Raw genomic sequence first — 458291 nt, forward strand, 5'->3', positions numbered from 1 at the left:
GCCGTCTCGTTGAGCGCTATTCCGCCCTTGGCCGGACGCCGCTCCGCAGCCTCCACCACAGCATTGATGTAACTGATCGCTTCGTACGGCGACACAGGGGTCTTGCGCCCCTTGAGTGCATCCACGTAGGGCGCGATCTCCGACTGCAGGCTCATGCGAACGTCCTCCTCGGCAGCCTTCGTCAGGACAGCGATTGTCGAGGCTAGCCGCGCCGGAACTGACAAATTGTTAATTGCACTGAAAAAATCGCCGCGGCGGCGGGTTCGTTCCGGGATCAGTCGCCGGGCGCGCCGAAGCCGGCGCCTTCGGCCATGCGCGCCAGGCCGTCGCCGTGCCGCGCCGGATCGATCTCCGCCTCCATCGCCGCCCGCTCCAACTGGCGGGCAGCGGCCGCGATCATCGTGTCGAAGCCGCCCTTGTCCCGGGGCGCCAGCGACTCGAGAGTGCGCGCGAGCAGGCGCAGCGGATCCCGCTTGAGGAACCGCCGGCCCGCCTCGGTTACCGCAACTTCCTTGGAACGTCCGTCGTGGCGCGAGGCGGCGCTGCTCAGCAGGCCGCGGCGGACCAGCGTCGAGACGGTCTGGGAGGCGCTGGCGGTCGAGGTGCTGTTGTATTCGGCGAACGCCTTGACCGTGCGCTCCCGGGGGCCGGCGCCGGCGAAGAAGCGCAGCGCGGCCCATTGCGAGGACCGCAATTCTCGAGCCTCGCCGACCGCATAGGTCATCGTCATCAAACGTTCCAGCATCTGGGCAGTCAGGTAGGCGGATTGCTCCGCCCCGTCGGCAGTCGGTTCGGATGGCATGAAACGATCTATTTCCTTCATCTCCATGCGGAGCCTCCTGGCGGGAGCCGACTCGGTCACACCGCCGGTGCGCCGGTCACGGGTAATAATGTGAACCCACTTTCCAGTAAACCACCGGACGCCGACGTCGGACTCGCCGTCAAGTAGTACACATCACGATCATGACAGCTTGACGGACAAACCCCGCGCCGGACGCAACAAGGGCCGGCGATTACTGGACATATTGCGACGATGCATACGCACAAGCCGGGCCGTCCGATCATTTTCGTGGCCAGAGCAAGTAAATAGCGCCGTCAGGCCCGGATCATTCCACTTTCGTTACATGTTTTCGCGGCCAGCACATCGGAACAGATTGTTGCCGCACCACCTCTCAAATCGCATTTCGATAAATACTGCAGCGCAAAAGTGAGATTGTTGCAACGCAAGAATTGCCTGTATCCTGACCATATTGCCACGGTGCACACTTACCGGGCAAAAGTTCTCGGCCGCTACGGAAGGGGTGCTTCGATGACACGCCCGCAGAACGTTATCGTTACCGGATCAACCAGCGGAATCGGCCTGGGCACGGCGCATTCCTTCGCCCGGGCCGGCGCTCGGGTGGTGCTCAACGGCCGCCGTCTGAACGACGCCGCGGAGGCGGTGCTTTCCGAATTCCGTGAGCGCTATGGTCACGACAATGTGATCTTCGCCGCCTGCGACGTTGCCGATCCCGGCCAGGTCGAGGAGATGGTGTCAGGGACCGTCGACGCGTTCGGCAGCGTCGACGTGCTGGTCCAGAACGCCGGCATCCAGCATACGTCCAGCGTGCACGAGTTCCCGCTGGACAAGTGGGACCAGATCATCGCCGTCGACCTTTCCTCGGTCTTCTACGGTATCCGCGCCGCGCTGCCGCGCATGCTCGCCCAGGACTTCGGCCGCATCATCAACGTCGCCTCGGTGCACGGCCTGGTCGCCTCGAAAGAGAAGGCCGCCTATGTCGCCGCCAAGCATGGCGTCGTCGGCCTGACAAAGGTGACGGCGCTCGAGACCGCGACCGTCAATATCACCTGCAACGCAATCTGCCCCGGCTGGGTGCTGACTCCCCTGGTGGAGAAACAGATCCACGCCCGCGCCCAGGCCAACGGCACGAGTTTCGACGAGGAAAAGCGGAAGCTGGTGGCGGAAAAGCAGCCGTCGCAGGAATTCGCCACGCCCGAGCAGATCGGCGCCCTGGCGGTCTTCCTCGCCTCGGAAGCCGCGGCCCAGATCACCGGCCAGGCCCTGCCCGTCGATGGCGGCTGGACCGCCCAGTAGAGCAGGGACGGCGACACTTGCCGGCGGATCGGGACGCCGTCCTCTCCGAAGCACCTGTGACGGACGACATTCGGCGGACCGCCCCGGCGCGGTAGACTTCCGCACATCTGATCACGACGAGTGGATTGCGCCATGTGGATCGGGAATTCGGGCCGCGCGGCCTGCGCGGCGGCGGCCGCCGCCGCCTTGCTGGCGGTGGCGGGCTGCGAAAGCGCGACGGAACCGCTCGACGGCGTGGCGGTGGCCGATGTCCAGGTCCGGCGTTCCGCGACCGTGGCGGCCACGGCGCTGCCGTCCGGACTACGTGAGAGCATGCTGGCGATCGTGCCGGGCTGCGCCGGCGGCGGCGCCCCTCACGACGCCCTGGTCGAGGTGCTGGCGGTCCGGCGCGACCGGGATGCCGGCTCCCAGCGCAGGCAGGGCGTCACGCTCACCGCCGAGGTGACCTTCGTCGCCCGCGGTTCGGAGCGCCGCACCGGTCCCTGGCGCGTCAGCGTCTCCACGGTGGGAACCAGTCTGCCCGGCGCGCCGTCGGGCAATCCGGAGACAGTGCTGTCGAACCTGTTCGCTGCCGCCGTCTGCCGCGAGGTCTTCGGCGCGGAACACGCCCTGGGCGGCTGAGGGCGACAACTACTCGGGTTTGAGGTCCACTCCGAAGACGTCCTTGCAGACCGTTTCCGCGAAGCTGCGTGAGAGCTTGGCGGCCGCATTCGACATCATCGCAGCGCCAACGATGCCGCCCCAAAAGAAGCTCTCCTCCACGAAATACTCACCTGTCACCTTGTTGGTTGAAAGGTCTACGAACCTGACGCGACCAGAAAGCTCCATGTCATCCCCGATAAGCAAGGCCTTCGCCGTGTTTGCTTCCTTGAAGTCCGTGACGGTGATCTCGGCACGATGAGAACGCGCTCCCAGCGCACAACGCGGCATCGTCGCCATCATCTGGCTGTTCAACTGCGCGTCGAGCTCGGGCAGTGGGCGCGGCAGATTGTTGATCACAGCCACCTCGCTGGCGCGCGTGTTCGCGATTTCCTGCTCGGTTCCCGCCGAAACGACGGCAGTGTCCGATGTCGAACAGGCGGCGAGCAGTGCGAAGGCTGTCACGGCAAGTGCAGCCCGCCCATACGCGAACGCGCCAAAGTTGCTATTCATTAAGTCCCTCCGGTTCACGTCGCCCCCAGCAACTTTTACGAGAGTACGCGCTGCGTCCGGATGGATTGACCGAATTCGAGTCGATACCGGCCTCGCACCTGCCGCATGCCTCGTCCGGCAGCAGGTATTCAAACCAATTCTCTGGAAACTCTTGGAGCGCGCGCACGACTCGGGTGACCGAGGACCCAAGTCTGATAATGACACTTCTATTGCCATTCCACCGAGCATTGGCTGATGGCTTCAGGAATAATCAGCGATTTCAATGGGAAAACTGGTGCCGCCGGAGTGATTTGAACACTCGACCTCTCCCTTACCAAGGGAGTGCTCTACCCCTGAGCTACGGCGGCACGGGCGGGTGCTGTACCCCAACCCTCGGGAACGGTCAACCGGCTTGCGCCGGGCCTTTCATGGTGAATCGCCTGCCGGTCCCCCGCCCGGGCCTCCGCCCCTGGCCAGAGGGGAGGGCGGTCCCGCGCGCCGTTCCTCCGGCCATCCCTTGCAATCCGATTAACATGATACGAAATCATTGCGAGATACGCGGATTTATGTATCATGTTGCGCCAATGCCCGGCTGGGACCGGCAGCGATCGGGAGGACAGCGATGAACGATCAGGTCAGGGCCGTCGAGACCGACGATCCGGAGCGCGAGGCCGGCTTCCAGGCGCATATCGACGCGGAGAAGCGGATCGAGCCGCGCGACTGGATGCCCGAGCGCTACCGCAAGTTCATGATCCGCCAGATTTCCCAGCACGCGCATTCGGAATATGTCGGCATGCTGCCGGAGGGCAACTGGATTACCCGCGCGCCGACGCTCCGCCGCAAGGCCGCGCTGCTGGCCAAGATCCAGGACGAGGCCGGCCACGCCGCCTATCTCTACTCGGCCGCCGAGACGCTTGGCGCCAGCCGCGACCAGGTGCTGGAGGACCTGCATTCGGGCAAGGCCAAGTATTCGTCGATCTTCAATTATCCGGCGCTGACCTGGGCCGATATCGGCGCCATCGGCTGGCTGGTCGACGGCGCCGCGATCGTCAATCAGGTCGCGCTCTGCCGCACCTCCTACGGCCCCTATGCCCGGGCCATGGTGCGCATCTGCAAGGAAGAGAGCTTCCACCAGCGCCAGGGCTTCGAGATCATGACCGTGCTGGCGCACGGCGCGCCGGAACAGAAGGCGATGGCGCAGGACGCGCTGGACCGGTGGTGGTGGCCGGTGCTGATGATGTTCGGTCCGCACGACGCCGACTCGCCGAACTCGGCGACGTCCTTCAAGTGGAAGGTCAAGCGCCAGTCGAACGACGAGCTGCGCCAGAAGTTCGTCGACATGACCGTGGCCCAGGCCGAGTTCCTGGGCCTGAAGATTCCCGACGACGATCTGAAATGGAACGAGGCGCGCGGCCATTATGACTTCGGCCGGATCGACTGGGACGAGTTCTGGCGGGTCGTGAAGGGCAACGGGCTCTGCAACCGCGACCGGCTGCGCAACCGCCGCGAGGCTTACGAGAACGGCGCCTGGGTGCGCGAGGCCGCCCTGGCCCACGCCGAGAAGAAGCGCGCTCGCGCGGGCCGCGAGGCCGCCTGATCAGGAGGACGAGGCGATGAGCAATCGCAAGGAATGGCCGCTGTGGGAAGTCTTCATCCGCAGCCGCGAGGGCCTGAACCACAAACACGCCGGCAGCCTGCACGCCCCGGACGCCGAGATGGCTATCCAGAACGCCCGCGATCTCTACACGCGGCGCTCCGAGGGCGTCTCCATCTGGGTGGTGAGGTCGGCCGATATCGTCGCCTCCGACCCGGACGACAAGGACATGCTGTTCGATCCGGCGGCGGGCAAGGTCTACCGCCATCCGACCTTCTATTCGGTGCCCGACGGGGTGGAGAACATCTGATGGCGCCGCCGACATACGACCGGGCGCTGTTCCGCTACCTGCTGCGGCTGGGCGACACGGCGCACGTACTCTGCCACCGTCTGGGCGAGTGGTGCGGCCACGGCCCGGTGATGGAGGAGGACATCGCGCTGACCAATGTGGCGCTGGACCTCATCGGCCAGGCGCGGCTGTTCTACCAGTACGCTGGCGAGGTCGAGGGCGCGGGCCGCACGGAGGACGACCTCGCCTTCCTGCGTCCCGAGCGGGACATGAACAACCTGCTGCTGGTCGAGCAACCCAACGGCGACTACGCGCAGACCATGGCGCGGCAGTTCCTGTTCGACAGCTACAACCTGCTGCTGATGCAGGCGTTCGAGCGCTCCGGCGACACGCGGATCGCGGAGATCGCCGCCAAGGCGGTCAAGGAGGTCGCCTATCACCGCCGCCATTCCGCCGGCTGGGTAATCCGCATGGGCGACGGCACCGGGGAAAGCCATCGGCGCATGACCGACGGCATGGCCGCGCTGTTCGGCTTCACCGCCGAGTTCTTCGAGATGGACGAGGTCGACCGCATGATGGCCGAGGCCGGGGTCGGCCCCGATCTCGGCGCGCTCCGCGAGCCCTGGGAGCGGGATGTCCGCGCCGTCCTCGACGAGGCGACGCTGGACTGGCCGGATCAGGGCTGGTCCGTCGTCGGCGGGCGCCTGGAAGGCAGGCATTCCGAGCATCTGGGCTACATGCTGACCGAGATGCAGTTCATGCAGCGGACCTATCCGGGGCTGAACTGGTAGAGGCGGACCCCATGGCCACCGAGACCCTTCCCACGCTCGACGATGTCTGGGCCATGCTGGCCGAGGTGCCGGACCCGGAGATCCCCAATCTCAGCCTGCTCGACCTCGGCGTCATCCGCGGCGTCGAACTGGCCGATGACGGCGGCGCGGTGGTGAAGATGTCGCCGACCTATACCGGTTGTCCGGCGACAGACATGATGAAGCTGCTGATCCACGAGCGGCTGGTCGCGGGCGGCTGCCGGGCGGTGACCGTGGACGTCGTGCTCTCGCCCGCCTGGTCGACCGACGAGATCACAGAGCGCGGCCGCGAGAAGCTCAGGGAAGCCGGCATCGCCCCGCCCGTCGGGCGTTCGACCGACAAGCGTCACCTGCTGGGGGAGACGCCCGACGTCGCCTGTCCCCATTGCGGGGCCGCCGACACCAGAATGCTGAGTCCCTTCGGCTCCACCGCCTGCAAGGCGCTCTTCCAGTGCAATGCGTGCCTGGAGCCCTTCGACTACTTCAAGTGCCACTGACGATGACCGGTTCGGGAGTCAGACATCCTTGTGTCATGCCCGCTTCATGCGGGCATCCGGTCAAATCAAACGACCTGCGGCGAAGCCGCTCCGGACCCCCGCACAAGGCGGGGGTGACAGTATTGCTGCCGTTTCGAGGCGGAGGATGAGTCCATGGCCCTGTTCAACAGCCTGAAAGTCGCCGACGTCCGCCGGGAGACCCCCGACAGCGTCTCCATCGCCTTCGACGTGCCCGAGGATCTCAGGTCCGCCTTCGATCACGAGGCCGGCCAGTACCTGACGCTCAAGGCCGACGTCGGCGGCCGCGAGGTGCGGCGCTCCTATTCGATCTGTTCGGGCCCGACGGAGAGCGAGATCCGCGTCGCCATCCGCCGCGTCGAGGGCGGGCTGTTCTCCACCTTCGCCAACGAGGACATCGGCCCCGGCGACGCGATGGATGTGATGGCGCCCGAGGGCCGCTTCGTGCTGCGCCCGGACCCGGAACGGGAGGCGCATTTCGTCTGTTTCGCCGCCGGTTCCGGCATCACGCCGATCCTGGCCATCGTCAAGGCGGTGCTGTTCTGCGAGCCGAAGTCGTCGGTCACCGTGGTCTACGGCAACCGCTCGGCCGGCACGGTGATCTTCCGCGAGGAGCTCGAGGACCTGAAGAACCGCTTCCCCGCGCGGCTTTCCATTCTGCATGTCCTCTCCCGCGAGGCGCAGGAGGCGCCGCTGCTGTCGGGCCGGATCGACGACGCCAAGCTCGACATGATGCTGGACCGGCTGATCGACGTGGAAGGCACCGAAACGTTCTACCTCTGCGGTCCGCAGGCGATGATCGAGACCGTGTCCGGGGCGCTGAAGAACCGCGGCGTCGCGCGCAAGCGCATCCGCTTCGAGCTGTTCACCCCGGCCGAGGACGGTAATGCGAAACCGAAGAAGACCGCCGCCCCGGGAGAGACCCTGCCGACCCGTCATGTGGGCGTGGTCGTCGACGGCCATCGCATGGACTTCGACATGGTCGACGACGGCACCTCCATCCTCGACGCCGCGCTGGCGCGGCAGGCCGACCTTCCCTTCGCCTGCAAGGGCGGCATGTGCTGCACCTGCCGCGCGAAGCTGGTGGAGGGCCAGGTGGAGATGGACAGGACCTACGGCCTGGAGCCCGAGGAGATCGAGGCCGGCTACGTGCTGACCTGCCAGGCGACGCCGGTCAGCGACCGCGTCGTGCTCGACTACGACGACCGGGGTTAGCGGCGTTCGAACATCTGATTGAAAAGTTCTCCCTCCCCCTTGATGGGGGAGGGCCGGGGTGGGGGTGAATCGGCGAAGTCGGAATGGCCTCCGGCCTTCCCCCCTCCGGCTGCTGCGCAGCCACCTCCCCCACAAGGGAGGGAGGGAAACTGGCGGGTAGATTCGATCAGGTGCTGGTCCGCTCCAGCACATCCTCTGATGCATTGGCCCATCCGGCGTGCTCGGGTTTGACCCGAGAGCCAAGTCCTTCGTCCTTGGATCAAGCCTGCCCCGGACAGGATCCGGGGTTCAAGGGCGACAAGGGATACCTGATCCCAGGGCGCGTCAGCGCCCCTTGGTCTTCTCCGGATAGAGCTTGTAGAGCTTCTGCACCTTCGGCGCGGTGGTGAAGGCGATATAGGGCTGCATCGGGTTCCGGGCGGCGTAGTTCTGGTGGTAGTCCTCGCCCTCGAAGAACTTCTTCAGCGGCTCCAGCGTCGTGGCGATGGCGCCGTCCAGCACGCCGGCGTCGTCGATCTGCGCCATGTAGGCTTCCGCCACGCGTTTCTGTTCGTCGTCGGCGTAGAAGATCGCGGAGCGGTATTGCGGGCCGACATCGGCGCCCTGACGGTCGACCTGGGTCGGATCGTGGGCCACGGAAAAGAAGATCTTCAGCAGCATGCCGAAGCTGATCTTCTGCGGGTCGTAGCCGATCTCGACCGCCTCGGCATGGCCGGTGCGGCCCGAGCAGACGCTGTTGTAGTCTGCCGTCTCCGGCGAGCCGCCGGCATAGCCGCTGACCACGGACCGGACGCCTTCCAGTTCCAGATAGACCGCCTCCACGCACCAGAAGCAGCCGCCGGCAAGCACGGCCACGCCCTTGTCGGCGGCGGCGTCGATGTCCGTCGCCGGGTCGGGGAAGCTGCCCGACACCAGTCCGAAGGCGCCGTCGTCGCGTTTCGATCCGAACAGACCCATGGCTCTCGCTCCTATGCCGCGATCCCGGGCAGCGGCAGGCCCGCCATCTCGACGGAATTGGCCGGCTCGGCCACTGTCGCCCGCTGCACGTCCCGCTTGTAGACCAGATCGTCAAATGGCGTGCCCCGGTGCATGGTGCAACGGTTGTCCCACATCACCAGATCGTTCGCCCGCCAGCGGTGGCTGTAGACGAACTGGCGCTGGGTGGCGTGCGCGATCAGGTCGTCGATCAGCTGTTTCGCGGCCTCGTCCTCCATGCCGACGATCTTCAGGGCGTGGGAGGCGAGATAGAGATTCTTCCGCCCCGTCTCCGGAATGGTGCGCACCAGCACCTGCGGCACCGGCGGCATCTGGCGGATTTCCTCCTCGGAGAAATTGTCGAAGCCCATGCGCATGCGCGAATAGCGGATGCAGTGCTCGGCGATCAGTCCGTCCAGCTTTGCCTGCGTCGCCGCGTCCAGCGCGTCCCAGGCCGCGCGCTCGTCGGCGAACTCGGTGCGCCCGCCCGCCGGCGGCACGGCCCGGCCATAGAGCAGGCTGGCGCGGCCGGGCACGAACTTGAAGGAACTGTCGGTGTGCCAGAGCCGGTTGCCGAGCTGGAATTGCCGGAGCCGGTGATCTTCCTCCAGAATCTCCTCGCGGTCGTTGAGGTTGGAGACGTCGGCCAGGTCGAGCCGCAGCCGCGGCTTGATGTCCTTGCGGTGGCGCGCGATGGATTCCTCCAGCGGCCCGATATGCCGCGCGAAGTCGACATGCTGATCCTGGGTCAGCTCCTGGTCGGGAAAGACCAGGACGGCGTACTGCCAGAAGGCCTGCTTGATTTCCTCGACGGTGTCCGCGTCGAGCGGCTGCGACAGGTCGACCCCGTCGACCTCGGCGGCGAAGCTTTCCGTGACCGGCCAGATTTTCAGAGTCATGGCGAATGTCCTCCCGTCCCGTATTGAAGCACAGCCGGCCGGGCCGGACAAAGCGGGTGACCTATGCGAAGCGGTAGGGGCCGCCGCGCTTCAGCGCGCGCTGGTAGCCGTCGCGGGCCTGGATGCGCTGGACGAAGCCCGAAAGGTTCGAGCGATCCTTCAGCATGCCCTGTACCTTGGCGATCTCGGCGACGAAGCTCATCTGGAAATCGGCGGCGGAGATTTCGTCGCCGAGGAAGAAGTCGCGGCCTTCCAGCGCGCCCTCGATGTAGCTCAGATGGTTGTCGGTCTCGCTGTCGATCCGCGGCATCAGCGGCCCGGCCGCGTCGCCCAGCCGGCTGGCGTAGAGCCTGAGCAGGAAAGGCAGCATGCCCGAGCCCTCGGCATAGTGCATCCACTGCAGGTAAGGCAGGTAGTCGGGCGAATCCTGCGCCGGCGTGAAGCGGCCTTCGCCATAGGTCATCGACAGGTATTCGATGATCGCACCCGATTCGATGATCATCCGGCCGGCGTCCTCGACCACGGGCGACTTGCCGAGCGGATGGACCTGTTTCAGTTCCGGCGGTGCGAAGTTGGTCTCGGGATTCCGGCGGTAGAGTTTGATGTCGTACTCGACCCCGAGTTCCTCCAGGAACCAGAGGACGCGCTGGGAGCGGGAATGTTCCAGGTGGTGGACGATGATCATGAGGATCCCCCAATCGGGTTTTGAGTTTCCGTAACCGCGATCCTAGGGTGTTTTCGCCCGCCGCGAGAGGACGAAGGGGATCACGATCATGAAAGCCGCCGTCTGCCGCGCTTTCGGGGAGCCGCTGGCGATCGAGGAGGTCCGCCTCGCCGGTCCCGGTCCGGGGGAGGTCCGCGTGCGGCTCGCCGCCTGCGCCATCTGCCACAGCGATATCCTGTTCGCCGATGGCGGCTGGGGCGGAGAGCTGCCCGCCGTCTACGGCCACGAGGCCGCCGGCGTCGTCGAGGCCGTCGGCGACAACGTCGCCGGGCTGGCTGTCGGCGACCATGTCGTGGTCACGCTGATCCGCGCCTGCGGCGAGTGTCCGGCCTGCGCCAGGGGCCAGCCGGTAACCTGCGGCGCGGTCTTTCCCCTCGACATGGCCTCGCCCTTGTCCACCGCCGCGGGCGAGAGCCTGGTTCAGGGACTGCGCACCGGCGCCTTCGCGGAGAGCGTCACCGTCGATCACAGCCAGGCCGTTGTCATCCCGAAGGATGTGCCGCTGCAGAGCGCCTCGCTGCTCGCCTGCGGCGTCATCACCGGCTTCGGCGCGGTGAGCAACACCGCCTGGATCGAGGCCGGCGCGACGGTCGCCGTCATCGGCGCCGGCGGCGTCGGTCTCAACAGCATCCAGGGCGCGGCGCTCTCCGGCGCGTCGGTGATCTTCGCGGCCGACCTTTCGGACGCCAAGCTGGAGACGGCCCGCGCCTTCGGCGCCACTCACGCGGTCAATCCGCAGGCCGAGGACCTGATCGCCGCCGTGCGCGCGGCCACGGGCGGACGCGGCGTTGATTACGTATTCGTCACCGTCGGCGTCCGTGTCGCCGTCGAACAGGCCCTGCAGATGGCCGCGCCGGGCGGCGCCGTGGTGCTGGTGGGCATGCCGCCCAGCGGCGTCACCGTCGATCTCGATCCCGGCGCGCTGGCGGGCCTGAACCAGCGCATCCTGGGCTCGAAGATGGGCGGTGCGCGCATCCAGGCGGACATCCCCTTCCTGGTCGAACTCTACCGCCAGGGCCGGCTGAAGCTCGATGAACTGATCTCCGGCCGCTTCCCGCTGGAACGCATCAACGAGGCGATGGACCAGGTCCGCCGCGGCGAGGCGCTGCGCAACGTCATCGTCTTCGGAGACGTCCCATAGCGTCATCCCCGCCCTGCGCGGGGATCGGTATCAGGAAGGAACGCCACGTGCGACGTCGCTTGATCCCCGCGCACCGCTGCGCGGTGGCGGGGATGACAGAATTGGGGAAGCATCATGAAACTCGCTGACTGCCGGACTTTCGTCGTCGGCAATCCCCCGCCGCGCAAGGGCGGGCGCTACTTCATCTTCGTCAGGCTGACGACCGCCTGCGGGATCGAGGGACTGGGCGAGGTCTACGCCGCCAGCTTCGGGCCGAAGGTCGTGGAGGCCATGGTCGCCGACACCTTCGCCCGCTTCTTCGAGAACGAGGATCCGCACGACATCGAGAAGCTCTGGCGGCGCGGTTACGGCGCCGGCTATTCGCAGCGGCCGGACATTTCCATGTCGGGCGTGCTCAGCGGCCTTGAGATGGCCTGCTGGGACATTGTCGGCAAGGCGGCCGGCCAGCCGGTCCACAAGCTGCTGGGCGGCCGCGTGCACGACGGGCTGCGCAGCTACACCTACATCTATCCCGAGGCGGGCGACGTCTATCCGCAGGCCGGCGCGGGGCGGAAGACCGTCTATGACGACCCGGACATGGCCGCCGAGCGGGCGCTTCACTATGTCGGGCTCGGTTTCACGGCGCTGAAGTTCGACCCCGCCGGCCCCTATTCCGTTCACGACGGTCATCAGCCCGACATCGCTGCCCTGGACCGGTCGGAGGCGTTCTGCCGGCGGATCCGGGAGGCGGTGGGCGATCGCGCGGACCTGCTGTTCGGCACCCACGGCCAGTTCACGGTCTCCGGCGCGAAACGCATGGCGCGCCGGATCGAGCCCTTCGATCCGCTCTGGTTCGAGGAGCCGACGCCGCCCGAACGGCCGGAGATGATGGCCCGGGTCGCGCGGGCGACAGCCGTGCCGATCGCGACCGGCGAACGCCTGGCGACGAAATGGGAGTTCGCGCGCGTCCTCGAATGCGGCGCGGCCTCGATCCTGCAGCCCAATCTGGGCCGCGTCGGCGGCATCCTGGAGGCGAAGAAGATCGCGGCGATGGCGGAGACGCACTACGCCCAGATCGCGCCGCACCTCTATTGCGGGCCAGTCGTCGCCGCCGCCAACATCCAGCTGGCCGCCTGCATTCCGAACTTCCTGATCCTGGAGAGCATCGAGACCTTCGGCGGTTTCCACGCCGAGGTTCTGAAGACCGGAATCCGCTGGGAGGACGGCTATGTCATCCCGCCCGACGCGCCGGGGCTGGGCATCGAGCTGGATGACGCGGTGGCGCTGGCGCACCCCTATGAGGGCGACGAACTGCATCTGGAGATGGCGCCGGACGCTGTGCGCTTCGGCGCGCAGTGAGCCGCTTGGCCGGACGCCGGCTTTCACGCTAGGCTTCGCGCGCGCAGACGCACCAGGGGAGGCAAGAATGACGGATCATTACGACGGGCTGGAATCCCGCGCGCCGGAAAAGCGCGAGGAAGACCTGATGGCGGCGCTGCCGGGGCAGGTGGCGCACGCGAAGAATGGCTCGACCTTCTTCGGCGAACTCTACAAGGACATCCACCCGGAAGAGATCAACAGCCGCGAGGCGCTGCGGCAGTTGCCCGTCATCCGCAAGCCGGACGTGCAGGAGGCTCAGGCGGCGAACCCGCCCTTCGGCGGCCTCAACGCCGTGGCGGTCACCGAGATGGCGCACATCTACATGTCGCCCGGCCCGATCTTCGAGCCCGACGGCTCGGCGCGCGACCACTGGCGCTACGCCCGCGCGCTCTACGCCGCCGGCTTCCGCCAGGGCGACGTGGTCCACAACACGCTTTCCTATCATCTCACCCCGGCGGGCATGCTGGTGGAGACGGGCTGCCGCGCCATCGGCTGCGCGGTCTTCCCCGGCGGCGTCGGCAATACCGAGATGCAGGTCGACGCGATCGAGAAGCTGAAGCCCACCGCCTATGCCGGCACGCCGTCCTTCCTGCGCATCCTGCTGGAGAAGGCGGACGAAATGGGGCGTGACAGCTCCTCCTACCGCAAGGCCTCGGTCGGCGCGGAGCCGCTGCCGCCTTCGCTCAGGCAGTGGTTCGAGGACCGCGGCATCCAGACCACGCAGGGCTACGGCACCGCCGACGTCGGGCTGATCGCTTACGAATCGATCCCCGTCGAGGGCATGATCCTGGACGAGGGGCTGATCCTGGAAATCTGCCGCCCCGGCACGGGCGAGCCGGTCGCGGAGGGCGAGGTCGGCGAGATCGTGGTGACCACCTTCAACCCGATCTATCCGCTGATCCGCTACGGCACCGGCGACATGACGGCGATTCTGCCGGGCCAGAGCGAATGCGGCCGCACCAACACCCGCATCAAGGGCTGGATGGGACGGGCCGACCAGTCCTGCAAGGTGCGCGGCATGTTCGTCCACGCCAAGCTGGTGGGCCAGATCGTCGACCGTCACAAGGAAGTCGACAAGGCGCGCATCGTCGTCACCAATCCCGACAACCGCGACCAGATGACCCTCAAGGCCGAGGCCTCCTCGGGCGGCGCGGCGCTGATCGAGGCGCTGAAGCAGACGGTGCAGACGGTCACCAAGCTGCGCGGCGAGGTCGAGATCGTCGCGCCCGGCAGCCTGCCCAATGACGGCGTCGTCGTCGAGGACGCGCGGGAGTTCAAGTAGGCGGTGCGAAGAGGCGCGCGAGGGGAAGACACAAGTGAGACGGCGCCCCTGGACTTGATCCGGGGGCCCAGCGAATCATTGGACTGGGTCCTCCCCGGAACGGGGTCCGGGGCAGGCTCGTCAAGCCCGAGGACGCCGTACTGTTTCGGTCCCGGTGCCTGACGCGCCGGCCCTCCGCGTCGCGGTCTGCGTGCCGTCGGGCGACATGGTCCACATGGACTTCGCGGTCTGTCTGGCGCGCATGCTCTCCGACATGACGCACCGGCGCATCCCCTCGATCCTGGTCAACGAGAAGACGGCGCTCCTGCCCCAGGGCCGGCAGAATCTGGTCAACCGGGCGCTGGAGCACGAGGCCACGCATCTGCTGTTCCTCGACAGCGACATGACTTTCCCGCCGGAGACGGGTGCGCGCCTGCTTTCCCACGACCGCGACATCGTCGGCGCCGCCGCCTCGACCCGGCTGGAGGGGCGGCAGCGGATCACCGCGATGAAGCGCTGGGGCGAGCCGCTCGCGCTCGGCCCCGATGACGGGCTGGTGGCGGCCGACTATCTCGGCTGCGGCGGCATGCTGGTGAAGGCGGGCGTCTTCCGCAGCATGGAGAAGCCCTATTTCCCGTCGCATTTCATCGAGGAGCGCGACGGCCGCGACATCTGGCTGGGCGAGGATTTCGGCTTCTGCGACAAGGCCCGGGAACTGGGCTTCACGGTCCTGGTCGACGCGAAGCTCTCCTTCGCCTTCGGTCATCTGGGCCAGAAGAGCTTCACGCTGGGGCAGATGGCGGGGAAGCGGATAAGGGAGTGATGTGATGGCCGGACTCGGACCGATGGCGGGGCTGCTGCTGGCCCTCTCGATTTCCGGCGCGGTGCAGGCTGCGGAAGCCGAACGCGAGGTGCCCATCCACCTCAAGGCGATCTACTACGGCTTCAAGGTCACCTGCGATGCCGTGATCGAGCCTGCCCGCGGCCAGCCCTTCGCGCCGGCCAGCGATTCCATCGTCTACTACATCGATGCGGACCCTCGTGACCTGTATCTGTCTGACCGATTCATTATCGACTACCGCGACCGTCATGCGACTTACGGCGAGTACCCAGATTTCGATTTCGATCAGGAGCCGGCTGCCGCAGCGGATACGGTCGCATCCTATCTGGAAGGCCCCGCCACCGGCCTCTTGCTGATGAACGGCCGCGACGGGCTTTACGACGGGCTCGCGGACGAACTCGCGTCCAGTGAGGGCTTCCGCCGCCTCGCGGGCGCGGCCGGGGTCTACGAAGGGTTTCTGATCGCGCGCGATGGCATCATGCAGGCGCTGGTCGTCAACGCCCTCGATCCGGAGACGGACTTCAACCGCTATGTGGTCAATGTCTTCCACACCGCGCTGATCGGGGCGGAGATCTACACGACCTATCTCGGACAAGAGCTTGGAGAGTTCCGCTTCGATCAGCCGAAGCGGTACCTGAAGCGAAGTGCTGAAACCTACTACTTCGTCCGCTCGCTGCGGGACCGTCTGGTCCCCTACGCGCACCGGCGTCATCTCTACAGCGAGAAGGCGCGGGCGAAGATCGATGACGAACGGAACACGCAGAGCGAGTTCACGAAGCCCCTCCTGCCGCCCTACCGGCTGGACATGCCCGAAAGCTGCGCCGACGAGTTCGATTGGGTGAGCGAGTACGTTTCCGGCAGGCAGGAATAGCGCCGGCTTTCCCTTCCCCTCAACCCGGAGAGATCCCGCGCTGCGTGGAATTCGCGGTCCCGGCGAGGCGCGAGGCGGTCTGGAACCGCGTGCGGTATTCGGCTGGCGGCAGGCCGGCGGCGTCCCGGAAGGCCTTGGCGAAGGACGACCGGTCGGCATAGCCCACCCGGCCCGCGACATCCTCGATCGGCATCCGGCTGCCGGCCAGCAGCCGCATCGCCCGCTCCATCCTCAGCCCGGTGACATAGGCCCTGGGGGCAAGCCCGGTGGCCCGCTGGAAGCGGCGCGAGAAGGTCTGCACGTTCATGTTGGCGAGATCGGCGGCGGCGCCCACCAGCCCGGCGTCCGCCAGATGCATGTGAAAGAACTGCTTTGCCAGCGCCACCACCTGGTCGCCGCCGTCCGCCTCCGCCGCGCTGGCCAGCGACCATTCGTGCAGCGCCTCGCTCCAGGTCCGCCCATACAGGGTGGCGAATTCGATGGCCGTCGGTGCGCCGTGGAAATGCGCGATCATGAACAGGCTGACATCGGCTGAATAGACCGACTGCCCGCCGGTGACGATCTCCCGCCGCGATCCGGAAACCACCAGCGTCCGCTTCCTGAGAACCCGCACCCGGGGATAGCGCGCCTGGAACGCCTCGGCGTAGAGGCCGTGCATGGCGCTTTCGTGGCCGTCGAGCAGGCCGGCCTCGGCGAGGCCGTAGGCGCCCGAGCACATGGTCGACAGGAACGCTCCGGCGCCGTGCTGGCGGGCGAGCCAGCCACGTTCGGCGGCGGAGAGGATGGGGCCGTAGTCCGGGTCGGACAGGCAGCCGTCGTCATACAGGGTCGGCACCACCACCGCGTCGTAGACCCGTTCGTCGTCCAGCGTCGCATGCGGCGTCAGTCCGAGGCCGCTGATGGTCCGCCGCGGCGCCGCGTCCGCGGCGACGATCCGGGGCAGGAAACGCCGGCCGGCGGCGGGGCCGGGCGGCAGCATGTTCACCGCCTGCAGGTCCTCGTAGACCGCCGCCATGTTGGCCATGCTGGCCTGCGGCAGGGCGAGAATCGCGACCCGAACCGGGGGATTTCCGGATGCCTTTCCGCCGGCCGCGGGCGCGGTCCAGGTGCGGTAGCCGTCCGCCACCGCCGCCGTCCGTTTCGCCCCCTGTTTGACCTCTGTCGACATATATCGCGTCCGGCGGCCTTCCTAAGCTGCGGCGGAATTCTAGCACAGAGGAGTCCCGACATGATCTCCAGGCACGCAGCCCTGCTGACCGCCGCGCTGGTCGCCGCCTCCACGGGCGAGGCGCTGGCCGACGCCATGCGCACCGACGATGCCCCTTTCGTCGCCACCTATCTGGTCAAGAAGAAGCTGGGCATGAGCTTCGAGGCGTTCAAATCCCATCAGTTGAACACCCACGTGCCGCTGGCCCTGGCGCTGCCGGGTCTGCTGGACTACCGGCTGACCTTCTTTCCGCCGAACGGCAGCGACTCTCAGGCCGTGGACGCCATCGCCGAGGTGACGTTCGACAGCGCGGGCGCCTATGAAGCGGCCATGGCGTCGGAGGCCGGGCAGCGGGCGCTGGCGGACCTGCCGAACATGCTGGATCTCGATGCCGTCATCGTGCTGACCGCGGCATCCGGAGACATGTACGCGGCGCACATCGAACCGGAGTGAGGCGGCCCGGGATGTCAGGGGGGAAGGTGAGACCGGCACATCGGCGCGCTCGAATGCGCCGTGCACGGACTGGCGTCGGCGTGGCGCAAGCTGCGCAGCACGCAGCGGACCATGGTCGGTGCGGACGCCCCGCAACTGATCGAGGAATGCGTCATCCGCCCGCCGATCCCGGCCAAACTGCGCAGGCATCTGATCGGCGAGATGGCCGAGAACGAGCCACGCATGCTCGCAGTGAGCGGGAGACTGGCTGAGGCGAGCGGCGGTGAGCCGACTCTGGCTGTGGCGGTCAGCTGACCGCTGTCAACGCCCCACCACCAGCTCCGCCATCTGCGTGAGTTCGCGCTCGTCGGAGGCCCAGACCATCAGGCCGGTGACGGGGCTCTCCTCCCACGCAGACAGCTTGTCGCGGATGCGCTCGGGCGGGCCGATCAGGCTGATCTCGTCGGCCAGGCTGTCGGGCACGGCGGCCACCGCCTCGCGGCGCTTGCCGTCCAGGTAGAGATCCTGGATCTTCGCCGCCGCGTCGGCATAGCCCATGCGGGCGACCAGGTCGTTGTGGAAATTGCGGTCGCGCGCGCCCATGCCGCCGACATAGAGCGCCAGGTTCTCCTTCACCTTCGCCAGCGCGCCCTCGACATCGTCGGTGATGGCGATGCGGACGGGGCAGAAGATTTCGAAGCCGGGCTTCAGGTTCGCCGTCTGCTCGGCATAGACCTTGGGGCCGGTCGGCGAGAAGTAGAGCGGGAACCAGCCGTCGCAGATCTCGGTGGCCATCTTCACGTTCTTCGGGCCCTCGGCGCCGAGGAAGATCGGCAGGTCGGAGCGGAGCGGATGGACGATGGATTTCAGCGGCTTGCCCAGGCCCCAGGAACCCGGCGCATCCGCCGGATAGGGCAGCGTGTAGTGCTCGCTCTGATGTTCGACCGGTTCGTCGCGGGCCAGCACCTGGCGGATGATGTCGATATAGGCGCGGGTGCGGGCCAGCGGCTTGGCGAAGGGCCGGCCGTACCAGCCCTCCACCACCTGGGGGCCGGAGACGCCGAGGCCCAGGATCATCCGCCCGTTCGAGAGATGGTCCAGGGTGATGGCGTGCATGGCCAGCGAGGTCGGCGTCCGCGCCGAAATCTGCGCGATGGCCGTGCCGAGCTTGATCCGCTCGGTCTGCGCGCCGACCCAGGCCAGCGGCGTCAGCGCGTCGGAGCCGTAGGCCTCCGCCGTGAAGAAGCCGTGGCAGCCCAGCCGCTCGGCGAGCTGCGCCATGGCGACCATGTTCTGCGGCGGATGCGACGACCAGTAGCCGGCCATCAGATTCAGTTTCAGCGCCATCGCATCCTCCCCGGGATCGGCCTTCTTCACATTGTCGCCATGGTGCATGGCCCATGATCCGGAAGGAAGGGACTTGCCGCGCCGCCGGATCCGACCAGATGAAGATTGACGACGACTGCGGGAGACCGGAAGGGATGGACCGCCACTACAGCCGCGCCGAACGCATCGCCGACGGCCTTGTCCACGCCATCGGGCTGGCGCTGGCCATCGGCGCCTGCGCCGCGCTGGCCGCCCTGGCCCTGCCCGCTGCGGATGCGCTCAGGATGGCCGCGCTGGTCATCTATGCCGGCGGGCTGGTGACCATGCTCGGCTGCTCGGCGGCCTACAACCTGATGCCCGAGGGGGACTGGAAGAATATCTTCCGCCGCCTGGATCACGCCGCCATCTTCCTCATGATCGCCGGCACCTATACGCCTTTCACTCTGGTCGCCATCGGCGGCGCCTGGGGCTGGAGCCTGTTCGGCGTGGTCTGGGCCGGGGCCCTCGCCGGCGCCATGCTGAAGCTGGTCTGGCCGCACCGCTTCGAACGGCTGTCCATCGCCGTTTACCTGCTGCTCGGCTGGGTAATCCTGCTCGCCCTGGGCCCGATGTTCGCGAACATGTCGCTGCAAGCCATCGTGCTGCTGGGCGTTGGCGGCCTGCTCTACAGCCTGGGCGTGCTGTTCCACCTCTGGGAGCGGCTGAAGTTCCAGAACGCGGTCTGGCACGCCTTCGTGCTCGCCGCAGCCGCCTGCCACTACGTGGCCGTGGTCAGCGAGGTGGCGCTGGCGGCATGACCGGCCGGCGCGTGCCTGCGTCGAGAATAACAGACGGCGTCCTCGGGCTTGACCCGAGGACCCAGTCCTTCGATTCGCTGGGCCCTTGGATCAAGTCCAAGGGCGCCGGCATTTTTCACGCCGGCACGAAGATGTTGACGCCGTCGGCGGTCGAGACCTGCCCGGCGCGACCCAGATAGTCTGTCCGTTCCATCTCCGCCAGCAGATCCGGGTCGGCGGGCGTGTTGGCGATGAAGCGCCGCCCGTCCTCCAGGCGCCCGAACAGGATCGCGTAGCTCGGCCCCTTGCGGTCGTGCATCACGGTGTAGGTCTCGATCTCCGCCGGGCCTTCGGCGAACTCGGCCACTTCCGGCCCCTTCTCGGCGTCGATCCGCGCCTGATAGGTCGCCGGATCGGCGGGGGCGAACGGCTTCTCCGGCATATCGGTCGAGTAGATTCCCGCCGACTGCTTGGTGACGTAGTTGCCGTTGGAGGTGACGAGGCCATAGGAGCCGGGCCGGGCGCGGACCCGGTTCATCATCTCGGCGATGGAGTGGGTGACGTAGTTGTTCCCCGGTCCGCCGAAATAGGGCAGGCCGCCGGTCACCGTCAGCCCGCGCGGGTCGTCCTCGGCGATCCCCATCTCGGCGCAGGCGATCTGCACCGCGGAGGGGAAGCAGGAATAGAGGTCGAGGAAATCCATGTCCCCGACCGACTTGCCCGCCATGCGGCAGGTCTCCTCGCCGACCGTGCGCATGGCCGGCGAGCTCCAGTGATTGATCCGGTCCGACAGGTACCAGTGGTCGTTGGCGTCGCCGCAACCATGCAGGAAGACCCACTTCTCCCGCGGGATGCCCAGTTTCTTCGCCCGGGCCACCGACATCAGGATGACGGCGGCCGACTGGTCGATGAAGGCGTTGGCGTTCATCAGCTTCGTGTAGGGGAAGCCGATGAAGGGGTTCTTCTCGCTGACCGTGGCGATCTGTTCGGCGGTGAAGCCGTCGCGGCGGTCGGCCAGCGGGTTCGCCGCCGCCACCCTGGCGAAGCCTTCGAACAGGCGGCCCATGGACATCAGGTGCTCGTCGATGCTCTCGCCCTTGTGGCCGCGGATTGCGTTCTCGACCAGCGGATAGGCGAAGATCGCGCCGGCCATGCGGTGGCGGTCTTCCATGTCGCTCCAGCCGCGCTTCGAGACGCCCCAGCGCTCAGGCTCGCCGCCGGGGTCCTCCGACCAGTCGAGCTCCACGCCGGCGCGCTGGGCGGCCTTCTGTGTCGACAGCGCTTCCCCGCCGGCGATCATGGCGGCCGAGAGCTCGCCGCGGGTGATCATCTCCGACATGCGGCTGATGCACCACTGGGTCATGTTCCCGCCGGCATGGGTGTAGACCAGCCGCTTCGCGTTCGTTGCGCCCAGCCGTGCGGCGAGCGATTTCGGTGGGTTCGTATAGCGGCCGAACGGGCAGGTGAAGCGCCAGCTGGTGTCGGAGAAGGAAGCAAGCTGGACGACGGTGTCCAGCGCCTCCAGCACCTGCCGCTCCACGCCGGCGTCCTTCGCGGCCTCCGCGCCGGCGGCCGCTGTCAGGTCCATCGGCGACAGGGCCGCCCTGGGGTCTTCTTCCCGCTGGGTGACCTGGCCCGAGCCGACCAGGACCGGAATGCGTGTCTCGTCCATCGTCTTTCCTCCCCTGAAGACCGGTACAGTCTACCATGTCCCAAGCCCGAGGGGATGGCATCGACGGGCAGGACAATCAACGGTCTTGGCAGCATGGCGGCTGCCCGCGAAAATGGCCGCCAGGGGAGATTCTGCATGACCGACGTTCCGTCCGACCTGCTCAAGGTCCGCGCACCTGCGCCCGACTGGTACCACGCGAACATGGCCGACGCCGGCGAGGAACGCTTCGTCGACGTCGACGGCTGCGCCGTCCACTACCTCTACTGGCCCGCAAAGCGGAAGCCGGCCAGGGGCGGGCTGCTGTTCGTCCACGGCGGCGGCGGCCACGCCCACTGGTGGAGCTTCATCGCGCCCTTCCTGGCGCAGACGCACGACGTCGCCTCGATCAGCCTTTCGGGCATGGGCGACAGCGGTGCGCGGGACAGCTATGGCGCCGACGTCCGGGTCGCCGACATGCGCGGCGTGATCGCCGATGCCGGTCTGGCCGGCCCGGTCGTGGTGGTCGGCGCCAGCTTCGGCGGCTTCATGGCCAGCCGCTTCGGCCAGACCCATGGCGGCGAGCTGGCCGGCATCATCGTCTGCGATTCCCCGCTCCGCCCGCCGGCGCGCCGCGAGGAGGACCTGAACCGCCGCCCGCGCATGGGCAACAAGCGCCACTACGCCAGCTTCGAGGAGGCGCTCTCGCGCTTCCGTCTGGCGCCGGCCCAGCCCTGCGACAACGCATTCCTCGTGGAGCATATCGGCCGGCACTCGATCAAGCAGGAGCCGGAGGGCTGGTGCTGGAAATGGCACGGCGGCGCCATGGACAACCGCCGCTTCGGCGAGCCCTTCGACGACTTCCTGGCCGAGGCGACCTGCCGGAAGGCCTATCTCTACGGCGAGAAGTCCGCGATCGTCGACGAACAGAGCCGCGACTACATCCGCGGCCTGATCGGAGAGGACGCCCCGATGGTCGGTATCCCCGAAGCCCACCATCATCTGGCGCTGGACCAGCCGCTGGCCTTCGTCGTTGCCGTCAGGAGCCTATTGGCGGGCTGGCGCCTTTCCTGACATGGGCGATCAGCATCGCGCCGGAAATCAGGTTGCCGGCGATGACCACGGCGAACGGCGCAGCGTAGCTGCCGGTCAGCTCGATCAGGGCCCAGATCAGCGGCGGCGCCGTCATCCAGCCCAGTGAAGCGAAGGCGTAGGCCCGGCCGTTCATCTCGCTGACCTGGCCCGCGGGCGCGCGGAGCGACACGGCGGTCATGAACACCGGCGACCAGCTGTTCCCCGACAGTCCGGCCAGCACCGCGATCGGATACATCACCCATGCCGGACTTTCCGGCGTCAGCGCCAGGGCGCCGGCGATGGCAACCGAGGCGCCGACGGCCAGGATCGCCAGCGTGCTCTCCGGCGAGCCGATCCGGTCGGAGAAATACCCGGCCAGCGGCCGTCCTGCGATGGCGGAGAGCTGGACGATGCCGAAGAACGCGCCGGCGGCGATGGGGTCCAGGCCGACGCCTTCCAGCAGGTAGATGTAGGTGAAGGTGAAAAGCGAGGTGTGGGAGACCGCGAAGGCGATGGCCGTCCAGCCCAGCAGCCGGAGGTCCTTCGGCAGCAGGAAACGCTCCAGTGCGCGTCGGAGGCCGAGGGGCGTCGAACTAGATGGCGGCGCGGCGTCGGGCCGGAAGCGGAAGATCGGTGCGAAGATCAGTGTGCCGAGGGCGGTCACGACGACGGTCGCCAGCATCACCCAGACCCCGGCGCGCCAGCCTACCGCCAGCATCAGCGCGGGCAGCAGATAGCCGGCGGCGGTTCCGGCGACCGAGACGCCCGACTGCCGGATAGCCATGAACAGTCCGACATGCCGGCGCGGCGTGTTGGCCGACACCATGGTGACATTGGCCGGACCGTAGGGGCCATAGCAGACGCCGTAGAGGAAGGCCGACAGCATCACCGTCGTCCAGGTCCCGTTGAGTGCGATCAGGATCGACAGGGCCATGCCCGAAAGCGAGAGCACCATGGTGGCGACGCTGCCGACCCGGCGCATCAGCTGGCCGCAGAACGGGCTGGCGATGGTGGTGCCCAGGAAGATGAAGGTGAAGGTGAGACCGAAATCGCGCTCGTCCAGGCCGGTTTCTTCCGCCAGACCCGGCGCCAGCAGTGTGAAGGCGATGAAGCCGAAGGCGGCGGCGCCCTGGCTGAGGAAGGCGGCGAACAGCGTCCAGAGACTCCGGGCGTCGATGCGGCTCGGCACAGGGTCTGTCAGGGTGGTGTCGGGCAGGGCGGGTCACCGGAATCTGGAAACTCGGCCACAACCTAGTCAGGCCGAGCAGCGGGCAGAACCCGCAAATATCGCAGGTCACGGCTTCGGCTGACGGGCCAACGGGTCTTTGCACTGCGGGCCGCGCTGCGGCACACTCCGCCGCCGGGGAGGCCAGTTCGCATGAAGAAACTACTTGTCGCCAATCGAGGCGAAATCGCCGTTCGCGTGATGCAGACCGCCGCCGAGCAGGGCTGGGCGACAGTCGCCGTGCATGCCGACGACGATGCCGAGAGCCTGCACGTCATCCGGGCCGACGAGGCGGTCGCGCTGGGGGCGAAGGGCGTCGCGCCCTATCTCGACATCCCCCGTATCGTCGACGCCGCGAGGCAGGCCGGGGCGAGCGCCGTCCACCCGGGCTATGGCTTCCTGGCCGAGAACGCCGATTTCGCCCGCGCCTGCGCCGAGGCGGGGCTGACCTTCATCGGTCCCGACGCCGAGGTTCTGGCGCTGTTCGGCGACAAGGGACGCGCACGGAGCCTCGCCATCGAGCACGGCGTGCCGGTGATCGAGGGCACTGAAGGCCCGACGGGCCTGGATGAAGCGCAACGCTTCCTCGACGGTCTCGGGGCCGACGGCGCGGTGATGGTCAAGGCCGTCGCCGGCGGCGGTGGCCGCGGCATGCGGGTCGTCCGCGCCGGCGAGGATCTGGCGTCCGCCCATGAACGCTGCCGGTCGGAGGCGAAGCCGGCCTTCGGCAATCCTGACGTCTATGTCGAGCGGCTGATGCGGCCCGCCCGCCATGTCGAGGTGCAGGTGCTGGGCGACGGGCAGGGCGGCGTGACCCATTTCCGGGAACGCGAATGCTCGATCCAGCGGCGCAACCAGAAGATCGTCGAGGTCGCCCCCGCGCCGGGGCTGGATGGCGACGTCAGGGAAGGACTGATCGAAGCGGCGCTGAAGCTCGCACGCGCAGTGAACTACCGCGGTCTCGGCACCTTCGAGTTCCTGGTCGACGCCCGCCCCGACGCGCCGGCGCCGGGCTACGCCTTCATCGAGGCCAATGCCCGCATCCAGGTCGAGCACACGGTGACCGAGGAAGTCTGCGACGTGGATCTGGTGGCGCTGCAGCTCGGTGTCTGCGAAGGGCGGAGCCTGGCCGACCTGGGCGTCGCCGGCGACCGGCCCGAGCCGAAGGGCTATGCCATCCAGCTCCGCGTCAACATGGAGCGGATGACCGAAAGCGGCGATGTCATGCCCTCGGGCGGCGTCCTGCAGGCCTTCGATCCGCCGACGGGGCGCGGCATCCGCGTCGACAGTTTCGGCTATGCCGGCTACCGCACCAGCCCGAGTTTCGATTCCCTGCTGGCCAAGCTGATCGTGCACAGCGCCGACGCCGACTATGCCGTCGCCGTGGCCCGCGCCTATCGCGCGCTGTCGGCCTTCCGCATCGAAGGTGTGGCCACGAACATTGCCTTCCTCCAGAACGTGCTGAAGCACCCGGACGTCGTGGCCAACCGCGTCGACACAGGATTCCTCGAGAGCCGCATGGCCGATCTCGTCAGGCCCGGCGAGCATCCGAGGCTCTATCGCGAGGTCCAGGCCGCGGCGGCTGGCGGCGGACGGCGCCAGGCCGGCGCGAAGGTGCAGAACTCCGACCCGCTGGCCATCCTGGCGTTTGGCAAGCAGGAGGCCGAAGCCCGCGCCGCGGCGGCCGAGGAGCAGGCGCCCGACGGCGCAAGGCCGCTGCTGGCGCCCATGCAGGGGACCGTCGTCGCCATGGACGTGGCCGAGGGCGACGAGGTCCGCGCCGGTCAGCGCGTGCTGATCATGGACGCCATGAAGATGGAGCACGAGATCACGGCCGAGTTCTCCGGCGTCGTCCGCCAGCTCGCCGTCGAGGCGACGGACACGGTCTACGAGGGCGATCCCCTCGTTTTCATCGAGCCTGCGGATGTCGCCGGCGCGGCGGAAGCCGAGCAGGAGGAGGTCGACCTCGACCATATCCGCCCCGATCTCGCGGAGACGCTGGAACGGCAGGCGAAGACGCTGGACGAGAACCGGCCGAAGGCGGTCGAGCGCCGGCGCAAGACCGGCCAGCGCACGGCCCGGGAGAACGTCGCCGACCTGATCGACGAAGGCACCTGGGTCGAGTACGGCTCGCTGGCCGTGGCCGCCCAGCGGACGCGGCGGTCCATGGAGGACCTGATCGAGAATACCCCCGCCGACGGCATGCTGGCGGGGCTGGGGCACGTCAACGGCGATACCTTCCCCGAACAGAAGAGCCGCGTCGCCGTGCTCTGCTACGACTACACGGTGATGGCCGGCACCCAGGGCATGCAGAACCACGCCAAGAAGGACCGCCTGCTGCAGCAGACGCTGCGCTACAAGCTGCCGCTTGTCGTCTTCACCGAGGGCGGCGGCGGCCGGCCCGGTGACGTCGATATCGGCCAGGTCGGCGGCCTGCACATCCACACCTTCGAGATGTTCGGCAAGATGAGCGGTCTTGCGCCGATCGTCGGCATCAATTCAGGCTACTGCTTCGCCGGCAACGCGGCGCTGCTCGGCTGCTGCGACGTCATCATCGCCACCGAGAACTCCAATATCGGCATGGGCGGTCCGGCGATGATCGAGGGCGGGGGGCTCGGCGTCTTCAGCCCCAAGGAAGTCGGGCCGATGTCCGAGCAGGTGCCGAACGGCGTGGTCGACATCGCGGTCAGGGACGAGGCCGAGGCGGTGGCCACGGCGAAGAAGTACCTCTCCTATTTCCAGGGCCCGGTCGCTGACTGGGACTGCGCCGACCAGCGGCTGCTGCGCCGGATCGTGCCGGAAAACCGCAAGCGGCTATACGACGTGCGGGAGGTGATCGACGTCGTCGCCGACACGGGCTCGGTGCTGGAATTGCGCCGCGGCTTCGGCCTCGGCATGGTCACCGCGCTGATCCGCGTCGAGGGGCGGCCGCTCGGCGTCATCGCCAACAATCCGAGCCACCTGTCCGGCGCTATCGACACGCCCGGCTCCGACAAGGCGGCGCGCTTCATGCGCCTCTGCGACGCCTACGACATCCCGATCATGTTCTTGGTCGATACGCCCGGCATGATGGTGGGGCCGGAGGTCGAGAAGACGGCCCTGGTCCGCCATTGCAGCCGGCTGTTCGTCGCCGGCGCCAACCTGACGGTGCCGTTCTTCTCCTTCGTGCTGCGCAAGTCCTACGGCCTCGGCGCCCAGGGCATGGCCGGCGCCAGCTTCCACGCGCCGCTGTTCACCGTGGCCTGGCCGTCGGGCGAGTTCGGCGGCATGGGCCTGGAGGGCGCGGTCAAGCTGGCCTATCGCAAGGAACTGCTGGCGATCGAGGATCCGGGGGAGCGCAACCGCAAGTTCGAGGAGATGGTCGCCGCCTCCTACGAGAACGGCAAGGCGCTCTCGACGGCCAGCTATTTCGAGATCGACGACGTGATAGATCCAGCCGATACCCGGCGCATGATCGTCGCGGCGCTGAAGGCGGCCCCGCCGCCGGAACCCCGCAGCGGCAAGAAGCACGCCTGGATCGACACCTGGTAGAATTCCGGCAACCGTTTTCGCCTTCCGGGGCTTGACCGCCGGACCCGGTTCGGCGGTGATGCCGCTCTGGGCCCCGGGATCAGATCCCGGGGCATCGTCCAAAGTGAGGCCCCTGTCATGCCCTTGCCCGTCTCGCCCCTTGCGCCCGAGAAGCAGCCCGAACTGCCGTCCATCGCCGGCTGCCGCTGCGGCGCCATCGCCGCCGGGCTGCGCTACAAGGGCCGCAACGATCTGACCATGCTCGCCTTCGCGCCGGGCACGACCGTCGCCGGGGTGCAGACGACCTCGACCACCGCCGGGGCGCCGGTGGTCTGGAACGCGAAGCGGCTGCCGGGCGGGACGGCGCGGGCTGTGATCGTCAACGCCGGCAACGCCAATGTCTTCAACGGCGAGCGGGGCGAGAGGGATGTCGCCGCGACCGCTGCCGCCGTGGCGGAGGCGCTGGGCTGCGCCGCCGAGGAGGTGCTGGTCGCCTCCACCGGCGTGATCGGGGAGCCCATGCCGATCGATCGGCTGTGCGCGGCGGTGCCGGAACTGGCCGGCCACGTCCGCGACGACGGCTGGCCCGAGGTCGCCGCCGGCATCATGACCACCGATACCTTCGAGAAGCGCGCCACCGCACGGGTGGCCATCGACGGCGTCGAGGTGACCATCAACGGTGTCGCCAAGGGCTCCGGCATGATCGCGCCGAACATGGCGACGATGCTGTCCTATGTCGTGACCGACGCCCGGCTGCCGGCTGCGGTGCTGCGCGACCTGCTCGGCCCCATCGCCGACCGCACCTTCAACTGCGTCACCGTCGACAGCGACATGTCGACTTCCGACATGTGCCTGCTGTTCGCCACCGGCATGGGCCCGGCACACCGGGTGGTCGAGCGTACGGACGACCCGGCGCTGGCAGATTTCGCCCGGGTGCTGGAGGACGTGTTGCGCGATCTCGCCATCCAGGTCGCCCGCGACGGCGAGGGCGCGCAGAAGCTGATCACCATCGACGTCACCGGCGCCGAGGACGACCGGGCCGCCCGGGCGGTGGCGCTGGCCATCGGCAACTCGCCGCTGGTCAAGACGGCGATCGCGGGCGAAGACGCCAACTGGGGCCGCATCGTCATGGCCATCGGCAAGTCCGGCGAACGGGCCGAGCGCAACCGGCTGCGCGTTCGTGTCGGCGGCGTCACCATCGCGGAGGATGGCAGCCGCCGGCCCGACTACAAGGAAGCCGATCTCGGCGACCACATGAAAGGCCGCGACATCCGCATCGAGGTGGACCTCGGGCTCGGCGATGGCCTGGCCCGCGTCTGGACCTGCGACCTCACCCACGGCTACATCGATATCAACGCGGACTACCGGTCGTGAAGCTGGTTCTTGTGGCTGCCGTCGCGCTGATCAACGAACAATGCGAGGTATTGCTGGCAGAACGGCCCGATGGCAAGTCGATGGCCGGCCTCTGGGAGTTTCCGGGCGGCAAGGTGGAGCCGGACGAAAGCCCCGAGGATTGCCTGGTGCGCGAATGCGGCGAGGAACTGGGGATCCGGATCGATCCGGCGGACCTGCGGCCGCTGACCTTCGCCTCCCACGCCTATGACGACTTCCACCTGCTGATGCCGGTCTTCGCCTGCCGGCGCTGGGCCGGGACACCGTCAGGGCTGGAGAACCAGCGCATTGCCTTCGCCGCCGCCGATGATCTGGCGAGCTTCCCGATGCCGCCGGCCGACGCGCCCATGCTCTCGGCCATTCGGGCGGAGATGGCGCGCTGAGCGTGGAGCCGGTTGACCGCGCGTGCCGGTCAGCCTACAGGAACGGCCCGACCCGAACTCATTCCAGACGGACATCCAGACCATGGCGACCGGCCGAATCTTTTCCGGCGTGCAACCGACCGGCAACCTCCATCTCGGCAACTATCTGGGCGCGATCCGCAATTTCGTGGCGCTCCAGCACGACTACGAGTGCATCTACTGCGTCGTCGACATGCACGCCATCACCGTCTGGCAGGACCCTGCCGAGCTGAAGACCGCGACCCGGGAGGTCGCCGCGGCCTATCTGGCCGCCGGGATCGACCCGAAGACGTCGATCATCTTCAACCAGTCGCAGGTTTCGGCCCATGCCGAGCTCGCCTGGATCTTCAACTGCGTCGCCCGCATGGGCTGGCTGAACCGCATGACGCAGTTCAAGGAGAAGGCGGGCAAGCACCGCGAGAACGCGTCGGTGGGCCTGTTCGTCTATCCCAACCTGATGGCCGCCGACATCCTGGCCTACAAGGCGACGCACGTGCCCGTGGGCGACGATCAGCGCCAGCATCTCGAGCTCTGCCGCGATATCGCGATCAAGTTCAACTTCGACTACAAGACCGAGTGTTTCCCGGTCACGGAGCCTCTGATCATGGGCGCGGCCACGCGGGTGATGAGCCTGCGCGACGGCACCTCAAAGATGTCGAAGTCGGACCCGTCGGACAATTCGCGCATCAACATCACCGATGACGCCGACACCATCGCGAAGAAGATCCGCCGCGCCAAGACGGACCCACATCCGCTGCCCGAGAGCCCCGAGGGCCTCGCCGACCGGCCCGAGGCCCACAACCTCATGGGCATCTATGCCGCGCTGTCCGACCAGACCAGGGAGGACGTGGTGGGCGCCTTCGCCGGCGCCCAGTTCTCCGCGTTCAAGCAGCAGCTCGCGGACCTCGCCGTCGAGAAGCTGGCGCCGATCGCCGCCGAGATGCGCCGGCTGATGGACGCGCCCGACCACGTCGACGCCGTGCTGGCCGATGGCGCCGACCGCGCCGCAGCGCTGGCGGCCCCGATCCTGGCCGAGGTCAAGGACATCGTCGGCTTCTTGCGCCGGTGACGCGCCTCACCCATGTCTGCTGCATGGGAACGGAGAATGTCTGAGAACATGAGCGAAATCGGGGCGGACAGCCGCGACCGCATTACAGGCGAGGACCGCCGCCGCATCGGCGGCCGCTTTGGCGCCGGCAGGATCGTCCGGAAAAGCTGGAAGCCGCTGCTGATCGCGGTGGCGATCTTCGCGCTGCTCTACTATCCGATCGGCATGGCGTTGGTGCACGACATCGACGACGACCTTGACTTCAACACTGCGCCCGAGGCGCTGTCCGAGGGCCAGTCCCACGCCGTCCAGACGGTGGTCCGGCTGATCGAGCGCGAGATCGACGAGAACGCCTGGACGCCCAACGATCCGTGGTTCTATCCGTCGGCGGGGCTGGACAACATGCCCAACTACCAGCTCGGCATCGTCTCGGCGCTGAGTCGCTTTGGCGTCGAACTGCTCGACGAGATCGGCCGCGTGCGCGGCTCGTCCGGCGCCGACCCGGACCTGCAGAACGCGGCCGGCCGGCTAAAGATCTCCGGCGAGAAGTGGACGTGGGACCCGGCCGTCTCGATCTGGCCGCAGACCGCGGCCGAGAGCGAGTACCGTTCGGCGGTGCAGTCGCTCAGGCTCTACAACGACCGCCTCGCCAACGGCAACGCGGTGTTCGACCGGCGCGCCGACAATCTCCAGGTGGTCATCGAACGGGTCGCCAACGACCTCGGCTCGGCGAGCCAGGCGATCGACGACCATGTGCGCGAGCATGCCGGTGGCTGGTGGTTCGACTACCAAGTCGACGACGAGTTCTACCGCATCAAGGGCAAGGCCTACGCCTACTACCTGGTCATGCGCGACCTCGGTCGCGACTTCGACGGACTGATCGCCGAACGCAACCTGACGCGGCCCTGGAACGAGTTGATCGGTTCGATGCGCTATCTCGCCGGGCTCGATCCGCTGGTCGTGCTGAACGGCTCGCCCGACGGCCTGATCTTCCCGAACCATCTGGCGACGCAGGGCTTCTACCTGCTCAGGGTTCGGACCAAGCTGAAGGAAGTCAGCAACATTCTGTTGAAATGACGGGCGGCGGCCCGGCAGACTGATCGAAGAGACAACGGCCGGCAAGGCGACAGCATGAGCGGACCATCGGATGGGGGAAAGGCGCGCAACTTTCTCGTCGTCGTCGACGACACGCCGGAATGCCGGCTGGCGCTCCGCTTCGCCGCGCGGCGCGCCCGTTCGATGGAAGACGGGGGAGTCATGCTGCTTCGCGTCACCGAACCGCCGGACTTCCAGCACTGGATGGGCGTGGGCGAGCTGATGCGCGAAGAGGCGCGGGAGGAAGCCGAAGCGCTGCTCACCGACCTCGCCCATCAGGTGCAGCGCGATACGGGCATGACGCCCCAGTTCGTGATCCGCGAAGGCGATCTGGTCGAGCAGGTTGCGGGCGTGATCGACGAAGACATGACCATCCGCATCCTGGTGCTGGGCGCCTCGCCGGAATCCGGCGGCCCGGGCCCGCTGGTCCGGTTCTTCGCCGGCGACCGCGCCGGCTCCATGCGCATTCCGGTCACCGTCGTGCCCGGTACGCTGACCACCGATCAGGTGGACATGCTGAGCTGATATCCGACCTGTAGCGGATCCGCAGCCGCGTCAGGAGAGTCATGAGCGAACCGGAAGCAGAAGACCGTGACGCGGCCGCCATCGCGGCCATCAGACGCCGTCAGGACCGGTTCCTGACCGAGACCCTGCCCGGCGCGCTGGCGATGGTGAACCTGGAGGAGGCAGACGGTCCGGTGCCGGTCGAGGTCGCGCCCGGCAAGGACATCTTCGGGCGGACATGTGTGCTGCGCGTCGGCGGACGCGAGTGGCGCTTCTGGTTCGGGCTGAACGTGTTCCGGCTGTTCGCGATCCATTTCGTGCCGGTCGACCTGCAGAATCCGCTGTTCCGCGCCGCCCGCGAGCGCCACGAGGCCGAGGACTTCATCGACTGGCTGCGCCGGGACGTCTTCGCCTTCACCTTCGGCGGCGCGGAGAAGGTCGGCTATGACGTCAACTGGGAAGCCATCGAGGTCGATGGCCGGCGCTTCGTCTCGGTCTGGGCCGTGGCGCTGTGCGAGACGGACTTCCTGGAGCGGCCCGAACTGATGCTGTTCTGGGCGCAGGATCTGGCGATGATGACCGAGTCCTTCATCCGCAACGCCGTCCGCGCCGAACTGACCTTCGATCCGGCGGTGTCGCCCCGGCCGGTATGAGCCGGGGCGGACCACGGCCCGCGGTCCGCCCCGTTCCTGTCAGCCCGCCTGGCGGTAGCTTTCGCCGTTCTTACGCGCCAGATAGGCGCGGCTCATCGCCTGCAGCCTGTCGGAGGAGATCGCCTTCTCGGCCGCCGGAAACAGATCGTTCTGTTCGTCGCGGATGTGGTGCTCCAGCGCGTCCCGCAGCTCCTTGGCGACACCCATCCAGCGGTCGCCGATCGAACTCATGGCGGAGAGCCGGTCCAGCAGCATGTCGGCCTCGCGGTGCTCCTTCAGATCGTCGTTGATCTCGGCATCCAGACCGGTCGCCTTGCGGGCCTCGGGGTAGAATACCTCCTCCTCGAAGCTGGTGTGCAGTTCCAGTTCGTCCCGGACCTTGTCGAGGAGCTGGCGGCGGGTGTCGTCCTGGCTCTGGCTCGTGGAGAGCATGTCGTCCAGGGCGCTGAGCACCCGGTCATGGTCGTCCTTCAGGATCTCGGTGATGAATTGCATGGGTCTCGCTCCGGTTGTTTTCGTTCGCGTACTGCTCGGACGTTCGGCGGACGATCCGCAAGCGCGGAAGGCGGCCGGACCCGAGAGGTGGCCGGCAGGTCCGCCCGGTGCAAGGTGTCCTATCCGGACGCGTCTTCGACGAAACGCAGATGCTCGTCGGTCACCGATTGACGGGCCTCGCCATAGCCTTCCCAGGGATCCGACTTCAGCCGTTTCAGCCGCGCGTCGATATTGTCCAGCGTGTAGCGGTTCGCCCGGTCGATGCGGCCGAGTTCGTCCCAGCCGACCGGCGTCGCCACGGGCGCGCCCGCGCGGGCGCGGGGCGAATAGGGGGCGATGGCCGTGGCGCCACGCTCGTTGCGCAGCCAGTCGATGAAGATCCGGCCCTTGCGCTTCGCCTTGGAGGCCTGGGCCACGTAGCGGTCGGGATCGGCCTCGGCCATCCGGCGCGCCAGGCCGGCGGCGAAGGCCTTCACGTCGTCCCAGCCGCGCCGGCGCTGGATGGGTACGATGACGTGGATGCCCTTGCCGCCGGTGAGCATGGGATATGATGTCAGCCCCGCGCCTTCGAGGATGTCCTTCAGCTCCCGGGCGGCCGCGCGCACGTCCCGGAAATCCAGTCCCTCGTCCGGGTCGAGATCGAAGACGATCCGCTCCGGCCGGTCGATCCGGTCCTTGCGCGCGCCCCAGAGATGAAACTCCAGGGCGGCGATCTGCGCCGCCGCGACCAGCCCCCTGGCGTCGGAAATGACCAGGTGCCGTGCGGTCTTGCCGCCGCTTTCCTCGATCTCCACCCATCCGATCTCGTCCGGGGTCGAGGCGGTATGGTGCTGCTGGAAGAAGCACTCATCGTCGCGTCCGTCCGGACAGCGCACGAAGGTCAGCGGACGGTCCGCGAGCCAGGTCAGTATCCGTTCGGCATTGCCGTGCAGGTATTCGGCCACCCGGCGCTTGGTTGCTCCCTGCTCGGGGAACAGCACCTTGTCCGGACTGGTGATGCGGACGTTTTCCAGTTCCATCTCGTTCTCCCGGTCGCCGGACTGCCGTGAACCGGTGCGCACCTCGCGCGCCGCCTTGTCCTCGCGCAGGCCCTTGTAGCTGGGATGGCGCAACAGCCCGTCGCCGGTCATCTCGGTATAGGCGACCTGGGCGACCAGCTTCGGCGTGACCCAGACCGCGCCGCGCCGGGCTTCCGAGGGTGGATCGGCGAGGGGACAGGTCTTGCGCGACAGCCGGTCGAGCTTGCCGCCCAGTTCGTCGAAGTCCCGCGCGTCGTAGCCGGTGCCGACGCGCCCGCGATAGACCAGCTCGTCGCCGTCCCAGGCGCCCAGCAGCAGGGAGGAGAAGGGCCGGCCCTTCTTGTCGGACTTGCGGTAGCCGACGATGACGAACTCGTCGTCGCCGACGCATTTCGACTTCAGCCAGCCGCGCCCGCGGCCCGACTTGTAGGGCGCATCGGCCTTCTTCGACACGATGCCTTCCATGCCCATGTCGCAGGCCTTCTCGATGATCGCCTCGCCGGACCCTTCGATGTGGTCGCTGTAGCGCACGCGCTCGCCCTTCGCGGGGACGACGTCGGCCAGTTTCGCCTTTCGGTCCGTCAGGGGCGACTTGCGAAGGTCCTTTGCGTTCAGATGCAGCAGGTCGAAGACGTAGTAGCGAAGCGAAACATCGCCCTGGCGCTGGCTCTGCTGAAGCCGGGAGAAGTTGCTGTGGCCGCGGTCGTCCAGCGCGACCAACTCACCGTCCATGACCGCGTCGTCGATTTTCAGTTTCTTCAGCGCCCCGGCCACATCCGGATAGCGATCCGTCCAGTCCTTGCCGTTGCGGCTGATCAGGCGCACCTCGCCATCCTTGATCTGCGCCTGAATGCGATAGCCGTCATACTTGATCTCGTGCAGCCATTCCTCGCCTTCAGGCGGGTCGTCGACCAGGGTCGCCAGCTGAGGTTCGATGAATTCCAGGGCCATAGCGCCATTCTCCGTTCCGGCGTTCTTCCCCTTGCCCTTCGCGCGGGACGAACCGCCGCCCTGTCCCGAAGAGGAATTCTTCGGCTTCGTCGCGGCCCGGCCGCCGGGGCTGTAGCGTTTCCCCTTCTTCAGATCCTGGCCTTCGTCGGCGATGGTCTTCATCTTCCGCCGCGACTTCGCGCTGGTGGTCCAGCGCTCGCCGGGCTCGGTCTCCGGGTCTGCGTGGTCGTCCTTCTCCTTGACCAGCAGCCAGTTCTCCTTGTCGCCGTCCTTTCCCCCCTTCATGCGGACCAGCGCCCAACCGCCCTTCAGCCGGGCGCCCTTCAGGGTGAATTTCAGCTCGCCCTTCTCGAGGGCTTCGCGGGGATCGTCCTTCGCCTCCCATTCGCCGCGATCCCACAGCATGACGGTGCCGGCGCCGTAGCCCTTCGGGATCACGCCTTCGAAGCCGCCATAGTCGACCGGATGGTCCTCGGTGCGGACGGCGAGGCGCTTGTCGGACGGGTCGAGACTCGGCCCCTTCGGGATGGCCCAGCTCAGCAGCACGCCATCCAGTTCCAGGCGGAAATCGTAGTGGTGACGGCTGGCGTCGTGGGACTGGATGACATAGAGGCGCCCGTCGGTCTTGCTGACCGACCCCCGGGGTTCAGGGCTCTCGCGGAAGTCCCGCTTCGACTGGTAGGTTTTCAGATTGCGGGTGCTTGCCATGGCTCAGCCCGCCGCCTTCTTCCGTCCGCTCCCGCCCGCGGACCGGCGCTTGCTCCCGCCGGATTTCTTGCCCTTCTCCACGCTCTTCTTCAGCGCGTCCATCAGGTCGACGACATTGTCGCCGTCCTTGCCGCGGCGGCGCTCGTCGGAACCGGCCACGACCTTGCCCGAAGAGCGCTTCTCCTCGATCAGATCCCGCATCGCTTCGGCGTACTGGGAACGGAAATTCTCCGGCTCGAAGGGCGCCGTCTTGCGTTCGATGAGTTCGCCGGCGAGGTCCAGCATCTCCTTGTCCAGTTTCCTGTCCGGGATGTCGGCGAACACCCGGTCGCTCCTGCGGATCTCGTCGGCGTAGCGCAGCGTCTCCAGCAGCAGACCGTCGCCGCAGGGCTTCACCGCCACCACGTAGTCGCGGCCGCGCGCGGCCATCTGGCCCAGGCCCACCTTGCCGGCCTGGCGCAAGGCGTCGCGGATGACGCTGAAGCCCTCCTGCGCGACCTCGTCGTCGGCGGGAACCACATAGTAGGGCTTCTCGAAATAGCGCGGGTCGATTTCCGGGGCGTCGACGAACTGGACCAGTTCGATGGTGCGCCGGGTCTCGAGCTTCAGCGCGTCCAGCTCCTCGGGTTCGATCAGCACGTATTCGTCGCCGTCGACGGCGAAGCCCTTGACGATATCGTCGGCGTCGACGGGTCCGATGCCGGGCACCACCTTTTCGTGGCGGACCCGTTTGCCCGAAGGCTTGTGGATCTGATGCAGGGTGAGCCGCCCGGAGCGCTCGACGGCGGAGTAGAGCTCGACCGCAACGGTGACGAGCGACAGCCGGATATGTCCCTTCCAGTAGGCGCGCAGGGCCATGATGGCGGCCTCTTCGTTGTTGTTCTTCGGCCACCGCTCGGGAGCAGCCGCCTTGTACCGCCAACGCCACATGGGCATGTGCCCGGCACTGAAGAACCCCGACGCGATGTCGCGCCGGGGCGGGGCGACAGGAAGATGCGGGGGATGGAGGAATGGAGACCTTCTACGAACTCATCGGCCGCGGCGCCGAACCGATCGCGTGGTGGCAGATGTGCATCCGCGCGGCCATCATCCTGAGCTACGCCGTCGCGCTCTACCGGCTGATGCCCCGGCGGGCCTTCGGCAACAGCGCGGCGATCGACATCGCGGTCATGGTCATCGTGGGCTCCTGCCTCAGCCGGGCGCTGACGGGGACGGCGCCGCTGCTGCCGACGCTTGCCGCCATGGCGTTGTTCGCCGCGCTCTACGGGGGGCTTTCATGGGCCGCCTATTACAGCCGGTGGACTTCGAAGCTGGTGAAAGGCCGTTCCCTTCTGCTGGTGAAGGACGGGGAGGTGGATTGGACAGCGATGAGACTCGCCCAACTCGGCCATCGCGATCTGGAGGAGAACCTGCGGCAGAACGGCGTCGCGCAGATCGAAAGCGTGGCGGAGGCGCATCTGGAGCGGGATGGCTCGATCAGCGTCGTCCGCCGCGCCGAGCGATAGCCGGCGGCCGGCCGGACGCCGGCGGTGCGGCGCGCCATCGCGGGCGCTTCAAGCACACGCGCCGCCCGCCCATGTCGCATGCGTCCGCCGGACCAGTACTCAGGAAAACGGGAGACGCGCTCCATGCGACAGACCACGCTCTTCACGATCATCGCCTTCGCTCTGGCCATGCCGGCGCAGGCGCAGAAGGAAACCCAGCATCGCCTGCCTGCCAGCGTCATGGACGGGTTCTACGTCACACTGGCCGATATCCGCGCCAACAGCCGGACCGTCTTCGACGGCTTCGTGGGATCGGACGACGGGGTCGTGACCCGCGCCGAATTCGTCGGCAACCCGCTGCCGAGCAAGGCGGGGCCGGCAGGTCACAACCCCGAGCTCAGGCGGGAGGCGTTCGGACTGCTGGACGCCGACGATGATGACCGGCTCACCTATGCGGAGTGGAGCGCCCAGATCGACCGCGACGTCTCCTTCGCCGACGAGAACGAGGACGGCCGCATCTCGCTGACAGAACTGGCGGCCGCCCGCGAGAACATGGGCCTGGGCGACATGATCGGGATGCTGTTCTGATCGGGCTCAGTCTTCCCAGGCGCGGTGACAGACCGTGTACAGGAAGGTCGCTGACCAGGTGAGCAGCATGAAACCGCCGAGCGACTGCATCATCGCCACCATGCGAATCGGTCCGTAGGCATCGATCTGCGTGTAGCCGAGCGTGACGAAGTTGATGCCGGAAAAATAGATCAGCCCGCGCCAGGTCTCGCCGGGATTCGCCGCCAGGCTGCCGATCCAGTCCATCTGGAGGAGCAGGTGATAGGCTCCGGCGAAAGCCAGTATCTCGGCGGAATGCAGCGCAAGCAGACCGGTGAACACACCGATGATGGCGGCTTGCGGGCGGCTGTCCACGCCGGGCGTGATCCATCGGATCAACAAGAGCCCGTAATTGTGGGCGGCGCCGACCAGCGCCACCAGTACAAATCCGATCGCCAGCGCCATTGTCCGATCCTCCGCGCAGAAGCCGTTTGCGTAGCCAGATACGGCCCCCGGTCAGGATTTGAAGGCCGGACGGGGGGCGAGCCAGATCGCCGCAGCGCGTTGAATCGGGCGTCACGGGGCAGACATGCGACGGATGCTGAAAGGAAAACGATCCTCCATCTTCGCCCTTCTTGTCTGTCTGCTTCCCGCGCCGGCGCTGGCGCAGAACGCCGTTGGCGGCGACTGCGGGCCGGCCGACGGAGAACAGACCGCCTTCATCCGGGACGGCGCCGTCAGCCGCGCCCTTCACGCCCGGTTGAACGCTTGCGGACCGTTCGCCGTCGACGGTCACGCCCTTGACCGGCAGGCGCTCGCAGCGTTCTACCGCGATCGAGGCTACCAGCCGCTCTGGGTCGGCGAGCAGGGCGCCTTGCCCGCTGCCCGGACCCTGCTGGAGCAGATCCGCAAGGCCGACCGGGATCTGCTGCAACCCGGCGACTATGCGCCCGACGCCATCGCCGCGCGCCTCGATGCGCAGCGTCCAGCCGGGCTGGCCGAACTCGAATTGCTGGCCAGCCACGCCTTCGCCGAATACGGCGTCGATCTGGACCGGGGATCCGTCTCGTCGGAGATGAACTTCCTCAATGACGCCGTGGCGCCGAGAGACGCCTCCTACGGGTCGATCCTCGACCGCGCCGCCGGGGCGGCCTCTCTTGAACGCTTCGTCCGCGACCGGCGGGATCTCAACCCGATCTATGTCGGGCTGCGGGACGGCCTGCCGCAGCTTCGCCGCGAGCAGGAGGCGCAGGATCGGGTGACCATTCCCGACGGCCCCGTGGTCGCCCGGGGGGAGCGGGATGAGCGGGTGCCGCTGCTGCGCCAGCGGCTGGGCCTCCAGCCGCCGCAGGACGCGTCGGAGAGCGATCTCTACACGGCCGATCTCGCCCAGGCGGTGGAGCGTTTTCAGCAGGCCAACGGCCTCGCCGCCGACGGGCTGCTGGGCCCGAACACCCGTGCGGTCCTCAACACCAGCCTGCAGGACCGCGTGCGCATCGCCCGGCTGAACCTGGAGCGCGCGCGCTGGCTGCCCAGGGAGATGGGCGAGCGCCATATCGTGGTGGATATCCCCGGCTTCCGGGTGCGTCTGTTCGAGGATGGCCGCCAGGTCGCCTCCATGCGCGCCATCGTGGGTCAGGAATACAACCGCACGCCGCCCTTCGCGGACCGCGCCGAGTACATCCAGGTCAATCCCTACTGGAACGTTCCCAACTCGATCCTGACGAACGAGATCGCGCCGAAGATGCTGGATGATCCGGGCTACCTGGCCGAGAACAACATGGAGGTGCTCTCCGGCTGGGGTGGCGGCGCGCATGTACTGGACCCGTCGCGGGTGAACTGGCGCGCGGCCTCGCGCGGCGACGCCGGCTTCCGCGTGCGCCAGCGGCCCGGGCCGGAGAACGCGCTTGGGCAGGTGAAGTTCATGTTTCCCAACCGCTATTCGATCTACCTGCACGACACGCCGCATCAGGAGCTGTTCGAGAAGAGCCGCCGTACCTTCAGCCATGGCTGCATCCGCGTGGAGGAGCCCATGCGTCTGGCCGAGTTCCTGCTGCAGGACACGTCCGGCGCCGGGCGGGAGGACGTCGCCCGTCTGATCGCCTCCGGCGAGCGCGAGCGTATCGGCCTCGACGCCCGGGTGCCGGTCTACATCACCTATTTCACCGCCTGGCCGGCGGCCGACGGCAGCATCGAATTCCGGCCCGACGTCTATGGCCGGGACGCCGAACTGCGCGACCAGATGTTCGAGTGAGGCGTGGTCTCCGTCACATAACCGGAGCTTGTTCTTCGGACATCTTGTAATAGCTATACGGGATGGGCTCGCAGCTTGATCTCCTGACGCCGGAAATTGTCTCGCTCCACGACTATTGGCGCTCCAAGGCCGAAGCCGACCGCCCGCCTGCGCGCCGTGACATCGATCCGATGGAACTGGCGCCGGCGCTGCTTCCCCATATCGGCCTGATCGACGTCGTCCGGGACGGCGGCGCGCTGCGTTTCCGCTACCGTCTCATCGGAACCGCGATGGTGGATCTGTTCGGCGAGGATTTCACCGGCACGTTCGCCGACGAGAGCAAGACAGGCGCCTATGGCGCCTATCTCCACGATCTCTACAGCCAAGCCGTGCTGGGTCCGGCCGCGGTCGCTTCGGTGGCGCGTTTCGGCTTCCGCGGCTCGAACCGGCGCGTCGACCGGTCCTTCCTGAGGATGGAGCGGCTGATCCTGCCGCTTTGCGTGGGCGAGGATGTGGGGATGCTGCTGTTCAGCAGCGTCGTCATGCCGGCCGCCCTGGAGGACGGGCGGGGCGCGCCGGCGTTCCGGCAAGCCAGCCTGCTCGGCTTCGACGAAACCTGCCGCCGTGTCGCGCCGCTCGTGGCCGAAGCAGGACGGGTCGCCTGACGGCGCGAGGCGATATCGGAAGGATGGAATTGGAGCGGGCGATGAGATTCGAACTCACGACCCCAACCTTGGCAAGGTTGTGCTCTACCCCTGAGCTACGCCCGCGTGAGAGGCCGTCGAAATAGGATATTTCCGGAAGCCATGCAAGGCTCTTTTTTGCCCTGCCGGGGATGTCCGGCGGGTGACGCCGCGTCGGCCTCAGGCGCCGGGGTCGCCCGGCCCCCGGCCGGTGGTTGCGACGCCCCGCTCGGCCAGCAGCAGCTTCACCTCGGCGACCACGTCCTTCAGGTGAAAGGGCTTCGACAGAACCTTGGCGGCGTGCTTGCCCTGGCGGTGGGACTGCATGGCGACGGCGGCGAAGCCGGTGATGAACATGACCCGGATGCCGGGATCGGCGCGCTCCGCGCGGCGTGCGAGTTCGATGCCGTCCAGTTCCGGCATGACGATGTCGGCGAGCAGCAGGTCGAACTTGTCGGGGCCCAGGTGCATCAGGGCTTCCATGCCGTCGCGGACCGAGACGACGTCGTGCCCGTCGCGCCGCAGCGCCCGCGCCAGATAGGGCCGGAGCGAGTTGTCGTCCTCAGCCAGAAGTATCCGCGCCATGTGACTTCCCCTTGGCGTGACCGCGCTCGGCCGCGTGTTTCCCTCGGCCGCAACGATAACGCCGTTCGGTGGTCGAAGGGAACGGTTTGCGAGCCGGCACCCCGCGTCCTATCATCGAATTGGCCATGATTTCGTTAATGCCGCCGCCGCGCATTCCAGCAACGGATTCCGATGCAGATCGACCCCAGCCATAGCCTGATCGACCCGCCGGTCGACGTGCGCCTTCCCGACGTCCAGACGATGCCCGTCGTGCTGGCCTCGCCCCATTCGGGATCGACCTATCCGCCGGAGTTCCTGGCCGCCTCGCGGCTGGACCGCTACGCCATCCGGAAATCGGAAGACAGCTTCGTCGACGAGATCTTCATGCCCGCGGCCGACCGCGGCGCGCCGCTGCTCAGGGCGCTGTTTCCGCGCGCCTATTGCGACGTCAACCGGGAGCCCTACGAGCTCGATCCGAAGATGTTCTCCGACGCCTTGCCGGCCCATGCCAACACCAGTTCGCTGCGGGTCGCGGGCGGACTCGGAACCATCGCCCGCGTGGTCTCCAGCGGCGAGGACATCTACCATTCGAAGCTGAGCTACGCGGAGGCGGAGCGGCGGATCCGGCGCTATTACCGGCCCTATCACGACGCGCTGTCGACCATGGTGCAGGACACCTTCGCCAGCTTCGGCGTCTGCATCATCATTGATTGCCATTCCATGCCGTCCCAGGCGCTGCCCACGGAGCGCCGGCGCGCCGGCGAGCGCCCCGACATCGTGCTCGGCGACCGTTTCGGCACCTCCTGCGCCCGGGGTCTGAGCGACCTGGCGCACGAGTTCCTTTCGGCCCGCGGCTATGCGGTCAGCCGCAACGCGCCCTATGCGGGCGGTTTCTGCACCACCCATTACGGCCGGCCCGCCGCAGGGCTGCACGCGCTGCAGATCGAGATCAACCGCGCGATCTACATGGATGAATCGCGCTACCGGCGATTGCCGCGGATGACGCGGTTGGCGGGGGACCTGGCCGACATGGTCGAGACGCTCGGCCGGATCGAGAGCTGGAGCATGCGTTCGGCGGCGGAGTAGCCCCTCGGGGCGCCGCCGGTTCCCGAGTCCCGTTCGCGAACAGCCGCCGGTCGCGGCTTGCGCAACGCAGCATAGTTCGGGGGCGACACACCGGTCGAGGGCAGAAAAAAGGGCCGTTCCCGTGAGGGAACGGCCCAAGTCTAGGGAGGAAACGCCCGAAAATCGGGCTGCGATAGCCACCAATCAAGCGACTACCACGGTCGAAAGTTTATCTCGCATCTGCGAGATTGCGCAAGAAGAATCGTGCTGCAGCGCGAAAAACACGTCCCGGATTCGAAAGGACGCCGCGTCACGCTGCACCGCCGCAATGCAGCGCCCCTGACTGGCCCGGGCCTTGCTTGAGGCATGGCAGTTCGTCTGTATCCGGAGTTCCCTCATGCACCTGTTGCGTACCGTCATGACCCTCTTCTGCCTGGCCGCGCCGGCTGCCGCCGCGGCGCTTGGCGATCCCGCGGACGGCGCGCGCGCCGGGATCTGCCGCGATGCGGCGCTGCTGGCCGAGAAACGCCACAACATCCCCGCCGGTCTGCTGGCGGCGATCGCGGTCGTGGAATCGGGGCGGACGCTGCCGGACGGGGCAGAAAAGACTGCCTGGCCGTGGACAATTAATGCCGAGGGGACGGGCCACTGGTTCGAGACCCGCGAAGAGGCCATGGCCAAGGTCGAGCGTCTGAAGTCGGAGGGGGTCAGAAGCATCGACATCGGCTGCATGCAGGTGAACCAGAAGTATCACCCGGACGCGTTCGGGGATCTGCGGCAGGCCTTCACGCCGATCGTGAACGCGGACTACGCCGCACGGTTCCTCAAGGAGTTGTTCGAGGAGACGCGTTCATGGTCACGGGCCGTCTCCTTCTATCACAGCCGCACGCCCGAACGCGCCCTGCGCTACCGCAAGCTGGTGATGGACGCCTGGAACACCGAGCGGGTGCACGCCCTTGACGCCGGCCGCGCCGACGTGCTCGCGCGCACCGGCCGCAACCGGGCCGCCGCAAGCGGATTGCGCATCCGCCGCGGCTCGACGGTCTATTTCCGTTCGGGCGGCAATACGGTGCGCGTCCGCCGATACTGACGGGACGGCGGGCGGCTCAGGCCGCGCCGTGGCAGTGCTTGTACTTCTTGCCCGAACCGCACGGGCAGGGGGCATTGCGGCGGACGCGACCCCAGCTTGAAGGATCGTCGGGGTTGGCGGCTTCGGCCTTTCGCCGCACCACGGTCTGGGTGTCGCCCTGCTCCGCGGCGGCAGCGTCATCGACGCCGCCGGCTTCCGGATGGACGGCCACCAGTTCGTCCTGCGAAGGCCCGCGCGGCTGCGGCACGGCCTGTTCCGGCTCGTCCATCCTGAGTTCGAGGTTGGACAGGGCGCCCGTCACGGTCTCGCGCATGCGGTTCAGCATGCCCTCGAACAACTCGAACGCCTCGGCCTTGTACTCGTTCAGCGGATCACGCTGGGCGTAGGCGCGAAGGCCGACCGCCTGGCGCAGGAAGTCGAGCTGCTGCAGGTGTTCCTTCCACGTCTGGTCGAGAATCTGCAGCAGCAGGCTTTTCTCGACCATGCGCATGATCGCCGGCGTATAGCGCGCGGCCTTCTCCGCCATGTGGCGGTCGACGGCGTTGTTCACCCGATCGACGATTTCCTCGTCGGCGATGCCTTCCTCGCCGGCCCAGTCGCCGATCGGCAGGTCCAGGCCGAAGATGCGCCGGATCTCCTCCTCCAGCCCCTGCGTGTCCCACTGCTCGGGATAGGCGTTGGGCGGGATATGCCGGGCGACGACGCTGTCCACGGTCTCGCGCCGCATGTCGACGACCGTCTCCGAGACGTCCTCGGCATCCATGAGTTCCAGGCGCTGTTCGTAGATGACCTTGCGCTGGTCGTTCATCACGTCGTCGAACTTCAGCAGGTTCTTGCGGATGTCGTAGTTGCGCGCCTCGACCTTCTGCTGCGCCTTCTCCAGCGCCTTGTTGATCCAGGGATGGACGATGGCCTCGCCCTCCTTCAGGCCCAGACGCCGCAGCATGGTGTCCATGCGCTCCGAGCCGAAGATGCGCATCAGGTCGTCTTCCAGGCTGAGGAAGAAGCGCGATGCGCCCGGGTCGCCCTGACGGCCAGAACGGCCGCGGAGCTGGTTGTCGATGCGCCGGCTCTCGTGGCGTTCGGTGCCGACCACGAACAGCCCGCCCGCCTCGATGACCTTGCGGCGGTCTTCCTCGACCTCGCGGCGGATCTTCTCCTCCAGTTCCGGACGCTTGCTTTCGTCCTTCACGTCCTCGAGTTCGTTGGCCAGCCGCATGTCCAGATTGCCGCCCAGCTGGATGTCGGTGCCGCGTCCGGCCATGTTGGTGGCGATGGTGACGGCTTCCGATCGGCCCGCCAGCGCAATGATCTGCGCCTCCTGTTCGTGATGGCGCGCGTTCAGGACGTTGTGCTTGATCTTGCGCTGTTTCAGCAGCTCCGACAGCGTCTCCGACTTCTCGATGGATACCGTGCCGACCAGCACCGGCTGGCCGCGCTTCTGGCAGTCGTCGATCAGATCGATGATCGCGTGGTATTTCTCCTGGGCGCTGCGGTAGACCTCGTCGTCCTGATCGTCGCGGGCGACGGGGACGTTGGTCGGGATCTCGACCACGGGCAGCTTGTAGATCTGCTCGAACTCGTCCGCCTCGGTCGATGCCGTGCCGGTCATGCCGGCCAGCTTGTCGTAGCTGCGGAAGTAGTTCTGGAAGGTGATCGACGCCAGCGTCTGGTTTTCCGGCTGGATGGTGACCTGTTCCTTCGCCTCCAGCGCCTGGTGCAGGCCCTCCGAGTAGCGGCGGCCCTCCATCATGCGGCCGGTGAACTCGTCGATGATGACCACCCTGTCGTCGCGCACGATGTAGTCCGTGTCCCGGCTGAACAGCTTGTGCGCCCTCAGCGCCTGGTTGACATGGTGGACGACGGTGACGTTCTCCATGTCGTAGAGGCTGGGGCTGTGCAGCATCTCCAGCTCCGCCAGCCGGCTCTCCATGAACTCCTGGCCTTCCTCGGTCAGGGTGGCGGCGCGGGCCTTCTCGTCGACCTCGAAATGCTCGTCGGACAGTTCGAGGATCAGCGGATCGATGGTCTTGTAGAGCGTCGACGAGCCCTCGGCCGGGCCGGAGATGATCAGCGGCGTCCGGGCCTCGTCGACCAGGATCGAATCGACCTCGTCGACGATGGCGAAGTGGTGGCCGCGCTGCACCATCTCGCCGCGGCTGAACTTCATGTTGTCGCGCAGATAGTCGAAGCCGAGCTCGTTGTTCGTGGCGTAGGTGACGTCGGCGGCGTAGGCCTGGCGGCGTTCGGCGTCATTCAGGCCGTTGACGATGCAGCCGACCGTCAGGCCCAGGAAGCCATAGATCTCGCCCATCCATTCGCTGTCGCGGCGGGCCAGGTAGTCGTTGACGGTGACCACATGGACGCCCTTGCCCGTGAGGGCGTTGAGCACCACGGGCAGTGTCGCCACCAGCGTCTTGCCCTCGCCCGTCTTCATCTCGGCGATCCGGCCTTCGTGCATGGCCATGCCGCCGACGATCTGTACGTCGAAGTGGCGCTGCCCCAGGGTGCGTTTCGCCGCCTCGCGGACAATGGCGAAGGTCTCGGGCAACAGGTCGTCCAGGGCGCGGCCGCCGGCCACCTCCGTCTTCATCTCCTGAATGCGCTGGCGCAGTTCCTCGTCGGATTTCGCCTCGATTTCGGGTTCCAGCGCGGAGATCGGCTCCACGCGCTTGAGATAGGTCTTGATGATACGGTCGTTGGGCGTACCGAAGATTTTCCGGGCGATGGCGCCGAGCATGAAATGTATCCCTGAATGCCGGCCCTCCGGAGGGCGTGAATCAACGTGAAATGCCGGGCGGAGGCCGGGAGAACTGCGTGTGCGTGACATAGGCGGGCCCGGAACGCCTGTCAACGCGACGCCGGGGCCGAGCCCGCGGTTGTGACGCGGCACATGAAGCTATATGTGTGGCGGCGACCCTATCGTTTCCGGAAACAGGATCCCGACATGCTCAAGTCCCGCGTTCTGGGCGCCGCGACGGCGCTTGCCATCGGTCTGGCGGCGGCGTCGGCCGTGGCGCAGCAGACCCAGCAGGCCGCGCCCGCCATGCCCGCCGAGGAGAACCCGGTGGTGGCCCGCGTCGGCGGCCAGGAACTGCGCTTCGACGAGGTCATGGCGCTGATGCAGGATCTGCCGCAGCAATACCGGCAGGTGCCGATCAACGTGCTCTATCCGATGCTGGTCCGCCGCGCGGTGAACAACCGCCTGCTGCTGGAGGCGGCGAAGGAGACGGATGTCGCCGAGAGCGAGGATCTGAAGGCGGAGGTGGAGGCCTTCCGTCGCTCGCGCATCCTCGAATACTTCCTGCTCGACAGGATCGAGGCGGAGATCGACGAGGCGGCGCTGCAGGCGCGCTACGAGGAGTACGTCAAGACCGCGGATCCCGAACCGGCCGTCCACGCCCGCCACATCCTGCTGAAGACCGAGGATGAAGCCCGTGCGGTCATGAAGGAACTGGAAGGGGGCGCCGACTTCGCCGAACTGGCGATGCAGAAATCGACCGGGCCCAGCGGTCCGCAGGGCGGCGATCTCGGCTTCTTCCAGAAGGGCCAGATGGTGCCGGAGTTCGAGGCCGCGGCCTTCGCGATGGAGCCGGGCGAAGTCTCGGAATCCCCCGTCAAGACCCAGTTCGGCTGGCACGTCATCAAGGTTGAGGACCGCCGCGAGCATCCGACCTTCGAGGAGAAGAAGGAAGAGCTCCGCCAGGAGATGAGCGGCGAGGTCATCCGGGACCTGATCGCCGAACTGCGCGACGACGCCGAGATCGAGGAGTTCCAGATCGACGGCTCGCCGCTGCCGCCGCCTGGCGAGGCCCAGGGCGGCCAGCCGCAGCCCGTCCAGGAAGAGCCCAAGGCCGAATAGGCGCGGACACCACAAGGGAGCGCGCCCCGCGCCATGTACGCGATCCCCTTTCCGGTCATCGATCCCGTCGCCGTCGATCTCGGACCGCTGGTGATCCGCTGGTATGCGCTGGCCTATATCGCCGGGCTGGTGATCGGCTGGCGCTACGCCATGCGTCTGGGCGAGCGGCCGGACACGCCGGTGCGCCGGGAGCACCCGGACATGTTCCTGGTCTGGGCCACGATCGGCATCATTGCCGGCGGCCGGCTCGGTTATGTGCTGTTCTACGCGCCGGAATACTACTTCGCCCATCCCGGCGAGATCGCCGCCGTCTGGCAGGGCGGCATGTCGTTCCACGGCGGCCTGCTGGGGGTTGTCGCCGCCGGCCTGCTGTTCTGCCGGGTCAAGAAGATTCCGGCGCTCGCCTTCGGTGACATATTGTCGACCGTCGCGCCCATCGGACTGTTCTTCGGGCGCATCGCCAACTTCGTGAACGGCGAGCTCTGGGGGCGGCCCACCGACGCGCCCTGGGGGATGATCTTTCCCCGCGCCGACGACCAGCCGCGCCATCCCAGCCAGCTCTACGAGGCGTTTCTGGAGGGCTTGCTGCTGTTCGCATTGGTCAATCTGCTGGTCTGGCGCTTCGGCGCCTATCGCCGTCCGGGGCTGGTGATGGGCGTCTTCATTGCCGGCTATGGCGCCGCGCGTTTCATTGTCGAGTTCTTCCGCCAGTGGGACGAAGGCGTGGAGCCTCTGTTCGGCTGGCTTTCGAGAGGTCAGCAGCTCTCGATCCCAATGATCGCGATCGGCCTCTACTTCGTCGTGCGCGCGCTCCGCCGCCCGCAGCAATCGGCATGAACGGGCTGGAGGAGCGGATCCGCGCCGAGATCGAGCGCGACGGGCCGATGCCGCTGGACCGTTACATGGCGCTGGCGCTGACCGATCCCGGGCACGGCTATTACATGGGTCGCGACCCCCTGGGGGCCGGCGGCGATTTCATCACCGCGCCGGAGATCTCGCAGATGTTCGGCGAGCTTCTCGGCCTGTGGCTGGCCGATTGCTGGCAGCGCGCCGGCGAGCCGCGGAACGCCATCCTGGCGGAGCTGGGACCGGGACGGGGGACACTGATGGCGGACGCGCTTCGCGCCATCGGCCGCGCCGCGCCGGCAATGCTGGAGCACGCGGCGCTCTGGCTCGTGGAAGCCAGCCCGGCGCTCAAGGCCATGCAGCGTGATCGCCTCGATGGGGCAGGAGCCCGCTGGGCGGGGACGGTCGAGGACCTCCCCGACGGCCCCCTGTTCCTGATCGCAAACGAGTTTTTCGATGCCCTGCCGGTCCGGCAGGTCGCGCGCCGCGGCGAGGGCCTGGCGGAGCGCGCGGTCGGCCTGACCGGTGGCGAGCTTGCCTTCGTCGATGCGCCGCTGGCCCGCCCGCTGCCCTATGACACGCCGGAACTTGCTGACGGTGAGGTCTTCGAGCTGTGCGAGGCGGGCCAGGAGACCGCAGCCCTGATCGGCCGGCGGATCGCCGGCCAGGGCGGTGCGGCGCTGATCGTCGATTATGGCCACGGTGTCAGCGCGCCGGGCGACACGGTGCAGGCGATGCGGAACCATGCCTTCCACCCGGTGCTGAGCGAGCCCGGCAGCGCCGATCTGACCGCCCATGTCGACTTCGCCGTTCTGGCGCGCGCGGCCGCCGGCGAAGGCGCCGCGGTCCACGGACCGATCGGCCAGCGCCAGCTGCTGCTGCGTCTCGGCATCGAGGCCCGGCTGGGCCAGCTCATGAAGAACGCCGACAAGGCCACCGCCGGCGGGCTCGCGGCCGGATTCCGGCGGTTGACCGATCCGGAGTTCATGGGTCACCTGTTCAAGGCGCTGGCGATCTCGCCCGCCGACCAGCCGACGCCCGCAGGATTTGCCGATGAAGACGCTTACAGCCGCAACGCTTGAGGGCCTGCCGGGCCTTGCCCACGGCTTCTTCACGCGAAGGGGCGGCGTCTCGCAGGGCGTCTACGACAGCCTCAACGCCGGCCCCGGCTCGGGCGACGACCCGGCGGCCGTGGCGGAAAACAGGGCGCGGGTCGCGCAGGCGCTGGGGGCGGCGCATCTGGTGACCGTCCACCAGCATCACAGCGCCGACGTGGTCCGGGTCGACGGGCCCTTCGGCGGGACCCGGCCGAAGGCCGACGCCATGGTGACCGATCGCCCGGGACTGGCGCTGGGCGTTCTCACCGCCGATTGCGGACCCTTGCTGATGGCCGATCCGGAGGCGGGGGTGATCGGGGCGGCCCATGCCGGCTGGGGCGGCGCCCTGAAGGGCGTCATCGGGAACACCCTCGACGCCATGGAGACGCTGGGCGCGGACAGGACGCGGATCCGCGTGGCCCTCGGGCCGACGCTGGCGCAGCCGTCCTATGAGGTCGGTCCGGAATACCGCGAGCGTTTCGTTGCAGACGACCCGCGGAATGAACGCTTCTTCAGCCAGCCGGAAGGCGCGCCCAGGCCCTTCTTCGACCTGCCGGGCTATATCGCGGCCCGCGTCATGGCCGCGGGTATCGGGCCGGCGCGGTTCGTCGATCTCGCGCGGGATACCTATGCGGAACCCGGCCTGTTCTACAGCTACCGGCGGAGTGTCCATCGCGGCGAGCCGGACTATGGCCGGCTGGTCGCGGCGGTGATGCTGTCGCCGTGATTTGCGGATCGACAGTCCCCGAAATATTGTGGCCGCCGATCATCGGCTCGCCGGGTAAGGCCTGACAGGGACATGGCGCTACATTTCAGCCGCGAGGAGTTCGGGCAGCGGCTCGCCGCCACCTGCGCCGCAATGCGCGCGGAGCGGCTGGACGCGCTGCTGATCTTTCGCCAGGAGAGCATGTACTGGCTCACCGGCTATGACACCTTCGGCTATGTCTATTTCCAGTGCCTGGTGCTGACCGCCGACGAGCGCATGGTGCTGATGACGCGTTCGGCCGACCTCCGCCAGGCGCAGTTGACCTCCCTCGTCGAAGACATCCGCATATGGGAGGACCGGGAGGGCGCCAATCCGGCGAACGATCTGCGCGAGATCATGGCCGAGCTGGACCTGGACGGCGCGCGCGTCGGAATCGAGCTGGAGGCTTATGGCCTGACGGGCAGATCGCTCAGGATGCTCGACCGGGCCATGGAAGGCTTCTGCGCCATGACCGACGCCTCGTTGCTGATCAGCCGGCTTCGGCTGGTGAAGAGCCCGGCGGAGATCGAATATGTGGAGAAGGCCGCCGCACTGGCCGATGACGCGTTCGACGCAGCGCTCGGGACAGCCCGGCCCGGCGCTTTCGAGGGCGATATCCTGGCCGCGATGCAGGGTGCGGTGTTCCGCGGCGGCGGCGACTATTCCGGCAACGAGTTCGTCATCGGCTCGGGCGATCACGCCCTGCTCTGCCGCTATCAGGTGGGACGGCGGCGCCTCGACGCCGAGGACCAGCTCACCCTGGAGTGGGCCGGCGTCTACCGCCGCTACCATGCCGCCCTGATGCGCACCCTGCCGGTTGGCCGCACGACCGGTCGCCACCGCGATCTTCACGCCGCCTGCCTGGAGGCGCTGCAGGCCTGCGAGGCCGCGCTCCGGCCCGGCTCGACGATGGGCGATGTGTTCCAGGCCCATTCGGACGTCTTCGACCGGCGCGGCCTCAGGGCTCATCGTCTCAACGCCTGCGGCTACGCCCTGGGGACCACCTTCGCGCCCAACTGGATGGACTGGCCGATGTTCTACCGTGACAATCCGGTGGAGATTCGTCCGGGGATGGTGTTCTTCGTCCACATGATCCTGGCCGACAGCGACAGCGGAACCGCCATGACGCTCGCCCGGACGTCCCTGGTCACGGAGACGGGCTCACGTCCGCTCAGCCGCCATCCACTCGATCTCTTGCAGGTCTGAGCCCATGCCCTGGCTGATCATGCTGGTCTTCGTGTTCGTGATCTTCGCGATGGCGAGCTGTGTCATTTTCTAGGGCCGCAGCCTGGCTGGCGGTGGCCGGGCTTGCGGTGGTGCTGGCGGCCTGCGGCAGCGTACCGAGGCCCTTCAGCCCCGCCGACAAGGGCGGCGGGGTGCCGCCGCCGGGACCGTCCACGGCGCTGATCGTGCATCCGGCGGTGGGCGCGGATCGCGCCGCCCTGGACATGCTGACCGACATGTTGGTCGAGGAACTCCGCACACGGGAGGTCGCGGCGATCCGCTACGAGGTGCCGAACCGCTACCGGCTGGTGGGCCAGGCGGCGGCCGGTCCCCCGCAGGACGGAACGGCGACGATGACGCTGCAATGGCAGCTTCTCACGCCCGACGGCGCGCCCGTCGAGACCGTCGCCTATCGCCAGGATGTCGACTGGGCCTCGTACCGGCAGGCGGATCCCTTTGTCATCCGCCAGATGGCGCGTGCGGCGATCGGCGAGATGGGCGCCATGCTCGGATTCGACGCGCCGGCGCAGGCAAGGGAAGCCGGGCCGAAGCTGATCCTGGGTGGCGCGCGGGGGGCGCCCGGCGACGGCAACGCGGCGCTGGAGTCGGCCATGGCGCACGAACTGGGGCGGTTCGATGTGACCGTCGACGATGGCCGCGGCGGCGCGCGCCTGCCGGTGCTGCGCGCTCTGGTCGAGGTGCGGCCGATGGACGAGGCCAACGAGCTGGTCACCATCACCTGGCTGCTGCACGACGCCGAGGGCAAGGAACGCGGCCGGCTGCAGCAGCAGAACCGCGTGGCGAAGGGCCGGCTGGACCGCCGCTGGGGCGTGGTGGCGAAACTGGCTGCCGCGGCTGCAGCACCTGAGATTGCCGATCTGCTGCGTCGGTTCAGCCCATAGTCGCATGTCCGGGCGGGAGGGCGGCCCGGCCGTCAGAAAAGCGTCACGGCAGATGGACAGCCCATGGCCTTGCTGGTACAAGTCCGCCGCCGCCGCCGTCGCCATCATGGAAAATCCGCCAGTCTCATGAAGGTTCTCGCTGGGAACAGCAATCCCGTATTGACCGCCCAGATCGCCGATTATCTGGGGGTCCGTCCGACCAATGCCTCGGTGAAACGCTTCGCCGACGAAGAGGTCTATGTGGAAATTCACGAGAACGTCCGCGGTGAGGACGTGTTCGTCGTTCAGTCCACGTCCTTTCCCGCCAACGACCACCTGATGGAGTTGCTGATCTGCGTCGACGCGCTGCGCCGGGCCTCGGCGCGCCGCATCACCGCGGTGCTGCCCTATTTCGGTTACGCCCGGCAGGACCGGAAGCCGGGGCCGCGCACGCCGATCTCGGCCAAGCTGGTGGCCAACCTGATCGAGAAGGCGGGCGCCGACCGCGTGCTGACCGTCGACCTTCACGCCGGGCAGATCCAGGGCTTCTTCGACATCCCGCTGGACAACCTCTATGCCGGACCGGTGCTGATCGACGACATCAAGCAGCATTTCGACAACGAATCCGACCTGATGGTCATCTCGCCCGACGTGGGGGGCGTCGTACGCGCGCGCTACTTCGCCAAGCGGCTTGACGCCGACCTGGCGATCGTGGATAAGCGCCGCGAAAAGGCTGGCGTTTCGGAAGTGATGAACGTGATCGGCGAGGTCGAGGGACGTCGCTGCATTCTGGTCGATGATATCGTCGACAGCGCGGGCACGCTCTGCAACGCGGCCGCGGTGCTCCTGGACAGGGGGGCGCTGTCGGTTTCGGCCTATGTCACGCATGGCGTCCTTTCGGGCGGCGCGGTGAAACGCGTTGCCGAATCGGCGCTTGAGTCGCTTGTGGTGACCGACACCATCCGCGCGACGGAAGACATCGAGAACGAGCCGAAGATCCGGCAGGTCTCGATCGGCTCCCTGCTGGCGGAAGCGATCAAGCGGATTTCGACGGAAACCTCGGTTTCCAGCCTGTTCGACTAGAGCCAGGGACGCCGGCCCCGGCAACGGAATTTCGGATTCACCGGCGCGCGCGGCGACAAGGCTGCGGCGCCCGGCAGAGGAGAGAAGACATGGCCGATATGGATATCATCGAAGCCTCGATGCGCGACGTCACCACAAAGGGTGCGGTCCGCACGCTTCGCCAGCAGGGCAAGGTTCCGGCCGTCGTCTATGGCGACAAGAAGGAGCCTGCCAGCATCGCCGTCGAATTCGGCGTCGTGGTCAAGGAACTGCACCGTGGCGGCTTCATGGGGCGCGTCTACGAAGTGCGCGTCGGCGACCGCAAGCAGCGCTGCCTGCCCCGCGACGTGCAGCTCGATCCGGTGACCGATGCGCCGATCCACATCGACTTCCTGCGGCTGTCGGCCAACGCGCGCGTGGCCGTGAACATCCCCGTCATCTTCGTCGGCGAAGAAGAGAGCCCGGGCCTGGTCCGCGGCGGCGTGCTCAACGTCGTCCGTCACGAGGTCGAACTCGACTGCCCGGCGGACGCCATCCCCGAGAACATCGAGGTCAGCCTGGCCGGACTCGATATCAACGACGCGGCCAAGATCAGCAACGTTACCCTGCCTGAGGGCGTCGAGCCGACCATCACGGACCGCGACTTCACCATCGCCACCATCGCCGCCTCCACGGCCGTCGCCGAGGAGCAGGCCGAGGAGCAGGCGGATTCGGAGGCCGAGGCCGAGGCGGAGGCGGAAGCCGAAGAGACCGAAGGCGAAGAGGCCGAGGGCGGCGACGAGGCGGAAGCCGAAGAGTCCGAAGAGAAGTAGCCGGCCGCTCCTCCTCTGGGAGGCCAATCCATGCGACTGTTCGTCGGGCTGGGCAATCCCGGCCGGGACTATGCCGGCCATCGCCACAATGTCGGATACATGGCGGTGGAGCGGATCGCCGCCGATCACGGCTTCGGGCCGTGGCGGCGCAAGTTCCAGGGCCAGATTGCCGAGGGCGTTCTGGACGGCGAGAAGGTGTTTCTGCTGAAACCCGAAACCTTCATGAACCGCTCCGGCCAGTCGGTCGCCGAGGCTGTCCGCTTCCACAAGCTGGCACTGGACCGGCTGACCGTGTTTCACGACGAGCTCGATCTCGCCTTCGGCAAGGTCAAGGTGAAGGTGGGCGGCGGCCATGCGGGCAACAACGGCGTGCGCTCGGTCGCGCAGCACATGACGCCGGAATTCCAGCGGGTGCGCATCGGCATCGACCATCCCGGCCACAAGGACCGGGTGACCGGCCATGTCCTGGGCAATTTCGCGAAGGCCCAGCAGCCCCTGCTGGACCAGCTTCTGGACGCGATCGCCTTCGCCGCCCCGAAGCTGGCCCAGGGCGACGCGCCGGGCTTCATGACCGCGGTGGCGCTGAAATGCCCGCCGCCCAAGCCGGAAAAGAACAAGAGCGAGAGCGAGGCCGACAAGGATGGGATTTAAGTGCGGTATCGTCGGACTGCCGAATGTCGGCAAGTCCACCCTGTTCAACGCCCTGACGCAGACGGCCTCGGCGCAGGCGGCGAACTACCCGTTCTGCACCATCGAGCCGAACCTGGGCCGCGTCGCGGTGCCGGATCCGCGCCTGAAACAGCTGGCCGAACTGGCGAAGTCGAAGGAGGTCATCCCGACCCAGCTCACCTTCGTCGATATCGCCGGGCTGGTCCGCGGCGCCTCGAAGGGCGAGGGACTGGGCAACCAGTTCCTCAGCCATATCCGGGAAGTCGACGCCATCGTCCATGTGCTGAGATGCTTCGAGGATGACGACATCACCCATGTCGACGGCCGCATCGATCCGGTCGCCGACGCGGAGACGGTCGAGACGGAGCTGATGATCGCGGACATGGAAAGCCTGGAGAAACGCCTGACGCCGTTGCAGAAGCGCTTCCAGTCCGGCGACAAGAACCTGAAGGCGGACGTGGAAGTGATGCAGGGCGCGCTGGATCTGCTGCGCGAGGGCAAGCCCGCGCGCGTGCTGGCCGTCTCGGCGGAAGACCGCAAGCGCTTCGAGATGCTGCAGCTTCTGACCGCGAAGCCGGTTCTGTATGTGTGCAACGTCGCCGAGGCGGACGCGAAACATGGCAACGAACACTCGGCCCGCGTCGCCGAGAAGGCCGCGGCCGAGGGCGCCACGGCGGTCGTCATCTCGGCGGCGATCGAGGCGGAGATCGCCCAGCTCACCGACCCGGACGAGCGCGCGATGTTTCTCGACGAGATCGGCCTGGAGGAGACCGGCCTCGACCGCATCATCAGCGCCGGTTACGGCCTGCTGGATCTGATCACATTCTTCACGGCGGGTCCGAAGGAGGCCCGGGCCTGGACCGTCGAGGCGGGCGCCGCCGCGCCGCAGGCCGCCGGTGCGATTCACACCGACTTCGAGAAGGGCTTCATCCGCGCCGAAACCATCGCCTTTGACGAATATGTGAGCCTCGGCGGCGAGCAGGGCGCCAAGGATGCCGGCCGCATGCGGCTGGAGGGCCGCGAGTACGTGGTCCAGGATGGCGACGTGATGCATTTCCGGTTCAACGTCTGAGGGGAGCGACGTAGATGGGGGAGGATGGCCGACGGTTCTGGGAGGAGATCGAAGTCGGCGAGGTGCACCGCCACGGCCCGCACCGGGTCACGGAGGACGCCATCGTCCGCTTCGCCGAGCAGTTCGATCCCCAGTATTTCCATCTGAGCCGGGAGGGCGGCGAACGCGGCCCCTTCGGCAAGCTGTCGGCCTCGGGCTGGCACAGCTGTTCCATCGCCATGCGGCTGATGGTCGACGGCATGCTGACCACCGTTGTCAGTCAGGGTTCGCCCGGCGTGAAGTCCGTGCGCTGGCTGAAGCCCACATTCGTCGACGACGAACTGACTCTGGTGACCGAGGTTGCCGACAAGTTCCCCTCGAAGAGCCGGCCCGACATCGGTTTTTGCTACGTCAAGCACCGGCTGGAGGACCAGAACGGCACGGCGAAGATGGTCATGGAGAACAACTTCATGATCGGCCGCCGGCCCGCATAGGCGCCGTCAGCCCGGCACACCCAGTTCCTCCACCGTGTAGGCGTGGCCGAGCGACCGGCCCAGCACCGGGTCGGCGAGTTCCATGCGGAAGTTCGCCGCCGGGCGGATGCCGCCGATGGCGGAAGGCGCGCCGCCGAACATGACCGCGCCGTCGGGCAGGCCGCCCGCGCCGAAGCCCCTAGCGATCAGTTCCGCCGGCTCCCGCATCGCGTCCAGCGTGGCCTGCTGGTAGAGGACCTCGCCCTCGCCGAAGTCGCACCAGGCCGAAAGCCGGAGCCTGTCCCAGTGCGGTGCAACGTCCTCCAGGCGCCAGAGCGCAGCGGCCAGGGGCTTGTCGCAGATCTGCTTCGACAGGGTGATCGAGACGGATTCCAGATCCCGGTCGGTGTGGTCGGAGCCGAGCCCGACCCAGGTCTCGCTGCCATGGCCGAGCAGGAAGTACTCGACCTCGCCGCTGGTGCCGGGACCCGAGACGTGAATCCGGCCGGCTTGCGTCAGACGATCGGGCGAAAGCGGATAGAAGACGGGAACCGAGGCCGGCGGCTTCACGCCAAGTTCCTTCAGTTCCTCGATATGGGCCAGGACGGCGGCCTCGTCGCGGCCGGTCCAGCCCGCCATGAGGAGACGCCCGACCCTCGCGTTGACGCTCGCTGCGCCGCTTTCCGCCGCGACACGGAATGTCAGTTCCCTCAAGCCATCGCCTCCCTGCGCCGGCGCTTGCGCGCGCCGCGGACCATCATGACCGCCCCGACGACGGAGGCAAGGAAGGCGACGGAGCCGAACAGGAAGGATTCCTGGAAGCCGAAGGTCGCGGCCTCCACCTGAAGGGCGCGGGAGAGGTGACCCAGCGCCACCGCTTCGGCCTGCATGTCGGAGATTCCGCCGCGCTCCGCCATTTCGGCGACGGTTCGCACATAGGCTTCGGTGGCGCCGTTGGCCGGAGTCTGGGTCGACGTCACGTGGTCGGAGAAGTAGCTGATCTCCCGGTCCAGCATCACCGCCAGGATGTTGACGCCGAAGGCCCCGCCCAGCTGGCGCGTGAAGTTCATCGTCGCCGAACCCTGCTGCAGCAGGTTCATGGGCAGGAGGCGGACCGAACCGGCGCTGAGCGAGGGGAAGATGAAACCCATCCCCGCGCGGCTGATCAGGATGTAGAAGGCGAGGGTCAGGAATGCCGTGTTGGGGTCCGCGAAGGACATCAGGAAGAAGGAGACGGCGAACATGAGCAGGCCGAAGCCGACGGTCATGCCCGGTTCGAAGCGGTCGGCCATCCGGCCGGAGAAGGTGGTGATCAGCATCATGGATATCCCCGCCGGCAGCAGCAGCAGGCCCGACAGCGTGGGCGTCAGGTTCTGCACTGTCTGGGCGAAGAGCGGAATCAGGTAGGTCGAGCCGAACAGCCCCGCTCCGAGAATGAGACTGACCACCACGGCGCCCATGAAGCCCGGCTGGCGGTAGACGGTCATGTCCATCAACGGGTGTTCCACCCGGTGCTCCCACCAGATGAACAGCAGGAATGCCGCCGCCGCGATCAGGAACCGGCCGGTCACCGAAACGCTGCCCCAGCCCAGGTCCTGACCGTCGGTGAAGGCGGTGAGCAGGCTGATCAGGAAGACGATCAGAAGACCGAAGGCGAACCAGTCGAAGCGCGGCCGGATCTCGCTCAGCCGGCCCGACGGCACGAACAGGTTGGTCAGGACCAGACCCAGGAAACCCATGGGCACGGCAATGTAAAAGGTGTAGCGCCAGCCCAGCCCGTCCACCAGCAGACCGCCGAGAAACGGCGAGGTACCCGGCGCCATGACCACGCCGAGGCCGTAGATGCCCATGGCGAAACCGCGACGTTCCGGCGGGAAGACCTGGAAGACCACGACCATGGCCAGCGGCTGGATGATCCCGGCCGATGCGCCCTGCAGGATGCGGGAGGCGATTGCGGCGTCGGCCGTTTCCGCCAGGCCACCCATCAACCCCCCGGCCAGGAAGATGCCCAGCGCGATGTTCATGGTCGCCCGCTGGCCGATGGTCTTGGTCAGGAAATCGATCAGCAGCATGGTGGCGGTCATGGCGGCAAGGAAGCCGCTGGACAGCCACTGCGCGGTTACCTGGTCGATGCCGAAGGCGCCCATGATGTCGGGGATGGCGACATTGACGATGGTCGCCGAGAGGACCGCGGCCATGGTGCAGATCATCGCCGAGGACAGCGCCAGCCAACGATAGGCGGAGCCATAGCGTTCGGTCAGGATCTCGACGGTCTGCGGCATCAGTCCCGCTCCGCGTCGATCGCCACCTCGACCATCATTCCGGGCCGGAGCCCGTCCTTCGCGCCCTGAAGATCGATCCGCACGGGTACGCGCTGCGTCACCTTGGTGAAGTTGCCAGAGGGGTTGGGATTGGGCAGCAGCGCGAACACGCTGGTGGCGGCCGGCGCGATCCATGTCACGCGGCCGGTGATCTCGCGTCCCGGGAAGGCGTCGACCTTGACGATGGCGCGGGAGCCGACGCGGAAGCGGCCGAGCTCGGTCTCCTTGATATTGGCGGCGACCCAGACGTTCTCCGGATCGTGGATCATCAGCAGGCGCTGGCCGGGGCGCACATATTCGCCGGCCTCGATGAAGGTCTGGTCGACCACGCCGTCGATGCCGCTGGCGATGTCGCGGTCGTCGCGGCGGGTCTGAAGCTGATCCAGCCGCGCCTGCAGGGCGGGGCGTTCGGCTTCCAGCAGCTCGATCTGGCGCGCCAGCACATCGATGCGATCGCGCTCGGCCTCGGCCTGCCGCTGTTCGGCCCTGGCGGCCAGCACGGCGGCGCGCGCGCGCAGCATTCGCCCTTCCAGGTCGGCAAAATCGGCGCGGGCGTCATCGACGGCCCGGGAGGACACCACCTTGCGCCGATAGAGCTGCTCGGCGCGTTCCAGTTCCCTGGTGGCCTGCGCCATCAGAGCCTCCACGGATGTCCGTTCGGCCTCGGCGACGGATATCCGCGCCCTGGCCGCCTCGGTGGCCGCCCCGACCTGGCTGCGCGTCAGCGCCATCTCTGCTTCCAGCCGTGCCCGGTCGACCGGCAGGCGCGACATCCGGGCCAGCACCTCCTCGATCTGCAGGTCCAGCTCGCGGTGATCGATGCGAACCAGCACCGTGCCGCGCCGGATGACATCGCCGGTGCCGACGGGCAGTTCGGTGATCACGCCCCCGTCCTGCGCGCCGATCGTGATGATATCGGAAGCGATGCGGGAATCGATGACGTAGACATGGGTCTGACGGCGGACCACCCAGTCCTGCACGAAATAGGCGGCGAGGCCCAGAACAGCCAGCAGCGCGCCGTAGCGGACGATCCGCCGGCGCGTGCGGCCGGGGCGGGGCGGCAGGCTGGCCTCTTCCGCGTTCACCGTGTCGCCTCCGCCAGTTCCGTCAGCCGCTGGTCGATCTTGCGGAAGACGCGGACGCACGTCGCCAGTTCCTCGTCGTCGATCCCTTCGGTCAGCTCCAGCCGGAGACCGTGGGCGATCTCCTCGATGCGTCCAACCAGCGGGCGCGCGGTATCGGTCAGGTGCACGGTCTTGGCGCGGCGGTCCCGGGCGTCGGGCCGGCGCTCGATCATGTTCTGGCGCTCCAGCGAATTGAGAATGTGGACCAGCGTCGGTCCCTCGATGCCGATGAACTCGGCGAGCTGACGCTGCGAAACCCCTTCGCGGCGCTGGATCTGCAGCAGCGCCGCCCAGCGCGCCTGTGTCAGGCCCAGATCCTGGAGACGGCTGTCCAGACGCCAGCGCCAGCGGCGGGCGAGTTGGACGAGAGAGACGGTAAAGGTCTCCCGGATGTCGCGGGCGGGTCGGTCCATCCGCATATCATTAGCTTGCTAACGATATGCGGAGAAATGCGGATTGCTGGGGGCTCGCATGCTGCGAAGTCGCAGGCGGTTGATCGCCGGATCGTTGAACGCATGTGAGCTGTGAAATCGCCGCCGCCGGCGCGGCGGATTTCCGACCGGAACATCAGTGAGGAAGACCTCCCGATCGTTTCCTTCCAGGTCCCAACGGCTCAGGAGAAAGCCATGATTGTCGAAAAGATCAAGACCGAAGGCCTCGCTCATCTTTCCTATTTCGTGGGCTCGGGGCCTGATGCCGCCGTGATCGATCCGAGACGGGACATCGAAGTCTATGTCCGGCTGGCGGACGCCCATGGCATGCGGATCCGGCACGTGCTGGAAACCCATCGCAACGAGGATCTGGTGTCCGGCGCGCCGGCCCTGTCGCGCGAGACCGGCGCCAGGATCTGGCACGGCCCCAACCCGGCGGAGCCCGTGCGCTACGCCGAAACCGCACGCGAGGGCGACAGCTTCGAGCTGGGTGACGCCCGGCTGGAAGTGCTGGAGACTCCGGGTCACACCGATGACAGCCTCTCGTTCGTCCTGTTCGACCGGGACTTCGGCGAGGGCGCGGTCGGCGTGTTAACGGGCGATGCGCTTTTCATCGGCGATGTGGGGCGGACCGATTTCTATCCGGACCGCCCGCGCGAGGTCGCGGGAATGCTCCATGACAGTCTGTGGAAGATCATGGGGCTGGGTGATCAGGCGCTGGTCTACCCGGCGCACGGCGCAGGTTCCGTCTGCGGTTCCGGCATGGCGGACCGGGAGTTCTCAAGCCTGGGCCATGAACGGCGCAACAACCCGATGCTGCAGATCGCGGACCGCGAAGCCTTCATCGACGCCAAGGTGTCGGAGAACCATTACCAGCCGCCCTATTTCCGGCTCATGGAGCGATTGAACTCCGAGGGCGGGCCGGCGATGCAGCGCTTCATCATGCCGCCGCGAATGCCGGTAGACGCGCTGACGGACGGCGCGGAAGCTCAACTGGTCGATGTACGTTCGATTACCGCCTTTGCCGGCGCGCACCTGCCCGGCTCGCTGGCCATTCCCCACGACATGCTGGCCGCGTTCGCGGGCTGGCTGCTCGATCCGGAGCGCGAGATCCGCCTGCTCGCCGAGGACGGGCGGCAGGCCGAAGAGTCGGTTCGTACGCTGGGCCGCATCGGCTTCGACGGGGTGAGCTGCTACGCCGCAGGGATGGTTGGCGGCGCCACTCAGGGCGTCGCGTTCCGGACGATGCCGATGGTCGACACCGAAACCGTTCGCCGGCGCCTAGGCGACGATATGCCGAACTGGCAGTTGCTCGACGTTCGTTCGATCGACGAATTCGAAGGCGGCCACATAGACGACGCCATACATGTCTATGTCGGCCAGTTGCCGGAAGAACTCGACCGGCTCGATCGGGATCGCGCGGTGACGGTGTATTGCGGCAGCGGCAAGCGTGCGGCCATCGCGGCGTCGGTACTGCGAGCCAATGGCTTCGGCGAAGTCGACGTCTATCTCGGTTCGATAGCGGCGTGGAAGGCCGACGGTCTGCGCCTCGCCGCGTGAAGCAGGCCCGGATGCGCGCAGCGTCTACCGGGCGGCGATGGTGAAGCGGCCGGGGCTCTGTTCGATGGTCAGGACCAGGCCCTCGACGTCGGCCAGCTTGCGGGCGAGGAAGCTCTCGATGATGCGCGCGTCTTCGCCGCCGGCGGCCTCGCGACGGCCCTCCAGCGCCTCGACCACCGCATCGGGCAGAGCGGCCCGGTCGTGCACGCCGGTGACGGCGAGGGAATCGTTGTCCACGCTCACCGTCAGCTCACCGCCGCGCACCAGCCCTGCCGCGCCGGCCATGGTCAGGTTCAGCGCCAGGCGGATGCGGCCCTTGGCCGGCTCCGCGTTCCCGGCATCCGGCCAGACAAGCTCCAGGCGGTGGTCGGTGAAGAAGTCGAGCGCGGCCTGACGGGCGTCGCGGACGGGCAGGGGCAGTTCGTCGCCGCCCGAGGAACCGAAGGCGAAGCGCAGGAACTTCAGCCGCCGCGAGGCGTTCGCCGCCGAATGCTTCAGCAGGTCCAGCGCGTCCTTCATCATCTCCGGCTCGTCCTCCATCTCCATCAGCTCGATGCCGTTGGAGATGGCGCCGACCGGGCCCACGAGGTCGTGGCACAGCCGGGAACAGATCAGGGATGTGAAATTGAGATCGGCGGACATGGCGACACTCTCTGCGACGATCGGGGGACATGTGGGGCGACGTGCCGTCGGCGGGGTCTGTCCCGCAACATGGCCACGGCGGCGCCGACAGGAAGACCACTTTGCCCGGATTCGGTTCAGGAACCGTGAACGGCCGGCCGCCCCGGAGGGAAGCCGGCCGCTGGCCGGTCAGTCCTTGATTTCCGGCGAGTGGATCACCGTCATCTTCTGGATCTGCATCTCGTGCATGGAATGCGGTACGCCGCCGACCCCGTGGCCGGACTGCTTCAGGCCGGCGAAAGGCATCCAGTCGACACGGAAGGCGGTGTGATCGTTGACCATGACGGCCGAGGCGTCGAGACGGCTCGAGACTCGCATCAGCTTGTCGATGTCCTGGCCGAAGACGGCCGCCTGGAACGAGAACGGCAGGGAATTCGCCCGGTCGATGGCCTCTTCCATGTCGTCATAGCCGTAGACGCAGACCACGGGCCCGAAGATCTCCTGGACCGACACCTTCGCATCCGCGGGCGGATTCAGCAGCACCGTCGGCTTGTAGGCGGTGTCGGTGAGCTTCTCGCCGCCGCAGAGAACTTCCGCCCCGGCGGCCTTCGCCTCCTCGACCCACTGGTGGACGCGGTCGACCTCGCCGGGCGTGATCAGCGGTCCGATCTCGGTATCCGCCAGGGTGGGATCGCCGACCTTCATCTTCTTTGCGGCGTCGGCCAGCCGGGTCGCGAACTCCCTGGCCATCGCTTTCGGCGTGAACACGCGCTGCACCGACACGCAGACCTGGCCGGCGTGATAGAAGCCGCCCTTGGCCAGGGACGGGACGGCGCGGTCCAGATCGGCGCCTTCGGTCACGATCACCGGCGCCGCGCCGCCATGCTCGAGCGCGCAGCGCGTGCCCGGCGCGAGCTGACTGCGCAGCGTCCAGCCCACCTTGGCCGAGCCGATGAAGCTGAAGAAGCCGACGCGCTCGTCGGTCACCATGGCGGTCGCGTCCTTACGGTCCGCGGTAACCACGGCCTGGCACCACTCCGGCGGCAGGCCGGCCTCACGCAGGATCTGCACGAAGCTCAGGCAGGACAGAGCGGTCTTGTCGGCCGGCTTGACGATCACCGGGCAACCGGTGGCTACCGCCGGCGCGACCTGATGCGCGATCAGGTTGAGCGGGTGGTTGAAGGCGCTGACGGCCACCACGACGCCGACCGGCTCCGGCCGGGTGAAGGCGACGCGGTTCTTGGAGCTTTCGGTGATGCACATCGGGATCACCTCGCCGGCGCGGCTGCGCAGCTCGTCGATGCAGATGTGCACGCTGTCGATGGCGCGGTCGACCTCGATCAGCGAGTCGGCCAGCGGCTTTCCGCCTTCGCGCGCGGCGTCCGTGGCCATCTTTTCGCGGCGTTCGCGCATGATGCCCATGGCGCGGGTGAGGATCTGCACCCGTTCCCGCATGGGCAGCCAGGCGTCTCGGTTGCGGTACAGCGCATAGGCGTTGGCCAGCGCCTTCTCCACCGTGGCGCTGTCGGCGCGGGCGACGGTGGCGATGGGCGACAGATCCCAGGGCGCCGAGACGGTCACCGAGGTGGCGCTGCTCTCGATACCCGGTACCAGCAAGGGAATGTGCGGCAGTTCGGCGGACATGGTCTGGAGACCCCCTCTTCCAGTTTGGACGGGCCTCCTGCGGCCCCGTTCGCGCTCGGGCAATTCTCTACGAGCGCCGGCCGGAATCATAGACCCGATATCCGGGCGCGAAGGGGGATGTCGGCGTGGTCACGGCCTGCGGGCCATGGCGCGGCCAAGCCTGCGTCATGGCGCTTGCGAACGCTGCGGCCGTCGATGGCAGAAGGGAATGGCGGGCCGGCCCGAAGACCGGCGGCGCATCATCAGTCGGCGGCGTCCTCGGTCGCGGCCTCGCGACCGCCGTCATCGTTGGACTTGCCGCCCTGCTCGTCCTCGTCGCGGGCGCGGCGCGGACGCCGTGCGCGGGTGCGGCGCACCGCGCGCTCCAGGCCGGCGGTCTCGGATTCGCCGCCGCTCTCGTCGGCGCTTTCGTCGCGATCGCCACTGTCGCCGCGGGGTTCGGTCTGTGCCTGCTGGTCGTCCTGGTCGCGATCGTCGCCGCCGGAGCGTTCATTGCGGCCGCCCCTGCGGGAGCGGGATTCGCCCTGGCCCTGCTCGTCCTGATCGCGATCGTCGCCGCCGGACCGGTCATTGCGGCCGCCCCTGCGGGAGCGGGATTCGCTCTGGCCCTGCTCGTCCTGATCGCGATCGTCGCGGTCCGAGCCGCCGGAACGGTCGTTCTGATCGCTGCCGGAGCGCTCGTTCTGATCGTTCTGGTCCTGGCCGTCGCCCGACTGCTGGTTCTGCGGCCGGTTGTTCTGCTGCATCGACATCATGATGCGGTAGTAGTGTTCGGCGTGCTGCCAGAACCCTTCGGCCGCGACGAGGTCGCCGGTTGCGGCGGCGTCGCGCGCGAGCTGGCTGTACTTGTCGTAGACCTGATTGGCGTTGCCGCGAATCTTCCCGTCCGGCCCGTTGCTCTCGAAGCTGCGATTCGGATTCGGGGGACGCCTGTTCGTGCGCCCGCGCGCCCGCTTGTTGTTCGGTGCTCTCATTTTCCTGCCAAAGGTCTGCTTCGTGTAAGACCCATCCTCAACATACGGATGGGCCGGATTCGCTCGTCGCTTTGCGATTGATACGAAATTTGGGACTGCCGCAGCCGCGGCTTTCGCCGCCAGGCGCTGTCCTGATCCCGAAACTAGACGTCCAACCTGCCGTTTCCAAGTGTTTTTTTCGTTAACCTGCCGTGACAAAGGCCATGGCGCGCATATGACCGCCCAGATCGGCGGCCGTATTCGCCAGATCGAAGCCGTGTGCGGCGGCGATCATGGCGACCTCGTCCTGCTGACCGCAGCCGATCTCCACCACCACGCGGCCTCGCGGGGAAAGTACCCGTCCCGCCTCGGCGAAGATCGCGCGATAGGCCGCCAGCCCGTCTCCGCCGCCGGCCAGCGCCCGGCGCGGGTCATGGTCGCGGACTTCCAGCATCAGCGTTGCGATCTCGTCTTCCGGTATATAGGGCGGATTCGAGATCACGAGGTCGAAGCGGTCTTCGATCCCCGTCAGCCAGTCGCCCTGCCGGAAGGTGGCCCGGTTCCCGAGTCCGAGACGGCGGGCGTTTTCCGCGGCGGTGGCGACGGCTTCGTTCGAGATGTCGGCGCCCAGGCCGGTGGCTCCGGGTCTTTCGGCCAGCAGCGTCAGCAGCAGGCATCCGCTGCCCGTTCCGACATCGAGGATATGGTCCGTGCTGCCCAGGCATTCAAGCGCCAGGTCGACCGTGGTCTCGCTGTCGGGACGGGGCTCCAGAGTGGCGGGCGACAGGTGGAAGACGCGGCCGTAGAACTCCCGCCGGCCCAGTATCCGGGCCACGGGCTCGCGCGCCGCGCGCCGGTCAAGTAGGGCGGCGTAACGTCGCTCGGCGTCCCGCTCCACCGACCCGGTTTCGCCGGGCAGCAGACTGGCCGGTTCGCGTCCAAGGACGGCGGCCAGAAGGATCCGCGCGTCCAGCCGCGCCGTTCCGACGCCGGCCTGCCGCAGCTGCACCGTGCCCCGGCTCAGCAGATCCTCGACGGTCGGCGCCTCAGCGATCATCGTTCAGCGCCGCCAGGCGGCGGGCCTGGTCCTCGGCGATCAGCGAATCCACCACTTCGCCCAGCGCCTCGCCGGAGAGGATTTCCGGCAGCCGGTGCATGGTCAGGTTGATGCGGTGGTCGGTGACGCGCCCCTGCGGAAAGTTGTAGGTGCGGATGCGCTCGGACCGGTCGCCCGAACCCACCTGGCCGCGCCGGTCCGCGGCGCGTTCGTCGGCCAGCCGCTGCCGCTCGGCCTCGAACAGGCGGGCGCGCAGGACGCGCATCGCCTTTTCCTTGTTCTTGTGTTGGGATTTCTCGTCCTGCTGGATGACGACGACGCCGGTCGGCAGATGGGTGATGCGCACCGCCGAATCGGTCGTGTTGACCGACTGTCCCCCGGGGCCGGAGGCGCGGTAGATGTCGATGCGGAGATCCTTGTCCTCGATCTTCACGTCCACTTCCTGGGCTTCGGGCAGCACCGCGACGGTGGCCGCCGAGGTGTGGATGCGCCCCCCCGATTCCGTCTGCGGCACGCGCTGGACGCGATGGGTGCCCGATTCGAACTTCATCCGCGCATAGACGTCGGGGCCGCCGATTTCGGCGACGCCTTCCTTCAGACCGCCCAGATCCGTCTCGGTCATGTCCATGGTCTGGAAGCGCCAGCCGTTGATTTCCGCGAAACGCTGATACATCCGGAACAGCTCCGCGGCGAACAACGCCGCTTCCTCGCCGCCCGTACCGGCGCGCACTTCCAGGATGGCGTTGCGGGCGTCAGCCTCGTCCTTCGGCAGCAGCATGAGCTGGACCTTGCGCTCCAGCGCCGGCATGGCTTCGTCCAGTTCGTCCAGTTCCGCCTCGGCCAGTTCGCGCATTTCCTTGTCCGAGCTGCGGTCGGCGGCGAGTTCGCGCAGTTCCGCGCGCTCCTTCTCGCGCGCCTCCAGCTCGTCGATCGTCTCCACGACCGGCGCCAGCTCGGCATATTCCCGGGAAAGACTGGCGAAGTCGCCCCGCCCCGCCGCGCCCGGATCGGCCAGCAACGAGGCCAGTTCGTCCTGGCGCGCCTTGATCTGGCGGAGTCGGTCGCGTGGAATCACACTCGTGAATCCCCATAGATCTGCAATGCGCCGGCAAGCTCGCCCAGTGGCGTTTCGTTCTGCTCGCCGCTGGCCAGGTCGCGGAGCGTGACCGCGTCGCGCGCCAGTTCCTCTTCGCCGAAGATCACGGCGCAGGCCGCGCCGATACGGTCCGCGCGCTTCATGCGCTTGCCCAGGTTGCCGCGGAAGGCGAGGTCGACGATGAAACCTTCGCGGCGGAGCGTCTGAGCGATCTTCAGCGCCGCCTTCGCTGCGTCGTCGCCCACCGGCACCAGCGCGACCGGCTTGCGCGGCTGACCGGTCGCGCCCGACAGCATGGCGAGCCGTTCGATTCCGCCCGCCCAGCCGATGCCGGGGGTCGGCGAGCCGCCGATCTGCTCGATCAGGCCGTCATAGCGACCGCCGGCGATCACGGCGCCCTGCGCGCCCAGCGCGTCGGTGACGAACTCGAAGGCGGTGTGGGTGTAGTAGTCCAGGCCCCGCACCAGCCGCGCGTCGAGGTCGTAGGCAATGCCCAGCGTGTCGAGGCCCGCGGTCACCTCTGCGAAGAAGTCCCGGCTCCACTGGTTCAGATAGTCGCCGAACAGCGGTGCGCCCTCGACGATGGCGCGGTCGCCCTCGTCCTTGGAATCGAGGATCCTGAGCGGGTTGCGGCCCAGCCGGTCCCGGCTGTCCTGCGAGAGACGGTCGCGGTGATCTGAGAAGTACTCGACCAGCGCGCCGCGATAATTCTGACGGCTCTCCGGATCGCCAAGCGTGTTGAGCTTCAGCGAGGTCTTTTCCAGCACGCCGAGACGATCGAGTATCTCGGCGCCGAGGGATATGACCTCCACGTCCGCCGCCGGCTCCTGCGCCCCGATGACCTCGATGTCGATCTGGTGGAACTGCCTGAGCCGGCCCTTCTGCGGCCGTTCGTAGCGGAACATGGGGCCGTTGGCGAAGGCCTTCAGCGGCGCCGACTGCTGCAGGCCGTTGGAGATGTAGGCGCGGCAGATCGCAGCGGTGTATTCGGGCCGGAGGGTGATCGATTCCCCGCCCCGGTCGGCGAAGGTGTACATCTCCTTGGAGACGACGTCCGAGGTCTCGCCCATGGAGCGCGCGAAGATCTCCGTGAACTCGAAGATCGGCGTCGCCATCTCGCGATAGCCGTGCGCGGTCGCGACCCGGCGGGCGACGTCGATCACCGCCGCGTGGGCGGCGAAGTCGTCAGGCAAAAGGTCATGCGTCCCGCGTACGGGCTGGGGCTTGGCCAAGAATGTTCTCCCGGATGGGGCTCAGGCCGCGTCGGCCTTCTCCGCCTCTTTGGCGGCCTCGATGGCCGCCGCCTTCTCCTCGACCATCGATACGATGTGATCGACCAGCTTGTCATCGTCGATGTTGTGGTCGGCGATGCCGCCCACATAGACCTTGTGGCTGCGGCCCCTGGAGCCGCCGGTCAGGCCGATATCGGTCTCGCGCGCCTCGCCCGGGCCGTTGACCACGCAGCCGATGATCGACAGCGACATGGGCGTGGTGATGTGGGCCAGGCGCTGTTCCAGCACTTCGACCGTCTTGATGACGGGGAAGGCCTGCCGCGCGCAGGAGGGGCAGGAGATGATCTGCACGCCGCGATGGCGCAGCCCCAGCGATTTCAGGATATCGAAGCCGACGCGCACTTCCTCGACCGGGTCCGCGGACAGCGAGACGCGGATGGTGTCGCCGATGCCCGACCAGAGCAGCATGCCCATGCCGATGGACGATTTCACCGTGCCCCCGATCATGCCGCCGGCCTCGGTGATGCCCAGATGCAGGGGATAGTCGCAGGCCTCGGCCAGTCCCTGATAGGCGGCGACCGCCAGGAAGACGTCGGAGGCCTTCACCGAGATCTTGAACTCGAAGAAGTCGTTGTCCTCCAGGATGCGGGCGTGGTCCAGCGCGCTTTCCACCATGGCCTCCGGGCAGGGCTCGCCGTACTTCTCCAGCAGATCCTTTTCCAGGCTGCCGGCATTGACGCCGATGCGCATGGAGCAGCCGTGATCCTTCGCCGCCCTCACCACGTCGCGCACCCGTTCGGCCGAACCGATATTGCCGGGATTGATGCGCAGGCAGGCGGCGCCGGCTTCCGCGGCCTCGATGGCGCGCTTGTGGTGGAAATGGATGTCGGCGACGATCGGCACTTCCGTGGCCCGGACGATGTGTTTCAGCGCCTTCGTGGAGTCCTCGTCGGGGCAGGACACCCGGACGATGTCGGCGCCGGCTGCCTCGGCCGCCCTCACCTGCGCGATCGTGGCCTCCACGTCGGAGGTCAGCGTGTTGGTCATGGTCTGGACGGCGATCGGGGCGCCGCCGCCGATGGGCACGGATCCGACGTGGATCTGGCGGCATTCGCGGCGGTAGATGTCTCTGTAGGGACGGACGCTCATGGGTGCCTTCCTTGGGGATACGCGGTGTTCCAGCCTCGCGGCTAACATGATCGCATGAGCCGGCCCGATCAAGGCGCGCCGGGGACGCAGCCCGGGCCGCGTCTAGCGGGCCAGCGACCGCAGGATTTCCGGGCTCAGTGCCAGGGCCCGGGCCGGGGCGGCGAGGATGCCCGCGCTGCCGATCGACTTTCCGTCGAGGAAGATTTCCAGATTGTCGATGTTCTCGCTTTCCAGGATCACCCCCCTGGTGTCGGGCACGCGGTAGCTGTCGCCGGGCTGCATCATCCGGTGGGGCAGCAGGGTGCGTCCGCCGCTCTGCTTGACGATGATCTGCGCCGGGGCCACCGCGCGGACGACGATGCGGGCGTCGCGGTTGGTGATGCCGAAGACGCGGGGCACATAGCCGTCGCGGCGCGCCGAGGGCGGCAGCGGCGGCGGCGTCAGCCGCGCCAGCCGATCATCGTCGGACACCGTTGCGGGCGCCTCCGCGGGTGCCGCGGGCTCCGCCGTGACCGATGCCGTCTCCGTAGTCTCGTGAGCCGGCGCGGGCGCGACCTCGACGGGCTCCGGCTCGGCGGCGGCCAGATCGGGCGGAGTAGCCGTATCCACCGTCTCGCCGGGCGCGGCCGCTTCAGCCGACGCCGCCACGGGCGGCTGGTCCGGCGCATCGACGGTTGTTTCGGCGCTCGCCGAGCCTTCGGGCGCCGGCGTCTCGGCCGGGGCCTCGGGCGAGGTCGCTTCCGCCACAGCCGCCGGCGGGTCGTTCGCGCCCTCGGCAACGGATTCGCCATTCGCCGCCGGCGCGGCCTGGTCGACGGTGTCCCCGGCGGCAGGCGTCTCGGTCACCATGTCGGTTTCGGCCCGGTCCTCGGCCGGCCTCTCGGAGGCGTTGGCGCCGACGATGGAATCGCTGCTGCGGCTTGCCGGCGCGCTCTGTTCGACGAACCGCTCGGGCACGGCGGGGACGGTCTCGGCCAGACGGTCGCCCTCGTTGCTGTAGACGTACCAGCCGCCATACACCAGCGCGCCCAGCAGCAGGGACACCGCCAGGGTCATCATGCCGGGGCGGCGGTTCTCGATCGGCGGCGTGGGAAAGGACAGTCTGCGGCTGTGACCGTCCGGGCCGACCTCGTCCTTGAAGATCCGCACGCAGACATCGCCGTCGGCGCCCAGGAACTCGGCGTAGGAACGCACGAAACCCAGCGCATAGATCCGGCCCGGCAGGTCGCCGAAGCGGCCCTCCTCGATGGAATGCAGGTGCTGAACGCGGATCCTGAGCCGCTGGGAGACGTCTTCCAAGCTCAGGCCGCAGCGCAGGCGCTCCGCCTTCAGCTCCGCGCCGATGCCGGTGTAGCGGCCTTCGGCGAATGTATCGTCGATGTTGTACGACGCCTCGTCGGACGAGTTGCGGTCGTTTTCGAATCTGTTCGACATGCCACGACTTCTGTCAGGCTGGGAGTCATGAGCGGCCGCTTCATCGACCGCCGGCGGGCTCCCGCGGGTGCGCGAATCACGTGAAGCCCGTTTCGACTCAATTGCACTGGGGCTTCTCTTAACGCATTCGCGCGCGTCATCAAAGGCGGTATTTCACCCAAGCCTTTGGGAAGCCGTGGTATTCGGCGGCAATCGTCAGGGCCCTTGGAATACGCCTCGGCCGCCCGTCAAGGCGATTCCACAAGCGAGAACACCATGTCGGCCCCCTGTTCCCGGATCGGGATCAGCGCCTGGTACTCGGCGCTGGCGTACCAGCGGCGCGCGGTCTCGGCGTCGGGGAACTCGATCATCGCGACGACGTCCAGATCGGCGTTGCCCGACAAAACCTCGGTCACGTTGCCCCGGACGATGAAGCGGCCGCCATGCGCGGCCACGGTGGCGGGCGCCTGACCGGCGTATTCCTTCAGCTTCTCGCGGTCCTTGACCTTGATCTGCACGCTGACATGGGCGGGCATCGTTCTCTCCTTCGCTCAGTGGCTTTCGCGCGGCACCGGGGCGCCGGAGCCGCCGGCCAGGAAGTCGAGGTCGCAGCCTTCGTGCGCCTGCGTGACATGGTCGTGGTAGAGCTTGACCCAGCCGCGTTCCAGCGGCGGGGGCGGGGCGGTCCAGGCGGCCCTGCGCTTCTCCAGTTCCGCGTCGGAGACGTCCAGGTGCAGGCGGCGGTTCTCCACATCCAGTTCGATCATGTCGCCGGTCTTCACCAGCGCAAGCGGCCCGCCGGCCGCCGATTCCGGGCTGACATGCAGGACCACCGCGCCATAGGCCGTGCCCGACATGCGGGCGTCGGAAATGCGAACCATGTCGGTGACGCCCTTGCGCAGGATCTTGGCGGGCAGGGGGAAGTTGCCGACCTCCGGCATGCCGGGATAGCCCTTCGGCCCCGCGCCCTTCAGCACCATGACGCAGCTTTCGTCGATCTCGAGATCGTCGTTCTCGACCTCCCGGCGCAGTTCCTCGATGGACTCGAAGACCACGGCGCGGCCCCGGTGCTTCAGCAGTTCCGGCGTCGCCGCCGACGGCTTGATGACTGCGCCGTCGGGACAGAGATTGCCGCGCAGCACGGCGAGGCCGACATCCTTGTTCAGCGGCTTGTCGAAGGGCCGGATGACCTCCTCGTTGTAGTTCCGCGCGCCCTTCGAGTTCTCGATAATCGAACTCCCGTTGACCGTCACCGTGTCCGCGTGCAGCAGGCCGGCCTCCGCCAGGCTGTCGATCACCACGGGCAGGCCGCCGGCGTAGTAGTAGTCCTCCATCAGGTACTGGCCGTTGGGGCGCAGGTTGACCAGCAGCGGCACGCCGCGCGCCAGCCTGTCGAAATCATCGATGGAGAGATCGACGCCAAGGCGGCCCGCCATGGCGATCAGGTGGATGATGGCGTTGGTGGAGCCGCCGATGGCGGCGTTTACGCGGATCGCGTTCTCGAACGCCTTGCGGGTCATCACCTTCGACATGCGCAGGTCCTCGTGGACCATCTCGACGATGCGCCGCCCGGCGAGGTGGGAGACCCGGTAGCGGTTGGCGTCGACGGCCGGAATTGCCGAGGCGCCGGGCAGGGTCATGCCGAGAGACTCCGTCAGCGAGGCCATGGTGGAGGCGGTGCCCATGGTCATGCAGTGCCCGTTGGAGCGGGACATGCAGTTCTCCGCCTCCATGAAGTCGTCCAGCGTCATCTTGCCGGCGCGCATGTCCTCCGAGAAGCGCCAGACGTCTGTCCCGGACCCGATATCCCGGCCCTGGAACTTGCCGTTCAGCATCGGACCCGAAGTGATCACCAGCGTCGGCAGGTCGCACGACGCCGCGCCCATCAGCATGGCCGGCTGGGTCTTGTCGCAGCCCGACAGCAGCACGATGCCGTCCAGCGGATAGGCGCGGATCGATTCCTCGACATCCATCGACATCAGGTTGCGGAACAGCATGGTCGTCGGCCGCATCAGGGTCTCGCCCAGCGACATGACCGGGAACTCCAGCGGAAAGCCGCCGGCCTCGTAGACGCCGCGCTTCACCCTTTCGGCCACGTCGCGCAGATGCGCGTTGCACGGCGTCAGCTCCGACCATGAATTGCAGATGCCGATCACGGGCCGGCCGTCGAACTGGTCGTGCGGCCGGCCCTGGTTCTTCATCCAGGAGCGGTGGTTGAAGCCGTCCTTGGAACCGGCGCCGAACCACTCCGCGCTGCGGTACTTCTTCTTCTCGTCGCCCATGGCGCACCCCTCCCTGTTTGCCGGGAAGACTAGGCCCGGCTGTGACCGCGGGCAATCCGTTCCGGCTGGTCAAGGACCGATGCCGGAACCATATGCAGGTCATGAGACCGACCGCATTCGCCTTGCCGGCCTTCCTCTGCCTCGCTGCGGCCGCCCTGCCGGCGCAGGCCGATAACGCGCTGGACTATCTGCCCGGCGGCTCCGCCGGATCGGTCCATCTCTCGAAGCCTTCCTACGATCGGGCCGATCAGCGCCGCTCGCCCGCTCTCCGCCACAACGAGCAGATGCGCCGTTACTGGGAGAACCGCGCCGAACAGCGCGCACGCGCCGAACGAAGCTATGACGGCGTCCAACTGGCCCCGGCACCGCAGGAACGCCTGCCGGTCGTCATCCGGCCCACGGTGTTCAGCTACAGCGCGGCGCTGGAGAACGTGCTCAGGATCGCGGTCGGCGACCGGGTGATCTTCCGCACAGCCGAGCGCACCGGCCATCTGGAACTGCTGGAGATCGGCGCCAGGGCGGACGGCGCGACCTGCCGCCGTTTCCGTCAGGAGGTCCGCACTCCCGGCGGCCCGGAGGTCAGCTTCGGCAGCGCCTGCCGCATGCGCGGCGGCGCCTGGCGGTTCTCGGAGTAGACAGCGCGGGCGATACATCGCCGACGGACCACAAGGCTCATCTTTCCCTCGATTTCGCGCCGGGCTAGGCTCCGCCACATCGGAGATACACATGAACGGGGAGCGATGCGCGATGGAAGTCGGCCTGATCCTGGGCACCGGTGACGCCCAATACTCGATCGATCTGGAAATGATCAAGGCGGCGGAGGCCATGGGCTTCCACTCGGTCTGGACGTCGGAGGCCTGGGGCGCGGACGCCATTTCCTCGGCGGCCTGGATCCTGGGCAACACGACGAAGATCAAGGTCGGCACCGGCATCTGCCAGATGCAGGCCCGGACGCCCGCGCTGATGGCGACGACGTCGATCACACTGCAGGAGCTTTCCGGCGGCCGCTTCATCCTGGGCCTCGGCCCGTCGGGGCCGCAGGTCATCGAGGGCTGGCACGGCCGGCCCTATGGCAAGCCGCTGGAGCTGACGCAGGAATACGTCTCCATCATCCGCAAGGTCATCGCGCGCGAGCAGCCGCTGACCCATGAGGGCGAGCACTACCAGATTCCCTATCAGGGGCCCGGCGCGACCGGCCTCGGCAAGCCGCTGAAGACCATCCTGCGGCCCCGGCACGGGCTGAAGATCTATTCGGCTTCCGTTTCGCCGGGCGGCATCCGCAACGCGGCGGAAGTCTGCGACGGCGTCATCCCGGTCTACATGGACCCGTCCAACTACGACGCCATCGGCACCTATATCAACCAGGGCTTCGACAAGGCCGGCGGCGGCAAGAGCCTGGAGACCTTCGATGTCTGCCCCTTCGTCACCGTGGTGCAGAACGACGACATCGAACAGGCGCGCAAGCCGGTGAAAGAGAACATGGGCTTCTACATCGGCGGCATGGGCGCCAAGAAGAAGAACTACTACAAGGAATACGCCAGCCGGCTGGGCTATGCCGAGCAGGCGGAGGGGATCCAGGACGCCTTCCTGAGCGGCCGCCGGGCCGAGGCCTTTTCCATGGTGCCCGACGAGCTGGTCGACAAGGTCGCGCTGGTCGGCCCGCAGGGCCATATCCGCGAGCAGCTTTCGGTCTGGAAGGAAGCCGGAAAGAAGCGTCAGGTGTCGGCCATGCTCTGCCGCGTCTCCTCGAAGGAAGCGATGGAGACCCTGGCCAAGGAACTGCTGTAGTCGCAGCGGCCCGCCGGGCAAACGGCGAGCCCGAGTCAAACCCGGGGCAAGCCAGTTATCTACCGAAGCCATTGCCCCCTGGAAACGACCCCCTCCCGACCCGCTGACGCGGGCCACCCTCCACCTTCCCGGAAGGGGGAGGGCAGGGAGGGGGATGCGCTTCACCCGCGATCCGGGGGCGACTGAAAGGTTCGATTGAAGACTGGCACGATCTATCTGTAGCCGGTCGGCTTGATCTCGCCGAGGCCCTCCTTCAGCACGCCCTGGCCGGGCACGTAGTTGACCTCGAAGCGGATGCCGTCCGGATCCTCGAACAGGACGTAGTAGTAGCCCGGCGCCCAGTCGCCATCCATCGGCCCGCGGACCATGCTCGCGCCAAGCTCCTTCGCCAGCGCGGCCGTGCGGTCCACGTCCTCGCGGCTTTTCGCGCGCAGGCAGAAATGGTGCAGGCCGACGCGCTGCTGGACGAACCGGTCCTCGGGGTCGTCCAGCTCGCTGCGGGAGATGGCGATCGCCGTCCGCGCGCCCACATGGTAGAAGAACTTCTCCCCGTCGAAGACCTTCTTCATGCCCATCTCCGGCAGCAGCCGGCCGTAGAAGGCCTTGGCCTCGTCCCACTTGCGGACGGTCAGGACGATATGGGCCATCCCGTTGATGTCGATCATGGTTTTCCTCTCCCCCAGTGCAGTTTGATCGTGAACGGATAGTAGCGCGCGTCAGGCTTTGCGCCAGCGGTCGAGGGCCCAGACCGCGCCGCCGGCGAGCAGGCCCCAGAACGCGCCGGAAATGCCGAAGAAGGCGAGGCCCGAGGCGGTCACGATGAAGGTGATCACCGCGGCCTCCCGGCCCTCGGGCTGCTCCACCGCGCCGACCACCGCGCCGGCGAAGGCGCCGAGCAGGGCGAGGCCCGCCACCGCCTCGATCAGAACCGGCGGCGCCGCGCCGATGAAGGCCGTGGCCCAGCCCGCGACGAAGGCCAGCAGCACGTAGAACACGCCCGACATGATCCCGGCCCAGTAGCGCCTGGCCGGATCGGGGTGCGCGTCGGGGCCGGCGCAGAGCGCCGCCGTGATCGCCGCCAGGTTGACCGCGTGCGCGCCGAAGGGCGCGGCGGCCAGGGTGAACAGTCCCGTGCCGGTGAACAGCGGTCCCGGCGCCGGCCGGTAGCCGTTGGCGTTGAGCACGGCGATGCCGGGGATGTTCTGCGAGGCCATGGTCACCAGGAACAGCGGCAGGGCGAGGCCCAGCGCCTCCAGCGTGAATTGGGGCGCGATCAGCACCGGCGTCGCCATGACCGGGCCGAGATCGCCGGCGCTGATCTCCGTCTGCGAGACGATCAGCACGGCGGTCACCAGCACCGCCGCGGGCACGGCGAACAGCCGGTTGATCCGCGCGACGGCGATCCAGGCCAGCACGATCAGGATGCCGGCCAGCGGCTGCTCGGCGATGGCGCGGACCGGGGCAAGGCAGAGACCGAACAGGACGCCGGCCAGCATGGCGTTGGCGAGCGGTCCGGGAATCCGCTGCACGGCGCGGCCGAAGGGCCGGAACAGCCCCGCGGCGACGATCAGCACGCCGGAGATGACGAAGGCGCCCACGGCCTCCGCGAAGCCGCCGTCGAGGGCCGCCGAGGAGGCCAGCAGCGCGCCGCCCGGCGTCGACCACGCGATGGAGATGGGCTGCTTCAGCCAGGCGCTGAACAGGATGGCCGGCAGGCCCATGGCGAGCGACAGCGCCATCAGCCCCGACGCGGCCTCCGCGGGGCTCGCGCCCACTGCGGTCAGGCCGGCGAGGATGACGGCGAAGGAACTGGCGAAGCCGACGACCGCCGCCAGCAGCCCCGCCCCCACAGCCTGGCCGGAAATGTCACGGAGCACTGTTGATCACCAAGGATTTTTCATTGCAAAAAACGGCATCGTAGATTGAAAGGAAACTTTCTTTAATGTGACGATGAGTTCGATCGCAACTGTCTTAATTGATTCAGATATTAGGAAGCGTCATGGCTGAGGATCCGGAAGCCGTTGAAGCAATCGCAAAGGCAATTTTCGATTCCCAAGTTGCTCAATTGGATGCAGAAATTTCGGAAGTAGAATTCGATTTTGGCGAATTTTCGGAGTTTTTTATTGAACTAGAAAGAGAATCTGACAGAGCTTTTGCCATTATATCTTTTTCATATATTGAAACAATTTGTGTTGAACTGATGTCTCGCCACTTAATTACAGATATACCGGGTGGTAGGTCAGGACTTTTTGGTGTGACGGGGCCATTAGATACGATGCATTCTCGTATACTTGTTTGTAGAGCATTGAACTGGATAAGTGAGATGAGTTTCAATAATCTCACCATATTGAGGAAAATTCGAAATGAATTTGCCCATAGCCACAAGAAAATAGGATTGGATAGCGGTCGAATACTGGATTATATAAAAAATATTGGCAATATCGAAGATCATATGTTGAGTAAATTGACAGATAGTAGAAGTCTAAATAATAGAGAAAAATTGCATGTTAGATCAATTTTGATTTGTGAATTTATGATCGAAGAGTTGTTGGCATCACCAATCGCATCCCGAATGGGACTACCTTCAAATGTTGCCTCTCGTCGCTCCTTCGATCAACTTCCGGAATCGTTCCAACGAGCTAGGCGAAGTGCCGCCACTGCGATCGTACATTTAGTTCGCCAAGAGCCCTGAATTGGATGCTGCTCAATCGCCGCCGCTTTCCTTTGCCGCCTTCTTCAGGTCCGGTTCGTGGTGGGAGCCGAGCGGCGTGTTGGGGCCGGCGGAGTGCTTCAGCGCCTCGGCCGCGCGCGGGTTCTCGTTGATCTTGGCGAGGATCGCCTGGCCGGCGCGCTCGAAGCTGTCGCGGTGGGCGACGACGTATTCCCGGCTCTCGCGGTAGGCGTCGAGCATGCCGTTGAGTTCCGGCACCACATAGCGGGCGACCAGATCCCAGCTCTTGCGCGTGTTCTGGCGGCTGGCCCAGTCGTGGACGAAACCGATGGCGACGCCGAAGCCGCCGGTCAGTTCGATCAGGTCGCGCAGGCGCTGGACCAGGTCGTCGGGCGTGCCGATGACGGCGGTGGCGCCGTCGGCGAAGGCGGTCAGCTCGACGGCCTCGTCGCGGTCCCTGAAGGCCTGGACGCCCGGGCGCATCAGGGTGCCGACATTGTATTCGTTGTGCCAGCGGAACAGGCCGTCCCGGGCTTCCTCGATCGCCTTCTCGCGGGTCTCGGCGATGTGCCACATCAGCACGATGCGCCAGTTCTTCCGGTCGACCGTGTTGCCGTGCTTCTGCGCCGATTCCTCGGCGAAGCTCCACTGGGTCGGGAGGTTCTGCAGGCCGGCCGTCGACATGGAGCCGATGGAGAGCACGCCGGTGCCGTGCTTGCCGGCCAGCGTCATGCCGGACGGGCTGATCATGGAGGCGACGGCGAAGGGCATGTCCTCCTGCAGCGGCAGCAGCTGCAGCTTGGCGTCGCGGATGGTGAACCAGTCGGACTCATGGGTGACGCGCTCCTCGCCGCGCAGCAGCTTGCGGATGACGCCGACGGCCTCGTCCTGGCGGTCGCGCTGGGTCATCGGGTCGATGCCCATCAGCCAGGCGTCGGACGGCAGCGCGCCGGGGCCGGAGCCGAAGATGGCCCGGCCGCTGGTCATGTGGTCGAGCTGCACCATGCGCTGGGCGACGATGAACGGGTGGTGGTAGGGCAGGGAGACGACGCCGGTGCCGAGCCTGATGCGGTGGCTGCGCTGGCCCGCGGCGGCGAGGAACATCTCCGGCGAGGCGATCACCTCCCAGCCGGTCGAATGATGCTCGCCGCACCAGAACTCCTCGTAGCCCAGCTTGTCCAGCAACTCGACCAGTTCCAGGTCGGCCTGGAACTGCAGCATCGGATGCTCGCCGATCGGATGATGGGGCGCCAGGAATGCGCCGAACTTCAGGCCCGCCATGTCGGTTCTTCCCCCTCCGGGTCTCGTTGTCTGCAGAAACTAGATCAGTTCCGCGCGCATGGGAATGTCGAGGCACAACCGCCGATCCGAGTGTGGCGGGCGTGTCCTCGATGGCCTAGGATCGCGGCCATCGACGCATTCCGGGGAGGAAAAGAACATGGGCATGCTGGACGGCAAGGTCGCCATCGTCACCGGCGCGGGCCGCGGAATCGGCCGCGAGATCGCGACGCAGCTCGCCGGCCACGGCGCGAAGGTGGTCGTCAACGACCTGGACGATGCGCCCGCCAACGAGACGGTGGACGCGATCAAGGCCGCCGGCGGCGAGGCGATCGCCTATGCCGGCAGCGTCACCGAGAAGGACTTCGCCGAACGCTTCGTGCAGAGGGCGATCGACACCTGGGGCAACCTGCACATCATCGTCAACAACGCCGGCTACACGTGGGACGCGGTGATCCAGAAGATGTCGGACGAGCAGTTCGACGCCATGATCGACGTCCACCTGAAGGCGCCCTGGCGGATCTGCAAGGCGGCCTCGGAGTTCATCCGCGTGAAGTCCAAGGAGGAAGCGGAGAAGGGCGGCGTCACCGTGCGCAAGGTGGTGAACATCTCGTCCGTCTCCGGCACGCGCGGCAATGCCGGCCAGACCAACTATTCGTCGGGCAAGGCGGGCGTGGTCGGCCTGACCAAGACGCTGGCCAAGGAGTGGGGCCGCTATCAGGTCAACGTCAATGCGGTGGCCTTCGGCTTCATCCAGACCCGTCTGACCGAGGCCACCGACGAGAAGAAGATGATCGACGTCGAGGGCAACAAGGTGCCGATCGGCGTGCCGACCCAGAACATCGCCGCCATCGAGCGAATGATCCCCATGGGCCGCGGCGGCACGCCGACCGAGGCCGCGGGCGCGGTGGTCATGCTCTGCCTGCCGCTGTCGGACTATGTCAGCGGCCAGATGCTCGAAGTCACCGGCGGCAACTGAACGGCGAACCGGACGAGGGAGGAGCGAATGGCGCCGAAACAGCGCATGGCGGTGACGGTCCCGGCGGGACCGAAGCTGGAGGACACGGCGAAGCGACTGCAATGGGCCGAGGCGAACGGCTATGACGACGCCTGGTTTTCGGACGCGGGCGCGCCGGATTCGCTGACGGCCATCGCCGCGCTGGCGCACCGTATTGAGCGGCTGCGCGTCGGCATCGCCGTGACGCCGGTGTTCTCGCGGACGCCGGCGGTGCTGGCGGCGACGGCCAACGTGCTGGGTCAGGCCCTGCCCGGCCGCTTCGTCTTCGGTCTCGGCGCCTCCAGCCAGACCATGATGCAGAACTGGCACGGGCTGGAATACGGCAAGCCGCTGACCCGGGTGAAGGAGACGGCGATCATGGTCCGCTCCATGCTGACCGGCGAGAAGTCCGACTTCGACCTGGAGACGCTGAAGAGCCACGGCTACCGTCAGCCGCCGTCCGATCCCATGGTGCCGCTCTATCTCGCGGCGCTCCGCCCGAAGATGATCGAGATGGCCGCTGAGGTGGGCGACGGCGTGGTCTTCAACCTCTGGCCGCGCAAGGCGCTGCCGAAGATGGTGGAGCATGTCCACACCGGTGCGGCGCGTGCCGGCAAGGACGGCGCCGAAGTGGAGATCGTCAACCGTTACATGGTGCTGGTCACCGACGACAAGGCGGAGGCGCGCAACCGCTTCCGCGCCGCTTTCGCGCCCTACTACGCGACGCCGGTCTACAACAGTTTCCTCGCCTGGGCCGGCTACGAGGACGCCGCCCGCCAGATCCGGGAAGGCTGGGCCGAAAAGGACCGGGCCAAGACCACCGGCGCGCTGGAGGATAGCCTGATCGACGATATCGCTGTCATCGGCAATGAGGACGAATGCCGCGAACGCATCCGCTGGGCGGCGGAGACGGGCATCCACACCCATATCGTCGCGCCGCTGACGCAGGATCCGGCGGAGGTGGCGCGCACCTTCGCGGCCTTCCGTCCGGAGGTGTTCGACCTGGCGGCCTGAAAGAGAGGGGCAGAACCATGAGCGAGAACAGGGTGGCGCTGGTCACCGGGGCCGGCTCCGGCGTCGGGCAGGCGGCGGCGGTGGCGCTCTCGAAGGCGGGCTACGATCTCGTCATTTCGGGCCGGCGCGCGGAGAAGCTGGACGAGACGGCGGCGGCCACCGGCGCGGGGGATGAACGTATTCTGAAGCACCAGTGCGACGTCGGCGACCCCGAGGCCGTGCGGCTCATGTTCGACGCCTGCGTCGACCGTTTTGGGCGGCTGGACGTCCTGTTCAACAATGCCGGCACAGGCGCGCCGCCCGTGCCGCTGGACGAACTGACGCCGGAGCAGTGGCTGACGGTGGTCAACGCCAATTTCAACGGGGTATTCTACTGCACCCAGAACGCCTTCCGGGTGATGAAGTCGCAGACGCCTATGGGCGGGCGGATCATCAACAACGGTTCCATCTCGGCGCATGCGCCCCGGCCCTTTTCGGCCCCCTACACGGCGACCAAGCATGCGGTGACCGGGCTCACGAAGTCGACCTCGCTGGACGGCCGCGAATTCGACATCGCCTGCAGCCAGATCGATATCGGCAATGCGGCGACGCCGATGACCGCGCGCATGCCCGAAGGCGTGCCGCAGCCGGACGGCTCGGTCCGCGCCGAGCCGGTGATGGACGTCCAGCACGTCGCCGACGCCGTGGTCTACATGGCCAACCTGCCGCTGGACGCCAACGTGCTGTTCATGACGGTGATGGCGACCAAGATGCCATTCGTCGGGCGGGGATAGATGTTCCGGCCCGTCACCCCCGTCCTGTGCGGGGTTCCGGTGTGGCTTCGCCGCGAGTCCATGCATGACCGGATGCCCGCATGAAGCGGGCATGACGCTGATGCACGGCGACCAGACTACACCGCCAGCTTCACCTTCTCGTGGTCGTTGACCGCGTAGCAGTAGAGGCAGCCATGGGCGCAGGAATCATAGCGCCCGATGTCGCGGGATTCGGCGCATTCGCAACCCGGGCGGTTGCCCTTGCGCTTGGCGCGGAACGCCGCTCCGCCGATCCGCGCCAGGCGTTCCGCATCGACGCACTTCGCCGGCTTCAGTTCCTCTGAGAGCAGATGCGGCTGGCTGCAGAGTGTCGCGGTCATGCCGCGCGCGCTGGCGATCCTGCCGAGTTCGCCCAGCAATTCGCGCTTCGCCTCGTCGGGCGGGTCGTCGACGGCGAGGGCCGGGGCGTGGCGCTTCAGGTTGCGCCGGGACTTGGCGTAGAGCGTCGCCGCGGACAGGGTGACTTCATCCGTAACGCCTGTCAGGGCATCGGCCAGGCGGGCGAAATTCTCGCGGTGGAATACGGGTCCGGTCGCGGCGGTCCAGATGACGGGATCGTAGCGCCATATGATCGTGCCCGGGCCGTATTCGCCGGCGATCCGGCGCATCTCGGCGATGGCATGGTCTGATGGCGGCACGCCGCGCTCCAGCGTCTCGGGATAGCCGGTGACGGTGTACTGGACCACGAAGGGCGCGCGCTTGCCAGCCGCAGCCAATCCTTCGCGGAAGGGGCGGGCATTGCGGGTCCAGAAGATGAAGCCGTCGACGTCCGCCGCTTCCAGGGAGACGCGATAGGGCCGGCTGCCATAGGGGTTCGGCACGTCGGCGAAGCCGGCCCGGAGCTGTGACAGGAAGCGCGGCCCGTGAAAGGCCGGAATGTCGCTGCGATAGCTGGCCGATACGATCAGTGGTTGGGGTTCCGCTCGGCGAACGCCTTCTGCTGCTCGGGGCTGGCCTCGGACTGATGCTTCGCCTTCCACTCCGAATAGGGCATGCCGTAGATGATCTCGCGGGATTCCTCCTTCGACATCTTGATGCCCTTGTCCTCGGCGGCTTCGTGATACCAGTTCGACAGGCAGTTGCGGCAGAACCCGGCGAGATTCATCAGGTCGATGTTCTGCACCTCGGTGTTCTCGCGCAGATGGGAAACCAGACGGCGGAACGCGGCCGCCTGCAGCTCGGTTTCGGTCTTCTGATCCATGGCCGATCCTCCATTGTGCCGCATCAGATGTGGTTCATCGCCCGGGCGGAGTAAAGCGCTCAGTCGAGGCCTTCGGCGCTGTGCGCGATCAGTTCGTCGACCACGGCGCGGAAGGCGGCCGCCTCGTCGTCGCCGGCGGCCAGCCGTTTCTCGAAGGTCGCCATCTGCAGATCGGCGGAGGTGCCGCGCATGGCGATGTTGCGGGCGTGCCGGACCTCGGCCTGACAGCCAAGCGCCTCGGCGTCCTCGGCGGTCAGTTCCAGGATTTCCTCCAGCAGGTCGGCGAAGGGCACCTGTTCGCCGATGCCGAAGTCGACCAGCGCGCCGCGCGCGCCGTGACGCATGGCCAGCCAGCGGTTCTCCTTGATCAGGGCGGCCGGGTAGATGCGCCAGCGCTGGTTGCGCCGCTTCAGCCGCCAGAGCATGCGCAGCAGGCAGGTGAAGAGCGCGGCCACCGCGATCGCGTCGTCCAGCCGGGTGCAGACGTCGGTGACCCGCATCTCCAGCGTCGGGAACTTGGCCGAGGGGCGGATGTCCCACCAGAGCTTTGTGGCGTCCTCGATGACACCCGCGTTGATGAACTGGTGCACCAGACGCTCGTACTCACCGTAGCTGGAGAAGGTTTCCGGCATGCCGGTCCGGGGCAGGGCGTCGAAGACGGTGAGGCGGTAGGAACTGAGCCCGGACCGCCGGCCCTGCCAGAAGGGCGAGGACGTCGTCAGCGCCAGCAGATGGGGCAGGAAGTAGCGGACCTGGTTCATCAGGTCGATGCGCAGATCCTCGTCGTCGATGCAGACATGGACGTGCATGCCGCAGATCAGCAGCCGCCTGACCACGGCCTGCAGATCCCGGGCGAGGGTCTCGTAGCGTTCCTTGCGGGTGGGGTGCTGGCGTGTCCACTCGGCGAAGGGGTGGGTGGAGGCGGCGGCGAAGGCCAGACCCTCCTCAGCCACGGCGTCGCGCACGGCGCGCCGCAGCTCGGTCAGCGCCGTCCGCGCCTCCCCGACCGTCCGGCAGACCCGCGTGCCGACTTCGATCTGGGCGCGGAGGAACTCGGGTGTGACGAGCTGGTCCGGCGCCAGCTTCTGGGCCCGCTCCAGGATGGATTCGGGGGGATCGGCCGCGAGGTCACGCGTCTCGGGGTCGATCAGGAGGTATTCCTCCTCGATCCCGATGGTGAACTGCGGCTCGGCGGTCATGCGGCCGTCTGCTCGGGGAAGGCCCGGTTCGGCGCCAGCGCCTCGCGGAAGGCACGGGCGATGACCACGGCCCAGCGGTCGGCGGCCTCCTCGGTCTCGATCAGATCCTGACGGATCTCCAGCGCGATGTAGGGCCGGCCCGCGTCGATGCCGTGTTCGTAGATCGAGTAGGACTTCGGGTCGTCCACCGAATAGGGCTGGTTGTCGCCGACGGCGATTTCCGGATCGGCGCGCAACACTTCCACCAGCCGCCGGCTCTCCGCGCTCTGCCCGTCATGCAGCACGCCCAGGTGCCAGGGCCGCTGGGTGCCGCCGATGCGGGGCGTGAAACTGTGGATGAACAGCAGCACCGGCGGCTCCGGCCGGCTCATCGCGGCGATCCGGCGGGCGACCTCGTCATGGTACTGCTGGTGGGCAGCCAGCCGGTGGGCGCGTTCGTTGTCCCCCAGGTTCTCGTTGCCATGCACCACCGTGCCATCGGAGAAGCTGGCGACGCAGGTCGGATCGTCGGGGTAGCGGTTGAGGTCCACGAACAGCCGCGACAGCCCGGCCAGGATCGCCGGCGCATCCAGCAGTTCGGATAGCCGCCGGGTCACGGCGGCGGCGCCCACGTCCCAGGCGATGTGCTCGAACATCTTCTCCTCGGCGATGCCCAGGCTGCCATAGCCGCGCGGCAGGGCGTTGGAGGCGTGGTCGCAGACCAGCAGCGCACGCGCGGGCGCCCCGTCATTCAGGATGTGGAAGGCCGGCGGTTCGGCATCGCCCGTCGGTCTCAATGTCATGGGATCGAACATGACACGGATGGATAGCGCGGACGGGGCAGTATTTACAGGGTCTTGTTGCGCTGCAACGACGGATCAGACGCTGCCGGTCCAGTCCTGCTTCGACAGCGGCAGGTCGCGTACACGCTTGCCGGTCAGGCGGAACAGCGCATTGGTCACCGCCGGCGCGATCGGCGGTGTGCCCGGTTCGCCGGCGCCGCCCGGCGCCTCGTCGGAGGCGACGATCACCGTCTCGATCTCCGGCATCGTGTCCATCCGCACGACCTCGTAGTCGGGGAAGTTCGACTGCACGACCCGGCCCTTGTCGAAGTTGATCTGGCCCCAGAGCGCTGCCGAAAGACCGTAGACGATGCCGCTCTCCATCTGCGCGACCAGAGTGTCGGGATTGATCACCGTGCCGCAGTCGACGGCGCAGACGACCCGGTGGACGCGGGGTTGTCCGTCCTCGATGGAGACTTCGGCGACCTGCGCGACGATGGCGCCGAAGCTCTCGTGCAGGGCGATGCCGCGGGCGCGTCCCTGCGGCGGCGGGCTGTCCCACCGGGCTGCGTTCGCGGCGGCGTCCAGCACGGCCACATAGCGCGGCTTGTCGCGCATCAGGTGGCGGCGGTAGGCGTAGGGGTCCTTGCCGGCCCTGTGGGCCAGTTCGTCGATGAAACTCTCGGAAAAGAATGCGTTGTGGGAATGGCCGACCGAGCGCCAGAAACCGATGCGCATCGGCACCCGGCTCAGCACATGCTCGACACGCATGTTGGGCACCGCATAGGGCAGCCAGGCCGCGCCGTCGACGGTGGTGCGGTCGGGTCCGGCGTCTGACATGAACGGCATGTAGCGCAGCGTCGCCTGGCCCGAGACGGAGGGGCCGACGACCTTGTTCAGCCATGCGGTGGGATAGCCGTCTGCGTCCAGGGCGGCGCGGAAGTGCGACAGACCCGCCGGACGGTAGGTGTCCTGGCGGATGTCTTCTTCGCGCGACCAGATCAGCTTCACCGGACGGCCGGGTACGGCGTTGGCCAGCTTCACCGCCTGCCGGATGAAGTCGGGCTCCGCCCGACGGCCGAAGCCGCCGCCCAGATAGGTCACGTGGACGGTGACGTTTTCCTCCGGCAGGTCGGCTTCGCCGGCGGCTACCCACTGGCTGACCATCGGCCCCTGTGTCGGGGCCCAGATCTCCAGCTTGTCGTCCTGTCTGAGCGCGGTGCAGTTGATCGGTTCCATCGGCGCGTGCGCCAGGAAGGGCGCGCGGTAGGTCGCTTCGATGACCTCGCCCGCGGCGTCCAGCGTGGCGGCGGCGTCGCCGTCGTCCTGATAGCCGAAGCCGTCCTCGGCCAGCGCCGTCTCGAATTCCGCGAAGATGTCAGCGTCGGAAAGTTCCGCCGCCTCCGACATGTCCCAGGTCACGTCCAGCGTGTCCAGGGCCCGCCACGCGCGCCAGGGCGCATCGGCGATCACCGCGACGCCGCCGGGCACCGCCATGATGCGGTGGACGCCCGGCATCCGGGCGACCTGCGCGGGATCGAAGCGTTCGATCCCTGCGCCGACCACCGGCGGATGCTTCACGGCCGCGTAGAGCATCCCCTCCAGCCGGACATCCATGCCGAACACGGCCGATCCATCGACCTTGGCCGGAATGTCGAGGCGCTGGCGCGGCGTCCCGATGATTCGATAGTCGGAGGGGCTCTTCAGCGCCGGGCTTTCCGGCGGACTCTGCCGCGCGGCGTCCTCGGCGACGTCGCCATAGGCAAGGGTGCGGCCGCTGCCGGCATGGGTGATCACACTGTCGCGGGCGGTCAGTTCGCCCACCGGCACGTTCAGCCGTTCGGCCGCGGCGGCCAGCAGCATCGCCTTCGCCGCCGCGCCGGCCTGACGCATCGGTCCCCAGGCCGCGCGCACGCTGGTGGAGCCGCCGGTCGCCTGAACGCCGATCAGTGTGGAGAGCCAGGCGCCCATGGAACGCGCCTGGCGCGCCATGAAGCTGTCGTCATGCGGGCCGAAGGGAAAGCCCTCCGGCAGCATCACCTCGTTGGTGTAGATCGTATCGATCTCGGCGTCGGCGAAGGTGACCTTCGTCCAGTCTGCGTCCAGTTCCTCGGCCAGGATCATGGGCAGGGCCGTCTGCACGCCCTGGCCCATTTCGCTCCGTGGGACCGCGACGGTCACCGTGCCGTCCCAGGCAATCTTGACCCAGCCATTCAGCGCCGCCTCGTTGGCGGCCGGGTTCATCAGTTCCTCGGGCGTGCCCGATTCCCCGGGCGTGAGATACCGCCACCCGACGACCAGGCCGGCGCCTGCGACCAGCGCGCCACCGATCAGGAAGCGGCGGCGGCCGCGGCTTTTCGGCTTTCCGATCTTCTTCGCCATTGTTCCGCTCCTGCTCAGGCGCGCGCGGCGCGGTGGATCGCTCGGCGGATGCGGCTGTAGGTGCCACAGCGGCAGATGTTGGTGATCGCGGCGTCGATGTCGGCGTCGCTCGGCTCGGGCACCTCGTCCAGCAAGGCCGCCGCGGCCATGATCATGCCGGACTGGCAGTAGCCGCACTGGGGAACCTGCTCGTCGATCCAGGCCTGCTGCAGGCGGTGCAGCCGGCCGATACCTTCGATGGTGGTGATCTCGGCGCCCTCGACGGCTTCGACGGGCAGAACGCAGGTCGGCGTCGCCACGCCGTCGACATGGACGGTGCAGGCGCCGCATGCGGCCACGCCGCAGCCGAATTTCGTGCCGGTCAGTCCCAGGGTCTCGCGGATGACCCAGAGGAGCGGGGCGTCGCCCTCCACGTCAACCGTGACCGGTTCGCCATTCAGGACGAAGCTCGCCATTCCCGCCTCCCGAGATGCCGGCGATACAGCCGGCGGAGATTCAATGATGCCAACTTAACTGACCAAGGGTCAGTTATCAAGAACCGCAGCGAGCAGGGCGGCGAGGCCGGGGCGGACCACCGTCTCGAAATCCGGCCGGAGGTTCTGGAACTCGGCCCGTTTCATGACGTTGCGCGCCGATTTCGGTGGATCGGAGACCTGCCACAGGCCGATGACCAGGGCATAGATCTGCAGCAGCAGGGCCGGCCCGTCGCCCGGACCCAGCTTCGGAATCCGCGCCTCGGCAAGCGCACCGAGCTCGGCGAGGGCGCCGGATGTCGCCTGCTTGAAGGCGAGCACGGCATCCTCCGCAACCTGGCGCTCCAGGGTGCCATGACACTGGGCGGCCAGCCGCAGCATTACCGTGCGGCTGCGCAGGTCGGCGGTCATCCACTCTGCGATGCCTTCCGGGCTCGGCGTGCCGCCTTCCAGCGAGGCGGCGATGGCGTTGACCCAGGCTTCAAGCTCGTCGGTGAACAGGGCGAGGAAGATTTCCTCCTTGGCGCCGAAATAGAGATAGACCGTACCCTTCGCCAGGCCGGCCCGTTTCGCCACCTGGTCCACGCTGGGAAGCTCCCCGTCGGTTTCCACGAACAGGTCGCGGGCCGCGGTCAGGATGGTCTGACGGCGTTGTGCCTTCTCGATATCGCCGCGGGCGCGTCTGGGTCTGGTGGTGTCGGCCATAGCTGACCCAAGGTCAGCAATGGCGCTGCCCCTGTCAAGCGGCGGACGCGGGTGGCCGCCCATGCATGCGCCACTGCGGACAGCGCAATGGATCGGCAGGGATTTCCGGCATAATCTCCGTCGATGCCTGCTCACGACCATCCCGAGCCCCTGCCTCACGAGAAGGCCGAGGAAGCCCGCCTGCGCAATCGCGGGGTGCTGGTCGGCATGGGCTATCTGGTGCTTTCGGGCCTGCTGTTTGCTGTCTTCACGGCCATTGTCAGGTGGGTCTCCAGCGACCTTCACCCGGCGGAAACCGCCTTCATCCGCTACCTCTTCGGATTCCTGTTCCTGCTGCCGATCTTCATGGGCGCCCGGCGGCGCGAACTGAAGACCAAGCGGCCGGTGATGCATGTGCTCCGCGGCCTGATCCACGGTACCGGCGTGCTGCTGTGGTTCTACGCCATCGCCAAGATCACCCTGGCGGAAGTCACCGCGCTGGCCTTCACCGCGCCGGTCTGGGCGACGCTCGGCGCCTTTCTCTTTCTCGGCGAGACGGTCCGGGCCCGGCGCATCGCCGCGGTGCTGATCGGCCTGCTCGGCGCGCTGATCGTGCTCTTCGGCATTCCCTCCTCCCAGGCGGAACTGATGGCGAATCTGAGCGGCATCGGCCTGGGACAGTTCGCGATCCTCGTTGCCGCGCCTCTGTTCGCCTGCTCCAAGCTGATGACCAAGCGGCTGACCGATACCGAAAACACGACGGCGATCGTCGCCTGGCTGTCGCTGACGGTGACCGTGGTGCTGGCCATACCGGCGATCACGGTCTGGCGGATGCCGTCGCTGGAGGAATGGCTCTCGCTGGCCGCTGTCGCGGCGCTGGCCACCACCGCTCACATCTGCATGACCCGCGCCTGGCAGGCCGCCGACATTTCCGTGACCCAGCCCGTGGAGTTCCTGCAACTGGTCTGGGCTTCCCTGATCGGCATCTACATGTTCGGCGAGACGCCCACCCTCGGCATCTGGATCGGCGGCGCCGTGATCGTGGGCTCCGCCAGCTACATCGCGCACCGCGAGGCGCTGACACGGCGCCAGGAGCGGACGGCGGAAGCGGTTGCGGCCCGGCCGCATGCAACTTAAACCTTGCTCCACGGGTCAATGAGGGAGCATCCGATGGCGGATCAGAACCAGCAGTTCATCGACGGCGTGTTCAACGTCGGCATCCAGGATGGCGCCGTCCGCGTCGATTTCTTCACCTATTCCCCCACCCAGAAGGATGCCGAAGGCAAGCCGGCACGGCAGTTCACCCAGCGCCTGGTGATGAGCCCACAGGGCTTCCTGCAGACCTATTCGGCGCTCGACCAGCTCGTCCGCCAGCTCGAGGAGCGCGGTCTGGTGCAGCGCAAGGACGGCGCCGCGAAGACGACATCCGATTCACTGCCCGACACCGACGGCAAGAACTGAACCGTTGGCGGTCCGGGTGACGGCAGGGGAGGGCCGGTCACCATGCGCGATCTGATCGAGGACCTGGAGCGGCGCCGCGCGGCCACGCTGGAGCATGGCGGCGTCGAGCGCGTCGAACGCCAGCGCAAGGCCGGCAAGAACACCGCGCGCGAACGCGTCGCGATGCTCCTCGACGCCGGCAGTTTCGACGAGATCGGCCAGCTCGCCACCCACGCCTACACCAAGGTGACGCCGGTCAAGAACAAGGTGACCCCTGCCGACGGTGTCGTCACCGGCTTCGGCACTGTCGATGGCCGGCCCGTCGGCGTGGTGGCGGAGGATTTCACCGTGCTCGGCGGCTCGCTCGGGCTGATCAACTTCGAGAAGAAGTGCCGGATGATGGAGCTGGCCGAACGCGACCGCGTGCCGCTGGTCTGGCTGTTCGACGGCGCCGGCGCGCGTACCGACGAATATGTCGGCCAGGGCCTGGCGCCGATGCACCATTTCATGATCCAGGCGCGGCTTTCGGGCACCGCGCCCCAGGTGGCGGCGGTCATGGGACCGAGCGCGGGCGATTCCTCGCTGCTGGCCGCCATGATGGAATTCATCGTGATGGTGCGCGGCACGTCGATGCTGGCCGCTGGCGGCCCGCCGCTCGTCGCTTCCGGCACCGGGGAGACCGTGAACAAGGAGGAGCTGGGCGGGGCTGACCTGCATTGCGGCCATTCCGGTGTCGGCGACAACGCCGTCGACACGGAAGAAGAGGCCATCGCCGCGGTGAAGCGCTACCTCTCCTTCCTGCCCACCAATGCCTGGGCCTGGCCGCCATCGATCGAATCCACGGACCCGGCCGACCGGGCCGAGGAGGCGCTGCTCGACATCATTCCGGAGAACCGCCGCCGGCCATACGACATGAAGAAGGTGATCGACCTGGTGGTCGACCGCGACAGCTTCTTCGAGATCAAGCCCGACTACGCCAGGATGATGATCACCGGCCTGGCGCGGCTGAACGGCCATCCCGTCGGCATCTGCGCCAACCAGCCCAAGGTGCTTTCCGGCGCGATCACCGCTGCGGCGGGCCAGAAACTGCGCCATTTCATGGATATCTGCTCGGCCTACCATGTGCCGCTGATCTTCCTGACGGATACGCCGGGCGTCATGACCGGACCGAAGTCGGAGCGGGAGGCGGCGCTGCGCGTCGGCATGCAGGTGGCCTACAGCTTCGCCTTCGCCGACGTGCCGATCCTCACCTGCGTCGTCCACAAGGGCTTCGGGTATGGCGCCGCGGCCATGGGCGGCTACGGGGCGGGCCAGTCGGCGGTGCTCGCCTGGCCGACCGCCGACTTCAACGCCATTCCGCTGGACAGCGGCATCACCGCGGCCTACCGCGCGGAACTGGCCGCATCGCCGGATCCGAAGAAGCTGCACGCCGAACTGGTGGCTGAGTACAAGGATGTCATCGGCGCGGTGCCCGCCGCAGGGCAGATGAAGATCGACGACGTGATCGACCCGCGCGAGACGCGTCTGCGCCTGATCCGCGCGCTGGAGCGGGCGCTCAACCGGCGGACCGAACCGCCGAAACGAACCGTGCGGCATGGCGTGCTGCCGTGACCGCCGCGAAGGGGAGGACAGAATCATGGCACTGAAGATCGACTGCCAGCTCCGCGGGCTGGATTTCCGCGAAGTGGGCCAGCACGCCAGACTGATGGAGAACATGGGCTTCGACGCGGCCTGGACCTTCGAGGCCGGCCAGGACGCCTTCACGCCGCTGACGTTGGCGGCCGCGGCGACCGAGAAGATCCATCTGGGCACCAACATCGCCGTCGCCTTCGGGCGGAGCCCGTTCTCCATGGCGCAGACCGCCTGGGACATGCAGAAGCTCTCGCGCGGGCGCATGCATCTGGGTGTCGGCACCCAGGTCCGCGCCCATATCGAGCGTCGCTTCTCTATGCCGTTCGACCGGCCGGCGGCCAGGATCACGGACTATATCCGCTGCATGAAGGCGATCTTCGACACCTTCCAGAACGATACGAAGCCCGACTATCGCGGCGAGTTCTACCAGTTCACGCTGATGAATCCGTTCTTCAATCCGGGTCCGGTCGACAATCCCGATCTGCCGGTCTACCTGGCCGGCGTGAACCCGCGCATGTGCCGTGCCGCAGGCGAGGTCGCCGACGGGTTCCACGCGCATCCGATCCACACGGTCAGCTATCTGACGGACGTGGTGAAGCCCGCAATCGACGAGGGCGCGAAGACACGCGGCAAGTCGGTCGACGACCTGGAAGTCCAGTCCATGGTGCTGATCGCCTCCGGCGACACGCAGGCCGAGATCGACAAGGCGGTCGAGGACGTCCGCTTTCAGATTTCCTTCTACGGTTCGACGCCGAACTATCGCCCCGTGCTGGAGCACATGGGCTATGGCGATCTGGGCAAGGAACTCAGCCAGATGATGCGTTCCGGCCAGATGAAGGAAATGCCGAAGAAGATCCCGGACGCGATCGTCGAGCAGGTCGCGGTGATCGGCAAGCTCTCCGAGGTCGGCAAGGTGGTCCGCGAACGCTACGAGGGCGTGCTCGACCGGGTCGCCTACTACTATCCGATCCCTGCCGACCAGCCGGTCGAGAAGTGGAAGGCCTTCACCGACGAGGTCAAGCGCGCCGCCTGAACGGCGCGCGCGAGGGAAGACGGTCCGCCGGCTCGACGGTTGGCGGACCGCCTCCCCATCAGGCGCTTGCGGTCAGGCGGCGAAGGTCATCGCCTCCTTCGGCAGGCTGCCGACGAGCACGCCGTTGAGCACGGTGAAGTGCATGACCTCGTCTGCCGAGATCCGCGCCGCCGCCAGCGCAAGGTCACTGTTTCCGAACTTCGGCACCGCACCGATATAGGCGTTGGCCGCCTGCCGCTCCAGTTCGCGGGCAAGTTCCAGCACTTCGGCTTCCGACTTCAGGCTTCCCAGGTTCAGCTTCGCGGCGTAGTCGGCGTTGCTCTTTGCCTCGACGGGTTGGCCGCCCATCTTCGCGACCACCGAGGCCAGCGTGTCGCGGTGCTCCAGGTGATGACCGAGAAAGACCGTGGCTGCGTCCAGCGCCCCGGCGCCGAGCAGGCCGGAGCCGGCGGCGACCTGGTAGGCGCCGATGGCCTCGTGCTCCAGACCGAGGGCGAAGTTCAGCACCGCAACGTCATCGGTCATGCGCTCCGAGGAATGGCTTCCGGCCATGGATTCGCAGCCGGCGATGAGCGCCACGGCTGAGGCGGAAAGTACTGCCGGCGTCGTTCGCATGATGAAGGTGCGCTTCGACGCCGAAACGGGCGCCTGGCCGGGGGTGCGGGATTCTGTCATTACCCTACCTCATTTCAGAAACGTCTCCGTAGCGGGTGCGAACTGCGTGTCAGTTCGCTGCTGGGAAACTCATTCCCTTACGGAAACGACAGGTGACAGGATCGGTTTTCGCCTTGAAAAAGGCGGTCCGGACGCATCAAGTGTCTGTTAGCGGCCTGTGAAGCCGCCGACGACATTTCCGGGAGGTAACGATGAACGAGCAATCGCCGATGGGCGCACCGGCCCTGGGACTGAAGGATGGCAGGCTCTTTCGCGAGCAGTGCTATGTCGGCGGCGCGTGGAGCGATGCCGACAGCGGCGCGAAGATCGACGTCACCAACCCGGCCACGGGTCAGGCGATCGGCACGGTGCCGAAGCTGGGCGCCGACGAGACCCGCCGCGCCATCGAGGCGGCGAAGGACGCCCTGCCGGGCTGGCGGAAGAAGACCGCCAAGGAGCGGGCAGCCGTGCTGCGCAAGTGGTTCGACCTGATCATGGAGAACCAGGAGGATCTGGCGCGGCTGATGACCGCGGAGCAGGGCAAGCCCCTGGCCGAATCCCGGGGCGAGATCGCCTATGCCGCCAGCTTCATCGAATGGTTCGGCGAGGAAGGCAAACGGGTCTACGGCGACACCATTCCCAGCCATCGCGGCGATGCCCGCATCGTCGTGATCAAGGAACCGATAGGCGTCACCGCCGCGATCACGCCGTGGAACTTCCCCTCGGCCATGATCACCCGCAAGGCCGGTCCGGCACTGGCCGCGGGCTGCACCATGGTCGTCAAGCCGGCGACCCAGACGCCCTATTCGGCGCTGGCGCTGGCGGAACTGGCGGAGCGCGCGGGCGTGCCGAAGGGCGTGCTGTCGATCATCACCGGCCCGGCGAGCGAGATCGGTGGCGAACTGACCGCCAATCCGGTCGTGCGCAAGCTGACCTTCACGGGCTCCACGGATGTCGGCAAGAAGCTGATGGCCCAGTGCTCCGACACGCTGAAGAAGCTGACAATGGAACTGGGCGGCAACGCGCCCTTCATCGTCTTCGACGACGCCGATCTGGATTCAGCCGTGGAGGGCGCGATCCAGTGCAAGTTCCGCAACATGGGCCAGACCTGCGTCTGCGCCAACCGCATCTATGTGCAGTCCGGTGTCTACGACGCCTTCGTCGAAAGGTTCTCGGCCGCCGTGGCGAAGCTGCGGGTCGGCGACGCGCTGAAGAACGAAGTCGACCAGGGACCGCTGATCGACCAGAGCGGTTACGACAAGGTACGCGAGCACATCGACGACGCGCTGTCCAAGGGCGGCAGCATTGTCCAGGGCGGCAAGCCGCACGAACTGGGCGGTCTGTTCTACCAGCCGACGGTGATCCGCGACGTCACCCAGGAGATGAAGGTGGCGAAGGAGGAGACCTTCGGCCCGCTGGCCCCGGTCTTCCGCTTCGAGACCGAGGAAGAGGTGCTGGCCAAGGCCAACGATACCGAGTTCGGGCTCGCCTCCTACTACTTCACCCGCGATATCGGCCGCATCTGGCGCATGTCGGAGGGGCTGGAGTACGGCATCGTCGGCATCAACACCGGCCTGATCTCGTCGGAAGTGGCGCCCTTCGGCGGCATGAAGGAATCCGGCTTCGGCCGCGAGGGCTCGAAATACGGGATCGAGGACTATGTCGAGGTGAAGTACCTGCTGATGGCGGGCATCGACAAATAGCCGCCAGCCGGTCCGCCCGTGATTGCTCTGGACTTGGCTTGCCGCCCGTTGTGACTATCTGACCGCAGGTTGGACAACACGAACGAGCGGGGCCTTTCCATGAGCAATTACGACTTCGACCTCTTCGTCATCGGCGTCGGTTCCGGCGGCGTCCGCGCGGCGCGCATGGCCGCTTCGAACGGCGCGAAGGTGGCGGCCGCGGAGTCGAGCTGGCTGGGCGGCACCTGCGTCAATGTCGGCTGCGTGCCCAAGAAGCTGCTGGTCTATGGCAGCCATTTCAGCGAGGACTTCGAGGACGCTTCGGCCTATGGCTGGGACGTGCAGGTCGGCGGTTTCCACTGGGACCGTCTGATCGCCAACAAGAACAAGGAGATCTCGCGGCTCAACGATGTCTACCGGCGGCTCTGCGACAATGCCGGGGTAAGGCTCTACGAGACCCACGCGGAGATCATCGACAATCACACCATCCAGGTGGGCAACGAGCGGGTGACCACCGACAGGCTGCTGATCGCGACCGGCGGCTGGCCGTCCATGCCGGACGTGCCGGGCATCGAGCACGCCATCTCGTCCAACGAGGTGTTCTTCCTTGAGAAGCGGCCCGAGCGGTTCGTGGTCGTCGGCGGCGGCTACATCGCTCTGGAGTTCGCCGGCATCATGCACGGTCTCGGCAGTCACGTGACCCAGATCTACCGCGGCGAGCAGATCCTGCGCGGCTTCGACCAGGACGTCCGCGACGTCGTCTCCCGCGAAGTGAGGAAGAAGGGCGTCGATCTGCGCACCGAGGTCAATGTCTGGGAAATCGACAAGCGCGGCGAGAAGCTGGTCGCCAAGCTGACCGACGGCACCGAGATCGAGGCCGACTGCATCATGTACGCGACCGGCCGCCATCCCAGGATCGACGGCTACGGACTCGAACGGCTCGGCGTCGAGATCAGCGCCGAGGGCGGCATCAAGGTCGACGACTATTCGAAGACCAACATCGACAATGTCTGGGCCATCGGCGACGTGACGCACCGCATGGCGCTGACGCCCGTGGCGATCCACGAGGCGATGTGCTTCTACCGCACCGAGTTCCTGGGCGAGCCGGAAAAGGTCGACCACGACAACGTGCCTTCTGCCGTGTTCAGCCAGCCGCCGGTGGGTTCGGTCGGGCTTTCCGAAGCTCAGGCCCGGGCGGTCCACGGTGAGGTCGACATCTACCGCTCCGCCTTCACGCCGATGAAGCACACCATGACCGGCCGCGACGAGAAGACGATGATGAAGCTGATCGTCGCCCAGGACAGCCAGAAGGTCGTCGGCGTTCACATGGTCGGCCCCGAGGCCGGCGAGATCATCCAGGGCATCGCCATCGCGGTGAAGATGGGGGCAACCAAGGCCGACTTCGACCGCACCATCGGCATCCACCCGACCGCGGCCGAGGAGTTCGTCACCATGCGGCAGAAGGCGGCTTAGCAGCAGAAGAGGCAGTTGCGCCGTTCTGTCCAACGCCGAGTCCTGAGCGAACCGCAGGTTCGACTCGGGACCCACGCCTGGGCGGTTCCTGCCACGCCATGTCCAGTGGAATGGCTCTGGCGTGGGTCCCGGGCCCCGGCTCTGCCGATCCCATGACGCGGGTGTGGCCGACCCAGGCTCGGGGCCCATCCGCCCCGGTGTGCTTCAGGCGGCCTTGACGGCCTCCGGCTCCGGCGTGACGGCCTGCGCGGCGGCGGCGGGCTCGATCAGATAGAAGGCGGAACGGAAGCCGACCTGCAGATAGGCGATGCTGAGCAGCTTCAGTTTCAGGGACTTGGGCGGCATGCGGCGGAACTCCGCCACCCTGAGACCATGCTGTCCGGCGAGTTTCGCGATCTTCGGCCGGAACCAGGCCGGGAACTGCACCAGCAGCCGCCCGCCGGGAGTCAGGTGGTCGGCGGCCTCGGCGAACAGGATCGGCAGATAGCGCACGGAGGTCGCGAACTGCGCCTCCTCGTCGGCGAAATCGGCGGCGATGTATGGCGGGTTGGCGAGGATCAGGTCGAAGCGCCCCTCGACATTGTCGAACATGTCGCTGACGAAGGCGCGCACGTTGGTCAGGCCCAGGCGGCGTGCGTTCTCCGCGGTATTGCGGACCGCGACCTCGCTGATGTCGACGGCGACGACCTCGCGGGCGCGCGCCGCCGCGAAGATGGCGTTGACGCCGCAACCGCAGCCCAGGTCCAGAACCCGCTCGCCGGGCCGGCAATAGGCGGCCGAGGTCTGCTCGTTCTCGATCGGCTTGTAGACGCCGGGCAGGATGACCAGCTCCCGGCCCTCCAGCGTGATCTTCGGCCAGAGCGCGTTGAGCTTCCGGACATACCAGTACCAGAAGGTCATCAGGCCGCGCTTGTAGAGCGTATAGGGATGCATCGGCTTACCTCTCGGGGTTTGCCGAAGTGTCCGCGCAAATAGCTAAGGAGTCGTTTCCGTCCGCCTACCGGCCCGTGAAGTCCGGCGCACGTTTTTCCCGGAACGCCGCGGCGCCCTCGGCGAAGTCCGACGAACTGCGGATCGCCTCCAGGTCGCGCCGCGCCAGCCCGGCCCGCTCCGACGGTCCCTTGGGCAGCATCTCGGAGACATGCCGCTTCAGCGTCGAGAGCACCATCGGCGCGAGGCCGGCGAGCTTCTCGGCATAGTCCATGGCCGCGTCCATCACCTCCGCCTGCGGGACGACGCGGTTGACCATGCCCGTCTCGTAGGCGCGGGCGGCGGTCATCGGCTCGCCCAGCATCATGAATTCCATCGCGACCTTGTGGGGCACGCGCGCGGCTACCGAAGCGATCAGCCCGCCGGAGAGCCCGACCTTCGCCTCCGGATAGACGAAGGTCGCGTCCTTGGCCATGACGCAGAGATCGCAGAACTGCACCAGGATGAAGGCGCCGCCGACGCAGATGCCGTTGACCGCGGCCACCACCGGCTTGTCGACGTGAACCCCGACACCCGGCGCAAAGGGCCAGATTTCCGGCGGGTCCCGCAGATCGGCGCCGACGGAGAAGGCGCGGTCGCCGGCCGCGGTCAGCACCGCCGCGCGTTCCGGTCCGGTCTGGAAGCGCGCCCACGCCTCGGCCAGCTCTGCGCCGAGTTCCTTCGAGATCGCGTTCAGTTTGTCGGGACGGTTCAGTGTGATCACCGCGACGTGGCCGCGGACCTCGTAGAGTACATTGCTCATGATTTCGCCTCCGGCTGCCGCTTCTTGACCAGGTACTTGTGCTCGCCCTCCAGCACCAGAACGCCATCCTGGTTGTGGATGGTGGCGCGGCAGGTGACCACTCCTGTCGTCCGGCCCGGCTTCAGTTCGGTGATCTCGAGAAGCGGATAGAGCGTGTCGCCGGCGTAGACCGGGGCCCTGAACTTCGCCGACGCTTCGATGAAACCGATCAGCGCCTCGCCGATGACGTGCGGAAAGACGCCGGCGCCGGCGGCGGTCTGCGCCATGACCTGCAGCCCGTGGGCCAGCAGGCCCCGGTGGCCCTGCCGCTTGCAGTACTCGACGTCGTAATGGATCGGATGGTTGTCGCCGGAGGCCAGCTGGAAGGCCGAGAACAGCGCATCCGTCTGGGTGCGGGAGTTGATGTAGAAGGTCCGGCCGACCTCCAGGTCCTCGAAATAGGAGGCTTCGCACATACGGTGTTCTTCGGGCCTGAACTCGCTCATGTGGTCTTCTCCCCCGGAAAGACGGCGCGCCTGGCGGCCATATCGGCGATCTCTTGGGCCGAATAGCCCAGTTCGGTCAGGATCGCCTCGCCATGCTGGCCGATCCCGGGCGCGTCGCCGATATCGGCCGGCGATTGCGGCGCGCCGGGCACCCGCGCCAGCGGGCTCTCGCCCACGCCCGGCTGATCGGCGGCGGGCGCGGCCTGCACCGCACGGACATGCTCGTCGGCCAGCCAGTCGTTGAAGGTGTTGACCGGCTCGCAGAGGATGCCCTCCGGCTTGAGGATCGCCATCCACTCGGCCGTGGTCTTCTCCCGGTAACGCGTCCGGAGTTGACCCATCAGTTCGTCCAGGCGCGCGGCCCGGTCGGCGAAGGTCTGCAGGCGCGGGTCGTCGGCCAGGTGCGGCAGGCCGATCAGCCGCGCGGTCTTCACGAACTCGGCGTCGCGGACCAGCGTCACCGCGATCCAGCCGTCCTTCGTCTCGAAGTTGCCCGCCGGCGGATTGAAGGCCTGCGGTGTGCCGCCCTGCAGATGCGCTTCCAGGATCTTCGGCGCGAGGATGGCCGCCGCGCCCTGCATCAGGCTGACGTCGATGTGGCGGCCCTCGCCCGTCTCGCCGCGGGCGTAGAGGGCCGTCGCGACGGCCTGGTAGGCGAACAGGCCGGTGATGGAATCGACCAGCACCGCGCCCACCTTCACCGGCGCGCCGTCATTGCCCGTGTTGACGCTCATCAGGCCGGAGAAGGCCTGGGCGACGGTGTCGGTGCAGGGACGTTCGCGGTAGGGGCCTTCCTGGCCGAAGCCGCTGACCGAAAGGTAGAGCGCCCGTCGGTTGATGCGGCGGATGTCCTCGTAGCCGATCTTCAGCCGCTCGGCGACGCCCGGCCGGAAGCTCTCGATCACCACGTCGGCGTCGCTGGCCAGGCGGTAGATGATCTCCAGGCCGTCTTTCGACTTCATGTCCAGCGCGATCGAGCGCTTGCCGCGGCTGTAGTAGACGCCGTGCGCCGAGTGCTGGCCGTAGCGCACGCCGATCGGCCGGATCCAGTCGCCGGCTTCCGGCTCCACCTTGATCACGTCGGCGCCGTAGAGCGCCAGCAGCATGCCGGCGTGCGGGCCGGCCACCCCCTGGCTCATGTCGAGGACCTTCAGCCCCCTATAGGGTCTCGCATAATCCGTCATGCCCCTCACGTTCCTCCCCTCGTTTCGCGTGCGCCGGCTTCAGACCGGTCTTGCCGGTTCCCGCACCGGCGGCGACTTGCCTGAAATCTTACGTTCCCTGTAGGCGATGTAGAAGCCGCCGGCGAAGATCATCACCGAACCGATCCAGACCCAGAGGTCGAGCACCTGGGCGAAAAAGAACCAGCCCAGCAGCGCGCTCCAGAACAGCTTTGAGAAATCGAAGGGCAGCACCGCCGTGGCGTCGGCCAGCCGGAAGGCCTGGGCGAAGGCCATCTGGGAAAAGGTGCCGATAACGCCGATGGCGGCGAGCCAGATGAACTGCTCCGCCGTCGGCCAGGTCCAGACGAAGGCGGCGGCGATGCCCGAGATCGGCGTCAGCATCAGCACCATGTAGAGCGAAACGGTGATCGCCGAGTCCGTGTCGGTCAGGCGCTTGATGATGGTCATCGCCACGCCCCACATCATCGCCGCGAACAGGATGTAGACCGCGCCGGGTTCGATGGCGGACATTCCGGGGCGCAGGATCACCAGCGTGCCGACAAAGCCGATGGCGAGCGCGGTCCAGCGGTGGACGCGCATCTTCTCGCCCAGGAACAGCACCGCCAGCAGCGAGGTGAACAGCGGCGCGGTGAAGCTGAGCGACTGCACGAGGCCGAGCGCGATGCCGGTCGTGATGCCATAGAAGAACAGCAGCATGGCGACGGCGTTCACCGCGCCACGGGCGAAGTGGAGCTTGATCTTGGCGGTGCGGAACGGCTCCAGCCCGTAGCGGATGAAGATCGGCGTCAGCGCGACGATGCCGAACAGGTTGCGGAAGAACGCGATCTCGAAGCCATGCAGGCCCTGTTTGCCCAGATACTGGATCATGGCGTGCATGACGCTGAAGCCCATGGTCGACAGCACGACCAGCGCTGCGCCGGCCAATGTCGGAGACAGTTTCATCCGATGTCCCCTGTGATCGACCCGTTGGGGGACTTGATCCCGCAACCCAGTGCGGCTTCGATCCTGAACTGGGCCCCGGGATCAAGTCCCGGGGCGGGGTGACTTTCCAAGGGGCGATCCGCTCCTGTCAGTGCCGGAAATGGCGCATGCCGGTGAACGCCATGGCGAGGCCGGCCTCGTCGGCTGCGGCGATCACTTCGTTGTCGCGGACCGAGCCGCCGGGCTGGATCACCGCCGTCGCGCCGGCCTCGACCGCCGCCAGCAGGCCGTCGGCGAAGGGGAAGAAGGCGTCGGAAGCGACGACCGAGCCCCGGGTCCAGCTTTCGGCGTCGCCGGCGGCCTCGCGGGCATCCTCGGCCTTGCGCGCGGCGATGCGCGCGGAATCGACCCGGCTCATCTGCCCGGCGCCGATGCCGACCGTACGCTGGCCGCGGACATAGACGATGGCGTTGGACTTGACGTGCTTGGCGACGCGGAAGGCGAAGATCATGTCCGCCATCTCGGCGTCGCTCGGCGCGCGCTTCGTCACGATCTCGAGGCCGGATTTCGTCACCCGGCCGTTGTCGCGCGACTGGGCCAGCACGCCGCCGGCCAGCGCCTTGTAGGCCAGGCCCGGCGCTGTCGGGTCGGGCAGGCCGTCGGTCAGCAGCAGGCGCAGGTTCTTCTTCTTCGCCACGATCTCGATCGCCTCCTCGGAGGCGCCAGGCGCGATGATGACCTCGGTGAAGATCTCCGTGATCTTCGCCGCCGCATCCGCTTCCAGCGGCCGGTTCAGCGCGATGATGCCGCCGAAGGCGCTGACGGGATCGCAGGCCAGCGCCCGCTCATAGGCCTCCGCGGCGCTCGCGCCGGTGGCGACGCCGCAGGGATTGGCGTGCTTGATGATGGCCACCGCGGCCGCGTCGCGCGCATCGAACTCGGCGACCAGTTCATAGGCCGCGTCGGTGTCGTTCAGGTTGTTGTAGCTCAGCGCCTTGCCCTGGAGCTGGCGCGCGCTGGCGACGCCGGGACGCAGATCGCCGGTGGGGTAGAAGGCCGCCATCTGGTGCGGATTCTCGCCATAACGCAGCGGCTGCGCCGGGCCTGCCGAGACGGCGAACCGGCCCGGCATCTCGTCGGACTGGCCGGCGAACCATGCTGTGATCGCGGAATCGTAGGCGCCGGTCCGGGCGAAGGCCTTGGCCGCCAGATGCTCGCGGAAGGCCAGCGTCAGCCCGCCTTCGTTGCGCCACTGTTCCATCAGCCCGTCATAGTCCGCCGGATCGGTGACGATGGCGACAAAGCGGTGGTTCTTGGCGGCCGAGCGGATCATGGCGGGGCCACCGATATCGATGTTCTCGATCGCGGTCGTGCGGTCGGCGCCGGCCGCCACGGTCTGCTCGAAGGGGTAGAGGTTGATGATGACGAGATCGATGGGGGCGATGTCGTGGTCCTTCATCGCCTTCACGTGACTCTCGGCGTCCCGCAGCCCCAGGATGCCGCCGTGGATCTTCGGATGCAGTGTCTTGACCCGGCCGTCCATCATCTCCGGCGAACCGGTGTGGTCGCTCACCTCGGTGACGTCGCAGCCCATGTCGGCGAGCGCCCGGGCGGTGCCGCCTGTGGACAGGATTTCCACGCCCTTCGACTTCAGGAACTGACCCAGCCTGTCCAGCCCCGACTTGTCGGAAACCGAAATCAGCGCCCGCTTCGGCGCGAAGGTAGTGTCGGTCATAGTTCCAGGCCCTCCTGCGCGGCTTCTTCCTGTCCCTCGGGGCCGTCAATCAGCCCGAAAGCCCACTGCACCGCAACCGATTCTTCCGCAAGGCTGCCCGCCAGCACGATCTGGGTGCTGCGGCGCGGCGAACCGTCGCCGAGATGGATGCTTTCCTCGAGCTGTGGCGCCGCGCCTGCGACACGGAACCGCCAACCGCGGCCCGACTTCAGGCTGAGAATCACCGCCGTGCCGCCCTGCGAGAGCGAGGCCCGGACCAGGGGGTGCAGGTGGAAGCGGATGGCGAAATCCGTCGGACCGTTCCCCCGGCGCTCCAGCGGTTCCAGCACGTCCTCGCCGCGGAAGTCGGCGCCTGCCGCATCGAGATAGAGCCGTCGGCGGTGCACCAGTCCGAAGTTGTTGCGATAGCCGTCATGGCTCATCTCCAGCCAGGTGGCGTCGGCCGATTCCGTGCGCGTCGCCTCGGCGGCCATGCGGCGGCGTCGCTTGCGTCCCGCCTCCGGCACCGCGATCGCGTTGGTGTCGGCGACCGTCAGGGTGGAATGCGCTGCCGTGGACGCCAAGGCCTTCGACCATTGCGCCGCCGCGGGACGGGCGCTGCCGCTGTTGACGACGATGCGTTCGCGCCGGTGGCTCAGTTCGAAGCTGAGCAGGCCGGCATGGCCGACGCCGGCCTCCGGGTGCGGTCCTCCGAAGTCGGCGATGACCACCGTGCGTCCGCCCTCCATGCGCTCGAAGCCGGTGCGGGGCGCCGACAGGTTCGGCCGCCCGCGTACGCCGGAACGCTTGACGGTGACCTCGATCGCGGCCGGATCGCCCTCGGTCGCGCCGTTGAACAGCGCCAGACCACCCTCCCCGTGGCGGAACATGCGCAGCGTCGGCGTGATCCGGTCAACGGCGTGGACCAGCGGCTCCGGCGGCGGCTCGCCCACGTCCATCATCACCCGCTTCAGCAGGACGAGATCCTGCAATACGGCGTGCAGCAGCTCCGGATCGCGGCTGACATGACCGCCATCGGAATGGATCTGCCGCTGCGCCTGATCGGTGAGCAGCCGCAGGCCCGTCTCGGCATATGCGCGCGATTCGGGCAGGCAATAGCCCAGCAGCGCCAGCCCTGCGGCCGCCTTGATCGCCGGCGGGCCAGGCGGCGCCTTGTCGGCGGTGCGGGCCAGATGCCGCGCCTGCCGGCCCAGCGAGCGCAGCAGGTTGGAGCGGTAGGTCAGTTCGGCGTTACGGATCAGCAGGTCCGCGTTCAGGCACCAGTTGATCAGCCGGCGCGACAGGATGTCCGGGCGCCAGGCGAAGGCATCGTACTGCCCGCAATGGGTCAGCCAGGCGCCGGCGAGAGAGCGGGCGGCGCGTTCGGCGGCGTCGCCGCCGGCGGCGCGGAAATCGCGGAGCCAGTCGAAGCCCTGCAGCGCAGCCCGCCAGCTCTCGGAGCCGCGATGACCCGGCCAGGGCGTGCTGGGCCCGACGTCCACGACCTCCCCGCCGAAACTGTAGATGCCGCGGAACAGCTCGTTGGCGCGGGCGGCATCGCCGTCCCACGGATCGGCCGGCTGGAAGGCGAGGCCGTGATGAAACCGGCCCCTCAGGCTCATGCGGTAGAGGGCGCTGCCGTAGATGATGTCCCGGACGCCGCGCAAGGTCCCTGGTTCCCGTATTGTCAGTCGGCGGCGTCGGCTGCGTTGGCGGCGCCGCGCAGCGCCTCGATATTGCTGGCGTAGCACTCGGGCCCCCCCTGGAAGACCGCCGTCCCCGCCACCAGCGCGTCGGCGCCGGCGGACAGCACGTCGACCGCGGTCTGGGCGTTGACGCCGCCGTCGACCTCCAGGGTGACGTCGACCTCGCAGCCGTCGATCAGGCCGCGCAGGGCCGAGATCTTGTCGAGCTGGCTGCGGATGAACTTCTGGCCGCCATAGCCCGGATTCACGCTCATGACCAGGATCAGGTCGAGATCGTGAATCACCGGTTCCACCGACTGCCACGGCGTCGCGGGGTTGAGCGCGACCCCGGCCTTGATGCCGAAGCTGCGGATGAGCTGCAGCGTGCGGTGCAGATGCGGGCCGGCCTCGCCGTGAACGGTCAGGATGTCGGCGCCGGCATCGACGAAGGCTTCGACATAGCTGTCGACCGGCGAAATCATCAGATGCACGTCGAAGGGCTTCTGCGTATGGGCGCGCAGCGCCTTGATGACGGCGGGGCCGATGGTGAGATTGGGCACGAAATGGCCGTCCATGACGTCCACGTGAATCCAGTCGGCGCCGGCGGCGTCGATGTCCTGCACTTCCTCTCCCAGATTGGCGAAATCGGCGGAGAGGATCGACGGCGAGATGATGGGTGTCTTCATGGCGCCTTCCCTACCAGTTTCGCGGCTGCCCGACAATGTGGCCGGGTATCAGCCGCGCACAAGCCGGGCCGCAAAGAATCCGTCCATTCCGCCGCGTTCGCCGAGATGGCAGGGCAGGGTCCGGAGGTCGCCTTCGGCGGTTGCCGCGTCGGGCGGCAGGCCCAGCTCCGCCGCGTCGACGGGCGCGCGGCGAAAGCCCTCATGCCGCGCCAGGAAGGCGGCGATGCGCGTCTCGCCCTCCTCGGGCTCCATGGAACAGGTGCAGTAGACCAGCGTTCCCCCGGGCGCGACGAAACCGGCGGCGCGGTCCAGCAGGTCGTCCTGCGCGCCCGCCAGCGCGGCAACGTCGGCCTCGCCGCGCAGCCAGCCGATGTCGGGATGGCGGCGGAGCGTACCCGTCGCGGTGCAGGGCGCGTCCAGCAATACCGCGTCGAAGACCTCATCGCGGTCGAAGTCGCGGAAGTCGGCGGCGACAGTCTCGGCCTCGAGTTTCAGGCGATCCAGATTGGACCGCAGGGTCTGCAGCCGTTTGGGAGAGCGATCGACTGCGGTGACCCGCGCGCCGCCGGCCGCGGCCTGGGCCGTCTTGCCGCCGGGCGCGGCGCAGGCGTCGAGCAGGGATCTGCCGGCGAGATCGCCGAACAGCCGCACGGGCAGGGTGGCGGCGGCGTCCTGCACCCACCAGCACCCCTCGTTGAAGCCTTCCAGGTCCGGCACAGGTCCCCCCGCGGCGATGCGGACGGAGCCTGTGGGCAGGACTTCGCCGCCCAGACGCGCCGCCCAGCCCTCCGGATCCGATTTCACGGTGATGTCGAGCGGTACGGCGTCCTGCCACAACACGCCGGCGATGGCCGACAGCGTGTCCTCGCCGAAGCGGGCGCGCCAGCGCCGCGCGAGCCAGTCCGGCAGGTCGTGGCTTCGGGTTTCGGGCTGTCCGATCTCGCGCCGACCGTCGCGGTCGAAGCGGCGGAGCACCGCGTTGACCACGCCGCGGAACTTGCTGCGCTGGCCCAGCAGGTTGACCTGTTCGTTGACCACCGCATGCGCGGGACTGCCGAGAAAGAGAAGCTGCGCCGCGCCGGCGAGCAGCGCCAGATGGGCATCGCGGCCCGATTTCGGCAATGGCCGCGAGAGGTAGCGCGCGATCAGGTGCTCGATGGAGCCCTTGTGGCGCAGGCTCGCCAGCGCGATGGCGCGCACGAAGCGGCGCTCGCGGTCCTCCAGCCGCCCTGCCGCGGACGTCAGCGCCTCGTCGAGCGGCTGGCCCCGGTCGAGGACACGCCTGAGGGTGTCGAGCGCAGCCGCCCTTGCGGAGGGAGGGGCGCTCAACCCCAGGGCCCGTTGCGCGTCGGGCCGGGATCGGTGACCGGGACGGAAGTGGCGCGGGGACCGGCGGCGCGATCCTGCATCTGCCCGGCGAGTTCCCTCAGGCGCGAGACGCGGTTGGCGGTCGCAGGGTGCGTGGAGAACAGGCCGTCGACCGAATGGGCATGCAGCGGGTTGATGATGAACATGTGGGCCGTCGCGGGATTGCGCTCGGCGCGGTGGTTGTCGATGCCCTTGGCGTAGGCGTCGAGCTTCTCCAGCGCCGACGCGAGCCAGAGCGGGTTGCCGCAGATCTCGGCGCCGCCCCGGTCGGCGGAATATTCGCGCGTGCGGCTGATCGCCATCTGCACCAGCATGGCCGCGACCGGCGCCAGCATGGCGACCAGCAGCGTGCCGACGAAGCCCAGCGGATTGTTGCCGTTGCGCCCGAACATGCCGAAGAACAGCGCGAAGTTGGCCAGCATGCCGATGGCGCCGGCGATAGTCGCGGTCACCGTCATGGTCAGCGTGTCGCGGTTCTTCACATGGGACAACTCGTGCGCCATGACGCCGGCGATCTCGTTGCGGTTCAGCCGGCGCAGCAGGCCGGTGGTCGCCGCAACCGCCGCCTTGTCGGGGCTGCGGCCGGTGGCGAAGGCGTTGGGCTGGTCGGACTCGATCAGATAGACCTTCGGCATCGGCAGGGCAGCGCGGGCGGCGAGTTCCGCCACCAGGCCGTGGAACTCGGGCGCCGAGCGGCTGTCGACCTCTTTCGCGCGGTACATGCGCAGGACGATCTTGTCGGCGTTCCAGAACGAGAAGGCGTTCATCGCGAAGGCCACGACCAGCGCGATGATCAGGCCGCCCTGGCCGCCGATCAGGTAACCGGCGGTCAGCAGGATCGCGGTCATCGCGGCCAGCAGCAGCGCGGTGCGTGCGTAGTTCATGATTTTCCGTGTTGAAGGCGTTGCGTCCGCTAATATCTAAGGCTCCCGGACCGCCGCGCAAGCATTCAACGGAAGGCCGTTCATGACCGATACAGGAAAAGCCGATAACCCGGAGTTCGACGAGACGGAAGACGGCAAGCTGCGCCGCCGGAAGGCCGCGCACAGGCTGGAGCAGGCGCCGGGCGAGCGGGAAGGCCGCAAGGGCCCGGAGCCGACGCGATACGGCGACTGGGAAAACAAGGGGATCATCAGTGATTTCTAGGCTGCTGGCCGCCCTCGCGGCGGCGTTTCTGCTGGCGCAGCCCGCGCTGGCGCTGACGGACGAGGAGCGTGCCACCGTCCGGGCGGCGGAGCATTACCTGCAGGATATCGAGACCCTGCGTGCCGACTTCGTGCAGCAGGCGCCCAATGGCGGCGTCGCCGAGGGCGAACTGATGCTGCGCCGGCCGGGGCTGATCCGCTTCGACTATGCGCCGCCTTCCGAGATCCTGCTGGTCTCCGACGGTGCGCTGGTGAGCTTCATCGACTACGAAGTCGGCCAGCTTTCGCAATGGCCGCTGTCGGACACGCCGCTCAGCTATCTGGTGCGGCGGGATGTCGATCTTTTCCGCGACACGATGGTCGATCAGGTCCGGGAGGAGGGCAACACCATCCGCTTCCGGGTGCGCGACCGCGACGACCCGGAACAGGGTGCGATCACCTTCCACTTCACCACCGATCCGATGACGCTGCGCGGCTGGCAACTGGTCGACGCGCAGGAGCAGGAGACGCAGGTCGCGCTGACCGATCTCAGCCTGAACCGCGAACTGCCGCGGGATGCCTTCCGCTTCGACGAGCCGAAGGCCCCCTGGGCGCCCGAACGGTGACCGCACCGATCCGGCCCGTCGTGGCCATCGCCACCAACCGGCGCCAGCTCGACGGCCACCGCTTCCATGCTTCGGGCGAGAATTACATCCACTCGGCGGCCGACTACGCCGAGGCCACGCCGGTGCTGCTGCCGTCGCTGCTCGACATCTCCGCCATCGGCAGCCTCATCGCCGGCATCCACGGCGTGGTGCTGACGGGGGGGGCGTCGAACATTCAGCCCCACCTCTACGGCGAGGACGAGGAGCCCGACAGCGGCGAGCGCGACGCCGGCCGCGACACCACCGCCTTCGCGCTCACCCACGCCTGCCTGGAGCACGGCGTGCCGCTGCTGGCCATCTGCCGCGGCATCCAGGAGATGAACGTGGCCCTGGGCGGCTCGCTGCACCAGCATCTGCGCCATGTTCCCGGCAAGTTCGACCACCGCCGCCCGCGCGAGAAGCCGGTCGAGGAACAGCTCGCGCCGCGCCACGGCATCGCCATCCGCCATGACGGCCTGCTGGCGCGCATCCTGGAAGGCGCCCGCGAGGTCAAGGTGAACTCGCTGCACGGGCAGGGCGTCAAGCGCGTCGCCGACCGGCTGGTGGTGGAAGCGACCGCCGCCGACGGCTCGATCGAGGCGGTCAGCGTCCGCGGCGCCAAGGCCTTCGCCCTGGGCGTGCAGTGGCATGCCGAGGCCGATCCCGGGAAGTATCCGGTGCACGCGAAGATCTGGCGCGCCTTCGGCGACGCCTGCCGCCAGCGCCTGGAAGCCGTGGCGGGATGATCGCCATGTCCCGGGGCTTGACCCCGGGACCCAGTCTGGCGGCTTTTCCCAACTGGGCACCGGGATCAAGTCCCGGTGCGGTCGGCCTTCAATCACTTGCCCCCGGCGGATTCCGCGCCACCATGGCGGTATCTGCACGATACGGAGAAGCAGCCCATGGCCGGACCCCTCGACGGCATCCGCATCCTCGACCTCAGCGCGGTGATCTCCGGGCCCTTCGGCACCATGATGCTGGCCGACCAGGGCGCCGACGTGATCAAGGTCGAACCGCCCGGGACCGGCGATTTCACCCGCCAGGCCGGCAACAGGCAGAACGGCGTGTCGGCCAGTTTCCTCAACAACAACCGCAACAAGCGCTCCATCTCGGTCGACCTGAAGAGTGCGGAAGGCGTCGAGGTGATCAAGCGGCTCGCACGGACCGCCGATGCCATGGTGCAGAACTTTCGTCCCGGCGTCGTCGACCGCCTGGGCGTCGGCTACGAGGCCATCCGGGCGGTGAAACCGGATATCGTCTACGTCTCCATTTCCGGTTTCGGCGAGAACGGGCCCTTCGCGCAGAAGCCCGTCTACGACCCGATCGTGCAGGCGCTGTCCGGCCTCGCCTCGGTCCAGGGCGGCTCGGACCAGCAGCGTCCGCGGCTGATCCGCACCATCGTGCCCGACAAGCTGACGGCGGTGACCGCCAGCCAGGCCATCACGGCGGCGCTGCTGGCGAAGGAGCGGACGGGCCAGGGCCAGCACGTGAAGCTCTCCATGCTGGATTCGGTGCTGGCCTTCCTCTGGGCCTCCGACATGGGCGCGCAGACCTATGTGGGAAAAGAGGTCAGCCAGCAGCGCGCTGCGAGCTTCATCGACCTGATCTACGAGACGAAGGACGGCCACATGTCGGTCGCGGTCATGACCGACCGTCAGTGGCGCGCCTTCTGCGAGACCATGGGCAAGCCCGAATGGCTGGAGGACGAACGGTTCGCCACGACCGAGTTGCGCGACCTCAACATCGATGCGCGCCTGGAGCTGATCCAGTCGGTGCTGCGCGAGCGCAGCACCGACGAACTGATGGGGCTGCTGGAACCCGCCGGCGTGCCCTGTGCGCCGGTGCTGCATCGCAAGGACGTCATCGAACATCCCCAGATCCTGGCCTCCGACATCCTGCGCGAGCACGACCACCCGGTCGCCGGCCGGCTGCGCCAGACGCGTACGGCAGCACGATTCGAGGGCACGACGCCGGAATACCGCCGCGGCGCCCCGGCTCTGGGCGAACACACCGACGAGATCCTGGCCGAGGCGGGCTTCGGCGCGGAGGAGATCGAACGTCTGCGCGGGGCGAAGGCCGTCGGCTGACACTTGGCCTCGCGCTCGATGCGCACCGGGTCTAGGATCGGCGTTGCCCGCCTGGGGAGGATGGGCCGCATGACGGGGGAGGCTTCGATGAGCGCAGTCGCGGAATTCGATCCACAGGCGGACGCGGAATCGCTGCCGCTGGACGCGATCGACATCAGCCTGGCGGAGCGTTTCAGGGACGACACGATCTGGCCCTATCTGGCGCGGCTGCGCCGGGAGGCGCCGGTCCACTACTGCCCCCAGAGCCGCTATGGTCCCTACTGGTCGGTCACGAAGTACAAGGACATCGTCGAAGTCGAACTGGATACGGAGACCTTCTCGTCGGACTCCAGCCATGGCGGCGTCACGATGGCGGACATTTCGCCCGAGTTCACGTCGCCGGCGTTCATAACCATGGACCCGCCGAAGCATACGGGTCAGCGCAGGGCGGTCAGCCCCATGGTGTCGCCGACCAGCCTGAAGACGCTGGAGGACACGATCCGGGAGCGGACCGGGCGGGTGCTGGACAGCCTGCCGCTGGGCAAGACCTTCGACTGGGTCGAGACGGTCTCCGTCGAACTGACCACGCAGATGCTGGCGACGATGTTCGATTTCCCCTGGGAGGACCGGCATCTGCTGACCTGGTGGTCGGACGTGGTCACCGCCGACAGCCGCGCCGGCGGGCCGATCGATTCGCCGGTGAAGCGGCGTCAGGAGCTGCAGAAGTGCTATGACTACTTCAAGCGCCTCTGGGACGAACGCGTCGACGCGGAGCCGCGCTTCGACCTGATTTCCATGCTGGCCCATTCGCCCGACACCCGCGACATGGACGCCGAGGAGTTCCTGGGCAACCTGCAGCTCCTCATCGTTGGCGGCAACGACACGACGCGGAACTCCATGTCCGGCGGCGTCTGGTTCCTGCACAACAACCCCGCCGAATTGGCGAAGGTGCGCGCCAACCCGAAGCTGATCCCCGGCATGGTCTCCGAGATCGTGCGCATGCAGACGCCGATCGTGCATTTCCGCCGCACGGCGACGCGCGACGTCGAATTCCGCGGACAGTCGATCCGCAAGGGCGACAAGGTCGTGCTCTGGTACATTTCCGGCAACCGCGACGAGGAGGTGATCGACGAGCCCGACCGGTTCATCGTCGACCGCCGCCGCCCGCGCCAGCATCTCTCCTACGGCTTCGGCGTCCATCATTGCGTCGGGCGCCGGCTGGCCGACCTGCAGCTCCGCATCCTGTGGGAGGAAGCGCTGCCGCGGTTCAGCGCCATCGAGGCAATGGGCGGGCCGGAGCGCGTCTATTCCAATCTCATTCACGGCATCAGCCGGCTGCCGGTGCGCGTCTCGCGCTGAGCCGGCTTTCCGACGCAACGGGGGGAATCCATGAAAATCGACGGAGCGCTGTTTCCGGGCGTGGACGATCTGAGACTATATGACGGCAATCTGGCGATCGTGCCGGAGCGGATCAGGCTGCTGGAGGAGATGGGCTTCGATGGCGCCTTCACGCTGGAGACCAATGTCGATCCCTTCTTCAACCTGCTGCTGGCGGCCGAGCATTCCAGCCGTATCGAGCTGATCACCGGCGTCGCCATCGCCTTCGCCCGCTCGCCCATGACCACGGCGCTTCAGAGCTGGAACCTGCAGGAATATTCCGGGGGCCGCTTCATCCTGGGCATCGGCTCCCAGGTCCGCGCCCATGTGGAGAAGCGTTTCTCCATGCCCTGGCACGGCCCGGCGAAGCAGATGCGCGAATACGTGCTGGCGCTGCGCGCCATCTGGGACCACTGGCAGAACGGCACGAAGCTGAATTTCCGCGGCGAGTTCTACACCCACGCGGTCACCAACCCGGTCTTCACGCCGGCGCCGCTGGATGGCCCGCCGCCGAAGATCCATGTCGGCGGGCTGGGCCCGCGCATGGTGGAGATGGCCGGGGAGGTCGCCGACGGCCTGTTCGCCCATCCGTTCATCACGCCGAAGTTCCTCCAGGAGGTGCAGGTGCCGGCGCTGGAACGCGGCCTGGCCAAGAGCGGCCGCACCCTGGCGGACTTCGACATGCCGGCGATGATCATCACCATCACCGGCCGCAATGACGAGGCGATCGAGCGGGCCGAGGCCAATGTCCGCCGCCTGCTCGCCTTCTACGGCTCGACGCCGAACTATCACAGCGTGCTGGAAGCCCATGGCTGGAACGATCTGGGGCCGATCCTGAACCGCATGTCGAAGGAAGGCCGTTGGGCCGAGATGCCGAACGAACTGCCCGACGAAATGGTGGAGCAGTTCTGCGTCAAGGGCCGGCCGTCGGAGATCCCGAAGCTGATCGAGGAGCGCGCGGCCGGCATGGTCGACCGCCTCACCCTCTACGCCCCCTACGCCTCCGAACCGGAACTCTGGGGCGACATCGTCACCGGCATCAAGGCGCTGCCGGGGAAGGTGGCGGCCTGAGGGGCTGAGTGCGATCCGGCTATCTGGTCATCCCCGCCGACGCGCCGCGTCCCGCGGGGATCGCGTGAGGCCATGTGCGGGCGTCCTTCTGCCACCCGATCCCCGAGCGTCCCTCCGGGCCGTCGGGGATGACACCAGTTCATTGATGCAAGCGACCGTGCCGCTGCTCGGCCTTACCGTTCCTTGTGCGCCAGCATGTAGGCGCGCAGAACGGCGTTCATGCGGGTCAGATGGCCCTTGCCCTGGGCCTTGAACCATTCGAGCACGTCCGCGTCCAGCCGCACGGTGACGGGCTTCTTGCCCGGCCGTTCCGGAACGACCAGCCTGGCTTTGGCGAAGAACGCGTCATCCAGTTCCGGCGTCTCCGAGAGGTCGATGGCGGAATCGGGGATGTTCTCAATTTCCGCCAAGCGCTTTTTCGAGATAGGCAAAGAACAGTCTCCGTTCCGCTTTCGTGGCCTTTCGGGCCGAGATCATGCGTGTCACGCCGCCCCTCTCCGTGTGAGCAACCGTCACCAACACCTGACCGCCGACAAGGCCGATGCTGACGTCACGGACCTCGCCATAATCGAAACGATCATCAAGCCTCGAGAAGTGTGGCCCCTCGAAGATTTCAACCGCTTCCTCGAAGGCGACGCCATGCTTTCGCAGGTTCGCGGCATTCTTGGCCTCATCCCACTCGAACCCGTCCGCCATCAGCGTTCAAATGTAAATATAATTGTACATACATTCGGGGGCAAGGGCTCACCTTCGAGGCGGTCAGCCCACCCTGAGCCCGCCCTTGTCGATTTCGGTGAACTTTCCGCCGCTGGCCGCCAGGTCCTTCAACGTCTCCGCCGGGGCGAAGCGGTCGTCTTTCGCCGCGATGCGCTCCATGACGTCGAGCACCTTCTTCGCGCCGATGCGGTCGCCATAGTACATCGGCCCGCCCTTGTCGGCCGGCCAGCCATAGCCGTTCAGCCAGATGACGTCGATGTCGGAGGCGCGCTGGGCCTTGCCGTCCTCCAGGATCCGAACGCCCTCGTTGATCATGGGATAGATGCAGGCCTCGATGATCTGCTCGGCGCTCATGGGCCGGCCCGCCTTCGGGTCGGCGCCGGTGATCTCGGCGATCACCTGCTCGGTGACGGTGGAGGGCAGGGGCTGGCGGTCGGTGCCGTAGTCGTAATAGCCCGCGCCCGTCTTCTGGCCGCGCCGATCCATCTCGCAGAGCGCGTCGCGGATCGGGTTCTCGGTCGTCGCGCCCTTCTTCCAGCCGATGTCGAGCCCGGCCAGGTCCGACATCTGGAACGGGCCCATGCGGAAGCCGAACTCGTTCAGCGCCCGGTCCACGTCCCAGGGCATGACGCCCTGGAAGACCAGCCGGTTCGCCTGCACCTGGCGCTGGCGCAGGATGCGGTTGCCGACGAAGCCGGGGCAGACGCCGACCAGGGCGGCTACCTTGCCGATGTCGCGCGCCATCGCCATGGAGGTCGCCACCACGTCGTCGGCGGTCTTCGCCGCGCGCACGATCTCCAGCAGCTTCATGACGTTCGCCGGCGAGAAGAAGTGCAGGCCGATGACGTCGCCGGGCCGGCCGGTCTCGGCGGCGATGGCGTCGATGTCGAGGCCGGAGGTGTTGGTGGCCAGGATCGCGCCGGGCTTCGCGATGCGGTCGAGCTCGGCGAAAATCGACTTCTTCAGCTCCAGATCCTCGAACACCGCCTCGATGATCAGGTCGCAGTCGCCCAGGTCCGCCATCGACAGCGTGCCGGTGATGCGGCCCATCCGCGTGTCGACCTCGTCGGCGGGGAAGCGGCCCCGGTCGGCGGAGCGCTGGTAGTTCTTGCGCACCGTCGCCAGGCCGCGCTCCAGCGCAGCCGTCTTCGTCTCGACGATGGTGACGGGCACGCCCGCGGTGGCGAAGTTCATGGCGATGCCGCCGCCCATGGTCCCCGCGCCGATGATGCCGACGCTGCCCACTGGCCGCACCGCAGTGCCGGGGGCCAGGTCCGGCACCTCCCATGCGGCCTTGGCGGCGGCGGCGATGTAGTCGGCGGTGGCCTGGGTGTCGTCGGTCATGTCCGTCCTGTCCTTGTCCCAATAGACGGCGTTCCCGGGCGTGACCCGGGAACCCGGTCTTTCGGTTTGCTGGGCCCTCGGATCGGGTCCGGGGGCGCCGTCAGTTCTTTCGGCCAGCTGCGGAGATCGGTCAGATATCCGCGTAGCAGTGGGTTTCCGCCTTGCCGCCCGGGTGGGTGACGGCGCCGAGATGGGCCGGACCCACGGTCTGGGCGTATTTCCAGATCGCGCCGGACTGGTAGTCGGTCTCGCGGGGCGTCCATTCCTTGCGCCGGGCCTCCAGCTCCGCGTCGGTCAGGTCGACGTGCAGCGTGCCGGCGTCGGCGTCGATGTGGATCATGTCGCCGTCCTGCAGCAGCCCGATCGGGCCGCCGACCGCCGCTTCCGGGCCCACATGGCCGATGCAGAAGCCGCGCGTGCCGCCGGAGAAGCGCCCGTCGGTGATCAGCGCGATCTTGTCGGAGATGCCCTGGCCGTAGAGCGCAGCGGTGGTCGCCAGCATCTCCCGCATGCCGGGGCCGCCCTTCGGGCCCTCGTAGCGGATGACGAGGACGTCGCCTTCCTTGTACTCGCGGCGTTCGACGGCGGCGAAGCAGTCCTCCTCGCAGTCGAAGACCCGCGCGGGGCCGGAGTGCTGCATGCGGCCGAGACCCGCCACCTTCACGATGGCGCCGTCGGGAGCGAGATTGCCCTTCAGACCGACCACGCCGCCGGTCGCCGTCAGCGGGTTGGAGACGTGATAGATGACGTCCTGATCCTCGGGGAAGACCACGTCCTTGACGTTCTCCGCCAGGGTCTTGCCGGTGACGGTGATGCAGTCGCCCTTCAGATAGCCGGCGTCCAGCAGTTCCTTGATCACGACCGAGATGCCGTTGATCTCGTACATGTCCTTGGCGACGTACTTCCCGCCCGGCTTCAGGTCGGCGATGTAGGGCGTGTGCTTGAAGATCTCGCAGACGTCGTCGAGGGTGAACTCGATGCCGCATTCGTGGGCCAGCGCCGGCAGGTGCAGCCCGGCATTGGTCGATCCGCCGGTGGCGGCGACGACGGTCGCGGCGTTGTGCAGGCTGTCCAGGGTGATGATGTCGCGCGGGCGGATGTTCTGCGCCATCAGGTTCATCACCGCGCGGCCCGAGGCGGTGGCGAAGGTGTCGCGGTTCTCGTAGGGCGCGGGCGCCCCGGCGGAGCCGGGCAGCGCCAGGCCGATGGCTTCCGAGATCATCGCCATGGTGTTGGCGGTGAACTGCCCGCCGCAGGAGCCGGCCGACGGGCAGGCGACGCATTCCAGGCCATGCAGGCGCTCCTCGGTCCAGTTGCCCGCGGCGACCTGGCCCACGCCCTCGAAGACGTCGACCACGGTGACATCCTTGCCCTCGAACCGGCCGGGCAGGATCGAGCCGCCGTACATGAAGACCGACGGCACGTTGAGCCGCGCCATGGCCAGCATCAGGCCGGGCAGGGACTTGTCGCAGCCGGCCAGGCCCACCAGCGCGTCATAGCAGTGGCCGCGGACCGTGAGCTCGGTCGAATCGGCGATGACCTCGCGGCTGACCAGCGAGGCCTTCATGCCCTGGTGGCCCATGGCGATGCCGTCGGTGACGGTGATGGTGGTGAACTCGCGCGGGGTGCCGCCGGCTTCCTCGACGCCGCGCTTGGCCCACTTGGCCTGGCGCGAGAGCGAGATGTTGCAGGGCGCGGCCTCGTTCCAGGTGGTGACCACGCCGACCAGCGGACGGTGGATCTCCTCGTCCGTCATGCCCATGGCGTAGTAGTAGGAGCGGTGGGGCGCGCGCTGATAGCCCTCGGTGACGTGGCGGCTGGGCAGTTTCGCCTTGTCGAAAGTCTTGGTGTCCATTGTGGTGCCTCCCCGGATCGTGCCTTGGCGTCGTGTCTGGTCTATCTGTTAGACCAAATCGGCGCGGGACGGAATGGAGGATGGCGATGACGGAACATGCGCGGGCGACGGCCGACGCCTGTTACATGATCGATACGGGCGCGCAGCGTTTCCGCGCCCATGACACGGCGGACTTCTGGCCGAAGCTGATGGCCGGGGAGATCGAGGGGGAGGCGCTGGTCAGCTTCTTCCGCATGGAGAGCGATTTTCCGCACTGGGAGATGCACCCGGAGGGCGACGAACTGTTCGTGCTGCATTCGGGCGAGATCGAGGTGGTGCTCGAGCAGGACGGCGCCGAAACCGTCTTCCGTCTGAAGGCGCGGCAGACCTGCGTCATCCCGCGCGGCACCTGGCACTTCGCCTACTGCATCGCGCCCGGCGACCTGACCGTCATCACCTTCGGCGAGGGCACGCAGCACCGCGCGGTGGACGGCGCGCCGGGGAGCGCAGCGTGACCATGCGCCGGGCCGCTTGTCTATCGCGGCCGATCGGACCATTTTGAACCCATGCCGAACCCGGAACGCCCCAACAGTCCAGAGAGCCTGCCGGAACGCATTCCGGTCTTCCCGCTGGCCGGGGCGATCCTGCTGCCGGGCGGGCGGCTGCCGCTGAACATCTTCGAGCCGCGCTACCTCGCCATGACCCGCGACGCCATGTCGGGCGCGCGCATGATCGGGATGATCCAGCCCAAGGACGACGAGCGCGGCGACGGCCGCACGCCCGACATCTATTCCGTCGGCTGTCTGGGCCGGGTCGTGGAGTTCTCGGAAACCGGCGACGGCCGCTACCTCATCGCGCTGGCCGGCGTCTGCCGCTTCCGGGTGACCGAGGAGCTGGAGTGCGACACCGCCTACCGCCAGGTGCTGGCCGGCTATGAGGACTTCAAGGACGACTTCGCCGACGGCGACGGTCCGCAGGGGGTCGACCGCGAGCAGCTTCACGAGGCGCTGAAGGGATTTCTCGACCTGCGCGGGCTGAAGGCGGACTGGGACGCCGCCCGGCGCGCCTCCGACACGGTGCTGGTGAACTCGCTGTCGATGATGCTGCCCTTCGGGCCGCCGGAAAAGCAGGCGCTGCTGGAGGCCGGTTCGGTGGCGGCCCGCGCCGAGGTGATGACGGCGCTGATGCGCATGGCCCTGATCGAGGGTGATGACGGCGGCTCGGCGGTGCAGTAGCCTGCCGGCATCTATTCCCGGGCCGGGGCCCGCACACGAAATCGTCCAATGCGAATACCGAAGCTCCTGACCACGCTGCGCACCTATTCGTGGCGGCTGTTCCGCGCGGACCTGTTCGCCGGTCTGACGGTGGCCATGGTCGCCATCCCGCTCAGCATCGCCATCGCCATCGCTTCCGGCGCGACGCCGGCGGCCGGGCTGACCACGGCGATCGTGGCCGGGTTCGCGATTTCGCTGCTCGGCGGCAGCCGCGTCCAGATCGGCGGACCCACCGGCGCCTTCATCGTCGTCGTCTATGGCGTGATCGCCGAGCATGGCTTCGACGGTCTCGTCCTGGCGACCGCCATGGCGGGACTGATTCTGGTGATCGCGGGCATCTTCCGGGCGGGAAGGCTTGTGGCGTTCATCCCCGAGGCCGTGATCAACGGTTTCACGATCGGCATCGCGATCATCATCGCCACCAGTCAGATCAACGATTTCCTGGGGCTCGGGATCAAGGACCTGCCGGCGGATTTCATCGAGAAGGCCCCGGTCATCTGGCATCACGTGGGAGAGACCAGCGTTCACGCCGTCGTCCTGGCGGTGGCCACGATGGCCGGAATCATTCTGTTTCGCCGCCTGGCGCCCCGGTTTCCCGGACTGATCGTTGCGGTCGGACTCGGATCCTGCGCGGTCGCTCTGGCCGGTCTGCCGGTCGATACGGTCGTCTCCCGCTACGGCGAACTGCCCGCCGGGCTGCCCTGGCCCGCGCTGCCCGAAATATCAGCCGCCCGGATTGTCGAACTGTTTCCCTCGGCGGTCGTGATCGCCTTTCTGGCCGCCATCGAATCCCTGCTGTCGGCGATGGTGGCCGACCGGATGATCGACGGCCAGTATCGGCCGAACGCCGAGATCATCGCCCAGGGCGTGGCGAATCTCGGCAGCGCGGCGTTCGCGGGCCTTCCCGCGACGGGCGCGATCGCGCGGACGGCGACCAATGTCCGGGCCGGGGGGCGGACGCCGGTGGCCGGCATCGTCCATGCGGCGGCGATCCTGGCGGCGGTGCTTCTGATCGCCGACATCGCCGGGTATCTGGCGATGCCCTGTCTCGCCGCGCTGCTGGTTCTCACGGCGTGGAACATGAGCGAACCGCACCGCTGGCGCGGATACGCCGCCGCGCCGGTTTCGGACCGTGTGTTGCTTCTGATGACGATGACGCTCACGGTCCTGGTCGACCTGACGGTCGCGATCGGCGTCGGCGTTGCCGTCGGGCTTGCTATTCGGCTCAGGCGGCGCGACATACCGGAGGCGAAGTGGACGCCGCCACGGCGTTAGAAGCGGGGGCGAAGGACCATAGGTATGATGCAGGAAATCGACCGCAAGCTGCTGGAGATCCTCGTTTGTCCCCTGACCAGGGGTACGCTGGAGTACGACCGGGAGGCGCAGGAACTGATCAGCCGTCAGGCGGGGCTCGCCTATCCCATCCGGGACGGCATACCGATCATGCTGGTCGACGAGGCCCGCAAGCTGGACGAGGACGCCCCGGCCCGATGAGCCTCGACGTCTATGAGGAGGCGGGCCGGCCGCAGCCGACCGAAATCCGCCTGAACAGCGCCGAGCGCACGCTCGAGGTGGATTTCGAGAACGGGCGCAGCTTCGCCTTCACCCATGAGTTCCTGCGGGTCGAGAGCCCGTCGGCCGAGGTCAAGGGCCACGGCCCCTCCCAGCGTCAGTACGTGCCCGGCAAGATCGGCGTCGCCATCACGGAGATCGAACCCGTGGGCAACTACGCGGTGCGGCTGAAATTCGACGACGGCCACAATACCGGCATCTATTCCTGGAGCTATCTCTACGAGTGCGGCGACCGCTACGAGGAGATCTGGGACGCCTATTGCGAGGAACTCGACCGGCGGGGGCTGAGCCGGGAGGCGTAGGCGGAAGCGCCGCTCCCTGGCGCAGGCGCGGCAGCGCCGGGCCGAAGCCAGCCGCCTACAGCACTTCCGTCTCGACCTCCCGGCCGCGCTCGACCAGCGTCCAGCCATCGGCTGTCCGGCGGATGATCGTCACCGAGCAGTTGTCGGGACGGAAATGGGTGACCCGATCCTCGCCGGTCAGGTGGCCGACGATGGTGTTGATGGCGACGAAGTGGCTGGAGACGACCGTGTCTTCCTCGATTTCCTCGATCGCCGCGATCAGGTCGCGCCGCCATTCGGCAAGGTCGGCCGCGGATGGGTCGGACCACGTGCCTTCCATGAACCCGGTGAGCCATTCCCGCCGCGCCTTCAGGTCTTCGGTCGGCGAGGGTACTTCCGAAACGCGCGGTTCCACCCGCGCCGGCGATCCCCAGACGTTCTCCAGCGCGGTCGCGGTCTCACGCGTGCGGCGCATCGGGCTGGTGATCAGGGGCATCGGCCCCTTCGGCCCCAGCAGATCGGCCATGGCCAGCGCCTGACGGGAGCCAATCCTGTCCAGCGGCGGATCGTGATCCTCGTCGAAGGCGGCGGCGGCCTTGCCATGGCGAACGAGATAGACCGTGGCCATGCTCTCCTCCCTGATGGATGGTCGGTTCGGGCTATTCGGCGGCGGGGACGGGCGGCACGGCCGGCTGGTCGCCGCCTTCCCGGTCCTCGCGCTCCTGGCGGTTGAGCATCCGTTCGACATGGCCGACCGGCTTCGTGAAGCGCGCCAGCAGCAGGTAGAACTGGGGCACGATGAACAGCGACAGGATGGTCGAGAAACCGATGCCGCCGATGATCACGATGCCGAGCGTGGCGCGGGTCTCGGAGCCGGCCCCCGTCGCCAGCGCCAGCGGCAGGGCGCCGAGCCCGGTCGAGATGGTGGTCATCAGGATCGGCCGCAGCCGGATGGCGGAGGCTTCGATGACCGCCTCGCGGATCTCCTCGCCCTCGTCGCGGAGCTGGTTGGCGAACTCCACGATCAGGATCGCGTTTTTCGCCGTCAGGCCGATCAGCATGATCAGACCGATCTGGCTGTAGACGTTGATCGAGATGCCCGTGGCGAGCATCGTCGCCAGCGCGCCCGTCACCGCCAGCGGCACCGCCGTCAGGATCACGAACGGGTGGATGAAGCTCTCGAACTGCGCCGCCAGCGCCAGGAACACGATCACCAGCGCCAGCGCGAAAGTGAGGTAGAGAGCGCTGGAAGACGATTTGAACTCGTCGGACTCGCCCGCATAGGTCACGCGCGCCTCGGGCGGCAGCTCTTCCGCCGCCACGCGGTCCAGGAAGGCCAGCGCCTCGCCCAGGGTGTAGCCGGGCGCCAGCGAGGCGGTGATGGTTACCGAGCGCAGCCGGTCGGTGCGTTCCAGTTCCCGCGCCGTTACCCCTTCGGAGAGCGTCACCAGGCTTTCCAGGGGGATCAGCTGGCTGCCGCCTTCACCTGAGCGGACATAGATGTTGCGCAGGTCGCGCGGGCTGGAGCGGTCGGATTTCTGCGCCCGGAGGATCACGTCGTACTGCTTGCCGCCCTGCTGGAAGGTGGTGACCCGCCGTTCGCCCAGCATGGTCTCCAAGGTGCGGCCGATGTTGTCGATACGGACGCCCAGATCGGCGGCGCGGTCGCGGTCGATGTCGACGCGCAGCTCCGGCAGGGTCTGGTCGTAGCTCATGTCGGGATTGAGGATGCCCGGGTTCTCACGCGCCTTGTCGAGGATCAGCGTGGCCCACCGTTCCAGCACGTCGTAGTCGGGCCCGCCGATGACGAACTGCACCGGCGTCTGCGAGAACCGCTGGCCCAGCGGCGGTCGGCCGAAGGCGAAGGCCTTCACGCCCGGAACCGCCAGGACCTGCGGGAACAGCCGCCCGATCACCTCCTGCTGGCTGACCTCGCGCTCCTCCCAGGGCACCAGCCTGAGGATACCGAAGCCGACATTGACGTCGCCCGGCCGCCCGCCAAAGCCCGGCGCCAGGATGACCAGCACGCGCGAGCCGATGCCCTCTTCTATCAGCGGCATCAGCTTGTCTTCGACCTCGGCGACGTAGCGGCTGGTGAACTCCAGGCTGGCGCCCTCCGGAGCTGTGGCGCTGACGAAGATGATGCCGCGGTCCTCCTGCGGCGCGAGCTCCTGCGGCAGGGCGAGATAGAACAGATAGGCCATGGCCGAGACCACGCCAGCCAGGGCGATGACCACAATCGGCAGTTTCAGCGCCGAGGTCAGCACCGACTTGTAGCCGTTCGACAGTCCCTTGAAGCCCTTCTCGGTTACCCGGCCGAACCAGCCCGACTGGGAGCTCGGGCGCAGCAGCTTCGAACACAGCATCGGGGTCAGGGTCAGCGCGATGAAGCTGGAGAACATCACCGCCACGGCGACGGCGATGCCGAATTCCCGGAACAGCCGTCCGACATTGCCCTCCAGGAAGGAGATCGGCACGAAGACGGCGATCAGGACGATGGTCGTGGCGATGACGGCGAAGGCGATCTGGCGCGCCCCGCGCAGCGCCGCAAGCAGGGGCTGTTCGCCGTCCTCGATACGGCGGTGGATGTTCTCCAGCACCACGATGGCATCGTCCACGACCAGGCCGATGGCCAGCACCAGCGCCAGCAGGGTCAGCACGTTGACCGAGTAGTCCAGGGCCGACAGGACGATGAAGGCGGCGAGGATCGAGACCGGGATGGCGAGGACGGGGATGATGGTGGCGGTGATCGAACGCAGGAAGACGAAGATCACCAGCACGACCAGACCGAGGGCGATCACCAGGGCGCGATAGACCTCCTCGATCGATTCCTCGATGAAGACGGACTCGTCGTAGGACAGGTCGAGCGTCATGCCCTCGGGCAGGCCGGGCGTGATTTTCGCCAGTTCTTCCCGGACGCCGCGCGCCACTTCCAGGGTGTTGGCCTTGGACTGGCGGATCACGCCGACGCCGACGGTCGTCTGGCCGTTGGAGCGGAACTCGGTGCGCTCGTCCTCCGGGCCCAGCGCCACGTCGGCCACTTCCATCAAGCGGATGACGTAGCCATCCCGCTCGGCAAGGACGATGTTGCGGAATTGCTCCACTGTCTCCAGCGAGGTCTCGGTGCGCACCGAGAGCTCCCGGGTGACCGATTCGATCCGGCCCGAGGGCAGATCGATATTCTGTTCGCGCAGCGCCGCCTCGACGTCGGTGACCGTCAGCCCGCGGGCCGCCAGCTCGTTCTTCTTCAGCCAGATGCGCATGGCGAAGCGCTTGCCGCCGCCGGTGCGGACGCGGCTGACGCCGTCGACCACAGAAAAGCGGTCGATGAGCTGGCGCTCGGCGTAGTCGGTCAGCTCCATGGCGTTCATGCGGTCGCTGGAGAGCACCATCCACATCATCGCCCGGGCGTCTGATTCGCTCTTGGCCACGGTGGGCTGCTCGGCGTCGACCGGCAGGCGGTTGAGGGCGCGGCTGACGCGGTCCCGCACGTCGTTGGCCGCTGCGTCGATGTCGCGGCTGAGGTTGAACTCGACCGAGATCGACGACGATCCCTCGCGGCTGGTCGAGGCGATGCGCTTGACCCCGCCGATGCCGGCCAGCTCGTCCTCGAGCACCTGGGTGATCTGGCTCTCGACGATGTTGGCGCTGGCGCCGCGCCAGATCGTGTTCACCGAGACGATGGGCGGGTCGATGTCCGGGTATTCGCGAACCGACATCTTCTCATAGGAGAACGCACCGAAGATCATCAGCACCAGGCTGATGACGATGGCGAAGACGGGACGCTTGATGGCGGTGTCGGAGAGGACCATCGTCCTAGCCTTTCACGGAGGCGGTCAGCGGATTGCGCACGGTGACGGGCGCGCCGGGCCGGACCTTCTGCACTCCGGCGGTGATGACGGTCTCGCCCGGCTCCACGCCGTCCAGAACCTCGACGAGGCCCGGCCGGCGGCGGCCCAGCTCGACCGGGCGGCGCTCGGCCTTGCCATCCACGACGGTGAAGACGAAGGCGCCGCCGTCGACCACCAGGACGGATTCCTCCGGCACCATCAGCGCATCCTCGGTGCGTCCGTAGACCAGTTCCACGGTCAGGAACATGCCCGGCCGCAACAGGCTGTCGGCGTTGTCGATTTCGGCGCGGACGGTGACGGCGCGTGTCGCGGGATCGATGCGGGTGTCGATGGTCGAGACGACCCCCTCCACCGGCGTGTCGGGATAGGCCGAGGAGCGTGCGTGCACCACCTGGCCGGGATGCAGCGCCGCCAGCACCGTCTCCGGCACGTCGAAGTCCAGCTTGATGACCGATATGTCGTCCAGGGTGACGATGGGCTCGCCGGGCTGCACCAGGGCGCCGACGCTGGCCTGCTTCAGGCCCAGCCGCCCGGAGAATGGCGCGCGCAGGGTGAACTTGCCGATGCGGGCCTCGATGGCGCGGACCTCGGCCTCGGCGGCGGCCAGCCCCTGGGCCAGCTCCTCGGTGCGGGCTTCGGTGATCAGGCCCTTGCGTCGCGTCGCCTCGCCGCGCTCGTAGATCTGCCGGGCCAGGTTGAGCTGCGCTTTCGCACGCTCGAGCTCGGCCCGGATCTCCGCCGTGCCGAACTGCACCAGAAGGTCGCCACGGCTGATCTGCTGGCCTTCGGAAACATTGAGCTCGGCGATGCGGCCGGCGATCTCGCTGGTGATGGTGACCGACTGGTTCGACCGCGTGGTGCCGACCACGCGGACGGTGTCCACGAGCAACTGCGGCGTGACCATCACGGCGTCGACCGGAACGGCGCCGGCGGCCCGCCGCTGACCTTCGGCCGGCGGCGCGAAATAGGCGCCGACGAGCGGCAGGTCCGCGCGGTTCGTCCACGCGAAATAGCCGCCGGCCGCGAGGGCCGCGACGATCAGAAGCTGGATGAGGATGCGCACGCTTGAAGACTCTCCCTTGCCGCGCCAACTGGCGGCGATAAGCTCGGGCCACTGGCCGGGCAGGACAGTACATAATGTCGCCCCCGCGGCAAACTGACTTGTATGGCGGTCCGGGACGCGCGCCCGGCCGGGAGGAAGGAATCGGATTGGCCACGCTGTTCGTCACCCACATGGACTGTCTGATGCACGACACCGGACCGTCCCATCCCGAAAGGCCGGACCGGCTGCGCGCTGTCACCCATGCCCTCAACGAGACCGATTTTCCCGACCTCGTCCGCCGCGAGGCGCCGCTGGCAAGCGACGCTCAGATCGCGCTGGCCCATCCGGCCGACCACGTCGCCGCCGTCTTCGACGCCGTCCCCGGGCAGGGGCGCCGCCATCTCGACGGCGACACCGTGGTCTCGCCGGGCTCGGCGGAGGCCGCCCGGCGCGCCGCCGGCGCGGTGATAGCCGCCATCGACGCGGTCTTCGCCGGTGAGGCCGCCAACGCCTTCTGCGCCGTGCGCCCGCCGGGACATCACGCCGAGCGGCGCACGCCCATGGGATTCTGCCTGTTCAACAACGTCGCCGTCGGCGCCCAGCACGCCCGCATGGCGCACGATATCCGCCGCGTCGCGGTGATCGACTTCGATGTCCATCACGGCAACGGCACCCAGGACCTGTTTCAGGACGATCCGGAGCTGTTCTATGGCTCGACCCACCAGTGGCCGCTCTATCCCGGCACCGGGGCCAGGGAGGAGCGCGGCGTCTCCGGCAATATCGTCAATGCCTGCCTGCCGCCCGCGGCCGGTTCGGCGGAGTTCCGCGCCGCCATGACCGGCGAGGTGCTGCCCCGGCTGAAGGCCTTTCAGCCCGAACTTCTGATCGTTTCCGCCGGCTTCGACGCCCACGAACGCGATCCGCTGGCCAATCTGAACCTGACCGACGACGACTATGCCTGGATCACGGCGGAGTTGATGGCGGTCGCCGACGAATGCTGCGCCGGCAGGGTGGTATCGGTGCTCGAAGGCGGTTATGACCTCGAAGCGCTGCAGACGGCATCCGCGGCGCATGTCCGCGAACTGGAGCGAAAGAAGGGCTGAATGACCGAGATCCCAGACGACATCCGGCAGATGAACTTCGAGACGGCCCTGCAGGAGCTGGAGAAGATCGTCGGCCGGCTGGAATCGGGGGATGTCGACCTGGAGGACTCGATCGACATGTACGCGCGGGGCGTGCACCTGAAGGCGCATTGCGAGGCGAAGCTGAAGGCCGCCGAGGCGCGGGTGGAGAAGCTCGTGATCGGAACCGACGGCCAGCCCGCCGGCTCGGAACCCTTCGAGACCGAGTGAACGGCATGAACGCGGCGTTGGCAGAGGCGCTTCAGGCGAGCGCGGCGGCGGTTGAAGCCGAACTCGACAGGCTCGCCCCGGTTCCCGACGCGCTGGAAGCGCGGGTCTGGGAAGCCATGCGCTATTCGCTGTTCGCCGGGGGCAAGCGGCTGCGGCCGTTCCTGGTCATGGCGACGGGCGACCTTTTCTTCGTGCCGCACGATTCCTCGGTCCGCGCGGCCGCCGCGATCGAGATGATCCACACCTATTCGCTGATCCATGACGACCTGCCCTGCATGGACGACGACGACCTGCGCCGCGGCAAGCCGACCAATCACCGGCAGTTCGACGAGGCGACGGCGGTGCTGGCGGGCGATGCGCTGCAGCCGCTGGCGTTCCGCACTCTGCTGGACCCGGCCACCGATCCCAGCGCCGACATCCGCCTCGATCTGGCTCAGGGGCTGGCGCGCGCAGCCGGCGCCGAGGGCATGGTCGGCGGACAGATGATCGACCTGCAGGCGGAGACGACATCCTACGATCTCGACCAGATCACCAGGCTGCAGAACATGAAGACCGGCGCGCTGATCGCCTGGTCGTGCGAGGCCGGCGCCATACTCGGCCGCGCCACGGCGCGGGAGCGCGAGGCGCTCAAGGTCTATGGCCTCGACCTCGGTCTGGCCTTCCAGATCGCCGACGATCTGCTCGACGCGGCCGGCTCGGCAGAGGAAATGGGCAAGGCCGTCGGCAAGGACGCCGAGGCCGGCAAGGAAACCTTCATCACGCTGATGGGCCCGGAAGGTGCGCGAAAAAGGGCGGAGGAACTGGTTGAACACGCCGTCGCGCGCCTTGATTTGTTTGGTGAAAGGGCCTTTCTATTGAGGGAAGTGGCGCGGTATGTGATCGACCGGCGGTCGTGACCGTCAAGCGCCCGGCCCGCACGGCAGTAGTAAAGGGGTAAGCGGCAGTGGCCGAAACTTCGAAAACACCATTGCTCGACACAGTCAGCAGCCCCGCGGAACTCAGGGGACTGGCGCCGGAGAAGCTCCGCCAGCTGGCGGATGAACTGCGGGCGGAGACGATCGACGCGGTCTCCCAGACAGGCGGGCATCTCGGCGCGGGGCTGGGCGTCGTCGAACTGACGACGGTGCTGCACTACGTCTTCAACACGCCCGACGACAAGCTGATCTTCGACGTCGGCCACCAGTGCTATCCGCACAAGATCCTGACCGAGCGCCGCGATCGTATCCGCACCTTGCGCCAGGGCGGCGGCCTGTCGGGCTTCACCAAGCGCGCGGAAAGCGTCTACGACCCCTTCGGCGCGGCTCATTCCTCGACCTCGATCTCTGCGGGTCTGGGCTTCGATGTCGCCCACCGCATGCAGGGCCAGCCCAACCGCGTGGTCGCCGTCATCGGCGACGGCGCCATGTCGGCCGGCATGGCCTACGAGGCGATGAACAACGCCGGCAGCATGAAAAGCCGGATGATCGTCATCCTCAACGACAACGAGATGTCGATCGCCCCGCCGGTCGGCGGCATGAGCGCCTATCTCTCGCGTCTGATCTCCGGCAAGCCCTATCTGTCGATCCGCGAGGTGGGCAAGAAGCTGGCCGAACGCTTCCCGCGCCAGCTCTCCAAGATGGCCCAGCGCGCCGAGGAGTTCGCCCGCGGCATGCTCACCGGCGGCACCATGTTCGAGGAACTGGGATTCTACTATGTCGGCCCGGTGGACGGTCACAATATCGACCACCTGCTGCCGGTGCTGGAGAATGTCCGCGACGCCGACAGCGGCCCGATCCTGGTCCATGTCGTCACCGAGAAGGGCAAGGGCTATCCGCCCGCGGAGCAGTCGGCGGACAAGTATCACGGCGTCGCCAAGTTCGATGTCGTCACCGGCGCCCAGCAGAAGGGCAAGCCCAACGCGCCGGCCTACACCAAGGTCTTCGCCAACGCGCTGGTCAAGGAAGCGGCGAAGGACGAGCGGATCGTCGCCGTCACCGCGGCCATGCCCTCGGGCACCGGTCTCGACGTCTTCGGCAAGGCCTTCCCGGACCGCACCTTCGACGTCGGCATTGCCGAGCAGCACGGGGTGACCTTCTGCGCCGGCATGGCGGCCGGTGGCCTGAAGCCCTTCGCGGCGATCTATTCGACCTTCCTGCAGCGCGGCTACGATCAGGTTGTCCACGACGTCGCCATCCAGCGGCTGCCGGTGCGCTTCGCCATCGACCGGGCCGGGCTGGTCGGCGCCGACGGTCCCACCCATGCGGGTGCATTCGACGTCACCTATCTGGCGACGCTGCCGGGTTTCGTGGTCATGGCGAGCGCCGACGAGTCGGAACTGGTTCACATGGTCGCCACCGCGGCGGCGATTGACGACCGGCCGTCGGCCTTCCGCTATCCGCGCGGCGAGGGCGTGGGCCTGGAAATGCCGGAGGAAGGCACGCCCCTGGAGATCGGCAAGGGCCGGATCGTGCGCGAGGGCAATGCCGTCGCCATCCTGTCCTTCGGCGGGCGGCTGCAGGAATGCATGAAGGCGGCCGAGGATCTGGCCGCGCGGGGGCTGAGCGCCACCGTGGCCGATGCCCGCTTCGCCAAGCCGCTCGATACCGACCTGATTACCCGGCTCGCACGGGAGCATCCGTTGCTCGTGACCATCGAGGAAGGCGCGGTCGGCGGCTTCGCCAGCCATGTCCTGCACTTCCTGGCGGAGAACGACCTGACCGACGGGCTGAAGGTGCGGCCCATGTGCCTGCCCGACATCTTCATCGATCAGGACAAGCCGGAGAAGATGTACGATGTCGCCGGCCTCAACGCGCAGCATATCGTGGCCACGGTGCTGAGCGCGCTCGACATCGACGCGCGCGACGGGACGGTCAAACCGGCGCGGGCGTGATCTGGACGCCAGATATGGGGTTCGTGCGTCACGAATCGGCAACATGACGGGTCTATAGCGGCGTCACCACAGGATCGGGGGCCGATAGATCGATGACTTCGTCGGATACGGTGCGCTGCCGAACGATCTTCATCTCGGATGTCCATCTGGGCGCGCGCGGCTGCCAGGCGGAACGCCTGCTCTCCTTCATCAAGGCGTTCGAGGCGGACACGATCTACCTTGTCGGCGATATCGTCGACTGCTGGGCGCTGAAACGCGGCTGGTTCTGGCCGCAGAGCCACAACGACGTGGTCCAGAAACTGCTCCGCCAGGCCCGCAAGGGCGTCCGGGTCATCTACATTCCCGGCAATCATGACGAGGCCTTCCGCGACTATTGCGGCACCCATTTCGGCGGCGTCGAAGTGAAGATGGACGACATCCACACCGCGGCCGACGGCAAGCGCTATCTGGTCACCCATGGCGACGCCTTCGACGGCGTCGTGCGCTACGCGAAGTGGCTCGCGGTGCTGGGAGACTGGTCCTACAACATGCTGATCCGGGTCAACACAGTGCTGGCCCGGGTGCGGCAGCGGCTGGGGCTGCAGTACTGGTCGCTGTCGGCCTATCTGAAGTTCAGGGTCAAGAACGCCGTGCAGTTCATCGACAATTACGAGACCACGGTCGCCGACGAGGCGCGCCGGCGCAATGTGGACGGCGTCATCTGCGGCCATATCCACCATGCCGAGATCCGGCAGATCGACGGCATCACCTACGTCAATGACGGCGACTGGGTGGAAAGCTGCACCGCGGTGATCGAGCGCCAGGACGGCAGTCTCGAGATCGTCCGCTGGTCGGACGCCCTGGCCGAAGCCTTCGCCGAGAAGCGGGCCGCCGGCGAACGCTCCCGCATCAGGGCCGCGTGAGGATAGCGCTCGTTACCGACGCCTGGCATCCGCAGGTCAATGGCGTCGTCCGGACCTGGAGCCGCGTGATCGAGGAGTGCGAACCGCTGGGGCACGAGTTTCTCGTCATCGCCCCGCGCGACTTCCGCACCGTGCCCCTGCCGACCTATCCGGAAATCCGTCTCGCCGTCGCGCCCGGCGCGGGGCTTCGGCGGCGGCTCGCCGAATTCCGGCCCCAGGCGGTCCATATTGCCACCGAAGGGCCGCTGGGCCTGGCGGCGCGGCGGTTCTGTCTCCGGCGCGGCTGGCCGTTCACCACCAGCTATCACACGAAGTTTCCCGAATACCTGGCCGCGCGGCTGCCCGTGCCGCTGCGATGGGGCTATGGCGCCATGCGCTGGTTCCACCGACGGTCGGCCGGCGTTCTGGTGGCGACGCGGTCGATCCGCCGCGAACTGGAAGCGCAGGGCTTCGCCAACATCGTCGACTGGAGCCGGGGCGTCGATACGGCGCTGTTCCGCCCCGACGGGCCGAGGGCATGGGAGGGCGGGGAGCCGCTGTTCCTCTATGTCGGCCGGGTGGCGGTGGAGAAGAACATCGCGGCTTTCCTGGCCCTCGACCTGCCGGGGAAGAAGGCCGTCGTCGGCGACGGCCCGCAGCTCGCCGAACTGAAGCAGAATCACCCCGACGCGATCTTCCCGGGCGCGAAGTTCGGCGAGGAACTGGCCGCCTGGTACCGCAGCGCCAGCGTCTTCGTCTTTCCCAGCCGCACCGACACCTTCGGCCTCGTGCTGCTTGAGGCGCTGGCCTCCGGCGTGGCCGTCGCGGCCTATCCGGTGCCGGGGCCGCTGGACGTGATCGGGGCCGACGGACCGGGTGTACTGGACGAGGATCTGGGGCAGGCTGCCCTTGCGGCGCTGAAAGTCGACGCCGCCCGTTGTCGGGGGCACGCCATGCGGTTCTCGTGGGCGGCCTGCGCACGGCTGTTCCTCGACAATCTGGCGCCGATCCCGACAAAGGGGTAGGAAAGGGAAAAGAACACGCGGCAAGGGAGACCCCGTCCATGACCCCCGACCTGAAGGAAATGCGGATCGATCTCGCCTGCGCGCTCCGCTGGGCGGCGCGCCTCGGCCTGCACGAAGGCGTCTGCAACCACTTCTCGCTGGCCGTGCCCGACGCCGATGGCGCGATGCGCGGCAACCGCTTCCTGATCAACCCCTATGGCTGGCACTGGTCGGAGATCACGGCGTCGTCGCTGGTCATGGTGGACGCGAACGGCAACGTGATCGAGGGCGACAACGAGGTGGAGGACACCGCCTTCACCATTCACCGGGGCATCCATGTCGCCGCCCCGCACGCGGTCTGCGTCATGCACACGCACATGCCGCACACCACCGCGCTCACCCTGCTTCGGGACGGCGAACTCAAGATGTGCGAGCAGAACGCGCTCAACTTCCACGACCGCATCGCCTATGACGAGGACTACAACGGTCTGTCGCTCGACATCGCGGAAGGCGACCGGATCGCCTCGAAGCTGGGCAACCGCTCGGTGCTGATGATGGCGAGCCACGGCGTCACCGTGACGGGCCCGAACGTCCGCGAATGCTTCAACGATCTCTACTATCTGGAGCGCGCGGCGACCTTCCAGGTGCTGGCGCGGTCCACGGGCGGCGAATTGCGGACGCTCTCCGACGACGTCGTCGCTCATACCGCGCGCCAGATGGCGGAGGAGCGGCCCAAGCTGGCCGAGCGGCACTTCTCGGCGCTCCGGCGCATCCTGGAGCGGGAAGAGCCGGAGTTTCTGAACTGACCGGTATGCCGGTTGCGCAGGGCAAGACAACTCTCCCCCCTCGATGGGGGGAGACGGCCGCGAAGCGGCCAGAGGGGGGTGTGCATGCCGCTGGCGGTGCACTCCCACCCCGACCCTCCCCCATCAAGGGGGAGGGAGCGAAGTCAGGCGGCACAAGCCTCATGCCATGGTCGTGATGGATCGCCCGCGGCGGCTGCCCGACGGGCGGCTGACGGCGCATCTGCTTTCCGACCGCGCCGGCCCGGCGGGCTACCGGGAACTCATGCCTGTGGCGCTCTCGCTCGGCTGCCATCCACGCGCGCTGCAGGCGCCGGGCACCTACAAGGAGCATTTCGATCTGATGGGAGAGAAGCGGATCGGGGCGGCGCTGGCGCATCCCGATATCGCCACGGTGACCTGGCGCCGGATCGCCGACATCCTGAAGGCGAAGCGCGCTCAGCGGTCCTGATCGCGCTGCTTCCGCGAGTTCGACCCGAAGCCTCGGCCCTCGCCGATCGACGTCTTGCCGTACCGGGCGCGGATCCGGTCGAGCGCGCCCTCGATCTGGCGGCGTTTCGCCCGGTCCTGGTCGAGCAGGTCGGGCGGATCGGCGTCGCGCTCCCCGTCGAGACCGCTCATCCCGACGCCGATGAGCCGGAACCTGCGCCGCCCGTCCGCCTCCCGGCGCAGCAGCGGCTCTGCGGCGTGGTAGATGGTCCCGGCGAGCTGGGTCAGGTGGTCGAGCGTGTGGCTGCGCGTGTGGATGCGGAAATCGGCGGTGCGGAGTTTCAGCGTCACCGTCCGCCCTGCGATCCGCTTCTCCTTCAGCGTCGCCGAGACGTCCTCCGACAGCCGCCAGAGGATTCGCGCCAGTTCGTCGAAACCGGCGATATCGTCATTGAATGTGGTCTCGGTGGAGACGCTCTTGCGTTCCCCGTCCGGGTTCACGGCGCGCGTGTCGCGGCCGTCGGCGAAGGCGCGGAGCCGCTTGCCGATGACGCCGTAGCGGCGCATCAGCTCGGTCTCGTCATGGCGGCGCAGGTCGGCGAAGGTGCGGATGCCGTCGGCCGCCAGCCGGCCCGCGAAGGCCCTGCCGACGCCATAGATGTCGGAGACCGGACGCGGCGCCAGGAACTCGACCGCTTCCGCCCGGCCGATGACCGCGAAGCCGCGCGGCTTGTCGAGGTCGGAGGCCAGCTTGGCGAGAAACTTGTTGTAGGAGAGGCCGACCGAGATGGTGACGCCGATCTCCGTCTCGATGCGTTGCGCCAGGCGGGCCAGGGTGGCGGCCGGACTGGCGTGGTGGACGCGCGCCGTGCCGGTCAGGTCGAGAAAGGCCTCGTCGATGGACAGCGGTTCCACCAGCGGCGTCAGGTCCAGCATCAGGGCCCGGATCTGCCGGCTGACGGCGGCGTATTTCTTCATGTCCGGTTTCCGGACCACCGCATCGGGACAGACCTTCAGCGCCTTGAACATGGGCATGGCCGAGCGAACGCCGTAGATGCGGGCGAGGTAGCAGGCGGTCGAGACGACGCCGCGCCGGCCGCCGCCGATGATCAGCGGCTTGTCGCGCAGGCTCGGATCGTCGCGCTTCTCCACCGAGGCGTAGAAGGCGTCGCAGTCGATATGGGCGATCGAGAGGTCGAGCAGTTCCGCGTGGCCGAGCGTGCGCGGCGACCCGCAGGCGGCGCACAGGTCTCCGGCGATGTCGGTCGAGAAGCAGTCGCGGCAGAGCGCGTTCACGATTCCGGCCAGAGCCATGCCGCGCCACGCACGCCGCTGGCGTCGCCGAACACGGGCTGGCGGATGACGGTTGAGACGTAGTCGGAGAAGACGTGATCGTTCAGCCGGTCGGCGACGGGCTGATAGAGCGCCACGCGGTTCGAAAGGCCGCCGCCCAGGACGATCATGTCGGGATCGATGATATTGATGACGTGCGCCAGGGCCCGCGCCAGGCGGTCGATGTAGTCCGCCCAGATCCCGCTGTCCTCGATCTCGGACGCCGCAACGCGCCGCCCGGTCCTTTCCAGGTGGAGGCGTTCGACGGCCGGGCCGGACAGGAAGGATTCGATGCAGCCATGCTTTCCGCACCAGCAGGCCGGGCCGGGGCGCTCGTCGTCGCGCGGCCAGGGCAGGGGATTGTGGCCCCATTCTCCGGCGATGGCGTTGGGGCCGGTCAGCGCCTTGCGGTCGATCACCAGCCCGGCGCCGACTCCGGTGCCGAGAATGACGCCGAAGACCACTGGCGCACCGGCGGCCGCGCCGTCGATGGCTTCGGAGAGCGCGAAACAGTTGGCGTCGTTGGCCATGCGCACGGGCCGGCGCAGCGCCGCCTCCAGGTCCCGCGCCAGCGGCTGGCCGTTGAGCCAGGTGGAATTGCAGTTCTTCATCAGACCCGTGGCGGGAGAGACGGCGCCGGGCGTGCCGACGCCGACGCGGCCCTGCCGTCCGGTCCGCGCTTCGATCTCGGCTACCAAAGCCACAATGGCGTCGATCGTGGCGTGGTAGTCGTCGCGGGGGGCGGCCACGCGTTGGCGGTACATCTCGCGGCCCCGGTCGTCGATCGCCAGGGCCTCGATCTTGGTGCCGCCGAGATCGATGCCGATGCGCATGGCGCTCAGTCCTCGAAGAGGTGGCGCTCGATGATGCGCCGCGCCTCGGGCCAGGTATCCGCCCGGTGGTGGCTGTCCTCGGCGCGGGGGATCAGCCGCGCCAGCCGCGGGTCGGCGACGAAATGCAGCCGTTGCACCTCCGGCGCGTGTTCGCGGACGGAGCTGTGATTGTGCGGAATGTCGTCGATGAAGATCGCGGGCGCTGCCGCCAGCTCGTGCAGATGCCGCACGGCCGGACCCTTCAGCCCCTCGTTGGCGATCAGCGGATAGTCCATGCCGTGACGCCGCAGTGCCCGCTCGCGGGCCTCGCGCTGGGGCAGCGGCAGGTTGGAAAGCACGATGATCTGCGCCCGCTCCGACAGTTCCGCCAGCGTCTCGGCGGCGTGATCGACCGGATCGAGTTCCTCGGTGTGGCGTTCGAAGAACGTGCCCAGATGGGCCCGTACCGCCTCCCGCTCCAGCGCCTCGCCGTCGGACGTCCGGACATTGCCGGAGATGGCGAAGGAGGAGAAGTCGAAGGTCAGCCCCTCGCCGATCAGGTAGGTCTCGAGGCCGGCCATGAAGGCGAACAGCACCTCGTCCGCGTCGGTGACGATCAGCGGCTGGCCCGGTCGGATCTCCAGTCGTGCAATCTGTTCCTGTACCTGGTCGGCGATCACGGGCGGCGCTTTCTCTGTCTGCGGTCAGTCGAGGCTGTCATACACGCACTTCTCGTAGTCCTGGTAGAGGCGGATCACGCCAGCCTCGACGAACGGGAACATCTGCGTGGCGAAGATTCCCCCGACCCCGCGCGCCGGGTCGATCCAGAAATGACTGTTGGCGAGTCCGGCCCAGGCGAGGCTGCCTGCCGAGCGGCCCGTGGGCGCCGGATCCTCGTTGATCATGAAACTCAGGCCCCAGCTCTTCTCGATGCCGGGAAAGATGTCGACATCGCAGGTCAGTTCGGGCGCCTGGCTCTTCAGTGGGTGCACGCGAAGGCCGCCCATCTGGTTGACCGACATCCGGCGCACCGTCTCTGGCTTCAGGACCTGTTCGCCGCCCGCGCAGCCCTCGTTCAGGATCATCCGGATGAAGCGGACATAATCGTTCATGGTCGAGTAGATGCCGCCGCCGCCGCCTTCCAGTTCGGGCGCGCTCTCGGGCGGGTTGCGATCGACGAAGCCGATGCCGTCTGCGGTCTTCCTGTGCATGCGCGCCAGGCGGCCGCGGCGGCCGGTCGGAACATGAAAGGCGGTGTCCGCCATCCCGAGCGGCTCGAAGAGGTTGGCGGCCATGAAGGCGCCCAGACTCATGCCGCTCGCTTCCTCGACCATGACGCCGGCCCAGTCGATCCCGATGCCGTACTGCCAGTCCGTCCCGGGATCGAAGACCAGCGGCATGCGCAGCGAATCGAGCCTGTCGGAGCCGTCGCGTTCGCGCATTTCGTTGAAGCGCTTCAGGCCAGCGTTCCAGAAGGTGTAGCCGAAGCCGGAACTGTGGGTGAGCAGGTGGCGCAGCGTGATCTCCCGCGCGGGCGGCCGCAGGCGCGGGGCGCCGTCAGCCCCGAAGCCCTCCAGCACCTGCGCCTCGCCAAGCCAGGGCGCGAGTACGCTGGCCGGCGCGTCGAGGTCCAGTTCGCCGCGTTCGACCAGTTGCATCGCCGCGGCCGCCGCCATGGGCTTGGTCATGGACGCGATCCACATCACCGTGTCGGCGGTCATGGGCTCGCCGGAACCCAGCGCCCGTTCGCCGAACTCGCCGGTGTAGAAACTGTTCCGGGCGTCGGTCGCCATCGCCACCACGCCGGGCACGACACCGTCCGCCACCCCTTCCGCCAGCAGGCGATCCGCGTCCCGCTGCAACGCCATGGGCTGTCTCCCCGAAATTCCGCTCAGTAGTCTTCCGTCGCCGCGCCAGGCAGCGCCTGCCGCGCCTTCGCCGGCGTTTCGGGCGAATGGCCGCACGCATCGCAGAACGCCAGCAGCAGCGATTCGTCGGAAAGCACGAAATCCAGCACGCCGGCCTGCGTCTCCGGTTCGCCGGCGGCGCGGCGAAGCTGGTCGGGGCTGACGCCGGCGAACTGGATGAATCGGAGCAGCGCGGCCTCTTCCGCCGCGATGTAGGCCAGCGCTTCAAGCGCCACGACACTAGCCTGATCCTGTTTCACCGCCGCTCCGCCGGTTATTAACGGTTGCTTTACAGCCTGAGCCACATCATTCCGCCCGACGACGGATATCACCAGATACACGTCCGATGGCCGGTCCGTCGACGGTTCCCATCGGCGTGCGCCAGCGCTAGTGTGATCAGCATAGTGGCAGAAGGCCACCAGGGGTAGAGATGACCAAAACCGTCCTCATCGTCGAAGACAACGATCTCAACATGAAACTGTTCCACGATCTGCTCGATGCCCACGGGTATGCGACGGTTCGGACCAAGGACGGCATGGAGGCGTTGAAACTGGCTCGGGAGCATCATCCCGATCTGATTCTCATGGACATCCAGCTTCCCGAGGTTTCGGGGCTGGAAGTGACCAAGTGGATCAAGGAGGATGACGACCTGCAGAGCATCCCGGTCATTGCCGTGACCGCCTTTGCGATGAAGGGCGACGAGGAGAAGATCCGCGAAGGCGGGTGCGAAGCCTATATCTCGAAGCCGATTTCGGTTGGTACCTTCATCGACACCGTCAAGCAGTTCCTCGGATAGGAGGGAAGGCGGATGTCCGCCCGCGTACTGGTCGTCGACGACGTCGCGCCAAATATCCGCATTCTCGAGGCGAAGCTTTCGAGCGAGTACTACAACGTCCTGACCGCGATGAACGGTCCGGAAGCGCTGGAATCGGCCGAGCGTGACAATCCGGACATCATCCTTCTCGATGTCATGATGCCGGAGATGGACGGCTTCGAGGTCTGCCGCCGGCTCAAGGCGAATCCCGACGTCTCCCACATTCCTGTGGTGATGGTCACCGCGCTCTCCGACGTCTCCGACCGGGTGCAGGGCCTGGAGGCCGGGGCCGACGACTTCCTGACCAAGCCCGTCAACGACCTGGCGCTGTTCTCGCGCGTGCGCTCGCTGGTGCGGCTGAAGATGACCATGGACGAACTGAAGCTGCGCCGTCAGACCGGCGAACGCTTCGGCCAGCGCCAGACCGAGGCGGAGATGGAGGTCGATGGCGCGCAGGTTCTGGTCATCGACGACAACGCTTCCGACGCCCGCCTGATCGGCCGCCACATGGGCGAGCGCTTCCACATGACCTACGAGGCCGACCCGGACAAGGCGATGGCCCTGGCGAACTCCAATCCGCCCGAGCTGATCATCCTGTCGCTGGACCATCGCGGCGCCGATCCGCTCAGGCTGACCGCTGGCATCCGCAATCAGCCGAATTCGCGCCAGACTCCGATCCTGCTGGTGGGCGAGGAGAGCGACGTGCAGCGCGTCGCCAAGGCGCTGGAACTGGGCGTCAACGACTACATCCTGCGCCCCATCGACGCCAACGAGTTGCTGGCCCGCGCCAAGACCCAGATCCGCCGCAAGCGCTACCAGGACATGCTGCGCCAGAACGTCGAGGATTCCATCGCCCTGGCGATGACCGATCCGCTGACCGGGCTGCACAACCGGCGCTATTTCGACCAGCACCTCGACACGGCCCTGGAGCGGCAGCGTTCCGCCGCCAAGCCGTTCTCGCTGATCATGCTGGACATCGACCACTTCAAGCACATCAACGACACCCACGGCCATCCGGCCGGCGACCGCATTCTGGAGGAGTTCGCCCGGCGGCTGGAGCGCGATATCCGCGGCTTCGACCTGGCGGCGCGCTATGGCGGCGAGGAATTCGTGGTCATGCTGCCCGACGCCGACGCGCCCCTGGCGGAAAAGGTCGCCGAACGCCTGCGCGGTAATGTCGAGGCCGTGCCGTTCGAGACCGGCGAGGCGGTGGGCAAGGTCGAGATCACCTGTTCGATCGGCGTCACCACGGTCTGCGAGGGCGACGACCGGACCAGCGTGCTCAAACGCGCGGACGAATGTCTCTACAAGGCGAAGGCCGGCGGCCGCAACCGCGTCGTCGTCGCCGCGGCCTGACCGCGGCCGGCGCCACAAACGAAAAGGGCCGGCGCGGCGGCCAGCCCCTTTCCGAACCGTAGTTGCGGCCGGTGCGTCAGGCCGCCAGCAGCTTGTTCAGCCTGTTCTGCGCATCTTCGTGGCCGATCTTCTCGACCGCCGCCAGTTCCCGGATCAGCCGCTCCTTCGCCGCCTCGTAGATCTGGCGTTCGGAATAGGACTGATCGGGCTGATCCTCGTTGCGGTGGAGGTCTCGCACCACCTCGGCGATGGAGACCGGGTCGCCCGAGTTGATCTTGGCCTCGTACTCCTGAGCGCGGCGCGACCACATGGTGCGCTTCACCCGGGCGCGGCCCTTCAGGGTGTCGAGCGCCTGCTTCATGATCTTGTTCGACGCCAGCGGGCGCATGCCCGTCGCTTCGGCCTTGGTGATCGGGACGCGCAGCGTCATTTTCTCGTGCGGGAAGTCGATGACGAACAGCTTCAGCGAGAAGCCGGAGATCTCCTGCTCCTCGATGGCCGTTATCTTGCCCACGCCATGGGACGGATAGACGACATAGTCGTTGGCCGCGTACTCGCTGCGGGCCTTCTTCTTCTTCACAGCGGAATTCGCCTTCTTATCGCTCATCGTGATCTTCACCGTCCTTCGTGTCAGCCCGCCTGGCATGGCGGACGCTCGCCCATCGACGCAGACGACAACGCTCACGCGCGCCCGAACGGGAGCGCCGCCCTCCTCATCGCCGCCTGGCTATGTCCGGATTCCGGGATGACCGTCAAAAGAGGTCGGCGTTTGACACGAAAAGACGGGCCGCATTGCGCCACCCGTCAATCGTGTCGGAGACAGCCGGACCAGTAACAGGCCCTCGTCAACCAGACAGCGATATATATAGCACAAAGATGACGGTTTTCCTACCCGAATCTTCCGACGCGGGCAGGACGGCAGCGGCTCGGCGCGGGATGCGGCGTGGTCAGTTCCCCTTGCCGGGGGTCTCGCTGAAGTGCTTCTCGAACTTGTTCTCGACGTCCCGCCACTCGTCCGCGTCCGCCGGAGACTCGCCCTTGCGGGTGATGTTGGGCCATTTCTCGGAGAAATCCCGGTTGAGCTCCAGCCACTTGTCGGATTCCGGGTCGGTGTCGGGAATGATCGCTTCGATCGGGCATTCGGGCTCGCACACACCGCAATCGATGCACTCGTCCGGATGGATCACCAGCATGTTCTCGCCCTCGTAGAAACAATCCACCGGGCACACTTCGACACAGTCCTGGAACTTGCACATGATGCAGTTTTCCGTGACGACGTAGGGCATCAGCCGTATCTCCCCAACTTGAGCGAATTCACGCGGCGGATGCCGCTTGGCATGACTAGCCGAGCCGCGCCAGCACCCTCTGCCGCGCCTCGCCATTCTCGCGATCGGAAACATAAATGAGGCCTCCGACGCGGCGCAACAGATTGGCTTCATAGGCATGCAGATCGCCGTCCGCAAGCACGACTTCCCACAGCATTTCCATAATCTCGATCCGCTGCGGCGGCGGAAGCTGCTTGATGGCGCGCGTGAAGCGGGAAATCTCGACCGCGTCGCCATGCGCCTGCTCGGCGGCGTCCATCAGCGCGCCGACCTCCTCGTCGGAAAGGTCGAAATGGCGGGCCAGCGCGGCCTCGATCGCATGCCGCTCATCGGGTGAGAAATCCCCGTCCAGATGCGCGGCCTCGACCAGCAGGGCGGCGGCGCCGAGCTGGGTTTCGTCGGGGCCGTCCTCGGGACGGTCTTCCTCGGTCAGCCGGTTGAACCAGCCTGCAATGCGATTGAGCGCCACGGGCTGCGGGTCACATCACCGAGAAGGACGTACCGCAGCCGCAGCTGGCGGTGGCGTTCGGATTGCGCACCTGGAAGGAGGAGCCGATCATCTCCTCCACATAGTCGAATTCCGAGCCCTTGAGGTATTCGATCGAAACGGAATCGACCAGCACGGTCACGCCGTCCTTCTCGATCACCAGATCGTCCTCGGCCACGTCCTGGTCGAAACGGAAGTCGTACTGGAAGCCCGAACAGCCGCCGCCCAGCACCTGGACGCGCAGCTTGAGCGCCGGATTGCCCTCGGACTCGATCAACTGCGCCACCTTGGCGGCGGCGGCGTCGGTCACGGTGAAGGTCGCGTTCTGGTTCATCATGCCCGTCAACGGAATAGGGTTTCGTTGTTGCTTCCTGATGCGCCCGGATTTAGACCGCTGGCCGAGATTGTCAATCGGCCGGCAGGGCGCACGGGCGCCGCCGTTGGCCGCCCGCGCCCGAATTCTATAGTCTGCGGCCCCGTCAGATCGAGCGATTCGCAATGAACATCTTCGAGCAGTTCCGAGAGATGATCCGGGAGGTCGTGCACGCCTGCGGCGCACTGCCCGACGGCATCGACAGCAGCGTCGTCGGCGTCGAGCCGCCGCGTGACGCCGCCCATGGCGATCTGGCGAGCAACGCGGCCATGGCCCTGGCGCGTCAGGCGGGCATGAAGCCCCGCGACATCGCCGAGGCCCTGAAACCCGGCATCGCGGCGCTGGCCGGCGTCGAGAGTGTGGAGATCGCCGGACCCGGCTTCATCAACATCCGCCTCGATCAGGGCTTCTGGCAAGCGCGGCTGCAGGAGATCCTGCGCCGCGGCCAGGCGTTCGGCGACAGCGAGATGGGCGCCGGGCGGGCGATCAATGTGGAATACGTCTCGGCCAATCCGACCGGTCCGCTGCATGTCGGCCATGCCCGCGGAGCGGTGTTCGGCGACGCGCTGGCCGGTCTGCTCGACAAGGCCGGGTTCGACGTCACCCGCGAATACTACATCAATGACGCCGGCAACCAGATCGACGCGCTGGCGCGGTCGCTCCATCACCGCTATCGCGAGGCGCTGGGCGTCGACGCGGGCGAGATGCCGGAGGGCCTCTATCCCGGCGACTATCTGATCGAACCGGCCCGGGAGCTGGCAGAGCGCGACCAGGACCGCTGGCTCGACCTACCCGAAAGCGAGTGGCTGGCCCCGCTGAGGAGCTTCGCCGTCGAGCGGATGATGGCGCTGATCCGCGACGATCTCGCCGCCATCGGCATCAACCAGGAAATCTTCACCTCGGAGCTCAGCCTGCATCGGGACGGCCGTATCCAGGACGTGGTCGACGAGCTGGAGAGCCGCGACCAGGTCTACACGGGCGTGCTGGAACCGCCCAAGGGCAAGACGCCGGAAGACTGGGAGCCCCGGCCGCAACTGCTGTTCCGGGCGACCGACTGGGGCGACGACGTCGACCGGCCGCTCAGGAAGTCGAACGGCGACTGGACCTATTTCGCCGCCGACATCGCCTATCATCTCGACAAGTACCGCCGCGGCTTCGCCGACATGATCGATGTCTTCGGCGCAGATCACGGGGGCTATGTGAAGCGCATGGTGGCGGCGACGCGGGCCGTGACCAACGACCGGGGGCGGCTGACCATCAAGCTCTGCCAGCTGGTCCATCTCTACGAGAACGGCGAACCGGCGAAGATGTCGAAACGCGCGGGAACGTTCATCACGCTGCGCGATGTGGTCGACCGCGTCGGCCGGGACGCCGTGCGCTTCATGCTGCTGACCCGCAAGAACGAAGCGCCGCTGGACTTCGATTTCGCGAAGGTCATGGAGCAGTCGCGGGACAACCCGGTATTCTACGTGCAGTACGCCCACGCGCGCTGCTGCTCGGTGTTCCGCAACGCCGAACAGGAGATCGCCGGCCTCGATCTATCGCGGGAGGCGCTGATCGCCGCCGACCTCGCACCGCTTGCCCATCCCGAGGAACTGGCGCTGATCAGGCTGATGGCGGCGTGGCCGCGCACGATCGAACAGGCCGCGGAAGCCTCGGAGCCCCATCGGCTCGCCTTCTACCTGCATGATCTGGCTTCGGCGTTCCACGGTTACTGGACCAAGGGGCGCGATGCGGACGAACTGCGCTTCATCCAGCCCGGCGATCCCGCGCTGACCCTGGCGCGGCTGGCCATGGTGGAGGGCGTCAGGACGGTGTTGCGTAGCGGTCTCGGGGTGCTTGGCGTGACGCCGGTGGAGGAGATGCGCTGATGGCCCGCCAGGCGGAGGGGCAGGGCCGGTGGCGGCTGATCGCGGGTTTCGTCCTGCTGATCGCTGTCATGGCCTTCGCCCTCGTCGCCTGGTTCGGTTTCCGGGGTGATGAGGACGCGCGGACCGCCGCCGGCGGTCAGGCCGTGCCGATCGTCCGCGCGCCGGACGGTCCTGACCGGGAGAAGCCGGAGGATCCCGGCGGCGTCGATGTTCCGGACCGGGACAAACAGGTCTACGACACCTTCAAGCCTGCGGCGGAGCGCGGCGAAGCGACGGTGGAGCGGCTGCTTCCCGCCGTCGAGGCGCCCCTTGCCGAGCCAGAGCCAGAGCCAGAGCCGGAGCCGCAGCCCGCACCGGTCGCGGAGACGGCTATGGACACGGCGCAGGAGGCCGCGCCTGCCGATGCCGGTCCGGAGAGCGCCGAACCCGCGGTCGTGGTTGAAGAGCGCCCCGCCGCACCCGCGCTGGAGGAGAAGGAAGTTGCCCCCCGTCCGGCGCCGCCGCCGGCCCGGCCCGAACCGGCCGCGAAAGCCGAGCCGAAGCCGGCGCCGCAAGCTGCTGCGGCTGCCCCGGCGGCGGAATCGGACGGCCCCTGGCAGGTGCAGATCGCCGCGTTGCGCGAGGAGGCAGATGCCACGGCCACCTGGCAAAGGGTGCAGCGCCGTCACGAAGCGCTGCTGGGCGACCTGCGGCCCACGGTCACCCGCGTCGATACCGGGGCCAATGGCGTCTTCTACCGCCTGCGCACCGGCGGTTTCGCTTCCAGGGAGGCGGCGCTGGCGTTCTGCGCCCGGCTGAAGGACAGCGGGCAGGACTGCATTGCGGTGAAGCGGTGACGCCTTGATCCCCGCCGTCTTCGGCATTGCCGGAACCGAACTGAACCCGGAGGAGGCGGCCTTTCTGGCCGATCACCGGCCCCTGGGCGTGATCCTGTTCCGCCGCAACGTGGACAATCCCGATCAGGTCCGGCGGCTGACCGATGCGGTGCGCGACGCGCTGGACGCTGAGGGTCCCTGCCTATGGGTGGATCAGGAGGGCGGACGCGTCCAGCGCCTGTCGCCGCCGCACTGGGAGGCGCTGCCTTCGGCCCGCCGGATCGGACAGGCGTTCGACCGCGACCCGCAGGACGGCGAGTACGCGGCCTGGCTGCTGGGCCGGATCATCGCCGACCAGACGGCGGCCGCGGGCTTCGACATCGTCTGCGCGCCGGTGCTCGACCTCGCGCAGACGGACGGACACGACGTCATCGGCGACCGTGCCTTTCACGCGGACCCGGAGGTAGTTGCATTTCTGGGCAGAGCCATGGCCGACGGCCTGGCGGCGGGCGGGATCCTGGCCGTCAGCAAGCACTGGCCGGGGCATGGCCGGGCCTGGGTGGACAGCCATCTGGAACTGCCCGTGGTCGAAACCGAGCCGGTATTGCTTGAAGCCACGGATTTCGCTGCCTTCCGCCGGGCGGCCGACTGTGCGCCGATCGCCATGACCGCCCATATCCGCTATCCGGCGATCGACCCGGACCTGCCGGCCACCCTGTCGACGCAGATCGTCGAAGGGATCATCCGCGGCTGGTGCGGTTTCGACGGCTTTCTCGTCTCCGACGATATCGACATGAAGGCGCTGGACGGCGTGCCGGGCGACCTGGCGCGTGCGGCCCTGTCGGCCGGGTGCGATGCGGTGCTGCAATGCTCCGGCGACTTCGCCGTGATGACCGCCGTGGCTGAGGCGATCGGCGGGTTCTCGCCGGCCGCCGTGGAGCGCTGGAGCCGGCTCTCGGCCGCGCGGCAGGCACCTGAGTCCGTGGACCGTGCGCAATTGCTGGCCGAACTGGGTGAAGCCCTCGTCTGAAGCTGCGATAATGACGTTCCGGCGAATCACACGGACCCGACCGCGATGAACCAGAGCGCAGCCGATTTCGAGGAGGACGCCCCGCGCGAGCCCGCCGGTCAGCGGCTCGTCGTCGATCTGGGCGCCTATGAGGGGCCGCTCGACCTGCTGCTCGATCTGGCCCGCGACCAGAAGGTCGATCTTGCCCGGATCTCCATGCTCGCGCTGGCCGAGCAGTATCTCGACTATGTCGAGAAGGTCCGCGAACTGCGCCTGGAACTCGCGGCGGACTACCTCGTGATGGCGGCCTGGCTGGCCTATCTGAAATCGCGTCTGCTGATCCCGGATCCGGAGCCCGAGGATGAGCCCTCCGCGCAGGAGATGGCGGCCCGGCTCAACTGGCAGCTCCGCCGCCTTCAGGCCATGCGGCAGGTCGCGGCCAGACTGCTGGAGCGTCCGCGCGAGGGCCAGGATTTCCATCGCCGCGGCGCGCCGGAGGGCATCCGGGTGCAGCGCAGTTCGGCATGGACCTGCGACTACTACGATCTGCTGAAAGCCTATTCGGTCCACCTGGAGGCCAGGGGCGACAGCGAGCCGCTGCGGATCCGCCGCGACAAGGTGATCAGCGTGGAGATGGCCCTGGAACGGATGCGCAAACTGCTTGGCGCGCTGCCCGAATGGTCCAGCCTGCAGGCCTTTCTGCCGCCGGCCATCGCCCATCCTTTCACCCGCCGGTCGGCGACTGCGTCGACCCTGCTGGCGGCGCTGGAACTGGCCAAGCAGGGCGACATCGAGATCCGGCAGGGCCGCAGTTTCGGACCCATCTACATCCGGCGCCGGGACAAGGCATGAGCGTCGACCGCGACCATGTCCGCGTGGTCGAGGCGCTGCTCTTCGCCGCCGCGGAGCCACTGGATCTGGCGACCATCCAGCGCCGGTTGCCCGAAGGGGTGGACCCGACCGTGGTGCTCGCCGCGCTGGCCGAGGACTACCGGGGGCGTGGCGTGGAGCCTGTCCAGGTCAACGGCAAGTGGCTGTTCCGCACCGCACCGGACCTTGCCGACGCGCTGGCCGAGCACCGGGTGACGCCAAAGAAGCTCTCCCGCGCCGCCGTGGAGACGCTGGCCATCATCGCCTACCATCAACCCGTCACCCGCGCAGAGATCGAGGAACTGCGCGGCGTCGCGGTCTCCAAGGGCACCATGGACGTACTGATGGAGACCGGCTGGGTGCGCCCGCGCGGCCGGCGGCAGACGCCGGGACGGCCGCTGACCTATGGCACCTCCGACGAGTTCCTGATCCATTTCGGGCTCGCCAGCCTCAACGACCTGCCGGGCATCGACGAACTCAAGGCCACCGGTCTGCTTTCGGCCGAGCCGCGCGATCCCGGCTTGTTCGATGACGGCGGAGACGACGGCGCGGCCTGAAACGCGCGCCGATTGCGCCGCCGACCGAGACGGACTATCACCGCCGCTCGACCCGAACTTCACCCGCAGGGGCCTTTCGCTTGGCCAAGCTCCGCTTCTCCGACGTGACCCACCGGTTCGGCCCGCTGAAGGCCGTCGACGGGCTGTCGCTCGACCTTGCCGAGGGTGAGATACTCTGCCTGCTGGGCCCCTCGGGCTGTGGCAAGACGACCAGCCTGCGGCTGGCCGCCGGCCTGGAAGAACTGCAGGCGGGCCGGATCGAGATCGACGGCCGCGTGGTCGCCGAGCCCGGCCGGGCCTCGCCGCCCGAGCAGCGTCGCGTCGGCATGGTCTTTCAGGATTACGCGCTGTTCCCTCATCTCACCGTCGCGGGCAACGTCGCCTTCGGCCTGAAGCACATGACTGCGGGCGACCGGCAGGAACGGGCGATGGCGATGCTGGCCAGGGTCGGGCTGACCGGCCGCGCGGACGTCTATCCCCACCAGCTCTCGGGCGGCGAGCAGCAGCGGGTCGCCCTGGCGCGCGCGCTGGCGCCGGAACCGCGGCTGATGCTGATGGACGAGCCCTTCGCCAATCTCGACGTCACGCTGCGCAATTCGGTGCGCGACGAGACGCTCTCCCTGCTGAAGGGCCTGGGCTCCACCGTGCTGCTGGTCACGCACGATCCGGAGGAGGCCATGCGCATGGCCGACCGTATCGCGGTGATGCAGGCCGGCCGGCTGGTCCAGGTGGGACCGGCGGAGGATGTCTACCTGCGGCCGGCGGATCCGTTCATGGCGCGCTTCTTCGGGCCGGTCAACGAGGTCCCGGCGAACGTGAAGGACGGCGTCGCGGCGACGCCGCTCGGGTCGTTCCCGGCGGCCGGGGCGGCGGAAGGCCGGGCGCTTGCGGTGATCCGCCCGGAGGCCATGGTTCTCGGCCCGGACGGCGGGGGGGGTGACGGTGTGGAGGCGGCGGTGACCGATATCCGGCTGATCGGCGCCTACTGGCGGGTTGCCCTGGAGACGGAAGCCGGGCTGCAGCTGAGGGCCCGCACAACGGTGCGCCCGCCCGGGACCGGCGAGCGAATTCGCGTCACCGTTGACCCGCAGAGGCTGATTCTTTTTCCTGAAAGGGCCATATAGCTCTATAAGGGACCGAACCCCTTGGTGGCGGCGCGTCCATGACGCCGGCCCGCCGCCGGAACCGCAAGTGATGGAGTTTCATCTATGGGTACTTTCAGCATCTGGCACTGGCTGATCGTTCTGGCCGTGGTGCTGCTGCTGTTCGGCGGTCGAGGCAAGATTTCCAGCATCCTCGGCGACGTCGGCAAGGGCATCAAGAGCTTCAAGAAGGGCATCAGCGAAGAAGAGGCCCAGAACAAGGAAGACGCCACGGCCAACGCCAACGCCAAGGTGACCGAGGACAAGGACAAGGCAACCTCGTCCTGACAACGCGTCCCGGGCGCGCCGCCGTGGCGCGCCAACCGACAGGCTTATCCTGATGCTTGATCTCGGATGGTCCGAGCTTCTGGTGGTCGCCGTTCTGACGGTCCTGATCTTCGGGCCGAAGGAACTGCCGACCGTGCTGCGCACCGTCTCCCAGCTTCTCAGCAAGGCGCGAGGCGTCGCCCGCGATTTCCAGCGGACGATGGACGACATGGCGCGCGAGGCCGAACTGGACAAGCTGAAGAAGGACATCAGCGACAGCACACGGCCGGAGAGCCTGCTGGATCCTTCGGGCAGCGACGACGGCATGTTCGACAGTCCCTTCGCCGAACCGCGGGAGACGCCGAAGAAGCCGGCCGACGGCAAGGATCAGGAAATCTCCGAGGGACAGGGCGAGGCCGCGGCCTCCCAGGAACCGCCGGACGCGCCGGAGACGGCGTCCGAACCCCGGACGGAACCCAAGACCGCCGGAAAGGCCGGCTGATCCATGACCGATGCGGCCAACAGCCCCGACGGCGGCGACGCCTATGACGAGGTATCGGACAACAAGCAGCCGCTGATGCAGCACCTCGTGGAGCTGCGCAACCGGCTGATGTACTCGGTCGCGGCGATCATCGTCGCCTTCATCTTCTGCTTCTACTTCGCCGAAGCGATCTACGCCTTCCTGATGCAGCCGCTGGTCGACCTGGTGGGCGCGGAAAAGGGCCGGCGGATGATCTTCACCGCCCTGCACGAAGCCTTCTTCACCTACATCAAGGTGGCCTTCTGGGCGGCGTTCATGCTCGCCTTCCCGATCATCGCCAGCCAGATCTACATGTTCGTGGCGCCCGGGCTCTACCGCAACGAGAAGAAGGCCTTCGCCCCCTTCCTTGTGGCGACCCCGATCCTGTTCCTGATCGGCGGCTCCATGGTCTACTTCCTAGTCATGCCCATGGCGTGGCAGTTCTTTCTGTCCTTCGAGGCGCCGTCTGGCGATTCGTCGCTGGCGATCCAGCTCGAGCCAAAGGTGGGCGAGTATCTTTCGCTGGTCATGAAGCTGATCTTCGCCTTCGGGCTCTGCTTCCAGCTCCCGGTCCTGCTGACCCTGCTGGCGCGCGTCGGCCTGGCCACGGCGGCGGGGATGCGGGCGAAGCGCAAATACGCCATCGTCGGCGTCTTCGTGGTCGCCGCAATCATCACGCCGCCGGACCCCATCAGCCAGATCACGCTCGCCATTCCGATCATCATTCTGTACGAGCTCTCGATCCTCTGCGCCGTCGTCGTCGAACGGAAACGCGCCCGCGCCGAGGCCGAGGAAGAGGACGGCTGACCGGGTGGACGCCGGCCGGGCCGGGCCCTATAACCCGGCCAGTCTCAACTCCCTGAAACGACAGTCCCGCCATGCATGACATTCGCTGGATTCGCGACAATCCGGAGGCCTTCGACCGCGGCGTTGCCGCGCGCGGCCTCCACATCCGCGCCGCCGATTTGATTGAAATCTACGAGGCCCGCCTCGCGGTCCAGCAGGAGTTGCAGGCCAGGCAGGCCGAGCGCAATGCGGCCGCAAAGCAGATCGGCAAGGCCAAGGGCTCGGGCGACGAGGCGGAGGCCCAGCGGCTGATGCAGGAGACTGCCGACCTGAAGGCGGCGGTCCAGAGGCTGGAAGAGCAGGATCGCGTGCGTGCCGCCGAACTGGACGAGCGCCTGGCCGGCATTCCGAACCTGCCGGCGGCGGACGTGCCCGTCGGCGCCGACGAGGACGCCAACCAGCTCGTGCGGCAGGTCGGCGAACGCCCGGAATTCGGCTTCGAACCGAAGGAGCACTACGAGATCGGCGAGGGGCTCGGCCTGATGGACTTCGACGCCGCGGCCGCCATCTCGGGTTCGCGCTTCGTGGTGCTGCGCGGCCAGCTTGCCCGGCTGGAGCGCGCCATCGCCAATTTCTTCATCGACTGTCAGACGGAGGAATTCGGCTATACCGAGATCAATCCGCCGCTGCTGGTTCGCGACGAAGCGGCCTTCGGCACCGGCCAGCTTCCGAAATTCTCCGAAGACCTGTTCCGGACCGAGAACGGCTTCTGGCTGATTCCGACCGCTGAACTGCCGCTCACCAACCTGGTGCGGGAGCAGATCCTGGCGCCGGAGGAACTGCCGGTCCGTGTCACGGCGCTGACGCCCTGCTTCCGCTCGGAGGCCGGGGCGGCCGGACGCGACACCCGCGGCATGATCCGCCAGCACCAGTTCTCGAAGGTGGAAATGGTCTGCGTTACCGCCGACGACCGCTCCGACGAGGAACTGGAGCGCATGACCGGCTGCGCGGAGCAGCTGCTGCAGCGGCTGGGACTGGCCTATCAGGTGATGCTGCTGTCCAGCGGCGACATGGGCGCGGCGGCGCGCAAGACCTACGACCTGGAAGTCTGGCTGCCCGGACAGGGGCGCTATCGCGAGATTTCGTCGTGCTCCAACTGCGGCGACTACCAGGCCCGGCGGATGAACGCCCGCTATCGCCCCGAGGGCGAGAAGCGGACCCGCTTCGTGCATACGCTGAACGGCTCCGGCCTGGCGGTCGGCCGGACCCTGATCGCGGTGCTGGAGAACTACCAGCAGGAAGACGGGACGGTCCGCGTGCCGGAGGTCCTGAAGCCCTATATGGGCGGCGTCGACGTGATCGGCGGCAAGTGAAGGCGAACCCATGAAGATTCTGCTGACCAATGACGATGGCATCCACGCGCCCGGCCTGAAGACGCTGGAGAATATCGCGCGGGAGCTGACCGACGACATCTGGATCGTCGCGCCGGCGCACGAGCAGAGCGGCGCGGGCCATTCGCTCAGCCTGACCAATCCCCTGCGCATGCAGAAGCTGGACGACCGCCGCTTCGCGGTTGCCGGCACGCCGACCGACTGCGTGATGATGGCGCTTCGCAAGGTGGTCCAGGGCGTGCCCGATCTGGTGCTTTCGGGGGTCAACCGCGGCGCCAATCTGGCCGAGGACGTGACCTATTCGGGCACTGTCGCCGCGGCGATGGAGGCGACGTTGCTGGGCGTGCCGTCGATCGCGCTCAGCCAAGTTGGTTATTTCGGCCAGGACATCCGCTGGCACACGGCGGAACGCCATGCGCCGGACATCATCCGCAAGCTGGTCGACAAGGGCTGGCCGGCCGACGTGCTGATGAACGTCAACTTCCCCGACGTGGAGCCCGACGATGTGAAGGGGGTCCACGTCGTCCCCCATGGCCGGCGCGATCAGTCCGACATCACCATCGACGCCCGCGTCGACGGGCGCAACGTGCCCTACTTCTGGATCGGCCTGCGCCGCCAGCGGCACCTGCCGCAGCCGGGCACGGACATCGGCGTGATCTGGCGCGGCGGCATCTCGGTGACGCCCATCAGCCTCGACCTGACCGATCCCCGGTCCCTGGAAGAGATGGGCCGGGTGTTCGGGGACTGAGCGCCGAACATGGGCGATGCCGACCGCAAGATCAGGCTGATCATGGAACTGCGCCGGGAGGGCATCACGGATGCGGCGGTGCTCGGCGCGGTCGAGAAGGTGCCGCGGGAGAAGTTCATCGATCCCGCCCTGCGCCACCAGGCCTATGACAACATGCCTCTGCCGATCCGTCAGGGACAGACCATCAGCCAGCCCTATGTCGTCGCCTTCATGACCGAGAAGCTGAAGCTGGGGCATCGCATGAAGGTGCTGGAAATCGGGACGGGCTCGGGCTACCAGGCCGCGGTGCTGGCGCAGATCTGCCGGCGCGTCTACACGATCGAACGCCACCGCGGGCTCTATCTCGAGGCGCGCCGGGTGCTGGAGGAACTTGGCCTGCACAATGTCGTCACCCTGCATGGCGACGGCATGAAGGGCTGGCCCGCCCAGGCGCCCTTCGACCGGATTCTGGTCACGGCCGCCGCCTTCGGCGAGCCGCCGAAGGCGCTGATCGATCAGCTCGCGCCCGGTGGCATGATGCTGATCCCGGTGGGCGACAGCTCGACCAGCCAGCAGATCGTGCGCGTGACGAAGGGCGAGAACGGCGAGATCAACCGGGAGAACATTCTGCCGGTGCGTTTCGTGCCGCTGGTCTCGGGCCTGCCGGGCGAGAGCTGAGGGTTTTCTTGTGCGCCGGGTGGGCCGCCCGTACCTTCCGCCCATGGTGATTCGCCTCGGCCTGTTGCTCGCCCTGTTTGCCGCAGCCGCCTGCGGGCCGCGCACCACGCCCGCGCCGGTGCACGACGCCAACAGCAATCTGGGCGGGGTCGTGCTGGTGCGGCAGGGTGACACCGCATGGGGCATTGCCCGGAAGACCGGCGTGCCGGTACGCGACTTGATCGAGGCGAATGGCCTCCAGCCGCCCTATACCCTGCACATCGGCCAGCGCCTGTTCGTGCCCGATCTGCGCCTGCACCGTGTCGCGGCGGGCGAATCGCTCTCGACCATCGCCGAACGCTATGACGTCGGCCGTTACGAACTGGCGCGGCTGAACGAGATCGGCCCGCCGCATCGCGTCCATCCGCGCCAGATCCTGCGGATTCCGGGGGGATCCCGTGTCGAGCCCGCGACCCGCGTCGCGCGCGCCGTCACGCCGCCGCCGCTGCCGCCGCCAAGGCCGCGGGGCTTCGATCCCCGCCCGGCGCGCAGCGTTCAGGTGGCGGAATTGCCGGCGCAGCCGTCCGAGGCGCAGCCCTCGGTCACGACCTCGCCGGCGGCCGGCCGCACGGAGGTCGCCGTGGCCCCGCGCCCGCCCGCCGAGCCGCCGGCCCCGCCGGGTCTCATCTGGCCCGTAAGCGGTCGCGTGATCTCCGGTTTCGGGCCGAAACCGGGCGGCCTCCACAATGACGGCGTCAACATTGCGGCGCCGCGCGGCACGCGCGTGGTCGCGGCCGAAAGCGGCACGGTGGTCTATGCCGGCAACGAACTGCGCGGCTTCGGCAACCTGATCCTGATCCGCCACGGCGACGGTCTGACCACCGCCTACGCCCATCTCGACGACATGCTGGTGGAGCGCGGGCGCAAGGTCTCGCGCGGCGATCCGATCGCCACCGTCGGCACATCGGGCGGGGTCAATCCGGCGCAACTTCATTTCGAGATCCGCAAGGGCCGCAAGGCGCTCGACCCCCGCAAGGAACTGGGATCCCTTCCCGTGGCCGCCTCGGCGTCGTGAATACGACGCTGCGCACTGCCGGCCCCGAGGACCATGCAGCGATCCGGCGTGTCCACCTTGAGGCTTTCCCCACGGCGGCCGAGGCCGATCTGGTCGAGCGGCTGCGGCGGGACGGCGACGCCGCGGTCGAGCTTGTCGCCGACCATGACGGCGCCGCGATCGGTCACGTCATGCTCTCCGCAATGCAGGCGCCTTTCCCCGCGCTGGGTCTCGGCCCTGTGGGGGTGCTGGCGGCGCATCGTGGTCAGGGGGTCGCGGAACGGCTGATCCGGAATGCGCTGCGCAGGGCCCGGGAGGGCGGCTGGCGGGCCGTCTTCGTCCTGGGCGACCCAGCCTATTATCGCCGCTTCGGCTTCCGGGCCGAACACGCCGCCGGCTTCGAGTGCGCCTGGTCGGGCCCCTGTCTGATGGCCCTGCCGCTCGAGGGAACGATGCCGGCCACGAGGGGGCGGATCGACTACGCGCCCGCGTTCGCGGATCTCAGCTAGAAGGCTCGCCATTTTTGGCGATAGCGCCATTATCGATCCGGCGTTGGCAGTTGTGCCACGCCGTTTCCGGAAGTGAGCCGATGGATATCCTCTTCTTCCTCGCCGCGGGGATCTACGCGGCGCTGGGCGGGCTGCACCTGCTCTACGCCCTGAACGACATCGTGCGCGGCCCGAAATACTTCCGCCCCCGGGACCGGGCGCTGCTGGAAGGCATGCAGCAGACGACGACCGCGATCGCGCCGAAGGGGCATGATTTCTGGCGCAACATCCTTGGCTTTCACCTGAGCCACAGCCTGGGCGGAATGTTGTTCGCCCTGTTGATCGTGCTTGCGGCCGGTGGCGCGACGCCGTGGCTCGAATATCTCGCATTGGCGGTCAGCGCGCTCTACACGCTGATCGCCTGGCGCTTCTGGTTCAGCGTGCCGCTGATCGGCTGCGCCCTGGCGACCGCTCTGCTGGCTGCCACTCTGGCGTTCTAGTCGAGCGGCTTGCCCTGGCGGCCGGCCAGATCCTGGATGTACTGCCAGGCGACGCGGCCCGACCGCGCGCCGCGCGTGGTCGCCCATTCGACCGCTTCGGCGCGGAGCGTCTCGTCGTCGATCTCCAGTCCGTAGCTGTCGCAATAGCCGCGGACCATCTCCAGGTAGTCCTGCTGGCTGCAGGAATGAAAGCCGAGCCAGAGACCAAAGCGGTCCGAGAGCGAGACCTTCTCCTCCACCGCCTCGGAGGGGTTGATCGCCGTGGAGCGTTCGTTCTCCACCATGTCGCGCGGCATCAGGTGACGGCGGTTGGAGGTGGCGTAGAAGATCACGTTGGCCGGCCGGCCCTCGATACCGCCTTCCAGCACTGCCTTCAGCGACTTGTAGGCGGTGTCGTCATGGTCGAAGGAGAGATCGTCGCAGAACAGGATGAAGCGACGGTCGGGATGGTCCTTCAGCACGCCGAGCAGGCGGGGCAGGGAGGCGATATCCTCGCGGTGGATCTCGATCAGGACCAGACGGCCGCCGGTCTCCGCATTGACGGCCGCGTGGGCGGCCTTGACGAGCGAACTCTTGCCCATGCCGCGGGCGCCCCAGAGCAGGGCGTTGTTCGCGGGGTGACCGCTGGCGAAGCGGCGGGTGTTGTCAGTCAGGATGTCGCGCACGTGATCGATGCCGCGCAGCAGGCCCATCTCGACATGGTTGACCACCGGCACCGCTTGCAGCGAGGCGCTTTCCGCATGCCAGACGAAGGCCGAGGCCCGGCTCATGTCCGCCGGCTTCAGCGTCGGCGGCGCGATGCGCTCCAGCGCATCGGCGATGCGGGTCAGCAGGGCGGTCAGCTCGGTATCGCTCATCGTCTCGATCTCGTCCCTCAGCGGCTCTGAATGTCGGCGCCCAGCAGGGCGAAATGGTCGGTGAAGGCCGGGTAGCTGGTGGCGATGGTCTCGGCGCCGGTGACGGCAATCGGCTTCGCGCAGGCCAGACCCAGCACCAGGAAGCTCATGGCGATGCGGTGATCGTGACTGGCGTCGATCTCGCAGCCGCCGGCCGGCGGCCGGCCGCCCGTTCCGGTGACGGTCATGCCGTCCTCGTGCTCCTCGACCTCGACGCCGGCCGCGCGCAGGCCGTTGACCATCAGCGCGATGCGGTCGCTCTCCTTGACGCGCAGTTCCTTGATGCCCCGCATCTCCGTCCGGCCTTCGGCCAGCGCCGCCGCGACGCAGAGGATCGGATATTCGTCGATCATCGCCGCCGCATTGGCAGGCGGCGCGACATCGCCCTTCAGCGCCCCGCCCCGGACGCGCAGGTCGCCGACCGGCTCGCCGCCGGCCTCGCGCCGGTCCAGGACCTCGATCTCGCCGCCCATCGCCGTCAGCACCTCGAACAGGCCGGCCCGCAGCGGATTGAGCCCGACATTGCGGATCATGACCTCGCTGCCGGGCAGGATCAGCGCCGCGACCGCCGCGAAGGCGGCCGAGGATGGATCGCCCGGCACGGCGATGTCCTGGGGCGCCAGCTCGGGTTGGCCGTCGACCGTGACCACGTTCATCCCGTCCTCGGTCCGGGTCTCGACGGCCGCACCGAAGCTGCGCAGCATGTTTTCGGTGTGATCGCGGGATGCCGTCGGTTCCCGGACCGTGGTGCGTCCGGCGGCGTTGAGCCCGGCCAGCAGCACCGCGGACTTCACCTGCGCCGAGGCCACCGGACTCCGGTAATCGATCGGCATGACGTCGGCCGGGCCGGTCAGCGTGATGGGCAGGCGGCCGCCCTCGCGGCCATGAAAGACCGCGCCCATGCGGCTGAGCGGCTCGATCACCCGGCTCATCGGCCGCCGCGAGAGCGAGGCGTCGCCGATGAAGGTCGCCGTGATCGGGCAGCCGGCGACCATGCCCATGAGCAGGCGGGCGCCGGTGCCGGAATTGCCCAGGTCGAGCGCGCTTTCGGGTTCGGCCAGTCCACCGACACCGACGCCTTGCACCGTCCAGGCGCCCTCGCCGGTGCGCTCCACTCCGGCGCCGAGCGCGGCGACGGCGCGGGCGGTCGCGCGCACGTCCTCGCCCTCCAGCAGGCCCGTTATCCGGGTCGGGCCGACGGCCAGCGCGCCGAACATCAGCGACCGGTGGGAGATCGACTTGTCGCCCGGCGCTGCGATCTCGCCCTTCAGGGGCGTCTTGCCCATGGGGGCGGCGGTCAGGGTGGTCATGAATCCGGCTCGAAAGGTTGGAAAAGCTCCGCCTCGGCGGCGGATAGCACGCCGCCCGCGGACTGGCCAGCCGCTTGAATGCGAACTGGAACGGCTTAAATTAGGGGATGAACGCCTCGATGAGGGTTCGCGCCGGATCCGGCGCCGATCGGGTCCGGTCTGCTCGCTTATGTGCAAGGAGTAGAACACATGACCAGGATGTCGCTGTTCAACAGCCCCCTGTTGCTCGGCTTCGATCATGTCGAGCGCGTGCTCGACCGGGTCGCCAAGTCCGCCAATGACGGCTATCCACCCTACAACATCGAACAGACGTCGGAGAACGCGCTGCGTATCACGCTGGCCGTCGCCGGCTTCGAGGACGACGACCTCACCGTCACGGTGGAGGAAAACCAGCTCGTCATCCGCGGCCGCCGCCAGGAGGATGATTCCGACCGGATCTTCCTGCATCGCGGCATCGCCACGCGGCAGTTCCAGCGCGCCTTCGTGCTGGCCGAGGGCATCGAGGTCGATGACGCCAGGCTGGACAACGGCCTGCTGCACATCGACCTGAGCCGGCCCGCGGCCGAGACGCTGGTGAAGACGATCAGGATCCGTTCAGCCAAGGCCGCTTCAAAGCCGATGCTGAGGACCGAACCCGAAGAGGAAGTTGGCAATGGCTGAGAACATCGACATCCGTGAACTGACACCCGAGATGCTCGCCGAGATCGGAGCGCCCGCCCTGGCCTATGTCCGGCCCGTGGAGATCGACGGCGGCCAGAGGGCCTTCGGGATCTTCTCCGCGAAGGGGCAGCAGATGGGCGTCGCGCCCTCGCGCGAACTGGCCTTCATCGCCGTCCGACAGCACGAGATGTTCCCCGTCAACGTGCACTGACCGTTGCGACCGGAGGGACGGTGCGCCGCGCCGTCCCTCGAGGCGTCAGCCCGGCGGCGTCCGGGGATGGAAGTAGAGCCCGCCGAGAACCATGTCGATGACCGCGCCGTCGCTCGATAGCGGCAGATTCAGCGTCTCGTAGCTGTAGAAGTTGCGGTCCGGATAGAACGCTTCGCCATGGGTGCGAAGCGGCCGGCGGTTCGCGAAGATCCATTCGAAGCTCCGGTAGATCGAGGCCAGCAGTTCTGGTTCGTAGATCTCGTCATAGTACTTGCCCGTGGAATCGCGGCCCATGAGCCCGGTAATGCGCGTGCCGATGAGGCGATAGCGCAGCCGCGTGGGTTCGTGTTCGATGTCGATGAGGATGAGATTGCCGAGATGGCGGCGCAGCTCCTGCGGGTCGATGTCCGCACGGCCGGGCATCTCGCGCGCGCCGCGCTTGTCGTTCCAGTAATCGAGAAGCTGGAAGAGCGCCGGATCCTCGCAGCGCAGTTCGGCGTCCATGCCGACCCAGAGATCGGGCGTGCGGCAGTTCATCATCATGGTTCGGGCGTTCCAGTCGAGGTTCCGGCGAGGGCCGTTCACTCCACCGATGGCCGGCGCGCATCCTAGCGAACGACGCAGCGCCGTCCAGAATTACGCACACAGGAAATCGTGATCCGGCCGGGCCTGCCTCTCAGGCGCGCATGCGTGCGCCCTGCGGGTCGAACAGTGGCTCTTTCAGCAGTCGCGCCGGCCGGCGTTCGCCGATGATCTCCACGTCGAATGGCGCTTCGGCCCCGTCGGCGAAGGCGGCCTCGACATAGCCCAGCGCCACCGAGGCGTCGGAGGCATGGGCGAAGCCGCCAGACGTGACCCAGCCGCGGACCCGGCCGTCGATCCAGATCGGCTCGTCGCCGATGACATCGGCGTTGCCGGCGTCGACCTTCAGCGCGACCAGCTTGCGCGGCGGTCCTTCCTCGCGTTCGCGGAGCGCGGCATCGCGGCCAGTGAAATCGTTCTTTCGGAAATCGACGAAGCGTGACAGGCGCGCGGCCTCGGGGCCGTAGACCGGGCGGTATTCCCGGGCCCAGGTGCCGAAGTTCTTCTCCAGCCGGAGTCCGTTGAGCGCCCGGGCGCCGAACAGCGTCAGCCCGTGGTCCTCGCCGGCGATCCGCAGCATGTCGTAGAGCTGTACGAGGTATTCGGGTTTCACCCATATCTCGAAACCCAGATCGCCGGTGAAGGTGATCCGGCCCGCCAGCGCCGGGATCATGCCGATGTCGATGCGGCGGAAGTCCATGAAGCGGAAGTTCTCCGCCGAGACGTCATGGTCGGTGACCGCCTGAAGCACCTCGCGCGCCTTCGGCCCGGCGAGCGACAGCCCCGTGAGATCGAGTCCCATAGGCCGGACGGCGACCCGGCCGTCGTCGGGCAGGTGGGCCTGGAACCAGCGCATGTGGTAGTTCTCGGCGATGCCGGAGCCGAAGACGTAGAACCGCTTGTCGCCGGCCCTGGCGACCGTGAAGTCGCCGATCAGCCCGCCGGCGGCATTGAGCATCGGTGAGAGCACGATCCGCCCTGTCTTCGGCATGCGGTTGGCCAGCATGCGGCTGAGCCAGACCTCCGCGCCGGACCCGGTGACCTCGTACTTCGCGAAGCTGGAGATCTCGATCATGCCGACGCCGTCGCGCACGGCGCGGCATTCGCGCGCGACCGGCTCATGGCTGTTGGAGCGCTGGAAGGTGACATCCTCGACCGGCTGTTTGCCCGGTTCCTGGAACCAGAGCGCGTGCTCGAGACCATAGCTGGCGCCGAAGACGGCGTTCTCCGCCTTCAGCCGGCCGTGGATCGGCGTCGTACGCAGCGGCCGCGCGGCGGGCAGTTCCTCGTTGGGGAAGGTGATGGAGAAGCGGCGGGAATAGTTCTCCCGCACCTTGGCCGAGGTGTAGGCCATGGTGGCCCAGTCGCCATAGCGGCTGACATCCATGGCCCAGACGTCGAAGCCCGGATCGCCGTAGACGATCCAGTTCGACAGCGCCAGCCCGACGCCGCCGCCCTGGCTGAAACCCGCCATCACCGCGCAGGCGCACCAGAAGTTCCGCAGTCCCCGGACCGGGCCGACCAGCGGATTGCCGTCCGGGGCGAAGGTGAAGGGGCCGTTGATGATCTGCTTGATGCCGGCGCGCTCGAACGCCGGGAAGTGCTTGAAGCCGACTTCCAGCGACGGCGCGATGCGGTCCAGGTCCGGCTGCAGCAGCTCGTGGCCGAAGTCCCAGGGCGTTGTCTTCGGCGACCAGGGCCGGCCGGCACGCTCGTAGGTGCCCATCAGCATGCCGCCACGCTCCTGGCGCATGTAGATCTCGCCGCCGAAGTCGATGGCGTGGAGCACTTCCTTGCCGGTGACGCGGTTGATCTCGGCCACTTCCGGCATGTCCTCGGTCAGCAGGTACATGTGCTCCATGGCCAGCAGGGGCAGTTCCAGCCCGACCATGCGGCCGACCTCGCGCGCCCAGAGCCCGCCGGCGTTGACGACGTGCTGGGCGTGGACCGTCCCCTGTTCGGTGACCACGCTCCAGGTGCCGTCGGGGCGCTGGTTCAGCTCGACGACCCGGTTGCGCAGCACGATCTCGGCGCCGTTCAACCGCGCCGACTTCGCATAGGCCTGGGTAACGCCGGAGGGGTCGACGTAGCCGTCGACGGGGTCGTACATGGCGCCGACGAAGTACTTCTCCTCCAGCAGGGGGTAGAGCGCCTTGGCCTCGCTGACGCTGATCAGCTCGGTCTCCATGCCGAGATAGCGCCCGCGGGCGTGGGCCATCTTCAGCCACTGCATGCGCTCCGGGCTGTCGGCCAGCAGGACGCCGCCGGTCTGGTGCGCGCCGGTGGCCTGGCCCGACTTTTCCTCGATCTCCTTGTAGAGCTCGATGGTGTAGGCCTGCAGCTTGGCGACGTTCGGGTCGCCGTTCAGCGTGTGCATGCCGCCAGCCGCGTGCCAGGTCGATCCCGAGGTCAGCTCGGAGCGCTCGATGAGCATCACGTCGCGCCAGCCGAGCCTGGTCAGGTGATAGAGCACGCTGGCGCCGACCACCCCGCCGCCGATCACCACCACACGGGCGCTGTCTTTCATCTCTGTCTCCCTGGATTCAGAAATCCGTCGGTGCGCCGCCCTCTTCGGTGCGGCGGGCGACGAAGGCTTCCAGTTCCTCCCGCGCGGCCGGGTCCATCGGCGGCGGCTCGTAGGCGGCGACGAGTTCGCGGTAGATGCGGTTGGCCTTCTCCGGCGCCTGCGGCCGGCCCGCCTCCTCCCAGCTTTCGTAGTTGCGCCAGTCGGATATCAGCGGCTGGTAGAACGCCGTCTTGTAGCGGGCCCGGGTATGGGCGCAGCCGAAGAAGTGCCCGCCGGGGCCCACCTCCCGCATGGCGTCCAGGGCGAGGTCCTCGGGGCTGGTTCCGACAGGGGTCAGGAACCCGGCCACCATCTGCAGCAGGTCGGCGTCCATGACGAACTTCTCGAACGAGGTCTGCAGCCCGCCCTCCATCCAGCCCAGGCCGTGCTTCAGCATGTTCACCCCGCCCATGATCGCGCCCCAGAGCGAGAACACCGCCTCGTAGCCGGCCTGGGCGTCCAGACTGTTGGCGGCGTTCACGTTGGACGAGCGGTAGGGCAGCCGATAAAGCCGGGCGAGCTGCCCGCCGATGATCGCCGCGCGCATGGCCTCGGGCGTGCCGAAGGCGGGGGCGCCGGACTTCATGTCGACATTGGAGGTGAAGCCGCCATAGACGAACGGCGCGCCGGGCTCGACGGCCTGGCACAGGACGTAGCCGGCCAGCACCTCCGCGTTCTGCTGTACCAGCGCGCCGGCAATCGTCACCGGCGCCATGGCGCCGGCCAGGGTGAAGGGCGTCAGCACGACGGGCTGGCGGTGACGGGCGAGCTGGATCACGCCCTCCAGCATCGGCGTGTCCAGCCGGAGCGGGGAGGAGGAATTGATGATGGAGAGGACCGAGGGTTCACGCAGCAGGGTCTCGCGGTCGATGCCCCTGGCGATGCGGGTCATCTCGATGGCGTCGACGATGCGCTCCCGGCCCAGGCTGTAGGCGTGGATCGCCTTGTCTGTCATCACCAGCATGTCCTGCAGCGCTTCGAGATGGCGCACGCCGGGATGGATGTCGATGGGCTCGACCGGGTAGCCGCCGAACATGTGCACGGCGTTGAGCATCTGGCCCAGCTTCAGGAAGTTGCGGTAGTCCGCGCGGTTGCCGGGCCGGCGGCCGCCCTGCAGGTCGAAGGCGTTGGGGGCGCTGGCCGCGGCGCAGAAGGTCACGTGGCCGTCGCCGAAGCGCAGCCTGTGGGCCGGATTGCGGCTGTGCAGGTCAAAGGCCGCCGGCGCCCGCCCGATGGTCTCCTCGACCAGGCCGGGATCGAAGCGGACCCGGTCGCTGCCGGCCTCGACCTCTGCGCCGGCGCGGCGCAGCAGTTCCTTCGCTTCTTCGTGCAGGAAGTCGACGCCGATCTCGGACAGGACCTGCAGCGAGGCGTTGTGGATCGATTCCAGTTCGTCGGCCGAGAGCATTTCGGTGGGCGGGAAGGGCAGCTTCGGCTGGCGGAAAGGCGGCTGCTCGATGACCGCCGCGACGCCCTCGGCCCCCGGGCCGTCCGCCGCTCCGCGCCGCCTGCCGCGCCGCCGGCGTCCGCCGCCCGCGGCCGCAGGTGCTTGCTCGCTCATTCCGGACACCCATGGATCGTGGCGGCGCGGAGATCGCGCCGCCCGTTCCCAAGTCTGTCACCGCGAAACCCCGACGGCCCCCGCCGCTTTGCGCCAAATGATGTCCTGGATGCGACCGGGTCGTGTCGCATCGACCGTGCGGGCGCCGCTGTCGAGGCCGCTCTGGCGCCGGGATCAAGTCCCGGTGCAGGCAGAGCTACATCCGCCCGACGCCGAAACTGTTGGGCTTGAGGGGGCGCGTGTCCGCCTCGCGGCAGATGCCGAGACAGAGGCCCAGAACCTTGCGCGTGTCGCGCGGGTCGATCAGCCCGTCGTCATAGACCAGCGCGGTGTTGTAGAGCGCCTCGCCCTCGCGCTCGAACTGGCTGACGATGCCGTCGAACATCTTCTTGATGCGGTCGTGGTCGGGCTCGACGCCCTTCCGCTTCGCGCCCTGCTCGGCGACGATCTTCAGCACCGTCGCCGCCTGCTCGCCGCCCATCACCGACATCTTGTAGTTCGGCCAGCCGAAGATGAAACGCGGCTCGTAGGCCCGCCCGCACATGGCGTAGTTGCCGGCGCCGAAGCTGGCCCCGATCATCATGGTGATCTTCGGCACCCGCACGTTGGAGGTGGCCTGGATCATCTTGGAGCCGTGCTTGACCATGCCACCGCGTTCCGACTCGGTGCCGACGATGAAGCCCGTGGTGTTGTGCAGGAAGACGATGGGCGTGTCGGACTGGTCGCAGAGCTGCATGAACTGCGCGGCCTTGGTGGCGCCGCCATTGTCGATGGGGCCGTTGTTGCCGATCAGTCCGACGGCCTGGCCCATGATCTCGGCGAAGCCGACCACCGTGCCCGGCCCGTATTCGGCCTTGAAATCGACGAAGTCGGAGCCGTCGACCAGCCGCGCGATCAGTTCGCGGACGTCATAGGGGCGGCGGTAGTCGACCGGGACCAGGCCGCAGATCTCGTCCGGATCGTAGAGCGGCTCGCGGAAGGTCTTCGGCGTCGCAGCCGGCAGCCGGTCGTTCCAGCGCAGCTTGCCCATGATCTCGCGGGCCAGCCGGATACCGTCGGCGTCGTCGATGGCCATGTATTCGGAGACGCCGGAAACCAGCGTGTGCATCTCGGCGCCGCCGAGATCCTCGTCGGTGGCCACTTCGCCGGTCGCGGCGAAGAGCAGCGGCGGGCCGGCGAGAAACACCTTGGCGCGGTCCTTCACCATGATGGTGTAGTCCGACATGCCCGGAATGTAGGCGCCGCCGGCCGTCGACGAGCCATGTACCACCGTGATCTGGGGAATGCCGGCGGCCGAGAGCTTCGCCTGGTTGTAGAAGCCCTTGCCGCCCTCGACGAACAACTCGGCCTGGTACTTCAGGTTGGCGCCGCCCGATTCCACCAGGCTGATGCGGGGTAGCTTGTTCTCCAGCGCGATGTCCTGGGCGCGCAGGCTCTTCTTCGAGCCGAGCGGCGTGATGGTGCCGCCCTTGATGCCGCTGTCGGAGGCGTTGACCATGCAGCGCACGCCCTGGACATAGCCGATCCCGATGATGGCGCCGCCGCCCATGATGTCGTTCTCGCCGTCGTCGTCATGGAAGCCGAGCCCGGCCAGCGTCTGCAGCTCCAGGAAGGGCGAGCCCTTGTCGAGCAGCCTGTCGATCCGCTCGCGGGGCGGGATCTGGCCGCGCGACTTGAAGACGTCGGCCTTGGCGTTGGAGGTGTCGCGCACCTTCTGCTCCAGGCCGCGCACGCGCTCCAGCATCGCCAGCATGTCGGCGCGGTTCTTCCGGAACGCCTCGGAGGCGGGGTTCAGGTTCGATTTCAGCACGGACATGGCTCTGTCTTCCCGGTCAGCTCTTGTCTTTCAGTGTCTTCGGCAGGCGGTAGCGGTGAAAGCCCTGCCAGGAACGGTCCTCCCGCGGCCCCTCCTCGGAGGGGCGGAAACCGCGCTCCAGCGGCGCGCCGCCGTCGACGGCGATGCTCTCGCCCGTGGTGAAGGCCGCGGCGTCCGACAACAGGAAGCAGACGGCGGCCGAGACCTCCGCCTCGGTCCCGTGGCGGCGCATGGGCACGAACTTCGAGCGGCCGGCGATCTCGGCCGCGACCTCTTCGGGGTATTTCTCGTAACCCGAGGAGGCGACCCAGCCCGGCGCCACGGCGTTGACCCGCACGTTCGAATGCGCCCACTCCAGCGCCGCCGTCTTGGTCAGGTTGTCCATGCCTGCGCGCGCGGCGCTTGAATGGCCCATGTCGGGGATGCCGGTATGGAAATCTGCGGTGATGTTGACGATGGCGCCGCCATGGCGCTCCATCCACTGGGTGTAGACTTCCCGCATCATCAGGAAGCCGCCGGTCAGGTTGTTCCGCACGACCGCGTCCCAGCCGCGGACCGAGATGTCCTTCAGCTTTGCGGAGAACTGCCCGCCGGCATTGTTCACCAGCCCGTCGATGCGGCCCAGATCGCGGATGATTTCGCCGATCATCGCGCGGACGCGCTCCTCGTCGCGGATGTCGGCGGTCCAGGCCCGGGCCTTGCCGCCATCCTCGGTGATCTCCGCGACGGTCTGTTCCAGCGTCTCCAGCGTCCGTCCGACGACGGCGACCGTCGCGCCCAGCGCCGCCAGCTCGTGCGCCGTGCACCGCCCCATGCCGGAGCCGCCGCCGGTCACGATCACGACCCGCCCGTCGAATGCGCCGTCCCTGAAGATGGACCGATAGCCCAAGGCGAGCCTCCCCACTTGCCTTCACCCCTCATGCATTAGAGCATCTGAGGCGGGGAGGAAACCGAGATGACCGAAGACGTGTTGAAGATCGACAGACGCGGGGCCGTGGACTGGGTCACGCTAAACCGGCCCGACGCCTACAACAGCCTGAACGATGCGATGATCGACGCGCTGCTGGATTACTTCCAGCGGCTCTATAACGATCACGATACGCGTGTCGTGGTGCTGCGGGGCGCGGGACGCGGCTTCTGCGCCGGGCTGGACCTGAAGGCGCGGGCCGGCAACAACGCCCAGCCCGAATCGCGCAGTTCTGCCGACGGGCGGCGCGCCCAGCGGCGCATCTCCGAGATCGTCATGCGCATGCGGCGCTGCCCGCAGCCGATCGTCTCCCTGATCCACGGCGGTTGCGCTGGCGGCGGCTTCGCCTTCGCGCTGGCCTCCGACATCCGCATCGCCGGGCGCAGCGCGAAGATGAACGCCGCCTTCATCCGCCTCGGCCTGTCCGCCTGCGATATCGGCGTGTCCTACTTCCTGCCCAGGCTGGTCGGCGTCTCGGTGGCCAGCGAACTGATGCTGACCGGGCGGTTCATCGGCGCGCAGCGGGCGCTGATGACCGGCCTCGTTTCGGAGGTGGTGGAGGATGACCGGCTCGAGGAAGCCGCCCAGCCCTTCGTCGAGGACCTGCTCAACGCCACGCCGCTCGGGCTCCGGCTGACCAAGGAGTGCCTCAACATGTCCGTCGACGCGCCGAGCCTGGAATCGGCCATCGCCATGGAGGACCGCAACCAGATCCTCTGCGCCCAGGGGCCGGACTTCCAGGAAGGCATCCGCGCCTTCATGGAGAAGCGCAAGCCGAACTATTCGGGGAGCTGAGGGCCGGCGCGCTCCCTGTTCGTCATTGCCCGGCCTGTCCGGGCAATCCACCGAGCGATCAGCGGCCATGGGCTGCCCGGACAAGCCGGGCAGCGACCGGACGAGAGGTGTTGTCCCTACTTCGCCTTCGGCATCAGTTCGTAGGGCGGGACGAAGCCGTCCATGGCCGCGACGGTTCCGGTCCAGCGCCTGATGTTCGGGAAATCGGGCCAGCCTTCCATGCCGAATTCGTCCGGGTAGTAGAGATAGCCGAGCAGCGAGAAGTCGGCGATGGTCAGCCTGTCGCCCAGGAGGAACTCGCGGTCTCTGAGCCGGCGTTCGACGACCTTCAGCGCCTGGATCATGCGGCCCTTCAGGAATTCGTGCACCGCCGGATCGCCGACCCTGGCGAGGAAGGCCATGAAGCGGTAGGTGGCGATGTTCGACGTGAACTTGTGGTTGTCGAACAGCATCCAGCGCAGGACCTCCCGGCGTTCGTCGTCGTCCTGCGGGCCGAACTTGCCGAGCTTCTCCGCTAGGTAGTCCAGGATCACGCCGGACTGGCTGAGGACCACGTCGCCATGGCGCAGCACGGGCACTTCGCCCATCTCGTTCATGGCGAGATATTCGGGCGCGCGGTGCTCGCCGTTGAAGAAGTCGACGAACTGCGGCTGCCAGTCGGCGCCGGCGATGTTCAGCATCAGCGCCGCCTTGTAGGAATTGCCCGACTGGGCAAAGCAGTAGAGTTCGAATTCGGCCATCATGTCCCCCTCCGGAATCCGGGTGCGAGATTGCGCGCTTGCCGGGCGGGGTCAAGCCGCCATCGTCGTTGCCGCCTACCCCGGTCGCGCCTATGATCGCCTCCGGGGCGTCTGGACGGTACGGGAGTGGCTGCATGGAAGTGTCATCGGATGTCTACGGAGACGCCATCGTCGTCAGGGTAAAGGGCCGGATCGACCAGAATTCGGCGGCGGCGTTCCAGACGGAACTGACGTCACGGGTCGACGCGGCCATCGAGAACCGCCAGCAGATCGTCGTCGATCTCTCCAGGGTCGACTACATTTCCTCGGTCGGTCTGCGCGCGCTGATGATCGCCAACAAGCAGGCGCAGCCCAAGGGGGTGACCATACGCGTCGCCTCCCTGCAGGAAGTGGTGAAGGAGGTCTTCACCATCAGTCATTTCGACAAGGTGTTCCCGACCTTCGACGAGATGCCCAAGGCGCTGCAGGCGGTCTCCGCGCTTTCCGCCGCCGCCTATACGGGCGAATAGCCCGATGCTGGTACGGTTCTGGGGCACCCGCGGTTCGATCCCGACCGCGATGAACAATCACGACATGCGTTCGCGGGTGATGGATGTCGCCCGGCACGTCCTGGATCATGGCGGCGGGGATCTGGAGGCCGCGGTGGACGCCATGCCGTTCCATCTGCGCGGCACCTATGGCGGCGAGAGTTCCTGCGTGCAGATCGACACCGGCGGCGATGAATACGTGGTCTGCGACATGGGCTCGGGCGCGCGGCGCTTTGCGCTGGACTGCCTGGGCCGGCACGGACCTGGGTCGCCGAAGACCTACAACGTGTTCCAGAGTCATGTGCACTGGGACCACATCATGGGCTTCCCCTTCTTCGTGCCGGCCTACATTCCCGGCAACGTGATCCGCATCCATGGCTGCCACGATGTTCTGGAGCAGGCCTATCGCGGGCAGCAGTCCGACCCCTGCTTTCCCGTGCCCTTCGACTTCCTGGGATCGACCATCGAGTTCGTCAGGCTGGAGCCCGACCGGATCTACCAGGTCGCCGGCGTGACGGTGACACCGTTCCGGCAGCTTCACCATGGCGATTCCTACGGCTACCGCTTCGAGAAGGGCGGCAAGACCGTGGTCTATTCCACCGATTCCGAGCACAAGCTGGAAGATCGCGATCACCTCGACTATGTCGTCGGGCACTTCCGCGGCGCTGACGTGGTGGTGTTCGACAGCATGTATTCCCTGGCCGAGTCGACCTCGCTGAAGGAGGACTGGGGCCATTCGTCGAACATGGTCGGGGTCGAGCTCTGTCACCAGGCAGGTGTCGGCGAGCTTTGCCTTTTCCATCACGAGCCGATCTACTCCGACGCGCAGATCGATCAGGTTCTGGCCGAGACCGTCCGCTACGAGGAGATCGCCCGAGGCGAATATCGTCCGCTGAAGGTCACGGCTTCCTATGACGGGCTGGAAGTCACGGCCTGAGCGGGATGGCCGCAAAGAGCAACGATCCGGGCGGCGACGCCGGCGAACTGGCCGCCGAGCTGGGCCCGGCGCAGCGGGTCGTGACCCTCTGGCGTGGCCGCGCGCTCGGCCTTGCGCTCCTTGTACTCAACCTCCTGATTTACGCGTTCCTCGTCACCGACGATGCGGCGCCCCGGCGGTTCCTGTTCGATTTCTACCAGTTCATGGACCCGCGCGAGCCGGTCTCCGCCCTGCCGGCGATCGTCGCCATCGACGAGAAGTCCATTGCCGAACACGGGCAGTGGCCCTGGCCGCGCATCAAGGTGGCCGAACTGATCGACCGCATCGGCGCGGCGGGCGCGCTGGTGATCGGCGTCGACATCCTGTTTCTGGAGCCGGACCGGCAATCGCCGGCGCGGGCGATCCCGGCGCCGCAGGCCCTGCAGCCGGCCGTGCGGGAGTTCCTGGCGACCCTGCCCGACTATGACGAGACGCTGGTCGACGCCATCGCCCGCAACCCGGTGGTTCTGGCGCTGGCGGGCACGCGGCGGGGGGCGGGGCTGAACGGCCCGCCCCGGGTGCCGCCGATCGCCTTCGAGGATGCGGCCCTGCTGGAGCGGCTGCCGCGTTTCCCCGGCGCCGATCAGAGTATCGAGGCCATCAGCGCCGCGGCGCTGGGGCAGGGGCTGGTCAACCCGATCGAGGATGTCGACGCCATCATCCGGCGCGTGCCGCTGGTCGCGAACGTGAACGGCCGGCCCGCCCCGGGCTTTGCCGCCGAGCTGCTGCGCGTCGCCCTGGGCGGCCGTATGCAGGTGCGGGGCGATGCGGACGGCGTCGACGGCGTGATCATCGGCGACTGGTTCGTGCCGAGCCTGAAGGACGGTACGGTCTACGTGCCCTTCTCGCCGCCCTATGCCGACCGCTATGTCTCGGCCCATGACGTGCTGACCGATCCGGCCGCCGCGGCCTCGCTGCAGGGCGCCATCGTGCTTGTCGGCCTGACCGGCCAGGGCCTGGTGGACTTCCCGACCTCGCCGCTGCGCGACCGGATGCCCGGGGTCGAAGTCCACGCCCAGTTGATCGAAGCCATCGACGAGGCCAACTCGATTTCCCGGCCCGACTGGGCGCGGGCCGTCGAGGCGGCGTTGATCGTGCTGGTGGGCGGGCTGTTCATCTTCGCCGTGCCCAGGCTGCGCCCCGGCATCGGTGCGCCGGTCGTCGCCTCGACGCTGATCGCCGTGCTCGCCGGCGGTGCCGTTCTCTACGCCACCACGCGCGTCCTGCTGGACCCGGTCGGCGCGGCGGTGACCGGCGTGGTCGTCGGCATCGCCATGCTGGTCTCCACGCTCACTCTCGCCAACGCCCATCGCCGCGTGCTCGGCGCCAGCCTGCAGCGCGAACGGGAGGAACAGGCCCGGGTGCAGGGTCAGCTCCAGGCCGCCGGCGATATCCAGGCCAACCTGTTGCCCAGGGTGGAGGGCGTGCATCTCAACGACCGGCGATACTCCCTGGCCGCAATGCTGGAACCCGCCTCGAACGTGGGCGGCGATCTCTACGATTTTTTTCGTATCGATGAAGACCGTCTCTTCGTCGCCGTGGGCGACGTCTCCGGCAAGGGCCTGCCGGCGAGCCTCTTCATGGCCATTTCGAAATCCCTCTACAAGAGCGCCGTGCTGCGCGACAAGGGTACGATCGAAGCGATCACCTGCGCCGCCAACGCCGAAATCAGCCGCGAAAACCCGGACATGCTGTTCGTGACGCTGTTCGGCGGCATCCTGGATCTGAATACCGGCGTCCTCCGGTTCTGCAATGCCGGCCACGACCCGCCCATGCTGTTGCGGCCCGGCTCGCCGGAGGTCAGCCAGCTCGAGGGCGGCGGCGGGCCGCCGATCTGCGTCGTCGACGATTTCCCCTACATGGCGGCCGAGGTCGCGCTGGAGCCGGGGCAGGTGGTTCTGCTGACCACGGACGGCATCGGCGAGGCGATGAACGAGGCGGGCGAGCTCTACGGGATGGAGCGGCTTCTGAGTCTGCTTCGTGACCTGCCGACCGACGCCGATGCCGACATGGTGCTGCGGCGTATCTACGACAGTGTGAAAGGTCACGCGGGCGGTGCGGCGCCGTCCGATGACATCACCATTCTCATCCTGCGCTGGGACGGGCCGCCCGCCGGCTGAGCCCCCGGCTTGCCGGCCCCGGCGCATTGGGGGCAAACTGCGCCGCGCTTTCGGAGGGGGAGAAGCCGATGCCGACCACGCGACAGATCGTGCTGAACAGCCGGCCGCAGGGCTGGGTGACGCCGGAGAGCTTCGCCATGCGAGAGGCGGACACGCCCGAACTGGCGCCGGGCGACGTGCTGGTGCGCCATCTCTACATGTCGGTCGATCCCTACATGCGCGGACTGATGAACGAGGGCGGGGTGGCCTACGCGGCCGGCTTCCAGATCGGCGAGCCCCTGTTCGGCCGCGTCATCGGCCAGGTCGCGCAGAGCCGCAACGACAAGTTCCGCGAAGGCGACTGTGTCTACGGCATGCTGGACTGGGCCGAGTGGTCGGTGGCGAAGGGCGGCGAGAGCCTGCGCAAGGTCGATCCGGACCTGGCGCCGCTGTCCTACTACCTCGGCACGCTGGGCTTTCCGGGGCTCACCGCCTATGTCGGGATGACGCTGATCGGCAAGCCCAGGGAGGGTGAGACGGTCTATGTCTCCGCCGCATCCGGCGCCGTGGGGCAGGTCGCCGGCCAGCTTGCCCGGATCGCGGGCGCGCGGGTCGTCGGCTCCGCCGGGACTGACGAGAAGGTCCGATTCATCGTCGGCGAATGCGGCTTCCACGACGGCTTCAACTACCGGCTCTTCTCGATCGCCGAAGCGCTGCGCCTCTACTGCGGCGACGGCATCGACGTCAATTTCGAGAATGTGGGCGGGGCCAACCTGGAGGCCGTGCTGGAGGTCGCCAACGATTTCGCCCGCTTCGCCATGTGCGGCATGATCAGCCAGTACAACCTGACCGAGACCTATCACGTGCGGAACCTGAACGAGATCGTCTCCAAGCGCCTGCACGTCCAGGGCTTTGTCGTCCGTGACCACGCCCACCTGATCGAGCCGTTCATCGAGGAGACGGCCGATCACATCGCCCGGGGCCGCATGTCGGTGGCCGAGGATATCGTGACCGGGCTGGAGAACGCGCCGCAGGCCTTCATCGGCATGCTGCAGGGCGACAATCTCGGCAAGCGCGTGGTCCACATCGCCGACCGGTCGTAGGGCGGGCTGCCCTTTCCGCAGAGCGTCCGTCGCTGCCCGGTTCATCCGGGCAGCCCACCGGGATTGCCCGGACGAGCCGGGCAATGACGTTGTCGCCACAAGAAAAAGGGCGTCCCGGCCGAAGCCGGAACGCCCTTCATCCGTTCGAGGCTCGGGCCTGCAGTCAGGCCGCGTTGTGGCCCTGGATCGCCTTGACCTCGAGATATTCCTCCAGGCCGAACTCGCCCCATTCGCGGCCGTTGCCGGACTGCTTGTAGCCGCCGAAGGGCGCGAAGACGTCGACGTTCGCGCCGTTCACCTGGATGGAGCCGGCGCGGAGCTTCGAGGCGATGCGGTTGGCGTGCTCGGGCTCACCTGAGACATAGCCGGCCAGGCCGTAGTCGGTGTCGTTGGCGATGGCCACCGCGTCGTCATCGTCCTTGTAGCCCAGGATCGACAGCACCGGACCGAAGATCTCCTCGCGGGCGATGGTCATGTCGTTGGTGACGTTGGTGAACACCGTCGGACGGGCGTAGAAGCCCTTGTTGAGGTTCTCGGGACGGCCCGGGCCGCCGGCGGCCAGCTTGGCGCCTTCCTGCATGCCCTTCTCGATCAGGGCCTGTACCTTCTTCCACTGCACGTCCGACGACAGCGGACCCATGGTGGTGTTCTCGTCGGCCGGGTCGCCGACACGCACCTTGGCCGCGGCGGCGGCGGCGATCTCGCCGGCCTCGTCCATGCGGTCCATCGGCACCAGCATGCGGGTCGGTGCGTTGCACGACTGGCCGGTATTGCCGAAGCAGCCCATGGCGCCGCCGAAGACGGCCTTCTGGAAGTCGGCGTCGTCCAGGATGATGTTGGCCGACTTGCCACCCAGTTCCTGCGCCACGCGCTTGACCGTCGGCGCGGCGTTCTGCGCCACCGAGATGCCGGCGCGGGTGGAGCCGGTGAAGGAAACCATGTCGATGCCGGGGTGGCTCGACAGCGCCTCGCCGACGCCTGGGCCGTCGCCGTTGATCATGTTGTAGACGCCGGCCGGCACGCCCGCGGCGTCCAGGATCTCGGTGAAGATCACGCCGCTCATCGGCGCCACCTCGGAGGGCTTCAGGATCATGGTGCAGCCCGCCGCCAGCGCCGGCGCGACCTTGGCCGCGATCTGGTTGACCGGCCAGTTCCACGGCGTGATCAGGCCGCAGACGCCGATCGGCTCCTTGGAGATGCGGGTGGCGCCGCGGTCCTCGTTGAACTCGTAGTTCTGCAGGATCTTGGAAATGGTCTTGAAGTGGCCGATGCCGGTGGCCGCCTGGACCTTCTCGGCCAGGGTCTTCGGCGCGCCCATCTCCAGGCGGATCGCTTCGGCCAGGTCGTTGTAGCGCTTCTTGTATTCCTCGAGGATCTTCGCGATCAGCTCCAGGCGCTCTTCCTTTGTGGTCCGGGAATAGCTCTCGAAGGCGCGGCGCGCGGCCTTGACCGCCTTGTCGACGTCCTGGGCGCTGCCCAGCGAGATCCGCGCGAAGGCTTCTTCGGTGGCCGGATTGATGACGTCCAACGTCTTCGGCTCGGCCGGGTCGACCCACTTGCCGTCGATGTAGAACTGCAGTTTCTCGATCATCGTTCTGTTCTCCTTGATCGGAAGGAGGACGCCCCTCCCCAGGGCCGGTCCCCGCCGGAATTCCGCGGTACGCGATAGCCGCGCGCCGGATGGAGAATGTTTCACAGAAAGCGCCCGTCAAGGCAAGGGGAGGCGGTGCCGCAGCGACAACGGGAGTTGCCGGTTACCGCGCCGCGACCCTCACCGGAACGCCGGGCCGTGGACCCAGGCCGTCATGGAATAGCGGGCGTTCGACGTCATCGGCGTGACCCGGTGCGGCGTGAAGCTGGGGAACAGCGTCGCCGCGCCGAGCTGCCGCGAGACCGCCTTCGGGCATCCGTCGGCGTTCAGCTCCAGGTCGCCGCCCGCATAGCTGTCGCCGTCGCTCAGCTGCACCACCAGCGTCAGCTTGCGGCGGATCGCGAACTGGCCGTCGCCGATGTCGACGTGCCAGTCGAAATGGCCGCCATGGTCCGCATCGTACCAGGCGATCTGCATCTTCTCGTCAAACCCGGTCAGGTCGAAACCGAAGTGCGCCCGGTTCGCCCCGATGACCGTATCGACCAGCCGCTCGAACGCCCATGCCGCTTCGCCGTCCGAGTCCAGCCAGGCCGTTCGCGCGCGGCGGATGTTGTCGTTGATGCCGCCGCGGACCAGCCCGGCGTCGGCGAACAGCCGGCTCTCGACGACGCGGATGATCTCCCCGCATTCGCGCAGGTCGAAGACGTCGTCGATCTGGAAGGGCGTGAGCATCGTGCGAGGGTTTCCGAATGGATCGGCGTGCCTGTACGCCTGCGCCGGGAAAAGTGCTGGAAAATCACGGCGCCACGAAAAGGGCCGCCGCCCGCTGCCGGACGACGGCCCGTTCGGGTTCGTGCTGACGCCGGCGCGTCAGTACATGTGCTGGCCGCCGTTGATGGACATGGTCGAGCCGGTCACGAAGGCGGCGTCGTCGCCCACCAGGAACAGCACGCCGCGGGCGATCTCGTTGGCCTGGCCCAGGCGCCCGATCGGGATCTTGGCGACGATCTTCTCCAGCACGTTGGCCGGCACCGCGGCCACCATGTCGGTGTCGATATAGCCCGGCGCGATGGCGTTCACGGTGATGTTGAAGCGCGCGCCTTCCTGCGCCAGGGCCTTGGTGAAGCCGTGGATGCCGGACTTGGCGGCGGCGTAGTTCACCTGGCCGTACTGGCCGGCCTGGCCGTTGATGGAGCCGATGTTGACGATGCGGCCGAAGCCCCGCTCTTTCATACCGGCGAAACAGGCCTTGGCCATGTTGAAGCAGCCGCCCAGATTGGTGTCGACCACCGCCTGCCAGTCTTCGTGGCTCATGCGCATCAGCGTGCCGTCGCGGGTGATGCCGGCGTTGTTGACCAGCACGTCGATCGGGCCGAGGTCTTCGGCGATCTGGGCGCAGGCCTGCTGGCAGCCATCGTGGTCGGCGACGTCGAACTTGTAGGAGGCGATGCCTGTTTCCTCGGTGAACGCCTTTGCGCGCGCCTCGTTGCCGGCGTAGTTCGCCGCGACCTTGTAGCCCGCGTCGCGAAGTGTTTCGGAGATGGCGCGCCCGATGCCGCGGGTGCCGCCGGTGACGATTGCCACTCGTGCCATGATCGTTTCCTCTGGGGAGTTTCTTTTCTGGGGAGGTTGGGGGAGGGTGCCGTTGCGGCGGTCCCGCCCGGCCAGAGCCGGGCGGATGGGGAGCCCGCCGCGTGGACTAGTAGCGCTCGACGCACATGGCGATGCCCATGCCGCCGCCGATGCACAGCGTCGCGAGGCCCTTCTTGGCGTCGCGCTTCTGCATCTCGAACAGCAGCGTGTTCAGCACCCGCGCGCCTGAGGCGCCGATGGGATGACCGATGGCGATGGCGCCGCCATTGACGTTCAGCTTCTCGGGATCGAAGCCGAGGTCCTTGCCGACCGCGCAGGCCTGGGCGGCGAAGGCTTCGTTGGCCTCGATCAGGTCCAGGTCGTCGACCGTCCAGCCGGCCTTCTCCAGCGCGCGGCGCGTCGCCGGGATCGGCCCGACACCCATGATCGCCGGATCGACGCCGGCCTGGGCCCAGGAGACGATGCGGGCCAGAGGCTCGATGCCGCGGCGATTCGCTTCCTCTTCGGTCATCATCAGCACCGCGGCGGCGCCGTCATTGATGCCCGACGCGTTGCCGGCGGTCACCGAGCCATCCTTGGCGAAGGCCGGGCGCAGCTTCTGCAGGCTTTCGAGCGTCGCACCGTGGCGGATGTACTCGTCGTCCTCGACCACGGTCTCGCCCTTCCGGCCCTTGACGGTGACCGGGACGATCTCGTCCCTGAAGCGGCCGGCCTTCTGGGCGGTCTCGGCCCGCTGCTGGGAGCGCAGTGCGAACTCGTCCTGCGTCTCGCGGGTGATCTGCCACTTCTCGGCGACGTTCTCGGCGGTGTTGCCCATGTGGTAGCCGTTGAAGGCGTCCCACAGGCCGTCCTTCAGCATGGTGTCGACGAACTTCAGGTCGCCCATCTTCTGGCCGTTGCGCAGATAGGCCGCGTGCGGCGCCTGGGACATGCTCTCCTGTCCGCCTGCCACGACCACCGAGCTGTCGCCGTTCTTGATCGCCTGCCAGCCCAGCGCAACCGTGCGCAGGCCGGAGCCGCACAGCATGTTGACGCCCCAGGCAGGGCTTTCCTGCGGCACGCCGGCATTGATGGAGGCCTGGCGGGCCGGGTTCTGGCCCTGACCGGCGGACAGGATCTGGCCCATGATGACTTCCGACACCTCGGCCGGATCGACGGCGGCGCGGTCCAGCACGCCCTTGATCGCGGTGGTGCCCAGATCGTGCGCAGGCACCGAGCCGAAGGCGCCGTTGAAGGAGCCCACCGGCGTACGCGCGGCGGATGCTATTACGATTTCGGTCATTGGTTTCCTCCCGGGATCGGAACGTCCGAGCGACGCCAAACCGCGGCAGGCGATTTTGCATCGCAGCAAATTGGATATTGCGCTGCCGCGATGATGCGCTTCCGCGACGTCACAGTAAACAGGCCCTTGATTCGTGCTTCAATGTGTCGCGAAAAATGCTGCACTGCAGCATCATCATTCCACTGCCGCCAGCCACTGCTCCAGCGGCCGCCAGAGGGCGGTCTCCGCATGGCGTCCGACGACCATGCCGATATGGCCGGCGGGCAGCCGGAGCGTGGTCGCGCGGGGCAGCAGCGCCGCCAGCGCGGCGGCCGAGGCCGGCGGCACGATGCGGTCCTTTTCCGGGATGGCGACGAAGGCCGGGGCGGCGATGCGCGCCGGGTCGATGACCACGCCGTCGATCAGCCAGTGGCCAGTGGCGGCGCGGTTCTGTCCGAACCATCCGTTCAGGGTTTCCTCTGCGACGCGGGCGGTCAGGGGCACGCCGTCGTTCAGCCAGTCTTCCAGGGCGACGAAGCGGCGGGCTTCGGGGCTGTCCATGTCCAGCCGGCTGAAGGCCTCGAACTTGCGCTGCGCCAGGTTGGGGTCCAGGGCGGCGAAAAAGCTCTGCAGCAGATCCACGGGCATTTCGCCGAAGGCTTCCAGCACCGGCCGCCAGAAGCCGGCCGAGCCGGCGTAGACCTTCGCCTGCGGCGACAGGCTGGCGTGGAAGTCCCAGGGCGCGGCCAGCAGGCCGAGCGCGGAAACCCGGTCCGGGTAGAGCTGGGCCGCGGCCGCCGACAGTGTGCCCCCCATACAATAGCCCACAAGCGGCGCCGGTCCCCCGGCCATCGCCGCCACATGCGCCAGGGCGTCGGCCAGCGGTCCGGTGACATAGTCGGCGGTGCCGTAGCCGCGCACCGGACCGGCCGGCGCGCCCCAGTCCATCAGCAGCGGCCGCACCCGGCCCCGGCCGGCGAGCCAGCGCATCAGGCTGGCGCCCTCGTCCAGGTCCAGCACATGGGCCCGGTTGACCAGCGAGGGCGCGAACAGCACCGGACGGCCGCCGCCGCCGAAGTCGAGCAGCCGCGCTGATCCCTGTTCCCATGCGGCCGGCGGCTCGGTCACGCGGCGCGCATAGCCGTGGTTCTGGTAGAGTTCGATCCCCCGCAGCGTGGCCGACAGACGCTCCTGAACCTGCTGCATGACGGCCAGCGTCAGGTCCGTCTCATCGCTTCGGGCGATCTCCGCCGCCAGGGCGTCGGCTTCGGCGGCGAGCGCCGGATGCCACCGGATCAGTCCCCGCCGCGCCAGCGGCAGGGCCGCCGCCGCCCCCGTCAGCGACATCGCCGCCGACATCAGGTGCAGGCCGAGAGGCCTGGGCGAGATGCGGCGGATCGCCGGCGGCTGGGTTGTCGTCTCCGGGGGTGTCATCACTCAGCCGTTCGATCCATTCCCGCGCGGCCCGGCCGATGGCGGGTTCGGCGTTCATCTGCGCGAGCTGTTCCTGCCAGAGCCGGATGAAGCGGACGGCCAGGCGGTCGATGGCGGGCCTTTCGCCAATGCTCATGACGGCACTCTAGTCCCCGCACGGGGTGCGGCCAAGCCGCCCCATCGACTGTGCACTGCGCAAACTTCTTGCGCGTTGCAGCAATTGGGCGCGATAGTGAAGTTTCATGCAGAACTGGTTTCCGCGGGGTTTCATGGCCAAACGCGAGCGTAAAGACGACGGTCCGGTGACGATCAAGAAGTACGCGAACCGGCGTCTCTACAACACGTCGACGTCGTCCTATGTCACGCTCGACCATCTGGCGGAGATGGTGCGCGACGATGTGGATTTCGTCGTCTACGACGCGAAGTCCGGCGAAGACATCACCCGTTCGGTGCTCGCCCAGATCATCTTCGAGGCCGAGGGCAAGGGACAGAGCGTGCTGCCGGTCAACTTCCTGCGTCAGCTCATCAGCTTCTACGGCGACAGCCTGCAGAACGTGCTGCCCGGCTATCTGGAGATGTCGATGGAAGCCTTCGCCCGCAATCGCGAGCAGATGAAGGACCAGTTCGGCGGCGCGCTGGAAATGCCGATCAAGCAGTTCGAGGAAGCGGCGCGGCGCAACATGGAACTCTACGAACAGACGATGGCGATGTTCAATCCGTTCGCCGGCGTCGCGCGCGGGGGCGGCAAGTCCACTGGCGCCGAGGAATCGGGGAACGCCGGCGAGGACGACATCGGCCGGCTCAAGGGCCAGCTCGACGAAATGCAGCGCCAGCTCGACCAGCTCATCAAGACCCGCAAGGACTGAGCCCCCGCCGACCGGGCCCGCGCGCGGGCATCTGGGGGGCTGCCACGGGCGGCCTTTTGTGGTCTTCTATGGCCGGGACCGGGGGCCGTCCGCGACGGCCGATCGAGGGGGATCGTCATGACCGAATATCAGCCGCTGTTTCCGCTGGGCGCGGACACCACCGAATACCGCAAGCTCGACGTCGACGGGGTGAAGACCGAAACCCTCGGCGGCCGCAGCTTCACCGTGATCGAACCGCTTGCGATCAGCCATCTGGCCGAAACCGCCTTCGCCGACATCAGCCATCTGTTCCGCAAGGGGCACCTGGAGCAGCTCCGCTCCATTCTGGATGATCCCGAGGCGTCGGCGAACGACCGGTTCGTCGCCCTGGAGCTTCTGAAGAACGCCAACATCTCGGCCGCGATGGAGTATCCCTCCTGCCAGGACACGGGCACGGCGATCATCTCCGGCAAGAAGGGCCAGTACGTGCTGGTGGAGGGCGACGACGGCGCCGCGCTCTCCGAGGGCGTGCAGCGCACCTGGGCCAGCCGCAACCTGCGCTACAGCCAGATGGCGCCGCTGTCGATGTTCGAGGAGAAGAACACCGGCTCCAACCTGCCGGCCCAGATCGACATCGAAGCGGTGGGCGGCGACGCCTACAAGTTCCTGTTCGTCGCCAAGGGCGGCGGTTCGGCCAACAAGACCTTCCTCTTTCAGCAGACGCGGCGCGTGCTCGATCCGGAGCGGCTGATGGTGTTCTTCGCCGAGGAACTGCCCAAGCTCGGCACCGCCGCCTGCCCGCCCTACCACCTGGCGATCGTCATCGGCGGCATGTCGGCGGAGCAGACCCTGAAGACCGTCAAGATGGCCTCGACCAAGTACTATGACGAGCTGCCGACCGAAGGGTCGATGTCGGGTCACGCCTTCCGCGACATCGGCCTGGAGCAGGAGATCCACAAGCTGACCCAGAATCTGGGCATCGGCGCGCAGTTCGGCGGCAAGTATTTCTGCCACGACGTCCGCGTCATCCGCCTGCCGCGTCACGGCGCCTCGCTGCCGATCGGCATCGGCGTGTCCTGTTCGGCCGACCGTCAGGCCAAGGCCAAGATCACCGGCGAAGGCGTGTTCATGGAGGCGCTGGTGCGCGACCCCTCCGTCTATCTGCCGGAGAAGGAGATCGACATGGGCGACGCCGTCCGCATCGATCTCAACCTGCCCATGAACGAGATCCGTTCGATCCTGACCCGGCTGCCGGTCGAGACGCCGGTGCTGCTCTCGGGCACCATGATCGTGGCGCGCGACATCGTGCATGCCGAGCTGTCGAAGCGCGTGGCCCAGGGGGGCGAACTGCCCGACTACATCAAGAACCATCCGGTCTATTACGCCGGTCCGGCGAAGACCCCGGAAGGCCGCGCCTCCGGCGCCTTCGGTCCGACCACGGCCGCGCGCATGGACCCCTATGTGGCCGAGTTCCAGGCGCTGGGGGGCTCCATGGTCTCCATCGCCAAGGGCAACCGCTCCAAGCAGGTGGTGAATTCCTGCAAGCAGCATGGCGGCTTCTATCTCGGCTCCATCGGCGGCGCCGCCGCGCGTGTCGGCCAGGACGAGATCACCAATGTCGAGGTGCTCGATTTCGAGGAACTGGGCATGGAAGCGGTCTGGAAGATCGACGTGCAGAACTTCCCGGCCTTCGTGGTGATCGACGACAAGGGCAACGATTTCTTCGACTTCAACCGCAAGCGCGAGTCCGACGCCTGAGTCGCGAACCGGCCGCCTGAGCCGGGGCGTCGAGCAGTCCGTGCCGTTCAGTCACGGCCATCATTTCGGCGGGCTGGTCTGGCTTGCCGTGCTCTTCGGCCTGACGCTGCTGGACTACGCCTTCCGCACGCCCTCCGGCATTTCGTGAGGCCGGCCCGGACGATCCGCCGCATGGGGTCCCGCGCCGCAGCCCTCAAATGGCATGTCATGCCGCCGATCGTTGTGTGCAGGAGGCCGCATGACCCGTGACGTTCTGAAGCGCTACAGCCTGTTCATCGCCGGCCTTGTTCTTACCGCCCTGTTTGCAGTGCTGGGCTGGCTTGTCAGCCCGTGGTTCCTGACCGGGCTGATTGTCGCTGCGCCGCTCGCCGCGCTGGGCGTGCGCGACTGGCGGCAGACGCGCTGGACGCTGACGCGCAACTATCCCGTCGCGGCGCGTATCCGCTGGCTGGCGCTGCGCCTCCGGCCCTATCTCAGGGCCTACATCGTCGAAGGCGACCGGGAGGGAAAGCCCTTCGATCTGCGTGCACGGAACCTTGTTCACGCTCGTGCGCGGGGCTTCAATGACACCATTCCCTTCGGCACCGAACTGGACATGGCGTCGGGGGAATATGAATGGCTCGGCCATTCCATGGAACCGGCGAACGATCCGGACCCGGATCCCCGCATCCTGATCGGCGGCCCGCAGTGCGAGCGGACCTACGACGCCTCCGTCTTCAACCTCTCGGCGATGAGCTTCGGTTCCCTGTCGGGCAACGCCATCGAGGCGCTGAACCTGGGTGCGGCGAAGGGCGGCTTCTATCACGACACCGGGGAAGGCGGCATCAGCCCCTACCATCTGAAGTATGGCGGCGATCTCGTCTGGGAACTGGGCACCGGCTATTTCGGCTGCCATGACGGCGAAGGGAATTTCGATCCTGCGCTTTTCGCGGAGAAGGCGCGGAAGGACCAGGTGAAGATGGTCGAGATCAAGCTGAGCCAGGGCGCCAAGCCGGGCCATGGGGGCATGCTGCCGGGCGCAAAGGTGACCGAGGAGATCGCGAAGACCCGCGGTGTGCCGGTCGGTGAAACGGTGATCTCGCCGCGCAGTCACCCGGCCTTCTCGACCCCGGTGGAACTGCTGGAGTTCGCCGCCCGGCTGCGTGATCTCTCCGGCGGCAAGCCCGTTGGCGTCAAGCTCTGCGTCGGCCAGATTCATGAAGTCCTGGCGGTCATGAAGGCGATGCTGAAGACCGGCATCCTGCTGGATTTCATCGTCGTCGACGGTGGCGAGGGCGGTACCGGCGCCGCGCCGAAGGAGCTCTCCGACAGGGTCGGCATGCCGCTCACCGACGGGCTGGTGACCGTACGCAACGCACTGGTCGGCACGGGCCTGCGCGATCATGTGAGCCTCGCCGCCAGCGGCAAGGTCTTTTCCGGCGCGGGGCTGGCGCGCAACTTCGCCATCGGCGCGGACTGGTGCAATGCGGCCCGCGCCTTCATGTTCTCCATCGGCTGCATCCAGGCGCAACGCTGTCACCTCGATACATGTCCGACGGGCGTCACGACGCAGGACAAGGGCCGCCAGCGCGGCCTCGTCGTCGATGTTCAGGGTCCGCGCGCGGCACGGTTCCACGCCAAGACCGTGGAGGCGCTGACCGAGATTCTGGGCGCCGCCGGCCTGACCCATCCGCGCGAACTGAAGCCGCATCACCTGGTCCACCGCATCGGCGAGAGCGACGCCGCATCGATCGATCAGGTCCACGACTTCCTGGCGCTGAACGCGCTGATCGACGCGCCGGAGGAGACGATCTACGCGGACTGGTGGGAGGCTGCCTCGGCGGACAGCTTCAGGGCGCAGATCCCGCTGGATCCGGAGGGTTCCCGCGCGCCGATGAAGGCTGCCGCCGACTGACTGCTATTCCGCGGCCTCGGCCAGCAGCCAGTTGCGGAAGGCGCTGATCCGCGGCTGGTCGGACTTCTCCGGTGTGGTGACGAACCAGTACGACATGGTCAGTGGCTGCTCGGTCTCGAACAGCGGCACCAGCCGCCCGTCGGCGATGTCCTGGGCCGCGATGGAACGGCGCGCAAGAACGATGCCGACGCCATCGATCGCCGCCTGCAGGGCGTGGTCGGCGAAGGAGAAATGCGGGCCCCGGCGCCAGTCCACGATCTCGTCCACGCCCGCGGCGGTCAGCCAGGCCTGCCAGTCCGGCGTCATCGGGTCGAAGCGCAGCGAATCGTCGTGCACCAGCGGCAGACGCGCCAGGTCCGCCGGCGTTTTGATCGGGCCTTCCTGCTCCAGCAAAGCCGGGCTCGCCGCAGGCAGGATGGTATCGTCAAGGATCTTCCAGACCTTCTGGCCCGGATAGATGCCGCGGCCGAAGCGGATGGAACAGTCGATGTGATCGCGGCGGAAATCCGCCATCTCCACGCTCGCCGAGATTCTGACGTCGTAGTCGGGATAGGCGCGGTTGAAACGGTCGAGGCGCGGGATCAGCCACTTCACGGCGAAGGACGGCACCGTCGAGACGGCGATGACATTGGTATCGTCCGGCCCTTCGATCGCCGACAGCGCCTCTACCATCTGGTCGAAGGCGGCCGACAGGCCGGGCATCAGCCGCCGGCCCCGGTCCGTCAGCTCGACGGAGCGGTTCAGGCGCGCGAACAGCTCCACGCCCAGATGGTCTTCCAGGGTGCGGACCTGGTGACCGACGGCGGCAGGCGTCACCGCCAGCTCTTCCGCCGCGGCCTTGAAACTTTCGTGGCGGGCTGCGGCCTCGAAGGCGCGCAGCGCGTTGAGCGGCGGCAGGCGTCTCTTCATCGGTCCCTGATATACTATTGGTATGTCGAGCGTGGAGAATATGTCGTTTGCTGCGCTGCGGTAAAGCACCATTTCACCGTTCAACGGAGATCAGATCGATTTCCACCCGGGCAAAAAAGCCTTTGCCGAACGAAGGAGTTGAACGATGACTGTCCAGAGCTACGACATCCGCCATGGTGACGCCGGCTTCTTCGCCCGTCTGGGCGAGCGCGTCGCTGCCGTCGTCGAGCGCATCGGCGATTTCTATGCCGAGGAAGGCCGCCTCCGCCAGCTCATGGCGCTGGACGACCGCACCCTGAAGGACATCGGCCTGAGCCGTGCGGAGCTCACTTCCGTCGCCCGCCACCCGCTCGACAAGACGCGGGCCCGCTAGAGTGCTCACAATGCTTCGTGAAAACACACAATCCTGTCGCCCTTGGACTTGATCCAAGGGCTCAGCGGACTGAAGGACTGGGTCCTGGGGTCAAGCCCCAGGACTTCAAATAATTCAGTATCTTCGCGGATTGACCGAGTGCTTGACTACTCGGCGGCGACCGTCTCGCCGCCGAGCCAGCCGGCCAGGGCAGCCAGCGCCCGGTCGGAATAGGCCTTGCGCTTCCGCCGCTGCTTGTCGCGGCCCCGGAAACGCTCGCCGAGTTCGGGGAAGAGGCCGAAATTCACGTTCATCGGCTGGAAGGTCCGCGCGTCGGCGCCGCCGGTAATGTGGCTGTGCAGGGCTCCCATGGCCGTCTCCGCAGGCGGCGGGTCGATCAATTCGCCCCGGGCCTCGGCGGCGGCCAGCCGTCCGGCCAGCAGCCCGATCGCGGCGCTTTCCACATAGCCTTCGACGCCGGTGATCTGGCCGGCGAAGCGCAGGCGCGGTTCCGCCTTCAGGCGCAGTTGCGGGTCCAGCAGGCGCGGGCTGTTGATGAAGGTGTTGCGGTGCAGACCGCCGAAGCGCGCGAACTGTGCGTTCTCCAGCCCCGGGATCATCCGGAAGACCCGGCCCTGCTCGCCGTATTTCAGCTTCGTCTGGAAGCCGACGATGTTGTAGAGCGTACCCAGCGCGTTGTCCTGGCGGAGCTGGACGACGGCGTGGGGCGATTGCCCCGTGCGCGGGTCCGTCAGCCCGACCGGTTTCATCGGGCCGAAGCGCAGCGTCTCCCGCCCGCGTGCGGCCATGACCTCGATCGGCAGGCAGCCCTCGAAATAGGGCGTCGATTTCTCCCAGTCGCGGAATTCGGTCTTGTCGCCCTCCAGGATCGCATCGAGGAAGGCGTTGTACTGTTCCTCGTTCAGCGGGCAGTTGACGTAGTCGGCGGTGCCGCCGCCCGGTCCGGGCTTGTCGTAGCGCGACTGGAGCCAGGCGATGTCGAAGTCGATCGACTCCCGGGTCACGATGGGCGCGATGGCGTCGAAGAAGGCCAGCGCGTCCTCGTCGGTGAGCGACAGGATCGCCTCGCTGAGCGCCGGCGAGGTCAGCGGTCCCGTCGCGATGATGACGCTGCGCCATTCGGCCGGCGGCAGGCCCGGCACTTCGCCGCGCTCTATCGTCACCAGCGGTTCCGCCTCGATTGCCGCCTGTACCGCGCCGGAGAAACCGTCGCGGTCGACCGCCAGCGCGCCGCCGGCGGGCAGCTTGTGGCTGTCCGCGGCGGTCATGATCAGGGAATCCGCGCGCCGCATCTCCTCGTGCAGCAGGCCGACGGCGTTCTGTTCGGCATCGTCGGAGCGGAAGGAATTGGAGCACACCAGCTCGGCCAGGCCATCGGTCTGATGGGCGTCGGTGCGGCGCTCCGGGCGCATCTCGTGCAGCACGACGGGCCAGCCGGCGCGCGCGATCTGCCAGGCCGCCTCGGAGCCGGCCAGGCCCCCGCCGACAACGTGGATTGGGTCGCGATCTGTCATGCGCCCCGAAATAGTGCGAAGCGGCCCGCCGCACAAGCGAATGACAGCGCCGCCGCGCGCGCTATAACGCGGAGACGCATGAGGGGAGGGGCCGCATGGGCGCCGTCATCGAGATCGTCCTGCCGGTCTTCGCGCTGATCGCGATCGGCTACGCGCTGGGCCGTTCGCCGTTGCTGGCGGGAGAGGCCGGCATCAAGGCGCTGACCAATTTCGTCTTCTACGCGGCCATTCCGGCGCTGCTGTTCCGGCTGTTCGGCCGCGGCCTGCCCGAGCAGGGGATCGAATGGTCGATCGTGCTGGGCTATTTCGCCGCCGTGCTGACGCTGTTCGCGCTGACCATGGCCATGGGCCGCTTCGTCTTCGCCAACGACAAGCCGGAACTCGGTCTGGCGGGCATGTCGGCGGTCTTCTCGAACACCGTGCTGATGGGCATTCCGCTGATCTACACCGCCTTCGGCGAGGCGGGGATGCTGCCGCTGCTGATGATCGTCACCTTCCACCCGATGATCCTGATCCCGCTGGCGACGCTGCTGGTCGAGGCGCTGCGCGGCGAAGGCGAGGTAAATCCGGGCCGCATCCTGCTCAACGCGTTCCGCAGCCTGGCGGTCCATCCGGTCATCCTGGGCATGGTCGCCGGCATCGCCTTCGGCTTCACCGGCTGGACCCTGCCGTCGGTCCTCGACCGGCTGATCGACATGCTCTCCGCGGCGGCGACGCCGGCCGCGCTCTGCGCCCTCGGCGCATCGCTGACGCAGTTCTCCCTCGCCGGCGACCTGAAGGAGAGCCTGACCCTGGTGGCGCTGAAGCTGGCGGCGCTGCCGCTGCTGGTATGGTTCTTCACCGCCATCGTCTTCCAGAACGACCCGCTCTGGGTCGCCGTGGCGACGATCAACGCCGGCATGCCGGCGGGGGTGAACGTCTTCCTGCTGGCGCGATATTACGGCATCTACACCCAGCGTTCGGCCTCGGCGATCCTGCTCGGCACCGGTCTGTCGCTGTTCACGATCTCGGCACTGATGGCCATCTTCACCCGCTGAGGCGCGCCAGGGCGGCCTGGAAGTTCGCGATCTGCTTCTGGATTTGCGCCGGCGGCCGCTCCAGCAGGGCCTCGCGTCGACGCTTGGCCAGCGGGTCCTCGTTGCTTGCGGTCAGGCTGTCGAACGCCTTCTCGATCTGTTTCAGGGCGAAGCCCATATGGTCGCGTGCGTCCGCAGCTGCCTCGAAGTCCAGCAAGTTGACGAACTTGCCGAAGCCGAGGGCGAAGACGTCGTCGCGTTCCTTCATCTTCGGCCCGAAGATGTCGGTTTCCTTCAGGCCGAGGCCCGGCAGGGCGTCGAATCCCTCCGAACCGCCGCGCAGCGAGATCTTGGAGTCGCTCCGCGCATTGACCCTGAGATATTCGTGGTCGCCCTCGCGCTTGACCTCGACCAGGCCGTCGCGGCCGAGCACGCGGTTCATCTGAAAGGCGACCCAGCGGATCGAATCGTCGGCCTCGATATCGATACGGCGCAGCGGACCGTCGTCGACCGCCATGGAGAAGGACATGCCCGGCCTGACCGCGCTGGTCGAGGTCACGGTCAGCGAACCGATATCGCCGATATTGCCGTGCCCGAGGCCGAGGCGGGTCAGGGCGGAATCGCCTTTCTCGTCGATCACGATGGCGTTGGAATCCACGCGGCCGTTGATGCCGGAGTAGGTCTTCGTGGTCTGCGGCGCGCCATTGGCGTCCATGCGGCTGATGAAGCCGTCGCGGCTGCCGACCAGGTTGTTGCCGTCCAGATCGCCTTCCGTCTCGCCGGTGACGTAGATCTCGCCGGTGGATGCAATGGCGAGACCGCGGATACGGTCGGCCTCGGCAGTGCCCAGATAGGCGCCGAAATCCATGCTCCCGCTGGCTTCGTCGAGCCGGGCCACGAAGCCGTCGGCGCCGCCCGAATGGGTCAGGCGGCCGTCGGTCCCCGCACCGGTGAAAGTGCTGTCCGTGGTGTCGCCGGCGACGAAGATCTTGCCGGCCCCGTCGACTTCGATGGCGGAGATGCGGGTGGTCTCGCCGGCTCCGCCGACAGTGATGGTTCGCGTCGGCCCGGCGGCGAGGTCATTGACGTCATAGACGTTGACGACGCCCTGGCCGTCGTCGTTGACCGCGACATAGGCGAGGCCGTTCGCCACCCGGACCGCGCTGGCCGTCTCGCTGCCGGCATCGCCGAACTGGATCTGGTCGAGCACCGCGCCGTTGCCGGCCGAAAGCCGCTGGACATAGGCGTCCTGCCCGCCCTGGTGGGTCTGGCCGGAAAGGGCGCCGGCGCTGGCGCCCGCCACGACGACATTGCCGTCGGCGTCGAAGTCGACCGCGAAGGCCGCGTCGACCGCCTGCGGGCCCGTGTGGCGGGTCCACTGCGCTTCGCCGCCCGAGTCGTAGAGGGTCACGAAGCTGTTGATGCCGTTGTCGGGGGAGGCTTCGGTCAGGGGCTTGTTGGCGCGGCCTGAAATGGCGACCGAGCCATCGTCGGAGACGGCCAGGCCATAGCCTTCGGCGGTGTCGGTCGAGCCGACGAGCCGCCGCCAGACCTCGTTGCCGGCGGCGTCGTAGCGGGTCAGGAAAACGTCCTTCTCGCCGCCGACGACCTGCCCGCCGATGTCGCCGGAGGTGGTGCCCAGCACGAACAGCTCGCCATTGGGACCGAGAGCGGACGCGGCGATCTGGGAGACACCGTCCTCGACCTCGGTCTTGGCGTCGAAGGCCTGGGTCATCGCACCGTCGAGCTCGGTGAACTTGCGCACGCTGCCCTTGGCGAACTCGCCATTGCCGGAGGTGCCCGCAACATAGACCGCCGCGTCGCCGTCGACCGGGGTCAGCACGACCTCCTCCAGGATGGAGCGCGTGACCTTCAGGCCGAATTTTCCTTCCCCATCGCCATAGGTGAAGAACCGCGTCGTCACCCCGGCGGCTTCCAGTTGCGTATTGATGTGCTCGGAGATGTTGCCGAGCGTCTTCGAGGCGCCGATGTCCGCCAGGTCGATGGCGATGTCGAAGACGGAGCCGTCGCTCTTGGTGACGTTGATGTTGAAGCGCGTATTCGAATCCAGACCCGGAACCGCGTCGCCGACGCTGCTCATCAGCCGCCGACCCTCGTACTCCGAGGACGAGCGGGGGATGCGCGCGTCCGTCTCGGCCTTCGTCTCGAGCGGCCCGGCGATGAGCTTCACGCCCGACAGCTGGGACTTGGCGACGAAATCGAAGATCTCGCTCTCGTAGCGCTCGAACTGCTTCTGGAGCTGGCCGCGCACCAGGTCGGCGCGCTTGTCCTCTGCGGCGAAGGCCGCCAGGGCCTGCATCTTCTTCATCCCCTTCCACATCCGGAAGAGGTTCTCCTGGGTCTTGGTCAGGTCGGAGCGCAGGCCCTCCCCGGTGCCTGCGAAAAGGTTGTTCCGCGACAGGTGCTCGCCCAGTTCGTCCGGCAGATCGAGCAGGCCCGCCGGCTTGTCCCACGGGGCGATGACGTCCGGGCCGCGGCTGCCGGCGGCGGTCGGCGCGACGCCGCGAGCGACCGCGTTCTGCGCCAGCTTGGCGTTGAACGCGCCCTGCAGCAGCGAGCTGTCGATCGAGAACAGCGTGATTGTCCGCGTCTGACTGTCGTTTCCGCCGAATATGCCGACCATGGCCCTTTTCCGGGAGGGAGTTCTCCACCTGTCATTGGGCGCGGCGAGCGCTTAAGGATCGATTAACGCAGGCCGGTTCAGCAGCTGTTAACGGCTTCCGGGCTACACTTTTCCGATGAACCTGAAACAGCCGGATCTCGGGCGGAAACGATGAAGAAACTGATCATTTTCGGTGCGCTCGGCCTGCTGCTGGCCGGCGGCGGCGGTGCGGCCTTCATGATGATGTCGGGCGGCGAGTCGCCCGCCCAGGCGGAGACGGCGGCCATCACGCCGCCGTCGGAGCCCATCTACCTGCGCATGGAGGGTCTGACGGCGCCGATCATCCGCGCGAACCGAATCCGCCACTACATCTTCCTGAACGTGACCATGGAGATGGCGAGCAGCACCGCACGCGATGAGGCCATGACGCTGAAACCGCGATTGCATGACGCCTTCCTGCGGGAGTTCTACGGCCGCTCGGTGACCGACAAGGACGGCTCGGGCCGCATCGACTTCGAATCGGTGAAGAACCGCCTGGTCAAGCAGGCCAACGAGGTGCTGGGCGAAGGGCAGGTGATCGACGTGCTGGTCACGCGCGCCATGCGCGGCGCGGGCTAGGTCAGCCGCGTTTCAGCTCGACCGGCCGCCCGTGAGGCGTGGCGAGATAGGCCTGCCGCCAGGCGTCCCTGCGTTCGTCCAGTTGCGCTGCGCCGGCGAGTCCCTTTTCGGCGCAGAGCCGCTCCAGCGCCGCCAGCCAGTGCCGGTAATAGGTGTCGCCCCGGTCGGCGTCGCCGGCAGTCCTGGCGCGGTCGATCTCCGCCGACAGCGTCGCCGCCCACTCCGCCCAGGTGAAATGACCCTGCTCGTGCAGCCGCACGGTGAGCGCGAAGGCTTCCGCCTCCCAGGGTTCGGCGAAGACGGGGCCGTCGGCGTCGCGCGGCAGGCCGGGCAGGTCCGCGGGCGCGCTCATGCCGTCTCCAGGTGCGGTTCCCAGAGGTCCACCATGACCGCGCCGCCGAAGGCGTCCGGACCCCAGATTTCCTTCGCGTCGAAGCGGACGGTGTAGAGATGCTCGCCCCGGCGCTCGCCATGCGCGTTGGCGTCGGCGAAGACATGGCCGCCATGGTGCAGCACGACCTCGCCGACATGGCCGCGGACGTATCGCGGTGAGCGGGTGTGGCCCGCCGGGTTGATGTTCAGCGCCCGGACCCTGTCGCCAATGGCGAAGGCGGCGGGCCGCCCGGCGTCCAGCGACGCGGGGCCGCCCTTGTCGAAGACCCGGTCCACCGTGCCGGCCTTCAGGAGGCGGTACTCGTCCCGCGCAACCTTCCGCTCCGGGCGGCCGCTGGTCAGTTCCGCTTCGGTGATCAGGCCCTTCTCGACCATCTGCCGGCCGACGGCGTCGAGCCATTTCTCGTAATAGCCGGCGCGGAGGTAGTCGGCGGGGTTCATGCGCTCGCGGGCGTGACGGGCCTCGTCGATGGACCACTCGCCCAGGAAACCGGCGGCAAGCGTCAGGGCGAAGACGCGCCGCTCCCAGGGCTCGTGAAACAGGGGCTCCTCCGCCTCCGGCTCCGGCGCGATGGGCCCGAAGCCCTGCATCCCGCCCATGTCATGGACGCCGTTCATCGCCCCGCCTCTGGGCTTCGCGCCTTCTCGACGCCGATCATGGAGTTCCGCGTGACCAGTTTCTCAAGTTCGTCCGTCCCCCAGCCCTCGGCGCCGGCGGGCCGCTCGGGGATGACGAGATAGCGGACTTCCGAAGTGGAATCCCAGACGTCGATCTCGACGTCGTCGGCCAGTTCCGTTCCGAACTCGGCCAGCACGCCGCGCGGATCGATCACGGCGCGGCTGCGGTAGGGCGATGACTTGTACCAGGCCGGCGGCAGGCCGAGCACCGGCCACGGATAGCAGGAGCAGAGCGTGCAGACGACGAGGTTGTGGCGCTTGGGGCCGTTCCAGACGGCGACCATGTGTTCGCCCTGGCGGCCGGTGAAACCCATCGAGGAAATCGCCGCCGTGGCGTCGTCCCGCAGGGCGTCGGCGAAGGCCGGATCGGTCCAGGCGCGGGCGACGACCTTCGCGCCATTGCGCGGTCCGACGCGGTGCTCGTAGCGCTCGATGATTTCCTCGAGCGCCTGCGGGTCGACAAGTCCCTTCTCGACCAGCAGCGATTCCAGCGCCTTCGTGCGCAGCGCCAGATCGTGCGGCGGATCGGTATGGTCGTCGTCGTGGTGGTGGCCGTCATGCGCCATGGTGGTCTCCCCATCGGACCTGATCGGGACAAGCTTGCCATGCGGCGCCGCCGCTGTCAGCGTCCCGGTCGGTTGCCCGGACAGGTTATACTGGCGGCCTTGCCAGTCTTGAAGGAGCGGCGCGATGGACATTCTCGACCTCTGGCCAAGACTTCGGCGCGACTGGCGCGGTCCGGTCGCCGCACTTGCCGGTGCGGTGCTGGTGCTGGTCTTCGCCGCCCCGGGACTGGGTTTCCTGCTGGCCGTGTTGCTGGCCGGCGCGCTCGCCATGGGGCGCGATCCGGTGCGCGCTGCGCCAGACAGTCCAGCGGCGGTGCTCGCGCCCGTGGACGGGCGGGTGACGGCGGTGGAGCGCGCGGCCCCGCCGGCGTCCATGGGATTTGGCGAGGATGCCCGGCTTTGCGTGACCGTGGCGAGGGGCCCGCTGGATTCGGCGGCGCTGCGCCAGCCGGCGGACGGGTCAGTCCGCCGCGCGGGCGAGTTCGGCTGCATCATCTCCAACGAGGGGCAGGCGGATGTCGGGTTGCTGCTGGCGCCGGCGCAGTGGTCCATGCTGACGCGCCTGCGCACCGGTCGCGTGGGCGCCGCCGGCGACAGCCTGGGCGCGATGGGCCCGTTGGGTCAGGTGAAGGTCTATCTGGAGCCCGGCGTCGAAATCGCGGTCCGCCGCGGCCAGACCGTCATCGCGGGCGAGACGGCGCTGACGCGGTAGGCGGTGAAGCGGCACCGGATTCCTCGGGCTCGACCCGAGGATCCGTGAACCGGAAACGCCACGCCCACAGGCCCTCGGATCAGGTCCGAGGGCATCAGCCGACCGTCCTCACGGTCGCATCCACATCCTAGCCCGGCCCGGCCGGAGGGTCGGCGCGACCATGTTGGTGAACTCGCAGAGCAGCGGCCGCGTCTCGCGGGGATCGACCATTTCCTCGATGGCGAAGGTCTCCGCGGTCCGGAAGGGGCTGCGCAGCTTTTCCAGCCGTTCGTTGATCTCGGCCAGCTTGGCGTCCTCGTCCTCGGCCGCGTCCAGCTCGGCGCGGTAGGCCGCCTCGATGCCGCCGGACAGCGGCAGCGAACCCCACCGGGCCGACAGCCAGGCGAAGCGGTAGTGGAAGCGGCTGGAGGGCGCATGCGCACCGCCGGCGACGCCGAAGGCGCTGCGGACGATCACCGAGCACCAGGGCGTGGTCGTCTGTTCGATGGCCGCCATGGCGCGGACGCCGAGGCGGATGGTGGCGTTGCGCTCGGCCTCCAGGCCGACCTGGAAACCGGGACAATCGCAGAGATAGACCACCGGCAGGTGGAAGGTCTCCGCCAGGTCCACCATGCGTATGACCTTCTGGCAGGCGTCGGAGGTCCAGACGCCGCCGTAATGGAACGGGTCGGAAGCCAGCAGGACGACCGGCCAGCCGTCGAAACGGGCCAGTCCGGCGATCACGGAGCGGCCGAACAGCGGCGCGATCTCGAAGAAGCTGTTCTGATCCGCCACCAGCTCGATGATCTTCCGCATCTTGTAGACCTTGCGGATGTCGCGCGGCACGAGGGAGAACAGCTTCTCCTCGCGGCGGTCGACCGGATCGGCGCATTCGGTCCTGGGTGGCAGCTCGTCAATGGAGTTCGGCATGTAGGACAGGAACTGCCGGGCCTGCTCGAAGGCGTCCTCCTCGTCGTCGGCCGCGTTGTCGACGCCGCCCGCCGGGAGCTGGATCTGCCAGCCGCCGAGCTCCTGCTTGGTCAGGTCCTCGCCGATACCCTTCACCACCGGGGGACCGGCGACGAACATGGCCGACTGCTCCTTGACCATGACCGAGAAATGGGTCGCGGCCAGCCGAGCGGCGCCCAGCCCCGCGACCGAGCCGAGACCCAGGCCGACGGTCGGGATCTCGCCCATGTTGATCATGAGCTGCTCGGAGCCGAAGGACTGGCCCTGGCCGCCGGGCAGGTTGGCGTGGCCCTTGGTCTCGATGGTTTTCACCGAGCCGCCGCCGCCCGAACCCTCGATCAGGCGGATGATCGGGATGCGCAGGTCGCGCGCCATCTCTTCCGGATAGAGCGCCTTCGACTTGTTGGTCGCGTCGGCCGAACCACCGCGCACGGTGAAGTCGTCGCCCGAGATCACGACGGGACGGCCGTTCACCTGGCCGCGGCCCATGACCGAGTTGTTGGGCAGCAGATGCACCAGACGGCCGTTCTCGTCGTACTGGCCGACGCCCGTCAGGCGGCCGATCTCCCGGAAGCTGCCGGGGTCGAGCAGTTTCCCGATGCGCTCCCGGACCGTCAGCCGGCCGCCGGCGTGCTGGCGGGCCACCTTGTCGGGACCGCCCATGCCGCCGGTCATCTCCTCGCGGAGATGGAGTTCGTCGAGTTCCGGCGTCCAGTCCTTCGGCGCCGGCTTGTTGTCGGGGTTCGTCGTGTCAGGCATGTCCACCACGCAGCAGGTTTCCAGGAAGGGGACCGTTCGGGTCCACGGCGTCGGCATTGTCCTGCCGGATTAGGGTGCCGTTGACAATCACGGCGTCGATGCCGTCGGCCTCCGAGATCAGCCGGTCGGCGCCGGCCGGGAAATCCCAGACACGCTGGACGGGTCCGCAGCCCACGGTCTCGGGATCGAAGATCACGATGTCCGCGGGCCGGCCTTCGGCCAGTGTGCCCCGGTCGGTGATGCCGAAGACCTCGGCCGGGCGGCTGGTCAGCATGCGCACGGCTTCCTCGATGGAGAAGACCTTCTTCTCCCGCACCCAGCGGCCGAGCAGGTGCGTCGGCAGGCAGGCGTCGCAGAGCTGGCTGGCGTGCGCCCCGGCGTCGGAGAGGCCGATCACCGTGTTGCCGTCCTTCAGCAGCGGCTCGACCTCGTCCTCGAAATGGTTCGCCACCGGCATGCGGAAGCGCGCCTCCAGGTCGGTCGCCAGCGAGATGTCGAGCATGAAATCGGTCGGATGCTTGCCGGCCTGGGCGGCGGCATCCGCCAGGGTCATCTCCGCCAGCTCGGGATGGCCCGGGACGTCGGCGATGATGGTCATGTCGAAGCTGCGCTGGAAGCCGGGACGGATATTGCCCGACAGCTTGTGGCGGAACGCGTCGCGGAAGTCGGCATCGGCGTAGAGGCGCTTCTTCTCGTCGAAGCTGGCGCCGCGCACCGGCTTGAAGACCGAGACAGGCTCGAAGATGAAGGGCGCCTTCATCTGGATCTCGAACATCAGGGCCCGCGGCGTGACCTGGGGCACGATGTCGAGGCCCTGTTTCTTCAGCTCCCGGGTGCGCTCGAGATGCTCTTCCGCCGTGCCGTCGGCGAGTTGCGTACCCGCCAGCATGGCGGTCCAGGTCACGGGGCGGCCCGTCTGGCGCGCAATCCGCTCGAATTCCGGGATGAACAGCTCACGGCCGATGGTGGCCTGCAGAATGCCCTTGTCCTTTTCGCCCAGCACGCCGGCCAGGGTCTCGATCTCATGCATGGAGGCGAGGCGGCTCGGCACCGGCCGGCCGGCATAGCCCGTATGGGTCACGGCCTTGGAAGTGGCGAAGCCGATGGCGCCGGCGTCCAACGCCTCCTCGACGAGGCGCTTCATTTCGGCCAGTTCGTCGGCGTTGGCTTCGCGTTCCGTCGCTTCCTCGCCCATGACGTAGAGCCGGAGCGGCGTGTGGCCGCAGAAGACGCTGATGTTGATGGCCGTGCCCAGCTTCTCCAGCGCATCAAGATACTCCGGAAAGCTCTCGAAGCCCCAGTCGCCCAGACCGCTTGTCAGCGCGGCCACGCTCATGCCCTCGACGTTCTCCAGCGTGCGCATGATCAGGTCGCGGTGCTCGCGCCGCGTCGGCGCAACGGCGAAGCCGCAATTGCCCATCACGGCCGTGGTGACGCCGTGCCAGGGCGAGATCGACAGCATCCGGTCCCAGACCACCTGCGCGTCGTAGTGGGTGTGGATGTCGACGAAGCCCGGCGCGACGACATGGCCCTTCGCGTCGATGGTGCGCTCGGCGTCGCCGTCGACCTTGCCCATGGCGACGATCCGGCCGTCCTTGACGCCGATATCGCCCTTCCAGCCCTTGGCGCCGGTGCCGTCGACGATGGTTCCGTTGGTGATCTTGAGATCGAGCATCTTCCGCCTCCTACTGGATCGGCAGGTCGTAGAGTTCCCGCACGTTGTCGCGCAGGATGCGTTGCTTTTCGTGATCGGACAGATTGACGGTCTGCTCCGCCAGTATCTCCTGCGACCAGGGCCAGGTGGCGTCCGAATGGGGGAAGTCGTTGGCCCACATCAGGCGGTCGACGTTCAGCAGATCCTTCATCTGGAAGGCCGACCAGTCGTCCTGGAACGTCAGGTAGATGTGCTCCAGGAAATACTCGGACGGCAGGCGCTGCAGCTCGTCGCACTTCATCCAGTAGCGGTGGCGCTTGTAGGCGTGGTCGGCGCGGTACATCCAGTGGGGCGCCCAGCCGGCATCGGCTTCGACGCAGACGATCTTCAGGTCCGGATGCCGGTCGAAGACGCCGCCGAAGATGAAGGTGCCCAGAATGTCCTGGTTGCCGCGGATGATCGACTGGAATGAGTTGATCCGTGGCCCCCGCGTGCGGCCGGCGGCGGCGTTGCTCGACGTCAGGATGTGGAACGACAGCGGCATCTTCAGGTCGACCGCGGCCTCGTAGAACGGGTCGTAGATGGGGTCGTCATAATCGGCGACCGCCGGCTCGCCCGGCATCATGATGCCGCGGAAGCCGCGCCCCTTCAGGTCCCTCAGGTCGGCGATGCCTTCGTCCACGGTGCGCATCGCGATCTGCGGCATGCCGAACAGCCGGCCGGGGGCGAAGTCGCAATACTCCTGCAGCCAGATGTTGTAGGCGTCGAAGCAGGCCTTCTTGTAGTCGAAGTCGGGGTGATTGCAGAGCATCATGCCGACCGAAGGGTAGATGATCTCGCCGTAGACCCCGTCGCGGTCCTGGTCGGCCAGCCGCGCCTTGGGATCGTACCCACCCGGATGCAGGTCGCCGTAGTTCTGGGTGTTGAAGTTGAGATCCTTCGGATCCCGCCCCGCGGCGGCCACGAGCCCCATCGGGATCGGCTTGTCGAAGCCGGGAATGACGAAGACCTCGCCGAACTTCGGATCCTTGACGATATGCGGCGCCTTGTCCCGCCAGGCCTTGTCGATGCGCGCGGAATAGCAGTCCGGCGGCTCGGTGATGTGAGAATCGGCGGAAATCGGCGTGATGCTCATGGCGCAGTCCTCCCCTTGGATCGCATATTCTTCTTTTGGGGCATCCTAGGGGCCGCGTGGGGAGGTGTCAGCACGCTTTGGCACATGCCGCCCCGTCCGTTGACGCAGGGGGCCGACGCGGCGTCAGGCGACCGCGGCGCGGGCGACGTGATCGGGGATGCGGACGACGACCGTGGTGCCTTCGCCGAGGGTGCTGTCGATCTCCAGGCTGCCGCCATGCAGTTCCGCGAAGCGGCGCGCCAGCGGCAGACCGAGTCCGGTGCCTTCGTATTTCCGGCCCAGGGAGCTGTCGATCTGGCGGAAGGCGGTCAGCGCCCCGGGGATGTCTTCGGGCTTCATGCCGATGCCGGTGTCGGCCACCGAAATCTCGGTCAGGCCGCCGCGGCGGACGGCGCTGATCCGGATCGAACCATCGTCGGGCGTGAACTTGGCGGCGTTGGAGATCAGGTTGATCAGTATCTGTTTCAGCTTCTGGGCGTCGGCGATGATCTCGGTGGCGTCCGGATTGATCAGCACCGCCAGTTCGGTCTTCATGCTGCGCGGGCAGGCGATCCTGACGCTGGCGTCGATGATGTCGCGGACCATGACCGCCTGGGGGTAGAGCTCCAGCCGGCCCGCCTCCGCCTTGGAGAGATCCAGGATATTGTTGATCAGCGTCAGCAGGTGGCGGCCGGATTCCAGGATGTCGCCGGCGTATTCGCGGTAGCGGACGCTGCCCAGGGGGCCGAAGCTTTCGGACTGCATCACCTCGGAGAAGCCGATGACGGCGTTCAGCGGCGTGCGCAGTTCATGGCTCATCGCGGCGAGGAACTCGGATTTGGCGCGGTTGGCCGCCTCCGCCTCGTTGCGGGCCGCGGAAAGGTTCTCCGCCAGGTTGGAGAGCGTCTCCTTCTGCTGCAGCAGTTCCGTCTGAACCGTCTCGAGCTGATCGATCTTCGCCGCCAGTTCGGCCTCGTGCGCCTTGTCCTCGGAAATGTCGGTGAAAACCAGAACCGTCCCGTCATCGGCGCTGCGGTTGGCGCTGATGCGGAACCAGCGGTTGTTCGACGACAGGAACTCGCGGCGCATGTGGGCGCTGTCGATCTCCGCCATCACCGAGGCGGTCGCGGTCTTCGGCGACATTTCCGGCACCCTGAGCTGGCGCGTGCGCAGCAGTTCGGTGATCAGGCCGGTCAGCGTGCCGCCCGAACGCAGAAGGTGCCCGGCCGCCGCGAAGTCGTTGGCCAGCTTGCGGTTGCACATGACGAAGTCGCCATTTGCGCTGTAGATCGCCAGGCCTTCCGACGCGCTCTCGATGGCGTCGCGCAGCGTCCGCCGCGCTTCCTCGGCGGTTGCTTCGGCGTGGTATTCCTTGGTGACGTCCGCGGCGACGCCCTGGAAGCCCAGAAAGCGGCCTTCGTCATCGATGTTGGGACGTCCCGCGAAGCGTATCCAGAGCTGACCATGGGGCCCGGCGAGCCGCAGCGGAATGATGATGTCGGAGAAGGAATCCTGCTCCTGCATGTGCTTGAGCAGGGCGCGGATGTCCACCGGCGCCGCGCGGACGTCGGCGATCTCGATCAGGCGGCGCTCCACCAGCTTGCCAACGGGCAGGCGGGTCAGCTTCTCGAAGCGGTCGGAGACGAAGGTGAAGCGGTGCTCGTGATCCGTTTCCCATATCCAGTCGGAAGCGACGTCGGCGAGTTCCGAGAACTTGCGCTCGCTCTCCTGCACGGCCTTCTCGCGTGCGCGGTCGGCGCTGATGTCGTGCGCCAGAAGCAGCGTCGGTCCCAGTGCGGTGCGTGTCTGGGCCAATCGCAGGACCAGTCCGCCGGGACCCTTCAGAACGACGCGCGCCGTCCCGCCAGCCGCGAAACGCGCGGGCGCATCCGGTTCGGTCGAGGGCTTCTCGCTCTCCAGCACGAACGGCGCGGCGGCGAGATTGCCGGCCAGCCATGTCCGGTGTTCGACGCCCGGCAGATCGGCCAGCGCGCCGCCGGCCGGGGCGAGGGCCTGCCCCGAGGGACCGTAGACCGCGACGCCGTCGCAGAGCTGCCGGAGTTCGGCGAAGATGCGGCCGGCGAACTGTCGTCGACGGACCTCTGTGACGATCAGATTGCCGACGAAGCCGGCCATTCCCCCGGCGGCGACCGCCAGGAAGATCACCATCTGGCGGGCCGCCGCGCCGCCGAGGACCAGCACGAGAACCGTGGTCACGGCGGCGACGGAACAGGCCAGCAGCAGCAGGGAAGCCAGGTGAAGCACGCCGCCCGAAGGTGGCGAAGGCCACTCGGCACCGTTGCTGACGTACTTCTCTGAGCCTGGCTGAGACATGTCATGTCCAGCCTAGGTCCACTTCGGTAAACGTAGCCTTAAGCAGATACCGCCACGCCCGCGCGCCGCCGGATCAGAGCGGAGAGCGGTTCGCCTGCTCCGCGTCATAGGCCGCCAGTGCAGCGATCGAGACAAGATCGGACACGGTCGAACCGATCGGGACCACCTGGACGGGCTGGGAAAGACCGATCAGCAGCGGCCCGACAGTGGTGGCGTCGCCCAGCGACTGCAGCAGCTTCCAGGCGATGTTGGCGGATTGCAGGCCCGGCATGATCAGGACGTTGGCAGGCCCCGACAGGCGGCAGAACGGGTAGAGCTCCATCAGTTCCGGATTGAGCGCCACGTCGACCGACATCTCGCCGTCGAACTCGAAATCGAGGTCGCGGGTCTCCAGCAGCGACACCGCCTCGTTGATCCTTTCGGAAGCCTGGTGCGGCGCGTTGCCGAATGTCGAGAAGGCGATCATCGCCACTCGCGGTTCGTGCCCCAGCCGGCGGGCGAAATCGGCCGCCTGGCTGGCGATGTCGGCCAGTTCCACGGAGCTCGGCAGTTCATGGACCGAGGTGTCGGCGATGAAGACCGTACGCCCGCGCGCCAGCATGATCGACAGACCGAAGACGCGCGCCCTCGGCTTGGGATCGATCACGCGGCGGACGTCGTCATAGGCCACCGAGAAGCGCCGCGTGACGCCGGTCACCATGGCGTCGGCGTCGCCATGGGCGACCATGCAGGCGCCGAAGATGTTGCGGTCGGTGTTCACCATCCGCTGGCAGTCGCGGTAGAGCAGGCCGCGGCGCTGCCAGCGCTTGTAGAGATAGTCGTAGTAGATGTCGCGGCGGTCGTAGTCGCGGGCGCTGACGATGGTCAGCTCCTCCGGATCGTGGCCCATGGTCTTCAGGCTCGCCTTTACGCGCTCCGGGTAGCCGATCAGGATCGGTTCGCCATAGCCCTCCTGCTTGAAGGCCAGCGCGGCGCGGATCACCTTCTCCTCCTCGCCCTCGGCGAAGACCACCCGCTTGGGCGCCGCGCGCACCTGGTTGAGGATCATCTGCAGGATGCCCGTCGTCGGATCCAGGCGCGCCTTCAGTTCGTGGGTGTACTGCTCCATGTCCACGATCGGGGTGCGGGCCACGCCGCTCGCCATCGCCGCCTCGGCCACCGCCGGGGGGATGGCGCTGATCAGGCGCGGGTCGAAGGGCGTGGGGATGATGTACTCGGGACCGAACTGTAGCTGGGTGCCGCGATAGGCGCGGGCGACCTCGTCGGGCACATCCTCCCGCGCGAGATCGGCCAGCGCCTCGGATGCGGCGATCTTCATCTGCTCGTTGATGGTCCGGGCGCGGACATCCAGCGCGCCGCGGAAGATGTAGGGAAAGCCCAGGACGTTGTTCACCTGGTTCGGATAGTCGGACCGGCCGGTGGCGATGATCGCGTCATCGCGGATTTCCTGGATATCCTCGGGCGTGATCTCGGGATCCGGGTTGGCCATGGCGAAGATGATCGGCTTGGCGGCCATGGAAGCGACCATCTTCTTGGTCACCGCGCCGGCGACGGACAGGCCGAAGAAGACGTCGGCGCCTTCCATCGCGTCTTCCAGGGTCCGGGCGTCGGTATCGGCGGCGTGAGCCGACTTCCACTGGTTCATGCCGTCTTCGCGGCCCTTGTAGATGACGCCCTTGCTGTCGCACATGATGACATTGTCATGGCCGATGCCCATGGCCTTCACCAGTTCGATGCAGGCGATCGAGGCGGCGCCGGCGCCGTTCACCACCATCTTGCAGTCGGAAAGCTGGCGGCCGGTCAGTTCACAGGCGTTGATCAGGCCCGCGGCGGCGATGATCGCCGTGCCGTGCTGATCGTCGTGGAAGACCGGGATGTCCAGGATCTCGCGCAGGCGCTGCTCGATGATGAAGCACTCCGGCGCCTTGATGTCCTCCAGATTGATGCCGCCATAGGTCGGCGCGATGACGCGGATGGTGTTGATGATCTCGTCGACGTCGGTGGAATCGAGTTCCACATCGATGCCGTCGACGTCGGCGAAGCGCTTGAACAGCACCGCCTTGCCTTCCATCACCGGCTTGGCGCCCAGCGGGCCCAGGTCGCCGAGGCCCAGCACCGCGGTGCCGTTGGAGATCACGGCGACCAGATTGCCCTTGGCGGTGTAGTCGTAGGCCATGTCGGGATTGGCGTGAATCACGCGGCAGGGCTCGGCGACGCCGGGGCTGTAAGCCAGGGACAGGTCGCGCTGCGTCGCCACCGGCTTGGTGGCCACCACCTCGATCTTGCCGGGGCGGCCGGTGGTGTGAAACAGCAGCGCCTCCTGATTGAGGCTCTTGTTGCGTTCGTCGCTCATGTTCGGACCTTGCGGAACTGGGATTTCGTCTTGAGGCAGGGGCGACGAGAATAGACACGTGCCCCCGCCGGCGGGAAGGTGATTTCTGTCGCGGTGTTGGCGCCGGTCAATCCGCAGCCTGGGAACCGGCCTGCTCGACGGCCTCGGGGAAGACCAGCCGGAAGGTCGAACCCTGTCCCGGCGCGCTTTCGAGCTCGATCCGCCCGCCCTGCTGCTCGATCATGGTCTTGACCAGCGCCAGCCCCAGGCCGCTCCCGGTCTTCCGCCGGGTGAAGTCGTTGTCGACCTGGCTGAAGGGATCGAAGATCCGTTCGCGGTCATCCTCGGCGATGCCTATGCCGGTGTCGCGCACGCTGACGCACGGGTGGCCTGCGCGCATTTCCGGAAACAGGCGGACCTCGCCGCCCGAGGGCGTGAACTTCAGGGCGTTGGAGATCAGGTTGAGCAGCATCTGGCGCAGGGTCTGGTCGTCGGTCAGCGCAATGACCGGCGCGCCGCCCGGTTCGGCCGACAACGCAACCCCGGCCGAGGCTGCCTGCTCGCGCATGATGCGGCAGACCTCGGCGATCTTCTCTCCCAGGTCGATCGCTTCGGGATAGAAGTCGCGGTTGCCGCGCTCCAGCCGCGCCAGTTCCAGCAGGTCGTTGACCAGTTCCAGCAGGTGCCGCCCGCTCAGGTTGATGTCCAGAGCGTACTGGCGCAGCCGTTCGCCGTCCAGGCCGTCGACCCCCTCCGCCTTGAGCACGTCCGAGAAGCCGATGATGGCGTTCAGCGGCGTGCGCAGTTCATGGGTCATGTTCGCCAGCATCGCCGACTTGGAGCGGCTGGCCGCCTCGGCGGCGCTGCGCTGCTCGGCCGCCTCCCAGGCCAGTTCCGCCAGTTCCTGCTGCTGCGCCTGGGCCAGCTTTTCGCGCTCCAGCGTGACGCCGACCAGAAGGTGGATGATGAAGGTCGTCGGAAACCCGGTCACGACCGGCAGCACGATCGGCATCACGATCGCGATCGGGTGGCCCAGATAGTCGATCCCGAGAATCTCGTAACAGATCAGGCTGACGACAACGGAGGCAATGGTGAAGCCGGCCGTGGTCAGGACGGCGCTTCGCAGCACGCCGTGGCGTTCCACCAACTGGCGCTGGAACCGGATGATCGGATTGCGGTCCGCGTCCAGCAGATACGATCTCCCGGGGGACCCTTTCATGTCGTTCTCAGGGCAGTGCCAGCAACTCGACCGCACGGTCCAGCGTCACCGGCGCGTCGTCGAGCAGGGCCGCGGCGGCGGCCTGTCCGAAGTCGCCACTCTCCGGCGCCAGCGGATCCTCGGGCAGCAGCCGCTTCTCGATCACCAGCCGCGACAGCAGCATGCGGCGGGCATCGTCGCCGCGCCCGCCCAGCGTCGCGCCCTCCCAGGCCATCAGCGCCGCCGTGGTGGCGTGATAGAGTGCGCTCGCTACCTTGCGCGCCTGGGTTTCGTCGCCGCGGCGCGCGACTTCCTCGGCCATCGCCGTGGCGCGCTCCAGGCAATCCCCGGCCTGCTCGCGAAGCGAGGGCGGCAGGGCGTTGGAGGCGTTGAGCCGCGCGGCCAGGTCGTCGGCCAGCCTCCGGTGTGCACCGACCTTCGCAACGGCGCGGTTGAGCACGTCCAGGCCGTTGATGTTGCTGGTGCCTTCCCACAGCAGGCCGATCTGGGCGTCGCGGATCAGCCGCGCATTGACGAAGTCCTCGATGTAGCCATTGCCGCCGCGGATCTCCATGGAGCCGGTGGCGACCGTCGGATTGTCGCGGCAGGCGCGGAACTTGAACAGGCCGGTGAGGATACGCAGCCGCGTGGCGGCCTCCGCATCGTCGGCCTGCGCCGCACCCATAGCCTCGGCGGTATAGGCGTACATGCTGAGCGCCTGCTCCGTCGGCAACAGGAGCTTCATCAGCTGGCGCTGCGCCAGCGGCATGTCGGCGACGGCCCGGCCGAAGGCGATGCGGCTGCGCGCCGCCGCCAGAGCTTCGTTCCAGCAGCGCCGCATCATCGCCGCGGCGCGCACGCCGTGCGACAGGCGGGACAGGTTGACCTGCTCCATCATCTGCTTCAGGCCGCTGTTGACGTCGCCCAGCGCGAACGCCTCGGCGCCCTCGATCAGTATCTCGCCGGAGGCCATCGAACTGGTGCCCAGCTTGTCCTTTAGGCGCACGATCCGATAGCTGTTGCGTTCGCCGTTGGGCCGGATCTTAGGCATCAGGAACAGACCCAGGCCCTTGGTGCCCGCTTCCCGGCCCTCGGGCCGCGCCAGCAGCAGGGCCACGTCGGCATGGGGGTTGGAGCAGAACCATTTCTCGCCGTAGAGCCGCCAGCCGCCATCCTCCCGGCGCGCCACAGTCTCGACCTGGCCGACGTCGGAGCCGCCCGGCTTCTCGGTCATGAACTGGGACGCCTTGATCAGCGTCGACAGATCCTGGGTAAGCATGCGCTTGACGTAGGTCTCCTGAATGAAGTCGTCGCCATAGCGGCGCATCATGTAGAGGCCGGTGTCCGACAGGCTGATCGGACACATCAGGCCGAATTCCGCCTGTACGAACAGGTAGGTAAAGGCGTACTTGGCGATCGGCGGCACCTTGTCGGGCCAGCCGAGCACGCCGGGCATGTGGCTCATGGCGTGCAGACCGAAACGGCCGAGCGCGATCTCCTCCATCTCCCGGTAGGCGGGATGATGCTCGATCCACTCCTGGTCGCGGCCGAAGCGGTCGCGCGGATGCAGCACGGGCGGATGCTTGTCGGCGATGTCGGCCAGTTCGTCCAGCCTCCCGCCCGCCAGCTCGCCGAGTTCCCGCCAGTGCGGCCACATGTGGTTGCGCAGCTCTTCCGCGCAGTAGAGGGTCAGCAGCGACCGGAGCGAGGCGTCGATTTCGAAGAAGTTGGCGCCGCGGACGTCGTCGGCCAGATTGCCGATCGCGCCGGGCCTCTGCATATGGCCGGACGCGGCCGGGGCCGAGGTATTGGAGGACTGTATGTTCATGGCCGACAGCATCGCCCCCGGCGCGCGACAGATCAAGCGTGCGGCATCGCCGGCGGCCGCAATTCGACGGTCGCGCGTCGGGGCCGCGAAGGGGTTATAGTCCGGGCCATGAAACGGGCTGTGCGGGCGAGATGACCGAGGCTGCCGAAAAGGTGGATACGCGCCGCCTGGGCCGGTTGCGCGCGTGGGTGCTGGGACTCAGACCGGGCCGCGCGGGCGTGTTCACGCTGGCCGCCCTGGCCTTGCTCGCTGGTGCGGCGACCTATGCCGCCCTGTTCGGCTCGCCGGAGCCGCCTTCCAGCCTCCGCGATATCCCGGCCGGGGTGGTCGTCTTCGACATCGTCGTGCTGTTGCTGCTGGTCGTCGCGATCGTGGGACGGGTCGCCCGTATCTGGATCGCCCACCGCGACGGCCGCGCCGGCGCGGGGCTGCACATGCGTCTCGGCGCCCTGTTCGCCGCCGCCGCCGTGATCCCCGCGCTGCTGGTCGCCGGCTTTTCCACGCTGTTCTTCGACCTCAGGATCGAGGGCTGGTTCAGCGACCGCGCCCAGAAGGCGGTTTCGGAATCGGTCGCCGTCGCCCGGTCGCTGATTCAGGAACACCGCGCCACGATCCGCGCCGATGTCCTGGCGATGGCGCAGGATCTGAACCGTGTGGCCCCCGAAGTGCAGGACGACACCGCCCTGCTGACCCGTCTGCTGATCACACAGGCCGGCGCCCGCGGCCTCAGCGAGGCCATCGTCTTCGACCGCTCGGGCCAGGTCCTGGCGCAGACCAGCCTGGCCTCCGACAGCCTCGCGGAGCAGATCCCGATCTCGGCCATCGAGGCCGCTGACGATGGCGCGGTCGTCGCGCTGCCCGCGGACGAGCCGGTGGGCGGGAATATCGACCTGACGGCCAACGACAAGGCCGGCGCGCTGGTTCAGCTTACCGGCTTTCTGGGCACCTATCGCGCCTATCTCTATGTCGCCCGCTTCGTGGAGCCGCGCGTTGCCGAACAGGTGGAACGGGCGCAGCAGGCGGCCACCGACTACGAGCGGCTGGCCGCGCAGCGGTTCAGTTTCGAGCTGACGTTCGTGCTCCTGTTCGGCGTCGTCACCGTGCTGCTGATGCTGGCCGCCGTATGGCTGGCGCTGAACTTCTCGACCCGCCTCTCCACCCGGCTGGGCGACATCGTCGGCGCGGCCGAGAAACTGCGCGAGGGGGACATGCAGGCCCGCGTTGTCACTTCCGACGAGGACGACGAGATCAACATGCTGGGCCGAACCTTCAACCGGATGGCGCGGCAGCTCGAGAGCCAGCAGGCGGCCCTGGTGCAGGCCAACCGGACGCTCGACGAACGCCGGCGGTTCATGGAGACGGTGCTGTCCGGCGTCACCGCGGGTGTGATCGGCACCGATCACAACGGCGTCGTCGACCTGCCCAACCGGTCCGCCCTGCGGCTGCTGTCGCTGAAGCAGGACGATCTGGTGGGGCATCCGCTGGAATCGGCGGTGCCCGAGATGGCGGATCTGCTCGCGGCTGCGCGCGAGCGCCCGCACCGTCTGGCAGAGGGGGAGATCACCATCATCCGGGACGGCAACGCCAAGACCTTCTTCGTCCGCGTCGGTGCGGAGCGCCGTGAGCGGGAGGTTCTGGGCTATGTCGTCACCTTCGATGACATCACCGATCTGGTCGCCGCCCAGCGCATGGCCGTCTGGGCCGACGTCGCGCGGCGCATCGCCCACGAGATCCGCAATCCGCTGACGCCGATCCAGCTTTCGGCCGAGCGGCTGAAGCGCAAGTATCTGAAGCAGATCGAAACCGATCGCGAAATCTTCTTGCAGTGCACCGACACCATCGTGCGTCAGGTCGGCGACATCGGCCGCATGATCGACGAATTTTCAGCCTTCGCCCGCATGCCTGCGCCGGTGATGCGGCCGGAACCGGTCGCCGACCTGGTGCGGCAGGCCGTCTTCGCCGTCGAGGTCGCGAACCCGTCGATCGAGTTCCGCATGGACCTGGAGAGCGGCCTGCCGCCGCTGCCCTGCGACCGCCGCCAGGTCGCCCAGGTGCTGACGAATGTGCTGCTCAATGCCGTGCAGGCGATCGAGGCGCGCGAGACGTGCGACGAATTGGGCGTCGTGGAAGTGAAGCTTTCCTGCAACAGTGACGGTGTGGTGATCACAGTCACGGATAACGGCATCGGGTTGCCGGTTTCGGAGCGGGACCGCTTGACGGAGCCTTACATGACCACGAGAGATAAGGGCACGGGTCTGGGCCTCGCGATCGTGCGGAAGATCATGGAAGATCATTCCGGCTCCCTACATCTGGGCGATCGGGCAACCGGCCCTGGCGCCGCGGTGACACTTGTCTTCCCGCTGGCCGACCAGGGTGAGGAACGGCTCCGTGCCGACGGAGACAGCGGTTAGGAAAGCAATGGCCCTTGACGTCCTGATCGTCGACGACGAAGCCGATATCCGGATGCTGGTCGCCGGCATCCTGTCGGATGAGGGATACGAGACCCGGGTCGCCGGCACCGCCGACGAGGCGCTGGAGGAGGTCGGCGACCGCGCTCCGGCGCTGATCGTTCTGGATGTGTGGCTGCAGGGAAGCCGCCTCGACGGGCTGGAACTGCTCGACATGATGCAGGAACGCGCGCCCGACGTTCCGATCGTGATGATCAGCGGGCACGGCAACATCGAGACCGCGGTCGCCGCCATCCAGCGCGGCGCCTATGATTTCATCGAGAAGCCGTTCCAGACCGACCGCCTCGTGCTCATCGCCGAACGGGCGCTGGAGGCCGCGCGGCTCCGGCGGGAGAACGCGGAGCTGCGGGTCCGCGCCGGCGGCGACGCGGCGCTTATCGGCGCCTCCCAGCCGCTGAGCGCCCTGCGGGCGGCCATCGAGAAGGTGGCGCCGACCAACAGCCGGGTGATGATCAGCGGGCCTTCGGGCTCCGGCAAGGAAGTGGTGGCGCGCCAGATCCACGCCCTGTCGAAGCGCGCCGGCGGGCCATTCGTGGTCGTCAACGCGGCCATGATCGAACCCGAGCGCATGGAACTGGAGCTGTTCGGCGAAGAGGCCCCGGCCGGCGGCCAGGTGCGTTCGCGCAAGATCGGCCTGCTGGAACAGGCCCACGGCGGCACGCTGTTCCTGGACGAGGTTTCCGACATGCCGGAGCAGACGCAGAACAAGATTCTGCGCGTTCTGCTGGATCAGACCTTCGAGCGGGTCGGCGGTGGCCGGCCGGTGCGCGTTGACGTGCGGGTCCTGTCGTCCAGCAGCCGGGACCTGCAGGGGGAAGCCGATGACGGCCGCTTCCGCCGCGACCTGTTCCATCGCCTCAACGTGGTGCCGATCCAGACCCCGCCGCTGCGCCTGATGCGGGAGGATATTCCGGCCATGGCGCGCTATTTCGTACAGCGCAGCGCCGACAGCGCCGGGCTGACGCCGCGCACTATCGACGAGGCGGCGATGGCGGCGCTGCAGGCCTATGACTGGCCGGGCAATGCGCGCCAGCTCCGCAATGTCGTCGAACAGCTGCTCATCATGGCGCCGGGCGAGGCGCGCGCGCCGATCACCGTCGAGATGCTGCCGGTCGAGATCACCAACCCGGCGGCGGCGACGCTCAGGCCGGAGACCAGCCAGGAGATCATGGCCATGCCGCTGAGAGAGGCGCGCGAGGTCTTCGAGCGCGAATATCTGCTGGCCCAGATCGAACGCTTCGGCGGCAACGTCACCAAGACCGCCGCCTTTGTCGGCATGGAGCGTTCGGCCCTGCACCGCAAGCTGAAGCTGCTGGGTGTGGGCGGGGAACGCGGCGCCCGCTGAGCCGGCATTGAAGGGCTGTTCCGCACCCGCGGGAAACAGGCTAACGTCCGCGCCATGAAAGTGATCGTCTGCGGCGCGGGTCAGGTCGGCTCCAACATTGCCCGCCATCTGGCGGAAGAACAGAACGACGTGACCATCATCGACCAGTCACCCGAACTGATCCGCCGGATCAGCGAGGCCTACGACGTGCGCGGCCTGGTGGGTTTCGCCTCCCACCCCGACATGCTCGACCGCGCCGGCGCGGCGGACGCCGAGATGCTGATCGCCGTGACCTTCGCCGACGAGGTCAACATGGTCGCCTGCCAGGTGGCCCATTCGATCTTCAATGTGCCGACCAAGATCGCCCGCATCCGGGCGCAGAACTATCTCCGGCCGTCGTTCAGCCATCTGTTCACGCGCGAACACATGCCGATCGATGCCATCATCTCTCCCGAAGTGGAGGTGGCCCACGCGGTCAACCGCGCGCTGCACATGCCCGGCGCCTTCGACATGCTGCCGTTCGCGGACGACAGGGTGCGCATGATCGGCGTGCGCATCGAGGATGACTGCCCGATTGCTCATCAGCCGCTGCGGCAGCTCACGGAGCTTTTCCCGAATCTCAACATCATCGTCACCGGCATCAATCGTGCGGAGAAGCTGTTCGTGCCGTCGCCGACCGACCAGATGCTGCCGGGAGACGACGTCTATTTCGTGGTCGACACCCAGCATGCGCGCCGCGCCATGCCGCTGTTCGGTCACGAGGAACACGACGCCCACCGCATCGTCATCGTGGGCGGCGGCAATATCGGGCTGGTGCTGGGGCGCGACCTGGAGCAGGAGAAGGATCGGGTCAATCTGAAGGTGATCGAATCGGACCGCAGCCGGGCGGAGTTCGTTGCGGACCGTCTCGAGAGCGCCGTTGTGCTCTGCGGCGACGCCCTGGACGCCGAGATCCTGGAAGAAGCCAACATCTCCAACGCCCACGCGATCGTGGCGCTGACGAACGACGACGAGACAAACATCCTGGTCTCGCTGATGGCCAAGCAGCTCGGCTGCGAGAAGGCGATCGCCCTGGTCAACAACAAGGCCTACGAGGCGCTGGTCGGGTCGCTCGGCATCGACGTGGCCGTCAACCCGCGCGCGACCACCGTCTCGTCGATCCTGCAGCACGTGCGCCGCGGCCGCATCCGGCGCATCTATTCGATCCGCGACGGCGCCGCCGAGGTGATGGAGGCCGAGGCGCTGGAAACCTCGCTGCTGATCGGCAAGCCGCTGCGGGAAGTGGAACTGCCGGCCGGCGTCATCGTCGGCGCGATCGTACGCGGCCCCCAGGTGCTCAAGCCGCGGGGCTCGATGGTGATCCAGCGCAAGGACCGGGTGATCCTGTTCGCGCTTCGCGAGAGCGTGAAGAAGCTGGAGAGCATGTTGTCCGCGGGCCTGCGGTTCTTCTGATGCCCGGGGACTGAGCCATGGCGCTGACCGCGGTGCTGTCGGTTCTCGGCTGGTCGATGGTCATCTTCGCCCTGACCATGATCTTCCCGATCGGAATCGCCCTGTTCCATGGGGAGGTCGGCACCTGGCCGGTCTTCCTCACCACCATCCTGATCACGGGGATGTTCGGCGGCGCGCTGACCCTCGCCTCGCTCGGCGGCAGGCAGCGTGCGGCGGGGCGGCGGGAGGCGTTTCTGCTGGCCTGCCTCATCTGGACCGTGCTGCCCGTGTTCGGTGCGATTCCCTTCGCCAACCTGGTCGGGCCGCTGGACGGCTATCTGGAGGCGATGTCGGGCCTGACCACGACGGGCTACAGCGTCTTCGCCACGCCGGAGCTCTTGCCGCGTTCGATGCTGTTCTGGCGCGCCGAACTGCAGTGGATCGGCGGTCTGGCGACGATCATGCTGGCGGTCGTGCTGCTGGGCCTGTTCGGTCTGGGCGGTCTGGCGGTCTACCGCAGCGCCATCCCTTCCGGCGATGCGAACACGCTGGTCGCGCGGCTGAAGGACACCCTGTCGGCGGTCTGGTGGGTCTACGTCATCATCACCCTGGCCTGCGCGGTGCTGCTCTGGGTTTCGGGCGTGGAGGCCTTCCATGCGGTCTGCTACGCCATGTCCACCGTCTCCACGGGCGGGTTCACCACCAGCACGAACGGCGTCGCGGACCTGTCATCCTTCGCGCAGGGCGTTCTGGTCGTCTTCATGCTCGGCTCGGCGCTGAACTTCACCCTGCACTGGGCGGCGTTCCACGGCCGCTTCAGGGTCTACCGCGAGGATCCGGAGATCCGCGCCTTCGGGCGGCTGTGCGGCATTTCCGCCCTGATGGCGGCGCTGATCATCTGGGGCATGACGGAACTGGATCTCGCCAGCAGCCTTGGCCAGGCGATCTTCGCAGTGGCCGCGGTCGCCTCGACCACCGGCTTCTTCGGGCTGGAGACCGATCAGGGCATCATCACGGGCTCCTGGCCGACGCCGCTGTCGATCCTGTTGCTGATGATCATGATGGTGGGCGGCGCTGCAGGCTCGACCGCCGGCGGTTTCAAGCTGATGCGCTTCGCGCTGCTGATTCGCCAGGGCGGGGCGGAACTCACCCGGCTGTCCTATCCCAATGCGGTCACCATCGTGACCTATGGCGGCTACAGGGTGGAGCCGCCGGTGCTGCGCGCCACATGGAACTTCCTGATGCTGTTCATGCTTTCGGTGGCCATCCTGGCGGTGGTGATCGATCTGGACGGCCATGACCTGGCGACGGCGCTGGCCCTGGCCGTCGGCGCGCTCAGCAACGCCGGCCCCGCCGCCACCTATGTCACCGTCGAAGCGGTGGCCATCGGCGAACTCGATCCGGTGTCGAAAATCGCTATCATTGCGGGCATGCTGGCCGGCCGGCTGGAACTGCTCGCGCTGCTCGGCCTGTTTTCCCCCTCCTTCTGGGGGCGCTGAATTCGATGGATTGCTGACTTGACCAGAACCGCCTTCGTCAACGGCCAGTACGTGCCGCACCAGTCCGCCGCCGTCCACGTGGAGGACCGGGGTTACCAGTTTTCCGACGGCGTCTACGAGGTCATCCCCATCGTCGACGGCCGGCAGATCGATGGCGTCGGCCATGTCGAGCGGCTGGCGCGCAGCCTTCGCGAACTGCGTATCGACCGGCCGATGTCGGACCGGGCGCTGAACCTGGTCATCGAGGAGGTGGTGCGCCGCAACCGCGTGCGCGACGGCTTCGTCTATATCCAGGTCACCCGCGGCGTCGCGGCGCGCGACCACGGTTTTCCCCGGGACGCCCAGCCTGCTGTGGTGATCTATGCCCGGCCCAAGGCGGCCGACGCCCGGCGCAAGGCCGCCGCCGAAGGCGTCGCGGTGATCACAGTGCCGGACCAGCGCTGGGCCCGGCGGGACATCAAGACCGTGTCGCTGCTGCCCAATTGCCTGGCCAAGCAGGCCGCCCGCGAGGCCGGCGCCTACGAGGCCTTCATGGTCGACGGTGACGGCATGATCACGGAAGGCAGTTCGACCAATGCCTGGATCGTCGACCAGTCCGGACGACTGGTCACCCGGCCTGCCTCCAGCGACATCCTGAACGGGATCACCCGGCTGGCGCTGATGAAGCTGGCCCGGGAAACGGATATCGAGATCGAGGAGCGGTCCTTCTCGGTCGAGGAACTGAAAACGGCGCGGGAGGTCTTTCTCACCAGCGCCAGTGGCATGGCGCTGCCCGTGGTCCGCGTTGACGACCGCGTGATCGGCAACGGCCGTCCCGGCAGTGTGTCCTCGCGCGTGGTTGACATGTTCGAACGCTATGTGGCTGGATCGGATACGGAAGCGGCGGCTGGCATGACAGTAGCGTGATGTCGCGTACCTGATGCCGCGACCAGCGCGTTTCGACTTGCTCGGAAACGCGCCGCTCCCCAGATATTCAGTTGTGGGAGTAGCAAATCTGAACACATATCGGCTTCGTATCCGGGCCGAAGGCAATCAACCGCTGGCGCGTTTCTGCCGGCGCAAGAACAATAGGAACGACGCACATGGCAAGCGAACGTCCACAGAACGTGCAGGACGTCTTCCTCAACCACGTTCGAAAGAACAAGATTCCGCTGACCATCTTCCTGGTGAACGGCGTGAAGCTGCAGGGGATCATCACCTGGTTCGACAATTTCTGCGTCCTGCTGCGGCGCGACGCTCACGTGCAGCTGGTCTACAAGCACGCCATCTCGACGGTGATGCCGGCCCATCCGATCGACCTGTTCGAGGGTGTGCCGGGACAGCCGGACTGATCGCGCTCTCCGGCGGGTGCCGGCGATGAGCGCACCCGAAAATGCCGTCGGTGCGCGCACGATGCTTATCGTCCCCTGGACGCCCGCCGACGCGACGCGCGAATCCGAGGCGATGCTGGCGGAGGCCGTGGGCCTCTGCCGGGCCATAGGGCTCGATATCCGCCACAGCGAGACGATCCGCCTCGATCGGCCGCGGCCGGCCACGCTGATCGGCGTCGGCAAGATCGAGGAACTGGCTGCGCTGGCGCAGGCCGAGGACCTGGAACTCGCCGTCTTCGACGCGGCGCTCAGCCCCACGCAGCAACGCAATCTGGAACGCGATCTGAAGGTCAAGGTGATCGACCGCACCGGCTTGATCCTCGAGATCTTCGGGGAGCGGGCGCGGACACGGGAAGGCCGGCTGCAGGTGGAACTCGCGCATCTCCAGTACCAGCGCAGCCGCCTGGTGCGTTCATGGACCCATCTGGAGCGTCAGCGCGGCGGCGCGGGCTTCATGGGCGGTCCCGGCGAGCGTCAGATCGAGATCGACCGGCGCCTGATCGACGAACGCATCGTCCGCCTGAAGCAGGATCTGGAAAAGGTCCGCCGCACCCGCGAACTGCACCGCAAGCCGCGCCGCGCGGTTCCCTATCCGGTGGTCGCGCTGGTCGGCTACACCAATGCCGGCAAGTCGACTCTGTTCAACCGCCTGAGCGGCGCCGATGTGTTCGCCCGGGATCTGCTGTTCGCGACGCTCGATCCGACCATGCGCTCGGTCCAGCTCGCTGACGGCCGTCCGGTGATCCTTTCGGATACGGTGGGGTTCGTGGCCGATCTGCCGACGCAGCTCGTCGCCGCCTTCCGCGCCACTCTGGAGGAAGTCACCGAGGCTGACCTGATCCTGCATGTGCGCGATGCCGCGCAGCCCGATTCCGAAGCGCAGGCGGCCGACGTGCACGGCATCCTGAAGACGCTGGGCATCGAGGTCGCGGACAATCCGAATCTGATCGAAGTCTGGAACAAGGCGGATCTGCTGGGGCCCGACGAACGGGCGCATCTCCGCGCCGAGGCCGCGGCGCTGCCCCATCCGGGCGTGCTCATCTCCGCCGTGACGGGGGAGGGGATGGAAGCCCTCGCCGCGGAGATCGCCCGGCGGATCGCCCGCGACAGGGTCGAGATCAGCGACGTGGTCGATGCAGCCGACGGGCGGGCGCTGGCCTGGCTCTACAGTCATGGCGAAGTGGTCGCGCGGGAGGACGCGGACGATGGCGTTCACGTCACCGTGCGGCTGTCTCCGGCAGATGCCGGCCGCTGGGCCAAGGGCCGGCTGCCGCGCGCCGCCGAATGAGGGCGCTTCCGGCTAGTGAAGGGTGACGATGGCGTCGCAGTGGTTCATGGCCACGGGCTTGATCAGTTCGCCGCCGGCGATGCGGACGGAATGCAGCGGCCCCTCGATCTCCGCTTCCCAGAATTCCAGGAACTGCCGTATCCGCGGATAGTCGGGCGCGAGGTCCATGGTCTGCCAGACGAACGTCTGGAGCAGTCCCGGATGATCGGGCATGTGATAGAGGATTTCGGCGGTGGTCAGCCGGTAACCGGCAAGCTGCATCTCCATGTTCGTCATGGGCAATCTCCTCGATTTCCGATGGCATCGATCTCCATGGTGAGACAAGTTTTCCCGTGGAGGCAATAAAAACATCGTTGAATCAATATGTTAGCAACGGTGTTCCGTGAGTGCTGCCGAGCCGGCGGCGCGGGCTCGATGAAAACCCCGGAATTTTGCGCCGGTCGAGTTGACAGAAGGCTGCGCGGTAGTTATCTCCCGCTCACCTGCCGGCTAGCACTCGAGTAGAGTGAGTGCTAACGAAGGGAACACCAGATAATCCTACCTATGGAGGGTACCAGATGGGCTTTCGGCCTTTGCACGATCGCGTGCTCGTCCGTCGCGTCGAGTCGGAGGAGAAGACCGCGGGCGGCATCATCATTCCCGAGAATGCCAAGGAGAAGCCGAGCGAGGGCGAGATCGTCGCTGCCGGTCCGGGCGCGCGCAACGACCGGGGCGAAACCGTCGCCATGGACGTCAAGGCGGGCGACCGGATCCTGTTCGGCAAGTGGTCGGGCACCGAGGTCAAGATCGATGGTGAGGATCTCCTGATCATGAAGGAATCCGACATCCTCGGCGTGATCGAAGGTTCTGCGCAGGCGAAGGCGGCCTGAGCACCGGGATCGCCCGATCCGTGAAATGAAGCGCAGGCCGGGCCCGCTGCCGGCCGCGAGCTGTATGGGAGATTGACGAAATATGTCCGTGAAAGACGTTAAATTTGGCATCGACGCCCGCACCAAGATGGCGAAGGGCGTCGAGACCCTGGCCGACGCCGTCAAGGTGACCCTGGGCCCCAAGGGCCGCAATGTGGTCATCGAGAAGTCGTTCGGCGCGCCGCGCATCACCAAGGACGGCGTCACCGTCGCCAAGGAGATCGAACTCAAGGACAAGTTCGAGAACATGGGCGCGCAGATGGTCCGCGAGGTCGCTTCGAGGACCAATGACGAAGCCGGCGACGGCACCACCACCGCGACCGTCCTGGCCGCCTCGATCATGCGCGAAGGCCTGAAGTCGGTTGCCGCCGGCATGAACCCGATGGACCTCAAGCGCGGCATCGACCTGGCCGTCGAGAAGGTCGTGGCCGATCTCAAGAAGCGCTCGACCGACATCACCACCAATTCGCAGGTGGCTCAGGTCGGCACGATTTCTGCCAACGGCGAGACCGACATCGGCGACAAGATCGCCGAGGCGATGGAGAAGGTCGGCAAGGAAGGCGTCATCACCGTCGAGGAGTCCAAGGGTCTGGAGACCGAGCTGGACGTCGTCGAGGGCATGCAGTTCGACCGCGGCTACCTCTCGCCGTACTTCGTGACCAACGCCGAGAAGATGGTTGCCGAGCTCGAGAAGCCCTACATCCTGCTGCACGAGAAGAAGCTGTCCAATCTGCAGCCCATGCTGCCGATCCTGGAGGCTGTCGTTCAGTCCCAGCGTCCGCTGCTGATCATCGCCGAGGACGTCGAGGGCGAGGCCCTGGCGACCCTGGTGGTGAACAAGCTGCGTGGCGGCCTGAAGATCGCCGCCGTCAAGGCGCCGGGCTTCGGCGACCGCCGCAAGGCCATGCTGGAGGACATCGCCATCCTGACCGGCGGCGAGGTCATCTCCGAAGATCTGGGCATCAAGCTGGAGAGCGTCACGCTCGACATGCTGGGCCAGGCCGAGCGCGTCACCATCAACAAGGAAGAAACCACCATTGTTGATGGCGCGGGCGAGAAGGAGAACATCCAGGCTCGCTGCGGCCAGATCCGCAAGCAGATCGACGATACCACCTCCGACTACGACCGCGAGAAGCTGCAGGAGCGGCTGGCCAAGCTGGCCGGCGGCGTTGCGGTGATCAAGGTCGGCGGCGCCTCCGAGATCGAGGTGAAGGAGAAGAAGGATCGCGTCGATGACGCCCTCCACTCCACCCGCGCTGCGGTCGAGGAAGGCATCGTTCCGGGCGGCGGCACCGCGCTGCTCTACGCCACGCGGGCGCTTGAAGGCCTCAAGGGCGCCAACAACGACCAGACCGTGGGCGTCGAGATCGTCCGCCGCGCCCTGCAGGCGCCGGCGCGTCAGATCGCCGAGAACGCCGGCGTCGACGGCGCCGTCGTGGCCGGCAAGCTGCTGGACCAGAAGGACGCCAACTACGGCTTCAACGCCGCGACCGAGAAGTACGAGAACCTGGTCAAGGCCGGTGTCATCGATCCGACCAAGGTGGTCCGCACCGCGCTGCAGGACGCCGCGTCCGTGGCCGGCCTGCTGATCACCACCGAGGCCATGGTCGCCGACCGGCCGGACGACAACAAGTCCTCCGGCGGTGGCATGCCCGACATGGGCGGCATGGGCGGCATGGGCGGCATGATGTAACCGGACGGCAAATCCGTCCGGGCGTCATCGCCCGAAAGGCTCGAAGGGGAGGCCGCGTTCCGCAAGGGACGCGGCCTTTCCGCGTTTGGGGCCAGTGAATTGATCCGCCGGCGCCCGTTCTCGCGTATCCTGCCGGTAACGGAACAACCGGAGGATCGGTGCATGCGTATCCGCCTTCACGCCCTCGTGCTGGCGCTCTGTCTCGCCTGGCCGGTGCTCGCCGCGCCTGCTGACGAGATCAGGGCCGTCATCGAGGATCAGATCGCCGCCTTCCGCGCGGGAGACGGCGACCGCGCCTTCGCCCACGCCTCGCCGGCCATACAGGCGAAGTTCGGCTCGCCGGCGAACTTCATGGAAATGGTGCGGACCGGCTATCCGCAGGTCTACCGCCCGCGCGACATGCAGTTCCAGGCGGTCGAGGCGTTCGACCACGTCACCGTCCAGGAAGTGTTTTTCTTCGGTCAGGACGGCTCGGCGGTCGTGGCGCGGTACTTCATGGAGATGAACGAGGCCGGCGAATGGAAGATCGCCGGGGTCGAGCTGCGGCAGGCGCCCGAACTCGGCGTCTGAATGTTGGTTGCCGCGTTTCAGGCGTACACGGGCTCGATCAACTCGGCGTCGTCATTGCGCACATTGCCCACCCGGGCAGAGACACGATAGGCCGTCACGCCATCATTGGGCCTGGCCAGATCGAGCAATGCCTCCCGGCCGGCGTCCGGATCCAGCCAGGCGTCGTGGTCCGCGGCGTCGAGGATGACAGGCATGCGATGATGGATTTCGGCGATTCCGGGTGCGGCGTCCGTCGTCAGGATGGTGTAGCTGTCGATCCTGCCCTCTTCGGGATGCTCCCAGCGTTCCCACAGCCCTGCGAATGCGAAGGGCGACCGGTCCGCCATGACGATGCGCCAGGGCTGCTTGCCGCTTTCCAGCTTCTGCCATTCGTAGAAGCCGTCCGCGGGCACGAGGCAGCGGCGGCGGGCGAAGGCCGCCCGGAAGGCGGGTTTCTCCGCGACGGTTTCCGAACGCGCGTTGATCATGCGGGCGGCCCCCGACATGTCCTTCGCCCAGGAGGGGACGAGACCCCAGCGGAGTTCGTGGCACAGCAGCCGGCCGTCCGGATGGCGGCGCAGCACCGGCGCGGACTGGGTCGGCGCAATGTTGTAGCGGGCCGCAAGGTTCGGCGAGCCCTCGAAGGCGAAGACCCGCCGGAGCGCTTCCAGCGGCGTCGTCAGGCTGTAGCGTCCGCACATCCTGCTTTCCTCGCTTTATGCCCGGATGGGCGAATGCTACATGGCTGTGCATGACTTCTCCAGGCACCCGCACTCTCGACATCCTCGACCGGCTGATCGCCTTCGACACGACCAGCCGGAATTCCAATCTGGACCTGATCCGCTGGGCGGAGTCCTACCTGGCCGAACGCGGGGTGACGTCGGCGCTGCAGTTCGACGAGACCGGCGAAAAGGCCAATCTGTGGGCCACCATCGGTCCCGCCGACGTGCCGGGCGTCATGCTGTCGGGACATTCGGACGTGGTGCCTGTCGATGGCCAGGAATGGGCCTCCGACCCGTTCCGGGCGGAGACGCGGGACGGTCGGATCTATGGCCGTGGCACGGCGGACATGAAGGCCTTCATTGCCATCTGTCTCGCGCATGCCGACGACTTCGCCGCCGCACGGCTGAAGATGCCGGTACACATCGCGCTGTCCTATGACGAGGAGGTCGGCTGCCTCGGCGGGCGCCAGCTCGCGTCCATGCTCTCCGGTCTGGAGGTGAAGCCGCGGCTCTGCGTGGTCGGCGAGCCGACGAACATGGGCGTGGTCATCGGCCACAAGGGCAAATCGAGCTATCGTTGTCACGTGCGCGGCTTCGAGTGCCATTCGTCTCTCACCCATGAAGGCGTCAACGCCGTCGAATACGCCGCGCTCACCATCGCGGCGATCCGCCGCCTCGCCGAGGACAAGCGCGCCAACGGCCCCTTCGACGAAGCCTTCGATCCGCCCTACACCACGGTTCACACCGGCGTCGTCCAGGGCGGCACGGCGCTCAACATCGTGCCCAGGGACTGCGAGTTCCTGTTCGAATTCCGCAATCTGCCCGCGGACGAACCGGAAGACCTGCTGGCGCGTGTCAGGGAGGAGGCGGACCGCCTCTGTGCGGAGATGCGCGCGGTCCGGCCGGAGACCGGTATCGAGTTCGAGCGTGTCGCCTGGTTCGCCGGGCTGGAGACGTCCGAGGACGCAGAGGTCGCCACCCTGGCCAAGTCCTTCGCGCAGACCAACGCCACGTCCAAGGTCAGCTTCGGCACCGAGGCCGGGCACTATCACGGCGCCGGCGTGCCGACCATCGTCTGCGGGCCGGGTGACATCGCCCAGGCGCACAAGCCCGACGAGTTCGTGGCGCTGGATCAGATCGCGGCGTGCGAGGCCTTCTTCGGCCGCCTGCTGGGCTGGATGACGGACTGAGCCTTCAGGCGCGGGCGCGTCTCGGCAGGAAATAGATCACCGAAAGCGCCACCGCGAAGAACATGATCGCGGGATAGGCCAGGATCGGAAACGGCTCCTGATAGACGGCGACCAGCGCACTGCCGATCCCGGCGCCGGCCATCTGCAGGAAACCCATCATGGCGGAGGCCGTTCCCGCCCGGTCCGGGAAGATCTGCAATGCGCTGGCCATCGCCGTGGGCAGGAAGATGCCCAGCCCCGAAACGAAGGCGACGACGGCGCCGATCAGCACGAACTTGTCGATCAGGCCCAGCAGCGGCATGACATAGCCGAAGGCGCAGGCCGCGAGAACCACGGCGAGGCCCAGTTTGCAGATGCCCACTGCGTCCATCCGCCCGGCAAGCGCGCGCACCACCAGGCCGCCGATCACGAAGCCGAGGGAGGCCAGCGGCGGATAGAAGCCGTATTCCGTCGGCGAGACGCCGAGAAAGGTGATGAAGGTGCGCGGCGAGCCGCCGAAGAAGGCGAACATCGCCGCGAAGATGAGCGCGTTGGGGATCGCGAAGCGCCGGAAGGCGGCGTTGCCCATCACCATGGCGTAGCCGCGGATCAGCTCGGCCGCATTCAGTTTGGGCAGACGGCGGGAAAGTGTTTCCGGCAGGCGGGCAACCATCAACGCCGCCACCACCAGGCCCGCCACCCCGGTGACGGCGAATATGGAGCGCCAGCCGGCGAATTCCTGCAGCAGCGCCCCGAACAGCGGCGACAGTCCCGGCACCAGGGCGAACAGGATGGCGATCAGGGCCATGACCTTCTGCAGCGCAGGGCCGTCGAAGCTGTCGCGGACGACCGCGCGCGCCACGACGGTGCAGGCCGCGCCGCCGAAGGCCTGCAGCACACGGCCGGCAATCAGCATGACGATATCCGGCGCCAGCATGCAGGCCACGCTGCCGGCGACGAAGACGGCAAGGCCGAACATCAGCACGATTCGCCGCCCGAACCGGTCCGACACCGGACCGTAGGCGAGCTGGGTCAGGGCGAATGTCGCCAGATAGGCCGTCAGCGTGAGCTGCGCCTCGGCCGCGCCGGCATCCATCTCGGCGGCGATCGACGGCAGCGCCGGCAGGTAGATGTTGGTGGCGAACTGCCCGATCGCCGTGATCGCGGCCAGCAGCGCGATCATGAAGCCCGTCGCCTGGACCTTGCCGATCCTGTGTTCCGCCGCCGTCATCCTGCGCCCCTGTCCCAGTCGGAACGGCGAAAGATGACGCGGAACCCCCCGTGGTCAAGCTGCGCTTGCGCGGCAGCCCGGCTCAGCCGCCGACGCGAACGACCTTGACGCGCCGGCCGGCCCGCAGCCCGTCCTCGCCGCCGAGGTCGTTCAGCACGCGGAAACGCTGCTCGGCGAAACCCTGGGCGTCAGCGGAACTGGACAGGCTGGAAACCGTGTCGTTGCGGTCGACGGTCACGACTTGCAGCCGAAGCGGCTGGAGCTGCCGCGCCTGGCTGGCGCTGAGCCGTTCGAAGCTGCCGGCGGTCCGTTCGAAGATCGAGGAGAGCGCGCGGCTGTCATTGCGCGGCGCCAGGAACACGAAGCGATAGATGCGGTTCTCGTCGAAACGGATGGCGACCAGCCGGGCCGCATAGGGCTGGTTGTTGGCAGTCACCGGCGCCACGGCCGTCGCCGCGGGCATGCCGTCGATGGTGATGCGTTTCAGACCGGAAAGCTGCGCGCCCTCGCCCCAGTGATTGGCGATATAGGCGTCCATGCCGCCCTGCCGGCTGGCCACGCTGCGGTCGGGTTCCTGGTCGAAGATGATCCTGCGGCTGCCGTCGCGCGAACTGGCGACCACCGCCTGGGGCAGGTTGTCCAGGCTGAAGCCCTCCGGCACCTGGAAGGAGAAACGCAGTTCGGGATGGGCGAATGTGTTGCCGCGGGCGAAACCCTGGGACGGGCTGTCGCCATAGATCATGCCATCGATCGCGTCGAGATAGGCGTCGCGGCCGACTTCAGGGTCAGAAACGCTGACGCCGCGGGCCTCGTCGACTGTGGCCGCGATCCGCTCGGGCGTGTGGGGGTGGGTCGAGAAGAAGCTGACCTGCTGCAGTTCGCGCCCGCTCATGGCGGCAATCAGTTCGGAATGACGCTGCAGGGCGCGCAAGCCGCCGGCCATCGCCATCGGGTCGTAGCCGGCGCGCGACAGATAGCGGATGCCCAGGCTGTCGGCCTGGCGTTCGTCGCTGCGCGAATGGCTCGCCATATAGCCCTGGGCGGCGACCTGGCCGACGCGGGCGATGTCGCCGCTGCCCGTCAGGATGGCGGCGCCGAGCACGGCGAGGTTGGCGAACAGCCCCTGCTTCTGCTGCTGGGCGCTGTGACGCGCCGTGACATGGCCGATCTCATGCCCCATCACGCCGGCCAGCTCGGCTTCCGTGTTCAGGATCGCCAGCATTCCGCGCGTGACGTAGACATAGCCCCCCGGCACGGCGAAGGCGTTCACGACCGGCGAATCGAGCAGCGTGAAGGTGAATTGTTCGGCCGGGAGTTCCGCGCCCCGGGCCAGCCGCATGCCGATCTGCCGGACATAGCCCTGCAGTTGGGGATCCTGATACTCACCGCCGAACTGCGCGAGAATCTGGGGATGGGCTTCGCGCCCCATCTCCCGTTCCTGTTCGAGACTGACCGTCGAGAGCTCGGTCTCGCCGGTGGCCGGATTCTCCACCTGCTGGCAGGCGACGAGGGAAGCGATCGCGAGACTCGCCGCAAAGACGCGGAGTTTCTTCAGCATTTTCATTCACCCACGATTTCGATCTGTTCCGGATGCGAGGCCTCGATCATCGGGCCGTTCCGCGACCTGACCCAGCCCCGGACCCTGATTGTCCTGTCCCGCCAGATGGCGGGGGTGGTATCGGGGAACAAGCGCCCGGCGCTGCGGTTGATCGCCACGGTGAAATCCTCGCGCCAGTCGGCGCCGAAGTTCAGGTAGAGCGTACCGCGCACCCTGGCCGCGTCGGCGATCATGCCTTTCACGATCTGGAAGGTGCCGATATCGCCGTCCAGTTCTTCCGGCGCGCGGACGGCATAGAAGGGATGGGACCAGATACCGTACCGCCCCTGTCGCGCCACCTGCTCCAACGCCAGCATTTCAGCGACCACTGAGCGGTTGTCGGGGAAGGAGTAGACGCGCGCCATGCCCAGACGCAGCATTTCGCCCTGCAGCCAGAACCCGTCGGCGGTCACCAGGTGGGCCAGGCTGCGGCCGTGGCGGTCCAGGCGCCGGCCGCCGAAATGCAGGTCGAAACGCCGGCCCGCCACCAGCGATTCCAGCGTGGCCCTAGCCTCGTCGGCCAGGGGCCATTTGCGGAACCCGGCGCGGCCGAGCGGCAGTTTTGGCGCCTGGATGCCGACCAGCCGGACTTCCGTGCCGTCGTCCAGGAACAGCGTGTCACCGTCGACGACCTCCGTGACAGCGCCGCCGACACGGCCCGGCAGGTCGCCGGGATCGCCGGCCAGAGCCGGCAGGGCCGCGAGCAGGCCGATCATGAGAGCGATCATCCGGCGGGGCATTGGCGCTTTACCTCCCTGACGCGCCCCACTATTAGAGAAAAGGAGGGGTCATGAGGGAATTTTCCGAATGCGCTTGCGTTTGATCGGCGGCGTCGCCGCGCTTTGCGCCGGTTTGATCGTCGGCTTGTCCGGGCCGGCCAGGGCGGCCGAACGCTTCACCGATGCGCCGCTGCTGGGTCTGACGCTCGGCTATTTCGATGTCATCGGTCAGGAATTCCCCTCCCTCGAGGGCCGGCTGGAGCTCCGCGCCAACAACGACTGGTGGCTGAAACCCTTCGGCGGCGTAATGGCGAATACCGAACGCGCCGCCCACATCTATGCCGGCGTCTATGCCGAGCTGTTCTGGGGCGAGCATTTCTATGTTTCGCCCAGCTTCGCGCCCGGCATTTACATGAAGGGCAACAGCCGTGATCTCGGCTATCCGCTGGAATTCCGTTCCCAGATCGAGCTGGGCTGGCGCTTCGACAGCGGCATCCGCGCATCGGTCAGCCTGAACCACATCTCCAATGCCGGCCTGGGTCAGAACCCCGGCACAGAATCGGTCGCCTTCTCGGTGCTGCTGCCGCTCAGCTTCTGAGCCCGCGCCCGCCGCGGGGGCGGGCGGCATAGCCGTAGATCAGCCCGGCGGCCAGGCCGCCCAGATGGCCCTGCCACGAGATGCCGGTCCCGCCGGAGAAGGCCATCGCCAGATTGAGGATGACCACGATCCCGACCATCGCGGCCATGGACTGTGCCCGGGGATCGACGTCCCGAAAGCGGTAGAGCAGCACGGCCGCCGCCCCGATCAGACCCGATACCCCGCCCGACGCGCCGATCGTCACGCTGTCATGGGCGAGCACGAAGATGGCCAGGCCGCCGCCGATGATGCTGAGTGCGTAGATGGCCAGGAACGTGCCGCTGCCGACCAGGCGGGCCACGGCCGAGCCGATGGCGAGCGTCATGGCGGCGTTGATCAGGACGTGCAGGAAATCCCCGTGCAGCAGGGCATAGGTCAGCAGCGTCCAGTAGAACGGTTCGCCCTGGTCCCAGAACCGGGGCACGAGAGCGAGGTGCAACTGGATCGAACGGTCGACATCGGCGGGCAGAATGAAACGCACCGCGTGGAACAGGACCAGCCCGGCGCAGAGCCAGACCACGGCCCGGGGGGCGTTGAGCAGCGGCTGACGTTGAGGGCGGTAGGAAATGGCGTGTGTACTCCGGACGCGTACGTGGGGCCGGAAGAGCGCGCTTCCGACGCGCCGAAGCTAGCTTGGCCGGCGGCGGGGCTCAAGCGGCTCCGGGTGACGCAGCGGAAAGGCTGGATTCCCGATGCTACCCGTCGAAAGGCTTGCATTCCTGCCGGTACTTCCGCCAATTTGGGGCCTGCAGATTTCTTGTGGGCGTGAAACTATCCCCATGGATGCTGCACAAGAACCAAGTGATTACACGGAGGGATCCACGTCGATGGAACGTCGCAAATTTCTGAAGGGCGCCGCGATGGCCGGCGTCGGCGCCGCCGCGCTATCCGCGCCGGCGATCGCGCAGGGTGGCAAGACCCTGACCATCGTTTCCACCTGGCCCCGGGACTTCCCGGGCCTTGGCGTTTCCGCTCAGCGGCTGGCTGCGCGGATCGGTGAGCTGTCTCAGGGCCACTTCAAGGTCGAATACTTCGCCGCCGGTGAGCGCGTCGGCGCGTTCGACGTGTTCGACGAAGTCGCGTCGGGCAACTCGCAGGCCTATATCGGCGCCGACTACTACTGGGTCGGCAAGCATCCGGGCCTGGCCTACTTCACCTCCGTGCCGTTCGGCATGACCACGGTGGAGTGGAATGCCTGGATCAAGTTCTCCGGCGGCCAGGAGTTGTGGGACGAACTGTCGGGCGGCTTCGGATCAAGTCCCTGCCCTGCGGCGCAACCGGCACCCAGGCCGGTGGCTGGTTCAACAAGGAAATCCAGTCGCCCGAAGACCTGAAGGGCCTGAAGATGCGTATTCCGGGCCTGGGCGGCTCCGTGATGTCCAAGCTGGGCGTCTCCACCGTCTCTCTGCCCGGCGGCCAGATCTACGAAAATCTGGTGTCCGGCGCGGTCGAAGCGACCGAGTGGGTCGGCCCGTACAACGACTACTTCATGAAGTTCTACGAGGCCGCGAAGTACTATTACACCGGCGGCATGCACGAGCCGGGCGGCGGCCTGGCCTTCGGCATGAACGCCAGCTGGTGGGGCGGCCTGACCGACTGGGAGAAGGCAGTCATCGAGGCGGCTTGCATGGAAGAGCATGCGGCCCAGTTCGAGGAAGCCTGTGCCCGCAACGGCGAATACATGGCCAAGCTGGTCAACGAGCACGGTGTCCAGGTCCGCGCGTTCTCCGACGAGGTCTGGGACGCCTTCGGCGAGGCCGCGGCGGAGGTCTTCGAGGAGGTGCGCGATCACTCGCCGCTGGCGCTGAAGATCGACGACGCGTTCCAGAAGAGCCTGCGCGAGATCGGCGGCACGATGGCTGCCCTGGAGGGCACCTTCGTGAACCAGCGCAACCGCGTCCTGGGCCTGATCTGAGGCCCGGACGGCGACAGGAACAAGGGCGGGGCCGCGGCCCCGCCCTTTTTCTGATTTCCATTCTCCCCCTTGCCCGGTGTGGCGCCGGATCGCCGGCTCGACCGGTCCCTTCGAGAGGCTGAATCAGTAAGCCCATGGCAAGCACCAGCGATAACGCGGGTATTCCGGCATCCGGCCGGCCGGCGCCGATCGTGCGCATCTTCGGCTGGGCCCTGCTGGGTATCCTGGCCGCCTTCCTGATCGAAAACGTCCTGATGGTCGCGTTCGGCTTTCCCGGCATGACCGCCGCATTCGGTGGCGGTGGCGCGCTGGCCTGGATCCAGCTGGCGATCTACGCGGCGACGCTGGCGGCAGTGGTCGCTTACGTCCTGCGTACGCCCAACCGGGCGCTGCGGCGGGAGGCCGATAGCATACACCGCTTCAATCTCTATCTCGTTCGCGCCTGTTTCTGGGCGGTGCTGCTGGTCGGCGTCGTGGACGCAACGATCGCATTCATGCGCGTCGAGAACCTGCTGGACTTCTTCATGGGCGAGGAGTCGGTCCGCGCGCTGGGACGGGCCACCTTCGTCGGCAACTACATCCACATTCCGCTGCTGATCGTCGCCTTGGTCGTTGCCGCGTTCACGCGCACGCTGGGCTTCACCTGGCTGGCGCTGCTGATTGTCGCCGCCGAGCTGATCATCGTGATCTCGCGCTTCGTCTTTTCCTACGAGCAGGCGCTGATGGGCGACCTGGTTCGCTACTGGTACGCCGCGCTGTTCCTCTTCGCGTCGGCCTACACGCTGTTCGATGAAGGCCATGTCCGCGTCGACGTGCTCTATTCGGGTTTCAGCACCCGCACGCGCGGACTGGTGAACGCTGTGGGCTCGCTGCTGCTCGGCGCGACGACCGCCTGGGTGATCATCGATATCGGTTTCGACGGGCCGCGTTCGATCATCAACAGCTCGGTCGCGAACATGGAAATCTCGGCGAGCGGCCCTGTCGGCATGTTCATCAAGTACCACATGGCCGCCTTCCTCGGGATCTTCGCCATTACCATGCTGATCCAGTTCGTCAGCTATTTCTTCGAAGCGGTCGCGGATCGCCGGGATGAGCCCGGCCATCGCGAGCACGAGCCCGTGACCCAGTGAGGCCCTGAACCATGGAGCTCTTCTTCCTCGCCATTCTGGTCCTGACCATGGCCTTCGCGCTGGGTTCGGGCTATCCGGTCGCTTTCGCTCTCCCAGGCGCCGCCATCATCAGCATCGGGCTCGCCGCCGCCACCGGCTATCTGTTCGCCGGCAACATGGACGCCTATTTTCACACGGGCGGCCCCTCGCAATGGCTATCGGCCGGCGTGACGAACCTCCGCGGCGTCTACTGGGAAGTCGAACGCGACACGCTGATAGCGATCCCGCTGTTCATCTTCATGGGCATCATGCTGCAGCGTTCGAAGATCGCCGAGGACCTGCTGGTGACCATGGCGAAGCTCTTCGGCCCCGTACCCGGCGGTCTGGGCATCTCGGTGGTCTTCGTCGGCGCGCTGCTGGCTGCCACCACGGGCATCGTCGGCGCCACCGTTGTCGCCATGGGTCTGATCTCCCTGCCGGCGATGCTGCGCAACAACTATTCACCCTCGCTGGCCACCGGCACCATCGCCGCATCCGGCACGCTGGGCCAGATCATTCCACCCTCGATCGTGCTGATCATTCTGGCCGACCAGCTCGCCTCCGCCACCGACCAGGCGGGCACGATCCGCAAGGAGCTCTACAAGGAAGCGACCGGCGAACTGACCATGCCCACGGTCTTCGGCGTGTCTTCCACCAGCGCCGGCGAGATGTTCCTTGGCGCCTTCATCCCCGGCCTGGTGCTGGTTGGTCTCTACATGGCCTACATCCTGATCTTCGCGGTGCTCCGCCCGAAGAACGCGCCGGCGATTCGCTCCGACGAGAAGTTCGACACGGCTTTCTGGGGGCGGGTCGTATTGACCCTCGTGCCGCCGCTGGCGCTGATCTTCCTCGTGCTGGGCTCCATCATCACCGGCATCGCCACCGTCAACCAGGCCGGCGCCATCGGGGCCGGCGGCGCGCTGATCATGGCGGGTTACCGGCTGACGGAAGGCCGTCTGACCTATGCCCCGGCGCTCCTCGCGCTGGCGGCGCTGGCCGTCATGGGCTTCGCGCTCGGCAATTTCGAGATGAACGTGAAGGCGGTCGACACCGCCGCCGACAGCTTCGGGATCGGACTCGGCGCCGTCGGCGCGGTCATGCTGGTCATCGCGTTGATCTGGAGCGGCGTACGGGTCATGCGGATCGAGAACACGCTGCAGGGCGTGATGCTGGAGACCGCGAAGACCACATCGCTGGTTTTCATCATCCTGCTGGGCGCAGCGATGCTGACCTCCGCTTTCCGCGCCTTCGGCGGCGAGGATCTGGTGCGGGACTTCCTCAACTCGCTGCCGGGCGGCTTCTGGACCCAGTTCGTCATCGTCATGGCGGTTATCTTCATCCTCGGCTTCTTCCTCGATTTCATCGAGATCGCCGTGGTGGTGGTGCCGATCGTCGCCCCCATCCTGCTGGCGGATCCGGAGGCCAACATCACCGCCGTTTGGCTGGGCGTCATGATCGGTCTGAACATCCAGACCTCGTTCCTCACACCGCCCTTCGGCTTCGCGCTGTTCTACCTTCGCGGCGTCGCGCCGGCCGTGGTCAAGACGGTGCAGATGTACAAGGGCGTGATCGCCTTCATCGCGCTGCAGCTCGTCGCTCTGGGCATCGTGGGCGCGTACCCGCAACTCGTGAACTACCTGCCGAACCGGATGAGCTACCTGTCCGAGACCTCGCCGCCGCCGCGCAATCCGAAACTCCAGCTCTGCCTGGAAGAGTACGTGGCCCAGCAGATCGAGAAGGATCCCTCGATGGCGCGCGCGATACAGCGCGCCCAGGGGCTCGACCTGTCGCCCCTGCCGCGGAGCCTTGCGCGTCAACTCGACGGCGCGTTCGACAGTGCCGAGACTGCATTGACCGCGCTCGACGACGCTTTTGCCGCCGCCGAGGCGGTGGACGCCGCCGCCGGCGACTACCGGCCGCAACTCACCCTCGTGCGCCGGATCGAAAAGGACATCCGCAAGGCACAGGCGGAAGCTGACGATATCCAGACCCGGCTGAACCGGCTGCGCGACGACGTCCCTGCCGAGGAGAAGGCGGAACTGGAACAGCGTCTGGCCGGACTGCGGTCCGAGATCGAGCGTCTGCGCGGCGAGATTCCGGAAAGCTGGGACGCGGTTCATACGGAATTTGCCAAACTCACCGGTGCTGAAGACCGCGCGCGGCTGACCTATCGCCGCGCCGCCGACACCGCCTATGAAGATGCTGCCCAGGTGCTCGCGGTTCTCGACGCCAACGAGGCTTTCGGGGCTCTGCGCGATGACCTTGACGGGCTGCGTCCGGTCATCGAGACCGCCGAGCCCGAGGCCGCGATGGCCCAGATCGAGGAGGTCGAACGCGCCTTCCGCGATGTCGCCGGGGCCGATGACGTCAAGGACCTGCTCTACAAGGCCAAGCGCGAACTGCTTGCGCGGCGCGGCAACGAGCCGGATCGTGCGGCAGCCCTGGACCTGCAGCAGCAGGCGGTCGCCGAGTACGAGCAGCAGGCCGGCTGGCGGGAGGCGGCAGGCGCCGCACTCCGCGACGAGATCGCCGCCTATCTGGACGCCATCGAGGAGACACTGGGCGCCCGGGTCCAGACGCGCCTGTCACGCGATCAGGCGCTGTTCATGGCATCCTGCACCGCGACCCACCGCGACTTCTCGCTGAACTTCTGATCCCGGTCCGGTCCGGGGCCGTGGCGCGATCCGCCATGGCCCCGGCGGCGGTCTTGCGCCAGACTGGATGGCAGGCAATGGCCAGGGGAGGCGGCGGCGATGAAACGCGGCGCGATCAGGTTCACGGAGATGGAGCAGGTGCTGTTCGGTTCGCCGGCGGCGGAGGCCGTGGCGGCCGAGGCGGCGCGCCTTGGCAAGCAGAAGGTGTTCATCCTGGCCGGCCGGACGATGAACGAGACCACTGACGAGGTCGACCGCCTGGCCGCGGCGCTGGGCGATTCCTATGCGGGCCGATTCTCAGGGATTCCGCCGCACACGCCGCGGGACGCTGTGGTGGAGGCGGCAAACGCGGCCCGTCAGGCCGGAGCCGATCTGCTGGTCACCTTCGGCGGCGGCTCGGTCACCGACGCCGGCAAGGTCATGCAGGTATGCCTGGAGCACGGCGTCACGGACATGGCCGAACTGGACGACTACTGCATCCGCACCACAGAGGACGGCCGTACGCAGATACCGGAACTGCGCCCGGCGCGCGTGCGCCAGATCAGCGTGCCGACGACACTGTCGGGCGGCGAGTTCAATCCGCTGGGCGGCTGCACGGATCCGCGCATCAAGGTGAAGCAGGGCTACCGCCATCCTTCGCTGGTCCCGGTCTCGGTCGTCCTCGATCCGGCGCCCACGGCGCACACGCCGGAATGGGTCTGGCTCTCGACCGGCATCCGGGCGGTGGATCACGCGGTGGAAGCGCTCTGCAGCCCGAGCACCAACGACTACTGTGACGCCGATGCGCTGCACGCCCTGCGCCTGCTCTCGCGCGGACTGCCGCGGGTGAAGGCCGATCCGGCCGACATGGCGGCACGGCTGGATTGTCTGATCGGCGCCTGGCTGTCCATGACGCCGGTGATCGCCGGCGTGCCCATGGGCGCCAGCCATGCCATCGGTCATATCCTGGGCGGCACCTGCGATGTGCCGCATGGTTATACGAGCTGCATCATGCTGCCAACCGTGCTGCGCTGGAACGCCGAGGCGGAACACGCCGAGCGCCAGAAGATCGTGTCGGAAGCCTTCGGCAATCCGGACGAGCCGGCGGCGGATGTCCTGCATCGCTTCATCGATGGGCTGGGCATGCCGCGCAGCCTTGCTGCGGCGGGTATCGGGCCCGACCAGTTCGAGCTGATCGCCCGCAACAGCCTGCATGACCGCTGGCTGCACACCAATCCGCGCAAGGTGAACGGGGCCGGTGACGTGATCGAGTTGCTGAACATGGCGGCGTGAGTGCAGGCCCTGGGGTATCGTGCGGCCATTGACAATGCGCTAGTGAACAGTACGTTTTCGATATTATCCGATTTCGAACCTTGTTGCATGATGTCCGCCGATCCCCTCGACAGAAATCTCGAATTCCTGGTCAACGATGTCGCCCGCCTGATGCGGCGCGAATATGGCCGGCGCGTCAAGGGCATGAACCTGACGCGTTCCCAGTGGTGGGTGATGGTGCACCTGATCCGCTTCGACGGCTGCAATCAGACTCAGCTCGCCGAGGAACTCGACATTGGCAAGGTTGCGCTGGGCGGGCTGCTCGACCGGCTGGAGAGCCGGGGCTGGATCGAGCGCCGTCCCGACCCCGACGACCGCCGGGCCAAACGCGTCTATCTCACCGAGGCGGGCCGGCCGCTGATCGCGGAGATGCAGGAAAAGGCCCGCGGCGTTCATCGCCTGATCATTTCCGGCATGGACCGGGGCGACCAGGACCGGCTGGTCGACCTGCTGCTGCAGGCCAAGAACAACCTGGTCGAACGCACGTCCTGAGGCGGATTCGCCGCCGTTCGGGACAACGAAGCGGGCATCCGTTGACGGCCGGCACCCGCAACGCGGGAAAATTCACTTATATATATCGTGGACAATGCATGGTTTTTGCAGCGTGAGAGGGTTTGTGGACGCTTGACGCCAGTCTGGTCGCATATTGACACAGCGGCGCAGCGGGATGGTCCAGTCGGAGATCTTGGTGATCGATATCGATCCAAATAAGTCCTATCAGCGGCACAGCCTGGGGCGTCTGCGCTATTTCGCGCCCCTGCTGGCGGTGGCCGGGATCGGCGTGATCATCTGGATCTTCAACGCCGACATCTTTGCCGGTGAGGACGAGATCGTCATCGGCCCGAAGTCCATCGCGGCTCTGGTGATCACGGTCGTGCTGATCATGGGCGTGCTGATCGAGGACGCCCGGCGCAAGTACATGCGCCTGAACGTGCAGGCGAGACGCATGTCCGAGATGGCCGACCGGCTGTCGGAGACGGTCGAGGCGCTGAACGACATGAATGCCACCCTGCGCGCCAACGAGGAGCGCTATCGCGGTCTTGTCGAAACCCAGCGGGACCTGATCCTGCGACTGGACCTGAAGGGCGAGGTCACCTTCGCCAACGAGGCGCTGGCGGACACGTTCGGCGTCCGGCCCGAGGCCGAGGCGCGGCGCTTCACGCCCGAGATCGATGCGGGGGAGGGCTCGGAGCCCTTCGATGTGGAGCGGGTGCTGCGCCCGCCCTACCGCGCCAGCTATGACCAGCGTGTCAGAACCCAGTACGGCTGGCGCTGGATATCCTGGGAGGACGTGGCGCTGCGCGATCCGGACGGCAGGATCAACGAGATCCAGCGTGTCGGCCGAGACGTCACCGACCGGAAGCAGACGGAGCAGGAACTGGCCGAGGCGCGCGACGCCGCGGAGGCGGCGAACCGCGCCAAGTCGGGCTTCCTGGCCACCATGAGCCACGAGATCCGGACGCCGATGAACGGCGTCATCGGCATGACCAGCCTGTTGCTGGATACCCGGCTGACGCCGGAGCAGCGCAACTATGCCGAGGCGGTCCAGGAGTCGGGGCAGTCCCTGCTGACCCTGATCAACGACATTCTGGACTTCTCCAAGATCGAGGCCGGCTTCCTGGAGCTGGAAGAGATCGACGTCGACATTGCCGGCCAGGCGGAAAAGATCGCCGAACTGCTGGCGCCCAAGGCCTTCGAACGCGGTATCGAGATCGCCACCCAGATCGACCCGGAGGTGCCGCGCCACCTGATCGGCGATCCGGGCCGGTTGCGTCAGGCGCTGGTCAACCTGGTCGGCAACGCCGTCAAGTTCACCCATGAGGGCGGCGTCGTCATCGCCATCCGCCTGCTGCGCGATCACGGCTTCAAGGTGACCCTTCGCGCCGAGGTCATCGACAGCGGCATCGGTGTGCCCGCCGAGAAGCAGAAGACCCTGTTCGAGGAGTTCACCCAGGTCGATTCGTCGGTCTCGCGGCGCTATGGCGGCACCGGCCTCGGCCTCGCCATCACGCGCCGTATCGTCGAGAAGATGAATGGCCAGATCGGCATCATTTCCGAGGAGGGCAAGGGCAGCACCTTCTGGTTCGAGATCGATCTGGTGAAGGCGCGGGGGGCCGGCGCGCCGGCGCCGGAGGCCCGCCTTGACGGACTGAAGGTGCTGATCGCCGACGAGAACCACATTTCCCGCTGGGTGCTGAGCGATCACGTCATCGACGCCGGCGGGGCGGCGGATACTGCGCGCACGGGCAAGGAGGCGCTGGCCAAGCTGGAGCAGGCCGCCGCCGACGGCGCGCCCTATGGCGCGGTCCTGTTCGACGGCGGCATGGCCGACCTGGGCGGACGGCCCTTCGTCGAAGCCGTGCGCGCGAACCCGGCGATCGCCGCCACACGGCTGGTCATCGCCGTCCCGGCGTCGCGGCGAGGTGAGACCGACGAGTTCAGATCCTGGGGCTATGACGCCTATCTGATCAAGCCGATCCGCCGCCGTTCGTTGCACCAGTTCCTGCTTGGCGGCGAGCAGGACGCGGCCGCGGGGACGCTTCAGGCCGGCGGCGCGGACGCTCCTGCACATGCCCCTGAAGGCGCCGCGGCGGCCGGACCGCTCAACATTCTTCTGGCCGAGGACAACGAGATCAACCAGATGCTGGCGCTGGCCCTGCTGGGCAAACGCGGCCACAAGGTCCAGGCGGTGGTCAATGGCGCCGAGGCCGTGCAGGCGGTGCGCGACGGCGACTTCGACGTGGTGCTGATGGACATTCACATGCCGGAGGTCGACGGTCTGGAGGCGACGCGCCAGATCCGCACCCTGGATGGCGGACGCGGAATACCGATCATCGCGCTGACCGCCAACGCCATGGCCGAGGACAAGCAGATGTGTCTCGACGCCGGCATGGACGACTATCTCGCCAAGCCGATCAACGAGGCCGTGCTGAACGAGACGCTGAACCACTGGCGCGCGGGGCGCGGAGCCGGTCCCCGCGAATAGCCGGTCCGAAGGCGCGCGCCGGTCGCATTCCCAACCCGGAATGGCCGTGATAAGGACAACGCCGCAACAGTGGGGGAGACGACCTTGCGCGATCTGCAGCAACCCGGACGCTCCGTCGTTCACGCGACCAACGGCGCGGCGGCGACGAGCCATCCTTTCTCGACCCTGGCGGCGATGGAAATTCTCCAGGCGGGCGGCAACGCCATCGATGCGGCCGTGGCGGCGTGCGCGGTGCAGTGCGTGGTCGAGCCCATGTCGACGGGCATCGGCGGCGACTGTTTCGTGCTGTTGCAGAAGGGCGCGCACGGGCCGGTGATCGGCCTGAACGGCTCAGGCCACGCCCCGGAGAAACTGACCGCCGAACACCTGCTGGACCAGGGGATTAGCCAGATCGGCCTGGAAAGCCCGCACGCGGTCACGGTGCCGGGGGCGGTCGACGCCTGGTGCCGCCTGCTGGCGGACCATGGCACCATGGGTATCGACCGGGTGCTGCAGCGGGCGATCCGCTACGCGGAGGAAGGCTTCGCTGTGACACCGCGCATCTCCGTCGACTGGTCGCGCAATGTGGGCCGGCTGTCGGGCAATGAGAATTCCGCAGCGCAGTACCTGAAGGACGGCCGGAGCCCCGTTCCCGGCGATGTCTGGCGCTCGCCGGAGCTTGCGCGGACCCTGAAGGCGATCGCGTCCCGGGGGCGCGACGGCTTCTATGCCGGGCCGGTCGCCGAAGACATCGTGGCGGCGCTGAACGCCCTCGGCGCGGTGCATGACGCCGGCGACTTCGAGGCGCAGCGCTGCGACTATGTGGAACCCATCGCCAGCGACTATGCGGGCCGGCAGGTGCTGGAGATTCCGCCGAACGGCCAGGGCATCACCGCGCTGCTGATGCTGAACATCCTCAAGGGCTTCGATCTGGGCGCCTACGATCCGATGAGCGTGGAGCGTCTGCACATCGAGGCCGAGGCCACGCGGCTGGCCTTCGCCGAGCGCGACAAGCATGTCGCCGACCCGCGTCAGGTCGACGTTCCCGTCGAACACCTGCTTTCCGATGCGCTGGCCGACGAACTACGCGAGAAGATCTCGCTCGGCCGGGCCATGGCGGATCCGGCGAAGGTCACCGGTCCCGTCTACCGCGACACGGTCTATCTCACCGTGGTGGACCGCGATCTCAACGCGGTGTCCTTCATCAACTCGCTCTATTTCTCGTTCGGTTCCTGCATCACGGCGCCACAGTCGGGCGTGCTGCTGCAGAACCGGGGCGCGGGCTTCGTCGTCGATCCCGAGCACCCGAACTGCGTCGCGCCGCGCAAGCGGCCGATGCACACGATCATCCCGGGCATGGTGCTGAACGGCGGCCGCTGCGAACTCAGCTTCGGCGTCATGGGCGGCGGCTATCAGCCGGTCGGCCACGCCCATGTGCTGTCCAACCTCTTCGATTACGGCATGGACGTGCAGGAGGCCATCGACTGCCCGCGCACCTTCCATGTTGCCGGAAAGCTGGATGTCGAGCGTTCGGTCCCCGACGCCGTGCGGCAGGGACTGGCCGATCTCGGCCATGACGTGAACACGCCGGAGATGCCGTGGGGCGGTGCGCAGGCGATCTTCATCGACCACCAGAAAGGCACGCTGGCCGCCGGGTCCGACCCGCGCAAGGACGGCTGCGCCATGGGGTACTGAGCGAAGCGGGGCAAGGGGAGGCCTGGCGATGAACGAACTGACGAAGCTGAAGATTCCGCTGCCGCCCGATGCGGCGCCGGAGCTGGTGGAAGACGTCGATTTCGACGATCCGCGCCAGTGGATGCAGTCGGCCGAGGACGTGCTGACGCGACCGCTGTTCTTCAACGTGCTGCAGGGCATGTGGGTGAACATCGTCCGCGCAAAGGGGCAGGGCGTCGTCAGCCGCCACCGCCACCCGGCGCCCGTGACCGGATACACGCTGGAAGGCACCTGGGGCTATGTGGAGCATGACTGGGTGGCAAAGCCCGGCACCTTCATCTACGAACCCGCGGGCGAGACCCACACCCTCTACTGCAAGGGCGATGCGGGCCACATGACGGTCCTGTTCCACAATTTCGGGCCGCTGATCTACATCGACGAGAACGGCCAGCAGACCGGCTACGAGGACGTCTTCACGCGGCTGGAGAAATACAAGGCGCACTGCCGCGAAGCCGGCCTCGGCGAGGACTTCGTCCGCCGCCTGATCCGCTAGTCGTCCCCGCCGGTCCGCAGCCTATGCCGACCGCGCGGCCAGTCTGCGTGCCAATACCACGATCAGTACCCCTGGTGCGGCGAAGGCGGCCGCCAGCAGGGTGAGCTGGCCATGGCCCATGCCCAGCATGCCCCCGCCCGGCGCCGCCAGCACCAGCCCGCCGATGATCATCAGCACCCGCGCCAGCCAGCCGATCGCGTTTCGCGGCACCGTTCCGGCGAGCATGAGATAGCCCTGCAGCCCGCTCGCCAGCAACAGCACGCCCGTGAAGGCCGTGGCCAGCACGACCAGTATCTCGTTCGTTTCGCCCTGCAGCAGGAGCGCCGGGTTGAAGACGAAGAAGAACGGGATGAAGTAGATGATCGTGCCGAGCCGCATGGCCTCGAAGCCCGTCTGCATCGGCCGGGCGTTGGCCACGGAAGCGGCCGCGAAGGCGGCCAGCGCCACCGGTGGCGTGATGAAGCTCAGCATGCCCCAGTAGAGCATGAACATGTGCACGGGCATGGGGTCCAGCCCGGCGCGGATCAACGCCGGGGCGAGGATGATGGCGAGGAAGATGTAGGCCGCCGTCACCGTCATCCCGATGCCCAGGATGAAGCTGGTCAGCGCGCCCATCAGCAGCAGGATGAAGACATTGTTGCCGGCGATGTAGACGAGGTCGTTGGTCACCGAGCCCGCCATGCCGGTTCCCACCACCGCGCCGACGATCAGGCCGATCGCCGCCAGGATGCCGGCGAGTTCCGCCAGCAGGAAGATGGTGGCCTGCAGGAACTTGTAGAATTTCGTCCAGTCCATGCGGTGCTTGGCGCTGAACTGGTTGAGGATCAGCAGCAGCGCGGTGGCGTAGAAGGGCGCGCGCGCTTCCTGCAGCAGGAAGACCAGCATGAAGACCAGCACGGCGAAGGCGAAGATGTAGTACCAGCCATCCTTCAGCACATTGAGGATGCGGGGCATCTCGTGCTTGGGCAGGCCCTGGATGTTGTTGCGCGCCGCATAGCTGTCGATCTGCACGAACAGGCCGAAATAGTAGAGCAGCGAGGGCACGATCGCCGCGACCGCGACGTCGACATAGCGGACCTGGAGGAAGTCGGCCATCACGAAGGCCGTCGCGCCCATGATCGGCGGCATCAGCACGCCGCCCGTGGAGGCGCAGGCCTCGATGCCGCCGGCGTACTTGGCCGAGAAGCCGATCCTGCGCATGGCCGGAATGGTCAGGGTTCCGGTGGTCAGCACGTTGGTGATCGGGCCGCCCGACATGGAGCCGAACAGGCCTGACGAGAAGATCGCCACCTTCGCCGGGCCGCCGCGGACATGGCCGAGCAGGGCGAAGGCGAAGTTGATGAAGAACAGCCCCGCGCCGGTGTAGACCAGCGCCATGCCGAAGGCGAGGAAGCCGAACACCAGCAGTCCGAAGGCCCGCATCGGAATGCCCAGCAGGCTCTCGATGGAATAGACATGGAAGGCCGCGGTATCCAGGAAGCCCATGGGCGCGCCCTGGATCACCTGCGGCACCTGGTCGGCGACCAGCGGATAGAGCGAGATCAGCAGCACGATGGTGAAGATCGGCCAGCCGCCGGTGCGGCGACCGGCCTCGATGACCAGCGCCCAGACCAGAACGGCCATCCACTGCGCCCATTCGGGGGCGACGTATTCCCAGGCCTGCTCCTGGATCTGCAGCGAGTTGGCCAGCAGGTAGAAGGTGACGCCGAGCGCCAGCAGGGCGGGGATGACGTCGTAGAGCGGCACCCGATCGCGCCGCTGGCTGCCATAGGTCGGGAAGACGATGTAGACCGTCGCCAGCATCAGCCCGACAAGGGCATAGAGATATTCGTTGACCAGCAGCGTGTAGCCGATCTTGCCCTCGCCGCCGAGGAACTGCCAGATATCGTTCAGCCGCGAGTCCAGCTTGAAGATCTGGTAGATCGACAGGAAGATCGCCAAGCTGCCGATGATGGTGACGACCACCTGCCAGAACGGGTTCAGCGTCCGGGTCCGCTTCAGGTCGACATCGGGAATGTCGTCTTCCTTGACTGCCATCTTCTGGTCGCTCATCGGGCGGACTCCGGGCGTGCGATCACCGTTCGGGTCGTGCCGCGCATCGCGGCGGCAGGGCGATCGGTCGCGAATTCAATGATCTGTCGTGAAACCGGCGCCGGTCCCCGCGCCGTGACGGCGGGAACCGGCGTTCGGCGTTCAGGCGGTCACCACTCGTAGAAGATGACCGTCATGCCGGCGGCCTCCAGCGCGTCGGCGCGCGCCTTCATCCAGCCCTTGTTGAAGGCCTCGTCATCCTCCGGTGCGTCCTTGACATAGGTTGCCCACGCGGTCCGGAGCACGTCCTGACGCTTCAGGCTGCCCGCCTGGATCTCGTCCTGACCCTCCGGCCACACGCCGACCTCCTTGAAGTACTTGATCGCGCCCTCGTGGTACGGCAGCAGCTTGTGGAACTGCTGGTTCTCCATGGCCCAGCCGGCGGCGCCCGGCGCGGTGTCCTTGAAGGTGTCGAAGTGCGTGTCCATCGCCTTGACGATGCTGTAGGAGGTCTCGGCCTCGACGTCCGGGTTGGAAACAAGGATCGGGTAGGGGGTATTGGCCATCCACTGGCCGCCCTCGGCCATGCCGGTGCCCACGGTGGCGAAGGTCGGCAGGTACCAGGGGACGACCGCGTTCAGGCGCTCCCAGCACTGCGGATCGTTCGGCACCACCGGATAGTGGATGCCGCGCGGGCTGGCTTCGATCTTCTTGTTCAGCGCCGAGAAGGTGGCGTTGTTCAGCGCGTCGACCTCGTCGTTGATGAAGCCGTCGACCGCCGGCCCGTGACCGCCGAACTCGACCTTTTCGACGTCGTCCCAGCCGACGCCGAAGCAGGCCATCATGGCCTCGACCGCCTTGTTCAGCGCCGGCGCGCCGCGGATCCAGGCGACGCGCTTGCCCTTGATCTGGTCCATGGTCCCGATCGACTTGTCGCCGGGCGTGACCATGCCGACCGCGGCGCCATTGCCGATCGCCAGCAGGTGCATGCGCAGCGGCTGCGGCCCCCAGTCGCGCGTGCCGAAGGTGAAGACGCCTTCCTGCGCGTAGACGGAATCCGAACCCGTCGCGGTGAACTGCGCGCGGCCCGCCTTGACGGGGCCGAGGCGGGAGACGTCGTTCTTGCCCGGCAGGACGCGGACATTGGTGCCGTAGTTGTTCTTCAGGATCGAGCCGAGGCCGACCATCTGGCTGTAGCCCGACGAGCCGACGTCATAGGCCGTGACCACCAGCGTGCCCGGCAGCTTGATGTCGTCCGCCGTGGCCGCCGATGTGGCGAACCCGGCGGCCGCCAGGGCGCCGGCGGCCCAGGCGCAGTTTCTCATAAAGGACATGTCATCCTCCCCTTTTCCCTGTTGCGGTGCGTTGTTTGTTTCTGATGCCCGCTGAAGGGAATGTTAGATGACGCCGGGGCAATCGGACAACTGGGAATAGACGAAATCGCTCAGTGCTCGTCCAACCGCTTCTCGAAACGCCAGACACGCAGCGGAAAGTGGCTCTCGCCTGCGCCGGTTTCGACCTGTTCGATTTCGGTTCGGGCCACATGCCAGCCGTGCTTTCGGTAGAAGGCGGCCGCGCGTTCGTTGCCTACTGCGCAGGCCAGCCAGGCCGTTCTCACGCCTGCACGCCGCAGGCCGGTCTCCCCGTCGGCCAGCAAGGCCGCCGCCGCGCCGCTTCCCCGCGCATCGGCCCGGACGAAGATCTGGTGCAGTTCGTCGTCCTTCAGCGTGCGGAAACCGACCGGGTCGACGCACGCGCAGGCGACCCGGGTATCCGCCAGCATCCGGGCGATCCGCGACTGGAAACTCTCCAGGCTGCGAAGCCGGGTCAGCTCCGCCGGCACGCACGAGGCATGGCTTTCGTGCCAGGCGTCGTGCCAGAGAAGGCCGAGAAGGCCCGTTTCGTCGGGTCGGGCGTCACGAATCGTGTGCATGGGCGCTCCATCAAGCTTTCAGGGCGTCGCCGGGAATCCGATGTTAGGGTGTCCCGGCGAACGGGGAGGATCAATGCCATGACTCTGGCCCAACATGTCGAATTCGAACCGGACCAGCCCGAGATCCGGCCGGTCACGCCGGGCGTCGGCGCGGAAGTGCGCGGTGTCGACCTGGGCGCTGACCTTGCGGAGGCGACCGTCGCGCGGCTGCGCGCCGCGCTGATCGAGCACGGGGTCCTGTTCTTCCGGGATCAGCCGATCACGCCCGATCGGCAGGTCGCGTTCGCGCGCCGCTTCGGTCACGTGCCGCGCGTTCCGGATTCCATGTTCCTGGTGCATGAGGCGAACCCGTATGTCTCGGTACTGGCGAACGACGCTGACCGTCCGCCCACGGTCAACAACTGGCATTCCGACTATTCCTTCGCGGCCGAGCCCGACTTCGCCTCGGTGCTGCGTTCGGTCGTGGTGCCCGATTGCGGCGGTGACACCGTCTGGGCAGGCATGTTCGCCGCGTGGGAGGGGCTGCCGGACCGGATGCAGCGCCACCTGGAGGGGCTGACCGCCACCCACGATTTCATGAAGCTCTACGAACGGCCGGTGAAGAAGCGCCTCTGGGACGGAGAGCGCGGGCGGCTGATGGAAGCGGCGCGGCGGCAGTTCCCGCCGGTCAGCCATCCCGTGGCCCGGGCCCATCCCGAGAGCGGGCGCAAGGCGCTGTTCGTCAACGAAAGCTTCACCCGCCACATCGACGGCATGTCGGAGAGCGAGAGCCGGCATCTGCTGGCCTACCTGTTCGAGCACTGCAAGGCGCCCGAGTTCCAGGTGCGTTTCCGCTGGAGTCCGGACTGTGTCGCCATGTGGGACAACCGCTCCACGATCCACTATGCCGTCGCCGACTTCCATCCGGCGCGCCGGCTGATGCATCGCGTCACCGTGCTGGAGCGTCCGCGCGCCGGCGATCAGGACTGACAGGGGGAAATCGGGGCGGTGAGGGGGAAGGCGACGGCCATCGGTCTGCTGTGCGTCGCCGAGATCGCGGCGCTGAGCGTGTGGTTCACGGGAGCGGCGACGCTGCCGGCGATCCGCGCCGAAACACAGATCAGCGATCTGCAGGCCTCGCTCTATTCCTCCATGCTCTCGGTCGGCTTCGTCGTCGGCACGCTGACCAGCGCGATCCTGGGCCTCGCCGACCGCTGGCGGCCCCAGTATTTCTTCTGCGGCGCAGCGCTGCTTGCCGGCGCCGCCAACGCGGCCGTCGCCTTCCTCGACCCGGCCTCGCCGCTGGTGCCGGTCCTGCGGCTGACGATCGGGGCGAGCCTCGCCGGCTGCTATCCCGTCGGCATGAAGATGGTTTCGACCTGGGCGAAGGGCGACATGGGCCTGCTGGTCGGCATCCTGGTGGGCGCATTGACGCTAGGCTCGGGCGCGCCGCACCTCAGCCAGGCCTTCCTGCAGGGCCTGGACTGGCGGGTGACCCTCTATGTCAGTTCCGCCGCCTGTGTGCTTGCCGCCGCCCTCGTGCTGCTGGTGCGGCTGGGGCCGAACGCGCTGCCTGCGGCGGCGTTCCGGCCTGCCGCAGTGCTGGAGGGCTGGCGCAGCCGGGCGCTCAGGCTCGCCAATTTCGGCTATTTCGGACACATGTGGGAACTCTACGCCGTCTGGGGCTGGATCGCGGTCTTCCTGCATGCCTCCTTCAGCGCCTGGTATGGCGAGGGCGATCCGCGCGCGGGCTACCATGCTTCCCTGACGGCATTCGGCGTGCTCGGCGCCGGCGCCATCGGGGCCATCGGCGCGGGCCTCGTCGCCGACCGGATCGGCCGCACCACGGTGACCATCGCCGCCATGGCGATGAGCGCCGCCTGCTGCATGACCGTCGGCTTCCTGTTCGGCGGTCCGCCCGGCCCTCTGATCGCGCTATGCCTGTTCTGGGGCGTGGTGGTGATCGCCGATTCAGCCCAGTTTTCCTCGGCGGTGATGGAACTGGCCGACCGGGAGCGTGTCGGCACCATGGTCACGGCCCAGACGTCGCTCGGCTTCCTGCTGACGCTGGCGCCGCTGCACCTGCTGCCGGAGGCGGCCGAACTCATGGGCTGGGAATGGGCGTTCTGGATCATCGCCGCGGGGCCGCTGCTCGGCTGCGTTGCGATGGCGCGGTTGCGCGCGCACCCCGATGCTGTGAGGATCGCGGGCGGGCGGCGATAGGCGTGGGACGTGTCCCGGATACACGCGCTCTGGAAATGACGCCGCCAAAGATGCAGAGTGTGTCAGGGGTACAAAGGGAGATAACACCATGAAACGAATGCTTCCGCTTGTTTTCGCCGCCGTAATGGCCAGTGGCGCGGCGCTCGCCGACGACGTCAAGGTCGGCATGCTGCAGGGCTTCACCGGCCCGACGGAGTCGCTCGTCAAGCCCATGGCGATGGGCGGCGAACTTGCCATTCAGGAAGTTTCCGACAGCGGGATGTTCCTGGGCGGCCGCAAGGTCGTCTCCGTCCGCGGCGACAGCACCTGCATCGACGCCGCCGCCGCGACGGCCGCGGCCGAACGCCTGATCACCTCGGAAGGCGTGGTCGGCATTGTCGGCGCGACCTGTTCCGGCGCCACCACGGCGGTGCTGAACAACGTCGTGCGCGCCAACGGCATCGTCATGATCTCGCCGTCGGCGACGTCGCCGGCGCTGTCGACGATCGAGGATGACGGCTACTTCTTCCGCACCGCGCCGTCCGATGCGCGTCAGGGTGAGATCATCGCCAAGATCCTGACCGAAAAGGGCATCAAGAACGCGGCCCTGACCTACACCAACAACGACTACGGCAAGGGCCTGGCGGATGCGATCCAGTCCGGCTTCGAGAGCATGGGCGGCAACATCACCGCCGTCGCCTCGCACGAGGACGGCAAGGCCGACTACTCGGCCGAGGTCGCGACGCTGGCGTCCGCGGGCGGCGAACTGCTGATCGTCGCCGGCTATCTGGACCAGGGTGGCAAGGGCATGATCCAGGCCGCGCTGGACACGGGCGCCTTCGATACCTTCATGCTGCCTGACGGCATGGTCGGCGAATCGCTCACCGACAATTTCGGCGCGTCCATCGACGGCTCCATCGGCACCAACCCCGGCACCGACAGCCCGGGCGCCGACATGCTGGCGAAGATGAGCGAGGGCAAGGGCTTCAAGGGCGACGACCCCTATGTGCCGGAAGCCTACGACGCCTCGGCGATCCTGCTGCTGGCGATGCAGTCGGCGGGCTCCACCGACAGCGCGGTCTACAAGGACCACGTCACGAAGGTCGCCAACGCGCCGGGTGAGAAGATCTATCCGGGCGAACTGAAGAAGGCCCTGCAGATCCTGGCCGACGGCGGTGACATCGACTATGTCGGCGCCGGCGCGGTCGAACTGATCGGCCCCGGCGAGGCGGCCGGCAGCTTCCGCGAGTCGGTCGTCAAGGACGGCGAGTTCACCACGGTCAAGTACCACTGATCCGCCAACACCCGAACGGGACGGGGAAGCGGCCGGGACAATCCCGGCCGCTTCTTTCCCGGCTTCAGAACCCATGATCACCGTCAGGAACGTCACCAAGCACTTCGGCGGCATTCACGCCGTCGACGGCGTGACGCTGGATATCGCCCGGGGCTCGATCACCGGCCTCATCGGTCCGAACGGCGCGGGCAAGACCACGCTGTTCAACATCATCGCCGGCGTATTCCCGCCCTCCTCGGGCCAGATCCTGCTGGACGGCGAGGACGTGACCGAACTGCAGTCGCACGAACTGTTCCACAAGGGCCTGCTGCGCACCTTCCAGATCGCGCACGAGTTCGCCACCCTGACGGTGCTGGAGAACCTGATGGTCGTGCCGGACCAGCAGCCCGGCGAACAGCTTCGCCACGCCTGGTTCGACTACCGCCGCGTCCGCGAGGTCGAGGCGCGCGTCGCCGACCGCGCCCGCGAAGTGCTCGACTTCCTGCAGATCTCGCATCTGGAAAACGAACTCGCGGGCAACCTTTCGGGCGGCCAGAAGAAGCTGCTGGAACTGGGCCGCACGATGATGGTCGACGCCAAGATCGTGCTCCTCGACGAAGTCGGCGCCGGCGTCAACCGAACGCTGCTGAACACCATCGCCACCTCGATCCAGCGCCTGAACGAGGAGCGCGGCTATACGTTCTGCATGATCGAACACGACATGGACTTCATCGCCCGGCTCTGCGATCCGGTGATCGTCATGGCGGAGGGGCGGCTGCTGATGCAGGGCACGATCGACGAGGTGAAGAACGACGAGGAGGTCATCGAGGCCTATCTCGGCACCGGCCGCAAGCACGAGCGGCAGGCGACGTCATGAGCTTCCTTTCCGCGACCGGCATGACCGGCGGATACGGCAGCGGCCCCGACATCATCGAGGACTGCGACATCATCGTCGACAAGGGCGAGATCGCTGTCGTGGTCGGTCCGAACGGCGCCGGCAAGTCGACGGCCATGAAGGCGATCTTCGGCATGCTGAACCTGCGCAAGGGCGCGGTGGTGCTCGATGGCCAGGACATCACGCGGATGGCGCCGCAGGAGCGTGTGCGCCAAGGGATGGGCTTCGTGCCCCAGAACCGCAATGTCTTCGTCTCCATGACGGTCGAGGAGAACCTGGAGATGGGGGCCTTCATCCGCGACGACGAATACGGCGAGACCATGGAACGGGTCTACGAGCTGTTCCCGGTGCTTCGCGAGAAGCGGAACCAGCCCGCCGGCGAACTCTCCGGCGGCCAGCGCCAGCAGGTCGCGGTGGGCCGGGCGCTGATGACCGCACCGAAACTGCTGATGCTCGACGAACCGACGGCGGGCGTCTCCCCCATCGTCATGGACGAACTGTTCGACCGTATCCTCGAGATCGCCCGGACCGGCATCGCCATCCTGATGGTGGAACAGAATGCCCGCCAGGCGCTGGAGATCGCCGACCACGGCTTCGTGCTGGTGCAGGGCCAGAACCGTTTCACGGACACCGGCGAGGCGCTGCTCGCCAACGAGGAAGTCCGTCGTTCGTTCCTGGGGGGCTGAATGGACATTCTCAACGCCCTCGCGCTGATCACCAATTTCGTCCTGGTGCCGGCCATCGCCTATGGCGCGCAGCTTTCGCTCGGCGCGCTCGGCGTGACGCTGATCTTCGGCATTCTGCGCTTCGCCAACTTCTCCCATGGCGAGATGATGTCCTGGGGGGCCATGTCGACCATTCTGGCCACCTGGTGGATGCAGGCGCAGGGGATCGGCATCGCGCCCTTTCCCACGGCGCTGCTGGCCCTGCCCATCGGCATCGCCAGCACGATCCTGATGGCGCTGGCCGCCAACCGCTTCGTGTTCCGCTTCTATCATCGCCAGCATTCCAATCCGATCGTCTTCGCCATCGTCTCGGTCGGCGTGATGTTCGTGCTGGCCGGTCTGATCCGCATCATCATCGGCCCCGACGACCAGACCTTCACCGACGGCGCGCGTTTCATCTTCACCGCAGGCGATTTCCGGGAGGTCACCGGCCTCAGGGAAGGCATCGCGCTGAAGCAGACGCAGGTGCTGACGGTCGTGGTCGCCGTCGCGGTGATGGCCGCGCTGTTCTGGTTCCTGCAGAAGACCCGGGCCGGCAAGGCCATGCGGGCCTATTCCGACGACGAGGATCTGGCACTGCTGTCAGGCGTGGATCCGGACCGCGTGGTCATGATCGCCTGGATCATCACCGCGACCCTCGCGGCGATCGCCGGCACCCTCTACGGCCTGGACAAGACCTACAAGCCGTTCATCTTCCTGCAGATCCTGCTGCCGATCTTCGCCGCCACCATCCTGGGCGGCATCGGCCAGCCGGTGGGCGCCATCCTCGGCGGCTTCGTCGTCGCCTTCTCCGAGGTCATGGTCACCTACGCCTTCAAGAAGTTCCTGGGCTATCTCGGCCCCGAGGAATGGGCGCCGGAGGGCCTCGTGCAGCTCCTGTCGACGGAGTACAAGTTCGCCGTCTCCTTCATCATCCTCGTGGCGGTGCTGTTGATCCGGCCGACCGGAATCATCCGCGGGAAGGTGATCCAATGATGTCCCGGAAGCTCTTTCTCTTCGGCGCGATGGCGCTGCTGCTGATCTTCGTCGGCTTCTATCAGAGCTGGAACGTCGCGCTGGGCATCGTGAACCTGTGCCTGATCTCGTCGATCATGGCGCTCGGTGTGAACATGCAGTGGGGCTATGCCGGCCTGTTCAACGTCGGCATCATGGGCTTCACGGCGCTGGGCGGTCTGACCGCGGTTCTGGTATCCATGCCGCCGGTCGACGCCGCCTGGGCGGCGGGCGGGACCGATATCCTGCTCGCGGCCCTCAGCCTGGCCGCCACGGTGGTCGCCATCATCGTTGCCCGGCGCCTGACGCCACGGACGATGCGGCTGCCGGTGACCATCGTGCTGATGATTGCCGGCTATTTCCTGATCTCGGAGTTCTTCGTGCCGGCGGCGCGGCAGATCGAGGCCGTCGATTCGGCCCAGACCGGCTATCTCGGCGGCATGGGGCTGCCGATCGTGCTGGCCTGGCCGCTGGGCGGGCTGGTCGCGGCCGGCGCGGCCTGGTTCATCGGCAAGATCGCGCTCGGCCTCAGGGCCGACTATCTCGCCATCGCCACGCTGGGCATTTCAGAGATCATCATCGCCGTCATCAAGTACGAGGAATGGCTGACCCGGGGCGTGAAGAACGTCACCGGCCTGCCGCGCCCGGTGCCCTACGAGGTCGTGCTGGTGCAGCAGGACTGGTTCATCGGTCTCGCCGACACGCTGGGAGCCCCGGATCTCTCCGATCTCGCAGGCCTGTTCGTCAAACTGTGCTACGCGGCGTTGTTCCTCCTGGTGCTGGCGATCGTCATGTGGTTCGCGGAGCGTGCGCTGCGATCGCCCTGGGGGCGGATGATGCGGGCGATCCGCGACAACCGCGAAGCCGCCTCGGCGATGGGCAAGGACGTCACCGGCCGCCATCTGCAGGTCTTCGTCCTGGGCTGCGCCACCTGCGGCATCGCCGGCGCCATGCTGACCACGCTGGACGGGCAGCTCACGCCGACCAGCTACATCCCGCTGCGCTTCACCTTCCTGATCTGGGTGATGGTCATTCTCGGCGGGTCGGGCAACAACTGGGGCGCTGTCCTCGGCGGTTTCGTGATCTGGTTCCTGTGGGTCGAGGCGGAGCCGCTCGGCAACTGGTTCATGCAGACCATTACCCTGCCCATGGCCGACGATTCCTTCCTGTCGCAGCACCTGGTCGCCGGCGCCGCCTACACGCGCTACCTGCTGATGGGAGCCATCCTGCTGCTGGTGATGCGATTCGCGCCAAAGGGGCTGATACCGGAGCGGCACTGAGGCGGGCCGCCCGGCGAAGGGGCGGGGCTACTTCCTGCCGAGGCCGATGCGGCGGGCGAACTCCGACCGCTGCCGCGCGTAGTTCGGCGCCACCATGGGATAGTCGGGCGGCAGGTTCCACCTGGCGCGATAATCGTCCGGCGTCATGTCGTATCTGGCCCGAAGATAGCGCTTCAGCATCTTCAGCTTCTTGCCGTCTTCCAGACACACCAGATGGTCGGGCGTGACGGAACGCTTGATCGGCACCGCCGGTTCCGGAGGTGCAATATTCCGGTCGTCGGCAGGCCGCATCAATGCGCTGAGCGCAGACCGGACGGTCACAATCACCGTGTGCACATCGCCCGGCGCTACCTGATTATTGGCCAGATAGGCGGCCGAGACGCTGGACGTCATGCGAAGCAGGTTCCGGGCCTCCGTCTGTTCGTCGCTTTCTGCTCGGTCCACGGTCATTTCCCCACTCTGTTCCGGTTGATCTTGGTACATTTTCATGACGGTAAGATAGCGTTCCGGGTTGATCAATCGCTTTATACGCTAACTGGCCATGCGCTCGGCTATCGGCGCGAGTGGCGTTCCGGCGGCCCGGAATGGCCGGTCAATGCGTCGCATCGGCGTGAGCGGCCGCGCGTGCCGCTTCGCATTTCTCCACAAGATGTGGTATGCCCCCGGCCTTGTTCCCGGAAACGGATGGAAGGCGCATGGTTACCGTCGTCATGGCAGCGGATCACGCCGGCTTCGAGATGAAGGAGGCGCTGAAGACGGACGTCGAGGCGCTCGGGCACACGGTGCTCGACGTCGGAACCGACAGCGCCGATTCCGTCGACTATCCGGATTTCGGATGGCGGCTGGCGGCCGCCATCCGCGATGGCCGGGCCGAACGCGGCATTCTGGTCTGCGGCACCGGCATCGGCATATCCATGGCCGCCAACCGCGAGCCGAAGGTCCGCGCCGCCGCAGTCAGCGACGCGACGTCAGCCCGGCTCACGCGGCTGCACAATGACGCCAACGTGCTCGCGCTCGGCGCGCGGGTCATCGGCATAGAAACGGCCCGGGATTGCGTGCGCATCTTCTTCGAGACGGAGTTCGAGGGCGGACGGCATCAGCGCCGGGTCGACAAACTGGGCCTCGCGGCCCAAGGCGATGAGGACAGGTAGAATGAGCATGGCTGAAGCAACCGACGCGGTGCGTGATTTCTGGTCGGCGGACCTGGAGCGCGACGATCCCGAACTGTTCGAGTCCTTCCGGCTGGAGATGGACCGTCAGCAGAACCAGATCGAACTCATCGCCTCCGAGAACATTGCCAGCCCCGCGGTCATCAAGGCGATGGCGACGGTGTTCCAGAACAAGTACGCCGAAGGCTATCCGGGCCGGCGTTACTATGGCGGTTGCGAGTTCGTGGACATCGCCGAGCGGCTGGCGATCGAGCGGGCCTGCAAGCTGTTCGACTGCAGCTTCGCCAACGTTCAGCCCCATTCGGGCGCTCAGGCCAACCAGGCCGTCTTCATGGCGCTGCTGCAGCCGGGCGACACGGTCATGGGCATGTCGCTGGACGCCGGCGGGCACCTGACTCACGGCGCCGCACCGAACCAGTCCGGCAAGTGGTTCAAGGCCGTTCAGTACGGCGTCCGGCGCGAGGATGCCCTGATCGACTTCGATCAGGTGGAGAAGCTGGCGAAGGAATACAGGCCGAAGCTGATCATCGCCGGCGGATCGGCCTATCCGCGCATCATCGACTTCAAGCGTTTCAGGGAGATCGCCGACGAGGTCGGCGCCTGGCTGATGGTCGACATGGCGCATTTCGCCGGTCTGGTCGCCGGCGGGGTGCACCCGAACCCGCTGGACCATGCGCAGATCGTCACTTCGACGACCCACAAGACCCTGCGCTGCGCCCGCGGCGGGCTGATCCTCAGCCGCGACGAGGCGCTGGGCAAGAAGATCAACTCGGCCGTTTTCCCCGGACTTCAGGGCGGGCCGCTGATGCACGCCATCGCTGCCAAGGCGGCCGGCTTCGGCGAGGCGCTGAAGCCCGAGTTCCACGCCTACAGCCGCCAGGTCGTGGCCAATGCGAAGGCGCTTGCCGGGGCGCTGATGGAGCGGGGCTTCGACATCGTCTCGGGCGGTACCGACACGCACCTGATGCTGGTCGATCTGCGCTCCAAGGGCGTCACCGGCCGTGACGCCGAACGGACGATGGAAAACGCCTACATGACCTGCAACAAGAATGGCGTGCCATTCGACCCGGAGAAGCCCATGGTTACGTCTGGCGTCCGGCTCGGCACGCCGGCGGGAACGACCCGCGGCTTCGGCGAAGCGGAGTTCCAGAAGGTCGGGCATCTGATCGCCGACGTGCTGGAGGCCTACGCCCAGTCCAATGGCGACAACGGGGCCGCGGAGGCGAAGGCGCGCGAAGAGGTCAAGCAGCTCTGCGGCCGGTTCCCGATCTATACGCAAGGCCTTTGACCGCGGCCTGACCAGGGGGGATTGGGCATGCGCTGTCCGTACTGTCACAACGCCGACACGCAGGTGAAGGATTCACGTCCGACCGAGGACAACACGGCGATCCGGCGCCGGCGCTTCTGTCCCAACTGCGGCGGCCGGTTCACCACATTCGAGCGGATCCAGCTCCGCGAACTGACCGTGGTGAAGAAGAACGGCCAGCGCGTGCCCTTCGACCGCGACAAGGTCGCCCGCTCGATCGATATCGCCATCCGCAAGCGGCCGGTCGACCCCGAGCGGGTCGAGCGGACCATCAACGCCATCGTGCGCCAGCTCGAGAGCTCCGGCGAATCGGAGATCCAGTCACAGACCATCGGCGAACTGATCATGCGGGCGCTGGCGAACCTGGACCAGGTCGCCTATGTCCGCTTCGCTTCGGTCTACAGGAACTTCCGCGAGGCCTCCGACTTCGAGGACTTCATCGGACGCGAACTTGGCCAGCGCGACGAAGTCCCCGACTGAGGCCGACCGCCGCCACATGGCCCACGCGCTGATGCTGGCGCGGCGCGGACTGGGGCAGGTGGCGCCCAATCCGGCCGTCGGCTGCGTAGTGGTGGCGGATGGCCGCGTGATCGGCCGGGGCTGGACCCAGCCCGGCGGCCGCCCGCACGCCGAAACGGAAGCGCTCGCCCGCGCCGGCGGCGCCGTCCGCGGTTCGACCGCCTATGTCACGCTGGAACCCTGCAGCCATCACGGCGTCACGCCGCCCTGTGCGGAGGCGCTGGCCGCGGCCGGCGTCGCCCGGGTCGTGGTCGCCATGACCGACCCCGATGAGCGGGTGAATGGCCGTGGCGTGCAGATGCTGCGTGAAGCGGGCGTCGAGGTGGTCACGGGCGTTCTGTCCGATCAGGCCGCCGCGCTCAACCGCGGCTTCGTCCTTCACCGGACGGCAAACCGCCCGATGGTCACACTGAAGCTGGCGACGACGCTGGACGGGCGCATCGCCACCCGTGCATCGGACGCGAAATGGATCACCGCGGGCGCTGCGCGGGAGCGGGGGCACCTGCTGCGCGCCAGTCACGATGCGATCCTGATCGGCGCCGGCACCGCCCTGGCCGATGATCCGGAACTGACCTGCCGGCTTCCCGGCCTGGCGCACCGCAGCCCGGTGCGGGTAGTGCTCGATTCGCGGCTGTCGATCCCGCCGTCGGGCCGGCTGGCGGACACCGCGGCGCAGACGCCGCTTCTTGTCTTCTGCGGCATGGAAGCGGATCCGGCACGCGCCGCGGCGCTGGAAGCCCGGGGGGCGCGCGTGTTCCGCTGCGATATTTCGGCCACCGGGGTACCCGCGCCGGGCGACGTTCTGCGGTCGCTGGCGGAGGCGGGGATCACGCGCCTGCTGATCGAGGGCGGGGCGCGGGTCGCCGCCGCCTTCGTGGGCGCCGACCTGGTCGACGAACTGGCGTGGTTCCGCGCCGCGACGCTGATCGGGGGCGACGGTCTGCCGGCGATCGGGGGCTTCGGGCTGGAGAAGCTGGCCGACGTTCCCAGGTTCCGCAGGGCGGCCATCGCGCATTTCGGTGAGGACGTGCTGGAAACCTATCTGCGGGAACCGTAAAAGGACGCCATGTTCACCGGCATCATCACCGACATCGGCCGCATCGTCTCCGTCGAGGCGCGCGGCGACATGCGCATCCGGATCGCCACGGCCTATGATACGGCCAGCATCGACATGGGCGCGTCCATCGCCTGTCACGGCGTCTGCCTGACGGTCGTCGACAAGGGGCCGCGCTGGTTCGATGTCGACGTCTCCCAGGAGACGCTGGACCGTACGGCCATCGGTTCGCTGGGCGAGGGCGCACGGATCAATCTGGAACGATCCCTGCGCGTGGGCGACGAGCTGGGCGGGCACATCGTCACGGGTCACGTCGACGGTCTGTCGCGGGTCCGGGAAATCGAGCCGGTGGGCGACAGCCGGCGCTTCGTCTTCGAACTGCCGAAGGAACTCGCCCGCCATGTCGCCGAGAAGGGTTCGGTGGCGCTCAACGGCGCGTCGCTGACGGTGAATGCGGTCGGCGGCGACAGCTTCGAGATCAACATCATTCCGCACACACAGGAGCGGACGACCTTTGGCGAAATCCGGGTCGGCGACCCTGTGAACATGGAAATCGACATCCTGTCGCGCTATGTGGCGCGGCTCAGGGACACCGACGGCTAGGGATCTGAATGACTTCGGAATTCACACGTTACCTTTCGTCCATCGAGGACGTGGTCGAGGACGCCCGCAACGGCAAGATGGTCATCCTGGTCGACGACGAGGACCGGGAGAACGAGGGGGATCTCTACATTCCCGCCCAGTTCGCGACGCCGCAGGCGATCAACTTCATGGCCAAGTACGGCCGCGGCCTGATCTGTCTGTCCATGAACCAGGAACGGATCGAGCAGCTCGGCCTTGACCTGATGAGCAAGAACAATCAGGCGCGCCACCAGACGGCCTTCACGGTCTCCATCGAGGCGCGCGAAGGCATCTCGACAGGCATCTCGGCCCAGGACCGCGCGCATACCATCCAGACCGCGATCGACCTGACAAAGGGGCCGGAGGATATCGTCACGCCCGGCCACGTCTTCCCGCTGGTCGCCAAGAGCGGCGGCGTCCTGCAGCGCGCCGGCCATACGGAAGCCGCGGTCGACATCGCGCGGATGGCCGGACTGCGCCAGGCCGGCGTGATCTGCGAGATCATGAACGACGACGGCACCATGGCCCGCATGCCGGATCTGGTGAAGTTCGCCCAGTTCCACAATCTCAAGATCGCCACCATCGCCGACCTGATCGCCTACCGGCGGCGCTTCGACAAGCTGGTCGCGCGTTCCCACGAGTCCGTGGTCAAGAGCGAACTGGGCGGCGAGTTCCGGCTGGTGGTGTTCGATTCGGAGGTCTCGTACGCGGAGAGCCTGGCGCTCATCAAGGGCGACATCTCCGGCGACGAGCCGGTGCTGGTGCGCATGCACGGCTACGATCCATTGCCAGACCTGTTCCATGAAACCGGGGGCAAGGCCGGCCGGCTGCAGCAGGCCATGCGGCAGATTGCGAAGGAAGGCCGCGGGGTTCTGGTCTTCCTGCGCCAGGCGCGGGAGATGCGGATCTCGGAGTTCCTGCAGGCCCAGGAGCAGAACAACCTCGAAAAGCTGATGGATCTCCGCGACTACGGCATCGGCGCCCAGATTCTCACGGACCTCGGCGTACGCAAGATGGTCCTGCTGACCAATTCGCCCAAGCACGTCATCGGCCTGGAAGGCTACAATCTGGAAATCGTGGGCACCCGCCCGCTTCAGGAGGACTGAGGGCATGGCGCGCGCGCAAATCCTGCTGGTCGAAGCCCGGTACTACGAAGACATCTCCGACGGCCTGGCCGAGGGCGCGATCGCCGCGCTCGAGAAGGCCGGCGCCGCCTATGACCGCATCGTCGTGCCCGGCGCGCTGGAAGTGCCCGGCGCCATCGCCATGGCCGAGGACGCGGTTCAACAGGGCACGCGCTCCTATGACGGTTACGTGGCGCTGGGCTGCGTCATCCGGGGCGAGACCTCGCACTACGACATCGTGGCCGGCGAATCGGCCAGGGCGCTGATGGATCTGACCGTCTATGATGGCGTTTCCATCGGCAACGGCATCCTGACGGTCGAGAATCACGATCAGGCCTGGGCGCGGGCCGATCCGAAGGGCAAGGACAAGGGCGGGGACGCCGCCCGGGCCGTGCTGCGGATGATCGAACTCGGCCAGCAGTTCGCGGAAGAGGAATGACCCGGCGCAAGCCCAGCGGCGGCAGTCAGGCGCGGCGTCAGCGCAGCGCCGCCCGCATGCACGCCGTGCAGGCGACCTATCAGCTCGACCTCAACGAGGACGATGCGGCGACCGTCATTGCCGAGTTCCAGGCGCATCGTCTGGGTCACGACCTGGACGGCGAGCCCCTGGTCAGCGCAGACCGGGATTTCTTCCAGGACCTCGTGGCCGGCAGCCACGACCGCCGGCTGGAACTGGACCGGCTGATCGAAGGCGCGCTCAGCCTGGACTACGATCTCGATCGGCTGGAGACGCTGCTCAGGGCGCTGCTCAGGGTTGCCGGCTATGAGCTTCTGGCCCGCATCGATGTACCCGCGCGGGTGGTCATCGACGAGTATGTGGACCTTTCCCACGCCTTCTTCAGCGGCGCCGAGCCGTCCCTGGTCAACGCGGTGCTGGATCGTCTGGCGCGGCGGATCAGGCGGGATGAACTGGCCGCCGGCCGGGGCGGATGAGCCGAAGCGGCGAATTCGAGATCATCGAGCGGCTGCTCGCCCCCCTGGCCGGCGAGGGCGCCTTCTCTCTCTCCGACGACGGCGCCGTTCTCCCGAAGCTCTCGCATGGCGAAGCCTGGGTCGCGACGAAGGACGCCATGGTCGCCGGCGTCCACTTCCTGGCCGACGATCCGCCCGACCTGATCGCCCGCAAGCTGGTGCGGGTCAATCTCTCCGATCTGGCAGCGATGGGCGCGACGCCAATGGGCTATCTGCTCGCCTTCGCTCTCTCGCCCGATTGCGATGACGACTGGCTGGCGGCCTTCGTCGCCGGTCTGGCCGAGGATCAGAAGATCTTCGGCATCGCGCTCTACGGCGGCGATACGGTCTCCACACCGGGTCCGCTGACGCTCTCGCTGACGGCGCTGGGGCGGGTCGAACGTGGACGTGAACTGCGCCGCAACGGCGCCCGGGCCGGTGAGGCGGTCTACGTCTCCGGCAGCGTCGGCGACGCCGCGCTTGGACTGAAATGCCTCCGGGACGGGCTGGCCGTGCGCGCCGAGTACCGGAAGAGCCTGATCGACCGCTATCGGGTGCCGGAGGCGCGCGTCTGGCTGGGGCCGGCGCTGGTCGGCATCGCCACGGCCTGTCAGGACGTCTCCGACGGCCTTGCTGCCGATCTGGGCCACATCGCCCGCCGGTCCGGCGTCGGCATGGAGATCGACGCCGATCTGGTGCCGGTTTCCGAGGCGGCGCGGGCGGCGATCGCCGCCGGCAGCGACTTGGAGACCCTGCCTTTCACCGGCGGGGACGACTATGAGCTGGTCTTCACCGCGCCGGTCGAAGCGGTGCTGCCGGACGTCGGTGTTCCCCTGACGCGCATTGGCCGTGTCGTAGCCGGCGATGGTGTAAGATTTCTGTCCCGTGAGCGTGAGATATCGTTGAAGCAGGCGGGCTGGCGGCATTTCTGATCCCATGGTCGACAACATTCTGGAATCGGAGCGCCCCGAAGGGCTGAGCCGGCAATGGGTGGGCGCCGCACTGATCGCGATCGCGATCGCGGTCATCGCTGCCGCGCTGTTCGTAGGGCTCCGCGGCATTGCGGTCAGCCAACAGTTCTCGCTTACCGACGCCGAACGGCAGGAGGGACGTCTCTTCTTGCACCGCCTGGAGGTCGGTTCCTGGGAGCGCCCGCCGCTGCATGTTCTCGACGCGGCGCGCTACGGCTCGTCGGGGACGGCCACCGAGTTCTACATCAACGGCCGGCGCGTCGCCGATGGGCGGGTCAGCAAGGGACCGCTCAGTGAGGGCGCGCGGCCGGGCTATCTGCATACCGGCGTCCAGAACTTCTATTTCACCCTGGGCCCCGAGCCGCCCGCCGACCCGCTGCTGGAGGCCCGGTTTCTCGTCCGGCTGGACCGGGAGGTGATGATCGCGATGGTTGCGGCGGCGGCGCTGTTGCTGGCGGGCGGGCTGCTGTTGCTGGCGCCCGGTTCCCGAGCGGCCCGCCGAGGCGTGGATGTCGTGCTGCTCGCGCTGGCCGTCGTCGCGGGCGCCACGGCCTGGCTGGCGCTGGAGGGCACGCGCTACCGGGAATCGATCGATCCCGCCGCCGTCCGGGCTCTCGCCCCGGTCGGCTATCTCTATCCCATCGAGCAGCCCTGGCCGCTGCATGTCCCCTGGTCCGACAGGGGGAAAGGGTTTGTCGCCGGCCAGCTGCTGGAGGACGGCCGGCCTATCGGCAATCCCTTCGCCGGCACCGACGAGATCCGTGGGCAGGGCGGCGGCGCGCACTTCGTCGGCGGCGGTCTGTTGCGTTTCTCCACACCCGACAACAGCGATCCGACCGCGAACGGGCGGCGCTACGAGGTCGAGCTGACGGCGTTGCTCAGTCCCTATGTACCCGCGGCCTTCGCCGCGGCGCTGCTGTTGCTGTCGCTCGCCGCCTACGCGGTCGGCCATGGAGGGATCGCCCGGCGACTTGCGGCGCCCAGGCCGCGCACCGTCGCGATCGTCCTGCCTGCGGCGATCATGGCCGTCGTCGTCGGTTATCTGGGCTGGCTGGCGCGGATCGATCCGCTGCACATGTTCGCGCCGCCGGCGGCGCGGGACTACTTCGTCCCCGACGAGCAGTACCGGATGGCGGGCCTGGTGCGAACCTGGCCCTACGAGGCGATCATCGTCGGCACCTCGATCAGCCAGAACTTCTACATCGACGAGGCCGGCGAGGTACTCGGTCTGCCGACGCTGAACGCGACCATCGCCGGCTCCTACCCGGCCGAGCAGAGCGAACTGTTGCGCGCCGCACTGCGTGACCACGGCGCCGAGCGGGTGCTGTGGGAATACGAACTGGCGCGCTTCAACCTGGAGCCGGGGCGACTGCGCGACGGGACCTTTCCGTTCCATCTCTATGACGGCAACCCGCTGACCGATCTGGAGTACGCCTTCACCCTGCAGGCCTGGCTGGATGCCAATGCGGCCCGCAATGCGCGCCGGACGGGTGACGTCCAGGCGCTGGACGGCATCAACAAGTGGGGGGAGCGGCGCGAGTTCGGCCCCCATCTGGTCGGCGAGGAATACTGCGCGCGGCAGGACCAGTCCGCGGGCGATATCGACGCGGTCGATTTCCGCCGGAACATCCGGCTGTCCGTCCGGCCGCTGGTCGAGGACTTCCCCGGCACGGCGTTCGACTTCTTCATCCCGGCCTATTCGGCGCTGATGCACGCCAATCCGGGCGGGCGGCTGGCCGATACCGAGTTCGCCGCCCGCATCCTCCATGAGGAGCTGGCGGGCCTGTCCAATTACCGGCTGTTCGATTTCCAGGGCATCGTCCGCTTCGCCGGCGACCCGGAGCTCTACCGTGATGCCTCGCACTACCACCCGAAGGTCAACCGCTACATTCTGGAGGCGATCGCAGCCGGCAGGCATGCCGTCCCGCCAGAAGCGCTCGATATCCACGAGGCCGATCTGCGGGAGCGGCTGAAACGATCGATCGACGCCTTCCGCGCCGTGATGGACCCCTACTGCGACCGGCAGGCGACGCGATGATCTTCAGTTCCGACCTGTTCCTGTTCGCGTTCCTGCCGCTGGCGTTGATCGGCGTGGTGCTTTCGCGGCGGCTGTTCGGGGCCCAGCTCTACTGGATCGTCGCGGCGTCGCTGTTCTTCTACGGCTTCTGGAAGCCGGTCTACTTGCCGCTGATCGTCGCCTCGATCCTGGTGAACTTCGCCCTCGGGCGGGCCATCGAACGCACCCGCTCGAAGGGTCTGACGGCGTTCGGCGTGGCGCTCAATCTGGCCGCGCTGGGCTGGTTCAAGTACGCCAACTTCATCGAGGAGAACATCGAATGGCTGAGCGGTGCGGACATTCCGCTGCCGGAGATCGTCCTGCCGCTTGCCATCTCGTTCTTCACTTTCCAGCAGATCTCCTACCTGGTGGACGCGCGCAACGGGCGTACGCACCACCACGACTTCATCCAGTATGCCGCCTTCGTCTCCTTCTTCCCGCAGCTCATTGCCGGGCCGATCCTGCAGCAGAAGCGGACGATGCAGGAGTTCGCGGCGCCGAAGGCCTTCCGGATCACGGCGGAGGGATTTTCATGGGGTCTGATGATCTTCATCGCCGGCATGGCCAAGAAGCTGCTGATCGCCGATCCCATGGGCACTGTGGCGACGCCGCTGTTCGACCAGGCGCTGACCCAGCCGCTGGCGCTGGAACAGGCATGGACGGCGGCGCTGGCCTACAGCTTCCAGCTCTATTTCGACTTCTCCGGCTATTCCGACATGGCCATCGGCATCGGGCTGATGGTCAGCATCCGTCTGCCGTTCAACTTCAACTCGCCCTACCGGGCGGTCAGCATCGCCGACTTCTGGCGGCGCTGGCACATCACCCTGTCGTCCTTCCTGCGCGACTATCTCTACGTGCCGCTGGGCGGCAACCGGATCGGACCGTGGCGGACCTATCTCAACCTGTTCATCGTCATGCTGCTGGGCGGCATCTGGCACGGGGCGGGCTGGACCTTCGTCATCTGGGGGGCGATGCACGGGGCCTGCCTGCTGCTCCACCGCGCCTGGGGCGACGCAATGCGGCCACTGTTACCTGAACTGCCGGCGCTCAGGCCCCTGGGGCTTGCGGCCGGCTGGACGCTGACGATGGTCTTCGTCGTCGCCGCCTGGGTCGTGTTCCGCGCTGATAACCTGACCGCCGCCATCCATGTCTGGCAGGGCATGGCGGGGCTGCATGGCCTCGACATTCCGGTCGCGGGCGCGGACTTCCTGGCCGGCTGGCGCTGGCAGATATTCGCCGCGCTGACGCTCTTCTGCCTGGCGCTGCCGAACCTGCCGCAGGTGGCCGGCATGGTCGAGCCCGGCGGACGGCTCCGGCGGCTCGCCGCGCATCTCTACCGTCCCCACCTGGTCGGCATGCTGCTCGCCTTCGCCGCCTTCGCGGCCTGTTTCGCCATGCTGCGCGCCAACTCGGCCGTGGTGCCGGAGTTCCTTTACTGGGACTTCTGAGCGCGGGTCACCGTTTCGGGTAGCCCAGGTCCTCCAGCGAGACGCGGATTTCGTCCAGGATCGCCGGATCGTCGATCGTCGCCGGCGTCTTGAATTCCTCCCCGTCGGCGATCTTCTGCATGGTCGCGCGCAGCACCTTGCCCGAGCGAGTCTTGGGCAGGCGCTTGACCGGCGTCACCAGCCGGAAAGCGGCCACCGCGCCGATCTGGTTGCGGATCATCTGGATGCAGTCGTTGCGGATCTCGTCGACATCGCGCTCGACGCCCGCCTTGAGCACGATCATGCCGAGCGGCAACTGCCCCTTCATCTGATCGGCGACGCCGAAGACCGCACACTCGGCCACGTCGGGATGCTGGGACAGCACCTCTTCCATGGCGCCGGTGGAGAGGCGGTGACCGGCGACGTTGATGATGTCGTCGGTGCGGGCCATGACGTAGAGATAGCCATCCTCGTCCATATAGCCGGCGTCGGCGGTCTTGTAGTAGCCGGGATAGTCGGTGAGATAGGCGTCGCGGAAGCGCTGGTCGGCGTTCCACAGCGTCGGCAGCGCGCCCGGCGGCAGCGGCAGCTTCACCACGATCGCGCCCATGTCGCCGCGTTTCACTTCCTCGTTCTGTTCGGAGACGATGCGGATGTCATAGCCTGGCACCGGCTTGCCCGGACTGCCGTACCTCACCGGCAGGGCCTCCATGCCCATCGGGTTGATCGCCATGGGCCAGCCGGTCTCGGTCTGCCACCAGTGATCGATCACCGGCACCTCGAGCTGCTTTTCGGCCCACTGGATGGTGTCGGAATCCGCGCGCTCCCCGGCCAGGAACAGGATGCGGAACTTCGACAGGTCGTACTTGCCGATGAACTCGCCCTTCGGATCCTGCTGCTTGATGGCCCGGAAGGCGGTCGGCGCGGTGAACATCACCTGCACGTCGTGGTCGGCGATGACGCGCCAGAAGGTGCCGGGGTCCGGAGTGCCGACGGGCTTGCCCTCGAACAGGATGGCCGTGGCCCCGTGCAGCAGCGGCGCGTAGACGATGTAGCTGTGGCCCACCACCCAGCCGACGTCGGAGGCCGCCCAGAAGGTCGTGCCCGGATCGACGTCGTAGAGGTTCTTCATGGACCATTTCAACGCCACGGCGTGGCCGCCATTGTCGCGCACCACGCCCTTGGGCTGGCCCGTCGTGCCGGAGGTGTAGAGGACGTAGAGCGGATCCGTCGCCTTCACGGTAACGCATTCGGCCGGCTCCGCGTCCTTCAGCGCGTCGTCCCAGAGCATGTCGCCGGCGCGCATGTCGAACGCCGGGACTTCGGGGCGCGCGTAGACGATGGTGCCGTCCGGCTTGTGCTTCGACAGGTCGATCGCCTTGTGGATCAGCGGCATGTATTCGATCACCCGGCCCGGTTCCAGGCCGCAGGTCGCGGCGATGATCAGCTTCGGCTTTGCGTCGTCGATGCGGGTGGCGAGCTCGTTGGGAGCGAAGCCGCCGAAGACCACCGAATGCACTGCGCCGATCCGCGCGCAGGCCAGCATGGCCACTGCCGTCTCCGGAATCATCGGCATGTAGATGATCACGCGGTCGCCCTTGCCCACGCCGCGGGCGCACAGCGCGCCGGCGAACAGCGCCACCCGGTCGCGCAGATCGCGATAGGTCAGCCGCTCGACATTTCCCGTCATCGGGCTGTCGTAGATGATCGCCGCCTGGTCGGCGCGGCCGCCCTCGACATGGCGATCCAGGCAGTTGTAGGCGGTGTTCAGTTCGCCGCCGGCGAACCAGCGGTAGAACGGCGGGTTGGTATCGTCCAGTACCCTGTCCCAGGGTTTGACCCAGTCGATTTCCTTCGCGGCCTCGGCCCAGAAGCTTTCCGGATCCTTGCGCCAGGCGTTGTAGACGTCGTCATAACGGCCCATCGGTTCACCCTCCCCGGTGCGTCTTCGTGCTTTCCCGTTAGCTATCACAAGGCCGCCGCGGGCGGAATGCGGGAAAGGCGCGCAACCAGGAACGGGTGGACGCGCGCCTCAGTCCAGGCGGGCGACGGCAAAGGTGCCGCGGGCGATGTCATAGCGCCAGGCGCCCTGCAGGGTGGTCCTGTCCACGTCCAGGCCAGCGCCGCGCCGTTCGCCGAATTCCGCCGCCGTCAGGGGAAAGAAGCCGGCGAGGTTGCGGCTGACGATCCCGCCGTCGCCCAGCATGGGCAATGCCAGGCCCTGAACCGTCCAGTGCTTGCCGTTGTCGCGATAGAACTGGCGCAGGGTGACAAAGCCGCTGCGGCCGGTCAGCGCCTCGGTCTGGATCTGCCGGAGGCGCTCCGCCTCCCGCCGGCCGATGCGCGCGAAGATGCTCTCGCCGGTCAGTTCCTCGCCGAAGGCCTCGCGCTGGGCGGTGCCGAGCAGCGAAATCCTGAAATCGCCGTCATCGGTCGGCCGCACCATCAGGATTTCGGGCAGCAGGTCGGGGACGGCGGCGGGATCGAAATCGCGCCGGCGCGGCGGCTGGCCGGGCGGGGCCAGGGACAGCCAGTACTCGAACAGCGTCCGGGCCTTCTCCGATACGAATATCTCCGGCTGCAGATGCATGTGTCTCCGCTGCTACCCCTGTCGACGGAAGGGATGCGCAGGATAGACGCCAAGTTCCTTCACGCTGGTCGAGAAGAAACGGACCTCCTCCAGCGCGCGGTCGACCTCGCGCGCGGCGGGGTGGCCTTCGATCTCGGCGTAGAACTGCGCCACCGTGAAGCTCATGTCGACGATATAGCTCTCCAGCTTGACCACGTTGACGCCGTTGGTCGCGAAGCCGCCCAGCGCCTTGTAGAGCGCGGCCGGGACGCTGCGCACCTGGAACAGCAGGCTGGTGATCGCCGGGTCGGTCGGCGGCGGGTCCATGCGCTGGCGCGCCATGACGATGAAGCGGGTGGTGTTGCCGATCTTGTCCTCGATGCGGCTGCGCAGCGGCTCGAGGCCGTAGATCTCGGCGGCGAGGCTGGAGGCGATGGCCGCCTCTTCCGGGTCGCCGCGCTCGGCGACTTCCTGCGCGGAGCCGGCGGTATCGGCATGCACCACCGCTTCCAGACCCAGATTGGCGATCAGGTCCCGGCACTGGGCCAGCGCCTGCTCGTGGCTGTAGACGCGCTTCAGGCCTTCCAGCGTCGCGCCCTTCGGCGCCAGCAACATGTGCTCGACCTTCTGGAAGTGCTCGCCGACCATGTAGAGGCCGGATTTCGGGATCAGCGAATGGATGTCCGCGACCCGCCCGCCCAGCGAGTTCTCGATCGGGATCATGCCGACATCGGTGTCGCCGTTGCGCACCGCCTCGAAGGCGGCCTCGAAGGTCTTGCACGGCACCGCCTCCGCCTCCGGAAAGACCTCCCGGCAGGCCAGGTTCGAATAGGCGCCTGGGACGCCCTGGAAGGCGACGGTCCTGGGGGAGGGGATCATGTTCATGGTCGTGCTTGTCCACAGAAGGCTTCGGGCCGGGGGAAATGGGCAGAAAACGCCGGTCATTTCAAGCCGCTTGGGCCACGCCCGTGAGCCCGTGCGGGCGGGTCCACGATCAAAGCAGTCGCCGCCGGTGCGGTATTCTGGCAGGATCGCGGCACGAACCGGACGACCCAACCCCTGGAGGCGAGAGATGAACGACATCGGCAATTCGCCGTCCGCGCGCGACATCGAAAGCATCATCCATCCCTACACCAATCTCGACGTGCACCGGACCAAGGGTCCGATGATCATCGACCGTGGCAAGGGCGTGATGGTCTGGGACGACGAGGGCAACGAATACATTGAGGGCATGGCCGGCCTCTGGTGCGCCAGCTTCGGCTTCGGCGAGGAAGCCCTGATCGACGCGGCGGTCGAACAGATGCGCAAGCTGCCCTTCTACCACCAGTTCGGTCACAAGAGCTCGATGCCTTCCATCGAACTGGCCGAGAAGCTGCTGGCGATTGCGCCGAAGGGCATGTCGAAGGTCTTCTTCGCCAATTCCGGCTCCGAGGCCAACGACAGCCAGGTCAAGCTGCAGTGGTACGTCAACAACGCCCTCGGCCGGCCGGAGAAGAAGAAGATCCTCTCCCGCATCAAGGGCTATCACGGCGTCACGATCGCGTCGGCTTCGCTGACGGGACTGCCGGCCAACCATGCCGAGTTCGACCTGCCCATCGCCAATATCGGCCATGTCGACATGGCCTATCCCTATCGCGGCATGGAGCCGGGCGAGACCGAGGAGGAATATTCGACCCGCCTTGCGGAACAGCTCGAACAGCGCATCCTCCAGGAAGGGCCGGAGACGGTCGCCGCCTTCATCGCCGAGCCGGTCTGCGGCGCGGGCGGCGTGCTGGTGCCGCCGGCCGGCTATTTCCCGAAGATCCAGGCGGTGCTGAAGAAGTACGACATCATGATGATCGCCGACGAGGTGATCTGCGGCTTCGGCCGGACGGGTAACATGTGGGGCTGCGAGACCTACGACATCGAGCCGGATTCCGTCTCCTGTGCCAAGCAACTCTCCTCGGCCTATCTCCCGATCTCCGGTGTGATGGTCAACGACCGCATCCACGACGCCATGATCGAACAGTCGAAGAAGATCGGCACCTTCGCCCACGGCTTCACCTATTCGGCCCATCCGGTCTGCGCGGCGGTCGCCGTGCGCACGCTGGAACTGATGGAGGAACGCCGCATCCTGGAACATGTCCGCGAGGTCATGCCGGTGATGCAGCGGCGCCTGCGCAAGCTGGGCGATCATCCGCTGGTCGGCGACGTCCGCGGCGTCGGCCTCGTCGGCGCGGTGGAACTGGTCGCCGACAAGACCACGAAGCGGGCCTTCGACCCGAAGAAGATGGTGGGCGCCAATTGCGCCGAGTTCGCGGTCAAGCACGGCCTCATCACCCGGGCGATGACAGATTCGCTGGGCTTCTGCCCGCCGCTGGTCATCACCGAAGCGGAGATCAACGAGATGTTCGACCGCTTCGAGAAGGCTCTCGACGACACCGAACACTGGGTGACGAAGGAGGGGCTGCGCAAGGCCGCCTGACTCTTCGATCTTGATTTGTTCGCGTGCATGTGATTGCCTGAAGCCATCCAGGGTTGCAGGAGGGCGGAGCGATGCGGGCGATTGTTCTGGGCGTGGCGGCAGGAATCGCGGTCTTCGGTCTTGCAGGCATCGGCCCGTCGGACGCGAAGGAAATAGCGCTTGGAGCGGCCGATTTTCATGAACGCTGCGGTAGCGACGAGCCCGACATCCGGTTGAAGCGGGCCTGGTGTGCGGTAGCGGATGTGTTGTCGCCCGACGCCGAGGGTACGTTTGATACGATGGGCCTGCTGTACCACTGCGCCTATGATGCCGAACCCGTACTCGAATGGGGCCTTCAGATCGCCTTTTGCGACATTCTTGCCGCGTGGAGCGAGGAGGCCGCGGTACGGGCTGACGCCCGTTACTGGTCAGCCTACGCCCTCGATGAAATCGGCCGCTACGACGAAGCCATCGCAGATCTCGACTACGCCCTTCAGTTGCAGCCGGACTTTTACAATGCCCTGCTGAACCGAGGCCTGGCGAAGCGGAAAAACGGCGATCTCGGCGGTGCGGTCGACGACTACGACGCCGCAATCGAACTCGAACCCGCACGAATGGACGCTTACAACAACCGGGGCACCGTCTTCCTGCGTCTGGAGCGTTACGACCGGGCCATCGCAGATTTCCAGAAGGCTCTCGATCTGCAGCCCGGCAACAGCCTGACGCGATTCAACCTGGGTCTCGCCCTGCAGCGCGAAGGCCGGCTCCGGGCGGCGCTCGCCAACTACGAGGCGCTCGCAGCAGCCGGAGATGCAATCGGTGAGGTCGTGGATATCGCGTTTCTCCACGGCCAGAGGGCAGAAGCCTATGCGGATCTGAACGATGGCGCCGCCGCCGTCGCGGCCTATGAGGACGTCGTCAGCCACGATCCATCGGTATCGGCGGCCCATTTCATGCTGGCGCAGTTCCGCGCGTTCGGGCCGGACGAGGTCCGCGATTTCGACAAGGCCTTGTTCCATGCGGAAGAGAACCTCAGACTCGATCCGGCGGACGGGGTTGGCGTCTACGTGCTCGCGCGCATCCACGCGGCGAAGGGCGATATCGAGTCGGCGGTCGCGACACACAGGCGGCTCGCCGACAACCACTGGGTCTACAAGTCCCTCTACATCAGCGTGCTGAAGCAGAAGGGCTATCTGGACGGGGACGCGCCGGAGGACGAATGGAGCGAGGCCGCGCAGGCGGCCTTGACAGAGTGTGCGCGCGAGAACTGCACGATCCTGAACGAATAGACGCGACGCCGGCGACAGCGGCCTTCTACATCTCCAGGGTCGCGACCTCGGCGTTGTTGAGGAAGCGGCCGGTCAGCATCCAGAAGAAGGTGCCGTGGCCGACCACCGCGATGTGGCGCTCGGGCCGGCTGGCGAGCCAGCCCTTGAAGCGGTGGACGCGGTCCATGACGTGATCCTGCGGCTCCTCCGAGAAGGGACCGTCATGGTCGTGGCGGTGATACCACCAGGGATCGTTCAGGTGATCGAAGTCGAGTTCCGGGAAATCGCGGGCCAGAATGGCGGGCGAGCGGCCGACGTCGCAGCTTGCCGCCAGATGCTCGCGGTGCATCGCCTCCACCACCAGGGGCAGGCCGCGCTGACCGAAGGCGCCGAGGCTGGTCTGGATCGCGCGGGTGAAGGGCGTGGTCACCACCAGGTCCACGGGCCGGGCCGACATCGCCTCGCGCAGGGTCTCGACCTGCAGTTCGCCCTTCGGGCTGAGCGGCGCGTCGAAGGTCATCGGGTCCACGCCCGTCAGCGACATGTGGGCGTTGAAGGTGGACTGGCCATGGCGGATCAGGTGAACGGTCTTCGGCATCAGGTGTAGAATACCACGAGATAGAGGCCCAGCATGGCGGTGAGCCAGAGCACGGCCGTGCCCGGCGTGACCGCGCGGCCGAGCGGCCCGTCCGGCCCGGCCAGGCGGCGGCTGGTCAGCATGATCGCCTGGACCCAGCCGTGCAGGCCGCTGCGGCCGGCGCGGCCGATCTCGCCGCCCCATTCGACGGTCTTCCGCCAGACGTCCTGCAGCCCCCGCCGATAGAACCAGTCGGCGTCCAGCAATGTGGCCGGGGCCGCGGGCCGTGACATCAGGCCCGAGCGGACCAGCCAGACGAAGCCCAGCGCGGCGAAGGCGACGAGCTGGAGCTGGGTCAGCACGTGGCTGGCCGAATAGACCTCGTAGTCGGAGGCGTTGGGCATCCAGCCGTAATAGAGACCCGGGACAAGGCCGATGGCGATGCAGAGGGCGGCCGTTCCGGCCATCGCGGCGTACATGTTCGCGGGCGCCGTCTGCCGGATCTCCACGGGGGCCTCTCTCCGGCCCGCGAAGATCAGCCAGGGCAGGCGCAGACCTGTATGGGCGATGGCGCCGACCGCGCCGAGCAGCAACAGGCTCCAGGCCAGCCAGCCGCTTTCGGATCCGGCAGCGGTCAGGATCGGCGATTTGGAGACGAAGGCGCCGGTCAGCGGCAGGGCGGAGATCGTCGCCGCGGCCACCAGCGTGGCGGCGAGCGTCCAGGGCATGCGCGTGGCCAGCCCGCCGAGTGCGCTGGCCTCCGAGCGGCCGGTGCGGTGGAGTACGACGCCGGCGGCCATGAACAGCAGCGCAGTGTAGAGGATGGAGACCACGGCGTGGGCGGCGACGCCGTCGAGCGCCAGCGGCGTGCCGATGCCGACGCCTGCGACCATGATGCCGAGCTGACTGTTCAGGCTGTAGGCCAGGATGCGGCGGATGTCGGTCGCCTTCAGCGACAGCAGCGCCAGCAGAACGCCCATGGCCGCGCCGATCCAGACCAGCAGTTCGGTGCCCGGAAAGCCGCGGGCCAGCGCATAGACCGCGAGCTTGGTGGTGAAGGCCGAGAGGAAGACCGCGCCGGTGATGCTGGCGCGCGGATAGGCGTCGGCGATCCAGCCATGCAGCAGCGGGAAGCCGCACTTGATGCCGAAGGCGAGGAAGATCATCACCGCGCCGGCCGAGTCCAGGCCGATGTCGTCGAAGGCGACCGAGCCGGTCGCGCGCCAGTGCAGCACCAGCCCGCCCATCAGCAGCACGCCCGAGGTGATCTGGACCAGCAGATAGCGGATGCCGGCGCGGTAGGCGGCGTCGGTGCGGCCGGCGAAGACCAGGAAGACGGAGGCGATGGCCGTCAACTCCCAGTAGACGAACAGCGTCGCCAGGTCGCCGGCGAACACCGCGCCCACCGCCGCGCCGGCATAGGCCATGGCCGCGACATCCTGCATGCGGTCGCGGACATGCAGGTGAAAGACGGCGGCGAGGAAGGCGGCGGCGTAGAAGATCGCCCCGAAAACGAGGGCGAGGCCGTCGACGCGGCTGCCGATCAGGTCCATGCCGAACACCGTGCCGAGCACGTGGACGCCCTCCGGCAGCGCGGCGAGATGCAGCATTCCGGCGAGCGGCAGGACGAGCGTCAGTGCCTTGCGCAACGCATGCGGCAACACGGCGGCGAGGACACCGCCCAGAATCAGCACCAGGCCCGGCGGCAGGTCAGCCCACGTCATCGTCGTAGTAGCCCTCCCCGCGCGTCAGTGCGTTGCCGATCCGCTCCGCCAGCAGCGCCAGCAGCACGCCGCCGACGAGACCGTAGAAGCCGTAGAAGTTCGGGATCTCCTCGATCGCGAATTTGGGATGATGGTGAATGACGTGCAGCGCCAGGTTGGCCACGTCGACCAGCAGCAGCACGGCGCACAGCGCGAGCAGCATGCGGTAGAGGGTGCGGCCGCTCATAGCCGGCCTCCCCCGGGTTCGGTGATCGGCAGCAGCATGTCGTAGATCTCGCCCGCGCCGAAGAACAGCACGATGCACAGCGCCGAGGTGATGACGATGGCGATCAGGCAGGGCAGGGGCGCCTCCCTGACCTTGACCGGGCCATCGCCCGCATCGGGTGGGCGGAACATGAAGCCGCGCAGCGGCACGGGCATCAGATAGGCGACGTTGAGCAGGGAACTCAGGATCAGCACGCCGATCATGATCTGGAAGCCGGCGTCCGCCGCGCCGACCATGATCAGCATCTTCGACCACGATCCGCCGAGGGGCGGCAGGCCGATCACCGACAGCGCTCCGATCATGAAGCAGAAGGTCGTCACCGGCATCACCCGGCCGATTCCCTTCATGTCGGAAAGCTCGCTCTTGTGCGCGGCGACGTAGATCGCGCCGGCGCAGAAGAACAGCGTGATCTTGCCTGCCGCGTGCATGGCGATGTGCATGCCGCCGCCGACCACGCCCATGGCCGTGCCCAGCGCCCCCGCCAGGATGACGTAGGAAAGCTGGCTGACGGTGGAATAGGCCAGCCGTCGTTTCAGGTTGTCCTGCTGCATGGCGATCAGGCTGGCCAGCGTCAGCGTGATGGCGGCGGCGTAGATCAGCCAGTTGGTCGCGGGCTCCGACGACATCAGGTCGAGACCGAAGACGTAGACGATCACCTTCAGCACCGTGAAGACGCCGGCCTTGACCACGGCCACGGCATGCAGCAGCGCCGAGACCGGCGTCGGCGCCACCATCGCGGCCGGCAGCCAGCGATGGACCGGCATCAGCGCCGCCTTGCCGATGCCGTACATGTAGAGCGCCAGCAGCAGGCCGGCGGAAACCCCCTGCACCTTGCCCGCGAGCGTCCCGCCAGGAACGAAATCCAGCGTGCCCGTCAGGTGCCAGGTCCAGATGATCGCGGGAAGCTGCAGACCGATGGAAGTGGCGATCAGGATGCCGAGATATGTGCGCCCGCCCCGGCGCGCTTCCTCGGTTTCCTTGTGGATCACCAGCGGGTAGGTGGAGAGCGTCAGCACCTCGTAGAAGATGAACAGCGTCAGCAGGTTGCCCGCGAAGGCGACACCCATGGCCCCGCCGATGGCCAGGGCGAAGCAGGCGTAGAAGCGGGTCTGGCGGACCTCGTTGTTGCCGCGCATGTAGCCGATCGAATAGATCGAATTGACGATCCAGAGCGTCGCCGCGACCGCCGCGAACATCATGCCGAGCGGCTCCGCCTCGAACTTCAGCGGCAGGCCGGGCAGGATCTCGATCACGCTGACCGCGGGCCGCCCGCCTTCCAGCACGACCGGCAGGATGGTCCAGACGTTGACCGCATTGACCGTGGCCGTCAGCAGCGTCACGCCCTCGCGCAGGTTCGGCCAGCGTCCGGCAAGCGCGATGCCCACCATGCCGATCAGCGGCACGGCGACTGTCAGCAGTATCTGCATATCCACCGTCACTGGCCCGGCCCCATGAGCTGGATCGCGGCGTCGCGGGCGATGCCGACGGTGAAGCTGCTGTCGATGCCGAACCAGAAGCAGGCGACGACCAGCAGCCACATGGGCGCGAGCACCGACAGCGGCGCCTCGTGGCGCGGCGCATCGGGTTCGGGATCGCGCAGATAGGCGACCTCGACCACGCGCCAGACATAGATGACGGCCATCAGGGAACTCGCCAGGATCAGGCCGGCAATGACATAGCCGCCGGGTCCGGTCTGCAGTGCGGCGAGCACCAGATACCACTTGGAAACGAAACCGACGGTCAGCGGCACGCCAATCAGGCTCAGCCCCGCCAGCACGAAGGCGAACATGGTCAGCGGCATGCGCCGGCCCATGCCCGCGAAGTTGGCGAGCTGCACGCCGCCGGCCCGCATGAAGACCGCGCCGGCGGCCATGAAGAGCGCCGCCTTCATCAGTGCGTGGTTGAACAGGTGCACGATGCCGGCCGTCACGCCGTCGACCGAACCGAGGCCGAGGCCGGCGATCATGTAGCCGATCTGCGCCACCGACGAATAGGCGAGCAGCCGCTTGACGTCGCTCTGGAAGATCGCCGAGACGGATCCGAGGACGAAGGCGGCGACGGCGAAAGGCAGCAGTAGGTTGGCGAAGCTGAAATCCCCCACCGCATCGACGTCGCCGAAGACCGTGAGTTCGAAACGCAGCAGCAGGTAGATCGAGACCTTGGTCGCCGTCGCCGAGAGCAGGACCGAGACCGCATTGGGGCTGAAGGCGTAACCGTTGGGCAGCCAGAAATGCGCCGGGAACAGCGCGGCCTTGAGCGCGATGCCCACGGTCAGGAAGCCGGCCGCCGCCCGGACCGGAGCCGTGTGGGCGATCGCCGGGATCCGGTCGGCGAGGTCCATCATGTTGAGGGTGCCGGTCATGATGTAGAGCAGGCCGACGCCGATCAGGATGAAGGTCGCGCCCAGCGTGCCGAGGATCAGGTACTGGAACGACGCCGTCAGCGCCCTGGGGTCGCGCCCGGCGGCGATCAGCACGTAGCTCGACAGGGACGATATCTCCAGGAAGACGAAAACGTTGAAGGCGTCGCCGGTGATCGCGATGCCCAGCAGGCCGGTGATGCAGAGCAGCCACGCGGCGTAGAACAGGTGATGCTTGTCCGCCGGCACCTCCCGCTCCACCGTCGCCTTGGCGAAGGGCAGGGTGATCAGCGAGATCATGGCCACGATCAGAATGACGAAGGCGTTGACCCGGTCGACGCGGTACTCGATGCCGATAGGCGGCGGCCATCCGCCCATGTGATAGGAGATGACGCCGTCGGCGAGCACCTGCTGCAGCAGCAGCCAGGACATCCAGAACACCGCGGCGCTGACCAGCAGCGCGAAGGCCCAGGCGCCGTTGCGGAAGCGCAGGAAGGTGCAGATCGGAGCCGCAATCAACGGCACGGCGACCTGCAGCGCCGGCAGGTTGTCCATCAGGGTCAGTGCGCCCCCTGTGGCGCTCATGACTTCCCGGCCTCCTGACGCATCTCCGCCTCGAAGGCGGCCTCGGCGGCCAGCACGTCATCCTCCTCGATCGTGCCGTAGGCTTCCTTGATGCGGACCACCAGCGCCAGGCCAATGGCCGTGGTCGCCACGCCGACGACGATGGCGGTCAGGATCAGCACGTGCGGCAGGGGATTGGCGTAGGTCGCGTCGGTTCCCTCCATCAGGATCGGCGCGGTACCGCCCCAGATCTTGCCGGAGCTGATGTAGAGCAGGAAGCCGCTGGCCTGGAAGATGTTCAGGCCGACGACCTTCTTGACCAGATTTCCCCGGCTGATGGCGATATAGATGCCGATCGTCAGCAGGATCGCGAAGATCCAGTAATTGTACTGTTCCAGACCGGTCATCGGACGTCCTCGTCGTCGCCGTGCATCTGTTCCAGGTCGCGGATCAGCTTCAGCCGGTCGGCGAACTTGAAGAAGATCGTCAGCATCACCGCGGCGACGGTGACACCGACGCCGAATTCGATGATCAGGATGCCCATGTGCTGGCCGTGCACGGGGTCGTGGCTGTCGAGGGCGTTGTAGTTCAGGAACTCCGCGCCCAGCGCCATGGTGGCGACACCGACGCCGGCATACAGCAGCAGGCCCAGCGCCATGATCACGCCGATCACGCCGGGTGAAATCACGGTCTCGGCGGCGTCGAGGCCGTAGATCAGCGCGTAGAGGATGATCCCGGCGGCGACGATCACGCCGGCCTGGAAGCCGCCTCCCGGACCGAAGTCGCCATGGAACTGCACGTAGAACCCGAACAGGACGATGAACGGGATCAGCAGCTTCGAGAGGACGCGTGGAATCAGGTGATGGATCATTCTCCGTCACCCTCCTTGCGCCGCCGTGGCCGCGCGCCGATCGCCGGCAGGGTGCCGAGCAGGAACATGACGCCGACGCCGGCGGTAAAGATCACGGCCACCTCGCCCAGCGTGTCGAAACCGCGGTAGCTGGCGAGCACGGCGGTGACGAGATTGGGGACGTCGATCTCCTGCGGGGCCTGGTGGATGTAGTAGGGCGCCACGTGCTGCTGCGCCGGCGTGTCCGGGGCGCCCACCGGCGGCAGGCCGCCCATCGCCCACAGCAGGGCCGCGCCGGTCGCCACCGAGACCAGCAGGGGCGTGAAGCGTAGCCTGGAGGGCACCTTTTCCCGGCGGTTGTCGATCAGGGCCAGCGTCGACAGCGCCAGGATCGTGGAAATGCCGGCGCCAACCGCCGCCTCGGTGAAGGCCACGTCGACGGCGTCGAGAACCGTGAAGACCGAGGCCATGATCAGGCTGAAGATGCCCGAGAGCATGACCACGGCGAACAGATTGCGCAGGCGCAGGATGCCGAGCGTGATCACCACCAGCAGCGCCAGCAGGACGATGTTGATGATGGCTTCCCAGTTCATGCGCTCCCCTCCCTGTCCTCGGTCAGGTCATGGTCGAGAACGGGCTTGTCGCCATCGAAGAAGGCCGCATGCGCCAGTGCGTAGGACGCCATCGGACTGGTGAACCAGAGGAAGACCAGAATGAAGAACAGCTTGATCGCGATCAGCCAGTCGCCCGCGAGCAGCACCGGCACGGCGCAGCCGGCCAGGATGAGGAACGTCGCCAGCGTGTCGGTGACGCTGGCCGCATGCATGCGCGTGTAGAGGTCGGGCAGGCGCACGACGCCCCAGGCGCCGACCACCGTGAAGAAGGCCCCCGATCCCACCAGAATCCAGACAAGGATTTCCGCCCAGAGACTCATTCGCCGTACCTCGATTGCCCGAGATCGCGGTAGCGGACGTATTTCAGCACCGCGATGGTGCCGATGAAGTTCATCAGCGCGTAGAGCAGCGCAAGGTCGAGGAAATCCGGCCGGCCGGCGAGAAATCCGAGCACGGCGATCAACAGCACCGTCTTGGTCCCGAACATGTTCACGGCCATGATCCGGTCATAGATCGTCGGGCCCAGCAGGGCGCGCGTGATGGCCAGCGCCATGGCGGCCAGCAGGCCAAGCGCTGCGGCGGCGAACATGGTCATTTCACGCCCGCCTTGCGGTGCAGACGAGTGCTCTCCAGGCGTTCGCAGCGGCGGTTCATGTCGTCCGACAGCACGCCTTCGGCGCCTTCGCGCGACAGCGCATGGACGAGAATGCCGTGCTCGTGGTCGATGTCGATCGAGAAGGTGCCGGGCGTGAGCGTTATCGAGTTGGCGTAGGTCACTTTCGCCAGATCGGTCTTCTGCAGCGGCATGGAGCGGATCAGGGTCGGCGAGATGGCGGGGTTCGGGCGCATCAGCCGGCCGATGACGTCAAAATTGGCCTTGACGATCTCGACGAACAGCCAGGGCCAGTAGACCAGGATGCGCCAGCCCAGGTCGAAGGGCACGCCTTCATGATCGACCACATCCATCCGGGCGGCCAGCAACACGCAGGCGATGACCGAGGCGGCGCCAAGCCAGTAGAGCAGGGCATAGTCGTAAATGCCGGAGAGCAGCAGCCATGTCGCGGCAAGCACCACCAGCAAACCCAGAGCGCGCGACATTCCGACTGCCATCCCCCTTGGCGTTCCATCCGGCGGTCGCCGGAGCCTCGCCAATGCTTATCCCGGCGGCGGACCCCGATGCAACTGCGTATGACCAGCGAAACTTACACGTTTCGGGGGTGAAGACGGATCACCCGGCGCAGGGCGCGCTCGACATTGTGGACGCGGCGGACGTTGCGCGCCGCCGCCTCCGCTGTCTCCCGCCGCAGCGCCGCATCGCCGAGCCAGCGCGTCGTTTCCCGGGCCGCGGCGTCCGGTTCGGACGTGGCGAGGGCCATGGCAGCGCCGTCGGAGCCGGCGAGATCCTCCAGATCCGGGGAATCGGCCAGCAGCACCGGTACGCCCATGATCACATGTTGCAGGACGGTCAGGCGATGGCGCTCGGTGGCGTTCCAGGCGATGGCCAGCCGGGCGTGACCCAGGAAAGGGGCCGGCTCGATCGGCCAGCGCCGCCGCCTCAGGGCCATGCCGGCCGACCCGCCCAGGCCGGTGAGGGCCGCCGGGCCGGGGGCGTGGCGCCAGACCACGATGCGTGGCGGCAGAGCATCTGCGTCCAGGCGCTCGAGCAGTTCCGCCAGTCCGGCCTCTTCGGTCAACGCGCCGAAGACCGAAAGGAAATCCGCGCCCTCGCCGAGTTCCAGCAGTTCGGCAGCGCGCCGCCGTTCCCGCCCGCCGGAGCGCCGCCGCAGATCCCGGCTGTCGACGGCGGTGGGGATCTGCAACGGTCGGCGGGCGCCTTCCGGCGCATATGCTCTCAGCGCCTCGCCGCTCGCATCGGACGCAGCCACGATCCGGACCCGGGGCCGGCGCGCCAGATAGGCGAACGCCGAGCGGAAGGCCCGGCTGCCCTGCGGGCCGTCGCTCAGCCAGTCCGCGCCCGCGTGCAGGAACAGGCGCGGGACGCCTGCCATCACCGCGCCGAGTCCGCCAGCCATCATCATATCTGCGCTGGCGAGATGGACCGTGGCCGGCCGTCTTTCGGCGATGGCGTGCTGCAGCGCGCCGGTTTCGGCGGCCAGCGCGGGCGTGAGATAGCCGAGCGCGGAATCCTCCGCAGGCGACGCCTCGGCGGGGTCGATGACGACATAGTCGGCGATGCCGGCGAGCGCGCCGGCGAGCCGCGCCGCATCTGCGGCGGCCGCGGTGTCGATCCCGGGCGGCGCGCGCTGGATGACCGAGACCTTCATGCCATGCCGCTCGGCGGCCAGCTTCGCCACTTCCATGATACCACGCTGGCGGCCGGTCCAGCCTTCGCGGTCGAGAAGCACGACGAGACCGTCTGCGGCCACGGACGTTCCGCGCGGCGGACCGGGGAGGCCGTGCGCCAGGGCATCCGCCGGCATCTTGCCACTTCCGGCCTCGAGCAAATCCGCCGTCGCCGCGATGTTCGCGCGGGCAACAGTCAGCGCCGGGTGTCCCTGCAGGGATGGGGCCGCGGCGAGCAGCCGGCCGGTCTCGCGCCAGTCTCCCAGCCGGTAGTGCACCAGCGCCAGCGCGACCCGGGCGTCCTCGCGTCCGCTCGCCGCTCCGGCCTGCAGCGCATCGAGCAGGACGCCGCACATTCGGGCATGACGTGGCGCCGCAAGCATGTGCGCCATGTCGGCGAGATGCTCGGGCATCGTTGCGAAGGTCAGGAGCGCCGAACCGATTGCGGCGGCGGCGGCGTCCGCCTCGCCCGATTCGGCCAGTGCGCGCGCCCGGCGGCCACAGGCGGCGCCCGATGGCATCCTTTCGATCAGTTCTCCGAGGATGCGTCCGGCTTCCTCCGGGGCGCCGGCCAGTTCGGCGTAGTGTGCGGCGAGCAGGGCGCTTCCCGCCGGCGCCTCCCGCGCGGCCATGGCCGCACGGGCCGCCTCCAGCGCCATGCCGTGATCGCCCATGCAGCCGAACAGGAAGGCAAGCGCCGTTGACAGCCGGGCCGAAGGTCGCCGCTCGCCGCGAAGCATGCGTTCCGCCTGTACCCGGACCTGGCCGATCATGCCGTGACGGGCGCAGAACTCCAGCACGCCGATCCGAAGCTCGTCATCGTCGGGCCGCCGCGCCATGATCCGTTTCAGCCAGACCATGCCCTCGGCGGCATCGCCGTCCTGAAACAGCATCTCGGCGAATCGGAAGGCGGCGCCGGCGTGGTCGGGGCGCGTGACCAGCGCCTTGCGCAGCGCCTGGCGTGCGCCGTCCCTGTCGCCGTCGAGACGCAGCGCCTCGGCGTGGCGCCAGCGCAGTTCCGCGTCGTCCGGATGGCGGCGAACCAGGTTCAGCCAATGGCGCGCGGCTGTCGCAAACAGACCAGCCGCCTCCGCCTCGAGGGCGGGTTGTGCGGCGTCCAGCCAGTCCCCGGCGCTCTGTTTCATTTCTTTGACGTCGTAACCCGGCGGTAATAAGGTATTTCCGATACCAAAGCGGGTATCAATATGGATGAGCTATTCATATTTGCGCTTTCGTATCGACACTTGATTATGTTACTCTAACGCGTTGCGTAGGCTATGGTGCCAGTACACGAGACCGGAGTGAGGAGGGGCATGGCTCACGAGGTCGCTGAAAAGCAGACATTCGAAGTTGGCGGTCGCCTCAAGTGGTTCAACTACGTCAAGGGCTACGGGTTCGTGACCACCCCGGACGGCTCCGATGTCTTCCTGCATTTGTCGTGTTTGCGCAAGGCCGGGCTCTCCTTCATCGAGGAAGGTTCGGAAATCTGGTGCGAGGTCAGCGACGGCCCCCGTGGTTTGCAAGCGGTTTCGGTGCTTCAGGTGCGGCCCGCCACGGCGAACGAGGCAGCGGTCGCGCAATCCGCAGCGCGACAGCCTGCCGGCGAACCCGGCCAGCCGGCCCCCGAGACGGTATCGGGCGATCTGGAATCGATCACCGCCACGGTGAAGTGGTTCAACCGCATCCGTGGATATGGCTTCCTCTCGGTGGGCGAGAACACGCCCGACATCTTCCTGCACATCGAGGTGCTGCGCCGCGCTGGTCTGACCAGCGTGCAGCCCGGCCAGCAGGTTCAGGCCCTGGTCGAGGAAGGTGACAAGGGCCTGATGGCCCGTCAGGTCGACCTGATATCCGCCGGAGAACCGGACAGCGGCTTCCAGTCCGGCTGACCTCCGTTCAGGGCGCGAGGCCCGTCCCACCATATAACCAGGCGATGCTGTCGTAATGCTGCTCGCGGTCGCGGCCGCCCAGCATCTGGTTGCGGACCAGCCGGACCGGACCGGCGGCATGGTAGACATAGTCGCCGATCAGCCGCGACGAGAGTTGGACCCGGGCCGTGCGTGCGACACGCATGTCGCGATAGGCCAGCAGGGCCTTCCCGGCGTCGGGCTGGCTGTCCAGCAAGTGCGACAGGCAGACCGCGTCTTCCAGCGCCATGCAGGCCCCCTGCGCCATGTACTGCAGCATCGGATGCGCCGCATCGCCCAGCAGAGCCACGCGCCCGTCGACCCAGTTCCCGTCCGGGTCGCGGTCGCAGAGCACCCACATCCGCCAGTCGTCGGCCAGATCGATGATGGCGCGGGGGCGGTCGGCGATGTGGTCGAATCCCTTGCGTACGAAATCCTTGTCCACCGGAACCCCGGTCACCGGTTCCGAAGCATCCGAATGGAAAGTGACCACCAGGTTGAACAGTTTCCAGCCGCTGAGCGGGTAGTGGACGATATGGCATTTCGGCCCGGCCCAGAGCGTCGCCGCGTTCCAGCGCAGTTCCTCCGGCATCCGTTCGACCGGAATGACGGATCGGTAGGTTGTGTGACCGGAGACCCGAGGCTCGCCGTCGCCGACGAGCTGCGCGCGCACGGCCGAGCGGAGGCCGTCGGCGCCGATCAGGATATCGCCGCGATGCTTTCCGCCCGCGGCGGTGCGCACCGTGACCGTATCTCCGTCCTGCGCGTAGTCCGTGATCCGCTGATCGGTAAGCAGCGCCACATTCGGCCGCGCGGCGCAGGCGTCCAGCAGCACCTTGTGGAGGTCCGCCCGGTGGCAGACGGCATAGGGATTGCCGAAACGCTCGCGGAAGGGCGCGTCGACCGGTATCCGGCAGATCTCCTCGTCGGACAGGCTGTCCATCAACACCAGCCCGTCGATGTAGACGGCCGTCGCCCGCGCGCCCTCGCCGACGCCGAGCCAGTCGAAGGCATGGAAGGCGTTGGGGCCGAGCTGGATGCCGGCGCCGATCTCGCCGAAGGCGGGGGCCTGCTCCAGCACCGTGACGCGGAAGCCCTTCGACGACAGCCCCAGCGCCGCCGCAAGGCCGCCGATGCCGCCGCCCGTGACGAGGATGTGTTCCGACCGCGCCATTGAATTCTCCCTCCCGGAACCGGCGCATTCTTAGGCGCTCAGCCGTGGCGGAGCAATGCAGCCCGCCGGCCCTTGCTCTATAGTCTCCGCAAACAGGGGGAGAATGCAGATGGCGCAACATCCGGGGATGATCACCGTTCGGCGGCCTGCGGACGCCACGCGGTCGCTGGAGGCCGATCTCTGCGTCGTGGGATCCGGCGCGGCCGGGCTGTCCGCGGCGCTCGAGGCCCGCTCCCTGGGTCAGAGCGTGATCGTCGTCGACGCCTCGCCGCAGCTCGGCGGTCAGGCGATCGGCAGCGCGATCGGCACGATCTGCGGCCTCTACGCCAATGGCGAGGGGCCGCACCGCGTCACCTACGGGGTCATGGACGAGATGCTGGCGGCGCTGACGGCCAACGGCGACGCCGCCGCGCGTCGCGCCCGCAACACCCTGATCCTGGACTACTCGATCAACGCCTGGATGCGCTGGGCCGAGGACGCCGTGGCGGACCGCGGGGTGACGCCGCTCACCGGGGCAGTCCTCAGGGAAGTCACGGTCGAGGACGGACGTATCCGGGTCCTGCATCTGACTACGCGCTGGGGCGACTACGAGGTCCGCGCCAACGCCTTCGTCGATGCTTCCGGCGACGCCGTCCTGTCCTGGCTCGCGGGTCTTGAGCTGAACCAGGCGGATCAGGACATCTACGGCACCATCATGGCCGTCTTCGAGGACGTCGACACTGACCTCTGCGGATCCTGGCCCCGGGACACCTTCCACGAGGCGATGCGCCGCCGCGGCGACGAATTCGGACTGGTGCGCCATGACGGTTTCATCTTTCCCGTCGCCCGGGGCGGCCGCGTTCTGCTCAACATGACCCATATCGAGACGCCGCAGGAAGCCGTCGGCCTGGCGCTGTCGGGCATCGCGGGCCGGCGGCAGATCGACGGCCTGCTGGCGCTGTTCCGCGACGAGTTTCCCGACGCCTTCGGCAAGGTCCGGGTGGCGCTCTACGGCCAGCCGGGCATCCGCCAGACGCGGACAATCCGGGGCCGGAGCCGCATCACAGTTGATGACGTGCGCCAGGGTCGGAAGCCCGACGACGCCGTGGTCCGCTGCAGCTGGCCGATCGAGCTGCACACGGAGATGGCGGATACCCACTGGGAGGTCTTCGACGCCGATCACATGCACTACGTCCCCTTCGGCGCGATGGTGCCGAAGGGCCTGGACAACGTGGTGACGGCAGGCCGCTGCATCGACGCCGAACCCGCCGCGCTCGCCAGCGTCCGGGTGATGGGCCCGTGCTTCGCCATGGGCCGCGCAGCAGCTGCAGCGGCGGCCCGGCTGGGCGGCGGTTCCTTTCATCAGATCGATATCGCCGGCCTGCAGCGGGACGTGGCCGACAATCTGAGCCGCGCCGACCACGATCCCTGGACGCGGGACTTTGTTGCCGAGTCGGGCCGCGAGGCGGACGGCGCCTAGCGCCGGACGGCAACGCCGAAGCGGGCGGCCAGCGTCGAGAAGACGGACGCGCCCAGGCAATAGAGCGCTGACCAGACGGCGATGGTCTCCATCGTGGTGCCGCCATCGATGGCGTAGCCCATGACGAAAGGCGCGAGCCCGGTGGAGAACACCATCATTGCCGTGGCGAAGGCGCGGATCGAACCGATGTGGCGCGTGCCGTAGAGTTCGGCCCAGAGCGCGCCGAGCAGGACCTGGGTGAGGCCGGCGCCGAAGCCCATCAGGCCGAGGAAGACCGGTGCGGTCGCCGGATCGTCGCCGGCCCAGAGCACGAGGGCGGAAGCCGCCAGCGGCGTCAGGAAGACGCTGACCAGCCGCCGCGCGCCCAGCCAGTCGACCAGCGCGCCGCCGACCAGCAGCCCCGCCACGGTGGTCGCCGCGAAAGCCGAGAAGGAGAACGCCATGGTCTCGATGTCCCAGCCCTTGGCGCCGGCGAGGTGGACCTGGTGGAAGAAGAAGCCCGTCGAGATGAAGGCCGGGGCCAGCAGCGCCGGCATGCGCAGCCACAGGCCCGGATCGCGCAGCGCGTCCGACAGGCTGTAGTCGCCCGAACGCCGGCGGTCTTCCGCGCTCGCCGCCGGGCCGCTGTCTCTCTCCGGCCGCTGCCAGCCCGTCCGGCGCAGCAGCATCGGCACGACCGGAATCAGCGCGAGGACCAGCACCGCGGTGGCGAACCAGGCGTTGCGCCAGCCGAGCCAGGCCACCAGGAAGATGACGAAGGGCGGGGATGCGGCGACGCCGATGGCGTGACCCAGCGAGGCGATGGAGATCGCGCGGCCCCGGAACCCCTCGAAATGCCGCGCCATTGCTGTGATTCCGACATGGGTCGACATGCCCTGCCCGAACAGCCTGAGGCCGAAGATCGCGACGGTCAGTGCGACGGCCGACCATGCCAGCCCGGCGAAGGCGGCCACCCCCGCCAGGCCGAGCAGCACGACGAAGGAGCTGCCGGCCAGCGACAGGTGATCGACGATACGCCCGAACAGGATCAACGTCGCGCCGCTGGCGATGGTGCCGATCATGTAGACCAGCCCGAATTCGCCGTGGCTGAGGCCGAAATCGGCGCGGATCTCGCCGCCGAACAGCGAGATGAAATAGGTCTGGCCGACACTGGACAGCAGGCACATGAAGGCGCCGAAGACGATCAGCGCGATGTTGCGGCCGAGCGGCCGCTCCGCCTCCGCGCTCATGCCGCCGCGCGCTCGGCGATCAGCCGCGAGGCGATGGCGTCCAGCAGCAGCCGTCCTGCCGGCAGGATCCGGAGCCGTTCGGTGTCCAGTTCGATCAGGCCCTGCGCGGCCAGTTGCGCTGCGGCATCGGTATCGACGAACGCCTCCAGGGGCCGGCCGGTTTCCCGCCGCAGCGCTGCGATGTCGACGCCTTCGGCGAGGCGAAGCCCCATCAGCATCGCTTCCTCGGCCTGTTCGTCCGGGTCGAGCTTCCGGTACTCGTCCGCGCCCCGGCCTTCGCGTCCGACCGCTTCGAGCCATCTCTCGGGCTTCTTCCAGTTGGCGGTGGCGAAGCGTGCGCCGTCGGCGCCCAGCGGGCGGCCATGAGCGCCCGGCCCGACGCCGATCCACGAGCCGTAGCGCCAGTAGGCGAGGTTGTGGCGGCTCTCATGGCCCGGCGCGGCGTGGTTCGAGGTCTCGTAGGCGGGCATGCCGGCCGCTTCGCAGATATCCTGCGTCATCTCGTAGAGGTCGGCTGCCGGATCGTCGTCCATCGGCGACCAGGCGCCGCGGCGGACGGCGCCGGCGAAGCCCGTATTGGCCTCGATGGTGAGCTGGTAGAGCGAAAGGTGCCCGGCCGAGAGGCCTATGGCCTGCTCCAGCTCGGCGCGCCAGCGCGCCGCGTCCTGGCCGGGCAGGGCGTAGATCAGGTCGAAGGAGAAGCGGTCGAAGCTCTGCCGCGCGGTCTCGATGGCGGCGAGCGCCTGGCCCGCGTCATGGGCGCGTCCGAGGAAGTTCAGCGCGTCATTGTCGAAGCTCTGTACGCCCAGGCTGAGGCGGTTGACGCCGGCGGCCCGGAAATCCCGGAACCGTCCCGCCTCGACCGAGGAGGGGTTGGCCTCCAGCGTGATCTCGCAGTCCGGGGCCAGACCGAAGGCGCCGTCGATGTTCCGGAGAATTCCGTCGACCAGCCAGGCCGGCATCAGCGAGGGCGTGCCGCCGCCGAAGAAGACCGATGTCGCCCGGCCGTCGAAGCGCTCGCCCCACCAGGCAATCTCCCGGCCCATCGCCTGCGCCCAGGCGGCCTCGTCGACGGTCTCGCGGACATGGCTGTTGAAGTCGCAATAGGGGCACTTGGAGATGCAGAACGGCCAGTGGACGTAGATCGCGTGTCCGGTCAAAGGCAGGATTCCAGAAGCTGTCGGAAGGCGTCCGCACGGTGGCTGATGGCGTGCTTCTCGTCGGGCGGCATCTCGCCGAAGGTCACGTCGTGCCCGTCGGGCAGGAAGATGGGGTCATAGCCGAAGCCGTGCTCGCCCCGCGGCGGCCAGACCAGTTGCCCTTCCACCGTGCCTTCGAAGACGGCCTCGCCGCCGTCCGGCCAGGCCAGCGCGAGGGCGCAGACGAAGCGCGCGGAGCGGTCGGAGGCGCCCTGTTCGCGCAAGGCGTTCTCGACCTTCTCCATGGCCAGCGCGAAGTCCTTGTCCGGGCCGGCCCAGCGCGCCGAGTAGATCCCCGGCGCGCCGTCGAGCAGCGCCACCGCAAGCCCCGAATCGTCGGCCAGCGCCGGCATGTCCGCCGCCTTCGCCGCCGCCCGCGCCTTCAGCAGCGCATTGCCGGTGAAGCTGTCCTCGGTTTCCTCCGGCTCCGGCAGATCGAGGTCGGCGGCGGCGACGGTCTCGATGCCGTGCGGCTGCACCAGATCGGCGATCTCGCGGACCTTGCCCCTGTTGTGGCTGGCGACGACGATCCGCTTCTCGGTCAGCTTGCGCGTCATGATCAGCCTCCGATGGCCCGCCGCTGATGTTCGCAGAGCTCCGCGCAGCCCTTCTTCGCCAAGCGCAGCAGCTCCAGGAACTCCGTGTCCGTGAAGGGCGTGCCCTCGGCGGTGGCCTGGATCTCGCAGAGCGTGCCGCCGTCGGTGATGACGAAGTTGCCGTCCGTTTCCGCGTTCGAATCCTCGGCGTAGTCCAGGTCCAGCACCGGCGCGCCGCCGAAGATGCCGCAGGAGATCGCGGCCACATGGCCGATCAGCGGGATGGCGGGAATGGCCTGCTTCTCGACCAGCTTCTCGAACGCGAGATGCAGCGCGATCCACGCCCCGGTGATGGAGGCGGTGCGGGTGCCGCCGTCAGCCTGGATGACGTCGCAGTCGACGCGGATCTGGCGTTCGCCGAAGCCTTCCAGATTGGTCACCGCGCGCAGCGAACGGCCGATCAGGCGCTGGATCTCCTGCGTGCGGCCGGACTGCTTGCCGCGCGCCGCCTCGCGGTCGGTGCGCGTGTGCGTCGAGCGCGGCAGCATGCCGTACTCGGCCGTGACCCAGCCGCGGCCCGAGTTCCTGAGCCATGGCGGCACACGCTCCTCGATCGAGGCGGCGCAGAGGACATGCGTGTCGCCGAAGCGGATCAGGCAGGAGCCTTCCGCGTACTTGGCGAAGCCTGGCTCGATCGTGACCTGTCGCATCTCGTCGGCGGCGCGGCCCGAAGGTCGTGGCATTTCGTTTCTCCTTGTCTTCGGAACGTGCTTCTAGGCCATATGAGGGGCGGGGGGAACCGGGTCGAGAACGTTGACCCCGGACCGGGGCGTCCCTAACTTCCGCACCACATCCGTTTTTCGGTAACATGGGAAGATGCACGACAAGGCCGTCATTCAGTCACTGGACGAACGCAGCCGCGAGATCTTCCGACATATCGTTGAGGGCTATCTGGAGACGGGGGCGCCGGTCGGTTCGCGTACGATCTCCCGCCGGCTCCATACCGCGCTTTCGCCAGCGTCCGTCCGCAACACGATGTCCGACCTGGAAGAGCTTGGGCTGCTTTACTCGCCGCACACTTCGGCCGGCCGCATGCCGACGGAAGTGGGCTTGAGGCTGTTCATCGACGGATTCCTCGAAATCGGCGATCTGACCGATGACGAGCGGGCCTCGATCGAGGGGCATTGCGTCGCTGTCGGCCGCAACTATACGGACATGCTTACCCAGGCCAGCGACATGCTGTCGACGCTGTCGGGCTACGCCGGGCTGGTCACGGTGCCCAAGAACGATCAGCCCCTCAAGCATCTGGAGTTTGTCAGCCTGGCGCCCGACAAGGCGCTGGTGGTCATGGTCACGGTCGGCGGCGTGGTCGAGAACCGGCTGATCGCGCTGCCGCCCGGGCTGCCGCCCTCGTCGCTGGAGGAGGCGGGAAACTACCTCTCGGAGCGGCTGCGGGGCAGCACGATCACCGAGGCCAGGGACGCGATCCTGAAGGAGATCGAGGAACATCAGGCGCAGCTCGACGCGCTGGCGTCCCAGGTGGTGGAGGCGGGCCTCGCCGACTGGGCCGGCGGCGACGGCTCCAGCCGCCTGATCATCCGCGGCAGCGGACGGTTGCTGGAGGATGTGCAGGCGATCGAGGATCTGGAGCGGGTGCGGCGCCTGTTCAACGATCTCGAGACGAAAAGCGACCTGGTGAACATGCTCGACCTCACCGGCGAGGGCGAGGGCGTGCGCATCTTCATCGGCTCCGAGAGCAAGCTGTTCAGCCTTTCGGGCAGTTCGATGATTGTCGCGCCCTTCTCCGACAGCAATCAGCAGATCGTCGGCTCGATCGGCGTGATCGGCCCGACGCGCTTGAATTACGCGCGCATCATTCCCATGGTGGACTACACCGCGCGCGTGATCGGAAAGCTGATCGGCTGAGCCTCGGCCCACGATGCGCCCTCCAGAATTCAGGACCGAACGATGATGCAGGAAGACGGCAAGAAGTTGCCCGAGGACAAGGTCGACGAGAGCCGGCCGACCGAGGAAATCGCCGACAGCGAGGATGCGGCGGCGGAGGCGGCTGAGCAGGCGGCGAACGACATGGACCAGGAGCCCGACGCGCCGGCCGCGCCGCCCGAGAACGAGGTCGCCGGCGAGCCGGACGAACTGGCGGTGCTGACCGAGGAGAACGCATCGCTGAAGGACCGGCTGGTGCGCACGCTGGCGGAGCTGGAGAACACCCGCAAGCGCGCGCAGCGCGACCGCGAGGACGCCCAGAAGTTCGCCGTCCAGAAGTTCGCGCGCGACATGTGCGAGGTCGCCGACAACCTGCAGCGGGCCATTGACGCCGCGCCGGAGGAGGGGGCGGACGAGAACACCATGGCGGTGCTGGAGGGTGTGAAGATCACCCGGGCCGCGCTGCAGCAGATCTTCGAACGTCATGGCATCCGGGTGATCGAGGCCAGGGACCAGAAGTTCGACCCCAACCTGCACGAGGCCATGACCGAGATCGACGTGCCCGGCGCGCCGCCGGGGATCTGCATCGAGGTGATCGAGACCGGATACACCCTGAACGGTCGTCTGCTGCGTCCCGCACGCGTGGTGGTGACGAAGGCGCAGAGCCGTTCCGCCGGCCAGAGGGTGGACACACAGGCCTGAGGCCGGCGGCCGGAGCGCGGCGCGTGCCGATCCGAAATGACGAGCGGCTTCTGGTCGAGGCGGTGGTCGACTACGCCGAGCGCCGCGGCCTCGCCCTGACGCGGCTGTCGCATGACTGGATCCTGGTGCTCGAGGCCGAGGACCGGCGGCACGTCGTCTTCGGCTACGACGTCGGGCTCAATGGCGCCGGCTGTCTCAGGGTCGCCAACGACAAGGCCGCCAGCTTCGAGGTGTTGCGCGCTGCGGGCGTGACCATGATCGAGCATCGGCTGTTCCTGGAGCCGATCATGCATCGCTTCACCGGGCAGCCCGGCAACTGGCAGGCCTTGCTGAAGACCTTCGCGGACTTCGGCGGCGATGTGGTGGTCAAGGCCAACGAGGGCACCAGCGGCAACGATGTCCACCGTGTGGATTCGGTGGCCGAACTGGAGCGCGTCGTCCACATGCTGCTGCAGGGGTGCCGTTCCATCGCGCTCTCGCCCTTCGTCGAGATCGCCGCCGAACAACGCTTCGTCATCCTGGACGGCGAAATCGTGCTCGCCTACGACAAGACCCGGCCCGCCGTGGTGGGCGACGGAGAGCGCACCCTGCGCCAGCTTGCCGCCGCGGTCATGACACCGGAGATGGCAGAGGCCTTCGGCGAATGGCTGGCCGCCCGCACGCCGCGGGAACTGGACCGGGCGCCGGACAGGGGCGAGATCGTCACTGTCGGCTGGCGGCACAATCTGGGTCATGGCGCGCGGCCGAAGGAACTGGAATCGAGCCATCCCACCGTCGCCGCCAACGGCGAGATTGCCTTGCGCGCGGCCGAGGCGGTCGGCCTGCGGTTCGGCAGCGTCGACATTGCAGAGGCGGTCGACGGCGTGCCCGCGGTGATGGAGATCAACGCCGGCGTCATGCTGGAGCATTTCGCCCGCGCCGGCGCAGAGCGGCGCGCACGGGCGGTCGAAATCTACCAGGCGGCGCTGGCGCGGGCCTTCGACGCATAGGCATTTGGCCCGGACCGGGCGATGCTCTAGGTAGTACGCGGATAACAGCCGTTTGGGAGGAGCGCATCATGGGTGACACGTTCAGAGCCATCGTCGCCAACAAGACCGACGCCGGCTACGAGGCGAAGATGGAGGAGATCGGTCTCGACCAGCTATCCGAAGGCGATGTGGTCGTCGACGTGGCCTATTCGACCCTGAACTACAAGGACGGCCTCGCGGTCACGGGCAAGGGCAAGATCTGCGAGAGCTTTCCCATGGTCTGCGGCATCGACTTCTCCGGCACCGTGGCGTCGTCGGAAACCGACGCCTTCAAGCCCGGCGACCGGGTGGTCGTGAACGGCTACGGCCTCAGCCAGGACAAGAGCGGCGGCTATGCCCAGAAGGCGCGGGTGAAGAGCGACATTCTGGTGCGTCTGCCTGACGGTCTCGACCTGAAGCAGGCGATGGCCATCGGCACGGCCGGCTATACGGCGATGCTCTGCGTGCTGGCGCTGGAGAAACATGGCGTGGCGCCCGGATCGGGCGACGTGCTGGTCACCGGCGCGGCCGGCGGCGTCGGCTCGGTCGCGGTCGCGGTGCTGGCCAAGCTCGGCTACTCGGTTACCGCCTCGACCGGCCGCGAGGAGACCCACGGCTATCTGAAGGATCTCGGTGCGGCGAACATCATCGACCGCGCCGAACTCTCCGAACAGGGCAAGCCCTTCCAGAAACCGCGCTGGGCGGGCGTGGTCGACACCGTCGGCTCCCACACTCTGGCCAACGCGCTGGCCCAGACCGCCTATGGCGGCTGCGTCGCGGCCTGCGGCCTGGCCGGCGGGCCGGATCTGCCCACCACGGTGCTGCCCTTCATCCTGCGCGGGGTGAATCTGGCTGGCGTCGATTCCGTCTACGCGCCCATGCCGGCGCGGCAGGAAGCCTGGTCCCGGCTGGCCGTCGACCTGCCGCTCGACAAGCTGGACGCCATGTCGGAGATGGCGCCGCTGCAGAAGGTGCTGGAGCTGGCGCCCGAGATCCTGAAGGGCCAGGTGCGCGGCCGCGTTATCGTCGACGTCAACGCCTGAGGCGTCTGCCCCGGTCCCGTTCCGGGCAGGCCTTGAGCCCGGGCTGGGTCCCGGGGTCAAGCCCCGGGACGGGGATGAATTGAAAGTGCCACCGGCTTTTGCCCGCTCCGGGACTCGATCCCGGAGCCCAGTCGGCCATCATAGCCTGGGCAGGGGCGCATCGCCCTACTTCAGATCGGCGCAGGCCTTCTGGATCCGCGTGCAGGCTTCCTTCAGCGCCTCGGTCGAGGTCGCGTAGGAGATGCGGAAATGCGGACTCAGCCCGAAGGCCTCGCCCTGCACGCAGGCCACGCCGACGCTTTCCAGCAGGTAGGTGACGAAGTCGGTGTCGTTGCCGATCTTCTTGCCGTCGGGCGTCGTCTTGCCGATGCAGCCGGCGCACGACGGATAGACGTAGAACGCGCCTTCCGGCGTCGAGCAATGCAGCCCCTCGGCATCGTTCAGCATGGCGACCACCAGATCGCGCCGTTCCTGAAAGACCTTGTTGCGCTCGGCGATGTAGTCGTTCGGGCCGGTCAGCGCCTCGACGGCCGCCGCCTGGCTGATGGAGGAGGGGTTGGAGGTCGACTGCGACTGGATCTTGGCCATCGCCGCCACCAGCGTCACCGGCCCGCCGGCATAGCCGATGCGCCAGCCGGTCATCGCATAGGCCTTGGAGACGCCGTTGACCGTCAGCGTGCGGTCGTAGAGGAACGGGCAGACCTCGGCGATGGTCGAGTACTCGAAGTCGTCATAGACGAGGTGTTCGTACATGTCGTCGGTCATGACCCAGACATGTTCGTGGCGTTTCAGCACCTCGCCCAGCGCCGCCAGCTCCTCGCGGGTATAGGCCGCGCCGGAGGGGTTCGACGGGCTGTTGAGGATCAGCCACTTGGTCTTCTTCGTGATCGCCTTGTCCAGTTCCTCGGGCACCAGCTTGAAGCCCTGGTTGGCGCCGGCCTCGATGAAGGTCGGCGTGCCGCCGGCCAGCAGCACCATGTCCGGATAGGACACCCAGTAGGGAGCGGGGATCAGAACCTCGTCGCCCGGGTTCAGCGTCGCCATCAGCGCGTTGTAGAGCACCTGTTTGCCGCCGGTGCCGACCGTGATCTGTTCGGGCGCGTAGTCCAGGTTGTTCTCGCGCTTGAACTTCTGGCTCACCGCGGCCTTCAGCTCCGGCGTACCGTCCACGTTGGTGTACTTGGTCTCGCCGTGGCGGATGGCCTTGATCGCCGCTTCCTTGATGTTGTCGGGCGTATCGAAGTCCGGCTCGCCGGCGCCCAGTCCGATGACGTCCTTGCCCATGGCGCGCAGCTCGCGGGCTTTGGCCGTGACCGCGATGGTCGGCGACGGCTTGATGCGGCTCAGCGATTCGGCAAGGATCGACATGGTTCCTGCTCCGGAATGATGTTTTGCGTGAGGCCCCTGCGACGGGCCGGCGGGAAACTACGCCCGGCGCGGAGGCAATTCAAGAAGGGCGAGGCCCTGCGCCGGCTGCCGCGTGCGCCTGGGCGGAGGCGGCCCGGAACGCGATCAGGCCGGCCAGGGTCAGCGCGCCGATCACCATGATCGCGAAGTCGTAGCCGCCGGCGGCCCAGAGCAGCGTGCCGAGGAACGGCGCCAGGGCGAAGGCCAGCATGGTCGGCAGGGCCAGCGAGCCGTAGATCGCGCCGAAATTCTTCTCCCCCAGCAGATCGCGGGTCATCACCGGTTTCATGATGGAAAAGATGCCGATGCCGCTGCCCTGTAGGACGACGAAGGCGAAGATCAGCAGCGGCCAGAACGACGCCGTGAAGAGACAGACCGTTGCCAGCAACAGCGCGCCGAAGCAGTAGGTGGTGATGACATGGTTCGACAGGTGCCGCTCCGACAGCATCATGGCGACACGGCCGGCGACCTGCATCGGCCCCATCAGCGAGGCCGCCAGCACCGCCTGCTCCGGCGAGACGCCCCGGTCGTCCAGGATCGGCAGGATATGGTTGATGATCACGGCGTGATTCAGCGAGAGCAGCGCGAAGGCCAGCGCCAGCAACAGGAAGACGGGGCTGCGCAGCACCTGGGCGACGGTGCGCTCCGCGGCTGCGGCAATGCCGCCGTGAGCGGTCTCGGCGGGCGCCGCTGCGCCCGCGGCGCCGTGCGCGCGTTCCAGCGTCCGCGCGCCGAACAGCAGCAGCGGCGCGCCCGCGAACGCTATCAGGCCGGCGAAGACGAAGGCGGCGGTCTGCCAGTTCGCTTCGCGGGAGACGTAATGGCTGAGGGGGAAGCTCACCGTGCTGGCGAAGCCGGCCACCAGCGTCACCATGGTGATGGCGCGCCGCGCCGCCGCGCCGCGGGTCCGCGTGATCAGGGCGAAACAGGGCTCGTAGAGACAGCCGCCCATGCAGACGCCGATCGCCAGCCACAGGGCGGCGAAGACCCAGATATTCGGTGCGAAGGGCAGCAGCGCCACCAGTCCCGCGGCAACGAAGGCGAGGCCTGCGATGGTCTGTGGCCCGCGGCCGCGGTCGATCAGGCGGCCGGCCAGCGGGGAAACCAGCGCCGTCAGCACCAGGGCGGCGGCGAAGGCGGCGGTCAGCGTCGTCTTGGGCCAGCCTTCCACCGTTTCCCAGCGCAGCAGCATGGCGGGAAAGAAATAGTAGGTGCCCGCCCAGACGATGGTCTGGCCGATGGCGAGAGCGGCGATGGCGAGCCGGACGGTCACGGCCGACCCCGGTCAGGCGGATGCATTCGGGGTCTGGTCCTGGTCCTTCAGCAGCCGGATCTCCCGCTGCGGGAACGGGATCTCGATGCCGTGCGCCTTCAGCGTCGACCAGATCATCAGCAGCAGATCGCCGCCGACGCGGTTGTCGCCATCATCGATCCCCTCCATCCAGAACTCGACCAGGATCGTGATGCCCGAATCGGCGAACTCCTGGATTTCCGCATCTGGACGCTCGGCGATGGGAATGTGCTCGCCGCTGAGCACCTTCGGATGGCTGGCGACGACGTCGCGGATGATGGGGAACATCGCTTCCAGGTCGGTGTCGTAGGCGACCTGGAAGTTGAGCGCGTAGCGCTGCTTCTGGTTGTGATGCGTCCAGTTGGTGAAGGCCGTGGTGATGAACTGCTCGTTCGGCACCATGATGTCCTTGCCGTCGAAGGTCTCCAGGATGGCGTAGCGCATGTTGAGTTCGCGCAGCCGGCCCGCGCGGCCGTCCTCCAGCTGGATGTAGTCGTCGATGGTGATCGAACGGTCCAGCAGGATGATGATGCCGGAGATGAAGTTCGCCGCGATCTGCTGCAGACCGAAGCCGAGGCCGACGCCGATGGCGCCGCCGAAGACCACCAGGGTGGTCACGTCGATGCCCATGATCTGCAGCAGCAGGATGAAGATCAGCACGAACAGCGCGATCTGGAACAGCTTGGCGGCCACTTCCTTCGTGGAGGTGTCGAGCTGCTTCTGGCTGCGGATGACCTTCTGGCCGGTGCGGTTGGAGATGCGCCCCAGCCAGAACAGCACCGCGCCGAAGATCAGCGTGCGCACGATCGTGTAGGCCGAGAAATGGATATTGCCGATCTCGAAGCTGATTTCCTCGAGCTCGCTGGTCACCGTGTCGAGCCAGCCGAAGACGTAGAGCAGCGCGATCGGCAGGCCGATGAAGGTCAGGATGCGGTTGATCGCCTGGTTGCGGATCAGGTGCGTGCCGAGGCGGTAGATGAGCTGAACCACCGAGACGCCCTGGGCGATGCGGATCAGCCAGTTCTCCCCGAACGCGGTCTCGCCGAAGACCGAGAGAGCGCCGAAGACGACGACGCAGGTGAAGGGGAAGACCAGCGTGCGGGCGCGGAAGAAGGCCCATCTGATCTCGTAGCCCTCGGACGCCTTCGGCTCCCGGCTGAACCAGAAGAAGCGGCGCTGGATCAGGGTGGAGAGCAGCCAGGATGCGGCGAGCGCGGCCGCGATGGCGCCGAGCTGATAGTAGAACGCGGTCCCGCTCAGCGTGGTTTCAACCAGCGCCAGGTTGCGTTCCAACCAGATTTCCAGCCGTTCCATGATCACGCAGACCCGATTTCCATTGTGCGGCTGCACACGATCTTGGCCAAGGGGGGCGGCCGCGTCTGCAACAATCTTGCTGACCGCCCCGGCGGAGGGTTCCGGTCAGGCCGCCGCCCCGGTCAGGTCCACGCCCTTGCGCGCGGCCGTGGCGACTATATCGGCCCAGGCTTCCGGCGCCAGCGGCAGGCCGCTCGCCAGCCGTTCCGCCATCACCTGGCGCTCCTTCTCGCCGGGGATCAGCACCTCGCCGCCGGGCGCCGTGGGCCGCGCCGACTTCACGAAGGCGGCGTAGGCGGTGATCTCCTCGAACAGGCCGTTGCCCATCTCCCGTGGCGCGGCGGCCAGCGCCGACGGGTCGATGTAGATCGACAGCATGCCGTTGCAGAATCGCCGCCGTTCGTCCTCGCCCAGAGCGCCGGCGGTGCCGGAGCCGGTCAGCGCACCCGCCAGCATCTCCATCATGAAATTCATGCCGAAGCCCTTGTGTTCGCCGAAGGCGCGCAGCGCGCCGGGCCCTTTGGCCGGGTCGGGAAAGGCGCCGTCGGAGACGTCGCCATAGAGCGGGCGGGGATCGCCGGTGATATTGCCTTCGCCGTCGACGATGGCGTCGGGCGGCAGGGGCTTGCCGCCCTTCAGCGCCACCAGCGCCTTGCCCTCCGCCACCAGGGAAGTGGCGAAGTCGAGCACGATGGGCTCGTCGCCGTCTCGCGGCACGCCGATGCAGAAGGGATTGGTGCTGCTGCGCCGGTCGATGCCGCCGAAGGGCGCGACCAGCAGGGAACCGCGGACATTGACCATGTGCATGGAGACCAGCCCGGCCTCGGCCGCACGCTCCGCCCAGTCGCCGATGCGGCCCAGATGGCCCGAGTTCCTGAGCGCGGTCAGCGAGACGCCGTTTTCCTTCGCCTTGGCGATGCCGATGTCGACAGCCTGCTCGCCGATGGTCTGGCCGAAGCCGAAGCGGCCGTCGATCACCGCGAAGACCGGTTGGTCGACCATCAGCGCGATCGTCTGGCCGGGAATCTGGACGCCGTCCTCGGCCCACTGCACATAGCGCGGTATGCGGATCACGCCGTGGCTGTCGTGACCACGCAGGTTGGCGCCGGCGAGCCGGGTGATGATGCGCCGCGCTTCCTCGGGCGCGCAGCCCGCCGCCTCGAAAGTGGCCGCGCCGACGCGGTGCATGGTCTCGACCGGCACGAAGACCTGGCCGTCGCGTTCGCGAATCTCGTTCATGATTCCCTCTTCTTCCGCCGGCGTCAGCCGATCTCCCGGACCTTGCCGCTGGCGTACATGTCCTCGATATAGGCCGGCACGCCAAGCCCGCCCTCGACCTTCGCCAGCATCTCCGCCTCGGCGCGGCGCACGTCGTGCAGCTTTGCGATCACCGCGTCGATACGGGCATGGGGCACGACCACCACACCGTCGACGTCGCCGACCACGATGTCGCCCGCGGCGACCGTCAGCCCGGCCAGCACGACTGGCTCGTTGACCACGCCAGGGCCATTCTTGGCCGGGGAGTTGGGCGTGACCGCAGTCGCGAAACAGGGGAGACCGACATGGCGGATGCCCGGCGTGTCGCGTACCGCGCCGTCGGTCACCAGAGCCGCGGCGCCCCGGTTCTTCGCCATCTGCAGCACCAGATCGCCGACCACGGCGGTCTGGACATAGCCGTCGGTCGCGACCACCGCCACATCGCCCGGCTGCAGCAGCGGCAGGGCGGCGAGCAGGGCCAGATTGTCCGCCGGCCCGGTATGGCAGGTCACCGCCACGCCGCAGAAATCCGACTGACCGGCAATGACGGGCTTGACCGCGGGTCCCATGGCGCCGCGCCCGCCCAGCGCGTCGACGACGAATCCCGTCGGCGCCCCGGCGATCGCGGCGACCTGTTCGGCGCTCGGCCGCGGCGTGTTCCGCCGCACCGTCACCAGCGGCGCGTCTTCGAGCATTCCAGTTCCTCCCTCGGTCCCGTTGGGGGATCGTTCTCCGCAGCCTAGCGCGCGGCGGTCGCCGGCACACCCCGATATGAGCCTCCCGGCTGCGAACGGGCGCAGAGGGAGGTGAACGCAAATTTAACGCGGGCCGGTCATGGTTCGGCAGGAGCCGGACAACCTGCAAAGAGAAGATCCGTGGACGGACGGCGGAGCATTCTGCACCAGGCGCGCAAGGTCATCGACGCCATGGCGCGGCGGCCGGTCGTGTCCGTCGCCTTCTTTGCCGCCGCCGGTCTGGGCCTGATCGCCGTACTCGCTGCGATGGTGCTGGACGACCTGCGCTACCGTACCGCGCTGGAGAGCGCACGGTCCTATTCGGCAACCCTCACCGCCGTCCGCGAATACTACACCTCCGTGGTCGTGCCCCGGGCCCGTATCGGCGGTCTGGAAGTTGCCCGCGATTACCATCAGCGCGAACGCGCGATTCCCACGCCGGCGACCATGTCGATCGAACTGGGAATCTGGATCAACGACCTGGTCCGTCCCGCCGAATTCCGCTTTTTCAGTGGTCACCCGTTCGACTACCGGGATGACGGCGGGCCGCGAAACGCCTTCGAGGCGGAGGCGCTGGAGCGGCTGGTGAACAACCGGGAGCCGGCTTTCAGCCGGGTCGTCCGTGATGGCGACGGGCTGCGCCTGCGCCACGCCGAGCCCGTGGTCATGGGCGCCGGCTGCGCGGCCTGCCACAACACCCATCCCGATTCGCCGCGAGACGACTGGAAGGCCGGCGACGTGCGCGGCGTTCAGGCGGTCAGTATCGCGCTGCCGCCGCTGTTCCCCTCGTTGAGCCGCGTGATCGATCCGTCCAATCCGACCTTCTGGCCGATGCTGGCCCTGCTGGCCGGTCTGGCCGCGATCTGCGCCGTCTTTCTGGTGCTGATGCGTCGGCTGCGGCGCGCGCTCGATTATGCCCGCCAGCGCAATCGCCAGCTCGCTCAGGCGCGCATTCACGCCGAAGCGGCCTCCGAGGCCAAGTCACGCATCATGGCCAATGTCAGTCACGAACTGCGCACGCCGCTCAACGCCATCATCGGCTTTTCCGAACTGATGGGCAGCGAGGCCTTTGGTCCGATGAACAACCCGAAATACCTGGACTATGCGCGCGACATCAAGCTGAGCGGCGAGCGGCTGATGAGCTTCGTCGAAAACCTGATCGGCTTCTCCGAAATCGAATCCGGCGCGATGGAACTGCGCCGCGAGGCGGTCAATCTGGATCAGGAGGTGCGCCGCGTGGTCGGCCTCTACGAGCCCGTGGCTTCCGAGCACGGGGTATTCGTGCGTGTCGAGCCCACCTCGGCAGCGCCGGTGCTCAGTGTCGACCGGCGCGCATTCCGCCAGATCGTCGGCAATCTGGTCGCCAACGCGGTGCAGTACGCCGGGCCGCGCGCCATTGTGTCGATCCGCATCTTCGGCGATGCGATGGAAGCGGGCGTGATCATCGCCGACGATGGCGTCGGCATCGCGAAGGCCGAGCTCCGCCGGCTACTGCAACCCTTCGAGCGGGCTGGCGACCCGCGCTTCGCCAATGTCGACGGCATCGGTCTCGGTCTGCCCATCGCGCGTGAACTGGCCGCCATGCATGGCGGCTCGATCTGGATCGACAGCGCGCCGGGCAAGGGGTTGACGGCGCGCGTGACCTTTCCGCCCGACTGCATCATCGGCCACGCAGCCGACGATGGAGAGGCGCGAACCCGGCGCGGTCGGCGGTCCGTCAGCTAGTTGAAGCGGACATACTCGAAGTCGACGGGCCTGCCGTTGATGCCGCGCCGCGGCGGGGCGATCCAGGCCGCGAACTTGCCGGGCTCGTAGACCGGCTTCATCAGCGATTCGACGTACTTCTGATCCTCGTCGGTCGGCAGCCATTCATGGCAGCGCGCATTCCACTCCTCGGCGGAGATCAGCTTGCCTTCCGGCGTGCAGTGGACGCTGGCGAACTGTCCGATCTGGCGATGGAAGGCCCGGTGCGGCAGCTTCAGCCGGAAGTCGATGCCCGCCTTGGCGATCGCCTTGTTCCAGCGGTCCACGCCGCGCTGACAATCGAGGACGTAGTCGTCGCGGAGCGCCTCGTTGAGCGCTTGAAGCGCGGGATCATCGCGCATGACGAAGCGGCTGTCCTCCAGGTGCATGACCTCGTGGCTGGCGTCCTTCAACAGGTGATCGTCGTCCTTCCGCGTCTCCTCGAACCGGCCCTTGAGGCCCATCGTGTAGTAGTTCGCGGCGTTGGTGGAGAGTTCCGAACCGAACAGATCCACCGATACCGAGAAGTGGAAGTTCAGGTATTTCTGCAGCAGCGAGAGGTTCACGCCGCCGAAGGGGCTGATGTCGTCGGTGTCGTGCTCCTTCATCAGCTCCAGCGTCCGGTCGATGACGCGGCCGATGCCGGTCTCGCCGACGAACATGTGATGGGCTTCCTCGGTCAGCATGAAGCGGCAGGTGCGCGAAAGCGGATCGAAGCCGGACTCCGCCAGGCTGGCGAGCTGGTACTTGCCGTCGCGGTCAGTGAAGTAGGTGAACATGAAGAAGCTGAGCCAGTCCGGCGTCTTCTCGTTGAAGGCGCCCAGGATACGCGGCTTGTCCTCGTCGCCGGAGCGGCGCTCCAGCAGGGCCTCGGCCTCCTCGCGGCCGTCGCGGCCGAAATGGGCGTGCAGCAGATAGACCATGGCCCACAGATGCCGGCCTTCCTCGACATTGACCTGGAAGAGGTTGCGCAGGTCATAGAGCGAGGGCGCCGTGGCGCCCAGCAGACGCTGCTGTTCGACTGAGGCGGGCTCGGTGTCGCCCTGGGTGACGATCAGACGGCGCAGCACGCCGCGGTACTCGCCCGGCACTTCCTGCCAGGCGGGTTCGCCCTTGTGGTCGCCGAAATTGATCTGCCTGTCGGGATTGCGGTCGGCGAGGAAGATGCCCCAACGGTAGTCCGGCATCTTCACATAGTCGAAATGGGCCCAGCCCTTGGCGTCGACCGAGGTCGCAGTGCGCAGGTAGACGTCCTTCTGCTGGAATCCCAGGGGACCGATGTCGTCCCACCAGCTCAGGAAATTCGGCTGCCAGGCCTCCAGCGCGCGCTGCAGGCGGCGATTGTCGGACAGGTCCACATTGTTCGGGATCTTGTTGACGTAGTCGATCGCCATCAGGCTCTCCTCTGGTCGAATTCGGTGCGCTCGCCGGAACCGTACAGCGGCAGCGCGCCCTTCTCGCCGGTGGCGTTGGGGCGCTGGAATATCCAGTTCTGCCAGGCGGACAGGCGGGCAAATATCTTGGTTTCCAGGGTCTCGGGACCGGCGAAGCGGAGCGAGGCTTCCATGCCCGTCAGCGCGTCCGGCGAGAATGCGGCGCGCTCCTCCAGCGCGATGCGGACCTCGTCCTCCCAGTCGATATCGTCGGGCGCGAAGGTGACGAGGCCAAGTTCCTCGGCTTCCAATGCCTCCACGTCTTCGCCGTCGCGTTCCAACGCCGCGGCGAGCGCCGCCTCATCGCCGAGGAAACGGCTCTGCAGGCGGGTGAGGCCATTGCCCATCGGATAGGCCCCACGGTTGGCGACGGTCAGTCTCAGGGCCGCCGGCGGCCGGTTGTCGCCCTCGAACTGGCCGTCGAGCATGTAGGAGCGGTCGGCGGCCAGGGCGAGTTCCAGCAGGACGCCGGTGAAACAGCTCCCGGGCTCGATGAAGGCGAACAGCGACCGCGCCGAAACGTCGACGCGCTTCAGCACCCGGCGAAGGTAGAGCGCGACCTCGCGCACGAACCAGTTGTCCATGCTGTCGGCCAGCAGCGCGTCATGGCCGGCCACGCGTTCGCCGTCGCCCTCGGTGCGGAAGACCCAGGCGCCGATGGTCTCCTCGTTGATGCGCAGATGCAGGATGGCGTCGTCCAGTTCCCGCGCCAGACGCAACGGCCAGAAGCCGGCGCCTTCGGTTTCGGCGGCCGCGGCGTCCGCCGGCGCGTCTGCCTGTGGACCCAGCACCGTGATCTCGGCGGCGCGGGCTTCCCGGTCGATCTCGACACGGAGGGTGGAATAGCGGATGACGTCGCCGTCGATCTTCCGTTCCAGCGGCGTGAGCTCGACGCCCTTCGCATCCGCGGGCCGGTCGGAAGTGGCGGCGAATTCGTGCGCGCGCTTCTCCGCGGCTTCCATCAGCTTGCTGCGCGGCACGGTCTCGTCGACCAGCTTCCAGTCGACGGCGCGCTTGCCGCGGACGCCTTCCTCGGTGGTGCAGAAGAAGTCGGCCCGGTCGCGGCGCACCCGGCGCTTGTCGACCAGCCGCGTCAGTCCGCCGGTGCCGGGCAGCACGGCCAGCAGCGGTACCTCGGGCAGGGACACCGAGGAAGAGCCGTCGTCGGCCAGCATGATCCAGTCACAGGCCAGCGCCAGTTCGTAGCCGCCCCCGGCGCAGGAGCCGGTCACCGCGCAGATGTAGCGCTGGCCGGAATTCTCGGTCGCGTCCTCCATGTACAGACGCGTCTCGTTGGTGAACTTGCAGAAGTTGACCTTGTGGCTGTGCGTCGCGCTGGCCAGCATGCGGATATTGGCGCCGGCGCAGAACACCCGGTCATGGGCCGAGGTCAGGATCACGGCCCGTACTTCGGGGTGCTCGAAACGCAGGCGCTGAATGCAGTCGTAGAGTTCGATGTCGACGCTGAGATCGTAGGAGTTGAGCTTCAGCTCGACATCGTCGCGCAGACCGCCCTTTTCGTCGACGTCCATGCGCACCCAGGCGATCTCGCCGTCGATGTCCAGGCGCCAGTGGCGGTAGCTGTCGGGATGTCTCTCGAAGTCGATCATCGGGGCGCGGCTCTCCCATGTACTCAACATGCACTATAATGCATGCAAGGGGAGCCAACAACCCGAAATGAGAGACGCCCGCCATGTGCTGGCGGGCGTCTCCAACGCTATCGGAATCGGTGGTCGGGTCGGTTCAGGAGCCTTCGTACTTGGGCGCCAGCTTCTCGGCGCGGCGCTGGCCAGCGGCAACCTGGCCGGGGCGCAGATCGGCGCTCAGCTTGTCGCGCACCTGGGCGGCCTCGGGGTCGCCCTTCTGCGCCGCGATTTCCAGCAGCGCGTAAGCCTGTACCTTGTCCTCGTCGACGCCGCGGCCCGCGGCGAACATTTCCGCCAGCGACTTCAGCGCGGTCACGTGACCGGCGCGCGCCGCAGCCTGGTACCAGGCGGCGGCCTTGTCGAGGCGGGGCTCGCCGGTGCCCTCGCCGCGCTCGAACATCTGCGCGGCGCGGAACGTGGCTTCCACGTCGCCGGTGCCGCCGGTGTTCACATATTCCTGCAGCGCGCCCTTGTGATCGCCGGCGGCGTAGAGCTGCTCGGCTTCCTTGAGGCCCGCCTGCGCCGTGCCGACGCCAAGAGCGACCAGCATGGAGATGGAGGTAATGGTTGTCCTGATGAACATGTCTCGATCCTTCCTTCCCGGGATTCCGATACGCAACAAACTGGTCCGTACGAAATGGAACCTGACGCAACCCTCTTCGTGCGCTTCCGCGTCCAGTACAAGCAATTCACGGGCCAACTCCGAAATCCGGATGCGGGCAGCCGTCGACCGGGCCAGATGCCGAGAATCCGTGCCAACAACCCCGCCTTGATTCGCGCCTGTCGGAAATTCGCGTCGTCATGTTCCATGCCCCCTTGAGAAGGCCGGCGCGGCGAAGTCACATGTCGTGTCCGGTTTTGTCGCTTCGTCTCAATGCGGCACCGCATATGGATGGCGGGCATTGCATTTTGCGACGACGGTCACTTGACGCCAGCCGCTCAGGCTGCGCGGACAGCTGGCCAGCAGCGCAGGACACGTTCGGCCACCGCATCGGGCGCCAGACCGGAGGTGTCGACGATCGCGTCTGCCTGCGCGTAGAGCGCTTCCCGGTTCCGCAGGATGCGCTCCAGGTCCTCCATCGCCTGCCGGTTGCCCGCCATCGGCCGCTGGTCGCCTTGGGCCACGACACGCGACATGTGCGCCTGCGGGTCCGCTCGCAGCCAGATCGTGTAGCAACCACCGAGCAGCATCTGGAACGTCGCCGGGTTCGAGACGATGCCGCCGCCCGTCGCCAGCACGGCCTGGCGGCGGTCGCCGAGCAGGCGCCGCAGCGCCTCGCCTTCGAAACGGCGATAGCCGGCCTGACCCGAGAACTCGAAGATCTCGTCCAGACCGAGCCCGGCAACCCGTTCGACTTCTTCGGCCAGTTCGACGAACTCGCTGCCGCGCCGTGCCGCGACCAGCCGGCCGACGGTCGACTTGCCGGCGCCGCGCAATCCGATCAGCGCGAGACGGCCATTGCGCTCGCTGCTGCGGACGAAACGCTGTTCCAGCAGCCGGCGCGCCTCGGCGATCTGTTCCGTCCCCAACTGATCCAGCATGCCGGCGAGCAGCCTGTGATCGGGCGATCGGTCGGGGCCGTCGTCGAGCAGTTCCGACAGCGGCGTCGCCAGCGCGCCGGCTACCTGCCGCAGCAGGACGATGGAGATATTGCCCTTGCCCGCCTCGAGCTGGGCCAGATGCCGCTCCGAGACCCCGGAATGCTTGGCGAGATCCCTGCGCGTCATGCCGTGACGGGCGCGTGCGTCGCGCACCCGCGTGCCCACCCCCTGGAGAAAGGCGGCGGTCGGATCCATCTGGTCTCGGGCAGGCGGCTCGCGCATCGTCATGCCTGCAGTATAATGCATTTGATCTGGCGGCGCATCCGCTTATGGGCTATAGGGGCGGGCGCGCGGCGGAACCGCAACTGGGAGCGTGGACCCATGGCCGATCCGATCAAGATACTCGTCGGCACCATGACCGGCACGGCCGAGATGGTCGCCGAGGACATGCAGGCGGCGATCGAGGCGGAAACCGAGCGGGAGACCGAAATCCTGCTGATGGACGATCTCGACGAGACGGTCTTCGACGACGTCGATGCCGTCTACCTGATCGTCACGTCCACCTATGGGCAGGGCGACGTGCCCGACAACGCGCTCGATTTCTACGAGGCCCTGGAAGAGAAGGCGCCGGACCTGAGCGGCATTCGCTTCGGCATCTTCGGCCTGGGCGATTCGACCTACGCCGACACGTTCAACCACGGCGGCGAGCGGTTCGAGAAGGTGTTGCGGGAACGCGGGGCGCGCCAGATCGGCGAACGCTTCGCGCACAATGCCAGCGGCGGCGACCTGCCGGAAGATGCAGGCGTCGAATGGGTCAGGCAATGGCTCGGGGAACTGAACCGCAGCCAGGAGGCCGCATGATGGGGGGATCACATGAACCTTTCGCGCTTCACCGAGGTCGACTGGGGCGCCAGCCCGCCTGAGATCCGGGTCCCGCGGGCCTACAACGCCGCGGCCGACTTCATCGACCGTCATATCGCCGAGGGCCGCGGCGAGCGGGTCGCCTTCATCGATGACCGCGAACAGGTTACCTATGGCGAGCTTGCCGAGCGCGTGAACCGCGCGGGCAATGCGCTGAAGGCGCTGGGGCTGCAGCCCGAGGACCGCATCATGATGGTGATGCTGGACACCATCGATTTCCCGGCGCTGTTCTTTGGCGCGATCAAGGCCGGCATCGTGCCCGTGCCCGTCAACACGCTGCTGACGGCCGACGATTACGCCTACATGCTCAGGGATTCGCGGGCCAGGGCGGTCTTCGTCTCCGACGCCCTCTATCCCGTCATCGAGGGCGCGCTGGAAGATCAGCCCTTCGTGCGGGACGTCGTCGTCTCCGGCGAGGCGGCCGGGGGGCGGCCGCGGCTTGCCGACCTCATGGCCCGCGCCGACGCCGATCTCGCGCCGGCGGAGACCCTGGCGGACGAAACCTGCTTCTGGCTCTACAGCTCCGGTTCGACGGGCCGGCCGAAGGGCGCGGTCCACATCCACTCCGACATGGTCAATACAGCGGTCCTCTACGGCCAGCAGATCCTCGGACTGAGCCAGAACGACACCGTGTTCTCTGCGGCCAAGCTGTTCTTCGCCTACGGGCTGGGCAATGCGATGACCTTTCCGCTCTATGTCGGCGGCAAGGCAGTGCTGATGGCGGAGCGGCCGACGCCGGAAAGCGTCCTGAAGCGCCTGAACGATCACAACCCGACCGTGTTCTACGCGGTGCCGACGCTCTACGCCGGCATGCTGGCCGATCCGGCGCTCAAGCCGGGGCGTGAGGACGCGGACCTGCGCCTCTGCGTTTCCGCAGGCGAAGCGCTGCCGCGGGACGTGGGCGAACGCTGGCGGCAGCGTTTCGGCGTCGACATCATCGACGGCATCGGCTCCACGGAAATGCTGCACATCTTCCTGTCCAACCGTCCCGGCGAGGTCCGCTACGGCACCACCGGCAAGCCGGTTCCCGGCTACGAGGCGAAGCTGACCACCGAAGACGGACAGGCCGTGCCGCAGGGCGAGATCGGCGATCTGTGGATCAGCGGACCGTCCTCGGCCGTGGCCTACTGGAACAATCGCGCCCGGAGCCTGGAGACCTTCCACGGGCCGTGGACGCGCACCGGCGACAAGTACCTGATCGACGAGAACGGCTGCTATGTCTACCAGGGGCGGTCCGACGACATGCTCAAGGTCGGCGGCATCTGGGTCTCGCCCTTCGAGGTGGAATCGGCCCTGGGCGAGCATGAGGCCGTACTGGAGGCCGCCGTCGTCGGCCGCGCGGACCATGATGGCCTGGTCAAGCCGGAGGCGTTCGTGACCCTGGCGGAGGGCCGCACCGGCGATGACGCGCTGGCCGGGGAACTGCAGGCCTTCGTGAAGGATCGGCTGGCGAAGTACAAGTATCCGCGCTGGATCAACTTCGTCGATGAACTGCCGAAGACCGCGACCGGCAAGACGCAGCGTTTCAAGCTGAGGGACTGAGGGGTCTTGGCCGGATCCGATTTCGTGGAAGTGGCCGGCGGCCGGATCGAGTACCGCTGGTATGGCCGGCCGGTCTCCGGCGCCGACGAACCGGTGGTGGTGTTGCTGCACGAGGGTCTGGGCTGCGTCGACCTCTGGCGCGATTTCCCCGATCGCCTCGCCGCGGCGCTGGACCTCCGCGTGCTGGCCTACAGCCGCTATGGCTATGGCCGCTCGGCCCCGTGCCGATTACCCCGGCCCATCAGCTACATGCATGACGAGGGCCGGACGGTGCTGCCGGAACTGCTCTCGGCGCTGAAGATCGGCCCGCACCTGCTGGTGGGTCATTCGGACGGCGGCTCCATCGCGCTTGCCTACGCCGCGCTGGCAGCCCGGCCCGGTCTCGTCGGCGTCGTCACCATGGCCGCTCACATCTTCGCCGAAACGGTCAGCATCGAATCCATCGCCCGGGCCCGCGAGGCCTATGAACGCGGCAGTCTGCGCGCGGCGCTGGCCCGCCATCACGGCGACAATGTCGACTGCGCCTTCCGCGGCTGGGCCGATGCCTGGCTGAGCGGCGCGTTCGACGCGTGGAGCCTGGTGGACCTGCTGCCGCGAATCGAGGCGCCGTGCCTGGTCATCCAGGGGGAGGGCGACGAGTACGGCACGGAGAAGCAGGTCGACGGCATCGCCCGGGGTGTCGCCGGTCCGGTCGAGACCCTGATGCTGCCGGACTGCGGTCACAGCCCGCACCGCGACCGGCCCGAGGCGGTCCTGCCAGCCATCCGCCGCTTTTCGGCCTCACTGGCTTGAGCTACCATCCCGGAATGGGGCGAGGGGGCGACAACGACAGAATTGACGACGCGCCTTCGGCCGCACAGCTCAGCTATCTGAGGCGCGGGTTGGTTCAACCCGGGGGCAAGCTGCCGTTGTTCGACGAGGATGGACAGGCTGTGTCCGCGCGGACAATCAGGATCTGCATCGAGAAGGGCTGGGCCGAGCCATGGTTCGACAATCCGATCAAGCCGGACTGGCTGGTCTGCCGGCTGACGGACGCCGGCCGCCACGCCGCCGAGGGAGCATGATCCGGGTCGCCGTCATGGCGGCCGCCGTCGTGCTTCTGGCCGCGGTAGCCGCGGCCGCCGATGACCGCACGCCCCAGGAATTGTGGGATGCGGCGCGCGGCGGGGAGGTCGAGGCGCAGGTCGCGCTCGGCGACTACTACAGCGACCCGGAAGGGCCGGAGCCGAATCCCGAGACGGCCGTCTACTGGTACGGCGAGGCGATGAACAACGGCTCCAGCGAGGCCGCGGCCCGTCTCGGCGCCATGTTGCTTGACGGAGACGGCGTCGAGCCGGATTTCGGCCGCGCCATGGAGGCGCTCGAAATGGCCGCCTCGGCCGGCGACGCGATGGCGCAGTATCGTCTGGGCACGGTCCACGCCAACGGCTTCGGCATCGCGGCGCCGGACGCGGCGCGGGCGCGGGGCCTGTTCGAATTGTCGGCGGCGCAAGGCTATCCGGCCGCGCAGGCAACGCTGGGGGTGTTCTATCAGCAGGGCATCGCGGGCGCCCAGTCGAACGAACGCGCGATCGAGCTGTTCCGCGCCGCAGCTGCGGCTGGCCACCCACTCGGCCAGTATCACCTCGGCGTCCTGCACCTGACCGATTTGCTGGGCGAGCCCGACGCGGCCGCCGCGAAGTCGTGGTTCGAGCGTGCCGCGGCCCAGGGTCTGCCACAGGCCGACCTCGCCCTGGCGCAGCTCTACATGTCGGGCAGGGGCGTGAACCCCTCATCCCAGAAGGCTTTCGAACTGGTCCTGCGCGCGGCCCGGGCGGGACTGCCTGACGCCCAGTTCCAGCTCGGCGTCTGGAGCGCTCACGGCGCTTTCGGTGAGCCGGACCAGTCGGAAGCCGTGCTCTGGTATCAACGCGCCGCCGAGCAGGGCCATCCGGACGCGCAGTACCTGATGGGCAATCATCTGGCGACGGGACGGGGCGTCCGGAAGGACATGGACATGGCGCTGGAATGGCTGGCGGCGGCGGCGCGGGCGGGGCATCCTCAGGCCCGGCAGCGCCTGGAAACCTACAGGGCCATGCAGGACGGCGAAGCCGGGAAACAGGAGTAGTGAAACATGCCTGTGGGTGAGTTCTGGCATCTGGTTCTGGCGACCGCGGTCTTTCTGGCGATCCATGTGATCCCCTCCAGCGTGCTGCGGAGCAGACTGACCGGAGCGCTGGGGGAGGCCGGCTACGCCATCGCCTTCTCGATCCTCTCGATCGCCGCGCTGCTCTGGATGGTGCTCGCCTTCAACGCCGCGCCGACGGGGCCGGTGCTGTGGATGAACCACGGCGTCGCGCAATACGTCACCCTCGTCCTCATGTTCGTCGCCCTTCTGATCGGCGTCGGCGGCCTGATCGGGCGCAGCCCGACGGCGGTAGGCGGCGGCGGCGTGGCCAGGGAAGGCGACCCGGCGACGGGCTTCCTGCGCATCACGCGCCATCCCTTCCTCACCGGCGTCGTGCTCTGGTCCGTGGCTCATCTGATCGTGCGCGGCGACCTGCGGGCCATCGTCTTCTTCGGCGGCCTCGGCCTGCTCGCCGCGGCCGGCACGGTGCTGATCGACCGCAAGTCGCACCGCCGTCTGGCGGGGTGGGAGCGCTTTTCCGCCGTCACGTCGATCGTGCCGTTTCTGGCCATCATTCAGGGCCGCAACCGGCTGGTGTTCGGCGAACTGCGGTTGTGGCGCCTGGCCATCGGCTTCGTGGTTTTCATGGCGATTCTGCACGCCCATCCCTATCTGATGGGGACCTATCCGCTACCCGGCTAGCTGAATCCAGGGCTTGAAGGCGCGCCCGCGGTCCATACATTAACTATATGGTTAATAGTGAACCGAACCTCGACCGCGTCTTCGGCGCTCTGGCCGATCCGACGCGCCGGGCCATCCTGACAAGACTGAACCGGGGGGAGGCGACGGTCGGCGAACTGGCCGAACCCTTCGACATGTCGATGCCGGCCATCACCAAGCATCTCAACGTGCTGGAGCAGGCCGGCCTGATACGCCGCCGCCGGGATGGCCGGATGAAACGCTGCAGCCTGAACCCGGAAGGCGTCGAAGCCGCGCGGACCTGGCTGGAGGCGCAGGCGGCATTCTGGAACGACAGCCTGGACCGGCTGGAACGATTCCTCGGAGACGAAAAGGCGAGGAGCGATGGCTGAACCGTCGACGCAGACTGTGGAGGCCGACGGCGATGTCTGGCGGCTGGTTCTGCACCGACATTTCTCCGCGCCCCTGTCCCAGGTCTGGCGCGCCTTCGCGGATCCGGCGCGGCTGGCGCGATGGTTCCACCCTGAGGGCATGGAGACGGATATCGAGATTTTCCGCTTCGAGCCGGGCGGCGGCTATTCGCTCACCATGCGCGGCGCCGACGGCGCGCGTCATCCGCTGCGCGGGCGCATTCTGGAGATCGACGAGGGGCGGCGATTGAAGATGACCTGGCTCTGGACGGGCGAGAACGATAGTGGCGTCGAGACGGTCGTGACCTTCGAGTTCGCCGTCGCCGGCGACGGCACCGAACTGCGGTTGACCCACGAGCGGTTCGCCGACGCCGATACCGCCGCATCCCATTCCGGCGGCTGGGAGAGCAGCCTGAACGTCCTCGCCGACTATCTTGTTGAAAGCGACGCGGCCCGGCGGCCATAAAGGCCGTCATGAACAAGGCCGAACGCGAGGAATTCTTCGCCCGGCTCAGGGCGGCGAATCCTGAGCCCCAAGGCGAACTGGTCTACCACAACGCCTACACCCTGCTGGTCGCGGTGGTGCTGTCGGCGCAGGCGACCGACATCGGCGTCAACAAGGCCACGGGCCCGCTCTTCCGGCTCGCCGACACGCCGGAGAAGATGCTGGATCTGGGCGAGGATCGGGTTCGCGACCTGATCAAGACGATCGGCCTCTACAGGAACAAGGCGAAGAACGTCATCCGTCTCAGCGAGCAGCTCATCGCCGAGCATGGCGGCGAGGTGCCCGGCGACCGCGACGAGCTGGTCAAACTGGCCGGCGTGGGGCGCAAGACCGCCAACGTGGTGCTCAACACCTGGTTCGAACAGCCGACGATCGCGGTGGACACCCATCTGTTCCGGGTCTCCAACCGCACCGGACTGGCCAAGGGAAAGACGCCTGACGAGGTGGAGGACAAACTGTTGAAGCGCGTGCCGGAGCCCTATCGGCGGCACGCCCATCACTGGCTGATCCTGCACGGGCGCTATGTCTGCAAGGCGCGCAAGCCGGACTGTCCGAACTGCGTGGTCAACGATCTCTGCCGCTACAAGGCGAAGACGACGGCCGCCTGAGACGCTTCCGCGCTACTCCGGCTTGACCGGCTTGTCGGCGTGCTTGTCGAGCTGATGCGGGTTCATCATGCCCATGACATTGTAGCCGGAATCCACGTGGTGGACCTCCCCGGTGACGCCCGATGACAGGTCGGAGAGCAGGTAGAGCCCCGCGCCGCCGACATCGTCCTGGGTGATCGCGCGCATCAGCGGCGCGTGGTCACGCGTGTAGCCGAAGACATAGCGCGCGTCGCCCACGGCGGCGCCGGAAACGGTGCGCATGGGTCCGGCCGAAATGGCGTTGACGCGGATCATCTGGGCGCCGAGGTCGACGGCGATGTAGCGCACGCTGGCCTCCAGCGCCGCCTTGGCCACGCCCATGACATTGTAGCTCGGCATCCAGCGCTCGGCGCCGGAGAAGGAGAGCGTGAGCAGACTGCCGCCCGATTTCATCAGCGGCGACGCGAGGCGGGCCGTTTCGGTGAAGGAGTAGCAGCTGATCTCCATCGTGCGCTGGAAGTTCGCCGGGCTGGTATCGACATAGCGGCCCTTCAGCTCGCCCTTGTCGGAGAAGGCGATGGCGTGGACGACGAAGTCCAGGTTGTCCCACTGCTGACCCAGCTTCTCGAAGACCCGGGCCTGATCGCCCGGCTGGCCGACATCGCAGGGTTCAAGGAAGGTCGCGCCGACGGACTCCGCCAACGGCTTCACCCGCTTCAGCATGGCGTCGCCCTGGTAGGTGAAGGCCAGGTTCGCGCCTGCCGCATGCGCTGCCCTGGCGATCGCCCAGGCGATGGAATGATCGTTGGCGACCCCCATGATAAGTCCGCGGCGGCCGGTCAGGATGCCCTCTGTCTTCATCGATCAGTCCGCCAGCCGCTTGAACACGAGGCTGGCGTTGGTGCCGCCGAAGCCGAAGCTGTTCGACATCACGCAGTTGAGGCCGGCATTGTCGATCCGTTCCCGCACCAGCGGATAATCGCCCACACCGTCGTCGGCATTGTCGATGTTGACCGACTTGGCGAGGAAGTCGTTCTCCAGCATGAGCAGGGAGTAGATCGATTCGTGCACGCCGGCGGCGCCCTGGCTGTGGCCGGTCAGGCTCTTGGTCGAGCTCACTTTCGGGAGGTTCTCGCCGAAGACCTCGCGGATCGCATTCAGTTCGATGATGTCGCCGACCGGGGTCGCGGTGCCATGGGCGTTGATGTAGTCGACCGGCGTGTCGCCGACGGTCCCCAGCGCCAGGCCCATGCAGCGTTTCGCCCCCTCGCCGGAGGGCGCGACCATGTCCACGCCGTCGGAAGTGGCGCCGTAGCCGATGACCTCGGCATAGATCTTCGCGCCGCGAGCGCGGGCATGCTCCAGTTCCTCCAGAACGACCATGCCGCCGCCGCCGGCAATGACGAACCCGTCGCGGTCGCGGTCATAGGCGCGGCTGGCCTCAGTGGGCCGGTCATTGAACTTGCTCGACATGGCGCCCATGGCGTCGAACAGCATCGACAGCGACCAGTGCAGCTCTTCGCCGCCGCCGGCGAAGACGATGTCCTGCTTGCCGAGCTGGATCGATTCGTAGCCGTTGCCGATGCAGTGGGCGCTGGTGGAGCAGGCGGACGAGATGGAGTAGCTCATCCCCTTGATCTTGAACGCCGTCGAAAGGTTGGCGGAGTTGGTCGAGCACATGCATCGCGGGACCATGAACGGACCGATCCGCTTCACGCCCTTCTCACGGGCGATGTCGGCCGCCTGCACCTGGTTGGAGGTGGAAGGCCCGCCGGAGCCGGCGATCAGACCGGTGCGCGGGTTCGAGACGTCGTTCTCCTCCAGTCCCGCGTCGGCGATCGCCTCCTTCATGGCGATGTAGTTGTAGGCGGCGCCGGGTCCCATGAAACGCAGCACACGCTTGTCGATGTGGTCCGCCGGATCGAGCTTGATCGAGCCGTGGATCTGGCTGCGCATGCCGAGCTCGGCGTATTCATCCGCGAAGACGATGCCTGAACGGCCTTCTCTGAGGCTGGCCGTCACCTCTTCCTTGTCGTTGCCGATGGAAGAGACGATGCCGATGCCCGTGACGACTACTCTTTTCAAGGCGCAGCCCTCAATTGTTGGCGGTGGTGAACAGTCCGACCCTCAGATCGTTGGCGCGGTAGACCTCCTCGCCGTCGACCTTGACCACGCCATCGGCGATGCCGAGGACGAGCCGGCGCGCAATGGTGCGCTTGATCGACAGGTGATAGGTGACCAGCTTGGCCGTGTTCAGGATCTGGCCGCCAAGCTTGACCTCGCCCACGCCCAGCGCGCGGCCCTTGCCCGGCAGGCCGAGCCAGCCCAGGAAGAAGCCGACCGACTGCCACAGCGCGTCGAGGCCGAGACAGCCGGGCATGACCGGATCATTCTCGAAATGACACTTGAAGAACCAGAGGTCGGGCTTGACGTCGAGTTCGGCTTCCAGTTCGCCCTTGCCGTACTCGCCGCCGTCCTGATTGATCTTCGTTATGCGGTCAAACATCAGCATCGGCGGCAACGGCAGCTTCGCATTGCCCTCTCCGAACAGCCGCCCGTGGCCGCATTCAAGCAGTTCTTCGTATGTGTAGCTCGACTGACGTTCGCTCAAAAGGTCGCCTCGATAGGTGCTCGGCCGGACATGGCGGTCCGGCGGTGGTTGGTGCGGAACTCCGCGGCGACTATAACCGTAACATCTTGGCCGCAAAACCCGAATGTCCCGGGCGACGGGACCTCCGCCGGTCCCGCGGCGAGAGGGGTTCCGTTCGCCTGTTCCCCTCGCTATATAAGCGATATGTCGGAAACCAAAACATCGAAGCTCGTCGATCGTCTCCGCGCGGCCCGTCTCAGGCCGACGCGCCAGCGCGTCGCGCTGGCGGAACTGATCTTCGACGGCGGCGATCGTCACCTCACGGCGGAGCAGCTCTTCGACGAGGCCCTGAGGGCCGGCGTCGCCGTGTCGCTCGCGACCGTCTACAATTGCCTGCACCAGTTCCGCAAGGCGGGGCTGGTGCGTGAGGTCGTGGTGGATCCGGGGCGATCCTATTTCGACACCAATGTCAGCGATCACCACCATTTCTACCATTCCCGCACCGGCGAGCTGATCGACATTCCCGGCGCGGCGATCGCGCTGGGCGACCTGCCGTCGGCGCCGAAGGGCATGCGCGTCGAGAGCGCCGAGGTGATCATCCGCCTGTCCGACGAATAGCTGCCGGCGAAAAATACTTGCAATCGCGTCGCATCTGCATTAGTTTAGAATTATTCTAATCTGGTTGACGCTTCCTCCATGCTTGGCTAGAAATACTGCGAGCGCTGCGAAGGCGCCGCGCAATGCCAAGCATCACCTGGAGGAGAGCACCATGCAGCTCAAGGGAAGCAAGACCGAACAGTCCCTGAAGGAAGCCTTTGCGGGCGAATCCCAGGCCAATCGCCGCTATCTCTATTTCGCGCAGAAGGCGGACGTCGAAGGCTTCAACGACGTCTCGTCGGTCTTCCGCTCGACCGCCGAGGGCGAGACCGGCCACGCGCACGGCCATCTGAAGTTCCTGGAGGAGGTCGGCGATCCGGCTACGGGCGAGCCGATCGGCTCCACCCAGGAGAACCTGAAGGCCGCCATCGCGGGCGAGACCCACGAATACACCGACATGTACCCGGGCATGGCGAAGACCGCGCGCGACGAGGGCTTCGACGAGATCGCCGACTGGTTCGAAACCCTGGCCAAGGCCGAGAAAAGCCACGCCGGCCGCTTCCAGAAGGCGCTGGATACGATGGGCTGAGCAGCCCTGCCGACGATTGGGCGGTCCCGTACGGGGCCGCCCGCTCGTCCGACTGCAAGATCATTTCCCGTTACGTCATTTTTCAGGAGCCATCGACATGAGCGAAGGTGGTCTGGAGGCGCCCCAGCGCATTCCGCTCAACTGGCAGGATCCCGAATTCCATGATGCCGAGGCCATCGACGCCGAGTTGCGCCGGGTCTTCGACATCTGTCATGGCTGCCGGCTCTGCTTCAATCTCTGCGACAGCTTTCCGCGGCTGTTCGACCTGATCGACGAGAGCGAGTCGGGCGAACTCGACAGCGTTTCCTCGGACGGCTTCAAGCCCGTCGTCGACGCCTGCACGCTGTGCGACATGTGCTTCATGTCGACCTGCCCCTATACGCCACCGCATGAGTTCATGCTCGATTTCCCGCATCTGATGCTCCGCTACCGCGCCGCCGAGCACCAGGCGAAGGGCAAGGGCTTCTGGGACGATCAGCTTACCCGCACCGATCGCAACGGGCGCCTGGCCGGCATGGCCGCGCCGCTGGCGAACTGGGCGACGAAGACCGGCAACGGTCTGACGCGTCCGATCCTGGAGGACGTGGCCGGCGTCGACCGCAAGGCCGAGCTGCCGAAGTTCCATTCGAAGAGCTTCGCCTCCCGCGCCGCGCACGGCCCCGAGGTGAACCGCGAGGCGCCGGCCGCCGGGCGCAAGGCGGTGCTCTACGCGACCTGTTTCGTGAACTACAACAACCCCGGCATCGGCGAGGCGACCCAGGCCATCCTGGCGGCCAATGGTGTCGAGACCGTGGTCGAGTATCCCGAATGCTGCGGCATGCCGCAGCTCGAGCATGGCGATCTGGAGGACGTCGCCGGCCGGGCCCGGCGCGTGGCCGCGGCGATGAAGCCCTGGCTGGACGATGGCTATGACGTCATAGCCCTGGTGCCGTCCTGCGCGCTGATGCTGAAGTTCGAATGGCCCCTGCTGCTGCCCGACGACTCGGCGGTGAGGCGTCTGGCGGAAGCCACGCGCGACGTCGCCCAGTACATCGTCGAGATCGCCAAAGGCGAGGGACTGGCCGTGGAGCCGAAGCCGCTGGACGGCGGCGTCAGTCTGCATCTGGCCTGTCACGCGCGGGCCCAGAACATCGGCCAGAAGGCGGCCGAGATGCTGCGCCTGATCCCCGACAGCGATCTCAAGATCATCGAGCGCTGCTCGGGCCACGGCGGCAGCTGGGGCATCAAGAAGGAGAACTTCGAGACCGCCCTGAAGGTGGGCAAGAACGCCGCCCGGGCGGCCGGCCGCGAAGGCAAGGAATACGTGGCGTCGGAGTGCCCGCTCGCCGGGGTGCACATGCTCCAGGGCATGGAGATCCTCAACGAGGAGAACCCGGACAACTTCAATGCGCCGCCGAAGACATCACATCACCCGGTAGAGCTGTTCGCCAGGGCCTGTGGCCTGATCTGAACGATGTCCGCAGCGCCGGCGCCGGTCCGTGCCGGGACGGTGTCCGCCCGCCGGGCGGTGCAGCCAATCTGATGGAGACGGTAGAATGCAGATCGAGAGCAAGACCGAGCTGAAGCCCGAGGACATCATTCCGGTCGAGGCGTTCGAGGCGCGCCGCAAGGAGCTTCAGGCCGAACTCCGCGCCCACAAGAAGCACCGGCGCGTCGATGTCGGCCCCTTCTGCTCGTTCTATTTCGAGAGCTATTTCACCATGTGGTGGCAGGTGCAGGAGATGCTCCGGGTGGAGCGCGGCGGCGACGCGCAACTTGCCGACGAGATCACGGCCTACGCGCCGCTGATCCCCGGCGGCCGCAACCTGACCGCGACCATGATGATCGAGATCGAGGACCCGGTGCGCCGTCATCGCGAGCTTTCGACACTGGGCGGCATCGAGGAGACGGTGGCCCTGGTCATCGGCGGCGAGACGGCGAAGGGCGTGGCCGACGACGATGTCGACCGCACGACCGCCGACGGCAAGGCGTCGTCGGTGCATTTCTTCAGCTTTCCGCTGAACGAGGCGCAGGCGGCGGCGCTGAAGAAGGGCGGCGCAGAGGTGCAGCTCCGCATCGGGCACCGCAACTACAACCACATCGCGATCCTCTCTCCCGACCAGGTGGCTTCGCTGGCCGGCGACCTCGCCTGAGCGTCGCCGTTGCCGGGCCTTCGCGATTGGCGTATTGAGAATGACGACAAGATCAATAAGCCACAGGGAGGCATGATCATGAAATTCCTAGCTGCTACCGCCGCTGCCGCGGCGCTGGTTCTCGCCGCTGGCGCTGCCCATGCCGACTGCCAGGACGGCGAGACCGTCATCAAGTTCAGCCACGTCACCAACACCGACAAGCACCCCAAGGGCATCGCCGCCAGCCTGCTGGCCGAGCGCGTCAACAAGGAGATGGACGGCAAGGCCTGCATGCAGGTCTTCCCGAGTTCCCAGCTCTACAATGACGACCAGGTGCTGGAGGCGCTGCTGGCCGGCGACGTCCAGCTCGCCGCGCCGTCGCTGTCGAAGTTCGAGAAGTTCACCAAGAAGTTCCGTATCTTCGATCTGCCCTTCGTGTTCACCGATGTCGACGCCGTCGACCGCTTCCAGAACTCGCCCGACGGGCAGAAGCTGAAGACGTCGATGGAGCGCCGCGGCCTGACCGGCCTCGCCTTCTGGCACAACGGCATGAAGCAGATGTCGGCCAACAAGCCGCTGATCCACCCGTCCGACGCGGATGGCCTCAAGTTCCGCATCCAGCAGTCGGACGTGCTGCAGGCGCAGTTCGAAGCGATCGGCGCCAATCCGCAGAAGATGGCCTTCTCCGAGGTCTACGGCGCGCTGCAGACGGGCGTGGTCGACGGTCAGGAGAACACCTGGTCGAACATCTACGGCCAGAAGTTCTTCGAGGTTCAGGACGGCGTGACCGAGACCAACCACGGCATTATCGACTATCTGGTGGTGACATCCACCGACTGGTGGAACGGCCTTGACGCCGACGTGCGCGATCAGTTCTCGACCATCCTCGCCGAAGTGACCCAGACCCGGAACGCCGAATCCACCTCGGTCAACGAGCACAACAAGCAGCTCATCATCGCCGCGGGCAGCCCCGTGCGCACCCTGTCGCCGGAACAGCGCCAGGCGTGGGTCGATGCGATGAAGCCTGTCTGGGATCAGTTCAAGGACGACATCGGTCAGGACCTGATCGACGCCGCCGTCTCCTACAACGTCTCCAACTGACAGGCGCCGCGGGCCGTCGCCTCAGTGCGGCGGCCCGACCGGCCGCCCGTGCGGCCGGGCCGGGGGGACCTCAGGGTGAATGCCGAGCCGAAATCCGGCGCAGGCCGGATCGTCGACCAGATCGAGGAGACGCTGATCGCGCTCCTGCTCGGCCTGATGACGCTGGTGACCTTCGCCAACGTCATCGCCCGCTACGTTTTCAACGACAACATTCTCTGGGCGCTCGAGACCACGGTGTTCCTCTTCGCCTGGCTGGTCCTGCTGGGCGCGTCCTATTGCGTGAAGATCACGGCGCATCTGGGGGTGGATGCCGTGATCGGCCTCGCTTCGCCACCGGTGCGCAGGGTCCTGGTCCTGACGTCGGTGGTCTGCTGCCTCGCCTTCTCGATCCTGCTGCTGATCGGCGCCTGGCAGTACTGGTCGCCGTTCTTCGGCCGGCAGGTCTGGTACGAGGTCAACGACATTCCGATGCCGGCCTTCCTGCAGTTCCTCTCCGACTGGCTGAACGAGGGCGAGCGCTATGAGAAGATGCCGCGCTTCATCCCCTATTTCGCCCTGCCGCTGGGGATGGCGCTGCTCACCTTCCGCTTCCTGCAGGCCGGCTGGCGCGTCCTGAAGGGCGAGCAGGAAACGCTGATCGCGGCCCACGAGGCCGAGATCGACAGCGCCGGCGTGGCGCCGGTCGACCGGGTCAACGACCTGCCGGAACCGGGGGAGCGGCGCTAGATCATGGAAGTCGCGCTTCTCTTCGCCATGGTGATCGGGTTGTTGCTGATCGGCGTGCCCATCGCCGTCAGCCTCGGCCTGTCGTCGATCGGCTTCCTGCTGATCTTTTCCGACAGCTCGCTCGGCTCCATCGCGCAGACGCTGTTCAACGCCTTCGCCGGGCACTACACGCTGCTTGCGATTCCGTTCTTCATTCTCGCCTCCGCCTTCATGTCGACGGGCGGCGTGGCCCAGCGCATCATCCGCTTCGCCATCGCCTGCGTCGGCCATCTGCGTGGCGGGCTGGCCATCGCCGGCGTCTTCGCCTGCATGCTGTTCGCGGCGCTCTCCGGCTCGTCTCCCGCAACCGTGGTCGCCATCGGCACCATCGTCATCGCCGGCATGATCAAGGTCGGTTACAGCCGCGAGTTCGCCGCCGGCGTGATCTGCAACGCCGGCACGCTGGGCATCCTGATCCCGCCCTCCATCGTCATGGTGGTCTATGCCTCCGCGGTGGACGTCTCGGTCGGGCGCATGTTCCTGGCCGGCGTCATCCCCGGCCTCGTCGCCGGCGTCATGCTGATGATCGGCATCTACATCGCCGCCCGCATCAAGGGCCTGCCGGCGCAGCCCTGGGCGGGCTTTCGGGAGATCCTGGAATCGGCGATGGATGCGGCCTGGGGCCTGTTCCTGATCGTCATCATTCTGGGCGGCATCTATGGCGGCATCTTCACGCCCACCGAAGCGGCGGCGGTGGCCGCGGTCTACGCCTTCCTGATCGCCAACTTCGTCTACAAGGACATGGGCCCTCTGAAAGGCGGCAAGAAGCTGTGGCGCAACCCGGCGGCGCTGCTGACGGCCTTCGTCCACCCGGACACCAAGGCGACGCTGTTCGAGGCCGGCAAGCTGACCATCCTGCTGCTGTTCATCATCGCCAACGCGCTGATCCTGAAGCATGTGCTGACCGACGAACAGATCCCGCAGTCCATCGCCAGCGCCATGCTGGAGGCCGGATTCGGGCCGATCATGTTCCTGATCGTGGTCAACGTGATCCTGCTGATCGGCGGTCAGTTCATGGAGCCGTCGGGCCTGATCGTCATCGTCGCGCCGCTGGTCTTTCCCATCGCCATCGAGCTCGGCATCGACCCGATCCATCTCGGCATCATCATGGTGGTGAACATGGAGATCGGCATGATCACGCCGCCCGTCGGGCTCAACCTGTTCGTGACCTCCGGCGTCGCCGGCATGCCGATGATGGCCGTGGTCCGGGCGGCGCTGCCCTGGCTCGGGATCCTGTTCCTGTTCCTGATCCTGGTGACCTACGTGCCCTGGCTGTCGACGTTCCTGCCGACGGCTTTCATGGGCCCGGAGATCATCACGCAGTAGGGTCGGGCCATTCGCGCAAAGAAAAAGAGCCGGATCCTTCGATCGCGGCTCTTTTCGTTGTCGCCTTCGCTGGACCGGCGGCGCGCATCTGTCGGCGGCGCTCGACCGGCTTCCTCCCGAGACTTGGGCGTCGAGGTTTCAGGGTATGGCCGGAGATACCGTTACGCAAGCACAATGCTTAACGAACAGGCGTCATGCCGCCATTTTGTCCAGCTCCTGGATCAGGGCGTCGGTCATCGTCGCCGTCGAGACGGCGGCCATGCCCTTGGCCATGATGTCGGGGGTGCGCAGGCCCTTGGCGAGGACGTTGTTCACCGCCTGCTCGATCAGGTCCGCGTCCTCCGGCAGGTCGAAGGTGTAGCGCAGCGACATGGCGTAGCTGAGCAGCGTCGCCAGCGGATTGGCCTTGCCCTGGCCGGCGATGTCGGGCGCGGAGCCGTGAACCGGCTCGTAGAGCGACTTGCGCCGTCCGCTCTCGTCGACGTCGCCCAGCGAGGCGGAAGGCAGCATGCCGAGCGAGCCGGTCAGCATCGCCGCGGCATCGGAAAGCATGTCGCCGAACAGGTTGTCGGTGACGATGACGTCGAACTGCTTGGGCGCGCGGACGAGCTGCATGGCGCAGTTGTCGGCGTACATGTGGCTGAGCTCGACGTCGGAGAACTGTTCCCCGTGGAGCTTCGTCACCTCCTCGCGCCAGAGCACGCCGGACTCCATCACGTTCGCCTTCTCCACCGAGCAGACCCGGTTGGAACGCTTGCGGGCGAGATCGAAGGCGACCGCCGCGACGCGCCGGATTTCGGACGTGGTGTAGACCTGCGTATTGACGCCGCGGCGCTCCCCGTTGGGCAGGGTCTCGATGCCGCGCGGCTCACCGAAATAGACGCCGCCGGTCAGCTCGCGGATGATCATGATGTCCAGGCCGGCGATGATCTCCGGCTTCAGCGTCGAGGCCTCGACCAGGGAATCGAAGCACAGCGCGGGGCGGAGATTGGCGTACAGGCCGAGATCCTTGCGCAGGCGCAGCAGGCCGCGCTCCGGCTTCTGCTCGAAGGGCAGGTCGTCCCACTTCGGTCCGCCGACGGCGCCCAGCAGCACCGCGTCGCAGTTCATGGCCTTGTCGACCGTTGCATCGGTCACGGGTGCGCCGTGCTTGTCGATGGCGGCGCCGCCCACCAGATCCTCGTCCACATCGAAGGACACCGCGCGGCGCCTGTCCATCCAGTCGATCACCTTGCGGACGGTGCCCATCACCTCCGGTCCGATGCCGTCGCCCGGCAGGATCAGCAGTTTGCGGTTCGAAGCCATTTCGTGTTTTCCCCTCGTGCAGTCATCTCAGTTGTCATCCCCGATCGGTCCGGGACCGCCGGACGGCTCGGGGATCGGGAGCCGATCTGGTTCAAGCCACCGCCCGGTCCCCGCGCATCGCTACGCGACGGCGGGGATGACAGGAATGTGGATCAGGCGCGATACAGCCAGGGCTGCGCGTTCTTCTGGCCGCTCTCGAAGCTGTCGATGGCGGGCGCGGACTGCATGGTCAGGCCGATATCGTCCAGGCCGTTCAGCAGGCAGTGCTTGCGGAAGGGGTCGATCTCGAACTCGAAGACCTTGCCGTTGGAGGCCTTCACCGTCTGCGTCTCCAGGTCGACCTCCAGCTCCAGACCCTCGGCGGCGTCGGCCAGCAGGTAGTCGACCGCCTCCTTGGGCAGGGAGACCGCCAGGATGCCGTTCTTGGCGCAATTGTTGTAGAAGATGTCGGCGAAGCTCTCGGCGATGACGCAGTGGATGCCGAAGTCGAGCAGCGCCCAGGGCGCGTGCTCGCGGCTGGAACCGCAGCCGAAGTTCTTCCCCGCGACCAGGATCTTCGCGCCGCGATAGGGCTCCCGGTTGAGCACGAAATCCGGGAGCTCCGCGCCGTCGTCGGCATAGCGCGCCTCATCGAACAGATGCACGCCCAGGCCTTCCCGCTTGATCGTCTTCAGGAACTGCTTGGGGATGATCATGTCCGTGTCGATGTTGTTGACCTTCATCGGCGCGGCGATGGCCTTCAGCCGGTCGAATTTCTGCATGTCTGCCTCACTCCCTCGGGACGCGTGCGCATTGTCATAGCGCCGGGCGGCGCATAGTTAAAGTACAAGCCGATCCACGGCGACGGAGATCAGACGCATGCCCTCGGACGCCCGCTTCCCCGAACCGCAGGACGAGACCGCCTCGGCGCGCTATCAAGCCAATGCCAAGTCGATCGTCATCACCTATCTGCTCTGGTTCTTTCTCGGCTGGCTGGCGCTGCACCGCTTCTATCTCGGCCGCTGGGTTTCGGGGCTGATCATGCTGGTGATGTGGGCCGCCGGAAGCGGCCTGGCCTTCATCCTGATCGGCTATTTCCTGCTGATCCCCTGGGCGATCTGGTGGTTCCTCGACCTGTTCCTCATCCCCGGCATGGTGCGGGCGGAGAACAACGCCGTGGTCGACCGGATCGAACGCGGGTACTGACCGGTCAGCCCTGATAGTCGCGGACGTCGGCCAGCTTGCCGGCGATGGCGGCCGCCGTGGCCATGGCCGGGCTGACCAGATGGGTGCGCCCGCCGCGGCCCTGCCGGCCCTCGAAGTTCCGGTTGGACGTCGACGCGCAGCGCTCTCCCGGCTCCAGCCGGTCGGCGTTCATCGCCAGGCACATGGAGCAGCCGGGCTCGCGCCAGTCGAAGCCGGCCTCGACGAAGATCCGGTCCAGGCCCTCCTGCTCGGCCTGCTCCTTCACCAGGCCGGAACCGGGCACGATCATGGCGTAGACATTGCCGGCGACCTTGCGGCCCTTCGCGATCGCCGCGGCGGCGCGCAGATCTTCGATCCGGCCGTTGGTGCAGGAGCCGATGAAGACCTTGTCGATGGCGACGTCGGTCAGCTTCACGCCGGGCTTCAGGTCCATGTAGGTCAGCGATCGCTCCATGGAGCTGCGCTGGATCTCGTCGTCGATCTCCGCCGGGTCCGGCACGCGGCCGGTGATCGGGGCCACGTCCTGCGGGCTGGTGCCCCACGTGACGTGGGGCGCGATGTCGGCGGCGGCGAGCTCGATTTCCTTGTCGTAGCGGGCGCCGGGATCGGAGGCGTAGGACTTCCAGTACTGCACCGCCTGTTCCCAGGCGCCGGCCTTCGGCGCCATGGGGCGGCCCTTGAGATATTCGAAGGTCACGTCGTCCGGCGCGATCAGGCCGGCGCGGGCGCCCGCCTCGATCGACATGTTGCAGACGGTCATGCGGCCTTCCATGGACAGGCTGCGCATGGCCGAGCCCGCATATTCGATGACGTGGCCGGTGCCGCCGGCGGTGCCGGTACGGCCGATGATGGCCAGGATCAGGTCCTTCGCCGTGACGCCGACGGGCAGGTCGCCCTCGACAGTGATGCGCATGTTCTTCGACTTGCCCTGCAACAGGCACTGGGTCGCCAGCACGTGCTCGACCTCGGAGGTGCCGATGCCGAAGGCCAGCGCGCCGAAGGCGCCGTGGGTGGCGGTATGGCTGTCGCCGCAGACGATGGTCATGCCCGGCTGGGTGAAGCCCTGCTCCGGGCCGATGATGTGGACGATGCCCTGGCGGATGTCGTCCATGCCGAAATAGGGCACGCCGAAATCGGCGCAGTTCTTCTCCAGCGTCTCGACCTGGATGCGGCTTTCCTCGTCGGTGATGCCGACGCTGCGGTCCGTTGTGGGGACGTTGTGGTCGGCGACGGCGAGGGTGGCGTCGGGACGGCGCACCTGACGCCCGGCCGTGCGCAGGCCCTCGAAGGCCTGCGGGCTGGTCACCTCGTGAACCAGATGCCGGTCGATATAGAGGATGGCGGTCCCGTCCTCGCGGTTCTCGACGAGATGGGAGTCCCAGATCTTGTCAAACAGGGTCCTTGGCGCGGTCATGATCGGCAGTCTCTTCCCCGGTCAGGCTTGGCATGAATTGCGCTATTCCCTAGGCCCCGGCGGGCGTCAGGTCAATCGCAATGGCGGGGAAGGGGGCCGGGGTTCAGGGGGCGCGCTGGCGCATGGCGCGGCGCAGGCCGATCTCGTCGAGGCGGAGCTGCTCGCGGCGGTCGGCGGCCTTGCGGCGTTCCAGCCGCCGGCGTTCGAGGACGATCTCGTAGCGCTTCTTCTCCTGGAACGCTTCCGTCACCTGCTCGCGGGCGAAGTCGAGCTGCCGGTCGACCTCGGCCAGCGACTCGCGCAGGCGCACCTGGCGGTCCCGCGCCGTCTGGATGAAGCGGCCGAGGCCGTCCGTCAGCAAGGGATCGGTCCGGGCCGAATGCATCTCGTGGGCGATCTCGTTGTCGATGGTGATGATGCGGTCGGCGAAGCCCTGCCGCATCGCCTCCAGGTCGTTCACCGTGCGGCGCTTCTGCTCCAGGTCCAGCCGGACCATCTCCACCAGGCGTTCCAGGGTCTTCATGCTGCGGCCCTCTCGGCCCGGACGATGTCTGCCAGGTCAGCGAAGCCTTCGTCCAGCGGCGCCTTCTCGTTCATGTCCTGCGTCAGGAAGGCCTCGAGCTGCGGGTTGTAGGCGATGGCCTCGTCGATGCGGGGATCGGCGCCCTTGCGGTAGGCGCCGATGCGGATCATCTCGCCCATCTCCTCGAAGGTCGCCAGCAGTTCGCGTCCCCGGCGCACCACCTGGCGCTGCTCGGGCGTCTGGCAGCCGGGCATGGTCCGCGAGATGGACTTCAGGATGTCGATGGCGGGGTAGCGGCCGCGCTCGGCGATCGAGCGGTCGAGAACGATGTGGCCGTCCAGGATGCCGCGCACCGCGTCGGCCACGGGCTCGTCATGGTCGCCGCCCTCCACCAGAACGGTGAACAGGCCGGTAATGGCGCAGCCGTTGGCGCCCGGGCCGGCGCGTTCCAGCAGCTGCGGCAATTCGGCGAAGACCGAAGGCGTGTAGCCCTTGGAGGCAGGCGGCTCCCCGGCGGAGAGGCCGATCTCGCGCTGGGCCATGGCGAAGCGCGTGACGGAATCCATCATGCACATGACCTCTTGGCCCTCGTCGCGGAAGAACTCGGCCAGCGTCAGGGTCAGATGCGCGGCCTGGCGGCGCATCAGCGGCGGCTCGTCTGAGGTCGAGACCACGACGATGGACCGGGCCAGTCCCTCGGGGCCCAGATAATCCTCGACGAACTCCTTCACCTCGCGGCCGCGTTCGCCGATCAGGCCGATCACGGCGACGTCGGACTCGGTGTACTTGGCGAACATCGAAAGCAGCACCGACTTGCCCACGCCCGAGCCCGCGAAGATGCCCATGCGCTGGCCGCGGCAGGTGGTCAGGAACGTGTTCACGGCGCGGACGCCGGTATCCAGCGGCTCGCCCACGCGGTCGCGGAGATGCGCCGACGGCGGGCGGGCACGCAACAGGCAGGTACGGGGGCCGGCGATGAGCGGCGGGCCGCCGTCGATGGGCTCGCCCAGAGCGTTGACCACCCGGCCGAGCCAGGAAACGTCGGGACGGATTTCCGGCTGGTCCGACTTGACGGCGGCCTTGCAGCCGATGCCGACGCCATCCAGCGCGCCGAAGGGCAGGGCGAGCGCCTGATCGCCGCGGAAGCCGACGATCTCGGCCTCTACCGGGCGGCCGTCGCGGGCCGCCAGCTCCACGCGCGCACCGACGCTGAGGCGCCAGGCGATGCCGGCGATTTCGACCATCAGTCCCTGGACGGCGGAAACCCGTCCGTAGTGGCTGCGGGACGAGATCCGATCAAGTTCAGCCAGCAAAGTCCGCAACGCGCCGATCCCCTATCTCCGGTCCCGATGACTGGAGCGATGATTCTCCGGTCAGGCTTAATTCCGGGTAAACGCGATACAGGTCACGGTTATCCCGGCGTTCAGAATTGTTAACGGCGTTAACCCTCGGTTAAGATTAATCGCGCAGATTGCTTAACCAAGGTCGTTGTCTTTGCGAGGAACCTCAGGATGCGTGTGCTGTTGATTGAAGACGACATGGCGATGTCGCGCGGCATCGAGACGATGCTGGCTTCGGACGGGTTCAACGTCTATGCGACGGATCTGGGCGAGGAAGGCCTCGATCTGGGCAAGCTGTACGACTACGACATCATCCTGCTGGACCTGAACCTGCCCGACATGCACGGCTACGATGTGCTGAAGCGTCTTCGGGTTTCCAAGGTCGATACCCCGGTTCTGATCCTCTCCGGCATGGGCGACGTGGGCGATATCGTGAAGGGGCTCGGCTTCGGCGCTGACGACTACATCACCAAGCCGTTCCGCCGCGAGGAACTGGTCGCCCGCATTCATGCGATCGTGCGCCGCTCCAAGGGTCACGCCCAGTCGGTCATCCGCACCGGCAAGCTGACGGTCAACCTGGACACCAAGTCCGTCGAGGTCGAGGCCCAGCGCATCCATCTGACCGGCAAGGAATACGCGATGCTGGAGCTGCTTTCGCTCCGCAAGGGCACGACGCTGACAAAGGAGATGTTCCTCAACCATCTCTATGGCGGCCTCGACGAGCCGGAGCTGAAGATCATCGACGTCTTCATCTGCAAGCTGCGCAAGAAGCTTGCCTCGGCCACCGGCGGCGACCACTACATCGAGACGGTGTGGGGCCGCGGCTACGTGCTGCGCGATCCGGAGGCGGCCGAAGCCGCCGCCTGACGGCGCACCGTTCTTATCCGCTGAATTCGGGAACGCTCCGGCCTTCGGGCCGGGGCGTTTCTCATTTCGGGCGGCGCCAGGCCTTCAGATCTTTCGCCAGCAGGCGCCGCGCGTCCGGCGGCAGGGTCTGGAGCCAGCGCCGGAAGCCGTTGCGGATGTCGGCTTCGTCGATCTCCTCGTGATGGGCGTGGACCAGGACATCCCTGTAGTCCTCGATGTCCTCGATGCCCCACTCGTTGTCCTTCGGATCGAAGGCTTCGAGCTTCGCCCGGATGGCGGGCCGCGCCAGGACGGCGGCGGCCAGAAGTTCATCCTCCAGCTCGTAGCCGGCCCATTCGCGCCACCAGATCGTGCTCTGCGGGCGATCCAGCAGATAGGCATAGGTCAGGGCCGCCTCGACGGGTACAGCCCGCGCCCGCGCCACGGCTTCCAGTTTCTGGTTGCTGCGCGTCTCGTCCACCTCGATGACGGCGAACTTGAACTGGGTCAGCCCGTCGTCCCGCCAGACGGTCAGCGCGTCCTTCGGGACGATGAGGTCGTCGCCGCGGCCGCGGCCACGCGCGCCGGGCGCCCCGTGCCGGGCGCCTGTAGGGGCGCGCCGGGGACCGGACGGGCCCTGCCGCCGCTCGCCGCCGCTGTGGTTCTTCTTCGGACCGTTCGCCAAGGGATGTCTCCCGCAAATGAAAGGGGCGGCCTCCATATAGGAGAACCGCCCCTCCGGCGAAAGGTGAATGCCGTGGTTCAGGCCGCGGCGGCGCTGTTCTTGCGGCGCACTTCGGCGTCATAGTCGGCGATGAGCTGCTCGCAGATCGTCCCCGGCTGGAAGCTGTAGGGCCCGATCTCGCGCACCGGCGTCACCTCGGCGGCGGTGCCGGTCAGGAAGCATTCCTCGAAATCGGCCATCTCCTCGGGCATGATCGGCCGCTCGACCACCTTGATGCCGCGCCGGCCGGCGAGTTCGATCGCCGTGCGGCGGGTGATGCCGTCCAGGAAGCAGTCCGGCGTCGGCGTGTGCAGCACGCCGGCCTTGGAGAAGAAGATGTTGGCGCCGGTCGCCTCGGCCACCCGGCCGCGCCAGTCCAGCATCAGCGCGTCCTGATAGCCTTCCGATTCCGCCCGGTGCTTCGACAGGGTGCAGATCATGTAGAGGCCGGCGGCCTTGGAGTCCGTGGGCGCCGTGGCCGGGTCGGGCCGGCGCCATTTGGAGATCTGCAGCCTGATGCCGCGCAGACGTTCCTCCGGCGCGAAGTAGCTCGGCCACTCCCAGACGGCGATGGCGAGGTTGATGCGATTGGCCTGGGCGGAGACGCCCATCATCTCGCTGCCGCGCCAGGCCACGGGCCGGACATAGCCGTCGACGATGCTGTTGGCCTCGACCGTCTGACGGCAGGCCGCGTCGATCTCCTCCACCGAGTAGGGGATCTCGAAGTCCAGCAGTTCGGCGGATCGGACCAGGCGCTGGCTGTGCTCCGTCAGCTTGAAGATCTCGCCGCCATAAACCCGTTCACCCTCGAATACGCAACTGGCATAGTGCAGGCCATGCGTCAGCACGTGCACATTGGCGTCCTGCCACGGAACGAGTTCTCCGTTGTACCAGATCAGACCGTCCAGGTCGGCGAAGTTGCTCATTTTCGGCCTCGTTTGTACGAATGTGTCTCCAAAGGCATGCGTTTCGTAACATTGTGAGGAATATATGTCAACATGGTTGACTTAAATAAGTTGAGCTCGGCCAGCCTGGCGCCGGAGGAGCCCGCGGTGCGTCAGGCGATCGAACTCCTGTTCTTCGCCTACCGCGATTTCACGTCCGGCCCCGACGAGGTCCTCGCCGATTTCGGCTATGGGCGCGCGCACCATCGCGTGATCCATTTCGTGGGCCGGAATCCGGGGATCACGGTGCAACAGCTGCTGCGGATCCTGCGGATAACCAAGCAGTCGCTCTCGCGTGTGCTGGGCGCGCTGATCCACGACGGCTACATCGAACAGGTCAAGGGCCGGCGCGACAAGCGGCTGCGGCACCTGCACCTGACCGATCGCGGACGGGAGCTGGAGGCGGCCTGCTCGGCGCCGCAACGCCGCCTGGTCGCCGAGGCTTTCGCCGAAGCCGGCATCGACGCCGTGCACGGCTATACCGCTGTACTCAAGGCGTTGATCGATCCGGGCGACCGGGCCGATGTGCTGGCCATGATCGAAAAGGACTGACCGGATTGGAGGACGCGGCCCACATCCTGATCGTCGATGACGACAGCCGGCTGCGCGATCTGCTGAAACGCTATCTCGGCGCCAACGGCTACCGCGTTTCCGAGGCGCCGGACACCGCCGACGCCGAAGGCCGGCTTCGGGGCATCGTCTTCGATCTGCTGATCCTCGACGTCATGCTGCCCGGCGAGGACGGGCGTAGTTTCGCACAGCGGCTGAGGAAGCTGGGCCATGACGTGCCGATCCTGATGCTGACCGCGCTGGGGGAGGCCGCCGACCGCATCTCCGGGCTCGAGGCCGGCGTCGACGACTACATGCCGAAGCCGTTCGAGCCGAAGGAACTGCTGCTCAGGGTCCAGGCCATCCTGCGCCGCGAGCGGCGTCTCAGAACGGAGCGCGTCATCCGCTTCGGCGTCTACAGCTTCGACCGCAGCTCGAAGCGCCTGTCGCGGGAGGGCGAGCCGGTGCGGCTGACCTCCGGCGAGGCCGCGCTGCTGTTCCTGCTCTCTGCCCGGCCCGGCGAGACGCTCAGCCGGGAGGCCCTGGCTGGCAATATCGGCAATGACGGCGACGCCTCGGGACGCGCCATAGACGTGCAGATCACCCGGCTCAGGCGCAAGCTGGAGCGCGACCCGCGCAATCCCGTGCATCTGCAGACCGTTCGCGGCGAAGGCTACGTCCTGCACGCGGAGCCGGCGGACCAGGCCTGATGCGCATCCCCTTTCCGTTCGATCTGGGCCTCCGGCGCGCGCTGCCCAAGCGGCTGTTTCCCAGAGCGCTGCTGATCATCATCATGCCCATGATCGTGCTGCAGGCGATCGTCGCCTGGCTGTTCTACGAACGGCACTGGAAGTCCGTCTCCGCCCACATGGCCTATGGCGTGGCCGGCGAGATCGTGATGATCATCGAGCAGATCCGGCGCGATCCGGACCCGGAGTCGCGCGAATACATCTTCAACGTCGCCGCGCGCAGCCTCGGCCTGCGGGTGCAGTACTTCCCCGGCGACACGCTGGACAACCCGGTCACGCCGACGACCTACGACGAATCCGAGTTCTCGCTGAAGGACCGGATGCTGGCGCGCTTTCTGGTGCAGCGGTTGCAGCGGCCGTTCCTGATCGACACGGAAACCGAGCCGCGCAACTTCATCGTCTCCGTCGAGATGGCCGACGGCGTGCTGCGCATGACCACCCGCGACACCCGGCTCTATACGCTGACCCTGGAGGTGGTGATCGTCGGCATGTTGCTGACCTCCGTGGTGGCGCTGATCATCGCCATCCTGTTCCTGCGCAACCAGGTGCGCCCGATCCGCTGGCTGGCCTCGGCGGCGGAGAAGTTCGGCAAGGGACAGGAGGCGCCGGACTTCCGGCCCAGCGGCGCGGCGGAGGTGCGCCAGGCGGCGCGCAACCTGCTGGAGATGAAGAACCGCCTGACCCGCCAGATCGAGCAGCGCAGCGAGATGCTGGCAGGAGTCAGCCACGACCTGCGCGCGCCGCTCACGCGGATGAAGCTGCAGCTCGCCATGCTGGGGGAATCGCCGGAGATCGAGGCGCTGCGCAGCGACGTCGCCGACATGCAGCGCATGGTCGACGACTATCTCGCCTTCGCCCGCGGCCAGGATCAGGAGCCGGCGGAGCCGCTCGACCTGCGCGACCTGATCGCCGCGGTCGAGGCCGACATGCTGCGCCAGGGCGTCGGCATCGAGACGCGCGTGACGGGCGACATGCAGATGATGGGGCGGCCGAACGCGCTGAAACGGTGTCTGGTCAACCTGCTCGACAACAGCCGGCGCTTCGCCACCTCCATCGTGCTTCAGGCGGAGCGGCGGGCGAACCAGATTCTCATCCGCATCGACGACAACGGGCCGGGCATTCCCGCCAACCAGCGCGTCGAGGTCTTCCGGCCCTTCCGCCGCCTCGACAATGCCCGCGGTCCCGACCAGAGCGGCGCCGGGCTGGGCCTGACCATCGCGCGCGACGTTGTGCGCCGCCATGGCGGCGACATCCGCCTGCTCGACGCTCCGGGCGGCGGCCTGCGCGTCGAGATGCGGATACCGGTCTGAGGACTACTCGGCGGCCCGGGTCTCGCGCAGGCGGCGGGCCGCGGATCAGGAGAGGCGGGTCAGCGTTCCTTCGGCCTCTGTGACCAGTTCGGCGACCACGTTCGCCACGGACTTGCGTTCCCGGCTGTAGGCGATGGACTGGCCGGCCGGGTGGTGCATCAGAGGCTCGACGCCGTGCTCGTCGATGGCGCCCAGCAGATCGCCGACCAGAATATCCTGATAGGGCATCTTCAGCGGCGCCGGGGCATCCGGCGCGGCCCATTCCTCTGACCAGGCGGAGCGGATCTGGCGCAGTGTCTTGCCGGAATCGGCGCGGCTGATGACGGTGTCGTCGCTGCCCGCGGCGAGCAGCTTCCCGACCAGGACGTCTTGCAGCGCATGTTCGTGGGTGGTCAGCCAGGCCGTGCCGAGCCAGACGCCCTGTGCGCCGAGCGCGTAGGATGCGGCGATATGGCGGCCCGTGGCGACGCCGCCGGCGGCCAGCACGGGGATGTCGCCACAGGCGTCGACCACCTGCGGTATGAGCGAGAAGGTGCCGATCTGTCCGGTATGGGCGCCGGCGTCATAGCCCTGGGCCACGATGATCTCCGCGCCGTTGCGGATTGCGGCCTCGGCATGGCGGGCGCTGCCGACCAACGCGAGGGTGGTCTTGCCGTCGGATTTCGCATGGGCGACCGCCTCCGCCGGCGCGCCGATACCGCAGGCGAACAGGTCGACGTCGGAGGCCAGTACGGCGGCGATCTGCGCCTCGGCGACCTCGTCGGAGCGCAGGAACCGCGAGCGCATGCCGGGCTTCGTCGCCGCCGGCACGCCGTACTTCTCGTAGATACCCTTCACGAAGGCCTTGTGGTCTTCGGGCAGTTCCGCCTCGATGGCGGCCTTGTCGGCAGTCTTCGGCATTCCCCGCGGCAGCACCAGGTCGATGCCGAAGGGACGGCCGCCGACGCGGCGGCGGATCTCGGCCAGGCCACGCTCGATCTCCTCCGGCGTCTCCCGCGTCGCCCCCCAGACGCCCATGCAGCCGGCCTCCGCCAGCGCGCAGACGACGTCGATGGAGTGGGCAAAACCGAAGATCGGATATTTGAGGCCGAAGCGCTCGCCGATCGGTGTCTGCAGGGAAGAGGTCATTTCAGGCGTCCTTCAACTCGATCACGGCGTCGAGCGCCATGGCGCCCTGGCCGGCCGGCAGCACGACGAAGGGATTGACGTCGACCGAGGTCAGCCGGTCGCGGTGAGCGGCGGCGAAGCGCGACATTGCCGCCAGCGCTTCGGCCAGCGCGTCGATGTCCGCGGGCGGGGCGCCGCGCACGCCGTCCAGCATGGCGCGGCCCCTGATCCCGTCGATCATGCGCCGCGCTTCCGCGGCGTCGAAAGGCGCGACGCGGAAGGTCACGTCCTTCAGCACTTCGACGAAGACGCCGCCCAGGCCGAACATCACCGCCGGCCCGAAGATCGGATCGACATGGACGCCCATGATCGTTTCGACGCCGCCGGAAATCATCGGAGCGAGCAGCACGCCTTCCAGCTTCGCTTTCGGCGCCCTGGCCGCGACGGCCGTCATCATCTCCTCGAAGGCCGCGCGGACTTCCTCCGCCGAACCGACGCTCAGACGCACGCCGCCGACGTCGGTCTTGTGAACGATATCGGGTGAGACGATCTTCATCACCACGGGAAAGCCAAGCGCCTCAGCCGCTGCAGCCGCCGCCTCGGCGCTGCCGGCGAGCCGGGTCGGCATGACCGGAACCCCGGCGGCGGCCAGCGTCTCCAGGGCCTTCGCCTCGGTATAGGGGCCTGCGGCCAGCGGCGCCGCTTTCCCGACTTCCGGGTTCCAGGCGAAGTCCGTGGCGAATGCCCGGCTGAAATAGGCCCCGGCGGCGACGTAGCGGGTCGCGTGGGTGGCTTCCCGGAAGGCCGGCACGCCCGCGCCCTCGAACAGATGCTGGGCATCGTCGGACATCAGGCTCGAGACGGCGAAGGTCTTGTCCGGGTAGTCGGCCTTCAGCGAGCGCCACATCTGCAGGCTGGGCTCGACGTTCTCCGGGACCGACAGCGTCGCGCCCTGGAAGCCCACGACCGAATCGTAGTCGCCTTCGTCCAGCACCAGTCGCATCGCCTTTTCGAACAGGTCGGGCTGGTTGATGATCTGGCCGGTCACGTCCAGCGGGTTGTTGACGCCCGCATACGGCACGATTTCCTTGAATTTGGCCTGGGTGGGAGCGGGCAGCTCGGCAACGTCGAGGCCGCGCGCCGCGGCGTCGTCGGCCATCAGAACACCGACGCCGCCAGAGACGGTGACCAGCGCCGTGCGGTCGCCTGGCGGGCGGCCGCCGACGGCGATCGACGCGCCGAGGTCGAAGAATTCCTCGATCGAGCTGACCCGGTGAACGCCGAACTGGTGGAACACGGCGTCGTAGATCGCGTCCGCACCGGCCAGCGCCGACGTGTGCGACTGGGCGGCGCGCGCGCCGGCGTCGGTGCGGCCGAGCTTGACTGCGACGACCGGCTTCTGCGCCTTCCGCGCGCGGGCGAGGGCGTCGAGGAAGGCCGGCCCGTCGCGCACGCCCTCGATATAGAGCAGGATGACCTCGGTGCCCGGATCGTCGACCAGGTAGTCGAGGCAGTCGGCGACGCCGACGTCGCCCTCATTGCCCGTCGTCAGCACGTGGCGGAAGCCGACGCCGCGGTCCATCGCCATGATGGCCGACAGTCCCCCGAACGCGCCGGACTGGCTGACCAGGCCGATGCGGCCTTCCGGCATCGGCCGCGCGAAGGCGGGATGGAAACTGGCCGGCATGTTCAGCGCGAAGTTGGCGAAGCCCATGCAGTTCGGGCCGATGATGCGCATATCCGCTTCACGGCCGATCGCGGCCAGCCGGGCCTGCGCCTCGACGCCTTCGCCGCCGACCTCGGCGAAGCCCCCGGCGAAGACGATGACGCCGGCGACGCCCCTGGCGGCGCATTGTTTCAGCACGTCCTCGACCAGCGCGCCGGGCACAGCGCAGATGGCCAGATCGACGGCGCCGGGCACTTCGGCGATCGACGGATAGGCCTTCAGGCCCTGCACTTCGTCGCGATTGGGGTTGATCGGGTGAAGCTCGCCCCGGTAGCCCATGGACTTCAGCATGGCGACCGGCCGGCCGCCGATCCGCGTGGCGTCGCCCGAGGCGCCGATCACGGCGATCGAGCGCGCCTCGAACATGCGCTTCAGGTTCTGTTTTCTCGACATGGATGCGTACTCGTCAATGAAAGGCACAAAAAAGGGGGCGCGGACGGACCGCACCCCCCAAAGGTGGTCGTGACTATTTCGCCTCGGGCGGGATCTGGTCCTCGGGCACGTCGAAGCCGGCTTCCTTGTAATAGCGGTAGGCGCCGATATGCAGCGGGATGTTGCTTTCGCGGAAGATGTTGTCCTTGTTGATGATCTTCATCCACTCGGCGGTGCCGTAGAGCTCCTCGATATTCTCCCAGAGCGTCCTGGTGATGTTGTAGACCGTCTCTTCGTCCATCCACTTGTGCGTGCCGAGCCCGACCCATGATTCGACGGTCTTCACAGCGGATTCGTTGACCTGGTTCTCGTAGACCTTGGGCGGAATCTCGGAGATCGTGCGGCCCGGAGGGGCAAGGGCGGCCTGCAGAGAAGGCTTGTCCCAGGCGTCGTCCGGCACGCCGAGAATGCGGATCTTCGACACCAGCGCGAACTGCTGGATGGACGGACTTGGCACCGTAGTCGGACCGATATAGACGTCCATCTGGCGGTCGAGGAAGGCCGTTTCGGCGGACTGCCAGTCATAGCGCATGACCTCGAAATCCTCACCGGGCACGAGGTCGGTCGCCGCCTCCATGATCTGGGTCGCGATCTTGGTCGCCGCGCCGGCGGGCGGGCCCAGGAAGACCTTCTTGCCCTTGAAGTCGTTGAGCGACTTGATGCCGGAATCCTCGTAGACGACGATATGATACGGGCCGAGCGGATAGTTCAGGATATTGCGCAGGTTGCTGTTCAGCTCCGGCGCATTCTCGACCTTGGCGAACATCGCCGTCTTGGTCTGCATGAACTGGTTGATCGATGGCGCCGTGAGGAACAGGTCGACCTTCTGCTGCGACGCGTCCACCGCCGACTTGGTGGCCGGCTTGCCCACCGACACCTGAATTTCGATCGGCAGGTGCTTCTGCACGATCTGGGTGAAGGCGATGCTGAACTGTCCCGGCGTCGATCCTGCCGGGAAGCTGTCCATCGTGATGAACTTCTTGTCCTGGGCCTGGGCGCCGCTCAGCGCCAGGGCCGTGGTCATGACCGCCGCAGCGGCAAGGAATGTCCGTCGCTTCATTCTTTGGGTTCCTCCCTGTTGAAGACGGTTGGTCGTGCGGGGGTCAGTCGTCGCCGCCCCCCTGCTGGGCGGCCAGCCGCCGGCGCACGGCAAAGGTCTCGGCGGCGATGAGAACGGCCCCGAGCGCAATGCCGGCGAACTGGAGTTGGGTGTAGTCGACGATCAGCAGGAAGCCGGCCGCCAGCCGGGCGGCGCGCGCCCAGAGGGGCAGCCGGTCGATCTCGCAGCCGATCAGCGCCGTCGAGAGCAGCCATATGGCGAACAACAGCCGCGCCATGACCCAGATGAAGGCGACCGGATCGAACTCCACCACTACCAGCAGGATCGTCGGTTCGTAGATGAATACGAACGGAATGATGAAGCCCACCAGCGAGAGTTTCAGCGCGTCGATCCCGGTTCTGACCGGTTCGGCGTCGGCAATTGGCGCGGCGGCCACGGCGGCGAGCGCCACTGGTGGCGTTACTGCGGACAGGACGCCGAAGTAGAACACGAACAGGTGGATCGAGAGGTCCGGCACGCCCAGCTTCTTCATCGCCAGGCCGAGCACCAGGACGATGATCAGATAGGCCGGAAGTGTCGGCATGCCCATGCCGAGGATCAGGCACGACCCGGCCGCCAGCAGCAGCGCGATGAACAGCGACTGGTCGCCCAGCAGCGCCACCTGGGTGGCGAACTTGAGCCCCAGGCCGGTCAGGTTGAAGACACCGATCAGGACGCCGATGGTGCCGACCGCCATCATGATCCGCGCGCCGGCGACGCCGCCCTTGGCGAGCGCGGTCAGCAGCCGCGCCGGATCGCGCCGGAGCGCGGCGTTGAGCACGAAGCCGGCCACGATGGTTGCGACCACGGCCCAGAAACCGGCCATCGACGGCGAGCGGCCGGCCGCGAGCGTGCCGATGATCGCGCCGATGGGTATGAAGAACATCAACGACTTCAGCCAGTCGTTGGCGGTGATCTTCAGCCGTTCGGCCTTGGGCGTCGGCTTCAGGCCGAGGCGGCGGGCCTCCAGACCGACCGAGACGAACAGGTTGCCGTAGTACAGCAGCGCCGGAATCAGTGCGGCGATGCAGATGGTCTGATAGGGGACGCCGGCCAGACTGACCATCAGGAAGGCGGCGGCGCCCATCACCGGCGGCATGATCTGGCCGCCTGTCGAGGCGGCGGCCTCCACCGCGCCGGCGAAGGATCCCTTGAAGCCGCGGCGCTTGATCAGCGGTATGGTGACCACGCCCGTGCCGACGACGTTCGCCACCACCGAACCCGACGACATGCCGAAGATGGAGGAGGCGATGATTGCGGAGTGCGCAGGCCCGCCGCGCGTGCCCGCGGTCGCGGCCAGCGCCATTCTGATCATGACGTTGCCCGCGCCGGTGCCCTCCAACAGGGCGCCGAAGACGATGAAGATGAAGATCAGCAGCACGACGATGCCCACGGGATCGCCGAAGATGCCCTGCACGCCGAACCAGATGATCTCCATGGTCAGTTCCAGGCTGAAGCCCGAATGGCGGAATATCCAGGGCAGGTCCTGGCCGAACAGGCAGTAGAGCAGGGTGATCAGCCCGACGCTGGCCAGCACGATGCCGAAGGCGCGGCGGGTCAGTTCCAGCAGGGTCAGCACCGCAAGCAGCGCCGTCGCCTGATCGAAGGCCGAGAAGGAAACGACGAGATTCTCAATGTCGTCGATCTTGTCGAGGAAGTTCCAGCACGCGAAGCCCAGATTGGCGAGCAGCACGAGGTCCACGGCCCAGAGCAGGATCACCATTGGCGCCGCCGTGACCTTCAGGTTGGCCGCCAGCGGCGAGGTGAAGACGACGATGGCGGCGCAGATGAACAGGGCGCCGGCCCGGATCAGTTCCGGACTGACATACTGACCGACAAAGGCGACGTAGATCGCGTGAACGGCGATCAGCGCCGCCAGCGTCAGGCCGACGAACCGGAAAGCTCGGGAGATCGGGTCGGCCGGCGGCGGGATCGCCCCGTCGTCAGGCAACGGCTGATCGGGCTCCAGGTCGGAACGTGTGCTCATTTTCGCCTCAGAAAGGACGGTCGCCGTTGACGGTGACGCGGTGCATCTCGCGGGTGGCGTCGCCATAGTCGGCGATGGCGTAGTGCTGGGTGCAGCGGTTGTCCCAGAAGGCGACCGAGCCTTTCCGCCAGCGGAAGCGGCAGGTGAACTCCGGCTTCTTCAGATGGTCGAACAGGTAGTCGAGGATCGCCCGGGATTCCTTGCTGGAGACGCCGGCGATCTTTTGGGTGAAGATCGAATTGACGTAGAGCGCCTTGCGTCCGGTCACCGGATGGGTGCGGACGATGGGGTGCTCGACGCCGCCTTCCGACATGCGGCCGGCCTTGATTTCGGCCTGCTCTTCCTTCGAAAGGTTGTCATAGGCCTTCTCGAAGCTGGCCCGGCCGGCGGTGTTCAGGGCCTTCATTCCCTCGAGGTAGCGCTTCATCGGCGCCGACAGTGTCTCGTAGGCGTCGTACATGTTGGCCCACATCGTGTCGCCGCCGGTCTCCGGGACCTCCCGCGCCAGCAGGATCGAGCCCAGCGGCGGTTCTTCCTGGAAGGTCACGTCCGAATGCCAGGCGTTAGCCGCGCTGCGATTGGCCTTTGACGACTTCAGGATCAGCACCTCCGGATGGTCGGGATGGCTCGGCGCATAGGGGTGCACGTGCAGTGTTCCGAACTGGCGCGCGAAGGCGACATGGTCGCCCGGCGTGATGTCCTGATCGCGGAAGAAGATGACCTGATGCGCCATCAGCGCGTCATGCACCTCCTTGAAGGCCTGGTTGCCGAGCGGCTTCGACATGTCGATGCCCTCGATCTCGGCGCCGAGCGCGCCGGCGATCGGCTTCACGTCGATAAGGTCGTAGGTCACGATGTCTCCTCCCCAATTACGCAGCGGCCGTTCGTCTGGCGGCTTCCTTCTTCTGCAGCGATTCGAGCGTCTCCTCGCTCACCGGCGCGGACACCGCGCCGACCCAGATGTCGACCAGGTTGTTGATGGCCTGGTCCAGATCGAGATCGCGTCCCGCCGCCTGCTGCCGCTGGCGGGTCGCGTGAATATCGGCGATGGCGTAGCTGCCGGCGTGCATGATCAGCGGCAGGCGCTGGCGCAGGATCGCGGCCGGCATCTCGCCCAGGTTCTTCTCGATCATGCGGAAGGCGCGGCCGACGCCATGGTTCAGGCGGCCCTCGACCATCTTCGCGATATCGAAATCGGGCGTCAGGAACATCTCGGTGAGGAAACGGACGTAGTTGGCGCCCTCTTCCTCATGGGCCATGACTTCCGCCAGCGGCCAGACGATTGTCTCGGCAATGGCGCGCAGATCGTCCGTGCGGCCCTCGGCTTCGATGCGGTCGAGCATCTCCATCCGGCGCTTCTCGATCGCGCGCATGCGCTTGTCGAAGATCGCGTCGATCAGCCCTTCGCGGGAGCCGAAATGGTAATGCAGGGCAGAGGCGTTGCGCTGGCCGGCGGCGCGCACGATCTCGCGCAGGGAAACCCCGTTGATTCCCCGTTGGCCGAACAGCTTCTCCGCTGTCAGCAGCAATCGTTCGCGGGTGTCCAACCGTCCGCTCCCCGTCATCTCGTTCGGATGTCCGCGATCTCGCGCCGCTTGCCCACCAGATTAATGCGACTGAATTATACACGCAAGCGGGATTTTCATTTCATCATCGGTGCATATGGGGCTCTAATCCGATTGCATTAATACAACCGGCAGCCTGAGGGGAGGAACGATGGATTTCGAAGCCGATGCCATGACGCAGGAAATCGCTGACCGGGTGGAGACGATCTTCCGCGCCGAGATCCTGCCGCGACGGGCCGACTATGACCGTGCCGTCGACGTCGACGGTGACCTGGAGCCCGAGTTCCTGAAGGCCCTCAAGCGCCGCGCCTTCGCGGAGGGGCTGTGGAACATGGCGCTGCCGCGGCTGGCGGATGACGAGCCGGGCACGCGGCTCACCAACCTGCAGTTCGCGCCCATCGCCGAGATACTGGGGCGCGTCGGCTGGGCGTCGGAGGTCTTCAACTGTCACGCACCCGACGTGCCCAACATGGAGATCCTGCAGATGTTCGCCACGCCCGAGCAGAAGGCGCGCTACCTGGCGCCGCTCCTGCTTGGCGAGACGCGCTCCTCCTTCGCCATGACCGAGCCGGACGTGGCGTCTTCGGACGCCAACAACATCGCCACACGGATCGAGCGCCGCGGCGACCGTTATGTCGTCAACGGCCGCAAGTGGTTCGCCACCGGCGCGGCCAATCCGAAGTGCAGCTTCCTGATCGTCGTCGGCGTCACCGATCCGGGCGCGCCGCGGGGGCGCACGCACTCCATGGTGTTGGTGCCCAAGGATGCGCCAGGCGTCACTGTGGTCCGCAAGATTCCGGTGATGAACCATGTCGAGCACGTCACCCCGCACACGGAACTGCTGCTGGCAGACGTCGAGGTGCCCGTCGAGAACCGCCTGGGCGATGAGGGGGCGGGCTTCCTGATCGGCCAGGCGCGGCTGGGCCCGGCCCGCGTGCACCACTGCATGCGCGCCATCGGCCGCTGCGAGGTGCTGATCCGCCTGATGGTGGAGCGCGCGGCGAGCCGCCGGACCTTCGGCACGGACCTGCGGGACTACAGTTCCGTGCAGGACGCCATTGCCGACTCGCGTCTCGCTCTGGAGCAGGCCCGCCTGCTGGTACAGCGCACCGCCTGGCGGCTCGACCGGGAAGGCAACAAGCTGGCGCGCAAGGATATCTCGCTCATCAAGATCGCCGTTGCCCGCGCTTATCACGACATCTGCCAGCGCGGCATCCAGATCTTCGGGGCCATGGGCCTGACCGACGAGACGCCCTTCGCCGAGTCGCTCTCCCAGGCGCGGGCCTTCCGCATCTATGACGGTCCCGACGAAGTGCACCTGCGCACCGTCTTCCGCCTTGAAGAGAAGGAGGGGGATGGGCTCAACTGTTCGAAGGACTACCTGGGGAGGGCCTGAGATGAAGGCGCAGCAGATCATCGAGTGGGGCGAGCCCCTGCAGGAGCGGGACTACGAGACCCCGGAGCCGCAGGGCGGCGAGATCCTGATCCGGATCACCGCCTGCGGCGTCTGCCACAGCGACCTTCACCTCCACGAGGGCGGCTTCAACATGGGGCAGGGCAATTTCGCACGCCTCGCCGACATGGGCGTCGAACTGCCCATGACCATGGGCCACGAGATCGGCGGCGTGGTCGAGGCGGTCGGTCCCGACGTCGAGGGCGTGGAAGTCGGCAAATCGTACGTCGTCTATCCCTGGATCGGCTGCGGCGACTGCGAACATTGCCGGAAGGGCCGCGATATCGATTGCCTGACGACGCGGCCGCTGGGTACGCGCCGCGACGGCGGCTACGCCAGCCACGTGATCTGTCCCGACAAGCGCTACCTTTTCGATCATGGCGACGCGCCGATCGACCTTGCCTGCACCTACGCCTGCTCGGGGCTGACCGCCTACAGCGCGCTGAAGAAGCTCGACTACCTGACCGAGAACGATCATCTCGTGATCATCGGGGCGGGCGGTGTCGGCCTTTCGGGCGTGATGCTGGCGAAGCACGTGACGAAGGCGAAGGTGATCGTCGCCGACACCGACCCGGAAAAGCGCTCTGTCGCGCGCCAGGCCGGGGCCTTCGACACCTTCGACAACGGCCAGCCGGACGCGGCGGAAAAGCTGAAAGCGAAATGCGGCGGTGGCCTGCGCGGCGTCATCGACTTCGTCGGCCGTCCGGAGACCGCCGGCTTCGGCCTCGACTGCCTCGGCAAGACCGGCAAGCTGGTTCTGGTCGGGCTCTATGGCGAGGCCCTGCCGCTGGCGCTGCCGCGCATGCCGATCTTCCAGCTCACCGTCCAGGGCTCCTATGTCGGCGACCTGCAGGACATGACGGAACTGATGGAATTGGTCCGGGCGGGCAAGGTGCCGCCGATCCCGGTGAAGCCACGGCCACTGGCCGAGGCCAACCAGGCGCTGCAGGATCTGATCGACGGCCGGGTGAGCGGGCGGCAGGTCCTGAAGCCATGACAGGGCGCGCCTTCGACGGGCGGGTGCTGGAGGCCACGATCGATCCCGAGCAACTGCCGCTGATGCCGGACGTCTCGGGCAACGCGATCAATGGCCTCGGCGAGAGCGAGATGCGGCAGCCGACGCCGATCTACTGGCACAATCCGCGCGAACTCGCCTGGGGCGCGCTTCAGAGCTGGATGCTGAAGAAGACCGCCGATGAGGTCCCCGAGACCCGGGCGCTGGACCACAATCTGGGCGGCCGCGGCGCGAAGGAGCGCGCGCCGCTCGCCGACGAGCCGGTCAGGAAATCCGCCGAGGAATTCACCGAGGCCGCGAAAGCCTTCGCCCTGGCGCACGAAGCTGACCAGGCGGGCGTCGCGCGGCTGCGGACGGAGTGGTTCTTCGAAGGCATGGAGGAGGACCTGCCCTGGATCGTCGTCATGGCGGTGCGCATGGACCATGCGGATCTTGCCGCGGCGCCCGATCCGCCCTCGATCATCGAGGTCATGCGCCAGTACAATCGCGGCACCCGCGCCGCCCGGGCGCTGGCGGACTGGATCCGGGGGCAGGGCTACCGGGCCGAGCCTCATGGCGGCCCGACGGCGGGACCGTTGACGCTGATTCCGCCCGCGATCGCCGCGGGCTTCGGCGAACTGGGCAAGCACGGCTCCATCATCAACCGCGAGTTCGGCGCCTCGTTCCGGCTCGCCGGCGTGCTGACCGACATGCCGCTGGTCGCGGACAGTCCCGACAGCTTCGGCGTCGACGACTTCTGCATGAACTGCCGGATCTGCGAGCAGGCCTGCCCGCCGGACGCCATCGCGCCCGCCAAGCAGACGGTGCGCGGCGTCGAAAAGTGGTATGTCGATTTCGACCGCTGCGTGCCCTACTTCAACCAGACCTATGGCTGCGGCATCTGCATCGCCGTCTGCCCCTGGAGCCGGCCGGAGGTCGGACCGAAGCTGCTGCAGAAGATGCTCCGGCGGCTTCAGCGGGCGTAGAGCAAATGCGCCATCCTGAAACGGCGCCCTTGGGCATGACCCAGGGGCCCAGCAAGCCGAAGGACTGGGTCCTCGGGTCAAGCCCGAGGACACCGAAGTGATCGTTCAAGCTGCGTCCGGCTGGTTCCCCGGCGCGGCGTCGGCGAAGGCGGGGATTTCCTGGCACGCCGCATCGATCCGCAGCACCGTCGGGTAGGCGGAGAGATCGAGGTCGAAGCGCCGGGCGAAGAAAACCTGCGGCGCCAGGCAGATGTCGGCCAGGCTGGGCTGGTCTCCGTGGCAGAAGCGACCGGTCGCCGGTTCGGCAGACAGCCGCGCCTCCAGCCCTTCCAGACCCACATGGCACCAGTGGGCGAGCCATTTCATGCGGCCCTCCTTGCCCGCGCCCAGATCGTTCTCGACGAAGTTGAGGACTCTGAGATTGTTCAGCGGGTGGATGTCGGCGGCGATGGCCAGCGCCAGCCCCTGGACCCGCGCCCGGCCGGCCGGGTCTGCGGGCAGCACCGGCGGCTCGGGATGGAGGTCGTCGAGGTAGTCGATGATCGCCAGCGACTGGTAGATGCGTTGTCCGTCGTGTTCGAGCACGGGCACGAGGCCCGCGGGGCTGACCGAGCGGAACTCGGGATTGGCCTGCTCGCCGCGGAACAGGTTCACGTAGGACCGTTCCGCCTGAACCCCCTTCAGGTTCATGGCGATGCGGACCCGGTAGGCCGCCGAGGAGCGGAAATAGTCGTAGAGATGCAGGCTCATCCGACCATGCGCCTCTCGGGTGGCCAGACGACGGGGAATGTATCGCTGTCCATTGGATCGCCGGGCTTCAGCGTGACCTCTTCGAATGGCGGCGACATGCGACCCTCGCGCCGCGCGAAACGGGCGTCGTCGCCGGTCCAGCGATAGGCCACCGCGCGGCGGCGGTGCTGGCCGCGGTTGCCGGGCGCGGCGTGCAGTGTGCGCGCGTGGAAGACGACGCAGTCGCCGGGCTCGAGGTCCCAGTTGAGAATGCGGTAGGCCGCGCGGTTGCCGTCGATATCCGGCGCCGAGGGGCCGTGATGGTCCTCGAAATCGCGCTGATCGATGAAATAGCGGGGATTGTAATGGGTGCCGTCCAGGTGTGAGCCGGCGACGAACTCCATGCCGACGTCGGCCGGCACCGGGTCGAGCGCGATCCAGGTCGAGAGAACCTGATCGCCGTCGACGACCCAGTAGGGCTGGTCGTGGTGCCACGGCGTCGGGTTCTCGGTGCCCGGATCCTTCACCAGTACGTGCTCGTGGAACAGGTTGACCTTCGACGAGCCCATCAGAGCCGCCACCGCTTCGGCGATGCCGCTTTCGACCGCGAAGTCGAGATAGCCGGAGAAACGGTTCCAGTTGCAGTAGTCGCCGAAGTAGAAGCCCGCCTCGCCCGGTTGCGTGTAGATCTTCCCGAACGGGCCGGGGTCGGCGATGTTGGCCTCCAGCGCGCCGCGCAGGCGTTCGAGCCAGCCGGCGTCGGCCACCCCGCGCAGCGCCACGGCGCCGTCGCGGCGGAAATCCTCGATCAGCCTGTCGTCCGGAATCATGGCTTTCGTCCCCACAAATGCGTGCACGACAGTTTGCCAGCGAAATCGCGGGCCGCAAGGCATGTGGCGTCGCTTCAGGGCTGCGGATTGGCGGGCGGACGCGCCCTCGCGAGTCGCGACTCCCGGCGTGTCGTGTAGACCGTCGCCGCGAAGATCACCGCCGCGCCGGCCCACATCCACGGGTCGGGCACTTCGGAGAAGGCCCACCAGGCGCCGATGACGGCCAGCGGCAGGCGCACGAAGTCGAAGACCTGGCTCAGGCTGGCGTCGCCGGCGGAGATGGCGCGCTGGATGCCGTACATGTTCATGTTGGCGGCGACGCCGAGGGCGGCGAGAAGCCACCACTCGTTGCCCGACGGCATGTCCCAGACGAAGGACGCGGGCACCGCCGAGACCGGGATGTTCCAGATCGCCAGCATCAGGATCACCAGTTCCGGGCTTTCGCTCGCTGCTAGTTGCTTGCCCATGATGACGACGAAGGCGAAGACCACCGAGGCGCCGATGGCCATGGCCGCGCCGAGACCGACGGCCTCCACGCCGGGCCGGAGCATGATCAGGACGCCGCAGAATCCGACCGCCAGCGCCATCGCCCGCCGCCAGCCGACCTGCTCCTTCAGCAGCAGCGCCGCAAGCAGGGTGGTGAACAGGGGCGCGGTGAAGGTGATCGCCGTCGCCTCCCCGATCGGCATCAGCACCGCCGAGTAGAACAGCATGATCGATGACGTGACCATGATCAGGGAGCGGAGCGCGAAGAGCGGCATCCGCTTCGTTCTGAGGCCCGCGGTCCCGACGCGGAAGACCCAGGGCAGGAAGATCGCCACCGCGAAGATGTTGCGCCAGAAGTTGAGGACGAAGACGTGCAGGTCCTGTGACAGCTCGCGCACGATCACCAGGATCGCTGCGAAGCCGACCGCGCCGAAGAACATCCAGAAGGCGACGATGACAGGCGTGGGCATGATCTCGGTCCGTCAGCCCCAGAGGTCGCGGCCGGCGGGCCGCACGGTGGAGCCGTCGAAGACGAGACCGGGCACGCGGTCCCGCTTCAGCATCAGCGGCCCGTCGACATCCACGAAGTCCGCGCCCTGCGCCACCAGCAGGGCCGGCGCCATGGCCAGGCTGGTGGCGACCATGCAGCCGACCATCACCTGAAAGCCCGCTTCGCGGGCCGCGGTGCGCAGGCGCAGGGCCTCGGTCAGACCGCCGGTCTTGTCGAGCTTGATGTTGACGATGTCGTATCGGCCCTTCAGCCCGGCGAGGCTGGCGCTGTCGTGACAGCTCTCGTCGGCGCAGATCGGCACGGCGCGGGAGACCCGTTCCAGCGCCTCATCGCGCCCGGCGGTCAGCGGCTGTTCGATCATGCGGACGTCGAGTTCGGCGAAGGCGGCGAACAGTTCGTCCAGCTGTTCCGGCTTCCAGCCCTCGTTGGCGTCGACGATCAGCGTCGCCTCGGGCGCGGCCTCCCGCACGGCCCGAGCGCGCTCGATATCACCCGCGGTCTCGCCCAGCTTCAGTTTCAGCAGCGGCCGTTGCGCTTCGGCCCGCGCCACCTCGGCCATCTTCGCCGGGTCGTCCAGGGTGATGGTGTAGGCGGTGGTCACCGGTCCCGGCGCGGGCAGGCCCGCCAGTTCGTGCACGGGCCGGCCGGCCTGTTTCGATTCCAGATCCCAGAGCGCGCAGTCGACGGCGTTGCGCGCCGCGCCCGCGGGCAGCAGCGACAGCAGGTCCTCGCGGCTGGCGCCGTCCTCGATCGCGGACTTTGCGCCGGCGATCTGCTCCTCGACCTTCTCGAAGGTCTCGCCATAGCGGCGATAGGGCACGCACTCGCCGCGCCCGGCCGCGCCGCCGGCCTCGACGGTGGCGACGAGCACCTCGGCTTTCGTCTTGGTTCCCCGCGATATCCGGAAGGCCCCGCGAATGGGCCATTCCTCCCGCGCGACGGCGAGCCGCCTCAAGACAATGCGTCCACCAGGCGCGCCACGCCGGTGCGCACGGGGTCGACCGCGGGCAGGCCGGTCTCGTCCTCGATCCGCTTCAGGCAATCGGCCGACACGGCGTCGTCGAGCGCGCTGGTGTTCACGGCGATGCCGATGCAGCGGCAGTCCGGGTTGGTCAGCGTCGCCGCCTCGACATGCCAGTCGATGCACTTCGCCAGAGGCGGGATGGGATGCTGGACATTGCGCATCTTCGTCCGGGTCGGTTCGTGGCACATGACCAGGGCGTCGGGCTGGCTGCCGTGGATCAGCCCGATGGTGACGCCGGCGAAGGAGGGATGGAACAATGAACCCTGGCCCTCCATGACGTCCCAGTGGTCGGGGTCGTTCGCCGGGCAGAGCGTCTCGGTCGCGCCCGAGATGAAGTCGGAAACCACGGCGTCGACGGAGACGCCGGAGCCGGCGATCAGGATGCCCGTCTGGCCGGTGGCGCGGAAGTCCGCCTTCCAGCCGCGCTGCCGCATCTCCTCGGTGATCGCCAGCGAGGTGTACATCTTGCCGACCGAACAGTCGGTGCCGACGGTGAGCAGCCGTTTGCCGGGCCGCTTCTCGCCCTTGCCGGTCGGGAAGGCGCCGCGCGGGTGACGTACGTCGAAGAGCTGGCGCCCCCTCTCGGCGGCGCGGCCGGCGATGACCGGATTGTCGGTGAGCCGCATGTGCAGGCCCGAGGCCACGTCCATGCCGGAGTCGAGCGCCTCCAGGACCGCGCTCTCCCAGTGTCGGGGCAGCACCCCGCCGGGGTTCACTGCGCCGATCACCAGCGTGCGCGCGCCGGCCGCCGCGCCGTCGGCCACGGTCATGTCCGGCAGGCCCAGATTGGCCTGACAGCCATCGAAGCGCACCTGGCCGATGCAGTCGGCGCGCCGCCAGTGCACCACGCCGGTCGCCGTCTTGGCGGCAAGCTGATCGTGCACGTCGCCCAGGAACATCAGGTAGGGCGCGGCGATCTCGATGGCGTCGGTCATTTTCCTGCTTCCGCCTCCCGGGCCATTTCCGCCTTCAGGCGGTCCATCTCGTCCGCTGCGAGCTGCCAGAAGCTGTCGTCACTCCAGCGCCGGTAGTAGCCGTTCGAATAGGCGATGGCGTTCTCGTAGTAGAGAAACGCGTTCATGCTGTTGGGGATGCGGCTGTTGCGCTCCGCCTTCACCGCGGCCGGCACGCCGACGACGATGGAGTTCGGCGGGATCTCCTGATTCTCGCGCACAAAGGCGTTCTGGCCGACGATCGAGTTCTCGCCGATCACCGCGCCGTCCATGATCACGGCGTTGATGCCGATCAGGCAGGCGTCGCCGATGGTGCAGCCGTGGATTGTGCAGTGATGGGTGATGGAGCAGTCCTGGCCGATGATCGACCCGCTGGCCGAGCCGACATGCACCATGGTGAAGTCCTGGATGTTGGTGCGCCGGCCGACGACGATCTCATGCTGCTCGGCGCGCATGACGACATTGGGCCAGACGGAGGCGCCATCCCCGATCGTGACCTTGCCGAAGATGCGCACGGTCTCGTCGATATAGGCTGGGTTGTCGAGCGTGACGTCGGGCCCGTAGATCGGCATGAATCTCCCCCTGTTTCATGTTCGTTGCGGGCGGCAGCGTGGCATGCGCCGCGCCGGCTTGCCAAGCGGAACCGCCCGGCGCGGCGCCCGGCTATTCCTCGCCGGCCGGGGTCTCTGCGCGCGCTTCGAATCCGTCCGCGGCCCGGAAGGCGGCATCGAGTTCCTCGATCGTCAGCTCCTTCCGGATTTCCTCCGCCAGCGCCGCCGCATCCTCGACGCCGGCGCGCATCGCCAGCACGGCGAAGGTCATGGCGCGCACCGGATCCTTTTCCAGACCCTCGCCGCTGGCGAGACGGCGGGCATAGTGATCCTGCGCGCCGGCATGACCGCGCAGTGCGGCCTGTCCGAACCATTCCGCGGCCCGTGCGGCGTCCTGTTCGACGCCGCTGCCATCGCGATAGGCCTTGCCCAGGCTGTACTGAGCCTTGGCGAGGCCGCCTTCGGCCGCCGCCCGGATATGCTCGACCGCCGCCGCAGGGTCCTCCGCCACGCCGACGCCGTACTGATAGATCTTGCCGAGTGTGTAGCGCGCGGGCAGATGGCCGGCCTCGGCGGTCTTCCGCAGGTCGGCCAGCGCCCGTTTGATGTCGCCGCCGCCGGTATCTGCAGTGGCCTGTTCGATTTCCAGCAGCGCCAGATTGTAGCCGGCCGTCAGCAACCCCTGTTCGGCTGCCATGGACCACCATTCGCGCGCCTTTTCGCGGTCGCGGTCGACGCCCAGGCCCTCGTCATAGATCAGGCCGACGTTGAACTGCGCGCGCGCGTCGCCCTCCTCGGCCATGGGCTGCCAAATCTCGAGCGCCTTCGCATAGTCGCCGGCCACGAAGGCTTCCCGGCCCGGCTCCTCGGCCTGGACGGCGAATGCGGCGATCAGTGCGAAAGCGGCCGGAACGGCGGTCCGGAGACGGTTGAGAACGTTCTGCGGTGTGACGAGGAAGCGCTGCTTTCCCCGGTTCATTCGGCCCTCCATCGAAGGAGGGCATAGATGTCACGAACCGGCGGTCAGGTGCAACTGGTGAACATTGTCGCCCTCTTTCGCCGAGGGGCGGAGCCTGAGCGCGCTTTCCGGTCCCCAGGGCGAGTTGACCAGCCAGCCCACCAGGTCGTCGGCGGGCAGGGGGCGGGACATGTGGTATCCCTGAGCCACGTCGCAGCCGAGTTCGGTCAGCGCCGCCAGGGTGCGGGCGTCCTCGACGCCCTCGGCGACCACCGACAGGCCAAGATTGTGTCCCAGCTCGATCAGCGAGGAGACGATCACCCAGTCGTCGGGCGATTTCGACATGCCCATGACGAAGGACTTGTCCACCTTGATCTCCTCCACCGGCAGACGGCGGATGTAGGACAGGCAGGTATAGCCTGTGCCGAAGTCGTCGATGGAGATGCCGACGCCCAGGCGGTCGAGACCCTGCAGCGTCGCGGTGGCGCGTTCGACGTCCAGGATGATGGCGCTCTCGGTGATTTCGAAGATCACCCGCGAGGGATCGGCGGACCAGGCCTCGATCATGTTCTTGGCGTGCAGCGGCAGGCGCGGGTTCTGGAGCGTCTTGGCCGAGACGTTGACCGCGATCGACAGGTCGATGCCTTCGGCGCGCCAGGCGGCCTGCTGAGCCAGCGAATGGTTCAGCACGTGCAGCGTCAGGCGGTCGATCAGCCCGGCGTCCTCGGCCAGCGGGATGAAGGCGTCGGGGAAGACCAGGCCACGTGCCGGATGGCGCCAGCGGACCAGCGCCTCGACACCGTCGACGCGGCCCTTGCGCAGGTCGATCTTGGGCTGGAAGGTGACGAAGAGCTGGCGGTCGCCGTCGTTCAGCGCCCGGCGCAGATCTTCCACCAGCGGGCGGTTGCTGGCCTCGTGCGCGCCATCGCCGGCGATGTTGATCGCGAAGCGGCTGTTGGTGCGCCGGCCATCGCGCATGGCGTTCTCCGCGCGGATCATCAGGTCGGAGGCGCAGGTCGCGTGCTGCGGATAGAAGGCGAGGCCGATGCGCACGCCGATGGTGAAGCTGTGGTCGTTGATCTCGAAGGGAACTTCGAGGGCGTTGATCAGTTTTCTGGCGGCCTTCTCGGCGCCTTTGTTCGTGGCGCCCGTGGGCAGTATGCCGGCGAACTCGTCATCGCCGATCCGCGCCAGGGTGTCGGAGCGGCGCAGCGCCGTCTTCATCCGGTCGGCGAGCTGCTGCAGCAGGATGTCGCCGATCTTGTGCCCCATCTCGCCATTGATGCGGTTGAAGCCGTTGATGTTCAGCGTCAGCAGCGCGACCGGCTCCCGCTGGCGCTCGGCGAAGGTGATGGCCTGATCCAGCCGGTCGAAGAAGAGCGAGCGGTTGGGCAGGCCGGTCAGGCCGTCGTGCAGCGCATTGAAGGAGCGCTGGGACTCTGCCATGTCGAGCGCGCGTTCGGTGCGGCTCGCCCGCGTCGCGTTCCAGATCGCGCGCACCAGACGGTCGATCTTGAGTTCATCGGAACTGATGCAGTCGGCGATATCGGAGCGGAGCAGATCGACCATGTCGTTGGAGGCGAGCCGGTCCGAGATCACCAGCAGCGGAATCTTCTTCTTGCTGTCCAGCAGGCTGGCCTGCAGTTCCTTGGCCGGCGCCGGGTCACTGCCGACGTCGAAGAGGATGCAGTCATAGTCGCTGACGTCCAGGGCGATGGCGGCTTCCTCGGCCGAGGTCACGCGCTCCGTGACGACGCGCGCGCCGGAGATACTCAGGCGCGGTGCGACGTTGTCCAGCACGCTGGCGCCCTTCGCGATCGTCAGAACCTGGAATCGGCCCTTAATCATGCCGGGTCTCAAATCCGTGTGCCCCGTGACTCTGCCCGCGTTTCTGCGGTGATTGGGGGTGCGGGACAATTCTTCGTCCCCGTGCGGCGAGCGGGAGTGGCCCGTTTCGTCATGTCACCTTTAGGCGCAGGGAGTAAAAAAGGACTTAACCTTTCGGGCCGGCGTGGCTCAGTACGTCTTCTCCAGCTTGAGGTAGCGGTAGCGGTCGCCTGAGACGATCCGGACCCGGGTAACGTGGTCTTCGCGGCCCAGGGTCAGCGGCACGGTCACCCCCGGTTTCCCTCGTTTCCACACGGCCCGATAGAATTCCGCCATGGACCGCACGGGCTGGTCGCCGACTTCCAGGATGATGTCGCCGCGCCGCAGGCCGGCGGTTGCCGCCGGCCCGTCGGGCGAGACGTATGTCACCACGACATAGCCGCTATGATCTGCGGAAAAGATGCCGAGCCACGGCCGGTCTGAGGCCGGCGCCCGGCCGGCCGTCAGCAGATCGCCGAGTACCGCCTTCAGTGCGTTCACAGGCACGAACATGTTGCCCTGTCGCCGTCGGGGACGGCGCTGGGCGTCGTTGGCGAACAGGGATCCGATTCCCAGCAGGCGGCCGTCCGGGCCGACCAGGGCCGCGCCCTGCCAGTCCGGATGCGGCGGATAGGCGAAAACCGCACTCTCCAGCAGGTACTCCCAGTAGCCGGTGAAGCGCCGGATATCGGCGATCGTCACCGGCAGGGCCGCCGATCGTCCGGGGCTGGCAACCACCAGCACGGAATCGCCCGGCGACAGCGTCCCGGAATCGCCCAGGCGAATCGATGGCCGCCGCAGCGGCGTCACCGCCCGGAGTAGCCCGAGGCCGGTGTCGTGGTCATAGGCGACGATCTCGGCGGCGACCGCGTGGCCGTCGATATCGCTCAGGGTGACGGCCATGGCTTCGAGAATCAGGTAGCCGATCGTCAGCACCAGACCAGAATCGTCGATCACGACGCCGGTGCCGGCGCGCTCGGTGCCCAGCGCTTCCGCGGTGCGTGCGTCGGCCGGAACCTCGGCCGTCACGGCGGTCACCGCGTCGAACACGCGCCCCGGGTCGCGTTCGGACTGGGCGGCCGCCCGGCCTGCCGGCGCCAGGGCCAGCAGCACCATGACGATCGCAACATACGCCTTGCAGGTCATCGGATAGTCTCCACGGACACATCGTATCCGCTCGCCGATGCGCATACCATGCGCCATCGTTCACGAACCGGCGACATCGAAGGGAGGCTTCCGGATCATGTCACTGCCGCCGCCGGCGCGGGTCGGCGATCCTCTCGAATCGGTGGACACGCCTGCGCTGGTCGTCGACCTGGAGGTCCTCGATCGCAACATCGCCGCAATGCAGGATATCGCCGACGCCCGTGGCGTCGCGCTCCGGCCCCATGCGAAGAGTCACAAGTCGGCCGACATCGCCCGGCGGCAGGTGGCGCGCGGCGCGGTGGGTATCTGCTGCCAGAAGATTTCCGAGGCGGAACTGATGGCCACCGGCGGCGCCGATGACATCCTGGTCACGAACCAGATCGTCGGCGCGCGCAAGATCGGCCGGCTGTCGCGGCTCGCGCGGCATGTCCGGCTGGGGGTCTGCGTCGACGATGCCGACAACCTCGCCGAGATCGCGGCGGCGGCGCGGCATTCGGGGGCCGAACTGGACATCTATGTCGAGGTCGAGGTCGGCATGGGCCGCTGCGGTGTGACGCCCGAGAAGGCGGGGGCGTTGTGCCGTGCCGCCGCCGCCGAAGAGGGTGTCCGGTTCGCCGGGCTGCAGGCCTATAACGGCCGGGCGCAGCACATCCGCGATCACCGGGAACGGGGCGCGGCGATCGCCCGTGCGGGCGAAGCGGTACGCGTTGTACTGGCCGATCTGGAGGAGGCGGGCCTTCGCGGCGTCCGGGTGACCGGCGCCGGGACCGGCAGCTTCGAGTTCGAAGCCGGGAGCGGCCTGTGGCACGAGCTGCAGGCGGGCTCCTATGTCTTCATGGACGCCGACTACGCCCGCAATCTCGGGTCCGAGGGGAGGCCGGAGACGACGTTCGGCTACAGCCTCTTCGTGCTGGCCGGCGTGCTCAGCACGGCGCCGAAGGGGCGGGTGGTCGTCGACGCCGGGCTGAAGGCGCTGGCGGTGGATTCCGGCCTGCCGCTGGTCGCCGGTCCGGAAGGCGCGGCCTATCTCGGCGCGTCCGATGAACACGGCGTCGTCGATCCCGGCGGGGCGGCCCTCGGCCCGGGCGATCATGTCCGGCTGATACCCGGCCATTGCGACCCGACGGTGAACCTGCATGACTGGATCGTCGGCGTGCGCGATGGCTTCGTGGCCGATATCTGGCCGGTGACCGCCCGCGGCGCCGTCTTCTGAGGGAACGGGAATGGCGAGCCACATCCTGCATCGGACGACCGACGCCGACCTGCCCGTCGCCGTGGGCGGCGACGGTCTCTACATCGTGGCGGCCGACGGCCGGCGCTATCTCGACGCCTCGGGCGGTCCGGCGGTGTCCTGCCTGGGCCACAGCGACGCCGCCGTGGCCGAAGCGGTGGCCGATCAGGCGCGGCGGCTGGCCTACGCCCATACCGGCTTCTTCACCAGCCAGGCGGCGGAGGAACTGGCGGCGCGGCTGACCGCGGCGGCGCCGGGCGATCTGGACTACGCCTATCTCGTCTCCGGCGGCTCCGAGGCCAACGAGGCGGCGCTCAAGCTGGCGCGGCAGTATTTTCTCGAGAAGGGTGAGCCTGAACGTCACCGCTTCATCGCGCGGCGGCAGAGCTATCACGGCAACACCATCGGCGCGCTTTCGGTCGGCGGCAACATGGCCCGCCGCGAGCCTTACCGCCCGATCCTGTTGGACTGGAGCCATGTCAGCCCCTGCCATGCCTATCGCGGCCAGGAGGAAGGCGAAAGCGACGCGGCCTATGGCGACCGGCTGGCCGCCGAACTCGACGCGGAGATCCGGCGTCTCCGCCCCGAAAGTGTCGCCGGATTCATCGCCGAGCCCGTGGTCGGCGCCTCGCTCGGCGCCGCGCCGGCGGTGCCCGGCTATTTCCGCAAGGTCCGCGAAGTGCTGGACCGGCACGGCGTGTTGCTGATCCTGGACGAGGTGATGTGCGGGATGGGCCGTTGCGGGGCGCTCTATGCCTGCGCGCAGGAAGACGTCGTCCCCGACATCCTGACCTGCGCCAAGGGCCTCGGCGCCGGCTATGTCTCGATCGGGGCGATGCTGCTTTCGCGGCGTATTCGCGACGCCATCGCCGCGGGCTCGGGCGCGTTCCAGCACGGGCACACCTATCTGGGTCATCCGGTCGCCGCCGCCGGCGCGCTGGCGGTCCATCGCCGCCTGGTCGAAGACGGGCTGGTCGACGGCGTGGCGGCAAAGGGTGCGCTTCTGGAACGGCTGCTGCTGGAGCGCTTCGGCAACCATCCCCATGTCGGCGAGATCCGCGGACGCGGACTCTTTCTGGGGCTGGAACTGGTCCGCGACCGCACCACGAAGGCGCCTTTCGAACCGTCCGTGAAGCTGCATCAGCGAATCAAGTACGCAGCGCTGGAACGGGACATGATCTGCTATCCCGGCGGCGGCACCATCGACGGCGTCCGGGGCGATCACGTGATCCTGGCTCCGCCATTCATTGCAGGCGACGCCGACCTGTCGGAAATCGTCGGGCGATTGGGTGAAGCGGTGGACGCCGCGATCGACGGAGCCGGCGGATGAGAGGGCTGCTGCTCGCCTGTGCGCTGGCGCTGGCCGCCTGGCCGGGAAGGGCGGCGGACGTCGAGCAGCGCTTCGTCACCATCGGCACCGACAGCGTGACCAGCAGCTACTACGCCGCCGGCGGCGCTGTCTGCCGAATGGTCAACCGCGCCCGGGAGAGCCACGGCCTGCGCTGCGCCGTCGAGCCGACCGGGGGCTCCGTCTACAACCTCAACACCATCCGGAGCGGCGAACTGGACTTCGGCATCGTGCGTTCCGACAGATCCTTCGAGGCGCAGAACGGCGCGGCGCGGTTCGAGGCCCAGAGCCCTTTCACCGAGCTTCGTGCGGTATTCGCGCTCCATTCCGAGCCGCTTACCGTTCTGGTGCGCGCCGATTCGGCCGTGCGCCGCTTCGCCGACCTCCGCTACCGCCGCATCGCCCTGGCCGATCCGCTGTCCAGCGCGCGGCTGTCGACGCAGGCGGTGCTGGCGGCGTTCGGCTGGACCGCGGTGGACGACGTCGACACCGGCGCGGGGCCGCTCTGCGACGGACGGGTCGGCGCCCTTGCCTTCACCGCCGCCCACCCTTCGGCCGCAGTGCGGCAGGCGTTCCGCTGCGACCTTCGTGTCCTGCCGGTGACGGGACGGTCGGTGGATCAGGTTCTGGCGGAATACCCCTATTACCGGAGGGCCGAGGTTCCGGGCGGCCTTTATCCCGGAAATCCCGCCTACGCCGCCAGCATGGGGCCGGGCGCCGTGCTGATGACCTCGACCGCCATGCCGGAGGAAGCCGTTCACGCGCTGGTCCGCTCCGTCTTCGGCGATTTCGCCCGCTTCCACAGACTGCACCCGACGCTCTATCATCTTCGGGCCGAGGACATGGCGACGCGCGGATACACGGCCCCCCTGCACCCAGGCGCGCTGCGCTATTATCGGGAGCAGGGCTGGCGCTGAGACGACCAGGGAGAAGCACGATGCAGGACCGGCCGACGGTCGATGAACTGCTGGACGCGGTTGAGGGCTTTCTGCGCGACGATGCCGCCATGCACCTGGAAGGACAGCCCCGGTTCCATGCCCGCGTCGCCGCCAACGCTGTCGCCATCGTGCGCCGGGAACTGGCCGGTGACGCGGCGCTGGCGGAAGCGGAAACGGCGAGGCTCACGGACATCCTGGGCCGGCCCGGCGGCCGCGCGGACCTGAACGCCGCGCTGGCCGGGGCCATCGCCGCCGGCGACCTCGACGGCGAGGACGGCCGCGTGCTGGAGCATCTGCGCCGCACCGTCCGCGAGAAGCTGCAGGTGGCCAACCCGAAATATCTCGAGCGGAGCGGCGGATGAGTCTTCGCCTGCCGCGCATCCTGCTGGCGGCGCTGCTGCTCGCCTCGGCGGCCGCCGCGCCGGCCGCGGCGATGAGCCTCTGGGAGAGGCTGTTCGGCTCGGACGAGGCTGCGAAGGTCACGCCGGGGAAGGGGTTCGCCGCCTTCGATGCGGAGAGTGCGCGTATCGAGGACTCCTTCGACTGCGAGAGCGTGGTCGAACGCGGCGCCACGGAGTTCGACGACCGGCGGCGGCACTGCATGATCGGCGAACACCGCACGGCGCGGGTAACGATCTACGAGCCTGTGGGCTTCGAGGGTCTGGTCAAGCGGGTCAAGTTCACCTGGCTGGACAACGAGCGCCGCAACGCCCGTGGCGACGATGCGCCGGCGCATGCGGACCGGGAGGCCGCCCGACAGGCGGTGCGGCGCCTCGGCGAGATCTACGTGCCCGGCCATGTCGAGCAGCTGATGGAGCTCTTCACCGCCGCCCGGCCGGGTCTCGTATCGGAAGGCGAGTTCATCGCCATCCTCGCCGTCCTGCCGCGGGGCGGCTTCCGTCAACAGGTCATCGATCTGCGCGACGCGAACTTCCAGCGGCTGTCAGGGGCGGAGGCGGAACGGGCCCGGCCCGGCTACGAGAAATGCATATTCATCCTGAACAACATGCCGCCGCTGAAGGGCCAGAGCTTCGAGGGCGACCCGATTCCGGAGCGCAACGACCTCTACGTCACCTATTTCATCAATTCGGCGCGCGGCGAACGGTTCCTCTGCGAGTTGCACAACGCGGGCTACTACCGCATCCGGGTGAGCCAGCAGCAGGGCCAGCCGTTCCGCACCATGGCGCACGGCAATCTGGGGCGCGTCGATTGACCTGAACGTCACCGGAGCCTAGTTTCCGCCGCGCCCCGAAAGGGCCGGTTTTCCGCCTGTACAGAGAAGTTTGACCATGTCCGAACTGCGCGACCTCGCCCTGGAATCGAACGCCTGGCCGTTCAAGGAGGCGCGCGACCTGCTGAAACGGCTCGACACGGTGAAGAACGACAAGGGCCATGTGCTGTTCGAGACCGGCTACGGGCCGTCGGGTCTGCCGCACATCGGCACCTTCGGCGAAGTGGCGCGGACCACCATGGTGCGCCGCGCCTTCGAGATCCTCGCGCCCGACGTGCCGACCCGTCTGATCGCCTTCTCCGACGACATGGACGGCCTGCGCAAGGTGCCGGGCAACATCCCGAACCCGGAACTGCTGGAGCCGCATCTGGGCAAGCCGCTGACCGAGGTGCCGGACCCCTTCGGCACCCATGACAGCTTCGGCCGCCACAACAATGCCCGGCTGCGCGCCTTCCTCGACCGCTTCGGCTTCGACTACGAATTCCGCTCGGCCACCGATTGCTACCGCGCCGGCGAGTTCGACGAGGTCCTCAAGCTGTTCCTGGTTCACTACGACAAGGTCGTGAACGTCATCCTGCCGACGCTGGGCCCGGAACGGCGCGCGACCTACAGCCCGTTCCTGCCGGTCTGTCCGGAGACGGGCCGCGTGCTGATGGCGCCCGTGATCGCGCGCGACGTGGATGCGGGCACGATCGTCTACCAGCGCGAGGACGGAAAGAAGATCGAGACGCCGGTCACCGGCGGCCGGGTGAAGATGCAGTGGAAGGCCGACTGGGCCATGCGCTGGGTCGCCCTCGGCGTGGACTATGAAATGTCGGGCAAGGACCTGATCGATTCGGTCCGCCTGTCCGGTCAGATCTGCCGCATCCTGGGCGGCCAGCCGCCCCAGGGTTTCACCTACGAGCTGTTCCTGGACCAGAACGGCGAGAAGATCTCCAAGACCAGGGGCAACGGTCTTTCGATCGAGGACTGGCTGACCTACGCCAGCCCGGAGAGCCTGGCGCTGTTCATGTTCCAGCAGCCCCGCCGGGCGAAGCGGCTCTATTTCGACGTCATTCCCAAGGCCGTCGACGAGTACCTGGCCTTCTGCGCGAAATACGCCGAGGAAGACGCCGCGAAACGCCTGCAGAACCCGGCCTGGCACATCCACGGCAACGAGGAGGTGCCGGCCCACGACATGCCGGTCAGCTACGGGATGCTGCTGAACCTCGCCAGCGTCTGCAACACCGAGGACAAGTCGGTGCTGTGGGGCTTCATCACCCGCTACGCGCCCGACGCCACGCCGGAGAGCAATCCGACGCTGGACCGGCTCGTCGGCTATGCGCTGGCCTATTTCCGGGATTTCGTGAAGCCGGAGAAGGCCTATCGCGACCCGACCGATCAGGAGCGGGCGGCGATGGCCGACCTTGCCGGCCGGCTTCGCAACATGACGCCCGGCCTCACAGGCGAGGAGATCCAGAACGAGGTCTACGAGGTCGGCAAGGATCATGGCTTCGAGAACCTGCGCGACTGGTTCCGCGCCCTCTACGAGGTCCTGTTCGGCCAGTCCCAGGGGCCGCGTTTCGGCAGCTTCGTGGCGCTCTACGGCATCGAGGAAAGCGTCGACCTGATCGAAGGCGCGCTGGCCCGCAACGCCGCCTGAGGGCCCCCTGGTTCGACAAACGGGCCTGGATCGCTAGGCTTGTCCCTTTCGTGTGAAGGGGAGGCAGGACATGTCCAGCGACAAGGTGATCCGCGGCGACGGGGCCGTTTCGATGAAGGGGCCGGAGAACGCCGAGCACTATGATGCGCTGGCGGACGACTACGACCGCCAGCTCCGCGAGTGGGGCTACGAGGCGCCCGAACGCGCGGCCGGCTTTCTGGCGGCGGAACTCGAGGACTTCGCCAGCGCGCGCATTCTCGACTGCGGCTGCGGCACGGGCATGACCGGTCAGGCGCTGCGCGCAGCGGGCGCGAAGGGATCGCTGACCGGCGTCGACGTCTCCACTCACAGCCTGGAACTGGCGGCGGCCAAGAACGTCTATGACACGACGCAGGAAGTCGATCTGAACAAGGCGCTGCCGTTCGGGGGCAACAGCTTCGATGGCGTGCTCTGCGTTGGCGTGCTGTCCTATGTCGAGGCCGAGCCGCTGTTCCGCGAATGGACCCGCGTGGTCCGGCCGGGCGGCGTCGTGGTCTTCACCTGCCGCGAGGACTTCTTCGAGCCGCGCGGCTATCCGGGGCTGATGGAGGCGCTGGAGCGGGAAGGGCAGTGGGCGAAGATCGAGGTCACCAGGCCGCTTCCCTATCTCGCGCTGCATGAGGACTTCGCCGACAAGATCGGCGTGATCTACGGCGTCTTCCGCATCGGCTGAGTCCCGAAGGAATCCCGGGGACGGCCTGGCCGGACGGCCCGTTCAGTTGCGGTAGCCGGCGTGGTTGCGCTCCAGCCGGCGCCGCATGCCGGGCCACTCGACCGAGCCGTCATAGGCGTAGTCGTCGGAGCCGTACATGGCGTCCTGGAAACGCGCCATTTCCTGGGGCCCGATGACGTGGGGCGTCAGGCCCATGGAGAGCGTGCGGATCTGCACGCTGCACGCCTGGCGCAGATAATAGGCGCGGAAGAAAGCCTCGGCCGGGGTCTTCCCCAGCGTGTAATAGCCGTGATTGCGGCTGATCAGGATGTCGTGGCGGGCGATGTGGTCCTCGAACTTCTCGCCGAATTCATCGTCCTCGGAAAATTCGTAGTCGATATAGCCGACCAGGTGCATCAGGTAAACGGCGGGCTGGGAGAAGGCCATCAGCCCCTCCCGCGTCGAGCCGACCGCCATGACCTCCTCGCAGTGGCCGTGGACGAAATAGTTCGCGTCCGGCCGCGCCCCGAAGATCCACTTCGCCAGGTTCTGGCCGCCGTCGTTGAGACGCGGCGTGTCCGGGTCGATCGGCTGGCCTTCCGTGTCGACGCGGACCAGCGAGGAAGCGGTGACCTCGTCGTAGAACAGGCCGTAAGGGTGCAGCAGGTACTCGTCCGCGGCGCCCTCGATGCGCGCGCCGACGACCTGGTTTGCGATATCGGTCATGCCGTGGTCGTGCAGCACCCGGAACAGCGCGGCGAGTTCCTCCCGGGTCCGGCGTTCGCCCGGCGGGCAGTCGCTGCGGCGATAGCTGGCGGCGGCGGCGACGTCCATGGCTCTCTCCTCGGCGCGGGTTGGATCGCCGATTGGGTCAGAGCCGCAGGCCCGGCGTCAATACTTGTAGCCTCGCAACGGTCTCAGCGTTCTGCCCGTCTTGGCCGTTGCACCGGACCGCCATGGACATGGGCTTCGCGCTCGGGCGGGGCGCTGGCGTTGGTCAGGGCGCGCTGACCGAACTGGCCGTGGACCAGGGCGCGGTCGTACATGACGATGGCGCCCGCGGTTGCGACGTTGACGCAGAACTTGGTCGGGATGCGCACCACATGGTCGCAGCGCGACAGCAGCGGCTCGGTCAGTGAGCCGCGCTCCGGCCCCAGGATATAGGCCGCCGAGACCGGGTGATGGAAACGCGGCAGGTCGATGGCCTCGTCAGTCAGTTCGATGCCGATCAGCCGGCAGCCCTTCGGCGTCTGGAAGGCCTCCGGGCTTTCGTAGTCGTACCAGGGGATGTTACGGGGCGCGACGGAGGTGTCGGAACGGGCGCGGCGGACGTCGTAATCCGCCTGGATGGTGAACACGAAGCTGGCGCCGAAGGCATGCGCCGTGCGGAAAAGGTTGCCCGCGTTCATCGGCTTGGAAAACCGCCAGACGCCGATACCGAAATAGCCACGCACGAATTCTTGCTCCATATATGCCGCCCCAGACCTATGGACCCGGAGTAGCGGAATGACAAGCAGCGGCCCGATCGAGATCGTCGCCACCCGCGGCGGCGCCGTCGAGAGCCGGCACCGCGTGCATGCGGTCGTGGCGGGGCCGGACGGCGACCTGGTCTCCGTTCACGGCGAGGCCGGTCTGGTCGCCTTCCCCCGCTCCTCGCTGAAGGCGATGCAGGCGCTGTCCTTCGTGGAGACAGGCGCCGCCGATCGTTTCGAGTGTTCGCCGGTCGAACTGGCGCTCGCCTGCGCATCCCACGAGGGCGAGGACATGCACGCGGACGCCGTCGGCGCCTGGCTCGCGCGGATGGGCCTCGATCCGTCGGCGCTGGCCTGCGGCCCGCAATGGCCCAGGCGGGAGGCCGACATGGCGCGGATGATCCGCGACGGCGGCCAGCCGGGGCGGGTTCACAACAACTGTTCCGGCAAGCATGCGGGCATGCTGGCTACCGCGCTTCACATGGGGGAGTCGCTCGAGGGCTATGCCGATCGTGCGCATCCGGTGCAGCGCCGCGTCTTCGACACCGTGAGCGCCATGACGGGCATGGACCTTTCCGGCGCCCCGGTGGGGATCGACGGCTGTTCGGCGCCCAATCCGGCGCTGCCGCTGGGGGTCATGGCGGTCGCCGCGGCGCGCTTCGCCGAAGCCGATCCGGCGCGGCTGGGCGATGTCCGCGCCGCCGCCTGCCGGCGGCTTCAGGCGGCGATGGCCGCGGCGCCGGAGATGGTCGGCGGCACCGGCCGCGTCGACACCGATCTGATCCGCGCCTTTGCCGGCCGGGTGTTCAGCAAGACCGGGGCCGAGGGCGTCTACTTCATCTACATGCCGGAAAAGCGTCTCGGCGCCGTGCTGAAGGCTGAGGACGGCGCGCCGCGCGCGTCGGCGGCGGCGATCTGGAACGTGTTGGCCGAACTCGGACTGCTGGATGGCCAGGCGGAAGCGGCGCTGCGTCGCCATTGCCGGCCCGACATCCGCAACTGGGACGGTCTGGTCACCGGCCGCGTCGCCGAGGCGAGCGAGGTTTGACCGGCCACGGGCCGCGCGCTATCGAAGCGCGGTTCACGCGAAGGGGAGAGAGATCGTGAAAGCAATGCTGTGCAAGGCCTGGGGCGGGCCGGACGACCTGGTGTTCGAGGAGACGGCGGACCCGAAAGCCGGACCGGGCGAAGTGGTGATCGACGTGCACGCCTGCGGGGTGAATTTCCCCGACATCCTGCTGATCGGCGGCAAGTACCAGTTCAAGCCGGACTTTCCCTTCTCGCCCGGCATGGAAGTCGGCGGCGTGGTGGCCGAGATCGGCCAGGGCGTGACCGACGTGGCGGTGGGCGACCGGGTCATGGCGGCCTGCGGCGACGGCGGTTTCGCCGAGAAGGTCTCGGCCCCGGCCAAGAAGACCTTCAAGCTGCCCGACGGCGTGAGCTTCGAGCAGGCGGCCGGCTTTCCGGTCACCTATGGCACCACCTATCATGCGCTGAAGGATCGGGGGCAGCTGAAGCCCGGCGAGGTGCTGCTGGTCCATGGCGCCTCGGGTGGCGTCGGCCTCAACGCGGTCGAACTCGGCAAGCTGATGGGCGCGACCGTCATCGGCACGGTCGGTTCGGACGAGAAGATGGACATCGTCAGGAAATACGGCGCCGACCACGTCTTCAACTATTCGAAGCAGTCGATCCGCGACACGGTGAAGGAACTGACCGGCGGCAAGGGCGCGGACGTCATCTATGATCCCGTCGGCGGCGACGCCTTCGACGAATCGCTCCGCTGCATCAACTGGGACGGGCGGCTGCTGGTCATCGGTTTCGCCTCGGGCCGCATTCCGGAGGCCAAGGCCAATCTGGTGCTGCTGAAGCAGTGCCAGATCGTCGGCGTCTTCTGGGGCGCGTGGACCGAGCGCTATCCCGACCGCTGCCGCGAGCAGTTCGACACGCTGCTCAACTGGTGCGCCCAGGGCAAGCTCAACCCCCATGTCTCCATGCGCTTCCCGCTGGAGAAGTCGCCGGACGCGCTGAAGGCGCTGGCCGCGCGCAAGGCCACCGGCAAGGTGATCGTCAACGTGCGGTAGTTTCAGGTTGGCGCGCGAGGGCTGGATGGGCCGGCTCGCTTCTCCCGTCGCTGCCCTTCCGTTCTTCCCGGGGCTCGACCCCGGGATCCAGACGGACAGTGACGCGGAAACAAAAGGCCGGCCGATCGACGCGGTGGCCCGGCCGGACTGGGCCCCGGGATCAAGTCCCGGGGCCTCAATCTGGATTCAATCGCCAACCACCACGTGCTCCTCGCCGAACCAGAGCGGCGAGTTGGGCAGGTCGATGAACTTCGCCTCGTCCTCCAGCAGGATCCGGCCGGCCTCGCGCGCAGCCGGATCGTCGAGGGACTTTTCCAGTTCCTCGACCGATTCCCACCAGAGCTCGGCCACGCCGTCGAAACCCTCGGGCGCCTTGCGCGCGCCCTGCATGCCGGCCGACAGTTTCGTCCGGATCGTGTGCACCTGGACGTAGCGGACCATGCGCAGCGCCTTCTGGTGTTTCCGCACCAGCGGGCCGTGCCGGTTCAGCCAGTAGTCGTGGAATTCCTCCAGGCTCATGCCCGGCTTGCGGCGCAGGCAGAAGGTGATCTTGATCATCGGTCGGCACTCCCCTGTTTCCCGTCGCTGATCGGTCCCTATAATGGCGGCACACAAGCGGGGAGGGGGCAGAAAAATGTCCGAAATCAAGACGGAACCGCTGTTCACCGTACGGTTCGACGTACCGCAGATCCGCGATCTGGGCCGAGGGCCCTTCGGCGGACGGCGCATCGCGACGGTGACCGGCGGGCGATTCGAGGGACCGGCGATGAAGGGCGAGGCGCTGCCCAGCCCCGGCGGCGACTGGCTGCTGTTCACCGATGACGGCTCGACCCATCTCGATGTGCGGGTGACGCTGAAGACCGACGACGACTGCCTGATCTACATGACCTATGGCGGCCGCCGCCACGGTCCGAAGGAGGTGATGGAGCGTCTGGCCGCGGGCGAGGAGGTCGACCCCTCGCTCTACTATTTCCGCATCGCGCCCCGCTTCGAGACGGCGGCGGAGAAGTACGATTTCCTGAACCACAACATCTACATCGGCACCGGGCACCGCACGCCGGGCGGGCCCGTGTACCAGATTCACAAGATTCTCTGAGGAGGCGGGCATGGGCGAACTGCAGTTCGAGCACCTGTTCGATCTCTCCATCGACGTCGCCGGGCTGACGCTGATCGGTCAGACCTTCAACGGCTACCGGCTGATCGCCGACGTCGGCGGCGGCACGGTGGAAGGGCCACGGCTGAAGGGCACGGTGCTGACCGGGGCGTCGGGCGACTGGATCGTCGTCCGCAAGGGCGGGGTGTCCGTTCTCGACGTCCGGATCACGATCGAGAGCGATGACGGCGCGCTGATCCTGATGAAGTATCACGGCTTCCGCCACGGACCCCGCGAGGTGCTGAAACGCCTCGATGCGGGCGAGAAGGTGGACCCGTCAGAATACTACATGCGCATCGCACCGAGCTTCGAGACCGGCGACGAGCGCTATTACTGGATGAACAACATCGTCGCCGTCGGCATGGGCGAGGCGCGCGCCAAGGGGCCGCGCTACAGCGTCCACCAGGTACTCTGAGGGGACGGGCGGCGATGAGCGAACGCTACGACGCCGCCCGGCTCAAACGCTTCGCCGCCGACCTGTTCCGCAAGGCCGGCATGCCCGCCGACCGCGCCGGGGTCGTGGCCGAGATGCTCGTCGACGCCGATCTGATGGGCCACGACACCCACGGCCTGAACCTGGCGCCGCAATATCTCGAGGCGCTGGCCAGACGCGAGATGCCGCGCACGGGCGAGCCGAAGGTGCTCTCCGACACCGGCCCGGCGGTGCTGTGGGACGGCAATTACCTCTCCGGCGTCTGGCTGGTCCGGCACGCCATGGACACGGCGATGGCGCGGGCGCGGGAGTACGGCCTCTGCGCGCTCTCCATCCGGCGTTCCGGCCACATCGCCTGCCTGGCCAGCTTCCTGCCCGTGGCGACGGCGCGCGGCTTCATGATGCTGCTGTTCTCCTCCGACCCGGCCAATCGGGGTGTCGCGCCCCATGGCGCCACGGAGCCCGTCTACACCCCCAACCCCATCGGCGTCGGCATCCCGACGCCGGGCGATCCGGTGCTGATCGACATATCGGCCTCGATCACCACCATGGGCCTGACCGGACGCGCGGGCGCCGATGGCGAGAAGCTGGCCGGCAAATGGCTGGTCGACCGGGACGGCGAGGCGAGCGACGATCCGGCCGTCTTCGGCGATGGCGGCGCGCTGCTGCCGCTGGGCGGGCTGGACAGCGGCCACAAGGGATTCGGCCTGGGCCTGATGGTGGAGGCGATGACGTCCGGCCTTGCCGGCTTCGGGCGGCGCGAGAAGCCCGGCCAGCACGGCGCCTCCGTCATGGTCATGATGATCGACCCGGAGGCCTTCGGCGGTCTGGAGTCCTTCGCCGCCGAGACGGGCTTCCTGGCCGAGGCGTGCCGGGCGGCGGGCCGGCCGAAGGGCGCGCCGGCGGTGCGCCTGCCGGGCGAACGGGCGCTGAAACTGAAACGCGAGCAGGAAAAGCGGGGCGTCGAGCTCTATCCCGACATCATGCCGCGGCTAACCGAATGGGCGGAGCGCCTGCGGGTGCCCGCACCGAATCCGATCCGAGGGAAGGGAAGCGAAACATGAGAACCAACAGGGTCCGCGAGATCTGGAACGCGGGAGGCAATGTCGTGAACGGCTGGCTGGCCAGTTCCAGCAGCTATTCGGCCGAGATCATGGCCTCGCTGGATTTCGATTCGGTGGGCGTGGACCTGCAGCACGGCATGATCGACTTCGACCAGGCCCTGCCGATCCTGCAGGCCATCTCGGTACAGCCGGCGACGCCGCTGGCGCGCATCCCCTGGAACGACCCGGTCTGGATCATGAAGGTGCTCGACGCCGGCGCGCTGGGCCTGATCTGCCCGATGGTCAACACCGCCGCGGAGGCCGAGCATCTGGTGCAGGCCATGCGCTATCCGCCGCACGGCTTCCGTTCCTTCGCCAGTGTGCGCGGGCCCCTCTACATGGGCCCGGACTACGCGAAGAACGCCAATGACACGGTCATCGCCTTCGCCATGATCGAGACCAAGACCGCACTCGACAACATCGCCGAGATCGTTTCGGTCGAAGGTCTGGACGCCATCTACATCGGCCCATCCGACCTGGCGCTCGGCATCGGCCATCCGCCGGTGCCGGATCCGACCGAAAGGGAAGTGCTGGAGGCGATCGAGCATGTCCGCCGCACGGCCGCCGACGCCGGCGTCGTGCCCTGCATCCACACCGCCGGCGGCGACCACGCGAAGCGTTGCTTCGAACAGGGATTCCGGCTCTGCACCATCGCCAACGACATCTCCCTGATGCGCAAGGCCGCGACGGCCGAAATCGCGCTGGCGCGCAAGTAGATGGCCGCCGGATTCCGGATCGATCCCCGGCTGGCCGACATGAGCCTGGCGGTCGGCGACTGGCCGCTGTGCCATGTGCGGCTGGTCGACGACGGCCGCTGGCCATGGCTGCTGCTGATCCCGCGCCGCGAGGGCGCGGTGGAGCTGTTCGACTTGTCGAAGGCGGACCGGGCGGCGCTGATCGAGGAGGCGGCCGAGGCCGCGCGCGCAGTCCGGGAGCTGATCGGGGCTGACAAGACCAACGTCGCCACGCTGGGCAACCAGGTGCCGCAGATGCACGTCCATGTCATCGGACGGCTGAAAGGCGACGCCGCCTGGCCCGGCCCGATCTGGGGTGTCGGCGAGCAGGAACCCATGGAGCCCGAGGCCGCGCACGAACTGGTGGAGCGGCTGCGCGATATGGTTGATATCCGATTCACCTTTTGAGAGGGCAGCACGAATCGTGATCGATTTCGCGACCTTCGAACTCAACCGGAAGCCGAACCAGTTCCTCCTGGCGCCGGATGGTCTGTGTCAGAATGCGACACCGCATGAGCGCGCGCCGAGCTTCGACATGCCCGCCGACATGCTGATCAACCGCTTCCGCACGGTGGCGCTGGCGGAGCCGCGGGTGCGGGTGCTGGAGGACGAACGCCGGCGGGGGCAGATGGTGTTCGTCCAGAAATCCAAGGTCTTCCGCTTTCCCGACCGTGTCGATGTCCTGGCCATCGAAATGCCCGAGGGCCGGTCGACCATCGCGGTCTACAGCCGTTCGCGCCTTGGATACCGCGATTTCGGGGTCAACCGCCGGCGCGTGCACGACTGGCTCGCAAAGCTGGAAAACTGAACCGAAATTGCAAAAATCATGACCGTGGCGTGAATCCGGCCCGCTCTGGCTCGCCCGTTGCGAGACAGCTTCCATCTGGAAATCCAGATAGGGAGTGGGACAATGTCATCCGGAGTGGGCGCCATGCTGCGGGCCTACTGGCTTTCGAAACAGCGCGAAGGGGCGCTGCCGAAACGCCAGGATATCGATCCCGGTGAGATCCGCGGGCTGTTGCCCGATCTTGCCCTGTTGGAGAGCCTCGAAGGCGGGAGATACTTCCGTTTTCGGCTGATCGGCACGTCGGCCGAACGCTGCCTCGGTCACATCGCCATGCGCCGGACATTCGACGGCGACAGCGAGGGCGGACGCTATCGCGATCTGGTGGCCTTCCTGCGGCGCGCCGGGGACACGTGCGATTGTCTTGAGACCCGCATCCCCAATTTCGGCAACAACGCCGTCTACGAGGCGATCGAGGCGACCGTCGCGCCGCTGGTCGACCAGGACGGCCAGCCCGTCAGATTTCTCATCGCGATGGAATTCGTCATCTCCGCCAGCGCCGCCATCGAGGCCCGCGCCTGCCGGATGGAGCGCTGAGGGCGCTCAGCCGTCCGCGAGCAGTTTCTGAAGGGCGCGGCGTAGCGCCGCCAGTTCCTCCGGCGCCAGCTCCGCCATCACGCTGCGCTCGAACCGCCGCGCCAGCGGCACGATTTCCGCGTAGATCGCCCGGCCTGCCTCCGAAAGCCTCAGTTCCGTCCGCCGCCGGTCCTCCGGGTCGGTTCGCCGCTCCAGCCGCCCGGCGTTCAACAGCCGCGAGACGGCGCGGCTGACACGCACCTTGTCCATCGCCGTGCGCTCGGCCACCTCGACTGCCGATAGACCGGGGAAACGGCCGAGCACCGCCATGACCCGCCATTCGGGAATGGTCAGGTCGAAACGGTCGGCATAGATGCGGGCGAGGCGGTTGCTCACGCGGTTCGCGGCGACCGAAAGCTGGTAGGGGAGGAAGGCGGGCAGGTCGAGAGTCGGTTCATTCATCTTGATAATAGTTTCAATTGAAACTATTATCGGGGCAAGGAAAAACTCCAGCCTGGGAAGGATCTCCCCCATGCCTGATCTCTGGGACAACCCGATGGGCACCGACGGCTTCGAGTTCATCGAATTCACCGCGCCCGAGCCGGGACCGCTGGGCGATCTGTTCGAGAAGCTGGGCTTCACTGCCGTCGGCCGCCACCGTTCCAAGAACGTGACCCTGTACCGCCAGGGCGACATCAACCTGATCCTGAACGCCGAGGAGACGGGCTTCCCGCGCTCCTTCTCGCGCCTGCATGGCCCCAGCGCCTGCGCCATCGCCTTCCGCGTGAAGGACGCGGCCAAGGCCTATCGCCGCGCCCTCGACAACGGCGCCTGGGGCGTCGAGACGAAGGTCGGGCCGATGGAGCTTTCTATTCCCGCCATCAAGGGCATCGGCGACAGCCTGATCTATCTTGTCGACCGCTATGGCGAAAAGGGGTCGATCTACGAGGTGGATTTCGAGCCCATTCCCGGCGCCGGGCACAAGCCGAAGGGCGCGGGGCTGACCTATATCGATCACCTGACCCACAACGTGCACCGCGGCCGGATGGCCGAATGGGCGGACTTCTACGAGCGGCTGTTCAATTTCCGCGAGGTCCGTTTCTTCGACATCGAGGGCAAGGTGACGGGGCTGAAATCCAAGGCCATGACCAGCCCCTGCGGCAAGATCCGCATCCCGATCAACGAGAGTTCCGACGACAAGTCCCAGATCCACGAATATCTGGAACAGTACCGCGGCGAGGGCATCCAGCACGTGGCGCTGGGAACCGACGACATCTACGCGACCGTCGAACACCTCAGGAAACTCGGCATGCCCTTCCAGGAAACGCCCGAGACCTATTACGAGGGCGTCGACGCCCGCGTGCCCGATCATGGCGAGGATCTGGCGCGGCTGAAGCGGAACTCGATCCTGGTCGACGGCGGCCCGGACCAGGGCGGCGGTCTGCTGCTGCAGATCTTCACCCAGACGGTGATCGGCCCGATCTTCTTCGAACTCATCCAGCGCAAGGGCAACGAGGGGTTCGGCGAAGGCAATTTCAAGGCGCTGTTCGAGAGTATCGAGCTCGATCAGATCCGCCGCGGCTACATCAAGGACGGCGCGGAGAAGCAGTAGCGCCGGCAAGTCATGGATGTCGTCCCCGGGCGCCGCTTCGCGTCATCGGGGATGACATGAAGGGAGGAAGCGGAGAATGGCGAAGAACTGGATCCAGTTCCCGAGGATGGAAGGCGAGGTCTCCAGACAGGCCCATGCCGACCTGCCGGACGGCACCTATGAGCGTGAGTTCGGCAAGGAGGGCTTCTTCGGCCCCGCAAGCCACATCTATCACCGCAACCCGCCGACGGGCTGGGTCGACTGGGAGGGACCGCTGAGGCCCCGTGCCTTCGACACCCAGAAGCTCAATGGCGGCCATGAAGGCCCATGGGACGCGGACCTGCTGCTCCACAACGCCTCCGTGAAGGTGCGTTTCTGGCGTCAGGACACCGCCATGAAGGCCCTGGCGCGGAACGGCGACGGCGACGACCTGATCTTCGTCCACAAGGGCGCGGGCGAGCTGTTCTGCGATTTCGGTCACATGAGCTTCCGCGATGGCGACTACATCATGCTGCCCCGGGCGACGACCTGGCGTATCGAACCCTCGGAGCCGGTCGAGGCGCTGCTGATGGAGGCGAGCAACGAGTCCTATGTCCTTCCCGACAAGGGCCTGGTCGGCAACCACGCCATCTTCGATCCGGCCATGCTGGAGACGCCGAAGCTGGACGAGATCTTCCGCGCGCAGCAGGGCGACGGCGAATGGCGCATGGAGATCAAGGCGCGCGGCGGCGTCTCCACGGTGACCTATCCGTTCAATCCGCTGGACGCCGCCGGCTGGAAGGGCGACCTCTGCCCGGTGAAGGTCAACTGGCGCGATATCCGTCCGCTGATGAGCGCGCGCTACCACGTGCCGCCCAGCGCCCACACCACCTTCCTGGCCGGCCGCTTCGTCGTCTGCACCTTCTGCCCGCGTCCCTTCGAGAGCGATCCGGGCGCGCTGAAGGTGCCCTTCTTCCATTCGAACAACGATTACGACGAGGTGCTGTTCTATCACGCGGGCGACTTCTTCAGCCGGGACAACATCGATGCCGGCATGATCACCCTGCACCCCTGCGGCTTCCCGCACGGGCCGCAGCCGGGTGCGTTGAAGAACGCCTTCACGCCGAAGAAGGCAGCCACTGACGAGGTCGCGGTGATGATTGACACCCGCGATCCCCTGCTGGTCGCGGAAGCGGCGGAGGCTACCGAGAACCCTGACTACGTGAAGAGCTGGGGCATGGCCAACCGCGCCGCCCGCGGTGCAGCGGATCAAACCGGCCGATGAAACTCGCTTCGCTGAAGGACGGGCGCGACGGTCGGCTGGTCGTCGTCTCGAAGGACCTGACGAAGGCCGCGCCGGCCACCGATGTCGCGCCCACGCTGCAGGCGGCGCTGGACGACTGGGCGCACTGCCGACCCCTGCTGGACGCCATGTACCATTCGCTCAATGTCGGCGGCGGTCGGGAGATCTTCGATATCGATCCAACCCGGTGCGCCTCGCCGCTGCCGCGCGCCTACCAATGGGCGGATGGATCGGCCTATGTGAACCACGTCGAGCTGGTCCGGAAGGCCCGCGGCGCGGAGATGCCGGAGAGTTTCTGGACCGATCCGCTGATGTATCAGGGCGGCTCCGACAGCTTTCTCGGCCCGACCGACGACATTCCTGCGATTTCCGAGGACCACGGCATCGACTTCGAGGCCGAGATCGCGGTGATCACCGACGACGTGCCCATGGCGACGGCGCCGGAAGCGGCGGCGGACCACATCCAGCTCCTGATGCTGGTGAACGACGTTTCCCTCCGCGGCCTGATCCCGGCCGAACTGGCCAAGGGCTTCGGCTTCTTCCACGGCAAGCCGTCCAGCGCCTTCAGCCCCGTGGCGGTGACCCCGGACGAACTGGGCGGCGCCTGGGCGGACGGCAGGGTGCATCGCCCGCTGCTGTCCTGGCTCAACGAGAAGCCGTTCGGCCGCCCCGAAGCCGGCGTCGACATGACCTTCTCGTTTCCCGAACTGGTGGCGCACGCGGCGAAGACCCGGGCGCTATCGGCCGGCACGATCGTCGGTTCGGGCACCGTCTCCAACCGCGGCTCCGATGGCGGGGCGGGCAGGCCGGTGAGCGAAGGCGGCGCGGGCTACTCCTGCATTGCCGAAATCCGCACCATCGAGACGATCGCCCAGGGCAAGCCTTCGACCCCGTTCATGAAATTCGGCGACCGTATCCGGATCGACATGCAGGACGCGGACGGCCGCTCCATCTTCGGGTCCATCGACCAGACGGTTGTCCGCTACGGGCGCTGATCCCCGGGCTTCGCCGCAGAGCCTTCCGAGGGTGTTTCGGGCGTCGCTTCCGGCGCGGTGTCTGCTGCGTTCGGAGTCGTGGTGACATCCACCGGCGCCAGTGTCGTGCCGGCGTTGATGGCATCCACGAAGTGGCCCTTGTCCTCGACAGCCTGCGCGCCGCGCCGCCGCATTCTCATGAGCACGAAGATGACCAGCATCAGATGCGTCGCCGCCGTGAAGTAGAACAGGCCCGCCTGTCCCGCGCCCGCGATCAGCGCCGAGGCGATGACGGGGCCGATCACCGCACCCGCCGCCCAGGTCAGCAGCAGGCCGCTTGCCGCCTCGACGAAGCTGTCGGCGCCGACGAAGTCGTTGGCGTGGGCGACACAGAGAGCGTAGAGCGGGAACGCGAACATGCCGAAACCGAAGACCGCCAGCAGCATCACCGTCGGCGAGATGTCCCCGAACAGCGCCAGCGCCAGGCCAGACATGCCGGCCAGCGCGGCGGCGGCGACGATCACCTTGCGCCGGTCGATGCGGTCCGAGAGCAGGCCGAGCGGCCACTGACCCAGCGCGCCGGCGGCCACGGAAATGCCGATGAAGAGCGCGATGAAGCCTGTGCCGACGTCGACGCCGCTCTGCTGCGCGAAGATCGGCGCCAGCGCCCAGAAGGCGCCGTTGGTCATGCCGACGGCGAGACAGCCGAAGAAGCCCACCGGAGAGAGCTGGAACAGCCTGCCGATGCGGAGTTCGATACGGTCGATGGGCGCCGGGCTCTCCGACCGGGAAAGCGCCACGGGGACCGCCGCGAGGGACACGAGGATGGAGGCCATGAGGAAAAGCGGGAAGCCGCCCGGATCGCCGGTCGCCAGCAGCATCTGGCCGGCCGCGATCATCGCCAGGTTGATCGCGGAGTAGACCGAGAAGACCGTGCCGCGGGTCTCGTTGGTCGCCTTCTCGTTCAGCCAGCTCTCGATGATCATGAACAGGATCGCGACGCAGGCGCCGGTAAGGAAGCGGATGAACCACCACAGCACCGGTTCCTGGATCAGGGAGTGGACGAGCGCCGAGGTGGAGGCGATGGCGACCACCGCGGCGAAGGCGCGTATATGGCCTGCGCGACGCACCACGGCCGCGCCGCGCCAGCAGCCGAGAGCGAAGCCCACGAAATAGGCCGAACCCAGGACGCCGATCTGCACCGAGCTGAACTGCTCGATTCCGGCGCGCAGCGGCAGCAGGGTGGATTGCAGGCCATTGCCCACCAGCAGCATGGCGACGCTGAGAAGCAGGGCTGCGACGGGCGCGAGGGCGGCGATCATGACGGAGACCCTGTTATGGCTATTGTTGCGGGCGGCGGATCATGACACTCCCCTTTGGCAGGAGAGTTGCTTAGACCATAGACATCCATGACCGGTTTTGTGAAATCCCTTCTGAGCCTGCTCGTCGTGCCGGCGGTCCTGTTGACCGCGGTCGCATTGCCGTCGCTTGCCGCGGAGGCGCCGCGCAAGGTGATTGCCCTGCACCATCCGCATGACGACACGCTGAAACGGCACAACCTGCACCGCCTGGCGGAGATGCCGCTGAACTGGCTCGGCCTGCGCGTCGAGTATCACGAACTCGAGGATCCGCTGCCGCAGGACGCCATCGACGACCCGGCGGTCGCCGGCGTCGTGAGCTGGTTCGAGCAGGGGAGCATGAACCAGCCGGAACTGTTTCTGGACTGGGCCATCCGGATGGCCGATGCGGGCAAGAAGTTCGTGTTCCTGGGGGATCTCGGGTTTCTCGCCAACGAGCAGGGCCGCCAGACCGACCGGGGCCTGGTCAACGCCTTTCTCGGGCGCCTGGGCTTCCGGCTCGGCGGCGACTGGATCGATGTCACCTTCGATACCGAGATCGTTCACCGCGACCCCGACTTCTACGATTTCGAACGGCGCATGGGCGGGCGGCTGCCGTCCTATGAACTCTACGAGCCGGTCTCCGACGACACCCGCGTCCTGCTGAAGGTGCGCAACCGCCTGTCAGGCGTCGAAAGCGCGCTGTTCATGATCTCGCCGGCCGGGGCCTTCGTGGAGGGCGGCTGGGAGTACTACAAGGACCCGGTCCTGTTCCGCACCCAGTGGTACGTCAATCCGTTCCGCCTGTTCGCCGAGGTGTTCGACACCGACGCCTTGCCGAAGCCGGATGTGACCACACTGTCGGGCCGGCGGATTTATTTCAGCCATATCGACGGGGACGGCTGGCGCAATGTCAGTCTGGTGCGCGCCTACCGGAACAAGGAAGCCTATTCGGCGCAGGTGGTGATGGAAAAGGTGATCGAGCCCTTTCCCGATCTGCCTATCACCGTCGGGCCGATCGCCGCCGATCTTGATCCCGAATGGTCGGGCGACGAGAAGGCGCAGGAGATCGCCCGCGAAATCTTCCGCCTGCCGCAGGTCGAGACCGCGCACCACACCTTCAGCCATCCCTTCGAATGGCGGTTCTTCGAGGACTATACGCCGGAGAAGGAGGCGCCCTTTGTCCGTCTCTATCCCAATCCGGATATCGAGGCCTGGGGCGCCGATGTGGTGAAGACAGCGTCCAACCGAGTGGTGAGCCTGAAGGAAGCCTATGACCAGCCGCGGGGCTTCGGGCACGTCCCCTTCGATATCGACCTCGAGTTCGAGGGCGCCTCCGAAGTCGTGAACCGTTTCACCCCGCCGGGCAAGGAGGTCGGGCTGGTGCTCTGGTCGGGCGATACCTCGCCGTCCGCGCGGATGATACGGGCCTCGCGCGAGGCCGGTCTGCTCAACCTCAATGGCGGCGATTCGCGCTTCGATCCCGAATACCCCTCGGTAGGCTATGTGCCGCCCGTCGGTTTCGAGATCGGCGGCGAGCGCCAGATCTACGCCGCCAACAGCAATGAGAACACCTATACGGATCTCTGGTCGGGCCGCTATTTCGGCTTCCGCGACCTGGTTCACACGCTGAAGAACACCGAGAACCCGCGGCGGCTGAAACCGATCAACGTCTACTATCACATGTATTCCGGTGAGCGGGACGCGGCGCTGAATGCCCTGCTCGCCAATATCGAATACGCCCGCAGCCAGCGCATCGCGCCGGTCACCGCCTCTCACTACACGCGGATGGCGGAAGGTTTCTACACCACGCGTTTCGAGCCGCTGGGCGCGCGCCGCTGGCGGGTGCTGGACCGCGGGGCGCTGGAGACCGTGCGCTTCGACAAGGCGGACGGGATCACCGTCGATGTTTCCCGCTCCGAGGGGGTGCTGGGCTTCAACCGTCACCAGGGCAGCCTCTACGTCGCCCTGGACGGTGAGGTGGCGCAGCCGGTGATCACCCTGGCCGACGCAGGCCCGGCCCCCGGCGCACCATGGCTGATCGACGCCCGCTGGCGCATCCGCGGCCTTGAACGGGGAGCGGACCGGCTGGCCTTCACCGGCGAAGGCTTCGGGCCGGCCGAGATGCGCTGGGGCGGGATGGCGCCCGGACGATGGCGCGTCGAGGCCATGCTGCCCGACGGCGAGACGGTGGGCGTGGATGCCGTCGTCGGCCGCAACGGCATCCTGGACGTGACGCTGCCGGTCCAGGTCTACGGGCCGGTACCGGTGACCCTCTCGCGTCTCGGCGGGAACTGATTCCGGGCCATGCGCATCAACCTGATCCTGCTGGCCATCGTCGTGCTGCTCGGAATCGGTCTGAGCTTCCTGCTGATCCCGCGCGAAAAGGACGTGGCCCTGCTGCAGCTCAGCAGTCAGGACACGGATCTTGCCGGCCGCGAGACCCTGCTGCAGCGCTACCGCGAAGGCGACCGGTCGGTCCAGGTCATCGCCCCGCTCGCCGACCTGGCGCTCAACCTGGGTGAGATCGACGACGCGATCACGCTGCTGGAGGACTATCTGGCGCGCAATCCGAACGACGTCGCGGCCCGTCGGAAACTGGCCGAATACTATCGGTTCGATCAGCGCCGGGACGCGTTCGTCGCCGCACTGGCCGAAATCGTGGCCCGCGCGGGCACGCCGCAGGAGCGCCGGCAACTCGTCGACCTGTACCGGGCGCGCGGCGACTACGAGCGGTTGCTGCCCGCTCTGACGGAGCTGGTCGACCGCGGTCTGGCGAAACCGGCCGACTACATGGAAGCCGCCGAGCTGGCCGCCTCGTCCGGCAGCCTCGACCAGGCGCTTGCGATCCTGGAGACGATGTGGCGCGTTCACCCGGCTTCGCTGGAGGCACGCTCGGTCCGGCTCTACGTCCTGGCCGCCGCGGCGGCGGGCGAGACGGCGCGGGCGCAGGAGGTGGTCGCCCTGATGGCCCAGATCAACGGTCCGGCGGCCATCGTGCCAGTGATCCGCGGCATCGCGGACCGGGGCCAGGCAGCCTTCGGGCTGCGCCTGCTCGAGAGCTTCGAGGATAATCTGCATCTGACGCCGCCGCTGCTGGTCGCCTGGGCCGACATGCAGCGGGCGCTCGACCGGGAGCAGGTGGCGCTGCAGAAGCTGCTGGAACTGGAAAGGCGGGGCGAGTTGCCCTCCCTGGCCGTGCCCGTGCTGCTCGACCTGGCGCTGCTGGCCGAGGCCATCGACCTGCTGGAACGCCTGCTGAAGGACCGCGACCTGACCGGCATCGTCGACTTCCGGCTTGCGGCGATCGGCGACGCGGCCGTGGCCTGGCGGCGCAACGCTCTGCTGGAGCAGATCCATGCCCAGGCCTCCGAGAGTTTCCGGCGTGGCTATCCGGCGCTGATGGCGGAAGTCCTGATCGGCATCGGCAAGCCGGAGGAAGCGCGGGCGGAGGTGGCGCGGGCGCAGGCGAAGGATGATCTCCGCGCCCGCCAGCTCATCCGGCTCGCCCGGGCGGAGTTCCGGCTCGGCGAGGACGAGGCGGCGGCGCGGACGCTGGAACGGATCGCAATGGCCCGAGACCTGGACGAGGACGCGATCCGCGCGCTCGCCGGTCTCTATCTTTCGGCCGAGCGGACCCGGGCGGGGCTGCGCGCATTCGAACGTCTTCGCCGCGAACGGCCGTCGCCGGCGGCCGAGGCCGGCTGGGCCCGTATGGCTGCGCGCGAAGGGCGGGACAGCGAGCTGCTCGACTGGCTGCAAGCCAACACTGTCGTGGATCGCGATCTGCTGGCCGACATCGTGTTCCTCTCGCAGCCCGGACTGGCGCCCAGATCGGCGCTGGCCGCGGCCGAGCGGTTGTACAGGGAGCACCCCGACCGGGAGGCCCGCCGCCTCTACGGCGACGCGCTGGTCGCCAATGGCCGCGCCGCCGAAGCCGTGCCGGTGCTGGAAGAACTGCTGCCGGGCACGGCGGAGGACGCCGAGAGTTATGTCGCCGCGCTGGTTGCGGCCGGCCGGAAGATCGAAGCGCTGGCTTGGCTGCGGTCCCGCGCCGAGGAGGACCCCCTGCCGGTGCTGATCGCCGACGACTACATGGCGCTGGCGATCGAGCTGGACCAGCCGAAGCTCGCCTATGCCGAGGCCCGGCGCCAGGACCTGCGGAAGTTCGATGACGACACCATCGCCTCGCTGGCCGAGAACGCCGCCCAGGATGGCGATTTCGCGCTGGTCGACGAGATCGTCGCCGAGGTGGGGGCGCAGTTCATGGCGGCGCGGCCGGTAATGGCGGCGCGCATCGAGCTGGCCCGCGGCGACGAGACGGCCGCGCAGGAATGGGCGGAGAAGGCAGCGGCCCGTGCCGATCTGCGCAATGCGGACCGGCTCGATCTGGCGCGGGTGTGGTCGCTGCTGGGCGAGGACGAGCGCTCCCTGGCCCTGCTGGAAGGCCTTGCGGAGGATCCGGCGACACCCGCCTTTGCCATCGCCGACCTTGCGGCGCAGTACCTTGAACTGGGCAGGGCGAAGCAGGGCCTGCCGGTGTTCCGCGGCCTGATCGAGCGCCGGCGGGAGCCGCAGGTGCTGGAAGGCTGGGCCAGGCTGGAAACCCGTTCGGGGGAGCCGTCGCGGGTTCTGGACTGGTTGCGCGGCGGCGATACCGTCAGCCGCCAGGCGCTGGCCGATATCTACTATCTGGCGCAGGAGCGCGGCGCGGCGAAAACGGCCTTCGCCGCCGCCGAGCGGCTGTTCGAGGCCTATCCGGGCGACGAGGCGCGGCTGATCTGGGGCAGGGCACTGACCGACGCCGGCCGGGCCGGAGAAGCCGTGACCGTGCTCCGGCCGCTGCTGCCAGGCGACAGGGAGGTGCGGTCGGCCTATGTCGCTGCCCTCGGGCGGGGCGGGGATGCCGAGGATCTGAAGGCCTTCGCGCGCACCGCTCTCGACGATCCCGATCTCGATCCGGAAGTGCGCTCGGCGCTGCTGTTCGCATTGCTCGAAGGCGGCGCGGCCGATATCGCCCTGCCGCTCCTGCGGGACCTGGCGGAGCGGGATCCGAAGCAGTGGGAAGCCGCCTACCTGGACGCCTTGCGTCAAACGCAATCCGACGAGGAGCGCGCCCGGGTGCTGATGTCGAAGCTGGACGGCGATCCCCCGCCGGCGCAGCGCGATCCGCTGCTGTTCGAACTGCTGGAAGTCGGCGGACCGGCGAAGGCGTTGCCCTATCTGAAGGCGGCGGCCGGAGCCGATCCTCTGGGCGCCTGGCCCTCCACCTACGAGGCGGCGCTGTCGGATATGGGCCGCCGCCCGGAACTCGTGGAATGGCTGGAACGCCGCGCCCGTCTGCCCGAACTGCCGCGGCAGCAGCGCCGGGAGGCCGCGTTCAGGCTGCTCGACCTGGAGGCGAAGCCCGAAGCGGTGGCCTCGTTCCGCCGGCTGGCGGAGGATCAGCCCCCTTCCTCGCCCGACGTGCAGCAGCTTCTCTTCCTCTGGGGCCCGCGGCCGCCGGAGGCAGGGGTCGATTGGCTGGAACAGCGCGCCAGGGCCGCCGCCGGCGATGACCGGGCGGAATGGCTGCAGTTTCTGAACAATGCCGGCGCGCCGGGCCGCGTTGTCGCCATTGCCGCCGACCCGCCGCCCGGCCGTCCGGATGATCCTGCGCTGGCGCCGCTGGTCCAGGCACTGGTGACGGAACGGCGGTTCGATCGCGTCGGCGAAATTCTCTCGCCGCTCGTCGCCCGCGCCGACGACGGGAAGACGCTGCTCAGGCTTGCCGACTGGGCCGAGCAGGCCGACCAGGGCCGCGTCGCGGTGGCCGCCTACGACCGTGCGCTGGGCATGATCGGCGACGATCCGGCGGCGCTCCTCCGGGCCGGCAGGGCCTTCACCTTCCAGGGTCGGGCGGAGAAGGCGGTGCAGACGCTGGAGCGCTATTTCGCTGTCGCCGACGTGAAGGGGCGGGCCGATCACCGCCCCTGGTACTACTACGCCCAGTCCCTCTCGCTGATGGAACGCCAGGAGGCGGCGCGCGGCGCCTACCGTGAAATGCTGTCGCGCATCGAGGCCGGCGACACCAATGATTTCGAGACCCGGCGCATGCGCGCGACGGGGCTGGAGGCGACCGGCCGGACCGAGGCGGCGATCGCGCTCTACGAGCAGCTTCGCGCCGAGCGGCCGCGTGACCGGTCCCTGCTGGCCGACTTCGTCTCGCTGCTGATCGAGACCGGCGCCTATGAACGCGCCGATCGTCTGCTGCGGGAGAACTGAGCGCCCGGACCGGCAGGGCGGAACCGTGTTCCATCGGGCCCGGAGTTGATCTAGGTTCCCACGCCGCTGACTGAGACGCGGGGAAATCGGGGGTCTGAATGTTCTACGAATCCGGCGAGGCGTTCCGCCAGGATCCGCACAAGTCCATCACGCTGCTCGGCATGTCGGGCGTCGGCAAGACCATGCTGGCCAACAAGCTGCCCAAGCTGGAATGGTTCCACTACTCGGCCGACTACCGCATCGGCACGAAGTATCTGGAAGAAGACATCCTCGACAACATCAAGCGCAAGGCGATGCAGGTGCCGTTCCTGCGCAACCTGCTGCTGAGCGACTCGATCTACATCTGCTCCAACATAACCGTGAACAACCTCGACCCGATTTCGACCTTTCTCGGCAAGATCGGCAATCCGGCCTCTCCCGCCGGCGAGGAAGGCGGGTTGAGCTATGCGGAGTTCCGGCGCCGTCAGGACCTTCACGAACAGGGCGAGATCAACTCGATGTTCGACGTGGAGCGGTTCAAGAACAAGGCGATGGACATCTACGGCTACCCGAACTTCATCAACGATGCCTCAGGCAGCATCTGCGAGATCGTCAATCCCTTCGGCGCGGATGACGACCCTGTCCTGGCCGCCCTGTCCGCGGGCACGCTGCTGCTCTATATCCGCGCAGGCGAAGCGGACTACAAGCGGGTCGAAACGGCAGCGATGCGGAATCCCAAACCATTGTTCTACAGGGATGATTTCCTGCGCCACGCCATTCCGGAGTACCGCCGGGATGCGGGGCTGCAGGCGGCCGACGTGGACCAGGTGGACGACATCGATCCCGACGATTTCGTGAAATGGGTGTTTCCGCGCCTCTGGCGGCACCGCATTCCGCGCTACCAGGCGATCGTGGATCGCCACGGCTACGTCGTCGAGGCCGGTGAGGTCGCCGAGGTGCAGGACGAGGCCGGTTTCGTGGACCTCGTCGCTCGCGCCATCGACCGTCGCAATCGCGAAGCGGCCTGAGGCTGACGATGAGCGCGCTGTTGCCGAAAGGCCTGCCGGCTGCGGAGGTCCTGTCGCAGGAAGGCCTCGACATCGAGACCTTCGAGCCGTCCGGCCGTGCGCGCGATCCCGATATCGTCATCGCGATCCTGAACCTGATGCCCGACAAGCTGGCCACGGAACTTCAACTCATCCGCATGCTGGCGGGCGGGCCGCGCCGCGTCGAGATCGTCCTGTTCGCCACCGACAGCTACATGGCGCGGGTGCGCGACCCCGCCTACAGCTCCGCCAACACGCCCGTCGAGCATCTGCGGACCTACTACCGCAGTTTCTCGGAAGTCCGGGATCTGGAGATCGACGGCCTCATCATCACCGGCGCGCCGGTGGAGAAGGAACCCTTCGAGGCGGTGCCCTACTGGGAGGAACTGCTGGAGGTCTTCGCCTGGGCCGAGGCACGCTCCACCGGCGTCTTCAACATCTGCTGGGCCGCGCAGGCGGCCCTCCGGCATTTCCACCAGGTTCCGAAATACGTCCTCGAGCGGAAGAAGTTCGGCGTCTACGAGCACCGTATCGAGAGCGAGAGCGAACTCCTGGCCGGCTTCGGGGAAGGTTTCCGCATCCCTGTCTCCCGGCATTCGGAGATCCATCGCGAGGATCTGCCGGAATCCCCTGACCTTGTCGTCATCGCGGATTCCGAGGGCTCCGGTCTCGGACTGCTGGAGGACCGGCGGCTGCGCCATCACTACATGTTCAATCACTTCGAATACGACGCCGACACGCTGGCGCGCGAGTATCAGCGCGATGTGGAGGCGGGGCAGCCGATCGATCCGCCCGTGGGCTATTTCCCGGACGATGATCCGGCGCAATCGCCCGTAGCCGATTGGGTGGAGGCCGGAAGGCGGATGTACCAGAACTGGCTGGCGATCATCGCTCGGAACAAAAATTCCGAAAAATGAGTGGGTTGCGCCCCTTCGTTTGACTTTTCGTTTATCTTGACGCCTTACAATCGTGGCCAGCATATTGCATAGCTGGTACGAGTTCATGGGCCGTTGGCCGGTCTATCCGGCCGCGGTCCGGGCGTGGGGGCAACGGTTTTGCGGTCCATCAGTGTCTTCGTCTGATCGACATGTGATGAATGGGGAGTGGTCCGGTCGATTGCGGCGGCTGCTGGCCGGCATCCTGCTGATCCTCTCACCGCTCCCCGTGCTGTCCCAGTCGGCGCCCCTGCAGGCGCCTGTCGTTCGCGTTCTTTCCGCCGACCTCGGCGCCATGGCCCGGATCGAACTCGACTGGCCGGTGCCGTTCGAGGTTTCGGCGGACACGTCGGCCCGGCGCCTCATCCTTGTCTTTGACCGGCCATTCAACGCGCCCGACCTGGGCGCACTTCGCATGCGTCTGGGGCACTGGATCGCGGGCGTCGACAAGCGCGCTGACCGGATAACCCTGACCGCCGCCGAGGATGTCTATTTCGACGTCTACAGATCCCTGCGCCAGTTGACGGTGGAGATGACCATCGCGCCCGGGACCGCACCGGCCGCCGAACGAGCCGCGCCGGCCGCGCGCGCTGCGCCTGTCCTGACGCCGCCTGGCCCTCGGGACCGGGCTCCGGCTGCGCCCGGTCCTGTCGCCGGAAATACCGCGCGCCCTTCGCCGCCGCCTCCGCCGGCGAGGCCGGATGAAGCGCTGGCGGCGGAGCCGTCGGCATCGCCGTCGGCGTCCCGTCTGCGGCGCACTTCCGACCCGTTTGCCGAAACCGTGAACCGCAGCTGGAGCGAGCGGGAAAGCAGGGTCGCACAGCTCTCGGCGCCGCCCCGGGTCACCGCGACGGGAGGCGAAGAGGGCGCGGAGATCGTCATCGACTGGGCCGGGCCGGTCCGTGTGGACGCCCGCGCGACCGGACGCGAACTGCTGCTCAGGCTGGACCGGCCGGTGGCGCCCGACATGGTGGCGGGGTTGGCCGAAGGACTGCCGGCCTGGCTGGAAAGCGCCAGCGCGGGATATGACAGCCTGCTCTTCGTCGCCGCGCGTCCCGTCGACTTCGATGCGCTCACCGAAGCGGGGCGTACGCGCGTGACCCTGGCGGCCACCGACACCGCCCGGGAGGAGCGGGACGCTGCAGACGTGCGGCTGGACGTGCTGCGCGCGCGGCTGAAAGCCCGCACCGGCGAGACTGGTGAGGCGCGGGAGGCCCTGCAGGAACTCCGGACCGAGAACCCCGAGAATCCCGACGTTCTGGTCGAGCTCGCCAATCTGGAGCAGAGCGTCGGCGCCTGGCGGCGGGCGGGAAATCTCTACGACCGGGCGGTCGGACTCGATCCCGAACGGCGCGACATCGCCGCGGCGCGCCGGGCGCTGGAACGCGAATTCGGCCCCTATGTCCGCCTCGACGCCGACTATCAGCAGGTTCAGGACGGCGATACGCAGGTCATCGCGGTGCTGAGCGGCCGGGTACTGCCGACCGAGGAAATCGACGCCGGCTTCAGCCTGGAGAACCGGTTCCTGGACGACGACGAGGTGCTGCGCGCCAACGGTGTCCTGGACTCCGTCTCGGCGCATTTCCAGCGCGGCGAGGTCTATGCGGGCGGCAGCCCTGCGCCCGGCCATCGCGTCGAGGGGGCGTTGTTGTTCGGCGCCGGAACGCCGGGCGGTTCGCTGCGCTACAGCCATCGTACGCCTGCCTCGCTGACGACCGTGTCGGGCACTTGGCACCGGGCCTACTGGGAACTGGTCGAGGGGATCGTCGACGACGCGGTGCAGGACCGCCTGGCGGTGCGCCACGAGCGCCAACTCGACCGCCGCTGGAGCGCCCAGGGCGAGATCGGACTGAACCGCTTCGGCATCGCCGGCATCGACACGGCGGCGACGACCTGGGATGCGGCGTTCGCGATCCGCTATCTGGTGCCCTGGGAAGCGGCCGACCTCACTGTCGGCTATTCCTTCGACGGGCAGTATGTCGTCGCCCAGGCCCGCAGGCGCGACCAGAACGGCAACGTCTTCGAGCCCCTGCCGCTGAACGACACCGAGTTCCATTCGCTCGATCTTTCGCTCGGCCAGGCGCTCGGCGGCGACTGGCGCTACAACGCCTTTCTCAGTCTGACCGTCGACCGTTTCGGCGGCTTCGGGCCGAGCCTTGGCGGCGAGCTGGTCTGGGACGCGGACGAGGACGTGCAGCTCGGTCTCCGCGCCGGCCATTCCCGGGTGTCGGGCCGTGGCGACGATGCCGTCCTCACCACCGTGGGCGGTCACCTGCTGGTGCGTTTCTGATGGCGCCGGAGGGTCCCGCCCGGCAGGTTCTGGAGCACACCGACCGCGACATCGCGCCGGCGGAAGTGGCCACCGCCTATCGCGGCGGCCGACGCAGCATCGCCTATGTGGAACTCGTGCTGCTGGTGGCGCTGCTCGTGGGGCTGGATTTCCTGTTTATGCCGGTGGACGGCTTCGCCGAGGTCAATCCCAACCCCTACTGGATACCGATCATCCTGCTGGCGGTGCAGTACGGCGTGTTCGAGGGGCTGATCGCGGCCGTCGTGTGCACGGCGGTCTCCCTGCTCAGCGGCGTCGATCCGGAATTCTACCGGATTGCCCTGGAACAGGGGCCGGCGGCGGCCATGGACCAATCCGTCGGCGGCGGTTTCGCGACCTTCAGCGACGAGGACTATTTCATCGCCTGGAGCTATGCCGCTCAGCCGATCATGTGGGTGCTCGCGGCGCTGTTCATCGGCCTGCTCCGCGAACGGCTGCGCCAGCGCAATCAGGAACTGGCTCACGACCTGGCTCAGACGAGCCATCGCGAGGAGGTTCTGTCGTCCGCCTACAACCAGTTGCTCAACACCAAGGAGCAACTCGAGATCCGCGTCGCAGGCCAACTCCGCACGGTGTTCACCCTCTATCAGGCCGCGAAGGCGATCGAGAAGCTGGGGCCTGGCGAGGTGCTGATCGGCATTGCCGACCTGGTGCGCGCGGTCATGCAGCCGACCAAGTTCTCGCTCTACCTGCTCAACGGCAACGTACTGGAAGCCGTGATCAACGACGGCTGGGAGGATGACGACGCCTATGCTCGCGTCTTCGATTCCGGCTCGCCGGTGTTCCAGCAGGTGGTCGGGCGGCGGCGCTGCCTCAGCGCGGTCAATACCGATGAGGAGAAGCTGCTGGCGGGCGAGGGGATCATGGCCGGCCCGCTGACATCGGTCGATACCGGTGAGGTCGTCGGCATGCTGAAGATCGAGAAGCTGGGTTTTCTGGACCTGCACATCTCCTCGCTGGAGAATTTCCGCATCCTCAGCGACTGGGTCGGCACGGCCTTCGCCAATGCCCGGCGTTTCCGCAAGGCGCAGTCCAACATGTTGTTCAACGAGGAACGCAACATGTTCACCGACGTGGTCTTCAAGAGTCACAGCAAGCTTATGCGGCAGTTCGGCGAACGCTTCGGCATCGACATGACCGCGGTGACGCTCAAGGCCGAGGGGCTGGACGTCCTGCATCCCGAGCGCCGCGCCGGGCTGGTGAAGGCCGTCCACGACGTGGTCGAACACCACATGTCGCCCGTCGTCCAGGCTTACGAGTATCGCCAGAACGGCCGTGAGTTCGCACTGATCCTGCCCGGCGTCGATCCCGAGACCATGGGCGAGGAGGCGTCTGCCGGGCTCGTTCGCGCCGTTCTGCACTATCTTCGCGTGGCCGGGCTGGACGATGTGCGGGTGACCGCGAAGGTCATGCCCATCCACCGCGTTCCGCGCGAGGCCGCGGACGAGAACCGCCGGGCCGAGGGCGCATGACCGCGCCCAGGGAAGTCCAGGCGGAACTGGAGCGCATAGAGAGCGACGCACGGCGTCACCGCCAGACCGAGCGCCAGGGACCGATCCCGACTCTGATGATCCTGGCCTTCTGCCTTGTCGCGATGGCCGGCGAGGCGGCCATGTCCTGGTTCCTGTGGATCGAGTACCGGCCGCGCTGGACTCCCGGCGCGATCCACCTGGCCACGGTCGTCGTGGTCGGCGTCGCCGCGTGGCGCTTCCGGCCCACCGGTTCGCCCTCCCGGCTGCTTACGCTGCTGGCGCTTACGACATTCTTTCTCGGCCCGTTCGGGCCTCTCGGAACGCTGCTGGCGCTCGGCCTTCACGCGCTGTTCCGGCGGCAGGCGACGCCCTTCGAGGAATGGTACGCCTCCCTGTTTCCGGAGGAGGTGGACATGCCTTCCCGGCGGCTGTTCGAGATGCTGACGCGAGGGCTCGCCGACGCCGCCGGCCAGGAGAACGTCACCTCCTTCACCGACGTGCTGCAATATGGCTCGATCGAGCAGAAGCGGGCGGTGATCTCGTTGCTGTCGCGCGACTTCCGGCCGGAGTTCGCCCCGGCGCTGCTGTCGGCGCTGTCCGATCCGAATCCGGCGGTCCGCGTGCAGGCGGCGACCGCGGCGGCCAATATCGAAAGCGACTTCCTTGAACGCGCCATCGAGCTGGAAACCCGCGCGCGGCGTCACCCCGGTGACACCGAGGCGCAGGTCCGGGTCGCGCGGCACTTCGACGACTACGCCTTCAGCGGCATCCTGGACGAGGACCGGCAGCGGGAGAACCGGGACAAGGCCCAGGCCTATTACCGCAAGGCGCTGGAACTCGATCCGGCCCGCCATGACGCGACGCTGGGCGTCGGACGGCTGCTGGTCCGGAGCGACCGGCTGGAGGAGGCGGAGGACTGGTTCGAGGAAGGCTTCCGGCGTGGCGTACTGGGGCCGAGCGAGCTTTCCTGGTACATGGAGGCGGCCTACCGTCTGGGCGATTTCGACAAGCTGCGCTATGCCGTCGCCGCCTTCGGGGACGACATCCTGGCCGGGACCGGCGCCAGCGACCGCATGCGCGACGTGATCCGCGTCTGGCAGGGTCATGGTCCGGAGAATGAGGCGGGAGCCGCGCATGCATAGGGTCGGTAATCTGGAGCCGGTCGACGTCTGCCTGGTGCTGGAAGGTACCTATCCCTACGTCGCCGGCGGCGTTTCGACATGGGTCCACGATCTGATCAACGCGCAGAGCGGGCTGACCTTTCACATTGTCAGCCTGCTGCCGGGCACCGAGCCGCCGGAGCAGCGCTATGAGATGCCCGACAACGTGCGCGGTCTCAATCACGTCTTCCTGCAGCAGCTTCCGGTCGGCGCGCGCTGGATGATCAATCTGCGCAAGCGCCTGGCCGAGATGGAGGAGGCGTTGAGGGCAATCCAGTCCGAAGGCGACATCTTCGACCTGAAGCGCCTGATGGACGAACTGGCCAAGGGTGAGGGGCGCTACGGGCGGCGGCTGCTCATGAACTCCCGGCCGGCGTGGGAGATGCTGCTGCGGATGTATGGCAAGGACATGCCGGAGGGCTCGTTCCTGGACTATTTCTGGACCTGGCGGTCGCTGCTCGGCGGCCTGTTCAGCGTCATGCTTTCGCCCATGCCGCAGGCGAAGGTCTTCCACACCATATCGACCGGCTATGCCGGTCTGTTCGCCGCCCGCGCCAAGCTGGAGACCGGCCGGCCGGTGCTGCTCACCGAGCACGGCATCTACACCAACGAACGGCGCATCGAGATCGCGATGGCGGACTGGCTCTACGAGGGGCCTTCGGGCAGCCTCGGTCTCGACAAGCCGAAGCGTGATCTGAAGGATCTGTGGATCGACACCTTCGTCGCCTACAGCCGCTGCTGCTATCAGGCCTGCGACGAGATCATCACGCTCTATACCGGCAACCAGGACCTGCAGCGCCGCGACGGCGCCGAGCCGCACAAGCTGCGCATCATTCCCAACGGCGTCGACTATGAACGGTTCTCGAAGATCCCGCGGGAGCCGCACGACCGGCCGACGGTGGCGCTGATCGGCCGCGTGGTTCCGATCAAGGACATCAAGACCTTCATCCGCGCCGTGGCCGTGCTGAAGCAGGAGGTGCCCGACGTGCTGGCCTGGATGATGGGCCCGACGGAGGAGGACGAGGACTACTACCGTGAATGCGTCCAGATGGTCGAGCATCTGGAACTGCAGGACAATTTCGAGTTCACCGGCCGCGTCAAGCTGGACGAATGGCTGGGCCGGGTCGACGTCATGGTGCTGACCTCGATCTCGGAGGCGCAGCCGCTGGTCATCCTGGAAGGCGGGGCCGCCGGTATCCCGACGGTCGCCACCGACGTCGGGTCATGCCGCGACATGCTGCTCGGCATGCCGAAGGAGGATCCGCCGCTCGGCCGCGGCGGCGCTATCACGCCGCTCGCCAATCCGACCGAAACGGGCCGGCAGCTCGCCGCCCTGCTGAAGGATCCGGAGGCGATGGCGCGGGCCCGGGAGGCGATCCGGGAGCGTGTGCGGCTCTACTACAACAAGGTCGAGATCGACCGCATCTACCGCGACCTCTACGAGACGCACATGGTGCTGCCCGATCGGCCCGAAGCGGACAGGTTGCCCGCACCGGCCGGGGGAGAAGGCGGCGGCGGGAGCGAGATGGAGGCGGCCTGATGGCGGGCATCGGCTTCGCGCTCCGGCGGCTCACCAGCCGCGACGACCTGCTGGGCATCGTCCAGGGCTACACCCATTCGGCCGTGGTTTCGTCGGGACCCTGGCTGTTCACCATCCTGGCGGTGGGATCGATCAACCTGTTCGGCATCTACCTGACGACGGTCGCGGAGCTGATCACCTTCCGGGTCATCCTGATCTACAACTTCGCCTTCAGCCTCGCCTTTTCCGGACCCGTCCTGCTGGTGGCGACGCGTTATCTGGCCGACATGATCTTCCGCAAGGAGGTGGAGGAGGCGCCGGGCATGCTGCTGGCGGCGATGGTGCTGCTGCTGGGCAGTCAGGCGATGATCGTGGTGCCGTTCTACCTGTTCGTGGTCGACCTGCCGCCCGACCTCGCGGCCGCCGGCATCGTCAACTATTTCCTTGTCGCCGCGATCTGGCTGGTGAACGTCTTTCTGACCGCGCTGAAGGACTACCGTTCGGTCACGCTGGCCTTCCTGGTCGGGATGATCACCGCGGGCGGCGCCAGCCTCTGGCTCGCCGGCGTGATCGGCGCGCTGGGCATCACCATCGGCTTCAACATCGGCCTTGGCATCATCTTCTTCGGGCTGATCGCGCGGGTATTCGCGGAGTATCCCTACCGCATCATGCGGCCCTGGCGCTTCATGAGCTACTTTCGGAAATACTGGGACCTGGCGCTGGCGGGGCTGATCTACAATGTTGCGATCTGGGTCGACAAATGGGTGATGTGGAGCGCGCCCCAACGCGAGGTCACCGCAGCCGGCTTCGTCACCTACCCGGCCTATGACGGCGCCATGTTCCTGGCCTATCTCACCATCGTACCGGCCATGGCGATCTTCATCGTCAACATCGAAACCCGCTTCTTCGAGCACTACCAGCGCTTCTACCGGGACATCGAGCACCACGCGAACTACCAGCGCATCGACAGCAACCATCGCAACATCATCCAGGCGCTGCTGATGGCCTCGCGCAATGTCGTGATCCTGCAGTTCTGCATCTGCGTCACCGTGATCCTGGTGGCCGGCCGGCTGTTCGACGTGCTGTCCTTCCCGCCGCTGCAGCTCGGCATCTTCCGTTTCGGCGTGCTGGGCTCGCTGTTTCACGTCCTGCTGATGTTCGTCGGCATTGTGCTGGCCTATTTCGACCTGAGGCGGGTGATGCTGCTGGTGCAGGTGGTCTTCCTGCTGACCAACGGTCTGTTCACCTGGGCGACGATGGAAATGGGCTTCGCCTGGTATGGCTATGGCTACTTCATGGCTTCGCTGGTGACGTTCGTCCTCGGCTACGGCCTGTGCGCCTGGTATGTCGGGCGGCTACCCTTCCTCACCTTCGTGCAGAACAACACCTCGGTCCGGTAGTTCCGGGCCACGCCGCGCCAGCCGGGCGGACGGCACGGCGTAGACCTTTTCGGGCAGCAGCATCCAGGCATGGTAGGTGCGCCGGAACAGCGGCCGGAAGGCCAGGTCGGTGACGTCCAGGCCGCCGGTGTAGGCGCCGAAGGCCGGCATGACGACGCGGCTCATGTCGGTCGCGAAGCAGCGCGCGGTGACGCTCCGGCCGCGGCGGCGGATGCGCGCCTTCGGGTGCAGGTGACCGGCGACCTCGCCCGGCGCGGGGCCCGGACGCGGTTCGTGACGGAAAACCAGCGGTCCGATGGCGATCTCCTCGCAGACGGTCCCCGCCAGTTCTGCCGGCGGTTCGGGGTCGTGGTTGCCGGCGATCCAGACCGTCGCCTGCGCCCGGCTCAGCTTTGCGATGCGTTCCCGCTCGGCGGGGGAGAGCCGGGCCCAGGCTCCCTGGTCATGAAAGGAATCGCCCAGACAGATCAGCGTCGCCGGCGCGTAGCGCTGCACCAGCAACTCGATCCGCCGAACCGTCTCGGCGGTGTCGTAGGGCGGAAGCAGGCCGTGGCCGCGGGCCGCCATGGCCGAGCCCTTCTCGAAGTGCAGGTCCGAGACTGCCAGCAGCCGTTCAGCCGGCCAGTAGAGCGCCCCGGAAGGGTCCGCCTGCAGATGCGCGCCGTTCACCAGCATCGTCTACGCTACTCCCATCAGATCAGCAGGCTCGCCTCGGCCATCAGGTCGTCGGCGGCCTCGCGCACGAGGTCTTCCATGGCCTCGCCATAGACGGGTTCCTTGCCGATTTCCAGCATCACCGGGACGGCGAGCGGCGAGATGCGCTCCAGGCGTTTCACCCGGATATGACCGGCGACGCGGACCAGCATGTCGCCCAGACGCCGGATATCCAGCAGGCCCGTCGCCGCGTCGGCCCAGGTGGCGCGGAGCAGCACGTGGTCGGGCTCATGCTCGCGCAGGACGTCATAGATCAGGTCGGAGGAGACGGTCATCTGCCGCCCCGACTTCTCCTTGCCGGGGAAGCGCCGTTCGATCAGACCTGCGATGGTCGCGACGTTGCGGAAGGTCCGCTTCAGCAGCACCGATTCATTCAGCCAGCTTTCCAGGTCGTCGCCCAGCATGTCGCGGTCGAACAGCGCGTCCACGTCCTTCACGGGCCGGAGCGACCACACCGCCAGCGCATAGTCGGAGGCGACGAAGCCCATCGGCCGGAGCCGCATCCGCTCCATACGCCGGGTCAGCAGCATGCCCAGGGTCTGGTGCGCCAGCCGGCCCTCAAAGGGGTAGGCGACGAGGTAGAACTTGTCGGCCCGCGGGAAGATCTCGACCAGCAGTTCGTCCGGGCGCGGCAGGACCGAGCGCCGGTTCTGGATGCGGAGCCACTGCAGCGTCTGGTCGGAAAGGCCGGGATGCGCGCCCGGATCGGCCAGGATGCGGCGGACCTTTTCGGCGAGAAAGGTCGACAGCGGGAACTTGCCGCCCATGTAGCTCGGCACGCTCGCCTCCGCGCCCGGCGCGCGGGTGACGATGGCCGTGGTCTCGCGCACGGCCTCGAAGCGCAGCACCTCCCCGGCGAAGACGAAGGTGTCGCCCTGGGCGAGCTGCTCGATGAAATATTCCTCGATCTCGCCCAGTTGCCGGCCGCCGCACAGCCGCACCTTCAGCATTGGCGCCTCGACGATGGTGCCGACGTTCAGCCTGTACTGCTGGGCTATGCGGGGGTGGGCGACGCGCAGCCGTCCGTCGCCGGTCTCCCGCAGGCGGTTGTAGCGTTCGTAGCGCTTCAGCGCGTAGCCCCCGTTGGCGACGAAATCGACCACACGGTCGAAGGTGGCCCGGTCGAGACCGGCATAGGGTTCGGTGCGGATCACCTCGGCGTAGAGTCCGTCGGGACGGAAGGGCGCCCCGCAGGCCACACCGAGCACGTGCTGGGCCAGCACGTCGAGCCCGCCCTCGCGGCCGTCCGGCCCGTCCACCTCGCCGCTGCCCAGCGCCTCCAGCGCCGCGAGACATTCCATCTCCTCGAAGCGGTTGGCCGGTGCGAACAGGGCGCGGCTCGGGTCGTCGAGGCGGTGGTTGGCGCGGCCGATCCGCTGCAGCGTGCGCGCGGCGCCCTTCGGCGCGCCGATCTGGATGACGAGATCGACATCGCCCCAGTCGATACCGAGGTCGAGCGTCGAGGTGCAGACCACGGCGCGAAGCTGGCCGCGGGCCATGGCGGTCTCCACCTTGCGCCGGCGCTCCACGTCCAGGCTGCCATGGTGCAGCGCGATGGGCAGCGCCGCCTCGTTGGCGCGCCAGAGTTCCTGGAAGACGAGCTCCGCCTGGCTGCGGGTGTTGACGAAGATCAGCACCGTGCGCGCCGCCTGGATGGCGCGGTAGATGTCGGGGATGGCGTGGCGGGCGCTGTGGCCGGCCCAGGGAATGCGGCCTTCGGCGCGAAGAATGCCGACGTCCGGCTTCGGGCCGGGCGGTCCCCTGACCACCGTCGCCCCGGCGCCCGCCAGGCCGATGAAGCGGGCAAGGCGGTCCGGGTCGGCGATGGTCGCCGACAGCCCGACCCGGCGGTGTTCTGGCGCCAGGGCGGCCAGCCGCGCCAGCCCCAGTGCCAGCAGATCGCCGCGCTTGGAATCGGCGAAGGCGTGCAGTTCGTCGACGATGACGGTGCGGAGATGGCGGAAGATCTCCAGCGTCTCCCGGGAGGCCAGCATCAGCGCGAGCTGTTCCGGCGTCGTCAGCAGCAGGTTGGGCGGGTTGCGCCGCTGGCGGGCGCGCTTGGACTGCGGTGTGTCGCCGGTCCGGGTCTCCAGCGTCAGGCCGAGGCCCATCTCGCTCACCGGCATCTCCAGATTGCGCTGGATGTCGTAGGTCAGCGCCTTCAGCGGCGAGATGTAAAGCGTGTGCAGGCCCTGCTTCGGCTGCTCCGCCAGGTCGACGAGGCTGGGCAGGAAGCCGGCCAGCGTCTTGCCGCCGCCGGTGGGCGCGATCAGCAGCGCGTTCTCCCGCGCCCGCGAAAGCGCCAGCAGGCGCAACTGATGCGGCCGGGGCCGCCAGCCGCGCGCGGCGAACCAGTCCCCGAAAAGCGGGGGCAGAAGGTCGGTGTCGCTCAATCCGGTCGATACGCTCACATGGCGCACCCTACCCAATTCCGCGCCTCGATGTTCCTATTTTATTCGGGATTCTTGTAGTTGACGCAGATGCGTGCGGCGTCGTCGCTGTCCAGCGCTTCGCCGGTGACGCCGCAGCGGCCGACCTCGCCCTTGCCGCAGCCTTCGTTGGGGCTGAGATGGCGGCAGCAGGCGACGCAGACGCCGAACAGCGGCGCGTCGGCGTCGGCCTGTACGGCCGCCAGCAGACGGCTGAGACCCTGGACCATGGCGGCGCCGGTGGGACCGTCCATGGCGCCGACGGCCTGCTCGATCCGGCGCACCGGATCGCGGGTGATCAGAGCCTTGCCCTTCTCGGTCAGGTCGATCAGGCAGACGCGCTTGTCGCGGTTGCTGGGGCGGCGCTCCAGCAGGCCCTTGTTCTCCAGCGCCGTGATGGTCTGGGAAATGGTGCCCTTGGTGCAGCCGAGGAACTGCGCCACCGCGCCCGGCGTCCGCGAATACCTGTTCGCGCGGCTGAGGAAACGCAGCGCTTCCCATTGGGCGGGGTTGAGGCCGTCCACATACTGCAGTTCCCGCGTCAGACGGCTGAGGCGATCGATGAGTTCGGCCACACGCGGCCCGGGCCCGCCGGCCAACTCCGGGTCGGCCAAGTTTTCGTATGGTTTCGACTCGAAATTTTTCACTTGTGAGCCTGTCATCACCCGTTAACGTATCGAGGCGAAACCAAATGTCCAGCGCCGTCGGCGTATGGACGCCGCCCCGAAGGCCGCAGACATGGGTCGGCGGGGCGGTAAAGGGAACGGGAAAGCGCCATGATTCATGATGATTCGATCCATTCCGCACGGCAGGAGCAGCGGTTCATCTCGACAGCGATGTCGACGCCCCTTCTGTCACACGAACATGAACAGGATCTTGCCTTCCGCTGGCGCGACAATGGCGACGAGCGGGCGCTGCACGAACTGGTGCAGGCCTATATGCGCCTTGTCGTCTCCATAGCGTCGAAGTTCCGCGCCTACGGCCTGCCCCGCGCCGACATGGTGCAGGAAGGCTGCGTCGGCCTGATGCAGGCGGCCGCCCGGTTCGAGCCGGAACGGGGCGTGCGCTTTTCCACCTACGCCACCTGGTGGATCCGCTCCTCGATGCAGGAATACGTGCTGCGCAACTGGTCCATCGTCCGCTCCGGCACCAGCGCGGCGCAGAAGGCGCTGTTCTTCAACCTGCGCCGGCTGCGCGCCCAGATCGACGGCGCGGGCGCCACGGCGCTCTCCGAGGAAGCGCGGGAGACGATCTCCCAGCGCCTCAAAGTCTCGGTGCGCGAGGTGACGGCGATGTCCGACCGTCTGTCGTCGCGCGACCAGTCGCTGAATGCGCCGGCCGGCGAGGAAAGCACCGACGAGTGGGGCGATTTCCTGGTCGACGACCGGCCGAGCCCCGAAGAGGTCTCGATGCGCTTTCTGGACGGCGGCACGCGCGGCCGCTGGCTGAAGGCCGCACTGGACGACCTGACGGACCGCGAGCGTCTGATCGTCACGGAGCGCAAGCTCAATGAGGAGAAGGTGACCCTGGAGGAGCTGGGCGAACAGCTCGGCGTGACCAAGGAGCGGGTGCGCCAGATCGAGCACAAGGCGCTGCAGAAGCTGAGCGACGGGGTGTTGCGCCGCGCACGGGAGGCCGCCGGCGGCAAGGCGGGTGGCGAACTGGCCGCCTGATCCGACGTCCGCACGGACCAGTTTCGTGCCGACTGCAACGACCTATCGGGAGAGAGACGTGAATTCGAAGATTCCAGCGGGTGCAAGGTTTCCCGAAATCGACCTGCCGAAGGTCGGCGGCGGCAATGTGAAGATCGGCGGCGACGGACGGTGGCAGATGGCCATCGTCTATCGCGGCAAGCACTGCCCGCTCTGCAAGAAGTATCTGGGCGGTCTGGACGCCCTGAAGGACAAGATCAGGGATGCCGGCATCGAGGTCGTGGCGCTTTCCGCCGATACGGCGGAACAGGCCACGGACTTTGCGGCTGAGGTCGGCCTGGATGTGCCCGTGGGCTATGGCCTGAACGAGGCGCAGATGAAACAGCTCGGCCTCTACATCTCGTCCCCCCGGCCCAACGAGACCGATCACGATTTCCCCGAACCCGGGCTTTTCGTCATCAATCCGGACGGCAATGTCCAGGTGGTCGATATCTCGAACGCGCCGTTCGCCCGCCCGGATATCGACAGCCTGCTGAACGGCATCGCCTTCATTCAGGCGAAGGGCTATCCGATCCGCGGCACGGCCGGCTGAGTTCCGCGCGTTTGCCTGCCGCGGCGGGTCCAGGCGGCGTCCCGGCGCCGCCTATTCCCGGCTTTCGCTTTGCGCGGCCGGCGGGTAGTTCTACCCGCACGGGGCGAGGGAAAGCGGGAAGAACCATGGCCGACAGAAACGAACCCACCTTGCGGGCGGCGCCGATGCCGTCCGACTGCAATGCCAATGGCGACATCTTCGGCGGCTGGGTGCTGGCGCAGATGGACATTGCCGGCGGCATTGCCGCATCGCGTTTCATGCAGAAACGCTGCGTGACGCGCGCCATCGAGGCCATGACCTTCGAGGCCCCGATCCGGGTCGGCGACGTCGTCTCCCTCTACACCCGGGTGAGCCGCGCCGGCCGTACGTCGGTGACCGTGCATATCGACACCATCGTGCAGCGCAAGTTCGGCGCCGAATCCGTGAAGGTCACCGAAGGCGACTTCGTCTTCGTGGCCATCGACGATGAGGGCCGTCCCACCACTTACGGGCCGAATACCGGGATCTGAGGCGCAACCCTGTGTTGCAAGCGGGCCGGGCGCTTTTCGGTCGCCTGACGCCGGGTCAACTGTCATACTGAACGGGAAAAGCCAAGAAGAACGGGGCGCGACGGACGCCCCGACCGGTCCGCGCGGGAAGCGCGTGGCGACACAGGAACCAAGGCGCTTCCGGCGGATGGCCGGGCATCCGCGTGTCCCCCAGTGGATGGAGGATAGCGCCATGCTTGTTGCTTCGATGCTTCGGGCCAAGGGCAATACGATCGGCACCATCAGACCGGATGTCGACGTGATGGCGGTCTGCGCCAAGCTGAAGGAACTCAGGGTCGGCGCGCTGATCGTCAGCGAGGACGGCGAGAAGATTCAGGGCATCGTCTCGGAACGCGACGTCGTCCGCGCCGTTGCCGCCCAGGGCGCGGCCGCCCTGCAGCGCGGCGTGACCGAGATCATGACCGGCGATGTGGTGACCTGCGATCCGGGCGACAACATCGGCGACCTGATGCGGATGATGACCGAGAACCGCGTACGGCATCTGCCGGTCGTCAATCAGGGCCGGATGATCGGCCTCGTCTCCATCGGCGACGTGGTCAAGTACCGCGTCGACGAGCTGGAGCACGAGACGCAGGCCATGCAGGAGTACATCCAGACCGGCTGAGGCCGATTGCCTGGCTACGCCCTCAGCGCGTGAGGTTCGTGGAGATACTCCTGGCTCTGCATTTCCATCAGCCGGCTTGCGGTGCGGTGGAACTCGAAGCTGCCGTCGCCTGACGGATACAGCTCGTCCGGGGTCGCGCCGGCTGAACAGATCAGCTTGGTGCGATGTTCGTAGAGCGCGTCGATCAGGGTGACGAAACGCTTGGCCTCGTTGCGCTTCTCGCGCGTCATCTTCGGCACGTCGGCCAGGATCACCGTGTGGAACTCGGCCGCCAGCGCCAGGTAGTCGGCGGCGCCCAGCGGTTGCCCGCAGAAGTCGGGGAAGCCGATGAAGGCGACGCCCTTGGCCGCCCGCGGAACGGTCGTGCGGCGTCCCTGTACCTCGATCGTCGCCGGCGCCGGCTCCTCGCCCTCGGTCAGGGCCTGGAAGTCCTTTTCCAGCGCCGCATCCGCTTCCGGCCCCAGCGGCGTGACGTAGACCGGCATCTGGTTCAGGCGGTCCATGCGGTAGTCGGTCTGGCTGTCGAGATGCAGCACGTCCAGCTTCTGCTTCAGCAATTCGATGAACGGCAGGAAGAGCTGGCGGTTGAGCCCGTCCTTGTAGAGATCGTCGGGCGGCCGGTTGGAGGTCGAGACCACCACCACGCCCCGTTCGAACAGCGCCGTGAACAGCCGCCCCAGGATCATGGCGTCGGCCACGTCGCTGACCTGGAATTCGTCGAAGCAGAGCAGCGTGGCCTGGCCCGCCACCCGGTCGGCAATGGGTGGAATGGGGTCGGTCGCTTCCTTCTCGCCCTTCGTCTTCTGGCGGAAGGCGTGGGCGTCGGCATGCACCTCCAGCATGAACTGGTGGAAGTGGATGCGGCGTTTCCGTTCGACGGGCGCGGTATCGTAGAACAGGTCCATCAGCATCGACTTGCCACGGCCCACGCCGCCATACATGTACAGCCCGGACGGCACCTCGCCGCGCTTCTTCTTCGCGCCGAACTGGAACAGCTTGCGCAGTCCCGTGTCGGCCTTGGGATCATAGGTCTTCAACCGGTGATGCAGGGCCTGCAGCTTTTCCGCCGCCAGTTCCTGCGCCGTGTCATGGTTTATTTCCCCGGCCCGGACCAGGTTGCGGTAGCTGTGGATCGGGCCGTCGGGGGACAGATGCTCGCTCATGGGCGGACCGTCATGCCGTCATGAGCCACCTCCCAGCCCGCCGCCTCGATCTCGCGGCGCTCCGGCGCGTCGGCGCGGAGCACGGGATTGGTGTTGTTGAGATGGATGAAGATCCTGCGGCCGATGTTCAGGTCCCGGAAGGCGGCCATCGTGCCCTTGGGTCCGGAAATCGACATGTGGCCCATGCGCTGGCCCGTCTTCATGCCGACTCCCTGACGGATCATCTCGTCGTCGGTCCAGAGTGTCCCGTCGAAGAAGACCGCGTCGGCGCCTTCGAGACGACGGGCCAGGTCGTCGGTCATCCGCGCGCAGCCGGGAATGTAGTAGACCCGACGGCCGTCGCCATCGGCGATCTCCAGGCCCACCGTGTCCTCGTCCACGGTGCCGAAGTTGTCGCCCGCCGCACTGTCCTCCAGCCAGAGGGCTACCTTGCCCGGCACGGGGAAGACCGTGAGGCGCAGACCCATCGGCGTGCCGTCCCTTTCAGCCAGATCCACGCCCTCGCCCAGGCGGAAGGCCCGGCGGTCGACGAAATCGGGGTTGAGCACGTTGAAGACCGTGTTGGCGCGCAGCACCTCGTGGATGCGGCCCGTGGCGTAGAGCGCCAGCGGCTGGCTCTCGCGCAGGTTCAGCAGGCCAGCCACATGGTCGACATCGCCATTGGTGAGCACTGCGGCGCGGATCGGGCTGTCGCGCAGGCCATCCCGCGGATGCAGCGCAGGGTTGCGTTCGATCTGCTGGCGCAGGTCCGGCGAGGCGTTGAACAGGCAGAATCGCCGCCCGTCGGCGGAGACGGCGATCGAGGACTGGGTCTGCGCCACCAGCCCCGGCTCGCCGGCCCAAAAACCGCGGCAGTTATGGCAGTTGCAGTTCCACTGCGGAAAGCCGCCGCCGGCCGCCGCGCCGAGTACGAGTATCTCCATGCCGCCCCGTCGATCCCTCTGCCGCCGCTCCTCTGGCACGCCGCCCAACATCACGTGAAGCGGTGCTGCGGGCAAGGGGGCATGAGGGCCACGCGGCATCCGCGATTGACCTTTGCCCGGCCGTGCCCGAGATTCGCTGCATTGCGGAAAATCCTGAGCGGAGCGTCCTGTTGAACAGTTTTCCCGTCAAACCCGAGCTCGACTATGTCTTCGGCGACGCCCGTCCCGAAGGCGCCGCAACCATGGAGGTCGCGCCGGGCGTGCACTGGATCCGCATGGCGATCCCGATCCCGGGGCTGGACTACATCAATCTCTGGCTGCTGGAGGACGGCGATGGCTGGACCATCGTCGACACCGGCATCAAGAGCCGGGACATCACGGCCTGGTGGGAGGAGATATTCGAGACCAAGCTGGCCGGCAAGCCGGTGAAGCGGGTGATCTGCACCCACTTCCACACCGACCATGTCGGGCAGGCGGGCTGGCTGACCGACCGCTGGAACTGCATGCTGTGGATGTCTCTGGGCGAGTGGGCCTTCGGGCGCACCATGGCCCTGGACGTCGCCGAGCGCGTGCCGGAGGACGTTATCGACCACTACCGCCGCATCGGCTATTCGGAGGAAATGCTGGAGGCGTTGCGCGAGCGCGGATTCCATCGCGTCTCCAAGATGATGACGCCGATTCCGCGCGCGTTCCGGCGGCTGACCCACGAGCAGCGCTTCAAGATCGGCCCCAACACCTGGCGAGTCATCGTCGGCCGGGGCCATTCGCCCGAGCACGTGGCGCTGTTCTGCGAGAACCTGAACGTGCTGATCTCAGGCGACCAGGTCCTGCCGGCGATCACGCCGCATATCGGCGTCTACCCGGCGGAGCCCGACGCCAACCCGCTGGCGCTCTACCTGGAGACGCTGGACAATTTCCGCCCGCTGCCGGACGACGTGCTCGTCCTGCCGGCGCACGGCGATCCGTTCCGCAACCTGCATGCCCGCATCAACTATCTGCAGGATCATCACCGGGCCCGGCTGAAGGCGCTGTGGCACGCCGCGCCGGAATGGGCCTCGATCCGCGAGCTGCTGCCATACCTGTTCCGTCGCGAGCTGGGACCCGAAGACATGCCGCTCGCCTTCTCCGAGGCCATCAGCCATATCCACATGCTGATCGCCCGCGGCCGGATGGAGCGCCGGATGGGCGAGGACGGCGTCTACCGCTATCGCTCGGCCGGGCTGGACAAGGCCGCCTGAATTCCCTCGGCGCCGGGGCTGGCAAGGCCGGCGGCAGACCCCATATCTGAGGTCCGCGACAATCGATCACGGAGTATCCCGTTGCTTGAAATCGGCTTTTTCGGCTGGGCCGTCGTTGCCGGCATTCTGTTCGTGCTGCCGATCTGGCGCATCTGCGAGCGGGTGGGGCTGAATCCGGCAATCTCGCTGTTCGCTCTGATTCCGGTGGCCGGGCTGCCGATCGCCCTCGGCATGGTCGCGTTCAAGTCCTGGCCCAGCGGCGAGAGCCGGGTGCGCGGTCCGTTCAAGGAATTCGAACGCCTGCAGGGTGAGCGCTGATGGAACATCTCTGGCCCGGCTCTCCGCTGGTCTTCCTGCTCGCCTGGTTCGGCTGGCGCATCGCCGCCAAGGCCGGCTATTCGGGCTTCTGGGGCCTGACGGCGCTGTTTCCGCCGCTCGGGCTGCTGATGCTCTGGATTCTCGCCGCCTCGAAGGACTGGCCCAAGGCCGCGAAGCCTGGTGGCCGGGGCGAGGGGGCGCGGACCCGGGATGGCGGGATCACCATCCGCCGGCCCGGCTCCGAGATCAAGGAACGCTAGCTCGTTCCAAAGTCTGTTTGAACCGACTGCTCTACCGGCGGGGTTCCGAGTTCGGGACGGGCGTCCGATGGATCGCCTTGTCGGCGCTTTCCTCGGCCGGCGAGTCCTTCTCGCCTCCCTGCTTCTCGCGGATTTTCCGGTTGGCCTCCGGGGCCTCCTCGCGTCTGGAATCGCCGTCGCTCATCGCCATGTACCTCACTGTCAGCGTTTGGAGTGATCGTCGATGACCGACAGGTCGGAACCTGCGCGCCGGTCCGCAAGGGCGGCGCGCGATGCGGACATGGCGCGGGTCGAGCGCCTGGCGCGTCTGCTGGATTCGGAGTTCCGCGTGCCAGGCACGGGCTTGCGGTTCGGCCTGGACGGTCTGCTCGGCCTGCTGCCCGGCGTGGGCGACACGGCGACACTGCTGATGGCGCTCTACCTGGTGGCCGAGGCGCGGCGGCTCGGCGCGTCCTTCGCGACTGTCCTGCGGATGCTGTTCAATGTCGTGCTGGACTGGCTGGTCGGACTGATTCCGTTCGTCGGCGACATCTTCGACTTCGGCTTCAAGTGCAACCGCCGCAATGTCGACCTGCTGCGCCGCGATCTGCGGCGCCGGCGCTACTGATCGTCCTTCGAGATCATGCCGCTGACCACGCCGACGGCGAGCGCGCCGGCCAGCAGGGCAAGCGGCGGCACGCCGGTGGCCTGGATGCCGCCCACCAGCTTCAGCAGGTCGGCGTTGACGGTGGCGCGGGCGGCTTCGGCCCGGGCCTTCGCCTGCAGCGCCTTCCGGCGGTTCACGAAATACATGGCCAGCCCCAGCGACAGGCAGGCGACGCCGGCCAGCCCCGCCGCCACGATGGCCGCAGCCGAAAGCGGCGACACATGGGCGGTAAGATGAACATACAGGCCCACACCGAGGAACATCAGCGCCGCGAAGCCGAGCAGCGCGGCGAACAGCCCGACGCCGGAGCGGATGGCCGCGCCACGCGCCCTGACCTGGACCCGGTTGCCCTCGGCCTCCAGCAGCTTCTGGAGATCGCCCAGCAGTTCGGGCGGCAGGAACTGACTCAGCATCGGGAGATCAGCGGCTGAGCATCCGGCCCAGCACCATGCCGACGCCGAAGGCGATGCCGAGCGACATCAGCGGTTTCTCCTGCACCTGGCCGTTGACCCAGTCATGGCCCTCATGGACCTTCTGTTCGCCGTAGCGGCGGGCGTCGGCATAGGTGCGCTGCGCGGAATTCCGCGCCTGATCCTTCATCTGGCCCGTGAGCGCGGCCATGTCGGCGCGCATCTGATCCAGGTCGGCTTTCAGATCCTCGACGGTGACTTCGTTGTTCGCACTGCTTCGCGTGGCCATGGGATTTCCCTTCTTCTTTACCGTTGAACAGACCCTGACCGTCATATGGGTAAGATCATGCGCTTCGCAAACCGACGGCGTTGGTTCAATACGGCCGGGGATTGCTCTAGGTTGCGCCGAACGCCGGGGAGGATTCACAGGATGATGTTTGGCTGCCGAACCGCCATGGCGCTGTCGCTGCTTGCGGTGGCCATCCCCCAGGGCTCTGCCGTGGCGCAGCGTCTCGCGGGCGAGATGAAGGCTGAAGTGGTGCGTGAAGCGGCGCTGCCCGAGCGGCTCCACGTCCGCCTGGACCGTCAGGTCGACGGCGCCGAGAAGGTGCGGGCGATCTTCCACGATGTCCTCGTCGGCCTCGGCTATCGCATCGACGCCGCCTCCGACTACGAACTTCTGGTGCGCTGGGACGGCCGGCTGGAGGGTGGGGGCTTCAAGTCGCGCTTCCAGCCGGAGGCGAAAGGCGGCAGCAGTTCCGACACCTCGCTGGGGCTCAGCATTCTGCTGAGCCGGCCGTCGGCCGGCGACGGCGAGGAAACCTTTACTGTGGGCTGCCTGCTCAGCGATGCGGACGGACCGGTCTGGAAGGCCAAGATCGTGGCGGTCTCGGCGGATCGGGACCGGGAGCGTATCGTACGTATCCTGGCCGAGCGTCTGATCGAGAGGATGGGGAAGGCGGTGGAGACGACCGCATTCGACACGACGAAGCCGGACCAGGGCCGGCCCGGATTGATGGAGAGCGAAGAGTGAGCGAACTGATGGACGAACTCTGGCGCGCGGGGGAGCGCGCCGGAGAGCTGCTGAAACAGCGCGGTGAAAAGGTCGCCGTGGTGGAAAGCTCGGCCGGCGGACTGATCTCGGCGGCCCTGCTGCGCGTGCCGGGCGCTTCCGGCTACTACGAGGGCGGCGCGGTGATCTACACCCGCACCTCGATCCGTGAGGTCGCCGGCCTGGACATGAAGAAGCTGTGGAAGGAGCAGGGCATCCGCTCCAGCTCCGAACCCTTCGCGCAGCTGCTCTCGGAACGCATCCGGGAAACTCACGAGACCGTCTGGGGTCTGGGCGAGACCGGCGCTGCCGGGCCCGGCAACGGCTATGGCGATCCGGCCGGCCACAGCTGTCAGGCCGTGGCGGGTCCGGACCCGATCGTCACCACGCTCCGCACAGGCAAGGAAGACCGCGGCGAGAACATGGTGCTCTTCGCGATCAATGCGCTGAACCTGCTGTCCGCCCAGCTCGAGAAGCCCGTGACTACGTGACGAGACGGGCGTGCCTGGTCAAAGTCCCGTCGTCTCGCTCACCACGTAGCGCTTCACGTCGCGGCTGAGGATTTCGAGGCTGCCCAGCTTGGCGCGGAATTCCTTCATGTGCGGGGCGTCGAAGTGGGCCTTCAGCGCGTCGTCGCTCTCCCATTCCTCGAAGACGCGGAACGTCGTCGGGCTCTCGATCGACTGGAAGAACGCATAGGTGATACAGCCCTTCTCGCCGCGGGTGTCCTCGGCCATCTCGGCCATGGCGGCCCTGGCGGTCTCGACGCTGGCATGGCCCAGTTCGAAAGTGCCGCTGACGACGATCATGATGCTGCCTCCCTGATGTTTCCGGGAGAGCATAGCGGACTGATTGTCCCTGTCAGCCCGCCAGCCTCTACGCGGTCACCGGCCCGGAGCGGCGGCGGTTGAGCAGCAGCCAGAGCGCCACCGACATGTTGACCAGGTTGAACAGGATGCCGTTCAGGAACGCGACCTGGTAGGAGCCGGTGAGATCGTGGATCTCGCCTGACATCCAGCCGCCGATGGCCATGCCGACGACCGTCGCCATCAGCACCAGGCTGACCCGGGTGCCCGCTTCCGAGGGCCGGAAATAGTCGCGCACGATCAGCGCGTAGCTGGGCACGATGCCGCCCTGGCTGAGGCCGAACAGCGCCGAGACGAGGTAGAGCGAGGCCAGACCGTCGAAGGGCAGGTAGAACATCAGCGCCAGGCACTGCAGCGTCGAGCCGAGCAGCAGCGTACCCAGCCCGCCGATGCGGTCGGCGATGAGCCCGGAGATCAGCCGGCTGACGACGCCGAAGCCCAGCATCAGCGACAGCATCTCCGCGCCGCGCGCCGCGCCGTAACCCAGGTCGGCGCAATAGGCGACAATGTGGACCTGGGGCATGGACATGGCGATGCAGCAGCTCAGCCCCGCCGCGACCAGCAGGATCTGCAGCGCTCGGGGACTGAGGCCGGCTTGCTCGGGCCGGGCCACGGGGCCGGCTCCGCCTGTCGCGGCGTTGGCCTGAAGGTCGTCGGCGTCGAGCGGCGCGCGGCGGCGCATCAGCAGGCTGAGCGGCAGCATGGTGACGAAACAGACGGCGCCGACCATCATGTGCGCCTCCCGCCAGCCGAACTCGGCCATGGCCCAGCTCAGCACCGGCGGCCAGACCGTCCCGGCCAGATAGTTACCGCTGGCCACGATGGCGACGGCCAGGCCGCGCCGGCGGCGGAACCAGAAGGTGATGTCGGCGACCAGCGGCCCGAAGGTGGCGGAACTGCCCAGCATGCCGATGATCAGCGCCTGGGCGGCGATGAACTGCCAGATCGACTGGGCCTGGGAGGCTGCGAAGTAGCCGATGCCCAGCATGACGCCGGCGATCATCAGCGGGCGCTGGATGCCGTGGCGGTCGGCGATCCGGCCCATCAGCACGCCGCCCACGGCGAAGCCGGCCATGGTCGCCATGTAGGGCAGGGAGGCGCCGCCCCGGTCGACGCCGAAGGCCGCCTCGACTGTCGGCAGGGCGATCACCACCGACCAGAGACCGACGCCGCCGATGGTGGCGAAGGTCATCGACAGCGCCAGCCGCCACCACGCATAGGGGCTGTCGGCCCTGTCCGCGCCTTCCAGAACGAATCCCCTCGCCATGACCCTTGATCCTCCCCCGAAGCCCGTTACGTCAGGATGCGCGCGACCGCAAGCAGAGAGACGCGGCCGCATGCAAAACCGCATGCCCATTTGTCGGTCGATGCGGCGTTTGCCCGGGGCCTGGTGTTCGGGCCGGGCGCGATCCTGCTGCATCTGCTGTCAACGGAATGGCGCAACTCGATGGAGAGAGATATCCGGATACGCGACGCCAGGAGGGAAGACGTCGACGCGATCATGATTCTGCTCGTGCGCCTCGACGCGCACGTGGCCGGCGTCCCGGCCGACGAGCTGGCTCTGAGCGAGTCGGGCGAGGCGCATCTCCGCCGCAACACGCAACGCTTCCTGGACGCCGATGACAGACGCCTCGTCGTGGCCGAGGCGCCCGACGGGACGGTGGTCGGCATGGGCAGCATCGAGATCTGGTATTATGAAAATACCTGGCTGAACCCCGAACGGCGTGACCTCAGGGCCGCCAACATCGACGATTTCTGGGTCGAGCCGGACTGGCGCGGTCATGGCATCGCACGCCGGATTGTCGCACGATTGCTGTCCTTCGCCGCTGAATCGGAGGTCGAGGAACTCGTGCTCGAATACGCCCTGCACAATACAGAGGCCGCCAGTTTCTGGGAGCGGCTGGGCTTCCGGCCCTCGGGCGTCCGGGCCGCGGCGCGCCTCTCGGAGGTGTTGCCGAAGCTCCCGGCGCCGGAGGAAACCGGGCGCCGGCGGAAGAAGAAGGAAAAGAAATGAGCAGATGCAGGGACGTGCTTGTCCTCTACGACGACCGCATGCTTGCCCACAAGCCGCAGCTCCACGATCCCTTCCTTCCGGGCCGGCTGGAGAAGCGGGTGCGCGAGATCCTGGCCGGGCTCGACATGAAATGGAGCTATCCGGAGCATCCCGGTCGGCTGACCGTCATTCGCGACCTGCTCCAGGCGGAACCGATCGAGGGGCTGCGGTTCGCCGACGGCGCCGTGGCGACGCGTGAGCAGATCGGCCGCGTCCACACCGCCGGCTATCTCGACCACATCTTCGCCATGCGCGGCGGCAGCGCCTGGCTCGACGTCGACACGACCGCCGTCTCCCGGGGCAGCGTGGAGGCGGCGGAAGTTGCGGCCGGCACGGCGGTCGCGGCGGTCGAAGCCGTCGTTTCGGGCCAGGCCGAGAACGCCTTCGCGCTCATCCGGCCGCCGGGCCATCACGCCGAACCGGGCCGCGCACGCGGTTTCTGCCTCTTCAACAACATCGCGATCGCGGCGGCCCATGCGCGGGCGCAACTGGGTTGTTCGCGCGTCATGATCGTCGATTGGGATGCCCACCACGGCAACGGGACCCAGGACATCTTCTGGGCCGATCCGGACGTGCTGTTCTTCGATATCCACCGCGCTGCGCCGTACTATCCGGGATCGGGCCTGCTGGAAGATGTCGGAGCCGGCCTGGGTGAAGGAACGACGGTCAACGTGCCGATGCCCGACGGCGCCGGCGACGTCGCTTATGTCAAGGCGTTCCGCGAGATCCTCGTGCCGGCCGCGGACTGGTTCAAGCCGGACCTGCTGCTGGTTTCCGCCGGAATCGACCCGCACCGTTTGGACCTGGCGCTCAATCTCGGCTACGAGGGGTTTGCCGCCATGACCGGGATCCTGCAAGAGGTGGCCGACCGTCATTGCGGCGGTCGCCTCGCGATGGTTCTGGAGGGCGGCTATCACCTGGAAGCGCTCGCGCGCGGCGTCCACACGGTCCTCAAGGTGATGGCCGGGGCCAGTCCCGACGAGGTCAGCGAATGCGGCGTGGCCGAGGCCGTGGCCGCCGCCGCGTTCCACCGCGACGCCTTCACCGAGAACTGAAGCGCCGTCGTTGCCGCGGAATGCGCGACCGCAGGCGAAGTCGCATGCCCCATGCGTCAGGCGATGTGGCGCTCGCCCGTGACTTGGTGTTTAAGTCGGGCCAGCAGACAGATGGAGCGGACAAGGAGAGAGACTATGGCTACCGCCTATATCGTAGACGCCGTTCGCACCGCCGGCGGCCGCCGCGGCGGCCGGCTGGCCGGCTGGCATCCCGCCGACATGGGCGGCGCCGTGCTTGACGCGCTGGTCGACCGCACCGGCATCGACCCGGCCGCGGTCGAGGACGTGATCATGGGCTGCGTCGGCCAGGCCGGCGAGCAGAGCTTCCACATCGGACGCAACTGCGTGCTGGCCTCCAAGCTGCCCGAGAGCGTGCCGGCGGTCTCGATCGACCGCCAGTGCGGCTCCTCGCAGCAGTCGCTGCACTTCGCCGCCCAGGCGGTGATGTCGGGGACCATGGACGTGGTCATCGCCGCGGGCGTCGAGAGCATGACCCGCGTGCCGATGGGCAGCCCGACGAAGCTGGCCATGGAAGCCGGTCTCGGCGGGCCGAAGAGCCCGAAGATGGAAGAGCGTTATCCGGGCATCAACTTCAGCCAGTTCATGGGCGCGGAGATGATGGCCGAGAAGTACCAGTTCACCCGCGAACAGCTCGACACCTTCGCGCTGGAGAGCCACAGGCGCGCCATGCGGGCCACCGATGCGGGCGACTTCCGCAACGAGATCGTGCCGCTGGAGATCGAGACCGAGGATGGCCGGGAGATCCACGACAGGGACGAGGGCATCCGCTACGACGCGTCGATGGAATCGATCGGCTCGGTCAAGCTGCTGAAGGAGGGCGGGCGCATCACCGCCGCCAACGCCAGCCAGATCTGCGACGGCTCCTCGGGTGCGCTGATCGTCTCGGAGGAGGCGCTGAAGCGCCATAACCTGACGCCGATCGCGCGCATCCACAACCTGACGGTCACCGGCGGCGATCCGGTCATCATGCTCGAAGAGCCGATCGGCGCGACGAAGCGCGCGCTGGAGCGGGCCGGCATGAAGATCGAGGACATCGATCTCTACGAGGTCAACGAGGCCTTCGCGCCGGTGCCCCTGGCCTGGATGAAGGTGATCGGCGCGGACCACGAGAAGCTGAACGTCAATGGCGGCGCCATCGCGCTGGGCCATCCGCTGGGCGCTTCCGGCACCAAGCTGATGGCGACGCTGCTCAACGCCATGAAGGGCCGCAAGGCGAAATACGGCCTGCAGACCATGTGCGAAGGCGGCGGCCTGGCGAACGTCACCATCGTCGAATCGCTGCAGTAGTCAGCAGTCCCCTTTGCGGGGGTCGGGGAAGGGCGGAGCCGTGAGGCTCTGCCCTTTTTTCGTAGGAGGTTCTCCGCTCTCAGCGGCCCCAGCGCGCTGCCTGTCCCCGGCCGTCGATATGGACGAACGGGCCATGCACGGCATTGGCGCGGTAGGCGCCGAGTCCGCCCCGGGGCAGTTCCGGCCGGTCGGAAAAGGCGCCGGCGGAGAAGTCGAAGAGCCAGTTGGCGTCCTGCTTCGTCACCCGTCCGTCGCCGGAGAGATCGTCCATCATGCCGTCCGTCGGATCGTGATCGATGTAGACGTCGGCGGCGTCGCCGTACATGTGGCGCGAGCGTTTGGCGCCGTTGATGGCCGTGTTGTAGAACGGCGTGCGGAAGCCCGACATGACGAACAGCGTTTCCGCCTCCGTTCTCCGGGTTTCATGCAAGCTGGCCAGCACCGTCTCCAGACGCGTGATCAGGTCCGGCGTCAGCAGCACGTATTTCGGCCAGTGGTCGGGCTGCTGCTTGCAGAGAAACTGTCCGATGGTGAAGTGCGGCGAGACCGGCATGTCCATGTCGCCAGGCCCGTGGAGCGCGATGAAGCCTTCCGGCCTGTTGGCCGGGAAACTGCCGATCCGGTAGCCGTTCAGCCGCCCCTTGCGAACCCTGTCTGCCGGCTCCAGGACGAAAAGCGTGATCTCGTGGGCCGTCCGGCCGTTCGGCTGCTCGATGACCACGGAGGCGACGCCGGCCTTCTGAGGTGCCATCCACCCGGTCACCCGGCCCTCCCGGGGAACGAAATGGCCGTCTATGCGCATGGCGAAGCCGGGCGGGAGGTGAAAGGACACTTCGTCGCCGGGCATCGTCGTCGCGAACCAGAGTTCGTGGGGCGGAATTTCGCCCTGAACCCGGACGGCCGTCCCGTCTTCGCCTTGCTTCCCGGATGACAGGAAGGGTGGCTGTTTCTGTGCGACTGCCGCTATGCCGCCCGCCAGAAGCAACACGGCCATTGTTGTTGTTATCAGCCTGAATTTCATGCGTTATCCGTTGTTCTGGAAGTCTCCGGGGGCTTCGGAGATATTGCGGGAATGGGGATCGTGGAGTGGCGCCATGCGCGTCGCCGCCCGGATTCCGTCCTGCCGGTCATAGATGTCGCGCCAGAAATGGGCCCGGCCCTGGTCGTCCACGGTCACGGTGATGTAGGTGATGTGCACCGGAACGGGCTCCTTGACCGGCATCCAGTCGTTCTCCCGGCTGGCCAGGTTCTCCTCGATCTCCTCATCGGAGAGCTGGGGGTCGATGCCGGCGATCCAGCGCGCCATGGCGACCGGCCGCTGCAGCCGCACGCAGCCCGAGCTGAAGGCGCGCTGCGCCTCCTCGAACAGGTGCTTGTCGGGCGTGTCGTGCATGTAGACCGAGTACTGGTTGGGAAAGATGATCTTCAGCCGGCCGAGGGCGTTGGCGTCGCCCGGTCCCTGGACGATCTTGTAGCGCTCGGCGGATTCCGGATCGTGCCAGTTCACGTTGTAGGGGCTGACCTGATCACCTGTTTCGCGGTCGAAGACCTTGTAGTTGCCGCGTCGGGCATAGCCCGGATCGCGCTGCAGATTGGGCAGCTTGTCCTTGCGGGCGATGCTCACGGGCACGTTCCATTCGGGATTGGTCACGACATATTCGACCTGGTCGCTGAACAGCGGCGTCCGGCGGTCCGGCCGCCCGACGATCGTCTTCATGCTTATTTCGCGGCGGCCGTCGTTCCACCCCTCGGCAGTGAAGGAGGGCACATTCACCCAGACGTGACGGCGGCCCATGTCGCCCTGCAGCCGCCAGCGGTGCATGGCGTCGGCAATGCGGTCGAGCTTGGATTCGACGCTTTCGTTCAGCGCCTCGAGCGTGTTCGGGCCCACCACGCCGTCCGGCTTCAGTCCGTGGCGGCGCTGGAACTCCTTCAGATCCGCCGCAAGTTGCCAGTCCAGCCGGTCCAGACGGCTCCCGGGCGTTTGGCCAACGGTATGGAAGCCTTCGGCCGCCAGACGTTCGCGCAGGGCCGGGATGCGCGGGTCGCGCTGGCCCCGGTAGACGAGTTCGCCCTGCGGGATGGCAGGCCAGCCGCCGTCCGCGGCGATTTCACGGTAGTGTTTCATCGCCTCTTTCAGCCGGTCGTACTGACTGTGCCCGGGGTCGATCTTGCCCAGGGCCGCATCGACGTCGCCGGCGCCTGCGCTGAGGATGAGTTCGGTCAGCAGGGCGCGGTTGGGTCCATGCCGGCGCGGCCGGACCGCCTCGCCCTCGTCGCTCAGGCCGCCGCTGACCAGCGAGGCCAGCCGCACGAATGCGGTGGTCAGTTCGACGTCGGCTTCTGCGGCCCGTTCCGGTTCGTCGCCGAAACGCGCGCGGATCATTCCGTCCAGCGCCTGCAGGGTGACTGCCTCCACGACCAGACCGCGATCGAAATTGCTGGCGACGGCGTCGTAGAAGTCGAAGGCGCCCTCGCGTGTCCAGATCGGTTCGAAGACATGCCGCGCATAGGCCTGACGAATGGCGATCATCGCACCATGGCCGACCTCGCCCTCCAGACGCGCTTCGACGCCTTCGGCAGTGACAAGATCCTCGATCAGTCTGCGGATCGGCTCGGAGGGCGGGGCGCCGAGCATCTTGTCTTCGACGGCCGGCGCGGCGGCGATCTCCATGCCGGGTGGCGGCTGGTGCTGGCCCTGTGCCTGGCCGGCGGCAAGCGTCGCTGCCGCCAGGACGAGCAGGCCGGCGGAGGCCAATGGCAGGGGCGTCATGCGCCCTCCGTCGCGCGGGGCGACTGTGTCGGATATCCGGTTCTTGTACATGGTCACTCGTTTTGTTTTTGTTGGTGACGTTGTTCCTCACGTGGGGGCGGTCACCGGCCGCGCCAATTGACGATCTGTCGCGCCGATTGACGGTCTGGAAGGCGCTGGTGTAACTGAACCGCTCGCACGTTCCCCAACGGGCCTGTAGCTCAACTGGTTAGAGCCGGCCGCTCATAACGGTCTGGTTGCAGGTTCGAGTCCTGCCGGGCCCACCATTTCTTCTCACACACCCGCGCGTCCAGACTGCATGGGTGCGTGGGCGCGGCAATTCCCGGCCTTTGCGGGCTCCTTTGGCTGATCGCAAGGGCGCCAGAGACGGTTCTCCGGGGCCGCAGAGCCACTAAAAGGTCACGGGTCTCTGCGGTCCGATTTGGGCGTCCAAACCATCATTTTTGGGCATTGGGGGAAGCTCTCAGGTCTCGAAGCCGAGAAGCTGCCGTTGCGCAGCCCAGTCGAGCGGTAGCCTGCTCATCCTCCTGAGCCGGTTGGCGGTCAGTGTCGGCGGATGAAGGCCATCCAGAATGGCATCGACAATGTCAGGCGCCAGGCAGGAGAGGGTGATCACGCGACTGATCTCGCTTTCCTCGACATGTTCGCGGGTGGCGATGTCTCGTATCGATACGGCCTCAGCTGTCCCGAGCACCCGGTTCCAGCGGTGGGCCCGGGCAACGAGTTCGATCAGCGCCGAGTCCGGGCACGCTTCCCGCTCGGGCGATGCATCAATCAATAGGCGCGCCCCGGACGACCGGCGACCCAGCCGGCCCTGAAGGCGGAGAAGAACTGTTCGGGATTGTGCCCCGTCAGCCTGATGGTCTGCCCATGCTTCGGTGGGTTGCGAGGGCGCTGCATTGCCGGCAGTCGAGGCAAGCTGGTCGCGGCAGAGTTCAATCTCGATGCCGTCATCCAGCAGGCGGATTCGTCTGACCAGCAACGCCAGCAGGTTCCGTGCAGGGGCGTCGTCCGGCCTGCTCAGGATTTCACGAACGCAGGTCGATCGATCGGCGATGAAGGCTGGCTCCAGGCCCAGCATGTCTTCTGGGTCAAGCAGCCGGGCGAGTTCGATGGGATCGCCCAGCGCCTTGGCCAGATTGCGGACGATCAGGGTATCGAACTGCCCGGCCGGAACCCGCCAGCCCCGTTCCTTGTCGCGGCCCGGAACCATCAGGTCTCGTGATGTGTAGTAGACGTAGGGTCTGCCCTTCTTGCTGGTTTTCGTGGCGTGAAGAGGACGACCGGCGCCATCGACCACGCGCTTCCTGAAGAGGTGGGTATCCGAAGAGGCAGATGACGTGATGTGGAAGCGGGCGCTGGCATCCAGCTTCTGCTGGACTGCCTCCCATGTGGCGAGATCGATGATCGGTTCGTGCTGGCCTTTGTATGTTGCGCCGCGGTGTTTCACCCGCCCGATGTAGACGGGATTACGCAGCAGCCAGTAGAGATGGCCGCGGCTGAAGCGGATCCCACCTGTCCTGTGGCCCGAGCGGTTGGTCCGGACGGAAGTGACGATGCCTTCGCGCTCGCAGGCGGCCTTGACCTCTCTCACCGAGCCAAGCCCGAGATAGAGTTCGAAGATGCGTCGGACCGTTGCCGCGGCGTCCGGGTCGATCACCAGCTTACGGTCCTCAACCCGGTAGCCGATGGGAACGGCCCCGCCCATCCACATGCCCTTCTTCTTGGAAGCAGCGATCTTGTCGCGGATGCGCTCGGCGGTGACCTCGCGTTCGAACTGCGCGAAGGAGAGGAGGACGTTCAGCGTCAGCCGTCCCATGGAGGTGGTGGTGTTGAACTGCTGGGTGACCGAGACGAAGGAGACGCCCTGGCCTTCGAACAGCTCGACGATCCTGGCAAAGTCAGCGAGCGAGCGGGTCAGCCGGTCGACCTTGTAGACCACCACCGTGTCGATGCGGCCGGCCCGGATGTCGTTTAGCAGCAGGGTCAAGGCAGGTCGTTCCATCGAGCCGCCGGAGAAGCCGCCATCATCGTAGCGGGCGGGCAGTTCCTTCCAGCCTTCGTGCTGCTGGCTACGGATATAGGCAGAACAGGCCTCGCGCTGTGCATCCAGCGAGTTGAAGGCCTGGTCGAGCCCCTCCTCGGTGGACTTGCGGGTGTAGATGGCACAGCGAACCGAACGACCGCCGACGGGGACATGCGCTGAGCCATGACCATGGTTCCGATCTGCAGCCGACCGATTGCCAGCCAGTCTGCTTGGTTCAGCCATCGCCGTGGTCCTCGCGCGCCATGGTGATGTCGGTCTGCCGACCGCCCTGTTGCCGGTTCTGACCATGCCTGCTCGGACCTGCGCCTGCTTTCGTCGCATTCAGACCGAAGAAGCGCGGGCCGGACCAGTGGGCGCCAGTGATCGTGCGGGCGATGGATGTCAGCGAAGTGAATTGCTGGCCCTCGTAGATAAAGCCGCCCTCGACCACCTCGACGACATGGCTGCGGCCCTGCCACTGCCGGATCAACCGGCTGCCGGGACGGAGGCGACGACGGCCAGAAGCTGCGCCCGCAGCGACCGGTGGAGCGTCATTCACTACTTCCTCGCCGCTCCCGTTCGACCGCGCCAGTGCATCGAGGCGGCGGCGGGTCGCTGCCGTCAGCCCGCCTGACGCTTCGGCCTGCAGCAGCCACGCAGCGTTGCATTCCAGCAGACGGCGGCTCAGTCCCTTTGGCGGCGGACGACGCCAGTGCCGCTGCCAGAGCACGGCAAGGTCATCGCGGGACAGGGCCCGGACGCAGGTCTCAACGTTGTCTGCAGACGACGGGGTGGATGGTGACGGCGTTGATCTCCTGCTCTGATCGCTTCGGCTCGATCTTGCGATCGTGTCGCGGGCGGCGACGTTGCCGTCGCCGCCCGCGCGGATGGTGTTGTCCCTTCGCATGATCGGAGTGCCGTCAGTAGGCCATCGCGTCCGCGTTGGCCGGCAGCGTAGCCCGGTAGACACTGACGCCGTTGCCTTCCTTGGTGCGGCTCACCTCGATGCCGCGCTTCCGGAATCCGGTCAGCACTGCCCGGACACTGTGCGGCTGCCAGCCGGTGAACTGCACCATCTCGTCGATATCGGCGCCTTCGTCGCGCTGCAGCAGATCGAGGAGCTGTGCCTGCCGCGTGCCGGACCGGAAAAGCGGCTTAGCCGCGTCGTGGTTGTCACCTGCATTCGGGTCCGCGGTCGCCGCCTGCGGTGCCGCGTTCTCGTCGTCCCGGTCGCCGGCCTCAGTTGCGGCCGTTCCCACCGCTGCACGGCCGGCCTCGGTGAGGATCCAGACGTCATCCGCCGAGTGCTCGGCCAGGCCGCGGCGCTCCAGGGCCTGCAGCGTGGCAGTGAGCGCGCCGCCCTTCAGCGGCATGTCTTGCGGGAGCGGCAGCACCGAGCCGTCGGCACGTTCCGCCGCATTGGCGAGGATGGCGGTCTGCTTGTCATTGAGCTTCGTCAAGGTCGGTCTCCCTGGTTTCGTTACGCGCCGGCCCGACGCCGGCGCTGTCACCAGGACAAGCCCGGACCGCGATGCGGAGGCCGGGCCGGGGCCGGCCGCGCACACCCAGGCACCGCCGATCCCGAGAGCATGCATGCTTCCTTGCGGCGAAAGGTCCAGCCGAATTCGAGGGTTACGTTCAAGTTGATAACGTTAGTGAATTGGAATTGTCGCTGGCCCAAGTACCCTAGTTGTATTGGAAACACGCGCGGCACAAGACACTCGGCACGTGTGACGAGTAGATGCGCATCCGATGGTGCTCACGCTAATTTTCGATCACCAATTTCATCGACGGATCAATGGGTTAAGCCCATTCGGGATATCCAGCGCTCCGACCTCTATAAGTGTGCGACTGTTGACTGGATCGCAACGAGGGCAAAATCATATCGACAAGGCCGCAAATAATGAGGTCGTCCAGATTCTAAAGGCGATTCCTGAAGTAATTAACGAGAGTTGCGAGACTCCGTGACCTGCCCCTTTGGAGCCTCAAGGTTAGTGAGATTCCACGGTTGGTGTGGTGCGGTCACATTCTATGGGCCGTCGGAGTGTGCCTGGGTGAGAGAGGCCTGCATCATTGCAGATTGTGAATGTAAACACTCGCTAACCGTGGGCTTCGATTGATCCTGAGTCTCGCTAGAGTAGTCTTTCTTGACCGATATATCATGATCCCTATAAGGGAGCAATTGACATTGGTCCCTTATAGGGTATATGGAGAGGCATGGAATGCGGATCATCGCTCGTCGGACACTTCGCGAATTTGGCGATGGGGCTCCGGATGCGAAGTCCGCGCTCGACGCTTGGTATCACGAAGCAAGAAAGGCCGATTGGAAAACGCCGAACGACGTCAAGGAACAATACCGCCACGCCAGCATCGTTGGAAAAAACCGTTTCGTTTTCAACATTGCGGGCAACAAGTACCGGCTCGTGGTTCGGATCGACTATAGCGCGGGCATCATCTTCGTCAGGTTTGTCGGCACCCATGCCGACTACGATAAGATCGATGTGGAGGAGATATGATGAGCACAGTTCGCCCTATTCGAGATGATGCCGATTACGACGCTGCACTTGCTCGTATCGATTGTCTTATGGACGCTACTGACGGCAGCCCGGAACGTGACGAGCTCGACGTGTTGACCACTCTGGTCGAGGTCTATGAAGACGAGCACTATCCGATCGATCTGCCGACACCCATTGAGGCAATACAGTTTAGGATGGAGCAGGCTAACCTCAGCCAAGCCGATCTTGTTCCTTATTTCGGCAGCCGCGCCAAGGTTTCGGAAGTGTTGTCCGGCAAGCGCACGCTGACTTTGAAAATGATCCGTGCACTGAATACACATCTCGGCATTCCCGCCGACGTGCTGATCGGCGACATGAGCGTTGCCGATTTCGACCGCGAGACAGACCATATCCGATGGGGGCGGTTTCCGATCCGGGAACTGATGAAGCGCCAGTGGCTGCCTTCCGTCCGCAACGCCACTGAGGCGGCTGAAGAGCTGATGAGCAGTCTGATCGAGCGGGCCGGCGGACGTGATGCTGTCCCACAGACATTTTATCGCAAGAATGATGTAGCGCGCCAAAACGCGCGCATGGATCCCTATGCGTTACAGGCGTGGTGTCTTCACGTCCTCGCGACCGTGCGCGAACGGACGCTGCATACGACCTATCGCGACGGCGCCATCGATCCGGAGTTTCTCCGTTTTCTCGCGACACTAAGCCGATTGCCTGACGGCCCGAAACGCGCGGTCGAAGCGCTCGAACAACAGGGCGTAGCTGTCGTCTATGCCAAGCACCTTCCGAAAACCCATCTGGATGGCGCCGCCATGCGCACAAAGGAGGGTGTGCCGGTGATCGGACTCACGCTCCGGTATGACCGTCTTGACAATTTCTGGTTCTGTCTCTTGCACGAGACCGTCCATGTGTGGCGGCATCTGAACGATGAAGGAGCCTTCTTCGTTGACGACCTCAAACTGGACGTTTCGGATCATTCAGAAGACTGGTCCTTTGAAGACGAGGCGGACACGCTCGCCCAGGAAGCGCTTATTCCGTCGGAAGATTGGGATGCAGCGGAGCTTCTGAAAGCGGCAACGCCCTCGCGTGTCATCGCCTTTGCGCAATCGGTGAACGTCCACCCGGCCATTGTGGCCGGGAGAGTGCGGCGTGAAACCGGAAACTACCGGCTGCTATCGCAATTCGTAGGTTCGAATGAGGTGCGCCCGCATTTTGAGGAGATTTAGTAAAGCAGTCGGAACCGGAAATCTCCGGCTCCGACTGCTAAGCAGATTACCCGATGGTGCAAGCGCCGCCCGGAGGGACGCCAGACGAGCAGATAACCCGCCCTGAACAAGCCTCTGTTATCTGCTTCGACCGCCACTGACAACACGACAATACCGGCGCGATAGGAGATTGGTCGAATGAGCCAGAATGATCAGCGCCGTGTCTTCGTGGCGCAAGCAGAAGGCAAGTCGCTACCGGAAATCGACATACTCAAGCTTCTTTCGTCGGCGGAGATCGACCTCGGTGCGGTAAAGTTTGTCGGCAGTGCAGGCGACCTTGAAAGTATGACCTCGAACGATGCTCTCGTGATAATCCTGCATGATGATGCGGGCGAGAGCGCGCTGCTAGATGCGGCGGCGTTCGCAGGCGCACAGAAAGGTGTCTGCAATATCGTCGGAATATGGGCGCCCGACCAGGCTCAGACCGGCATTCATCCCGCTGTGGCAAAATTCAGCACGGCACAAGTTCCGTGGGATGCAGAAAAGGTCAAAGGAGAGTTGGGCTCCGATTGCGAAAATGCCTTCCTGACGCCCGCAGGCGAAAATGCCGATCCGAATGAGGTTGAGCCGAATGAATGCGAATAACCGTCCGCGGCGCCTCTACCGATATGTCATCGACCATGACAAGGGATTTGCGCCGAACCCGTTTTTCAAGGTCTGCACGCTGGCATGCTGCAAGCCAAAAATCAGGCAGTATGCCGAGATTGGAGATGTCATCGTTGGGTACGGTCCCGCCAAACACGGCCTCAGCCGCCAAATCATATACTGGATGTTAGTCGATGAGATTTCAAATTTCGACGATTATTGGCACGATCCACGATTTCGCAGCAAACGCCCGAAAATGGGCGGTTCTCTCATGCTGAGCTATGGCGACAATATCTACCATCGCCATCAGGGCAGAGGCGATTGGATTCAGGAGCCATCATTTCATAGCGACCGAAACAGTCTCATTGGTGAGGGGAATCTGCGGCGCGACACAGCAACGACCGACAAGGTGCTGATCGGTCGGGATTATGCCTATTGGGGATCGAACGGGCCGCGGCCACCAGATGTCTACCGTCCATTCGTCAAAACTGGCCGCGGTCATGAATACACGGTTGAAGATGAGGCGTTGAAAAAGGCCTTTATTGAATGGCTTCGAGGCCTGCCTGATCGCGGTCTGATCCATGATCCAGCCGACTGGACACACGACAAGAAACTTCGCCGGATGATAGCCGCCGAGGTGCTCGCATGCTGATCGAACGGTACGCAGCTTTTGTTGCGCGCACGGATCAATTTTCCGCAGAATATGGTGCGGACGTCATAGACGCCGCAGATCCGCGCGAAATTGCGATTTTCGGCCTAGCCAGCGAGATCGGCTCCGTCATTTCCGCCATAAAAAAGGAGTGGCTGAGAGAAGGCGGTGCATTGTCTTCACCGCTCGCCAAGGCAGAGTTGGAAGAAGAACTCGGCGATGCAATGTGGTACGCCTTCGCTCTTGCGCGGATTGAGGAAGCGGGACACAACCCGAACATTCTGATCTCTGATATTGAACACTTGCAATCAGAAGTAACCGACCCGAGCAAGCGTGGCGATCAGATTCGCCAGGTCCTGCCCCCAGATGATCTAGAAGATTTTCTGAATGGCGCTGAGATGTTCAAGAGGAATTCGCGGCGGACCCTGTCCGACTACCAGTCGTTGGCGTACAAAACCGCGCGAACCGATAAACATGTCCTCTTGCAGGTCTGCGCTGCTGTACTGACACAATTGTCTGCGCAATTAATGCGTCATTTGTTCCCTGAAATCGAAACGAAACTGAATACGCAGTTGAAGGATCGCCCGATTGGTGTTGTTCTGGGAGAAATCGCTTGGCATCTGTGCGCAATCGCCTCGCTTTACGGCATCGATATGGATGAGGTCGGAGCGAAGAATGTGGAGAAGGCGAAGGCTAGGCAAAACCATGGCAAGCCAACACCGCTCCATGATGCGAGCGCTCCAGACGGTCAGAAGTTTCCGCGGAATTTTGAGGTTGAGTTTCGCTCGGCCGACTCTGAGACGGTTGAAATATATTGGGAAGGAGCGCGCCGCGGCGACCCGCTGCGAGATCAGTATTCGATCGAGGACGGATACCGGTTTCATGATGTTATCCATCTCGCAAATGTTGCGGTGCTGGGATGGTCGCCGGTCTTACGGGATCTTTTTAAGATCAAGCGCATAGGAAAGACCAAACTGGAGGAGGATGGCGGTCGGTCGGCGGTTGTGGAAGAACTCGTGATCAAGTTTATTCATTGGGAAGCTTCACGGCGCGCCAAAGAGCTGCACGGTGATTTGCGCGCATATGAGCGCCCACTTTTTCCAGACAACGAGGAAATCCCATTTTCGTTGCTCAAGGAGGTTCGCGAACTCACGTTCGGACACGAAGTCTACAAGAATAAATATTGGGAGTGGGAGCGCGCCATTCGTGAAGGGTATCGCGTTTTCGAATTACTCAAACAGCATCGAGGCGGCTTCGTCATTGTCGACCTTGAGAGACGCGGTCTCGACTTTAAGCCATCTTCAGATACCTCTTAGTGTGTCCCCAATTCTTCAACGATCCTTTGGTTCAGCCCCCAATTCGGCGGGTAGAATGGAGCGGGCAAACGTCCTGCGGGCCTGAACTTTTGTTTGATTCGTGATCGACCGGATAACCCTTTTATATCGGGGAAGATCACTCGGGCATATTTCGAGATCTCACAGAACAAGTTCTGGCAGTCAATGAGCTGCAGGGGACGACCCCACAGGTCAGAGAACTCGATTTCGAACATGTCAAAATAGCGACCTTGGTTTGCCGACATATGTTGGATGATTTCCTCTGCTGTGACACCTTTTGTCGAAACGAAGCACTTGGATACGCCGTCCAAAGCGCCAGGGCCGGCCTTAACAAATTCCATTTCGGAGAATGATGTCAGTGGCCCATAATTCAAATCCGTGGCGAATTGATAGGCAAGGAAAGGTCCAATAGACGGCGCTGCAACCATAAGCGCAAATGCATCTCCCATTGATCGGCATTTCCTGAGACGGGCCGGGTAATCCTCTGCAATCATCCATTCCAACAATCTCAAATGGTTCGCATGTTTGGTACGATGACCAAACACCGATCCAGCCGACGGCATGATGTAGGCGGCCGAATAGTTCCGTTCGCCTGCGGATTGACGTTTCGAAAGCAGGCCGTCGAAGGCTCGGAAACTATAGCTTTCCCACGAGATCTCGCCGAGTTCGTTTTGGAGTGTTTCCCAAGTTCCAATGCGGTTGAAGATTTTAAACAACAGTATACGAAAGAAACGATCTTCATCTGACCACTTACCCTCGTCGGTCCATATGACTCTATTGATGAGATATTGGCTCACACGGTCAGACGCTCTGTAGCTGTTGGTAAAACGGTACGAGGAGAGAACCAGGTCGTCGGAAACGCCCGGATCGTTCGCACCTTTCAGGCGCTGGAAAAAGACGCTTTGGCGTTTGGCTGCAAACCGCCAGTAGGCTTCAAAAACAGGTGTAGTTTCCAAGCTTACACCAGAAATTTTGATACTATTGAGCTTTTGTGAAACTCTGATTGCTGGTTGATTCAAGCAAACAACTTCAAACAGATCGTCTTGACCGTAGGCCAGTCCAGCCTCCCATTGTCTTTGTCGTTTTACAGCCATCATAGGCGTTCATCATAGCTGAAAAGCACAAACTAGGGGGCTGTCCCAGGCAATCCGGAATTTCTTTTTTGGGCGCCCCTAACAGGCGAATCGGCCAACCTAGGAGCAGATTAGCGATCAGGCTCATTTTACCAACGACCGCCGCATGACAGGGACTTAGAATATTTGGCGATAACCGATTGGCCGATTCCACCCGCGCCGTCTATTTCCGGCCCGAACATCTCCTCCAGAATATCCCGAACCATGGCTCGATGACCTCCACCTCTTCGGGATTCGCAGGGACCTTCTCCCTATCCTGCCCCCTCAAGGATAGTGAGATTCGCTGGTCGCGGATAGGGTTGCCACTGAAACGACTTTGACATGCGAACCCTAGCCGCGCCTGCTCATTTGGTTCCATAGAAGACGGAATGCGATTGGCTTCCTGAATGGAGGAGCCGCTTCAGGGAAGAGATCACAGCGAAGGCCGGTTATCTCCCGATTTCGGGATACTGCAAGCACGGGGCAGAGTTCAGCCGGACCGATCGCGCTTGTCCCTAGCTCTCGTCAGGGCGAGGGCGGACACGATCAGCGCCCCGACGAAGGTTGCGAACAGCCAGCGGTAGGCATCGAGCGGTGCCGTCGCAGGGTCCGCTGAGAACTGGCCGATCAGAAGGCCGCTGAACTGCTGGAAACAGGCAGCGCCCAGGAAGAATGCCAGGTTCATCAGACCAAGTGCACTGCCGCGCAACTCCGGCGGCGCGGAGCGGTTGACGAGGGCATAGGCGGGCATCCAGCAGCCGTTCATCAGGGCGAGATACAGGAACAGTGGAAACAGGGCGTCTACCGGCAACGCCGATGGCGCCATGGCCAGCCACAGCCATGGCAGGATGTGCAGGATGACACTGGCGAGCATCGTGCGCTTGTCGGAACGCAGCAGGCGGTCAGCGACATAACCCCAGGCCGGCAGCGCCACGAGCAGGCCGATCGACCAGGCCTGCAGCACGTCGGTCGCAGCCGGCGGGGACAGCGAATAGGCCGTGCCCAGAAATGGCAGTGTCCAGAGACCCTGCATGGCGCTGAGTATGCCGAGAGCGACGAAGGCGTGCGCCGCGCAGGGCCAGAGGTTGCGCAGGCGTGCCGCGCGCACGAGACCGCGGAAGGCCTCGCCCATGCTTAGCCCCGCGCGCCGGGCAGCCGGCCCCGGCAGGGTCAGAACGGCCGCCAGGGCGGTCAGCAGCAGCCAGCCGGCCACGATGACAAAGGCTGTGCGCCATCCGAACGCCTCCGCCAACGCAGCCAGCGGATGCGCCGCCAGCAATCCTCCGATCGGGCCGGTGGCGGCGAAGAGGCCAGCGATCGTGCCGAAATGCCGGTCGCCGAACCATCGGGCGAGCAGGCTGAAGGCGATCACCAGGACGATACCGACGCCTGCGCCGCCCAGCGCGCGGCCGATGAGAGCGAGCGGATAGCTCGGCGCAAGCGCAAACAGAAGGGTGCCCAGGCCTGCCACTGCGAGCCAGAAGGCGAAGGTGCGGCGCGGCCCCCAGAGATCGGACTGGACCCCGGCGAAGGGCTGCATCGCGGCATAGGGCCAGAAATAGGCGGCGGCGAGGGCGCCCAGAGCAGCCGGATCGGCGCCGAAGTCGGCCTGGAAGCCAGGCAGCACGACAGCCGTCCCGTAGCGCAGCAGCCAGGCCAGCAGCGAGCCCGACACGAGGATGACAATGCTCGCCACGATACGCCCGATGCCCGCACCGCTTCGCGCGGTCATGTAATCAACGCCGGCGCGGCCCGCAGGGCTGACGACATGATCCTCTCCTGATCTGCCTCAAGATCGAAACTGCGTTGGAACAATCATGAAACTTGAGGCCTGGCTATCCGGTTCTTGGCAGCGAGCCGGAATCAGGCACAGACCAAGATCAGTGGCACCGTCGACGCCATAGAGTTAGAGGCAATCGCGCCGACGATGCAGAACCGGCCAAATTGATGTGTATCAGTCGACCAGAATCTGCTCGATGATTTCAACAGCGCCATACAGCGCGACGGCCGTCGCCGCAGAGATGAAAAGCATCCAGAGGATGAGACCAACATTCGGTGCCTTCCTGAGGGTCTCAGGATGCCGTGTCAGATTTACGTACAAGATCGCTGCGACGACACCGGACAAAAACCAAGGATCAAGATCACCAAGCGCGATCCCTATGATCGCAATATGGGCCAATAAGAAAGCCCACTTTCTGATTAGCGGACGTGGTTGCATCCGGAATCCCTTGAATTACATTTTTGTACTGCCATAGATCGGCTATTTAAAAAAAGTATATACTTTTTCTGACGTGAAGGCCTGAAATTCTGCCACGGGAATGGGTAGATTCCGTCGGTCCGTCGGTCCGTCGGTCCGTCGGTCTGTTGGACTTCAACCCGTCTTTGGTCCGCCGGATCGTGGAGTTTTCCGGCTCTATCACGGTGACAGACTGGAGCTCGTTCCGGTCGGTCGCGCTTCAGCGTCCCGGTTCGGCTTCCGGCGCCGCTCGCGATAGGTGATGTAGAGTCCCGAGACGACCACCACGGCTGAGCCGACCCAGGTCCATAGGTCGGGAATTTCGGCAAAAATTAGGTAGCCGAACAGGCCGGCAACGACGAGCTGGATGTACGTGATCGGCGCCACAACCGACGCGAGGCTGTACTGGAAGGCCTTGACCACGAAGTACTGGCCGAAGCCGCCGAACACCCCGAGCAGGAAGTACAGGAACCAGTGCCAGGCCGAGACGGGCCAGACCCCCGGCTCGACCACGAAGAAGAGACCGGCGGCCACGGAGCCGACCAGCGCCGTGTAGGTGATCGTCGTCTCGGGAGTGTCGTCCGCGGCGATCTTCCGCGTGAGGATCTGGTAGACGGAGAACATGAACATGTTGGCGACGACCAGGAGCATCGCCCAGTGGAAGCCGGCGCCGCCGGGCTGGATGATGATCAGCGCTCCTGCGAAACCGACCGCGACCGCGGCCCAGCGCCTCGACCCGACCTTCTCGCTCAGAAAGGGTACGGAAAGCGCGGTGACCACGATCGGCGTCGTGAAGACGATTGCCATGGCCACCGCGAGTTCAAGGTAACGCAGCGCGTAGACGAAGAATGCCGTCGAGACGAACAGCAGCAGCGACCGCACCAGCTGGATGCCCGGTCGTTGGCTTCGGAACAGGCCGGTGCCGTGCCACGGCAGGAAGACGACGATCATGACCAGGAGATGACCGGCATAGCGGGCCCACACGATCTGGCCGCTGGGGTAGAAGTCGTTGAGGTACTTGACGCCGGCATTCATGGCCGGCAGGACCAAGCTGGCCAGGAGCATGAATGCAATGCCCACGAGATTCTCGCGCGGCGTCGGATCGGCCCGGAAATGATGCCTCGGGCGGGCGGCGCCCCTGGATCGCGGCATGCTCATGACTCACGAGCCGTGAACGGCACGGAAAATTCGGCTGAATAGCCCATCGTTTCTGGTCTCCCCGCTCATCGATAACGCGCAAGAAGGCCGCCAGGCCATGCCGAATATGCAGAGGCACCGGACATCCGGTTGTCAGGCAGGCCTTGGCTGAAGGCCCGGCCGATGCAATGTGCGCCAGGTTGGCTTTCCGACCGGCTCTCAGCGGCGCTTGAATGATCGTCGAACCTTTTCGACGACAGAAGGGCAGGCTCGTTCCGCCCGAATGTCACCGTCGTTTCCGGGCCTTCGCGGCCCGGGTTGGCCCGGATCCGGGCCATGACCAAAAGTTCCTTGCTCCGACCATCCCGACCGGCTGGGTCCCGCCACAATGGGTTCACGGCCTGAGCGAATGGAATGAAGATCGGATTTTCTGCCCATGCGGGCGCTGAGTTGGAGCCGGATGCAGTGCCGAATGTCCTGACGCTTGTGCCGCTATCCGATACCGACCGGCAACGGATCGAGGCCGTCGATCCGTCGGTCCGACTTGTTGACGCCGGCGGCTGGTTCGATGGCGAGTACCGCGAGACCTGGCCCCGATACGCGGTCGACCTCTATGTCGCGCCCGACAGTGCCGGCAAGGCCTCCCGCTCCGAACGCGATGCCCTGCTTGCCGAGGCCGGGATCGTTCTCGGCGGCTGGCCGTTCCCGCTCGATCTGCGCGCCCGGGCGCCGGGGCTCCGTTGGTTCCACCAGCGCCCGGCCGGGGCAAGCAACCTCCGGCTCGGCGATCTCTGGGGCAGTGACGTCATTGTCACGACTTCCCGCGGCCTGGCCAACGCGCTGCCGGCCGCGGAGTATGTCGTCGGCGGCATCCTGCACTTCGCCAGGGCCTTCGATCGGGCTGCGGCGGACCAGGCCAGCCGCCACGTCGACCGGCACGCCTATCGACCATGGCTGTTGGCGGGCAAGATTGTCTGCATTGTCGGCGCAGGCGGCATCGGCGCCGAAGCCGGCCGGCTGTGCGCCGCGCTCGGCATGCGCGTCGTGGGCACGCGGCGCCGTCCGCCCGAAGATGCCGATGACCGGCCGGAGGGCTTTGCCGAGATTGGCGGACCAAGGGACCTTCACAGGCTGCTGGAACAAAGCGATGTCGTGGCGATCTGCTGCCAGTGGACGCCCGAGACCACCCGCCTGGTCGATGCGGCAGCGCTGGCGGCGATGAAGCCAGGCGGGATCGTGATCAACATCGCCCGAGGGGAAATCGTCGACGAGGACGCGCTGGTTCAGGCGCTCGATGCCGGACAGCTCGGCGGGGCAGTGCTCGACGTCTATGTGGGCGAGTTCGAGCATCCGCCGCCCGAACGGCTCTGGGCCCATCCGCGCATCCTCATGACGCCGCATACCTCGACCGGCAGCGATGTGAACCGCCACCGGTCGATCGATCTCTTCTGCGAGAACCTTCGCGCATGGCTCGCGGGGCGCCCGCTTGCAAACGTCGTCGACTGGAGACGGGGCTATTGATCCGACATGGATTCCGGTCTAGCCGCCGCCGTATCAAGACTCGGCGGGAGAGGATCAGCCCGACCCGGAACAGCGCCAACTGTAGGTTAAATCCTCGTCAAACCTGTCCAACGGACAGGGTATATCTCACACAGTATCTGGATTGATCCACTAATTCGTCGAGTGAACTTCCTCACTGTCTCGCTTCAGGCGCAGGCGCAGTCTTCCGACGATGCCCATTGGAAAGAAATAGACGCTGAGGATAAACAGGACGCCGAGCCAGAGTAGCCAGCGGTCGGGCTGCAGTAGCCCGGGGAGGAACGGCAAATCGCTGGTCGCCTCGGCGGCGGCACCCATCAGGCCCTGTAGGTAGTTCCGGGCTAGAACGAGGATCGTCGCGCCCAAAACGGCTCCGTACATGGTCCCCATTCCGCCGATGACTACCATCAGCAGGATGTCGATCATGATGTCGAGCGAGAGTGTGGTCTGGGGGCCGGTATAGCGCAGCCACAACGCCATCAGGACGCCGGCAACGGCCGCCATCGCGGCGGAGAGGCAAGTGGCGATGGTGCGGTAGTGAACGGTGCGGTAGCCGACGGCTTCGGCACGGAAGGCGTTCTCGCGAATTGCCAGCAACACCCGCCCGAAGGGAGAGTTGACAACGCGGAGCATGAACAGGAAGGCGGCGAGCGAAACGGTCACGACGAGGTAGTAGGAAATCAGCTTGCCGTCGAGCCGGACACCAAAAAGGCGTCCTTCGGCCCATTTGAAGCCCGGCGTCAGCTCCCGTGGTACACTGTAGCTCAGCCCGTCTTCGCCACCGGTCAGTTGGTAGAGTTGCGAAACCAGGATCGCAAAGGCGCTGGCGACGGCGAGTGTCACCATGGCGAAGAAGATCGCCTTCACCCGGAGCGAGAAGAGCCCGATGACGAAGGCGAGAACCACGGCGAGCAGGATCCCACCGGCGGCGCCGAGTGCCACGGCGCCCCAGATTGGACCCGAATTGGTCAGCGACAGGGCAACGCCATAGGCGCCAATGCCGAAGAACATGGTATGTGCGAACGAGACAATGCCGGTATAGCCCAGCAGCAGGTCGTAGCTGCCAACCAGCACGATGAAAATGGCAATTCGTGCGGCGGTGTCGAGCGAGCGCGTGCCGGGAAACAGAAACGGCGCCAGGACGAGGCCGATGAGGATCGCCAGAAGGACCACGGTGAGCGCGCGGCTGCGGGGCAGGTCGCCGGAAAGGAGTCGTGTCAGCATCGGGCGTTCCTCACTGGCTGCCGGCGACGGGATAGAGACCTTGGGGCCGCCACATCAGAATCAGCACCATCAGCAGGATGTTGGAACCGAGCGCAACCGTGGGCGCCAGGTAGCCGGTGTAGTTGGCAATCAGGCCGACAAGAAGAGCGCCGATGAAGCAGCCCTCGACCGAGCCCAGCCCGCCGATGATCACGACGATGAAGACGAGAATCATGTTGTCCATGCCCATGCGGGCAAATACCAGCTGGTCGTATAGCCCCCACATCACGCCACCGAGGCCAGCGAGTGCCGAGCCGGCGACGAAGACGGCGACGAACACCAGAGTGACGCGGTAACCCAGCGCCTCGACCATCTCGCGGTTTTCGACCCCGGCGCGGATGATCAGGCCGATCTTGGTGCGCTTCAGCACCGCGCGCAGGCCGAGAAAGATGCCGATCCCCAGGAGCGCGGCGAACAGTCGGTACTTTTCGAAGCCGAACTCGCCCATGGTGAAGGAACCGCGGAGGGTCGCCGGTTGCTCGATCGGAATCTCGTTCGGGCCCCAGACCACGTGGATGAGCTGCTCGACTACGATCAGTCCGCCCATGGTGATGAGGATCTGCTTAAGGTGATGGCCGTAGACGGGCATGACGATCACACGCTCGAAGACCCATCCCAGCGCGCCAGTTACCAGCGCTGCCGCAGTGATCGCGGCGGCCATGGCGACCAGGTTCAGCGTCACCGAGTCGGCGGCTAGATATTCGGGGAAAACGCCGCGCAATACCGTTACGCCGACGAAGGCCCCCAGGGCGATGAAGGCCCCGTGGCCGAAGTTCAGCACGTCCATCAGGCCGAAGACCAGCGTCAGGCCGGAGGCCATGACGAAGATCATCATACCCATGGCGAGGCCCGCCAGGGTCAGCGTCAGCCAAGTCGGCAGGGAGCCGATGGCCAGCAGCGCGGCCAGGGCGAGGATGATTGGCGCCAGCACCGGCAAAGCCTCGCCGGTCAGGCGGTCCATCAGCGGCGCGCGCGGCGCCGAATCGTCGTTGCGGTTCATCACACTCACAGGGAGCCCTCCAACGAAAGGCCCAGCAGCCGCCCCTGCAACTCCGGATCGGCGGCCAGTTCGGCCATTGCGCCGGCGTGGACGATATGACCGTCATCCATTACTGCGACGCTGTCGCCGACGCGTTCGGCCATGTGAAAGCTCTGCTCGACCATGAGGACCGTGGTTTCCTGCTTCAGCTCGCTGAAGGCGTCGATCAGCGCGCCGACGATGGCGGGGGCGAGACCCTTGGTGGGTTCGTCGACCAGCAATAGCCGGCAGGGCTCGATCACCGCGCGCGCGACCGCCAGCATCTGCTTCTGACCGCCTGAGAGATTGCCGGCCGGCCAGTCCCAGAACTTCTTCAGGGCTGGAAACACTCCCCAGATCCAGTCCAGGCGGTCGGAGTCCATGGGGCCGGAGCGGGCGGCGAGGCTCATGTTCTCGCGTACGGTCAGCCCGGCGAAGATGCCCATGTTCTCCGGCACGTAGGCGATGCCCAGCCGCGCGATCGCCGGTGTCGGAATCGCCTGAATCGGCTGGCCGTCAAAGATCACCTCACCGGCGGAGGCGCGCCAGAGGCCCATGATCGTGCGCATGGTCGTGGTCTTTCCGGCGCCGTTGCGGCCCAGCAGCATCGAAACGCCGCCCCGGGGAACCTGAAAATCCACGCCCTGCAGGATGTGGTAGTGGCCGATATGGGTGTGGACGCCGGAGAGACGGAGGATGGGATCGTCAGACACGATCGGCCACCCCCGTGCCCAAATAGGCCTCTTGCACGATCGGCGAATTCATCACCTCGGCGGGATCGCCGTCGGCGACCAGGTAGCCGTGATGCAGCACGACGATACGGTCGGCCAGGGTGCGGATCACGTCCATCTTGTGCTCCACCAGAAGAATGGTGCGGTTGGCGTCGGCCTTCATCTGCTGGATCAGATTCAGAATGACCGGCACCTCATCCATGCTCATGCCCGCTGTCGGTTCGTCGAACATCAGCACTTGACGGTCCAGCGCGATCAAGATGGCGACCTCCAGCTTGCGCTGATCGCCGTGGGGTAGGGAAGCGGCGGCAGCGTCAGCGCGCGCCAGCAGGCCAACGCGATCGAGCACAGCCTCGGCTTCCTCGATCAGGCCCGTGTTGCGGGACGCCATGGACAGCAGGTCGAAGCCCAGCCCCTTGCGCGCCTGCACCGCCAGCCGCACGTTCTCCCTCACAGTCAGGTTCGGGAACAGGTTGGTGAGCTGGAAGGCCCGGCCCATGCCGCGGCGGGTCCGTGCGGGCGCCGAGAGGCGGGTGACATCCTCGCCGTTCAGCAGCACCTGTCCGGTATGGGCCGGTAGCTGCCCGGACATGAGGTTGAAATAGGTCGTCTTGCCGGCCCCGTTGGGTCCGACGATCGCGGTCAGTGTGCCGCGGCCGAAGGCACAGCTCACGTTGTTGACCGCGATATGGCCACCGAAGCGGATCGTCAGGCCGCGGGTTTCCACGACCGGCTGCTGGTCATTCGCCATGGCTCGGCGTCTCTCCCCTCGCGGGCCAAGGACCGCCCCGGGCGTAGATTTACCCGGGGCGGCCGGTCCTCCGGCGTGATCCTAGTTCCGGACCGGGACATCCATCTCGTCGATCTCGATGACGTCGACGAGCTTAGGCACGGCCCACTCGACGCCCTCTTCGATCGCGATCTTGAAGTGATACATTTCCTGCAATGCCTGATGATCCTCGGCGCGGAAGATCATCTTGCCCTTGGGCGTCTGGAACTCCATACCTTCCATGGCATTGATCAGCGCCTCGGTCTCGGTCGAGCCGGCCTTGCGGATCGCCTCGACGATGGCGATGCCAGCCGCCATGCCGCCGGCTGTGAAGAAGTCCGGCGGGCTGTCGAACCGCTCCTGGTGGGTCTTCACCAGCCAGTCGTTAACCGGGTTCTGCGGGATCTCGTAGTAGTAGTAGGCGGCGCCTTCCATGCCGGGCGCGACTTTGTAGGCCACCAGGGCGGGCAGGATATTGCCGCCGGTCGCCAGTTCGATGCCGAAGCGGCTCGGTTCCATCGCTGCCAGCTTGCCCAGCGGGTTGCCCTTCCCGGCCCAGATCATCCAGATGATCTTGCGGCCTTCCTCGTCCTTCAGCGCGTCGAAGATGCGCTGTGCATGAGAGGTGAAGTCCGTGGTGTCCTGGGGCGCGTACTCCTCATGCACCAGCTCGGCCCCGGAACCCGCCAGCGCTTCCTTGAAGGCGGCGACGCCGTCGCGGCCGAAGGCGTAGTCCTGCGCGAGGGTGGCGATCTTCACGCCCGGCTTGCCGATGGCGACCGCATTGGCGATGGCGTCCTGCGAGGAATTGCGGCCAGTCCGGAAGATGTAGCGGTTCCAGGCGCTGCCGGTGATGCTGTCGGCCACCGCCGGCTCGACCAGCAAGATCTTCTGGTACTCCTGCGCGACCGGCAGCATGGCCAGCGCCACACCCGAACTCACGGGGCCGATGGCTATGTCAGCCTCGTCGTCGCCATAGGCTTCGGCTAGCAGTGCGCGGCCCTGGTCCGGCTTCAGCTGGGTGTCCTTCTCTATCACCTCGATCTTCTGGCCCAGGACCTCCATGGTCCCCTCGGTGGCGTACTCGAGGCCCAGCATCAGTCCCCGGTGCGACTGCTGGGCGTAGGCTTCAAGCGGGCCGGTCTTGCCGTAGATGTGGGCGATCTTGACGGTGTCGTCGGCCAGCGACATGCCGGCCCCAACCATTGTGGCGGCCATCGCGGCGGCGCCGAGCAAGCGTCTCATTGGGTTTCCTCCACTTATCTCCCTTGGCCGCACGCGCATGGCGTGAGGCTGGACACCAGTTGGCAAGCCGCGTGCCATAGCATTGATGCCAATCTTTTCAATGACTTGGACCGTCACTGCCCCGATAAGTCGACAGGGCTGATGTCCGTTCTGCCGGACGGCCGCAAGAAAAGCGGATAAATCACTTAGTGAAATCAACGCGGTGGCTTCTGATTGTCTGGAAGATCAGACAGCTTTCCGCCTGTCCGATGTTTCGGACATGATGCCGTGGCTGGCGAGCTTGGCGTAGAACTGGGCCCGGGATATTCCGAGGCGCCGGGCCGCTTCGGCCTTGACGCCATTGGTCTGTTCCAGCGCGTGACGGATAGCGGCGTCCTCCGCTTCTGCCAGCACCTCACGCATCGGCCGGATCTCCCCGGCCGGCTTCGTTGAGACCTGCTGAGCGGCCGATCGGGGCCGGGGCAGCAGGCCGTCGAAATCATCGGGGCCGAGAACATCCGTGTCGACGGCGGCCGCGGCCTGTTCCAGTACATTGCGCAGCTCGCGCACATTGCCAGGCCAGTTGTGCGCGGCCAGGCGATGGAAGGCGTCGGCGGCAACGTCGCGGGGCGCACCGCCGGCCCGGTGTGCCATGTCTTCGAGCAGCGTCTCGCACAGCAGGGGCAGATCGTTCAGCCGTTCGCGCAGCGGCGGCACCGTGACCGGCAGGACATTTAGACGATAGTAGAGATCGGCCCGGAACTCGCCGCGGTCAACCATGGCCTTCAGGTCACGGCTAGTGGCGCTGATGATCCGCACGTCCACGGCGATTACCCTGTTGGCGCCCAGCGGCTCGATCTCCTGCTCTTGCAGCACACGCAGCAGCTTGGCTTGCAGGGGAGGCGGCATGTCGCCGATCTCGTCGAGAAAGAGCGTGCCGCCGTCGGCGAGCAGGATCTTCCCTTCGCGACCCTGGCGGCCGACGCCGGTATAGGCACCGGGGGCCGCTCCGAACAGTTCCGATTCCAGAAGGGTTTCCGGAATCGCGGCTACATTGACGCGCACCATGGGACGTTGCGCACGAGGAGAGGTGGCGTGGATCGCGTGTGCCAGCAGTTCCTTGCCGGTGCCTGTTTCACCATAGAGCAGCACCGCCGCGTCCCGCTCGGCCGCCCGGCGGGCGTGGCGCTTGAGTTGACGGACGGCGTCCGTGGCGCCGACGAAGCTGCCGAAGCGATACTTTGCGCGCCGGCTCTCGGCCAGTTCCCGGCGGGTGGTCTCCAGTTCGCTCTGGAGTTGCTGGAAGCGGTTGACCAGCGGCTTCAGTGACTGCAGACGGTCGAACAGGATCACCCCTATGGCGCCCAGCAGCCGACCGTCCTCGCCGCGCAGGGGAATGCGGGAGACGGTAAGCTGACGGTTGCCCAGGTCGATGATGTCCAGCAGATCGGCGCGTCCAGAATCCAAGACACGGCGCATCTCCGAATGCGGGATGACGTCTTCGACCGGCTTGCCCTCCACCGGATCGACGCCGTTCCATCCCAACAGCGCCTTGAACTTGTCGTTCATCCAGGAAATGCGGCCGCGCGTATCGACGGCGAAGGCGCCCTCGTACATGGAATCGAACAGGTCGATCATCGCCTGTGCCGCTTGGCGTCGAATCTCCGCCTCACCGATCGCGCGAAAGCCCAAGCCTGTCCTCTCTGTCGGAATGCGGACCCAGGACAGCAATGTCTGGATTCCCGAACAATCTAGGCGCCGGGCCATCCTTGTGACAACTCTATTCTGGGTCGATGGATCGTCCGTCCACACACATCCTTGGGCGATCAGCCACCGGCCCCGAAACGATCGTCCCAGCTGATCCAGCCTCCCACTGTGTGAAGATCTTGGCCCGGTCAGCCGTCCCTGGAGAATGCCGCGATGCTTACATAAGCCGTGGCTGCGCCTCCGGGGTCTCGTCAACGGCAGATTGGCGCGAGCGACGTCAGCGGCGTAAGTGTCAAGTCTTCAGCAAAAATCGACGAGATCCTCGCGTTCACGCCGGTAATGGCGGATGCGGTGGTTTAGGGTCGCAACGGAGGGGACGTAAAACCGGCGGCCTTGCAGGCATGGTCGAACTGGCGTTGGATTTCAGTCTCACGGGTGTCGTCCCCGCAGATGGTCGGCAGCGTCGCCTTCCACCTGGCCCAGATGTCGAAGAGATAGAACAGCAGTATGTCCCGACCTTTGGAGCCCCGCGGGCCGAACCGGGGTCTCTCTGCGAACGCCGCGGCGCGCTCCAGTATGGGCACGTCCGCGGGGCCACAGGCTGAGAGGAACTGCCTCGGAGAGAGGTGAGTAAATGGCTGCTGCTCTGAGTCTGAGGCAAGGGGTATCTCGTCCAGTGCCATGGCAATCCACAGCAGGACGCCGTCCGGCCAATGGCGGTTGCCGACGATGTCCGGTTCGCAGTAGGTGATGGTGCCGATCTCGTAATCAGCGGGTCACAGATTCGAATACTGTTGAGAGCAACAATAATTTCGATGATCTATTATAAAAATCAATCAACCTCAAAAATAATTCTTAAGCGCATAGTAATTGAAAATGGCAACTTCGACGTATGCGGCGAGGCGGGGAATGAACGGCTAATCCGTCCAACTTGTGCATCTGACGCCTGGGCCATTTGCCGAACTAAATCCGAAACACCAAGAAACACGCCCGGTGTTCGTGTCGAGACGAAATGCTCCTTGCTGATTTCCGCCTGAGGGCACCAATTGGTATCGGGCCACGTCGGCCGAATCGCTCTCTGCCTCGTTGGTGACTGTAATCAAGAGTGCTGCGATTGTCGCAGCCGATACTGCAGCTATTGTCAGGTTACGAACCATCATGAGTGCTCTCCTGCGTTATCCCTTGCCAGCGTTTGCGCTGGGACTTCGAAATCAGAGCGCGTCCTTCCGCCGTATTCGACAGCGCACTTTCCTTTCGACCGCCGTGGCTTGGCAGGGGAAACCCTCGCCGGGTACGCGCGCCGTGACGTGAGCCCCATTCTTCATCCTCTCGAAGGTAGAGTCTGGTCTGCATTTGCGCTGGGCCCCAACACTGGACCACCGGATTGTGGAGTTTTTCGGTTCTATCACGGTGACGAGCTGGTATCGCCGCCGAAATTGTGCCGCGCAATCGGCACCTTGCAACCGATCGCGCTGTGAGGCCTGACTTCGTTGTAGTCGCTGCGCCAATCCTCAAGCTTTTCGCGGGCATCGGCAAGGCTCATGAACTCAGTGGGCGTTCAGACATTCCGCTCGGAGCATGCTGTTAAACGCCTCGATGAAGCCATTGTCGGTGGGTTTGCCGGGCCGGGAGAAGTCCAGCGTCACCTCGTTCGCATAGGCCCAGAGACCCAGGTCCCGCGAGATGAATTCGCTCCCGTTGTCGACACGAATGGTCTTCGGATAGCCGATGCTGGCACAGACCCGTTCCAAGGTGTAGACTACATTCTCTCCCCCTATGAGCGAAGCGCGGATCGACCGCGGGACAGTGCCGGGAGTGCGTGTCCACCACGGTCAGAATGCGTAGTCTCCTGCCCGTTGCCAGATGGTCGTGAACGAAGTCGAGCGCCCAAACGTAGTTTGGCCCGACCGCTTCCCGGCGGTCCTCACAGTGAGCTATTCCCCTTCCGTTGGACAGGTTTGAGAACGATTTAAACTACAGCTGGGGCCTGCCGATCGCGCTGCACAATCGCGGCAGCGATACCCGCCCGTCACCGTGATCAGAGCCGAAAACTCCAGGATCCGGCGATCCAGGGGCTCAGAGCACAAACGGAATGACTCTCGTTCTGAACGAGGGAACCAAGGGGCTCAGACCACAGGGCTGCCATGGATTTCCTGAGGCGGGCGCTGAAACGCTTCGGCTCAACACGCACCATCGTCACCGACCGCCTGCGTTCCTACCGCGCGGCATTCTCGAGCCTCGGCATAGGCGACCGCCAGGACACCACGCGTTGGCGGAACAACCGGGCGGAAAATTCCCATCAGCCGTCTGACCTCAACCAGATACAGCTCTGCTGCGCCGGGGTCAGATTGCACTGACAATGCCCCTGCGGGAATGTCGACCTCTACGAGATGACCCGGGAAGCGAACCTCGACTCCTACCACCTGGAGCCCCGCCGGGCGGATCGTCGTAGGAGCGCCTGATCCTCACACGGCAGGCGGCTGCGCCGGGGCCCGTGTCGCCCCGGCCCGCACCGCCGCAGCGGTGCCCGCTCAGTACATCTGCCGTGGCAGCCAGAGCGCGATGTCGGGGAAGGCCACCAGCAGGCCGACGCCGATCAACAGCAGCAGCACGAATGGCAGGGCGCCGCGCGCCACCTCCAGCACGTTGGTCAGCCCCGGTATCAGCCCCTGGATGGTGTAGAGATTGATGCCGACCGGCGGGGTGATCAGGCCTATCTCCAGCAGCATCACCAGCACCACGCCGAACCAGACCGGGTCGTAGCCGAGCCCGGTGACGATAGGAAACACCACCGACAGGGTCAGCACCATCATCGACAGCGCGTCGATGAACATGCCGAGCACCAGGTAGATCAGCACAATGACGCCCAACACCACCACCGGCGCCACCGCAAGGTCGGCGACCCAGCTCGTCGCCTCCCGCGTCATGCCCCACGCGAACAGCGCGTAGGAGAAGATGTGCGCGCCGATGATGACGAACATCAGCATCGACGTGAAGGTGACTGCGGCGACCACCGACTCGCGGATCACCGTCCAGGTCAGCCGGCGATAGGCCGCGGCGACCACCAGGGCGATCAGCACGCCTAGCGCCGCCACCTCGGTCGGCGTGGCCCAGCCGAAATAAATCCCGCCCAGAACCACCAAGATGATCGCCAGGACCGGCAACACGTCGCCGATGGAGCCGAGCAGTTCGCGCCTGCGGGTGCGGGTCTCGTCCAGCGGCACCGGCGGCGACACGGCAGGGTCGCGCCAAGCCCGCCAGCCGATATAGGCGGCGAACAACACCAGCATCATCAGCCCCGGCACGGCGGCAGCGATGAACAGCCGCCCGAGCGAGACCTCGACTAGCGCCGCGTAGATGATCAGCGGGATGCTGGGCGGGATCAGGATGCCCAGCGTTCCGCCGGCGGCCAGCGTGCCGAAGATCAAGCGCCGGTCGTAGCCGAGCGCCATCAGGTTGGGGATCGCCGCCGTGCCGATGGTCGCGGCGGTGGCGACGCTGGAGCCACTGACAGCCGAGAAGACGCCGCAGGCGCCGATATTGGCGTGCAGCAGCCCGCCGGGCAGCCAGCGCAGCCACAGGCTCATCGCCCGATAGAAGCGCTGGGCGATGTCGGAGCGCTGGATGATCTCGCCCATCAGCAGGAACAGCGGCACGCTGATCAAGATGTAGTTGTCGGCGATGTTCCAGAGCGCGTAGCCGGCGCCGCGCAGGTGCGCGGGGTTCAGGATCACGAGCCAGACGAGGCCGCTGCCGCCCAGCGTCACTGCGATGGGGACGCCGAGGAACAGCGGAACCAGGATCGAGATCATCATGAGGATCAGGGTTTCGATCGCTGCCGCTCCCTCACGCCGCCGTATCGGCGCCGACGTGCAACGCCGTCACGACCGAGCGGGCCAGCTCCACCGAGGCGCGAAGCAGCATCAGCCCCAGCCCCACCATCATGCCGACCTGCGGATAGAACAGTGGCGTCATCATCAGGCCCTGGCTGCGGATGTTCTCGGCGAAGGAGTTGGCCGTGACGGTCCAGCCGACATAGAACAGCGCCGCGACGTAGAGCACCAAGAACAGCGACGCGCCGAGCGCGGTCACCCAGGCGCCCAAGCGCGGGTTCATCCGCTCGACCAGGAAGTCGGCGGCGATGTGGGTCCGCCGCCGGGTCACCTCGGCCAGCGGTAAGAAGATTAGCCAGGCCATCGCCAGGCTGCTGTATTCCGAAGTGAAGGGCAGGCCGCTGCCGGCCGCCCGGACGGTGATTTCGGCCAGCACCAGCACCAGGATGACCACTACTGCCAGCCCGCCGACGATCAGGGCGAGCCGGTCCAGGATGCGCAGGGTACGTGTGGAGGACATCGTCGAACCACGCCGCTCAGTGAGCGAAGTAGAGAGCGGTCGGGTTGTCCACCAGGATCTTGCGGCGGGTCGCGTCGTCGCGCGCCCAGACGCCGAGCAGGTCGAACAGATCGCCGTCGTTCGGCGCCTGCCCCGGGAAGCCGGAATGCGGCCAGTCGGTGCCCCATACGCACCGGTCGGGATTGGCGTCGATCAGGCGGTGTGCCCGCTCGGCCAGCGCGTCGTCCGGTTCGTGGAGTGCGGTGGAGAGCTTCACCCAGGCACGCCCGTCCCGCATCAGCTCCAGCAGCATCTTGAAGCCTTCTTCGTCGGTGCCGCTGTCGGCCTGAATCCGGGCCATGTGGTCGAACACGACCGGGATGTCGAGACTGACAACGGAATCCACCAAGTCCGGCAGGGTGCGAGCGTCGATGAAGAACTGGATGTGCCAGCCATATTGCTTGATGCGCTGGGCGACCGGGGCGAACTGGGCGAGCGTCAGCCCGCCCTTGACCGAAGGGTTGATCCGTACGCCGCGGGCGCCGCGTTGGTGCATCGCCGCGACGTCCGCCTCAGGGATGTCGCCATGGATGGCGACCACCGCACGGCCGTTGGCTCCGAGCCGCTCGGTCGATTCCAGCGTGCAGCTGTTGTCGGTGCCGTAGAAGCTCGGCTGGACGATCACCACGCGCCTGACGCCGATGGTCTCGATCATCCGGACATAGTCCCCGTAGAGACCTTCGAGGGGCGTCAGTGCGCGGTTCTCCCCCAGGGGATAGCGGTCGAACGGCCCGACGATGTGCATGTGGCAGTCGCAGGCGCCGGGGAAGGTGCGCAGCTTCGGCTTTCGCGTGTCGCGCACATGGCCCGATTCGTTGCCTAACTTGCCCTCCAGCTTGATCTCCACCATCGCTGCGTCCCTCCCCGTTGACCGACTTGCTTAGTTGAACTTGTCCAGCACCGACCCCGGGCCGGTGCGATGTTCGACATAGTCCTTGCCGTCGAACACCTGCCGGCCGTTGCACCAGACGCCGTGCATACCGAGCGGCTCGCGGATCGCCCGCATGCCGCCGCCGGGCAGGTCGGGGACCCGCTTGGGCGGCGAAATACCGACCTTGTCGGGGTCGAACAGCATCAAGTCGGCGTAGCCGCCCGGTACGATTCGGCCACGGCCCTGAAGGCCGTAGAGGTCCGCGGGGTGGCTGGTCAGCCGCCGCACGGCCTCGGGCAGGGCGAGATCGCCGCGTTCCCGCACCCAGCGGCCGAGCACATACAGGCCGAGGCCGGCGTCGCACATGAAGATCAGATGGGCACCCGCGTCCGAGAGCGCGATCACGCCGGCATCATGCTTGAGCAGCGGCGCCGCGCCGTCCTCGTTCACGTTCAAGAACTTGCCGACCATGACCGTCTTCAGGTCCTCCTCGAGCCAGAGGTCGAAGAGGGTGTCCAGCGGGTCGGCACCCCGTTCCCGCGCGATCTCCGCGATCGACCTGTTGGTCAGGCCCTCGTTCTTCTTCAGCGCCGGCACGGCGACCGAGACCCGCTCCCAGTTGCCGGTGAAGAAGACGCCGGCCTTCGGGTGGGCGAGGTTCTGGCGCAGCCCTTCGCGGAACTCGGGGTCGGCATAGGTCTTCTTCAGCGTCACCGCGTCGGCGGCCTTGTAGGGCGCGAACGCGTCGTGGCTGTGCAGCGGATAGGCGCTGGTGCCGGTGAAGTCCATCGACAGCGGCTGGGCCGTGACCTGATGGTACATGCGGTGGCCGCGGCCGATCGCCTGGGCGCAGCGGTCCAACGCGTCATAGGCCCCGGTGGGGTTGGCGTCGTTGAACATGCTGTTGACCGAGGAGAGGCTCAGCGTCGCCCCGGTCTTCGCCGCCAGGTCTTCCAGCCAGTCGAGGCTCAGCTTCAGCCCGTAGGCGCACTGGAACACGCCGTGGTTGTATTCGCCCAGCACGCCGACGAGCTTGGCCAACTCGCCCTCAGTGGCGATGGTCGAGGGCATCGGGATGCCGTCATAGCCGCTGTGGTTCGGCGAGAACGAGGAGGCGAAGCCGATCGCACCGCCGTTCATCGCCTGGCGGATCAGGTCCTCCATCGCCTTCATCTCGTCCTCGGTCGCCTCCTTGCGCTGCCAGGCGTCCTCGCCCATCACCACCGTGCGGATGGTCGAATGGCCGACGAAGGCGGCGACGTTGGCGTAGATGCCGCGGCTGCGGACGAATTCGAGATATTCGGGGAAGGTCTCGAAGCCCCAGTTCACTCCGGCAAGCAGGGCCTCTAGGTCCATGCCCTCTACCACCGAGAGGTTCTTGAGGACCGTTTCGTTGTACTGGTGCGGGCAGGGCGCGACCGTGAAGCCGCAATTGCCCATCACCACGGTGGTCACGCCGAGCGAGGGCGACGGGGACAGGGTCTGGTCCCACGTCACCTGCGCGTCGTAGTGGGTGTGGATGTCGACGATGCCCGGTGCCAGCACCAGACCGTCGGCGTCCACCGTCTCGGCGGCCGCGTCGGAGAGACGACCGATCTCGGTCACTCGGCCGTCCTTGACGCCTACGTCCGCCAGCTGCTCCGCGGCGCCCGTGCCATCCAGCACGCGAGCGTTCTTGATCACGAGGTCGAGCATCGTCTTCTCCTCCGTTTCGGTAGCGACAATCAGCCTTCCGGCGTCTCCACGGCCTTCAGCACGTCGGCGAGCACCGCCTCGGCACCCTCGCCGGCCCGCTCCAGCCATTTCGGCCACACCCGCTCCTGCGCGATGGCACGGAGCTTCTGATATTCCTCGGGCGTGGCGGTCGCCATCTTGAAGCCGAAGACCTCCTCGGCTTCCGTGCGCTTCTCCTGGTCGCGGGCTTCCAGGGTCGAGGCGATCTCCTCGACCACTGCCCGCATCTCCTCGTCGAGGACATTCTTGAGCGCGTCGGGAAGGGCCCCGTAGCGCTCCTTGTTCACGATGGGCCAAGCCGAGATGTACATCGGGTCGGCGATGTAGCCGGCGTTCAGAACCTCGTGGAACTTGGAGCCCTTGATGTTGCCCGAGCCGGTAATCAGACCGTCCAGCAGGTTGCGCTGCAGAGCGGCATAGACCTCGTGCGACTGCATCGTGACAGGGTTTGCGCCCAGTCCGAGTATCAGTTCCGAGAGCTCGGGCGTGAAGACGCGCATCTTCTTGCCTTGGAAGCTGTCGAGCGTTGGCGTCTCGTGCTCGACGAACCAGAAGTTCATCGGCTCGTAGTAATAACGCACGCCGAAATCCACGGCTTTGTGGGCACCGAGGATCTTGTTGACGGCCTCGGACATCGCCGGGCTTTCCCATGCGGCGTTGGTGGCGTCCTGGCCGGCCGAGACGTTAATCTTCTCGGGGAACAGGAACGGCATCTCCGGAGCCACCAGGATTGGATAGGTGCCGGCCACGAAGGAGGGTACCCAGTCGCCGCCCTCGATCAAGCCGTCGCGCACAACCGTCATCACTTCGCCGAACTTGTAGGGCGTCTCGGCAATGAAGACGTACTGGATGTCCAACTCGCCGTCGGTCCGCTCGCGGATCTTGTCGAAGGCCTTGGCCAGCAGTTGCGGATAGTCGTGGGTCATGGGTAGACCGCCGACATAGCGCCACTTCTCCGCCGCCGCAGCGCTACCGCTCAGGGCGACAGCTGCCATGGCCGCACCCGTCAGTGCCGCCGCCACGCTCTTCCAGGTCTTCATTGGACTCTTCCCCGCTTGATGTTGGTTGTTGGGTTCATGCCGCGCCACCTCGCCGGTCGATAAACGACGCGAGTGCCGCCGCGCCTAGCGCCGCGCCTGACAGGACCAGCCCGTGCCGATGGCCGGTGAAGCGCTGCATCTCGGCGTCCTTGAGCCGCGAGAGCAGGTCGGCCGCCACCGTCGGAGGCACGAACGGACTGCCCTGCGGCGCCAGGATCAGCACCGGGCATTCGATCGTGCCGAGTACGTCGCCGATGTCCTGTTCCATGATGTAGTCGAACATCGCCGCGAGCATTTTCGCGCTGCAGGCGAGCTGGGCCTCGTGGACCCACTGCTTCAGCTCGGGGGCGGCGTCCGCCATGAACCGCCCCTCGACCATGCGCTCCGACCACGCCTCGATGCGGCCGTCGCGCAGCATGTCGGGAAAGGTTTCGATGTTCGGAACCAGCCGGCCGGCATAAGTGGTCGACATCACCGTGACCGACTGGGCGCGGCCCCGCTGCCCCGCCGCCCAGGCCAAGCCAATAGTGCCGCCCCAGGACTCGCCGACGAAATGGCAGCGTTCCACGCCCTCCCGGTCCAGCACCGCGTTCACGTCGGCGATCAGCGCGTCGGTGGCCCAGCGCGGCTCCGGGTCGGCGGCGCCGGAGCCGCCGTGGCCGCGCATGTCGGTGCGGATGACGCGGAAGCCGCGGCCTAGCAGAGTCCGCAGCCAGAGCCGCCACGCCTCATGGTTGAAGCCCAGGCCGTGGTGCATGAATACGGTGACCGGCGCAGAATCCCAGACCGGCGCCGTGTTGTCGACCGTATACGAAATCCGTGTTCCGTCGGCGCTGGCCACCGTCGGCATGCGCGATCCCTCCCCCAAGTCGCCCGTCTGTCCGGAATTCTTCTCGATTGCGCCGGCTCGCCCTCCGATGCCAATACCACGCTGCCTGAGCAAGCATCCAGCTTTATCTGAAAAGTGCAGGCCTGCCCTCTACGCGCCGCATGTCTCTGAGATTGAATTGAATGTTGGATCAATTCTCGGTCTGCAACCGATAGACGCGGCCGGCAGTGCCGCTGAACAGCGACTTCTTTTCGTTCTCCGAACATCCCGCCGTCAATCGCTTGAACGCATTCCACAACGATCGATAGGTGCACATCCCTTTGTCAACGGGAAAATTGCTTTCGAACATGCATCTCTCCGGCCCGAAGGCGGCGATGCAGGTCTCAACATAGGGCTTCCAGGCGGCCGCCAGGGTTGCCGAGTCGGGCGGGGCGGGCCGTTCGTGGAAGGCGAAGCCGACGATCCGCATGCAGAGGCCGCCGAGCTTCACGGTCAGGTTCGGAAACTGCGCCAGTTCCAGGATCCTCGCACGCCATTCGGCGAAGACCTCGTCGCGGCGGCCGGCGAACGGGCCGACGCCGATCGGCCCGCCGACATGGTCGAGGACGATTGCGGTGTCGGGGAAGGCCCGCACCAGGTCGGCCACCTCGTCGAGCTGGGTGTGCAGCGCCCAGACGTCGAAGCTCAGCCCGAGCGGCGCCAGCGCCGCGAAGCCGGTCCGGAAGGCCGGATCCATCATCAATCCGGGCGGCGGCGCGGCGGTGGTGCCGCGTACGTCCTTGTGCCAAGCGGCACCGTTGCGGATGCCGCGGAACCGGCCGTCGGCCGCCGCGACATGCGCTTCCAGCACCGGCCGGGCGCGGTCGCCCAGCCGGAGGTCAACATTGCCGACGATGCCGGCGCAGATGCCGTGGCGCCCGCGCGCCGCGGCCTCGGTGCCGACGTCCCGAATAAACTCGGTCTCACCCAGCGAACGCAGCTCCGGGGGCCCGTCCGGTCGGTACCAGGCGCGGCACTCGACGAATACGGTCGCGGCGATCCGGTGGCCCGCGTCGAGGTCGGCCAGCAGTTCCTCAGCCGGATAGTGGGAGCCGGGCAGTTCCCACAGATGGTGGTGGGCGTCTACGATCGGTAGGTCCGGTTCCAGCACCGGCTCGCCGGCCAGCGCCAGCCAGTCCGGGTCGAGGTCGATCAGCGGCCGGCCGGGGCTCTTGTCGTCGTGCAGGTCGGTCATGGGGCGCGTATCCCTCGCCGGGGTTTTGTCAGACTAAATTTCGGAGCATCTCCAAATAGCATCCGGTAGGCTGGCCGGATGGGCAACCCCTTCCGCTATTTCAACAGTTCTCCGGCGGAAATCCACCAGCGAAACTGTCAACGCCGGACTAAAAATGCATCACCCGGCCGGAGTAAAAATGCATCACTTGTGATCGAGAGAGGGGTCCCGCGGGACCCCTCTCTCGATTGCGCGCCGTTCAGTCCCGGGCGGTGTCTTTTGATCGCCTCTGCGCCTGCTTGAGACGGTAGCTTTCGCCGTTCATCTCAAGGATATGGACGTGATGCGTCAGCCGGTCGAGCAGCGCCGGTGAGGCGCTCGGAGCCGAAGACGGACGTCCATTCGTCGAAGGGCAGGTTGCTCGTGACGATGGTCGACTCCGCGCGCAGCTCCTTTACCTCGGGGCTGCTGGCCTGGCGGGCCGTGTCGCCGGCCAGGCGCCGCTTGCCTGCCTCCAGGAACTCCTTCGACCAGGAATAATACAGGCTCGTGGCGATCCCCTCGCCCCGGCAGAGCTCGGCGATACTCTCCTCGCCTCGCAGCCCCTCCAGAACGATCCTGATCTTTTCCTCGGCTGAATGGTGCTTGCGGGTGTTGCGGCGGATGTCCTTCACGGCCTGGTCGACCGTGGCTCTTTGCTTACCGAATTCCTGTCTCATCTCTACTCCTCGGCGGTTACGATGAGCCAGAAATCCTCCGTCAGGCAATCACATCAAAAAGGCCCAAGAGCGCTGATGGGGGACAATCGTCACGCCGCTATGGCGTGCTCACGGATTTCAGCTTGTTAGCGCTTCGGTTGCAGTGAGAGCACCGGACCAATGGCTGGAGACCGATCAGTCTGTCTCCTCTCCCAGCCCGGTGAAATCTAGTGGAAAACTCTACCGTCCGGCGGTCCGAGGTCTCGGCGCGGGGAGGGCGAGTACTTGCCATTAAAATGAGAAAAATACGGGGCGCATGCCAGTTATGATTACATGCCGTTTGACGGGTGGTTTCAGAACAAAGACTGTTTTATCGCTGACCGGGTTAGGGGAGTGACTCGGGTAATGTCAATTTTTTGGGGAGGAGATCGACATGGCTCTACGCCATCTGCTTATCACTGGCGCCGTCGCGGCCGGCATCGCACTAGCCGGCCCGGCTGCGGCGCGGGAGTTTCAAATGGCCAATTTCGTTGGCCCCAAGGGCGTCATCGCCGACGGCAACGACGTCTTCATGAAGATGATGAACGAAGGCACAGACGGCGAATTCACCTTCGAGAATTCCTATGGCGGCCTCTTGCTGGACGCCACCCAGATGCTGGAAGGCGTGCCCAATGGTGTCGCCGACATCGGCTATCTGAACGCACCCTACTTCCAGGGCGAGTTCCCCGAGTTCAACCTCATCGCCAACATGGGCCTCGTCGGGAAGGACGCCGCCGCCATGGGCGGCGCCATCATGGAGTACGTGACCACCTGCGATCTCTGCCTCGCCGAGCTGCACGGCAACGGCCACGTCTATCTCGGTTCCCACTCGACGCTTGCCTATCGGATGCAGGGCAGGTCCGGCTTTTCGAACGCCGAGGAGCTCAAGGGCCTGAAGCTCCGCACCGCGCTCCCGTCGCAGGGCCGCTGGGCCGAACACTTCGGCGCCGTGCGCGTTGCCCTGTCCGGCGGCGAGGCCTTTGAGGCGATCTCCACGGGCCTCGTCGACGGCGCGCTGGCCGCGCTGACCGAGTTCTACACGCTCAATCTCGGCGACATCGCCACCGACATCAGCATGACGGAGGTCGGCGTCTTCAACGGGACTTCGCCGTTCAGCTTCGGTGTGCCCCAGTGGCAGGAGCTGACTGACGAGCACCGCGCCATGTTCATCGAGGCGGCGACCTACGGCAACGCCACCATGATCGCCAATGCCTATCGTGAGGAGAGCCGCGCGCTCGCCGAAGCGGAAGAGAAGGGTATGACCCTGCACCACCCTTCGCCCGAGTTCGTCAAGGCGCACAACGCGTTCATCGAGCAGGATGTCCAGACCGGCATCGAGGAGTCGGTCCGCACGACCGGTGTCGAGAACGCGCAAGAAAAGGTCGACCGTTATCTGGCGTTGATCGACAAGTGGCGCAAGCTGGCCGACGGGGTGGACAAGACCGACGCGGACGCACTCGGCAAGCTCTATATGGATGAGATCTGGAGCAAGGTCGATCCGGCCACATACGGCATGGGCAAGTAGCACCGCATCCAACGAAGCTCGCTACCGAACCAGGAGCCCCGCCGTGCCAGACACGGCGGGGCTCTTCCGTTCGTCATCCGCCCGCGTTGCACCGACCATGTCTGCGGCCAATTGGGTCTCGTCATCATGTCCGTGCGGAATATGACGCTGCGTGAAGCGGTGTTGGCTGAGAATTGACACGGCCGACGCTCCTGGACCCGGAGACCGCAGACATGATCGATGCAACGGCGGGGTGGCGCGAGGGGCTCAGAAGTTCTGCCGTATCTGCTGCGTCGTGTCAGCTGGCAGTGCGGGCTCGGGTTCATCGCTCCGGCGCCGGCGCCAACATTGTGCGTCGATGGTCTGCGAGAGAACTACGAGATCGAGCTGATCCGGATCTGGCGCTGAAGAGCATGCCGGGTCGAACACTGTTAAGCCGGCCTGACTTGGCCCGCATCAAGCCAGGCCTGCGGGGGGGCTGTTGGCCTGTTAGGGCAGCGAGGGTTTGGGGGTTGAAGCCCGGCCTCTGGCTGCGCAACAGCACCATGCCAATTCTCTCTTTCACTTCGAGATCGAGCGGCAAATCGCGACGCCGGGAATCGCTTCGTCGGCAGGGCAAGGCCAACCGCTGTGGCCTTCCCGACCACCATGCGTCAGCCCAATTCCAAAGTGCATCAGTCGCCGTCTCCGTTAGCCTCTGCCTTCTGCCGGAGACGATCGAAGAACTCTGCGCTCAAACGGTCGATCTCCGTCTGCATCGCGGGCGAGACCAGGGACACCTCAGGCTTCGCTCGCATCAGACGGTCCTTTTCGATGGCGTAGCGTCGTTCCAGGTCGCGCCGTGTCATGCCGGCATAGTCCATCATCAGCCCAACAGCCTCCCCGTCACGCCAGCGGAACCGGCGCGGGAGAACTGCGTCTGTGAGGGTCGCGAATAAGAGCGCTGCGCAGATTCCCTCGCCTTTCGGCCGGTTCTTCCTGGCCTTGCTCGTCTTGTCCCAAAGAGCCGACTGCATCAAAGCCAGGTTCCGCAGTTCCGCCACGTGCTCAAAGACCGCGACCTCTTCGGGAAACTCCGGCCCGTTGATCCACACCTCCGTTGTCTGGTGGTTGAGCACGATGTCGTCGGGGTGCGGCAGGAGGTCGGGTGGCGGCAGACCCCGCCGGCGATGCGCCTCGATCGCCGCCTCCCCCTCGCGCTTGAGCGCCGACAGGCGGACATAGCGGTCGATCAGCCGTTGCTGGTGCTCCTTTTCCTTCGCTTCGATATCGTCAAGCGCATTCTTCAGGGCGATCCGGTTGCCCTTCAGGCCGAGATTGTGCTGGGCGCGACGGAGCAGTTGAGCGGTCGGCAGCTCAACCTCCTGGCCATTCTCCCGGAACTTCACGGGACGATAGGCCTCCTCCTGCAGGAAGACGTCCGTCGGCGCGTCCGAGAGCTGAATGGGTTTCGGCTTCGGCTTTTTCGGCCGGCCACGCGGATTGCCGGACTGGCCTTTCCTGAACCGCGTCGACCTGGGCGGCTTGCCGAAGCCGACCTCGTAGTCGTCGCCGTTACCGTCATTCGGGCGATCGCCCTCCGGCTTGGCCCGACCTTGATCTTCGCCTGATCGCGCGCGCCAGCGTTGCGCGGGGCGCCGACGCTTCTGGCCGTCATCCCGACCGCCGCTCATTTCGCGGCCTCCCGGTCGGCACGGACGGCTTTGGTGCGCGGGTCCTCATCCTCGCCGGTCTCGGCGTGGTTGTCACCGGAACCAAGCTCCTCTGCGGGCCCGGGCTCGATCTCGGCCAGTCGTTCCTCCTCGACGTCCTCGAAGCGTGCGCCGGTTGCCGCGAGGGTGGGTTGCTTGCCGGTGATGCGTTCCCAGCGCCGGACGATGGTGTCGCAATAGGCCGGGTCGAACTCGAGAAGCCGGGCCTTGCGGCCGACCTGCTCGGCGGCGATCAGCGCCGTGCCCGAGCCGCCAAAGGGGTCGAGGACGATGTCGCCTCGTCTGGAGCAATCCCGGATGGCGTCCGCCACCAGGGCGACAGGCTTGACCGTCGGGTGCATGGCAAGGTCGGCGTCCCGGCTGGCGCCAAAGCTGTTGATGCCGGCATAGTCCCAGACATTGGTCCGGTAGCGCCCGGTCTCGCCGAGGCCGAAGCTGTTCACATGGGGACCACTGCCCACCTTGAAGACGAAGACCAGCTCGTGCTTGGAGCGATAGAAGGCGCCCATGCCGCCATTGGTCTTGTTCCAGACGCAGAGGTTCTTCATCTCGTCGAAGACCGTGCGCCCGGCGGCCAGCAGTTCGCCCATGTGCCGCCAGTCCATGCAGACGAAGGCGATGGCGCCATCGCGGCAGCGGTCAGCCGCCGCGCCCAGGGTCTCGGTCAGGAAGGCAGTGAAGGCCTCCTCCGACATCTCGCCCGAGGCGAAGGCGAACTCCCGGTGGCGCACCTTGCCGAGGCCGGAGACATGGCCGTCGATCGGCACGTTGTAGGGCGGGTCGGTGAAGACGAGATCGACCTCCTCGCCGTCCAGCAGGAGATCGTAGTCAGCCGGCGATCTGGCATCGCCGCAGAGCACGCGATGGCGCCCGCAGCGCCATAGATCGCCCGGACGGCTGATCGCGGTCTTCGGGAGCGGTGGGATCTCGTCCTCGGGGCCGGCCGGTCCCGGCACGTCTCGTTCGCTCGCGGCATCGAGGGTAAAATCGATCTCGGCCAGCGAGAAGCCGGTGATCTCCACGTCGAAGTCGAGATCGACCAGGGCCTGCAGCTCGATCGCCAGCAGCTCCTGGTCCCAGCCCGCGTTCAGGGCGAGCTTGTTGTCGGCCAGGATATAGGCTCTGCGTTCGGCCTCGTTCATGTGCGAGAGGCGGACGGTCGGCACCTCTCTCATTCCCAGCTGCTTCGCCGCCAGCACGCGGCCATGGCCGGCGATGATGGTGTCGTCGTCGGCGATCAGCACGGGGTTGGTGAAGCCGAAGCGGTCGATGCTGTCGGCGATCTGGCGGATCTGTCGTCGCGAATGGGTCCGGGCATTGCCCTCATAGGGGCGAAGCTCCTCGATCCGGCGCATGGTGATCGTGGACGCGGCCTTCTCCCGGCTGCCGCCCCGGGCCTGGCGCGTCCGCCTGGCGCCGCCTGCGCGGCGCTGGGTTCTGGTGGTCATATTCGGGTTCTCCGACATTGCGTTGGCGTTCTCGGAGCACGACCGGTCACGTTCTGTTCCGGTCGCGCCCTTCATCCACGCATTCGCTATCGGAGCGCGTTTGTCAAAGCGGGCTATCCCAAAATCTGTGGAAATCCGTGGTTTTCTCCACAGAAAATTTGAGGAGATCGTCCGGCGATCTCATGAACCGTCTATGAGAGGCCTATTAGAAGCCTATCAGAGGTCTATTAAGGGTTTCAGGGATTCCGCCTCTCCACCGAAACATCCCCGGATTTTTTTTCGAGGTGTGGACAATCAGGAGGCGAAACAGCCCCGATTCCGACTGCGAATTGCTGGCATCGAAGCTCAATTCGGCGAATCACTTGGCGAGGCGGCGCAATCGGCCGGCGTTGAAACCGATCTCCAGGTGGGTTCGTTTACCGGTGTCCGGCGACTGAATGACCCATTCAAGTGCTTCATGAAGCAACCAACGGAGCACCGCGTGATCCTGATCTCTTCGAACGATGTCTCGTCGAAGGCGGCCACCGTTAGAATTTGAAGAGTGAGCGATAGACGTACTACGTCGATTGATGAGTACGCGCTTCACGACTGGAACGGTGGTCAGTCTTTTCAATAAAATCGCCGCAAGGCACTATTGTCATCGGTCTGTCGATCGCTATTTTCCCGGCAAGGGCAAGCAGGCCTTTAAAATCCACAAGTGTCCCGACTGTCTTCGGGCCAGATCAGAGAGTGAGTATTGATGGACAAGAACGACGCCGCGAACGAGCCAACCAGCCGCCAGGACCTGATGGAGATGACCTCCGAGATCGTGTCGGCCTATGTCGGCAATAACATCGTGCCGGCCGACGAGGTGCCGAACCTGATCAGGCGCACCTTCGACGCCCTGGATGCCGCGGATAAAGGCGAAGAGGCGGCAGCTGTGGAGCCACAGAAGCCCGCAGTTCCGATCAAGCGCTCGGTCACGCCTGAGCACCTGATCTGTCTCGAGGACGGCAAGAAGCTGAAGATGCTGAAGCGTTATCTCCGGACCAATTACGACATGACCCCGGAGCAATATCGCGCGAAGTGGAACCTGCCGGCCGACTATCCGATGGTCGCGCCGAACTACGCCAAACAGCGCGCCGAAATGGCCAAGTCCATCGGGCTCGGCCGCAAGGGACGCCAGGCCAAGGCCGCCAGATAGGCGGAACCCAAGGCGCTTCGACAGCGACCGTATTAATCCACCATGACAACCCGGCCGGCGCCATTGGGTGCTGGCCGGCTTCCTGCTCGATCGGCTGGTGCCCGGACGGTCATATCCGTCCCGCACTCGTCCCGGAAAACGGCAGATCCATCCCGCAATCATCGATTTCTGTCCCGGATGACGCTGGCGCCGTCCCACTTTCGTCCCGCAAAAGCGCGAAGCTGTCCCACTTAACGCCTCTTTCGTCCCACATCCGTCCCGCTTCCGCGTTCATTTGTCCCGGTTCAGGCAGCACCTGTCCCGCATCCTGCGGTCCACAGCGAGCAGACAGGTGGCTGTGGACCGCGCTGCCCACTCCTGGGCGTCGGAACCGGACGCCACCTCTCCGGGAACCCCGGAATCCTGCCAGCTCAGGCGGGGCGCGGACCGGCCTCTGACACCGGCGCCGCTCCGGGCCCGCCCGTGCACGGCATCATCGATAGCGCCGGTCTGAATTGTCGTTGAGCCGCGGAAAGGGCGGGGTTCCCTGGGGAATTCGCTGCTTCCGGAATCAGCGTTCCCTGCAGGCATTCACGGATTCCCTGCAAATTGGTTTCGGCTCCCTGTTCCGGGACTTGAATTCCCTGTTCCTGGTCACAGGGAATTTGGCCGAAAAGGAACCGGATTTCAGGAGGTTACGGCAACCAAATGCGCCCCACCAGGCCCGAAAAAGACGAAAATTCCCTGTTCTTCCCTGTAAACAGGGACCCACGATGCAAGAGACCGGTTCCGTGGAGACTGCCGACACCACCATTTCTTCTCACACCCCCTCACGTCCAGACTGCAAGGGCGCGAGGACGCGGCAATTCCGGGCCTTTGCGGGCTCCCTTCGCGGATCGCAAGGGCGCCAGAGACGATTCCCGTGGTCCGTAGAGTCACTAAAAGGTCACGGGTCTCTGCGGTGCGATTTGGGCGTCCAAACCATCATTCTTGGGAATTTGGTGGAAAGCTCTCAGGTCTCGAAACCGAGAAGCTGCCGCTGCTGATCGGCCCCGGCGATTGGTCCGGGTGCAATGTTTGTGCATGGGCGGCTTTGCCGCCAAGCGGGCTGGCCGGTGAAGCGGAGCGGAGCCTGACGACCAGGGCGGATTGCTCCGGGTCAGTCCGGACCGGTCTTGCCGCGGAAACATGCGCCCTTGTCGATCAGCGCCGCGCACTGCGCTTCGGACCAGCCCAGCCAGTCGGCCAGGACCGCCTCGGAGTGCTCCCCCAGCAACGGCATCCTGTGGGTGTCCCGGCAGGGTGTCTTCGAGAGGCGAATGGGCGGACCGCCGACGGGAATGTGCCCCTGGAACGGATGCGCCACCTGGGTGATCTGCTCACGCGCCGCAAGCTGTTCGTTGGCGGACACGTCAGGGATGTTCGCCACGCGCGCCGCCGGCAATCCGGCATCGACAAGAAAGCGTTCGGCCTCTTCGGCATCGATCGCCGCGGCCCACTCGCCGACGAGACGATCGAACATCGCGGCCCCGGCATCCGTCGGCTGTCCGATCCCCGCCGCATCGAACAGCCGCGCCGTTTCGGAGTCGCTCAGGACGCCGATATGCAGGAAGCGCCTGTCGCGGCAGGGAAACGTGTTCAGCCGGCCGTCGACCCGATTGCGGATTCCACATCTCGATTGTGAAACACCCGAGCCCAGGTATTCGGGAATTGCGTCCATCAGGAACGTCGTCGCGGCGTCGAGCATCGAGACGTCGACACACAGCCTGGCGCCACTGCGCCGGCGCGACCGAAGCGCCATCAGTGCGCCGATCGCCCCGTGTACTGCCGCCAGATAGTCCCCGATGATGGTGCCGGTCAGTGTTGGCGAACCTTGCGTAGCGCCGGTCAGTTCCATGAACCCGGACAGCGCCTGCGCAATCGGGTCGTAGGATCCCCGGTCGCGCCACGGCCCGTCCTGCCCGAATCCGGAGATGCGCACCAGACTGAGTTGCGGATTGATCTCCCGCAGCCGCTCCGGGCCGAATCCCATGTCCTCGAGCACGCCGGGGCGGAAGTTCTCGACCAGAACGTCGGCCTTGGCTGCGAGAGCGGACAGAACTTCAAGCCCTTCCGCCTTCCGGAGATCAAGGACGATGCTCCGCTTGGAACGGTTCAACGTGCTGGCGAACATGGCGTCCGGCTCGCCGAGCAGGCGGTCGATCAACCGCGTACCGTCGCCGATGCCCGGCGGTTCCACCTTCACGACATCGCCGCCGAGATCCGCCAGTATCTGCGTGCCGTGCGGGCCGGCCACATAGCGCGTGAGGTCCAGGATCCGGACACCCTTCAGCGGCCCGCCGGCCAGTGCTGCGCGGTCTTCGGCGGTGTCATGGCCGCGGTTGTCCGGCCCGTCGTGCTTCGCGGCGGCGTCGGTCGACCGGCTCAGCCACGCGCCGAGAACCGCGTCGGTGTCGGCGCCCGGGACCGGAACGCGATAGGCGCGCGGCAGGGCCGCATCCGAATAGCGGATCGCCGGTCCGGCGACGGAAAAGCGCCCGCGGCCCGGATACTCCACGTCGACGATATGCCCGCGATGGCGGAGTTGTTCGTTCGCACAGACATCCGCGATGCTGGCGATGCGCGCGATGGCCAGCCGGGCGTCGAGGAGTCTCCGCTCGACCTCTTCCAGGTCGAGGCCGGATGTCCACTCCGTAATGATGCCGTCCACGGTGGCCTCGTGCGACTTGCGGGCCTCGATCCGGCTGAAGCGCTCGTCCGCGGCGATGTCCGGCATCCCCATGGCCTTGCAGAGCTTGACGAACTCCGGATCGCTCCAGGCGACGATGTAGATGAACTTGCCATCGCGGCAGGGGTAGGCATTGCAGGGCACGGAAACCGGGTTCCTGTTGCCCCGCCGGGTCCGTACGTGGCCGGTCAGGCGGTATTCGGGAATGAAATGCATCAACAGGCTGGCGGCCACTTCGAGCATCGATATGTCGACCCGCTGGCCGAGGCCCGTCGTGGCCCGGGCTTCGAGCGCCGCGGTCACGCCGATGACCCCGTGCAGCGCCGAGAAGTACTCGAAGATCTGTGTGCCGCAGGGCGTGGGCGGCCCCTCCGGGTCGCCGGTCAGCTCCATGAGGCCGCTCAACGCCTGGACGACCGAGTCGCCGCCCGGACGGTCGCGCCAGGGGCCGCTCTGGCCAAAGCTGGATATCCGCGTGAGGACAAGGCGCGAATTGATCCCATGCAGGCTTTGCCAGGACAGCCCCAGCGTCTCCAGCGTGCCGGGCCGCAGATCCTCCAGTACCACGTCGGCCCGCGCCGCCAGCTCGGCCAGCTCCGCCTTGCCGCGTTCCGACGACAGATCCAGGGCGACGCTTTTCTTGCCGCGGTCCAGCGTGGCGCCGATGGCCCCCTCGGGGTCGACTGTCAGCCTGCCGCCGAGACGCGAACCGGCTTCCACCTCGGGCGCCTGGACCTTGACGACCTCGGCGCCGCTGTCGGCGAGCATCAGGGCGGCGTGCCGCCCCGCGACCCCCGTCGCCAGCTCGAGTATGCGAACGCCGCGGAGCGGCGCATTCATTGCCCGAGGCCCGCGCGCGTGATTCCTGAAGACATCGTTTGGCTCCTCCCCCATCCGCTGTCATTCCGACAGGGCCAACCTAGCACTGGCGTTCCGGAACGACCCCGGTGACGTTTTCAGACCTCATGCCCGAAAAGGGTACAGCTTCGGAGTTTCTGCAGGTGCCGTTCTTGTCCATCGGAGGGGCCGGGGAGAGCGCCTTGAGCCTTCGATCCGGGCCAGTTGGTCGCGGCGTTCTCCGGTTCTGATCAGGGCGGGCCGGCGCCCGGTGCGACCGGACTCGCGTCCTCGTCCCGGACCACCTGCCGGCGCCGCTCACGATAGGTGATGTAGAGCCCCGAAGCGACCACCACTGCCGAACCGATCCAGGTCCAACGGTCCGGAACCTCGGCAAAGATGAGGTAGCCGAACAGGCCGGCGATGACGAGCTGGACGTAGGTAATCGGCGCCACCACCGAGGCGAGGCTGTACTGGAAGGCCTTGATCACGAAGTACTGGCCGAAGCCGCCGAACACCCCGAGCAGGAAGTACAGGAGCCAGTGCAAGGCGGAGACGGGCCAGATGCCCGGTTCGACCAGGAAAAAGAGACCGGCGGCCACGGCGCCGACTAGCGCGGTGTAGGTGATCGTCGTTTCGGGCGTGTCGTCCGCAGCGATCTTGCGCGTCAGGATCTGGTAGACGGAGAACATGATCATGTTGGCGACAACCAGGAGCATCGCCCAGTGGAAGCCGGCGCCGCCGGGCTGGATGATGATCAGTGCCCCGGCGAAGCCGACCGCGACCGCGGCCCAGCGCCTGGGCCCGACCTTCTCGCTCAGAAAGGGTACGGAAAGCGCGGTGACCACGATCGGTGTCGTGAAGACGATTGCCATGGCCACCGCGAGTTCAAGGTAACGCAGCGCGTAGACGAAGAATGCCGTCGAGACGAACAGCAGCAGCGAGCGCACCAGCTGGATGCCCGGTCGTTGGCTTCGGAACAGGCCGGTGCCGTGCCACGGCAGGAAGACGACGATCATGACCAGGAGATGACCGGCATAGCGCGCCCACACGATCTGGCCGCTGGGGTAGAAGTCGTTGAGGTACTTGACGCCGGCATTCATGGCCGGCAGGACCAGGCTGGCCAGGAGCATGAATGCAATGCCCACGAGATTCTCGCGCGGCGTCGGATCGGCCCGAAAATGATGCCTCGGGCGGGCGGCGCCCCTGGATCGCGGCATGCTCATGACTCACGAGCCGTGAACGGCACGGAAAATTCGGCTGAATGGCCCATCGTCTCTGGCCTCCCCGCTCATCGATAACGCGCAAGAAGGCCGCCAGGCCATGCCGAATATGCAGAGGCACCGTACATCCGGTTGTCAGGCAGGCCTCGGCTGAAGGTCTGGCCGATGCAGTGTGCCCCAGGTTGGCTTTTCGGCCGGCTCTCAACGGCGCTTGAGTGATCGTCGAACCCGTTCGACGACAGAAGGGCAGGCTCGTTGCGCCCGAACTTCACCGTCGCTTGCGGGCCTTCGCTGTCCGGGTTGGCCTGGATCCGGGCCATGACCAGAACTTCCTTGCTCCGATCATCCCGGCTGGCTGGGTCCCGTCATAACGGGTTCACGGCCTGAGCGAATGTAATGAAGATCGGATCTTCTGCCCCATGCGGGCGCTGAGCTGGAGCCGGATGCAGTGCCGAATGTTCTGACGCTTGTGCCGCTGTCCGATACCGACCGGCAACGGATCGAGGCCGTCGATCCGTCGGTCCGACTTATTGACGCCGGCGGCTGGTTCGATGGCGAGTACCGCGAGACCTGGCCCCGATACGCGGTCGACCTCTATGTCGCGCCCGACAGTGCCGGCAAGGCCTCCCGCTCCGAACGCGATGCCCTGCTTGCCGAGGCCGGGATCGTTCTCGGCGGCTGGCCATTCCCGCTCGATCTGCGTGCCCGGGCGCCGGGGCTCCGTTGGTTCCACCAGCGCCCGGCCGGGGCAAGCAACCTCCGGCTCGGCGATCTGTGGGGCAGTGACGTCGTCGTCACGACTTCCCGCGGCCTGGCCAACGCGCTGCCGGCCGCGGAGTATGTCGTCGGCGGCATCCTGCACTTCGCCAGGGCCTTCGATCGGGCTGCGGCGGACCAGGCCAGCCGCCACGTCGACCGGCACGCCTATCGACCATGGCTGTTGGCGGGCAAGACCGTCTGCATCGTCGGCGCAGGCGGCATCGGCGCCGAAGCCGGCCGGCTGTGCGCCGCGCTCGGCATGCGCGTCGTGGGCACGCGGCGCCGGCCGCCCGAAGGTGCCGATGACCGGCCGGAGGGTTTTGCCGAGATTGGCGGCCCGGGGGACCTCCACAGACTGCTGGAACAAAGCGATGTCGTCGCGATCTGCTGCCAGTGGACGCCCGAGACCACCCGCCTGATCGATGCGGCGGCGCTGGCGGCGATGAAGCAAGGCGGGATCGTGATCAACGTCGCCCGAGGCGAAATCGTCGACGAGGACGCGCTGGTTGACGCGCTCGATTCAGGGCATATCGGCGGAGCCGTGCTCGACGTCTATGCGGGCGAGTTCGAGCATCCCCCGCCCGAACGGCTCTGGGGCCATCCGCGCATCCTTCTGACGCCGCATATCTCGACCGGCAGTGATGTGAACCGCCACCGGTCGATCGATCTCTTCTGCGAGAACCTTCGCGCATGGCTCGCGGGGCGCCCGCTTGCGAACGTCGTCGACTGGGGACGGGGCTATTGATCCGGCATGCGACATGGTCGCCGAGGCAGGACGAGCCGATCATCAACGGTCGCGAGACCACCAAACTCTGAAGAGCGCCAACCTACAATCGCGGGCTCAAAGGGGAGCAGGTCAGTCAGTGCGCCATGTGGAGGTCTCGCCTCGGAGTTCCACCGCCGCCGCCAGCACGGCGTCGACAATGAACTGGTAGCCTGTGCAACGGCAAATGTTCCCGCTTAGCCAGTCCCGAACCTGAGCCTCGGTCGGATCGGGGTTCTCATCCAGCAGCGCTACCGCCGTGACCAGGAAACCGGGCGTGCAGAACCCGCACTGCAGGGCATGGTGCCGTTTGAAGGCTGCCTGGACGGGGTGGAGCCGGTCGCCGTCCGCGAGTCCCTCTACTGTTTCGATCTTGCCGCCGTCCGCCTGACAGGCGAGAGCCAGGCAGGACCGGGTCAGCGCACCGTCGAGTTTGACCGTACAGGCGCCGCATGCGCCGTGCTCGCATCCGAGATGCGTGCCGGTGAGACCCAGTTCGTCCCGCAGGAAATCAGCGAGCGTCCGCCGGACGTCGGTCTCCCGCCTGTGGATTTCGCCGTTGACCTCGATTGTGACGGGGCGGCGCTTCGACGGTTTCATCTGACGTTCGCCTCCTTCTCGGCACGGGTCGCTGCGGTCGAAAGCACCTGTTCCACCAGATGGCCGGCGAGGGCCCGACGATAATCGGCGCTGGCATGGATGTCGGATCCAGGCTCGAGACGGGTCATGACCTCTGCGGCGAAATCGCCGAAGGATGCATCGGTCATCCGTTGCCCGATAATGGCCGTGTCGGTGAGCGCAAACCGTTCCGGTCGACCTGATGCGCCGCCAACCGCGACGCTCGCCGATGCGATCGAACCGTCGTCGGACAGGCGGACCATGCCAGCGACGCCCACGAGCGCGAAATCGCCGTGCCGCCTCGAAATCTCGTTGAATGCGTAGCCGGTCCGCGGCGCGGCCGCCGACATTCGGACGGCGGTCACCATCTCCTCCGGCTCCAGTCCCGTGACCAGCGCATCGTAGAAGAATTCGTCCGCGCTGAGGCTGCGCGTGGCCCTGCCGGAGGTCAGCACGAACTCGCATTCGAGCAATGTCGCGCAGATCGGCAGCTCCGCTGCGGGGTCGGCATGGCACATCGAGCCGATGACAGTGCCACGGCTGCGGGTTGCGACATGGCCTATCATGGCGCTTGCCTCGGCCAGCAGAGGCAGGTGACGACGCACCTCGGGATCCGTCTCCAGCCTGCGTTGCCGCACCATGGGGGCGAACGTCACGGTGCCGTCCTCGGTGCTGATCGTTCCGAACTCGCGGACACGCGCAATGTCGATGACAACTTCCGGGGCCGCCATGCGAAGGTTGAGGAGCGGCATCAGGCTCTGACCGCCGGCGATGATTTTCGCCACGTCGCCATACTCTGCGAGAAGCTCGAGACAGCCCTCCAGAGTGTCGGGTGCGGCAAAAGCGAATGCGGGCGGTTTCATATGGCGCCCCCGGTTGCGTGGGAACGCTCCCGAAGGAGGAGGAAGAGGTCGCTTTCGCTGAACGGCACTGAGGTAAGACGGATGCCGAAGGGCTCGAGCGCGTTCTCGACCGCGGCCGAGATCACCGCCGGCACAGGGATGGTGCCGCCCTGGCCGGCGCCCTTCATCCCAAGGGGGTTGAGGGGACTGGGCGTCGCGAGATGGTCGATCTCCACACGCGGAACGTCCATCGACGTTGCCATGAGATAGTCCATGAAGGTGCCGGTCAGGATCTGGCCCTCATCGTCGTAGACCACCTTTTCGAAGAAGGTGTTGCCGATACCGAGTGAGACGCCGCCGATCACCTGGCCGTCGACGATCAGCGGATTGGCGAGATTGCCGAAGTCCTCGACAGCGATGTAGCGCAGGATTTCAACCTTGCAGGTTGCGGGATTCACCTCGACCAGTGCGACGTGACAACCGGTTGCGAAGGTGTTGGTGGGCGGGCTGAAACTTGCGGTCGTGCTCATCCCGGGCCCGAAATCGGGCAGTGGCAAGGGTGTTCCGGATTCGCCAAGCGACGTCTTGACGATCCGGTCGAGCCCGACCCTGCGGCTGGGGTCGGACCTCAGCTGCACGTGGCCGTCAACCAGTTCCAACTCTTCGGGCCGGGCCTGCAACAGTACGGCGCCAATGCCGCAGGCCCGCTCGCTAAGTTGCTTCGCGGCTGCATTCACCGCATTGCCGGTGACGACGCCGGCACGGCTCGCGAACGTCCCGATGCTGTATTCGACAAGGTCCGTATTGCCGGTCAGCACCTTGACCTTCTCGAAGGGAACGCCGAGTTCGTCCGCTGCGATCTGCGCGAACGACGTCTTCTGCCCCTGGCCCTGGCTCGGTGTTCCCATCCGCACGGTGACGCCACCGTCGGCTTCGATCGTCATGCCGACCTCTTCGAAGGGGCCGAGCCCGGTGTCCTCGACGCAGCAGGCAATGCCGATGCCGCGATAGCGGCCCGCATCCCGGTGCGCGCGGCACTCTTCGCGAACGGTCTCGTAGTCGAGCATCTCGAGCGCACGTTCCATCAGCGCCGGCACATTGCCGCTGTCATATGTTCGCCGCGTGCCATCGCGGGAGATGAAGCCGACGTCGTAGGGGTATTCTTCCGGACGGATCAGGTTGCGGCGTCGAAGGTCCGCCGGATCGATGCCGAGCTCCCGGCCCGCCTTGTCGAGCAGGCGCTCCGTCACGTAGCAGGCCTGGGGCCGGCCGGCGCCGCGGACCGGTGCCACAGGCACGGTGTTCGTATAGACGACGCTGCACTCGACCGCATAGTTCGGGACGCGGTAGGGCCCGGGGATGTTGACCGCGGTCAGCAGCGGGACGACCGGTCCCCAGGGGGTGTAGGCGCCTGTGTCGTGAAGGAAGCGGCCCCGGATTCCCAGGATCACGCCCTCCTTCGTGGTGGCCAGTTCCAGATCGTGAAGCTGCGTGCGCTCGTGATAGGACGCCGTCAGGTGCTCACGCCGGTCCTCGATCCATTTCACGGGCCTGTTCAGCTGTCTGGCGAGTACAGGGATCAGCAGGTCTTCGGTGTAGGTCAGCCCCTTGTAGCCAAAACCGCCGCCGACATCGGGGTTGAGGACCTGGACCTGTCGCTCGGGCAGCCCGAGGGCCGCTGCAATCGCGGTGCGATGAACGTAAGGCACCTGGGAGACATTCCAGACGACAAGCCGGTCCTCGAACGCGTTCCAGTAGGCGACGATACCGCGGGTCTCCATGGCCTGACCCGCGCCGCGCTGGATCTGCAGACGCTCGCTGACGATGCAGGCTGCGCCTGCGAAGGCCTTGTCGACATCTCCGGTCTCGACCTTGATCGCGGCAGCGAGGTTTGAGGACATGTCCTCGTGGACGCGTCCCGATGGGACCGTGAGGGCCGACTCGAGGTCAATCACGGCCGGCATGGCGTCATAGTCGACAAGCACGAGTTCGGCCGCATCCTCGGCCACATAGCGGTCCTCTGCGACGACCGCGGCGACCGGTTCCCCGACATAGCGCACGACACCGTCGGCAAGCACCGCGGGGCCACGCGGATGGGTCAGCGCCGGGTTGGGATGACAATCCGGCAGCACGCGCGCCGCGGGCGGCAAGTCGGCCGCGGTGACTATCGTGACGACGCCTTCAACCGCCCGCGCCGCCGAAGCGTCAACCTGGATCCGGGCGTGCGCGGTCTGGCTGCGGACGATGACGACGTGCACCATGCCGGGGAAACGGATGTCGTCGATATAGCAGCCTTCACCGCGGATCAGCCTGTCATCCTCGGAGCGGACCTGCCGCTTGCCGAACTCGCCCATCGCCCGTACTCCGCTACTGCTTCGAGACGAAATCAAGGACGATACGCGTGGCTTCCTCAGGCTTTTCGACGAAGGGAATGTGACCACCGTCCTGCATCACCACCAGTTCCGCGCCCGGCGTGTTCTCCGCGATGATCTCGCTGAGCCTGAGGGGGATCAGGTGATCATTGGCAGAGCCGACGACGAGGGTCGGGCTCGTTATCCCGCCAAGACGGTCCGTGAACTTCGGTTCGCCGGCCTGCTCGGGCAGTTCGCGACCCCAGGCGAGAACAGAGCGGACAAACTCGAGATACCGCTCAGGGCTGTTCTGGCGAATGATTTTCTGGTTCGCCAGCATCTGCTGATAGCCCGCGTCGCTGTTGATGAACTCCCGGGACAGCGTCCAGAGAGCCATGTAGTCGGCGACTTCAGCGCTGAAGCCGAGCTTCTCGATCAGCCGCTTGCGCAGATCGAAATTCAATACCGCAGCGCGGTCCAGCTCGCTGAAGGCGCCGACGACGACGAGACTGCGAACTAGCTCCGGAGCCTGTTCGGCAAGCGCAAGCGCCATGGCGCCGCCGAGCGAGGTGCCGAGTACATGCACGGGACCGACATCCAGCTTCGGTATCAGCTCCGCAAAATCGGTGGCCCATTCCTCGACCGTATAGGGGCGGTCTCCTGCGCCGGACTGACCAATGCCCCGCGGATCCACGGCGTGGACGGCCATGCTCTTCGCCAGGAGCGGCGTCGCGAGCCGGTAATACTGATGATCGAGACCGAGGCCGGGGATCAGGAGGATCGGCGCGCCATTTCCCTCCTGGTGGACGAAGATGTCGACGCCTCGCACCTGGAACTGCGGCATTGTTTTCTCCCCTTGCTCTTGCCGAACTCTGACGCTCCGGACCGGTATATGTCAACAGACCGTATTATGGGTTTTATGCTGGCACTCGCATTTTTTTGGTGCCTATGCGAACCATATGCTTGGACATTAAGGTAGAAAATTGTATGACAATATGATTAATCCAACCAAGGAGAATTTGGTTGAGCGACAGTCCGTTGATGAAGGTGGCAGCGATCGCCGCACCGGTTCGCCATCAGGTGGCCGAAGCGTTTCGGACGGCCATCGCCACAGGCCGCTTCGCCCCGGGCGAACGACTGGTCGAACGGGAGCTATGCGAGCTTACGGGCGCTAGCCGGACTTCCGTTCGCGAGGCGCTCCGGCAACTCGAAAGCGAGGGTCTGATCGAGATGGTGGCGCACCGCGGGCCGATCGTCGCGAAAATCACGGCTGCCCAGGCGCGGGAAATCTACGAGGTTCGCGAAGCGCTGGAATCCTATCTCGGGGCGCTGTTCGTGAAGAAGGCGTCAGCCGTCCAGGTGGGTCAACTCCGCCGGGCGGTCGCCAGGGTCGAGAAGGCCTATGCGAGCAGGGATCTCAAGCGCATTCTGGAGGCCAAGGATCTATTCTATGGCATCCTGTTCAAGGGGGCCGCAAACGACATGATGGCTTCGGTCCTGCGAACGATGAACGCGCGCATCAGTCTGCTTCGCCGACTGTCTCTGGATAGTGGCAGCCGCTCCGAACATAGCCTCAACGAGCTGAAGAGCATTCTCGCTGGCATTGAGAACCGCGATGAGGAATCTACGATCGAGGCCTGCCGGACACATGTCCGTAATGCTTCCAAGGCTGCTTTGGAGCGACTTTGACGCAGAAAAATAATGGGCTGATGCAAATCCTCATAGACCGCAGTGAGCTATGCCCCGAAAATCGGACACCGCCGATGTCATGCACCTTGGTCCAGTGTCGCCCTGACCATCCGCGCCAGATCTTCACGCTGAAAGGGCTTTTGCAGTAGTCGCCCATTCGGCTCCAGCCACCCTTCATTCAACATGGAGGTCTCCGTATAGCCGGAGGTGAAAAGCACGGGCAGCTGGGGGCGGATCTGATGGGCAGCCTCCGCCAACTGGCGCCCGCTCATGCCGCCCGACATGACAATGTCGGTGAAGAGAAGTTCGATATCCTCGTTCTGCTCGAGTATCTCCAGCGCCTCCTGCCCGTTTGCAGCCTCCATGACCCGATATCCCAGCAGCGAGAGTTGCAACACCACGAAATCCCGGACCATCGTGTCGTCCTCGGCCAGCAGAACGAGTTCGCCTTGGCCTTGCAAGGCAGGAGCAGCCGGCGACTGCTCCCGGGGCCGGGTGGCCGCATCGGCACGCGGTAGGTAAAGCTGGATCGTCGTACCCTTGCCGACTTCGGAATCGACGTCGAGATGACCACCAGTCTGCCTGATGAATCCGAAGACCATGCTGAGTCCGAGACCGGTGCCGCGGTCGGATTCCTTGGTGGTGAAGAATGGCTCGAACGCGCGGCGCATCACCTCGTCGGGCATGCCGGTTCCGGTGTCCGAAACCGCGATGCGGACATATGGACCTGGCGCGAGGTCGGCATGCCACTGCACTGAATCCGCATCCAGCTCCGTGTTGGACACGTCGATCCGCAGCCGGCCACCCTCCGGCATCGCGTCCCGCGCATTCAGGCAGAGATTGAGGATCGCGTTCTGGAGCTGACTGGCGTCCACGTAGGCATCATCGATGCCGCGCTCATGGGAGATTGTAATGTCGATGTGCTCGCCCAGGGTCCGCTCCAGGAGTAGCCGCATTCCCTCGATCAGTGCCGCAACATCCGTTGCTGCGGGCGCCAGCATCTGGCGCCGGGAATAGGCGAGCAGATTATGCGTGAGCTCGGCGCCGAGCTTCGCCGCCTTCAGAATTGTGTCTACCAAGGACCTCAAGTCTTCATCGCGCCCGTCCAGCCGCTGCTCGAGTAGCCCGGCGTTCCCAATCACGACGGTCAGTAGATTGTTGAAGTCATGCGCCACACCGCCCGTGAGCTGCCCGATGGCTTCGAACTTCTGCGCCTGGCGCAACTGGCGTTCGGTTTCGCGCTGCTCGGACACGTCTGCGAGAATGGAACAGACTGCGGGCGACCCTCCCCAGTCGAAAACGGTGACCCGATTCTCGAGTTCGATGATGGAACCGTCCCGTCGTTGTCCTTTGAGGTCGTAGGCTTCTGGCGGGTCCTCGCCCAACATGCGTTGGCGGTTGAACTGCGCAATACGGTCCCGCTCCTCCTTCGGAAAAAGGACCAGGCAGTCGGGCAGCTCAAGAATCTCGTCGACGCTGGAATAGCCGAAGGTTCTTGCCAAGGCTTCATTTCCAAGAATCGGGGCGAAGTCCCGGTGAACCAGGATGCCGACGGGGGCCGAGGCAATCACCTTTTCGAAACGCGAATGCAGCTCCTCGATACGCTGCTCTGCCTGCCGATGCTCCGTGATATCGCGCGCGACGCCGACCACGCGATAAACTTCTCCGTCTTCATTGCGGACGGGAAATCCGCGATCCTCGATCCAGCGGATCGTGCCATCCGGCTTCGTTATGCGGTACTCGGCCACATTGTTCTTTTGTTGGCGTTCCCGGATCTTTCTACGGGTGTACGCACGATCATCGGGATGGACGGTTTCCATCCATGATCCGGGATTGCCGTACATCGCGTCGCTGGAGCGGCCCCAGATCATTTCATACGCCGGTGAGACGTAATGGATTCCACGATCGCGCGGGTCGCCGATCCACAGGACCTCGCCCACATTGTCGGCAATCAGCTCGAAACGTTTCCGAGTTTCCTCGAGGGCGGCGTTGACGGAAATGACTTCGGCCATGCCGCGACGAATGAAGAATCGGGAGATCAGGCCCAGGCCAAGCGCCGTGATCAGGACGAAACCCATTCCCTTGATGCTCTGGACCCCCGGCAGCCAGTCGCTGCTGAATTCATTTTCGACGAGCCAATCCGAACCAAGAATGTAGAGGAACCCTGCGGCCGCGTAGACCGCGGCGACACGCATCGCTGTCCCGCCTGCCGCGCCAAATCTCAATTTCCCGGCAGGGCCGTGATTCTCGTTGGTGCTAATCGGGAGGTCTCCATGATCGGATCAGGCTGCCTCCAACCAAGCAGTGTGGAACGTCTCACGGTAGGGCGAGGCCAATACCCAAAGAACAACTGGAGCGATAGTCTACCATCTGGGCATCCTCAGGATAAGCCCAGCATGAACCGTCCCGGGTTTGTCGGAGGCTCTGATGCTCGAATGGCCATTGGCTTGGCGAGCGCGCGCACCACATCACGCGCTAGAGAGTTGTTTAGGTGTGTTCGGCAATGGTGTGCCGCGAGCGTGTCTCCGCAGATCATTCAAGGGCAGGAATCAGCATAATCATGAAGATACTTGTCGTCGACGACGACCGCCTGATCCGGGACATGTTCACCAACAGCCTGGAAACTCAGGGCCATGAAGTGACCGTGGCCACCGACGGAGACGATGCGCTGCGCTTGCTCGGAGAGATGAAGCCGGATGTCGTGCTTTGCGACATCATCATGCCGAATCGTGAAGGTATCGAAACGATAGCCGAGATTTCACGTACCGAGCCGGGTCTCCCGGTCATCGCCATCACCGGCGGCGGCAAGCTCGGCCCGGCTCCACTGCTTGAGGCGGCGAGAAGGGCCGGCGCTTCCGCGGCCCTCAAGAAGCCTTTTGGAACGAAGGTTCTTCTCAACACGATCCATCAGGTCATGTCCGGAAAGGAAGCAGGCCCGGGCGAATGACCGCGCCGGACCCGGTCAGCATGACTCCCCGCCGCGCCGCTCGGCCAATATCCGACCGATCAGGGTGACGAGCACGCTCGGGGGAAACGGCTTCTTCAAGGTCGCGGCCGCCCCGAACTTCCGGGCCACGTCCAGCAGCGAGAGCGCATCGAGCCTTCCGCCTCCGGAAATCGCAATGATCGGCAGGGTCGGATAGGCCTTCCGCACCGCCATGATGGTTTCCACCCCTTCCTGCGTCGGCATGATCAGATCGGTGACCACCAGATCCGGTAGCGCGCGCGAGAGTTCCTGCATGGCCTGTCTTCCGTTCTCAGCGCTCGCAACAGCGTAGCCCGCTCCCTCGAGCGCTTCCCTCAGGGTGCCCAGGACCAGCGGATCGTCATCGACAAGAAGAATTCGTTTCATTCGTGGCTGCCTTCGTCGCGGTGCCGAACCATGGACATCAGTCCGAGAGCACCGTCTTCAGCATTGCGACAAGCTGGCCGCGGCTGAAGGGCTTGCGCAGCAGCGGAATCGAAGGGTCGTGCTCATGAAGCCGTTCGATCATGCTCGGATCGGTGTAGCCGGACATGAGTATGATGCCGCAATTCGGCCGTTCGCGGCGTATTTCCCTAGCGAGCCCATAGCCCGACATGCTGCCGGGCATGATCACGTCACTCAAGAGGATATCCAGCGCTGGCAATTCCTTCAGAAGATCCAGGGCCTCGACTGCACTTGACGCTTCATGAACTGTCAGACCGATGTCTTCGAGCAGCAGCCGCAGATAGTTGCGGACCCGGTCTTCATCCTCGACAACCAGGATCGTCCCTTCGAACTGATCTTCGAGATCCGCGGCGCCACCGTTGTTTCCGTCCGCTTCCGAACCGGTTGCGACAGGAAGTTCGATCATGACTCGTGTACCCTGGCCCGGCTTCGATTCCAGATGGGCCCTTCCGCCCGACTGGATCGCGAAGCCATGCACCATGCTCAAACCCAGACCAGTGCCCTGACCCACCGGTTTGGTCGTGAAGAACGGCTCGAAGGCCTTCTCGGCTGCACTGACGGACATGCCTTCGCCGTTATCGGATACCGAAAGGCGGACGAAGGCGACAGGGTCGGCGCGATTGTCCAGGTCCTCGCAGCGGAGGATGATCGTGCCGCCATTGGGCAGCGCATCCCGGGCGTTCAGTACAAGGTTCATGAGCGCGGTATGCAGTTGCGCTTCATCGGCCAGAATCTGATGGCAGAAATCCGGTGTTTCCACCTTGAGTTCGATATCCTCCCGGAGCGTTCGTTCGAGAAGCCGGGCGACATCCAGGAGTACCTTTTGAGGCTCGACCGCCTGAGGCGAGAGCAATTGCCGCCGGGAGAAGGAGAGGAGCCCGTCCGTCAGCGCGGCGCCGCGACCAGAAGCTTCGCGGATCGCAGCCAGCATGCGGCCTTCCTTTGTCTCGGATCCGATCCGGTCCGAGAGCATTTCCGCGTTGCCGGCAACCACCATCAGTAGATTGTTGAAATCGTGAGCGATACCGCCCGTGAGCTGCCCCAAGGCCTCCATCCTGCTGGCTTCACGCAGCTGCTTCTCCAGTTCCCGGCGGGATGTGATGTCCAGGTGGCTCACCAGCGCGCCGCTATGCCCGTCCAGGTTGACCGGCGATACCGTGGCGAAGAACCAGCGCATCTCCTTTTCGTCCCCACAGGGATACTCCATCTGGAACCGGTCGGTCTGACCCGACATCACGTCCAGAATGCCTTCCTGCATCTGCCGCGCCTCGACGACGCCTTCGGCCGCGGCCCGGGTGCATATGTCGATGTAATTCGCCCCGACACCACCTTCCGGCATCTGGAGGTCCCGGGCGTCGCCCTCCGAAATCCATGACCTGTTGACGAACAGGATGTCGCCGCGATGGTCGAGAACAGCGAGCATGCTGGGTACGCTGTCGAGAACCGCGCTGCGCAGATTGGACTGGATGCGACGCTCGTAGTAGCTGGCGATCAGGTGGCCGATAGCCTCGACGAACATCCTGTCGTCATCGGAGAAGGCCGCTGGGCGCGTGCTGTAGACTGAAAGTGCACCGGAAAAGCCGCCCGACGCGGTCAGCATGGGTACTGCAACTCCCGACCGTGCGCCCAATTCGACCAGACGGTGGTGCGGTCGGAATCTTTTTTCGGTCCCGTAATCGTCGCTGATGATGGTATCGCGCGAATGGAGAGCGAAGCCCAAATGCGAGTCCGTCCCTCCAACAAAGACGTATTCCTCGCGCGCATGCTCAGGCCAGCCATCCCGCGCTACGATCATCATCTGGGATCCCGAACTGACCTGGCGCGCGATGCTCGCGAAATCGCAGTCAGTTCCCTTTCGCAACGCTCGGGCGGCCCGGTCGAGGAAGTCCTGCGAATCTTCCGCTTCGGCCGAATACTGGCTGAGTCCGGCCATAATCTGCTGCTTGACTGCTCGATCCCGGGCGCGGTTCCGGGCTCTTTCGGCGGACCGCCGCAACGCTGCTTCCCGGTCATGGCTGCGAATCGTGAACCACGCGGCGGCGGCGGCAAGGAGAACCAGCAAAATTGCCGAACCAATATGACCGATCAGGTTCTCTCGCCACGGTGCAAGAGTTTTGTCGCGATCGATGGCGATCGCCGTCACAAGTTTGTGCTCCGGGATTACATGATAGCCAACGATACGTATCTCACCGTCGCTCTGAGGCGGCGAAGTGTATGCACCTGTGGACGCCGAGGGGATGTGTTCCGTGAACAGCGGCCGGCCAGCCAGGGAACCTCCTACAATATCGGTCGAAGGCGAGCGGGCGAGAACGATCCCGTCAGTACGTGCGAGAAGCATGACGGAGCCGGAACCAATCTCCAGGGCCGAGTGCGTTCCGGTCAGGGCAGACGGCTTCAGCGTCACGACCGCAGCATAGGCCACCTGTCCGGATCGATTGCGGAACGCCCGGACCACGGGTATCACAAGGTTGGCGGACGATCCCGTGGTCACTGGCGCTTCGATATATTTTCCGAGGTCATTTCCTTCGATCAGCGTCTTGATGCGGCGGGGATCGAAGAAGAGCACCTCTCCCGATGAAGCGCGGCGTCCGGAGGCGACGACGATTTCATCGCGATCAAGGACCACCACGTTCTGGAATTCTGGGGAACGGGAACGGAAGGCGCGCAGCAGGCGTCCGATGTGCGCCCGGCCCCCAGCATCCAGAGTGTCTGTCTCGTTCAGATGATCTTCCAGAGAAAAGAAGAGAAGATTGATACTGTCGAAAACCTGCTTGTGGGTGCTGGCCAGATTGACGACGAGGTTTTCTACTTGGCGTTCGGCGTCTTCGGTAAGACGCGTGTGGTCCCGGTACACGTCCAATGCCGTCTCACCCACCACGAGGACGGCGACCAGAAACGAGACAATCAGGACGCGAAGGCGGAACCGGCTTTCGCGCACAGGGGGGGAGGAGTCGCTGCCGGGCGCTTCCGTCACCGTGTCCGCCACCTATCCAGCAAGCGACGAATGTGCTCGATATCATCCAGAGTGCCGACGACGCGCAGGCTTGACCCACCGGTTCCAATCACGAGCATCGGGGTCGCCATCACGCCATCGGCGTATGCGCTCTGCGGATTTTCGAGCACATCCACGAACTGGAGGAGGTCGAGGTCGACGCCAGTTGCTTCGAGGGCGGCCTCGAGATTTCTTCGCGCCCTCAATGTCGTCGAGCTGCCTTCGATCCCGTAGAGGAGAAGCTGCCGGGGACGCTCGGCTTGACCGTCGCCGCCAATGTCCGGACGCTGAGTTGACGCCTCGATGCTCATCGACTTTCGGACTCCGGGTCTGAGCGTCGCGAAACGCTGATGCGCCGTCGACGCTCCGACCGCATCCGTTGACGCTCATCCTCCGCTTCTTCCAGTTCTCCGATCGTCTGGTCGCGGAGCTCGACCTGACCCTTCAGGCGATCTAGCTCGGCAGCCATCGCCTTCCGTTCTTCCAGAAGGGTCTTGCGGCGCCGGTCGAAATCGCGTTCTGCAATCCGCTCGTCGCGCTCCATCTCGAACTCGCGTTCCTTGCGCGCCGTTCCCATCAGGACCTCGCCGCCCAGTGCATAGACATCCACCAGATCGATCCCCTGGTCGGAGATGACAAGCTCACGGACCTGATGGGAATGCGAGGTGCCCCGGGATTTGACGATCGAGATGGCGCGGTTCCGCTCGCCGGCGTTGACCGCAAATGTCAGGTGAAGCCAGGTATCGGCAATGGTCGAGACATTCGACGCCGTATCGATATAGCTGCCCGGCTGCGCCTCCTTTTCGGTAAGCGAGGTCATCAGCAGCGTGATGCCCTCTCTCTTTGCATGGTCCATCAAGCGCTGGCCGGGCGTGATGGCGTGAACCTGCCCCGGCGCCTTGTGGATCGCGGACAGCGGATCGATCACCATGCAATCAGGTCGGAGCCGATCCATCTCCGCCATGATGTTGACGATGTGATCCTCGATACCCGCCGCTCCCGATCGTAGCGACAGGAAGCGGAGCAATCCTCCATCGACCTGCGATTGAAGCTCGAGCCCGATGGATGCGGCGTTTCGCACGATCTGTTCGCCGGCCTCGTCGAATGAGACCAGAAGCGATTTGCCGCCTCTGCGGCAGGTGGCTTCCAGAAAGCTTACGGCAAGCGATGTCTTGGCCGTCCCGGGCACGCCGCTTACCAGGATGGCGGATCCCCTGAGATAGCCGCCGCCCAGAAACTGGTCGAGACGCGCCACGCCACTGCTGACGCGTTCGGTCGAAACCTTGTGGCGGACTTCTGCGGAACCGGGATCGGCGATCGTGATGCCCCGGGGTCCGATGATGAACGGCAGAAGACTTGAGCTGCTGGTACTGCCCCGAAGTTTGGTCACGCAGATCGTTCGGACCGCCACCTGATCGACATGCCGCCGGCGCAGTTCGATACAGGCATCCGAGAAATAGTTCAGAAACGAACTTCTGGACGACGGCGAGGCGCCCGAGGCGTCAATCTTTCCGGTGAGCACACAGGTCATCCCGCGTTCGCGAACCCATTGCTTCAACCGGTAAAGCTCACGTCTGGCGGCCTGTTCATCACCCAGGAGATCGAGCAGAACGTCGATCGAGTCGAAGGCCACCCGCGTTGCGCCCATGGCGTCTGCCCTGGCGCCGAGCGCCGCCAGCAGACCCTGAAGGTCGAAACGGCCTTCGATTGCGACATCGGGCCCAAGCCCGCCTTCGATGATGTCGAACCGGCCATCCGCCCGAAGTGCTGCAATATCCCAGTCGAGAGCTGCGGCGTCCGCTGCAATTTCCTCGGCCGTTTCCTCGAAACAGACCAGAATCCCCGGCTCGTCATCACGCTCGGCGCCATGAAGCAGGAATTGCAATGACAGGATGGTCTTGCCCGAACCCGGCTCGCCATCGATCAAGGTGATGCGGCCGCGAGGGAACCCGCCTCCTGCCATGTCATCCAGAATTGTCGAGCCCGTCGACGCCTTGTTGGCCATTTGCATTCGTCCCGGGAAAATTCGTGAAGGGTCCCGTTGGAGCGCTACTCCTCTTGGCGCGGGATTGGATAGGTTAGTCACCTTGGCAATCTGGTTCAAGGGACCGACATTTGGGGGGCTGTTCCGTTAAGTTGCTGATCTTGAATAAAAATCCATCCAGCCATAGTGGCATGCGCCGGGGGGACCGGTTTCCGGCGCCAGGATGCGGTCGCCGCTGATGAAGCGTATGCCTGCAGCGGCAGCCGACAGCACGAGACTGGTCGTATCAAGGCCCATCACATAGGAGTTGAACTCGTGGGATCGGCATGACCTGGCGAATTGCTCGAAGGTGCGGACCATGTCTTCCTCACGTCGGCGGTCCCCATGGATGTCGAGGCCGACTGCGTGCACCCGTTTCGGAAAGAGGGAATTCGTGATCGGCACCTGATACCCGATCCGCAGGAAAATCGCCCTGCATTCGGGCCGAAGCACGTCCACCATGTTCTGGAGCTTCGCGCCGTTCACGCCGGGCGGTATGTCCGAAATGACGATGCAGAGCCGCTCGTGCCGGGCGCCCTCTATGGCCCTCACAGCGTTCAGGTAGCGGCTCAATCGCCAGCTTGTCGCCAGGGCCCTGAAACTGACGGGAACCGCAATCATTCCGGCCTGTCCGGCAGTCACGAACTCGTCTATCCGCGCCACGCCATGCTCGAGGAGCTTCAGACACAGTTCGAGCATGAGCTTGTCGAAATTGAGGGCTTCCTCGATCGCAGGAAAGCCCCGGTATTTCCTGCCACCGATCACGCGGAACGGTTCCGCCGAAAACACGCTCAGGACTTCGCTCTTGACGTCCCACGTAGCAGTGAAGTGAACATCGAACTCCGACAATTCGAGAGGGCGGGCGGTAAAGGGCGCTTCCGGCTGCTCTGCAGGTTCCTCGTAGATCAGAACCGATGACGTCCCTGCGTTCGATTTCCTATGGCTTCGTGGAATGCGACCGAGTTGAGGCCCGGCATCTGCAGACCGAGGCAGCTCCAGCGGCTGAACGCTCTGGTTGTCGACGAACAGCAGTCGGCCTTCTTCTGCCCCGTGTAGCCCGAATATCCGGATGTCATCGGCGCCAGTTTCGCCAAGCAGGGGCGCAGCCGCTCTCCTGCATGGGATCGCCCAACGCATGCCGCGGTTCGAATCGCGTTCCGTCGAGATGATCATGATGCACTCGGGCGCGATCTCGAGAATCAGGTCCTGGGGCGTTGCGACCTTCCGGATTTCGCTCAGCACGCGCTTCGACAGGCGTTCTGCAATACGCTGCCGCTGGCGGCTGCTTTCGATGTCGTGCGCGATCAAATGAAGCGACACGAGGATGATGCGATCCGCAAAGACGTCGGGCCTCGCGAGGATCTCGCCGGCGATGGCATGAAACGTCCGCAACGCCTCGGGGCGACCATCGTCCGGGCGCAGCGCCGCCGAGAGGATGGTCCGGCCATCTTCGCTCAGCCTGACTTGGATCCATTCGTCCTCGCCGGGGAGCACGAGTTCCAGCTCACGACCGCGCGGCGCACGCGCGGTTGTTGAATCTGCTTTCGCAGGCATTGAGAGCTGGTTTGGCGACATTGAGCCTTTCTGGCTGATCGCCGTGAAGGAGAGGTTAATGCTGGCCGCTCGATTGAGCCTCCCACATCCGTCCCGCTT

431 protein-coding genes, 3 tRNA genes and 3 pseudogenes (1 of these 437 cut by a window edge) are annotated in these 458291 nt (G+C 66.8%); 226 read left to right on the forward strand and 211 right to left on the reverse strand.

The window, feature by feature from the left end; all coding sequences use genetic code 11:
* A protein-coding gene (locus TEF_06565; GenBank protein ANK80500.1) for a hypothetical protein crosses the window boundary here: on the reverse strand, window positions 1-155 show its beginning. 352 nt of this gene lie to the left of the window's left edge; the window shows 155 of its 507 coding nt (coding positions 1-155); its start codon is at window positions 153-155; its stop codon lies beyond the left edge, outside the window.
* Window positions 156-274: 119 nt separating this feature from the next.
* The gene (locus tag TEF_06570; protein ID ANK80501.1) at window positions 275-745 is read right to left on the reverse strand and encodes a hypothetical protein; all 471 of its coding nucleotides are present in this window, start codon (window positions 743-745) and stop codon (window positions 275-277) included.
* Window positions 746-1309: 564 nt separating this feature from the next.
* Between TEF_06570 and TEF_06575 the strand changes: the two genes are divergently transcribed.
* Window positions 1310-2095: a 3-hydroxybutyrate dehydrogenase gene (locus TEF_06575; protein ID ANK80502.1), complete on the forward strand. Its 786-nt coding sequence runs from the start codon at window positions 1310-1312 to the stop codon at window positions 2093-2095.
* A 132-nt stretch (window positions 2096-2227) separates the two neighbouring features.
* A complete protein-coding gene (locus tag TEF_06580; GenBank protein ID ANK80503.1) occupies window positions 2228-2716 on the forward strand; it encodes a hypothetical protein in 489 nt (162 codons plus the stop codon).
* Between the two features lie 9 nt (window positions 2717-2725).
* On the opposite strand, the gene TEF_06585 is transcribed toward TEF_06580, so the two are convergent.
* Both TEF_06585 and TEF_06590 read right to left on the reverse strand, forming a co-directional pair.
* Window positions 2726-3247: a hypothetical protein gene (locus tag TEF_06585; protein ANK80504.1), complete on the reverse strand. Its 522-nt coding sequence runs from the start codon at window positions 3245-3247 to the stop codon at window positions 2726-2728.
* A gap of 272 nt (window positions 3248-3519) precedes the next feature.
* Window positions 3520-3594 (reverse strand) — tRNA-Thr (locus TEF_06590).
* A 254-nt stretch (window positions 3595-3848) separates the two neighbouring features.
* Here TEF_06590 and TEF_06595 point away from each other — a divergent pair.
* The 5 genes from TEF_06595 (at window position 3849) to TEF_06615 (ending at window position 7648) form a co-directional block, all read left to right on the forward strand.
* Entirely contained in the window at window positions 3849-4823 is a 975-nt protein-coding gene (locus TEF_06595) for a 1,2-phenylacetyl-CoA epoxidase subunit A (protein ANK80505.1), read from the forward strand.
* A gap of 16 nt (window positions 4824-4839) precedes the next feature.
* Window positions 4840-5130 (forward strand): 1,2-phenylacetyl-CoA epoxidase subunit B, encoded by a 291-nt coding sequence (locus tag TEF_06600; GenBank protein ANK80506.1) that lies wholly within the window; start codon window positions 4840-4842, stop codon window positions 5128-5130.
* Window positions 5130-5900 (forward strand): phenylacetate-CoA oxygenase subunit PaaI, encoded by a 771-nt coding sequence (locus TEF_06605; protein ID ANK80507.1) that lies wholly within the window; start codon window positions 5130-5132, stop codon window positions 5898-5900. The genes TEF_06600 and TEF_06605 overlap by 1 nt, the downstream gene beginning before the upstream one ends.
* Complete coding sequence (locus tag TEF_06610) at window positions 5792-6415, forward strand: phenylacetate-CoA oxygenase subunit PaaJ (protein ANK83315.1); 624 nt, start codon at window positions 5792-5794, stop codon at window positions 6413-6415. The genes TEF_06605 and TEF_06610 overlap by 109 nt, the downstream gene beginning before the upstream one ends.
* Before the next feature lie 153 nt (window positions 6416-6568).
* Window positions 6569-7648 carry a phenylacetic acid degradation protein gene (locus TEF_06615; GenBank protein ANK80508.1) on the forward strand — a complete coding sequence of 360 codons (1080 nt, stop codon included), beginning with the start codon at window positions 6569-6571 and terminating at the stop codon, window positions 7646-7648.
* A gap of 324 nt (window positions 7649-7972) precedes the next feature.
* On the opposite strand, the gene TEF_06620 is transcribed toward TEF_06615, so the two are convergent.
* The 3 genes from TEF_06620 to TEF_06630 all read right to left on the reverse strand — a co-directional run bounded on the left by TEF_06620 (window position 7973) and on the right by TEF_06630 (window position 10207).
* Window positions 7973-8605 (reverse strand): peptide-methionine (S)-S-oxide reductase, encoded by a 633-nt coding sequence (locus tag TEF_06620; protein ID ANK80509.1) that lies wholly within the window; start codon window positions 8603-8605, stop codon window positions 7973-7975.
* An 11-nt stretch (window positions 8606-8616) separates the two neighbouring features.
* Entirely contained in the window at window positions 8617-9522 is a 906-nt protein-coding gene (locus TEF_06625; protein ANK80510.1) for a hypothetical protein, read from the reverse strand.
* A 61-nt stretch (window positions 9523-9583) separates the two neighbouring features.
* Window positions 9584-10207, reverse strand: a complete 624-nt coding sequence (locus TEF_06630; protein ANK80511.1) for a glutathione S-transferase — start codon at window positions 10205-10207, stop codon at window positions 9584-9586.
* A gap of 88 nt (window positions 10208-10295) precedes the next feature.
* Between TEF_06630 and TEF_06635 the strand changes: the two genes are divergently transcribed.
* From TEF_06635 to TEF_06655, 5 genes are all read left to right on the forward strand, one after another.
* Window positions 10296-11387, forward strand: a complete 1092-nt coding sequence (locus TEF_06635) for a zinc-binding dehydrogenase (protein ANK80512.1) — start codon at window positions 10296-10298, stop codon at window positions 11385-11387.
* 114 nt (window positions 11388-11501) lie between these two features.
* Complete coding sequence (locus TEF_06640) at window positions 11502-12725, forward strand: isomerase (protein ID ANK80513.1); 1224 nt, start codon at window positions 11502-11504, stop codon at window positions 12723-12725.
* Window positions 12726-12792: 67 nt separating this feature from the next.
* The gene (locus TEF_06645; GenBank protein ANK80514.1) at window positions 12793-14028 is read left to right on the forward strand and encodes an AMP-dependent synthetase; all 1236 of its coding nucleotides are present in this window, start codon (window positions 12793-12795) and stop codon (window positions 14026-14028) included.
* Window positions 14029-14182: 154 nt separating this feature from the next.
* Window positions 14183-14830: a hypothetical protein gene (locus tag TEF_06650; GenBank protein ANK80515.1), complete on the forward strand. Its 648-nt coding sequence runs from the start codon at window positions 14183-14185 to the stop codon at window positions 14828-14830.
* Window positions 14831-14834: 4 nt separating this feature from the next.
* Window positions 14835-15719 carry a hypothetical protein gene (locus TEF_06655; protein ANK80516.1) on the forward strand — a complete coding sequence of 295 codons (885 nt, stop codon included), beginning with the start codon at window positions 14835-14837 and terminating at the stop codon, window positions 15717-15719.
* A 19-nt stretch (window positions 15720-15738) separates the two neighbouring features.
* On the opposite strand, the gene TEF_06660 is transcribed toward TEF_06655, so the two are convergent.
* Window positions 15739-16887: a hypothetical protein gene (locus tag TEF_06660; GenBank protein ANK80517.1), complete on the reverse strand. Its 1149-nt coding sequence runs from the start codon at window positions 16885-16887 to the stop codon at window positions 15739-15741.
* A gap of 135 nt (window positions 16888-17022) precedes the next feature.
* Between TEF_06660 and TEF_06665 the strand changes: the two genes are divergently transcribed.
* Window positions 17023-17379: a hypothetical protein gene (locus TEF_06665; protein ID ANK83316.1), complete on the forward strand. Its 357-nt coding sequence runs from the start codon at window positions 17023-17025 to the stop codon at window positions 17377-17379.
* A 60-nt stretch (window positions 17380-17439) separates the two neighbouring features.
* Window positions 17440-17673 carry a hypothetical protein gene (locus TEF_06670; protein ANK80518.1) on the forward strand — a complete coding sequence of 78 codons (234 nt, stop codon included), beginning with the start codon at window positions 17440-17442 and terminating at the stop codon, window positions 17671-17673.
* A 6-nt stretch (window positions 17674-17679) separates the two neighbouring features.
* Here TEF_06670 and TEF_06675 read toward each other — a convergent pair whose 3' ends face one another.
* On the reverse strand, window positions 17680-18705 hold the full coding sequence (locus TEF_06675; GenBank protein ANK83317.1) for an LLM class F420-dependent oxidoreductase: 1026 nt from the start codon (window positions 18703-18705) through the stop codon (window positions 17680-17682).
* 98 nt (window positions 18706-18803) lie between these two features.
* Between TEF_06675 and TEF_06680 the strand changes: the two genes are divergently transcribed.
* Window positions 18804-19481 carry a DNA-binding protein gene (locus TEF_06680; GenBank protein ID ANK83318.1) on the forward strand — a complete coding sequence of 226 codons (678 nt, stop codon included), beginning with the start codon at window positions 18804-18806 and terminating at the stop codon, window positions 19479-19481.
* 115 nt (window positions 19482-19596) lie between these two features.
* On the opposite strand, the gene TEF_06685 is transcribed toward TEF_06680, so the two are convergent.
* Window positions 19597-21132, reverse strand: a complete 1536-nt coding sequence (locus tag TEF_06685) for a hypothetical protein (GenBank protein ID ANK80519.1) — start codon at window positions 21130-21132, stop codon at window positions 19597-19599.
* 135 nt (window positions 21133-21267) lie between these two features.
* Here TEF_06685 and TEF_06690 point away from each other — a divergent pair, with 135 nt between their 5' ends.
* Window positions 21268-22182, forward strand: a complete 915-nt coding sequence (locus tag TEF_06690; protein ANK83319.1) for a hypothetical protein — start codon at window positions 21268-21270, stop codon at window positions 22180-22182.
* Here TEF_06690 and TEF_06695 read toward each other — a convergent pair.
* Window positions 22148-23371: a hypothetical protein gene (locus TEF_06695; GenBank protein ANK80520.1), complete on the reverse strand. Its 1224-nt coding sequence runs from the start codon at window positions 23369-23371 to the stop codon at window positions 22148-22150. The two genes, TEF_06690 and TEF_06695, sit on opposite strands and share 35 nt — an antisense overlap.
* Window positions 23372-23560: 189 nt before the next feature.
* Between TEF_06695 and TEF_06700 the strand changes: the two genes are divergently transcribed.
* The 7 genes from TEF_06700 to TEF_06730 all read left to right on the forward strand — a co-directional run bounded on the left by TEF_06700 (window position 23561) and on the right by TEF_06730 (window position 32010).
* Window positions 23561-26938: a carbamoyl-phosphate synthase large subunit gene (locus TEF_06700; GenBank protein ID ANK80521.1), complete on the forward strand. Its 3378-nt coding sequence runs from the start codon at window positions 23561-23563 to the stop codon at window positions 26936-26938.
* A 117-nt stretch (window positions 26939-27055) separates the two neighbouring features.
* Window positions 27056-28291: a bifunctional ornithine acetyltransferase/N-acetylglutamate synthase gene (locus tag TEF_06705; GenBank protein ID ANK80522.1), complete on the forward strand. Its 1236-nt coding sequence runs from the start codon at window positions 27056-27058 to the stop codon at window positions 28289-28291.
* Window positions 28288-28692 (forward strand): NTP pyrophosphohydrolase, encoded by a 405-nt coding sequence (locus TEF_06710; protein ID ANK80523.1) that lies wholly within the window; start codon window positions 28288-28290, stop codon window positions 28690-28692. Before TEF_06705 ends, TEF_06710 begins: the two co-directional genes overlap by 4 nt.
* 82 nt (window positions 28693-28774) lie before the next feature.
* Window positions 28775-29779 (forward strand): tryptophan--tRNA ligase, encoded by a 1005-nt coding sequence (locus TEF_06715; GenBank protein ANK83320.1) that lies wholly within the window; start codon window positions 28775-28777, stop codon window positions 29777-29779.
* A 48-nt stretch (window positions 29780-29827) separates the two neighbouring features.
* On the forward strand, window positions 29828-30835 hold the full coding sequence (locus TEF_06720; GenBank protein ANK80524.1) for a hypothetical protein: 1008 nt from the start codon (window positions 29828-29830) through the stop codon (window positions 30833-30835).
* 54 nt (window positions 30836-30889) lie between these two features.
* Window positions 30890-31378 carry a hypothetical protein gene (locus TEF_06725; GenBank protein ANK80525.1) on the forward strand — a complete coding sequence of 163 codons (489 nt, stop codon included), beginning with the start codon at window positions 30890-30892 and terminating at the stop codon, window positions 31376-31378.
* A 41-nt stretch (window positions 31379-31419) separates the two neighbouring features.
* Window positions 31420-32010, forward strand: coding sequence for a hypothetical protein (locus tag TEF_06730; protein ID ANK80526.1), 591 nt, complete (start codon window positions 31420-31422; stop codon window positions 32008-32010).
* A 39-nt stretch (window positions 32011-32049) separates the two neighbouring features.
* Here the strand turns inward: TEF_06730 and TEF_06735 are convergent, their stop codons facing one another.
* From TEF_06735 to TEF_06745, 3 genes are all read right to left on the reverse strand, one after another.
* Complete coding sequence (locus TEF_06735) at window positions 32050-32505, reverse strand: hypothetical protein (protein ID ANK80527.1); 456 nt, start codon at window positions 32503-32505, stop codon at window positions 32050-32052.
* Between the two features lie 119 nt (window positions 32506-32624).
* On the reverse strand, window positions 32625-35183 hold the full coding sequence (locus TEF_06740; GenBank protein ANK80528.1) for an ATP-dependent DNA ligase: 2559 nt from the start codon (window positions 35181-35183) through the stop codon (window positions 32625-32627).
* 3 nt (window positions 35184-35186) lie between these two features.
* Window positions 35187-36041, reverse strand: a complete 855-nt coding sequence (locus TEF_06745; protein ID ANK83321.1) for a Ku protein — start codon at window positions 36039-36041, stop codon at window positions 35187-35189.
* A gap of 152 nt (window positions 36042-36193) precedes the next feature.
* On the opposite strand from TEF_06745, the gene TEF_06750 reads away from it, so the two are divergent.
* The gene (locus TEF_06750; GenBank protein ID ANK80529.1) at window positions 36194-36688 is read left to right on the forward strand and encodes a hypothetical protein; all 495 of its coding nucleotides are present in this window, start codon (window positions 36194-36196) and stop codon (window positions 36686-36688) included.
* A 123-nt stretch (window positions 36689-36811) separates the two neighbouring features.
* Window positions 36812-37255: a hypothetical protein gene (locus TEF_06755; protein ID ANK80530.1), complete on the forward strand. Its 444-nt coding sequence runs from the start codon at window positions 36812-36814 to the stop codon at window positions 37253-37255.
* A 6-nt stretch (window positions 37256-37261) separates the two neighbouring features.
* On the opposite strand, the gene TEF_06760 is transcribed toward TEF_06755, so the two are convergent.
* Window positions 37262-37678 (reverse strand): hypothetical protein, encoded by a 417-nt coding sequence (locus tag TEF_06760; protein ANK80531.1) that lies wholly within the window; start codon window positions 37676-37678, stop codon window positions 37262-37264.
* Window positions 37679-37811: 133 nt separating this feature from the next.
* Between TEF_06760 and TEF_06765 the strand changes: the two genes are divergently transcribed.
* Entirely contained in the window at window positions 37812-39467 is a 1656-nt protein-coding gene (locus TEF_06765; GenBank protein ANK80532.1) for a hypothetical protein, read from the forward strand.
* A 62-nt stretch (window positions 39468-39529) separates the two neighbouring features.
* Entirely contained in the window at window positions 39530-40111 is a 582-nt protein-coding gene (locus TEF_06770) for a hypothetical protein (GenBank protein ID ANK80533.1), read from the forward strand.
* Window positions 40112-40141: 30 nt separating this feature from the next.
* Here the strand turns inward: TEF_06770 and TEF_06775 are convergent.
* Both TEF_06775 and TEF_06780 read right to left on the reverse strand, forming a co-directional pair.
* Window positions 40142-40216 (reverse strand) — tRNA-Gly (locus TEF_06775).
* A gap of 93 nt (window positions 40217-40309) precedes the next feature.
* Window positions 40310-40714: a hypothetical protein gene (locus tag TEF_06780; protein ID ANK80534.1), complete on the reverse strand. Its 405-nt coding sequence runs from the start codon at window positions 40712-40714 to the stop codon at window positions 40310-40312.
* 171 nt (window positions 40715-40885) lie between these two features.
* Here TEF_06780 and TEF_06785 point away from each other — a divergent pair, with 171 nt between their 5' ends.
* Both TEF_06785 and TEF_06790 read left to right on the forward strand, forming a co-directional pair.
* A complete protein-coding gene (locus tag TEF_06785; protein ANK80535.1) occupies window positions 40886-41779 on the forward strand; it encodes an N-formylglutamate amidohydrolase in 894 nt (297 codons plus the stop codon).
* A gap of 397 nt (window positions 41780-42176) precedes the next feature.
* The gene (locus tag TEF_06790) at window positions 42177-42848 is read left to right on the forward strand and encodes a hypothetical protein (protein ID ANK80536.1); all 672 of its coding nucleotides are present in this window, start codon (window positions 42177-42179) and stop codon (window positions 42846-42848) included.
* 16 nt (window positions 42849-42864) lie between these two features.
* Here TEF_06790 and TEF_06795 read toward each other — a convergent pair whose 3' ends face one another.
* Window positions 42865-45588, reverse strand: coding sequence for a preprotein translocase subunit SecA (locus TEF_06795; GenBank protein ANK80537.1), 2724 nt, complete (start codon window positions 45586-45588; stop codon window positions 42865-42867).
* Between the two features lie 207 nt (window positions 45589-45795).
* Here TEF_06795 and TEF_06800 point away from each other — a divergent pair, with 207 nt between their 5' ends.
* The 11 genes from TEF_06800 to TEF_06850 all read left to right on the forward strand — a co-directional run bounded on the left by TEF_06800 (window position 45796) and on the right by TEF_06850 (window position 55591).
* A complete protein-coding gene (locus TEF_06800; protein ID ANK80538.1) occupies window positions 45796-46710 on the forward strand; it encodes a hypothetical protein in 915 nt (304 codons plus the stop codon).
* 33 nt (window positions 46711-46743) lie between these two features.
* Window positions 46744-47547: a prolipoprotein diacylglyceryl transferase gene (locus tag TEF_06805; GenBank protein ANK80539.1), complete on the forward strand. Its 804-nt coding sequence runs from the start codon at window positions 46744-46746 to the stop codon at window positions 47545-47547.
* Complete coding sequence (locus TEF_06810) at window positions 47544-48638, forward strand: hypothetical protein (protein ANK80540.1); 1095 nt, start codon at window positions 47544-47546, stop codon at window positions 48636-48638. Before TEF_06805 ends, TEF_06810 begins: the two co-directional genes overlap by 4 nt.
* The gene (locus TEF_06815) at window positions 48610-49380 is read left to right on the forward strand and encodes a polyphenol oxidase (GenBank protein ANK80541.1); all 771 of its coding nucleotides are present in this window, start codon (window positions 48610-48612) and stop codon (window positions 49378-49380) included. Before TEF_06810 ends, TEF_06815 begins: the two co-directional genes overlap by 29 nt.
* A 72-nt stretch (window positions 49381-49452) precedes the next feature.
* Window positions 49453-50604, forward strand: a complete 1152-nt coding sequence (locus TEF_06820; protein ANK80542.1) for a Xaa-Pro dipeptidase — start codon at window positions 49453-49455, stop codon at window positions 50602-50604.
* Between the two features lie 92 nt (window positions 50605-50696).
* Window positions 50697-51524, forward strand: a complete 828-nt coding sequence (locus TEF_06825; protein ID ANK80543.1) for a hypothetical protein — start codon at window positions 50697-50699, stop codon at window positions 51522-51524.
* Between the two features lie 126 nt (window positions 51525-51650).
* Window positions 51651-52586, forward strand: a complete 936-nt coding sequence (locus tag TEF_06830) for a phosphoribosylpyrophosphate synthetase (GenBank protein ID ANK80544.1) — start codon at window positions 51651-51653, stop codon at window positions 52584-52586.
* Window positions 52587-52675: 89 nt separating this feature from the next.
* Complete coding sequence (locus tag TEF_06835) at window positions 52676-53377, forward strand: 50S ribosomal protein L25/general stress protein Ctc (GenBank protein ANK80545.1); 702 nt, start codon at window positions 52676-52678, stop codon at window positions 53375-53377.
* Between the two features lie 30 nt (window positions 53378-53407).
* Complete coding sequence (locus TEF_06840) at window positions 53408-54028, forward strand: aminoacyl-tRNA hydrolase (GenBank protein ID ANK80546.1); 621 nt, start codon at window positions 53408-53410, stop codon at window positions 54026-54028.
* Window positions 54018-55118, forward strand: a complete 1101-nt coding sequence (locus tag TEF_06845; protein ID ANK80547.1) for a redox-regulated ATPase YchF — start codon at window positions 54018-54020, stop codon at window positions 55116-55118. The genes TEF_06840 and TEF_06845 overlap by 11 nt, the downstream gene beginning before the upstream one ends.
* Before the next feature lie 14 nt (window positions 55119-55132).
* The gene (locus tag TEF_06850; protein ANK80548.1) at window positions 55133-55591 is read left to right on the forward strand and encodes a hypothetical protein; all 459 of its coding nucleotides are present in this window, start codon (window positions 55133-55135) and stop codon (window positions 55589-55591) included.
* A gap of 6 nt (window positions 55592-55597) precedes the next feature.
* Here TEF_06850 and TEF_06855 read toward each other — a convergent pair whose 3' ends face one another.
* From TEF_06855 to TEF_06870, 4 genes are read right to left on the reverse strand one after another with little or no spacing between them, the layout of a single operon-like run.
* The gene (locus TEF_06855) at window positions 55598-56284 is read right to left on the reverse strand and encodes a hypothetical protein (GenBank protein ID ANK80549.1); all 687 of its coding nucleotides are present in this window, start codon (window positions 56282-56284) and stop codon (window positions 55598-55600) included.
* Window positions 56281-57852, reverse strand: coding sequence for a hypothetical protein (locus tag TEF_06860; GenBank protein ANK80550.1), 1572 nt, complete (start codon window positions 57850-57852; stop codon window positions 56281-56283). The genes TEF_06855 and TEF_06860 overlap by 4 nt, the downstream gene beginning before the upstream one ends.
* Window positions 57852-58955: a hypothetical protein gene (locus TEF_06865; protein ANK83322.1), complete on the reverse strand. Its 1104-nt coding sequence runs from the start codon at window positions 58953-58955 to the stop codon at window positions 57852-57854. Before TEF_06865 ends, TEF_06860 begins: the two co-directional genes overlap by 1 nt.
* Window positions 58956-58972: 17 nt before the next feature.
* Window positions 58973-59428: a hypothetical protein gene (locus tag TEF_06870; protein ID ANK83323.1), complete on the reverse strand. Its 456-nt coding sequence runs from the start codon at window positions 59426-59428 to the stop codon at window positions 58973-58975.
* Window positions 59429-59641: 213 nt separating this feature from the next.
* Between TEF_06870 and TEF_06875 the strand changes: the two genes are divergently transcribed.
* Window positions 59642-61006 carry a hydrolase gene (locus TEF_06875; protein ID ANK83324.1) on the forward strand — a complete coding sequence of 455 codons (1365 nt, stop codon included), beginning with the start codon at window positions 59642-59644 and terminating at the stop codon, window positions 61004-61006.
* A 24-nt stretch (window positions 61007-61030) separates the two neighbouring features.
* On the opposite strand, the gene TEF_06880 is transcribed toward TEF_06875, so the two are convergent.
* From TEF_06880 to TEF_06925, 10 genes are all read right to left on the reverse strand, one after another.
* Complete coding sequence (locus TEF_06880; GenBank protein ID ANK80551.1) at window positions 61031-61648, reverse strand: hypothetical protein; 618 nt, start codon at window positions 61646-61648, stop codon at window positions 61031-61033.
* A gap of 168 nt (window positions 61649-61816) precedes the next feature.
* The gene (locus tag TEF_06885) at window positions 61817-63271 is read right to left on the reverse strand and encodes an aldehyde dehydrogenase (GenBank protein ANK80552.1); all 1455 of its coding nucleotides are present in this window, start codon (window positions 63269-63271) and stop codon (window positions 61817-61819) included.
* 242 nt (window positions 63272-63513) lie between these two features.
* A complete protein-coding gene (locus tag TEF_06890) occupies window positions 63514-64245 on the reverse strand; it encodes a hypothetical protein (GenBank protein ANK80553.1) in 732 nt (243 codons plus the stop codon).
* A 181-nt stretch (window positions 64246-64426) separates the two neighbouring features.
* On the reverse strand, window positions 64427-65281 hold the full coding sequence (locus TEF_06895; protein ANK80554.1) for a protein-(glutamine-N5) methyltransferase, release factor-specific: 855 nt from the start codon (window positions 65279-65281) through the stop codon (window positions 64427-64429).
* Window positions 65271-66356 (reverse strand): peptide chain release factor 1, encoded by a 1086-nt coding sequence (locus tag TEF_06900; GenBank protein ID ANK80555.1) that lies wholly within the window; start codon window positions 66354-66356, stop codon window positions 65271-65273. Before TEF_06900 ends, TEF_06895 begins: the two co-directional genes overlap by 11 nt.
* Window positions 66353-67609, reverse strand: a complete 1257-nt coding sequence (locus TEF_06905) for a histidine--tRNA ligase (protein ID ANK80556.1) — start codon at window positions 67607-67609, stop codon at window positions 66353-66355. Before TEF_06905 ends, TEF_06900 begins: the two co-directional genes overlap by 4 nt.
* 21 nt (window positions 67610-67630) lie before the next feature.
* Window positions 67631-68758 carry a 4-hydroxy-3-methylbut-2-en-1-yl diphosphate synthase gene (locus tag TEF_06910; GenBank protein ANK80557.1) on the reverse strand — a complete coding sequence of 376 codons (1128 nt, stop codon included), beginning with the start codon at window positions 68756-68758 and terminating at the stop codon, window positions 67631-67633.
* Between the two features lie 102 nt (window positions 68759-68860).
* Complete coding sequence (locus tag TEF_06915) at window positions 68861-70192, reverse strand: hypothetical protein (protein ANK80558.1); 1332 nt, start codon at window positions 70190-70192, stop codon at window positions 68861-68863.
* A gap of 227 nt (window positions 70193-70419) precedes the next feature.
* Window positions 70420-70707, reverse strand: coding sequence for a hypothetical protein (locus TEF_06920; GenBank protein ANK80559.1), 288 nt, complete (start codon window positions 70705-70707; stop codon window positions 70420-70422).
* 15 nt (window positions 70708-70722) lie between these two features.
* The gene (locus TEF_06925; GenBank protein ANK80560.1) at window positions 70723-72453 is read right to left on the reverse strand and encodes a dihydroxy-acid dehydratase; all 1731 of its coding nucleotides are present in this window, start codon (window positions 72451-72453) and stop codon (window positions 70723-70725) included.
* Between the two features lie 41 nt (window positions 72454-72494).
* Here TEF_06925 and TEF_06930 point away from each other — a divergent pair, with 41 nt between their 5' ends.
* Together TEF_06930 and TEF_06935 are read left to right on the forward strand one after the other, a co-directional pair.
* Window positions 72495-73088, forward strand: a complete 594-nt coding sequence (locus TEF_06930) for a hypothetical protein (GenBank protein ID ANK80561.1) — start codon at window positions 72495-72497, stop codon at window positions 73086-73088.
* Window positions 73089-73200: 112 nt separating this feature from the next.
* Window positions 73201-74241, forward strand: a complete 1041-nt coding sequence (locus TEF_06935) for an LLM class F420-dependent oxidoreductase (protein ANK80562.1) — start codon at window positions 73201-73203, stop codon at window positions 74239-74241.
* 212 nt (window positions 74242-74453) lie between these two features.
* On the opposite strand, the gene TEF_06940 is transcribed toward TEF_06935, so the two are convergent.
* The 3 genes from TEF_06940 to TEF_06950 form a co-directional block, all read right to left on the reverse strand.
* Window positions 74454-74906: a hypothetical protein gene (locus TEF_06940; protein ID ANK80563.1), complete on the reverse strand. Its 453-nt coding sequence runs from the start codon at window positions 74904-74906 to the stop codon at window positions 74454-74456.
* Window positions 74907-74957: 51 nt separating this feature from the next.
* A complete protein-coding gene (locus TEF_06945) occupies window positions 74958-76118 on the reverse strand; it encodes a benzoate transporter (protein ANK80564.1) in 1161 nt (386 codons plus the stop codon).
* Window positions 76119-76945: 827 nt separating this feature from the next.
* Window positions 76946-78193 carry a monooxygenase gene (locus tag TEF_06950; GenBank protein ID ANK80565.1) on the reverse strand — a complete coding sequence of 416 codons (1248 nt, stop codon included), beginning with the start codon at window positions 78191-78193 and terminating at the stop codon, window positions 76946-76948.
* Between the two features lie 157 nt (window positions 78194-78350).
* Here TEF_06950 and TEF_06955 point away from each other — a divergent pair, with 157 nt between their 5' ends.
* Genes TEF_06955 through TEF_06965 form a run of 3 tightly spaced genes read left to right on the forward strand, consistent with a single transcriptional unit; the run spans window position 78351 to window position 80974 of the window.
* Window positions 78351-79169 carry a 3-oxoacyl-ACP reductase gene (locus TEF_06955; protein ID ANK80566.1) on the forward strand — a complete coding sequence of 273 codons (819 nt, stop codon included), beginning with the start codon at window positions 78351-78353 and terminating at the stop codon, window positions 79167-79169.
* 27 nt (window positions 79170-79196) lie between these two features.
* Window positions 79197-80201 (forward strand): hypothetical protein, encoded by a 1005-nt coding sequence (locus tag TEF_06960; protein ID ANK80567.1) that lies wholly within the window; start codon window positions 79197-79199, stop codon window positions 80199-80201.
* 17 nt (window positions 80202-80218) lie between these two features.
* Window positions 80219-80974, forward strand: coding sequence for a 3-oxoacyl-ACP reductase (locus tag TEF_06965; protein ID ANK80568.1), 756 nt, complete (start codon window positions 80219-80221; stop codon window positions 80972-80974).
* 116 nt (window positions 80975-81090) lie between these two features.
* On the opposite strand, the gene TEF_06970 is transcribed toward TEF_06965, so the two are convergent.
* From TEF_06970 to TEF_07000, 7 genes are all read right to left on the reverse strand, one after another.
* Window positions 81091-81921, reverse strand: a complete 831-nt coding sequence (locus TEF_06970; protein ANK83325.1) for a hypothetical protein — start codon at window positions 81919-81921, stop codon at window positions 81091-81093.
* A complete protein-coding gene (locus tag TEF_06975; GenBank protein ANK80569.1) occupies window positions 81918-82238 on the reverse strand; it encodes an alkaline phosphatase in 321 nt (106 codons plus the stop codon). Before TEF_06975 ends, TEF_06970 begins: the two co-directional genes overlap by 4 nt.
* A 35-nt stretch (window positions 82239-82273) precedes the next feature.
* Window positions 82274-83413: a carboxylate-amine ligase gene (locus TEF_06980; GenBank protein ID ANK80570.1), complete on the reverse strand. Its 1140-nt coding sequence runs from the start codon at window positions 83411-83413 to the stop codon at window positions 82274-82276.
* Window positions 83410-84207 carry a hypothetical protein gene (locus TEF_06985; GenBank protein ID ANK80571.1) on the reverse strand — a complete coding sequence of 266 codons (798 nt, stop codon included), beginning with the start codon at window positions 84205-84207 and terminating at the stop codon, window positions 83410-83412. Before TEF_06985 ends, TEF_06980 begins: the two co-directional genes overlap by 4 nt.
* 63 nt (window positions 84208-84270) lie before the next feature.
* Window positions 84271-86556: a hypothetical protein gene (locus tag TEF_06990; GenBank protein ID ANK80572.1), complete on the reverse strand. Its 2286-nt coding sequence runs from the start codon at window positions 86554-86556 to the stop codon at window positions 84271-84273.
* Between the two features lie 14 nt (window positions 86557-86570).
* A complete protein-coding gene (locus TEF_06995) occupies window positions 86571-87011 on the reverse strand; it encodes a (2Fe-2S)-binding protein (GenBank protein ANK80573.1) in 441 nt (146 codons plus the stop codon).
* Between the two features lie 69 nt (window positions 87012-87080).
* Window positions 87081-87734, reverse strand: coding sequence for a hypothetical protein (locus tag TEF_07000; GenBank protein ANK80574.1), 654 nt, complete (start codon window positions 87732-87734; stop codon window positions 87081-87083).
* A 207-nt stretch (window positions 87735-87941) separates the two neighbouring features.
* Between TEF_07000 and TEF_07005 the strand changes: the two genes are divergently transcribed.
* Genes TEF_07005 through TEF_07020 form a run of 4 tightly spaced genes read left to right on the forward strand, consistent with a single transcriptional unit; the run spans window position 87942 to window position 91818 of the window.
* Window positions 87942-88850: a hypothetical protein gene (locus tag TEF_07005; protein ID ANK83326.1), complete on the forward strand. Its 909-nt coding sequence runs from the start codon at window positions 87942-87944 to the stop codon at window positions 88848-88850.
* A gap of 33 nt (window positions 88851-88883) precedes the next feature.
* Window positions 88884-89174 (forward strand): hypothetical protein, encoded by a 291-nt coding sequence (locus tag TEF_07010; GenBank protein ID ANK80575.1) that lies wholly within the window; start codon window positions 88884-88886, stop codon window positions 89172-89174.
* 42 nt (window positions 89175-89216) lie between these two features.
* Window positions 89217-90764 carry a hypothetical protein gene (locus tag TEF_07015; protein ID ANK80576.1) on the forward strand — a complete coding sequence of 516 codons (1548 nt, stop codon included), beginning with the start codon at window positions 89217-89219 and terminating at the stop codon, window positions 90762-90764.
* Window positions 90765-90789: 25 nt separating this feature from the next.
* Window positions 90790-91818: a hypothetical protein gene (locus tag TEF_07020; GenBank protein ID ANK83327.1), complete on the forward strand. Its 1029-nt coding sequence runs from the start codon at window positions 90790-90792 to the stop codon at window positions 91816-91818.
* A gap of 72 nt (window positions 91819-91890) precedes the next feature.
* Here the strand turns inward: TEF_07020 and TEF_07025 are convergent, their stop codons facing one another.
* Window positions 91891-92493, reverse strand: coding sequence for a hypothetical protein (locus tag TEF_07025; GenBank protein ANK80577.1), 603 nt, complete (start codon window positions 92491-92493; stop codon window positions 91891-91893).
* Window positions 92494-92702: 209 nt separating this feature from the next.
* On the opposite strand from TEF_07025, the gene gabD reads away from it, so the two are divergent.
* On the forward strand, window positions 92703-94175 hold the full coding sequence (gabD, locus tag TEF_07030) for a succinate-semialdehyde dehydrogenase (NADP(+)) (GenBank protein ANK80578.1): 1473 nt from the start codon (window positions 92703-92705) through the stop codon (window positions 94173-94175).
* 99 nt (window positions 94176-94274) lie between these two features.
* A complete protein-coding gene (locus TEF_07035; protein ID ANK83328.1) occupies window positions 94275-95627 on the forward strand; it encodes a glutathione-disulfide reductase in 1353 nt (450 codons plus the stop codon).
* A 204-nt stretch (window positions 95628-95831) separates the two neighbouring features.
* On the opposite strand, the gene TEF_07040 is transcribed toward TEF_07035, so the two are convergent.
* From TEF_07040 to TEF_07085, 10 genes are all read right to left on the reverse strand, one after another.
* On the reverse strand, window positions 95832-96560 hold the full coding sequence (locus TEF_07040; protein ID ANK80579.1) for a hypothetical protein: 729 nt from the start codon (window positions 96558-96560) through the stop codon (window positions 95832-95834).
* Between the two features lie 64 nt (window positions 96561-96624).
* Window positions 96625-97359 carry an enoyl-CoA hydratase gene (locus tag TEF_07045; protein ANK80580.1) on the reverse strand — a complete coding sequence of 245 codons (735 nt, stop codon included), beginning with the start codon at window positions 97357-97359 and terminating at the stop codon, window positions 96625-96627.
* Window positions 97356-97844: a dehydratase gene (locus TEF_07050; GenBank protein ANK80581.1), complete on the reverse strand. Its 489-nt coding sequence runs from the start codon at window positions 97842-97844 to the stop codon at window positions 97356-97358. The genes TEF_07045 and TEF_07050 overlap by 4 nt, the downstream gene beginning before the upstream one ends.
* On the reverse strand, window positions 97841-99028 hold the full coding sequence (locus TEF_07055) for a hypothetical protein (GenBank protein ID ANK80582.1): 1188 nt from the start codon (window positions 99026-99028) through the stop codon (window positions 97841-97843). Before TEF_07055 ends, TEF_07050 begins: the two co-directional genes overlap by 4 nt.
* A gap of 39 nt (window positions 99029-99067) precedes the next feature.
* Window positions 99068-99970: a hypothetical protein gene (locus TEF_07060; protein ANK80583.1), complete on the reverse strand. Its 903-nt coding sequence runs from the start codon at window positions 99968-99970 to the stop codon at window positions 99068-99070.
* Window positions 99971-100097: 127 nt separating this feature from the next.
* The gene (locus TEF_07065; GenBank protein ID ANK80584.1) at window positions 100098-101684 is read right to left on the reverse strand and encodes a bifunctional phosphoribosylaminoimidazolecarboxamide formyltransferase/IMP cyclohydrolase; all 1587 of its coding nucleotides are present in this window, start codon (window positions 101682-101684) and stop codon (window positions 100098-100100) included.
* Window positions 101681-103330, reverse strand: coding sequence for a hypothetical protein (locus TEF_07070; protein ID ANK80585.1), 1650 nt, complete (start codon window positions 103328-103330; stop codon window positions 101681-101683). The genes TEF_07065 and TEF_07070 overlap by 4 nt, the downstream gene beginning before the upstream one ends.
* A 20-nt stretch (window positions 103331-103350) precedes the next feature.
* Window positions 103351-104034 (reverse strand): ribulose-phosphate 3-epimerase, encoded by a 684-nt coding sequence (locus TEF_07075; protein ID ANK80586.1) that lies wholly within the window; start codon window positions 104032-104034, stop codon window positions 103351-103353.
* Between the two features lie 48 nt (window positions 104035-104082).
* Window positions 104083-105369, reverse strand: coding sequence for a hypothetical protein (locus tag TEF_07080; protein ANK83329.1), 1287 nt, complete (start codon window positions 105367-105369; stop codon window positions 104083-104085).
* On the reverse strand, window positions 105360-106286 hold the full coding sequence (locus TEF_07085; GenBank protein ID ANK80587.1) for a zinc metalloprotease HtpX: 927 nt from the start codon (window positions 106284-106286) through the stop codon (window positions 105360-105362). Before TEF_07085 ends, TEF_07080 begins: the two co-directional genes overlap by 10 nt.
* Window positions 106287-106368: 82 nt before the next feature.
* Here TEF_07085 and TEF_07090 point away from each other — a divergent pair, with 82 nt between their 5' ends.
* From TEF_07090 to TEF_07115, 6 genes are all read left to right on the forward strand, one after another.
* Window positions 106369-106548, forward strand: a complete 180-nt coding sequence (locus tag TEF_07090) for a hypothetical protein (protein ANK80588.1) — start codon at window positions 106369-106371, stop codon at window positions 106546-106548.
* Window positions 106538-107152, forward strand: a complete 615-nt coding sequence (locus tag TEF_07095; GenBank protein ANK80589.1) for a hypothetical protein — start codon at window positions 106538-106540, stop codon at window positions 107150-107152. Before TEF_07090 ends, TEF_07095 begins: the two co-directional genes overlap by 11 nt.
* Window positions 107153-107160: 8 nt before the next feature.
* Complete coding sequence (locus TEF_07100; GenBank protein ANK83330.1) at window positions 107161-107916, forward strand: hypothetical protein; 756 nt, start codon at window positions 107161-107163, stop codon at window positions 107914-107916.
* Between the two features lie 156 nt (window positions 107917-108072).
* The gene (locus TEF_07105; protein ANK80590.1) at window positions 108073-109257 is read left to right on the forward strand and encodes a carnitine dehydratase; all 1185 of its coding nucleotides are present in this window, start codon (window positions 108073-108075) and stop codon (window positions 109255-109257) included.
* A 69-nt stretch (window positions 109258-109326) separates the two neighbouring features.
* Window positions 109327-110595: a cytochrome gene (locus tag TEF_07110; GenBank protein ANK83331.1), complete on the forward strand. Its 1269-nt coding sequence runs from the start codon at window positions 109327-109329 to the stop codon at window positions 110593-110595.
* Window positions 110596-110625: 30 nt separating this feature from the next.
* The gene (locus TEF_07115; protein ID ANK80591.1) at window positions 110626-111684 is read left to right on the forward strand and encodes a hypothetical protein; all 1059 of its coding nucleotides are present in this window, start codon (window positions 110626-110628) and stop codon (window positions 111682-111684) included.
* A 173-nt stretch (window positions 111685-111857) separates the two neighbouring features.
* Here the strand turns inward: TEF_07115 and TEF_07120 are convergent, their stop codons facing one another.
* The 4 genes from TEF_07120 to TEF_07135 form a co-directional block, all read right to left on the reverse strand.
* Complete coding sequence (locus TEF_07120) at window positions 111858-112115, reverse strand: 3-oxoacyl-ACP synthase (GenBank protein ID ANK80592.1); 258 nt, start codon at window positions 112113-112115, stop codon at window positions 111858-111860.
* Window positions 112081-112380, reverse strand: a complete 300-nt coding sequence (locus TEF_07125; protein ANK80593.1) for a hypothetical protein — start codon at window positions 112378-112380, stop codon at window positions 112081-112083. Before TEF_07125 ends, TEF_07120 begins: the two co-directional genes overlap by 35 nt.
* 63 nt (window positions 112381-112443) lie before the next feature.
* Window positions 112444-113745 (reverse strand): 3-hydroxyacyl-CoA dehydrogenase, encoded by a 1302-nt coding sequence (locus TEF_07130; protein ANK80594.1) that lies wholly within the window; start codon window positions 113743-113745, stop codon window positions 112444-112446.
* Between the two features lie 130 nt (window positions 113746-113875).
* Entirely contained in the window at window positions 113876-115600 is a 1725-nt protein-coding gene (locus TEF_07135; GenBank protein ANK80595.1) for a dihydroxy-acid dehydratase, read from the reverse strand.
* Window positions 115601-115680: 80 nt separating this feature from the next.
* Between TEF_07135 and TEF_07140 the strand changes: the two genes are divergently transcribed.
* From TEF_07140 to TEF_07160, 5 genes are read left to right on the forward strand one after another with little or no spacing between them, the layout of a single operon-like run.
* Window positions 115681-116094 (forward strand): hypothetical protein, encoded by a 414-nt coding sequence (locus TEF_07140; protein ID ANK80596.1) that lies wholly within the window; start codon window positions 115681-115683, stop codon window positions 116092-116094.
* A 51-nt stretch (window positions 116095-116145) separates the two neighbouring features.
* Window positions 116146-116814 carry a hypothetical protein gene (locus TEF_07145; GenBank protein ANK80597.1) on the forward strand — a complete coding sequence of 223 codons (669 nt, stop codon included), beginning with the start codon at window positions 116146-116148 and terminating at the stop codon, window positions 116812-116814.
* 48 nt (window positions 116815-116862) lie between these two features.
* Complete coding sequence (locus TEF_07150; protein ID ANK80598.1) at window positions 116863-118128, forward strand: sulfate permease; 1266 nt, start codon at window positions 116863-116865, stop codon at window positions 118126-118128.
* Between the two features lie 27 nt (window positions 118129-118155).
* A complete protein-coding gene (locus TEF_07155; protein ANK83332.1) occupies window positions 118156-118347 on the forward strand; it encodes a hypothetical protein in 192 nt (63 codons plus the stop codon).
* The gene (locus TEF_07160) at window positions 118344-118727 is read left to right on the forward strand and encodes a hypothetical protein (protein ID ANK80599.1); all 384 of its coding nucleotides are present in this window, start codon (window positions 118344-118346) and stop codon (window positions 118725-118727) included. The genes TEF_07155 and TEF_07160 overlap by 4 nt, the downstream gene beginning before the upstream one ends.
* Before the next feature lie 55 nt (window positions 118728-118782).
* On the opposite strand, the gene TEF_07165 is transcribed toward TEF_07160, so the two are convergent.
* From TEF_07165 to TEF_07175, 3 genes are read right to left on the reverse strand one after another with little or no spacing between them, the layout of a single operon-like run.
* Window positions 118783-119334: a hypothetical protein gene (locus TEF_07165; protein ANK80600.1), complete on the reverse strand. Its 552-nt coding sequence runs from the start codon at window positions 119332-119334 to the stop codon at window positions 118783-118785.
* Window positions 119335-119365: 31 nt separating this feature from the next.
* Window positions 119366-122518, reverse strand: a complete 3153-nt coding sequence (locus TEF_07170; protein ID ANK80601.1) for a multidrug transporter AcrB — start codon at window positions 122516-122518, stop codon at window positions 119366-119368.
* 4 nt (window positions 122519-122522) lie between these two features.
* A complete protein-coding gene (locus TEF_07175) occupies window positions 122523-123659 on the reverse strand; it encodes a hypothetical protein (GenBank protein ANK80602.1) in 1137 nt (378 codons plus the stop codon).
* Window positions 123660-123766: 107 nt separating this feature from the next.
* Between TEF_07175 and TEF_07180 the strand changes: the two genes are divergently transcribed.
* The 8 genes from TEF_07180 (at window position 123767) to TEF_07215 (ending at window position 130959) form a co-directional block, all read left to right on the forward strand.
* Complete coding sequence (locus TEF_07180) at window positions 123767-124702, forward strand: acetoin utilization protein (GenBank protein ID ANK80603.1); 936 nt, start codon at window positions 123767-123769, stop codon at window positions 124700-124702.
* Window positions 124703-124951, forward strand: a complete 249-nt coding sequence (locus tag TEF_07185; protein ID ANK80604.1) for an exodeoxyribonuclease VII small subunit — start codon at window positions 124703-124705, stop codon at window positions 124949-124951.
* Between the two features lie 5 nt (window positions 124952-124956).
* Window positions 124957-125847, forward strand: coding sequence for a farnesyl-diphosphate synthase (locus tag TEF_07190; GenBank protein ID ANK80605.1), 891 nt, complete (start codon window positions 124957-124959; stop codon window positions 125845-125847).
* Window positions 125848-125894: 47 nt separating this feature from the next.
* Entirely contained in the window at window positions 125895-127820 is a 1926-nt protein-coding gene (locus tag TEF_07195) for a 1-deoxy-D-xylulose-5-phosphate synthase (GenBank protein ANK80606.1), read from the forward strand.
* Between the two features lie 92 nt (window positions 127821-127912).
* Window positions 127913-128722, forward strand: coding sequence for a UDP-2,3-diacylglucosamine hydrolase (locus tag TEF_07200; GenBank protein ANK80607.1), 810 nt, complete (start codon window positions 127913-127915; stop codon window positions 128720-128722).
* Window positions 128719-129726: an alpha-mannosyltransferase gene (locus TEF_07205; protein ID ANK80608.1), complete on the forward strand. Its 1008-nt coding sequence runs from the start codon at window positions 128719-128721 to the stop codon at window positions 129724-129726. Before TEF_07200 ends, TEF_07205 begins: the two co-directional genes overlap by 4 nt.
* Window positions 129727-129764: 38 nt before the next feature.
* Entirely contained in the window at window positions 129765-130511 is a 747-nt protein-coding gene (locus TEF_07210; GenBank protein ID ANK80609.1) for a hypothetical protein, read from the forward strand.
* 166 nt (window positions 130512-130677) lie between these two features.
* Complete coding sequence (locus TEF_07215; GenBank protein ID ANK80610.1) at window positions 130678-130959, forward strand: hypothetical protein; 282 nt, start codon at window positions 130678-130680, stop codon at window positions 130957-130959.
* On the opposite strand, the gene TEF_07220 is transcribed toward TEF_07215, so the two are convergent.
* From TEF_07220 to TEF_07240, 5 genes are read right to left on the reverse strand one after another with little or no spacing between them, the layout of a single operon-like run.
* The gene (locus tag TEF_07220) at window positions 130947-132251 is read right to left on the reverse strand and encodes a DNA polymerase IV (GenBank protein ID ANK80611.1); all 1305 of its coding nucleotides are present in this window, start codon (window positions 132249-132251) and stop codon (window positions 130947-130949) included. The genes TEF_07215 and TEF_07220 overlap by 13 nt on opposite strands.
* Entirely contained in the window at window positions 132230-133102 is an 873-nt protein-coding gene (locus TEF_07225) for a hypothetical protein (protein ID ANK80612.1), read from the reverse strand. The genes TEF_07220 and TEF_07225 overlap by 22 nt, the downstream gene beginning before the upstream one ends.
* Window positions 133103-133107: 5 nt before the next feature.
* Window positions 133108-133758, reverse strand: a complete 651-nt coding sequence (locus TEF_07230) for a hypothetical protein (GenBank protein ANK83333.1) — start codon at window positions 133756-133758, stop codon at window positions 133108-133110.
* A gap of 27 nt (window positions 133759-133785) precedes the next feature.
* Window positions 133786-134949, reverse strand: a complete 1164-nt coding sequence (locus TEF_07235) for a 1,4-butanediol diacrylate esterase (protein ID ANK80613.1) — start codon at window positions 134947-134949, stop codon at window positions 133786-133788.
* Window positions 134950-134972: 23 nt separating this feature from the next.
* On the reverse strand, window positions 134973-135248 hold the full coding sequence (locus tag TEF_07240; GenBank protein ANK80614.1) for a hypothetical protein: 276 nt from the start codon (window positions 135246-135248) through the stop codon (window positions 134973-134975).
* 170 nt (window positions 135249-135418) lie between these two features.
* Here TEF_07240 and TEF_07245 point away from each other — a divergent pair, with 170 nt between their 5' ends.
* Window positions 135419-135784 carry a two-component system response regulator gene (locus tag TEF_07245; protein ANK80615.1) on the forward strand — a complete coding sequence of 122 codons (366 nt, stop codon included), beginning with the start codon at window positions 135419-135421 and terminating at the stop codon, window positions 135782-135784.
* A 12-nt stretch (window positions 135785-135796) separates the two neighbouring features.
* Complete coding sequence (locus TEF_07250) at window positions 135797-137158, forward strand: PleD family two-component system response regulator (GenBank protein ANK80616.1); 1362 nt, start codon at window positions 135797-135799, stop codon at window positions 137156-137158.
* A gap of 76 nt (window positions 137159-137234) precedes the next feature.
* On the opposite strand, the gene TEF_07255 is transcribed toward TEF_07250, so the two are convergent.
* The 4 genes from TEF_07255 to TEF_07270 form a co-directional block, all read right to left on the reverse strand.
* Window positions 137235-137765, reverse strand: a complete 531-nt coding sequence (locus tag TEF_07255) for a CarD family transcriptional regulator (GenBank protein ID ANK80617.1) — start codon at window positions 137763-137765, stop codon at window positions 137235-137237.
* A 340-nt stretch (window positions 137766-138105) separates the two neighbouring features.
* Window positions 138106-138444, reverse strand: a complete 339-nt coding sequence (locus TEF_07260) for a ferredoxin (protein ANK80618.1) — start codon at window positions 138442-138444, stop codon at window positions 138106-138108.
* A gap of 55 nt (window positions 138445-138499) precedes the next feature.
* Window positions 138500-138952, reverse strand: a complete 453-nt coding sequence (locus tag TEF_07265) for a hypothetical protein (GenBank protein ID ANK80619.1) — start codon at window positions 138950-138952, stop codon at window positions 138500-138502.
* Between the two features lie 10 nt (window positions 138953-138962).
* Window positions 138963-139304 (reverse strand): iron-sulfur cluster insertion protein ErpA, encoded by a 342-nt coding sequence (locus tag TEF_07270; protein ID ANK83334.1) that lies wholly within the window; start codon window positions 139302-139304, stop codon window positions 138963-138965.
* A 164-nt stretch (window positions 139305-139468) separates the two neighbouring features.
* On the opposite strand from TEF_07270, the gene TEF_07275 reads away from it, so the two are divergent.
* From TEF_07275 to TEF_07345, 15 genes are all read left to right on the forward strand, one after another.
* A complete protein-coding gene (locus tag TEF_07275) occupies window positions 139469-141214 on the forward strand; it encodes an arginine--tRNA ligase (protein ANK80620.1) in 1746 nt (581 codons plus the stop codon).
* Window positions 141214-142050 (forward strand): hypothetical protein, encoded by an 837-nt coding sequence (locus TEF_07280; GenBank protein ID ANK80621.1) that lies wholly within the window; start codon window positions 141214-141216, stop codon window positions 142048-142050. The genes TEF_07275 and TEF_07280 overlap by 1 nt, the downstream gene beginning before the upstream one ends.
* A gap of 4 nt (window positions 142051-142054) precedes the next feature.
* Complete coding sequence (locus tag TEF_07285; protein ANK80622.1) at window positions 142055-143059, forward strand: hypothetical protein; 1005 nt, start codon at window positions 142055-142057, stop codon at window positions 143057-143059.
* Between the two features lie 45 nt (window positions 143060-143104).
* Window positions 143105-143890: a chromosome segregation protein ScpA gene (locus TEF_07290; protein ID ANK80623.1), complete on the forward strand. Its 786-nt coding sequence runs from the start codon at window positions 143105-143107 to the stop codon at window positions 143888-143890.
* Entirely contained in the window at window positions 143887-144465 is a 579-nt protein-coding gene (locus TEF_07295; GenBank protein ID ANK80624.1) for an SMC-Scp complex subunit ScpB, read from the forward strand. The genes TEF_07290 and TEF_07295 overlap by 4 nt, the downstream gene beginning before the upstream one ends.
* Window positions 144466-144545: 80 nt before the next feature.
* Window positions 144546-145589, forward strand: coding sequence for a hypothetical protein (locus TEF_07300; GenBank protein ANK80625.1), 1044 nt, complete (start codon window positions 144546-144548; stop codon window positions 145587-145589).
* Between the two features lie 84 nt (window positions 145590-145673).
* The gene (locus tag TEF_07305) at window positions 145674-145895 is read left to right on the forward strand and encodes a preprotein translocase subunit TatA (GenBank protein ID ANK80626.1); all 222 of its coding nucleotides are present in this window, start codon (window positions 145674-145676) and stop codon (window positions 145893-145895) included.
* Between the two features lie 52 nt (window positions 145896-145947).
* Window positions 145948-146376 carry a twin arginine-targeting protein translocase TatB gene (locus TEF_07310; protein ID ANK80627.1) on the forward strand — a complete coding sequence of 143 codons (429 nt, stop codon included), beginning with the start codon at window positions 145948-145950 and terminating at the stop codon, window positions 146374-146376.
* 3 nt (window positions 146377-146379) lie between these two features.
* Window positions 146380-147201, forward strand: coding sequence for a twin arginine-targeting protein translocase TatC (locus TEF_07315; GenBank protein ID ANK80628.1), 822 nt, complete (start codon window positions 146380-146382; stop codon window positions 147199-147201).
* A 71-nt stretch (window positions 147202-147272) separates the two neighbouring features.
* The gene (locus TEF_07320; protein ANK80629.1) at window positions 147273-148553 is read left to right on the forward strand and encodes a serine--tRNA ligase; all 1281 of its coding nucleotides are present in this window, start codon (window positions 147273-147275) and stop codon (window positions 148551-148553) included.
* A 10-nt stretch (window positions 148554-148563) separates the two neighbouring features.
* Window positions 148564-149319 (forward strand): 5'/3'-nucleotidase SurE, encoded by a 756-nt coding sequence (locus tag TEF_07325; protein ID ANK80630.1) that lies wholly within the window; start codon window positions 148564-148566, stop codon window positions 149317-149319.
* A gap of 9 nt (window positions 149320-149328) precedes the next feature.
* Window positions 149329-149976, forward strand: coding sequence for a protein-L-isoaspartate O-methyltransferase (locus tag TEF_07330; protein ID ANK80631.1), 648 nt, complete (start codon window positions 149329-149331; stop codon window positions 149974-149976).
* A gap of 118 nt (window positions 149977-150094) precedes the next feature.
* Window positions 150095-151030, forward strand: a complete 936-nt coding sequence (locus TEF_07335) for a hypothetical protein (protein ID ANK83335.1) — start codon at window positions 150095-150097, stop codon at window positions 151028-151030.
* Window positions 151031-151038: 8 nt separating this feature from the next.
* A complete protein-coding gene (locus TEF_07340) occupies window positions 151039-151518 on the forward strand; it encodes a GCN5 family acetyltransferase (protein ANK83336.1) in 480 nt (159 codons plus the stop codon).
* Between the two features lie 80 nt (window positions 151519-151598).
* Window positions 151599-151997, forward strand: coding sequence for a hypothetical protein (locus TEF_07345; protein ID ANK80632.1), 399 nt, complete (start codon window positions 151599-151601; stop codon window positions 151995-151997).
* Here the strand turns inward: TEF_07345 and TEF_07350 are convergent.
* Complete coding sequence (locus TEF_07350; GenBank protein ID ANK80633.1) at window positions 151994-152854, reverse strand: AAA family ATPase; 861 nt, start codon at window positions 152852-152854, stop codon at window positions 151994-151996. The genes TEF_07345 and TEF_07350 overlap by 4 nt on opposite strands.
* 17 nt (window positions 152855-152871) lie before the next feature.
* Window positions 152872-154203 carry a 3-phosphoshikimate 1-carboxyvinyltransferase gene (locus tag TEF_07355; protein ID ANK80634.1) on the reverse strand — a complete coding sequence of 444 codons (1332 nt, stop codon included), beginning with the start codon at window positions 154201-154203 and terminating at the stop codon, window positions 152872-152874.
* A 189-nt stretch (window positions 154204-154392) separates the two neighbouring features.
* On the opposite strand from TEF_07355, the gene TEF_07360 reads away from it, so the two are divergent.
* Together TEF_07360 and TEF_07365 are read left to right on the forward strand one after the other, a co-directional pair.
* Complete coding sequence (locus tag TEF_07360) at window positions 154393-154863, forward strand: heat-shock protein Hsp20 (protein ANK80635.1); 471 nt, start codon at window positions 154393-154395, stop codon at window positions 154861-154863.
* The gene (locus TEF_07365; protein ID ANK80636.1) at window positions 154856-155074 is read left to right on the forward strand and encodes a hypothetical protein; all 219 of its coding nucleotides are present in this window, start codon (window positions 154856-154858) and stop codon (window positions 155072-155074) included. The genes TEF_07360 and TEF_07365 overlap by 8 nt, the downstream gene beginning before the upstream one ends.
* 45 nt (window positions 155075-155119) lie before the next feature.
* On the opposite strand, the gene TEF_07370 is transcribed toward TEF_07365, so the two are convergent.
* The 5 genes from TEF_07370 to TEF_07390 form a co-directional block, all read right to left on the reverse strand.
* A complete protein-coding gene (locus TEF_07370; protein ANK80637.1) occupies window positions 155120-155617 on the reverse strand; it encodes a hypothetical protein in 498 nt (165 codons plus the stop codon).
* Window positions 155618-155750: 133 nt separating this feature from the next.
* Window positions 155751-158183, reverse strand: coding sequence for a glycine cleavage system protein T (locus TEF_07375; GenBank protein ANK80638.1), 2433 nt, complete (start codon window positions 158181-158183; stop codon window positions 155751-155753).
* 16 nt (window positions 158184-158199) lie between these two features.
* Complete coding sequence (locus TEF_07380; GenBank protein ID ANK80639.1) at window positions 158200-159783, reverse strand: methyltransferase; 1584 nt, start codon at window positions 159781-159783, stop codon at window positions 158200-158202.
* Between the two features lie 196 nt (window positions 159784-159979).
* Complete coding sequence (locus TEF_07385; GenBank protein ID ANK80640.1) at window positions 159980-161599, reverse strand: acetyl-CoA carboxylase carboxyltransferase subunit; 1620 nt, start codon at window positions 161597-161599, stop codon at window positions 159980-159982.
* A gap of 16 nt (window positions 161600-161615) precedes the next feature.
* A complete protein-coding gene (locus TEF_07390) occupies window positions 161616-162488 on the reverse strand; it encodes a 2,4-dienoyl-CoA reductase (protein ID ANK80641.1) in 873 nt (290 codons plus the stop codon).
* Between the two features lie 66 nt (window positions 162489-162554).
* Between TEF_07390 and TEF_07395 the strand changes: the two genes are divergently transcribed.
* On the forward strand, window positions 162555-163361 hold the full coding sequence (locus TEF_07395) for an enoyl-CoA hydratase (protein ID ANK80642.1): 807 nt from the start codon (window positions 162555-162557) through the stop codon (window positions 163359-163361).
* Between the two features lie 116 nt (window positions 163362-163477).
* Here the strand turns inward: TEF_07395 and TEF_07400 are convergent, their stop codons facing one another.
* Entirely contained in the window at window positions 163478-164101 is a 624-nt protein-coding gene (locus TEF_07400; protein ID ANK83337.1) for a glutathione S-transferase, read from the reverse strand.
* A gap of 134 nt (window positions 164102-164235) precedes the next feature.
* On the opposite strand from TEF_07400, the gene TEF_07405 reads away from it, so the two are divergent.
* The 4 genes from TEF_07405 (at window position 164236) to TEF_07420 (ending at window position 168806) form a co-directional block, all read left to right on the forward strand.
* Complete coding sequence (locus tag TEF_07405) at window positions 164236-164610, forward strand: hypothetical protein (GenBank protein ID ANK80643.1); 375 nt, start codon at window positions 164236-164238, stop codon at window positions 164608-164610.
* Between the two features lie 4 nt (window positions 164611-164614).
* On the forward strand, window positions 164615-165565 hold the full coding sequence (locus TEF_07410) for an MBL fold metallo-hydrolase (GenBank protein ANK80644.1): 951 nt from the start codon (window positions 164615-164617) through the stop codon (window positions 165563-165565).
* Between the two features lie 59 nt (window positions 165566-165624).
* Window positions 165625-167724: a hypothetical protein gene (locus TEF_07415; GenBank protein ID ANK83338.1), complete on the forward strand. Its 2100-nt coding sequence runs from the start codon at window positions 165625-165627 to the stop codon at window positions 167722-167724.
* A 68-nt stretch (window positions 167725-167792) separates the two neighbouring features.
* On the forward strand, window positions 167793-168806 hold the full coding sequence (locus tag TEF_07420) for a hypothetical protein (protein ANK80645.1): 1014 nt from the start codon (window positions 167793-167795) through the stop codon (window positions 168804-168806).
* 163 nt (window positions 168807-168969) lie between these two features.
* On the opposite strand, the gene TEF_07425 is transcribed toward TEF_07420, so the two are convergent.
* The 5 genes from TEF_07425 to TEF_07445 all read right to left on the reverse strand — a co-directional run bounded on the left by TEF_07425 (window position 168970) and on the right by TEF_07445 (window position 174685).
* On the reverse strand, window positions 168970-170397 hold the full coding sequence (locus TEF_07425) for an aldehyde dehydrogenase (protein ID ANK80646.1): 1428 nt from the start codon (window positions 170395-170397) through the stop codon (window positions 168970-168972).
* Window positions 170398-170577: 180 nt separating this feature from the next.
* Entirely contained in the window at window positions 170578-171129 is a 552-nt protein-coding gene (locus tag TEF_07430) for a hypothetical protein (protein ID ANK80647.1), read from the reverse strand.
* A gap of 138 nt (window positions 171130-171267) precedes the next feature.
* Window positions 171268-171990 (reverse strand): beta-ketoacyl-ACP reductase, encoded by a 723-nt coding sequence (locus tag TEF_07435; protein ANK80648.1) that lies wholly within the window; start codon window positions 171988-171990, stop codon window positions 171268-171270.
* Between the two features lie 106 nt (window positions 171991-172096).
* Window positions 172097-173272 carry an acetyl-CoA acetyltransferase gene (locus TEF_07440; GenBank protein ID ANK80649.1) on the reverse strand — a complete coding sequence of 392 codons (1176 nt, stop codon included), beginning with the start codon at window positions 173270-173272 and terminating at the stop codon, window positions 172097-172099.
* Between the two features lie 174 nt (window positions 173273-173446).
* Entirely contained in the window at window positions 173447-174685 is a 1239-nt protein-coding gene (locus tag TEF_07445) for a hypothetical protein (GenBank protein ANK80650.1), read from the reverse strand.
* 269 nt (window positions 174686-174954) lie between these two features.
* On the opposite strand from TEF_07445, the gene TEF_07450 reads away from it, so the two are divergent.
* From TEF_07450 to TEF_07460, 3 genes are all read left to right on the forward strand, one after another.
* Window positions 174955-175551 (forward strand): polyhydroxyalkanoate synthesis repressor PhaR, encoded by a 597-nt coding sequence (locus TEF_07450; protein ANK83339.1) that lies wholly within the window; start codon window positions 174955-174957, stop codon window positions 175549-175551.
* A gap of 117 nt (window positions 175552-175668) precedes the next feature.
* Window positions 175669-177288 carry a fumarate hydratase gene (locus TEF_07455; protein ANK80651.1) on the forward strand — a complete coding sequence of 540 codons (1620 nt, stop codon included), beginning with the start codon at window positions 175669-175671 and terminating at the stop codon, window positions 177286-177288.
* 202 nt (window positions 177289-177490) lie between these two features.
* Window positions 177491-179182 (forward strand): glutamate synthase, encoded by a 1692-nt coding sequence (locus TEF_07460; GenBank protein ID ANK80652.1) that lies wholly within the window; start codon window positions 177491-177493, stop codon window positions 179180-179182.
* 3 nt (window positions 179183-179185) lie between these two features.
* Here the strand turns inward: TEF_07460 and TEF_07465 are convergent, their stop codons facing one another.
* Window positions 179186-180091, reverse strand: a complete 906-nt coding sequence (locus tag TEF_07465; protein ID ANK80653.1) for a hypothetical protein — start codon at window positions 180089-180091, stop codon at window positions 179186-179188.
* Window positions 180092-180236: 145 nt separating this feature from the next.
* Between TEF_07465 and TEF_07470 the strand changes: the two genes are divergently transcribed.
* Window positions 180237-180464 (forward strand): hypothetical protein, encoded by a 228-nt coding sequence (locus tag TEF_07470; GenBank protein ANK80654.1) that lies wholly within the window; start codon window positions 180237-180239, stop codon window positions 180462-180464.
* A gap of 146 nt (window positions 180465-180610) precedes the next feature.
* Here the strand turns inward: TEF_07470 and TEF_07475 are convergent, their stop codons facing one another.
* Window positions 180611-181978, reverse strand: a complete 1368-nt coding sequence (locus TEF_07475; protein ANK80655.1) for a methylenetetrahydrofolate--tRNA-(uracil(54)-C(5))-methyltransferase (FADH(2)-oxidizing) TrmFO — start codon at window positions 181976-181978, stop codon at window positions 180611-180613.
* 95 nt (window positions 181979-182073) lie between these two features.
* Here TEF_07475 and TEF_07480 point away from each other — a divergent pair, with 95 nt between their 5' ends.
* Entirely contained in the window at window positions 182074-183015 is a 942-nt protein-coding gene (locus TEF_07480; protein ANK80656.1) for a hypothetical protein, read from the forward strand.
* Here TEF_07480 and TEF_07485 read toward each other — a convergent pair.
* Entirely contained in the window at window positions 183005-185638 is a 2634-nt protein-coding gene (locus TEF_07485) for a hypothetical protein (GenBank protein ANK80657.1), read from the reverse strand. The genes TEF_07480 and TEF_07485 overlap by 11 nt on opposite strands.
* A gap of 150 nt (window positions 185639-185788) precedes the next feature.
* Between TEF_07485 and TEF_07490 the strand changes: the two genes are divergently transcribed.
* The gene (locus TEF_07490; GenBank protein ANK80658.1) at window positions 185789-186235 is read left to right on the forward strand and encodes a hypothetical protein; all 447 of its coding nucleotides are present in this window, start codon (window positions 185789-185791) and stop codon (window positions 186233-186235) included.
* 1 nt (window position 186236) lies between these two features.
* Here the strand turns inward: TEF_07490 and TEF_07495 are convergent, their stop codons facing one another.
* From TEF_07495 to TEF_07505, 3 genes are read right to left on the reverse strand one after another with little or no spacing between them, the layout of a single operon-like run.
* Window positions 186237-186587 carry a nitrile hydratase accessory protein gene (locus tag TEF_07495; GenBank protein ANK80659.1) on the reverse strand — a complete coding sequence of 117 codons (351 nt, stop codon included), beginning with the start codon at window positions 186585-186587 and terminating at the stop codon, window positions 186237-186239.
* Complete coding sequence (locus TEF_07500; protein ID ANK80660.1) at window positions 186584-187246, reverse strand: nitrile hydratase subunit beta; 663 nt, start codon at window positions 187244-187246, stop codon at window positions 186584-186586. Before TEF_07500 ends, TEF_07495 begins: the two co-directional genes overlap by 4 nt.
* Window positions 187243-187872 (reverse strand): nitrile hydratase subunit alpha, encoded by a 630-nt coding sequence (locus TEF_07505; GenBank protein ID ANK80661.1) that lies wholly within the window; start codon window positions 187870-187872, stop codon window positions 187243-187245. The genes TEF_07500 and TEF_07505 overlap by 4 nt, the downstream gene beginning before the upstream one ends.
* 124 nt (window positions 187873-187996) lie before the next feature.
* On the opposite strand from TEF_07505, the gene TEF_07510 reads away from it, so the two are divergent.
* Window positions 187997-188584: a hypothetical protein gene (locus TEF_07510; protein ID ANK80662.1), complete on the forward strand. Its 588-nt coding sequence runs from the start codon at window positions 187997-187999 to the stop codon at window positions 188582-188584.
* 108 nt (window positions 188585-188692) lie between these two features.
* On the opposite strand, the gene TEF_07515 is transcribed toward TEF_07510, so the two are convergent.
* The 7 genes from TEF_07515 to TEF_07545 form a co-directional block, all read right to left on the reverse strand.
* The gene (locus tag TEF_07515; GenBank protein ID ANK83340.1) at window positions 188693-190291 is read right to left on the reverse strand and encodes a methylmalonyl-CoA carboxyltransferase; all 1599 of its coding nucleotides are present in this window, start codon (window positions 190289-190291) and stop codon (window positions 188693-188695) included.
* On the reverse strand, window positions 190284-191966 hold the full coding sequence (locus TEF_07520; GenBank protein ID ANK80663.1) for a hypothetical protein: 1683 nt from the start codon (window positions 191964-191966) through the stop codon (window positions 190284-190286). The genes TEF_07515 and TEF_07520 overlap by 8 nt, the downstream gene beginning before the upstream one ends.
* A gap of 10 nt (window positions 191967-191976) precedes the next feature.
* Window positions 191977-193080 carry an amidohydrolase gene (locus tag TEF_07525; protein ID ANK80664.1) on the reverse strand — a complete coding sequence of 368 codons (1104 nt, stop codon included), beginning with the start codon at window positions 193078-193080 and terminating at the stop codon, window positions 191977-191979.
* A gap of 123 nt (window positions 193081-193203) precedes the next feature.
* A complete protein-coding gene (locus tag TEF_07530; protein ID ANK80665.1) occupies window positions 193204-195324 on the reverse strand; it encodes a hypothetical protein in 2121 nt (706 codons plus the stop codon).
* 142 nt (window positions 195325-195466) lie between these two features.
* Entirely contained in the window at window positions 195467-197746 is a 2280-nt protein-coding gene (locus TEF_07535; protein ID ANK80666.1) for a malic enzyme, read from the reverse strand.
* A gap of 106 nt (window positions 197747-197852) precedes the next feature.
* Complete coding sequence (locus TEF_07540) at window positions 197853-198944, reverse strand: hypothetical protein (GenBank protein ANK80667.1); 1092 nt, start codon at window positions 198942-198944, stop codon at window positions 197853-197855.
* Window positions 198945-198951: 7 nt separating this feature from the next.
* The gene (locus tag TEF_07545; GenBank protein ANK83341.1) at window positions 198952-200703 is read right to left on the reverse strand and encodes a DNA alkylation response protein; all 1752 of its coding nucleotides are present in this window, start codon (window positions 200701-200703) and stop codon (window positions 198952-198954) included.
* 266 nt (window positions 200704-200969) lie between these two features.
* Here TEF_07545 and TEF_07550 point away from each other — a divergent pair, with 266 nt between their 5' ends.
* The 7 genes from TEF_07550 (at window position 200970) to TEF_07580 (ending at window position 210131) form a co-directional block, all read left to right on the forward strand.
* The gene (locus tag TEF_07550; GenBank protein ID ANK83342.1) at window positions 200970-203162 is read left to right on the forward strand and encodes a hypothetical protein; all 2193 of its coding nucleotides are present in this window, start codon (window positions 200970-200972) and stop codon (window positions 203160-203162) included.
* 7 nt (window positions 203163-203169) lie between these two features.
* Window positions 203170-204564, forward strand: coding sequence for a sigma-54-dependent Fis family transcriptional regulator (locus tag TEF_07555; GenBank protein ID ANK80668.1), 1395 nt, complete (start codon window positions 203170-203172; stop codon window positions 204562-204564).
* Window positions 204565-204618: 54 nt separating this feature from the next.
* Window positions 204619-205995, forward strand: coding sequence for a Trk system potassium transport protein TrkA (locus tag TEF_07560; GenBank protein ID ANK80669.1), 1377 nt, complete (start codon window positions 204619-204621; stop codon window positions 205993-205995).
* A gap of 17 nt (window positions 205996-206012) precedes the next feature.
* Window positions 206013-207473 (forward strand): hypothetical protein, encoded by a 1461-nt coding sequence (locus tag TEF_07565; GenBank protein ANK80670.1) that lies wholly within the window; start codon window positions 206013-206015, stop codon window positions 207471-207473.
* A gap of 18 nt (window positions 207474-207491) precedes the next feature.
* Window positions 207492-208379, forward strand: a complete 888-nt coding sequence (locus TEF_07570) for a D-amino acid aminotransferase (GenBank protein ANK80671.1) — start codon at window positions 207492-207494, stop codon at window positions 208377-208379.
* 176 nt (window positions 208380-208555) lie between these two features.
* Window positions 208556-208804 carry an RNA chaperone Hfq gene (locus tag TEF_07575; protein ID ANK80672.1) on the forward strand — a complete coding sequence of 83 codons (249 nt, stop codon included), beginning with the start codon at window positions 208556-208558 and terminating at the stop codon, window positions 208802-208804.
* 25 nt (window positions 208805-208829) lie between these two features.
* Entirely contained in the window at window positions 208830-210131 is a 1302-nt protein-coding gene (locus TEF_07580; GenBank protein ANK80673.1) for a GTPase HflX, read from the forward strand.
* Between the two features lie 12 nt (window positions 210132-210143).
* Here the strand turns inward: TEF_07580 and TEF_07585 are convergent, their stop codons facing one another.
* Entirely contained in the window at window positions 210144-210407 is a 264-nt protein-coding gene (locus TEF_07585) for a Usg family protein (GenBank protein ID ANK80674.1), read from the reverse strand.
* 281 nt (window positions 210408-210688) lie between these two features.
* Between TEF_07585 and TEF_07590 the strand changes: the two genes are divergently transcribed.
* The 3 genes from TEF_07590 to TEF_07600 all read left to right on the forward strand — a co-directional run bounded on the left by TEF_07590 (window position 210689) and on the right by TEF_07600 (window position 213302).
* Window positions 210689-211000: a co-chaperone GroES gene (locus TEF_07590; GenBank protein ID ANK80675.1), complete on the forward strand. Its 312-nt coding sequence runs from the start codon at window positions 210689-210691 to the stop codon at window positions 210998-211000.
* Between the two features lie 82 nt (window positions 211001-211082).
* Complete coding sequence (locus tag TEF_07595; GenBank protein ID ANK80676.1) at window positions 211083-212732, forward strand: chaperonin GroL; 1650 nt, start codon at window positions 211083-211085, stop codon at window positions 212730-212732.
* A 162-nt stretch (window positions 212733-212894) separates the two neighbouring features.
* Complete coding sequence (locus TEF_07600; GenBank protein ID ANK80677.1) at window positions 212895-213302, forward strand: hypothetical protein; 408 nt, start codon at window positions 212895-212897, stop codon at window positions 213300-213302.
* Window positions 213303-213319: 17 nt separating this feature from the next.
* On the opposite strand, the gene TEF_07605 is transcribed toward TEF_07600, so the two are convergent.
* Window positions 213320-213982: a hypothetical protein gene (locus TEF_07605; protein ID ANK80678.1), complete on the reverse strand. Its 663-nt coding sequence runs from the start codon at window positions 213980-213982 to the stop codon at window positions 213320-213322.
* Between the two features lie 50 nt (window positions 213983-214032).
* On the opposite strand from TEF_07605, the gene TEF_07610 reads away from it, so the two are divergent.
* Window positions 214033-215193, forward strand: a complete 1161-nt coding sequence (locus TEF_07610) for an acetylornithine deacetylase (ArgE) (protein ID ANK80679.1) — start codon at window positions 214033-214035, stop codon at window positions 215191-215193.
* Between the two features lie 4 nt (window positions 215194-215197).
* Here TEF_07610 and TEF_07615 read toward each other — a convergent pair whose 3' ends face one another.
* The 3 genes from TEF_07615 to TEF_07625 all read right to left on the reverse strand — a co-directional run bounded on the left by TEF_07615 (window position 215198) and on the right by TEF_07625 (window position 218740).
* A complete protein-coding gene (locus TEF_07615; GenBank protein ANK80680.1) occupies window positions 215198-216403 on the reverse strand; it encodes a hypothetical protein in 1206 nt (401 codons plus the stop codon).
* 82 nt (window positions 216404-216485) lie between these two features.
* Window positions 216486-217961, reverse strand: coding sequence for a hypothetical protein (locus TEF_07620; GenBank protein ID ANK80681.1), 1476 nt, complete (start codon window positions 217959-217961; stop codon window positions 216486-216488).
* A 2-nt stretch (window positions 217962-217963) separates the two neighbouring features.
* On the reverse strand, window positions 217964-218740 hold the full coding sequence (locus TEF_07625) for a nuclease (SNase) (GenBank protein ANK80682.1): 777 nt from the start codon (window positions 218738-218740) through the stop codon (window positions 217964-217966).
* Between the two features lie 67 nt (window positions 218741-218807).
* On the opposite strand from TEF_07625, the gene TEF_07630 reads away from it, so the two are divergent.
* A complete protein-coding gene (locus tag TEF_07630) occupies window positions 218808-219317 on the forward strand; it encodes a hypothetical protein (protein ID ANK80683.1) in 510 nt (169 codons plus the stop codon).
* On the opposite strand, the gene TEF_07635 is transcribed toward TEF_07630, so the two are convergent.
* Entirely contained in the window at window positions 219307-219876 is a 570-nt protein-coding gene (locus TEF_07635) for a hypothetical protein (protein ID ANK80684.1), read from the reverse strand. The two genes, TEF_07630 and TEF_07635, sit on opposite strands and share 11 nt — an antisense overlap.
* A 307-nt stretch (window positions 219877-220183) precedes the next feature.
* On the opposite strand from TEF_07635, the pseudogene TEF_07640 reads away from it, so the two are divergent.
* The 8 genes and pseudogenes from TEF_07640 (at window position 220184) to TEF_07675 (ending at window position 231576) form a co-directional block, all read left to right on the forward strand.
* Window positions 220184-221271, forward strand: a pseudogene (locus TEF_07640) (ABC transporter substrate-binding protein).
* A 134-nt stretch (window positions 221272-221405) separates the two neighbouring features.
* Window positions 221406-222401, forward strand: coding sequence for a permease (locus TEF_07645; protein ANK80685.1), 996 nt, complete (start codon window positions 221406-221408; stop codon window positions 222399-222401).
* 11 nt (window positions 222402-222412) lie between these two features.
* Window positions 222413-225073 carry a C4-dicarboxylate ABC transporter permease gene (locus TEF_07650; GenBank protein ID ANK80686.1) on the forward strand — a complete coding sequence of 887 codons (2661 nt, stop codon included), beginning with the start codon at window positions 222413-222415 and terminating at the stop codon, window positions 225071-225073.
* Window positions 225074-225172: 99 nt separating this feature from the next.
* Entirely contained in the window at window positions 225173-226345 is a 1173-nt protein-coding gene (locus TEF_07655; GenBank protein ID ANK80687.1) for an alcohol dehydrogenase, read from the forward strand.
* A gap of 90 nt (window positions 226346-226435) precedes the next feature.
* A complete protein-coding gene (locus TEF_07660) occupies window positions 226436-226876 on the forward strand; it encodes a hypothetical protein (GenBank protein ANK83343.1) in 441 nt (146 codons plus the stop codon).
* Window positions 226877-227051: 175 nt separating this feature from the next.
* The gene (locus tag TEF_07665) at window positions 227052-229370 is read left to right on the forward strand and encodes a hypothetical protein (protein ANK80688.1); all 2319 of its coding nucleotides are present in this window, start codon (window positions 227052-227054) and stop codon (window positions 229368-229370) included.
* An 84-nt stretch (window positions 229371-229454) separates the two neighbouring features.
* Complete coding sequence (locus TEF_07670) at window positions 229455-231044, forward strand: gamma-glutamyltransferase (protein ANK80689.1); 1590 nt, start codon at window positions 229455-229457, stop codon at window positions 231042-231044.
* Window positions 231045-231072: 28 nt separating this feature from the next.
* The gene (locus TEF_07675; protein ANK80690.1) at window positions 231073-231576 is read left to right on the forward strand and encodes a cupin; all 504 of its coding nucleotides are present in this window, start codon (window positions 231073-231075) and stop codon (window positions 231574-231576) included.
* A 21-nt stretch (window positions 231577-231597) separates the two neighbouring features.
* Here TEF_07675 and TEF_07680 read toward each other — a convergent pair whose 3' ends face one another.
* The 3 genes from TEF_07680 to TEF_07690 all read right to left on the reverse strand — a co-directional run bounded on the left by TEF_07680 (window position 231598) and on the right by TEF_07690 (window position 235540).
* Window positions 231598-233613 carry a C4-dicarboxylate ABC transporter gene (locus TEF_07680; protein ANK83344.1) on the reverse strand — a complete coding sequence of 672 codons (2016 nt, stop codon included), beginning with the start codon at window positions 233611-233613 and terminating at the stop codon, window positions 231598-231600.
* Between the two features lie 164 nt (window positions 233614-233777).
* The gene (locus TEF_07685) at window positions 233778-234932 is read right to left on the reverse strand and encodes a hypothetical protein (GenBank protein ANK80691.1); all 1155 of its coding nucleotides are present in this window, start codon (window positions 234930-234932) and stop codon (window positions 233778-233780) included.
* 119 nt (window positions 234933-235051) lie between these two features.
* Entirely contained in the window at window positions 235052-235540 is a 489-nt protein-coding gene (locus TEF_07690; protein ID ANK80692.1) for a hypothetical protein, read from the reverse strand.
* A 78-nt stretch (window positions 235541-235618) separates the two neighbouring features.
* Between TEF_07690 and TEF_07695 the strand changes: the two genes are divergently transcribed.
* From TEF_07695 to TEF_07725, 7 genes are all read left to right on the forward strand, one after another.
* On the forward strand, window positions 235619-236509 hold the full coding sequence (locus TEF_07695; protein ANK80693.1) for a hypothetical protein: 891 nt from the start codon (window positions 235619-235621) through the stop codon (window positions 236507-236509).
* A gap of 18 nt (window positions 236510-236527) precedes the next feature.
* Window positions 236528-237742 carry an MFS transporter gene (locus tag TEF_07700; GenBank protein ANK80694.1) on the forward strand — a complete coding sequence of 405 codons (1215 nt, stop codon included), beginning with the start codon at window positions 236528-236530 and terminating at the stop codon, window positions 237740-237742.
* 88 nt (window positions 237743-237830) lie between these two features.
* Window positions 237831-239015, forward strand: a complete 1185-nt coding sequence (locus TEF_07705; GenBank protein ANK80695.1) for a branched-chain amino acid ABC transporter substrate-binding protein — start codon at window positions 237831-237833, stop codon at window positions 239013-239015.
* Window positions 239016-239088: 73 nt separating this feature from the next.
* A complete protein-coding gene (locus TEF_07710; protein ID ANK80696.1) occupies window positions 239089-239871 on the forward strand; it encodes an ABC transporter ATP-binding protein in 783 nt (260 codons plus the stop codon).
* Window positions 239868-240575 carry an ABC transporter ATP-binding protein gene (locus TEF_07715; GenBank protein ANK80697.1) on the forward strand — a complete coding sequence of 236 codons (708 nt, stop codon included), beginning with the start codon at window positions 239868-239870 and terminating at the stop codon, window positions 240573-240575. The genes TEF_07710 and TEF_07715 overlap by 4 nt, the downstream gene beginning before the upstream one ends.
* A complete protein-coding gene (locus TEF_07720) occupies window positions 240576-241589 on the forward strand; it encodes a branched-chain amino acid ABC transporter permease (GenBank protein ANK80698.1) in 1014 nt (337 codons plus the stop codon). It begins immediately after the preceding gene.
* Window positions 241589-242887, forward strand: coding sequence for a branched-chain amino acid ABC transporter permease (locus tag TEF_07725; protein ANK80699.1), 1299 nt, complete (start codon window positions 241589-241591; stop codon window positions 242885-242887). The genes TEF_07720 and TEF_07725 overlap by 1 nt, the downstream gene beginning before the upstream one ends.
* Before the next feature lie 27 nt (window positions 242888-242914).
* On the opposite strand, the gene TEF_07730 is transcribed toward TEF_07725, so the two are convergent.
* On the reverse strand, window positions 242915-243337 hold the full coding sequence (locus TEF_07730) for a transcriptional regulator (GenBank protein ID ANK80700.1): 423 nt from the start codon (window positions 243335-243337) through the stop codon (window positions 242915-242917).
* Window positions 243338-243582: 245 nt separating this feature from the next.
* Between TEF_07730 and TEF_07735 the strand changes: the two genes are divergently transcribed.
* The 11 genes from TEF_07735 to TEF_07785 are packed head-to-tail and all read left to right on the forward strand — an operon-like array spanning window position 243583 to window position 254106.
* Entirely contained in the window at window positions 243583-244038 is a 456-nt protein-coding gene (locus TEF_07735; protein ANK80701.1) for a ribose 5-phosphate isomerase B, read from the forward strand.
* 1 nt (window position 244039) lies between these two features.
* Window positions 244040-245344 (forward strand): serine hydroxymethyltransferase, encoded by a 1305-nt coding sequence (glyA, locus tag TEF_07740; protein ANK80702.1) that lies wholly within the window; start codon window positions 244040-244042, stop codon window positions 245342-245344.
* A gap of 27 nt (window positions 245345-245371) precedes the next feature.
* The gene (locus TEF_07745; protein ID ANK80703.1) at window positions 245372-245842 is read left to right on the forward strand and encodes a transcriptional regulator NrdR; all 471 of its coding nucleotides are present in this window, start codon (window positions 245372-245374) and stop codon (window positions 245840-245842) included.
* A 16-nt stretch (window positions 245843-245858) separates the two neighbouring features.
* Window positions 245859-246938 (forward strand): riboflavin biosynthesis protein RibD, encoded by a 1080-nt coding sequence (locus TEF_07750; GenBank protein ANK83345.1) that lies wholly within the window; start codon window positions 245859-245861, stop codon window positions 246936-246938.
* A 9-nt stretch (window positions 246939-246947) separates the two neighbouring features.
* Complete coding sequence (locus TEF_07755; GenBank protein ANK80704.1) at window positions 246948-247538, forward strand: riboflavin synthase subunit alpha; 591 nt, start codon at window positions 246948-246950, stop codon at window positions 247536-247538.
* Window positions 247539-247546: 8 nt separating this feature from the next.
* Window positions 247547-248662 carry a 3,4-dihydroxy-2-butanone-4-phosphate synthase gene (locus tag TEF_07760; protein ID ANK80705.1) on the forward strand — a complete coding sequence of 372 codons (1116 nt, stop codon included), beginning with the start codon at window positions 247547-247549 and terminating at the stop codon, window positions 248660-248662.
* A 4-nt stretch (window positions 248663-248666) separates the two neighbouring features.
* A complete protein-coding gene (locus TEF_07765; protein ID ANK80706.1) occupies window positions 248667-249119 on the forward strand; it encodes a 6,7-dimethyl-8-ribityllumazine synthase in 453 nt (150 codons plus the stop codon).
* Window positions 249116-249613 carry a transcription antitermination factor NusB gene (locus TEF_07770; GenBank protein ID ANK80707.1) on the forward strand — a complete coding sequence of 166 codons (498 nt, stop codon included), beginning with the start codon at window positions 249116-249118 and terminating at the stop codon, window positions 249611-249613. The genes TEF_07765 and TEF_07770 overlap by 4 nt, the downstream gene beginning before the upstream one ends.
* Complete coding sequence (locus tag TEF_07775; GenBank protein ID ANK80708.1) at window positions 249610-250563, forward strand: thiamine-phosphate kinase; 954 nt, start codon at window positions 249610-249612, stop codon at window positions 250561-250563. The genes TEF_07770 and TEF_07775 overlap by 4 nt, the downstream gene beginning before the upstream one ends.
* Before the next feature lie 4 nt (window positions 250564-250567).
* Window positions 250568-252640, forward strand: a complete 2073-nt coding sequence (locus TEF_07780; GenBank protein ANK80709.1) for a hypothetical protein — start codon at window positions 250568-250570, stop codon at window positions 252638-252640.
* On the forward strand, window positions 252637-254106 hold the full coding sequence (locus tag TEF_07785) for a hypothetical protein (protein ANK80710.1): 1470 nt from the start codon (window positions 252637-252639) through the stop codon (window positions 254104-254106). Before TEF_07780 ends, TEF_07785 begins: the two co-directional genes overlap by 4 nt.
* A 7-nt stretch (window positions 254107-254113) precedes the next feature.
* Here the strand turns inward: TEF_07785 and prpE are convergent, their stop codons facing one another.
* From prpE to TEF_07800, 3 genes are all read right to left on the reverse strand, one after another.
* Complete coding sequence (gene prpE / locus TEF_07790; GenBank protein ANK80711.1) at window positions 254114-256009, reverse strand: propionyl-CoA synthetase; 1896 nt, start codon at window positions 256007-256009, stop codon at window positions 254114-254116.
* A 108-nt stretch (window positions 256010-256117) separates the two neighbouring features.
* The gene (locus TEF_07795) at window positions 256118-256675 is read right to left on the reverse strand and encodes a hypothetical protein (GenBank protein ID ANK80712.1); all 558 of its coding nucleotides are present in this window, start codon (window positions 256673-256675) and stop codon (window positions 256118-256120) included.
* Between the two features lie 12 nt (window positions 256676-256687).
* A complete protein-coding gene (locus TEF_07800; GenBank protein ID ANK83346.1) occupies window positions 256688-257533 on the reverse strand; it encodes a prephenate dehydratase in 846 nt (281 codons plus the stop codon).
* 193 nt (window positions 257534-257726) lie between these two features.
* Here TEF_07800 and TEF_07805 point away from each other — a divergent pair, with 193 nt between their 5' ends.
* Together TEF_07805 and TEF_07810 are read left to right on the forward strand one after the other, a co-directional pair.
* On the forward strand, window positions 257727-259118 hold the full coding sequence (locus TEF_07805) for an aminotransferase (protein ID ANK80713.1): 1392 nt from the start codon (window positions 257727-257729) through the stop codon (window positions 259116-259118).
* Window positions 259119-259396: 278 nt separating this feature from the next.
* Window positions 259397-260386 (forward strand): hypothetical protein, encoded by a 990-nt coding sequence (locus TEF_07810; GenBank protein ANK80714.1) that lies wholly within the window; start codon window positions 259397-259399, stop codon window positions 260384-260386.
* 25 nt (window positions 260387-260411) lie between these two features.
* Here TEF_07810 and TEF_07815 read toward each other — a convergent pair whose 3' ends face one another.
* The 12 genes from TEF_07815 to TEF_07870 form a co-directional block, all read right to left on the reverse strand.
* Entirely contained in the window at window positions 260412-260963 is a 552-nt protein-coding gene (locus TEF_07815) for a hypothetical protein (protein ID ANK80715.1), read from the reverse strand.
* A complete protein-coding gene (locus TEF_07820) occupies window positions 260963-262666 on the reverse strand; it encodes a hypothetical protein (GenBank protein ID ANK80716.1) in 1704 nt (567 codons plus the stop codon). The genes TEF_07815 and TEF_07820 overlap by 1 nt, the downstream gene beginning before the upstream one ends.
* Entirely contained in the window at window positions 262653-262892 is a 240-nt protein-coding gene (locus tag TEF_07825; protein ANK80717.1) for a hypothetical protein, read from the reverse strand. Before TEF_07825 ends, TEF_07820 begins: the two co-directional genes overlap by 14 nt.
* Window positions 262889-264358: a cation:proton antiporter gene (locus tag TEF_07830; protein ID ANK80718.1), complete on the reverse strand. Its 1470-nt coding sequence runs from the start codon at window positions 264356-264358 to the stop codon at window positions 262889-262891. Before TEF_07830 ends, TEF_07825 begins: the two co-directional genes overlap by 4 nt.
* A gap of 8 nt (window positions 264359-264366) precedes the next feature.
* Complete coding sequence (locus tag TEF_07835; GenBank protein ID ANK83347.1) at window positions 264367-265848, reverse strand: cation:proton antiporter; 1482 nt, start codon at window positions 265846-265848, stop codon at window positions 264367-264369.
* Between the two features lie 23 nt (window positions 265849-265871).
* Window positions 265872-266261, reverse strand: a complete 390-nt coding sequence (locus tag TEF_07840) for a Na+/H+ antiporter subunit C (GenBank protein ANK80719.1) — start codon at window positions 266259-266261, stop codon at window positions 265872-265874.
* Window positions 266258-266725 carry a cation:proton antiporter gene (locus TEF_07845; protein ID ANK80720.1) on the reverse strand — a complete coding sequence of 156 codons (468 nt, stop codon included), beginning with the start codon at window positions 266723-266725 and terminating at the stop codon, window positions 266258-266260. Before TEF_07845 ends, TEF_07840 begins: the two co-directional genes overlap by 4 nt.
* Window positions 266722-267297 carry a cation:proton antiporter gene (locus TEF_07850; GenBank protein ID ANK80721.1) on the reverse strand — a complete coding sequence of 192 codons (576 nt, stop codon included), beginning with the start codon at window positions 267295-267297 and terminating at the stop codon, window positions 266722-266724. Before TEF_07850 ends, TEF_07845 begins: the two co-directional genes overlap by 4 nt.
* Window positions 267294-267638 (reverse strand): hypothetical protein, encoded by a 345-nt coding sequence (locus TEF_07855; GenBank protein ID ANK80722.1) that lies wholly within the window; start codon window positions 267636-267638, stop codon window positions 267294-267296. The genes TEF_07850 and TEF_07855 overlap by 4 nt, the downstream gene beginning before the upstream one ends.
* Window positions 267635-267907: a pH regulation protein F gene (locus TEF_07860; GenBank protein ID ANK80723.1), complete on the reverse strand. Its 273-nt coding sequence runs from the start codon at window positions 267905-267907 to the stop codon at window positions 267635-267637. The genes TEF_07855 and TEF_07860 overlap by 4 nt, the downstream gene beginning before the upstream one ends.
* Window positions 267908-267909: 2 nt before the next feature.
* The gene (locus TEF_07865; GenBank protein ANK80724.1) at window positions 267910-268416 is read right to left on the reverse strand and encodes a hypothetical protein; all 507 of its coding nucleotides are present in this window, start codon (window positions 268414-268416) and stop codon (window positions 267910-267912) included.
* A 104-nt stretch (window positions 268417-268520) separates the two neighbouring features.
* Window positions 268521-270767, reverse strand: a complete 2247-nt coding sequence (locus TEF_07870) for a hypothetical protein (GenBank protein ID ANK80725.1) — start codon at window positions 270765-270767, stop codon at window positions 268521-268523.
* 168 nt (window positions 270768-270935) lie between these two features.
* Between TEF_07870 and TEF_07875 the strand changes: the two genes are divergently transcribed.
* A complete protein-coding gene (locus tag TEF_07875; GenBank protein ANK80726.1) occupies window positions 270936-271511 on the forward strand; it encodes a hypothetical protein in 576 nt (191 codons plus the stop codon).
* A gap of 7 nt (window positions 271512-271518) precedes the next feature.
* Here TEF_07875 and TEF_07880 read toward each other — a convergent pair whose 3' ends face one another.
* The gene (locus TEF_07880) at window positions 271519-272703 is read right to left on the reverse strand and encodes a salicylate hydroxylase (protein ID ANK80727.1); all 1185 of its coding nucleotides are present in this window, start codon (window positions 272701-272703) and stop codon (window positions 271519-271521) included.
* A gap of 109 nt (window positions 272704-272812) precedes the next feature.
* On the opposite strand from TEF_07880, the gene TEF_07885 reads away from it, so the two are divergent.
* On the forward strand, window positions 272813-274162 hold the full coding sequence (locus TEF_07885; GenBank protein ANK83348.1) for a hypothetical protein: 1350 nt from the start codon (window positions 272813-272815) through the stop codon (window positions 274160-274162).
* Here TEF_07885 and TEF_07890 read toward each other — a convergent pair.
* From TEF_07890 to TEF_07905, 4 genes are read right to left on the reverse strand one after another with little or no spacing between them, the layout of a single operon-like run.
* Window positions 274159-275391 carry a hypothetical protein gene (locus TEF_07890; protein ANK80728.1) on the reverse strand — a complete coding sequence of 411 codons (1233 nt, stop codon included), beginning with the start codon at window positions 275389-275391 and terminating at the stop codon, window positions 274159-274161. The two genes, TEF_07885 and TEF_07890, sit on opposite strands and share 4 nt — an antisense overlap.
* Window positions 275388-276551 carry a coproporphyrinogen III oxidase gene (locus tag TEF_07895; protein ANK80729.1) on the reverse strand — a complete coding sequence of 388 codons (1164 nt, stop codon included), beginning with the start codon at window positions 276549-276551 and terminating at the stop codon, window positions 275388-275390. The genes TEF_07890 and TEF_07895 overlap by 4 nt, the downstream gene beginning before the upstream one ends.
* Window positions 276548-277153 carry a non-canonical purine NTP pyrophosphatase, RdgB/HAM1 family gene (locus TEF_07900; GenBank protein ID ANK83349.1) on the reverse strand — a complete coding sequence of 202 codons (606 nt, stop codon included), beginning with the start codon at window positions 277151-277153 and terminating at the stop codon, window positions 276548-276550. Before TEF_07900 ends, TEF_07895 begins: the two co-directional genes overlap by 4 nt.
* Window positions 277150-277869: a ribonuclease PH gene (locus TEF_07905; protein ID ANK80730.1), complete on the reverse strand. Its 720-nt coding sequence runs from the start codon at window positions 277867-277869 to the stop codon at window positions 277150-277152. The genes TEF_07900 and TEF_07905 overlap by 4 nt, the downstream gene beginning before the upstream one ends.
* Before the next feature lie 133 nt (window positions 277870-278002).
* Between TEF_07905 and hrcA the strand changes: the two genes are divergently transcribed.
* From hrcA to TEF_07925, 4 genes are all read left to right on the forward strand, one after another.
* Window positions 278003-279052, forward strand: a complete 1050-nt coding sequence (gene hrcA / locus TEF_07910; GenBank protein ID ANK80731.1) for a heat-inducible transcriptional repressor HrcA — start codon at window positions 278003-278005, stop codon at window positions 279050-279052.
* 45 nt (window positions 279053-279097) lie between these two features.
* Complete coding sequence (locus TEF_07915) at window positions 279098-279772, forward strand: hypothetical protein (GenBank protein ANK83350.1); 675 nt, start codon at window positions 279098-279100, stop codon at window positions 279770-279772.
* A 62-nt stretch (window positions 279773-279834) separates the two neighbouring features.
* Window positions 279835-280761 carry a hypothetical protein gene (locus TEF_07920; GenBank protein ANK80732.1) on the forward strand — a complete coding sequence of 309 codons (927 nt, stop codon included), beginning with the start codon at window positions 279835-279837 and terminating at the stop codon, window positions 280759-280761.
* Between the two features lie 68 nt (window positions 280762-280829).
* Window positions 280830-281822, forward strand: coding sequence for a hypothetical protein (locus tag TEF_07925; GenBank protein ANK80733.1), 993 nt, complete (start codon window positions 280830-280832; stop codon window positions 281820-281822).
* A gap of 165 nt (window positions 281823-281987) precedes the next feature.
* Here the strand turns inward: TEF_07925 and TEF_07930 are convergent, their stop codons facing one another.
* The 5 genes from TEF_07930 to TEF_07950 all read right to left on the reverse strand — a co-directional run bounded on the left by TEF_07930 (window position 281988) and on the right by TEF_07950 (window position 287786).
* Entirely contained in the window at window positions 281988-283190 is a 1203-nt protein-coding gene (locus TEF_07930) for an aspartate aminotransferase (protein ID ANK80734.1), read from the reverse strand.
* A gap of 79 nt (window positions 283191-283269) precedes the next feature.
* On the reverse strand, window positions 283270-284502 hold the full coding sequence (locus TEF_07935) for a hypothetical protein (protein ANK80735.1): 1233 nt from the start codon (window positions 284500-284502) through the stop codon (window positions 283270-283272).
* A 12-nt stretch (window positions 284503-284514) separates the two neighbouring features.
* A complete protein-coding gene (locus tag TEF_07940; protein ANK80736.1) occupies window positions 284515-285834 on the reverse strand; it encodes a mechanosensitive ion channel protein in 1320 nt (439 codons plus the stop codon).
* A gap of 105 nt (window positions 285835-285939) precedes the next feature.
* Window positions 285940-287022 carry a malate dehydrogenase gene (locus TEF_07945; protein ID ANK83351.1) on the reverse strand — a complete coding sequence of 361 codons (1083 nt, stop codon included), beginning with the start codon at window positions 287020-287022 and terminating at the stop codon, window positions 285940-285942.
* 74 nt (window positions 287023-287096) lie between these two features.
* The gene (locus tag TEF_07950) at window positions 287097-287786 is read right to left on the reverse strand and encodes a hypothetical protein (protein ID ANK80737.1); all 690 of its coding nucleotides are present in this window, start codon (window positions 287784-287786) and stop codon (window positions 287097-287099) included.
* Between the two features lie 180 nt (window positions 287787-287966).
* Between TEF_07950 and TEF_07955 the strand changes: the two genes are divergently transcribed.
* Window positions 287967-289550: a hypothetical protein gene (locus TEF_07955; GenBank protein ANK80738.1), complete on the forward strand. Its 1584-nt coding sequence runs from the start codon at window positions 287967-287969 to the stop codon at window positions 289548-289550.
* On the opposite strand, the gene TEF_07960 is transcribed toward TEF_07955, so the two are convergent.
* From TEF_07960 to TEF_07975, 4 genes are all read right to left on the reverse strand, one after another.
* Window positions 289547-290962, reverse strand: a complete 1416-nt coding sequence (locus TEF_07960) for a benzoyl-CoA oxygenase subunit B (protein ANK80739.1) — start codon at window positions 290960-290962, stop codon at window positions 289547-289549. The genes TEF_07955 and TEF_07960 overlap by 4 nt on opposite strands.
* The gene (locus tag TEF_07965) at window positions 290962-292641 is read right to left on the reverse strand and encodes a benzoyl-CoA-dihydrodiol lyase (GenBank protein ID ANK80740.1); all 1680 of its coding nucleotides are present in this window, start codon (window positions 292639-292641) and stop codon (window positions 290962-290964) included. The genes TEF_07960 and TEF_07965 overlap by 1 nt, the downstream gene beginning before the upstream one ends.
* Window positions 292642-292744: 103 nt before the next feature.
* Window positions 292745-293230 carry a hypothetical protein gene (locus TEF_07970; GenBank protein ID ANK80741.1) on the reverse strand — a complete coding sequence of 162 codons (486 nt, stop codon included), beginning with the start codon at window positions 293228-293230 and terminating at the stop codon, window positions 292745-292747.
* Between the two features lie 356 nt (window positions 293231-293586).
* Window positions 293587-294477 carry a hypothetical protein gene (locus TEF_07975; protein ANK80742.1) on the reverse strand — a complete coding sequence of 297 codons (891 nt, stop codon included), beginning with the start codon at window positions 294475-294477 and terminating at the stop codon, window positions 293587-293589.
* 93 nt (window positions 294478-294570) lie between these two features.
* On the opposite strand from TEF_07975, the gene TEF_07980 reads away from it, so the two are divergent.
* The 9 genes from TEF_07980 to TEF_08020 are packed head-to-tail and all read left to right on the forward strand — an operon-like array spanning window position 294571 to window position 300981.
* Window positions 294571-295050 carry a hypothetical protein gene (locus TEF_07980; protein ID ANK80743.1) on the forward strand — a complete coding sequence of 160 codons (480 nt, stop codon included), beginning with the start codon at window positions 294571-294573 and terminating at the stop codon, window positions 295048-295050.
* 12 nt (window positions 295051-295062) lie between these two features.
* Window positions 295063-296652 carry a 4-hydroxybenzoate--CoA ligase gene (locus tag TEF_07985; GenBank protein ID ANK80744.1) on the forward strand — a complete coding sequence of 530 codons (1590 nt, stop codon included), beginning with the start codon at window positions 295063-295065 and terminating at the stop codon, window positions 296650-296652.
* A 6-nt stretch (window positions 296653-296658) separates the two neighbouring features.
* Entirely contained in the window at window positions 296659-297444 is a 786-nt protein-coding gene (locus tag TEF_07990; GenBank protein ANK80745.1) for an alpha/beta hydrolase, read from the forward strand.
* Between the two features lie 14 nt (window positions 297445-297458).
* Window positions 297459-297716, forward strand: coding sequence for a hypothetical protein (locus TEF_07995; protein ANK80746.1), 258 nt, complete (start codon window positions 297459-297461; stop codon window positions 297714-297716).
* Window positions 297717-297730: 14 nt separating this feature from the next.
* Window positions 297731-298759 carry a hypothetical protein gene (locus tag TEF_08000; protein ID ANK80747.1) on the forward strand — a complete coding sequence of 343 codons (1029 nt, stop codon included), beginning with the start codon at window positions 297731-297733 and terminating at the stop codon, window positions 298757-298759.
* 6 nt (window positions 298760-298765) lie between these two features.
* Window positions 298766-299461, forward strand: coding sequence for a hypothetical protein (locus TEF_08005; GenBank protein ID ANK80748.1), 696 nt, complete (start codon window positions 298766-298768; stop codon window positions 299459-299461).
* Between the two features lie 47 nt (window positions 299462-299508).
* The gene (locus TEF_08010) at window positions 299509-299850 is read left to right on the forward strand and encodes a transcriptional regulator (GenBank protein ID ANK80749.1); all 342 of its coding nucleotides are present in this window, start codon (window positions 299509-299511) and stop codon (window positions 299848-299850) included.
* Window positions 299843-300334, forward strand: a complete 492-nt coding sequence (locus TEF_08015) for a hypothetical protein (GenBank protein ID ANK80750.1) — start codon at window positions 299843-299845, stop codon at window positions 300332-300334. The genes TEF_08010 and TEF_08015 overlap by 8 nt, the downstream gene beginning before the upstream one ends.
* An 8-nt stretch (window positions 300335-300342) precedes the next feature.
* Window positions 300343-300981 carry an endonuclease III gene (locus TEF_08020; protein ANK80751.1) on the forward strand — a complete coding sequence of 213 codons (639 nt, stop codon included), beginning with the start codon at window positions 300343-300345 and terminating at the stop codon, window positions 300979-300981.
* Window positions 300982-300993: 12 nt separating this feature from the next.
* Here the strand turns inward: TEF_08020 and TEF_08025 are convergent, their stop codons facing one another.
* From TEF_08025 to TEF_08035, 3 genes are read right to left on the reverse strand one after another with little or no spacing between them, the layout of a single operon-like run.
* Window positions 300994-301821, reverse strand: a complete 828-nt coding sequence (locus TEF_08025; GenBank protein ID ANK80752.1) for an enoyl-ACP reductase — start codon at window positions 301819-301821, stop codon at window positions 300994-300996.
* Window positions 301822-301824: 3 nt separating this feature from the next.
* Entirely contained in the window at window positions 301825-303045 is a 1221-nt protein-coding gene (locus TEF_08030; GenBank protein ID ANK80753.1) for a beta-ketoacyl-[acyl-carrier-protein] synthase I, read from the reverse strand.
* A gap of 10 nt (window positions 303046-303055) precedes the next feature.
* The gene (locus TEF_08035) at window positions 303056-303571 is read right to left on the reverse strand and encodes a 3-hydroxyacyl-[acyl-carrier-protein] dehydratase FabA (protein ANK80754.1); all 516 of its coding nucleotides are present in this window, start codon (window positions 303569-303571) and stop codon (window positions 303056-303058) included.
* A gap of 183 nt (window positions 303572-303754) precedes the next feature.
* Between TEF_08035 and TEF_08040 the strand changes: the two genes are divergently transcribed.
* The 7 genes from TEF_08040 to TEF_08070 all read left to right on the forward strand — a co-directional run bounded on the left by TEF_08040 (window position 303755) and on the right by TEF_08070 (window position 310039).
* A complete protein-coding gene (locus TEF_08040) occupies window positions 303755-304168 on the forward strand; it encodes a transcriptional repressor (protein ANK80755.1) in 414 nt (137 codons plus the stop codon).
* A 151-nt stretch (window positions 304169-304319) separates the two neighbouring features.
* Window positions 304320-304736, forward strand: coding sequence for a rubrerythrin (locus TEF_08045; protein ID ANK80756.1), 417 nt, complete (start codon window positions 304320-304322; stop codon window positions 304734-304736).
* Between the two features lie 97 nt (window positions 304737-304833).
* Window positions 304834-306186, forward strand: a complete 1353-nt coding sequence (locus TEF_08050; GenBank protein ID ANK80757.1) for a glycerol-3-phosphate dehydrogenase — start codon at window positions 304834-304836, stop codon at window positions 306184-306186.
* An 85-nt stretch (window positions 306187-306271) separates the two neighbouring features.
* Window positions 306272-306868 (forward strand): hypothetical protein, encoded by a 597-nt coding sequence (locus tag TEF_08055; GenBank protein ID ANK80758.1) that lies wholly within the window; start codon window positions 306272-306274, stop codon window positions 306866-306868.
* A gap of 78 nt (window positions 306869-306946) precedes the next feature.
* Complete coding sequence (locus TEF_08060; protein ID ANK83352.1) at window positions 306947-307948, forward strand: C4-dicarboxylate ABC transporter; 1002 nt, start codon at window positions 306947-306949, stop codon at window positions 307946-307948.
* 75 nt (window positions 307949-308023) lie between these two features.
* Window positions 308024-308674 carry a C4-dicarboxylate ABC transporter permease gene (locus tag TEF_08065; GenBank protein ID ANK83353.1) on the forward strand — a complete coding sequence of 217 codons (651 nt, stop codon included), beginning with the start codon at window positions 308024-308026 and terminating at the stop codon, window positions 308672-308674.
* 3 nt (window positions 308675-308677) lie between these two features.
* Window positions 308678-310039 carry a C4-dicarboxylate ABC transporter permease gene (locus TEF_08070; protein ANK80759.1) on the forward strand — a complete coding sequence of 454 codons (1362 nt, stop codon included), beginning with the start codon at window positions 308678-308680 and terminating at the stop codon, window positions 310037-310039.
* A gap of 192 nt (window positions 310040-310231) precedes the next feature.
* On the opposite strand, the gene TEF_08075 is transcribed toward TEF_08070, so the two are convergent.
* Complete coding sequence (locus TEF_08075; protein ID ANK80760.1) at window positions 310232-311344, reverse strand: 3-isopropylmalate dehydrogenase; 1113 nt, start codon at window positions 311342-311344, stop codon at window positions 310232-310234.
* Between the two features lie 152 nt (window positions 311345-311496).
* Window positions 311497-312105, reverse strand: coding sequence for a 3-isopropylmalate dehydratase small subunit (locus TEF_08080; protein ANK80761.1), 609 nt, complete (start codon window positions 312103-312105; stop codon window positions 311497-311499).
* A gap of 97 nt (window positions 312106-312202) precedes the next feature.
* Between TEF_08080 and TEF_08085 the strand changes: the two genes are divergently transcribed.
* Window positions 312203-312529, forward strand: a complete 327-nt coding sequence (locus tag TEF_08085; GenBank protein ID ANK80762.1) for a hypothetical protein — start codon at window positions 312203-312205, stop codon at window positions 312527-312529.
* Window positions 312530-312533: 4 nt separating this feature from the next.
* Here the strand turns inward: TEF_08085 and TEF_08090 are convergent, their stop codons facing one another.
* The 3 genes from TEF_08090 to TEF_08100 form a co-directional block, all read right to left on the reverse strand.
* Window positions 312534-313943 carry a 3-isopropylmalate dehydratase large subunit gene (locus tag TEF_08090; GenBank protein ANK80763.1) on the reverse strand — a complete coding sequence of 470 codons (1410 nt, stop codon included), beginning with the start codon at window positions 313941-313943 and terminating at the stop codon, window positions 312534-312536.
* Window positions 313944-314046: 103 nt separating this feature from the next.
* Complete coding sequence (locus tag TEF_08095) at window positions 314047-314466, reverse strand: hypothetical protein (protein ID ANK80764.1); 420 nt, start codon at window positions 314464-314466, stop codon at window positions 314047-314049.
* On the reverse strand, window positions 314463-315797 hold the full coding sequence (locus TEF_08100) for a flagellar protein export ATPase FliI (protein ANK80765.1): 1335 nt from the start codon (window positions 315795-315797) through the stop codon (window positions 314463-314465). The genes TEF_08095 and TEF_08100 overlap by 4 nt, the downstream gene beginning before the upstream one ends.
* A gap of 180 nt (window positions 315798-315977) precedes the next feature.
* Between TEF_08100 and TEF_08105 the strand changes: the two genes are divergently transcribed.
* Window positions 315978-316673, forward strand: a complete 696-nt coding sequence (locus tag TEF_08105; GenBank protein ANK80766.1) for a DNA-binding response regulator — start codon at window positions 315978-315980, stop codon at window positions 316671-316673.
* 61 nt (window positions 316674-316734) lie between these two features.
* Here TEF_08105 and TEF_08110 read toward each other — a convergent pair whose 3' ends face one another.
* Both TEF_08110 and TEF_08115 read right to left on the reverse strand, forming a co-directional pair.
* On the reverse strand, window positions 316735-317337 hold the full coding sequence (locus TEF_08110; GenBank protein ANK80767.1) for a hypothetical protein: 603 nt from the start codon (window positions 317335-317337) through the stop codon (window positions 316735-316737).
* A 77-nt stretch (window positions 317338-317414) separates the two neighbouring features.
* A complete protein-coding gene (locus TEF_08115; GenBank protein ID ANK80768.1) occupies window positions 317415-318302 on the reverse strand; it encodes a branched-chain amino acid aminotransferase in 888 nt (295 codons plus the stop codon).
* A gap of 72 nt (window positions 318303-318374) precedes the next feature.
* Here TEF_08115 and TEF_08120 point away from each other — a divergent pair, with 72 nt between their 5' ends.
* The 3 genes from TEF_08120 to TEF_08130 are packed head-to-tail and all read left to right on the forward strand — an operon-like array spanning window position 318375 to window position 320928.
* Complete coding sequence (locus TEF_08120; GenBank protein ID ANK80769.1) at window positions 318375-318872, forward strand: MarR family transcriptional regulator; 498 nt, start codon at window positions 318375-318377, stop codon at window positions 318870-318872.
* A complete protein-coding gene (locus TEF_08125; GenBank protein ID ANK80770.1) occupies window positions 318869-319579 on the forward strand; it encodes a DNA-binding response regulator in 711 nt (236 codons plus the stop codon). The genes TEF_08120 and TEF_08125 overlap by 4 nt, the downstream gene beginning before the upstream one ends.
* Window positions 319579-320928, forward strand: coding sequence for a hypothetical protein (locus tag TEF_08130; GenBank protein ID ANK80771.1), 1350 nt, complete (start codon window positions 319579-319581; stop codon window positions 320926-320928). Before TEF_08125 ends, TEF_08130 begins: the two co-directional genes overlap by 1 nt.
* Before the next feature lie 45 nt (window positions 320929-320973).
* On the opposite strand, the gene TEF_08135 is transcribed toward TEF_08130, so the two are convergent.
* The 6 genes from TEF_08135 to TEF_08160 all read right to left on the reverse strand — a co-directional run bounded on the left by TEF_08135 (window position 320974) and on the right by TEF_08160 (window position 328826).
* A complete protein-coding gene (locus TEF_08135; protein ID ANK80772.1) occupies window positions 320974-322056 on the reverse strand; it encodes a 2-nitropropane dioxygenase in 1083 nt (360 codons plus the stop codon).
* A gap of 1 nt (window position 322057) precedes the next feature.
* Window positions 322058-324127: a hypothetical protein gene (locus TEF_08140; GenBank protein ID ANK80773.1), complete on the reverse strand. Its 2070-nt coding sequence runs from the start codon at window positions 324125-324127 to the stop codon at window positions 322058-322060.
* Window positions 324128-324227: 100 nt separating this feature from the next.
* Window positions 324228-325253: a hypothetical protein gene (locus TEF_08145; GenBank protein ID ANK80774.1), complete on the reverse strand. Its 1026-nt coding sequence runs from the start codon at window positions 325251-325253 to the stop codon at window positions 324228-324230.
* A 43-nt stretch (window positions 325254-325296) separates the two neighbouring features.
* A complete protein-coding gene (locus tag TEF_08150) occupies window positions 325297-327279 on the reverse strand; it encodes a hypothetical protein (GenBank protein ID ANK80775.1) in 1983 nt (660 codons plus the stop codon).
* A 7-nt stretch (window positions 327280-327286) separates the two neighbouring features.
* Window positions 327287-328132, reverse strand: coding sequence for a taurine dioxygenase (locus TEF_08155; GenBank protein ANK80776.1), 846 nt, complete (start codon window positions 328130-328132; stop codon window positions 327287-327289).
* A gap of 16 nt (window positions 328133-328148) precedes the next feature.
* On the reverse strand, window positions 328149-328826 hold the full coding sequence (locus TEF_08160) for a hypothetical protein (protein ID ANK80777.1): 678 nt from the start codon (window positions 328824-328826) through the stop codon (window positions 328149-328151).
* Between the two features lie 169 nt (window positions 328827-328995).
* On the opposite strand from TEF_08160, the gene TEF_08165 reads away from it, so the two are divergent.
* Genes TEF_08165 through TEF_08175 form a run of 3 tightly spaced genes read left to right on the forward strand, consistent with a single transcriptional unit; the run spans window position 328996 to window position 332277 of the window.
* Window positions 328996-330240 carry an acyl-CoA dehydrogenase gene (locus TEF_08165; GenBank protein ANK80778.1) on the forward strand — a complete coding sequence of 415 codons (1245 nt, stop codon included), beginning with the start codon at window positions 328996-328998 and terminating at the stop codon, window positions 330238-330240.
* A 1-nt stretch (window position 330241) separates the two neighbouring features.
* Window positions 330242-331294 carry a zinc-binding dehydrogenase gene (locus tag TEF_08170; GenBank protein ANK80779.1) on the forward strand — a complete coding sequence of 351 codons (1053 nt, stop codon included), beginning with the start codon at window positions 330242-330244 and terminating at the stop codon, window positions 331292-331294.
* On the forward strand, window positions 331291-332277 hold the full coding sequence (locus tag TEF_08175; GenBank protein ID ANK80780.1) for a hypothetical protein: 987 nt from the start codon (window positions 331291-331293) through the stop codon (window positions 332275-332277). Before TEF_08170 ends, TEF_08175 begins: the two co-directional genes overlap by 4 nt.
* Window positions 332278-332382: 105 nt before the next feature.
* On the opposite strand, the gene TEF_08180 is transcribed toward TEF_08175, so the two are convergent.
* The 9 genes from TEF_08180 to TEF_08220 all read right to left on the reverse strand — a co-directional run bounded on the left by TEF_08180 (window position 332383) and on the right by TEF_08220 (window position 341301).
* Window positions 332383-333021 carry a maleylacetoacetate isomerase gene (locus TEF_08180; GenBank protein ANK83354.1) on the reverse strand — a complete coding sequence of 213 codons (639 nt, stop codon included), beginning with the start codon at window positions 333019-333021 and terminating at the stop codon, window positions 332383-332385.
* Window positions 333022-333023: 2 nt separating this feature from the next.
* The gene (locus TEF_08185) at window positions 333024-333836 is read right to left on the reverse strand and encodes a hypothetical protein (protein ID ANK80781.1); all 813 of its coding nucleotides are present in this window, start codon (window positions 333834-333836) and stop codon (window positions 333024-333026) included.
* A gap of 74 nt (window positions 333837-333910) precedes the next feature.
* Window positions 333911-334762: a hypothetical protein gene (locus TEF_08190; GenBank protein ANK80782.1), complete on the reverse strand. Its 852-nt coding sequence runs from the start codon at window positions 334760-334762 to the stop codon at window positions 333911-333913.
* A gap of 42 nt (window positions 334763-334804) precedes the next feature.
* On the reverse strand, window positions 334805-335788 hold the full coding sequence (locus TEF_08195; protein ANK80783.1) for a dipeptide epimerase: 984 nt from the start codon (window positions 335786-335788) through the stop codon (window positions 334805-334807).
* Window positions 335785-336780: an EBNA-1 nuclear protein gene (locus TEF_08200; protein ID ANK83355.1), complete on the reverse strand. Its 996-nt coding sequence runs from the start codon at window positions 336778-336780 to the stop codon at window positions 335785-335787. The genes TEF_08195 and TEF_08200 overlap by 4 nt, the downstream gene beginning before the upstream one ends.
* A gap of 8 nt (window positions 336781-336788) precedes the next feature.
* Complete coding sequence (locus TEF_08205; GenBank protein ID ANK80784.1) at window positions 336789-337382, reverse strand: gamma carbonic anhydrase family protein; 594 nt, start codon at window positions 337380-337382, stop codon at window positions 336789-336791.
* 91 nt (window positions 337383-337473) lie between these two features.
* On the reverse strand, window positions 337474-338340 hold the full coding sequence (locus tag TEF_08210) for a hypothetical protein (protein ID ANK80785.1): 867 nt from the start codon (window positions 338338-338340) through the stop codon (window positions 337474-337476).
* A 30-nt stretch (window positions 338341-338370) separates the two neighbouring features.
* Entirely contained in the window at window positions 338371-340167 is a 1797-nt protein-coding gene (locus TEF_08215) for a hypothetical protein (GenBank protein ANK80786.1), read from the reverse strand.
* 168 nt (window positions 340168-340335) lie between these two features.
* Window positions 340336-341301 (reverse strand): hypothetical protein, encoded by a 966-nt coding sequence (locus TEF_08220; protein ANK83356.1) that lies wholly within the window; start codon window positions 341299-341301, stop codon window positions 340336-340338.
* Between the two features lie 127 nt (window positions 341302-341428).
* On the opposite strand from TEF_08220, the gene TEF_08225 reads away from it, so the two are divergent.
* The 7 genes from TEF_08225 to TEF_08255 all read left to right on the forward strand — a co-directional run bounded on the left by TEF_08225 (window position 341429) and on the right by TEF_08255 (window position 348433).
* Window positions 341429-342544 (forward strand): alanine racemase, encoded by a 1116-nt coding sequence (locus TEF_08225; GenBank protein ANK83357.1) that lies wholly within the window; start codon window positions 341429-341431, stop codon window positions 342542-342544.
* A gap of 10 nt (window positions 342545-342554) precedes the next feature.
* Window positions 342555-343892: a hypothetical protein gene (locus tag TEF_08230; GenBank protein ID ANK80787.1), complete on the forward strand. Its 1338-nt coding sequence runs from the start codon at window positions 342555-342557 to the stop codon at window positions 343890-343892.
* The gene (locus TEF_08235) at window positions 343889-344827 is read left to right on the forward strand and encodes a hypothetical protein (protein ANK80788.1); all 939 of its coding nucleotides are present in this window, start codon (window positions 343889-343891) and stop codon (window positions 344825-344827) included. Before TEF_08230 ends, TEF_08235 begins: the two co-directional genes overlap by 4 nt.
* A gap of 20 nt (window positions 344828-344847) precedes the next feature.
* Window positions 344848-345210 (forward strand): hypothetical protein, encoded by a 363-nt coding sequence (locus TEF_08240; protein ANK80789.1) that lies wholly within the window; start codon window positions 344848-344850, stop codon window positions 345208-345210.
* Window positions 345207-346061 (forward strand): hypothetical protein, encoded by an 855-nt coding sequence (locus TEF_08245; protein ANK80790.1) that lies wholly within the window; start codon window positions 345207-345209, stop codon window positions 346059-346061. Before TEF_08240 ends, TEF_08245 begins: the two co-directional genes overlap by 4 nt.
* A gap of 76 nt (window positions 346062-346137) precedes the next feature.
* Window positions 346138-347721, forward strand: coding sequence for a lysine--tRNA ligase (locus tag TEF_08250; GenBank protein ANK80791.1), 1584 nt, complete (start codon window positions 346138-346140; stop codon window positions 347719-347721).
* Window positions 347722-347791: 70 nt separating this feature from the next.
* The gene (locus TEF_08255; GenBank protein ID ANK80792.1) at window positions 347792-348433 is read left to right on the forward strand and encodes a hypothetical protein; all 642 of its coding nucleotides are present in this window, start codon (window positions 347792-347794) and stop codon (window positions 348431-348433) included.
* Between the two features lie 42 nt (window positions 348434-348475).
* Here the strand turns inward: TEF_08255 and TEF_08260 are convergent, their stop codons facing one another.
* Together TEF_08260 and TEF_08265 are read right to left on the reverse strand one after the other, a co-directional pair.
* A complete protein-coding gene (locus TEF_08260; protein ID ANK80793.1) occupies window positions 348476-349246 on the reverse strand; it encodes a hypothetical protein in 771 nt (256 codons plus the stop codon).
* Between the two features lie 83 nt (window positions 349247-349329).
* Window positions 349330-349866, reverse strand: a complete 537-nt coding sequence (locus TEF_08265; GenBank protein ID ANK83358.1) for an rRNA methyltransferase — start codon at window positions 349864-349866, stop codon at window positions 349330-349332.
* A 52-nt stretch (window positions 349867-349918) separates the two neighbouring features.
* Between TEF_08265 and TEF_08270 the strand changes: the two genes are divergently transcribed.
* Both TEF_08270 and TEF_08275 read left to right on the forward strand, forming a co-directional pair.
* Window positions 349919-350932, forward strand: coding sequence for a hypothetical protein (locus TEF_08270; GenBank protein ID ANK80794.1), 1014 nt, complete (start codon window positions 349919-349921; stop codon window positions 350930-350932).
* 55 nt (window positions 350933-350987) lie between these two features.
* Entirely contained in the window at window positions 350988-351965 is a 978-nt protein-coding gene (locus TEF_08275; GenBank protein ID ANK80795.1) for an NADPH:quinone oxidoreductase, read from the forward strand.
* A 186-nt stretch (window positions 351966-352151) separates the two neighbouring features.
* Here TEF_08275 and TEF_08280 read toward each other — a convergent pair whose 3' ends face one another.
* Window positions 352152-352523, reverse strand: a complete 372-nt coding sequence (locus TEF_08280; protein ANK80796.1) for an ethyl tert-butyl ether degradation protein EthD — start codon at window positions 352521-352523, stop codon at window positions 352152-352154.
* Between the two features lie 76 nt (window positions 352524-352599).
* Between TEF_08280 and TEF_08285 the strand changes: the two genes are divergently transcribed.
* From TEF_08285 to TEF_08315, 7 genes are all read left to right on the forward strand, one after another.
* Window positions 352600-353061 (forward strand): hypothetical protein, encoded by a 462-nt coding sequence (locus TEF_08285; GenBank protein ID ANK80797.1) that lies wholly within the window; start codon window positions 352600-352602, stop codon window positions 353059-353061.
* A gap of 10 nt (window positions 353062-353071) precedes the next feature.
* Window positions 353072-353533: a hypothetical protein gene (locus tag TEF_08290; GenBank protein ANK80798.1), complete on the forward strand. Its 462-nt coding sequence runs from the start codon at window positions 353072-353074 to the stop codon at window positions 353531-353533.
* Between the two features lie 14 nt (window positions 353534-353547).
* Window positions 353548-354615, forward strand: a complete 1068-nt coding sequence (locus tag TEF_08295) for a hypothetical protein (GenBank protein ANK80799.1) — start codon at window positions 353548-353550, stop codon at window positions 354613-354615.
* Window positions 354612-355370 (forward strand): 2,4-dihydroxyhept-2-ene-1,7-dioic acid aldolase, encoded by a 759-nt coding sequence (locus TEF_08300; GenBank protein ANK80800.1) that lies wholly within the window; start codon window positions 354612-354614, stop codon window positions 355368-355370. Before TEF_08295 ends, TEF_08300 begins: the two co-directional genes overlap by 4 nt.
* Complete coding sequence (locus TEF_08305; protein ANK80801.1) at window positions 355371-355796, forward strand: hypothetical protein; 426 nt, start codon at window positions 355371-355373, stop codon at window positions 355794-355796.
* A gap of 16 nt (window positions 355797-355812) precedes the next feature.
* Window positions 355813-356196 (forward strand): hypothetical protein, encoded by a 384-nt coding sequence (locus TEF_08310; protein ID ANK80802.1) that lies wholly within the window; start codon window positions 355813-355815, stop codon window positions 356194-356196.
* Between the two features lie 114 nt (window positions 356197-356310).
* Entirely contained in the window at window positions 356311-356769 is a 459-nt protein-coding gene (locus TEF_08315; protein ID ANK80803.1) for a hypothetical protein, read from the forward strand.
* A 6-nt stretch (window positions 356770-356775) separates the two neighbouring features.
* On the opposite strand, the gene TEF_08320 is transcribed toward TEF_08315, so the two are convergent.
* Window positions 356776-357210, reverse strand: coding sequence for a MarR family transcriptional regulator (locus tag TEF_08320; GenBank protein ID ANK80804.1), 435 nt, complete (start codon window positions 357208-357210; stop codon window positions 356776-356778).
* A 70-nt stretch (window positions 357211-357280) separates the two neighbouring features.
* Here TEF_08320 and TEF_08325 point away from each other — a divergent pair, with 70 nt between their 5' ends.
* From TEF_08325 to TEF_08335, 3 genes are all read left to right on the forward strand, one after another.
* A complete protein-coding gene (locus tag TEF_08325; GenBank protein ANK80805.1) occupies window positions 357281-358360 on the forward strand; it encodes a 4-hydroxyphenylpyruvate dioxygenase in 1080 nt (359 codons plus the stop codon).
* Window positions 358361-358436: 76 nt separating this feature from the next.
* Window positions 358437-359603: a homogentisate 1,2-dioxygenase gene (locus tag TEF_08330; protein ID ANK80806.1), complete on the forward strand. Its 1167-nt coding sequence runs from the start codon at window positions 358437-358439 to the stop codon at window positions 359601-359603.
* Window positions 359600-360616: a 2-keto-4-pentenoate hydratase gene (locus TEF_08335; GenBank protein ID ANK80807.1), complete on the forward strand. Its 1017-nt coding sequence runs from the start codon at window positions 359600-359602 to the stop codon at window positions 360614-360616. Before TEF_08330 ends, TEF_08335 begins: the two co-directional genes overlap by 4 nt.
* Here TEF_08335 and TEF_08340 read toward each other — a convergent pair.
* Window positions 360604-361917 (reverse strand): hypothetical protein, encoded by a 1314-nt coding sequence (locus TEF_08340; GenBank protein ANK80808.1) that lies wholly within the window; start codon window positions 361915-361917, stop codon window positions 360604-360606. The two genes, TEF_08335 and TEF_08340, sit on opposite strands and share 13 nt — an antisense overlap.
* Before the next feature lie 87 nt (window positions 361918-362004).
* On the opposite strand from TEF_08340, the gene TEF_08345 reads away from it, so the two are divergent.
* From TEF_08345 to TEF_08385, 9 genes are all read left to right on the forward strand, one after another.
* Complete coding sequence (locus tag TEF_08345; protein ANK80809.1) at window positions 362005-364230, forward strand: hypothetical protein; 2226 nt, start codon at window positions 362005-362007, stop codon at window positions 364228-364230.
* A 9-nt stretch (window positions 364231-364239) separates the two neighbouring features.
* Window positions 364240-368196, forward strand: coding sequence for a hypothetical protein (locus tag TEF_08350; protein ID ANK80810.1), 3957 nt, complete (start codon window positions 364240-364242; stop codon window positions 368194-368196).
* Between the two features lie 98 nt (window positions 368197-368294).
* Window positions 368295-369203: an ATPase gene (locus TEF_08355; protein ANK80811.1), complete on the forward strand. Its 909-nt coding sequence runs from the start codon at window positions 368295-368297 to the stop codon at window positions 369201-369203.
* Between the two features lie 8 nt (window positions 369204-369211).
* Window positions 369212-370138, forward strand: coding sequence for a hypothetical protein (locus TEF_08360; protein ID ANK80812.1), 927 nt, complete (start codon window positions 369212-369214; stop codon window positions 370136-370138).
* Between the two features lie 199 nt (window positions 370139-370337).
* Window positions 370338-372446 carry a hypothetical protein gene (locus TEF_08365; protein ID ANK80813.1) on the forward strand — a complete coding sequence of 703 codons (2109 nt, stop codon included), beginning with the start codon at window positions 370338-370340 and terminating at the stop codon, window positions 372444-372446.
* Window positions 372446-373957 (forward strand): hypothetical protein, encoded by a 1512-nt coding sequence (locus TEF_08370; GenBank protein ANK80814.1) that lies wholly within the window; start codon window positions 372446-372448, stop codon window positions 373955-373957. Before TEF_08365 ends, TEF_08370 begins: the two co-directional genes overlap by 1 nt.
* The gene (locus TEF_08375; protein ANK80815.1) at window positions 373954-375099 is read left to right on the forward strand and encodes a hypothetical protein; all 1146 of its coding nucleotides are present in this window, start codon (window positions 373954-373956) and stop codon (window positions 375097-375099) included. The genes TEF_08370 and TEF_08375 overlap by 4 nt, the downstream gene beginning before the upstream one ends.
* The gene (locus TEF_08380; protein ID ANK80816.1) at window positions 375074-376657 is read left to right on the forward strand and encodes a hypothetical protein; all 1584 of its coding nucleotides are present in this window, start codon (window positions 375074-375076) and stop codon (window positions 376655-376657) included. Before TEF_08375 ends, TEF_08380 begins: the two co-directional genes overlap by 26 nt.
* Window positions 376657-378036 carry a hypothetical protein gene (locus tag TEF_08385; protein ANK80817.1) on the forward strand — a complete coding sequence of 460 codons (1380 nt, stop codon included), beginning with the start codon at window positions 376657-376659 and terminating at the stop codon, window positions 378034-378036. Before TEF_08380 ends, TEF_08385 begins: the two co-directional genes overlap by 1 nt.
* Here the strand turns inward: TEF_08385 and TEF_08390 are convergent.
* From TEF_08390 to TEF_08400, 3 genes are read right to left on the reverse strand one after another with little or no spacing between them, the layout of a single operon-like run.
* Window positions 377992-378711: a hypothetical protein gene (locus tag TEF_08390; GenBank protein ID ANK80818.1), complete on the reverse strand. Its 720-nt coding sequence runs from the start codon at window positions 378709-378711 to the stop codon at window positions 377992-377994. The genes TEF_08385 and TEF_08390 overlap by 45 nt on opposite strands.
* A 17-nt stretch (window positions 378712-378728) precedes the next feature.
* A complete protein-coding gene (locus TEF_08395; protein ANK83359.1) occupies window positions 378729-381161 on the reverse strand; it encodes a DNA ligase-associated DEXH box helicase in 2433 nt (810 codons plus the stop codon).
* Window positions 381162-381202: 41 nt separating this feature from the next.
* Complete coding sequence (locus TEF_08400; GenBank protein ID ANK83360.1) at window positions 381203-381754, reverse strand: hypothetical protein; 552 nt, start codon at window positions 381752-381754, stop codon at window positions 381203-381205.
* Between the two features lie 201 nt (window positions 381755-381955).
* On the opposite strand from TEF_08400, the gene TEF_08405 reads away from it, so the two are divergent.
* From TEF_08405 to TEF_08420, 4 genes are all read left to right on the forward strand, one after another.
* Window positions 381956-382852: an RNA polymerase factor sigma-32 gene (locus tag TEF_08405; GenBank protein ID ANK80819.1), complete on the forward strand. Its 897-nt coding sequence runs from the start codon at window positions 381956-381958 to the stop codon at window positions 382850-382852.
* A 58-nt stretch (window positions 382853-382910) separates the two neighbouring features.
* Window positions 382911-383423 (forward strand): thioredoxin peroxidase, encoded by a 513-nt coding sequence (locus TEF_08410; GenBank protein ANK80820.1) that lies wholly within the window; start codon window positions 382911-382913, stop codon window positions 383421-383423.
* A gap of 125 nt (window positions 383424-383548) precedes the next feature.
* The gene (locus TEF_08415) at window positions 383549-383932 is read left to right on the forward strand and encodes a hypothetical protein (GenBank protein ID ANK80821.1); all 384 of its coding nucleotides are present in this window, start codon (window positions 383549-383551) and stop codon (window positions 383930-383932) included.
* A 211-nt stretch (window positions 383933-384143) separates the two neighbouring features.
* A complete protein-coding gene (locus tag TEF_08420) occupies window positions 384144-384575 on the forward strand; it encodes a hypothetical protein (GenBank protein ANK83361.1) in 432 nt (143 codons plus the stop codon).
* Window positions 384576-384589: 14 nt separating this feature from the next.
* Here the strand turns inward: TEF_08420 and TEF_08425 are convergent, their stop codons facing one another.
* Together TEF_08425 and TEF_08430 are read right to left on the reverse strand one after the other, a co-directional pair.
* Window positions 384590-385738 carry an ATPase gene (locus TEF_08425; protein ID ANK80822.1) on the reverse strand — a complete coding sequence of 383 codons (1149 nt, stop codon included), beginning with the start codon at window positions 385736-385738 and terminating at the stop codon, window positions 384590-384592.
* On the reverse strand, window positions 385735-386661 hold the full coding sequence (locus TEF_08430) for a pyrroloquinoline quinone biosynthesis protein PqqB (protein ANK80823.1): 927 nt from the start codon (window positions 386659-386661) through the stop codon (window positions 385735-385737). Before TEF_08430 ends, TEF_08425 begins: the two co-directional genes overlap by 4 nt.
* A gap of 242 nt (window positions 386662-386903) precedes the next feature.
* Between TEF_08430 and TEF_08435 the strand changes: the two genes are divergently transcribed.
* The 4 genes from TEF_08435 (at window position 386904) to TEF_08450 (ending at window position 389084) form a co-directional block, all read left to right on the forward strand.
* Window positions 386904-387899, forward strand: a complete 996-nt coding sequence (locus tag TEF_08435; protein ID ANK83362.1) for a hypothetical protein — start codon at window positions 386904-386906, stop codon at window positions 387897-387899.
* Between the two features lie 90 nt (window positions 387900-387989).
* The gene (locus tag TEF_08440; protein ID ANK83363.1) at window positions 387990-388217 is read left to right on the forward strand and encodes a hypothetical protein; all 228 of its coding nucleotides are present in this window, start codon (window positions 387990-387992) and stop codon (window positions 388215-388217) included.
* The gene (locus TEF_08445) at window positions 388217-388477 is read left to right on the forward strand and encodes a hypothetical protein (protein ID ANK80824.1); all 261 of its coding nucleotides are present in this window, start codon (window positions 388217-388219) and stop codon (window positions 388475-388477) included. The genes TEF_08440 and TEF_08445 overlap by 1 nt, the downstream gene beginning before the upstream one ends.
* Before the next feature lie 280 nt (window positions 388478-388757).
* Window positions 388758-389084 (forward strand): hypothetical protein, encoded by a 327-nt coding sequence (locus tag TEF_08450; GenBank protein ANK83364.1) that lies wholly within the window; start codon window positions 388758-388760, stop codon window positions 389082-389084.
* On the opposite strand, the gene TEF_08455 is transcribed toward TEF_08450, so the two are convergent.
* Window positions 389078-389536: a hypothetical protein gene (locus TEF_08455; GenBank protein ID ANK80825.1), complete on the reverse strand. Its 459-nt coding sequence runs from the start codon at window positions 389534-389536 to the stop codon at window positions 389078-389080. The genes TEF_08450 and TEF_08455 overlap by 7 nt on opposite strands.
* Window positions 389537-389543: 7 nt before the next feature.
* On the reverse strand, window positions 389544-389822 hold the full coding sequence (locus TEF_08460) for a hypothetical protein (protein ANK80826.1): 279 nt from the start codon (window positions 389820-389822) through the stop codon (window positions 389544-389546).
* Window positions 389823-389987: 165 nt separating this feature from the next.
* Here TEF_08460 and TEF_08465 point away from each other — a divergent pair, with 165 nt between their 5' ends.
* Window positions 389988-390566, forward strand: a complete 579-nt coding sequence (locus tag TEF_08465) for a hypothetical protein (protein ID ANK80827.1) — start codon at window positions 389988-389990, stop codon at window positions 390564-390566.
* A gap of 8 nt (window positions 390567-390574) precedes the next feature.
* Complete coding sequence (locus TEF_08470) at window positions 390575-391075, forward strand: hypothetical protein (protein ANK83365.1); 501 nt, start codon at window positions 390575-390577, stop codon at window positions 391073-391075.
* Between the two features lie 18 nt (window positions 391076-391093).
* On the opposite strand, the gene TEF_08475 is transcribed toward TEF_08470, so the two are convergent.
* Both TEF_08475 and TEF_08480 read right to left on the reverse strand, forming a co-directional pair.
* Window positions 391094-391426 (reverse strand): hypothetical protein, encoded by a 333-nt coding sequence (locus TEF_08475; GenBank protein ID ANK80828.1) that lies wholly within the window; start codon window positions 391424-391426, stop codon window positions 391094-391096.
* A 34-nt stretch (window positions 391427-391460) separates the two neighbouring features.
* Complete coding sequence (locus TEF_08480) at window positions 391461-392717, reverse strand: MFS transporter (protein ANK80829.1); 1257 nt, start codon at window positions 392715-392717, stop codon at window positions 391461-391463.
* A 180-nt stretch (window positions 392718-392897) separates the two neighbouring features.
* On the opposite strand from TEF_08480, the gene TEF_08485 reads away from it, so the two are divergent.
* The 3 genes from TEF_08485 to TEF_08495 all read left to right on the forward strand — a co-directional run bounded on the left by TEF_08485 (window position 392898) and on the right by TEF_08495 (window position 395866).
* Window positions 392898-393464 carry a hypothetical protein gene (locus TEF_08485; GenBank protein ID ANK83366.1) on the forward strand — a complete coding sequence of 189 codons (567 nt, stop codon included), beginning with the start codon at window positions 392898-392900 and terminating at the stop codon, window positions 393462-393464.
* The gene (locus TEF_08490) at window positions 393461-394558 is read left to right on the forward strand and encodes a histone deacetylase (protein ID ANK80830.1); all 1098 of its coding nucleotides are present in this window, start codon (window positions 393461-393463) and stop codon (window positions 394556-394558) included. Before TEF_08485 ends, TEF_08490 begins: the two co-directional genes overlap by 4 nt.
* A gap of 135 nt (window positions 394559-394693) precedes the next feature.
* Window positions 394694-395866, forward strand: a complete 1173-nt coding sequence (locus tag TEF_08495) for an acetyl-CoA acetyltransferase (protein ANK80831.1) — start codon at window positions 394694-394696, stop codon at window positions 395864-395866.
* Between the two features lie 79 nt (window positions 395867-395945).
* On the opposite strand, the gene TEF_08500 is transcribed toward TEF_08495, so the two are convergent.
* Window positions 395946-396833, reverse strand: coding sequence for a hypothetical protein (locus TEF_08500; GenBank protein ID ANK83367.1), 888 nt, complete (start codon window positions 396831-396833; stop codon window positions 395946-395948).
* 57 nt (window positions 396834-396890) lie between these two features.
* Window positions 396891-398639, reverse strand: coding sequence for a hypothetical protein (locus tag TEF_08505; GenBank protein ANK80832.1), 1749 nt, complete (start codon window positions 398637-398639; stop codon window positions 396891-396893).
* Between the two features lie 189 nt (window positions 398640-398828).
* On the opposite strand from TEF_08505, the gene TEF_08510 reads away from it, so the two are divergent.
* A tRNA-Met gene (locus TEF_08510) sits at window positions 398829-398905 on the forward strand.
* Window positions 398906-399102: 197 nt separating this feature from the next.
* Here TEF_08510 and TEF_08515 read toward each other — a convergent pair.
* The 3 genes from TEF_08515 to TEF_08525 form a co-directional block, all read right to left on the reverse strand.
* Window positions 399103-400803 carry a hypothetical protein gene (locus TEF_08515; GenBank protein ANK83368.1) on the reverse strand — a complete coding sequence of 567 codons (1701 nt, stop codon included), beginning with the start codon at window positions 400801-400803 and terminating at the stop codon, window positions 399103-399105.
* 97 nt (window positions 400804-400900) lie between these two features.
* Window positions 400901-401155 carry a hypothetical protein gene (locus TEF_08520; protein ANK80833.1) on the reverse strand — a complete coding sequence of 85 codons (255 nt, stop codon included), beginning with the start codon at window positions 401153-401155 and terminating at the stop codon, window positions 400901-400903.
* 430 nt (window positions 401156-401585) lie between these two features.
* Window positions 401586-402125, reverse strand: coding sequence for a hypothetical protein (locus TEF_08525; GenBank protein ANK80834.1), 540 nt, complete (start codon window positions 402123-402125; stop codon window positions 401586-401588).
* Between the two features lie 762 nt (window positions 402126-402887).
* Here TEF_08525 and TEF_08530 point away from each other — a divergent pair.
* The 4 genes from TEF_08530 to TEF_08545 all read left to right on the forward strand — a co-directional run bounded on the left by TEF_08530 (window position 402888) and on the right by TEF_08545 (window position 406987).
* Window positions 402888-403181 (forward strand): addiction module toxin RelE, encoded by a 294-nt coding sequence (locus TEF_08530; protein ID ANK80835.1) that lies wholly within the window; start codon window positions 402888-402890, stop codon window positions 403179-403181.
* On the forward strand, window positions 403181-404398 hold the full coding sequence (locus tag TEF_08535; protein ID ANK83369.1) for a hypothetical protein: 1218 nt from the start codon (window positions 403181-403183) through the stop codon (window positions 404396-404398). Before TEF_08530 ends, TEF_08535 begins: the two co-directional genes overlap by 1 nt.
* A 177-nt stretch (window positions 404399-404575) precedes the next feature.
* Entirely contained in the window at window positions 404576-405022 is a 447-nt protein-coding gene (locus TEF_08540) for a hypothetical protein (GenBank protein ANK80836.1), read from the forward strand.
* Between the two features lie 645 nt (window positions 405023-405667).
* Entirely contained in the window at window positions 405668-406987 is a 1320-nt protein-coding gene (locus TEF_08545) for a hypothetical protein (GenBank protein ANK80837.1), read from the forward strand.
* A 1620-nt stretch (window positions 406988-408607) separates the two neighbouring features.
* On the opposite strand, the gene TEF_08550 is transcribed toward TEF_08545, so the two are convergent.
* The 3 genes from TEF_08550 to TEF_08560 form a co-directional block, all read right to left on the reverse strand.
* Window positions 408608-409849, reverse strand: coding sequence for a hypothetical protein (locus TEF_08550; protein ID ANK80838.1), 1242 nt, complete (start codon window positions 409847-409849; stop codon window positions 408608-408610).
* A 222-nt stretch (window positions 409850-410071) separates the two neighbouring features.
* A complete protein-coding gene (locus TEF_08555; GenBank protein ID ANK80839.1) occupies window positions 410072-410296 on the reverse strand; it encodes a hypothetical protein in 225 nt (74 codons plus the stop codon).
* 237 nt (window positions 410297-410533) lie between these two features.
* The gene (locus TEF_08560) at window positions 410534-411418 is read right to left on the reverse strand and encodes a hypothetical protein (protein ANK83370.1); all 885 of its coding nucleotides are present in this window, start codon (window positions 411416-411418) and stop codon (window positions 410534-410536) included.
* A 486-nt stretch (window positions 411419-411904) separates the two neighbouring features.
* Here TEF_08560 and TEF_08565 point away from each other — a divergent pair, with 486 nt between their 5' ends.
* Window positions 411905-413011, forward strand: a complete 1107-nt coding sequence (locus TEF_08565; protein ID ANK80840.1) for a hypothetical protein — start codon at window positions 411905-411907, stop codon at window positions 413009-413011.
* A 150-nt stretch (window positions 413012-413161) separates the two neighbouring features.
* Here TEF_08565 and TEF_08570 read toward each other — a convergent pair whose 3' ends face one another.
* The 8 genes and pseudogenes from TEF_08570 to TEF_08605 all read right to left on the reverse strand — a co-directional run bounded on the left by TEF_08570 (window position 413162) and on the right by TEF_08605 (window position 421667).
* Window positions 413162-414253 carry an ABC transporter permease gene (locus TEF_08570; protein ANK80841.1) on the reverse strand — a complete coding sequence of 364 codons (1092 nt, stop codon included), beginning with the start codon at window positions 414251-414253 and terminating at the stop codon, window positions 413162-413164.
* A 10-nt stretch (window positions 414254-414263) separates the two neighbouring features.
* Window positions 414264-415292, reverse strand: coding sequence for an ABC transporter permease (locus tag TEF_08575; protein ID ANK80842.1), 1029 nt, complete (start codon window positions 415290-415292; stop codon window positions 414264-414266).
* A 5-nt stretch (window positions 415293-415297) separates the two neighbouring features.
* Complete coding sequence (locus TEF_08580) at window positions 415298-416023, reverse strand: ABC transporter ATP-binding protein (protein ANK80843.1); 726 nt, start codon at window positions 416021-416023, stop codon at window positions 415298-415300.
* Complete coding sequence (locus TEF_08585; protein ANK80844.1) at window positions 416016-416792, reverse strand: ABC transporter ATP-binding protein; 777 nt, start codon at window positions 416790-416792, stop codon at window positions 416016-416018. The genes TEF_08580 and TEF_08585 overlap by 8 nt, the downstream gene beginning before the upstream one ends.
* An 81-nt stretch (window positions 416793-416873) precedes the next feature.
* Window positions 416874-418055 (reverse strand): ABC transporter permease, encoded by a 1182-nt coding sequence (locus tag TEF_08590; GenBank protein ANK80845.1) that lies wholly within the window; start codon window positions 418053-418055, stop codon window positions 416874-416876.
* Between the two features lie 225 nt (window positions 418056-418280).
* Window positions 418281-419672 (reverse strand): sigma-54-dependent Fis family transcriptional regulator, encoded by a 1392-nt coding sequence (locus tag TEF_08595; GenBank protein ANK80846.1) that lies wholly within the window; start codon window positions 419670-419672, stop codon window positions 418281-418283.
* Window positions 419673-420097: 425 nt separating this feature from the next.
* On the reverse strand, window positions 420098-420424 hold the full coding sequence (locus TEF_08600) for a hypothetical protein (protein ANK80847.1): 327 nt from the start codon (window positions 420422-420424) through the stop codon (window positions 420098-420100).
* 722 nt (window positions 420425-421146) lie between these two features.
* A pseudogene (locus TEF_08605) lies at window positions 421147-421667 on the reverse strand (transposase).
* A 218-nt stretch (window positions 421668-421885) separates the two neighbouring features.
* On the opposite strand from TEF_08605, the gene TEF_08610 reads away from it, so the two are divergent.
* Window positions 421886-422098: a hypothetical protein gene (locus tag TEF_08610; protein ANK80848.1), complete on the forward strand. Its 213-nt coding sequence runs from the start codon at window positions 421886-421888 to the stop codon at window positions 422096-422098.
* Window positions 422099-422272: 174 nt separating this feature from the next.
* Here TEF_08610 and TEF_08615 read toward each other — a convergent pair whose 3' ends face one another.
* The 8 genes and pseudogenes from TEF_08615 to TEF_08650 form a co-directional block, all read right to left on the reverse strand.
* Window positions 422273-423565, reverse strand: a complete 1293-nt coding sequence (locus tag TEF_08615) for a hypothetical protein (protein ID ANK80849.1) — start codon at window positions 423563-423565, stop codon at window positions 422273-422275.
* Window positions 423566-423587: 22 nt separating this feature from the next.
* The gene (locus TEF_08620; GenBank protein ANK80850.1) at window positions 423588-424094 is read right to left on the reverse strand and encodes a hypothetical protein; all 507 of its coding nucleotides are present in this window, start codon (window positions 424092-424094) and stop codon (window positions 423588-423590) included.
* Window positions 424095-424110: 16 nt separating this feature from the next.
* Window positions 424111-424983 carry a hypothetical protein gene (locus TEF_08625; protein ANK80851.1) on the reverse strand — a complete coding sequence of 291 codons (873 nt, stop codon included), beginning with the start codon at window positions 424981-424983 and terminating at the stop codon, window positions 424111-424113.
* Between the two features lie 30 nt (window positions 424984-425013).
* Window positions 425014-426699: a hypothetical protein gene (locus TEF_08630; GenBank protein ANK80852.1), complete on the reverse strand. Its 1686-nt coding sequence runs from the start codon at window positions 426697-426699 to the stop codon at window positions 425014-425016.
* A 29-nt stretch (window positions 426700-426728) separates the two neighbouring features.
* Window positions 426729-427778 (reverse strand): hypothetical protein, encoded by a 1050-nt coding sequence (locus TEF_08635; GenBank protein ANK80853.1) that lies wholly within the window; start codon window positions 427776-427778, stop codon window positions 426729-426731.
* Between the two features lie 34 nt (window positions 427779-427812).
* Window positions 427813-428628, reverse strand: a complete 816-nt coding sequence (locus TEF_08640; protein ANK80854.1) for a hypothetical protein — start codon at window positions 428626-428628, stop codon at window positions 427813-427815.
* A 169-nt stretch (window positions 428629-428797) separates the two neighbouring features.
* Window positions 428798-429841 carry an amidohydrolase gene (locus TEF_08645; protein ID ANK80855.1) on the reverse strand — a complete coding sequence of 348 codons (1044 nt, stop codon included), beginning with the start codon at window positions 429839-429841 and terminating at the stop codon, window positions 428798-428800.
* Window positions 429842-430254: 413 nt separating this feature from the next.
* Window positions 430255-430539, reverse strand: a pseudogene (locus TEF_08650) (transposase).
* A gap of 496 nt (window positions 430540-431035) precedes the next feature.
* On the opposite strand from TEF_08650, the gene TEF_08655 reads away from it, so the two are divergent.
* Entirely contained in the window at window positions 431036-432082 is a 1047-nt protein-coding gene (locus tag TEF_08655; GenBank protein ID ANK80856.1) for a hypothetical protein, read from the forward strand.
* 653 nt (window positions 432083-432735) lie between these two features.
* Here the strand turns inward: TEF_08655 and TEF_08660 are convergent.
* Entirely contained in the window at window positions 432736-433734 is a 999-nt protein-coding gene (locus TEF_08660) for a hypothetical protein (GenBank protein ID ANK80857.1), read from the reverse strand.
* Window positions 433731-435239 carry a DNA methylase N-4 gene (locus tag TEF_08665; protein ID ANK80858.1) on the reverse strand — a complete coding sequence of 503 codons (1509 nt, stop codon included), beginning with the start codon at window positions 435237-435239 and terminating at the stop codon, window positions 433731-433733. Before TEF_08665 ends, TEF_08660 begins: the two co-directional genes overlap by 4 nt.
* Before the next feature lie 721 nt (window positions 435240-435960).
* Here TEF_08665 and TEF_08670 point away from each other — a divergent pair.
* Window positions 435961-436404: a MucR family transcriptional regulator gene (locus tag TEF_08670; GenBank protein ID ANK80859.1), complete on the forward strand. Its 444-nt coding sequence runs from the start codon at window positions 435961-435963 to the stop codon at window positions 436402-436404.
* 1138 nt (window positions 436405-437542) lie between these two features.
* Here TEF_08670 and TEF_08675 read toward each other — a convergent pair.
* Both TEF_08675 and TEF_08680 read right to left on the reverse strand, forming a co-directional pair.
* Window positions 437543-439951 (reverse strand): hypothetical protein, encoded by a 2409-nt coding sequence (locus tag TEF_08675; protein ID ANK80860.1) that lies wholly within the window; start codon window positions 439949-439951, stop codon window positions 437543-437545.
* Window positions 439952-440199: 248 nt separating this feature from the next.
* On the reverse strand, window positions 440200-441081 hold the full coding sequence (locus tag TEF_08680) for a hypothetical protein (GenBank protein ANK83371.1): 882 nt from the start codon (window positions 441079-441081) through the stop codon (window positions 440200-440202).
* A gap of 538 nt (window positions 441082-441619) precedes the next feature.
* On the opposite strand from TEF_08680, the gene TEF_08685 reads away from it, so the two are divergent.
* Window positions 441620-442675, forward strand: a complete 1056-nt coding sequence (locus tag TEF_08685; GenBank protein ID ANK80861.1) for a hypothetical protein — start codon at window positions 441620-441622, stop codon at window positions 442673-442675.
* Between the two features lie 111 nt (window positions 442676-442786).
* On the opposite strand, the gene TEF_08690 is transcribed toward TEF_08685, so the two are convergent.
* From TEF_08690 to TEF_08705, 4 genes are read right to left on the reverse strand one after another with little or no spacing between them, the layout of a single operon-like run.
* Window positions 442787-443293 carry a hypothetical protein gene (locus TEF_08690; GenBank protein ANK80862.1) on the reverse strand — a complete coding sequence of 169 codons (507 nt, stop codon included), beginning with the start codon at window positions 443291-443293 and terminating at the stop codon, window positions 442787-442789.
* Window positions 443290-444174 carry a hypothetical protein gene (locus tag TEF_08695; protein ANK80863.1) on the reverse strand — a complete coding sequence of 295 codons (885 nt, stop codon included), beginning with the start codon at window positions 444172-444174 and terminating at the stop codon, window positions 443290-443292. The genes TEF_08690 and TEF_08695 overlap by 4 nt, the downstream gene beginning before the upstream one ends.
* Window positions 444171-446507, reverse strand: coding sequence for a hypothetical protein (locus TEF_08700; GenBank protein ANK80864.1), 2337 nt, complete (start codon window positions 446505-446507; stop codon window positions 444171-444173). The genes TEF_08695 and TEF_08700 overlap by 4 nt, the downstream gene beginning before the upstream one ends.
* A 13-nt stretch (window positions 446508-446520) precedes the next feature.
* Window positions 446521-447348: a hypothetical protein gene (locus tag TEF_08705; protein ID ANK80865.1), complete on the reverse strand. Its 828-nt coding sequence runs from the start codon at window positions 447346-447348 to the stop codon at window positions 446521-446523.
* A 179-nt stretch (window positions 447349-447527) separates the two neighbouring features.
* Here TEF_08705 and TEF_08710 point away from each other — a divergent pair, with 179 nt between their 5' ends.
* Window positions 447528-448193 (forward strand): hypothetical protein, encoded by a 666-nt coding sequence (locus TEF_08710; protein ANK80866.1) that lies wholly within the window; start codon window positions 447528-447530, stop codon window positions 448191-448193.
* Window positions 448194-448270: 77 nt separating this feature from the next.
* Here the strand turns inward: TEF_08710 and TEF_08715 are convergent, their stop codons facing one another.
* Entirely contained in the window at window positions 448271-450388 is a 2118-nt protein-coding gene (locus TEF_08715) for a hypothetical protein (GenBank protein ID ANK80867.1), read from the reverse strand.
* A gap of 365 nt (window positions 450389-450753) precedes the next feature.
* Between TEF_08715 and TEF_08720 the strand changes: the two genes are divergently transcribed.
* The gene (locus TEF_08720) at window positions 450754-451140 is read left to right on the forward strand and encodes a hypothetical protein (protein ANK80868.1); all 387 of its coding nucleotides are present in this window, start codon (window positions 450754-450756) and stop codon (window positions 451138-451140) included.
* A 15-nt stretch (window positions 451141-451155) separates the two neighbouring features.
* Here TEF_08720 and TEF_08725 read toward each other — a convergent pair whose 3' ends face one another.
* The 5 genes from TEF_08725 to TEF_08745 form a co-directional block, all read right to left on the reverse strand.
* A complete protein-coding gene (locus tag TEF_08725) occupies window positions 451156-451545 on the reverse strand; it encodes a hypothetical protein (protein ANK80869.1) in 390 nt (129 codons plus the stop codon).
* A gap of 37 nt (window positions 451546-451582) precedes the next feature.
* A complete protein-coding gene (locus TEF_08730; protein ID ANK80870.1) occupies window positions 451583-454609 on the reverse strand; it encodes a hypothetical protein in 3027 nt (1008 codons plus the stop codon).
* The gene (locus TEF_08735) at window positions 454594-454926 is read right to left on the reverse strand and encodes a hypothetical protein (GenBank protein ANK80871.1); all 333 of its coding nucleotides are present in this window, start codon (window positions 454924-454926) and stop codon (window positions 454594-454596) included. The genes TEF_08730 and TEF_08735 overlap by 16 nt, the downstream gene beginning before the upstream one ends.
* Complete coding sequence (locus TEF_08740) at window positions 454923-456626, reverse strand: hypothetical protein (protein ID ANK80872.1); 1704 nt, start codon at window positions 456624-456626, stop codon at window positions 454923-454925. The genes TEF_08735 and TEF_08740 overlap by 4 nt, the downstream gene beginning before the upstream one ends.
* 120 nt (window positions 456627-456746) lie before the next feature.
* Window positions 456747-458192: a hypothetical protein gene (locus TEF_08745; protein ANK80873.1), complete on the reverse strand. Its 1446-nt coding sequence runs from the start codon at window positions 458190-458192 to the stop codon at window positions 456747-456749.
* Window positions 458193-458291: the final 99 nt, after the last annotated feature.

Source organism: Rhizobiales bacterium NRL2 (genome assembly GCA_001664005.1).
In the GTDB taxonomy this organism is placed as follows: domain Bacteria; phylum Pseudomonadota; class Alphaproteobacteria; order Minwuiales; family Minwuiaceae; genus Minwuia.

Bases quoted from the DNA above. Each gene is read 5' to 3' on its own strand.
- TEF_07190 (ANK80605.1), top strand. From the start codon at position 124,957: ATGAACGCGGCGTTGGCAGAGGCGCTTCAGGCGAGCGCGGCGGCGGTT.
- TEF_07040 (ANK80579.1), bottom strand. From the start codon at position 96,560: ATGCATCCCTATACGCTCTACAAGCGCGGCCTGATGACCTTCTGGTAC.
- TEF_08530 (ANK80835.1), top strand. From the start codon at position 402,888: ATGCGGATCATCGCTCGTCGGACACTTCGCGAATTTGGCGATGGGGCT.
- TEF_07325 (ANK80630.1), top strand. From the start codon at position 148,564: ATGAAGATTCTGCTGACCAATGACGATGGCATCCACGCGCCCGGCCTG.
- TEF_07170 (ANK80601.1), bottom strand. From the start codon at position 122,518: ATGGTCCTCTCCGACACCGCCATCAAGCGTCCCGTCTTCGCCATCGTC.
- TEF_06580 (ANK80503.1), top strand. From the start codon at position 2,228: ATGTGGATCGGGAATTCGGGCCGCGCGGCCTGCGCGGCGGCGGCCGCC.
- TEF_07890 (ANK80728.1), bottom strand. From the start codon at position 275,391: ATGAGCGCGGAGGCGGAGCGGCCGCTCGGCCGCAACATCGCGCTGATC.
- TEF_06645 (ANK80514.1), top strand. From the start codon at position 12,793: ATGACGGATCATTACGACGGGCTGGAATCCCGCGCGCCGGAAAAGCGC.
- TEF_07445 (ANK80650.1), bottom strand. From the start codon at position 174,685: ATGACACCCCCGGAGACGACAACCCAGCCGCCGGCGATCCGCCGCATC.
- TEF_07370 (ANK80637.1), bottom strand. From the start codon at position 155,617: ATGATGATGAACTGCCGCACGCCCGATCTCTGGGTCGGCATGGACGCC.
- TEF_07695 (ANK80693.1), top strand. From the start codon at position 235,619: ATGACTCTGGCCCAACATGTCGAATTCGAACCGGACCAGCCCGAGATC.
- TEF_06845 (ANK80547.1), top strand. From the start codon at position 54,018: ATGGGATTTAAGTGCGGTATCGTCGGACTGCCGAATGTCGGCAAGTCC.
- TEF_07765 (ANK80706.1), top strand. From the start codon at position 248,667: ATGGCGCGCGCGCAAATCCTGCTGGTCGAAGCCCGGTACTACGAAGAC.
- TEF_06635 (ANK80512.1), top strand. From the start codon at position 10,296: ATGAAAGCCGCCGTCTGCCGCGCTTTCGGGGAGCCGCTGGCGATCGAG.
- TEF_08020 (ANK80751.1), top strand. From the start codon at position 300,343: ATGAACAAGGCCGAACGCGAGGAATTCTTCGCCCGGCTCAGGGCGGCG.
- TEF_08375 (ANK80815.1), top strand. From the start codon at position 373,954: ATGACCGCGCCCAGGGAAGTCCAGGCGGAACTGGAGCGCATAGAGAGC.
- TEF_07155 (ANK83332.1), top strand. From the start codon at position 118,156: ATGCAGGAAATCGACCGCAAGCTGCTGGAGATCCTCGTTTGTCCCCTG.
- TEF_08305 (ANK80801.1), top strand. From the start codon at position 355,371: ATGGCCGCCGGATTCCGGATCGATCCCCGGCTGGCCGACATGAGCCTG.
- TEF_07845 (ANK80720.1), bottom strand. From the start codon at position 266,725: ATGATCCATCACCTGATTCCACGCGTCCTCTCGAAGCTGCTGATCCCG.
- TEF_06745 (ANK83321.1), bottom strand. From the start codon at position 36,041: ATGGCCCTGCGCGCCTACTGGAAGGGACATATCCGGCTGTCGCTCGTC.
- TEF_08210 (ANK80785.1), bottom strand. From the start codon at position 338,340: ATGAACCGGGGAAAGCAGCGCTTCCTCGTCACACCGCAGAACGTTCTC.
- TEF_06630 (ANK80511.1), bottom strand. From the start codon at position 10,207: ATGATCATCGTCCACCACCTGGAACATTCCCGCTCCCAGCGCGTCCTC.
- TEF_07330 (ANK80631.1), top strand. From the start codon at position 149,329: ATGGGCGATGCCGACCGCAAGATCAGGCTGATCATGGAACTGCGCCGG.
- TEF_08355 (ANK80811.1), top strand. From the start codon at position 368,295: ATGTTCTACGAATCCGGCGAGGCGTTCCGCCAGGATCCGCACAAGTCC.
- TEF_08345 (ANK80809.1), top strand. From the start codon at position 362,005: ATGACCGGTTTTGTGAAATCCCTTCTGAGCCTGCTCGTCGTGCCGGCG.
- TEF_06760 (ANK80531.1), bottom strand. From the start codon at position 37,678: ATGGCGCTGGCGATCGGATTTGTACTGGTGGCGCTGGTCGGCGCCGCC.
- TEF_07400 (ANK83337.1), bottom strand. From the start codon at position 164,101: ATGGCCGAATTCGAACTCTACTGCTTTGCCCAGTCGGGCAATTCCTAC.
- TEF_07485 (ANK80657.1), bottom strand. From the start codon at position 185,638: ATGGTCGGCATATTCGGCGGAAACGACAGTCAGACGCGGACAATCACG.
- TEF_08700 (ANK80864.1), bottom strand. From the start codon at position 446,507: ATGGGCGAGTTCGGCAAGCGGCAGGTCCGCTCCGAGGATGACAGGCTG.
- TEF_06755 (ANK80530.1), top strand. From the start codon at position 36,812: ATGCGACAGACCACGCTCTTCACGATCATCGCCTTCGCTCTGGCCATG.
- TEF_08165 (ANK80778.1), top strand. From the start codon at position 328,996: ATGGATTTCGAAGCCGATGCCATGACGCAGGAAATCGCTGACCGGGTG.
- TEF_08175 (ANK80780.1), top strand. From the start codon at position 331,291: ATGACAGGGCGCGCCTTCGACGGGCGGGTGCTGGAGGCCACGATCGAT.
- TEF_06800 (ANK80538.1), top strand. From the start codon at position 45,796: ATGCTCAAGTCCCGCGTTCTGGGCGCCGCGACGGCGCTTGCCATCGGT.
- TEF_08390 (ANK80818.1), bottom strand. From the start codon at position 378,711: ATGCTGGTGAACGGCGCGCATCTGCAGGCGGACCCTTCCGGGGCGCTC.
- TEF_07405 (ANK80643.1), top strand. From the start codon at position 164,236: ATGGAAGTGTCATCGGATGTCTACGGAGACGCCATCGTCGTCAGGGTA.
- TEF_08565 (ANK80840.1), top strand. From the start codon at position 411,905: ATGAAGATCGGATTTTCTGCCCATGCGGGCGCTGAGTTGGAGCCGGAT.
- TEF_07135 (ANK80595.1), bottom strand. From the start codon at position 115,600: ATGGACACCAAGACTTTCGACAAGGCGAAACTGCCCAGCCGCCACGTC.
- TEF_07930 (ANK80734.1), bottom strand. From the start codon at position 283,190: ATGTCGATCCTTGCCGAATCGCTGAGCCGCATCAAGCCGTCGCCGACC.
- TEF_07200 (ANK80607.1), top strand. From the start codon at position 127,913: ATGACTTCGTCGGATACGGTGCGCTGCCGAACGATCTTCATCTCGGAT.
- TEF_08325 (ANK80805.1), top strand. From the start codon at position 357,281: ATGCCTGATCTCTGGGACAACCCGATGGGCACCGACGGCTTCGAGTTC.
- TEF_08640 (ANK80854.1), bottom strand. From the start codon at position 428,628: ATGCCGACGGTGGCCAGCGCCGACGGAACACGGATTTCGTATACGGTC.
- TEF_06870 (ANK83323.1), bottom strand. From the start codon at position 59,428: ATGGACCGACCCGCCCGCGACATCCGGGAGACCTTTACCGTCTCTCTC.
- TEF_08000 (ANK80747.1), top strand. From the start codon at position 297,731: ATGGCGGCCGCCGTCGTGCTTCTGGCCGCGGTAGCCGCGGCCGCCGAT.
- TEF_08120 (ANK80769.1), top strand. From the start codon at position 318,375: ATGGTTGACTTAAATAAGTTGAGCTCGGCCAGCCTGGCGCCGGAGGAG.
- TEF_07945 (ANK83351.1), bottom strand. From the start codon at position 287,022: ATGCACCGCGTCGGCGCGGCCACTTTCGAGGCGGCGGGCTGCGCGCCC.
- TEF_07385 (ANK80640.1), bottom strand. From the start codon at position 161,599: ATGTCCGTGCTGAAATCGAACCTGAACCCCGCCTCCGAGGCGTTCCGG.
- TEF_07995 (ANK80746.1), top strand. From the start codon at position 297,459: ATGGGGCGAGGGGGCGACAACGACAGAATTGACGACGCGCCTTCGGCC.
- TEF_06850 (ANK80548.1), top strand. From the start codon at position 55,133: ATGGGGGAGGATGGCCGACGGTTCTGGGAGGAGATCGAAGTCGGCGAG.
- TEF_07825 (ANK80717.1), bottom strand. From the start codon at position 262,892: ATGAGCGGCCGCACCCTCTACCGCATGCTGCTCGCGCTGTGCGCCGTG.
- TEF_07000 (ANK80574.1), bottom strand. From the start codon at position 87,734: ATGGCCGACACCACCAGACCCAGACGCGCCCGCGGCGATATCGAGAAG.
- TEF_06860 (ANK80550.1), bottom strand. From the start codon at position 57,852: ATGCCGCAGACCGTCGAGATCCTGACCGAACGCTATGGCTCCGCCTAT.
- TEF_06660 (ANK80517.1), bottom strand. From the start codon at position 16,887: ATGTCGACAGAGGTCAAACAGGGGGCGAAACGGACGGCGGCGGTGGCG.
- TEF_07820 (ANK80716.1), bottom strand. From the start codon at position 262,666: ATGACGTGGGCTGACCTGCCGCCGGGCCTGGTGCTGATTCTGGGCGGT.
- TEF_07260 (ANK80618.1), bottom strand. From the start codon at position 138,444: ATGCCCTACGTCGTCACGGAAAACTGCATCATGTGCAAGTTCCAGGAC.
- TEF_07130 (ANK80594.1), bottom strand. From the start codon at position 113,745: ATGACCGACGACACCCAGGCCACCGCCGACTACATCGCCGCCGCCGCC.
- TEF_07290 (ANK80623.1), top strand. From the start codon at position 143,105: ATGAACCAGAGCGCAGCCGATTTCGAGGAGGACGCCCCGCGCGAGCCC.
- TEF_07905 (ANK80730.1), bottom strand. From the start codon at position 277,869: ATGCCACGACCTTCGGGCCGCGCCGCCGACGAGATGCGACAGGTCACG.
- TEF_06700 (ANK80521.1), top strand. From the start codon at position 23,561: ATGAAGAAACTACTTGTCGCCAATCGAGGCGAAATCGCCGTTCGCGTG.
- TEF_07480 (ANK80656.1), top strand. From the start codon at position 182,074: ATGGGCGCCGTCATCGAGATCGTCCTGCCGGTCTTCGCGCTGATCGCG.
- TEF_07595 (ANK80676.1), top strand. From the start codon at position 211,083: ATGTCCGTGAAAGACGTTAAATTTGGCATCGACGCCCGCACCAAGATG.
- TEF_07720 (ANK80698.1), top strand. From the start codon at position 240,576: ATGGACATTCTCAACGCCCTCGCGCTGATCACCAATTTCGTCCTGGTG.
- TEF_06665 (ANK83316.1), top strand. From the start codon at position 17,023: ATGCGCACCGACGATGCCCCTTTCGTCGCCACCTATCTGGTCAAGAAG.
- TEF_07605 (ANK80678.1), bottom strand. From the start codon at position 213,982: ATGTGCGGACGCTACAGCCTGACGACGCCGCTGGAAGCGCTCCGGCGG.
- TEF_08705 (ANK80865.1), bottom strand. From the start codon at position 447,348: ATGCCGCAGTTCCAGGTGCGAGGCGTCGACATCTTCGTCCACCAGGAG.
- TEF_07970 (ANK80741.1), bottom strand. From the start codon at position 293,230: ATGTTCATCAGGACAACCATTACCTCCATCTCCATGCTGGTCGCTCTT.
- TEF_07510 (ANK80662.1), top strand. From the start codon at position 187,997: ATGGACATTCTCGACCTCTGGCCAAGACTTCGGCGCGACTGGCGCGGT.
- TEF_07810 (ANK80714.1), top strand. From the start codon at position 259,397: ATGGGCCTGCTGTACCACTGCGCCTATGATGCCGAACCCGTACTCGAA.
- TEF_06715 (ANK83320.1), top strand. From the start codon at position 28,775: ATGGCGACCGGCCGAATCTTTTCCGGCGTGCAACCGACCGGCAACCTC.
- TEF_08590 (ANK80845.1), bottom strand. From the start codon at position 418,055: ATGAGACGCTTGCTCGGCGCCGCCGCGATGGCCGCCACAATGGTTGGG.
- TEF_07520 (ANK80663.1), bottom strand. From the start codon at position 191,966: ATGCTCGATCTCAAGATCACCAACGGAACCATCGTCGACGGCACCGGC.
- TEF_07940 (ANK80736.1), bottom strand. From the start codon at position 285,834: ATGGAACGGCTGGAAATCTGGTTGGAACGCAACCTGGCGCTGGTTGAA.
- TEF_07150 (ANK80598.1), top strand. From the start codon at position 116,863: ATGCGAATACCGAAGCTCCTGACCACGCTGCGCACCTATTCGTGGCGG.
- TEF_08575 (ANK80842.1), bottom strand. From the start codon at position 415,292: ATGAACCGCAACGACGATTCGGCGCCGCGCGCGCCGCTGATGGACCGC.
- TEF_07460 (ANK80652.1), top strand. From the start codon at position 177,491: ATGTCATGCCGCCGATCGTTGTGTGCAGGAGGCCGCATGACCCGTGAC.
- TEF_08445 (ANK80824.1), top strand. From the start codon at position 388,217: ATGGAACATCTCTGGCCCGGCTCTCCGCTGGTCTTCCTGCTCGCCTGG.
- TEF_08490 (ANK80830.1), top strand. From the start codon at position 393,461: ATGAGCAGATGCAGGGACGTGCTTGTCCTCTACGACGACCGCATGCTT.
- TEF_08465 (ANK80827.1), top strand. From the start codon at position 389,988: ATGGCGCTGTCGCTGCTTGCGGTGGCCATCCCCCAGGGCTCTGCCGTG.
- TEF_08170 (ANK80779.1), top strand. From the start codon at position 330,242: ATGAAGGCGCAGCAGATCATCGAGTGGGGCGAGCCCCTGCAGGAGCGG.
- TEF_08630 (ANK80852.1), bottom strand. From the start codon at position 426,699: ATGCTCGACCTCGTGATCAAGAACGCTCGCGTGCTGGATGGCACGGGC.
- TEF_07775 (ANK80708.1), top strand. From the start codon at position 249,610: ATGAGCCGAAGCGGCGAATTCGAGATCATCGAGCGGCTGCTCGCCCCC.
- TEF_08460 (ANK80826.1), bottom strand. From the start codon at position 389,822: ATGGCCACGCGAAGCAGTGCGAACAACGAAGTCACCGTCGAGGATCTG.
- TEF_07850 (ANK80721.1), bottom strand. From the start codon at position 267,297: ATGAACTGGGAAGCCATCATCAACATCGTCCTGCTGGCGCTGCTGGTG.
- TEF_07785 (ANK80710.1), top strand. From the start codon at position 252,637: ATGATCTTCAGTTCCGACCTGTTCCTGTTCGCGTTCCTGCCGCTGGCG.
- TEF_08485 (ANK83366.1), top strand. From the start codon at position 392,898: ATGGAGAGAGATATCCGGATACGCGACGCCAGGAGGGAAGACGTCGAC.
- TEF_08715 (ANK80867.1), bottom strand. From the start codon at position 450,388: ATGCGTGTCGCCGCGGTCTACGCGGCCGCAGGGTTCCTCTACATTCTT.
- TEF_08475 (ANK80828.1), bottom strand. From the start codon at position 391,426: ATGCTCTCCCGGAAACATCAGGGAGGCAGCATCATGATCGTCGTCAGC.
- TEF_08675 (ANK80860.1), bottom strand. From the start codon at position 439,951: ATGAATGCGCCGCTCCGCGGCGTTCGCATACTCGAGCTGGCGACGGGG.
- TEF_07875 (ANK80726.1), top strand. From the start codon at position 270,936: ATGGCTCACGAGGTCGCTGAAAAGCAGACATTCGAAGTTGGCGGTCGC.
- TEF_07660 (ANK83343.1), top strand. From the start codon at position 226,436: ATGTCCGCCGATCCCCTCGACAGAAATCTCGAATTCCTGGTCAACGAT.
- TEF_08470 (ANK83365.1), top strand. From the start codon at position 390,575: ATGGACGAACTCTGGCGCGCGGGGGAGCGCGCCGGAGAGCTGCTGAAA.
- TEF_08280 (ANK80796.1), bottom strand. From the start codon at position 352,523: ATGATCAAGATCACCTTCTGCCTGCGCCGCAAGCCGGGCATGAGCCTG.
- TEF_06975 (ANK80569.1), bottom strand. From the start codon at position 82,238: ATGCGGCACAATGGAGGATCGGCCATGGATCAGAAGACCGAAACCGAG.
- TEF_06570 (ANK80501.1), bottom strand. From the start codon at position 745: ATGCTGGAACGTTTGATGACGATGACCTATGCGGTCGGCGAGGCTCGA.
- TEF_07145 (ANK80597.1), top strand. From the start codon at position 116,146: ATGCCGAACCCGGAACGCCCCAACAGTCCAGAGAGCCTGCCGGAACGC.
- TEF_07035 (ANK83328.1), top strand. From the start codon at position 94,275: ATGAGCAATTACGACTTCGACCTCTTCGTCATCGGCGTCGGTTCCGGC.
- TEF_07315 (ANK80628.1), top strand. From the start codon at position 146,380: ATGACCGATGCGGCCAACAGCCCCGACGGCGGCGACGCCTATGACGAG.
- TEF_06960 (ANK80567.1), top strand. From the start codon at position 79,197: ATGGCGCCGAAACAGCGCATGGCGGTGACGGTCCCGGCGGGACCGAAG.
- TEF_07515 (ANK83340.1), bottom strand. From the start codon at position 190,291: ATGCCTGACACGACGAACCCCGACAACAAGCCGGCGCCGAAGGACTGG.
- TEF_07630 (ANK80683.1), top strand. From the start codon at position 218,808: ATGCGCTTGCGTTTGATCGGCGGCGTCGCCGCGCTTTGCGCCGGTTTG.
- TEF_07745 (ANK80703.1), top strand. From the start codon at position 245,372: ATGCGCTGTCCGTACTGTCACAACGCCGACACGCAGGTGAAGGATTCA.
- TEF_07800 (ANK83346.1), bottom strand. From the start codon at position 257,533: ATGATCCCCTCCCCCAGGACCGTCGCCTTCCAGGGCGTCCCAGGCGCC.
- TEF_08105 (ANK80766.1), top strand. From the start codon at position 315,978: ATGCGTGTGCTGTTGATTGAAGACGACATGGCGATGTCGCGCGGCATC.
- TEF_06785 (ANK80535.1), top strand. From the start codon at position 40,886: ATGCAGATCGACCCCAGCCATAGCCTGATCGACCCGCCGGTCGACGTG.
- TEF_07795 (ANK80712.1), bottom strand. From the start codon at position 256,675: ATGCATCTGCAGCCGGAGATATTCGTATCGGAGAAGGCCCGGACGCTG.
- TEF_06890 (ANK80553.1), bottom strand. From the start codon at position 64,245: ATGAGAGCACCGAACAACAAGCGGGCGCGCGGGCGCACGAACAGGCGT.
- TEF_07045 (ANK80580.1), bottom strand. From the start codon at position 97,359: ATGAGCAATGTACTCTACGAGGTCCGCGGCCACGTCGCGGTGATCACA.
- TEF_08190 (ANK80782.1), bottom strand. From the start codon at position 334,762: ATGTTCTTCGGCGCGGTCGGCTTCGCAGCGATCCTGGTGATCGTGCGC.
- TEF_06675 (ANK83317.1), bottom strand. From the start codon at position 18,705: ATGGCGCTGAAACTGAATCTGATGGCCGGCTACTGGTCGTCGCATCCG.
- TEF_08455 (ANK80825.1), bottom strand. From the start codon at position 389,536: ATGCTGAGTCAGTTCCTGCCGCCCGAACTGCTGGGCGATCTCCAGAAG.
- TEF_08420 (ANK83361.1), top strand. From the start codon at position 384,144: ATGCTTGTTGCTTCGATGCTTCGGGCCAAGGGCAATACGATCGGCACC.
- TEF_08660 (ANK80857.1), bottom strand. From the start codon at position 433,734: ATGAGCGGCGGTCGGGATGACGGCCAGAAGCGTCGGCGCCCCGCGCAA.
- TEF_08215 (ANK80786.1), bottom strand. From the start codon at position 340,167: ATGATTAAGGGCCGATTCCAGGTTCTGACGATCGCGAAGGGCGCCAGC.
- TEF_06705 (ANK80522.1), top strand. From the start codon at position 27,056: ATGCCCTTGCCCGTCTCGCCCCTTGCGCCCGAGAAGCAGCCCGAACTG.
- TEF_07735 (ANK80701.1), top strand. From the start codon at position 243,583: ATGGTTACCGTCGTCATGGCAGCGGATCACGCCGGCTTCGAGATGAAG.
- TEF_07960 (ANK80739.1), bottom strand. From the start codon at position 290,962: ATGGCGATCGACTACGTCAACAAGATCCCGAACAATGTGGACCTGTCC.
- TEF_07860 (ANK80723.1), bottom strand. From the start codon at position 267,907: ATGTTCGCCGCCGCAGCGCTTGGCCTGCTGGCCGCCATGGCGCTGGCC.
- TEF_07075 (ANK80586.1), bottom strand. From the start codon at position 104,034: ATGAAGACACCCATCATCTCGCCGTCGATCCTCTCCGCCGATTTCGCC.
- TEF_06950 (ANK80565.1), bottom strand. From the start codon at position 78,193: ATGGCGGGCCTGAAGTTCGGCGCATTCCTGGCGCCCCATCATCCGATC.
- TEF_06935 (ANK80562.1), top strand. From the start codon at position 73,201: ATGGAAGTCGGCCTGATCCTGGGCACCGGTGACGCCCAATACTCGATC.
- TEF_07225 (ANK80612.1), bottom strand. From the start codon at position 133,102: ATGCGCATCGGCATCGATCTCGGCGGCACCAAGATCGAGGCCCTGGCG.
- TEF_07160 (ANK80599.1), top strand. From the start codon at position 118,344: ATGAGCCTCGACGTCTATGAGGAGGCGGGCCGGCCGCAGCCGACCGAA.
- TEF_07965 (ANK80740.1), bottom strand. From the start codon at position 292,641: ATGTTGAGTACATGGGAGAGCCGCGCCCCGATGATCGACTTCGAGAGA.
- TEF_07575 (ANK80672.1), top strand. From the start codon at position 208,556: ATGGCAAGCGAACGTCCACAGAACGTGCAGGACGTCTTCCTCAACCAC.
- TEF_07470 (ANK80654.1), top strand. From the start codon at position 180,237: ATGACTGTCCAGAGCTACGACATCCGCCATGGTGACGCCGGCTTCTTC.
- TEF_07565 (ANK80670.1), top strand. From the start codon at position 206,013: ATGGCGCTGACCGCGGTGCTGTCGGTTCTCGGCTGGTCGATGGTCATC.
- TEF_08330 (ANK80806.1), top strand. From the start codon at position 358,437: ATGGCGAAGAACTGGATCCAGTTCCCGAGGATGGAAGGCGAGGTCTCC.
- TEF_07015 (ANK80576.1), top strand. From the start codon at position 89,217: ATGCGCGATCTGATCGAGGACCTGGAGCGGCGCCGCGCGGCCACGCTG.
- TEF_08095 (ANK80764.1), bottom strand. From the start codon at position 314,466: ATGAAGACCCTGGAACGCCTGGTGGAGATGGTCCGGCTGGACCTGGAG.
- TEF_08595 (ANK80846.1), bottom strand. From the start codon at position 419,672: ATGATCGACCTGTTCGATTCCATGTACGAGGGCGCCTTCGCCGTCGAT.
- TEF_07165 (ANK80600.1), bottom strand. From the start codon at position 119,334: ATGGCCACGGTCTATCTCGTTCGCCATGGCAAGGCCGCCGCCGCCTTC.
- TEF_06625 (ANK80510.1), bottom strand. From the start codon at position 9,522: ATGACTCTGAAAATCTGGCCGGTCACGGAAAGCTTCGCCGCCGAGGTC.
- TEF_08560 (ANK83370.1), bottom strand. From the start codon at position 411,418: ATGCTCCTGGCCAGCTTGGTCCTGCCGGCCATGAATGCCGGCGTCAAG.
- TEF_06750 (ANK80529.1), top strand. From the start codon at position 36,194: ATGGAGACCTTCTACGAACTCATCGGCCGCGGCGCCGAACCGATCGCG.
- TEF_08435 (ANK83362.1), top strand. From the start codon at position 386,904: ATGGAGGTCGCGCCGGGCGTGCACTGGATCCGCATGGCGATCCCGATC.
- TEF_06615 (ANK80508.1), top strand. From the start codon at position 6,569: ATGGCCCTGTTCAACAGCCTGAAAGTCGCCGACGTCCGCCGGGAGACC.
- TEF_08535 (ANK83369.1), top strand. From the start codon at position 403,181: ATGAGCACAGTTCGCCCTATTCGAGATGATGCCGATTACGACGCTGCA.
- TEF_07395 (ANK80642.1), top strand. From the start codon at position 162,555: ATGACCGAAGACGTGTTGAAGATCGACAGACGCGGGGCCGTGGACTGG.
- TEF_06885 (ANK80552.1), bottom strand. From the start codon at position 63,271: ATGTCCGCCGAACTGCCGCACATTCCCTTGCTGGTACCGGGTATCGAG.
- TEF_08545 (ANK80837.1), top strand. From the start codon at position 405,668: ATGCTGATCGAACGGTACGCAGCTTTTGTTGCGCGCACGGATCAATTT.
- TEF_07305 (ANK80626.1), top strand. From the start codon at position 145,674: ATGGGTACTTTCAGCATCTGGCACTGGCTGATCGTTCTGGCCGTGGTG.
- TEF_07580 (ANK80673.1), top strand. From the start codon at position 208,830: ATGAGCGCACCCGAAAATGCCGTCGGTGCGCGCACGATGCTTATCGTC.
- TEF_06915 (ANK80558.1), bottom strand. From the start codon at position 70,192: ATGTCGAACAGATTCGAAAACGACCGCAACTCGTCCGACGAGGCGTCG.
- TEF_07655 (ANK80687.1), top strand. From the start codon at position 225,173: ATGAAACGCGGCGCGATCAGGTTCACGGAGATGGAGCAGGTGCTGTTC.
- TEF_07560 (ANK80669.1), top strand. From the start codon at position 204,619: ATGAAAGTGATCGTCTGCGGCGCGGGTCAGGTCGGCTCCAACATTGCC.
- TEF_07020 (ANK83327.1), top strand. From the start codon at position 90,790: ATGGCACTGAAGATCGACTGCCAGCTCCGCGGGCTGGATTTCCGCGAA.
- TEF_07125 (ANK80593.1), bottom strand. From the start codon at position 112,380: ATGGCGGACGGGTTCGAGTGGGATGAGGCCAAGAATGCCGCGAACCTG.
- TEF_07090 (ANK80588.1), top strand. From the start codon at position 106,369: ATGACCGATACAGGAAAAGCCGATAACCCGGAGTTCGACGAGACGGAA.
- TEF_07185 (ANK80604.1), top strand. From the start codon at position 124,703: ATGACCGAGATCCCAGACGACATCCGGCAGATGAACTTCGAGACGGCC.
- TEF_07295 (ANK80624.1), top strand. From the start codon at position 143,887: ATGAGCGTCGACCGCGACCATGTCCGCGTGGTCGAGGCGCTGCTCTTC.
- TEF_06605 (ANK80507.1), top strand. From the start codon at position 5,130: ATGGCGCCGCCGACATACGACCGGGCGCTGTTCCGCTACCTGCTGCGG.
- TEF_08290 (ANK80798.1), top strand. From the start codon at position 353,072: ATGGGCGAACTGCAGTTCGAGCACCTGTTCGATCTCTCCATCGACGTC.
- TEF_07280 (ANK80621.1), top strand. From the start codon at position 141,214: ATGGCCCGCCAGGCGGAGGGGCAGGGCCGGTGGCGGCTGATCGCGGGT.
- TEF_08005 (ANK80748.1), top strand. From the start codon at position 298,766: ATGCCTGTGGGTGAGTTCTGGCATCTGGTTCTGGCGACCGCGGTCTTT.
- TEF_07730 (ANK80700.1), bottom strand. From the start codon at position 243,337: ATGACCGTGGACCGAGCAGAAAGCGACGAACAGACGGAGGCCCGGAAC.
- TEF_07060 (ANK80583.1), bottom strand. From the start codon at position 99,970: ATGAAACTGTCTCCGACATTGGCCGGCGCAGCGCTGGTCGTGCTGTCG.
- gabD (ANK80578.1), top strand. From the start codon at position 92,703: ATGGGCGCACCGGCCCTGGGACTGAAGGATGGCAGGCTCTTTCGCGAG.
- TEF_07210 (ANK80609.1), top strand. From the start codon at position 129,765: ATGACCCCCGACCTGAAGGAAATGCGGATCGATCTCGCCTGCGCGCTC.
- TEF_08645 (ANK80855.1), bottom strand. From the start codon at position 429,841: ATGACCGACCTGCACGACGACAAGAGCCCCGGCCGGCCGCTGATCGAC.
- TEF_07065 (ANK80584.1), bottom strand. From the start codon at position 101,684: ATGACCGACACTACCTTCGCGCCGAAGCGGGCGCTGATTTCGGTTTCC.
- TEF_07105 (ANK80590.1), top strand. From the start codon at position 108,073: ATGGCCGGACCCCTCGACGGCATCCGCATCCTCGACCTCAGCGCGGTG.
- TEF_07780 (ANK80709.1), top strand. From the start codon at position 250,568: ATGGTCGACAACATTCTGGAATCGGAGCGCCCCGAAGGGCTGAGCCGG.
- TEF_07440 (ANK80649.1), bottom strand. From the start codon at position 173,272: ATGACCGAAATCGTAATAGCATCCGCCGCGCGTACGCCGGTGGGCTCC.
- TEF_07505 (ANK80661.1), bottom strand. From the start codon at position 187,872: ATGGCGCATGACGGCCACCACCACGACGACGACCATACCGATCCGCCG.
- TEF_07140 (ANK80596.1), top strand. From the start codon at position 115,681: ATGGCGATGACGGAACATGCGCGGGCGACGGCCGACGCCTGTTACATG.
- TEF_08380 (ANK80816.1), top strand. From the start codon at position 375,074: ATGAGGCGGGAGCCGCGCATGCATAGGGTCGGTAATCTGGAGCCGGTC.
- TEF_07245 (ANK80615.1), top strand. From the start codon at position 135,419: ATGACCAAAACCGTCCTCATCGTCGAAGACAACGATCTCAACATGAAA.
- TEF_07980 (ANK80743.1), top strand. From the start codon at position 294,571: ATGGCCGATCCGATCAAGATACTCGTCGGCACCATGACCGGCACGGCC.
- TEF_07320 (ANK80629.1), top strand. From the start codon at position 147,273: ATGCATGACATTCGCTGGATTCGCGACAATCCGGAGGCCTTCGACCGC.
- TEF_07220 (ANK80611.1), bottom strand. From the start codon at position 132,251: ATGGCTCTGGCCGGAATCGTGAACGCGCTCTGCCGCGACTGCTTCTCG.
- TEF_07865 (ANK80724.1), bottom strand. From the start codon at position 268,416: ATGTCGCGCGCTCTGGGTTTGCTGGTGGTGCTTGCCGCGACATGGCTG.
- glyA (ANK80702.1), top strand. From the start codon at position 244,040: ATGAGCATGGCTGAAGCAACCGACGCGGTGCGTGATTTCTGGTCGGCG.
- TEF_06595 (ANK80505.1), top strand. From the start codon at position 3,849: ATGAACGATCAGGTCAGGGCCGTCGAGACCGACGATCCGGAGCGCGAG.
- TEF_08385 (ANK80817.1), top strand. From the start codon at position 376,657: ATGGCGGGCATCGGCTTCGCGCTCCGGCGGCTCACCAGCCGCGACGAC.
- TEF_08270 (ANK80794.1), top strand. From the start codon at position 349,919: ATGACAAGCAGCGGCCCGATCGAGATCGTCGCCACCCGCGGCGGCGCC.
- TEF_07365 (ANK80636.1), top strand. From the start codon at position 154,856: ATGGCTGAGAACATCGACATCCGTGAACTGACACCCGAGATGCTCGCC.
- TEF_07690 (ANK80692.1), bottom strand. From the start codon at position 235,540: ATGCACACGATTCGTGACGCCCGACCCGACGAAACGGGCCTTCTCGGC.
- TEF_08010 (ANK80749.1), top strand. From the start codon at position 299,509: ATGGTTAATAGTGAACCGAACCTCGACCGCGTCTTCGGCGCTCTGGCC.
- TEF_07110 (ANK83331.1), top strand. From the start codon at position 109,327: ATGACGGGGGAGGCTTCGATGAGCGCAGTCGCGGAATTCGATCCACAG.
- TEF_08235 (ANK80788.1), top strand. From the start codon at position 343,889: ATGAGAGGGCTGCTGCTCGCCTGTGCGCTGGCGCTGGCCGCCTGGCCG.
- TEF_08285 (ANK80797.1), top strand. From the start codon at position 352,600: ATGTCCGAAATCAAGACGGAACCGCTGTTCACCGTACGGTTCGACGTA.
- TEF_08055 (ANK80758.1), top strand. From the start codon at position 306,272: ATGCAGATCGAGAGCAAGACCGAGCTGAAGCCCGAGGACATCATTCCG.
- TEF_06730 (ANK80526.1), top strand. From the start codon at position 31,420: ATGAGCGAACCGGAAGCAGAAGACCGTGACGCGGCCGCCATCGCGGCC.
- TEF_06620 (ANK80509.1), bottom strand. From the start codon at position 8,605: ATGGGTCTGTTCGGATCGAAACGCGACGACGGCGCCTTCGGACTGGTG.
- TEF_08745 (ANK80873.1), bottom strand. From the start codon at position 458,192: ATGCCTGCGAAAGCAGATTCAACAACCGCGCGTGCGCCGCGCGGTCGT.
- TEF_08320 (ANK80804.1), bottom strand. From the start codon at position 357,210: ATGAATGAACCGACTCTCGACCTGCCCGCCTTCCTCCCCTACCAGCTT.
- TEF_07610 (ANK80679.1), top strand. From the start codon at position 214,033: ATGACTTCTCCAGGCACCCGCACTCTCGACATCCTCGACCGGCTGATC.
- TEF_07885 (ANK83348.1), top strand. From the start codon at position 272,813: ATGGCGCAACATCCGGGGATGATCACCGTTCGGCGGCCTGCGGACGCC.
- TEF_08425 (ANK80822.1), bottom strand. From the start codon at position 385,738: ATGAGCGAGCATCTGTCCCCCGACGGCCCGATCCACAGCTACCGCAAC.
- TEF_08335 (ANK80807.1), top strand. From the start codon at position 359,600: ATGAAACTCGCTTCGCTGAAGGACGGGCGCGACGGTCGGCTGGTCGTC.
- TEF_06940 (ANK80563.1), bottom strand. From the start codon at position 74,906: ATGATCGACATCAACGGGATGGCCCATATCGTCCTGACCGTCCGCAAG.
- prpE (ANK80711.1), bottom strand. From the start codon at position 256,009: ATGGGCCGTTATGACGACGTCTACAACGCCTGGCGCAAGGATCCGGAA.
- TEF_08635 (ANK80853.1), bottom strand. From the start codon at position 427,778: ATGAAGACCTGGAAGAGCGTGGCGGCGGCACTGACGGGTGCGGCCATG.
- TEF_08230 (ANK80787.1), top strand. From the start codon at position 342,555: ATGGCGAGCCACATCCTGCATCGGACGACCGACGCCGACCTGCCCGTC.
- TEF_06895 (ANK80554.1), bottom strand. From the start codon at position 65,281: ATGATCGCTGAGGCGCCGACCGTCGAGGATCTGCTGAGCCGGGGCACG.
- TEF_07425 (ANK80646.1), bottom strand. From the start codon at position 170,397: ATGATCGAGAAACTGCAGTTCTACATCGACGGCAAGTGGGTCGACCCG.
- TEF_07355 (ANK80634.1), bottom strand. From the start codon at position 154,203: ATGACCACCCTGACCGCCGCCCCCATGGGCAAGACGCCCCTGAAGGGC.
- TEF_06720 (ANK80524.1), top strand. From the start codon at position 29,828: ATGAGCGAAATCGGGGCGGACAGCCGCGACCGCATTACAGGCGAGGAC.
- TEF_08255 (ANK80792.1), top strand. From the start codon at position 347,792: ATGTCCAGCGACAAGGTGATCCGCGGCGACGGGGCCGTTTCGATGAAG.
- TEF_08350 (ANK80810.1), top strand. From the start codon at position 364,240: ATGCGCATCAACCTGATCCTGCTGGCCATCGTCGTGCTGCTCGGAATC.
- TEF_07710 (ANK80696.1), top strand. From the start codon at position 239,089: ATGATCACCGTCAGGAACGTCACCAAGCACTTCGGCGGCATTCACGCC.
- TEF_07010 (ANK80575.1), top strand. From the start codon at position 88,884: ATGGCGGATCAGAACCAGCAGTTCATCGACGGCGTGTTCAACGTCGGC.
- TEF_07650 (ANK80686.1), top strand. From the start codon at position 222,413: ATGGAGCTCTTCTTCCTCGCCATTCTGGTCCTGACCATGGCCTTCGCG.
- TEF_07450 (ANK83339.1), top strand. From the start codon at position 174,955: ATGGCCAAACGCGAGCGTAAAGACGACGGTCCGGTGACGATCAAGAAG.
- TEF_08240 (ANK80789.1), top strand. From the start codon at position 344,848: ATGCAGGACCGGCCGACGGTCGATGAACTGCTGGACGCGGTTGAGGGC.
- TEF_07880 (ANK80727.1), bottom strand. From the start codon at position 272,703: ATGGCGCGGTCGGAACACATCCTCGTCACGGGCGGCGGCATCGGCGGC.
- TEF_07855 (ANK80722.1), bottom strand. From the start codon at position 267,638: ATGAGTCTCTGGGCGGAAATCCTTGTCTGGATTCTGGTGGGATCGGGG.
- TEF_06735 (ANK80527.1), bottom strand. From the start codon at position 32,505: ATGCAATTCATCACCGAGATCCTGAAGGACGACCATGACCGGGTGCTC.
- TEF_08040 (ANK80755.1), top strand. From the start codon at position 303,755: ATGTCGGAAACCAAAACATCGAAGCTCGTCGATCGTCTCCGCGCGGCC.
- TEF_08245 (ANK80790.1), top strand. From the start codon at position 345,207: ATGAGTCTTCGCCTGCCGCGCATCCTGCTGGCGGCGCTGCTGCTCGCC.
- TEF_07555 (ANK80668.1), top strand. From the start codon at position 203,170: ATGGCCCTTGACGTCCTGATCGTCGACGACGAAGCCGATATCCGGATG.
- TEF_08725 (ANK80869.1), bottom strand. From the start codon at position 451,545: ATGAAACGAATTCTTCTTGTCGATGACGATCCGCTGGTCCTGGGCACC.
- TEF_08370 (ANK80814.1), top strand. From the start codon at position 372,446: ATGGCGCCGGAGGGTCCCGCCCGGCAGGTTCTGGAGCACACCGACCGC.
- TEF_08070 (ANK80759.1), top strand. From the start codon at position 308,678: ATGGAAGTCGCGCTTCTCTTCGCCATGGTGATCGGGTTGTTGCTGATC.
- TEF_06585 (ANK80504.1), bottom strand. From the start codon at position 3,247: ATGAATAGCAACTTTGGCGCGTTCGCGTATGGGCGGGCTGCACTTGCC.
- TEF_08045 (ANK80756.1), top strand. From the start codon at position 304,320: ATGCAGCTCAAGGGAAGCAAGACCGAACAGTCCCTGAAGGAAGCCTTT.
- TEF_08025 (ANK80752.1), bottom strand. From the start codon at position 301,821: ATGAAGACAGAGGGCATCCTGACCGGCCGCCGCGGACTTATCATGGGG.
- TEF_08670 (ANK80859.1), top strand. From the start codon at position 435,961: ATGGACAAGAACGACGCCGCGAACGAGCCAACCAGCCGCCAGGACCTG.
- TEF_07840 (ANK80719.1), bottom strand. From the start codon at position 266,261: ATGACCGGTCTGGAACAGTACAATTACTGGATCTTCGCGATCCTGCTG.
- TEF_06835 (ANK80545.1), top strand. From the start codon at position 52,676: ATGGCCGATATGGATATCATCGAAGCCTCGATGCGCGACGTCACCACA.
- TEF_08655 (ANK80856.1), top strand. From the start codon at position 431,036: ATGGCCAATTTCGTTGGCCCCAAGGGCGTCATCGCCGACGGCAACGAC.
- TEF_06815 (ANK80541.1), top strand. From the start codon at position 48,610: ATGAAGACGCTTACAGCCGCAACGCTTGAGGGCCTGCCGGGCCTTGCC.
- TEF_08665 (ANK80858.1), bottom strand. From the start codon at position 435,239: ATGTCGGAGAACCCGAATATGACCACCAGAACCCAGCGCCGCGCAGGC.
- TEF_08360 (ANK80812.1), top strand. From the start codon at position 369,212: ATGAGCGCGCTGTTGCCGAAAGGCCTGCCGGCTGCGGAGGTCCTGTCG.
- TEF_07360 (ANK80635.1), top strand. From the start codon at position 154,393: ATGACCAGGATGTCGCTGTTCAACAGCCCCCTGTTGCTCGGCTTCGAT.
- TEF_06725 (ANK80525.1), top strand. From the start codon at position 30,890: ATGAGCGGACCATCGGATGGGGGAAAGGCGCGCAACTTTCTCGTCGTC.
- TEF_06655 (ANK80516.1), top strand. From the start codon at position 14,835: ATGGCCGGACTCGGACCGATGGCGGGGCTGCTGCTGGCCCTCTCGATT.
- TEF_07420 (ANK80645.1), top strand. From the start codon at position 167,793: ATGCCGACCACGCGACAGATCGTGCTGAACAGCCGGCCGCAGGGCTGG.
- TEF_07495 (ANK80659.1), bottom strand. From the start codon at position 186,587: ATGAGCGCGCCCGCGGACCTGCCCGGCCTGCCGCGCGACGCCGACGGC.
- TEF_06985 (ANK80571.1), bottom strand. From the start codon at position 84,207: ATGTTCGATCCCATGACATTGAGACCGACGGGCGATGCCGAACCGCCG.
- TEF_08620 (ANK80850.1), bottom strand. From the start codon at position 424,094: ATGTCCTCCACACGTACCCTGCGCATCCTGGACCGGCTCGCCCTGATC.
- TEF_08540 (ANK80836.1), top strand. From the start codon at position 404,576: ATGAGCCAGAATGATCAGCGCCGTGTCTTCGTGGCGCAAGCAGAAGGC.
- TEF_07615 (ANK80680.1), bottom strand. From the start codon at position 216,403: ATGACGGCGGCGGAACACAGGATCGGCAAGGTCCAGGCGACGGGCTTC.
- TEF_08260 (ANK80793.1), bottom strand. From the start codon at position 349,246: ATGGACGTCGCCGCCGCCGCCAGCTATCGCCGCAGCGACTGCCCGCCG.
- TEF_06820 (ANK80542.1), top strand. From the start codon at position 49,453: ATGGCGCTACATTTCAGCCGCGAGGAGTTCGGGCAGCGGCTCGCCGCC.
- TEF_08080 (ANK80761.1), bottom strand. From the start codon at position 312,105: ATGCAGAAATTCGACCGGCTGAAGGCCATCGCCGCGCCGATGAAGGTC.
- TEF_07250 (ANK80616.1), top strand. From the start codon at position 135,797: ATGTCCGCCCGCGTACTGGTCGTCGACGACGTCGCGCCAAATATCCGC.
- TEF_06920 (ANK80559.1), bottom strand. From the start codon at position 70,707: ATGCCCGCCCATGTCAGCGTGCAGATCAAGGTCAAGGACCGCGAGAAG.
- TEF_06780 (ANK80534.1), bottom strand. From the start codon at position 40,714: ATGGCGCGGATACTTCTGGCTGAGGACGACAACTCGCTCCGGCCCTAT.
- TEF_07705 (ANK80695.1), top strand. From the start codon at position 237,831: ATGAAACGAATGCTTCCGCTTGTTTTCGCCGCCGTAATGGCCAGTGGC.
- TEF_07475 (ANK80655.1), bottom strand. From the start codon at position 181,978: ATGACAGATCGCGACCCAATCCACGTTGTCGGCGGGGGCCTGGCCGGC.
- TEF_06840 (ANK80546.1), top strand. From the start codon at position 53,408: ATGCGACTGTTCGTCGGGCTGGGCAATCCCGGCCGGGACTATGCCGGC.
- TEF_07830 (ANK80718.1), bottom strand. From the start codon at position 264,358: ATGCAGATACTGCTGACAGTCGCCGTGCCGCTGATCGGCATGGTGGGC.
- TEF_06795 (ANK80537.1), bottom strand. From the start codon at position 45,588: ATGCTCGGCGCCATCGCCCGGAAAATCTTCGGTACGCCCAACGACCGT.
- TEF_08140 (ANK80773.1), bottom strand. From the start codon at position 324,127: ATGTTCGAGGCGCGCTCGATCGCCGTGATCGGCGCCTCGGGCGACGCC.
- TEF_06790 (ANK80536.1), top strand. From the start codon at position 42,177: ATGACCCTCTTCTGCCTGGCCGCGCCGGCTGCCGCCGCGGCGCTTGGC.
- TEF_08415 (ANK80821.1), top strand. From the start codon at position 383,549: ATGGCCGACAGAAACGAACCCACCTTGCGGGCGGCGCCGATGCCGTCC.
- TEF_07685 (ANK80691.1), bottom strand. From the start codon at position 234,932: ATGAGAAACTGCGCCTGGGCCGCCGGCGCCCTGGCGGCCGCCGGGTTC.
- TEF_06810 (ANK80540.1), top strand. From the start codon at position 47,544: ATGAACGGGCTGGAGGAGCGGATCCGCGCCGAGATCGAGCGCGACGGG.
- TEF_07435 (ANK80648.1), bottom strand. From the start codon at position 171,990: ATGGCACGAGTGGCAATCGTCACCGGCGGCACCCGCGGCATCGGGCGC.
- TEF_08015 (ANK80750.1), top strand. From the start codon at position 299,843: ATGGCTGAACCGTCGACGCAGACTGTGGAGGCCGACGGCGATGTCTGG.
- TEF_08340 (ANK80808.1), bottom strand. From the start codon at position 361,917: ATGATCGCCGCCCTCGCGCCCGTCGCAGCCCTGCTTCTCAGCGTCGCC.
- TEF_08625 (ANK80851.1), bottom strand. From the start codon at position 424,983: ATGGTGGAGATCAAGCTGGAGGGCAAGTTAGGCAACGAATCGGGCCAT.
- TEF_06875 (ANK83324.1), top strand. From the start codon at position 59,642: ATGATTGTCGAAAAGATCAAGACCGAAGGCCTCGCTCATCTTTCCTAT.
- TEF_07115 (ANK80591.1), top strand. From the start codon at position 110,626: ATGAAAATCGACGGAGCGCTGTTTCCGGGCGTGGACGATCTGAGACTA.
- TEF_07985 (ANK80744.1), top strand. From the start codon at position 295,063: ATGAACCTTTCGCGCTTCACCGAGGTCGACTGGGGCGCCAGCCCGCCT.
- TEF_08570 (ANK80841.1), bottom strand. From the start codon at position 414,253: ATGCTGACACGACTCCTTTCCGGCGACCTGCCCCGCAGCCGCGCGCTC.
- TEF_07085 (ANK80587.1), bottom strand. From the start codon at position 106,286: ATGAACTACGCACGCACCGCGCTGCTGCTGGCCGCGATGACCGCGATC.
- TEF_07915 (ANK83350.1), top strand. From the start codon at position 279,098: ATGCAGGAAGACGGCAAGAAGTTGCCCGAGGACAAGGTCGACGAGAGC.
- TEF_07270 (ANK83334.1), bottom strand. From the start codon at position 139,304: ATGAACCAGAACGCGACCTTCACCGTGACCGACGCCGCCGCCGCCAAG.
- hrcA (ANK80731.1), top strand. From the start codon at position 278,003: ATGCACGACAAGGCCGTCATTCAGTCACTGGACGAACGCAGCCGCGAG.
- TEF_08740 (ANK80872.1), bottom strand. From the start codon at position 456,626: ATGCAAATGGCCAACAAGGCGTCGACGGGCTCGACAATTCTGGATGAC.
- TEF_08430 (ANK80823.1), bottom strand. From the start codon at position 386,661: ATGGAGATACTCGTACTCGGCGCGGCGGCCGGCGGCGGCTTTCCGCAG.
- TEF_07625 (ANK80682.1), bottom strand. From the start codon at position 218,740: ATGCCCCGCCGGATGATCGCTCTCATGATCGGCCTGCTCGCGGCCCTG.
- TEF_06805 (ANK80539.1), top strand. From the start codon at position 46,744: ATGTACGCGATCCCCTTTCCGGTCATCGATCCCGTCGCCGTCGATCTC.
- TEF_07380 (ANK80639.1), bottom strand. From the start codon at position 159,783: ATGAGCGAGCAAGCACCTGCGGCCGCGGGCGGCGGACGCCGGCGGCGC.
- TEF_07815 (ANK80715.1), bottom strand. From the start codon at position 260,963: ATGCCGAAGACCGTTCACCTGATCCGCCATGGCCAGTCCACCTTCAAC.
- TEF_07870 (ANK80725.1), bottom strand. From the start codon at position 270,767: ATGAAACAGAGCGCCGGGGACTGGCTGGACGCCGCACAACCCGCCCTC.
- TEF_07925 (ANK80733.1), top strand. From the start codon at position 280,830: ATGGGTGACACGTTCAGAGCCATCGTCGCCAACAAGACCGACGCCGGC.
- TEF_07490 (ANK80658.1), top strand. From the start codon at position 185,789: ATGAAGAAACTGATCATTTTCGGTGCGCTCGGCCTGCTGCTGGCCGGC.
- TEF_07255 (ANK80617.1), bottom strand. From the start codon at position 137,765: ATGAGCGATAAGAAGGCGAATTCCGCTGTGAAGAAGAAGAAGGCCCGC.
- TEF_07665 (ANK80688.1), top strand. From the start codon at position 227,052: ATGGTCCAGTCGGAGATCTTGGTGATCGATATCGATCCAAATAAGTCC.
- TEF_08075 (ANK80760.1), bottom strand. From the start codon at position 311,344: ATGGCTTCGAACCGCAAACTGCTGATCCTGCCGGGCGACGGCATCGGA.
- TEF_06680 (ANK83318.1), top strand. From the start codon at position 18,804: ATGAAGATTGACGACGACTGCGGGAGACCGGAAGGGATGGACCGCCAC.
- TEF_07760 (ANK80705.1), top strand. From the start codon at position 247,547: ATGACTTCGGAATTCACACGTTACCTTTCGTCCATCGAGGACGTGGTC.
- TEF_08495 (ANK80831.1), top strand. From the start codon at position 394,694: ATGGCTACCGCCTATATCGTAGACGCCGTTCGCACCGCCGGCGGCCGC.
- TEF_08090 (ANK80763.1), bottom strand. From the start codon at position 313,943: ATGACCGCGCCAAGGACCCTGTTTGACAAGATCTGGGACTCCCATCTC.
- TEF_08450 (ANK83364.1), top strand. From the start codon at position 388,758: ATGGCGCGGGTCGAGCGCCTGGCGCGTCTGCTGGATTCGGAGTTCCGC.
- TEF_07950 (ANK80737.1), bottom strand. From the start codon at position 287,786: ATGCTCGAAGACGCGCCGCTGGTGACGGTGCGGCGGAACACGCCGCGG.
- TEF_06600 (ANK80506.1), top strand. From the start codon at position 4,840: ATGAGCAATCGCAAGGAATGGCCGCTGTGGGAAGTCTTCATCCGCAGC.
- TEF_08220 (ANK83356.1), bottom strand. From the start codon at position 341,301: ATGGTGCTGCTGGCCCTGGCGCCGGCAGGCCGGGCGGCCGCCCAGTCC.
- TEF_07715 (ANK80697.1), top strand. From the start codon at position 239,868: ATGAGCTTCCTTTCCGCGACCGGCATGACCGGCGGATACGGCAGCGGC.
- TEF_06910 (ANK80557.1), bottom strand. From the start codon at position 68,758: ATGAGCGTCCGTCCCTACAGAGACATCTACCGCCGCGAATGCCGCCAG.
- TEF_06955 (ANK80566.1), top strand. From the start codon at position 78,351: ATGGGCATGCTGGACGGCAAGGTCGCCATCGTCACCGGCGCGGGCCGC.
- TEF_06765 (ANK80532.1), top strand. From the start codon at position 37,812: ATGCTGAAAGGAAAACGATCCTCCATCTTCGCCCTTCTTGTCTGTCTG.
- TEF_08130 (ANK80771.1), top strand. From the start codon at position 319,579: ATGCGCATCCCCTTTCCGTTCGATCTGGGCCTCCGGCGCGCGCTGCCC.
- TEF_08250 (ANK80791.1), top strand. From the start codon at position 346,138: ATGTCCGAACTGCGCGACCTCGCCCTGGAATCGAACGCCTGGCCGTTC.
- TEF_07540 (ANK80667.1), bottom strand. From the start codon at position 198,944: ATGAAAGGGTCCCCCGGGAGATCGTATCTGCTGGACGCGGACCGCAAT.
- TEF_06740 (ANK80528.1), bottom strand. From the start codon at position 35,183: ATGGCAAGCACCCGCAATCTGAAAACCTACCAGTCGAAGCGGGACTTC.
- TEF_08610 (ANK80848.1), top strand. From the start codon at position 421,886: ATGGATTTCCTGAGGCGGGCGCTGAAACGCTTCGGCTCAACACGCACC.
- TEF_07680 (ANK83344.1), bottom strand. From the start codon at position 233,613: ATGGCAGTCAAGGAAGACGACATTCCCGATGTCGACCTGAAGCGGACC.
- TEF_08295 (ANK80799.1), top strand. From the start codon at position 353,548: ATGAGCGAACGCTACGACGCCGCCCGGCTCAAACGCTTCGCCGCCGAC.
- TEF_08405 (ANK80819.1), top strand. From the start codon at position 381,956: ATGATTCATGATGATTCGATCCATTCCGCACGGCAGGAGCAGCGGTTC.
- TEF_07620 (ANK80681.1), bottom strand. From the start codon at position 217,961: ATGCTGAAGAAACTCCGCGTCTTTGCGGCGAGTCTCGCGATCGCTTCC.
- TEF_06880 (ANK80551.1), bottom strand. From the start codon at position 61,648: ATGTCCGCCGATCTCAATTTCACATCCCTGATCTGTTCCCGGCTGTGC.
- TEF_08135 (ANK80772.1), bottom strand. From the start codon at position 322,056: ATGACCTCTTCCCTGCAGACACCGATCGGCGAGCGCTTCGGCCTCAAA.
- TEF_06575 (ANK80502.1), top strand. From the start codon at position 1,310: ATGACACGCCCGCAGAACGTTATCGTTACCGGATCAACCAGCGGAATC.
- TEF_08205 (ANK80784.1), bottom strand. From the start codon at position 337,382: ATGCCGATCTACGGGCCCGACGTCACGCTCGACAACCCAGCCTATATC.
- TEF_08695 (ANK80863.1), bottom strand. From the start codon at position 444,174: ATGAAACCGCCCGCATTCGCTTTTGCCGCACCCGACACTCTGGAGGGC.
- TEF_07215 (ANK80610.1), top strand. From the start codon at position 130,678: ATGGTCGTGATGGATCGCCCGCGGCGGCTGCCCGACGGGCGGCTGACG.
- TEF_07755 (ANK80704.1), top strand. From the start codon at position 246,948: ATGTTCACCGGCATCATCACCGACATCGGCCGCATCGTCTCCGTCGAG.
- TEF_08600 (ANK80847.1), bottom strand. From the start codon at position 420,424: ATGGCACTGGACGAGATACCCCTTGCCTCAGACTCAGAGCAGCAGCCA.
- TEF_06685 (ANK80519.1), bottom strand. From the start codon at position 21,132: ATGGACGAGACACGCATTCCGGTCCTGGTCGGCTCGGGCCAGGTCACC.
- TEF_06830 (ANK80544.1), top strand. From the start codon at position 51,651: ATGAAGGTTCTCGCTGGGAACAGCAATCCCGTATTGACCGCCCAGATC.
- TEF_07725 (ANK80699.1), top strand. From the start codon at position 241,589: ATGTCCCGGAAGCTCTTTCTCTTCGGCGCGATGGCGCTGCTGCTGATC.
- TEF_08050 (ANK80757.1), top strand. From the start codon at position 304,834: ATGAGCGAAGGTGGTCTGGAGGCGCCCCAGCGCATTCCGCTCAACTGG.
- TEF_07050 (ANK80581.1), bottom strand. From the start codon at position 97,844: ATGAGCGAGTTCAGGCCCGAAGAACACCGTATGTGCGAAGCCTCCTAT.
- TEF_07525 (ANK80664.1), bottom strand. From the start codon at position 193,080: ATGAGCATCACGCCGATTTCCGCCGATTCTCACATCACCGAGCCGCCG.
- TEF_08115 (ANK80768.1), bottom strand. From the start codon at position 318,302: ATGAGCAACTTCGCCGACCTGGACGGTCTGATCTGGTACAACGGAGAA.
- TEF_08550 (ANK80838.1), bottom strand. From the start codon at position 409,849: ATGACCGCGCGAAGCGGTGCGGGCATCGGGCGTATCGTGGCGAGCATT.
- TEF_08300 (ANK80800.1), top strand. From the start codon at position 354,612: ATGAGAACCAACAGGGTCCGCGAGATCTGGAACGCGGGAGGCAATGTC.
- TEF_07805 (ANK80713.1), top strand. From the start codon at position 257,727: ATGAACGACATCGGCAATTCGCCGTCCGCGCGCGACATCGAAAGCATC.
- TEF_07645 (ANK80685.1), top strand. From the start codon at position 221,406: ATGGCAAGCACCAGCGATAACGCGGGTATTCCGGCATCCGGCCGGCCG.
- TEF_06690 (ANK83319.1), top strand. From the start codon at position 21,268: ATGACCGACGTTCCGTCCGACCTGCTCAAGGTCCGCGCACCTGCGCCC.
- TEF_07545 (ANK83341.1), bottom strand. From the start codon at position 200,703: ATGCAGAGGCCCGGCGCGATCGGCAATCTGGCCGACGACGTCCGCGGC.
- TEF_07430 (ANK80647.1), bottom strand. From the start codon at position 171,129: ATGCTCACGCCCTTCCAGATCGACGACGTCTTCGACCTGCGCGAATGC.
- TEF_07350 (ANK80633.1), bottom strand. From the start codon at position 152,854: ATGAGCGATACCGAGCTGACCGCCCTGCTGACCCGCATCGCCGATGCG.
- TEF_07465 (ANK80653.1), bottom strand. From the start codon at position 180,091: ATGAAGAGACGCCTGCCGCCGCTCAACGCGCTGCGCGCCTTCGAGGCC.
- TEF_08150 (ANK80775.1), bottom strand. From the start codon at position 327,279: ATGAGCACACGTTCCGACCTGGAGCCCGATCAGCCGTTGCCTGACGAC.
- TEF_07585 (ANK80674.1), bottom strand. From the start codon at position 210,407: ATGACGAACATGGAGATGCAGCTTGCCGGTTACCGGCTGACCACCGCC.
- TEF_06995 (ANK80573.1), bottom strand. From the start codon at position 87,011: ATGGCGAGCTTCGTCCTGAATGGCGAACCGGTCACGGTTGACGTGGAG.
- TEF_07455 (ANK80651.1), top strand. From the start codon at position 175,669: ATGACCGAATATCAGCCGCTGTTTCCGCTGGGCGCGGACACCACCGAA.
- TEF_06770 (ANK80533.1), top strand. From the start codon at position 39,530: ATGGGCTCGCAGCTTGATCTCCTGACGCCGGAAATTGTCTCGCTCCAC.
- TEF_07770 (ANK80707.1), top strand. From the start codon at position 249,116: ATGACCCGGCGCAAGCCCAGCGGCGGCAGTCAGGCGCGGCGTCAGCGC.
- TEF_08505 (ANK80832.1), bottom strand. From the start codon at position 398,639: ATGACGCCCCTGCCATTGGCCTCCGCCGGCCTGCTCGTCCTGGCGGCA.
- TEF_08225 (ANK83357.1), top strand. From the start codon at position 341,429: ATGTCACTGCCGCCGCCGGCGCGGGTCGGCGATCCTCTCGAATCGGTG.
- TEF_07235 (ANK80613.1), bottom strand. From the start codon at position 134,949: ATGGCGTTGCAGCGGGACGCGGATCGCCTGCTGGCGGAAGGGGTGGCG.
- TEF_07600 (ANK80677.1), top strand. From the start codon at position 212,895: ATGCGTATCCGCCTTCACGCCCTCGTGCTGGCGCTCTGTCTCGCCTGG.
- TEF_08680 (ANK83371.1), bottom strand. From the start codon at position 441,081: ATGCTCCTGGCCAGCCTGGTCCTGCCGGCCATGAATGCCGGCGTCAAG.
- TEF_06990 (ANK80572.1), bottom strand. From the start codon at position 86,556: ATGGCGAAGAAGATCGGAAAGCCGAAAAGCCGCGGCCGCCGCCGCTTC.
- TEF_06965 (ANK80568.1), top strand. From the start codon at position 80,219: ATGAGCGAGAACAGGGTGGCGCTGGTCACCGGGGCCGGCTCCGGCGTC.
- TEF_08690 (ANK80862.1), bottom strand. From the start codon at position 443,293: ATGAAACCGTCGAAGCGCCGCCCCGTCACAATCGAGGTCAACGGCGAA.
- TEF_08720 (ANK80868.1), top strand. From the start codon at position 450,754: ATGAAGATACTTGTCGTCGACGACGACCGCCTGATCCGGGACATGTTC.
- TEF_08085 (ANK80762.1), top strand. From the start codon at position 312,203: ATGCCCTCGGACGCCCGCTTCCCCGAACCGCAGGACGAGACCGCCTCG.
- TEF_06640 (ANK80513.1), top strand. From the start codon at position 11,502: ATGAAACTCGCTGACTGCCGGACTTTCGTCGTCGGCAATCCCCCGCCG.
- TEF_08145 (ANK80774.1), bottom strand. From the start codon at position 325,253: ATGAAGCGACGGACATTCCTTGCCGCTGCGGCGGTCATGACCACGGCC.
- TEF_07025 (ANK80577.1), bottom strand. From the start codon at position 92,493: ATGACAGAATCCCGCACCCCCGGCCAGGCGCCCGTTTCGGCGTCGAAG.
- TEF_06980 (ANK80570.1), bottom strand. From the start codon at position 83,413: ATGACCGCCGAGCCGCAGTTCACCATCGGGATCGAGGAGGAATACCTC.
- TEF_07535 (ANK80666.1), bottom strand. From the start codon at position 197,746: ATGAGCGACGAACGCAACAAGAGCCTCAATCAGGAGGCGCTGCTGTTT.
- TEF_08735 (ANK80871.1), bottom strand. From the start codon at position 454,926: ATGAGCATCGAGGCGTCAACTCAGCGTCCGGACATTGGCGGCGACGGT.
- TEF_07055 (ANK80582.1), bottom strand. From the start codon at position 99,028: ATGACGGATTATGCGAGACCCTATAGGGGGCTGAAGGTCCTCGACATG.
- TEF_07275 (ANK80620.1), top strand. From the start codon at position 139,469: ATGAACATCTTCGAGCAGTTCCGAGAGATGATCCGGGAGGTCGTGCAC.
- TEF_07750 (ANK83345.1), top strand. From the start codon at position 245,859: ATGGCCCACGCGCTGATGCTGGCGCGGCGCGGACTGGGGCAGGTGGCG.
- TEF_08060 (ANK83352.1), top strand. From the start codon at position 306,947: ATGAAATTCCTAGCTGCTACCGCCGCTGCCGCGGCGCTGGTTCTCGCC.
- TEF_07005 (ANK83326.1), top strand. From the start codon at position 87,942: ATGGGCTATCTGGTGCTTTCGGGCCTGCTGTTTGCTGTCTTCACGGCC.
- TEF_07675 (ANK80690.1), top strand. From the start codon at position 231,073: ATGAACGAACTGACGAAGCTGAAGATTCCGCTGCCGCCCGATGCGGCG.
- TEF_07375 (ANK80638.1), bottom strand. From the start codon at position 158,183: ATGAAAGACAGCGCCCGTGTGGTGGTGATCGGCGGCGGGGTGGTCGGC.
- TEF_07590 (ANK80675.1), top strand. From the start codon at position 210,689: ATGGGCTTTCGGCCTTTGCACGATCGCGTGCTCGTCCGTCGCGTCGAG.
- TEF_07975 (ANK80742.1), bottom strand. From the start codon at position 294,477: ATGACGATGCGCGAGCCGCCTGCCCGAGACCAGATGGATCCGACCGCC.
- TEF_07500 (ANK80660.1), bottom strand. From the start codon at position 187,246: ATGAACGGCGTCCATGACATGGGCGGGATGCAGGGCTTCGGGCCCATC.
- TEF_08585 (ANK80844.1), bottom strand. From the start codon at position 416,792: ATGGCGAATGACCAGCAGCCGGTCGTGGAAACCCGCGGCCTGACGATC.
- TEF_06925 (ANK80560.1), bottom strand. From the start codon at position 72,453: ATGGGCGACGAGAAGAAGAAGTACCGCAGCGCGGAGTGGTTCGGCGCC.
- TEF_08480 (ANK80829.1), bottom strand. From the start codon at position 392,717: ATGGCGAGGGGATTCGTTCTGGAAGGCGCGGACAGGGCCGACAGCCCC.
- TEF_07310 (ANK80627.1), top strand. From the start codon at position 145,948: ATGCTTGATCTCGGATGGTCCGAGCTTCTGGTGGTCGCCGTTCTGACG.
- TEF_08185 (ANK80781.1), bottom strand. From the start codon at position 333,836: ATGATTCCGGACGACAGGCTGATCGAGGATTTCCGCCGCGACGGCGCC.
- TEF_07410 (ANK80644.1), top strand. From the start codon at position 164,615: ATGCTGGTACGGTTCTGGGGCACCCGCGGTTCGATCCCGACCGCGATG.
- TEF_07345 (ANK80632.1), top strand. From the start codon at position 151,599: ATGGATATCCTCTTCTTCCTCGCCGCGGGGATCTACGCGGCGCTGGGC.